We start from the raw sequence: 455,579 nt of genomic DNA on the forward strand, positions 1-455,579 counted from the left end.
ACTCGTACGGTTCGCGGCGCGGCAACCATGAAGTGATGATGCGCGGCACGTTCGCCAACATCCGCATCCGCAACCAAATCGCGCCGGGCACGGAAGGCGGCTATACGACGTACTGGCCGACCGGCGAAGTGATGTCGATGTACGATGCGTGCATGAAATACAAACAAGACGGCACTGGGCTTGTCGTCATCGCCGGCAAAGACTACGGCATGGGCAGCTCGCGCGACTGGGCGGCGAAAGGAACGTTCTTGCTCGGCATCAAAACGGTCATCGCCGAAAGCTTTGAGCGCATCCACCGCTCGAACCTCGTCTTGATGGGCGTCTTGCCGTTGCAGTTCAAAGAAGGCGAAAACGCCGAAACGCTTGGTTTGACCGGCAAAGAAGTGTTCGAAGTCCACATTGATGAAAACGTCAAACCGCGCGACCTCGTCAAAGTGACGGCGACGAACCCGGATACGGGTGAAAAGAAAGAATTTGAGGTCATCGTCCGCTTTGACAGCGAAGTCGAAATCGACTACTATCGCCACGGCGGCATTTTGCAAATGGTGTTGCGCGAAAAATTGGCGAAAGTGAAACAATAACGACAAAAAGCAGGCTCCCATATCGGGAAGCCTGCTTTTAGCTTCACTGTTTTTCACTAAGAGCAATCGTTGCGGCTACGATGGGATGTTCCGCTTTTCCCGCCACCGTCTGCCCCAGAGGCGCATGCTTGGCAGTTCGGCGAAAAGCATGCCGGCCAAAATCGCAGCGCCGCCAAGCCAGGCAGACGGCGACAGCCGCTCGCCGGCCCAGAGATAGGCAGTTAAGGCGGCAAACACCGGCTCCATGGCAAAAATGAGCGCGACGCGGGTGGGGGTTGTATATTTTTGCACCGCCGTCTGAATGAAAAAGGCGGCGGTCGTCGCCAACAGCGACGTCACGGCAAGCGCCCCCCACACTTCCGGACGGCGAAGCACGGCTATGTTCCACATGTCGGCGGCATCTTCAAACCAAACGGCAAAAAGGAAACAAAGCGCAGCAACGGTAAAAATTTGCACTGTCGTCAGCAGCACGGTCGAATAACGCGATGAATATCGGCCGGTGACAATAATGTGCATGGCAAACGAAACAGCGCAAAAAAAGACGAACAAGTCGCCGCGGTTGAATGACAACTCGGCTCCGCCCGTCAGCCAATACAAGCCAAAGGCGGCGAGCGCTGCCCCAATGGCGGCGTTGGCGGTCGGCTTTTGCTTTAAAATGAAAACGGAAAAGAGCGGCACGAGCACGACGCTCAGCCCGGTAATAAATCCAGCTTTCGACGACGTCGTGTACAACAGCCCGATCGTTTGAAACGCATAGCCGCAAAACAGCCAAAGCCCCATCCACGCCCCGGCGCCGATGACCCGCCATGAAAGGTCGGACAACAGCGAGCGGGATCGGACAACAGCCCAGGCGAGCAGCAGCAAGCCGGCTAGGCTGAAGCGCACAGCGTTAAACGACAACGGCTCCAAAAAGGAAATGGCGTTTTGGACGACGACAAACGTCGTCCCCCAGACGAACGTTACCGCCAACAAACTTAAATCAGCGACGGTTTGCTGCTTCAATTCGACTCCCCCTTGTCGGTCTTTTCCACCCGTTGATCGGCTGCTAGCCGCTAGTGTACCATAAACGCGGCGAAAAAAACATACTTTTTTGGAAAAAAGCCGAGGCTTTGGCGTCAAAATCGGTTGAAATAGAAGGCTGCCGTGCATAATAATTAAATAATGAACAAGGACGAAAATGTGATAAAATAAAAACCGGCTTTGATCATGGCGATGCGGAAGGGTGACAACGTTGGAGGTGCAAATCCACTGGACATATATCACGCCGAAAAAGCAGGAAACGTTCCTCTTGACGGATTGGATTGAAGCAAGAGAGGCGCTCATGCTGGCCGATGATTTCGAGAAAACCGGGCGGGTGAAAGCGCTTGAGTTTGTCGACCGAAACGGGGTGGCATGGTCAAAAAAAGAGCTGAAAAAGCTGCTTGAAGAGATCGCCAGCGAGCCGCATGAGGTCGTCGTCTATTTTGACGGCGGGTTTGATCATGAGACGTCCCAAGGCGGCGCAGGGGCGGTCGTGTACTATAAGCAAAACGACCACCGCTACCGGCTGCGCGCCAACCGCCGGCTCGGGGAAATCAAATCGAACAACGAAGCCGAGTATGCGGCTTTTTGGTTTGTCATGCAGCTGCTCGAAGAACTGGGCGTCCGCCATTTGCCGGTGACGTTTCGCGGCGATTCCCATGTGGTGCTGAAGCAGCTGTCGGGCGACTGGCCGTGCTTTGAAGATGATTATAACGCTTGGCTTGACCGCATCGAAGCGAAACTGCGCGAGCTCGACATTCAACCGGTATATGAACCGATTGCGCGCAAGCAGAACAAAGAGGCCGATTCGCTCGCCCGTCAGGCGTTGGACGGACAGCTGATCACGAGCCGCACGGAATTGGAAGAGAAAGGGTAAGGTTGTATGGAAAAAAAACGAAACGAACGAAAAGAAATATTGGAACAGATCGCCCGGCTGGAAGAAACGTATTGCGACGGCTGTTTTTTAAAAAGCACGTTCCGCAAAGAGTACGGCAAAACGTACGCCCAGTCGTTTTGCATCCAACAATGCACGGTCGGAGAGCAAATGCGGCGGTACGGGGAGAAGCTGCTTTCCGTCCCACCGCGGCCGCGCCAATAGCGGAGGCCTGAACGGAAGCCGGTTTGCGGGCGCGATGCCAAGCCGCATGACATGGCGCTGTCCGGGAGCGGCCGCACATCGGCTGCCGTCTATCCCCCCTCTGTGCTCGGCGCAGTGAAAAGAGCTTCGCAAGCGAAGCTCTGTCGGATGGGGTTATTGTTGCGCCTCGCGAAGCTGGTGCTCGGCGCGGGCCAATGTTTGTTCGCACTGGGTGAGAAAGTCGCTGTCGACGCCAGTCGCCTGTTGACGGGCGCGGGCGAGTTGGCGGCGGGCGTTTTCGACCGCTTCTGCAGCGTGGTTGAGCATCTCCGGATCGAGCTGCATCGTCGCTTGACCGACCATTTTTTCCGCCGTTTCGACGAACATTTCCACTTGCTTTAAGTCGTTGTATCCCGTATGTACGTCGGCATCGCGTCTGGCCATATGAACACCTCCCTTTTTTTATTGTTCGCCGCTTGGTTGAATCTATGCAAATCGCAATGAAAAAGGCACCCTGCTTAAGCAGGGTGCCTCTCGTTCCGCTCCCGTTCTCACGTCTATGTCAACGAAGTCTTATAATTTGACAACGTTCGCTGCTTGCGGTCCGCGGTTTCCTTGGACGATTTCAAACGAAACTTCTTGGCCTTCTTCTAACGTTTTGAACCCTTCACCTTGGATCGCCGTGAAGTGGACGAATACGTCGGAACCGCCTTCCACTTCGATGAAACCGTAACCTTTTTCGTTGTTAAACCATTTTACTTTACCACGTTGCATAATACTGAATTCCTCCTAATACCTTTAGCCTGTTCGGCTAACCTCAAGATTTTTATCAAATAACAAAATATACTTCACAGCCATCCAAGATGCGTCTTCATGTTGAATGCCTGAAATATATTCTGTTATGTGATGACTTTACTATACACTACCGCGGGTGGCCGCGTCAAGCAAAAGAAAGGAAATTTCCGAAAAAAATTGTTTGCCGGCCCGAAAAACAATGCGTTGAAAAGGAAAGCGGGCCGCTGGGGAGAAAAAAGTCATGAGCAGGCAACAACGGCCATACATTGGAATAGGAACGACGAAAAGGGGGAGAAGCGGATGTACCGCGGAAAAATCGCGGGAAAAGAAGTGATCGTTCGATTGGGCAACCGGGTCAGCCGCCGCTATTTCAGCGACAATAAAATTTACCACATGGTTCTTTCGTACGGAGAGTCGGCGTTTCGCAAAGGGCAGGATATGTTTTGCATCTATAATGACCGCGTCGGCTTGATTGTTGCGGAAGTCGAGCAACAGGACGTCCCGGTCATTCGGATCGATTACATTATCGAAAACGAAAATGTGTACGAATAACCAATTGACAGCGGAAGGCGAATGCGGTAATCTCGAATGTAAGCGGTAACAAAATAAGCCGCATTCGTCCCTGTTTCTCCCAGGGGGCAGACGTGCCGCGCCAGCATCGTCTGTTTATTTTTTGGCTCGCGTTGAAACAGGCGGCTTCGTTTTTTCGTATGATGATATGACAAGAGAGACAAAGAGGTGACTGCGGTGTTATTGCGCAAAATGATGTCAAGAGTCGGAGTCGGGTCGGCGCACGTCGACTTGATCTTAAATAAATCGTTATGGCGCCAGGGGGAAATGATTCAAGGGATCGTCCACATTTACGGCGGAACGGTGGAACAAATGATCGAGCGGCTTGATGTGGAGCTCGTGCAAAAAACGATCGAAAACGGCAAGGAACTGGATGACATTGTCGCCGTCATTCCGGCGGCCGGAGCGTTTTCGATCAAGCCGGGCGAGAAAAAGGAGATCCCGTTTTCCTACACGATTCCGGAAACCTTGCCGCCATCGCGCCCCGGCCGGTCGTACCGGTTCATCACCCGCCTTCATATCGAAGACGCGGTCGATACGCTCGACTTCGATTACGTGCAAATTTTGCCGAAGAAATAGGTTGACAGCGTTTTCAACAGATGATATGCTAAAAGCAAGTTAATAATGTTGTGGTGGAGAAGCGGAGACCCACACATATTCCTCGTTGCTTAGCGGGGAAGTGTGTGGGTTTTTGTTTTTCCACCCAACGGCTAACCCTCCGGAGGGGCCGCCCAAGCAGGAAATAGCAGAGGAAATCACGAATGAAAAGGGGGAAGAGAACAAATGTCGCCATTTTTAGGGGAATTCATCGGTACGGCACTGCTCATCATTTTCGGCGCTGGTGTGTGCGCCGGGGTCAATTTAAAGAAATCATATGCGGCCAATTCGGGCTGGATTGTCATTACGATGGGGTGGGGGCTGGCGGTGGCCGTGGCCGTATACGCTGTCGGCCGGTATAGTGGCGCCCATCTCAATCCAGCGCTGACAGTGGCACTGGCCATAAGCGGCGATTTTCCATGGAAAGATGTCCCTGGCTATGTGTTGGCACAAGTACTTGGCGCTATGGTTGGGGCTGCCGTCGTCTATCTCCACTATTGGCCGCATTGGAAGGAAACAGACGACCCGGGTGTCAAGCTTGGCGTGTTTGCGACGGGTCCGGCAGTGCCGAATACGGCTGCCAACTTGCTTAGCGAGATCATCGGAACGTTTGTGTTGGTTTTGGCCATCTTGGCCATTGGCGCCAACAAATTCGCTGATGGGCTCAATCCATTTATCGTTGGTTTTTTGATCGTGGCGATTGGACTGTCGCTCGGCGGTACGACGGGATACGCCATTAATCCGGCCCGAGACTTTGGACCTCGCTTAGCCCACTTTTTGTTGCCAATCCCAGGGAAAGGGTCATCGAATTGGGCGTATGCGTGGGTGCCGATCGTCGGACCGCTGCTTGGGGGTGCGTTAGGCAGTTTGGTCTATAAAGCCGTTTTCTTGGGAAAACCGACAGGCGCATTATGGGGAGTGCTGGCGGCAACCGCAGTCGTTTTGGCGGCGGCGAAGATGGCAAAAGGAAAAACAGCCAGCGCCGCAAGCCGCCGTTCTCTCTAGTTGGCGTACGGGGTTTGTAAGCAAATAAAGGAGAAGGGGGAAGAATGTCATGAATCAATACATTTTAGCCATCGACCAAGGCACAACCAGCTCGCGCGCGATTTTGTTCAATCAAAAGGGCGAAATCGTTCATATGGCGCAAAAAGAGTTTACGCAATATTTTCCGCAGCCCGGCTGGGTCGAGCACAACGCCAATGAAATTTGGGGATCGGTGCTTGCTGTCATTGCCAGCGTCTTGTCCGAGGCGCAAGTGAAGCCGGAACAAGTGGCGGCGATCGGCATTACGAACCAGCGGGAAACGACGGTTGTGTGGGAGAAAGACACCGGCAACCCGATTTACAACGCCATCGTCTGGCAGTCGCGGCAGACGGCCGGCATTTGCGATGAACTGAAAGCGAAAGGGTATGACCCGCTATTCCGCGAAAAAACCGGCTTGCTTATTGACGCCTATTTTTCCGGGACAAAAGTGAAATGGATTTTGGACCATGTCGAGGGGGCGCGCGAACGGGCGGAGCGAGGAGAGCTGCTCTTTGGCACGATTGATACGTGGCTCATTTGGAAGCTGTCCGGCGGCCGCGCCCATGTAACCGATTACTCGAACGCGTCGCGCACATTAATGTTTAACATTCATACGCTCGAGTGGGATGACGAGCTGCTTGCGATTTTAAACGTGCCAAAGGCGATGCTTCCTGAGGTGCGCCCGTCCTCGGAAGTATATGCGAAAACGGTTCCGCATCATTTCTTTGGTGTGGAGGTGCCGATCGCGGGAGCCGCGGGCGACCAGCAGGCGGCTTTGTTCGGCCAGGCGTGCTTTACGGAAGGGATGGCGAAAAATACGTACGGCACCGGCTGCTTTATGCTGATGAATACGGGGGAAAAAGCGGTGCAATCGAAACACGGGCTGCTCACAACGATCGCCTGGGGAATTGACGGCAAGGTTGAATACGCCCTTGAAGGCAGCATCTTCGTCGCCGGTTCGGCCATTCAATGGCTGCGCGACGGCTTGCGGATGATCAAAACTGCGGCGGACAGCGAAGCGTACGCCGAAAAAGTCGAGTCGACCGACGGGGTGTATGTCGTCCCAGCGTTCGTCGGCCTCGGCACCCCGTATTGGGACAGCGAAGTGCGAGGCGCGGTGTTTGGCCTCACGCGCGGCACGACGAAAGAGCATTTCATCCGGGCGACGTTGGAATCGCTCGCCTACCAGACAAAAGATGTGCTTGCCGCCATGGAAGCCGATTCCGGCATCTCGCTGACGACGCTGCGCGTTGACGGCGGGGCCGTGAAAAACAACTTCCTCATGCAGTTCCAGAGCGATTTGCTGGCCGTTCCGGTTGAACGGCCGGTCGTGAATGAAACGACGGCCTTGGGCGCGGCGTATTTGGCCGGATTGGCCGTCGGCTATTGGAACAGCCGGGATGACATCGCCGCCCAATGGCAGCTTGAGCGCCGGTTTGAGCCGAAGATGGATGATGACAAGCGAACGATGCTCTACGATGGCTGGAAAAAAGCGGTGCGGGCGGCGATGGCGTTTAAATGATGGAAAAACGCGGATGCCTTGATGACAGGCATCCGCGTTTTTACGTCCTTCGCTTGATACTGCGTGCTAGCAGGCCAGCTGCTTCATCTGCCGGCATGGGGGGCCGGAACAAGTAGCCTTGCGCCTCTTGACAGCCTTTTTCCCGTAAGTACTCGAGCTGTTCCTCGCGCTCTACTCCTTCAGCGACAACGTTCATGCCAAGATGGCGGGCGAGGGAGATGATCGTGCTTGTGATGATGCTGCCATAGTGCGAATGGGGGCAATCGGCGATGAAGGTACGGTCGATTTTCACCGTGTCAATGTCCAACTGTTTCAAATAGGCGAGTGAGGAATAGCCGGTGCCGAAATCATCGATGGACAAGCGCACCCCCATCTCTTTCAACCGGTGCAAATTGGCCAAAATAGTCGCTTCTTGATAAATAGCGATCGTTTCTGTAATTTCAAGTTCCAACCACGATGGCCTCATATTCGTCTCCGCCAAAATGGCTTCCACGCGAGCGGCGAATTGTGGGTGGTATAGCTCTTTAACGGAAACGTTGACAGCCATTCGAACCGGTATGAACCCTTGACGGCGCCAACGTTCGTGCTGCCGGCATGCTTGGCGGATCGTCCATTCGCCGATGGGAATAATGAGACCCGTTTCCTCTGCAAGTGGAATAAAATCACTTGGCGGCACGATCCCTTTGGAGGGGTGATGCCAACGAATGAGCGTTTCCATAGCGCAAACAGCTTTTGTCCGCACATCGACAATCGGCTGGTACAATAGGACGAACCGATCCATGTTTTGTTTGACTGTTTGGTGCAAATCCGCTAACAAAAATACATTGGGAAGGCGCTGATGCTGCAGCGCTTCTTCATAAAGACAATAGCTGTTTTTGCCTTTCCGTTTCGCCTCCATGGCGGCCATGTCCGCCTGGCGGATGGCTGTGTCCACATTGGCTTGCTCACCGTCAAAAAGAGCGATGCCAATGCTGGCTGTTATAAAAATGGTTTGTTCGGCCAACGAAAACGGCTGGGCGATGAGCGCCAGCAAGTCTTCCGCTATGGCTGATGCTTCTTGGTGTCCAGCGGCTGGCGCGAGCAACACGATGAATTCATCTCCGCTCATATGGGCAACGATGCCATGGGGATGGACGCGCTCACGAAGCCGGGCGGCCGTCTGTTGAAGCAACTCGTCGCCGATATGATGGCCGAACGAATCATTAACTGTAGATGAGCAAATTCACTAACATAAATTGACAACCAAACAAAAAAGGAGACATGAACCGGACTCCTTGGGTAAAATAGATGTGCACAAAACCCATTCACACAAGGAGGTTCATGTCTCATGAATAGATTAGCACATCACCAAGGAATCCACAAGTTTTTCTTCACTTTGGGGTTGACGCTGCAGCTTTCCAAACCGGTCATCAAGCATCTCATTCATATCGTCGATGCCTTGACCACCAAGGGATTCTCGGGAACATTGACCGATATTCATCACTGGAGCTTTCATCCGAATCATCGAACGACGCTCAGTCACTTTTTCACGAAAAGCCCTTGGGATGAGGAAAGGCTGCTTGGGAAGCTTCAAGAGTGGATCCTCCGCCGAATCGAGCGCCTGGTCGAGCGAAAGAATCAGCCTCTTTTTGTCTCGATTGATGATACGATTTGCCAAAAAACGAAGCCTTCGTCACGGGCAACGCACGCCATTCAAGGGTGTGGTTGGCATTTCTCTCACAAAGATCATCAATCGGTTTGGGGGCATTCGCTCGTTTGGCTGATGGTGCACACCTTGACACAAGCGTTTCCGTTTGCGTTCCGCCTGTATGACAAGAAAGCGGGAAAAAGCAAGATCGACCTGGCCATCGAGATGCTTTTCTTCGCTCAAAGTGAAGCGGGCTCAGCCGGTGTATGTGCTCATGGATTCGTGGTATCCGTCCAAAAAGCTCATTGAAGCCTGCTTGAAACAGGGATTCCATGTCATCGCCATGCTCAAGACGAACCGGATTCTCTACCCGAAAGGCATCGCCATCCAAGCCAAGCAGTTCGCCCGCTATGTCGAGTCCGAAGACACCCGCCTCGTCACGGTGGGTCAGGAGCGTTATCGCGTGTATCGCTATGAGGGGGCGATCCATGGCCTCGATGACGCGGTGGTGCTGCTGGCTTGGAAGGCGGATCAGCCGATGGCGCCGGAACATCTCCATGTCGTCTTGAGCACCGATCGGGAGCTCGGGGACGAAGACATCTTGCGTTACTATGCTCAGCGTTGGACGATCGAGTGCTTTTTCCGGCAGGCGAAAGATCAACTGAAGCTTGATGGATACCGCGTTCGCCACATTCGGGCGGTGAAACGGTATTGGGCGGTGGTGCTGCTCTCCTGCGTGTATAGCATCGCCGAATCCCGACAAAACCTCTCCGCCGGGCTGGAGCTTCTTCGGTCGCGGAAAGACCACAGCGTCGTCGAGTTCATTTATGACGCTGCGAAGCAAGATATTCCCATTGATGTGATCAAAAAACAGCTCCGTATCGCGTAAGGGGTACCCTGTTTGTCTCTCTAACCATGGAAATTATTGTAATGAAAAATGCTCATCTACAGTCATTAATATATTGAAAGCCGTCTAAATCAATATACAAAATGGCGCCGTGTTGTTTCGTTTCTTTCAGTTTCGACAGCATTGCCTTGGCAAGCTGCAAAAATCGACGCCGATTCGGCAATCCGGTGAGCTCATCATAATGGTAATGGAACAGGGAATCATACAGCCGCCTGTTTTCTTCGAGCGCTTTCCTTGTTCCCTCATGTTCCATGGCGAGGCTCGCGAGCGATGACAGCGCCGACATGATTTCCATATCTTCCGGTTCCGGTTCGCGTTCGGTCGGATAGTAAAACGCCAGCGTTCCGAGCACATGGCCGAATGATGAGAGAATGGGCATGGACCAGCAAGCTCTCAATCCGTGCGCCAACGCCAATTGCGCATAAGACGCCCAGCGGGGGTCATTTGCCACGCTGCTTGCAATCACGATCTCTTTTTGATAGGCGGCCGCGCCGCACGATCCAGATTGCGGCCCGATTTCGATTCCATTCATGGCTTCGATATAAGCGGATGGCAAGCTTGGCGCTGCTCCATGGTAAAGGCGTCGCCCGTCGTCATCGGCAACCAAAATCGAACAAACGGCTGGAGGCCGCAATGCTTCAGCCGCCTTGGCAATGGACGTGAGAATGGCATCGAGCGGCTCGTGTTTGATGATTTGCTTCAAAATGTGAGTCTGTTCAGCGAGCAGCCGCTCCGCATGTGTTTCAGCGGTCATGTCAGAGCACGAGATGAGGAGGAACGGCGTATCGTTCAATGTTTTCCAACGCATATGCACGCGAACAGCGCATAATTTGCCGGTTTTATGCACCGTTCTGGCCGTGAATGTGCGGACTGTTTCATCTGTCGGTTGAGGAAGCAAGTGAGCGAGGGACGCCCAGTCGTCAGGATGGAAAATAGTTTGAAATGGGGCGCCGATGAGTTCAATCCGATCGTAGCCCAACGATGCACCCGCATAGTCATTCATATCGGCAATGACTCCGTGTTCAGTAACCACCCATTGCACGGCAGGCATAAAAAAGTAAAGCGCCCCATAATGCGTCATGATCGACTGCTTGTCCATGCGGAAGCAATCCTCCAATCTGCAAAAAAATAGATGCACTATGTCATTTTACCATGTTTTTATCTGTTTTTGTCTAGTTTTGTCGAACGATCGCTGTATTTTTTTCACTGATCGTGCAAAAAGATCAATCCACCGCAGGGTGCTCTCTTCTGAACACTTTTCTTTAGAGGCGAGAGATTAATCAAACATATTAAAACATTGTTCTAAATAATCATCATACGCCACCAACCTCCAAGTCCTTTAAGGGTGAAGCTGGAGCGGCTGTCGCGACATCTTGGAACAGCCGGACGCAGGGCAATCAGTGAAAACCATTGCCATCCCAGCGAATGTGTGGTAGGATAGGGGAAAATAGCATACGTCTTATCAAGAGTGGGCGAGAGAACGGGCTTGATGACCCCACAGCAACCTGCCTCTGGCAAGGTGCTAACACCTGCAAAGCGGCTTCGCTTTGGATGATAAGAACGGCTCATGACCCCTTTCGCATCATTCCGAGGCGAAGGGGTTTTTTTGCGGACGGGAGGTGAGAGAAACGGTGGCGGAACCCTATTCGCTCCGTGCCTGCATGGCGGCCCATTTCTCGGTTGCGGCGTTTGCCGTTCATGTCATGCGCTGTGTGCAGGCGGAGCTCATCCGGTTTGACCCTAAGGCGGCGGTGCATGTCGACCGTGGGGAGGGCTACAGCCATTTGTATGGGAGCGCACAAGGGAGAGTGTTTTCCATCTTGTTGACGAGCGGAGAAGCGGACGAACGGAGAGCCGAAGGGCCGTACGCCCTTGACCGCTACATATGGACAGAGCTTGGGAAAAAAGGGATTTTCCCGATGCAGATGACGCCGTATTTACAAGCAGTATGGTTAACTGAGTCATAGAAAGGAAGAGGGACGAATGGCAGTTAAAAAATTTGAACATGTCGGCATTCAAGTGAAAGACATCGAGGCATCGAAAGAGTTTTATCAAAATGTTGTCGGCTTGGAGCTGCTCGACGAAATGATTCATACGAACGGCACGATGAAATTGGCGTTTTTAGGGATTGGCGGCTCGATCATTGTCGAGCTGATCGAAGGATACAACCCGGATTTGCCGACGGAAGGAAAAGTGCACCATGTGGCGTTTACGGTGGAAGGCATTGAGCAGGAGAAAGAACGGCTTCAGTCGCTCGGTGTGCCGCTTGTGTGGGAAGAAATAACGACACTTCCGAACGGGGCGAAATATTTGTTTTTCCGCGGGCCCGACGGTGAATGGATCGAATTTTACGAGCCTGCTCGATAAATGGCGTCACGCTAGGCGGCCAGCTGTTTGGGCCGCCTATGAATTTGCCGTCTGGCGATTGGCGCTTCGTTCCATTTTTCTTCGTATGGCCTTGCCTGCCGCTAGACAACAACCGTCCATGTAGGAGTCGTCGTCTTCTCGATTCAATGGTATACTAGAAAAAGAGAGGGGGGAGGCTGACGTGGAAGAAATGATCGTGCACGCGATTCAAGACGACTACCCTGATGAATTCGCCTGGTGCTACGGCTGCGGGCGTCTGAATGAACAAGGCCACCATTTTCGCACCGGGTGGCGGGGCGACAAAACGGTGACGGTGTATACGCCGCGTCCGGAACATACGGCGATCCCAGGGTTTGTGTACGGCGGGCTGATCGCCTCGCTCATTGATTGCCACGGCACCGGTTCAGCGGCGCTTGCCTTGCATCGGAAAAACGGCCATGAACCAGGGAGCGGGGAAACGCCGCCGCGCTTTGTCACTGCGTCGCTTCACGTCGATTTCGTCAAGCCGACGCCGCACGGAGTGCCGCTTGTCGCCGTCGGCACTGTGACGGAGATTCATCCGAAAAAATGGAAAGTGGACACCGAAGTGTTCGCCAACGGCGAACTGTGCGCCCGCGGCCAAGTCGTGGCCGTCGTGATGCCGAAAACGTTTGTCCGTGGGTAACAAGCAACGAAAGGCGCCGGAGAAGGGCTGTTTTTGACAGCGCTTTCTCCGGCGCTTGGCAACTGGTCGAAAACGGCTGCGCCTCACCTCGTTTCGCCATTGAGGACTGATGATGTCATGAAAAAGGCAACTCGACAACGCCTCTTCTCAAGTGGGGAAACCTTGTGAAATTGGTTCTCCTTTTTCAACAAAACCACCGATTTGGCGAACATCATCGTTTTTCACCGGTTTTATCGGATTCCTCTGATCATCGCTTTCCATGCGTTCAAACCAACAACAGCAGCTGCTGTTTGGCCTCGTCGAATCCAAGGAGAACGAGCATGCGCAAAAACCCCTTTTGGAGATCCATCACCTTCACGGTTTGTCCATGATCAGCACCGACGACGTGGCGCTCGCCACTTCTTTGCCGTTTTGCCGCACGATGGCGGTTACATAGGCGACGGTTTTCCCGAACTTTTCCACCCGCGCCTCGATTTCGGCTTCTCCAGCCGCCGCTGGGCGGTGAAACGTCGTCTGCAAGTTGATGGAGGCGTGCATTTGGTCATCGCGAAGCAAGGTCGTCACCGCATACGCCATGAGAATGTCCGCCGCCGCCCCGACGAACCCGCCCATAATCACCCCGTTGCCGTTGAGCAGCGATTCGCTGATCGTCCATACGCCTTTCGCATAGCCGTCTCGGGCTTCCGTCAGGCGGACGCCGAGCGTTTCGTCGCATGGGGGCGGCGCGCTTTGACCGGCGATGACGTCATGCAAGTTGGTCATTGGCTTCATGTGGAACACCCTTTCTGTTGTCAATCATGTTTTTTATTCGCCAAACGGCGGCGATTTCCTCTTTCCGCGTGCATGGGGAGGAGAACGGCAAAGCTGTGGCGAAAGAAACAAGCAGCTGATGATGGAAAGGAGATGGTCTCATGTATCAACCGCCAGACGCCGGCCGTTGGACGGGACGGATTGACAGCGTGAGCGATGAGCAGGCGTTTCGTCTTCATCAGCGCATTCGCTTGCTCGATTTGTCCAAGCCATTGGAGACGGTGGAACGAGCGGCGGCATTCATCGGGTTTGCGTGCGACGAAGGAGTGCGCCGCAACCAAGGCCGCCAAGGGGCGAAAGAGGCGCCGGCCGCCGTCAAAGCGGCGCTGGCCCGGCTGCCTTGGCATCTTCCGGAAGGGGTCGTTGTCTATGACGCAGGCGATGTCGTTTGCGTCGATGAACGGCTCGAACAAAGCCAGACTGAACTTGGGAAGGCGGTCGCCCGCCTGCTGAAAAACGGGATGGCGTCTATCGTGATCGGCGGCGGCCATGAGACGGCGTACGGCCATTACTTGGGCGTTCGCGAAGCGCTCGGGCCCGAAGCCCGCCTTGGCATCCTCAACATTGACGCCCATTTCGACTTGCGCCCGTACGATGACGGCCCGACGTCCGGGACGATGTTTCGGCAAATATTGGATCAAGACGAACGGGTCCGTTACTTCTGCCTCGGCATTCAGCGGATCGGCAACACGGCGGCGCTGTTTGCGGCGGCCGAGACGTACGGCTGCCGGTACATGCTTGAAGACGAGCTGACCGCAGGACCGATCGAGGCCGCCTATGAACAAATCGAGGAGTTTGCCGCCGATCACGATGCCGTGATGCTCACCATTTGCATGGACGCCATCAGCGCGGCCGCTGCGCCGGGGGTGAGCGCACCGTCGCCGTTTGGGCTCGCTCCGTCGTTGGCGCGCGCTCTCATCCGCCGAATCGTTTCTCATCCGAAAACGATCAGCGTCGATCTTTGCGAAGTCAATCCACTCTGGGATGAAGGCGGAAAAACGGTGGCGTTGGCCGCCGCCTTTTGCATGGAAGCGCTCCTTCATTTTCGACGATTGCAGCCAAGGCGGTGAGAACGTGAAATTGGTCATTGCCGAACGGGACGACAAGGAACGAGAAGCGATCCGCTGGCTCGTTTCCGCGTATTCGCTGCCGATCGAGCAGGTGTACACGGCGGCCAATGTGGAGGAGATGATGGCTCTTCTTGAGCGGGAGGCGCCGGAGCTATTGTACGTCGAACTGGATATGATTCCGTATGAACGATGGTCAAAGGTGACAGCCCACGTCCGCTTGTTTTGCCAACGCGTGATTGCCGCAACGGCCGAGGCGACGTTTGCGCGGGCGAAACAAGCCATCGACTGGCAATGCGTCGATTTGCTTGTGAAGCCGCTTGAGCCCGCCAAGCTGAAACAAGCGTTGAGGACGGCGGTCTCGCTTTCCTCCAACAGCCGCTCGAGCCTGACAGCGGGTTTTGACGGCCATGACGACTACCGCGCATTATTTTACGATGACCCCGCCGCAGCTTCCACCCATGTATGGCTTGTGCAGGCGGAACAGCCTGCCTTGTCTCGGGAAGTGATCCGCTTTTTAACGAGCTATCCGTTTCGCGGACGGGCGCGCGTATTGCCGCTCACCCATATGGCGGTTTGCCTGCTTCCCGATTTGCCGGGCGACGGGAAAGAAGAGGCGTGGAAGCTGTTGCGCGATTGGGAAACGGAGCATCATGAGCCGCTCGCGGTTGTCGTGATGCCGCCTGATGGCCGGAAAACGGTGCGCGGGCAATACCAAGCGGCCCGCCGGTTGCTGGAGACGACGTTTTTCATTGGCTATCGCCAAGTGATCGCTCCCGCTTCGGAATACGAACAGTGGCGTGAGCTCGATCCGTTTTTGACGCCCGAGGAGCAGCGGCAATGGATCGAGATGCTCGAGCGGTTCGACCATGAAGGGGTGAAGCGATGGCTGCGGCGCGAATTTTCCCATTGGGGGCCGCCGTTTCCGAGCCCGGAGATGGTGCGGACGCGGCTGACGAGCATCTTGGCGCAAATCCGCCGGTTTATGAAAACATACGGCCTTGACCGCGGCGGAACCGAGCGAGAGTATATGCGCATTTTTCAAGACATTTTGTACAATCCCGTCTTGTATCGCATCGTTCAAGAATTGATTTTATTTTTATATCGGTTGTTCCATGAGGCCAAGCAGGCCGAGGAAGACGCGCGCGTCGACGCCGTGGAGCGCGGCCTCCGCTATATGGAGGCGCATTTTCGCGATCCGTCGCTCACGCTTGAGCGGGTCGCGGCCGCCGCCGGGCGCAGCCCCGCGTATTTCAGCCATTTGTTGTCGAAAAAGCGCGGCGTGACGTTTCGCCAGTGGCTGACCAACCGGCGGCTTGAGGAAGCGAAACGGCTGCTTCGGCAGACGGATTTGTCGATTAAAGAAATCGCCGAACAAACCGGGTTTCGCACTGCCCATTATTTGATGCGCGTCTTTAAAGCCGAACTGAACCAGACGCCGACCGCCTACCGCGATGAACAACGGCTGAAACCGTCATCACCGCGGTAGGCGGTTTTTTCAAAAGAAATGAACATATATCAAAAGAAATGGATAGATGAAGTGAAAAGAAAAAAGAAATTTCGAAAAAATTGGATCATCTTGAAAAGACGAGAATCTATCTCCATCCTCTTGGCTTCCTTACAATAAAAAGCAAAGAGGAAAAAGGAGAGGATGACGATGGCAGAAAAACGGACCGTACGCCCGTTTGCGGGAACAGAGCGGCGGGCGAAAGGATGGATTCAAGAAGCGGCGTTGCGCATGTTAAACAACAATTTGCATCCCGATGTCGCCGAGCGGCCGGATGAGTTGATCGTCTACGGCGGCATCGGCAAGGCGGCGCGCAACTGGGAATGTTACGAGGCGATTGTGGACACCCTTCTTCGTTTAGAAAACGATGAAACGTTGCTCATTCAATCTGGCAAGCCGGTGGCGGTGTTTCGCACGCATCCGGACGCCCCTCGCGTGCTGATCGCCAACTCCAACCTCGTGCCCGCATGGGCGACGTGGGACCATTTTCACGAACTTGACAAAAAAGGGTTGATCATGTACGGACAAATGACGGCCGGGAGCTGGATTTACATCGGCAGCCAAGGAATCGTCCAAGGGACATATGAAACGTTTGCCGAAGTGGCGCGCCAGCACTTTGGCGGCACGCTGGCCGGGACGATCACGCTAACCGCCGGCCTTGGCGGCATGGGCGGGGCGCAGCCGCTCGCCGTGACGATGAACGGCGGCGTCTGCCTCGCCATCGAAGTCGATCCGGCCCGCATCCAGCGCCGCATTGACACGAATTACTTGGATACGATGACCGACAGCCTAGACGCGGCGCTCGAGATGGCGAAACAAGCGAAGGAAGAGAAAAAAGCGCTGTCGATCGGCCTTGTCGGCAATGCGGCTGAAGTGTTGCCGCGTCTCGTCGAAACGGGCTTTGTTCCGGATGTCTTGACCGATCAAACGTCCGCCCACGATCCGTTAAACGGCTACATCCCGGCTGGCCTTACGCTTGATGAGGCCGCCGAACTCAGGGCGCGCGATCCGAAGCAGTACATCGCCCGTGCGAAACAGTCGATCGCCGCGCATGTTCGAGCGATGCTGGCGATGCAAAAGCAAGGGGCGGTGACGTTTGATTACGGCAACAACATCCGCCAAGTGGCAAAAGACGAAGGGGTGGACGACGCCTTTTCCTTCCCAGGTTTTGTGCCGGCCTACATCCGTCCGCTCTTTTGCGAAGGAAAAGGGCCGTTCCGCTGGGTGGCATTATCCGGCGACCCGGAAGACATTTATAAAACCGATGAAGTCATTTTGCGTGAATTCAGCGACAATGAGCGTCTTTGCCATTGGATTCGCATGGCGCAAAAACGCATTAAGTTCCAAGGGCTGCCGGCGCGCATTTGTTGGCTCGGCTACGGCGAGCGGGCGAAATTTGGCAAAATCATCAACGACATGGTGGCCAAAGGCGAGCTGAAAGCGCCGATCGTCATCGGCCGCGATCATTTGGATTCGGGCTCCGTCGCTTCGCCGAACCGGGAGACGGAAGGAATGAAAGACGGAAGCGACGCCATCGCCGACTGGCCGATTTTAAACGCGCTGTTGAATGCGGTTGGGGGCGCGAGCTGGGTGTCGGTTCACCACGGTGGCGGCGTCGGCATGGGCTACTCGATTCACGCCGGCATGGTCATTGTCGCCGACGGCACGAAAGAGGCGGAAAAACGGTTGGAACGGGTGTTGACGACCGACCCGGGGCTTGGTGTGGTCCGCCACGCCGATGCCGGTTATGAGCTCGCCATCCGGACGGCGAAAGAAAAAGGCATTGATATGCCGATGCTCAAGTAGAAAGGGGGATCCATATGCGCCCGCTTTTTGTCCGCCGCGCCCGCCAGCTCGTCACGCTGGCGGGAAGCTCCGTGGCTCCGCTCGTCAAGGAGAAGATGAGCGATCTTCACATCATCGAAAACGGCAGCGTCTGGATCGAAAACGGCACGATCGTGGCGGTTGGGGGGGATGATGAACTAGCCCGCCAATTTGCCGATCGGCTCGCCGAAGCCGAAGTCATTGACGCCAAGGACAAAACGGTGACGCCTGGGCTTGTCGATCCTCATACTCATCTCGTTTACGCCGGCAGCCGCGAACACGAATGGACGATGCGGCTCGGCGGGGCGACGTACATGGAAATCATGAACGCCGGCGGCGGCATTCATGCCACGACAAAAGCGACGCGCGAGGCGTCGGAAGAGATGTTGTATGAAGAAAGCAAGCGGCGGCTCGATCAGTTTTTGCTTCATGGGGTCACGACCGTCGAAGCAAAAAGCGGCTATGGTTTAAGCCTTGAGCACGAAATCAAGCAGCTTGAAGTCGCCAAGTCCCTCGATGACACCCACCCGGTCGATATCGTCTCCACGTTTCTTGGCGCTCATGCCGTTCCGCCGGAGTGGAAGCACGATCCGGATGAATACGTCCGCCTTGTCATCGACGAGATGATTCCCGAAGTGAGCCGGCGGGGGCTCGCCGAGTTCAATGACGTCTTTTGCGAGCGCGGCGTCTTTACCCCCGACCAGGCGCGCCGCATGTTGGAAGCTGGAAAAGCGTACGGCTTGACGCCGAAAATCCACGCCGATGAAATCGAGCCGTACGGCGGGGCGGAACTGGCAGCCGAAGTCGGCGCGATATCCGCGGACCACCTGCTTCGCGCGTCAGACGAAGGAATCCGCCGCATGGCCGATCGCGGCGTCATCGGCGTCCTCTTGCCAGGCACCGCCTTTTTCTTAATGACAAAAGCCGCCGATGCCCGCCGTTTGATCGACGCCGGCGTTCCCGTCGCTTTGGCGACTGACTGCAACCCCGGTTCGTCGCCGACCGTCTCGCTGCCGCTTGTCATGAGCCTAGCCTGCCTGCATATGGGCATGACTCCCGCTGAAGCGATGGCCGCCGCCACGATCAATGCCGCCCACGCCATCGGCCGCGCGCATCTTGTCGGCAGCCTCGAGCCGGGGAAGAAGGCGGATTTGGTCATTTTCAATGTCCCAAATTATGTGCGGGTGATGTACTATTACGGAGTGAATCAGGTCGAGACGGTGATCAAAGGCGGGGAGGTGGTGGTGAAAGAGGGGAAGGTGTGCATCTAAAAGGGAAACGTTCTTCCGTCGAGGCGTTTGGCGACCGGGAGCGGTTATGCTTCCGGCCGCGCTTCTTCAGCTTGTAGAAAAACAATGGGGGTGGAGGAAAATGAAAACGGATACAAATATGGCGCCATCCGTGCCGACGCCAACGCCGGCAAGCGGGGCATGGAAGTTTTTCGTCTTTAGCGCCATCGGCATTTTCGTATTTTTCGTCCCGGTGTCCATCGGCGGCACATCATCGATTTTGCTCGATCATATTGTGACATGGATTCGCGCGCATTTTCCAGGACTCGTTCCGTATTATGCACTTATGGTTATTGCCCTTGGAGCGGTTTATCCATTCTATAATAAGACGTGGAACAAAGACATTGTCACCGCTGTTTTTTCCATTCTCAAAGTACTTGGATTGATCGTGGCGGTCATGTTGGTGTTTCACATCGGTCCGTCGTGGCTGTTTCAACCGAATATGGGGCCGTTTTTGTACGACAAGCTCGTCATTTCCGTCGGCCTCCTTGTGCCGATTGGCTCCGTCTTTCTCGCCATGCTAGTTGGTTACGGGCTGCTCGAATTTGTCGGCGTTTGGATGCAGCCCGTCATGCGGCCGATTTGGAAAACGCCGGGCCGCTCGGCGATTGACGCCGTCGCCTCCTTTGTCGGCAGCTACTCCATTGGATTATTGATCACCAACAAAGTGTTCAAAGAAGGCAAATACACCGTGAAAGAAGCGGCGATCATCGCTACCGGCTTTTCCACTGTATCCGTGACATTTATGGTCGTTGTGGCGAAAACATTGGGGCTCATGCCAATCTGGAACACGTATTTTTGGGTGACATTTCTCGTGACATTTGCCGTCACAGCGCTTACCGCCCGGCTTTGGCCGCTGAGCCGCATGAGCGACGAGTATTACGATGGCAAAGGAGATCCTGAACAAAAAGTGACGGACAGCTATATGAAACAAGCTTGGACCGAAGCAATGAAAGCGGTTGAGCAGTCAAAAGGAATCGGGACGAACATATGGGAAAATTTGCGCGATGGCTTCATCATGACGATGGGCATTTTGCCGTCCATTATGTCAGTCGGACTGATCGGGCTGTTGCTCGCTGAATATACGCCATTGTTTGACTGGTTGGGCTACCTGTTCTATCCATTCACCCTTCTGTTGCAAATCCCTGAACCGCTGTTGGCCGCGAAAGCTTCGGCCATCGAAATCGCAGAAATGTTTTTGCCCGCTTTGCTTGTCACGGAAGCTCCGCTTGTCACGAAATTCATCATTGCGGTCGTATCTGTATCGGCGATCCTATTCTTTTCTGCTGTCATTCCATGCATTTTGTCTACGGAAATCCCGCTCAGCTTGCCGCGGCTTCTTGTCATTTGGTTCGAGCGGACCGTATTAACGCTCATCCTCACCGCGCCGCTTGCATATTGGCTGCTTTGACGGGAGTGCGGCGCTTCGATGAAAATGGACATCGATGGGGTGGCCGCGATTTTCAGGTTCGCCGCCATTCCATCAACCCGACTGAGAAGTTTCAGCGCCATGAAAGCCTGTCCATCTTCCAGACAGGCTTTCACGTCGTTTCCCGCTACTGTTTTAACAAATCGCGAATCTCTGTGAGCAGCTCCTCTTCTTTCGTCAGCGTCGGCGCCGTTTCTTTGACGTCTTCCTGTTTTTTCATCCGCTCGTACAGTTTGTTGAGCAGTTTGACAAACAGGAAAATCGAAAACGCGATGATCAAAAAATCGACGACTGTTTGGATAAACGCCCCATATTTCACTTCCGCTTTGCCGACTTTCCACGACAGGCCGCTGAAATTGATGCCTCCTAAAAGCAAGCCGACGAGCGGCATGATGATGTCATTGACGAGCGAAGAAACGATTTTGCCAAACGCCCCGCCGATAATGACCCCGACGGCCAAATCGATGACATTGCCGCGAAGGGCGAATTTTTTAAACTCGTTCCACATGCCAATCTCCTTCCTAAGAAAGTGCTCGTCTGCATTATACCCGATCAGCCGCTGAGGTGAAACATTTGTAGTTTAAATCATAGAAAATCAATAAGTTTTATAGTATTATAAAGGTGAACAAAATGGAAAAGAGGGATTATGCATCATGGAGTTGACCGCACAACAACGAGACGTTCGCGCGAAACAAGCAGCGAACGCCCCGAAACATCTGACTGCGTGGATTATTGCTGTTTCCTGCCTCATATTGATCGGTGGAACGTTGTTCTTATATAGCCTCGTTTCTTGGCAACAGGCGCTTTTGTACGTGCTGGGGGCGTTTGGTGGATTTGTATTGTACCAGGCGCATTTTGGCTTTACATCCGCATGGCGAAAGTTTATTCTATACCGCCAAGGGGAAGGCATTCGGGCACAGATGATCATGATGGCTGTGGCCAGCGCGTTGTTTTTGCCGTTGCTCGTGAAAGGTTCGGCGCTCGGGCACCCGGTGTCAGGGTATGTATTTGGCGTGGGGGTATCAGTCATCGTCGGCGCCTTCCTGTTTGGCATCGGCATGCAGCTTGGCGACGGCTGCGCGTCCGGGACGTTGTACCATATCGGCGGAGGCGATGCGAACGGCATCGTGACGCTCATCGGGTTCATCGCTGGCTCAGTCATTGCGACGACCCACTTTGACGTGTGGGCGAAGATGCCGCAATTGAAGCCGTTCTCGTTCATTGGCGAGTTCGGCGCCTTGGGAGGGTTTTTGCTTCAGTTGGTTTTGTTGGCAGCGGTCTACTATGTGGTGACCGTGGCGGAAAAACGGCGCTATGGCCAACTCGTTGCTACATCGCTTGAGAACCGTCATGGCTGGAAAGCGATTTACAAAGGGCCATGGTCGCTTCTGGTCGGGGCGTTGCTCTTGGCTGTAACGAACGCGCTTGTGCTGATGATTAGCGGTAAGCCGTGGGGCATTACGTCCGCCTTCGCCCTTTGGGGGGCGAAGTTCGTGCAGCTGTTTGGCGTCGATCCGACCGCTTGGGCGTACTGGCAAGATGAAGCGAAACGGCAGGCGCTCGCGAATCCACTCTACTACGATACAACGACCGTGATGGACATCAGCTTGATGGTCGGCGCCTTATTGGCAGCAGCGCTTGCGGGCCGCTATGCAAAACTGATTCAGTGGAAGCGTCCGACGCGCATGACGATCGGTGCGCTGATCGGCGGCCTGATGATGGGATACGGCGCCCGGCTGGCGTTCGGCTGCAATATCGGCGCGTATTTTGGCGGCATTGCGTCATTCAGCGCCCACGGCTGGGCGTGGTTTGTCTTTGCTTTCCTCGGCAGCCTGATCGGCGTCAAACTGCGTCCGTATTGCGCGTACAAAAACTAAACGTTCGAACTTCGGCATCCCGTCGTTTTGGCGGGGTGCTTTCTTTATGCAGGACGGCATATGGTACAATGGGCAGTGAGGCTTCGACAAGAGCAGCTGCCTGCTTGTTTGAAATCGTTTTCCTTGTTTTGGGAGAGCGGAAGGAGGACAGCGGTGTTCATTGGGAGAGGAGGGAAAAGGCATGCGGCAAGCGGCCTCGATCGTCTGCATTGGCGGGGCGAACGTCGACCGAAAGGCGCGGTTGCTCACTCCGTTTCGGCTCGGCACGTCCCATCCCGTCACCACGACGCAAACCGCGGGCGGGGTGGCGAGAAACATTGCCGAAAACTTAGGACGGCTTGCTCAACCTGTTTCGCTCGTCAGCACCGTTGGCGATGATCGCGATGGACAGTGGCTCGTTGACGTGACGAGCCGATATGTCAATACGAGCTTCATCGTGCGAACGCCAAAAGCGAACACCGGGACGTATACAGCGGTGCTCGATGAACGCGGCGAGATGGTTCTCGCCTTGGCGGATATGGCCATTTATGATACAGTGGGGGAAGAATGGCTAAAGCAGCAATGGACTCGGCTCGGTCCGATTTCTGCGGTCGTGCTTGACACGAATTTCCCGAAGGCTGTCATTCGTTCGGTGATTGCACAATGTCGCCAAGAGGACATCCCGCTTTGTGTTGTGACGGTGTCGGTTCCAAAAGTGAAGCGATTGCCCAGCGATTTGTCTGGTGTGACGTGGTTTGTCACGAATGAAGCGGAGGCTAAGGAATTTGTGGGACGCGACGGACATACGGACGACATAATGAAACCGATCCTTCAAGCCGGCGCCCAGAACGTTGTCGTCACGCGCGGCGCAAACGGCGTCGCGTACGCCACCAAGCAAGGGGAAACAGAAGCGATTGCGGCGCCGAAGGTTGAGGTCACCGACGCCACCGGAGCGGGCGACGCCTTTGCGGCTGGATTTTTGTACGGCGTCTTAGGCGGACATACGGTGGAAGACGCCTGCCGCTTTGGGATGAGCAGCGCGGCGCTTACGCTGCAAACGGCCGAAACGGTGCATCCCGCTTTGAATGAACACCTGTTGCAAGCCGCCTATGCGCGGTATTTTCGCGAAGGGGGAACGAAGTGATGAATGATTTTCTCGTCTTTTCCGAAGAAGTCGCTCAAGCGAAGGCCGAAAAAAAGCCGATTGTCGCCTTAGAATCAACGATCATCTCGCATGGCATGCCGTATCCGGAAAACGTGCAAACGGCGAAAGCGGTTGAACAGATCATCCGCGACCGCGGCGCCGTGCCGGCGACGATCGCCATTTTAAACGGAAAAATCAAAATCGGGTTGACCGAAGACGAACTTGAACAGCTCGGGACAAGCCGCGATGTAGAAAAAGTGAGCCGCCGCGACTTGCCGTATGTCGTCGCCATGAAGAAACACGGGGCGACGACCGTGGCGGGGACGATGATTTGCGCTGAGATGGCGGGCATCCGCGTATTTGCGACCGGCGGCATCGGCGGCGTGCACCGCGGCGCCGAACAGACGATGGACATCTCGGCTGACTTGCAGGAACTGGCGCGCACAAATGTCGCGGTCGTCTGCGCCGGGGCGAAATCGATTTTGGATTTAGGCTTGACGCTTGAATACCTCGAGACGCACGGCGTTCCGGTCATCGGCTATCAGACGGACGTCCTGCCGGCGTTCTATTCGCGGACGAGCCCGTTTCGCGTCGACTATCGCCTCGACAGCGTGGAAGAGATCGCCCAGTTCCTCGAAACGAAATGGAAGCTTGGGTTAAACGGCGGTGTTGTGATCGCCAATCCTGTCCCAAAAGAAGATGAGCTTGAGGAGTCGTATATCACCGTCATCATCGAACAAGCGCTCAAGGAAGCAGAAAAGCAGCACATCACCGGAAAATCGGTCACCCCGTTTTTGCTTGACCGTGTGAAAACGTTAACCGGAGGCAAAAGCTTGCAAGCAAACATCGCCTTAGTGAAAAACAACGCCGCCTTGGCGGCCGACCTTGCCCGAGAGCTTTCTTGATGCGAACGCCCCCGCCTTGATGGAAGGGCGGGGGCATGATGGCGGTGGAGGATTTATCGAGCGTGAAGCAAATGGCGGATTTTTCGATCATGCTGGGCGATTTTGACGGAGTGGAAGTCGACCGTTTCTTGTGTTTCAACTAGTTCGACGCGGATGTGGCCGAGTTTCGCTTCGAGCCGTTCGAACCGTTCGTTCACGGTGCGCTCCAACTGGGCGATCTGCCGCTCAAACCGTCCGTCCATCTCCTCGATGCGCTTGTCCATTTCATCCGTTTTTTCATTCAATGCTTGGACTTGGCGTTGAAGCGAGTCGAATTTTTCATGTAGCGCTTCGAACTGCTTGCGCATATCCGCCGCGTACAAATCAAGCACTTGCAAAATTTGCGCCAATATCGTTTTTTCTTCCATCACCTTCACCTCCTTCCACTCTAGTATATCAGACAAGCAAGTTCACGAGAAGAAAAAACGGTTTCAAATCAAGCGGATTTTGTCTATGATGATAGAGGAGGAGATGCTGTGATGTTTGAAATGACCAAGAGCTCCATTGGCTGCCCATTTCCATCGCATCGGCCGCTGCTTGTGTTCCATGTATGAAGGAAGAACCCGCAAACCCGTCGCAAGGAGGTTGAATGTCGATATTCTGTCAGCGACGGGGTGAAATTTCAGAAAAAAAGAAGGTGTGATCATGTCCTTTATTCAAACAATCGAGCCGCATTTGTTTAGCGACCATCCTGTCCTCCGCCAGTTTGCGTTTGACGCAATCGAAGAGTATCCGGATATTCCAGCCGCGCTTGTGGAGCGTTTGGTGGATGAGGCTGTAACGGCGGACAACGAAGAAACACGGAGGATGATTTTGCACGGCATCTCCAAACAGCCGTTGACCGACCGAGCGCTTGAGCAGTTGTTGACCATTAAAGACGCAACGAAGTACATCCGTTGGTTTTTCCCGTTTCCAGCCGCCCAGCTCGAAAAATACGGAGAACAGCTGCTCCCTCACTTCCCGCGGTCTTGGCAGCGAGCCGTCCGCCTTGCTTTAGAAGGAACGGAAGATGACGTATGGGAACACTATTTTTCAGTGCTTTCGCATTTGCACGAGGAAGAGTTTCACAATCACGATTGGTTTTTAGTAGCCAAACAAGCCGTGCGCATTCTCGTTGAACGCGGATGGATGACGAAGGAAGATATCGGTCTGACATGGATGAAAAACGAGCAACAGCCTTGGTTTTCGTATGACGGCATTTTGGCGGTGTATGCGATCTCGCTCATCGGCGCCGCTGAATATATTCCCCGCCTCGCCCGACTGTTGGAACAACAAGACGGTGATGTGCTTGTTGATCAAGCCGTTTCCACCTTATCGATGTTCCAACGTGAAGAAACGATCGAAGCGGTGCGCCCATATGCGTTTCAGGAAGACACGGCGCTGTCCGCTATTCATGTGCTCGCCAACATCAAATCTAAACAGGCCGTGCGTGTATTGCGAGAAGTCTTTTCCAAGCAGCGCGATAATGACCTCCAAGCATTTTGCTTTGAGGCGCTTTGCCATCAGCTGGATAAAGAGGCGTTCCCAGAAGTAGAGCAGTATGTAAAAAGAGCGGAAAAACGAGGGCGTTCTTGGATGATTGATGTCGAACAGAACGCGTACGCCTATTATACGATTCTAGAGATCGATCACCCGAAGTTGGAAACGTGGAAAGCCATTGCCGAGCAGCGGTATCGCCATTTTCAAGCCGTGCTGCAAACACCTCCGCGGCCGACCAACATCCCATACCGCCGAAAAGAGCGAAAAATCGGCCGCAACGACCCATGTCCGTGCGGCAGCGGGAAAAAGTATAAAAAGTGCTGCGGGAAGTAAGCGCACGTACTTTAGTTTAAAAAACAGCCTGCCTCCGCGCATGGAAGCGAAGGGCAGGCTTGTTGCTTAACAAAGATCCGCCGATAAGGTTAAGCTTATCTATATACATGCAACATGAAGAGTTAACCTCTCTGTTATCCTGCACACCCTAAGCGCTGCATCATTTCCTCCAAAGATCCTGTAGGCTCAACCTGCAAGCTGAGCCATGGGGGAGGAAGCTCGTTGCAGGAGAAGCCAAATGTTAATTTTTCAATGAGTATGTATATAAAAACGTTTACAAATGGTGTACAATGCTTATTCCCAAAATGGTGAAGTTGATTGATGCCAACCCGATATGATATGTTAAAAGAAAGGTTAATAAAAATTAACGTTAATATCGAATTATGGATCTATTTTGGTTAAGAATAATTAACATAAAGGGGGTGCGATGATGGAGATTAAACAAACGATCGCGAAAAATCTAAATCGGGTCAAAAACGAGTTGGGGTTGAAGAATCAAGATTTAGCCGAAGTGATGGGCGTGACGAGACAAACGATTGCCAAATATTTAAAAGGGGAACAAATTCCTGACAGTGCAAAATTATTTCTTCTGTCGCGACGCTTGAATATCCCGATGAAGGATTTGATCGTTTCTTCAGACGATCAGCGTGAACCAATGTCTTCTTTCATGTTTCGCGCGGATAACCCTAAAGAAAACTTCCGTCTGATTGATCAAAATCAAGTGAATCGGATCATGGATGATTATTATGAGCTGCTTGCCTCTTTTGGAGAGGCTAGTGTCGCTTATTTGCCCCCGACGTATAAATTAAAGCTTGTTGATCATGAGTTAACGGAGGAACATAAGACCATTATTCGACAAGCAGCGGAACAAACGAGGAAAATGTTTGGCCTTGATCATGTGATCCCAAGTGATATTTATGCGGTTTTAGAGCACCATGGTATACATGTCATCGCGTTGAAAACGATTGATAAAAAAATTGATGGTTTATCGGCTTACTCCGAGGAAAAAGGAGCTTTTATTTTCCTTAATGATCACGACGAAATACCTGAGGAACGAAAACGGTTCAGCGTCATTCACGAACTTGGCCATCTTATTTTCCATCGCGAGGAGTACCGAAGTGATCTTAGCTCTCTTACTTACAGCAGCGCAAGAAGGGAAATCAATGAAAAAGTCGCCACGTTGTTTGCAAGCTACTTTCTTATTCCTCGCGAACAGTTGCGGGAATATGCCTATTATTTTAAAAGATATGTTACCATTGAAACGATTATGGAGCTTAAACGCCAATTTTTTGTCAGCGCTGAAGCCTTCATGAGGGCTTTATTGGATGAACAATACATTTCCGGAAGGACGTACGGCTTTTTGCGAAAAACGTTGCGGGAGCAAGGGTATAAAGAGCAAGAACCTGCTCCAATCGATTATATCCCCAAAAACCGCAAATTGACCTATTTTGTGAAACAGGCGTATTTCGAGGGGAGCATTACGATTAACAAAGTATGCGAAATCCTTGGATGCGATTTGCGGACCGCTAGAGAAATGATCAAGGGATGGTATAAGGAGCATGGATGTTCGGAAAATACGGGGGCTTTATAAAAAGAGAGCGGTGGTGGACAACAATGTGTTAAACGATTTTTATGAGTTGGGCAGGATGGATTTACTGACGAGAGTGTTTGGCCGAGTGTGTGTTCCCGAGAGTATTTTGCTGAATGAGACTCCTGGCGATATCCAGAAGGCTTTGCGACAAATCGATTACGAAACGGTCTCTTTGCATACGGAAGAGGGATACGGGCTCATGTATCAGCTGTTGACAGAATGGACAGGATTGAGCGAATATGATGCAGAACTGATTGCCATTGCCGGTCAAGATATGATTTTATGCTCATCGAATGAAAAAAGGATCATGAATGCGTGTGAAAGTTACGGCATCGAGTATACGGGGACTTTAGGGATTTTATGTTGCGCGTATGAGCATCAGTTGATCGGACGGGAAGAATTCAAGGGATTGATTGACCGGTTGTTTTCCGATGAGTGCAGCTGCCACTTGCATCCGAGGTTGAAGAACCAAATTGACAAACAGTATCATTTGCAAGATGTATAGCCGTGTTGAACAAGACTAGCGTCTTTTGCATCGAAACAGAGAACGGGTTCTGTCTGAACTCTATTTAAGGATGGCTTTTCTTTGAGAACATCTCACGTCTTCCGACAAAAACTGGCCGCAACGACCTATGTCCGTGCGGCAGCGGGAAAAGTAGAAAAGTGCTGCGGGCAGTAACAACGCTGTTTTCGATCAAAGAAACAGCCCGCCCCCATGCGTTGAAACGGGGAGCGGGTTTTCCTTTTAAAATGTCACAGCCATGAGGCTTAAGCTTCCATACTGATATTCTCGGAACAACACGCGCGGCGCTTGGTCGTGATCGCCTGCGCCGTAAGCGATCCAATACGGCGCGAGGTGCTCGGGTGTGGGCACGGCTTGCTTGGCGTAGGGCGCTTTGTTCTCATAATCGAACACCTCTTCACTGTGGGCGGCTGATCGGCTGAGGAGCCAATCATCAAACGCCATGGCCCACGCGTCCGCTTCAGCGTGACCTTCCCAACGGAGCGCCATCAAATTGTGCACCGTCCCGCCGCTGCCGATGACCATCAACCCTTCGTCACGCAATGGACATAGAGCCTCACCAAGCTGGAACAATTGCATCGGCGTCCACCACGGCAAGACCGACGCTTGCACGACTGGGATGTCAGCGTTGGGAAATAGACGGTGCAACAACACCCAAGAACCGTGATCCAGCCCGCGCGTGGAATCAACGGCCACTTCCGCCACACCAGCGAGACGCTCGCGCACGCGCTCCGCCCACTCGACCGACCCGCGCGCCGGATAAACCACTTCATACAGCTCGCGCGGAAAGCCGGAAAAATCATAAATCATGTCATACGTCCCCTCAACCGCCGAAACCGTCGGTTGGCGCGTCATCCAATGCGCTGTAAAGATGACGACCGCCTGCGGGCGAATTCCTTCCCCAAGTTTGCCCAAAAACGCCGTGTACGCATTGTCTTCGATCGCCAACATCGGCGAACCGTGAGCGAGAAACAGGGCGGGGAGTCTCATCGTTCCATTCCTCCCTTGATAGTCATATTGACAGATCAACACTTTGCGGCCCGATGCCGCCTCTAGAAAGCTGGTGAAAAATTTGTTTTTTGCTTGAACCGGTGGCAGTTAATCAGAAAGGGGGACAGATCTGACAAGGCTTCCCTAATTGAAAAAAATAATGGGGATGAGCCGCCTTTTTCATTCCTCGTCGGCCTTTCTAGACGATTCGACGCAAAACAGTGTATGGGCCGCTTCCCTTGCCAATCCCCTTACCCTTAGTGTAGCATAAGCATCCTTTGCCATTCTATGCACTTGAAAAACTTTGCCTTGTTCATTTAACCTTTTAAAACAGCAAAAAATCAGTTATAATATATCCGTCCGACACGCCATAAACGGTATGCATCAACAAACATGACTATATAGATGCAATTTGAAGCTTTAACATTTGTAGCTTTTACCGAGCATTTGATCGACTGTCGGGCGACCGAACAACGCCGCTTTCAGACCCATGTATGGGTCTGTGAAGCGGGTGGTTGTTCGGTCTTCCGTCACGCCTTGGCGTGACGGAGGCAAGCCTGTGGCTTGCCTTCGACAGTCGAAAAATGGACAAGCGACTTTTCCATCAAGGATATGTTAAACTTTTTCGTTGCATCTATATAGAGCCTGCCCCCGGTTCACTGGCAACCAAACAATGAACATATTCTCAAACTGACCGCGCGTTTGATCGGTTGCACAGCGCCAAAGGCAAGGAGCGGTCTCGTTTTGATGTTTTTCCTCAAAAAAAACCGGGAACGGATCAAACAAGCGGAATTCTCGACGTCTCGAAGGGATGGAGTCTCTCCCTTAGCCATCCCAGCGCTTAGGTGTACATTCTTATCATGGCCCCGTAGCTCAGTGGATAGAGCGTCGGTTTCCTAAACCGTGCGTCGGAGGTTCGAATCCTCTCGGGGCCGCTAGTGAAAACCCTTGCGATGCCGGGGTTTTTTCTTTATCTCCCGCCATATCCGCCACAGCTCAACCCGATCGAGCGTTTGTGGAAATGGCGGAAAGATCCTGTCATGGTGAATGTGTTTCATAAAGAACGAAATGATATCATGCAAGGCTTTGATTGATTTACAGCTTATATCCATGAACATCCGGAGAAGGTGCTGCAGCGCTTGGGGTATGGGGCGTGATGAGAAGTCCACTCTTCATGTTGCATGTATATACATAAAGAACGCCTGCTCGTGACGAAAAAAGCGGCTCTCTCACTAGTTGAGAGAGCCGCTTTTTTAGTAGAATAGAAGAAAAATAGAAACGAAGAATAACATTTCTATACGAAGGAGCTATTCCCATGTCATTGCACGATCTTTTCCGCCAAGTGATGGCCATTTACGAACAAGAAAAAAGCGAAAAACTGTCAAAAGAGCGACGGTCGTTTCAGCTGGTGACACGAGCGATTCCAGAGGCGTTGAAAACATTGCCTTTCTTACCGCCTGACCGGTATGTGGTGAAAGGTTCTGTCGGTCAAGGGGTGTGGACCGACGTGCCGTGGGTGGCGGTGATGGATCAAGAGGTGACGGATTCGACGCAGCGAGGGTATTATATCGTCTACTTATTCAGTGAAGATATGCGCCGGCTCTATTTGACGCTCGCCCAAGGGGTGACGGAGACGCCGAGAGACGAAATGGAGCGGGTGAAGCGGGACATCCGCCAACTCATTCCCGCCGGAGAACGCGTGCGGACGAATGATGACATCCGTCTTGGCGAAAGCAAACGGGCGAAAGATTACGAACGGTCGGTGGCGGCGTATATCGCCTATTCGTTTGACGATCTGCCATCCGATGAACAACTTGCGCGCGACCTCGAAACGATGATCGGTTATTACCGACAGTATGTGGAGCGAACAGAACCGATGGCACCGCCCGAGCAGGCCCTTTCCTATCGGGAGGCGGTTGAGCATATTCATTCATACATATCCGCCAAAGGGTTTTACTATACGAAAGAGGAAGTGACCAACCTCTTTCTATCGTTAAAAACAAAACCGTTTGTCATCCTGTCCGGCATTTCCGGAACGGGGAAAACGAAAATTGTTCAATGGCTCGCCGAGAGCGTCGGCGCGACGGAAGACAACGGCCGCTTCACCTTCATTCCCGTCCGCCCGGATTGGCACGACGGTTCGGATTTGCTTGGCTATGTCGACATTAAAGGCGATTTCAAGCCCGGGCCGCTCACCAACGTCATCATCGAAGCGGGGAAGCATCCGGACAAGCCGTATTTCGTCGTGTTGGACGAGATGAACCTCGCCCGCGTTGAGCATTATTTCAGCGATGTCTTAAGCGTCATGGAAAGCCGCCGCTGGGAAGACGGGCGCATCACCTCGTCACGGTTGCTGCCGAGAGAAACAGCAGGGTGCGATCTCGTTCTCCCGCCGAACGTCTACATCATCGGCACGGTCAACATGGACGAGACGACCCACCCCTTCAGCAAAAAAGTGCTCGACCGGGCGAACACGATTGAATTCAACCGCGTCCAGCTCGACCATCTCGATTTTTTGCGCGACTTGCCGACCGTCGCGCCCCTGTCAGTCGGACAGGAGCTGTTCGCGGCGCGGTATTTGCATTTGAAAGATGTGTACGCACGCTGCCCAGAGCTTGTTGAAACGGTGACGAAACAGCTCGTGGAGATCAACCGCATCCTCGCGCCGCTTGGCGCGCATATCGGTTACCGCGTCCGCGATGAAATTTGTTTCTACCTTGCGTATAACGAAGAAGGAAAGCTGATGGAATTTGACAAGGCGTTCGACTATTGCCTGATGCAAAAAATTTTGCCGCGCCTTTCGGGAAGCGACATGCGGCTCGAAACAGCGCTCAAGCAGCTGTTTGTCCTGTGCGCCGGCTTTGAACCGGACGGTGAATACGGCGGCGTGCTTGATGTTTCGTATGCCCGTTATCCAAAAAGTGCGGAGAAAATTTGGCAGATGCTGCGGAGGTTAGAGGACGATGGCTTCACTTCGTTCTGGCTCGGGGCGTGACGACTATGAGCTCGTCCATATCGAAACGAAACAGCTCACGCTCGTGATCAAAGGAAAGCCGTACCACGAACAATACGAAAGTCTCCAGCAGTACCGCCGCCTCGATTTCCACGAGACGATGGAGTTTTTCGCGAGCGGCGAAGAGGTGCGAAGCGTCAAACTGTTCGACGTTGACGCGGGCGAGCTTGTCGACTGGTCGGGCGGCCACCGCCCGATTTTCTTTGAAAACGGCGTCTATCAGCTGCTTGTCGTTCCGAAAACCGACCGGGTTCTCTCGTTTTACCACGAATCACCGGCGCTGAGAAACGCCATCAGCCTTGTGGACATCGGCGGCCAAGCGGTGTTGATGGGCAATCTCCATTTCCCAAATGAAGTCGGGCTGTCGACATTCGAAATCCGCGACGGCAGCCGTTCCATTTTGGACGTGACGATCGAAGTATTTCCGACGAAGCTGACATATAAACAAGACTACCAAATCCTTCTTGACGAAGTAAGCGAAGAAATCTACAACTTGGCGTTTCACTTCATCAAGCGCACGTACCAGCGGGCGAGGGCGAAGCGGGACGGCGCTCCGTCAAGAAGTGAATTTTTCCGGCTCATGGAAGCACATATCGGCGACTTTTTGCATGCCATTCGGCATATTGAGCGGCAGCCGCACCATCAACTGTCGACCGTCCATGTGAGGGTGCGCGGCGACCAGCTCGGCCGTTTGGATGCGGCAGGAAGAAACGATTTGCGCAAGCGGCCTCAAGTGTTCCGTGACGTCAAGCGCGGCATCGACATCGGAAGTCGAACCGTCATGCCGCGATCGGGGCTCAAAGCGAAAAAAGAACTGACGTACGACACGCTCGAAAACCGGTTCGTCAAATGGATGATGACGCGCCTTGTCGAGAAGCTGCTCGATTTGTTCGAACACGTGCAAGGGAAACAAAAACGGTACGAAACAGAACCGGATCCGGATTTGCTGGAGCGCATCCAATCGATGATCCGCGCGCTCGAAAACCGGCTTCGTCACTCCTTTTGGCGGCCGATCGGGCGGCTTGACCGCTCCGTCATGAGCCTCGTCCTGCAAATGGCGCCCGGGTACCGCGACGCCTATCAGCTGTTTCTCATCATCACCCGCGGCCTCGCCTTGCAAGGGAAGCTGTACCGAATGTCCGTAAAAGACGTCGCCACGTTGTACGAGTATTGGACGTTTTTGAAGCTCGGGCAGCTCCTCGGGAAAAAATACAAACTCATCAGCCAAAATGTCATCCAAGTGAACCGCTTAGGGCTGTTCGTCAATCTCGAAAAAAACCGCTCCGCTAAGCGGGTGTACGAACACCCATACACCGGAGAGCGAATCACGCTGACCTATCAGCCGTACGAAGGAAGGCTGCCGACCGTCCCCCAAATGCCTGACACGGTTCTGGCGATTGAAAAGAAGGGAAAAGACTATACATTCAACTACATTTTCGACGCCAAATACCGTCTGGACTTCGCCGTTTCGGGCAGCTCATACGAAAAACGGTACGGAATGCCGGGTCCGATGGAAGACGACATCAACACGATGCACCGCTACCGCGATTCACTTGTCGCCCGCCGCGGCGGCCCATACGAGCGCACCGCCTTTGGCGCCTACGTGCTGTTCCCGTGGCATGACGAGGACAGCTACCAAGAGCACCCGCTGTACAAAAGCATCAACGACGTCAACATCGGCGGCCTGCCGTTTCTGCCGAACGCCACTCGCCTCGTCGAGCAGTTCATCGAGCGGCTGATTGAAAAGAATCCCGAAGAACTGCAACACGAAGGCATTTTGCCGCAAGGGATCATCGAAGAATGGCGGTCGGCGTTCGATGAGCATGTGCTTGTCGGCATGGTGCCAAGCGCGCGGCATTACGAAGTCTACCGAAAACACCGCTTCTACCATATCCCGGTGAAGCAGCTGAAAAAAGGCTGGCAAGACGCGCGCTACATCGCCCTTTACCCGAAGCGGGGAGCCGCCCCGCAAAACGGGGTCACGTGCTTCGGCAAAATCGCCGACGTGAACATCGTCAAACGCTCGGCCATCGCCGAGCTGCCAAAACGAAGCGATGAGGAATACGTTCGCTTCGAAGTCGAACACTGGCAGCCTCTGAAAAACGTCATCCGCCCGGTCGGCTACGGCATCGCCGTCTATGCGATGACGACGCTCAACATGCTCAAACAGGCGAAAGAACTGCCCGAACTGTTCATGAAATCGAAGGACGAAATCGCCCTTTGGCGCTTGCTGCGGCGGCTGTCCGACCGCATCCGCTTCGACCTTGACGCCCGCTACTTGGATCAGGCGTCCAAGATCACCGCGTACCGCGTCAAAAACTTGTTCATCCGCCTCGAAGACGATCGGCTCATGATCACGAACGGCACGAAGCACAAAACGATCCCCGCCGAACTGCTCCGCAAGCAGCCATCGGCCGTGTTTCGCGAAGTGGTGGGGATGATGGGGGAGTGAATGATGGATGACCATGCAGGTATGACCGAAAAACAAGGTCGCACCTCCATGAACAAGTCATGTGCATGATGATCCATGTCTGTTTCAATAAATTTTGACATAGTTTTCCGGAATGTTTTAGCAACTGTAGATGAGCAAATTCACCAACATACAATGACAACCAAACAAAAAGGAGACATGAACCAGACCAGGATGCCGCATTGAGCGGGTCGAATACCGAGAGGAGTAACCAAACAAAAAGGAGACATGAACCAGACTCCTTGGGTAAAATAGATGTGCTCGAAACCCATTCACATAAGGGGGTTCATGTCTCATGAATCGTTGAGCACATCACCTAGGAATTGACAAGGTTTCTTCACGTTGGGGTTGCCGCCGCCGCTTTCCAAACCGGTCATCAAGCACCTCGTTCATATCGTCGATGTCTTGACCGGCGAAAGACCAGCTGAAGATGGATACCGCGTTCGCCACATTCGGGCGGTGAAACGGTATTGGGTCGTGGTGCTCTTGGCCTGCGTGTACGGCATCGCCGAATCCCGACAAAACCTCTCCGCCGGGCTGGAGCTTCTTCGGTCGCGGAAAGACCACAGCGTCGTCGAGTTCATTGATGACGCCAAGACATTCCCATTGGTGTGATTAAAAAAACAGCTCCGTATCGCATAAGAGGTGTCCTGTTTGTCTTTCTAACAATAAGAAATTACTGTAACGAAAAAGGCTCATCTACAGTTATAAATGATTGCATGTAAGTAGCATAAATGCTATCATTGTGTATAATAATAATTTGGTAAAGGGTAGAGAATATTGTTTGAGGTAATATACACAGGGAATGTAAAGGAATTTGAAGATCATCTATTGAGTAAAGCCGAGCAAGAACTTAGACAAAAAGGTCGTCCGGGTATATGGTGTCATGTTGCTGATGTATATGCAAGGCAACTTATGATTATTCAACATAATCCATATCCTTCTGATCCGGAGGACAACAGCTTTCCGGATGATATAACCCCTCCGTCATTGAAACATCTTAGCATGAATACTCGTTATGATCATTTTTACAGATGGGGTATAAGAGGTGGAAGAACTGGAAATCACAGAATTATATTTGCGATTCACAATTTTTCAAAAGTCATATTACTTCATTATTTTGACAAGCAGTATAACGGAGCGATAAGACGAGAGGATATTGTGCCGGCTGAATCAGCATATGAAAGTTATTGCGCTTTCGACCCTTGCCTTTATTAATGGACTGGGAGGGAAAAACAATGAGTGATTTTTTTAAGAAATATGCAGCAATTCGAGGTGAGCAGCATGTTCAAAAAATTCAATTGGAAGGAACTATAGCTGCACAGATCAAAACAAGACGGAAGCAGCTGAATATGTCTCAACAGGAACTTGCAGACCGTATTGGAGTTCCAAAATCCACGATTGGGAGAATTGAAGCGGGACTTACAAGTCCTAGGGTAGAGACGCTTTTTAAAATTTCGCAGGCATTGAATACTCCTTTCATCATTGATGGTACAAGTAGACAGGATCATAACCTAAATGTTCAAGTTTAGCGCATAATAGGTAAATCGATGAGTTCTTTGATAAACTGAGAGTACATGCGAATTTTCCTCCGATGATTTGGTTCCGTCTCCTTTACCATACGGGAAAATTCGCATTTTTTGTACCCTCTATTTTCCCTATGCACACCTATCTTACCTTAAATGATCAAGTACAACTTGTGGTGAAGAGCCGGAAAAGCTTAACCATTCGTTTTTTGCACCCTCCCGACCAAAATCGGGAGGATTTTTTTGCGCCCATCGTCGATGGAGAATGCTGGATCTCTTGCGCCTTGACGTCGAATTCGATCAACTCGTTCCTAGATCGAAACAGAGCCCTTGTTCTGAAGAAGTGTCTATGATAATCAATCTATAGTTTCGACAAATTTCAACAACATCCCACAAGTTGTTTTAGTAAAATAAAACCATAAAGAAAAGGGACAAGGAGCCATTGGTGCATGAAGACAAAAGGGATGATTGACAACAGACAAAACGGCCTAGTCGGCGATGCGTTGAAAGCGCATATCACAAAAGGCAGCAAACTATCGATTGCAGCGGCCCATTTTACGTTATATGCGTTTGCAGAGTTGAAAAAAGAACTGGCGCAAATCGATGAATTTCGCTTTATTTTCACAGAGCCTGCCTTTGTGCGCGGTGATCGTTCATTCAATGAATGGATGAAGAAAAACGAAGCGACGCTGTATGGAGTAGAAGAAGAACGAAAATACAAAATCGAACTTAACCAAGCATACATAGCAAGGGAACTGGCGAAATGGCTGAAACAGAAAGCAAGGGTGAAATCGGTCGTCAATCAGCGCATTCAAGGCAGCATATATCATGTGCGAAATGAGGATGGGTCACAAATCGGCTTGATCGGCGGGGCGCCGTTTTCCAGTCCGGGGCTCGGCTACAGCAGCTCCCCCCATTTTTATTTTGCTCATATAATGGATGATCGAGATTCCAGCGCCCAGCTGCTTCGCCAGTTTGAGGCGATTTGGCAAGATGAACAGGCGCTGCAAGATGTGAAAGATGAAATTTTGCGGCGCTTGGAAGTCATGTATCAAGAACATCCGCCAGAGTTTATTTACTTTGTCACACTTTATTACTTATTCAAAGATTTTTTAAAAGAAGCGACAAACTACGAAACGTTGCAGACGAGAACTGGTTTCCAAAATACGGTGATTTGGAACAAACTTTATGACTTTCAGCGCGATGGGGTCCTTGGGGCTATCAATAAAATTGAAACGTACGGGGGCTGCATCATCGCCGACAGTGTCGGGCTTGGAAAAACGTTCGAAGCGTTGGCGGTGATCAAATATTACGAATTGCGCAACCATCGCGTTCTCGTATTGGCGCCGAAAAAATTGCGGGAAAACTGGGCCATCTACCGTTTAAATGATAAGCGAAACATTTTAGCCGCAGACCGCTTTTCGTATGACTTGCTCAACCATACCGACTTATCGCGTGAGCGCGGCTACAGCGGCGATATTAATTTGGAACATGTGAATTGGGGAAATTATGATTTAGTTGTTATCGACGAGTCGCACAACTTTCGCAACAACGATCCGCGCAATGACCGGGTGACGAGATATTCCCGCTTGATGAACGATATTATGAAAGCGGGGGTGAAAACGAAGGTATTGATGCTTTCCGCCACCCCCGTCAACAACAAGCTGGATGACTTGAAAAATCAAATTGCCTTTATTACAGAAGGAAATGACAAGGCATTGGCGGAAACGGCAAACATCAAAAGCATCAGCCAGACGATTCGCCGCGCCCAGTCGCAGTTTAACAAATGGAGCCAGCTTCCCGAAGAAGAGCGGACGACCGAGCGGTTGTTGGATATGCTCGATTGGGATTATTTTGCTTTGCTTGATTCGCTGACAATCGCCCGTTCGCGCCGCCATATCGAAAAATATTACAATGTGGATGCCATCGGGCCGTTTCCCACGCGTCTAAAGCCGATCAATCTGAAAGAAAAAATCGACAGCAAAGATGAGTTTCCGCCGCTTGAGAAAATCAATAACGACATCTTGCGGCTTCGGATGGCGGTCTATTCGCCGATGCAATACATTTTGCCGAACAAAAAAGCGGACTATAGCGAAAAATACGACACAAAGGTCGCAAACGGCAGAGTGTTTAAGCAAACCGACCGCGAGCACAACCTTGTTTACTTAATGAAGTCGAATTTGCTGAAGCGGTTGGAAAGCAGCGTTCATTCGTTTTCTTTGACATTGCAAAACATTATCCAGCAAATCGACGAACATGTTGAGAAAATCAACCGTTGCGATGGAAGTTCCGGGACAATTGGAGAGATGGACGGGATCGACGCGGAAGATCCGGAATTGGAAGAGGCGTTGATCGGATCGAAAGTCAAAATCTTTTTGAAAGACATGGATTTGATCCGTTGGAAACAAGATTTGTTATACGACCGGGAGATTTTGCTGAGGCTGCTTCACCAGGCGCGGAACGTAACGCCGGATCGCGATCAGAAGCTGTTGGCGTTGAAACGATTGATCGAACATAAAATCAAGCACCCGATTAACGATCAGAACAAAAAACTGCTCATTTTCACCGCTTTTGCCGATACGGCGAAATACTTATACGAGAATTTGCATCAATGGGTGCAAAACCAATTTGGCTTGCACTGCGCGGTCGTGACGGGCGCTGATCGGCCGAAAACAACATTGAAGATGAAGAAAGTCGATTTCAATCATGTGTTGATGAACTTTTCGCCCGTCTCGAAAGAGCGGGGTAAAGTGATGCCGGAAATGAAAGACGAAATCGACATCCTCATCGCCACGGACTGTATTTCCGAAGGACAGAACTTGCAAGACTGCGATTATCTTGTCAACTATGACATCCATTGGAACCCGGTCCGCATCATCCAGCGGTTCGGCCGCATCGACCGGATCGGCAGCAAAAACAAACAGATCCAGCTCGTAAACTTCTGGCCATCAATCGAGCTTGACGAATACATTCAGCTCGTCAATCGGGTCAAAGGCCGAATGACGATCCTGGATATTTCATCGACCGGGGAAGAAAACGTCATTGCCGACAACAGCAACGAAATGAATGACTTGGAATACCGCCGCAAACAGCTGGAAAAATTGCAAAATGAAGTCATCGACTTAGAGGACATTTCCGGAAATATCTCGCTGACGGATTTTACACTCGACGACTTCCGAATGGACTTGTTGAATTTCATGAAGGAACATAAGGAAGAGCTCGAGCGGGCCCCGCTCGGACTGTTCAGCATTGTCGCGAATCAAAATGAAAAACTGAAAGACGAAATTCAGCCGGGCGTCATTTTCTGCCTGAAACAAACGGCGCCGATGGCATCGGCGCATGAACAAAACGCGCTTTATCCGTATTACTTAGTGTACGTGCGGGAAGACGGCACGGTGTTGTATAACCATGTCCACGTAAAGAAAGTGTTGGATTTATACCGGTCGCTTTGCAACGGCAAAAAAGACGTTGAATGGGGCTTGTACAAGGCGTTTTATCAAGAGACGAAAAACGGAAAAGACATGGGGCAATACAAGGCGCTGCTGGAAAAAGCGGTGGAAGAGATCGTCGGCAAGATGGACCAGCAATTGATGCTCAACATCTTCAGCCTTGGGAACTTGGACGCCTTCGTGACGAACGCCAACACGAGTTTGCAAGATTTTGAGATCGTTTCGTATTTGATCATTAAAGGGTGAGGATCATGGCCGCATCCGCGTTTTATGCTACAATAGGGCTGGACGAACGCGTCCGCCCGTTGCATAAAAAGCTCGATAAAAAAATGTTTTACGATTATGCGGATTTGACGAAAAAAGAAAAGGACTATATGACGAAAGACATCGAGCGGATCGAACTGACGTACTTGTTGACCTCAGGGATCATCAATATTCAGCCGTTCGTCAACGACGACTACCATTACGAAGGGGTTATGTTTATCACCGTTCGGCTGCGCCCGGAATCGAAGGATGCGCACGTTTCCGTGATCGGGGAGATCATCCAAAAAACAGTGCCCAACCCAACCGTTATCGTGTTTGAAAAAGAAGGAAACGTTCGAATTGGAACATGCCGCAAGCGACTGAACAAAAACGACCGGACTAAAGTCGTAGCGGAAGAATGGGCGTATACCCCGTGGTTTTCACTCGATCATGCTGACGAGACGGTCAAGCAGTTTCTTCGCGCCGTCCATATGACGAAGCTGTCGTTCGCCAACTTTTTTCGGTTTTATCAAGACATCCATCTGGCGGTGCAGGCGTTCCAGCACGCCAAAGCGATCGGCGCCTTTTACATCGCCGCTGATGAACAATCCAAACAGCTCGTCGCGCAAATCGAACAGGCGGAAGTCGAGATCGCAAAATGGAAAAACGAAATCAAAAAAGAAACGCAGTTTAATCGAAAAGTCGAATACCATCTAAAAATTCAGCAGCTGACCAAACAAATCGAACAATGGAAGCAACAATTGCGCGGAAAGGAGCAGCACGATGGAGAAACTGGATGGAAAATCGCTCGACCTTGTCAAAACAAACATTGAAGCGTTAAAGCAACTATTCCCAGAAGTTGTCACGGAGGGGAAAATCGATTTTGACAAATTGAAGCTTGTTCTCGGCGAAGAGATCGAAACGCGCAACGAAAAGTACGAATTCACCTGGCACGGCAAAACACAAGCGATGAAACTCGCCCAAACGCCGTCCACTGGCACCTTGCGGCCGGACAAAGCATCAAGCAAAAACTGGGAGACAACGGAGAACTTGTACATTGAAGGCGACAACTTGGAAGTGCTGAAGCTGTTGCAAAAATCGTATTTCGGCAAAATCAAAATGATTTACATCGACCCGCCGTACAATACGGGGAAGGATTTTGTGTATAAAGATGATTTTCACGATAACATTAAAAATTATAAAGAAATAACTCAACAAATGGCAAAGGCTAATACGGAGACGAATGGTAGATTCCATACAGATTGGTTGAATATGATGTATCCGAGATTGAAATTAGCAAGGAATTTATTAAGAGAGGATGGCGTTATTTTAGTATCCATTGATGATGTTGAATATGCAAATTTAAAAAAGATTTTGGACGAAGTATTTGGACAAGAAAATTTTGTAGGTAGTTTTATTTGGAGTGCAGGAAGAAAAAACGATTCTAAATATATATCAATCTCACATGAATATATTCTTTGTTACTTTAAAAATATGGAATTTGTAAGAGAACGTGAAATTGTATGGCGAGAGAAAAAAGAAGGGCTGAAAGAAATATATGATACTGCTCAAAAGCTACTAAAGGAATGTAATGAAGATTATAAATTAGCTTCTAGGTTATTAAAGGAATGGTATAATTCACTGCCAGATAATCATCCTTCCAAACAACATAAACATTATAATTGTGTTGATGAGAGAGGTGTGTATTTTCCTTCAGACTTGTCTAAACCAGAAGCAAATGGTGCAAGATATGAAATTTTGCATCCTGTTACTAATAAACCTGTTAAACAGCCAGCAGGTGGCTGGAGATATATGAATAAAGAAAAAATGTTAGAGTTAATAAATAACAACCGTATTCATTTTGGAGAGGATGAAACCACTATACCATGTTACAAACGTTACTTATTTGAAAGTGAGTACCAAGTCCCATACAGTGTTTTTTATCAGGATAATAGAAGCGCTTCAAAGAGATTGAAAGATTTATTTGGAAAAAAAGTATTCGATTTCCCTAAAGATGAAAATATAATAAAAAAATTAATTAGTATTGCTTCATATGCCCAAGAAGGTGCAAATAGTTCGACTAATGATATCATTTTAGATTTCTTCTCCGGCTCCGCCACAACTGCCCATGCGGTGATGCAGTTGAACGCCGAAGACGGCGGCAATCGCAAGTTTATTATGGTCCAGCTGCCGGAAAAAACGGATGAAACGTCTGATGCGTACAAAGCGGGCTATAAAAACATTTGCGAAATCGGGAAAGAACGCATCCGCCGTGCAGGGGAGAAGATCGTTCAAGAAACCGGAAAGACCGATTTGGATATCGGTTTTAAAGTGTTTAAGCTCGATTCTTCCAATATCAAAGAATGGGATCCGGACTTTGACAACCTCGAACAAACGCTTTTCGATTTGCAGAACAACATTAAGGAAGATCGGACGAAAGAAGACTTGTTGTATGAGATTTTGTTGAAAATCGGGTTGCCGTTGACGGTGCCGATTGAGGAAATCGACTGCCGCGGCAAAACGATTTACAACGTCGCCTACGGTTCTGTGTTGGTCTGCCTAGAAGATGAGATTGACCTTGACCTTGTTCAGGAGATGTTGAACTACCGGTCCGAGCATTTGCCGCCAAAAGTCATTTTTAAAGAATCCGGCTTTATGAGCGACGCGGTGAAAACGAATGCCTTGCAAACGTTGAAAAAGCACGGCATCACGGATGTTAGGAGTGTCTAACCGATGAAGCTGAAGTTTAACGCGGATTTGGACTACCAACGGCGCGCGGTGGAGTCGGTGGTGCATATTTTCAAAGGACAGGAACTGAGCCAGTCGAACTTCACCGTTTCGTACGGCCCTGATGCGGGAATGCTTCAAACGGACTTGGGCGTCGGGAATCGGCTTGACCTGACGCCTGAGGAAATTTTAAAAAACGTCCAAGACATCCAGGTGAGAAACGGCCTGCCACGCAGCGAGCGGCTCGATGGCATGCATTTTACGATTGAAATGGAAACAGGGACGGGGAAGACGTACGTATATTTGCGGACGATTTATGAGCTCCATAAGCATTACGGGTTTACGAAATTTGTCATCGTCGTCCCGTCGGTTGCGATTCGCGAAGGGGTGTACAAGTCGCTGCAAATCACCCGCGACCATTTCGATGAACTGTACGACCGCACTCCGGCGGAATATTTTATTTACGATTCGCAAAAGCTTGACCAAGTGCGCAATTTTGCGACGGCGACAACGATTCAAATTATGATCATCAATATCGATGCGTTTCGCAAAAGCTTCGAAGATCCGGAAAAGGAGGATAAGGCGAACGTCATTCATCGGCCAAACGATCGTTTAAATGGGTACCGCCCGATTGAGTTTATCCGACAGACGAATCCGATTGTCATCATCGATGAACCGCAAAGCGTCGATACGACGCCGAAGTCGAAGGAGGCGATCGCGTCGCTGAACCCGCTTTGCACGCTGCGCTACTCGGCGACGCATGTGGACAAGTATCATATGGTGTACCGCCTTGATGCGGTTGACGCCTATAATCAAAAGCTGGTGAAAAAAATCGAAGTCATGTCCGTCCGCTCTGAACCGTCGTTCAATGTGCCGTACATCAAACTCGTTGAGGTGAAAGAGCGGAAAGCGAAACTTGAGCTCGATGTCGAGTCGCGCGGGAAGATCAAACGGACGACGAAAACGGTCAAATACGGCGATGACTTGTATGACGTTTCGGGGGAGCGCGAACTGTACCGCGGCTATATCGTCGAGCAAATCGATTGGACGGAAGGAAATGAAGCGGTTGAAATCAACGGCTATCGACTCAGGGTGGGCGACGCGATTGGAGATGTCGATGACGATGCCATCAAGCGGTATCAAATCCGCAAAACGATTGAAGAACATTTAAATAAGGAATTGTGGCTCCGCCCGCGCGGGATTAAAGTATTAAGTCTGTTCTTCATCGACAAAGTCGCTCATTACCGTGATTATGATCAAAACGGCAATCCAATCAAAGGAAAATATGCGTCGATGTTTGAGGAAGAGTATCGGAACTTAATGCAAAAGCCGAAATACCGTCCGCTCTGGGACGACCCGGGCATTGACCAAGATATCGAGAAGGTGCATAATGGCTATTTTGCTCAAGATAAAAAAGGACGGTTGAAAGATACGAAAGGGAATACAGAGGCGGATACGGATGTATACAATCTCATTATGAGGGACAAAGAACGGCTGCTCAGCCTCGATGAGCCGCTCCGCTTCATTTTCTCCCATTCTGCGCTCCGTGAAGGATGGGACAACCCGAACGTCTTCCAAATTTGCACGTTGAAAGACTCGTCCGGCACGTATGTATCCAGACGCCAAGAAATCGGGCGCGGATTGCGGCTGGCCGTCGATCAAAACGGAGAGCGGGTGCATGACGATCATATCAACATATTGACGGTTATGGCGAATGAGTCATATGAAGAATTCGTCGCTACGTTGCAAAAAGAGATTGAAGAGGATACGGGCATCCAGTTCGGCAAAATCGAAAAACATGTATTTGCCAAACTCGTTTATGTGGATGAGGCGACGGACGAGCCGGTGCAAATGGGTTATGATTTATCATTGAAGCTGTATGAGGAATTAAAACAAAACGGCTATATTGACAAACAGGGCAAAGCAACGGAAAAACTCAAACGAGCCATTGAAAACTATGATCTCCATCTGAGCGATGAATTCCAGCCCTGGCGATCGTCCATCGTGAAAGAGATCAAACGCCATTTGCAAGCATTGCCGATCAAAGATGGGACGAAAAAGAAAAAAGTCCATGTCAATATGGCAGTCCTTAATCAAGAGGAGTTCAGGCGGCTGTGGGATAAAATCAAATACAAAACCGTCTATTCCGTTGATTTTGACAGCGAACAGCTCATTGACCTGTGCATTGCCGCCATTCAGGAAATGAGGCCGATTGAGAAAATCCGCATTGTCAGCCGAAAAGGACGGGTGGAAATCGACCATGTGACAGGCGTGCAGGCGCAAACGATCAGCGAAAAAGTGGAAGATTACGTGAGCTTGCACCATACGCTCCCGGATGTTGTCACCGAGCTGCAAAACCGGACGAATTTAACGCGGAAGACGATCGTGCGCATTTTGACCGGCTGCAAGCGGCTCGATGATTTCAAAAACAATCCGCAAAAGTTTATTGAAGAAGTGGCGAACATCATCCAGCGCCAAATGAGGCTGTTGCTGAAAGATGGCGTGAAATATTACAAAATTGGTGATGATGCGTATTACGCGGTCGAACTGTTCCAAAACGAAGAGCTGCTCGCCTATTTGAACGACAACGCCATCCCGAGCGAAAAATCGCCGTTTGACCATATCCTTTACGATTCCGATGTGGAAGAGCGGTTCGCCAAACGTTTTGAACACGATGAGAACGTAAAAGTGTACGTCAAACTGCCGAGTTGGTTTAAAATTGACACACCGATCGGCTCCTACAATCCCGACTGGGCGCTTGTCATCGAAAAGGATGGAGAGGAAAAACTGTACTTCGTCCTCGAGACGAAAGGACAGGAATGGGAGGACGAACTGCGTCCCGGTGAAGCAGCGAAAATTGCCTTCGCCCGCAAACACTTTCAAGCCCTTGGAACGGACGTGGAATTCATCGGACCAGAGAATGATGTCGAGCGGTTTATGCTGCGAGCCTTAAGCCGTTGAAGGTGGGGACAAAACAGAAGCCGAGCGGGCTTCTGCTTTGTCTTAGCATCACATTATGAATCGACCCGGTTGAATGCAAAATCTTTGAGACATCCAAGAGCATATTCCCGAGCAGCAACAGGGCGCTAGTGTATTGCACACTTAGAGAAATAGGAGTTGATAAAAAATGAGCTTCAAAGCGGAAGTGTTACGTGTTTTCATCGCTTCGCCATCGGTATAGAAAAGGGAGCGGCACCGCACCGCTCTTTTTGTATTTTTGATCGGTCGACAAAGTTCGACGGCAACGTTTTACAAAAGTTGATACAATCAAATCAACTGAATCTTTTTATCTATGACAAAGGGAGGGGTCACGGGATGGCAACGATTCGTAAAGCGGATTATTACTATGGAGCACTTCTTTCCGCGCTGGTCAACGGCGGGTTGGCGCCGGCGCTGTTTGAAAAGGAAAATGACAACCGACAAATTTATGAAGTCACGACGAATAAAGCGAGCTATATTATGTACACGAAATACAACACGAATCCATCCGGCTCCAAAGATTTCACTTGGTCGTTTGTATTCAGCGATCATGAGATTGCAGAAATTAACAAGATTTATCTCGAACACAGCAAGGAAAAAGAAATCATGTTTGCATTTGTCTGCGCACAGAAACAGCCGAGTGACTCCAATCAAGTGATTACCATCGTCCGTTGGAATGAGTTTCTCGAGTGTGTCGACCTGCAAAGACAACAAGTTCGGGGAACTCCGCGGCTTTCCATAAAAGCGGTGAAAGGCTCTCCCAAGCTTCGCCTCTACGGCAGCAAGCGCGCAGATGTATTGGATGGGAAAGATCATACGATCAAAATTGAACGAAATCGATTAAACAGTTTGTAATTAGGTGAAGAACACCGATGGATGGGCTTATGTTATACGGTTTGTTCGTTTTGGCACATCTTAAATGTAGTGCCTATAGCGGTGAGCTATAGGCTCATTGTTTCGGCTCCTGTTTTTAGAAGAATGGTTGCTTCACAGGCGGAGCGATTTCTTTTTGCAAAAAGGAGCATTCCCGTTAGGAGCTTTTCCGGGGACTTGATCAAAAAAAGCCCTCTTGGTATGATGCAGGGGTGTCAAACACATCACTCACCATACCAAGGAGGACTTCAGATGAATTGTACACAAAACTATAAAATTGATCAAGTCACCGAACAAACGCTTGTCGTGGGCATCGATATCGCGAAACGAACCCACTACGCCTGCTTCGTGGATGACCGGGGGCGTGTGCTTCGCAAATCGTTCCCGATCTTCCAGTCGAAAGAGGGCTTTCGCCAGCTGTATGAAGCGATTCAGGAGGCGATGCAAGCGTTCGGAAAGCCGCAGGTGATCGTCGCGGTGGAGCCGACCGGGCACTACTGGTTGAACCTGGCCTACTTCCTCGAGGAGCACGGGATCCCGTTGGTCATGGTCAACCCGGCGCATGTGTGCCGGTCGAAAGAACTCGATGACAACCTGCCGACGAAACATGACGCCAAAGACGCCCTAGTCATCGCCAGACTGGCGAAAGACGGACGATTCCTCGTCCCCCGGCTGCTGCACGAGATCGAAGCCGATTTGCGCGTCGGGAGCACGCTCAAAGAGAAGCTCCGCAAGGAACAGACGGCGGTGAAAAACGCGATCGTCCGCTGGACCGACCGATATTTTCCAGAGTTTTGGACGGTGTTTCGCGACCTGGGGAAAACGGCGCTTTCGGTGCTGGAGTGGACGCCGCTTCCGGCCGATATGGCCAGCCGATCCGCCGAGGAGCTCATCGAGGTGTACCGGCAAAGCGAAGGGCTGAAATGCCCGCAGAAGGCCAAAATTCAGGCGTTGATCGACGCCGCGAAGGACTCGATTGGGGTGACGGAAGGGACGACGATGGCCCGGTTTGAAATCGCCGCGCTCGTCCGCCGATACCGCCAATTGGAGGCTGAGATCGCCGCGTTGGACGCCGAGTTGAAGGCGTTGGTTCAAACGACGATGGAGTATCAATGGCTGAAAACGGTCGACGGGTTGGGAGACGCCACGATCATCGATCTGCTGGCGGAGATCGGCAGCTTCGCCCACTATCGGGACCCGCGTCAATTGGTGAAGTTGGCGGGCCTGACGCTCAAAGAGAACTCCTCCGGCCAGCGCAAAGGGCAAAAGCACATCTCCAAACGGGGACGGAAACGGCTGCGATCGGTGCTGTTTCGGGCGATGATTCCGCTGATCCGGCACAACGAGGCGTTTCGCGAGCTGCATGACTATTACACGACCCGCCCCGTCAATCCGCTGACCGGAAAGCAGTCCATCGTCGCATTATGCCGGAAGCTGTTGAATGTGCTGTTTGCGATTTGTACGAAGAAACAAGCCTTTGACGCGGAGCGAATGAAACAGGACGTCTTGTCCCAGGTGCAACGGGCGGCCTAAGGCCTCCCCCTGCGAACGGAAGAATCGTTGGACAACAGGATGACACCGGAGAAGCTGGCGTGATTTTATCCATTCGACCTTGAGTCCCCAAAGGAGCTTGGCCGGCCTCCGCCTGATGACGAGACCGAACGAGGGAATGTTGGCGCGAAGACGCCCGGAGACATGGGAGGGTTCGTCCTCATCAGCGACGCGGAGATCCAAAGGGTGCATCGAATACGCTTCTCCCCACGGAAGGAAAATATCCCCAGCCGTGGCCGCGAAGCGCACCCTAGGTCTGTAAGATATCCACAAAACTGAAAAAGGATGTAAGGGATTTTGTCGAAAAATATTTTTTGGACACCCCTGAGGGGCCGAAAAGCCTTGATAAATCAACATTTCTAGAGGGAGGAACCCGAATGTCAAAATGGTGGATGATCCGCGCGGGCGACCGCAATGAACTGATTCCGCTTTGGCTGGAAAAGGGCATCGCATCGATCGGCTGGGCAAGATTGGGCGACCCGAAGAACTTTCAGTCGAAGGAACAGTTGCAGCGAAAGGCTGATGAAGTGTTCGCCGAGTCAAAACCAAAATCGAGAACGAGCTGGGTGAATCAAGTATGGCGTTTTGCCCATGAAATCAAAAAAGGCGATCGTGTGATCACATATTCGAAAGAGAAAAGGGAGTACATTGTTGGAACCGTGACAGAAGAGCATCGTTACGATCCTGCCATCGGGCATCCCTATTATCCGAACATCATCCGTGTAAAATGGGAAAATGCCACAGTTCCAAGGGATTCGTTGTCAGACGGAGCGAAGAACAGTTTAGGTTCGACGCTGACGGTTTTTCGAGTGGACGAATGGGGCGATGAAATCGAGCAGCGTTTAAACAGCCAATCATTCCCAAAACCTCGGGATGAATCTGAAGAGGGGGAAACGGAAGAAATCGTCGAAGACCTTGTTGGAAAAGCGTTGATGATGATCCAGGACAAAGTGGACAAGCTTGATCCGTGGCAAATGCAAGATTTAGTGGCAGGCTTGCTTCAAGCGATGGGGTACAACGTGCAAGTGAGCCCGAAAGGCCCTGACGGTGGGGTGGATGTGTTGGCTTATAAGGACGCGTTTGGCTTTGAAAAACCCATAATTAAGGTGCAAGTGAAGCATCGCAAAAGCGCCGCTTCGGCTCCTGAAATCCAGCAGCTTCTCGGGGCCAACCCGATTGATGCCAATTGCCTGTTCGTCTCAACAGGCGGTTTTACTTCCCATGCAGAGGCAGTCGCCAAACATAATTCCGTGAAACTGATTGATTTAGAAGAACTGGTCAACTTGATTGTCCATTGGTATGAGAACATGCCCAGCGATGCAAGGGCGTTGCTTCCGCTGCAGAAAATGTATGTGCCCGAATCTTGACAAACATACGGCTTCATCCCCGCTTGGCAAGTGCGAGAGGATGAAGCCTTTGGTGATGATCGATGTGTGTTTACTCCAAAACGCTGCGATATTGATCGTACACTAGCGAGGTCAAACTAATCTTGTCTAAATAACGAATGGGGCACAAGAAGGTCACGGTGATGACCCCAGGATGTCGGCCAATTTCGATGGCGCCGGTAATCGTGGCACGGTTCATCACCTCAGGGACAGAGATGCCTAACGTTTTCGCTGCCCGTTGCAACCCGTTTTCTGTTGCCTCATTTAGGTTGGCGCCTGTCCCGACAAAGGAAATCGGCAACGATTCTTCCAATTTGTCTACTCCCCATGATTGTGCCAAATCGAGGGCGATCTCTTTTTCTTTTTTTGTCAATGGCTTTGCCAAGTAAGGAAGGTCCTCAGCAACAGGAAGAAGAATCGGTCCGTCAATGGTCAACCCTTTGATCACTTTCACTTGAAGGGTGACGATGCCAGATACGTCGGTCGTATGCCCAGCAATTTCCCCGTCGCCCTGCATGGCATGCATATCACCGAGATAAACACCTCCGCCCCGCACTTTCACAGGGCAGATCAACACGGCGCCTTCGCGTACACGGTTAATGTCCATATGTCCGTCCGTGCGATCTTCCAGCTGTTCTTTCGTAATCCCGTATTCATGTGGGGCGTTGATCAGAAATTGGCCAAAGTCGCCAGCATTATGTGAATCCGGCAGCGGACGCGCCGGGGTGGTGCCGAGCTGTCCGAGGAACGGGCGGAGTCTGGCCACCGTTCCGACTAAGTCATGGGGCGCAAACGTGACGATCGGGTTTTGGACGGAGTTGTCGGGTGTCGCCATGTAGTACCGTCCTTGTCGAGCGATGTGTTCTGCCGCTTCTTTATGCACGGTCACGCCGATTTGTCGGTTTGGATCAAACGTCATCGTATAGCCGTTCGTAAATACAAATGGAGTCACGTCCGCGCCACAATTGGCGCACCGAATGGCTTCCGGGCCGATCCCCTCGATTTTCGTTTCCGGGTACATCGTTCCGCACTGTGGGCATTTGACAGCAACGAACGGATCGCCGACAAACCGACCTTCCATTGGCTTATCATTTCCTGAGGATGTGGCGATAGAGGTGACGCGAATCGATTTGATCTTAATCGCAATGGCGTCTCCTACTTCAGCGCCTTCGACAAAAACGGGCTTTGTCACTTCATGGCCACCGCGGATGCAAGGAGTGATCATCGGTCCCCAGCAGCCAGGAGTAGTATTGGCGACAATGTATCCCCCATCCTGCACGGGGCCAAGCATGTTTCCATGAGGGTCTAAGATGCCGTTAGTGAACTCATTGACAAACACAGTTTGTTTCGCTTCCATGGCGTTCCCCTCTTTACTTTTAGATTTTAGGATTGGTTACATAGGAACCTTGGATCGCTGACAACGAACCTTCGACAGGTGATGTCTAACTACATTTTAGGAAATTCAGTAGAGTATTGTCAAAATAATCGGGTGTATATTTATTATATTTTGTTAATTCAAAATATTTTGGTATTTAATTCTTGTAATGTATAATAATTTTAGAAGGGAGGCAACGAAATGAACAGTAGCATAGAAAAGAAATTAAGAGAAAAAGGGATTAAGTGTTCAGAACAGGAATTGATGATGCTTGAGCATCAGTGGAAAGCCATTCAGCAACTAAAACAGGGAGTCGAAAAACTCGGTTTGAATGAGGAAGATATTGGAGTCGTCCACCAACCGGGAGGTGTGTATCGTGGAAAAACGGCTAAATACGAAAACAATCTCTGAACTTTCCCCTCTTCTAAAAAACAAAGAAGTTTCACCTGTTGAACTCGTTGACGACGTACTCGAACAAATCGAAACATTAAACGATAAGCTGAATGCCTATATAGAGGTGACAGCAGAGAAAGCACGCAAGCAGGCTGAGGCGGCGGAATCAGAAATTTTATCTGGAAATTACCGCGGTCCGTTGCATGGCATTCCCATAGCAATCAAAGATATTCTTTACGTAGCTAATGAAACAACAACGATGGGGTCAAAAATTCACCGAGACTTCCGTCCAACTTACAGTGCGACAGTAATCGAGAAGTTGACGGAAGCGGGAGCAGTGTTTCCTGGAAAAACAAACTTGCATGAGTATGCTTGGGGAGCAACGAACAATAATCCTCATTTCGGACCTGCCCGAAATCCTTGGGATCCTGAACGCATTCCCGGAGGCTCAAGCGGAGGATCGGGGGTCGCAACGGCGGCGCATATGACGATTGCTTCCCTAGGAACAGATACCGGTGGTTCGATTCGAATCCCTTCTTCGTTTTGCGGCATTGTCGGTTTAAAGCCCACCTATGGACTAGTAAGCAAATATGGTTGTTTCCCGCTTGCATGGTCGTTGGACCATATCGGTCCGATGGCAAAAACGGCGAGGGATGCTGCCTATATTTTAGAAGCTGTGGCAGGGTATGACCCAAAAGATCCTACTTCCACCGATGCCCCTGCAACGAGTTATTCCACACAATTCATGGAGTCTGTTAAAGGTGTAAAAATTGGCATAGAACCGTACTTCTTTGATCATGTGGATAAAGGAGTCGAAAGAGTAGTTAAACAGGCAATTGCTTCTTTGGAACGCGAAGGTGCTGTTGTAGAAACCGTGCGAATTCCAACATTGCAATATGCGCAGTATGCGGAAATGATCACGATTCTTTCAGAAGCCAGCGCTATTCATCACAATCATTTAATAGAAAGAGAAGAAGATTTTGGCGATGATGTCCGTTTCCTTTTAAAGCTTGGAGAACTCCCTTCCGCTGTAGACTACTTGGAAGCGCAACAAATTCGTTTGAAATTGGATCGTGAGTTCATGGAAGTATTCAATAAGGTGGATGTTTTGATTACTCCAACCATTCCGTTTCTCCCTCCCAAAATCGGGCAGGATACGGTATGGATCAATGGAGAGGAAGTAAACTTTCTTGACCATATCATCCGTTTTACAGGACCGTTTAACTTGACGGGCTTGCCTGTTGTAACGGTGCCATGTGGTTTTGTTCAAGGACTTCCTGTAGGGATGCAAATCATCGGCCCAGCCTTTGGAGAAGGAACGATATTAAATGTTGCTGATGTGTTTGAAACGTTGCATCCTGAGCTGAAATACCCGCCGGCCGTTCTAAGAAAGTAAAAGCAAACGCTGGTCGTGGCGATGTACTTACTGAAGGGCGGTCTCAAAAGGTGATGATGACATAACTTTTTGAAGTAGCCTTTTTCAACTGAGTGTTTTTCACTCGCGTTCGCTGCTGTTTGTATGACGGGGAGCAAGCACAAAACGGAGAGCTTTTTCCTAGCTCTCCATTTTTTATGTCTTCCATGCAGGATTTTCGCCTCGTGCTCACGAATGATAGTTGGTGAACATCTTCATCGTGAGGTGATCGGATGGCCATTGACCATGACCAATTGTTCAAAGAGCTGATCCAGACGTTCTTCGAAGAGTTTCTCTTCCTCTTTTTCCCCGACATGCACGAGCATATCGATTTCCGCCATTTGTCCTTTTTGTCCGAAGAACTGTTCACCGATGTGACCGCAGGAGAAAAATACCGCGTTGATCTGTTGGTCGAGACGAAGCTGAAAGGGGAAGATGGACTGATCATCGTTCATGTGGAGAATCAAAGCAGCGTGCAGTCGTCCTTTCCGGAGCGCATGTTTGTCTATTTCAGCCGTTTGTTTGAAAAATACCGCATCCGCATTGTTCCCATTGCCGTCTTCAGCCATGATGCCCTCCGTGATGAACCGTCCGTGTTTTCGATTGAGTTTCCCTTTGGCGAGGTGCTGCAGTTCCGCTTTTTCCCGGTGGAGCTGCGCAAGAAACATTGGCGGGATTCTATTCGGCATGACAATCCGATTGCGGCTGCGCTGCTTGGTAAAATGGGGTATACTGAAAGTGAGAAAGTCGAGTTGAAAAAAGAGTTTTTGCGCATGTTGGTGCGATTGGAGCTGGATGAAGCGAGGCAGCGGCTGCTCTTGGGCTTTTTTGAAACGTATGTGAAGTTGTCGGAGGAGGAAGAGCAACAACTGCAAAGAGAAGTGAAGGCGATGGAAACGAAAGAAAAAGAGAACGTGTTGGAGCTGATCATTTCCTATGAGCAAAAGGGAAGGAAGGAGGGGTTAGAAGAAGGGATCGAACGTGGAATTCAACAAGGAATGAAACAGCTGATTCGTAACATGGAGCGCAAAGGAATGACGGTGGAAGACATTGCTCGGTTGGTGGATCTTCCAGAGGAAGATGTTCGGGGATTGCTTGAAGAGTAGGGAAATAAAAAACAAGGGGAGGCCATGGGGAATAAGAAGGTTGGTGACGACAAGCGGCCAATTGATCGTCGTATGGACGGCATGGCCTAAGGATGCCGAAGGGCCGCCGCGTTTGTGAAGACCGTGACCGCGGAAGCGCCTTGCTTGATTACGAAATTTGGCCGCCTTTCATCCTACGGTTTCCATTGCGGGATGAAAGACGGTGTTGTTTCGCATCTTCTTGTGAGGGAGGAAGAGAAAAATTGGATTTCCGTGATATCCCGCAACTCATTGCCCGAATGCTCATGGAAGTGATTCAAACGCATATACCGCACCAATGGATATACACCGCTGAACCATTCATCAACCCATACAACGGCAAGATCAGCTATGACTATTCCGGTGAAGTGAGGAAAATGAAGAAGGAAGAGTTTGCCGAGCTTGTCCGATCGCTGGGGAGAAGTAAGGGCTCGCGATTTTATTGTTCTCCGTTAGATGAGTTGTTAAACAACGTTTACATTGATCAATGGGTGCCGACGTATATGTCTAACTATGGAAAGCGTTGGGTGACATACTGTGACTTGCTTAGGGAAACATTTGATCAATGGAAGTACAGCCACTTTGAGATTTATGACGAGGACGGGAATGAGGTCAATGAAGATCTCAACTTGCAACTTGATGAAATATTCGAAGATTTTTTAGAGAATACTTCGCACGAGCCATTTGTTAGAGAAATTGAAAAAACGATTGCCTAATACGATGGATGTCACCTTGGAATGTTTCGGGTGTAGATGGCTTATATGACGCTTTGGCGGCATGGAGCCGTCTTTTTTGCTGCTATGAAATGATTTCGTTTGTTTTTCATCAGTCTTCTTGAAAAATCTCTGCGTTTTTTCTCGAGATGGTGGCGAAATATTCAACGATTTTGTAAAATTATTGTGAAGGGCGATTGCGGATGGTCGTGTTGATGTCATGAATATGCAACGGTGCATTGAATTATATTAATATATTTTTGTTAAAATCGATAATAGTGACATACTATTAATCAATTGTGTTATAATAAATTTTGTAATCGCCCTCAAAAACAAAAGGGGTATCGGTGGAATCATTTCGAGCGATCGCTCGATGCTCTTTTACAACTATTCATGGATAGGGATGGTAAACATGGGCAACAAACAAGGAAAAACGGATGTCATTTTAATCGGCGCTGGCATTATGAGCGCGACGTTGGGGACGCTCTTGAAGGAATTGGCGCCCGAGTGGGACATTGTCGTCTTTGAAAGACTGGAAGAGGCAGGAGCGGAAAGCTCCAACGAGTGGAACAACGCCGGGACGGGGCATGCGGCGCTTTGCGAGCTGAACTATACCGTTGAGAAGTCCGATGGGTCGATCGACATCAGCAAAGCGATCAAAATCAATGAACAATTTTACGTCTCCTTGCAGTTTTGGGCTCATTTAGTGAACAGCGGAGTGCTCGCGAATCCAAAAGAGTTCATCCGCCCGCTGCCGCATATGAGCTTCGTGCAAGGGGAAGACAATGTGGCGTTTTTGAAAAAGCGGCATGAAACGATGGCGGCCAATCCGCTGTTTAAAGGGATGGAATTTTCCGATGAACCGAAAAAGTTGGCCGAATGGGTGCCGCTCATGATGGAAGATCGGGTTGTGACCGAACCGATTGCGGCGACGCGGATCGAATCGGGAACGGACGTGAACTTCGGGGCGTTGACGCGTCAACTGTTTGAACATTTGAAACGGAAAAATGTCAACATTCACTACCGCCATCATGTCGAGGATATCCAACGGACAAGCGATGGCTTATGGGAGTTGAAGGTGCGGAATTTGGACACGGGCGCCGTTGAGCGCCATGCGGCCAAATTCGTCTTCATCGGCGCCGGGGGAGGCAGCCTCCATTTGTTGCAAAAATCCGGCATTCCCGAAGGAAAGGGGATTGGCGGCTTCCCGGTGAGCGGGTTGTTTATGGTGTGCAACAATCCGGAGGTTGTGGAAAAGCACCACGCGAAAGTGTACGGCAAAGCGAAAGTCGGCGCGCCGCCAATGTCGGTGCCGCACTTGGACACGCGGTTCATCGACAATCAAAAAATGTTGCTGTTTGGGCCGTTTGCGGGTTTTTCGCCGAAGTTTTTGAAAAACGGATCGATGCTCGACCTGTTCACTTCAATCAAGCCGCATAACGTATTGACGATCTTGGCGGCGGGCGTGAAAAATATGGCCTTGACCAACTATTTGATCCAGCAAGTGCTGTTGTCCAAAGAACAGCGCATGCAAGAGCTGCGTGAATTCGTCCCGACGGCGAAAAGCGACGAATGGGACATCGTCGTCGCTGGTCAGCGCGTGCAAGTGATCAAAGACACGGAATCTGGCGGCAAAGGAACATTGCAATTCGGCACGGAGGTCGTTCATGCGGCCGATGGCTCGATCGCGGCGTTGCTCGGCGCTTCGCCAGGCGCATCGACGGCGGTTCATGTGATGTTGGAAGTCATCGAGAAATGTTTCCCAGAGCAGATGAAAGAATGGCGACCGAAAGTGAAAGAAATGATTCCGTCCTACGGTGAATCATTGATGAAAAACGAATCGCTTTTGCGGCAAGTGCAAGCATCCACAGCCGAAGCGCTCGGGTTAAATGGCCACTTTGCGCTGCAGCTTGCGTAGGCCCATGCCAATTGCGGCCTGCTGGGGATAGCTTGGCCGTCTGTGAGAAACAGCTGCCTGAAGACGAAGGGCAGCTGTTTTTATTTGCTGTCTTGTGTCTCCAAGTTTATATCCACAGACGAAATGATCTTCACTGTAAATTTCCTCTTGAAAAATTTAGGAAACGTTAATGACTCAATTGCTTTTTTATGAGCGGTTATCATACAATTGTCTCATACACTTTTGAGTTGGATAGGCAAAAGGAGTTAATTCCATGATAGCAACTTTGTTTTCTACGTTCTGATCTGAGGGGTTGTAAGGCTTGGATTCATGATATTTCCAAAAAGATTATCATTTTAGGATGGGGGTGTTCATGTGAATACCAATTTGTCTTTCAATCAGTCTTCTCCTGAAATAAAACCAAGGACCAAAGCCTATATACCCGTTAAATACAAATTTATAATAGGCCATATCGTTGCATTTTTGTGGCTGTGCTTTAGCGTTTATGTCTCCATACCATGGATTTTTGATTTGGCTCATTTGGTAAGTTTTCCGCTCTCTGTAGTGATTATAGCAGGTTTAGCCTATATCCCCGGATATTTGACCGCTTTTTTGGTTGTTAGTTTATTGCTTGATCGCCAGCCTCCGTTGAAAACTGAATATCCAGACAAAGCGGTAACGATATTGATCGCAGCCAGAAATGAAGCTGATAAAATTGAAAACACATTAAAGTATATTGCTAAGCAAGATTACAATGGGGAAATACGTGTGTTATTGGTTGATAATGGCTCAACAGATCAAACAGTAGAGAAAGCGCGCCGTGCGGCAATGAGATTGGGACTGGATGTTACCATTTTGAAAGAGGAGAAACCGGGAAAATTCCACGCGTTAAATAAAGGCCTCCAGCATGTTAGTACCGATTTGATGATAACGTTAGATGCCGATACATTGCTTCATCGATCAGCAGTAAGATATTTGATTGCTAGGATAGAGTCGGCTCCAGTGAATGTTTGTGCTGTAGCTGGTGCTGTTTTAGTGAGAAACAGTCGGGAGAACCTTCTTGCTAGAATTCAAGAATGGGATTATTTTCTTGGTATTGCTTCGATTAAGCGAATGCAAGGATTATACCAAGGAACTTTGGTGGCCCAAGGGGCATATAGCTTATATAAGACGGAGGCAATTAGAGAAGTTGGCGGTTGGCCTGATGCCATTGGAGAGGATATTGTCCTTTCTTGGCGTTTGCTAGAAAAAGGATGGAGAATTTACTTTGAACCTCATGCGGTGGCGTTTACGGATGTTCCGGTTTCTTGGGTACATTTTTGCAGACAACGATCTCGGTGGGCAAGGGGAATGATCGAGGCGTTGAAGGTTGTAAAACCGTGGCAGCAACCACAATTGTTTGTGAAATACCTCACGATGGTGAATTTGTTACTCCCTTATTTAGACACCATCTATACTTTATGTTGGTTACCGGGATTAATTTTGGCCTTCTTCGGTTATTATTACATTGTTGGCCCGATGACGTTGTTGGTTGTACCGCTGACGTTGATCGCGTATTGGGTTCTATACCGATATCAAAGATCGGTGTTCCGAAAATTGGATCTCAAGATCAGAAGAAATAGAATTGGTTTTGTCGTCTTTGTCTTGTTTTACCAAATGATCATGTCTCCAGTGTCATTTTGGGGATATATACAAGAGTTAGCTCGGTTAAGGAGAGTTTGGAAATAGGGAGGAGGGGACAGTGCGATGAGGTGGGTGTCAGCCTTAGAAAAACGCAATTTTTTAACATCGTTTTTGCACAATCATCGCTTAAAGCATCCGGATGCACGGTTTGTGCTTAAGTATTTGCTTCAGCACCCCCATTTGCTTGAGAACGTCCAGTTTACGGAAACCGAGCAAAAGCAAGGGCGGTGGCTCATCATCTCAACCGCGATGGCGGAAGAAGAGGGGCTTGTGTTTTATCGACGCGGTCAAAAAAGTACGAGTTTGGCCGCCATTATGGGCGATTTGGCGCTGCATCCAAATGAACCGCTCTATTTGACGCTTCATTTTCCAGGAAAGGCAAGGAATTTTTCGTACCTTCGGCTCATTGATCACCAAGCGTTTGAAAACGTCCGGCGGCATGAGCGCCATGAGAAAATGGCGAAAGCGGCCGAGCAAGTGCTCGATGAAGCGTTGAAACGCCATGAAGTGTCGATTTTGAAGATGCAAATCGATCAAGCGCTTGACCGCAAAGATATGGAATGGTTTCAAATGCTGACGGAGCAGTTGAAAAAATATGAAGGACAAAGCTGACAAAACACGGTCAGCTTTGCCCTGACGGTGAGAAAGGGATATCAGTCGCTGCGTTGGCTGTTGTCTATATCGTGGAAGATCCGTTGTTGCTTTTTCTGATCCCCTCATTGAACGATCGGTGCGACGGCGCTTGCTGCGTCATAATCGCTTGGGTCGAGTTCCGTCGGCAGGCCGATGACGAGTTTCGCCAACTCCTTTCCTAAATACGGGCCGACGGTGAGACCTGAGGAGCCGAGCCCATTGGCGATATACACCCCAGAAAAGCCCGGAAGCGGTCCGAAGATCGGGAGAAACCCAGGCGTGCGCGGGCGGAATCCGACTCGCGTCTCGATATATGTCCAGGTGGAGAGCCCCGGCGCAACGGCAAGCGCTTTGTCCAACAATTCGTGCATTCCCCCGGCGGTGGGGCGAATGTCCATGCCCGCTTCATCTTCGTGTGTGGTTCCGATCACAATTCTGCTTCCCGGGAAGGCGAGCATATACTGATTGTTCGGCGGCATGACGACTGGCCAATGGGATGTGTCGCATTCCGGATGCTCCAAGTGAATGAGCTGCCCTTTTTGTGGGGTGACGAGCAGTTTGATCCCGAGCGGCTCCAGCAACTCGCCGGCCCAGGCGCCGGCCGTGACGATGACCGCTTCGGCAGCGTATTTCGTTCCGTCGGCTTCCACGCCGATGATGCGGGAGCCTTCAAACAGGAGTCGGGCGTTTCCGCGGATGTAGGCGGCGCCGCGCTTTTGGGAAGCGTTCATGAGGGCGTCTCGCACCGCCCGACCGTTCACTCGGGCGGCGCCGCTCACATAAAGGGCATGATGCTCGCCGACAAGCGGCGGAAACAGCTCCTTCGCCTCTTGGGGATGAAGCCGCACGATCTCTCCCATTTCCGGCGCGTCTTCGCGCCGTTTGAGAGCGCGCTCCTCCATTTGTTCCAGTTTCTGTTCATCTGTGTGCAGCCATAGAGCCCCGACGCGTGCGTAACCGGTCTCCGTTTCCCCGTATGATTCCAGCTCTTCAATGAGGGAAGGATAAAATTTCGCCCCGCCTTTCGCTAACCGATACCATTTTTGGTTGCGGCGCTGTGACAGCCAAGGGCACACGATCCCCGCCGCCGCATCGGTCGCTTGGCCTTTGTCGCCGCGGTCGATGATCATCACGCTTGCCCCTTCTTTAGCCAAATGATAGGCGGTAGAGGCCCCTAAAATGCCAGCTCCAATGACGATGTATGACTTCATTCCCTGACACCTTTTCTGCGTTTTTCTCTATTAGCATAACATACGCAGCGTCAATGGGGAACAGCAGACGCCTGCCTGAACGGCCAATGGGCCGTCCAGCACCAAAAAGGTGTAACTGTCCATGGCAAGGGAAAAGTGTGAAATGGAAGACAACGAGAGTTGGGGGAGACGGCGGCAGAAAAGAAAGCAGCGGCGGGCGTAAAAAGGCTGCCCCACGACGCAATCATGGCCATCTCGGGCAGCCCCGCCTCAGCCCGCTTGTTTCGTCTCATATTCCTGAATGACCGACCGGATGATATGGAGCGAGTCCCATTCTCCACCCGAGAAAAAGACGATCGGGTATTTTTTCGGAAACAAAAGGGCCTGGATTTGTTTGGGCGGTGTTCCTTTTTCGTATAAATCGATGATCGTCCCTTGCAGTTCAAGCAAATAGTCAAGCTTCCGCTGCAAGGCTTCGCGCCCGTTCGGGAGATAGCCCGCATGGGCGCAGAAGACGTCGCCGAAATCGTACGTCAACACGTGTTGCAAGGAAGTGATGATCGCCGGGATGTTTTCTTCGCGCAAGATGACTTTCGTTTTCTCTTGGCAGTACAAGTCGCCGCTGAACAGCTGGCCGGTTTCGCGGTTCAAAAACGCCACATGGTCGATTGAATGGCCTGGCGTCGGGATGACGTCCCACGTTGCGCTTCGCGAGGAAAACGTCGCGCCGATGGGCTTGGCGGTGAATGGATCGCGCTTGCCCCAAAACACTTTTCGATAGAGCGGATAGTCCGCCTTTTGCTGGCAATAATGGATCATCAGTTCGTTCATATAGATGGGCAGGCCCATCTTTCGCTGCAAAAACGCTGCGCAGCCGGTATGGTCTTCGTGAAAATGAGTGATGACGACTTGGTCGATGTCTTGTTGTTGGAAAAACGAAGTAAATTCGTTTTCCATCGATTTTGCGCCGGTGTCAATCAGCACCCCATCGATGACAAAGCAGCGGACGGTAAGACGGACGCCTTGAAACATCGCCGTTCCTTTGGCGATGAGTACGTTTTGCGCCGTCTCGGTTTCAAACCGCTTTTTGATCACTTTATCGAGCCACATAGGGGAACCTCCTTGCCGCAAAAGTGGTTGTGTTCATTATACCATAGAGAATGAGTATTCATTCATTTTTGTTCAATCACCAATCGTTGTGTATCCCTTCTTTTACGGGGAATGAGCGCTCTATCAACATTTCCGGTTCGTTAGAATGACGGGGAAGGCGTTAATAGTAAAATGGTAGAAAACGATTCATTGGGTCATTTTGATGGAGAAGGTTCCCCCATTTCCACCTTAGGGAAACACATAGAGTTGCAATGGGGCACTCGGGAAGCCTTCTGGCAACGGCGTTGTTCGCTCGCCCGACAGTCGATCCAATCGCTCTGTAAAAACTACAAATGTTAAAGATTCAAATTGCATCTATATATTTATAAAAATAGGAATATATGATAAATTACAGTTATAATTCATAATATTCCATTGGGGATTTTTAACTTTCATAATTAGTCAAGGGGGAGCCACATGACATTATCGCAGCTCAGAAGGCAAGCGAGGCAGGCGTTAAAAGGGCAATGGGGAATGGCAGTTCTTATCATGCTCGTGTATTTTGTGTTGAATACGGTCATCCCAACAGTGTTGGAAATGGTGCTCAGCGGTGGATGGAGCGCTTGGATGGCGCAAGAGGATCCGCCTTTTGCGGCCCAGCTGGTCAGTTTGTTGTATACGGCGGCGCTGCTTCCGCTCGGTATCGCGGTCTATTGGGTGTTTTTGGATGCCTATCGAGGGCAGCCGCTTTCGGTGGCGCCGCTCTTCACCGTGTATCGGCAAGGAAAGCTGCCGCTTAAGTTGATCGGCGCATCGATTTTGTACGGCATTTTTGTTTTCCTATGGACTCTTTTGCTCATCATCCCGGGGATTATCAAATCATTGGCTTACTCGCAGACGTTCTTTTTGTTAAAAGACCATCCGGAGTATGGGGCGCTTCAAGCGATTCGTGAAAGCAACAAGCGGATGAAAGGGTATAAATGGAAGCTTTTTTTGCTTTATTTGAGTTTTCTCGGCTGGGGGATTTTATCCCTTCTGACGCTCGGCATCGGGTTGTTATGGCTGATTCCTTATGTGTACACGTCGCTGGCGGCTTTTTATGATGAGTTTATTCGTGTGCAGGAATAGAAAAGAAAGCCTCCTAGCATGAACCGTTCACTGGTCGTCCTGTGCGTGTCGCTGGGCTGATTTTGGAAGCGAATTAGGAAGGCCGTCATCGTTTCGATCATTGCGCATATGGATGCTGTTTTGCCCATACACTGAAAGAAGAGGGGAAACAGGGAGGGAAGAGCGTGCAATTTTACTACGGCCCACACATGCCGCTGCGCGTTTTGGATGAGATTGAATTCTGGAAGCACCAAGAGGAAGAACATACGGTCGTCATTCGCGAGCTTGCGTCTGGATTGGAAGCGCCATATGTAGAAGCGTTGAAAAAATGGGAGGAGGCGCTTTCGGCTACGCATCAGCACGCGGTCCGTTATATCGAATCGGTGGTTCGGGCCGGCCATTATGTTCCTGAACAACTGCATCAACAAGTGCTCCATTTTGTGTCGTACTGCCTAGAGCAGAGCCTTCAGTTCATCGAATTATGCCAGCAAATCAAAACACGCAGCAAAGCCGTCAGCCAAAACCCGACCGCCAAGGTGGTGCTCGATCACATCATTCGCGAATCGGAGTATTTTGTCGGCATCTCGCAGTTGTTGTTGTACGGTACTCATTCGGCATTGGCTGCACTGCGGACCAATTCATCGGCGACGTCATAGATGCAATGTAGTATAATGGAATTGGATGCTTCCACCTATTATGATGAGCCACGAGGGGGACATAGCTGTGATTGTCACGACCACCAATACCATTGAGGGAAAAGAAATTGAAGAGTATTTGGGCATCGTAGCGGGAGAGGTCATTTTGGGCGCCAATGTCGTCCGTGATTTTCTCGCCAGCATCACCGACATCATCGGCGGGCGGAGCGGAACGTATGAAAGCAAGCTGGCCGAAGGGCGGGAGATGGCGATCAAGGAGATGGTCAATAAGGCGAGAAGCCTTGGCGCCAACGCCGTCATCGGGGTGGATCTCGATTTTGAAACGCTGCGCGACGGCATGATGATGTGCATTGCGACTGGGACGGCGGTGCGGCTGAAATCGTAATGGGAAAGCAGCGGGTCTATCGGCCCCTGCTTTTTTTTTTTTGCTTTGCTGGCTGCCGTTGTGGAGGTGTCAGTGCATCGGCTGTTGATGCTGATGGGGTTTTGTAGCTTGAAATAGGATTGACAGAAGAAAAAAAGCGGTTTATGATTCACATATATGAACAAATGCTCATATATTAAAATGTGAGGGAACAGCCATGAACGCAGAGGATCATTCGTTTTTAGATGAAGGTGTGATTGAGGAAGTGTCACGGATCTTTAAAGCCCTAGCGGATCCGACTCGGATGAAGATGTTGTATTTGTTGTCGCAGGAAGAATGCCATGTAGGCCATATTGCGGAAGTGCTCGGCATGTCGCAATCAGCGGTTTCCCATCAGTTGGCGCTGCTTCGGACGTTGCGGCTTGTGAAATATCGCCGTGAGGGGAAGATGTTGGTTTACTCATGTGATGACGAACATGTCATTTCGTTGCTAAAGCAGGCGATTGATCACGCACAACACCAATAAGTAAGGAGAGAAGATGGATGCATCATCACGCGCACGGCCATTGTGATCACCATCACGGGCATCATCACGGCAGAGAAGGAAATCAAAAAGGGCTGGCGATCGCCCTCGGTGTAACGATCGGGATCATGGTGCTCGAGTTTGTCGGCGGGCTTGTGACGAACAGCCTTGCTCTTCTTTCGGATTCAGGGCATATGCTGAGTGATGCCATTTCGCTTCTGTTAAGCCTGGCGGCGGTTTGGCTGGCGGCGAAGCCCGCGTCGCCGAAGAGAACGTATGGATTTTACCGGTTCGAGATTTTAGCGGCGCTCGTAAACGGGGTCACGTTGGTGGTGATTGCCGCTTGGATTATTTGGGAAGCGGTCGGGAGGTTTGTGAATCCACCTGTTGTCGCGAGCGGGCCGATGATGGCGGTGGCCGCCGTTGGGTTGTTGGCAAATCTCGTGAGCGCTTGGGTGTTAATGCGCAAAGGGGATGTCAAAGAGAACGTCAATGTCCGCAGTGCGTATTTGCACGTGCTCGGCGATGCGTTAGGCTCGGTCGGGGCGATGGCGGCAGGGCTTGTCATCTGGCTGTTCGATTGGTACGCGGCCGATCCGCTCATTTCCATCGCGGTGGCGGTTTTGATTCTAAAAGGAGCATTTGCCGTAGTCAAGCAGACAGTGCATATTTTAATGGAAGGAACGCCGGCGGCGATTGACCATGCGGAAGTGAAGGCGGCGCTCTCGGGCATTGATGGGGTGATCGATGTCCACGATTTGCATATTTGGACGATCACCTCGGGGCTTGATTCGTTAAGCTGCCATTTGCTCATTGAGGAAGGATGCGATGGACAGGCGGTTTTGCAGCGGGCGATTGATTTGGTCGAAACGCGCTTTCACATTCGCCATGCGACGATTCAAATCGAAATGCCGCACATCCGCCATGGGGAGATGGAAGTGTAGGGGAGCCGAGCTAGGCAGCCTAGTGGGCCGGGTCCATGTTTATCATTTCAAACGCAGAAGACCTCCACTTCCACGTGTGAGCGTAGGTGGGAGAGTGTTCAATTGTGGGCGCCGGCCCATTTGTTTTGCAATGTTTCCAGAAAAATGCGCACGTTTTGCTTGTTTTCCATAATCGGTGTGTAAATATAGGAAAGCATCCGGTAAAACGGCGGATGGTTCAGGCGAACAATGGACAGGTGGCCGTGCTCGATGTCGCGGGCGACGACGCTGCGTGACAGCAAGGACAGGGCGTTGCCGTTGATCAACGTTTCTTTAATGCCTTGGTTGCTGCTGATGATCATGAGCGATTTGACTTTCAGCCCGTTCGAGCGGATGAAATGGTTGAAATATTCCCTTGTTCCCGACCCGACTTCGCGCGCCACCCATGCTTCGTTTTGCAGCTCGGCGATCGTGACCTCCTCTTTTTGCGCCAGTTCGTGGCGGTTGGAGGCGACGATGACAAGCTCGTCTTGCATGAACGGATGAACGGACAGTTCTTTTTCGTTCGTTTGCCCTTCGATCAAGCCGATGTCGACTTGATATGATTTGACGAGTTCGACAATTTCTTTCGTGTTGCCGATCATCACCTCAAGCTCCAATTCTGGATAGCGCTTTTGGAAATCGGGCAAAAGCGGGGGCAAAATATACTCTCCAATGGTAAAGCTGGCGCCGATGGTCAATTTGCCTTTCACTGAGTGATGGTGCTCCAAAATGTCTTGCTTCGTTTGTTCATAGAGCACCATCATTTGTTTGGCGCGATCGTACAAAAGTTCACCTGTCGGCGTCATGCGCAGCCGCTTCGGGGAGCGGATGAACAGTTTCGTCTGGAACTCCTTCTCTAAATTTTTAATGTGCAAGCTGACACTTGGCTGGGATAAATGGAGAATTTCCGCCGTCTTTGTGAAATTTTTCACTTCTGCTAACGTAATGAACGTCTTCAACTCATCGTAATACATTGGCCAACCCCTCGCATGCAGCCTGACTGTTTTGTTGCGGATCATTATTAGTGATGTTAATAGTTTTAATAATTTATATTTATTTTACTAATGTTTTGTTTTGCGGTAAAGTGTAAATATGATATTTTGGATAAAGTATACTTTGTTTATAGGGATTAATGGAATTTGGCGTCCGCCCATGATGGCGGGTTAAGCAACGCCAATCGATTCCATCTTATTTTTATATTGTGAGGTGGACACCGTTGCAGCTGCAAGTAACCAACAGTCCGTTTAGCCAGGAGCAGATTGAGCTCTTGAACCGTTTGTTGCCGACGTTGACGCCAGCGCAAAAATTTTGGCTGAGCGGGTATTTGGCCGCCGCCGAGTCGGCCGCTGCTGTGCTTGACGCCGAAGCGCCCGCACTGCTTGTCGGGGGCGGGAAACCGGTTTCGAAAGAAGTGACCGTTCTGTACGGTTCGCAGACCGGCAATGCGCAAAAACTGGCCGAAAAAGCAGGCAAGGCGCTTAAGGAGCGCGGATTCGAGGCGAAAGTGTCGTCCATGCTTGACTTTAAGCCGAATGAATTGAAGAAAGTCGAGACGCTGCTCATCGTCGTGAGCACGCATGGGGAAGGCGATCCGCCAGACAACGCGGTGTCGTTTTACGAGTTTCTCCACAGCAAACGGGCGCCGAAGCTGAATCATTTACGCTTTTCCGTCTTGGCGCTTGGCGATACGTCGTATGAACATTTTTGCCAGACGGGGAAAGATTTTGACAAGCGGCTCGAGGAGCTCGGGGGAGAGCGGTTTTATCCGCGCGTCGACTGTGACGTCGACTACGAGGAAGCGGCGGCGAAATGGCTTGACGGCGTGCTTGCCGAGCTGAGCAAGGGGATCAATGCCGAGGCCGCGCCAGTGTTGTCGGCCGCTGCGGCCGTGCCGAAAGCCGAACCGGCGGTCGTCTATTCGCGGAAAAATCCGTTCCCGGCTGAGGTGCTGGAAAACATCAACTTAAACGGCCGCGGATCGAACAAAGAAACGCGCCATCTCGAATTGTCTCTTGAAGGATCGGGGTTGAAGTATGAGCCGGGCGATGCGCTTGGCATCTTCCCGAAAAACGATCCGGAGCTTGTCGATCTCATCATTCAAGAAATGAAATGGAACCCGGAAGAAACGGTGACGATCGACAAAGACGGGGAAGTGCGGTCGCTCAAAGAAGCGCTCACGTCCCATTTTGAAATCACTGTGTTGACCAAAGCGCTGTTGCAAAAGCTTGCGCCGCTGTCGAAAAACAGCGAGCTTCAAGCGCTCGTTGCCCCAGGCAATGAGGCGAAGCTGAAAGAATACGCCAAAGGCCGCGACTTATTGGATGCGTTCCGCGACTTCGGCCCATGGGATGCGGCGCCGCAACAAGTCATCTCGATTTTGCGCAAAATGCCGCCGCGCCTGTACTCGATCGCGAGCAGCTTAGCGGCCTATCCAGATGAAGTGCACTTGACGATCGGTGCGGTCCGTTATGAGTCGCACGGCCGCCTGCGCAAAGGGGTGTGCTCGACGTTCTGCGCCGAACGCGTCCAAATCGGCGATACGTTGCCGGTCTTTGTGCAGCCGAACCCGAACTTTAAGTTGCCGAAGGATCCCGACACGCCGATCATTATGATCGGTCCAGGCACCGGAGTGGCGCCGTTCCGCGCCTTTATGCAAGAGCGAGAGGCCATCGGGGCGAAAGGAAAATCGTGGCTCTTTTTCGGGGACCAACACTTTATGACCGACTTCCTGTATCAAACCGAATGGCTCGCATGGTTGAAAAGCGGTGTGCTGACTAAAATGGACGTCGCCTTCTCGCGCGATACGGAGCGAAAAATATACGTTCAACACCGGATGCTCGAGCGAAGCAAAGAGCTGTTCGGCTGGCTCGAGGATGGCGCCGTCGTCTACGTATGCGGCGACAAACAACACATGGCGCGCGACGTCCATCAGACGTTGATCGAGATTATCGAAAAAGAAGGCGGAATGAGCCGTGAACAGGCGGAAGCGTATGTCACGGAGATGCAAAAGCAAAAACGATACCAACGCGACGTCTATTAATCTCAAAGAAGGAGTGGAATCGGAAATGGCGAAAGTCGAGTTAAAAGCGCCAGACGGACCGCCAAGCGATGTGGAGCGCATCAAGCAGGAAAGCCGTTACTTGCGCGGCACGCTCGCGGAAACGATGGAAGACCCGCTCAGCGCAGGAATTCCAGAGGATGACAACCGGTTGATGAAATTCCACGGCAGCTATTTGCAAGACGACCGCGACGTGCGCACCGAGCGGCAAAAACAAAAACTGGAGCCTGCATACCAGTTCATGGTTCGCGTCCGCACACCGGGCGGGGTGGCGACGCCCGAACAGTGGCTTGTCATGGATGAACTCGCCCGCAAATACGCCAACGGCACGTTGAAACTGACGACGCGCCAGGCGTTCCAACTGCACGGCGTCTTGAAATGGAACGTGAAAAAAACGATGCAAGCCATCAATGGCGCCTTGATGACGACACTCGCCGCCTGTGGCGACGTCAACCGAAACGTCATGTGCAACCCGAATCCGTACCAGTCGGAAGTGCATGCGGAAGTGTATGAATGGGCGAAGCTGATCAGCGACCATTTGCTGCCGCGGACGAGGGCGTATTATGAAATTTGGTTGGATGACGAAAAAGTGGCGGGCACGCCGCCGGTCGACGGTGAAGAAGAACCGATTTACGGTCCGACGTATTTGCCGCGGAAGTTTAAAATCGGCATCGCCGTTCCGCCGTCCAACGACGTGGATGTGTTCTCGCAAGACATTGGGTTCATCGCCATTGTCGAGGACGGCAAGCTCGCCGGGTTTAATGTCGCCATCGGCGGCGGCATGGGGATGACCCATGGGGACAAAACGACGTATCCGCAACTGGCGAAAGTGATCGGCTTCTGCAAGCCGGATCAAGTCGTGGAAGTGGCGGAGAAAATTATGACCGTTCAGCGCGACTACGGCAACCGCTCATCGCGCAAACACGCCCGCTTCAAATACACGATCGATCGGCTTGGGCTGGAAGCGGTGAAAGAAGAAATTGAGCGCCGCCTCGGCTGGAAGCTCGGCGAAGCGCGCCCGTACCATTTCGAGCATAGCGGCGACCGCTACGGCTGGGTCGAAGGCGTCAATGGGACGTGGCATTTCACGCTCTTTGTCGAAGGCGGCCGCGTCAAAGACTACGACGATTACAAGCTGATGACCGGCCTGCGCGAAATCGCGAAAGTCCATACCGGCGATTTCCGGTTGACGCCAAACCAAAACTTGATCATCGCCAATGTCACGAGCGAGAAAAAGCCGGAAATCGAGGCGCTCATCGCCGAATACGGCTTGACCGACGGCCGCCGGTACACCGCCTTGCGCCGCAACGCGCTCGCCTGTGTCGCCTTGCCGACGTGCGGCTTGGCGATGGCGGAAGCGGAGCGGTACTTGCCGAAACTGCTCGATAAAATCGAGGAAATTATCGATGAAAACGGTTTGCGCGACGAAGAAATCACGATCCGCATGACGGGCTGTCCGAACGGCTGCGCCCGCCACGTGCTCGCGGAAATCGCCTTCGTCGGCAAAGCGGTCGGAAAATACAACATGTACCTTGGCGCCGCGTTCAACGGCACGCGCTTAGGCAAACTGTACCGCGAAAACATCGGCGAGGAGGAAATTTTGCGCGAACTGCGCGTGCTCTTATCCCGCTATGCGAAAGAGCGGCTTGACGGTGAACACTTCGGCGACTTCGTCATCCGCGCCGGCATCGTCAAAGAAGTGACGGATGGGACGAATTTTCATGATTAAGGTGGTCAGGGTGAAATGGAAACCAGCCTCTCCTTGTTTAGGGGAGGTTGTTTTTTTGTTATTTCGCAATGGCTTTGGTCTTTTTCTCATCACAGAAGCATATAAGAGCAGGGGTGAATCGCAAGCGCCGTTTGGCGGAATGAAGCTGTCAAGCTCCCGGGAACAAGGGCGGGCGGCTATGGAATTTTTCACAGCGATAAGAGGGTGTTGGTCAAAGGACGACAAAGAGTGTGAAAAAGCGTTCCGCCATGGGGGGGAGCGCTTTTTCATTGATGTAGTTTATTCAGTCGGGCGATAAAACTTCTTAAAACCCCCCCACATCAAACGAATGTCGTACGATATACTGCCGAACCAGTAGCCCCAAAACGTTTCATGATTTTCCGCTAGGGACAATACTCCTTGCGAAGCTTATATAGCTCTCAATGAAACACTCTGTTCTTTGCTCCTTTTGCTGACATCGTCATTCTCCTTCTATGTCCTCATAAACCCACCTTCAGAATGGATGATTTGTCCGGTAATCCATTCGGCTTCATCGCTTGCTAAAAAGCGGATCAGTCGCGCCGCATCGTATGGTGTGGCGATCCGTCCAAACGGGAATTTTGGGAGAAGATACTTTTTGAGTTCCTCATCCATCCAACCGGAATCGGTTGGACCGGGATTGACTGCGTTCACCGTAATGCCTTTTTCGGCCGCTTCGACTGCGAACGTTTTGACAAAAGCATCGATCGCTCCTTTTGTGGCGGCATAAGCGGTTTGCCACGGCATCGGACCAAGAGACTGGCCTGATGTCATGGTAATAATCCGTCCGCCCCGCCCCTTTTGAAATTGTTTGGTGAATTCGATGCTCAGCATGATAGGCGCTCTTACATTCAAAAAATAGTGGCGGTCGAGCAATTCGCTTGTCAGCGCCGAATAATGGAGCGTTTCCGAATAGCAAGCGTTGTTGACTAAAATGTCAGGCTCTCCCAATGCCTCGCGTGCCGAAGCTAATAATGTGTGCGGCCCCTCTTCTTTCGACAAATCCAATTCAAGACAATGGCACGAGACACCAAACGTTTCTATGTTTCTTTGAATCCGAAACGGTTCGTCTTGTTCGATTCCCCAAGGCATCGAGCGGTCATACGCGCTCCAATACGTGAAAAAGATGTCGGCGCCCGCCTCGGCCAGCGCTTCGCAAATCGCCGCCCCGATTCCTCTCACCCTGCTTACGCCTGTCACAATCGCCCGTTTTCCTTGTAGTGATGCATGTACCAATCTCCTCACCTCTTTTGTTTATTTCAATAAAAGGGCTCTTCACCGCAACATGTACTTGACAAGCAATGCGGTTTCCTGCACAAGGATATGCAAAAATCACTGATTTACTGGTTTTCCCTCACAAGCGTAAATAGGGTATGTTCAGAAAAAATCAAGTACAACTTTTGGTGAAGAGCCAATAAAAGTTTGCCATCTCCACAGGGGGATATTTTGGGATTTCACTTCATACTTTTCCCCGCGACTTAATGGATTGGATTGTTGCTTTTGGTACGCAACAATCGAACAGAAAAGAGCAGGATCCACAAGTTACCGATCAGCATGGAAATTCTTTCGAACAAACCGCTAGGTGCTCCGGGCCACGTCTGGGCGAAGTCCATGGATACGAGTACACTGCAGATAGAAAACGCGATGAACACTCCTAGACCTGAAAGCAGGGAATACGCATGCCAACCTTTCCATTCCCGCTCTCCTCTGAATCTGCCTGCTAAGACGAAACAAACGGCTGTCAACGCCCCGAAGACTAATGCACCCGCAATGTCATGCATCAAGCCCGATGTGCTGCGGACAGCCGGTGCCCCAGGGGGCCAACCTAGACTCGGATCGATGGGAAATAAGGCGGCCAGTAGCAGTCCGATTCCGTATGCTCCGATTAAAATAGGCCCCCATTTTGACCCCTTTCCTGAACAAAGTGCCCATTTGAGCCCGACGGTGTAAGCGCAAAAGAGCACCCCCGAGAGCAGAAGATTGCATGTCCCGAGCCAGCCCCGTTCACCGAGGCTCTGGTGGCTGATCCAATGGCGAATGATGCTGAACTCTGGTCTAGTTAATGCATCGATGGTGGCCACCCCGTTCAGCAGTAACGGGGCGGCAATTCCCAGTTTTAGCAAATTGCGCTTCTGCTTATTAAACATTTGCCCTTTCCTCCTTGTTTTTCAATGTTCATGACAGCATGGAACAGGATATGCTATAATCCTACTGTGCACACCCTATTATCTTATTTTATTAAGATAAGATAAATATAAATGGAGTTGTTACACATGTCAAGTGAATTTTCCAACCTTACACCGACGCAACGGAAACTGCTGGTTGCTCTGCGCGAAAACAGCACAAACACTGTGCTGTTCCATGCTTCGATTGCCAAGCAATGTGGATTGAACGAGACCGACCACAAATGTTTGGATTATATCATTCGCAACGGTCCCGTCACTGCGGGTCAAATCATGGCGTATACGGGATTGACCTCCGGTGCGGTTACCGGGATTATCAACCGATTAGAGGAAAAAGGATACGTGCGCAGGAGTAAAGATGCCGAGGATAAACGAAAAGTCCTAGTCGAGGCCATTCCGGAAAGCATGGCGCGTATCGACGCCCTGTTCGAGCCGGTGATGGAAGACACCATTCGCTTGTTACGATGTTATTCGGAAGAGGAATTGGCTGTTATTTTGGATTTTGTGAGTCGTTGCAACAGGATGATACAGACTCATATGGCAACTGAATGAGTTGTCATGTAAGATGTGTCGTTTACATGGCTGAGAAAAGCCCGGATTATTTGTTTGTGATTGACCGCAACGCTGTTGTTTAAACAAATCGAACAAGGGCTTGAATAATAAACAGGCGGGCTTAGGCGGCCCGCCTGCTTTATCGTCATAAAATGACATTCTTAATTTTGTAGATTTCCCGTTCGTGTTCGATGACTTTGTTCGAGAGGAAGGTGATGTCAAGCTTGATGTTGTTCAACTGTTCGGTGAATGATTGGGCATGGGAATCGACTTTTTTCTCTAAGGCGTCGAGTCTTTGGTGGATGGAAGAGACTTCGCCGTGAAGTTTGTGCACGTCCATCGCGAGGGCGTCGAGTGCAGCGTCGGTTTCATCCTGGCGGTGAAGAAGAGCAGACATCAGATCATACAGCTCTTTTTGGCCAGCTTTGATATGGGCTTGTTCTTCTTCTAACCGCTTTTGGCCTTCAAGGAGAGTTTGCTGGATCCGCCGGAATTCTTCCTGTTCTTTGCGCATTTCTTGCTGTTCTCTTCGGATCTCCTGTTGCTCTTTCCGCATTTCTTGTTGTTCTCTTCGGATCTCCTGCTGTTCTTTCCGCATTTCTTGCTGTTCTCTTCGGATTTCCTGCTGCTCTTTCCGTATTTCTTGCTGTTCTCTTCGGATTTCCTGCTGCTCTTTCCGTATTTCTTGCTGTTCTCTTCGGATTTCCTGCTGCTCTTTTCGCATTTCTTGTTGTTCCGCTTCCAGCCGTTTGTGGCTTTCGACGAGGAGATGCAACGTGTTTTCGATGTGACCGAGCCGGTCGAACAGTTGCAAGAGGATCTCTTCGCTCATGTTGGCCCCTCTTTCATCTTAATTTTCTTCATTATAGCACATATGTTCTTGTTAGACAAGCAGGAATGGTGTATATAGGAAAGTGTACAAACATATGATACAATGGATAAACAAACTGACAAATCTCAGTGCGGGCATCGGCCAGTACGTTTTAGAAAGGGATCGATGTATGCTTTACGTTTCTCCTGCCAAGATCGCAAGCTATTTTTATCATGAGTGCGAGCGGAATTTTTATTTTCAGTCGTTGGCGAAAGAACGACGCGGCGAGATCGATGTGCCGGAAGAGCTGTTTGAGCAGCCTGCGGTTCATGAGAGCGTGCTGCGCCGGGGAGCGAAGTGGGAAGAGGAAGTGGTCACGACGCATTTGGCCGGCCAGGTGAAGATGGGAGAGCGGAGGCTTGGTGCGCCGCTTTCTCATTGTTATTTGGATGGGGAAGAGACGATCGAAGAACTTAAAAGGCCGAGCAAGCGATATTTGTATCAGCCGACATTGATCGCGCCGCCGCGCTTTTACAAACAGTACGGGTTGGATCCAGAGGCGATCCGATTTGCGGCGTGCCGTCCGGATTTGATTGAGTGCATTCCGGGACAAAACGGCTTTGTGTTCCGCATCATCGACATCAAATCATCAGATGTGTTGAAGCTTTCCCACCGCGTGCAAACGGCGTTGTATGCTTTGATTTTATCCTCGGTTTTAGAGGAGCACGGCGTTAAAGGCAGCGTTGATTTGCGCGAAGCGGGGATATGGACGTACAAAACCGAGCAGCCGCAAGCAGCCGATATCAGTCAGTTGCTTCCGTTTCTTGAACCGTTTTTGACCGACGAACTGCCGGCGCTGGCCGAAAAGCAACTTGATGAGCTGTTTTGGCACTTGGATTACCGTTGCGAATGGTGCCCGTTTTACGATTATTGTTTAGACAAAGCGCGGAAACAGTCGCATATTTCCCTCGTTCCGTACTTATCGAGCCATGCGTCCCGCTTTATTCGCGAGCGGCAGCTGCCTGAGACGATCGACGAGTTTCGCCAACTTCTTGGGCGTAAAGAAACGAGACACGTCCTGAAGCAAAACGCTGGATTGGCGCGCCAACTTCGGCGGCTTGAAGCGCAGCTTGAGGCGATTGCGGAGGAAAAAGTCGTTCCGTATGACCGTGCGGTGACGCATATGCCGATATGGGAAGACATCCGTCTGATTCTCACCGCGCAACGCGATCCGTTGACGGGCAAGATCGCGGCGGCATCGTTGTACCGTGTTGGTGGAACAGATGTGTTTGGAACAGGGTCGGAAATGCATCATGTTATCGCCGGTTCGTTTGAGGAATGCGACGCGGTCGGCCGAAAGTTTGCCGATGCGCTGGACCGCCTGCTTCAGACGGTGCACGATTACAACCGAGCGCGAGAGTGGCGGGCGCAAAAGTCCGTGCAGGCGTATGTCGCCGACAACTATGAATGGGACAATGTGCAGCAGCTGCTTCAAGAGCTTTTGTTGGATCCAGAATATAACGAAAAAGCCGTTCGGCTGCTGTCGTATTTTCATAGCAGCGTGCTATCAAGCGCCAGCGATCATCCAGATGAAATCGTTCCGCTTCCTGTCGTTGTTCTGACAACGGCCGTGAGCCAGCTGTTCGCCTTGCCGACGCATGTTGCGTACCGTCTTGAAGACTTGTCGCGGTATATTGCGGCCTACCATGATTCGCCGTTTCTGTACTCGGCGAGCGAGCGCTTTTCGTTCCGCTTGACAAACGCCATGAAACTGGATGTGCTGCATGATGCCTGGCAAACAGGGGACATGGAAAAACGACAAGCGGTCGAGAAGGAGCTGAGCCGCCGCCTTTGGGCCGCTCACAGCATCATTCAAGGCATCCGTGCGTGGGCCGAGAGCGTCCATCCTTCACCGCTTATGATCTGGCCGGAAAAATTTGCTTTTCCTAATTCGGCTGATTACCGTGATCCGCTTGTGTCCAAGTTGGCGTTTATGGCGCGCTACGAGGCGCTATTAAACTACTTGGATATTCGCCAAAGCCGCCTGCTCCCGCTTTCGGAGCGGCTTGAGAACGGAGTGACGCTTCATGTCACGTACCTTGGCGGCGATCGGTTCCGATTGAACAACCGCCAGGCGCTTGAAGCGATCGATCAAAAGGCGAGCTGGCTGCTCACCGAGTGCAATGAGGAAGGGGAAAAGGCGCAACAGACTTTTCCTGATCACAAGTACGCCAGTGAATGGAAGCCACCCCAATGGGCCAATGTCTATTTTGTCCGCATTCGCGCCATCGAAGATGATGGCAAGACAGCCGAACTCGAGCTCGAGTTGCCCAAATGGCTCGACCGGTTCCCGCTTGTGGAAGGAGAGGAGTATTGGCTGTCGATCCGGCATGCCGATTTTACCACCCAGCGCGTCTTGCAGGCGTTGCAACAGTTGGACGAGGACAATCATCGCATCTTGGACTTGATTCGCGATCCGATTCGCTATCGGAAAACGTTTCGTCCCAACTGGGATGTAGAGGAGGTGAAGGCGCTCCTCCGCCAAAGCGGGTTGACGAAAAGTCAGCGCCAAGCGTTTCTTCAGTTTCTTCGTCATACGTTGACGCTTGTTTGGGGGCCGCCTGGCACTGGAAAAACACACTTTATCGCCGCCGCTCTTCAGTTGCTGATGGAAATTTACGAAAAACGGGGGCGGAGGCTTGCCATTCTTGTTTCGGGCTTCACCCATGCGGCGATCGAAAACTGCCTGCGCAAAATTCAGGAGCTTGCGCCGCGGCGCAGCGTCCATATCGCGAAACTCGGCGAGATTCAGACGGAAAACGCCAAAGGAATCGCCAAGGTGGCGGACCGTGACCTTCTCGGATGGTTTGGCAACGGTGGCCATCGGGTGCTTGGCGCCACGCTGTACGGCATTCAAAGGGCATACGAAAAAGGCTATATAGAAGGGTTTGACGTCGTCGTCCTTGATGAGGCGTCGCAAATCCGCGTGGCCGATTCACTGTTGGCGTTACGCCATGTCAAAAAAGCAGGCAGGCTGCTCATTGTCGGCGACCATTTCCAGCTGCCGCCGATCATTCAAGGGACGTATGCGGTCGGCGAAGGGGAGCCGCACTTGTTCGACTCGATTTTCCGCCTGTTGTTTGACGCCGATGTCGAGAAGCGGTATACCCGCCAACTGACGGACAATTTCCGCATGAATGAGGCGCTTTGCCGCTACCCGGCCGAGCAGATTTACGGACCCAGCTATACGGCGTTCACCCGCCAAATTGCCGAGCAAACATTGGCGCTCGCCGCCGCGCCGCCTGCCGATGAATGGGTGGAAGCGGCGATCGACCCTGACTATCCGCTTGTCGTCTGCACGTATGACGGTGTGTACGGTGCGCAAGAAAACGAGGCGGAAGCGCGCTGGGTGGCCAACATTACGAAGGTGTTGCGGGCACGGCTTCTTGACAGCGAGGGAAAACGGTACGATGACTCATCAGAAGGCGACCAAGCGTTTTGGCGCCGCGGGCTGTTTATCATCGCGCCGCATCGGGCGCAAATCCGCGCCATTCGCCGTGAGCTTGAATGCCAAGGATTGCGCCCGCCGTTTTTCGTCGACACGGTTGATAAAATGCAAGGGCAAGAAGCGGATGCGGCGATCATCAGCTACGGCGTCGCCGACCCGGAACTGGCTGTGATGGAAGGGGAGTTCATCTACAGTTTGAACCGTCTCAACGTTTCGCTCACACGGGCGCGGAAAAAGGCGATCCTTTTCCTCTCGCGCCAACTCATGTCGCCGCCGCTTCAGGTGATCGGCGACGAGGAATACCGTGAAGGGGTGAATTTTATGCTCGGGCTCGAGCACTACGCTTCACGGCATGGGGAAGCCCGGGCATTCATGATCGACAGCGTCAAACTGTATATGTATCGGGTCGGCTGTCCTAAGTCTGAAAACGCGGATTATTTCTCTCGTTGAAAACCGCATAAGCAGTCGCCATCCGCCATGCCGCCTTCTCCATTTGTTGGCTCGTTTTGTTTCCATGCTGAGCGCAGCCGCGCACGGTTCGGAAGAGGGGGCATGGCGATTTTTTTGGGGACGGAATGGGGATTGATGTACGAACGGTGAATAGTTGATAAGAAAATTAAGGGAGGAAACCGCCGAGCCATGGAGAAATAATGGAAATAAGATTTGTCGATAAGAAGCACTGTGCTAGGAATACGCGACAAGAGAGGGGGCGTGCCATGGCAAACGTCGGCGGGAGAAGGAAACCGGCAGCGGATGCAAGGCTTGAGGTGATCCAAAAGCTCTTTCCGGAAGCGGTTGTGGATGGAGGCATCGATTGGGAGTTGCTGAAGAGAGTGTTTGGCGGTCACGAACGGCAAGAAGCATATGAGTTCACGTGGCCGGGGAAGGCGGAGGCGAGGCGGCTCGCTGAGCTGCCTGCGTCCGGAGTATTGCGGCCGGATCAGGCAGCGAGCAAACAGTGGGAGACGACGAACAATTGGTATATTGAAGGAGACAATTTAGAGGCGTTAAAGCTGCTGAGAACGTCGCATGCGGGAACCATTCAAATGATTTACATCGATCCGCCGTACAATACCGGAAAAGTGCTCACGTACAAAGACAATTGGCGCAAGGGGAAAGCCGTTGTTCCTAGCGGAATCCAGGAAGAAGCGCGCGGCCATGTCGGCTGGCTCAACATGATGTACCCGCGCCTTTGGGTGGCGAGGGAGCTGTTGGCCGAGACGGGGGCTATCTTTATCTCCATTGATGATACGGAGCAGGCGAATTTGAGAAAAATGTGCGATGAAATTTTTGGCGAGCGGAATTTTGTCGCCACGTTCATTTGGCAGCGGGCGTTTTCGCCCGTGAATATGAACAAGTTCGCCTCGCGCAACCATGATTTCATTTTATGTTATGCGAAAAACATCGATCGCCTGGCTTGGTACGGCTTGCCGCGCCATCCGGAAGCGGATGTGCGGTATGCCAACCCAGACAATGACCCGCGCGGTCCATGGATGTCAGGCGATTTGTCGGTCGGTCCGCCGATTCCCGAAAAGATTTATAAGATTGTGACGCCAAGCGGTCGGGTCGTTTCTCCGCCGAACGGGTATTGCTGGCGGGTGACGAAGGAGCGCTTCGCCGAGCTGGCGGCGGATAACCGCATTTGGTTTGGCAAAGACGGAAACGGGGTGCCGCGCCTGAAGCGGTTTTTAAGCGAAGTGAAGTCGACGGTGACGCCGCTTACGATTTGGACGCATGACGAGGTGTCCCATTCGCAGGAGGCGAAAAAGGAGCTGAAGGAGCTGTTCGATGGGCTTGCGGTGATGGATTACCCGAAGCCGGTGAAGCTTATTCAGCGCATGGTGGCGCTGACAACGAGGGATGATGATCTCATCCTCGACTTTTTTTCCGGCTCGGCGACAACGGCCCATGCCGTCATGCAGCAAAACGCCGAAGACGGGGGGCGGCGGTCGTTTATGATGGTGCAGCTTCCCGAACGGCTTGCGGAAACGTCCGAGGCGTATCGGGTGGGGTTTCGGACGATTTGCGACATTGGCCGCGAGCGCATCCGCCGCGCGGGGGAGAAAATCGTTTATGAAACGGGGAAGACGGAGCTTGATATCGGCTTTAAAGTGTTTCGGATTGAGAGAACAAACCAGCCCGCTCGCTAGGCGAACGGGCTGTTCCTTGACTAGGTTGATGAAAGGCGCTTTGGTTGAGGTGATACCCGTGTTTTCCGAGTCTCTGATGTCGAACGTTTCGGGCGTTTTTTACAATGACGGCGCGGCCCAGCGGTCGTTGACAAAGACGTCGTACTCCGCGGCAATCGTTTCTTTGAGCTCCACTAAAGACGGGATGCCGTCGGCGAAAGTGTAGGTGTCAAGGCAAATGAGGGAGTATTCGTCGCCGGGATCAAATACGATGGTGACGACTTCTTCCGTTCCGGCGTCCACTTGCCGGACGGTGTCGCCGTCTTCCGGCTCAACGAGTACGTTTTGGTATGTTTCACGAATCACGTAGTAGCCTTCCTGCAATTGTTCAGTGAATAGATGTTCGATGTCTGTCAGTTCGTGGACAATCATTATTTAAGTCCTCCTAACTTGTGAAATCATTCTCAATGTCAGTATATAACGTAGTCGCTGTCGATATAATAGATGCCGTGGAAAGTTCGAAAAGTTGTCATGTTTGCATGCCAAGCGTAGATAAGGTTGGGTGCAGGATTGATAAGGGAAAATAGCAGCTTCCTGCAAAAAGAAAGCGCCCTCGTGGGAGGGCGATGTCAACGTTTAACCAGTGACACTGCTTGCCTTCTGTCATCGATAGGCTGTTTAGGTGTAAATGATTCATTATTTTGCGATTTCTGTCGGACTGTTATGTTTTGAATCGAAAAGGGTGATTTGTTCATACTCGCCTTCCTTTAATACGCTTTGGTCGTTTTTCATTAAGTAGGTGTAGACACCAATTGCAATGAACAATCCAAATGTCCACGCGTTGTCCCAAAGAAAACGAAGTGGTGGTATGAATAAACCAAGTACAGGAATAACGACTCCCACAATCAGTGCGTACACTCCGTTTTTGTTAAACCCATTTGCATAATTGTAACGGCCATTCGGTTTGTACAGTTCTTTTAAGTGCAACTGTCTTCGGCGAACGAGCCAATAGTCCGCAATAGCAATGCCGTCAATGGGTCCAAGCAAAGCGGCGTATGTGCCAAGCCAGCCGAATATATAATTTCCAAAGTTGGACATAATATACCATGGCTGCAATAAAATAGCGAATAGTCCTGTGATAATCGCGCCAATTCCAAATGTAATTCGCTTCGGATATAAATTTTCGATCGCTCGGGCAGGGGCAACCACGTTGGCACCCACATTAATAGTTACAGAAGAGATGACAATAATAATAGTCCCTAATAGAATGACAAATGGGGGAAATTTAGCTAACAGTTGCACGGGATCCCAAATGGCTTGACCAAAAATCACAATGGTTGCTGAGGTTACGGCAATTCCGATAAATGAAAAAACAGTCATTGTAATAGGCAAGGATAAACTTTGGGCGACCATTTGTGATTTCTGACTCTGTGCGTATCGGCAAAAATCAGGGATGTTTAATGCCAATGTGGCCCAAAAGCCGATGACGCCAGTTAAAGAAGGGAAAAAGACTTTCAAAAATTCACCGGTTGTTTCGAACTTAGAAGGAGTCTCTAAAATCGGTCCCCATCCTCCGGCGTTCGTAAATGCCCAAATGAGCAAAATGATGGAAGAAATCCCGACAACAGGTGCAGCCACTGCGCTTAGCTTTTTGATGCCTTCTGGGCCTCTATAAGCAACGCTGATATTTAAGATCCAAAATAATGCAAATACAATGGCTGTATGTCCCGGTAAATTCCCCCACGAAGAGAATGATGCCATGAGTAATGTGTCAATGGCTTCTGTTCCGATCCACGTATTGATTCCAAACCATCCGGCTGCTACAAGGGCCCGGGCTAAAGTGGGGATATGGGCGCCTTTATCTCCAAACCAAAGCCGGGCAAACACAGGATAAGGAATCCCGAATTTTGTTCCTGCATGAGAGTTTAATAAAATCGGAATAAGGACGATCACGTTCCCCAGAAAAATGGTACCAACAGCTTGCCACCAGTTCATTCCTAAAGCAATCATGCCGCTGGCCATGGTGTATGAAGGAATGCATAAACACATTCCAATCCACAATGTAGCAAAATTGATTCCTTTCCATGAATGTTCTTGCCTTGTTGTCGGACGCAAGTCATCATTCCATAAAGGACTTCCACTGACTTCTTGTGCGGCTTCCTCCGTCAAGACCACAATCCCATTGTGTTCAATTTGTGTTTTCATTCATATCCCCCTTTTTTTAAAAATCCAGTGTATAAAAGAGAAATTTAAGAAAATTCTATCTATACTATGTAAATTTTTCATTATACGATTTGTCAAATAAGAAAAAGAGAAATCTATTCATTATGTAAAATGTGTAACTATTCCTCACATTTTGATGTTCTCAATCCTAGGGAGCAACTTCGTCTAGCTGTATATTTATTTCGCTGAAATTTACATAGTGAACAATCAATGTTTTCTATTATTTAACAAAGTGTATAATGAAAAGCTGGTGATTTACTATGTAGAATATTCTTAAAGTTCAGCCTAATTGTGAAACCAGATAAAATGAAGAAGGAGTGATTGGAGCATGGCTGATCAAGTGACCATTGGTTTGATCCAAGCTTCTCATAATGTGCATGGGGACGAGCCGGTCGAGGTTCATAAGGAAAAGGCGATTGAAAAGCACGTCAAGCTTGTCAAGGAGGCAAAAGATCGGGGAGCACAAATCATCTGTTTGCAAGAGATTTTCTATGGCCCGTATTTCTGCGCCGAGCAAAATACAAAATGGTATGAGGCGGCGGAAGAAATTCCAAATGGTCCGACGACCAAAATGTTTCAGGAAATAGCAAAACAGCTGGGGGTAGTGATCGTTCTACCGATTTATGAAAGGGAAGGAATTGCTACTTACTATAATACGGCAGCTGTCATTGATGCCGATGGAACCTACTTAGGAAAGTATCGCAAACAGCATATTCCGCATGTCGGGGTAGGAAACGAGGGCTGTGGATTTTGGGAAAAATTTTATTTTAAGCCTGGAAATTTAGGCTATCCGGTATTTGATACCGCATTTGCCAAGATCGGCGTTTATATTTGTTATGACCGTCATTTCCCAGAGGGAGCGCGAATTTTAGGACTAAAAGGCGCTGAAATTGTGTTCAATCCATCCGCTACGGTAGCAGGTCTCTCCGAATATTTATGGAAACTGGAACAACCGGCTCATGCCGTTGCCAATGGCTATTACGTGGCTGCCATCAATCGGGTTGGATATGAAGCACCGTGGAACATGGGAGAGTTTTACGGGCAGTCTTACTTGGTTGATCCTAGAGGGAACTTTGTGGCCATGGGCAGCCGTGATCAAGATGAAGTGGTGATTGGCGTCATGAATAAGAAGATGATTCGGGAAGTGCGCGATATTTGGCAATTTTACCGTGATCGTCGTCCGGAAACCTATAGTGAAATGACGGCTTTACTTCCATAGAAAGCAACGAGAAAGGGGAGGAGGGAATGACTCTATTCCCTTTCTTTAAAAATGACGCGTGGAGGGGGATGGAGATGGAGCAATCACGTTTGGAAAAGAACTTTGAAGAAGTAGAGCCTGGCTTGACAGATCGAGAAGCAATGGAAGAAGCGAATCGATGTTTGTACTGTTATGACGCTCCTTGTATTCGAGCTTGTCCGACAGGGATTGATATCCCCGCTTTTATCAAAAAAATTGCTTCTGGGAATGTAAAAGGGTCAGCGAAAACCATTATGTTGTCAAACCCGGTTGGCGCCAGTTGTGCAAGAGTGTGTCCGACAGAGGAATTATGTGAAGGGGCTTGTGTTTTAAATCATTCTACAAAACCCATTATGATTGGAAAATTGCAGCGATATGCGACCGATTGGGCGATCCGAAATAAAGAAGTGTTATTCCAAGCGGGACGAAAAAATGGAAAAACAGTGGCGGTTGTCGGCGGCGGCCCTGCTGGATTATCATCGGCCAGAGAACTAGCTCGTCTTGGGTATGAAGTGACCATTTTTGAAGCGGAGAACCAAGCAGGCGGGCTAAACACGTATGGCATTGTTTCTTTCCGCCTCCCTCAAAATATCTCGTTGTGGGAAGTCAATCAAATCAAAAGCTTAGGCGTGCAAATCCGCACGAATACAAGGGTTGGTAAGGATATTGAAGTAAACGAGCTTCTAGAAAATTATGATGCTGTTGTTTTAGCTGTTGGCATGGGGAAAGTGCCAAAGTTAGGAATCCCGGGAGAAGATTTGGACGGAGTATATGATGCCATTGAGTTGATTAAAGAGACGAAAACAAAACCGTTGACTGATCGGCTGGTGGGGAAAAGGGTAGTTGTGATAGGTGCGGGAAATACCGCGATTGATGCAGCTACCTGTTCGGTGCGTCTAGGAGCGGAAAATGTAAAAATTTTATATCGCCGGACGAAAGAAGAAATGACAGCTTATGAATTTGAGTATGAGTTTGCCAAACAGGATGGTGTCGAATTTCGCTGGCTAACAGCACCCAAAAGGATTATTGGCGACAGTAAGGGCAAGGTTACTCATGTTGAATGCGTTCGGATGGAATTGGGAGAACCAGACGCTGATGGCCGCCGCCGCCCTCTTCCGGTTGAGGGATCGGAATTTATTATGCCGGTTGATGTTGTCATTAAAGCCATTGGGCAAGAGCGCCATATCGAATTGATTGAAGCTTTTGGATTAGAGCATGATCATGGCGTAGTCAAGGTGAATCCTGAAACTTATCAAACGTCGAATCCGAAGGTGTTTGCTTGTGGGGATGTGATTTTTGAAAGAGGAAAAGGCGAAGCGATGGTGGTGGTGGCAGCGCAGCAAGGGAAGGAAGCAGCTTACGGGATTCATCGATATTTGACAAAGGCAGTAAGCGAAACGGCCTAAATGAGAGGAGGGAACGGCAATGGCTGATTTAAGCATTAACTTAGCGGGAATCAAGTCCCCCAATCCATTTTGGCTCGCTTCCGCCCCTCCCACCAATTCGGGGTATCAAGTGCAAAGGGCATTTGAGGCGGGTTGGGGAGGAGCGGTATGGAAAACATTAGGGGAACCTATTTTGAATGTATCGTCCCGATTTGCGGCAATCAGTTTTAACGGACAGCGAGTCATGGGCTTTAACAATATTGAATTAATCACGGATCGTCCTCTTGAGGAAAATTTAAAGGAAATTTATGAGACGAAAAAACGTTTTCCTGACCGGGCTGTCGTTGCTTCTTTGATGGTCGAGCCTAAGCGCGAAAAATGGCATGAGATTGTGAAGCGAGTAGAAGATGTGGGCGTGGATGGGTTGGAACTCAATTTTGGCTGTCCGCATGGAATGGCGGAACGGGGGATGGGATCGGCATCAGGTCAAGTGCCAGAATTGGTCGAACGACAAACATATTGGGTCAAAGAGGTGGCACGCACCCCTGTCATTGTCAAATTAACTCCTAATATTACCGATATTACGGCGACCGCTGAAGCGGCTGCCCAAGGCGGGGCAGATGCCATCAGTTTGATCAACACAATCAATAGTCTCATGGGGGTGGACTTAGATACGTGGAATACGATTCCACATGTAGCAGGAAAGGGGGCGCACGGGGGATACTGCGGTCCAGCAGTAAAACCCATTGCTTTAAATATGGTGGCCGAATGCGCGCGACACCCGCGTATCCGCATTCCGATTTCGGGAATTGGCGGGATCTCCAATTGGAGAGATGCCGTTGAGTTTATGTTAATGGGAGCGACAGGAGTTCAAGTGTGCACGGCGGTTATGCACCATGGGTTTCGGATTATCGAGGATATGATTGAAGGGTTGAATCACTATCTTGATGAAAAAGGAATTGCTTCCGTAATGGATATTGTAGGGAAATCAGTGTCAAAGTATTCTGATTGGGGAGATTTGGACCTCAATTATAAGGTTGTGGCGCGAATTCATCGTGAGCGCTGTATTCAGTGCAATAAGTGCTACATTTCTTGTGAAGATGCTTCCCATCAATGCATTGAGCGTCTCGTAGACGAAAACGGAAAAGAATATTTAAAAGTGCGCGAAGAAGATTGTGTAGGATGCAATTTATGTTCCATCGTCTGTCCGGTTGACGGAGCGATTGAGATGGTCGAAGTGCCAAGCGAACATCCCCCGATGACATGGAATGAACGGCAAGCGGCCCTTGGCCGGCTAAGCGGTTGCAGTGTGGATATCAAATCATTATAAATGAAGGAGGGTATCATGATGACAAAATTGATAAAAAATGGAACAATTGTCACCGCTACAGATATATATGAAGCCGATCTCCTCATTCAAGGTGGGAAAATTGCAGTAATCGGGAGAAATTTAGATGAGAGCGGAGCGGAAGTGATTGATGCCACAGGTTGTTATGTGTTTCCAGGAGGCATTGATCCGCACACCCATTTAGATATGCCGTTTGGCGGCACTGTGACAAAAGACGACTTTGAGTCGGGGACGATTGCCGCCGCATTTGGCGGGACGACGACCATTATTGATTTTTGCTTAACGAATAAAGGTGAGCCCCTGAAAAAAGCGATTGAAACTTGGCATAACAAAGCGACGGGGAAAGCGGTGATCGATTACGGGTTCCATTTGATGATCAGTGAAATAACGGACGATGTGCTTGAAGAGCTTCCAAAAGTGATCGAAGAAGAAGGAATTACCTCCTTTAAAGTATTTATGGCGTATAAAAATGTGTTTCAAGCTGATGATGGAACCTTGTATCGGACGCTAGTCGCGGCAAAAGAACTCGGAGCGCTTGTCATGGTGCATGCCGAGAATGGAGACGTGATTGACTATTTAACGAAAAAAGCCTTGGAGGACGGGCATACTGATCCGATTTATCATGCATTAACGAGACCTCCAGAGCTAGAAGGAGAAGCGACGGGGCGCGCCTGTCAATTGACAGAACTCGCTGGTTCGCAATTGTACGTCGTTCATGTATCGTGTGCTCAAGCGGTAGAGAAAATTGCTGAAGCGCGCAATAAGGGGTTGAATGTATGGGGCGAAACTTGTCCCCAGTATCTGGTGCTCGATCAGTCCTATTTAGAAAAGCCGAATTTTGAAGGTGCTAAATATGTATGGTCACCGCCGCTTCGTGAGAAATGGCATCAAGAAGTGCTATGGAATGCCTTGAAAAACGGCCAGCTGCAAACGCTCGGATCTGACCAATGCTCATTTGATTTTAAAGGCCAAAAAGAATTAGGAAGGGGAGATTTTACCAAAATCCCAAATGGTGGTCCTATTATTGAGGATCGGGTGAGTATTCTTTTCAGTGAAGGAGTGAAAAAAGGGAGAATTACCCTCAACCAGTTTGTTGATATTGTATCAACAAGAATCGCCAAATTGTTTGGTCTATTCCCGAAGAAAGGAACCATTGCCGTCGGTGCGGATGCGGATTTAGTCATTTTTGATCCAACGGTTGAACGGGTGATTTCAGCCGAAACACACCATATGGCTGTGGATTATAATCCGTTTGAAGGAATGAAAGTAACAGGGGAACCTGTGTCGGTTTTATGTAGAGGAGAATTTGTGGTACGTGATAAACAATTTGTCGGGAAACCGGGGTACGGCCAATATGTTAAACGCGCGAAATATGGGGCGCTAATGGCCGACCAAGATGTGGTGAAAATGTCCTAACGTAAATAAATCATTGAACACCAACAAGCTGTGCCTGGCGGTAAGGATGCGGGTCACGACGAGAAGCGGGGGGTGTGTGATGACTTACCATCAGTTTCTACGTGAGCGAGAAAAGATCGATTACTTAATTGAACAAGGATACTATATGAAAAGCGTAAAAGAAAATTTAAGCGGATCGTTTGTTGAATTTGAGAAAGAAGACTCTTTGTCAGAAACAAGAGATATCCAAACACTGCATATTACAAACGCTGATGCACGCAAATATTTTTCGTCATTATTAATCCGCCAGCTCAGAAAACACCACGAATAGAGAGAAGAGCGATGCACATCGCGATAAGCGCCGGAACGAGTTCCTCTATATATCCTCCATCATTATAGAGGCAGGGCCGGCGCTTTGATTTTCATGAAACAGAGCGCGAATCGCCTAAATGAATGTCACATCTCATAACATAAAACGAGATCGATGATGTTGCTTTCTGTATAATGAAACGTAGAAGGCCATATATAGCCAAGCCGTTACATAAAAATTTGTGATAGAAGCAGGAGCGACCGTTTACGCTGCCTAATATTAAAATGGCATTGCCATGATTGGTGTAAGGGGAGTGAAACAAAGTGTATGAAGACTCCTACATTAACGGTTTCTGATATTCTAAAGCGGAAACATTTTGAACATGTTGAAGTGGTTGCAGGGCATAATGGGCTCAACCGCACTGTAAAATGGGTTCATGTTGTCGAGGTTGCGAAAATCCATCATCTGTTAAACGGAAAAGAGCTGATTTTATCTACTGGGGTAGGATGGAAGGAAAATAAGGAACTGTTTCGATCGTTTGTAGAACAGCTTATCAACTGTGACGCTTCGGGATTATGTATTGAAATCGGTATGCATACTCCTTCTGTTCCGCAAGAAGTAATCGATTTAGCGAATGCGCATCACTTTCCGATCATTCTCTTTCTCAAAGAAGTGCCTTTCGTTGAGATCACCCAAGACATCCACACTTATTTAATTAACCAACACTATGAAATCATCTCCGGACTAGAATCATATTCACAGCAATTAAACAAAAAATTACTTTCAATGGACCATTATAGTGAAATTTTAAAACTATTGCACCACTATTCGGGACATCAAGTGGTTTTTAAAATAAACGGCAGAGAGGTGGAGATATTTCCTAAATACAGCAAAACATTTAAGGAAGAACAGTTGATAGTTGACGACAACGCAGCTTCCAAGAAAAGAGTGGCCACCCAACCGATCCAATTTCTCGGGAATGAATATGCCGAGCTATCCATTGTGTCAACCGGAAAGGAAATCAGCGAATTTGATCTGCTGATTTTGGATCGTACGGCAACTGCGCTGGCACAGCATCTGCTTCGTGATTTGTATGTCGATGAAAAAAAGAGAGTAGAAGAAAATGAGTGGTTGAAAAGCTGGCTAGAGGGAGAGCATCCCATTGAAAATGTGTTTAGTTATTTGGCTGAGTATGGGGCAGAGCCAAATCCAAAAGGAGGGACAGTGCTTGTTGTCCGTTTTAAATCTTCAATGAAGCAATGCTCGAATTTAGACATGATTTATTTTAAAATGCTATGCCGGACGATTTTTGAACAACAAGGTTTTTCGACATTTCCTGTCGATTTTCACAGCAGCATCGTATTTATTATGATCAATAACAGGGAAATGAAAACATGGAAAAGTCGAATGAAAATAGGACTGAATTCTTTGCTTGAATCGGATTATATTCAAAAGAAGAAATTACCTCAATTTGTTGTCGGGGTCGGAAAATTTATCGAAAATGTTTCTCATATGGACAAAAGTTATCGGACGGCTTTAGAGACGATCAAAATTCAACATCATCTTGGCGGCAGAGCCAATAGCTGTTTTTATGAGGATTTGCATATCTATCGAATTATTTCCCTTATTCATAAATACAATGATTTGTATGAAGTTGTCATGGAATACTTAGAGCCTGTTCTTCAATACGATGAAAAATATAATGGAAACTTGTTGGAAACGTTAAAGGTATATTTGGCGTGTAACGGTTCAAAAAAAGAAACCGCACAAAGACTATTTGTCGTTAGGCAAACGCTGTATCATCGAATCCAAAAACTAGAGTCGCTTTTAGGAGAGGATTTTATGAATCCGGAAAAACGGCTCGCTATTGAGTTTATGATCAAGGCATATGAATATTTACAATCGCAAAGTATGGAAAACAAATATGTGCAGCATGATCGGTTGCGAAGATTGTAAGTAAGAAGTCTCCCCCCTGAGAAGCGAAAAGCAGAAGATGCCGTAGGCTTCTAGGGGGATTTCTTTCGTAAAAACATCCATGAGCAATTTTTTGCTCTCCACCGATATGAAAATCTCAGTCCAAGGCGCGCACATTTTCAAAATTTGGTCACATTGTGGAATAAATAGGCTAATCGCTTTTACGCTTTGTCTAGTGAAGGCAATCAAAAACTGGAGGATAATTTTGTGTAACAATACAAAATATTTAGATCATGAACAAAGATAGGAATAAGGAGGAGAATCTGATGTCCATCACCAAACCGGAAACAACGGTTCTCAAAAACTATATCGGCGGACAGTGGGTGGCATCGAGTGGCACAGAAACGCTAGAAGTCCCGAACCCGGCGACTGGGGAAGTGTTGGCGCGTGTTCCGATCTCAACCAAAGAGGATGTCGATCAAGCGGTGCAAGCAGCCAAGAAAGCGTTTGCGACGTGGAAAGATGTCCCTGTTCCCAAACGAGCGCGGATTATGTTTTCATTTCACCATTTGTTAAACCAGCATCATGAGGAATTAGCGGAGCTTGTCGTACAGGAAAATGGCAAAGCGTATAAAGAAGCGTACGGAGAAATTCAACGGGGGATTGAATGCGTGGAGTTTGCGGCCGGCGCTCCGACTTTGCTGATGGGGGAATCGCTGTCGAATATTGCGGAAGAGATTGACTCGGAAATGTTTCGTTATCCGTTGGGAGTTGTGGCAGGGATCACTCCGTTCAACTTCCCCATGATGGTGCCGCTTTGGATGTTCCCGTTGGCGATTGTGTGCGGCAATACGTTTGTATTGAAGCCATCGGAACGGACGCCCATTTTGGCCAATAAGTTAGCAGAACTGTTTACGGAGGCAGGTGCCCCTCCTGGGGTGCTCAATGTCGTTCATGGAGCGCATGAGGTGGTCAACGCCTTGATTGATCATGAGGATATTCGTGCGATTTCATTTGTCGGTTCACAGCCAGTGGCCAAGTATGTGTATGAACGGACAGCAGCGCAAGGCAAACGAGTGCAGGCGTTGTCGGGGGCGAAAAATCATCATATTGTCATGCCAGATGCGGATGTAGAGACGGCCGTACAACATGTGATCAGCTCAGCGTTTGGCAGCGCGGGCCAGCGTTGCATGGCTTGCAGTGCAGTCGTGATTGTCGGGGAAAATGAAACGTTCGTCCGTCGGTTGAAACAAAAAGCGGATGAGTTGATTATTGGGAATGGCATGGATCCGGAAGTGTTATTAACCCCGGTCATTCGGCAGTCTCACCGTGAAAAGGTGCTAGGCTACATTCAGAAGGGGATTGAAGAGGGCGCGGTATTGCTGCGCGATGGGCGAAAGGAAATGGATGATAGACCCGAAGGCAATTTTTTAGGTCCCACGATTTTTGATTATGTCACCCCGGATATGACGATCGCGAAAGAAGAGATCTTCGCACCTGTATTAAGTTTGCTGAGGGCCAATGATTTAGATGAAGCGCTCAGCTATATTCGGAAGTCTCGATATGGGAACGGGGCGACGATTTATACAAAGGATGCGAAGGCCGTCCGGAAATTCCGTGAAGAGGCCGATGCGGGGATGTTGGGCATTAACGTCGGCGTGCCGGCGACGATGGCGTTTTTCCCGTTCTCTGGCTGGAAAGATTCGTTTTACGGCGATCTTCATGTGAATGGAAAAGATGGCGTGAATTTTTACACGCGCAAAAAGATGATTACTTCCCGGTTTGATTTTTAACCTGTGTTGGGTGAAAGGGGCAGAGAATCATGCAAACTGAACAAACCCACCAACTGTGGCTCGACAAAGATGACCGATATATCTGGCATTCGATGAAGCCATATAACCCACAAGCAACGCTGATTGCCGCCGAAGCGAAAGGCTGCTGGGTGACGGATGCAGCTGGCCATCAGTATTTGGATGCGATGGCCGGGCTCTGGTGCGTCAACGTCGGCTACGGGCGCGAGGAACTTGCCGAAGCGGCGTATGAGCAGCTGAAGACGCTGGCGTATTTCCCGTTGACGCAAAGCCACTTGTCGGCGATTCAGCTCGGGGAAAAGCTCAACGAACTGTTAGGCGATGAGTATGTGATTTTCTTTTCCAACAGCGGGTCGGAAGCGAACGAAACGGCGTTTAAAATCGCCCGCCAATACCATCAGCAGCGTGGGGAGCATCATCGGTACAAAATCATTTCTCGCTACCGGGCGTACCATGGGAATTCCATGGGGGCGCTCTCAGCCACCGGACAGGCGCAGCGGAAATACAAATACGAACCGCTCGCCCCAGGTTTCATCCACGTGCCGCCGCCGGATGTGTACCGAGACCCGGATGCGGCGGACGATCCGCGCCGACTGCGGGCGGTAAAGGCCATTGATGATGTCATGACGTGGGAGTTGAGCGAAACGATTGCGGCCGTCATTATGGAGCCGATCATCACCGGGGGCGGTGTGCTCATTCCTCCGGACGGGTATATGAAAGCGGTCAAAGAAGTGTGTGAAAAACACGGGGCTTTGCTTATTGTCGATGAAGTCATCTGCGGCTTCGGCCGGACGGGAAAAGCGTTTGGATTTCAACACTACGGCGTCAAGCCGGACATCATCACAATGGCGAAAGGCATTACGAGCGCGTATTTGCCGTTGGCGGCCACCGCTGTTCGCAAGGATATTTATGACGCGTTCAAAGGAACAGGCGAATACGACTATTTCCGCCATGTCAATACATTTGGCGGCCACCCGGCTGCTTGTGCGGTGGCGCTGAAAAACATCGAGATTATGGAGGAAGAGCGGCTGTTTGACCGCTCGCGCGAGGCAGGGGAATGGCTGCTTGATGAGCTAAAAACGAACTTGGCCGACCACCCGTATGTCGGCGATGTGCGCGGCAAAGGGCTGCTTGTGGGCATTGAGCTTGTTGCTGACAAGGCGACGAAAGAGCCTCTTGATGTGTCGCTTGTCAATCAAGTGATCCATCGATGCAAAGAAAACGGCCTCATCATTGGCAAAAACGGAACGACAGTCGCCGGATACAACAACGTACTCACGCTGTCGCCGCCGCTTTGCATCACGGATGATGAACTTTCGTTTGTGGTGCGTGTCTTAACCGGGGCGCTAGCGGCCGTTCAATAAAACGAAAAACGTCAGCTGGATCAACGGCTGACGTTTTGTTTGCTTTCGGAAAAACATAGAAGCAGGCGGCTGCCGCTAGGGCGGAATGTTCTCCCCCCTATGCGCTTGTACATCGAGATTGGAGATTCTTAGGAGCGCCTCCCCGATCATCAATTTCTGTGTGTTTGACGAAAGAGGATGAGGTACGGCGAACGAGAGCTATTTTACAGACCCGCGAGCGAGAAAGGGGGGTGTCCCAAAAGGATCGGGACACCCTCTTTCGTCTCTATATATACGCACTGACTGCTTTTTTCGCACTATATTTTGTGTCTATCCTGAAGGCAGACAGCCTTTTGGGTCAGCCCCATGAAAGCGAGCCGTTTTCTTATATGGAATGATTATGAAAAAACGGTATCAAGTAATCGTCGCAAGGAGGTGAATCCATGCCGACGATCACACTAAGGCTGGAACTGCACAAACCAACGAAAGTCAAACAAGACATGTACGAACGGATGACAGAAGTGAATACCGCCTTTGCGAATTGGCTGTTGAATCATCCAGAACTGAATCAAGCGACGAGCAAACGATTTAAAGAGTTTTCGTCGCAGCGGTTTCCTTCCGCTGTCGTCAATCAGACGATTCGAGAAGTGAAGTCTCAAAGGAAACATCAGAAGGCAAAAAGGTTTAAAACATTATGGTGTTGCTTCAACAATCAAAATTGGAACGTCGAGCGAAAGGGAGAGTTCTATACGGTTTCATTCCCAACATTAGAGAAGCGAGTCGGCGTGCCGGTGGTCACGCGTTCCTATCAAGAAGCGTGGCTGAATCGGCTGATCAATGGAACCGCCAAACAAGGGGCGGCCAAGCTCTACAAAAAGAGAAAGAAATGGTACTTGGCGATCACCATCACCTTTGAAGTGGAGCCGCGACACGAAACAAAGGTGATGGGGGTTGACCTTGGGCTTCGCTATATCGCTGTTGCCAGCGTAGGAACGAAATCGTTGTTTTTCAAAGGGAGCCAATGCGCCTTCATTCGCCGACGATATGCGGCTTTGCGGCGAACGTTGGGCAAAGCCAAGAAGCTCCATATGATTCGTAAAATCGGCCGTAAAGAGTCCCGCTGGATGAAGGATCGAAACCATAAAATCAGCCATCAAAAGGAATCCGGCGTTTGTTTGTCGAATGACATGAGGGAAGAATGCATGGAGAAAGGGAGAGGAATGATGTCCGCATTTCAAGCGTTTGTTGTCAACAAAACCGAAACAGAATTTACCGCCGGTGTGCAGACGATGTCCATGGATGATTTGCCGGAAGGCGACGTTCTTGTCCGCGTCCATTATTCGAGCGTCAACTACAAAGACGGATTGGCGTCCATTCCGGACGGCAAAATTGTGAAAACGTATCCGTTCGTGCCCGGGATTGATTTGGCTGGGGTCGTTGTCTCCTCAAACGATGCGCGGTTTCGCGAAGGGGATGAGGTGATTGCGACCGGCTATGAAATTGGCGTCACCCATTTTGGCGGCTACAGCGAGTACGCCCGGCTGCATGGCGATTGGCTCGTGCCGCTGCCGAAAGGGTTGACGTTGAAAGAAGCGATGGCGATCGGGACGGCTGGGTTCACGGCGGCGTTGTCCATCCACCGGCTTGAGGAGCACGGGCTGACCCCGGAGCACGGGCCGGTGCTCGTCACGGGGGCGACGGGCGGCGTCGGGAGTCTGGCCGTGTCGATGCTCGCGAAGCGCGGCTACACGGTGGAAGCGAGCACAGGCAAAGCGGCGGAGCACGATTATTTGCGCGTTTTAGGGGCGAAAGAAGTGTTGACGCGAGAGGACGTCACGGCTGAGCGCATTCGTCCGCTTGATAAGCAGCGCTGGGCAGCGGCAGTCGATCCGGTCGGCGGCCGGACGCTGGCCACGGTGTTAAGCCGCATCCGCTACGGCGGAGCCGTGGCGGTGAGCGGACTGACCGGAGGGGCGGAAGTGCCGACGACGGTCCATCCGTTTATTTTGCGCGGCGTCAGTTTGCTTGGCATTGATTCCGTCTATTGTCCAATGGATTTGCGTTTGCGCATTTGGGAACGGCTCGCTGGCGACTTAAAACCGGATTTGGAGCGGATTGCTCAAGAGATTTCGCTCGCTGAATTGCCGCAAGCGCTTAAGCGCATTTTGCGCGGCGAACTGCGCGGCCGGACGGTTGTACGGCTGGCCTGATCGGGAGAAATCGCGATTTTTTCTGCCAAATATTAGGCTGGAATTCCTTTTTATGATTCTTGATCAAAGGGGAGAGGAATCTTGAAAAAATTGATCAATGATCCGCAGCGCGTAGTGGATGATATGTTGGAAGGATTTGTGGCCGCCCATTCTCGGCGAGTGAGACGAATTCCGGGGACGAATGTGATTGTCCGGAAGGATGCCCCGGTGAAAGGGAAAGTTGGGATTGTGAGTGGCGGCGGAAGCGGCCATGAGCCGGCACACGCTGGGTATGTCGGAAAGGGAATGCTGGATGCAGCTGTTTGCGGAGAAGTGTTTACGTCGCCGACGCCAGACCAAATTTTGGCCGCTATTCAAGCCGTAGATAGTGGGAATGGGGTATTGCTAATCATCAAAAATTATACCGGTGATGTGATGAATTTTGAAATGGCAGCCGAATTGGCTGAGGCCGAGGGAATCCGGGTCGCCAAAGTGATTGTGAATGACGACGTGGCGGTCGAAGACAGCACGTTTACGACAGGACGTCGTGGGATAGCGGGAACGGTGTTTGTCCATAAAATTGCTGGAGCATTGGCAGAACGCGGAGCTTCGCTCGAAGAAGTGGAAGCAGCAGCGAAAAAAGCCATTCAAGGCGTCCGTTCCATGGGGGTGGCGCTCAACCCTTGCATTGTGCCGGCTGCCGGAACGCCAGGGTTTGCGTTGGGTGAGAATGAGATGGAAGTCGGAATCGGCATTCATGGGGAGCCGGGAATTGAGAAAGTCACTGTTCAGCCAGCAGAGAACATTGCAGACGGATTGCTTGTCCGCATTGTTGAAGATATGAAACTCAATCAAGGAGATCAAGTGGCGGTCATGATCAATGGACTCGGAGCTACGCCATTGATGGAGCTGTATATTGTTCATAAACGTGTTGCTGAGTGGCTAGCAGAAAAGCAGATTCACATTCATGAGACGTTTGTCGGGGAGTATATGACATCATTGGAGATGGCGGGGTGCTCCATATCGCTGTTGAAGCTCGATGACGAGATGATCGACTTGCTTCGTTCGCCGGCTGACGCAGCAGCCTTTAAAACATGCTGAGCGGAAGGAGAGCAGAAGATGAAATTAGGCATTGAGCAAGCGAAAGCATGGATTGATCGAACGAATGAACTTTTTCAGCAACAGAAACAGTATTTAACTGAGTTGGATCAAGCCATCGGCGACGGCGACCACGGATTGAATATGGCACGTGGGTTTCAAGAAGCGGTGGATAAGATTTCTTCCAATCGCTATGAAGATGTCGGAACATTGTTGAAAGATGTGGCAATGACTTTGATTGCCAAAGTGGGGGGAGCTTCAGGGCCGTTATATGGGACGGCTTTTTTAAAAATGTCGCAAGCTCTTGCTGGTAGACAAGAAGTGAATGATCAAGAATGGATTGCAGCATTAGGAGAAGCATTGGCTGGACTGAAAGCGCGCGGAAAGGCGCAGGTCGGTGAAAAGACAATGATTGATGTGTGGGAGCCAGTCGTGATGTTTTTGCAAGAAAAAGGACGGTTGATTGCTGGAGAGGCAGCACAATTGGCAAAACAAAAAATGGAAGAAACGAAAACATTGGAAGCGAAAAAGGGGCGTGCCGCCTATTTAGGGAAACGTTCGATCGGCCATATTGATCCTGGTTCAGCGTCTAGCTACTTATTGTTTGTTGCCTTAGCAAAGGTTGTTGAGCCATAAGGAGGGCTTATGGATGAACTATGTCAGTCTTGTTTTAGTTTCCCATAGTGAAGAAATCGCCAAAGGATTAAAGAAGCTGCTTAAGCAAATAGCTCCAGACGTGCGCATTGCTGCAGCGGGAGGCAGCGATGGCGAAATCGGAACGAATGCCCTTCATATACAGGAGGCGATCGAATCAGTTTATTCCGAAAAAGGGACCGTTGTTTTGTTCGACCTTGGAAGCGCTCTGCTAAACGCCGAATTGGCTCTTGAGATGGCAGACAGAAAAGAGCGGGTCCGAATCGCCGATGCTCCCTTGGTGGAAGGGGCGTATATCGCCGCTGTTGAGGCGGGGCTAGGAAAACCATTGGAAGAGGTCGTACAGGCTTGCGAAGCGGCGAAAGAAATGGTCAAAATTGCAAAATAAAGAACGCTCTCATCTTGTTTAGAGGGAAGGGGGAAGAGATGTCTCCCCTTCTTTTTTCTTTGGTGCTTCTTACCTGAGCTGATACCGCTCCAGCTCGGAGAAAAAGTCTTTCACAAACCGGTAAAACACTTTCACCGACGGGGCGAGCTCGTGATGGTCGGAGACGATGATGCCGACATTTCGCTTCACTTGCGGCATTTCAATCGGCACTTTGGCGGCGTAGCGAAGCAAGCTTTCCGACAGGGCGCTCTCCGGCAAGAGGGTCACGCCGATGCCGGCGGAGACAAGCCCTTTAATGGCATCGAGATCTTCGCCTTCCGATGAAATGTTGGGCGAAAATCCGGCTTGGTGGCAAGCATCAATGACGATTTGATGCAAAATGTATCCCTTTGGAAACGTAACAAACGGGTCGTGGCGCAGTTCGTTTAACACGATCCGGTCGCGGCGAGCGAGCGGATGGCTGTTCGGCAGGAGGGCCGCAAACGGTTCAGAAAATAAAATTTCTCCTTTGATGCCGATTTCGCGTGCGGGAATCGGTCCAAGAAAGGCCAAGTCAATTTCCCGTTTTTTCACCGCTTCGATTAAATAATAGTACGACCCTTGGCGGAGATGGAACGAGACGTTTGGGTGTTCCGCTTTAAAGGCGGAGATGACCATGGGCATCATGTGGCTTGCCAGGCTTGTCGGAAACCCGATTTTAATCGTCCCGCGCTCCGGGTCTAAATATTCTTCGATTTGTTGCTTTGCATCATCGACCGCCTTCAACACCGCTTCGGCGTGCGGCAAAAAATGGCGGCCGATGGGGGTGAGCTTCACGTTCCGCCCTTCCCGTTCAAAAAGCTGCACGCCAAGCTCCGCTTCTAAGTTTGCGATTTGCCGGCTGATCGCCGACTGCGCGACATGGAGGGCATCGGCGGCTTCGGAGACGTGTTCGCGCCGGGCGACTTCCACGAAATATTGCAGTTGCCGCAGCTCCATTTTTCTCCCTCCTTTTGATTGATCGCAAAATGAGATGGATTTTATCTAAATTATATATTGTTTATATTAATTTTGAAAACTACAATGAATATTACAGACAATTCGGAACGGGAGGGGAAGGCAGCATGAAACACTACGGATTACCGGAAGCGCAAGGGTTATATCGCCCGGAATTTGAACATGATGCATGCGGGATCGGGTTTTATGCGCATTTGAAAGGAAAGCCGTCGCACGACATTATCAAAAAGGCACTTCATATGCTTCGCCAGCTTGAACACCGCGGCGGACAAGGGAGCGATCCGGAAACGGGCGATGGCGCGGGCATTATGACGCAAATTCCGCATGAGTATTTTCAAGCGGTGTGCGGCGGGATGAACTTGCCGGAAAAAGGGCGCTACGGGGTCGGGATGTTCTTTTTGCCGGAAGAGGAAGCGAAACGGGCGTACTATGAATCGATGTTCAATGAGATCGTCGCTCAAGAAGGGCAACGGCTGCTCGGATGGCGGACAGTTCCGGTCGATCGTGAAAAGCTTGGCAAACTGGCGCGGCAAAGCCAGCCGTTCATCCGCCAAGTGTTTGTCGCGGCAAGTGATGACGTGGCTGATGAGTTGGCGTTTGAACGGAAGCTGTATGTGATCCGCAAACAATTCGAAAAATGTGTGGAAAACAACGAGTGCTATGTAGCGAGCTTCTCGAGCCGGACGATCGTTTATAAAGGGCTGCTCACGCCGGAACAAATCGATGCGTTTTATTTGGATTTGCAAGATGAACGGTTCCGTTCGGCGTTTGCCCTCGTGCACTCGCGCTTCAGCACGAACACGTTCCCGAGCTGGGAGCGGGCCCATCCGAACCGCTATTTGATCCATAACGGCGAGATCAACACGCTGCGCGGCAATGTCAACTGGATGACGGCGCGCGAGAAGCAATTTGTGTCGGAAGCGTTCGGCGCGGATTTGGAAAAAGTCGTGCCGATTTTGGATACGAACGGCAGCGACTCGTCGATTTTGGACAATGCGTTCGAATTTTTCGTTCTTGCTGGCCGGAAGCCGGCCCATGTCGCGATGATGCTCATTCCGGAACCGTGGTTTTGGGATGAGCAGATGGACGGGGCGAAAAAGGCGTTTTACGAGTACCATAGCTGTCTCATGGAGCCGTGGGATGGACCGACGGCGATTTCGTTCACCGACGGCAAGCAAATCGGCGCCATTTTGGACCGGAACGGCTTGCGTCCGGCCCGCTATTACGTCACCAAAGACGACTACATTATTTTCTCATCCGAAGTCGGCGTCATTGATGTCGACCCGAACAACATTTTATATAAGGAACGGCTGAGCCCGGGGAAAATGCTTTTGGTTGACCTCGAGCAAGGGCGCATCATCTCCGACCAGGAAATCAAGGAAGAAATGGCTCATGAAAAGCCATATCGCCAATGGATCAACGAGCAAATGATCACGCTTGGCGATCTGGAAATTCCGGAGGACGTCGAAGCGCCAAAGCAGCTTGTCAAGCTGCAAAAAGCGTTCGGCTACACGTTTGAAGATGTGGAAAAAACGATTTTGCCGATGGCGGCGGAAGGAAAAGATCCGACCGGCGCCATGGGCATGGACGCGCCGCTTGCCGTGCTGTCGGAGCGGCCGCAAAGTTTGTTCAACTACTTCAAGCAGCTGTTCGCCCAAGTGACAAATCCGCCGATTGATGCGATCCGCGAATATGTCGTCACCTCGACGATGACGTTGCTTGGCAAAGAAGGGAACATTTTGCATCCGGACGCCAAAGCGGCGCGGCGCATCCGCTTGGAAACTCCGCTATTGACGAACGAAGAGCTCGCAGCGTTAAAAGCCAATCCGTACCCGGAATTTGCGTGCGCGGTGCTGCCGACGCTGTTTACTGATGATTTGAAACAGGCGCTTGATGAGCTGTTTGCCAAAGCGGATGAAGCGATCGAAAACGGGGCGGCGCTTCTTGTGCTGTCCGACCGCGGCGTTGATGAAACACATGTCGCCATTCCGGTTTTGTTGGCGACAAGCGGGCTTCACCAGCATCTTGTCCGCAAAGGGACGCGCACGAACGTCAGCCTGCTTGTAGAAAGCGGTGAAGCGCGTGAAGTGCATCATTTTGCGGCGCTCATCGGCTACGGGGCGGACGCCATCAACCCGTACTTGGCGCTGGAGACGATCCGCCAAGCGTCAGAAAACGGCACGATCGCCTTGTCTTACCGTGAAGCGGTGAAAACATATATCAAGGCGGCTGTTGACGGTGTCGTCAAAGTGATGTCGAAAATGGGCATTTCGACGGTGCAAAGCTACCGCGGCGCACAAATTTTTGAGGCCGTCGGCATCGGCAACGATGTCATTGATGAATACTTTACCGGCACGGCATCGCAAATTGGCGGCATCGGGCTTGCGGAAATCGCCAAAGAAGCGAAAATGCGCCATGAGTCCGCATTTGACGCACGGTACGAAGACGATGTGCTGGATACGGGCAGCGAGCTGCAATGGCGCCGCAACGGCGAACATCACGCGTTCAACCCGAAGACGATCCATTTGTTGCAGTGGGCGTGCCGGAAAAACGATTACAACCTCTATAAACAATATTCGAAACTGGCCAATGAAGAGCAGTTGACGTTCTTGCGCAATTTGTTCGATTTCGATTCGAGCCGGCAGCCGGTGCCGATTGAGGAAGTCGAACCGGTCGAGTCGATCGTCCGCCGCTTTAAAACAGGGGCCATGTCGTTCGGTTCGATCAGCCAGGAAGCCCATGAGGCGCTGGCGATCGCTATGAACCGGATCGGCGGAAAAAGCAACAGCGGCGAGGGCGGCGAAGACCCGGCCCGCTATGTGAAAGATGAAAACGGCGACTGGCGCCGCAGCGCGATCAAACAAGTGGCATCCGGACGTTTTGGCGTAAAAAGCCATTATTTGGTCAATGCCGATGAATTGCAAATCAAAATGGCCCAAGGAGCAAAACCGGGTGAAGGCGGCCAGCTTCCGGCCAACAAAGTGTATCCGTGGGTCGGCAAAGTGCGCGGCTCAACGCCAGGGGTGGAGCTCATCTCTCCGCCGCCGCACCATGACATTTACTCGATTGAAGATTTGGCCCAACTCATTTATGATTTGAAAAACGCCAACAAAGATGCGCGCATCAGCGTGAAGCTCGTCGCCAAAGCCGGCGTTGGCACGATCGCCGCTGGCGTGGCGAAAGGGAACGCCGATGTCATTGTCATCAGCGGCTATGACGGCGGCACGGGCGCTTCGCCGAAAACGAGCATTAAGCACGCCGGCCTGCCGTGGGAGCTTGGATTGGCGGAAACGCACCAGACGCTCATGCTCAATGGGTTGCGCGACCGCGTCGTTCTAGAAACCGACGGCAAACTGATGACCGGCCGTGATGTCGTGATGGCGGCGCTGTTTGGCGCCGAAGAGTTCGGGTTTGCGACCGCCCCGCTCGTTGTTTTAGGCTGTGTCATGATGCGCGTCTGCCATTTGGATACATGCCCGGTCGGCGTGGCGACGCAAAATCCGGAACTGCGCAAAAAATTCACCGGGAAGCCAGAACATGTCGTCAACTTTATGTACTTTGTCGCTCAAGAAGTGCGGGAAATTATGGCGGAGCTCGGCTTCCGCACGATCGACGAAATGGTCGGCCGCGTCGATGTCTTGAAGGTAAGCGAGCGGGCGAAAGCGCATTGGAAAGCGAAACATCTCGATCTGTCGCGTCTTCTGTATCAAGTCGATGGACCGCGCACTTGCATCAAAGGGCAAAACCATCGAATGGAAGAGACGCTTGATCATACAGAAATTTTGCCGGCGGTGCAGCCAGCGCTTGAGCGGCAGGAGCCGGTCGAACTTCACCTCGCCATCCGCAACGTCCACCGCACGGTCGGGGCGATGACGGGAAGCGAAATCTCGAAGCGCTACGGCGAGGAAGGACTGCCGGACGACACGATCCGCCTCCACTTCACGGGATCGGCCGGGCAAAGTTTTGCGGCGTTTGTGCCGAAAGGGATGACGCTCGAGCTCGTCGGCGACGCGAACGACTACGTCGGCAAAGGGCTTTCCGGCGGCAAAGTGATCGTCCGTCCGCCGCATGAGGCGCCGTTTGCCGCAGCGGACAATGTCATTATCGGCAACGTCGCTTTCTACGGGGCGACGAGCGGCGAGGCGTACATTCGCGGCCGCGCCGGGGAGCGGTTCTGTGTGCGCAACAGCGGCGTTCATGCCGTTGTTGAGGGAGTCGGCGATCACGGGTGTGAATATATGACCGGCGGCCGCGTCGTCATCCTCGGTTCGGTTGGCAAAAACTTCGCCGCTGGCATGTCCGGGGGCATCGCTTACGTTCTCGCTGACGAAGACAGCTGGCAGCAAACCGCCAACCTTGAGCTCGTCTCGTTTGAGCGGCTCGAAGACGAGGAAGAAATTCGCGACGTGCGTCGGATGATCGAAAACCATTACCGCTATACGGGAAGCCCGCGGGCGGCGTTAGTGCTCGAAGAGTGGGATGCGTATGTCCGCCGGTTTGTCAAAGTCATTCCGCGCAACTATAAACTGATGATGGAAACGATTCAAACGCTCGAGCAATCTGGGTTTTCACATGAAGAAGCCGTCATGGCGGCGTTTGAAACGGTGGCGAAACGGAAAAAAGCGGCTGCCGTCGGTGTCCATGTGTTGCAAGCGGCCGCGAAATAAGGTCTTCCTTTCGGGCGGCTGTGGCATGGCGGCGCCGCTTTGGCCCCGCGGCCGCGCGGGGCTCGCTTTTTAACTGGCCTAACAGGCGGGAAGGCCGCATCGGGGAGAAGAGAGGACGTGTACGGAAAGAAGGAGGGGAACCATCGTGGGAAAAGCAACAGGGTTTATGGAATATGCACGCGAGGAAGAAAAAAAGCGCGACCCGCTTTCCCGTCTTGATGATTGGAAAGAATATACACAGCCGTTTTCGGAAGAGGTGCTGGCCCGCCAAGGCGCCCGCTGTATGGACTGTGGCACGCCGTTTTGTCATATGGGATTGGAGCTAAACGGCCTTACCTCGGGGTGTCCGGTGCACAACTTGATCCCAGAATGGAACGATTTGGTGTACCGAGGCCGTTGGAAAGAAGCGCTTGACCGACTTTTAAAGACCAACAACTTCCCAGAATTTACCGGCCGCGTCTGTCCGGCGCCGTGCGAAGGATCGTGCACGGTGGCCATTTCCGACCCAGCGGTTGCGATTAAAGGAATCGAACGGGCCATTATTGATAAAGGGTTTGCCGAGGGATGGGTGAAACCGCGCATCCCGAAGACGCGCACGGGGAAAAAGGTGGCCATCGTCGGCTCCGGCCCGGCCGGGTTGGCCTGCGCTGACCAACTCAACCAAGCCGGCCATTCGGTGACGGTGTATGAGCGGGCTGACCGCATCGGCGGCTTATTGATGTACGGCATTCCGAATATGAAGTTGGAAAAAGAAGTGGTCGAGCGGCGGGTGCGTCTGCTCGAAGAGGAAGGCATCACGTTTATTACGAACACCGAAGTCGGCAAAGATATTATGGCTGACGAACTGCGTGCTCAGTACGACGCCGTCGTCTTGTGCATCGGTGCGCAAAAGCAGCGCGATTTGGCCATTGAAGGCCGGGAGCTTGAGGGTGTCCATTTTGCGATGGATTATTTGACCGGCGTGACGAAAAGTTTATTGGATTCGAATTTTGCCGACGGCCAGTTTATCGATGCCAAGGGAAAACGTGTCATTGTGATCGGCGGCGGCGACACGGGGGCCGACTGCGTGGCGACCGCGCTGCGCCAAGGCTGCAAAAGCGTCGTCCAGTTCGGCAAACACCCTGCCTTGCCGGACAAGCGCCCGGACGATAATCCGTGGCCGCAATATCCGCTCGTCTTTACGCTTGACTACGCGTATGAAGAAGCAAAAGCGAAATTCGGCGCCGACCCGCGTCAATATTGCATTCAAACAAAGAAAATCGTTGGCGACGAGCACGGCCGCGTGAAAGAACTGCATACGATTCAAATGGAAAAAATCATCGATGAAAACGGCAAAGCGATCTTTAAAGAAATTCCGGGGACGGAACAAGTATGGCCGTGCGATTTGGTGTTTATCGCCATCGGGTTTGAAGGGCCAGAGCAGCCGTTGTTGAAGCAGTTTGGCGTTGAAACGGCCAACAACAAAGTGAAAGCCCCATACGGCAAATATACAACAAACATCGAGGGCGTGTTTGCCGCCGGCGACGCCCGCCGCGGCCAAAGCTTGATCGTCTGGGCCATCCATGAAGGCCGAGGGGCGGCTCGTGAAGTCGATCGGTTCCTGATGGGAGAGACGAAGTTGCCGTGGTGATGGATCCCTCCTTAAAAAGCACCGCTTTTTAAGGAGGATTTTTTGTTTTTCTGGAAAAGAAGATATAAGGGAGGAGAGTGATGCTCAGCATGAATCGACGATTATGGATCACCGCGGCTATGAGTCTTGGCCTTTTTTTGCTTGTTTGGACAGGCGTGGCCGCTGGATGGACGGAGGGAATTGATGAAGAGGGGCTGCGTCTGTTTGATTATTGGAATTGGCTTGACCCGTTTACGTTTCTTGGCAATGGAAAGACGATTGGCACCATCAGCATTATGCTTGTCATTGGTTTATGGTTTTTTCGCCGCGACGTCTACGGAATGGTGTTGGTTGTGGCCGCTGTTGGCGGGGGATATGGCATCAATGAGTGGCTAAAACATATCATTGGACGGCCTCGACCGCCTCATGCTGAAATCGGTGGATTTAGTTTTCCAAGCGGCCATGCGATGATCGGGACGATTTACTTGTTGATTTTGGCGTGCTTTTTGGCGCAAACGCGCACGAAGCGAGGCGAGCGGGCTGCGATTTACGGCGTTTTTGGAGCGCTTGCCCTATTGACTGGCTTAAGCAGGTTAAGTCTGCAAGTGCATTATCCATCTGATGTGCTTGGTGGGTTTTTGCTCGGGGTTGCCTATGTATCAGCCTGCCTGGCTCTTTACCGTAGGTTCACTCGCTGAAGCGGATTTTAGAACATGGACAAAAAACGATTTTTGTTTTGATTTCGCGCGGTGAAAAGCAAATTTTGCGGCTTTGTGTTGAGCTTTGCCGTTGTCGAAATTAGGGAGAAAATCTCTTTTTCTATACTATCGCGTTGACCGAGACAATGATACAATGGGGAAAAGGAGGTGAAACGATGGGGCAAGCCGAACTCGTGCAAATGATGGCCGAACTGCTTGACCAAAAGCTCAATCCCATCCACGTGCGGCTCGATCGGATCGAAGGAAATGTCCGAGCGCTTCAAGAAGGGCAGGCGCGCTTGGAAGGCGAGGTGCAAGCGCTCAAGGAAGGGCAAGCGCGGCTGGAAGGAGAAGTGCAAGCGCTCAAGGAAGGGCAGATGCGCCTTGAAGGCGAGGTGCAGGCGCTCAAAGAAGGGCAAGCACGCCTCGAAGGAGAAGTGCAGGTGCTCAAGGAAGGGCAGGCGCGCCTGGAAGATGAAGTGCAGTTGTTACAGAAGGGACAAGCCCGCTTGGACCAACGGCTTCACCGGGTTGAGGAGGATGTGCGCACATTAAAAGTGGATATGAACGCGGTCAAAGGCGACGTCCAAACATTGAAAGCCGACATGAACGCGGTCAAAGGCGACGTTCAAACACTGAAAGCCGACATGGACGCGGTCAAGGACGATGTTCAAACATTGAAAGAAGGACAGCAACGGCTCGAAGAAAAAGTTGACTACCTTGCTACGGAAATGCGGAGCCACTTTCGCCACATTGAAAATATGCTCCATAAGCATCAGGCCGCTCTTGATATGGCTTCGCGCGAGTTCTCTTCTAAACAGGTATCCATCGATTATTTGATGAAAAAAGTCGCAGAGCATGATATGGAAATTTTCCACTTAAAAAATTATCTCCAACCATAATGTTCTTCACCGCAACAAAGAAAAAAGTCTAAAAGGCCGGTGGCAACTAGGAAAATGGGATGGAATAAGGCGTGTTTTCACTGGTCTTCTAGACAGCTTTTTCAGCATATGTTATAGAAAAGATCAAGTCACAAGGGGGAAGCGATATGGCGGTCCGTATCGTGAAAACGGGGTATGCGTTGGCGTTTTTGTGCATCATTGCCGGCATTGTGTATTTTTTTGCCGCCAACTGGCCTGAGATGGGGCGAGAGGTGAAAGTCGGGATCAGCATCGGCATGATGGCGGCATTTTACATCGCAAGCGCGGCGCTTTGGGGCCGCCATCGTTTCTTAGGGCGCTGGATGCTGATCGGTGGGGTGTTGTCATTTGGAGTGGCGCTCGCCTTGCTTGGACAAATTTACAATTCGCATGCTGACAGTTATTGGCTGTTTCTTGCCTGGCTTGCGCCGACCGCTTTGTTGGCGCTGCTGACAAAAGAACGGGTGCTGTCCGTGATCGCGATTGGGTTGCTGCAGCTTGCGTGCTGGTTTTATTATTTTCCGTCCGCTTATCGGATTGAGTGGACGGAATGGTCGTCGTTTGGTTTGCTCTTATTGTTTGCAGCGATCAACGGCGTGCTGGTTGGTGTCAGCCGTACGCCGTTAGTCGCCCATCTCGCTTATATTGCCATGCATGGCTGGCTGCTTGCTGTTGGGGTGACCGGCTTTTCATATGGGCGCGACGCATGGTGGCCATACGTTTATGCGGCGTTGCTTGCTGGGCTTCTTTATTATTTTCTTGTCATCGCCAAGCAGCGGCCGTATGTGTTGTTGACGAGTTTGTTTGCTGGACTGTTTTTGTTCATTCAATACATTCGCTTGCTCGCAGATCATTTTGAAACGTGGCTGCTTCTCATTGGGCTTATGGCGGCCGTTGCTGTGCTGTGCGGCGGCGTTGTGCTATTGCGGCGGGCTGGGCTGTTTTCAGCGGAGACGAAAGCTGGAAGGCGGTTTTTGGCGGCGTTTCAAGCGATTGTCACGCTCGCGGCTTCGGCGTTGGCCATACAAAGCCTGCTTGGCTTGTATTTCCTTTGGACAGAGTCATGGTCTCCTTACGTGCTCTTTTTCATTTCCATCTTTGGGTTTGTCGTTCCTGCCTCATTTGGTCGGCGTTGGAATCCTGTCGTTCGTTATACACTGCTGGCTGTTGGCTATGGGCTCGGGGTGGCGATGGCGTGGGAGGTCTCGCGGTCGACTCTGTTCCTCTATGCCATTGGGCTTGCGATTGGCGTCATCCGATCATCAGACAGCGGAGTGCGCCGGTTGACGACGGCGGCGCTGACGGTCTATTTAGGGATCGCCTTAAGTTCGGTGATGGATGACGGCCGGACGGTGTTGCTCACCTTGGCTTTGGTCAACGGCGGGTTGTATGCGTATGGCCGCTTTCGCGGAACGCCGTTTCTCACTCCGCTTGTCTTGGCGTTCGGCGCGCTTGGGATTGCGACAAGCGTTGATGTGTTTGCGGCTGATGGACTGTACGTGACGTTGAATATCGCCATGATTTTGGCGCTTGCCTTCTTTCTTTTCCGCGGTCGGCAACTGGAGCGGAAGACCGCTTGGGTGTACACAGCGCTTTATCTCGTGCTGAAATATTATGAACTCGCATGGAATTTGCTTCATAAATCAGTCAGTTTGCTGGCGGCGGGAGCGGTGTTGCTCGCATGGGCGGTATGGCTTGAGAAACGAAATGGCTTCACATGGGGGCGGGGCGTGCGCTGGGGGCGGCGCGTTTCGTTGTTGACGCTCATAATCGTGATCGCTCAATTTTCATTTTTAGGTTATACCGTGTGGCAAAAAGAACGATTGTTGCGATATGGTGATGTAGTAAAGTTGGAACTTGAACCATTGGATCCACGTTCCATGCTGCAAGGGGATTATATTCAGCTTCGGTACGATATTTCCACCATTCCGTCGCTTGACGGAAGCGGACGGGTGCAGGTCGGGCTGCGAAAAGGAGAGGACGGGGTGCACCGTTTGGCTGGCGTATATATGGTCAATGGGGAAAAAAGGCCGGGATACACGCCGCAACCGGGGGACGTGATCATCACCGGTACGTTTCACGGCCCGCAAGTCGTGTATGGCATTGAATCGTATTTCATTCCGGAAAAAACGGGGATGAAACGGCAAGAGAATGTTCGGTTTGCCTATGTGCGCGTGAGCGAAAACGGTGATGCGCTGCTCGAAGCGATCCGTGCTGAATAAGGATGGCGGGGGAAGCAGGAAAAACTACTCCCCCGCGTAACGATCCAGCACGCGGTCAACAGCGCTGCCGTATGTTTCGCCAAATAAATTTAGATGAACGAGCAAGTAAAACAGCTGGTAGAGTGGTTTTCGGTCATGATAATCAGCCGAGAGCGGCATAAGCTCGCGATAGCTGTCGTAAAATCGGGATGGGAAGCCGCCAAACAGCTCGGTAAACGCGATCTCAAACTCATGATGGCCATATAAAACAGACGGATCGATCAAATACGGCACTCCGTCTGGCCCTGGAATCCAGTTGCCGCTCCATAAATCGCCATGCAAAAGCGACGGAAAACCGTCATCTGGGAGCCATTGGTCAAGCCGCTCGAGCAGCCATTCGAGACGTTTGCGCCGCTTGGCGGGCAGGAGGCCTCTCTCCGCCGCTCGCGTCATTTGTGGTCTAAGGCGGGCGTCGCGGTAATAGTCGGGCCAGCGGCCGTACCAGCCGTTGCGCTGCGGCAGCGTCCCGATATAGGTATCGCGGTCAAGGCCAAACGCCGGTCCGCGGCATTGATGGAGGCGGGCAAGGCCGTGTCCGAGCTGTTCGGCCGTCTGTTCCGTTTCTGCTCCTTCGATCCACTCCAAGACGAGCCAGCCCCAACCGTCCGCTTCCCCGAAGCCGAAGGTATGCGGAACGTTGATGGCGCGTGCTTGCCTGATCAGCTCGAGGTCCATCTGTTCGGCAGCGAAAAATCCACTCGGCGGGAAACGTTGCATTTTGATAAAGTACGTTTGCTTGCCGCTTTGGACGCGATAGGCGTCATTGATGTCCCCGCCTGAGACGCGGCGCCAATGGCGGATGCGGGAGTGGTCGCCGATCGATTCGAGCGCCATTTGCAACATCGTTTCTTTGGTCATGGATCCACCTCCGCCAACTGCTCATTGAGCTCGTTCAGCACTTCACCAATTTTTCGCTGATGGATGACAGCGTCGGCGAGATCGTCCAGTTCAGTCGGTTCCCAATTGATAATCACAAGTCTTGCCCCGCTCCGCTTGGCAACAAGCGGCAGCTGGTTGGCTGGGGATACCTGCAGAGAGGAGCCGAGCACAACGAACAAGTCCGCTTGGCGAGCTGCCTCCCATGCTTCCGCGATGGCTTGTTCCGGCAGCGGCTCGCCAAACAGCACGACCGACGGGCGCAACATTCCGCCGCATTCGCACGTCAACACACCGTGCAAATAGACAAAGCTGGGCTTTGATTGCCCGCACCGCTGACAATGGACGGTGCGCAATGAGCCGTGGAGTTCAATGACGCGTCGGCTTCCCGCTTCTTGATGAAAGCCATCGACATTTTGCGTCACAATGGTCTGCACGATTCCGCGCCGCTCCCAATCGGCCAACAAGCGGTGTCCGTCATGCGGTTGGCACTGTTGCAATGTGCGAATGCGATATTGGTAAAACTCGACGAACGATTCACGGCGATGGTACAGCGCATCGATGGTAGCGAGTTCGCTCGGGTTAAAACGCGCCCACAGCCCGGTGCGCGGCGAGCGGAAATCGGGCAGCCCGCTTTCGGTTGACATGCCGGCGCCGGTCAGCACAACGGTGCGGCGCGAGGCGGCCAGCCATGAGGTGATGGTCATTCTGTTTTCCTCCTTACTGTCGCAACCATAGCGACTCTCGTTTCTTCTGCTTCATACCTTTCCACCAATCATTTTACTTTTCCTTTTCACTCGTTTCCAGTATGATAGAAATGAAAGAAAAAAATGGACAAGGAGGCGGGAATCCATGAGCAAAAAAGTGCTGATCATCACGGGTGATGCTGTTGAGGCGCTTGAAGTATACTATCCGTATTACCGCTTGCTTGAAGAAGGTTATGAAGCTACGATTGCCGCGCCGAAGAAAAAGAAACTGCACACGGTCGTTCATGATTTTGCCGATTGGGATACGTATGTAGAAAAACAAGGCTATTTGATCGACGCTCATGCGTCGTTCGCCGAGGTTGACCCGGCGCAATACGACGGATTGGTCATCCCGGGCGGGCGCGCTCCGGAATACATTCGCCTTGATGAGAACGTGCAACGCATCGTTCGCCATTTCTTTGAGGCGAATAAGCCGATTGCCGCAATTTGCCACGCCTCGCTCATTTTTGAAACGATGCCGGATTTGTTGAAAGGACGGAGCTTGACAGCGTATATTGCCTGCAAACCCGGTGTCGAAGCGCTCGGAGCAACGTATGTGTCTGACAATACGGTCCATGTTGACGGCAACCTTGTCTCCGCTCATGCGTGGCCGGATTTGCCGGCGTTTATGCGTGAATTTCTCCGCTTGCTTCAATAATGGAAGAGAATGGCCTCCCTTTGGGCTAAAGGAAGGGAGGCTGTTGTTTTGTTGTGTTGCCGACCGTTTGCCGTTCGGACCAACCGTGTGGGGCGGCAGGACAGATGGTTGCTTGGCGACCTCCGTTTTGTTCCGTGCTTTGATTGCCCAATAGATGCCGAATGGGACGGCCGCGCCGGTGGCGAATTCGAAAATGGACCGCATAGCCCCAAGCCTAAACGCAATGCGGCGGTAAGCAAGAAGCGGCCGCGGAAAAGAGGTTGATGGAGGATAAGGGTTGTCTTTTTCCCATTCATGAGATAACATTTGTACCATAGAGTGTCTTACCATGAAATAGAGAAAAGGAAGGCGGTTATCTATGGCATTACCAGGCGGGGCAGCGATGAACATTACGATTCGTCTCCAGTTCGAAAAAGATATCGTCTCATTCGGCGATATCGCCGCCGCGATTGGCAAAGCGGGCGGGGACATTGTCGGGATTGACGTCATTTCATCAAGCAAAGTCCATACGGTGCGCGACATCACCGTCAGCGCGCTCGACACGAAGCAGTGCGATTTGATCATTGAGGCGCTGAAAAAAATTCAAGGCGTCAAAATCATCAACGTTTCCGACCGCACGTTTTTGATGCACATCGGGGGGAAAATTGAAACAAATTCAAAAATCCCAGTGAAAACGCGTGATGACTTGTCGCGGGTGTACACGCCGGGCGTGGCGCGCGTCTGCACGGCCATCGCTGAGGATCCGCGCAAGGCGTATTCGCTGACGATTAAACGGAATACGGTAGCCGTCGTCTCGGATGGCACGGCGGTGCTCGGGCTTGGCGACATCGGCCCGTATGCGGCGATGCCGGTCATGGAAGGGAAAGCGATGCTGTTTAAGGAGTTTGCCGGAGTGGACGCGTTTCCGATTTGCTTGAACACGAAAGATACGGAAGAGATCATCCAAATTGTGAAAGCGATCGCTCCGGCGTTTGGCGGCATCAACCTCGAAGACATTTCCGCTCCGCGCTGCTTTGAGATTGAAAAGCGGTTGAAGGAAGAGCTTGACATACCGGTATTTCATGATGACCAACACGGTACGGCGGTCGTGCTCTTGGCCGGGTTGCTTAATGCGTTGAAAATCGTCGACAAAAAGCTCGAGGACATTAAAGTGGTTCTCACCGGCATTGGCGCCGCTGGCATCGCCTGCACGAAAATTTTGCTTGCGGCCGGCGTACGCAACATTATCGGGGTCGACCGTCATGGCGCCATCCATCGCGATGAAACGTATGAAAATCCGTATTGGCAAGAATATGCGCAAATCACGAACCCGGATAATCTGAAAGGAAGCTTGTCCGATGTCATCGCCGGCGCAGATGTGTTTATTGGCGTCTCAGCTCCCGGCATTTTAAAAGTGGAAGATGTGAAAAAAATGGCGCGCGACCCGATCGTGTTTGCGATGGCCAACCCGATTCCGGAAATTGATCCGGAGCTGGCCGAACCGTACGTGCGCGTTATGGCGACCGGACGTTCTGATTATCCGAACCAAATTAACAACGTCCTTTGCTTCCCGGGCATTTTCCGCGGGGCGCTCGACTGCCGGGCGAGAGAAATTAACGAGGAAATGAAGCTCGCTGCCGCGAAGGCGATTGCCTCTGTCGTGACGGAGGATGAATTGAACGAAACATACATCATCCCGAGCGTCTTCAACAGCAAAGTCGTTGAACGCGTCAGACAAGCGGTCATCGAAGCCGCTTACCGCACTGGGGTGGCGCGGAAGGACAATATCCCGGTTGGCGGATATACAGGGCAGTAAAGCAAGGAATGCGATGGAACCGACGGACGGCTTCCTTATATAGGGGAAGCCGTTTTTTTGGCTGCAGGAGCGGGTCTAACCGTGGCTGAGGCGGGCTAAATCTAGTTTAGGGATAGGAAATCAAGCGCTTAAGGGGCGAATGGCCGATGATCGATCAATATTTCCAAAAAATCAATGAACGTCTGGAACTCGTTTTAAGCCATGAAAAGGACAATCTAAAAAAGGCCGCCCATATGGTAAGCGAAGCGATTCAAAACGGCGGAATCGTTCAGTTATTCGGATGCGGCCATTCCCATATTTTGACGGAGGAAGTGTTTTACCGGGCGGGAGGGCTTGTTCCGGTGAAACCGATCTTTGTCGAGCCGCTGATGCTTCACGAAGGGGCGGTGCGGTCGTCAATGTTGGAGAGAATGAATGATTTGGCACAAAATTTTATCAATCATGAGGATATACGTCCTGAAGATGTGTTTTTTGTTTTGTCCACATCGGGGCGCAATCCTGTTCCGATTGATGTGGCGTTGGCAGCAAAGGAGAAAGGGGCGTACACGATCGCGATTACATCTTTGGAATATTCGAAGAGTCAACCGTCGAGACATAAGAGCGGTCGGTTATTGTATGAAGTGGTGGACTTGGTGATTGACAATCATTGTGTGAGAGGAGACGCGATTTTAGCTCATCCGAATGTTTCCGTTCCATTTGCCCCTACTTCGACCGTGATCGGCAGCGCGATTTTAAACGCCGTTTTCGCCGAGGCGATTGTCCTCATGGCGGAAAATGGAATAGAACCGCCGATCTTTTTAAGCGGCAACATTGAGGGGGCGGATGAACATAACCGCCGATGGGTGGAGAAGTATAAAGCGCGCATTCCGGTGTTGGTTGAGGGGCATCTACTATCGCAATAGAAGAGGCGCTCTATAGCCAACCGCCATCCGTTCTTGCTAAAATAGTAGCAAACGATGAGACGGTGGGGGATGGAGATCGATGCGCTTTGACGAACGGGTGCGGCTGTATGCCGATAGGCTGAACGACACGGATGACCAAATTGTTGACTATATTATGGAGCACCGCGAGGAGATCGCCGATATCCCGATTCAAAAAATGGCAGAAGCGCTTTATACGGTGCCGAATACGATCGTCCGGTTCGCCAAAAAACTCGGATATAAAGGATTTGCTGAGCTGAAGGCGGCGCTGGCGCTCGAACAGCGGGCCGAGGCGGCTGCACTGGCCGGCGGCACGGTCATTGAAAAAACGAAGGAGCTGCTTGATGAGCGGCTCATTGAGGAAGCGGTAGGCAAGCTGCATGAGGCAAAACACGTTTTTTTCTACGGCGTTGGCGATTCCGCTTACTTTTGTGAGATGATGGCCAAACATCTGCGCTGCGTCGGCAAACGGGCTGATTTTTTTGTACAGCGCCACGATATGTTGTATAACGCCGACCGTTGCGGGGAAAAAGACGTCGTTTTTGTTATCAGCGCATCTGGAGAGACAAAGCAAGTGCTTGAGGCGGTGGCGGCCGCGAAGCAAAATGGGGCGTTTGTCATCAGTTTGACGCATTTTTGTCCAAATTCGCTTGCCGATTTGGCTGACTTCCGTCTGTATTGCTGGGCGCCGAAGCAGTTTTTAAACAAGTACGACGTCACCGACCGAACGTCTCTTTATCTCGTACTGCGGGCGTTGAGCGAACGGTATTGGAAAACGTACGGCAAGTGTGTATAAATACACAATTGAAACGAATAACGGCGTGAGAAAGGTGAAAAAGTAAGAAGATCCCGATCTTCTTGCTTTTTTTCTTTTATAATTAGGATCGACAAACGGCAGGAAAAGAGGGGATGGGAAAAATGGAACTGAAACAGTTGACGAGCGTTCGGCTGATCGATGTAGGATTGTCGTTGTCCACTAAGGAAGAAGTCATTCGCCATCTTGTCGACAAGTTGGACAGAGAAGGCAAACTGTATTCGGCCGATTCGTTTTATCAAGCGGTCATGGAGCGGGAAGCGCTCTCTCCGACGGGGCTTGAAGCGGGATTAGCGATTCCGCACGGCAAGTCAAAATCGGTCAAGGAAGCCGCCTTCGCGGTGGCGAAGCTCGCCCGGCCGATTCGCGACTGGGAGAGCATCAATCCGGCGAATCAAGTGGAACTCGTCTTTTTGTTAGCGATTCCGGAGGAAGAAGCGGGATCGACGCATTTGGATTTGTTGGCGGAACTCGCCAAACGGCTGTCGCGCGCTGAATATCGTAAGCGGTTGCAGCAATGTCAAACGGCAGAAGAGCTGTATCGTGCTCTTGATGAGGAAACGGTGGGATCCGCTGCCCAAACGGCGCCGGCAGGGAAAACGATCGTCGCTGTGACGGCCTGCCCGGCCGGCATCGCCCATACGTATATGGCGGCGGAAGCTTTAGAGCAAGCCGGTCGGGAAATTGGGGTTACGGTGTATGTCGAAAAGCAAGGAGCAAACGGCATTGAAGACCGACATACGGAAGAGCGGCTGCGAAAAGCGGAAGCGGCGATTTTTGCCGCCGATGTGGCGGTGAAAAACGAAGAGCGGTTTGCTCATTTGCCGGTGTACCGAACGACAGTTGCGGCGCCGTTGAAAGACGCAAAAGGCGTTCTTTTGAAAGCTCTTGAGAAGGCCAAAAAGGAAGGAAAACGGGAATATGAGCCGGCGAAGGCAGCGCCGGCGCCGGAGCGAGTTTCATGGAAGACGGAAGTGAAAAACGCCATTTTGACTGGCATTTCCCATATTATTCCGATTATCGTCGCCGGCGGAATGATTTTGGCGTGCGCCGTACTCATCGCTCAGGCGTTCGGCCTCCAACAAGTGTATGATACGGAAAATTCGTGGTTGTGGATGCTGCGCAAACTAGGCGGCAATATGCTTGGCACGCTCATGATTCCGGTGCTGTCCGCTTACATGGCGTATGCGATCGCCGACAAGCCGGCGCTCGGTCCGGGATTTGCCGCCGGGATTGCTGCGACGATGATTAACGGCGGTTTTTTAGGCGGCATGCTTGGCGGCTTTTTGGCCGGCTACTTTATGAAGTGGTTGAAAAGGCAACTTCCGCCAAAAAGGGCGTTCTCGGGATTTATCAGCTTTTGGCTGTATCCGGTCATCGGTTCGCTCGTTGTCGGAGCGCTCATGCTGTTTGTGTTCGGCAAGCCGGTCGCGGGGCTCAATAATGCGTTGCTGGCTTGGCTTGACAACTTATCCGGACGCAGTGCCATTTTGCTTGGCGCGATTTTAGGCATTATGGTGTCGTTCGATTTAGGCGGGCCGGTCAATAAGGCGGCGTATACGTTCTGCATCGGAGCGATGGCGAGCGGCAACTTCATTCCGTACGCGGCGTTTGCCTCAGTGAAAATGGTGTCGGCGTTTTCCGTTACGGCGGCGACGCTTTTGTTCAAACGGTATTTTGAAGAATATGAGCGCGAAGTCGGCAAATCGACATGGATTCTTGGGCTTGCTGGCATTACCGAAGGAGCCATTCCGTTTATGATCAACGATCCACTGCGCGTCACCCCGTCGCTTTGCATCGGGTCGGCAGTGACCGGGGCGATCGTCACGGCATCGCAAATCGGCCTTAACGTTCCAGGAGCTGGCATTTTCTCGCTCTTTGTTTTGCAAGGGGCGCCGTTATGGAAAGCGGGAGCCATTTGGCTTGGCGCCGCGCTCATCGGAGCGTTCATTTCGATGGTGCTGCTTGTCGCCACGCGCATCCAAAAGATAAAAGCGCAGCAACGATAAGACAAACGAGGTGGAAACATTGAAGCGATACGTTCACATCGTCCCTCATGTGCATTGGGACCGCGAATGGTATTTTTCCGCAGAAGAATCGCGCATTTTGTTAGTAAACGATATGGAAGAAATCTTGGAAATGTTGGAGACGAATCCTGATTACCCGCACTTTGTTCTTGACGGACAGACGGTCGTATTGGAAGACTATTTAGCTGTCAAACCGGAACAAAAAGAGCGCATCCGCCGCCTTGTTCAAGGAGGAAAGCTCATCATCGGCCCGTGGTACACCCAAACGGATGAAATGATCGTCGGCGGGGAGTCGATCGTCCGCAACTTGCTCTACGGGCTGAAAGACTCCCGGGAGTTCGGGGAGCCGATGCAAATCGGCTATCTCCCCGATTCGTTCGGGCAATCGGCGCAGCTGCCGCAAATTTTAAACGGCTTTGGCATCAAGCGGGCCATTTTTTGGCGCGGCGTGTCGGAACGGCATGGCACAGACAAGACGGAATTTTATTGGGCGAGCGATGACGGTTCGAAAGTGCTCGTCCAACTGTTTCCGCTCGGCTATGCGATCGGCAAATATCTTCCGACTGATGAAGCAAAACTCAAGGAGCGGATGGACAAATACTTTTCCGTTTTGGACCGTGGGGCGACGACCGATCATATTCTCATTCCAAACGGCCATGACCAAATGCCGATTCAAAAAAATATTTTTGAAGTGATGGATCAATTGAAAACATTGTATCCGGAGCGCTCTTTTTTCCTAAGCCGCTATGAGCATGTATTTGAAGAGTTGGAAAAGGCGGAAAACCTGCCTGTTCTTCGCGGCGAGTTTTTGGACGGCAAATATATGCGCGTCCACCGCAGTATTTACTCGACGCGCATGGACATTAAAGCGGCGAACGCCCGCATTGAAAACAAAGTGACGAACGTGCTTGAGCCGCTCGCCGCGATGGCGTCAACGCTTGGGTTTCCGTACGAGCATCGGCTGATGGAGCTTATTTGGAGAGAAATGCTGAAAAATCACGCCCATGACAGCATCGGCTGTTGCTGCTCCGACACCGTCCACCGCGACATTTTGGGGCGCTTTGCGCTCGCTGAGGAGCGAACCGACCGCCTTATTTCCTTTTATATGCGCAAAATCGCCGATGCGATGCCGTCGGATCGGTCGGTCGACAAGCTGGTCGTGTACAATACGCTTCCATATGAGCGCAATGAGCCGATCGAAGCGGAAATCACGACGAAATGGAAAGCGTTCCGTCTCGTCGATGAGCGCGGGGAACCGGTAGAGTTTGAAGTGGTGGATGAAACGACTGTAGACCCAGGCTTGATCGACCGGCAAATCGTCCATTACGGCAACTACGATCCGTTTATCCGCTGTACGATCCATTTCCGCGACCGCATTCCAGCGATGGGGTATAAGGCGTATTTGGTGCAAGAGGCGGAACAGATGAACAAACAGGCGCCAACGCCTGTTGATCAAATAGATACGCCGTTTTATACCATCACCGTCAATGAGAATGGGACGATCAATGTATATGACAAACAGCTGAAGCGGACATTCCAAGAGGTGCTTTTACTTGAGGACGTGGGTGATGACGGTGATGAATATGACTTTTCCCCGCTGCCGGGCGATGAACCGATTTTTAATAAGGAAGTAAAGGCGACGTATTCCTTGCGGCAAAATGACTATTTTGCTTATGCTGATATCGCCTACCGGTTGCCGTTGCCGGCGGATCTTGACAGCCGGAAAGCGAAGCGGCGCGACAGCTTTATGGATGTTTCCATTCATCTCACCGTGCCGATGACCGAGCCGAGGATTGATGTTCGGGTGCGCATCAACAACGCAGCGAAAGATCACCGCGTCCGCATGCACGTGCCGACTGGCATTGCTTCTTCCCATTCGGTCGCGGACAACCAGTTTGGCGTCATCCGGCGGCCGGTCGTCGACCCGGCGATCGACGTGTGGGAGCAGGAAGGATGGGATGAGCGGCCGGATGCGATTTACCCGATGCTTACGTATGTGGGGTTGTCGAATGAAACGGGCGGCGTGGCGGTCTTAACGAACAGCACGAGAGAATACGAGATTGTCGGGGAACAGCGCGATACGATCGCGGTGACGCTGTTGCGCAGCGTCGGCTATCTCGGCAAAGAGGAGCTTGTGCGCCGGCCCGGGCGGCCGTCCGGCATTAAAATAGCGACGCCGGATTCGCAAATGCTTGGTACGAGCGAGTTGCACTTCGCGTTGACGACGCATCGCGGAACGACGGAAGAAGCAAATGTCGCCAAACGGGCGAAACAGTTTTTGACGCCGTTGTATACGTACAACAAACTGCCGTACGATGCGATGAAAATGAACCCAGTTTCGTTCTCCGTGCCGTATGAATACAGCTTGTTTTCGCAGCTTGGCGGCGAAGCGGTATTGAGCACGGTGAAGCAAAGCGAAGATGGCCGCGGCATCATCCTCCGCTTTTACAATCCGATGCCAACGACGACGACGGCGGCGTTCCAATGGAACAAGCCGTTCTCGGGCGTTTTTCGCGCGAATCTCAACGAGGAGCCGCTTGACTCGCTCGCGGCGGACGAATGCGGAACGTTTGCCGTCGAGGTGAAGCCGAATGAAGTGCAAACGGTGCTCGTTGTCGACTAGGAACGAAAAAGATCATGACAGAAGCTGGGGCTGATCGCCACCAGCTTCTTTTTTAAAACAAGAATGTGAATATCTCCCCTGTCTTGTAACACAGCTGTAACAATTGTTAAACGAAATGGTCCAAAAAAGAGGCTGTCAACTCCCTTTTTCCTAGAAAAATGTGGGTGGCTAGAATAATAGAGGGGAAAAAGGAAGGACAGTTAATGAAAAGATGCCGCTTCCAATCGTTGCAGCTGACGTGATGGGCAGCCAACTGGCAATGAAAACAAGCGCTTGTTTTTCCGGGTGTTGCCAATCTGCGTTTTTTCCATTTTAGCCCAAAAATATTACAAAAAACTCGTGTTATAATGAGGGCGAAGGCAAGGGAACAACGAAACCGTTCCTCTTCGAATCTCATCGTGTAGCATGACTGACGGACGCAATATCTCTGAAACTTTCAAATAGAGGATGCAAGGAGGAATTCCGATGAAGAAAAAAACGTTAGCAACCATCGCAGCTTCGGTCGCACTCGCCGGCGCTTCGTTCGCGGCAACGAAAACGGAAGCAGCTGGGACGACGTGTCCGACAGCGAATGCGTATCAAGTAAAATATGTCAGCACAAACGTTCAAGATTTTGAGAAATGGCTGCAACAATACTTCCCGTTCGTGTCGTTCCAACCGGTAAAACCGGCAACACAACAACCGGCGGCAAAACAGCCAACGACAAAACCGCAGGCGCCGGCAACGGTCAAACAGCCAGCGACGAAACCGGCTGCGAATACGCAAGCACCGGCAAAAACGCCAGCGACGGCCCCAACAGCAGCGCCGCAAAAAGCAACTGGCTTAAACGCCTATGAGCAACAAGTCGTTGAACTGACGAATAAAGAGCGGGCAAAATACGGCTTGCCGCCGCTTCAAGTTGACTTGGCCCTCAGCAAAGTCGCCCGCGAAAAATCGCGCGATATGGCGGTGAACCACTACTTCTCGCACAACAGCCCGACGTACGGTTCTCCATTTGAGATGATGAAAAAATTCGGCATCTCGTACACGGCTGCCGGGGAAAACATTGCCAAAGGCCAACGCACCCCGCAAGAAGTGGTCAATGCGTGGATGAACAGTGAAGGCCATCGGGCAAACATTTTGAACAAAAACTTTACGCATATCGGCGTTGGTTTTGAAGAAAATGGATATATTTGGACGCAGCAATTCATCCGCAAGTAAGAGACAAAAGAAATGCAAGTCGAGGGTGTCCCAAAAGGATCGGGACACCTTTTTTTATTATGTATATAGGCATGAAACAATATGTTGTGTTTGGTTTAAGGAAAAACACCCTTTTGGGTCAGCCCTTTTTTATTTGAAAAATATTTCTCCGATCCCCTATAAAAATATGATATAATTTCCAAAGAAATTCGAAAGACGAAAGATTAGGGGGACAGCGGATGCGAATACGCGATTGGGACCGCAACCTAAAAGTGCGCCTGTTTGGCGAGGCGCTCATGAATACGACCTTTTGGATGTTTTTTCCGTTTATATCGATTTATTTTGCCGATGCCTTTGGCAAAGAGACAGCGGGGTTGTTGTTGATTGTTTCGCAGTTGTTCTCGGTCATCACCAATTTAATGGGCGGCTATTGTGCTGATGTATTCGGACGCAAGCGGATGATGGTGTTATCCGCCTACGGACAGGGGGCGGCGTTTTTCGTTTTCGCCTTGGCCAGCTCCCCGTGGTGGTCGTCGCCGTTTGTTGGATTTCTTAGTTTTACGCTGGCTGGCATTTGCGGGTCATTTTATTGGCCGGCGAGCCAGGCGATGGTGTCCGATGTGGTTCCGGAGAAAGACCGGAGCGATGTGTTTGCTGTGTTTTACACATCCATCAATATTTCTGTTGTCATCGGCCCGACAATTGGCGGTCTTTTTTATGCTGAGCATCGGTTTGCCTTATTGCTTTTGGCGGCATGTTCATGTTTTGCGATGGCAACACTGCTCTCCAAAACGTTGCGTGAGACGGCGCCTCTAGCCGCAGCCGGCCAACAAAGGAGAGGGACATGGCAGTCTTTTTTGCGCACGCAGTTCAAGCAGTATGCCATCATTGTCCGCGACCGTGTCTTTTTCCTGTTTATCGTTGCTGGAGTGTTGGTGGCACAAACGTTTACACAGCTTGACTTGCTGATCCCGGTATATACAAAAGAAACGGTCGAAGCCGAAACATTGGCAGGATGGACGATTGACGGCGCGAGCGCCTTTAGTTGGCTCATTGCCGAAAACGGTCTGTTGGTCGCACTATGCACGGTGGCTGTGACGCGTTGGATGTCTCGCTACTCGGAGCGGCAGGCGTTTGTGGGTTCATCCGTCTTATACGGCATCTCGATGTGGCTGTTTAGTCAAACGTCTTCGCTGCTCGGATTGATCGCGGTCATGGCGCTGTTTACGCTGGCTGAGCTGATGACAGCTGGCTTGCAGCAGTCGTTCATTTCCCGCTTGGCTCCGGAGGCGATGCGCGGCCAATATTTTGCCGCCGCCAGTCTCCGTTTTACGATCGGGCGGATGTTGGCGCCGCTGTCGCTCGCCGCGGCGGAATGGATCGGCTATGCATGGACGTTCGTTGTCCTTGGGATGCTGGCGCTAGGAAGCGCGGCCTTATACGCCTGGATGTTTCAACAAGTCGGGCGGCGAATGGAGCGACCGAACGCTTCGTTTTTGCGATAATGGGCGGTGCAAACGGCTATCCGTTTTTCGCTCAGGCGGGTATAATAAAAAGCGCACCGTTGTTCGTGTAACATATATTCCCTGTCTCTGACATAAAGTGGAACTAGACAGCGAGAAGGAGAGGGGAAGCGCTCATGAAACCGCGCGTGTTCGAACCGGATGCCATTGAGGGGGAAACGGGAAGCCGCGGCGGTCAGAACGGCGCCGCGGCGTTGGCGCGCAGCGAAAAGAGGCAGCAAGCGCGCGTTTTGTCTCGGGAAAAGAGGAGAAAAAAGCAATACCGTCTCATCGGCTGGCTGCTTGTCGCCATCGTCGTTCTGTGGGGGGCGAGCACGCTTCTTTGGAGCGGGTATGGGGCGTTGAAGACGGCCGCGAGCCGAGAAATGGCGATTATGCGCTTAAAAGATGCGATCGAAGACCGCGATGTGGCCGCTTTGCAGGCGATGCTGCGGGTGACGGAGGAAAGCGTGCCGATCAACGAGAAAACGTTGGCGCCGTTGTTCGCGTATGTGGAACGGCACCCAGAAGCGTATGAACAGCTAGATCGGGAGTTTGCCCGCCAGCGCAAGAGCGGCCACGTGTATATTAAAGGATTGACATCTCACCCGCCGGTGTTTACGATTCACGTGTTTGAGGACCGGTATGTGTTTGAGCCAGCCCTCTATTTTCTCCATGTGCGCGTCGATGATCCGGAGGCGTTGCTTGTCGTCAATGGGGTGAAAACGGAAGAGGAGGCGACGAAAGACCCATTTGTCAAAAAAATCGGCCCGTATTTGCCGGGCGCGTACGCTGTAACCGTCGTCCATTCGAATGGAAAAAAGAAAACCGTCCGCGTCGAGCTGTTTGGCGGCGCCCGCGTCCATGAAGTCGATATCACGCAATGAACGAATAAGCAAATACCGCTTCCACGACGGCGGTAATGACAACATCTTGTGTCTGCACAGGCGGCGCTGATGAGGAAACGCTGAGAACAGCCGGACCGTATGGCGTCGGCCGGATCGATGACTGTTCTTTCAGTTCAATCGGCGTGTCATAAAGAGGCAAGCTGAGAGCGCGGGCGATGGCCAGCGCTTTTTCTTTGGCGTTTTTTACGGCCAACGCCAATGCCTGCTGGTAATGGGCTTGTTCGTTTGCTAGACGGAATTCCAAGCCGCGGGCGAGGTTTGCTCCATGGGCAACGGCCGCCTCGTAAATGGCGCCGGCTTTTTTAGGGTCGCGGACGGTGATTTCAAGCCAATGTTCGACTCCATAGCTGGATAATACGTCGGCTCCATTGTGATGTTCGTATTGGGGATAGATGGAAAACGCCGTCGTCTCCAAATCTTCTGTTTGCACGCCAAGCGCCTTGAGTGCTCCAATGACTGCGTCGGTGCGTTTCGCGTTGTCAGCAAGCGCTTCTTGAATATGGACGTGTTCGGTGCGCACCCCGAGCGCAATGAGGACGGTGTCTGGCTTGGCGCTGACTGTCCCTTGGCCGGTGACGGTCAGTGCGGCGCGGGAGGCGGTTGGCGGTGTGGGGCGGTGCCAAGGCTGCATCGTGTTCCCTCCTTCTGCTGTTAGGCAGTTTTTTTGTCATCATCCGCCGCCTGCCAATAGTAGACGCGCGGCAGTCCGGCATAGCACCAATATTCTTTCAACAGCGAGATCGCGACAAAGGAGACAAGCTGCCAATTGATCGCTTTCATCCCGATTCCCCTTTCGATGGCCCTGTTACTATAGCCTATTCGAAACGGCCATTGTCCTATGCGCGCCGTCCAGTTGGCGATGAAACTTCTTTGGGCGCTTGTACGTATCATGGAATGGACATGCTATAATGAAAGAAAAGATTAAAGAAGGAGAGGGACAATGAAGCAGCTGCTTCGTACGATATGGCGTTGGTTTGTCTCATGGAACGCAGGGGTCATCGTCGCGGTGATCGTATTCATCGCTGCTGATTTTCGCTTTTGGCCTTCGATTTTATCCGGAATGGGGGCGATGTGGGGGGTGTCCGCCATCATGAAAAGGCGGCATCATCGCCTGCCGGCTGATGTGTCCGCTGAGGAGCTTGTCTACGTTCGCAGCCAGCTTGGCGAAGCGCGCGCGTTATGGAAGCGGCTGCGTCGCGCTCGCTATCGGCTTCGTTCTGTGGTGATGTGGCAAACGGTTTCCCGGTTGAGTGCCATCGTCGATCGAATCATTCGCGCCATCGAGCAACAACCACATCAACTGCGCCTCGCCCAGCCATTTTTCTTAAACGAATGGCCGACGGCGGTGGAGATGGTGGAGAAATACGTTTATTTGGCGCAGCAGCCGGTGCAAAGCGCCGATATGGCAAAAGCGTTGCAGGAGACGGAAAGAGTGCTTGACGAGCTGACTTCAGCGGCTGAACGGCAGTTGCTTGAGGTGTTATCGAACGACATCTGGTCGCTGCAAACGGAAGTGAAATGGCTCGAGCGATCGCTCCGACAATCGGATGGGCTTCGTCTGCCGCTGTCAAAGAAAGGAGAATGACGATGGACGAACGGAATCACGGGATGGAATCGACGGATTGGCTGCAAGGGCTGGAACGGACAAGTTCCCTTGATGAGCTGCTTGCAAAGCCGTTTTCTTCGCCGGCCGAACCGCGGCTCAAGGAGGAAGAAAAGCCGGCGCGCGCGCTTGATGCGTTGAAGCCTGAGCATCGGGAAAAAGCGCTTGCGCTCGCCAAACAAATCGACCCGGCCAACCATCAGGCCGTCTTGCAATACGGTGTGGCGGCGCAAGCCGAGCTGTCGAAGTTTTCTCATGCGATTTTGCATCATGTGCAAACGAAAGACGCTGGGCCGGTCGGCGAAGTGATCAGCGAACTGATGGCCAAAATTAAGGAGGTCAACCCCGATGACCTAATGCCGGCGAAAAAAGGGTGGCTGTCCCGCTTGTTCGGCGCAGTGGCCAAGCCGCTGCAAGAGATGGTGGCGAAATACCAAAAAATCGGCGTTGAAATTGACAAAATCGCTGATCGGCTTGAGAAGCACCGGCATTTGTTGCTTCGCGACATCATGATGCTTGAGACGCTCTATGAAAAAAACAAAGACTATTTTGAAGCGCTCAATATTTATATTGCGGCAGCGGAATACAAACTCGAAGAGCTGCGGACGAAGACGATTCCAGAAAAGCAAGCGGAAGCGGAGCGCTCCGGCGACCAAATGGCATGGCAGGATGTACAGGATTTGCGGCAGTTTGCCGAGCGGCTTGAGAAGCGGGTGCATGACCTAAAGCTCAGCCGGCAAGTGACGATTCAAACGGCACCGCAAATCCGCATGATTCAGCATATGAACGAAACGCTTGTCGAGCGGATTCAATCGTCGATTTTGCATGCCATCCCCCTTTGGAAAAATCAAGTCGTGATTGCCTTGACGCTGTTTCGGCAGCAAAGGGCGGCTGCGGCGCAAAAGCAGGTCGCCGAAACGACGAATGAGCTGTTATTGCGCAATTCGGAGATGTTAAAAACAAACAGCATTGAAATCGCCAAGGAAAACGAGCGTGGCTTGGTTGATATCGAAACGTTGAAGCGAACACAAGAAAATTTGATCGCTACGCTCGAAGAAACGTTGAAAATCCAAGCGGAAGGCCGATTAAAACGGCAGCAGGCCGAACGCGAGCTGGCGGCGATGGAAGCGGAATTGAAACAGACGCTGCTTGCGCTGAAGCGACCGGAGCAATAAGGGCGGATAGGAGATCGTCCTGTTTCGGCTTGCGGCCAAACGTCCGATGGATCCGACCATGTCTGTAGAAGAAAGCGCCGAAAAACCAAAGATCCTCATGCGAAACGGGTGTCTAGCGAACGAGAAGACACCCGTTTTTTCGTTCGCCATCTGTTTTATGATTTCCCAATTGAAGCTCCCCCACTTCCCTTTTGTACAGGGCGCAACCCAAAACGAAGTGGAGATGCGGCCATTGAATGTTCCAAACAAAGGTGGAGTCATTCACGTTGAAGCCCTGTTTGGAAGGAAGGGGAAGAGGCTGGCGTCTCGGACTGCAGCCGCCAACATTTGTTCCTCCTTCATAGGATGGGGGGATGGGGAGGCTCTTGATGATGCTGTTCATCCTCTTGTTCCGCTCGTTCACGATCGTTGCCGTCCGGGCGGGCGGCGCGGACATCAAACTCTTCTGCCGCCTCCGTTTGCCATTGGCGGCCGATGAGCGGGGCGTCTTTTTCACCGTGCTCGACAGTGACAAATCGCAGCACATAGGCGTGAAACAGCAATTCTCCGAACGCTGTAAGCAGAGCAGAGAAAAACGCCGCGTTTAATATGGCGGCGCCGGCGATGTCATAAAACGCGCCGATGCCGATCCATACCGCCACAAACACAAGTCCAAAGTCGGCAATCGTCGCTGAGACGTTGCCAAGGCGCCGCAGAACGTACAAGTCGCCGAGCGCATAGGCGACAAGCGTCAGCCAAAGGCTAAACCATAAAATCTCTGCCGATGAAATGCGCAAAAACAGCGGTAAAATGGCAAACATCACCGTGGCGGTCAGCAAATATTTCAGCACTAACGCAAGCAAATGTCTCATTGGGATTCGCCGCCTTTATTCTGCTGGATGGTTTGGACCTTCTAGTTTTTTATCGCCGTACCCCGGCTGTTTTTCCCTGTCTTTGTCCGGTTGTTGTTTTTTTTCTTGTTGTTCAGGGCTGTTGTTTTGCTTTGGCTGTCTCATTAGCCATCATCCTCTCTTTCCATTTGTTTATCGTTAGTTTGCCGCGTTTGTCTTGATGTATACATACATGATCCATAAACTTCCTCTTTTTATTTTCCCCCCCTGTTCTACATTAATATAATGAACGGCATGAACAAGGAGGAATACAGATGGCGGAAAACAAACAATCGCTTGAGATGGCTGGACAGCAGTATGTCCCATCGAATGATGAGGCAGCTTCGTTTCTTGGTTCAGCATTGGCTGAAACACATGAACAAGTGAGCGATATGTACGCGGAGGGAACCATCGAGGCCGCGGTCGAACACAAAAATGGCTCAGACTCCCCCCTTTCTCCGCGGGAGTAAGAAACGTCAAGGAGCTGTTCCTTGGCGTTTTGGTTTATGTTTGTGAAACGGGAGGGGAAAAAGGAAAGAAAAACAGTTCGTACTTTCCCCCATCGTCGCCTATACTAGTAGTGCGCACGGCGATTCACCGATATAAGGGGGATGATCATCGTGAGATGGCAGCGGGCTTTATTGGCGTTGCTCAAAGAGCGGAAAGACCATTCCATCGCGCTGGCGATCGACACATCAAACCGTCCGGAGCGGCCAATGCTCATTCAAAACATTGTGAAGCTGTTTGAAAAGCTGCGCCCGGACACGCTGCTCGTCCAAGCGGATTTTAAAATTCGCGATGTATCTCCGGTTGGCGTGGCGACGATTAAATATTTCAAGCACGGGAAATCGTCGTACACCGAAGTGCTGGAATGGGCCGCTGCGCAAAAAATCGATACGTTGTTTTACATCACCGATGTAACCGGCTATTTTTATGAAGAACTGCAAGTCGACTATGAAGTGTTTTGGCTTGTGCCGGACGATTATATGCCGCGCGTGCCGTTTGGCAAGCCGATTCGCGTGGCGTAACACTGTGAGGAATGCCCTTCGTGATGAGGGGCATTCTCTTTTTGTTAGAAAACTTAACAAATTTTTTGCGCATGAAACCGATTACAACCAAAAACAGACATTGCTTTTGGTGTATTTGTGTTATATATTATGACATATAAAAGGAATGATAAATAACAAAAAGGGGGATGCGTAAATGGATGAAAAAACGTTGACGCTTGGGCTGGATGCCCTCTGGGTCATGCTTTCGTCGGTGCTCGTCATCGGCATGCAGGCAGGGTTTGCTTTGCTTGAGGCTGGATCAACGCGCATGAAAAACTCCGGGCATGTGGCTGGCAAACAAATTTTAAGCTTTGCCATCGCCTCATTGGCGTTTTGGGCGTTCGGCTTTGCTATTACGTTTGGGGCTGGGAATAGCTTCATCGGGACGGAAGGATGGTTTTTAAAAGAAGGAAAAGAAACGTTTGACTCGTTGTCGTGGGCGAATGTGCCGCTCGAGCTCAAATTTTTATTCCAGCTCGGCTTTGCCGGCGTGTCGCTGGCCATCGCTTGGGGCGGCTTCGCTGAGCGGGCGAAACTGTCTATTTATTTTCTTTTCGGCACGATTTTTACGATCGCCATTTACCCGGTGATCGGCCATTGGGTGTGGGGCGGCGGCTGGCTTGGAAAAATGGGAATGCAAGATTTCGCCGGTTCGACCGTTGTTCACTTGCAAGGAGCGATTGCGGCGCTCGTGGCTACCATTTTGCTTGGGCCGCGCATCGGCAAGTTCAATAAAGACAAGACTCCGAACGTCATTCCTGGGCATAACCAAGTATATACGGTCATTGGCGGATTGATTTTATGGATCGGCTGGTTCGGCTTTAACGCTGGCAGCACGATGGCGGTTGGCGACGGATTTTTCGGCTATGTCGCGCTGACGACGAATTTGGCCGCCGCGGCGGGAGCGATCGCCGCGATTGTGACGGCGAAAATTTTGGTCGGCAAAGCGGACATTCCAGCGATGGTCAACGGCGTGCTCGCGGCTTTGGTTGCCATTACCGCCGCGTGCGCGTTCGTCGAACCGTGGGCGGCGGTTGTGATCGGTGCAGTGGCGGGGTCGTTTACGTTCTGGACATCCACCTACTTTGAACGCAAAGGGATTGACGATCCGATTTATGCTTTTTCCGTCCATGGTGTCGCTGGCATTATTGGCACGATTTCAACCGGGTTTTTTGCCTCGCCGCGTTTAGTCGAGATCACGGGCATCGGGAAGGCTGGACTGTTTTACGGCGGCGGATTTGATCAGCTGATTGTGCAAACGGTCGGGGTGCTCGGCGCTGCGGTGTATGTCGCTGCTGTTTCGTTTGTCATCTTATATGCCATGAAGAAAACGATCGGGCTGCGTGTCACGGCGGAACAAGAAATTTCAGGTCTTGATATTAGCGAGCACGGTTCTTATGGCTATCCGGAACAGCTCGATCCGGCGTATCAGCCCAAGACCCTCGCCCAGCAGTAGCCAGGAGGGGAAAGGTGATGGAATCGTTGGCGGCAAAGGTGGTCGAGCGGCTAAACCGAGCTGAGTCGGCCGCCGAACTTCGTTTTTGTCATGATGAACTGGCGCGCGAACTGCGGCGCTGTCTGGCACCTGAACAAATGAAGCAGCTTGCAGGCGACGTCGTTTGCGTGCATGAAGCCATCCTTCGCCGCGCGTTTTTCCTTGCGGAGCGGGAGACGATGAAACGGTCGGTCGGCATTCGTCCCCCGGCGTGGTGCTGGTATGTGATGGGAAGCATCGGCCGACGTGAGCCGACGATTTGGACGGACCAGGACCACGGCATTTTATTCGACTGTCCTGAGGAAGAGGAGGCGGCTTGTTATGAATTCATCCGCCATATGGCGGCGGTTGGGGTGGACATGTTGCATGAGGCCGGCTATCCGTACTGCTCCGGTTACGTGATGGCGACGAACAAGCGGTGGGCGCAGTCGGTCCGCGGTTGGGAGCAACAACTTTCTTCCTATTTAGACAGCGGGTGGCCGAACGACATTCGCTTTTTGTTGATCGCGATGGATATGCGTCCGCTTTATGGCGAGACGGAATTGGCTGAGGAGGGCAGGAGGATGCTGTTTTCGGCGGTGGCCAAACGGCCGCCGCTGTTGGCGCGCATGGGGGAGCACGTTCAATTTCCTCCGGTTCCGCTCGGTTGGCTGGGCAACGTGCAAACGGAGCGATGGGGGCCGCACAGCGGGGCCGTTCATATGAAACAAAGCGGCTACGTGCAGCTCACCAATGCCTTAAAATGGTTGGCCTGTTTTGCGCGCGTCCCGGCGGCGGACACGGCTGAGCGGCGGCGGGCGCTTGAGGCGGCTGGCGTATTGACGGCGCCGCTTTCCGCCGCCGTTTGCGAGGCGCTGTCTGTTTACTATTCGATTCGTCTTAAGTACAGCACCGAGGCGGGGGACGGGCGTGAATATGTGTTATGGCGGACGCTTGAGCGGACAGAGCAAAAGCAGCTGAAGCAAGCGATGCGCACCGCAAAACGGTTGCAGCGCTTTGTCGCCCGGCGGGTGGCTAACATTCATGCATGAGCGGCACCGTTTTTGGCAGCGGGCGCTCCGCTTGTTGTCGCTCGGCGTTCCGCGCGAGGCATCATCCGCCTTATTTGGGCATGACCATTCGCTGCAACAGGAAACATGGCTTCGCTCGCTGCAAAAGGAAAAACAGCACATCATCGATTGGCATGACCGTTTGACTGACATCCCGTTTGTCATCATCGATATGGAAACGACCGGCTTTTCCCCGGAGCAAGGCGATGAAATTTTGGCCATGGCGGCAGCGAAAACGGTTGGAGGAGTCGTGACCGATGCGTACATGACGCTCGTCAAGCCGGAAAAGCCGATTCCGGAACATATTTCCGCCTTGACCGGGATTGAGGCGAAGGATGTGGTGTTCGCTCCGCCGCTTGCCGAGGCGCTGCGCACGTTTGTGCCGTTTATTGCCGCCGGCGTCTTAATTGGCTATCATATCGGTCATGATTTGGCGTTTTTGCGCCATGCCCTTTGGCGTCATTATCGGCAAAAATGGAGCGGACGTTTTGTCGACTTGCAGCCGATGATGACGCTGATCGGCCATTCGTGCCCGACGTTTGACGATGCGTTAGCTTGTTATGGCATCCGTTGCCCGCGCCGCCATACGGCGGATGGCGACGTCGAAGCGATGGCGAAGCTATGGGCGATCTTGCTCGATGAATTCCGCCAGCGCGGCATCGACACGCTGCATGATCTGTACGCCGCGCTCAGCCGGTGTTGATGTTGCCTGTGCGAAGCCTTTGTGAACTCTCCTTGAGAAGAGCGAAATCCAGTTTAAGCAGCCTGTTTCTGTTGATCGAAAAGCAATGGGCGCTCGGCGGGGCAAAAAGGGGTTTGCAGGCAAAGGGGGCTGGTTGCAGTGAAAAAAGCGCCGGATTTGGCGCTTTTTTTCGTTCGTATTAGAGCGGCTTTGTCGGCGTCGGTTCGGCGTAGCCTTCTTTATATTTTTCATCGATCATATGCCGAATGTCTTTGATCGATTTCCCTTGATCGTAAGCGGCGATCGATTCAGCGGCGATGTCGAGGCAGACGCCGCATTTGGTCGCATGATCATCCCAGACGACCGAGCCGTCTTTTTTATTTTCATACACAAAGCAGTCATAATTGTTCTTATGGCCAGCCGATTGCCCGCAGCCGCAATAGCAAGGGATATTCTCAAGCAGCTCGCGGTGTTCAGCAGCCTGTTGGTACAAGACAGCCATCTCTTCTTCAAACGCGCTCAAAAAGCTTGGCAAATGCTCGATCGATTTTGTCGTTTCACGAATATCGCCGGTGGCGGTTTTCGTCATCTGTGAGCGGCTTTGTTCCTGAACGCCGTCATCGGTGCAGCTTGAGAGCAGAACGCTGAGCGACAACATGCATGTGGCGATCCATGTCAGTTGTTTCATCCTCTTCTTCCTTTCCGTACAGTCTGCATTTTGAATGTACCATACTTCGCGGCAGGCGGCAACCGTCGTATGGTCAGGCGCGTTGCTGTTGTTGGGCGTGGCGGTGTTTGTGTTTTCGTCGTTTTTCGATCATGGCGAAATAAAGGGCAAAAACAGCGAGCAGAAACAATGCATCTCCGGCGTAAAGCGGTCGGAATCCGATTGAGGCCATCAGCACGCCGGTGAGAAAAGAGCCGGCGCTGATGCCAACGTCAAAAAACGATAAAAACGTGCCGAGGGAAGAAGAACTGCGCGACAAAGAGCCTGATTGAATCGCCATCGTCTGCAAAACCGGAAACAAATTGCCCCAGCCCATTCCGATCAAAGCTGCACTTAATAAAAAGATTCCTGTCGTTTTCGCTATGCTTAACAAAAACAGCCCGACGGCAAATGAAGATGTGCAAAATACAATAAGCGCCTTCGGTCCGTGTGCGTCAAACCATCTCCCGGTAAACGGACGGGAAACAAGCAGCACCGCAGCATAAATCACGAAAAAGAGATTGCTGCTTTCCCCAAGATGAAGCGATTTGGCGTAGACCGACACAAACGACAGCACGGGCGCGTACGTCAAAGCGAACAATGCACCGATGAACGCCAGCGGTAGCACGGAAGGCTCGATCATCTGCTTCAGCGACAGCTGGATTCGCAGTTTCGAAGATGACTGCTTCGCCTGCGGCGTTGCCGAACGGATAGACAGCGCAGAAAGGAAAGAAGCGACGGTGCATACAAGCGCAATGATCAGCATCCAAAACGCCCCAAGGCGTTCAAGAGAAAAGAGGCCGAAAAACGGCCCAGCCACCATAGCGAGATTGGAGGACAAAACAAAATAGCCCATTCCTTCCCCTTGCCGTGTCGATGGAACGATATCAGCGACGAGCGCTCCGCCTACCATCGTGGCAATGCCGAACCCTAAGCCGTGCAAAAAGCGGATGGCAAGCAAACTGAGCAGGCTGTGGGAAAATAGGTACAATACGGAAGATGTAATGAAAAGAAGAAGAGACCATCTCAGCATCAATCGCTTCCCGTAGCGTTCGACAAACTGGTTGGCGGCAAAACGGACGATAATGGCCGCCGCCAAAAAAACAGCCGACACAAGCCCTGACAGAGATTCCTCGACGTGCAAGTCATGAATGGCGTAAATCGGCATGGTGACCAAAAGAAAATAATAGTTGGCAAACAAGAAAAAATTGCAAATAAAAAGGCTGGCAAAGTGTTTTGTCCACAATGCTTCTTGGCCCATGAATCACGCTCCTTCCCCCATAAAAGGAAAAATGGCAGGGGGAGCGGCGATGTGACGCCTCCGCCTGCGTTGGATAAGAGTTGTGTAAAAATTATGATAATACTTCTGATTTGATTTTTCTAGTTGTATGCTCATAGTTGTATAAAAAGTCAGCCGCCTCGTAATTTTGCGGGGTGCGCTGTTTAAAAATCGTGTTGCGCAATAAAATCGTGATCGGATCGGCCGCATGGAGAATCTCTCCCCATGTCCGGGCGCTCCGTTGCACTCTGGCGGTGCGTGGAATCCGTTCTTTTTGATACGCTAAAAACGCTTTTTCATAGTCATTTGGATATTGTTTCAACATATCCGCCAAATATGAAGCATCTTCAAGCGCTTGGCAGCCGCCTTGGGCCAAATATTGAAGCATCGCATGAGCCGCGTCGCCAAGCAAGGTGACGTTTCTGTTCGTCCAGTTGTCGATCGGAACACGATCGTACATCGGCCAGCGGAACTGGCGGTTGATAAACGACAGCGCATGCCACACTTTTGGATGGCTGCCTTTGAAGCGCCGCTCCATTTCATCCGGCGTGCCCCAATCATCGCTGTTTTCTTTGTAACGGTACGATTTAAACACGACGACTTGGTTGTACAGCTGTTTGCTTCTGACCGGATATTGGACAAGATGCAAATATGGTCCGATCCACATAATGACATCATCTAACTCATGAGGCTCAGCTTGAATTTCTTCGATCGGAATTGTGCCGCGATAGGCGACATATTCTGAACAGATGGGTTCATCATCCGAGAAATATTTGCGGATGTTTGAGTGAATGCCGTCTGCGCCGATGGCAGCGTCAGCAGTGAACGTATCGCCGCTTTCGCTCGTTACCGTAACACCGTTGCTATTGGGATTGAAGGAGACGATCGTTTGGTTATTGACAAACGTCACTTTGCCCGTGCGGACGCACGCTTCAAACAAAATGCGATGCAAGTCAGCGCGGTGGAGGACGATGTACGGATGCCCGTAGCGCTCAAGAAACGCTTGGCCAAGATCCATCGCGCTCAGCTCTTCACCGGTGTAAACGTCTTTTAACACGAGCCGTTTCGGAAAGACAGCCACTTTTTCGATTTCGTCCATCACGCCAAAGCGTTTCAATACTGACGTAGCGTTTGGCGCTAATTGGATGCCGGCGCCGACTTCGCCGAATTCCGGCGCCCGTTCCAATACCATCGACGTTTTTCCGTTTTCGGCGGCGGCTAAAGCGGCAGCCAAGCCGCCAATTCCGCCACCGACAATGATCAAATCTGTTTTGGTCATGATGAAAACCCCCTATATTAGCATTTGAAATGATCGAACATGAATTATCCAAGAACGGGTTTAAATTCCCCAATCACCGTTTGATAGCCATTGTTGTCCTCCAATGCCTCTTCGCGTTCTAAGCCGAATTTCTCGAGAATCGGCAAGTCGTTTGTCGAGAACAAATAGCTGTCTTCTTCAGCGACATGTTCATGCCACGCCCAGTTTGGCACAACGAAGAAGTCGCCTTTTTCCCAGTCGAAGCGGATGCCGTTGATAATCGTATACCCCGATCCCTCAAAAACGTGATAGATGGACGCATGTGTATGGCGATGGGCTTTCGTATGGAAGCCTTTGGGCAGTTTTTGCATCCAAGAAGCGATCGTCGGGCACGCCGTTTCGCCGTTGGACGGATTGATATACTCGACTGCGTAACCGTCGTACGGATCGGGCTCAAAGCGGCTGAGTCCCTCGAGCGCTTCGTGTGTGCGCTTCCATTTATATGCGGCCAGCGGCGCTTTTTTCGGATAACGGTCAGAAATCGGGCGCACCATTCCGCCTTCATAGCGCTGCGCTGAATAGTTGTCTGGCACTTCTGGATTTTGAAGCTTCTCTGGATATGGCTCAAAAAACGTACCTCCCAAGAAATAGATTGTCGGAATATCCAAGCAGTTCATCCAAATCATCGGTTGTGAGCCCGGATGGCCATGGCCGTGCCAAAGTCCGTTTGGTGTCGTCAAAAAGTCGCCGCGCTCCATGAAGATGCGTTCTCCTTGTACAATCGTGTAAGCGCCTTCGCCTTCCATCACAAAACGGAGAGCGTTTTGTACGTGACGGTGGGAAGGAGCCGTTTCGCCCGGCAAAATGAGCTGGACAGCCGCATATAACGTTTGGGTCGTTGATGCCCAGCCCCATGGCTTTCGGTAGTTCAGTCCTGGATTTTGCAAGTAGATGGCGCGCCGTTCACCACCGCGATCTGGGGTGAAAATTTGCGTCGCTTCCATCAACTTTTTCTTCAGGAGGCTGTATTTCCATAAGTACGCTTTGGCGTGCGGTTCTGGCTGATGCTTCATCAAATCGGGAATCGCGTTCCAAAGCGGCCCCAAATGGTATTGCTCAATATCGCGATTGAAATCAAGGACATCTTGGTCTTGCAGAAAGTTCCCTTTTTCCGCCATACGGATCACTCCTTTTCATTCCATTTTTTGATGTTGCGCTTGATTTGGTTGAGGTGTTTTTGCACATGCTCGACAATCAAATGGTCGATGATAAAGCGCAACGGCTGGCCGTTAAACTTCGGGTTGCGGCTTGGCGCGACGATGGCTAAATCGCGTTCATCCAGCCTGCGGAACGCTGTTTCTACAGTTTCCGGGACCGTTTTTAGCTACGTCAATAGTTCCGCTATAGAGAAGCGATTGACATGCGCTTCGTCGACAGCAGCCAGCCGAGCTTCATCCGCAAGCCCGCGGCCCCATGTGGTCGAGGTGTCTTGTTTGATTCGTTTGATTTCTTCCACCCAATACGGAATCGCTTCGTTTAAGTGGGAGAGGATTTGTGCGATCGACCATTCGTCTTCCGACGGCTTCCAGCGGATCAGTTCTTCGGAAAGCGATTGTACGAGTTCGACCATGTTGTCAACGGTTTCTTTGACTGTTGCGGACGAAGATTGCAAGAATGATTTCGTCATGACGGCACCTCCACCTTTTTCACCCGATTTTCGAGTACGCCGATTTTGTCCACCTCGATGCGGACGACATCCCCGTCTTTCAAGAACACTTGCGGGTTGCGGGCCACACCGACGTCGCCTGGAGTGCCGGTGAGGATGACATCGCCCGGTTCGAGTGTCATTAAACCGGATAAAAATTCAACGAGATACGGAACGGTAAACACTAAATTGGCGGTGTTGGAATGTTGCCGTTCTTCTCCGTTGACGAAAAGGGCGATGTCAAGCCCTGACGGATCAGCCAACTCATCGGATGTAACAAGCCATGGCCCCATCGGCGCGCTGCCGTCGACCGTTTTTCCTTGCAGCCATTGCAGCGTGCGGCGCTGTAAGTCGCGGTACGTCACATCGTTGACAATGGTGTAGCCGGCGACATAATCAAGCGCTTCGGCTTGTGAAACGTTGCGAGCCCGCTTGCCGATCACAAACGCGAACTCTGCTTCATAGTCGAGCTGCTCGGAAATCGGATAGAACGGAATATCGTCTTCCGGACCGATGATTGTATTGGCAAACTTCGCAAACACGACAGGATAAGGGGGGATTTCCCGGCCCATTTCCAAAATATGCTCTCGATAGTTATGACCGACGCAGATCATTTTTCCCGGATTCGGAACCGGTGCATTGAGCTTCACTTCCTCTCGTTTGAACACAAGCGGGACGTCGCTGTCATGGGAAAGGGCGAATTCCACCGCTTGTTTCGCATAGTTCATGCTTTCTTCGCCGCCCTGCAAAAAGCCGACCATATCGCTTGGAACGTAGGCCTCGGCGATTTGCCGGGCGCGCAATTTCCCTTCCGCACGCAATTTTTCATAGAACGCGCGGTGAAGGTCAATGATGGAACCGTTTTCTATGGCTCCGATGCGGGAGACTCCATCTTTTGTGAACGTGACCAGTTTCATCTTTCAACTTCCTTTCGCTTATAATCTAGCTGGCGTTCCATTCTTTTAATTCATAGATTGCTTCGTTTGGGTCGTTCATCGGGTCGCGGCGTATGATCGCTTCCGCTTCGCTGTACGAAGAACATTGCAAAATATAGGCGCCGCCCGTTTGGTCAGTGAACGCTCCAGCAGAAACAAGTGCGCCGAATTCCCGCAAACTCGCCAGAAAATCGCGGTGGGCGGGAAGAGTGCGTCCAGTGAAGTGTTCCGTCCTGCGAATAAAGACAAGATATTTGTTCAAGCCACGGCCTCCTTTCTTGTTTGTTCACTATTAGATAACTATGTTATATATTCATATAATATTAAAATGTTTGGATTATTGTCAATATTTATTTTTGAAAAAAGAAACATTGATTTTTTTGGCCTCTGCTGTTACATTCGTAATGATAAAGAGAGAAAACAGAAGGGGAACGAAGCATGGAGAAAAGTGAAAAAAATGCGAATGTTATTCAGTCGCTCCAAGTGGGCATGAGCATTATCGATGTTGTTGCCGCGCAAAACCGGCCGTTGAAATTCACAGAGATTCAGGAGCTGTCCGGGATCACCAAAAGCAATTTATATAAATATTTAAATACGTTGACAATGCTCGGGTTATTATATCGCAATCGAAAAGACGGCACGTATTCGCTGGGCGGGAAGCTGATGAAGTATGGAACGGCCGCATTGGGAGACCGAAATGTGATCGGCAAAATTACGCCGTATTTGCGGGAGATCAGCGCCCATACATCCCAAACCGCCTTGCTGGCGCTTTGGACGCATGATGGCCCGGTAATTGTTGATATATGCAGCGCCAACTATGGGTTGAACATTGGAGCACAAGTGGGGACGAGGCTTCCGTTATTGTCGGCGACAGGGAAAGTGTTTGCGGCATTTAAGGACGAAAGCGATCCGCAAGTGAGGGAATGGAAGCGAAAGGAGCTTGGCAAACTGTCAGATGAGCGCCGCAAGCAGCTCGAGGAGGAGATTGAACAAATAAAAGAACGTTTTTTCTCATATGCGTTAGAGCCGTTGGTGAAGCACGTCTCGTCGTTCAGCGTCCCCGTGTTCGATTTTCAACGCGATCTCGTCGGCGCGGTGACGGTTGTCGGGTTTACGGAACAAATCCCGCAGACGGCGGAAGAGGAGATGGGCAAATATATTGTGGAGGCTGTACTCGAGATTTCCAAGTCGTTCGGTTTTGTTGCCGGCTAGCCGTGGAAGGTTGGCCGGTTTTTGTTTATACTCAATATAACCATATTAAAAATAACCCGTGGTGCTAGTTGAGCGTCAGCGCTCAACCAGTCCTAGTGTGACCAGGGAATACGCCAACAAGATGCCATCGAGTGCCACTTCAAACCCGGCAATGGAATTCGCCCGAATGTCGGTGATCCGGTATGGGTCCACGAGAATCGAAAACACCGTCTCGATGACTTTGCGTTTTTTTCTGATCCATTCTTCCCATGCCTTGGATGAGACGTGCTTTTGATTGTTTCGAGACGGTGTCCACAACGCGGCTTGGTGTTCTTCGTACAGCTTTTCTCGAAGAGCGCGGCTGATGCATCCTTTGTCCCCAAAGTTGTCAGGATGAGGGATTTGAGTCATCACCGTTTCAGCGGCTTTGACGTCGTGGCAGGACGCTTCCGTCACGACATCGGCCATCCCTTGATTGGTCACTTGAAGATGCTGCTTGAAACCGTAGTACCATTGCTTTTTGGAAGCACAATACCCCATATCCGCGATCCCTCGAAACCGCTTGACGCGCTGCATTCTCGCGGGATGGCACAACGGAAGAGGCAGACTGTCGACAATGTCTAGCATGATGTTGACCACGTTTCGCCAGTTCATGACGAATCCATTTGACCGCGAAGCCAAGCGCTCGGCAGCGGCGGTTGTATCGGGAGCGTTCAAGAAACGAGCCGTTTGTGAACAAATTTCCCGTGACAAAGCGATGCCAGGCTCGTTCGGAAGAAAAGCCCAGCAGCTTCCCCAAAAGGTGAACCGCCATGACCACTTCGTCTTCTTGCTTGACCAAGTGACGGTTGCGGCGATGAAGATGCATTTGAATCAACGGCAGTTGGGCAGAAACAAAACAGAAAATGGCGGAATATTGCTTTTGCAGTTTGGCTTGATCTGTAGTAAAATGAAAGTGCCCTTGCATGGGGGATCTCTCCTTTCGAATGATGGGTCGCACTTTCATTCTACAGGAGATCCGCCAGCAAGGGCTATTTTTATGCTTGTCTGAGTTTTATCTAGCACCACGGGTTAAATATGTCGGGTATTCAATCAGGAAGAATTCAGACAGTTATGGGACAAAATCAAATATAAAACGGTCTATTCCGTCGATTTTGATAGCGAACAATTGATTCAAAAGTGCGTCGAAAGCATTCAAACGATGCCGCGCATTGAGAAAATTCGCATTTTAAGCCGCAAGGGAAAAGTGGAAATTGACCGCGTGACAGGGGTGCAGGCGCAACGGTAAGCGAAAGTGTCGAAGATTACGTCAGCTTGCACCATACACTTCCAGACGTCATTACCGAACTGCAAAACCGCACGAATTTAACGCGGAAGACGATTGTCCGCATCTTAACCCGCTGCAAGCGGCTTGAGGATTTCAAAAACAATCCGCAAAAATTTATCGAAGAAGTGACAAAGATCATCCAGCGTGAAATGAAGCAGCTGTTAAAAGACGGGGTGAAATATTATAAAATCGGCAACGATGCGTATTATGCCGTCGAATTGTTCCAAAACGAGGAATTGCTTGCCTATTTAAACGACAATGCGATTCCGAGCGAAAAATCGCCGTTTGACCATGTCGTCTATGATTCGGATGTGGAAGAGCGTTTTGTCAAACGCTTTGAAAACGATGAAAAATAAAAGTATATGTGAAGATGCCAAGCTGGTTTAAAATTGACACGCCAATTGGCTCCTACAACCCTGACTGGGCACTTGTCATTGAGAAAGACGGAGAAGAAAAGCTGTACTTCGTCCTAGAAACGAAAGGACAGGAATGGGAAGGAGATTTGCGTCCGGGCGAATCGGCAAAAATCGAGTTTGCCCGCAAGCACTTTGAAGCAATCGGCACGGATATTGAATTTGTCGGTCCGGAGAATGATGTGGAGGCGTTTATGCTGCGGGCGGTTAGCCGTTAGTGATACATTTACAGGAGGCTGTCCCAAAAGGTGGTACAATGACCTTTTGAGGCCAGCTTTTTTTATTGAATGCTCTCTCCTCTCTTTTTTCTTTCCAGCATTTGTGGCATACTATAGTCAAAGAGGAGGGGCAATACAATGGTTAAGGTTGAGGTTAAACCCAATGTCCTACAATGGGTGATCAAACGCATGGATAATTTTGATCGGCTGAAGGATCAGTTTCCTAATATTGATAAATGGATCAATCAAGAGAGCCAGCCGACGCTTAAGCAGTTAGAAAAGCTTGCAAAAATGACAGCTGTACCTCTTGGTTATTTTTTTCTCCCTAATCCACCAGAGGAGAAGTTGAGAATTCCTCATTATCGCACGGTGAGAGATGAAGGAGCTGTTCGCCCGAGTCCAAATCTTTTGGAAACGGTTCAAACGATGGAAAGACGGCAACAGTGGATGCGAGATTATTTAATTCAGCTAGGCAATCCGCCTTTAAATTATGTGGGGCGTGCGAACTTGTTAATGGATCCAAAACTCGTTGCACAAGATATGCGAAGGACGTTAAATTTGGAAGATGGATGGGCATCAAAACAATCAACTTGGCAGGAAGCTTTACGCAATCTTATTAGAAAAACTGAAGATATCGGCATTATTGTAGTCATTAATGGAGTAGTTGGCAATAATACACATCGAAAACTGGATGTTGCGGAATTTCGTGGTTTTGTCCTTATTGATGACTATGCCCCTTTAATATTCATAAATGGAAGAGACGGAAAAGCCGCGCAAATGTTTACATTGGCCCACGAACTTGCTCATATTTGGTACGGGGAGAGTGCCGCATTCGATTTGAAAAATCTTCAGCCTGCTGATGCTGAAATTGAAAACGCATGCAACAAAGCAGCCGCTGAGTTTCTTGTTCCTGAAGATGAGTTAATTATTATATGGAAACAGGTTGGTCAATCGGAAGATCGTTTTGAACAGGCGGCTCGCTATTTTAAGGTTAGTGAAATTGTGGCGGCACGTAGAGCTCTAGACTTAAACCTTGTGACAAAAGAGGAGTTTTTTTTATTTTATGAAGATTATATGAAACGGCTTCGACAACAAACGGAACAAACGAAAACAAGCGGAGGCAATTTTTACGCAACTCAAACGATGCGTATCGGCCGTCATTTTGCGGAAGCAGTCATAAGCGCGGCAAAGGAAGGAACGATCCTTTATCGTGAAGCCTATCAATTGACGGGGCTTTCTGGTGACACTTTTGCTAAGTTTGCCGAATATGTCGATACGGGGAGATATATATGAGTTCTAGCCATAAATTTGTAATGGATACGAGCATTTTTATTGAAGCCTATAAAAGGTATTATTCTTTTGATATCGCTCCTTCCTTTTGGGATGCCCTGCTTCAACATGCCGAAAACGGCAACATCATAAGCATTGACCGTGTTAAACAGGAAATTAATAGCTTTCATAAAAATGATGAATTAAGTGAGTGGGCCAACCATTATTTTGCCCGATGGTTCGAGTCAACCGATAAAATTGAAGTTCTTAGAACATATCAGGAAATTATTACTTGGGCTGTTCAGCAGGGGCAATATTTTGAGGCGGCAAAAAGAGAGTTTGCTAGTGCAGCAGATAGTTGGTTAATAGCGTTTGCAAAGACATACAATTTTATTGTAGTAACACATGAACAATTTCATCCTAATTCTAAAAGCAGAATTTTTATTCCTAATGTTTGCCATGCATTCAATGTGCCCTATGTCGATACATTTGACATGTTGCGCCGGTTAAGTATAAAGTTTTGAGCCTATGTCTGTCATTCTCTGGAGTACTAGTCTTTTAACATTTGCGGTGAACGGCCTATTGAATTGAAAGAAGAATTGGGTAAAAGAATATGAGTGATTGGTGTAAATTAGCACATTATTTTAGAATCCTTTTTCAAATTACAAAATAAACACACCTTGGCGACATAGATGGAGCATGGCAGCGACGTCTTTTCCAAGATATCCTTCCATGACCAAGCGAACAGCCATGACGCGTTGGCGCAGGGCAACATTTTGTCGTGCGCGTGCTCTTTCGCTTTCCGGCGCTTTCATGGTTGCCGGGGGACAATCCGGTCCATGAGGCCGCCCGTTCCGGCGTTTCAAAGACGCTCATGTCGGTTCCCATCTCGGCTATGATGACGGCGGCGGTTTGTTTTTTCACTCCGGGCATGGTCATCAGCAATTCGACTTCCTCGCGATACGGCTCGAGCAGGCGGTCGATGTGCTGGTCGACTTCTTCGATGAACTGCTCCAATTCCTCAACGTGTTTCCACAAGAGGCGAAGGAGACGGAGCTCGTGTTCGGTCAAGGTGCCGAGCAGCGAATCGTACACCGCTTGCTTTTTCTTTTTGAGCCTTCCGCGCAGGCATTGATCCAACTCGTCCTTGTCCACGTATCCCTTCTCAAGCAGCCGGGCAAGGATGTCTTTTCCAGAAACGCCGAAGAGATCGGAGAGGACCGAGCCGATTTTGACATTGGAAGACTCGAGCACTTTTTGAATCCGGTTTTTCTCCGAAGTCAGCTGTCCGACCCACTTTTTGCGGAGGCGGGTAAAATCCCGCAATTCGCGAATATCCGCTGGGGGGGACGAAACTTTTTTCAACGAGTTCATGGCGGAGCAGCTTAGCGATCCACTCGGCGTCAGAGACATCGATTTTTCTTCCCGGGACATTTTTGATCCGTTGCGGATTGGCCAGTGTCAAGTCGACATAGCCCTCGAGGAAGGCGAAGACCGGTTTCCAATACACGCCGGTGGATTCCATGGCGACACGGGTGACGCCATGTTCTTCGAGCCACTCCAGCAGGTCGCCAAGTCCCTTCGAGAACGTGGAGAAGGTTTGAATGTCCTTTTGAATGTGTCCATCTTCTTCCCATAGTGCGCAGGCGACGATGGTTTCGGCATGAACATCCAATCCTGCGCAGCGAGGATAGATGACATCCATGATGAAAATCCTCCTTTTCGATGATCGAGTGCGCAAACAGCGAATCCACGGGAGACATGCGGCAGTTTTCCGTTCGTCGTTACCTTTCCTCCGCATCGGGAAAGGGCGGACAATGGGTGGTGCACCCAGTGGATTCGAACGCTTTTCTGTACAGGGTCCAAGCCACCATTAAGTATAACGTCCTATTGAGCTGTTTGCGCCTACTCTTCATTATGGGAAGAAAAAGGGGATTTTCATGCCCGGGTGGAGGGCAAAACGTTGCCCATGGATCTTTTCCGTCTTAAGGCAAATTGTGATCATTCCGTCATAGTAAACTCCCAACTTTATGTCTTTGCCGGGCAGAGGAGTAATGAGTGCATGGCACATGGAAAAAGAGGGCTGTGCGGAAGGCGGATACGCACCCCTCCATACAGCCCTTGCTGAAAGCTTCACTGTTTTTGCAAGAAATATTTCTCAATATCATCCAACATCAAATGAGCCGCGAGCACACCGCCAGCCGTGTTCCAAATCGTGTCGCTCACTTTGTACACCTTGCCTTGTTTCGCGACGTTTAAGTTTTGAAAGAGCGGGTCGTTGATCCATTCTTTTTCAAGTTCGCTCGCTTTGCCGTCCCCCGTCTCATATGTAAAGTAGAACAGGATGTCGCCATCCATTGCTGGAATGCGTTCTTTCGTCACGCCGGTTTCCGCAAAGTCGTTTACGTTTTGCGATTCCGGGCGGGCGAAGCCAAGTTGATCCAAAATGACGCCGGAGAACGAGTCTTTATGGTAAATGCGCACGTCGCCGGCCATAAAGCGGACGATCGATACTTTCATCTTCAGCTTGTCGCCGAGTTTTGCTTTTAAGTCTTCAATGCGTTTGTCATATTCAGCAATGATTTGTTTCCCTTTTTCCTCTTGGTTCACAGCTTTCGCATACAGCATAAAGTTGTCTTTCCAGTTGCCGCGCAGCGTTTCTGAGAACACGGTCGGGGCGATTTGGTTCAACTGTTCATAAATTTTTTCATGGCGCAGTTTGTTGCCGATAATCAAATCTGGTTTCAAGGCGGCGATCGCTTCCACGTTCGGCTCTGACTCCAAACCGAGCTCTTTGACGCCTTCCATTTTATCTTTAATATGGTCGTACCACGGATCGCCCGTCCACGATTTGACGGCGCCGACTGGTTTCACGCCTAACGCGAGGAGCGCCTCGGTTCCTTCGTTCGTCAAAATGACGACTCGTTTTGGCGTTCCTTTGATTTCGGCCGTGCCCATGGCGTGTTCGACCGTGTAGCTCACTTCCGCTTTCGCCCCATTGTTTTCCGCTGGTTTGGCTGTTTTTTCTTCCTGCTTTCCGCCGCAGCCGGCAAGAAGCAGGAGGGAAAGGATGAAGGCGGAAAGAAGGGTGAGATGCCTTGATTTCATTAGCTAATCCCCCTTTGAATTTGATAATGAATTTCATTTACGTTGATATAATAAATAAAATTGAGAATCATTGTCAACTATAAATGAAAAAATGATAAAAAAATCATAAGAAAATGCGAAAAAACATTGACAATGAGAGTCATTATCAAATAGACTTGACGATAGAGATATAGAGAATGAAGCAAGGGAGATCTCAGAGATGCTGGCGACAAACCGTCAAAAAATGATTGGCCTTATCGGTTTGCTGATTGTGCTGCTTGCCGCCATGTGGATGAGCATCGTTTGTGGATATACCGACACGAGTTGGCGGCAGGCGGTGGCGGCTCTTATCGACAATAATGGATCGAACACCCATTTAGTCGTGGCGACGGTTCGGCTGCCGCGAGCGTTGATTGCGGCTGCCGTTGGCGCCAGCTTGGCGATGGCTGGGGCGCTCATGCAAGCGCTGACGCGAAACCCGCTCGCTTCGCCAGGCATTTTCGGCATTAACGCCGGGGCCGGTTTTTTGATTGTTGTGATGGTCACCTTTTTTTCCATTTCTTCATTGCAAATGTTGTCTTGGGTCGCATTTATGGGGGCGGCTGCCGCGGCGGCGATCGTGTTTGTGATCAGCGCCGCGGGGAAAGACGGACTGACGCCGCTCAAAATGACGCTTGCCGGCACGGCGGTCGCGGCTTTATTTGCCTCGCTGACGCAAGGAATGCTGGCGATGAATGAAAAAGCGCTTGAAGAAGTGCTCTTTTGGCTGGCCGGGTCGGTCGCTGGCCGGAAGCTCGAGTTGTTGACGGCCGTTTTTCCGTATTTGGCGGCCGCCTGGGCTGGGGCCATGCTGCTGGCGCGCCATGTCAACATCTTAATGATGGGAGACGATGTAGCGAAAGGACTCGGACAGCGAACGAATTTGATCAAGGCTGCCGCCGCTCTGTTAGTCGTGCTGCTGGCTGGCGGATCGGTCGCCGTCGCCGGTCCGATCGGCTTTATCGGCATGATGGTGCCGCATATGGCGCGGGCGCTTGCCGGCGTCGACCACCGCTGGCTGCTCCCGTATTGCGCCTTGCTCGGCGGGATTTTGCTTCTTATGGCCGATATTGGGGCGCGCTACGTTCTGATGCCGCGCGAAGTGCCGGTCGGCATCGTCACCGCCTTGCTCGGCGTTCCATTTTTCATCTACATTGCCCGCAGGGGGATCGCCGCAAAATGAAAAAATACATCACGGTCCGAATGGGAAAACACATCTCGTTTTTCTATGACAAAAAAGCTGTTGCGGTGCTCGCCGCGCTCATAGCAGCGGCCGTCTTCCTTTTCGTTATCAGCATTGGCAGCGGCGAAATGCGCATGTCCCCGCTTGAGGCCGCTGCCGCGCTGTTCGGATACGGAGAGGAAATTCATCAGACGGTGATTGTGACGTTCCGCCTGCCGCGCGTATTGGTTGCCTGGATGGCGGGGATGGCGCTGGCTGTCGCCGGCGCGGTTTTGCAAGGAATGGTGCGCAATCCGCTCGCTTCGCCGGATGTGCTCGGCATCACCGGCGGAGCGGCGGCCGCGGTCGTTGGCTTTTTGGCGCTGTTTAGCGATGAAAACAACTCTTTGACCGTCAGCATCCACTGGCTGCCGCTTGCCGCCTTTCTCGGCGCTACGGCCGCTACTTGGCTCGTATATATGCTGGCGTGGAAAAACGGCCTCGCCCCGCTTCGGCTCGTGCTTGTCGGCATCGGCGTTTCTGCGCTCATGCAGGCGTTGACGACACTGTTGATGATCACAGGACCCATCTATCGGGCGAGCCAGGCAAACGTGTGGATTACGGGCAGTGTGTATGGTGCTTCTTGGCAGCACGTTTCGCTCATGGCGCCATGGGTCATCGGACTGCTCCTTGTGGCGATGTTGGCCGCGCGGCATGTCAATGTGCAGGAGCTGGGCGATGAGCTGGCGATTGGGCTTGGCGGCGCGGTCGAACGGCAACGGCTGGGACTTGTTTTGCTTAGCACCGCGCTCACCGGCGGCGCGGTCGCTTTCGCCGGCGGCATCGGCTTTGTCGGGCTGATGGCGCCGCATATGGCGCGCCGCCTTGTCGGTTCGGCGTTTGGCGCTCTTCTTCCGACCGCTGCGCTGTTAGGCGGTGTGTTCGTCATGGGGGCGGATTTGGCTGGGCGGCTGCTTTTGGCGCCGACGGAAATTCCGGCCGGAGTGTTTACCGCGGCGATTGGAGCACCGTATTTCATTTATTTATTGTACCGAAGTCGGAAATTATAAGGAGGGATGCGCATGCATGGGTTGCAGGCGAAAGAGTTGACGCTATCCTATGGCGAGGCGATCGTTATTGACCGGTTGCATTTGACGATTCCGAAAGGAAAAATCACGGTGTTCATCGGCGCGAACGGCTGCGGCAAGTCGACGTTGCTGCGCGCCTTGGCCCGGCTGCTAAAACCAACAAGCGGCGCTGTGCTGCTGGATGGAAAAGAAATCGCCAAACAGCCGACAAAAGAAATCGCCCGCCGGCTCGCCATTTTGCCGCAGTCGCCTATGGCTCCGGAAGGACTGACCGTTTTGCAACTTGTGAAGCAAGGGCGCTACCCGTATCAAACGTGGTTCAAGCAATGGAGTGACGAAGATGAGCGGGCGGTTGTGCGGGCCCTAGAGGCAACTGGACTCGCCGAATTCGCCGAGCGGCCGGTCGATTCGCTTTCCGGCGGACAGCGCCAACGCGCATGGATCGCCATGACATTAGCGCAAGAAACAGACATCATTTTGCTTGACGAGCCGACGACGTATTTGGATCTCGCGCATCAAATTGACATTTTAGATTTATTGTTTGAGCTGAATGAAAAAGAACGGCGGACGATCGTCATGGTGCTTCACGATTTGAATTTAGCGTGCCGTTACGCCAATCATCTCGTCGCCATTCGCGATAAAACGGTGTATGCCGAAGGAAAGCCGGAAGACGTCATTTCCCGCCAGCTCGTGAAAGATGTGTTCCAAATGGATTGCCAAATCACGTACGATCCGATCTTTGGCACCCCGCTTTGCATTCCGTATGGGAAAGGACGGCGAATTTTACAGAAAGAAGGCGTATCGTGATGAGACTGCGTGAAGACGAAATGAAAACGTTGGAAACGTACCGTTTTTCAAGCGGGGCGGCTGATGTCTCGTCGTCGATGTTGTTTGCTTGGCTGCTTCATGACGACGGGCAGCTCGCGAAGTATGTCGCGCACGTCCGCACCGAGATGGGAGCGGCAAATGACGCCGTTGCGGCGTCGATGCTTGTCAAGCGCTTAAGCTTTTTGGCGCCGATGACGCTATACGCCATGTCGGTATGGAACAAGCGGCTTGTGCTCGATCCTGGGCGAATTTGGCTTGACACGGACGGCGAAGGGGAGATGTGGATGCCGCGGTTTCGCTTTGAGCCGCCGGAAGCGGAGGCGTGCGGCATTGAGCGCAGCCGCTGGCGCGAGCAAGTCGTTCGCGACGTGTTCGCCGGCTTGTTCGCTCCGCTCATCGCTCGGTTGCGGCGTCTGACGCGCATATCGCCGCTCGTCTTATGGGAAAATGTCGCGATTTACGTGTATTGGGTATATGAACGTTGGCTCGAGGATGAGTCGCTTGCCCCGGTCGCCGACCGGCTGCGCGATGATTTCCGCTTCCTTATTCATGAAGCAGACGGCCGGTTGTTTGGACAAAAAGACAACCCACTTCGCCGCTTTTTTAAAGGAGCAAGCGGCATGCAGCGGACGACGTGCTGCCTGTACGTGAAAACAAATGGGGGAACGTGCTGTCAAACGTGTCCCATTCGCGCCCGCCAACGGCAAACCGGGTGACCGGAAGGCCGCCGGTGGGCAGTTCCATATTTTTGACAAAATGTTTGCGAAATTTGTTGATTTTTGCCGTGATTTTCGTGAAAATGGAAGTGTGGACATCGCTTATTTTGGTGAAACGGCGAGGTAGCAATTGCATGGACAAATATACGGCCTTTTTCCATCACTTCACAGAAGCAGTGGTCATCTTGAATTTGCAAGGCGTGATCATTTACAACAATCCGGCTTTTGCCGGCTTGGCGCTGAGTGAAGAAGAACAGAGGACGCTGTCCGTCGAAGGACGGGCGTTGGTTGAACGGGTGAAACAGCGCCCGGCCGCCTTTCGCTGGGAGTTGCTTGACGGCTTATTGGTTGCGGGCGTGTCGCCGATCATCGGTGAAAACGGACAGACGGCCGCCGTCCTATGCGTTCTTCGCCGCCAAGCGGAGGAGAGCGGCCTGCAAGCGCGGCTTGCCGAAGCGGAACGGCGTCTGCAGCTGATTGTTGAGCATTCGAACGATTACGTGTTGATTTTTTCTCCTAATCGTGAATTGTCATACATTCCGCCGTCATGGAAGCGAAAAACAAACAAGCGTCTTCCAGTGTCATACGAAGAGGTGCTGACGTTTGTCCACCCTGATGACGCCCCGGTCGTGGCACAAAAATTGGCTGAGCTGTACGATACATACGAGACGCAATCCGCCGAATTTCGCAAGCAAGGCGAGAAAGGCGAATGGGTTTGGATGGAGGCGCAAGGGAAGGCGATCATCGATGAAGCGGGGACGCTCGATTGCGTCATTGTGACCGTGAAAAACATCAGCGAGCGGAAACGGTACGAAGAAAAGCTCCGTCAGCTTGCCTACTTCGATTCGCTTACGGGCATCGCCAACCGCAGCTATTTCGAGCGGCATATTCATGAGCTGATCGCGAGTCAGACGCCGTTTGCTCTTTGTTATTTGGATTTTGACAAATTCAAATGGATCAACGATCATTTTTCCCATCAAGCCGGCGATTATTTTTTGCGCGAGGCGGTCAAGCGCGTCGAGCGGGCGTTGCGTCCCGGCGACTTTTTTGCCCGCATCGGCGGTGATGAGTTTGTTCTCTTGCTGCCGAACATAACGAAAACAGAGATGACCGCCTTGGCGGAGCGGCTTGTCAGTTCGTTTCACGAGCCGTTTTATTACGAAAAACAGCTCATCCAATCGACCTTATCGATCGGCATCGCTTTTTTCCCGAAAGACAGCGATCGGATCGAGCAAGTGATGAAATACGCTGATCAAGCGTTGTACGAAGTGAAAGAGCGGGGGCGGAACGGCTATGCCTTTTACCGCCCGACCGAGCATCGGCAGGCGGTGATCGAGCAAGATTTGCCGTTTGCCATTATGCGCGGGCAGTTGTATTTATGCTATCAGCCGAAAGTGCAGCTCGCGAAAGGAAAGGCGATGGGGGTTGAGGCTCTGTTGCGCTGGCGTCATCCGTCGCTTGGCGACATTCCGCCGCTCGATTTCATTCCGTTGGCGGAGGAAAGCGGGTTTATTTTTGAAATTACATTATGGGTGTTGGAACAGGCGTGCCGCCAAGTGAAAGAGTGGGAAAAAAAATTTCCGGGCCTCAAGCTTGCCGTCAATTTGTCGCCGTTTTTGCTCAATCGTCCGGAGCTCATCGAGCATGTGAAGCGCATTTTGCGCGAGACGGGGCTTGCGCCTAACCGGCTCATTTTGGAAGTGACGGAGAGCGGATTGATGGAAAACATTGAGACCGGCAGGCACATTTTAACCGAACTGCAGCGACTTGGCGTACAGGCGGCGATCGATGACTTTGGAACCGGTTTTTCATCATTGGCTTACATCCGCAATTTGCCGGTGTCGCTGTTGAAAATCGACCGCAGTTTTATTCAAGGCATTGCGGAAAACTCGAAAGATGCCACGATTGTCGATACGATCATTCATTTAGCAAAAAGCCTGGATATTGAAGTGTTGGCTGAAGGGGTCGAGACCGAGTCGCAAGTTATGCTTCTTTCGCAAATGCATTGCGACTATGCGCAAGGGTTTTACTTCAGCCGCTCGCTCGAAGCGAAAAAGTTGCAGCAATGGCTTGAGGAGTACAACCGCACGGCTTGCAATGGGCCTTCGTCATAAGTCGGTCATTTCCACTCATGAGTTTCCTCGGCTTGCCGCAAACTACACTTGATGACTAGGCAAGAGGAGGAAAAACCATGGAATTTGCGCCAAGAAGCGTTGTGATCGAGGAGTTCATCGACACGCTCGAGCCGATGATGGAAGCCTATGGACTCGACCAAGTCGGCATTTTTGAAGAGCATGGTGAAGGCAATCGCTATTATGTCGGCTATACGATCAACAAAGACGATGAGATGATCACCATTCACATGCCGTTTGTAAAAAACGAACGCGGTGAACTGGCGCTTGAGAAGCAGGAATGGACCGTTCGAAAAGACGGTCGGGAGAAAAAAGGCTTTCATTCGCTGCAAGAGGCGATGGAGGAAGTGATTCATTCATGATAAGCGGCCGGGCTCGGCCGCTTTTTCGCCATCGAAAGGGAGAGGAGCATGATTGCGGAACTTCACATAGCAGACGACGAAACGGCCGTTAAGGTGCTGCACCTACAGCGGCGCGCGTATACGATCGAGGCGCAGATCATCGGCAGCAAGGCGCTCCCGCCGCTTCACGATACGATCGCTTCTCTGCAACGATGCGGCGAGCGCTTTTTCGGCTATTTTCAAGGGGAACGACTCGTTGGGGCGATCGCTTGCAAGCGGAATGGGAAGACGCTTCGCCTTTGCCGGCTGATGGTCGATCCGGATTGTTTCCGCCAAGGGATCGCCAGCGCGTTGCTCGACTTTGTCATCAAGCAAGAACCGTCGATAAGCGAGATCGTCGTGACGACCGGAAGCGGCAACGCGCCGGCCATTCGCTTTTACGAACGCCATGGGTTTCGTGCCATCGAGCGCATCGAAACGCCGGAAAGAATCGAGTTAACGAAACTCGTGAAACGAAGCGGATGACACGCGGGTACGAGTTTCCGGTTGTGTATGATGCCGATTTTGGCCATACAGATCCAATGGCAGTGTTGCCAAAAGGCATTCAAGCAGAGATGAAAACGGACAAAAGCGGATCTGTTGCGTTTCGCTTGCCTGAGCGGGCGGTTGAATGAGAGGTAGATTAATAGAGAGGAGACATGAGGGAAGACATGGCGACAACCTTGTATTTGACCAGACATGGGGAAACGAAGTGGAACGTCGAAAGGCGGATGCAAGGCTGGCAAGACTCGCCGCTCACGGAAAAAGGGCGGCAAGACGCCATGCGGCTTGGAAAGCGGCTTGAAGCGGTGGAATTGGCCGCGATTTACACAAGCACAAGCGGCCGGGCGCTTGAGACGGCGGAGATTGTCCGCGGCGGGCGGCTCATTCCGATCTATCAAGACGAGCGGCTGCGCGAGATTTATCTTGGCGATTGGGAAGGAAAGACGCATGACGAGATTCGGCAAATGGATCCGATCGCGTTCGACCATTTTTGGAACGCGCCCCATCTGTACGCTCCAAAGCGTGGCGAGCGGTTTTGTGACGTGCAGCAGCGGGCGCTTGAAGCGGTGCAGCGCATCGTTGAGCGGCACGAGGGAGAAACGGTGTTAATCGTCACTCACGGCGTCGTGCTGAAAACGCTTGTGGCGGCGTTCAAAGACACGCCGCTTGACCACCTGTGGTCGCCGCCGTATATGTACGGCACGAGTGTGACGATCGTGGAGGCAGATGGGGATGGTTTTCGCGTTGTCGTCGAAGGGGACGCATCCCATGTGGAGGAAGTAAAAGAAGTATAGATGGCGGCTTCATTTAGACAAAAAACAGCCCCGTTTCCCTTGATCGGGAAGCGGTGCTGCGCCGTTTATACGAGCCCGAGCCATCTCGCCAGCTGTGCGGTCGTAAAGGTGACCGCAATGGCAATCGCTGTCGGCAAGGCAAAGGCGACGAACGTCCATTTCGCGCTTTTCGTTTCTTTGTAAATGTTGACGAGTGTCGTGCCGCATGGGTAGTGAAGCAGGGAAAACAGCATCATATTGAGGGCGGTGAGCCACGTCCAGCCGTGGTCAAGCAAAATTTGTTTTAGAGAATGCAGGCCATCGACTTCAGTGAGCGCCCCCGCGGATAAATAGCCCATCAGCAAAATCGGCACGACAATTTCATTGGCTGGCAAGCCTAAAATGAACGCCATCAAAATGTAGCCATCCAATCCCAATGCTTTGGCAAATGGGTCAAGCCAGTCGGCTAAATACGCCAGCACGGTCGTATCTCCCACGTGAACGTTGCCGAGCACCCATGTCAGAATGCCGGCCGGCGCCGCAACCGTTACCGCCCGTTTCAGCACATAGAGTGATTTGTCGAGGGTGGCCCGGATGATCGTCTCCATGATTTTCGGGCGTCGGTACGGCGGCAGCTCCAGAGTGTAATGGGTCGGAATGCCGCGCAAGGCCGTCTTGGATAAGACCCATGAAACGGTCAACGTGACGACGATGCCAAACAACACCATGGCGACGACCACACCCGCTGTCACGAACGTTTTCCATCCGCCTGTATAGCCGGCTGCCATAAATAAGGAGGAAAGCAGGATCAGCGTTGGCCAACGTCCATTGCAGGGGACGAAGTTGTTGGTCAAAATGGCCAGCATTCGTTCGCGCGGTGATTCGATAATGCGCGTCGACATGATGGCCGCCGCGTTGCAGCCGAAGCCCATGGCCATCGTCAGTGATTGTTTGCCATGCGCCCCCGCTTTTTTAAACAAGCGATCCATGTTAAAGGCGACACGCGGCAAGTAGCCATAATTTTCGAGCAAAGCGAATACGGGAAAGAAAATCGCCATCGGCGGCAGCATCACGCTGACGACCCAAGCCGTGCCGCGGTATAGGCCAAGTACAATGAGGCCGTGCAACCAGTCGGGGGCGTGAATCGCTTGAAAGGCCATGGTGAGATACGTTTCGATCGTTCCGAACAAGCGGGCGAGCGAATCGGAAAATACGTTGGCGCCGGCGATCGTCATGTAAAGGACAGCGGCGAGAAGCGCCAGCATAATGGGAAATCCCCACCGCTTCGACGTGACGATCCGGTCAATTTGTTCCGTTCGATCACGTTTTGCGACCGCTGTATGCGTGACACATTCTTGAGAAAGCGCAGCTGACGTTTGGAAAATGGCAGAAACGATCTGTTCACGCGTGTCAGCCGGTGCTAATGACTTGGCTTCTTTCATTAGCTGGTCAAACTGATTTGACAGATCCGCAGCAGGCATACGCGTTCCCCTCCTTGATCAATGGTTGCGGCGGTTGTTTCAGCGCTTGAAGCAGCGATGTATCGCCGTCAAGGAGACGAAGAGCGATCCAGCGAGCAGGATACGTGTCTCCCATCACGTCTTTCACGAGTGGAAGAAGTTTGGCAATGCCTCGTTCGATTTCCGGGCTGTACCGGATGGAAAGCGGGTTGGTGTTGATGCGGCCATGCGCCATGGCATCCACTGTATCAAGCAGTGCATCGATTCCTTCCCGGTTGCGGGCCGAGATCGGCACGACCGGCACGCCGAGTTTGGCGGCTAATTTTTTTGTATTGATATGAATGCCTTTCTTTTTCGCTTCATCCATCAAATTGATAGCGATAATGACGCGGTCGGTCATTTCCAATACTTGAAGCGCTAGATTCAAGTTGCGTTCTAATGCCGTAGCGTCGACCACAACGATCGTAACGTCAGGACGTTGAAACAGGAGAAAATCCCGCGCCACCTCTTCATCGGCTGAATTGGAATAGAGCGAATACGTTCCCGGCAAGTCGACGATCCGGTACAATGTGCCGCGGTGGCGGCATTCTCCTTCGGCATGAGTGACCGTTTTCCCGGGCCAGTTGCCGGTATGTTGGCGCAGGCCCGTTAAGACGTTGAACAACGTGCTTTTGCCGGTGTTCGGATTTCCCATTAAGGCAATCGTATACGTCATATCAGTCATGGTGGATCTTCTCCCCGTAAATATAGTCACTTTCTTCTTTCCTTAATGCGATCGTCGTTCCACAAACGCGATAGGCGGTCGGGTCGCCAAGCGGGCTTCTTTGTCCAACCTTCACTTCCCCGCCGGGTACAAATCCCAAATCAAGCAACCGTCTTTTTAACATAGGATCAGGAACATTAACCTTTTCGATGCGAAATCGATCGCCCGGTTTCATATCGGAGAGGCGGCAACGTTTTCCTTGTGCCATAAAAGTTTCCCTCCGGTTAATATTTTTTACTAAAGACATTTTTTTTGCTTAGACCAATTTTTGAATTTATCATATTCCAGTTGCCTCGCTGTTGTCAACAAATTTGTTTCATCTTTTTCTGACAGAGTTGTCGAACCAACAACTATTCAAAACAGTAGGAAATCATGTTATCATATGAATAGTCTGAACAAATTATCGGCAGAAAGGCGGTGACGGCGTCCATTGACGCACGACGAAATGAAAGCGATTACGGAAGGGACGATTCTTTGGCAGCCGACGGAGGAACAAATCAAGAGCTCCAACCTTCATCGATATATGGATTGGTTGAGAGAACATAAAGGGCTCTCCTTCTCTTCATACCGCGAGCTGTGGACATGGTCGGTCGACGAGCTTGAGTCATTTTGGGAAACGGTTTGGGAATATTGTGGTGTTCAGGCGGCAACGCCGTATGAGTGTGTGCTGCGGGAGCGGAAGATGCCAGGGGCGGAGTGGTTTCCAGGCGCTGCGCTCAACTATGCGAAACATATTTTCCGGCATGCGCGCGCCGACCGCCCGGCCATCATTTTCCGCTCGGAACGCGTGCCGTACCGGGAAGTGTCATGGCAGGAGCTCGGCGAAAAAACGGCGGCGATCGCCAAAGCATTGCGAGCGATGGGAGTGAAGCGCGGCGACCGCGTCGTCGCTTATATGCCGAATATCCCCGAGACGGTGATGGCGTTTTTGGCGTGCGCCTCGATCGGCGCCATTTGGTCAAGTTGCTCGCCGGATTTTGGCGCTGGCAGCGTCATTGACCGGTTCGCGCAAATCGAGCCGACTGTCTTGTTTGCCGTCGACGGCTGCCAATACAACGGCAAAGAATTTGACAAAATGCCGGTCGTATCCGAATTGCGCGCCAAATTGCCGTCATTGAAAAAGACGGTGCTGCTTCCGTATTGGCGCGGGCAGATGGAAGCACCGGATGAGGGCGTCGTGCTGTGGGATGATGTCGTGGCGGACAAGGCGGAGCTCGTCTATGAAGACGTTCCGTTTGACCATCCGCTTTGGATTTTGTATTCTTCGGGAACGACCGGTTTGCCGAAGCCGATCGTCCAGGGGCATGGCGGCATTTTGCTTGAACATTTGAAAGCATTGACGATTTCAGAAAACTTGACGAAAGACAGCACGTTTTTCTGGTTTACGACGACTGGATGGATGATGTGGAACTTTTTGATCGGCGGACTGCTGGCCGGGTCGACCATCGTGCTCTATGACGGCAGCCCGACGTATCCAGATGGCAACGTCTTATGGGATTTGGCCGAAAAGGCGGGCATCACCCATTTTGGCACAAGCGCGGCGTTTATCAACATCTGCATGAAGCTCGGCCTGAAGCCAAAAGAGCAATATGACTTGTCAAAGCTCGAGGCCGTGCTCTCGACCGGTTCGCCGCTGACGGTCGAAGGGTTCGCATGGGTGTATGAAAACGTCAAGGACGATATTTGTCTAGCGTCATGCAGCGGGGGAACGGATGTGTGCACCGCGTTTGTCGTCGGCTCCCCCATTTTGCCGGTGCGCGCCGGCGTCCTCTCGTGCCGCGCGTTGGGCGCGGATGTGCAGGCATTTGACGAAAACGGTCGGCCGCTTGTCAATGAAGTCGGCGAACTTGTCATCACAAAACCAATGCCGTCGATGCCGCTCTTTTTCTGGAACGATCCAGACGGCGAACGGTATCGGAACAGCTATTTTGACACGTACCCGGGCGTCTGGAAGCACGGCGACTGGATTAAAATTGACGAACAAGGGGGATGCGTCATTTACGGACGCTCCGACTCGACGATCAACCGCGCCGGCGTCCGCATGGGCACGAGCGAAATTTACCGTGCGGTCGAAGCGGTCGACGGGGTGTTCGAAAGCCTCATTGTCGATTTGGAAATGATGGGCAAGCAATCGTTTATGCCGCTGTTTGTCGTCCTCAAGCCGGGCGCAGTGCTCGATGACGAGCTGAAAGAACGCATCCGCCAATCGATTCGGCAACACGTCTCGCCGCGCTTTGTTCCAGATGAAATTTACGAGGTGAAGCAAATTCCGAAAACGCTAAACGGAAAGAAAATGGAGATTCCGATCCGGAAACTGCTCTTAGGCTTCCCGCTCGAAAAGGCAGTCAACCCGGGCTCAATGGCCAATCCAGAGGCGCTCGACTTTTTCCTCGAGCTGGCGAAGACGCTGGCGGCGAAGACGCAGATAAGCTGAAGTCCTTTTCTTGAAACGTGCGAAAGGTTGTTATTAAGTGACGACGCTTAATAACAACCTTTCTATGTCTAAGACACTCCTTGGCTCATAAGAGAAGCCATTGATGTTGCCGGAAGACTTTCTTGAGAGGACGCAAAAATGTAATGCATCAATATTTCTAGGAGGAGGCAAGCACCATGGACGAAAACAAGCGGCAAAAACTGATGAAAAAAATTGAAAATCATTTGCGGACAACAGCGCGGAAACTGGTGAAGTTTAATACGGAAGGGGAAGCGCTGCAATACTTGGTGAACTCATTTCGTGAGGAACTAGAGTGCGACTTGATTGCGATTGTGCTAAAGGAAGGAGACCATGTTGTTCCGACGTTATATCAAGGAGATTTTCAGCGCGGAATCCCCCATCCCCCGATCGCAATGGCCAATTGTTTGCCGCGGCTGTTTGAAGGAAGCACAACATTTCAAGAGGTGGAAGAGGACAGCCCGTGTTTGCTGATCGAATTGTTGAGGAAAAACGGTATTAAAACGTGGTTCAGCGTTCCCATTAAGGATCAAGAAAGCGAATATGGCATTTGCATGATCGGATTTCGCCGTTATGTTTCTTTGCTGGCTGAGGCGAGGCAGTTGTTTGACGATTTTGGAGAAGATGTTGCCCTTGCTGTTACAGTCGCCAGGCAAAAAGAAACCCAACGGCGAAAAATGGTCGGCCTTCAGTGGCTGGCGCAGCATGTTTCATTGGATACGCCGCTTGAGCAGTTTGTCGAAAAAATCGTTGAACGGGCGGGCAAGGGGACGAATGCGGGCGGCGCCTGTATGTATTTATACAGAGAAGAGGACAACAGCTTCGTTGTTCATCCCCCTTTATACGGCAAAGTAGCGAGTCCGAAACAAGTGATGATGAAAAATAACTATCGGGTCAGCGATTATTTCCCCTTCTTGGAGAGACCAGGCGGAGACGAGTTAACGGTGCCGCTGGTCGTCAACTTCAAAACGATCGGCGTCTTGCACGTCGAACGGAAAAACGAAGGGACATTTACAAAAGAAGATGTCGAGATCTTGGACATGCTGGCGAACTACGTGGCCGTGATGCTGGAAAATGTCCGGCTGTACCAACAGGAGCGGGATCATACCAACCGCTTGCGTTTCCTGCTTCAATACCAACAAAAATTGATGAAAGAAACGATTCGACATGAAGATTTTCACGGTATTACAAAAACAGTAAGCCACATGTTTGATAAAGCGGTCATCGTGTTTGACCGTTTTATGAGGCCAATTGCACATGAACGAAGTGGGCTGAGCGGGCAACAGCTACAGCAAATTGCGAAGCAGGTATTCAATCAAGTGCTAGGGAAAAGCCGTATGGGCGGACATATTCAGCTCGAAGGATTATCAGATTTGTCGATTGTGGTTTGGCCGATTCATAATGGTGGAGATGCGGTTGGCTATTTAGCCATTGAGACATCGCCAAACGAAATGGACGATTTTTTTCTTCTTGGTGTTGAGTTGGCCCGCAATATTTTTTCGATTCAATTTATGAAACAAAAACTCGTGTTTGAGACAAAAGAACAGCTGAAAGACAGTTTTTTGCATAAGTTGCTGGCCGCAGAAATCGAAGATGAAGAGAGCATCATTCAGTACGCCAATGTATTTCAATGGAACATTTTCGAAGAGCATCGGCTTGCTGTGTTGCACTTGCAGATGGATGAATCGAACGGGACGGTTGATTTAGTCAAACAAAATGCGGAGAAGACGGTGCTCTGGAACCGGCTAAAAGTGCGAATTGCCGCCGAGGACTCCAGCTTGTTGTACGGAGCTGTTGAAGACCAATATATTTTGATCGCCCCAGCGGCAAGAGAAAGAAAGAAGCCGGAGAAATATTGGAGCGAATGGCATCAGCGGATAAGCCGATGGATCAACGAAGAGAAGACGTCGTACCGTGTCTTTTTAGGGATCGGTGGAAAGGCCTCGTCGATTGGAGATTATTATGTTTCCTACCGGCAGGCGATGCAGGCGATGCAAGTGATGATCCGCAATTTTCCCGGAAAAAGCGTGGCGTTTTTTGATGAACTCGGGGCGTATACGGTATTGCACCATTTAAAAGAATTAGAGGCCGCGAAACTTTTTGTCGACAAATACCTTGGTCCGTTGCTCCGGCATTCCGTGGGGCGGAATGCCGACTGGCTGCAAACAGTTCGCGTTTTCCTTGATTGCAACGGCCATTTAACGGAAACTGCTGAAAGGCTGTACATTCACCGCAGCACCCTTCAATATCGTTTGGAAAAGATTGAAGAAATGCTCGGTTTTTCTTTGCAGGGTGCAGAGCAACGGTTCAACTTGATGATGGCGTTGAAATTATACGACTTATACGGTCTGCCTTCCGCCAAAATGTCGAAAAGATAAGCGTGTTTTCCTGCATCATGCAGGTATTTTTTTATTTTCACCTTTTTTATAATCAATAGCAAAGATAATATAGAAAATTCTAAAAAAACAGAGGAGGACTTGACAAATGACATCAACGATCGGAGTCGTAGGAGCAGGCACGATGGGAAGCGGCATTGCCAACTTGGCCGCTTTATCGGGATTTGATGTCATATTAGTAGACATCGACGAACGCATGCTACAAAAAGCACGTTCGCGGATGGAAGCATTTATGGATAAAAGCGTGGCGAAAGGGAAATTAACCGCCGAGCAAAAACATGAGGTGCTAGAACGGGTGAAAGGATCGACAAGCTTACAGGAAATGAGGCAGGCGGATGTCATTATTGAGGCTGTCATCGAAAACATGGAGGTGAAAAAAGAAGTTTTTTCTCAATTGGACAACATTGCACCAGAATACGCCATCCTAGCGACGAACACGTCATCAATGTCCATCACAGAAATCGCTTCTGCCACCAACCGTCCAAGCCAAGTTGTCGGCATGCATTTCTTCAATCCCCCGCAGCTGATGAAACTCGTCGAAGTCGTACGCGGATACAAAACGAGCGATGAAACGGTCGAACAGGCGAAAGAGCTTGCCCGAAAGCTGAACAAAGAACCGGTTGAGGTGAAGAAAGATTCCCCAGGATTCATCGTCAACCGCATTATGATTCCGCAGTTCATCGAAGCGATTCGCCTCGTCGAGGAGGGAGTGGCTTCGATGGAAGACATTGATAAAGCGGTGACGCTCGGCTTGAACTACCCGATGGGGCCGTTTACGCTGCAAGATTTTGCCGGGGTCGATATCGGCCTTCATGTCATGGATTATTTTTATCAAGAGTTTAAGGATGACCGATTTGCAGCGCCTTTATTGCTGAGACAGCTTGTCCGGGCAGGAAGGCTCGGCCGAAAAACGGGAGCCGGGTTTTACGATTACGATGATGTCCGATAAGGGTGGAGCGGCGATGCTCGCCATACGTCACCCTAGGCTGCCAAAAATTCTAGGAGGAGGAATGAACCGTGAACTATGAATTTTTGCAATGTGAAATCGAAAACCGAGTGGCGGTTGTATCCATTCACCGCCCTCCGCTCAATCCGTTGAATACAAAAGTATTTCAAGAGCTATCTGCTTTGATTGATGAGCTCGAAGCCCACCAACAAGTAGGGGCCGTGGTCATCACCGGAGCGGGGGAAAAAGCGTTTGTAGCCGGGGCCGATATTCGTGAAATGATGGACTTGGATTTGGCCGGCATGATGGAAATGAACAAAATTTCACGAATCGCGTTTTTAAAAATTGAAAACGCCTCCAAACCGGTAATCGCGGCGGTGAACGGACTGGCGCTTGGCGGGGGCTGCGAGTTGGCGCTCGCATGCGATTTGCGCATTTGCTCAGAGAACGCCAAGTTTGCCTTCCCAGAGGTCAACCTCGGCATCATCCCGGGTGGCGGCGGGACGCAGCGGCTGCCGCGCATCGTCGGTCAAGGAGTGGCGAAAGAATTGCTTTATTTCGGCGAAATGATCGATGCCAAGCGGGCGCTTGCCATCCATTTAGTGAACAAAGTCGTTCCGGCCGATCAATTGTTGCCAACCGCAAAAGAATGGGCCGAAAAATTGGCGCAAAAACCGACCATGGCCCTGCGCATGTTGAAAGAAGCGGTCAACACAGGAGCCAATGTGGATTTGCAGTCAGGGTTGATGGTGGAAACCGCTTGCTTTGGAAACGCCTTTGCGACCGAAGATCGAAAAGAAGGCATGCGGGCGTTTGCTGAAAAACGGAAGCCGGTGTTTAGTGGAAAATAGATATGGTCAGTAACGGAGAACAGGGTTATTAAGCAAGTTCTGACCCGGATAGATGTTTACTGCCTTTGGGGAACGAATCGGTCTTGACTAGCATCCCAAAGCGGTGGATGACAACAGCAAAAACGTAAATATATTAGGGAGGGAACCCATGTGAAACAAATTCATCCGGCTGATGTGATTGACAATAGCCCAGTCCGTTCATTCCATATTTGGCTTATGATTTGGCTGTTTCTAGTGATTACGCTTGATGGGTATGATGTTGTCATTTATGGCGCTTCGGTTCCTTTATTGATTCAAGAGTGGGGGATTTCAGATGTCACAGCTGGTGCCATCGGTAGCTATACAGTCATTGGAACAGCTATTGGAGCGGTATTGTTTGGCATGCTGGCCGATCGAATGGGACGCAAAAAAATTATCTTGTTGACTACATTTTTATTTGGCTTTTTTACCTTCCTTGCCGGTTTCGCTCCAAATCCAATTTTATTTACCATCTCTCGGGTCATTGCTGGGATTGGTCTTGGCGGCGTTATGCCTAATGTCATCGCACTAGCGACAGAAATGTTTCCCAAACGAGTTCGTACAGCCATTGTTGCTTCGATTTTTTGTGGTTATTCAGTTGGGGCTATTGCCGCTGCATTGACGAGCCGGGCGCTTTTGCCGACGGTTGGGTGGGAGTCCATCTATTGGATCGGAGGTGTTCCGGTATTATTCCTTCCATTTTTAATGAAAGGTGTTCCCGAGTCGGTTGGTTTTCTTCTAGAAAAGGGAAGGGAAGAGGAAGCACAAAAAGTTCTTGCTTTGATTGATCCTCATATTAGTCATGATGATGTGGTTGAACTAGTCAAGCCTGAAAGAAAGACTCAAGTTTCTTTACCTATCGTGAAATTATTCACAGAGAATCGGGCGTTTAGCACCGTGATGTTTTGGCTATCTTGCTTCAGTGCGTTTGTTCTTATTTACTCAATGAACACATGGCTTCCCCGACTGATGATGAAAGCAGGCTATGATTTGAGCTCCAGCCTTGCATTTACCGCCGTGATGCAAATTGGGGCGATCATTGGTACTGTAGTCTTCGGTCCGTTAGTGAATAAATGGGGATTTAAGAGGGTGCTTGTCCCTTTGTTCTTCTGTGGAGCGGTCGCTTTATCGCTGATTGGTTTTATGAGCAGTACAATCGTTGCTTTTGCACTGATTGCCATTATTGGAGCCGCCTCAGTAGGTGTCCAAAACATTGCCAATGCATTTGTTTCACAATACTATCCGGAAGTGATGCGGTCCACTGCTTTAGGGAGCACGATGGCGTTCGGCAGAATCGGTGGCATTGTTGCACCGACGTTTGTTGGGGTTTTGCTGTCCTTTAACTTGCCGCCTCAATATAATTTTGCTGCTATTGCAAGCGCTGCGGTATTAGGGGGCCTTGCCGTGTTGCTCGTGCAAGAAAAGTATGCAATCTATCGCAACGAGCAAGCGAAGACAGGGAATGGGCAAGTGACTGTTTCATGAACAGAATTGCTTTGTAGAGACGGAGAAGGTCAATTTCATAGAAAGAAGGGAACAACCATCCGACTTGAACATATATTTACTGTTTACATTGAGGTTGGAAAACCGATTGAAATAGGAGATGTCGGATATGGACACCGAAGAGTGATCCCAATTCTCGGTGGAAGTTTTGAGGGACCTTTGATGCGGGGAAAGGTGTCGCCTGGAGGGGCGGACTATCAATTGATTCGGAGAGATGGGGTAGCAGAGCTGCTCGCCCATTATGTGATCGAGACGGATGACGGGGTGCCTATTTATGTTGTCAATAAAGGATACCGACATGGGCCGAAAGAAATCATCGATAAAATATTCCGCGGCGAAGATGTGCCGCGGGACTCTTATTATTTTAAAACGACCCCTATTTTTGAAGTGCAAAGCGGACGATATGATTTTTTGAATAAAATGGTGTTTGTTGGGGAAGGAATTCGAAAGCCAACGGAAGTGGAAATCACGTTTTATCAAGCCGGTTAACTTTGGGGAAACGGAGGGAGGGGGAGAGATGGAAACCGTTCGTGTTTTGTCTGTTCCTCAACTATTGGAACGAGCGGCGGTGGAAAATCCATCCAAAGAGGCCATCTATGACCTGCGGCGTCGAATCACCTATGGTGATTTGCACAAGGAAGTCCGCCAGTTGGCATCAGCTCTAGTCTCGCTCGGCATCAAGCAAGGGGATCGTGTGGGCGTTTGTTTGCCGAACTGGCTTGAGACAGTCCAACTATTTTTTGCTATCTCCCAAATTGGAGCGATCGTCGTTCCTTTTAATCCGAAATATCGACGGCACGAAGTTGAACATATTATAAAAAATTCTGGAATGAGAGCTATTTTTGTATGTGAGGAAATCGAAAAGCATATCGGATTGAGTTTCATTCGAACCAGTGTTGATCAAATTATTACGGTTCGGTTTGTCAAATCAGGCTTCTTTTCTTTGGAGCAGCTTATGGCCTATGCAACTGATCAATCGTTGCCCATGGTGACGATTGATCCGCAACATGACCTGTTTTGTCTTTTATACACGTCTGGTACGACCGGAGCGCCAAAAGGAGTGATGATTACTCATTGCGGCATCGTCCAATCAGGCGTGGCGATTGCCGACAGCTTGAGGTGCAATCAAGATGATGTGTTTCTTATTTGTACGCCGATTTTCCATGTGTTCGGCATGGCGTGCAACTTGATGTCCGCTGTATACAGCCAGGCAAAAATGGTGCTGCAGGAAAGGTACAGCCCAAGAGAGGCGCTGCGGCTTATCGAAAAAGAAAAAGTAACCATTCATCATGCTGTGCCGGCAATGCTTCATATGGAGTTAAACGTATTGAATAGTGAGTCATTCGATTTGTCGTCATTGCGCGCAGGAATGACGGGAGCGGATGTTTGTCCGTTGGAGACGGTAAAAGCGATACGTGAGAAAATGGGGATGACGTTATGCATATCGTTCGGGACAACGGAGACTGGCTCTGTTACGATCACTCCGTTTGAGGCAGAAGAAGATCGAATATTTGAAACGGTCGGCAAAGCGCTGGAAGGAAATGAAGTGAAGATTGTCAATGAACGGAGAGAGACGCTTCCACCAGGGGAAATTGGGGAAATTGCCTGCCGAGGGTTTGGTGTCATGAAAGGATACTACAACATGCCGGAACAGACCGCCGAGGTGCTTGATGAGGACGGCTGGTATTATACCGGCGACCTTGGGATGATGGATGAATACGGATATATTCGATTTATCGGACGGAAAAAGGAGCTTATCATCCGTGGTGGATACAACATTTATCCGAAAGAGATCGAAACGATTTTGCAGCAGCACCCAGTCGTTTTCGCCTCGGCAGTAGTCGGCTTGCCTGACCCAGTATTAGGCGAATCAGTTTGCGCTGTTATTCAACCCAAGGAAGGCGTTCATATAACCGAGGCAGACATCATCGAGTTTTTACGTCCATTGGTTGCGGACTATAAACTTCCAAACAAAGTTGTTTTTGTTGATCAATTCCCGACGACGGCGAGCGGAAAAATTCAGAAGGGGAAATTAAAAGAAATGTTAAAAGAATATTGAATATTTGGGAGGGAGAATATGTCGACGGATATTGTGTTGATTGAAGGAGCACGAACGCCATTTGCTAAATTTTGCGGTTCGTTTCGTGAAATCTCCGCGACCGATTTAGGAGCTATTGCGGCGCGGGAAGCGATGAAAAAAGCAGGAATCGAGCCAGAAGAAATCGACCATGTTGTATTTGGCAATGTCCAGCAGTCAAGCCGGGATGCTCACTTGCTTGCTCGCCACGTCGGCTTGAAGGCCGGGGTGCCCATCGACGTGCCGGCTGTGACGGTGAACCGGTTGTGCGGAACGGGACTCGAGACGATTATCATGGCCGCGCGCCTCATTTTAACCGGGGAAGCGGAAGTGGTGCTGGCAGGAGGCACCGAAAACATGAGCCAAGTGCCGCACGTCATTCGAGGAATGCGCTGGGGAACGCCATTAGGCAGCCCGACGGTGGAAGATTGGGTTTGGGATGGGCTGTATGACACAGTTGGTGGCTGCAGCATGGCCATGACAGCGGAAAATTTAGCGAAAAAGTATCACGTTACGCGCGAGGAGGCCGACCGACACGCCCTCCGCAGCCATGAGCGGGCTCTTGCGGCGATGGCCAATGGGTATTTCCGTCAAGAAATTGTCCCCGTCACCGTGCAAGGAAAAAAAGGAGAAACGATCGTTGACACCGATGAGCATCCGCGGAAGACCAGTTTGGAGCAGTTAAGGGCGCTTCAACCGCGCTTTCTCGAAAACGGAGTCGTGACACCAGGCAATGCCAGCGGGATGAACGACGGTGCGGCCGCGGTTGTTGTCGCCTCGGGGGACTACGCCGCCAAGCGCGGATTGAAACCGCTCGCCCGTCTCGTTTCGTGGGGCATCGTCGGCGTTGAACCGCAGTATATGGGAATCGGTCCGGTTCCAGCGATTCGCCAGGCGCTCGACAAAGCGAATTTATCAATTGATGACCTCGACTTGATTGAAATCAACGAAGCATTTTCAGCCCAATATTTGGCTTGCCAGAAGGAACTGGGATTTGATGATGACAAAGGCAACGTCAACGGTGGGGCGGTCGCGCTTGGCCATCCATTGGCAGCTTCAGGAACGCGCATCACGTTGACACTCGTTTATGAGTTGAAAAGAAGAGGAAAGAAATACGGTGTTTCTTCACTATGCATCGGCGGCGGCCAAGGCATTGCGGCGATCTGGGAAAGACTATAATGGGTTAAGAGATAAACACAAAAAGAACAGGACAGTGCTTTTACAACGGTAGTCGAGTAGCAAATGGTCGCAACGGCGGTTTTTCCGTATACAACAGGAAAAACCGCCGTATTTTATTGTTGCATTAATTTCGGGGACGAGAAGCAGCTTCCTAATCTAGGAAGGGAAATAGGAAAGATGCCCAAGCCGTTTCGATATATGTTGGGCTGTGCTTACCGTTTGGCGGATCAGCTCGGGCAGTGTTTCCACCATTTTAAATGTGGCGCCGGCCAGACCGATGGCGCCGATGATGCCAGTTCGGTCAAAAACAGGCGCGGCGACCGCTGTAAAACCGATAAATGTTTCGTCTTTATCGACAAAAAATCCGTCTTTGCGAATGAGATGTAAACGCTCAAGAAATTGATGCTTGTCCACGATCGTGTTCGGCGTATGGGCCTCCAATGGATATTTTTCGAGAATCGCCTTTGCCTCTTCATCGGGCAAGTATGCCATGATAGTTGTTCCAAGCGCCCCGTAATGCAGGACGCGCCGGCGCCCGATATATGAGCGTGGCTGAAAGCCTTCGTCGCTGTCAAGGCGGATGACGTATTGCAAGCTGTCTTGTTGGCGCACAGCAAATAGGACTGTATAGCCTGTTTGGGACTGCAAGTCATGCAAAAACGGTTCCGCCTCGCGTCGCATGTCCAGGTTTTCGAGAACGATTCCACCGTATTCGAGCATTTTATAACCGAGGCGGTATACGTTTTCCTTTTGATCGTAATGGATCAGTCCTTGCGTTTCGAGCGTCCATAACAGGCGGTAAACAGTGGCTTTCGCTAGCTTTGTTTTTGCAACGATCTCTTCAATAGAGAGGTCAGGACGTTCAAAACTAAAACAGTTCAAGATTTGAACCGCCCGTTCCAATGAACGAATCGTCTCCACATTTACCTTTCTCATGATTGTGCTCCTCTGTAGCGATTTCATTTTCAACATTCATTGTAACATAAAGCGATAGCCGATGCCCAGGCTAGAGAGAAGATGAAGTATTATTTATTTTTATATTTTAAATAGTTTGACAAATATCCGAGTTTGTTGTATCATTCGAAGTGTAAAAAAATGAATTATAAATTCACTATACGAATTGAAAGGAGAGGGAATAATGGAGGACCCAAAAATGAAAGCGCTTGACCGTCTTAATGAAGAATTGGAGAAAGTGTATTTAGGTCCGTTGTGGGAGAAGCTTGGAAAAATGGTGACGCCCGAGCCCGATCATGAAGTTGTTCCATATTTGTGGAAATGGGAGACGATCCGCAAGTATTTGCTGGAGGCTGGAGAGTTGCTTCGCTTAGGGAGAGAGAGCGAGCGCCGAGTCGTTTATTTGCAAAACCCATCGCTATTGAAACGAGGTCTAATCGGCTATTCGACCAACACACTGTACGTTGGAGTGCAGCTGTTGTTGCCAGGCGAAGTGGCGCCCGCACATCGCCATAGCCAATCGGCGATCCGATTTATTATTGAAGGCGAAGGGGCCTATACGGCCGTCGATGGAGAACGAACATATATGGAGCGCGGAGATTTGGTTTTGACACCGGCATGGACGTGGCACGATCACGGTCATGAAGGAACGGAACCGGTTATTTGGATGGACGGCCTCGATGTTGGGTTGGTAAGAAACTTTGCCGGTTCGTTCTTTGAGCCGTATTCTGAGGATGTATTTCCTGTTTCTGGTCCTCACAACGGTTCAACGTTCAAATATGCAACGGGGGCGTTGCGTCCGGTTTCCGACCGGAAGCGAAAAGGCTATCCTTCTCCGTTGATCGCCTATAAGTGGAAAACAACGAAACAAGTGCTTGAGAACTTGTCCAAGCTTGATCCTGATCCGTATGACGGCTATGCGGTTGATTACATCAACCCGTTGACCGGTGGATCAGCGGACTTGCGCATTGGAACGATGATGCAAAAATTAACCCCTGGCATGCACACAAAGGCGCACCGCCATGTTCATAGCGCCGTGTATCATATTCTTGACGGTGAAGGATACACGATAATCGATGGGGTCAAATTTGAATGGGAGAAAGGTGACTTCTTCATTTTGCCGCCTTGGAGTTGGCATGAGCATGTCAATACAGGAGAGGGAGACGCCTATTTATTCTCGATTAATGATTTGCCGATCATGGAGCGGCTTGATTTGGAGAGAGAAGAAGTGTATGACAAAAACGGCGGCTATCAATCCATCACTGATGTATTCGAGCCACTCTCCCAACTCTAACATATACACTGTTTTCTCAAGGTGCGCCTAACGATTTTAAACGGTCAACATGATTTTCGTCTGCATACGCCAATCAAAAAGAGGGGGTTGTACGGTTGAGGGTCCAAATGCCGAATATGGTGCAGGACATTGTTGAGCATGCGGTGGCTCATTATGGGGAGAAGACCGCCATGATCGATGAGGAGCATGCACTGTCTTTTGCGGAAGTGAACGAACGGTCTTTGCGGCTGGCGGAGCGGTTGAGAGGTTTAGGCGTGCAAAAAGGTGACGCCGTGGCAGTGCAGTTGCCGAACAGCTGGGAGTTTGCGGTGGCCCATTTAGCCTTGGCGCACCTTGGAGCCATCATGGTGCCTGTGAACTTAGTGTATCGACAAAAAGAGCTGTCGTTTATGTTTTCGTTTGCCCATGTAAAAGCGGTCATTGCCATTGACAAATGGAAAGGATTCGACCATGCGGAAATGATGGAATCGCTCCGGCAGACGATTCCGACGTTGCAACACGTCATCATCGTTGGGGGAAGAAAGCAGCCCGATCACTATAGTTTCGAGGCGATGTTGACAGGCAACGGACTTTCGGCGGATCGCGGCGAGGTTTCCCCGGACGATCCAATGATGATGATGTTTACATCAGGAACGGAGTCCGATCCAAAAGCAGTCATCCATACGTATGAGACGTTTATTCCTGCCCATTTGCACAATGGGCGGGAATACGGACTGACGGCCGATGACGTCATGCTTTGTTTGACGCCAATGAGCCATATGTTTTCCTTACCAATGATTTTAATGGGCCTTTATAGCGGTGCTACTCAAGTGATGTTATCGCAATTTTCGGTTGAGCGTGTTTTAGATGCTTTCAGCCAGCATGGAGTCACCTTTTGTGTAGCTGCACCTGCCCATTTGATTGATATATTAAAAGGAACGGATGAAACAAAAGAATATCCATCAACACTGCGTCTTGTCTTAACCGGGGGAACAAAAATTCCGGCTTGGATGGTCGAATCGTTCCGTCAGCGTTTCCGTTGTAGCGTCGCTGCTCAGTGGGGGATGACGGAAATTGGAGCGGGATCATTTACGCGGCCGAATGATGCGCCACATCTCGCTTCTGATACGGTCGGTCGGCCGTGCCCAACAGGGGAAATCGGTATTTTTGATGAGAATCAGCAACCGTTGCCGAACGGGCAAGTAGGGGAGATCGGTTTTCGAGGTCGTTCGCTGTTCAAAGGATATTATAAAAATGAAGCTGCGACTCAGCAATTCATGACCAAAGACGGTTTTTTTCTCACTGGAGATTTAGGGTGGAAAGATGAGAAAGGCTATCTTCACTATGTCAGCCGAAAAAAAGACATTATCAATCGCGGTGGGCTGAAAGTGCATGCCGCGGAAATTGAGGAAGTGTTGCTCTCGCATCCGCATATTCGGCAAGCGGCGGTGATCGCCGTTCCCGACGAACGGCTTGGAGAGCGCGGCTGTGCGATTGTGTCCTTGAAAGAAGGAACGACGTTTTCACTCGAAGACATGCAGCAATATTTGCTTAAGGCGGGAATGGCAAAATATAAACTGCCTGAATATTTGAAAATCGTGGATGAGCTGCCGACGACAGCATCAGGAAAGGTGAGCAAAGGAATGTTGCGCAAGCAATACGCGCAGATCGAAGTCAAGTAAGGGAAAAGGAGTGAACGAGTCATATGAAACTGGCGCTGTTTAACGACTTTCAGCTCGGAGTTATTGTCGATAATACCATTTATGAGGTGGGGAGTCGATTGTTTGGCCGTCTTCACCAAGGTGTCGGTTTCTGTCCGATGACGCAGTTAATCGCCGAGTTTGACACCTATCGTTCAGAAATTGAAAACTATTTGTACGAATGTCCGGCTTATGCGCTAGCAGATGTTCGGCTGCGCCAACCGTTGAAAAAACCGGGGAAAATCGTTGCGGCTCCCGTCAACTATGTGTCCCACCAAAAGGAAATGAAAGTGGAGCATACGGCAAAGGGGCTCGGCTTTTTTTTGAAAGCTCCTTCTTCCATCATCGGACCTGGTGACACGATTGTTTTGCCTGATCCGAACCGCCGTTTCGACCATGAGCTGGAATTCGCATTTGTTATCGGAAAGACGGCGAAAAACGTCAAAGCGGAAAACGCTTACGACTATATATTTGGCTACACCGGGTTGATTGATGTCACGTTGCGTCCGGATGAAACGCACCACGAGGAACGGTGTTTGCGCAAGTCATTTGATACGTTCACACCGATGGGACCGTGGATCGTGACGAAAGAGGAAATTGCCGACCCCAACAATGTCAATATGGTGCTGACAGTCAATGGAGAAGTTCGGCAACAAGCCAATACAAAAGAAATGATTTGTTCTGTTGCCGAGCTTATAGAAATTTATTCGCACATTATGACGCTTGAGCCGGGCGATGTCATTACGACAGGGACGCCGGATGGCGTCGGACCGATTCGCGATGGGGACGTCATCCGCATGGAGATTGAGGGGATCGGGGGCTATTCTGTCCACGTTGCCTTGGCTTCCCGCACGGCTGCATTGCGATAAAGGTAAGGGGGGATTGTTCATGGAAAGAGGATGGAAGCAGTACCATACTGTATGGTTAATGCTCTTTTTAGGATGGGTTGTCTCCTATATTGATCGAACATTGACAGGGCCTGTCGTTACATGGATGATTGAAAATAAAGTCGAGTTTTTGGCAGAATCGTCCAATCCTCATGCGCTCGGGGGGTTGCTGGGCAGCTTGTTTTTCGCTGGGTATATGCTTACGCAATTCCCTGGTGGATATTTCGGCGACAAATTTGGCTATCGTGTCATCGTCGTCATCAGCATTGTATGGGCCGGTGTGACGACGCTGTTGACCGGGTTGGTCGGCGGCTTGGCAGCGTTTATCGCCCTACGTGTGCTTACTGGACTTGGGGAGGGCGTCTTTTATTCGAACGACCGCTCCTTGATCACCCAAGTGACGCCGCCGGAAAAAGTCGGACTCGGGATGGGCGTCGTATTGACCGGTCTGACGATCGGATTAACGATCGCAACAATTGCCACCCCATACGTCGTTCAGCTGTTTCAGCCGCTGATGGGGACGCATGCATGGAAAGCGCCGTTTTTGCTTATGGGAGCAATTACGCTTGTCGTTGGCGCTATGATGTACAAATGGATGAGGCCGGCTGGTTTTGCAGTGCAATCGGAGTCATACGGTCCACCAGTGGGGAGATTGTTGCAAACCTCTCTCTTATTCTTGATCATCATTATGACTTTATATTATGCCACGAATGCTATGCAATTATCGCCAGCGACGATCGGCCTCGTTTTGACAGCGCTGGCGGTGCTGTATATTGCGTATATTTATAAAACAAAGAGTGAAGAAGTCGGACCGATCCTAAAAAGCCGCAACCTGCTGTTTTTATATCTTTCGTTCATTCCAGTATTATGGCATCTATGGTTTTACGGCTTTTGGTCAGTGGCGATTGTGCAAGATTTCGGAGGGGGCACGCTCGTTTCAGCGGCGCTGATTGCTTCATTTAACGCTATTGCAGGTCTGATCGGCTTTCCGCTTGGGGGAAGATTAGCTGACCGATTTGCTGACGCGGTCAACGGAAAACGTAATGTATTGGCAGTATTGACGGGGCTGCTGACCGTCTTCATTTTCATCTTTGCCTTTTATGTCATGTCAGGGAGCAGCAATCCAGCAATTATGTCTCTTATTCTATTTACTTCCGGGGTGTTCTTTTTCGCGCTTCAACCGGTCAACCATGCCCTTACAGCCGATTTTGCCCCGCCAAAACATAAAGGTGCGGCGTTTGGGATGCTGAATTTGTTCTCCGAAATAGGAGCGTTATTAGCGCCGGTGATTTCGGGGGCCATGCGCGATCATTCAGGAAGTTGGGGAAGTGCATTGTTGCTTGATGGTATTTTAATGGCAGCGAGTTTACTGCTTGTCATCGCTGTAAAGCCTAGTTTAGAAAGTAGACTAACTACTGCAATAAACGCTAAAGAAACAGATGTAAACCATTAAAGCTGTTGAAAGGAGATATTTACATGAAAGAAAAAACGAATCGACGATCCGTTCTCATAATCGGGGCAGGACCGATCGGATTAACTGCCGCCTTGGCATTGCGTCATTTCGGACTGCCGGCGACGGTGATCGAGGCGGAGCCAAAAGACCGCCTTCGGCCGGGGAGCCGGGCGATCTACTTCCATAAGGCGACGTTGCAGCATTTAGAGGATATTTTCCCTGGGTTGGGCAGGACCTTTGCCAAACACGGCGTCGTATGGCCGATCAAGCGCACCTTGTTCCGCGGCAAGGAGGTGTATATGAAGCGGTATCCGGCTCCTGATCCGAATGCGCTTCCACCGTTTACAAGCTTGCCGCAAGTCGAGGCGGAGAAGTTTTTGTATCAAGCCTGCCTGAAGGCAGGGGTCGAATTCGTCTGGGAGACGCCGGTTGCCGATGTCAAAACCGATGAGGAAGGAGCCACTGTCATCACGGCATCTGGCGAACAATGGTCGTGCGATTATCTCATTGCGGCTGACGGGGCTCGTTCGACTGTCCGCCAGTCGGTCGGCATCGAAATGGAAGGGCCGCGGACGAAAGACTACTTTGTCGTCGTGGATGTGAAAGAAGATGAAGCCGATCCGCTGCCGCTTGAGCGGGTGTTTCATTATCAGCATCCGGCTGTGGACGGACGCAACGTTCTCTTTGTGCCGTTTGCCGGCGGGTGGCGCATTGATTTGCAATTGCTTGACGGCGATGATCCGGAGCAGTTCGGCAGTGTGGAAGGCGTGAAGCAATGGCTGCCGAAAGTGATGCCGGAAAAATACGCGGACCGTATTACGTGGGTGTCGACGTACCGCTTTTTCCAGGTGGTTGCGAAGTCGCTCACTGACCGCCATCACCGTGTGCTGTTGGCTGGCGAAGCGGCCCACCTGTTCGCTCCGTTCGGGGCCCGCGGCATGAACTCCGGCGTGCCGGATGCGATTATGGCGGCCAAGGCGATTCAGACGGCGCTTCAGGCCGACACGCGTGAAGAAGCAAAAGCAGCCATTGCGGCCGCTGCGAATGAGCGCCTGATCGCGGCGCGATACAACCGCGATTGTGCGGGGATGGCGTTAGAGCACATTCAAGGAACGGATCCAGCGATCAATATGAAGCGGGAAGTAGCGGCTTCATTGGCGCCGATTTTGCCGCGTCTTGGCAAATGGCTTGATGAAGGGCCGTACGGGCCGAAATCGGGGCCGCCGCAGCTGTCAACGAAATATTGACGAGGAGGAATTGCGATGGAGTATTCTTTCCGAGTCCATTGGGGAGATACGGATGCGGCTGGCATTGTTTTTTACCCGAATTTTTATAAATGGATGGACGAAGCGACGCATCATTTTTTTGCTGAACTTGGCTATCCAACAACAATAACTATTTGAACAGAAGATAGGATTGCCGATTTTGGAGGCCAAATGCCAGTTTCGCTTCCCGTTAGTGTTTGGTGAAGAAGTCCGTATTGGTTCATCGATTACGGAAGTGCGGGAGAAGGTATTTCAAATTGTCCACGAGTTTTATGAACATGAAACAGTGGTTGCTGTTGGGTATGAGATGAGAGCATAGGCATCATTTGCTGATGGGAGGCCAAAAGCTGTTCCGATTCCTACTAATGTGAAACAAGTGTTGGTTGAACAGTTGTCTTCTCGTTCAGTAGAGTCTCAGACATAGTTCTAAAACAACTAGGAGGAGAATCATGACTACGTTGTGGCAGATGGAAAAAGAGAAATATGGCCCGCGGACTGAGCAAGTGATTTCTGTCCTTTCTGGACTGTTAAACATAGATTGGTTTGTTAATGCAGGCACTCCACATTATCGGAAAGAGGCAGAAGAAGCGATTCGTGAATGGATGGCTAGTTTTGATTTGAAGCAGTATCATTATCATATCCATTGGCTAGAAGAAGGAACGATTGTCCCTTCTTTAGCAAAGATGAACTTGGCGAAAAGCCCGTTATGGCGCTCTTTGTTTCCCATCCCGGAGCACATGAAGCAAGCGACGGCTGTTGCAGGGAGAGAAGGATGTTTGACTAGGCTGGTCGACGAAGTTCCAGCCCGTTTATTTCATCATTGTTTTGATGCGGCGTATCGTGCTTTCCATCAATACGGCTCATCAGTGGTAAAGACGGCTGTCTGCTCGGTCATGTATATCGGTGGAATGGCTTGCGCCTGGGAATCTGTTGCCGACCTTGACGGATGGGGATCAAATCCGTTTCGGGCGCTTCTGCGCGTATTTGAATATGGGCATTGCCCGTTAGGCATGGGTGATGAACAATTATATCTATTTTAGGCTTTAGGCGACGCATAGCCGCAGCACAAAAGGGGGCGAGACGAACATCTGCCCCCTTTTGTTTTTTTACTATGACAAGCTTAAGAAAGCTTGGATGGATTCAAGGCTTGGCTGTACAGGCGGCCATTGTGATAAGTCGAACGGAAAATCCGAGCCTGGAAGCACCCGATCTTGGCCGACGAGGTCAATCAATAGTTGCAGCACGCGATAATCCCAAACAACGGTGTCAAACCAAAAGCGGCGCAAATAGTCGGTTGGTGGGGCTTGCAGTAAAGAAGCCACCGGTTGCCATACGTCATACCCTTTTTGTAACCGTCCAATTTGATAAGGAAGAAAGCCGCCGCCATGGGCCAATAAAATGCGGACGTGCGGGTAGCGATCGAGCCAGCCGCCAAGCAGCAAGTCAGTAGCGCAAATGGTCGTTTCCCAAGGGACGCCAATCAAATTTGCCATTCGCCGTCTTTTTAGGCGTGGGTCGTCGCAAAGAAGCGGATGAATGAACAGAATAGCGCCTAGTGCATTGGCTTCTTCCCAAAATGGAATAAACGAATCATCGGTGAGAAGCTTCTGTTCGACAGATGGTCCGATGATCGCCCCTTTTAACCTGTTTTTCATCGCTCGCCGTAATTCTAAAGCTGCCTGTTCTGGGTCATTGAGCGGCACGGTCGCCAAGGCCGATAAGCGATCAGAATGGGTTGCGGCCAATCGGCATAGCGCATCGTTGTAAAGGCGCGCCAGTTCGTTGGTGACGGCGGCTTCCGCGTCATATAAAAACAGCTGCGGAATGGGAGAGAGGAGCGAATGGGAAACGCCCGCCCGCCGCTGCGCCTCGAGATAAGCATGAAGATCGATGAATTCCTCCTTTAGGCGAAACCCCCACTGACGGTTGATGGTCAACATCTTTTCCTTGTCATCCCAATGAACAGAGATATGGGTTTGTTCCTCTTTCAGCCACCGCATCACTTCGGGGGGAATGAAATGCGTATGGATATCAAAACATTTTCCCATAGCTTTTTCTCCTTTCTATATAAGTTGCAATAAAGATTTTCCGATTGTTCGATTCTGTTTTCCTTCATAACAAGTCATTTTGATAGAATGCAGCGGGCGCTCTACTGGATGTAAAACAAAGTTTCAACTTATATAGAAAAAGGCTGGTGAAAAACAATAATTTCTTGAAAATCATCGGTTCATGATTACAAACCAAAGACTTTTTCTGCACTGTTTTTCAGTTATTAGAGAAATAGAGAAAGTATTTGATGGTTCTCTGTTAAATCACCGGTTCTCTAGAACCATTATATCGACTGTCTTGTTGATGAGGACGACGGCCAGTAGCCGATTTTTTCTGAAATCTCACTTGCTGCGCGTTTTACTTTGGCGATGACTGTAGGATCGTATGGATGAAAACGGTGAACTGGCCCGATCACGCTGAGCGCGTAGGCGACTTTTCCAGTGTAGTCGCGGATCGGCGCTGCGATGGAAGCGACCCCTTCGCGGAGTTCCTCGATGCTGATGGCATAGCCTTGCCGGCGAATGGCATGCAATGCCTCGCGCAATATGCGGGGATCCGTCATCGTGTTCAACGTGAATTGGGTCAATCCATGCTGGATGTAGGCCTCAATGTCCTCCTCTTTTTGGTGGGCGAGCAGCACTTTTCCTGAGCTTGTGCAATGAAGCGGATTTCGTCGGCCGACGTGTGAAAGAGCTTGGACAGGCTGACGGCTTTCGACCCGGTGGATGTAGATCACGCTCTGGTCGTCAAGCATGGCAAGGTGCGCCGTTTCCTGCAAGTCGTCAACCAACTGTTCCAGTATCGGTTGCGCTTCCCGGTTGATTTCTAAATGAGATGTCAACACCGTGTTCAATTGCAAAATAGTCAAGCCCAGCCGATATTTTTGCGTTTCCGGATCTTTTGTCACGAACCCTTCGCTGGCCAATGTGTGAAGAAGACGGCTGACCGTGCTTTTTGACAATCCAAGGGAAGAGGCTAATTCCGTCACTTTTTTTTCCGGTTCATCCAGTGAGAAGCTGCGCAAAATGCGAAGAGCATTTTTGACGGATGAAAGCAAATAGTCTTCGGCAGTGTGCTTCATTGAGTCTATCCCCTTTTTGATAGTTTCATATAAAAGAACAATATTTCTTATATCATAACATATTAAGAAGGGATTTTCAGATATTTACGAAGAAAAAATAAAAAATTTTTTGATAGTTTCATATATAAGAACATCAATGTTGTATACGGGACAACAGATCGTTATGATGAGGATAAAAGATTTCTAATTTTTTGGTTTATTCAGACTTGATGGAGGAGGAAACGATGAATGAAAGCAAAAGTGACAGCCAGCGAGAAAGTAAAGGCATTTGACTGCCAACATTTCATCAACGGGCGGTTTTTGCCTTCGCAAAGCGGCAAGATGTTTCAAAACATTAATCCTGCTACGGGGGAAGTGATCGGCACCGTCTGTGAAGGGGGGAAAGAAGAGATTGACTTGGCGGTGGCCGCCGCAAAAAGGGCGCTTAGTGGACCATGGAAACGGATGACGACTGGGGAGCGGATCGCGGTTTTGCGCCGTATCGGCGATCTCATTTTAGAGCGCAAAGAGGAACTGGCTCGCCTCGAGTCGCTCGATACGGGGAAGCCATACTCTCTCTCCCTCACGTTGGATATTCCGCGAGCAGCGTATAATTTCCACTTTTTCGCCGACTATTTGCGATCGGTCGGCACGGAAGCGTATCAGACTGATGAGGTGGCCATCAACTATTCGATCCGCCGACCGGTGGGGGTCGTTGGGCTGATCAATCCGTGGAATTTGCCGTTGCTATTGTTGACGTGGAAGCTCGCCCCGTGTTTGGCAGCCGGGAACACGGCCGTCATCAAGCCGGCGGAATGGACGCCGCTCACCGCAACTGTATTGGCCGAAATTTGCAAAGAAGCCGGGGTGCCGGATGGCGTTGTGAATGTTGTCCACGGATTCGGTCCGGATTCGGCAGGGGCGGCGTTGACTGAGCATCCGGATGTTGATGCCATTACGTTCACTGGAGAGACAACAACGGGAAAAGTCATTATGGCGGCGGCGGCGAAATCCTTGAAAAAGCTGTCTTATGAGTTGGGAGGGAAAAATCCGAACATCATTTTCGCTGATGCGGATTTGGACGAAGCGATCGAGACGACGTTGAAATCGAGTTTTATGAACCAAGGGGAAGTGTGTCTGTGCGGATCAAGAATTTATGTAGAGAGGCCGGTTTATGAACAATTTTTGCAAAAGTTTGTGGCCAAAACGAAAGAACTCGTTGTCGGCGATCCGTTCGATCCGAAAACAAATGTCGGCGCGCTCATCAGCGAAGAGCATTACGAACGGGTGATGAGCTACATCGAGCTGGCGAAGGAGGAAGGCGGTCGTATTTTAACCGGTGGAAAGCGGCCGGATGGTTTGGATCGAGGATATTATCTTGAACCGACGATTATTGTCGGTGTCAACCGAAATTGCCGCATCGTCCGCGAAGAAGTGTTCGGACCGGTGGTGACAGTCATGCCGTTTGACGAAGAAGAGGAAGTGATCGCCCAAGCGAACGACACCCACTACGGATTGAGCGCGACGATTTGGACGAACGATTTGCGTCGGGCGCACCGGGTGGCGGCGCGCATTGAAGCCGGAATCGTTTGGGTCAATACGTGGTTTTTGCGGGATTTGCGCACACCGTTTGGCGGCATGAAACAAAGCGGCATCGGGCGCGAAGGCGGCATGCATAGCTTTGAGTTTTATACAGAGTTGACGAACATTTGCATTAAGCTTTAGCCGCGATGGACGAAAGAGGTGATGACGGTGAAGAAGTGGGACGATTGCGCCGAGTTGTTGCTGGCTGCTGAGAGGGAGAGACGTCCTCTCTCTCCTTTGACGACACTCGATTCGGCGCTGACCGTGTATGACGCCTATCAAATTCAATTGCGGACGATCAAACAAAAAGTAAAGGAAGGGCGCCGGATTGTCGGCAAGAAAATCGGATTGACCTCTAAGGCGATGCAGCAGCTGCTTGGGGTTGACCAACCGGATTACGGCCATTTGCTTGATGATATGGCGGTGGAAAACGGCGGGGTTGTTTCGTGGGAGCGGGTGCTGCAGCCAAAGGTGGAAGCAGAAATTGCGTTTGTCTTAAAACGTGACTTAGTTGGCCCGCGCGTGACTGTCATTGACGTGCTGCTGGCGACGGATTATATCGTTCCGGCGCTGGAGATCGTTGACAGCCGCATTGCCGATTGGAACATCCGTCTTGAAGATACAATCGCCGATAACGCTTCATCGGGACTTTACGTTTTGGGGGAAAAACGGTTGTCTGTCCATGCTGTTGATATTGCGCAAATCGGCATGGCGCTCTACCGAAACGGTAAGCTGGCCAACACCGGTGTTGGGGCCACAGCGCTCGGGCATCCTGCGTTTTGCGTCGCTTGGCTGGCAAATAAGCTCTATGAATATGGAAAAGAGTTGAAGGCGGGAGAAGTGATCTTATCCGGAGCTTTGTCGGCAGCGGTGAGCGCCGAGCCCGGCGACGTGTTTTTCGCTCGCTTTGCCCATTTGGGGGAAGTACGGGTCGAGTTTGCGCCATAAACAAGGGAGGAAAAACCGTGGAGAAGATCAATGTAGCAATTCTTGGTTCTGGGAACATCGGGACTGACTTGATGTTGAAGCTTGAACGTTCGGATGTGTTGCAGTTGACAACAGTAATTGGGATCGATCCTCAATCGGAAGGGCTGCGTCTAGCAAAAGAGAAAGGGTATCACGTCATTGACAGCGGCATCCAAGCGTTTTTGGAGCATCCCGAATGGGCTGATTTCGTCTTCGACGCGACGTCGGCGAAAGCGCACATCCGTCATGCCAAACTGTTGAAGCAGGCTGGGAAGGTCGTCTTTGATTTGACTCCGGCGGCCGTTGGACCGTTTGTTGTGCCGCCTGTCAATATAACGGAACATTTGGAAGAGACCAACATTAACTTCATCACATGCGGTGGACAGGCGACGATTCCGATCGTTCATGCCATTGGGCGCGTGCAGCCGGTCGCTTACGCTGAAATTGTTGCGACGATTTCAAGCAAAAGTGCAGGGCCGGGAACAAGAGCGAACATTGATGAATTTACAGAAACGACTGCTCGAGGGCTCGAAAAAATCGGTGGGGCGAAGCGCGGAAAAGCCATCATTATTCTCAACCCGGCTGAACCGCCCATTTTGATGAGAAACACAATATACGCACTTGTCGAAGGGAAGAAAGCAGCGGCGCGGGAAATTTGCGACTCGATCGAGGAAATGGTAGAAACGATCCGCTCGTACGTTCCCGGCTATCGGCTGCGCACGAGTCCGATCATTGAAGGAAATAAGGTGACGGTCATGGTTGAAGTGGAAGGAGCGGGTGATTATTTGCCGAAGTACGCTGGAAACTTGGATATTATGACCGCCGCTGCGGTGAAAGTGGCGGAGGAAGTGGCGAAGCATCGATTATCGAAGTTGTTGGCTGAGGAGGGGAAACGATGAAGCGAGCCATTACCATTACAGAAGTGGCATTGCGCGACGGCAGCCATGCCATCGCCCACCAATATACAACAAAACAAGTGGCCACGATCGCCAAAGCGCTCGATGAAGCGAACGTTCCGTATATTGAAGTGTCACATGGAGACGGTTTGGGGGGATCTTCGCTGCAGTATGGCTTGTCGCGGACCGATGAATTTGAGCTGATTGAAACAGCTGTGGCGGTTTGCCGGCAGGCCAAAATTGCGGTGCTCCTTCTTCCAGGCATCGGGACGGTCAAGGAATTGAAGCAGGCCGCCCGCCTAGGAGCGAAAATGGCGCGCATCGCGACCCATGTGACGGAGGCGGATATTTCGGCCCAGCATATTGCCGCGGCAAAAGAGCTTGGTATGGAAACAGTCGGGTTTTTAATGATGGCGCATATGGCGCCTATCGAGGTGCTTGTTCATCAAGCGCGGCTTATGGAAAGCTACGGGGCGGACGTGGTCTATGTCGTCGATTCAGCCGGTGCTCTCTTGCCGCATGAAGTGAAAGAGCGCGTTCGAGCATTAAGGGAAAGCCTTGAAATTGAAGTCGGTTTTCACGCTCATAACAATTTATCATTGGCGATGGCCAATACATTGGCCGCGATTGAGGAAGGAGCGACGCGCGTTGACGGCAGTGTCCGCTGCCTGGGGGCCGGTGCCGGCAACACACAGACGGAAGTGCTGGTCGCGGTGTTGGATCGGATGGGCATTCCGACCGGCATTGATTTGTATAAAATGATGGATTTAGCTGAGCAGCTTGTGGCGCCGATCTTGCCAAAAGCTCAGGAGATTACGCGTGACAGTTTGACGCTCGGATATGCTGGCGTCTATTCAAGCTTCCTTCTTCACGCGCAGCGCGCCGCCCGAATGTTTGGCCTCGATGCTCGCGATATTTTAATTGAACTCGGCCGGCGGAAGGTTGTCGGCGGGCAGGAAGATATGATCGTCGACGTCGCTGCGGAAATGGCGCGTCCAAAAGCGGCTGTAGGAGAGGGGGAGTAAAGTGACTTCTCTTGACTACGAAAAACTCGCTATGGAGCTTTTGAACGCTGAGCATGAGAAGAGAGAAATGGTTCGTCTCACAGTCCAATATCCAAATATGACGGTCGAAGAAGCGTACGCTATACAAGAACAACTCGTGGCGATGAAACAGAAAGACGGCTATCGGATCATCGGCCCGAAAATGGGATTGACGAGCGCTGCGAAAATGGCGCAAATGGGGGTGAACGAGCCGATCTACGGGTATGTGTTTGATTATATGGTCGTCCCTAACGGAGGGACGGTGGCCATGAACGAACTGATCCATCCGAAGGTGGAAGCGGAAATCGCCTTCATTTTAAAAGAGGATGTCCGAGGGCCGAATATTGACGCGACGGACATTTTAGCGGCAACGGAGTATATCATCCCAGCGCTGGAAATTATCGATAGCCGCTATGCTAACTTCGAGTTTGCCTTGCCGGATGTGATTGCCGACAACGCTTCCTCATCTAGGGTCGTATTCGGAAGCCGCCTCGTTCCTCCCGTCTCCCTTGAACTCGACTTGCTGGGAGTGAGTTTATCCATCAACGGTGAAGGGAAGGCGTTCGGCGCTGGCGCGGCGGTGTTGGGGCATCCGGCCAACGCGATTGCCATGCTGGCCAACATGTTGTCCAGAAAAGGAAAAGGATTGAAAGCGGGGGAAATCATTTTAGCCGGAGCGATGACGGAAGCTGTCCGTTTTGTGGCAGGGGATGTTGTGTTTGCCCAGTTTGACCAATTAGGAACGGTTTCGTTCCGATCGACAGATTGATGAAAGGATGAGCCGCATGCCGATTGTTCATATTCATCTGCTCGAAGGAAGGCCGGAAGAAAAGATTAAAGAAGTGATTCGCGAAGTAACCGGTACAATCAGCGCTGTTTTAGGTTCGCCCAAGGAAAACGTGCGGGTGATCGTATCAGAAGTGCCGAAATCTCATTGGGGTGTCGCCGGCATCCCAATGTCAGATAAACAACGAAAATGAAGAGGGGGACAAATCACGATGAGTTTGGAATTAGCCATGCTTGTGCCGCATACGCCGAGAATGTGTTTTGAGGATCGAACTCCTGAGTTTCAACATGAACTCGTCAAAGGGATGCACGAAGTGGCGAAAATCATCGAGCAAGTCAAACCGGATACTCTTGTTTTGATTTCTTGCCATTGGATGTCAAGCTTCGACCATTTTGTCGATGCTACACCAAGACATAAGGGGGTATTGACCGCCGTAGAATGTCCTGATTTGATTGCCGATGTCCCTTATGATTATCCAGGGGATGAAGAGCTTGGCAAACAACTTGTAAAGGCGGGGAAAGAAGCCGGGCTGCGGGTCGTTGAAGTCAATGACCCGACCTACATTTGGGATTACGGGACGGTTGTTCCGCTCCGCTATTTAGCGCCGAATGAGGACATCGCCGTCATCAGCCTATCAGTGACGTGGGCGGCGAACTTGGAAGAAACGTACACATGGGGGCAAGTAATCGGCAAAGTGTTGCGCGAAAGCAAGAAAAAGACGGTGTTTGTATGTAGTGGTGCACTGGCGCATAATCTCGTCCGTCGGCCCGAGGCGCTGCCGACATTGGCCGAGCAGGCATTGGATCGGCAATTTTTGCAATACTTACAAAGCAATAATGTGCAAGCCGCCTGGAACATGCTTCCACAGTACGCGCGTGCAGCGGGTGTTGAATCCGGAGGGCGCCACCTGGCCGCCTTGCTCGGTGTCATTCAAGAAAACTATCAAAGCCGTTATTATGGGTATGGTCAATCATCTGGCAGCGGGAATGTCGTGATGACGTTTGAGCCTGATCCTGTCCAATACAAGACGTTGTACGTCCCGCAACAGACTGCACAGCACTCGTGAAAGTTGCTTCATTGGTTTTCCACTGAAAAAACAGACTCGGTAAAAAATATTGCTTTTGATTTTGTTTCATATAGAGGAGTACAGCCCTTTCATATGCAACAACTTTTGCATTAATATAATAGTTGTAATCTTTCAAATATTTATAATATATTTCGTGGCATGCACTGGGGAGGGATTTCAATTTTCTTGATTGGCGGATCTATTCATTCTACAAAAAATGAAAACGCTTTAATAATAAAGGGGGCGAGAAGAATGAGGAAAACAAAAGGGATTTGGAAACGAGCAGCGGGGATGATGGCGCTGGCCGCCCTGCTCATGACAGCGGGATGCACGCAAAGCAGCACATCGAGCGGATCCGGTTCGGATAAGGGCAAAGGAGGAGGTTCAGGGGGATCGGTCAAAATCGGTTTTATTCTTTCCCAAACCGGTACGTTTGCACCTCTGTCCGAAGGGATCGTCAACGGCTTCCAATTGTATTTGGAACAGCATAACGGGATGCTCGGCGGGAAGAAGGTTGAAATGAAGGTAGAAGATGATGAAGCGAACCCACAGGTGGCTTTGCGCAAATATCGGCAATTAGTTCATGGGGAAAAAGTTGACATTCTTGTAGGGCCGATTTCTTCAGCGGTTGCGTATGCATTGCGTGATGAAGTCGAAAAGGATAAAAAAGTGCTAATTGATGCCAACGCTGCTGGCGATGACCTCTCGTGGAGCAAAAAGAGCGATTACGTCTATCGTGTCTCGTTCTCGAACTGGCAAAACGGCAGCAGCACCGCGAAATATTTAGCAGAACAAGTCGGCAAAAAAGCCGTTATCCTTGCTCCGGACTATCCAGCCGGAAAGGAAGTGCTCCGGGCGTTCAAGGCTGCTTTTGAAGCGGCGGGCGGAAAAGTCTTGAAAGAAATTTATCCGAAACTGAACACGAACGATTTTGCTCCGTACCTTCAGGAGGCATCAGCGGAAAAGCCGGATTTCATTTACGCGTTCTTTACTGGAAGCGACGGTATTCGGTTTATTACCCAGTATAAAGAATTTGGTTTAAAAGGGAAGATTCCGTTGACAGGCCCCCTGGAGTTTGGGGATGAGCTTTTGACTCAGCCGACTGGTGAAGCGGCTGAAGGAATCATTGCCGGCATCAACTATTCACCGTATTTGGATAATGAACAAAACAAACAATTTGTTGAAGCTTATAAAGAGAAATATGGGAAATTGCCAAATATTTTTGCCGTCGAAGGATATGACTCAGCGGCAGCGATTGATCAGGCAATAAATAAAGCTGGGAGTTTAAACTCTCAGGATTTGATTAAAATCTTGAAAGGCATTTCTCTCGATAGTCCGCGTGGCAAAATTACGATCGATCCGGCAACACATAACCCGATTCAAAATTTCTATATTTCAAAAAATGTTTTAAAAGACGGTGCAATTGTTCCTCAAATACTTGAGACGGTAGAGAATGTAAAGATGCCTGAAGCCTCGCCGTTTTAATTCATCAACAAGGAGGAGATGATCGTCTCCTCCTTTCTAAAAAATTAGTGATGGAACTTAATTTTTTCTGAACAAAGTATGACATATTTTGAAACAGTCAAGTACAACTTCTGAATGAAGATGCTAAAAATTTAGAGAAAAAGGTGGGATCAGGGGTGTCCGCCATTTCAGCACAGTTGTTGACAGGAGTGGCCTATGGGATGCTCTATTTCATGATTGCTGCTGGTTTGACGATTATCCTTGGGGTCATGAATGTCGTAAATCTTGCCCATGGAACGTTGTTTATGCTTGGCGCTTATATTGCGTTTACTTTTATCAATGAAGAACTAAATTTTTGGATTGCCTTATTTCTAGCTGTCTTTCTGACAGCTATATTCGGATTATTCCTGGAAAAATGGCTGATTAAGCATGTATATGGCAAAGAGCTTGAACAAGTGTTGCTGACCTTTGGGTTAAGTTTCATCATTGCCGATGCTGTTGAATGGATATGGGGAACGGAGATGCACACGCTTCCTGTACCAGATTTGTTGAGCGGATCATTATCCATTGGAGACACGGCGTTTCCGGTTTATCGGCTATTTGTTGTCTTTATTGGCTGCCTATTGGCTTTGTTGCTATGGTACTTGGAAACGAAAACGCGTATTGGGGCGATCATTCGTGCAGGTGTGGACGACCGTGCCATGGTTAGCGCCCTTGGCATCAATGTTGGGCTCGTCTTTACCGGGGTATTTGCGTTTGGGGCGGCGCTGGCAGGATTGAGCGGCGTATTGGGCGGGCCGTTGATCGGCATGTATACGGGAATGGACAGTGAGATTCTCGTCACGTCTCTCATTGTCGTCGTTATCGGCGGTTTAGGCTCATGGAAGGGCTCGTTTATTGGAGCGATTGCCATCGGAGTGATTGAAACGCTCGGAAAGGTATGGTTCCCGTCTTTATCGATGTTGACGGTGTTTCTCATCATGATGATTGTCCTCATCATCCGTCCGCAAGGATTGTTCGGAAGAGAGGTGGCATAGAGTGAAAAAGCTGTTGCTTGGCGTTGTGTTGCTGATTGCTCTTGTTTTCGCTATGCCGCTTGTTCTGTCCGATTTCGGGATCAATTTGGCGACGGAGATTTATATCATGGCGATTTTTGCAATGAGCCTCGGGTTGATCATGGGCTATGGGGGAATGGTGTCGCTTGGGCATGCCGGCTTTTTTGGCATCGGCGCTTATACGGTTGCGGTCATTGGTCAGCATGTAGCGAACACATACTTGCTGCTTCTGTTGTCCGTTGTCATTTCCGGGCTGATTGCCTTGGTCACCGGAGCTGTGTTTATCCGTACGTCCAAATTTTACTTTTTGATGATTACCCTCGCATTTGGACAATTGCTGTATGTTTTGTTTTGGCAATTAAAGCCTTGGACAGGCGGAGCAGATGGAATGTCCGTTTCCGCTGTCATGAATTTTGGTTTTGGAGAAATTGTGTCTCCAAATGCTCTCTATTATGTGATGGGGATCGCTTTTGTCATGTCTTACTTTCTTTTGTATCTGTTTGTGGGATCACCGGCCGGAAAGATTACGAGAGGTGTAATGGAAAATGAGGCACGGATGAGCGCTCTCGGTTATAACGTTCGAGTCTACAAACTTCTCGTTTATACATTGTCGGGATCATTGGCGGGACTGGCTGGTGCGCTTTATGCCTATTTTAACGTCTTTGTTTCACCGGATTTATCCAGTTGGATGTTTTCTGGGCAAGTGATGGTGATGGTGATTATCGGTGGAGTCGGCACGCTGCTTGGACCGGCGCTTGGGGCCAGCGTCTTTGTTTACTTGCAAAATTTTATGAGCACGTATACCGAACGATGGCCGATGATCATGGGGGGACTGCTTGTCGCTCTTGTTCTTGCTGGAAAAGGAGGACTTATTCATTGGCTGCAACACGGAAGGCGTTTTTTGGTTTTCCGCAAACAGACAGGTAAAGCGGTTTCGCAACAACCGGTAAAGAAGGGGGAGGCAGTCCATTGAGTCTGCTTAAAGTAGAAAACATTAGCAAATCGTTCAAAACGTTGCAAGTGTTGCGCAACGTTTCTTTGGAGGTGGGCCCTGGAGAGCGCCATGTCATCATCGGTCCAAATGGTGCAGGGAAAACGACTCTTTTCCATTGCATAACGAACATTCTGCCTATTGATGCCGGTGCTGTGTATTTGGACGGAAAAGAGATCAGCAAACTTCCTGCCCACCGCCTTGTCCATTTAGGGATATCGCGGACGTTTCAAAAAAACAACCTATTTGGCGACTTGACGGTGGAAGAAAATATTCATTTGGCGCTCGCAGCGAAAAAACCGTATCGGTACGATATTTTTTCGCCCCTGACCGTCCGGTCCGATATACGCAAGGAAACAAACGATATTTTGGAGCAATGGGAAATTGCCGATCGCCGTCATGTAAAGGTGAAACATCTTTCCTATGGGGAGCAGCGATTGCTTGAAGTGTTGTTGGCCATGGCCAGCAACCCGAAAGTTCTTTTGCTTGACGAACCGACATCCGGAATGTCGCCAGCGGAAACGGCGCAGACAGCGGCAATGATTCAAAAATTGCCCCGTTCTATAGCGCTAGTGGTGGTGGAACATGATATGGATGTCGTCTTTTCCATTGCGGACCGCATCACGGTTCTGCATCATGGGGAAGTTATCTTAAGCGGATCGCCAGACGAGATTAGAAACAATGAGATGGTTAAGAAAATTTACTTCGGGGGAGGAGCGAAACAACATGCTTGAGCTTCAAGATGTTCATTCTTATTACGGAACAAGCTACATTCTTCAAGGAGTGAGTTTTTCTGTTCCACAGGGAAAATGCGTCGCCCTGCTCGGGCGAAACGGAGCAGGGAAAACGACCACCATCCATACAATTGTCGGGTTGCATAAAGCAAAACAAGGAAGCATCCGGTTTAAAGATCAACCGATTGAATCGCTTCCTCCCCATCAAATTTCCCGCCTTGGCATTGGCTTCGTGCCGCAGGGGAGAAGAATTTTTCCGTCGCTGACGGTAAAAGAAAACTTGACGATGCCGGCACGGAAACGAAAGCAGGAAGGCCGCGGCCATTGGGGGCTGGAGAGAATTTATGAATTGTTCCCTGTCTTAAAGGAACGGGAAAACAACTTCGGCACGCAGTTATCAGGCGGCCAGCAGCAAATGCTGGCCATCGGGCGGGCGCTGATGACCAATCCAGAGTTTTTATTAATGGATGAACCATCTGAAGGATTGGCTCCGGTCATCATTGACCAAGTTGGGGAGATTATCGTTCAGTTGAAAGAGGCGGGGTTGTCGATTTTAATTGTGGAGCAAAACATCTCCCTAGCCTGCAAGGCAGCAGATGTAATCTTAATTATGAATAAAGGAAAAATCGTATGGAGCGGTTCGCCGGATGAATTGATGGTCAATGAAGATGTCCAGCATAAGTATTTGGGGGTTTCGGCTTGAGATAATTTGCTAAGGAGTGAAAGAAAAATGGAACGTTACGAACAATGGAACAAAAGCTTTATTAATGGAGAATGGGTAGAAGGAGAAAGCGGCCGCACCTATGATATTTTGAATCCGTATGATCGGTCGGTTGTTGCCTCTGTCCCGTTAGCGACAGTTGAACAGCTTCACCGTGCGTTTGAAGCGGCAGGTGAAGCGCAAAAGGAGTGGGGGCGCTCCTCAGCTGCTCAGCGAAAAGAAGTATTGCACAAAGCGATGGAATATTTACAAGCAAATCGTGAGGAGATCGTCGATTTGATTGTTCGCGAAACAGGGGGCACTTTATTGAAGGCGAATGTCGAGTTTCATTTGGCTCTCGAGCTCTTCGAAGAGGCGTTGCATTATGTCGATGAAGTGCGGACTGTGAGAGAGGTGCCTTCGAATATAGAGGGGAAAGTCAACTACATCTACCGATTGCCATTGGGTGTGATTGCTTCCATTTCTCCTTTCAACTTTCCATTAAACTTATCGCTGCGAACGATTGTGCCGGCGATCGCTCTGGGCAACACTGTTGTGCATAAACCTGATATTCAAGTCGGGCTTGTCGGGGGAGTGGTGATCGCCCGAGCGTTTGAGTATGCCGGGCTGCCGAAAGGGGTATTGAACGTTTTGTTAACCGACATTGATGAGATTGGTGATGAGATGTTGACCAACCCACACCCACGCCTCATCAGCTTCACGGGGTCGACGGCGGTAGGCAGACGAATTGGGGAGATCGCCGGCAGACAGTTAAAACGAGTGGCGTTGGAATTAGGAGGAAACAGCCCATTTGTCGTTTTATCTGACGCCGACGTAGATCAAGCGGTTAATGCAGCTATTTTCGGAAAATTCATTCACCAAGGACAAATTTGCATGATCATCAATCGCATCATCGTCCACGAGAGCAAGTATGACGAATTTGTTGAGAAGTTCGTGCAAAGAGCGGCTGCGCTCCCGTGCGGCGATCCGCGCGATCCGAGCACTGTGATCGGACCGATCATCAACGAAAAGCAAATGCAAAAGGCGTTGCAAATGATCGAAGAAGCAAAACGAGAAGGTATTCGAATGGCTTTGGAAGGAAAGCGAATCGGTAATGTGCTGACCCCGTATGTATTTGTGGATGTCGATCCAGCGAGCAAGCTCGCCCAAACAGAGTTGTTTGCCCCCATTGCTGTGGTGATTAAGGCGAGAACAGACGAAGAGGCGATCGCTATCGCCAACCAAACGGAATATGGGCTCAGTTCCGCCATTTTTACAAGTGATGTTGAAAAAGGAAAAGAATGGGCGCTGCAAATTGACAGCGGTATGACACATATTAACGATCAAACGGTCAATGACGCTCCGAACATTCCGTTTGGCGGCAATAAAGCAAGCGGCCTAGGCCGTTTTGGAAACCCATGGGTGGTCGATGAATTTACGACGGTGAAATGGGTGTCCGTGCAGACGAAGGCAAGAACGTATCCGTTTTAATAGAGAAAAGCCTGGGAGATCGGGTTTAGTCGGATCTTCCAGGCTTTTTGTGATGATACGGCAGCTGTTCATCTTTTGGTCATTGGTTGCACTTATTTAGCAGAGAGGGAGAGAACCCTTTAGTCATAATATCCGAGCAGCAATGAAATGTCTCGGGCGGCTTGGCAGGCGAGCTCAACCAGCCGGAGAATGTTTGTTTGAGTGATCCGCTGATTCGGCCCGACGATGCTGACGGCGGCGACAACATCACCGGAATAGTCACGGATCGGAGCGGCGATGCTTGTCGCTCCTTCATGCAGTTCGTCGATGCAGACGGCGTACCCTTGCTGGCGGATGGTGGCTAACTGGCGGATGAACTCGTTACGGTCAGTCACCGAGTTCGGTCCGTATTTTGGCAGCCCGCGGCGGAGAATGCTTTCTACTATCGATTTCGGACCGAACGCTAGAATGACTTTTCCTGAGCTTGTGCACGTGCACGGGTTGCTTCGGCCGATATGAGAGAGCAGGCGCACTGGGTGTGGACATTCGATTTTGTATAAGTAAACGATTCGGTCGTCTTCCAACACAGATAAATGAACAGCTTCATTAGCTTTCTTCATCAATGATTCCAGGATCGGAACAGCGTCCTTAAATATTTCAGTATGCAGATCAATCACTCCACTTAAATGCAAAATAGAAAGGCCAAGGCGGTATTTGCGTGTTTTTTTGTTTTGCTCGAGAAATCCTTCCTTTTCTAATAGGGTGACTAGTCGGTGAACGGTCGTCTTGTGCAGCCCGAGTCGTTGCGCCATCTCTGTAACGCCCAGCTCCGGTGTTTCAACAGAAAATAAGCGCAAAATGCGCATCCCGTTTTTAACAGAGGAAAGAGTATCCGCCGCTTTTTCCAAGTAAGACACCTCCTTTTGGTTTTCATGCCATCTGTGCTTGCTCTATAAATTTGGCGGACAGCTTTACAGTTTGGCAGAAATCGCATGGGCTGTTTGCATGACAAGCTGTACGAGATGAGGGATGGAACGGTCGTTGATGCGTTGGATCGGTCCAGCGATCGAAACAGAATAGCGCACCTCCCCATTGCGGTGGGGGATTGGGGCGCTGATTGACGTCACCCCTTCATGAAGTTCTTCTCGGCTGATGGCATAGCCTTGTTGTTTGACTTGTGCGAGTTTTTCTAGAAGTGCAGACGGTGAGGTGATCGTTCTTGGTGTAAACGCTGGGAGTCCACGGGCGATGATGCGGTCGATTGTCTCTCTTGGTTGATAAGCGAGAATGGCTTGACCGGTGCTCGTGCAAAACGCCGGGTTTTTTTTGCCGACGTAAGAAAGAAGACGAATCGGGTGATCGCACTCTACTTTGTGCAAATAAATGACATCAGCGCCGTGCAGGGTGGCGATATGTGCGCTTTCTCCTGATAGCGAAACAAGTTCTTGCAAGAAAGGGAGAGCGATCTGGCAAATCGGAAATCGGGAATGAATGATTTTTCTCATTGCCAATAAAGAAGCACCGAGGGAGTATAGGTTGGTTTTCGCGTCTTTTTTGACAAATCCCTCGCTTTTTAACGTTTGCAGCAACCGATGGGCGGCGCTTTTGCTGATATTCAGCCTTTCGGAAATATCGGTGATGCTAAGTTCTGTTTCATCCATCGAAAATAGTTGCAGCAGTCTTAAGGCATTTTCTAATGACGAAAAAGACGTTCGAGTTTTGCGAACTTCCACGAGTTGCTCTGCCTCCTTCGTTTAATAAGAAATCGTTTTCAAAAAATCTTACCATGTTTCGTATAGAGGAATATAAAACTTTTATACGGGACAATAATAGTATAACATAACTTTCAGAACGTTTTAAATATTGTAAATGTGATTAAAGAAAATAGAAAGAGGGGATCGAAAAGCGCATGGAGTTGTCGGTTCGAGAGATGGAGCTGAGCTTGAAACAGTATCAGCTTCATAAAATCAATGAATTGCTTGTTTTTGTCACTCAGTTTAATGAGTTTTACAAGGAGAAGTTTCGCGATATTTGCTTGCCAATCCAAACCATGGATGATTTTCGGAAGTTGCCTTTTACAACGAAAGAAGAGCTTGTGCAAGACCAACAGCTCTACCCGCCGTTTGGCCGGAACCACTGTTACCCGGAAACGAGCTATGTCCGCTATCATCAAACATCCGGCACGTCCGGCAAGCCGCTGAAAATTTTGGATACAGAAGAAAGCTGGAACTGGTGGCGGGATTGTTGGGTGGAAGTATTGAAATCAAGTGGAGTGACGAACCGCGACCGCCTGTTTTTGGCGTTTTCGTTCGGACCGTTTATCGGTTTTTGGTCTGCCTATGAGGCGGCGAAAAAAATGGGAACGCTTGTCATCCCCGGAGGCGGCCAGTCGTCGAAGGAGCGGTTGTCCAGCATGATTGAAAACCGGGCGACCGTATTGCTTTGCACGCCGAGCTATGCCCTTCATTTAGCCGAGGTGGCTGAGGAAATGGGCATCGATTTACCATCGACGCCGATCAGAGCCATCATCACCGCAGGAGAGCCGGGCGGGTCGGTGCCGTCAACGCGGGAGCAAATTGAAACGCGATGGGGAGCGGCCGTGTACGATCATGCCGGGATGACGGAAATGGGAGCGTACGGCTACTCATGTTCGGCTCGCAACGGGCTTCATATTAACGAAGCACAATTTTTGGCGGAAATCATCGATCCGGAAACATTGCAGCCGGTGAAGGAAGGGGAGCGCGGAGAGCTTGTGCTTACCAACTTCAGCCGTTACGGTTACCCACTTATTCGTTACCGGACGAGAGATATCGTGCTTTGTTCGTCAGCGCCATGTTCTTGTGGCAATTCGTATCGCTTTTTACCTGGTGGGATTATTGGACGGGCTGACGACATGGTTGTTGTTCGTGGCGTTAACATTTTTCCATCGTCGATTGAAACGATTGTTAGGGAATTTATGGAGATTAAAGAATTTCGCATTGTCTATTACACAGAGCACGAAATGAATCAAGTAAAAGTGCAAATCGAGTCGGAAGAGGATGTCGGACGGCGTTTAGCCGACCGTCTCAGAGAACGGATTGGCATTCGAATTGATGTCGAACGGGTCCCGTCGGGATCATTGCCGCGTTTCTCCATGAAAGCGAAACGGGTCATTGACGAGCGCAACCGTCCGCAACAAGTGAGCTGACCATGATAGGGAAATGGAAAGGAGAAGAGACGATGAACCAACCAAACGTTCAACGGCGCCCTGTTCTCGTTGTCGGGGCAGGACCGATCGGATTAACTGCCGCCTTGGCATTGCGTCATTTCGGACTGCCGGCGACGGTGATCGAGGCGGAGCCAAAAGACCGCCTTCGGCCGGGGAGCCGGGCGATCTACTTCCATAAGGCGACGTTGCAGCATTTAGAGGATATTTTCCCTGGGTTGGGCAGGACCTTTGCCAAACACGGCGTCGTATGGCCGATCAAGCGCACCTTGTTCCGCGGCAAGGAGGTGTATATGAAGCGGTATCCGGCTCCTGATCCGAATGCGCTTCCACCGTTTACAAGCTTGCCGCAAGTCGAGGCGGAGAAGTTTTTGTATCAAGCCTGCCTGAAGGCAGGGGTCGAATTCGTCTGGGAGACGCCGGTTGCCGATGTCAAAACCGATGAGGAAGGAGCCACTGTCATCACGGCATCTGGCGAACAATGGTCGTGCGATTATCTCATTGCGGCTGACGGGGCTCGTTCGACTGTCCGCCAGTCGGTCGGCATCGAAATGGAAGGGCCGCGGACGAAAGACTACTTTGTCGTCGTGGATGTGAAAGAAGATGAAGCCGATCCGCTGCCGCTTGAGCGGGTGTTTCATTATCAGCATCCGGCTGTGGACGGACGCAACGTTCTCTTTGTGCCGTTTGCCGGCGGGTGGCGCATTGATTTGCAATTGCTTGACGGCGATGATCCGGAGCAGTTCGGCAGTGTGGAAGGCGTGAAGCAATGGCTGCCGAAAGTGATGCCGGAAAAATACGCGGACCGTATTACGTGGGTGTCGACGTACCGCTTTTTCCAGGTGGTTGCGAAGTCGCTCACTGACCGCCATCACCGTGTGCTGTTGGCTGGCGAAGCGGCCCACCTGTTCGCTCCGTTCGGGGCCCGCGGCATGAACTCCGGCGTGCCGGATGCGATTATGGCGGCCAAGGCGATTCAGACGGCGCTTCAGGCCGACACGCGTGAAGAAGCAAAAGCAGCCATTGCGGCCGCTGCGAATGAGCGCCTGATCGCGGCGCGATACAACCGCGATTGTGCGGGGATGGCGTTAGAGCACATTCAAGGAACGGATCCAGCGATCAATATGAAGCGGGAAGTAGCGGCTTCATTGGCGCCGATTTTGCCGCGTCTTGGCAAATGGCTTGATGAAGGGCCGTACGGGCCGAAATCGGGGCCGCCGCAGCTGTCAACGAAATATTGACGAGGAGGAATTGCGATGGAGTATTCTTTCCGAGTCCATTGGGGAGATACGGATGCGGCTGGCATTGTTTTTTACCCGAATTTTTATAAATGGATGGACGAAGCGACGCACCACTTTTTCGCCAGCCTTGGGCGTTCGACGTGGAAGTTGTTTCAAGAAGAGCGAATCGGCATGCCGATTGTCGAAGCAAAATGCGTATTTCATGCCCCGCTCTTTTTCGAGGATCAAGTTTGTGTCAAATCGGCAGTCGCTGAGCTGCGGGAGAAATCGTTTCGCATCCACCATCAGTTTTTTCGAGGAGGCCAGCTTGTGGCTGAAGGATATGAAGTGCGCGTGTGGACGACGTTTGCCGGAGACAGACCGAAAGCGGCTCCCCTTCCAGCCGAGCTTCGTGAAAAGATGAAAAGAGAAGGGGCAATGATCAGATACAAGGAGGGATCATGATGAAAATGATCAACTACCGATTAGGTGATGTGGTGCGTGCTGGATGCATTGTGGATAATCAAGTCATCGACCTTCATCAAGCATATGTAGCGCGGCTTCGAGCCAAGGGATGCCCGCGTGCCGAACAGCTCGCCGCGGCGCTTGTTCCACCCAATACGATCGAGCTGCTCGAAGGTGGGGAAAAAAGTCTAGAAGAGGCGCAAAAGGCGGTGGAATTTGCTTTGGAAAACGGGCTGGTGATCGACCGGGCCAACGTCAAAATCGAAGCGCCGATATTAAAACCAAACAAAATTGTTTGCGTCGGTCACAATTACCGTGAACACATTTTGGAAATGAAACGGGAACTGCCGGAATACCCCGTCATCTTTGCCAAATTTAGCAACACGATCATCGGTCCGGAAGATAACATTCCATTGCCACCGATCACGAGTCAGCTCGATTACGAAGCGGAATTTGCCTTCGTCATCGGCAAGCGGGCGCGGAATGTCAAGCAGGCGGAGGCGCTTGAGTATGTCGCCGGGTACACGATTGTCAATGATGTGACAGCAAGAGATTTGCAGCGGCGGACGATCCAATGGCTGCAAGGAAAAACGCTTGATGGGAGTGCGCCGATGGGACCGTGGCTTGTCACGAAGGACGAAATTCCGGATCCGCATTCGCTCGAAATTTCATTGAGCGTTAACGGGGAAGAGCGGCAACGGTCGAATACGAAAAACTTGGTGTTTAATGTTCATTATCTGGTAGAGTTTTTGTCGCATATCATGACGCTTGAACCAGGAGATGTCATTTGCACAGGAACGCCGGGCGGTGTCGGGGTCGCCCGCAATCCGCAAGTCTTTTTGCAGCACGGCGATGTCGTGCGCATTGAGGTAGAGCGCATTGGCGTGCTCGAAAATCGCGTTGCCGCCGTGCCAAGTCAGGTGGAGGTGGAGTCGTCATGCCGTTGATTGAGCAATATCGGCAAGAAATCAAAGAAACCGTGGAGAGGATCATTCAAAAAGTCAGCTCATTGACGGAGGAGGTGATCCGCTGGAAGCCGTCTGCTGATGAATGGTCGATCATGGAAATTCTTTGCCACGTCGAAGAAGTGATCGGCTATTGGACAAGGGAGCTTGTACGCGTCATTCAAGCCGGCGGCGGGGAGTGGGGCCGGGGGCTCAATGATGAAGCGAGGCTGGTGGCGGTTCGTCAAGCAGACTCTCGCACTGTCAGCGACGTCATCCATGGGATTAAGAAAGCAGCGAAATTTGCGGATGAACAGCTGGAACGGTTGAGAGATGATCAGTTGGCTCTTGAAGCCCCACATCGCAACCCGAAATTTGGCGTCAAGCCGATGACGTTTTTAGTCGAGCATTTTTTGACCGAGCATTTGGCCGGCCATTTGCGGCAAATTGAACGAAATTTAGGCAAACATAAGGCCGCTCAATCAAAACAATGAGAAAGGGGAAATTCATGTGGCGGAAAAAAATCCTTTTTTCCAAAGCAAAGAAGTGAAAGAGTTTACGAAAAAAATTGAACAATACCATTTAGGTCCGCTTTGGGAAGCGATTCCGGACTTGATGCATAAAGAGCCGAGACCGGAAGCAGTGCCGTATTTATGGAAAGGAGAGACGATCCGCAAGCTGCTTTTGGAGGCGACGCAAATTTTCACGCCGGAACGTGGCGGCGAGCGCCGGGCAATTTACTTGCAAAACCCAGGGCTTAAACAGCGCCAGCCGTGGGGATGGGCGTCAACGACTAACACACTATATGCGGCTGTCCAGCTTATTTTGCCAGGTGAAACGGCGCCGTCTCACCGTCATACGCAAAATGCGATGCGGTTTATCACAGACGGAAAAGGGGCGTATTCGATCGTCCAAGGAGAGCGGTTGTTCATGGAGGAAGGCGACTTTCTTATCACTCCGGGCGGATTATGGCACGGCCACAGTCATCCAGGAGAAGGACCGATGTTTTGGATGGATTGCTTGGATATTCCGTTTATTTACGCCACAGGTGGAACGTTTTTTGAACCTTATCCGGATGGCATTGAGCCGCCGTCGCTTCCAGATGACTACTCGGCGCGCAAGTATCGCGGCGGCATGGTTCGGCCGATCGGCGACCGAAAGCCGCAAGTCGCACCGCTTGGATTGTACAAGTGGAAACAGACCGAAGCGGCGTTGGAAGGGTTAAGCGATTTTGAACCGGATCCGTATGATGGCATTGCGGTCGAGTACATCAATCCGTCCAATGGTCAGACAGCCAATCCGAACATCGGTGCATGGATGCAAAAACTGCCGGTTGGCTACCATTCAAAGGCGCACCGCCACACGTATTCGGCGATTTACCACGTGTTCAAAGGCGAAGGATATACAGTCATCAACGGTATTCGGTTCAACTGGACAAAAGGCGATTATTTTGTCATCCCGAACTGGGCTTGGCACGAACATGTGAACACATCCAAAGAGGATGCGCTTCTCTTCTGCGCCAACGATTTGCCGATCATGGAAAAGCTCAGATTGCAGCGTGAAGAAGCGTACCCGAATAACAACGGATATCAATCGGTCGTCGGGGAGTTTGAGGCGGAGGTAGTGCGTAGCTAGATCATTGTTCCCCTGTGGTTGTGAATTGCTACAGGGGATTTCCCTTAATTTGTTTTGAAAGAAGGAATGGAAAGATGGCAAGGGAAATTCACATTAATCACTGGATTGATGAGCAACCGTTAAATCGGTTTCACATAAGTTTATTGTTTATGTGTATGTTGATTATCATTGCTGATGGTTATGATATGTTTATGTTTGGTGCCATCGTCCCGTCTCTCATGAAGGAGTGGGGGATAGGACCAGTTGAAGCGGGGGCGTTGAACAGCTATGCGTTGATCGGCATGATGATTGGGGCGATGATTTTTGGACCGTCAGCAGACAGATTTGGACGTAAAAATGTGATCCTTCTATGTTTTTGCCTCTTTAGCTTATTTACGTTTACGTCCGGATTTTCCCAAAGCAGCACATCATTTGGAGTTCAGCGTTTTTTTGCTGGGCTGGGATTAGGCGGGGTAATGCCTAATCTTATTGCACTAATGACAGAGTATACTCCAAGCAAATGGAAAAGTACACTAGTATCCATTATGTTTAGCGGCCATGCGTTTGGTGGCATTATTGCCTCTGCGGGAGCTATTTATTTAATTCCTCATCTTGGGTGGAGGGCAGTCGTCTGGTTAGGATTGATTCCTCTAGTTTTTCTTCCATTTTTCTATCGGAAGATGCCAGAATCTGTTTATTTTTATCTTCGCCATCACCAAACCGATCGGTTGCTCTCGGTATTTCGTCGCCTCACTCAACAAATGATATCGGATGATGAACAAATTCAATGGGTGGAGAATGGCGAGCAGAAAACAAGTTTTCCAGTGACTTGCTTGTTTCGCGAACATCGAGGATGGAGCACCGCGATGTTTTGGGTCTCGTTTTTTATGTGTTTGCTTGTCATGTATGGATTAAGCACATGGTTGCCTAAAATCATGCAAGAGGCTGGATATCCGCTTGGATCCAGTTTAACATTTTTAGTTACCTTGAATAGTGGTGCTGTAATAGGTGCTATTATTGGTGGAAGATTAGCTGATCTTTTCGGTGCACGCAAAATCTTAATTCTCTTTTTTGTTATCGCCTTTTTGACATTAATGTCATTAAGTCTAAAACCAAATGTGATCCTTCTTTATATACTTATTGGCATTGCTGGAGGAACAACAACAGGTACACAAATTGTGGCTAATTCTTATGTTTCTCAATACTATCCAACAGAGATGCGTTCGACAGGAATCGGTTGGGCGCTTGGTGTGGGCAGAATTGGTGGGATTGCAGGACCTGTGATGGGCGGTATTCTATTAAACCACCATCTTTCCTTATATGGAAACTTTTTGGCTTTTGCACTCCCTTGTCTTGTATCCGCTGTTGCAATTTGGCTCGTTCAAGAGAAGTATAGTCAGCGTTGGCTTGAACAGTCAAGTAATTATTTAGCGTAATGATGAGGTGTGGAGGAGGGAAATGGATGAGTTCCATTGCTGCAAACAATATAAATGTAATCCGTGAGGAGAATATGTCGCTCTGTTATTTACTTGACCGTCTTGAAGCAGTCAATTGGTTATCTTCTTTTGGTGGGCAAGGAGATGATCAAGTGGAGCAGGCGCTTCACAAGTTTGTTCATTTTTTCGGCCTTGATGGTATAGGAATCAGATGGTTGCAGAAAAACGAACTGGTTTCTTTCATTGAGGAGATCCGCCTTGAAAACGATGATAGTTGGAGAGTGTTAAGACACATTCCCGAACAATTGAGACAGCAAACTGAGCAAACAGGGAGGTCGAGATTGCTTTCGGCGATTGCTGATGAAGTTCCAGCTGTTATTTTCCAACATAGTTTTGATGCGATCTTCGAGGTATTAAGACCGTATGGCAACAAGGTTGTGACCACTGCGGTTGGGTATATGATGTACATCGGTGGAATGGCTTGTGCATGGGAGGTATTATCTGATCTAGAAGGATGGAAGGAAAACCCATTTCTTTATCTTGTTTCTGTGTTGGAGAGCGGCCATTGGCCATTAGGGATAGTTAATCGAAAATTTGTCGTTATTTAGGTGGTTGTCGAACATGTTTGTGTACCCTTGCTACGGTGCAGTAGAGAGTAAACGCTGATATAGAACAACTAAAAACAGTTTTGACTTTTAACATTTTTCCAAAAGAAGTGTCCCACTTCGAAACGAAGTGAAAGCGGGAGATGAATGCCGGTTGGCTTTAGGCAACCCATACGATCGAATATGGTTCAAACGGACAACTTCGGAACGAAGGGAAGCATAGAGGGTTCTTGTGTGTGGCTTGCCATTGGGCGAACACGCACAAGTCGCTTGAAGCCCCCACCTCTAAGCGAAGCGTAGGTGGTGGGTAGTTCACGTAGAAAAGCCCTGGCTATTGTTTGGTAAGGCTGCCAGGGCTCTTTGCATGCCGAGTGTGGAGTTGCGCGTAGTAGTGAAAGTTTTGAGTAGGGGGAAGGCAAGCTGATGGATCGTCGGGTAACGAAAAAGAAAATTCGACAAGACACGGGGGTTTTAATACATATTCAATGCCGTTTTGCCCCGCTTGATCTCCTTTTTGTTTTCAAACAGCTCTTCGACCAAAATGTTTTGGCCGTTGGCGACATCGGTGAGCCGTTTGTCCATGTCGGCCACTTGCTGGCTTAATTGGCTGAGTTGTTCATTCGTTTGCTGCACTTGTTTGGCGAGCTGGTCGACTTGCTCATGAGTTTGCTGTACTTGGTGGTTCAGCTGCTGCACTTGGCTGTTAAGGTGTTGGACTTGTTGGCCCAGTTGCTGCACTTGCTCGTTTGTTTGTTGCACCTGTTGACCGAGCTGCTGCACTTGCTCGTTTGTTTGTTGCACCTGTTGGCCCAGTTGCTGCACTTGTCCGTTCGTTTGTTGCAGCTGCTCGGCAAGTTCTTTAATGGCTTGCCAAATCATTTCATTTGTAATATCCCCCATTCGACAATCTCCTTTCTCGTTCGATTCTCTCTCTATTATACATGACGAAAGATGGGAACGATAGAGAAAAGATGGCGAAATGTTTTTCTTTGCGGCGCGCCCCCTCGATGTGATATAACAAAAGAATGTCAACAGTACACTATTGGAGGATGGGCACTGTGATCCGTGTCAGCCATTTGCATAAATCGTTCCGCGTCCATCGCCGCGATGCGGGATGGCTTGAGGCGGTGCGTCATTTATGGCGGCGCGACTATCGCGTCATTGAGGCGGTGAAGGACGTTTCGTTTACGATTGAGAAAGGGGAAATCGTCGGCTTTTTAGGGCCAAACGGGGCGGGGAAAACGACGACGATGAAAATGTTGGCCGGCCTCTTGCATCCGACGTCAGGGGAGATCACGGTCGGCGGGTTTGTGCCGTTTGAGCAAAAGCCGGAGTTTAAAAAAATGATGAGCTTGGTGATGGGGCAAAAAAGCCAGCTCATTTGGGACATCCCGCCGATGGAGACGTTTTTGGTCAATAAAGCGATTTATGACATCGACGATCGGTCGTTCCGCCAGACGCTCGAGGAATTGACGGAACTGCTCGACTTGGCGCCGCTGTTGGACAAGCCGACGCGCAGTCTGTCGCTCGGGCAGCGGATGCGCTGCGAGCTGGCGGCGGCGCTTTTGCATCGGCCGCAAGTGTTGTTTTTGGATGAGCCGACGATCGGGCTTGACGTTCATACGCAAGAAAACGTGCGTCGCTTTATCGTTGACTACAATCGGGAGCACGAGACGACGATTTTGTTGACATCGCATTACATGGGTGATGTTGCAGCGCTTTGCGACCGGGTGATGATCATCAACTACGGACGATTGATTTACGACGGGGAACTGTCAGTGCTGACGGAGAAGCTGGCGCCGTACAAGCGGTTGGAAGTCCGGTTTTCACGGGTTCCGGACATGGATTGGGGAGAGTATGGCGAAGTGGCGGAAATCGAAGAAGGAACAGTCGTATTGCGGGTGGCGCGCGAGAAGGCGGCGGGGACAGCAGCGCGGTTATTAGAGCGGTTTGATGTCCGCGACATCAATATTGAAGACCCGCCGCTTGAGGAAGTGATTACGCGCGCGTTTTGGGAGGAGCACGTATGATTCGCAAATATATCGCTTTGTTGCGGATGAAATACATCGAAATGCTCGCGTATCGTTTGGCGACGTTCGTCTGGATGACGGGTGCGATCACGCAGCCGCTGATCACGATGTTTGTCTGGATGAACATTCATCCGGAAGAGAGCGATTCGTTCGTCTTTTATTTTATGGCCGTCATTTTTGTCGAACGAATGACGAGCGCGTGGGATGTATGGGAGCTGGACCGTGAAATCCGCGAAGGGACGTTTTCGAATTTGCTGCTTAGGCCGCTTCATCCGATCCATTGGGCGATCGCGGAAAATATCGTTTACAAATGGCTGTTTGCCTTCATTTTAGTGCCTGTCTGGGTGGCGGCAGCGACATTTTGGCCGGCGCTTCGCCCGCATATGACGGCAGGTCAAGCAGTGCTGTTTTTGGCGGCGGTCGTGTTGGGTGCGGCGCTTCGCTTTTTGCTTAGCTATTCGTGCGGGTTGCTTGCGTTTTGGGTGACGAAGGTGGCGGCGGTGTACGGGGTGATCGATGTCATTTCGTTGTTTTTGTCAGGACGGATCGCGCCGCTGGAAATGCTTCCGCCGGCGCTTCGCGAATGGAGCGAGTGGCTGCCGTTTCGCTATATGATCAGTTTTCCGATCGAAATCGCCACCGGGGCGGCGGATGGAGGAGAGTTGGCGCGCGGCTTTGCGATCGCCGCCGGGTGGATGATTGCGCTGATTGGTGCTTTGCAATGGCTGTGGAAAGCGGGGATGAGAAAAAATCAGGCGGTAGGTGGGTGAATATGCGACGGTATGGACGAGTGTTCCGCGAGTTTTTCCGCGCTTGTTTGGTCGAGGAAATGGAATACCGGAGCGAATTTTTCGGCAATTTTATCGCCAGCTTTTTTGGCGTCGGCATCGCCCTGCTCACCGTCCATATCTTTTTTTACCAGACGGACCGCTTGGGCGGCTGGACGTATGGGGAAGTGCTTGTGCTGCTCGGCGTTTTTAATACGCTGCGCGGATTCATTGACTTTGCGCTCCGCCCGAACATGCCGCGGCTGCTTGAGCATGTCAGACGCGGCACGCTCGATTATATTTTGACGAAGCCGGTCGACAGCATGTTTTACGTCAGCTTCCGCCATCTTGTCTTTTGGCGGCTGATCGATGTGGCGCTTGGCATCGGCGTCATCGGCTTCGGCTTGTATGTCGAACGCTACGTGCCATCGGCGGCCGACGTATGCATGTTTCTGATCGTGATGGCCGCTTCTCTTTTGCTCATTTATTCGCTATGGATGATGTTGATGACGACCTCGTTTTGGGTCGTGCGCATCGACGATTTGTCGTTTATTTTTGATTCGTTTTTTGACACGGCCCGCTTTCCCGGCAGCATGTACCGCGGCGCGGTGCGGTTGGTGATTACCTACATCCTGCCGGCTGTGTTGATCACCAATACGCCGGCTTTGGCGCTGCTTGGAAAATGGCGCATCCCGACAGCGCTGGCGGCTTTGGCTGCGGCCATTCTCTTTTTATGGCTGGCCCGTCGCTTTTGGCGGTTTGCCTTGCGCTTTTACACCGGGGCGGGCGGGTGAGGAAACGGCTCCCTAGACGGGGGCTTTTTTTTCTTTAGTCATGGCTATTTGGCCAAGATATCGACGGTGATCGGCAGTATATCGACGAGCATCATGCCGCTCGATTCGCTTCTGGCCGCCGTGAATGATGGGGAAGCGTTCCAGTGTTTATGACTCGAGCGTTCGGTTGACTGTTTCTTTCCTTGCATTGGCTCAGGATGCTCTCCTTTCGCCGGCGACTCCCAGATCCATTTTTTCCATATTGATGGTTGGATGGCGGAGAGAATGGACACGGAGAAGGGGGAGGATGACTGTTTCTTTGCTTTCATATTCGTTAACTTTTACGTAAACGTCAATTAAAATAAAATTCAGAATATTGATTCTAGAAAAGGGATGGCCATGCACTATTTCACCATTTCCGATTTGGCGCAAGAGTTTGATGTGAGCACACGGACGATCCGCTATTATGAAGAACGTGGATTGCTCTCCCCAATCCGGACCGAGTCAGGGCAGCGGCTGTATACGAAAAAGGAGCGGGCGAAACTCAAGCTCATTTTGCGCGGCAAACGGTTCGGCTTTTCGCTCGACGAAATTCATGAGATGATTGCGCTGTTTGATGAGGATCGCACGGGGAAGAAACAGCTTGAAAAAACGGTCGAATACGGGCGGCGGAAATTGAAGGAGGTGAGCGAGCGGATTGAGGATTTGCTTCAGCTGAAGGCGGAGATGGAAGCGCTGCTTTCCGATTTTGAACAGCGATTGCGACAATGGGAGGGATCGGATGGATGAACATTTCAGAGCTGCTTGCCCGGAATGCGAGGAAATTTCCAGAGAAAACGGCGGTCATCGAAGGAGAATCAGCGCTGTCGTATGCCGAGGTCAACCGCATGGTCAATCGCTTGGCCTCATCATTGGCTCGGCTTGGTGTTGGACGCGGCGATAAAGTCGCGCTGTATATGCCCAATACCAAAGAGTTTGCCGTTTCGTACTTTGCCGTTTTGCGCCTTGGCGCGGTTGTTGTGCCGATTAACGCGCGCTTGACGGCGGCTGAGGTGCAGTATATTCTCGGCCATAGCGAGGCAAAGGCGCTCATCGCCCACGATTTGGTGCATCAAGTGCTCGCCCCGCTTGTCGGTGGAAGCGATGGAATCTGGGTGAAGACCGGGAAGGCGGAAGGCGGTTGGCTGTCGCTCGAGGAGTTGATCGATTCGGGTGATCCAGAAGAGATCGTCTGCCCAGCCAAAGAGGATGATGAGGCGACGATTTTGTATACATCGGGGACAACGGGGCGGCCAAAAGGGGTGTTGTTCACGCATCGCAATGTGATCACGGTTGCGGACATGATCGTGATCGAAACGAAAATCGACCGTCAAAGCCGCCTGCTGCATCTCATGCCGCTCAGCCACTCAGCGCCGCTTCATTTGTTTTTCATAGGCGGCACGTACGTCGGTGCGACCCATGTCCTAGCGCCTGTGTTTTCCCCGGATGCGTTGCTTGAATTGGTCGAACGTCATCAGATCACCCACTTTTTCGGCGCGCCAGTGGCGTATTTGTTGACGGCGAAGCATCCGCGGTTTGACAAATACGACCTTTCTTCGGTCCGTTGCTGGATGTACGGCGGGGCTCCGCTGTCGCGCGAGGAAGTGAAGTTTGTCGCCAGCCGCTTTGGCGCCGGGCGGATGATGTGTTTATACGGTTTGACCGAAGCCGGCCCGAACGGGACGTACTTGTCTCCTGAGGAGCATGGCGAAAAAGCGGGGAGCGTCGGCCGAGATGCCGCTCTTCATTGCGAGGTGGCCATCGTCGATGAGAACGGACAGGAAGTTGCGCCCGGCGAGGTCGGGGAGATCGTGCTGCGCGGGGAGAGCATCATGAAAGGATACTACAAGGACGAAGAAAAAACGAATGAAGCGATCAAAGGCGGCTGGCTGTACACCGGCGATTTGGCGCGCCGCGATGAAGACGGCTACATTTGGATCGTCGACCGGAAAAAAGATGTCATCATTTCCGGCGGTGTCAACATTTATCCAAAGGAAGTCGAAGATGTGCTGCGAACGCATCCGGCGATCGCCGATGTTGCCGTGATCGGCGTGCCGCATCCGGAGTGGGGCGAAACGGCAAAAGCGTTTGTTGTATTGAGCCAACCGCTCGAACCGCTTGCGGAAGAGTGCAAGCGCTTCCTATCTGACAAGCTGGCTGACTATAAAATTCCGCGTCTGTATGAGGCGATCGCTGAACTGCCGCGCAATGCGACGGGAAAAGTGTTGAAACAAGTGCTGCGGACGCGGGAGACGACGGCGCAGGGAGCACAGGGACGATAAGAAGAGGGGAAAGGGGAGAGACGATGAAACCGCTTTATGAAGTCGATCCGAATTTGTTGGCGAATTTGAAACGGCATTTGGATGACGAATTGTATCGGTATGCGGAAGAAAAGCTCGCGTCGTTTTACGAATTTTGCTTGACGGACGTTGACCGCCGCGCCGTGCACACCGACCGCGAAGGGCAGCCGCGCCTCATTAAGTACGACCGGTTTGGAAACGACATTTCTGAAGTGTGGGTGAACGAAGGATACGAGCAGACGGCAAAACAGACGTACGAAACGGGGATTGTCGGCTATGTGCACAAGCCAATTCCCGAGCTTGGGAGAAAAGGGAACTACGTTTACTCGTACGCCCAAGGATACATTTTGTCCCAAGCCGAGCCGGGGTTTTACTGTCCCGTGACGCTGACGATGGCGACCGCCTATGTGCTCGAGCATTTTGCCGATGAAAAGCTGAAGGCGACGTATTTGCCCCATGTCATCTCCACCGGGGAAGTCGAGTTGTACGAAGGGGCGACGTTTTTAACCGAGCGCCAAGGAGGGTCGGACGTTGGCGCCAATGCGGTGCGCGCCGTGCCGTGCGGCGATCATTATAAGTTATACGGGGAAAAATATTTTGCCAGCAATGCCGGCCGCTGCGGCGTGGCGCTCGTATTGGCGCGCATCGACGGGAGCGGGCCGGGGACGAAAGGGCTGAGCTTGTTCCTTGTCCCGTGGCGCAAAGAAGATGGGACGTTAAACGGCATCTCGATTCGCCGCCTGAAAGACAAGTTAGGCGTGCGCGCCGTGCCGTCCGCCGAAGTCGTGTTTGACGGCGCCAAGGCTTATGTCGTCGGCGATCCGGCGAAAGGCTTCTATTATATGATGGAAGCGCTCAATTTGTCGCGCGTCTGCAATGCGGTTGCTTCCGTCGGCATCATGAAGCGGGCGCTTGAAGAGGCGAAACAATACGCTGAGCGACGCACTGCCTTTGGACATGTCTTGACGGATTACCCGATGGTGCGCGAGCCGCTTGCCAATTTGACGGCGAGACAGGAAGTGGAAACGAGCGCCTGCTTTGACATGATCGCCTTGTTTGACCGCGTCATGGCCGCGCCGCATGAAGCGAGCGAGGCGGAGAAAGCATGGCTCAGGCTGCTGATTGCACTCCTTAAGATGCGCACCGCCGAAGAGGCGATCGCGTTCAGCCATGAGGCGATTGAACTGCACGGCGGCAACGGGTATATCGAAGATTTTGTCACCCCGCGCCTGCTTCGTGACGCCCAAGTGCTGACGGTTTGGGAGGGGACGGCGAACATTTTGGCGCTCGAGGTGCTGCGTTTGATGCGCAAATATCGCATTCACGAGCGGTTCATCACGGAGATGAAGGGGCGTCTTGAGCGGTTGACGGCCGAGGTCAAGCCGCTTGCCCGCCCGGTCGAAGAAGGGTTGAAGGAATTGGTGTCAGCGCTCGCCCATCTTGGCGGCCAAGCGGATGAGGTGCAGACGTTCCACGCAAAAGCGATCGCCAATCGGATGTGCGATCTGTATTTGAGCATCATCGCCCTTGAACGCGGACAGGAAAACGAAAGGAATAAGTGGATCGCCGAGCTGTTTGTGCGCCATGTATGGGAGCGCGGGCTTATCGATGAACGGATGGTGCCGGTGCGTGAGTTTGACTTGATCGTCAGATGTAAAGGAGCGTCTGCCCCGCTTGCCCATTCGTAAGTTGGCGGCATGAAGCGGGCCGTGGGTGAAAGGGATGTTCGTTTTGGGCGGACATCTCTTTTTTGATTGCCAAATGAGCAATTGAACAAGTAGGATGAAAGAAAGGGAAAAACAAGAAGGGGGAAATGCGCATGGAATTGGTGAGCACGCCTCGCCGGACGAAACGGCGCGTTTGGGTTTCGGCGGCCATTGGCGTTGTCATTTTGGGGTTGCTCGCCTGCGTCGGTTTGTCCGTTTATGTCGGCTGGCAGCTGACGCATAAGCCGCGCGCGCCGATTGTCGTCACGCCGAAAGACTACGGCATGGCGTATGAAAGGGCGACATTTGCAAGCAAAGATAGAAAAACGGCGCTCAAAGGCTGGATCATTCCGCCAAAAGGAACGGCGAAAATGACGGTCATTTTTGCCCATGGATACGGCAACAACCGCGTCCAAGAAAATGTGCCGTTTTTGCCGCTCGCCAAGCGGCTTGTTGACAAAGGGTATCGAATCATCTTGTTTGACTTTCGCGCGAGCGGCGAGTCGGAAGGCGATATGATTACGATCGGCGTCAAAGAGAAAGACGATCTGCTTGGCGTCATCGATTACGCGAAGCGGCACTATCGCGAGCCAGTCGCCTTATACGGCGTTTCGATGGGAGCGGCGACATCGATCTTGGCGGCGGCAGAAGACAATGACGTGCGCGGGGTGATTGCGGACAGCCCGTTCAGCGACCTCGAATCGTATTTGCGAGCCAATATGCCGGTATGGACGCATTTGCCGAACGTGCCGTTTACGTATTTGATTTTGGCGATCGTTCCGGCGCTGGCCGATTTGGATCTAGGCGTGTCTTCGCCCATCCATGCCGTCGATCGTGTCGCGCCGAGGCCGATTTTGTTCATTCACAGCAAAGACGACCGTTCGATTCCGTATGAAGAAAGCGTAAAACTGTACAAAACCCATCCGGATGCGTTTCAGCTATGGCTGACGGACAAAGCGGATCATGTCAAAAGTTTCTCGTTGTACGGCGACCAATACGTGAGCCGCATGCTTTCTTTTTTACAGTCGCTTGAATGACAGAGGCTAGAAAAATAGTGGTTTGGTTGTGTACAGCACAAGAAAAGCCATATAATGAAAACGGGTGGAACAGCTTCGGCGGTTCCTTCTTTTTTGCGCTGTGAAGGGGATGCGATGAAAATAGGAGGGGGCAGCGTCCGACATGGACAAATATAAAGAGCATTTTTGGCGCAATATTCGCGCCAAATTGGAACAATGGGAGCGGGCGGAAACAATTACGTATGAAGATGTGTATCGGTTCTTCCATAACATCGCAGGGACGGCAGCGGTTATCGGCATGGAAGAGCTGGGGGAAAAAGCGCGTCGCCTCATGAAGCGGCTTGAAGAGGAAAGCAGAAACGTATTATGGACGCCCGAGGCATTGAAGGAGCATGTTTATGAACTGATGCATTGGTATTACGATGAGACGTATCGTGACATTCCACCTCATTTTTCGCTTTCGAAAGCGGCGGTCGAGGAAGCGCCATTGGTCTTGATGATTGATGACGACCCGCTCTTTCTTATGTTTATGAAAGAGTATATGGAAAAAACAGGTTGGCATATTGTCACTGTCGCCCAACCGGAAAAGGCGGTCGCGCAATTTTATGAGGTGAAGCCCGACTGTATTGTCATCGATGTCCATATGAACGGAACGGACGGGTTGATTGTCCTTAAAGAATTGAAAGCGGCGCTTGGCCCACAATTTGTTCCAACCGTCATCATCAGCGCCGATGATCGTGAAGAGGTGCGCCTGCAAAGTTATGCATTGGGCGCTGACGATTTTATAGTCAAACCGTTTTCGTTATCCGAATTTCTGATTCGCGTGAATCGGCTGGTTGAGCGGAAAAGGCAGTTGGAAGCTCTTTTGCTTGTCGACGAATTGACCCGATTATACAACCGCAAATATTTGCCTGAGGCCTACCGCCAGTTCGAAAGCGAGCGGGAGCGACATGGGGATCCGTATTGCATTGCATTGCTTGATCTTGATCATTTTAAAAAGATTAACGATCAGTACGGCCATCTAGTCGGAGATGAAGTGTTGCGTGAATTTGCGGCGCTTCTTCGGAACGGAACACGGCCCAATGACTTGGCGTTTCGCTTCGGCGGTGAGGAATTTCTTCTCTTTTTGCCGAAAACACCGCAACAAGACGCGATCGAAGTCATTGAGCGGCTTCGCGACCAATTTCGCTCCCGCTCTTTTTCTGGGGGGAACAAAGTGTTTCATTGCACCTTTTCTTGTGGAATCGTGGAAGTAAACGCAGGGGGAGCGGTGCTTGATGATTGGCTTGAGCAGGCGGACGCGGCGCTGTATGCGGCCAAAAACGGCGGGCGTGATCGGACGGTGGTTGCCGAAAAGCTCGACGGCAGACAGCAACGAAAAACCGTGAAAATGGCGATTGTTGACGATGATGTGATTGTTCGCACGATTGTGGCAGATCTTCTTGATCACATTGCCCGGGATCGGAAAGAGCAGTGTGAAGTGCGGGCGTTTGCGGATGGGTTGTCGTTTGTCGAATCATCGTGGCACGAGGACCGTTCGCCATGCCTTGTCATTTTGGATGGAGTGATGCCCAAAATGGACGGGCTTGAGGTATTGCGCCGTCTTCGCAGCCGACGCGATGCCTCACGGTATAGAGTCATTATGTTGACCATGCGGCAAAGTGAAGAAGATATCGCGCGAGCGCTTCAGTTGGGAGCGGACGATTATATAACGAAGCCGTTTAAACGGCTTGAGCTCGAGGCGCGGGTCAGCCGATTGCTGAAACGGATGTAGAGTTGTGTCGACCGTTCTATGCCCTTGTGGGATAACCCCCGTTGGGCATCGGGGAGAGTGGAGAAGGATTTGCCTTTGGCCGGCAAGGGGAGAAGCAGGGGGGAGGAAGAACGATTGAAACGGATTTTGCTTGTTGAGGATGAAGATGTGTTGCGCATGTTGGCAGTCGATTTGTTGACCGATGAAGGGCATCAAGTGGACGAAGCGGTGGACGGAGCAGAGGCGCTCGTTCGGCTGCGCGAACGCGATTATGATTTGGTGGTGCTGGATTATATGCTGCCGTTTTATAGCGGTGTTGAGGTGCTCGAACATGTTCGTCGTGACTGTCCCGGGAAACAGCCCAGCAAGTTGAGCTGGAGCAAGCACTGGCGATGGCTGAGCGCCGCGAACAGGAGCTGAAGCGACGCAACGCTCTCATTAAAGGCATAGCGCAATCTCTTGATAAGAAGGAAGTATTAAACAGCATCATCGATCATTTGTGCGCCATCATGAAGGCGGAACGGGGGCATTATCGTCGCGATGGATGATGAGCGGACGCATGCTTCGTTCGGTTTATCAGCGATGAGTGTTCAGCGGTTTTTGCACCAGCTGTACAACGGCCTTGAACACCGTCTGCTCGAGACGAAGCGTGCATTTGCGGTGCGCTGCGAGCTGCCGATGTTTGAACGCGGTTACCATGATGGGCCGCTGTATTCGCACGATTTGTTTGTCCCCGTGTTATCGCCAAGCGATGACATAGAGGCCATCATCGTCTTAAGTCGGTTGGGGGCGGCCTTTACGGATGAGGAAGCGGCCGAGGCAGAGCAGCTTGGCAGGCATATTTCGATTTCTTTGCAAAAACTAGCTTTGTATGAAGAAGCAGAAAAAGACCGCCGTCTGGCAGAAGAGATTTTCAATCATTTGCATGAAGGCATTCAGCTTGTCGACCTTCAAGGAACGAACAAGCTCATGAACGGGCGGATGAAAGAATGGTTCGGCGCCGCGGCCAACGGATGGCACGAGATGCCGTACGCCGAATGGAAGCAGCAGCTTTGCGCGTTGGTCGTCGATGGGCGACCGCTTGGCGCTTTTCTTGATCAAGCCGTGTTTGGACCAGCGGATGAGTTATCGGTCATGACGTATGAGCTGAAAGAAAAGCGGGCGGTGATGGAAGTGTATGCTGCGCCGCTTTATCGCGGGGGAGCGAAATTTGGCACGATTTTTGTCCATCGCGATATCACCAAGCAGGCGGAAGTGGATCGGATGAAGTCTGAGCTGGTCAGCACGGTCAGCCATGAATTGCGGACGCCGCTTGCGGGCATTCTCGGTTTGGCGGAGTTGTTGCTGAACAAACCGCTTGCGCCGGAACGGCAGCGAAAATATTTGACCGCCATTGGCCAAGAAGCGGAGCGGCTGATGGCTTTGATCAATGATTTTCTCGATGTGCAGCGCATGGAAGCCGGTCGGCAAACGTATCGTTGGGAGCCGGTTGATCTTGTTCCGATCATGGAAAAAATCATCGACGCCGAAAAAATGGGTACGGATATTCATACGTTTTCCGTCTCGGTCGAGACAAAGCGGACGATGATCCGCGGCGACAGAGAGCGTTTGCGGCAGCTGTTTACGAACTTAGTTCATAATGCGGTGAAATATTCTCCAAACGGTGGAGCCGTTGTGATCCGGTTGTATGAACATAGCGGCTGCCTGTGCGTCGATGTGCAAGATGAAGGGCTTGGCATCCCGGCGGAAGCGTTGCCGCATATTTTTGAGAAGTTTTTCCGCGTTGATAACTCCGATCGCCGCCGCATCGGCGGAACAGGGCTCGGCTTGACGATCGTCAAAGAAATTGCGAAAGCGCACGGCGGTGAGGTAACCGTCGTTTCGGAAGAGAAAAAAGGAAGCACGTTTACGGTTCGGTTTCCTCTGGCGCCGTTGCCGCAAGAGGTGAACTGATGCTCTTTTTCATTAGGTGGCCGGATTTCCCTCTCGGCCGCTTTTTTTGTAAACTGATAAGGAAAGGAATGGGATCATCTAGAAGGCTGGTGAAAAATTAGTTTTTTGCTCAAACCGTCGTTATTTGATCAAAAAGGAGAACAGACTAGGAACACTTACCCTTTCAGCACATGAGTGTACATGGGAAGAGCGTTGTTGACAGTTTGATGGTAGAAGATGGTTTATTTCCATCGAGCTAATGAGAAGAAGGGGGAAAAGGCATGTGCGGGCGGTTTACCTTAACTGTTGATTTGTTGGCGTTGCAGGATCGGTTTCACTTCCGTTATCAAGGTTCGCTTACGCCCCGGTTCAACATCGCCCCGGGTCAAGATGTGTTGACCATCGTCGCGGAAGGGGGAGAAAGAGTCGGGAAAATGATGCGCTGGGGGCTTGTGCCGTTTTGGGCGAAAGATGCCCGCATCGGCGCCAAGATGATCAACGCCCGGGCGGAAACAGTCGATGAGAAGGCGAGTTTCCGCCATGCGTTCAAGCGGCGGCGCTGTTTGATTTTAGCCGATGGATTTTTCGAATGGAAAAAGGAAGGAACGAAAAAAGTGCCGTACCGGTTCACCCTCAAAACGGGCGAGCCGTTTGCGTTCGCTGGATTGTGGGAGCGCTGGGAGGGAGCGAGCGATCCGATTGAGACGTGCGCGATCATCACGACAAAGGCGAACGAGCTCATCGCCCCCATTCACGATCGGATGCCGGTCATGTTGCCTTACGAGCGGCATGACGACTGGCTTGATCCCCGCTTGGATGACAGCGAGTATTTGAAATCGTTGTTGTCGCCGTATCCGAGCGGCGAGATGCGCATGTACGAAGTGGCGCCGCTGGTCAACTCGCCGAAAAACGACGTGATCGCCTGCATCGAGCCGGTCGACAGCCGGTCAATGGAGGGAACGTGATGCATCCTGTCATCTTATTTGATGGCGATTGCCTGTTTTGCCATGCGAGCGCGCACTGGATCGCCGCCCGCGACCGCCAGGCGGTGTTCCGCTTTGCGGCGCAACAGAGCATCGTTGGCCAAGTGTTGCTGGCAAAGCAGGAGATGTCAGCAGAAGACAGCGTCGTCCTCATCGAGAACGGGTGCTGTTATGTAAAATCCGAGGCTGTCCTGCGCATCGGCCGGCGTCTAGCTTGGCCATGGAATTGGATGGCAGCGGCTGGGTTTCTCATCCCTCGGCTGTTGCGCGATCATATGTATGACGCGATTGCCAATCGTCGGCATCGTCTCGTTCCAAAGCGTGATCATTGCCAGCTGCCGCCTCCTGAACTGCGGGCTCGTTTTCTTGATGAATTACCGCAGTGAAGAAGGAAAATACGCCCGTTTGTCGTATTGAAAAGGGAAAGAAACGAGGGAGGGGAAATGGGCATGACAAGCGGAACAACACGATGGCTTGAGGATTGCACGCCTCGGGCGCTTGAGCGTTTTGCCGATGAATTGATCGCTATGGCCGAGCAAAGGGAGGACGAGGCCCGGCGCCGGTTTTACGAAGGGATGGCGGTGGCGGCGAAACTCATCGCGCTCCGTTGGGAAGGAAAATGTGCCTATATTGATGATCATTTGCTTGATAATGTATACGAGGCGTTGGCTGTCTTCTCATTGGAAAAGCTTGAGAAAACGCTGGCCATGGAGGCGGAAGAGGCGCATGGCGGCGGCCGCTGCTCGTTTTGTCTCAAAGAAAAACCAAGGCTGGCCAAAGGTCCGCTGGCGGCGATTTGCGACGATTGCCTGCAGTTTGGGCTGCAAGTGATCGCCAAGCAGCCGTAATCGAGGCGGCGGTCATCGTGAAGGCGATGGCCGTCGTTTTTCGGCAAAATTGATAAGCGAATATGACAAGGCGCAAGACGGCGTTGATCTTCTCCCCCTTACTTGCCTACGGTGGAAACGAGGTTTTTCGTGGTGAAGATATGATAGAAGATACGAGGATGGTGTGGCAGTGGCGCGTCCCCGCTGTGGGTGTTGCTTCAATCTCCATTTCGGTTTTCCTCCTTAATTGTTTACTTGTTGGCTTTGGCGGTTGCCTTCTGCAGCTCAAGGAAAACGTTTCGGCACGTCTTTCCTTATGAAAACATTGTACATCAAACATAGCAGTGGAAATCGAAAGGGGAAAAGAACATGATTCCGATCGTAACATCTGATGAAATGTACGCCATCGACCGAGAAGTGACGGAGCGGATCGGCATCAGCGCTGATTCATTGATGGAAAACGCCGGGCAGGCGCTGTTTTCAGCGCTGAAAGAACGAATTCCACGCACCGCTGACGTGGCGGTGCTTGCCGGGGCAGGCAACAACGGCGGGGATGGGTTTGTCGTTGCCCGCATGTTGAAAAGCTACGGCTACGAAACCGATGTATGGCTCGTTCCACCAAAGGAAAAGGTGAAAGGAGCGGCGCGCACCGCACTTGAGGTGTACGAGCGGTCCGGGTATTCGTGGATTCCGTATGAAGGGAATGAACGAGAGTTTGCGATGCGTGCGCCGCACTACGACGTGATCATTGATGCGCTCCTTGGCATCGGCGTGAAAGGTGAGGTTCGTTCTCCGTATCAAGAAATCATTGAACAAGTGAACCGCTCGCGGGCTGTTGTGTACGCAATCGATGTTCCAAGCGGGGTGCCGGCTGATGGCGGTGATGTCGCCGTAGCCGTTCGAGCGGATGTGACATTCACCATTCAATGCCCAAAGCTTGGGGCGTACACATTCCCAGCGGCCGATTATTACGGGGAGCTTGCTGTTGTGGATATCGGCATTCCGCCGCTCGTGGTCAAAACGAATGCAGCCTGTCGGTTCGTGTGGGAGCGAAGCGATGTCATGGGGACGATGCCAAAGCGGAAGCGGTTCTCTCATAAAGGAACGTACGGCAAACTGCTTGTTGTCGGCGGGTCACAGGCGATGGCCGGAGCGGTGACGCTCGCCGCCAAAGCGGCGCTGCGAAGTGGGGCCGGACTTGTGACTATGGCTGTTCCGGAAACGGTGTACGAAGCGGTTGCCAATCGGGTGCCCGAGGCGATGTGTAGACCGTGGCCGGCCGAGGGGGGAGCGTTTGCCGGAGCGGCCGATTGGGACGGGCTGGATGTCGATGCGCTCGCCGTTGGACCAGGAATGGGGCGAACGGAAGGGGTGCGCCGTCTTGTTGGGGAGTTGGTGCAAAAGCCGATGCCCCTTATCCTCGATGCCGATGCCCTATTTTTCTGGGATGATTACGCCGAACAGGTGCGCCGCCGAAGCGCGCCGACGGTCATCACTCCGCATCCGGGGGAAATGGCGCGCATCGTCCATCGCTCCATTCGCGAGGTGGAGCACGACCGCTTTGGGGTATCCAAGCGGTTGGCGATGGAATATGGCGTATATGTCGTGTTGAAAGGGCCGTATACGATTGTTACGGCACCGGATGGATCGCAATATGTCAACACGACCGGCAACCCGGCTTTGGCGAAAGGCGGCAGCGGTGACGTGTTAACGGGCATCGTGGCGGCGTTTTTGTTGCAGCACGAGGCGGTGCAGCCGGCGGTGAGCAATGCTGTTTTCGTGCATGGAAAGGCTGCTGATTGGCTTGTTCAACACGGTCATTCGCCCTGGGATGTATTGGCGTCGGACGTTGTGGATGCCTTGCCGGCTGGGCTCGCTTCGCTGACGTGATCAACCGGCCCATTGAAAGGAACAATGGGGGATGAACACGATTCCAGCCGGTTTGCGATGACCGGCTGGCGTTGTCTTTTTCCTGCGCATAAGGCATGCGGTTTGGGGCGCAAACCGCTGAAGCCGTATTTGCGGCTGCAGCTGTAATCGTTGGTTTATCAGTCGACAATCTTCCACTGATCGCTGGGCTGCACCCTTCACGCGCTTGAAGCGGGAGTCTTCTTTCGAAACGATGATAAACGTTGCGGAAAGGCGGCAGTTCCATTTTTGGACAAACATGGCTATCATGAATGTAGAAATAGAAGAAGGGAGATGGGAATCGTGCCGCAATTCGTTTGGCTTGAAACGGAGGAAGAAGTGAGAAGCGCCTTTCCGGTCATGCGCGAGCTGCGCACTCATTTGGATGAAGAAACGTATGTCGCGCTTGTGCGTGAAGCGCAAGAAAAAGAAGGGTATAAGCTTGCGGCGTTATATGATCAGGACAAAATGGTTGCCGTTGTCGGATTTATGCCGATGATCACGCTCTATAACGGCCGCTTTATTTGGGTGTGCGATTTGGTGACCGCTTCGAGCGAACGTTCGAAAGGATATGGAAAGGCGTTGCTGTCCTATGTACACGAGTGGGCGAAGGAGCACGGCTACGGGATTGTCTCGCTCTCCTCCGGCTTGCAGCGGATTGACGCCCATCGCTTCTATGAGGAAAAAATGGAATATGAAAAAGTCAGTTATGTGTTTTTGAAACGCTTATCGATTTGAATCCAACGGCGTCTGTTCAGCAGATCAGCAGGCGCTTTTCATTTTTGGAGTAGAAAGTTGTCCCACTTTTCATTATAATACGAAATATATAGGTCGTATTCTGGAATTGATATTCTGATATTCGGAACAGAGGGGCGACGATGAACAAAACGGTGTTAAAAACAAAAGAACTGCTTGATTTGTTTCTCGATTGCGAACGGTTGACATTGCCGGAGATGGTCGAACGGCTTCGGATGCCGAAAACGTCGGTGTATCGAATGGCCCAGTCGCTTGTTGTCCTCGGTTTTTTGCAAAAACGAGGCGATCACTATGAGTTGGGGCTATCCTTCTTGACGTTTGGCGCACTCGTCGCCGAGCGGCTTGATATTCGCCGGGCGGCGCTGCCCGTGATGAAGCGGCTGAAAGAGGAGACGAACGAAGCGGTGAATCTTGTCATTCGCGACGGTGATGAGGCGCTGTATATTGAAAAAGTCGACACGTCCGAGCCGGTGCGCGTCTATACGAAAGTCGGGCGGCGCGCCCCTCTGTATGCCGGGGCGTGCCCTCGTGTCTTGCTCGCGTTTATGGACAAGGCGGATCGGGAACGTTATTTAGAACAAGTCGAGCTTGTCAAAATCGCCAAACATACGGTGACCGACAAAGAAGCGCTGCGCCGGTTGTTGGAAGAAGACCGGTGCCGCGGCTATACGGTCAGCTATTCTGAGCTGGAAAACTATTCGGCCGCCGTTGCCGTGCCGATTTTCAACCATGAAGGGGCGGCGGTCGCCGGGCTGAGCGTCGCCGGGCCGGAACAGCGCTTTTCGCCAGATGATGTGGCGCGCATCGTTCCGCGATTGAAGCAGGCGGCGATGGACATTTCGCGCGAACTCGGCTTTCGGGGGAAGGGATGACGGTGGAGTATACGTTGTTTCCATTATGCGAATATGCGGTGACGGTTCGGTTTTCAGACCGCATTGACGAGGACGTGAATGATATCGTCCACCAAACGGCCGCCCGGCTTCAGGCCGAGCGAAAAGAAGGCATCGAGGAGATCGTGCCGGCGTTTTCGTCGCTCACCATCTACTATGATCCATTGATGATCGATTACATCGGCATAGGCGCATGGCTAAGGAAAAACATCAGGCGGTCTGAACAAGCGGTGCGGCGTTCGGCGCGGACGGTCGTCATTCCCGTCTGTTACGGCGGCGAATTCGGTCCGGATTTGCCGGATGTCGCTCATTTCCATGGGATGACAGAAGACGAAGTGGTAGCGCTCCATTCGGCCGGACGCTACCGAGTTTATATGATCGGCTTTTCTCCTGGATTTGCCTATTTAGGAGGGTTGTCGCCGCGCTTGGCGACGCCAAGGCGGTCGGTGCCGCGCACAAAAGTGCCTGCCGGTTCGGTCGGCATCGCCGGCGGACAGACGGGCGTCTACCCGCTTGCGACGCCGGGCGGCTGGCAACTGATCGGTCGAACGCCGCTGAAGCTGTTTGACCCGCACCGAGAGAAGCCAAGTTTGCTTGCGGCTGGTGATATCGTCGCGTTTCAGCCGATTGGGGCTGATGAATTTGCACGTTGGAGCGAGGAACATGATTGACGTCATCGAGGCTGGGTTGTTTACAACCGTGCAAGATGGCGGGCGTTTTGGCTACCGGCATGCCGGCGTGCCGGCGGGCGGGGCGATGGATGCGTGGGCGTATCGCCTGGCTAATGCGCTTGTCGGCAACAACGGTGATGAGGCGGTGCTTGAGGCGACGATGGCCGGACCGACGCTTCGGTTTCGCGTCGAGGCCGTCGTTGCGGTATGCGGCGGCGATTTCCCGTGTACGCTCAATGGGCGGACGTTTGCACTTTGGAAGCCGATGGCTGTTGAGCCGGGCGATGTGCTCGAAGTAGGGGTGTGTCGGACGGGGTTTCGAGCGTATATCGCTGTATCAGGCGGCATCGACGTCCTGCCCGTGATGGGCAGCCGTTCCACGTACGTTCCAGCCCAGCTTGGCGGGCTTTCAGGCCGCCCGTTGCAGCGGGGCGATGCACTGCCGGTCGGCGTTACTCATGGGCGTCGTGTTATCGGCCGGATGCGTTGGGGTCTTGCTTCGGCCGCCCGCCGCTATATCGGTGGGAAAACGAAAACGGTGCGCGCGGTTCCCGGTCCGGAGTATGACGAATTTACGCCGGCGAGCCGCCGCCAGTTTTTCGCCGCCCGCTATGAGGTGACGACGCAGTCCGATCGGATCGGCTATCGGCTTTCCGGTCCAACGTTGGCGCTTGTGCGCGAGCGGGAGATGGTCTCGGAAGCGGTCGTTTTCGGCACGGTGCAAGTCCCAGCATCCGGCCAGCCGATCGTATTGATGGCGGACAGCCAGACGACCGGCGGCTACCCGCGCATCGCCCAAGTCGCGGCTGTGGATTTGCCGATTCTCGCGCAGGCTCGCCCGGGTGACTTTATCCAATTTCAGCCGATCGGGCCGGAAGAAGCGATGTGGCTTTATAAGGAACAACAGCAACGGCTGGCTCGATGGATTACGGCCATTCGTCGTCAATGGGAGGGAGAACGGTGAGGACGATTGATTTGAATTGCGATTTCGGCGAAAGCTTTGGGGTGTATAGGCTTGGGCAGGAAGAAATCTTATCGTACGTGACCTCTGTCAACATCGCCTGTGGGTTTCACGCCGGCGACCCGCTCGTCATGCGGCGGACGGTGCAACTCGCCATCCAGCATGGCGTTGCCATCGGCGCCCACCCGGGGGTTCCGGATTTGCTTGGCTTCGGACGGCGGGCGATGGCCGTTTCGCCGGAAGAAGTGTATGCGTACGTCGTCTACCAAATCGGTGCGCTGGCTGCGTTTGTGAAGGCGGAAGGCGGCGTGATGACGCATGTGAAGCCGCACGGCGCCTTGTACAATATGGCGTCGAAAGACGCGGCGTTGGCCGAAGCGATTGCCAAAGCGGTGCATGATGTCGATCCGATGCTTGTCTTATACGGCTTGTCGGGAAGTGAGCTGATCCGAGCGGGTCGCGCCTACGGCTTGTGTACGGCGAGCGAAGTGTTCGCCGACCGGACGTATCAGGCGGACGGTTCGCTCACCCCAAGAAGCGATCCGCGCGCCATCATCGCGGATGAAGACGAAGCGGTCACGCAAGTGCTTATGATGATCCGCGACCGGCGCGTTCGCTCGGTGCAAGGGACGGACGTGGCGATTGAAGCCGACACCGTCTGTCTCCATGGCGACAATGAACAGGCGGTGCGATTTGCCAAGCGGCTCTATCAAGCCTTGCAAAACGAAGGCATCGCCATTCAGGCGGTGCAACAACGGAATAATGGGTGATCGAGAACGACTCATTTCCCACGTACAGCTTTTTTGGTCGGACGGCGTTGTTTCAGTCGCCCCCTCCTACACAGCTTTTCGTTTTTTGTGCTCTTTTTTGCTAACCGCCACATGAAATCAGCATTCATGACAGTCACCTGTTCGATTGGTTACAATAAAAAGTAAGACGATGGAAGGAGAAAGGGGAATAGAGATGTATTATGCCATTCCAACAGTGGTTGTCAGCGAATGCCTCGGCTTTTCTGCCTGCCGGTATAACGGCGATATCATTCGCAATTCGTTTGTCTCTCGTTTAGGGGAGTTTGCTCGGCTTGTGCCTGTATGCCCAGAAGTGGCCATTGGGCTTGGGGTTCCGCGGGAGACGGTCCGACTTGTGAAACGAGGCGAGGAAAGGCGGCTTGTGCAGTCGTCGACGAACCGAGATTGGACGAGGGAAATGAATGAATTTGCCACCTCCTTTGTTTTTGACAGAGGCGGAGCGGGCCGCGCCCCCTGGATACTCTTTGTTCAGCGCGGTGCAGTTTGGATACGTTTTGATTTTGGCTGCCGCTTCGGCCGAACGGAACGAGTCGAAGAAAAAGCTGGCTGCGAGCGCAAAGGAAAGGACAAGCGAGATCACGAATCTCATCATGTGTTCCTCCTCTTTGCAACGTAAGCTTTTCTAGAATCATATTTTGCCATATTTGCTTTCGTCTATCAACCAAAAACGAACAAGCAAATGATGACGGGCCAAGAAAGGGGAAACGGTATGCACGGAGCAGACATCAAAGCGATCGTCTTTGATTTGGACGGAACATTATACGAGGAAACGGAGCATTTTGACTATTATGCCGAGCAGGTGGCGAAACGTCTTCGTGAAGCAGATCGGCGGCGGTTTTGGGACGATTACCGCGCGGTGCTCGCCGATTGTCATCCGCTTCGCATCGGGAGCATGTACGATGCGAAAGAAGATTTGATTGTATGGCTCGAAGAAGGCGAGGTTCGTGAGGTGTTCCGCTGGAGCGGCGAGCCGTTGACGAAGCGGGAAATCGAAACGGTTTACACGAAGCCGGTGGCGGTCGACTTGGACCGCTTTTTCAGCATCGGCGACCTTTGGTGGGTGCCAAGCTCGATCGGCCGCCATTACGGATTGACGAACGAAGACACCTACGCGGCGTTTTTGGAGACGCGCGAATGGATGATGGGGCCGGAATTCAAAATGAACGGGGCGCCGAGGTTGGCGGAGACGCTCGCCGAGTTGCGCGAAAAAGCGGTGCTTGTGTTGATGACGAACAGCCCGGAGTCGGACAGCGAAGCCATTTTGCGGAAGCTGGGGTTGGCAGATGCATTTGACCATAAAATTTTCCGAGCTGCCAAACCGATGAAAACGGCCGCCCACTTGGAAGCAATCCGGGCGCGTTTTGGCGTCGACTATCGGCAAATGCTTTGCGTCGGCGACAACATCGGCAATGACATCGCGCCGGCCCGCCGGCTCGGCTGCCGGACGATGTTGATCGACACCTATGGCTTGGCGAAACAAGGGGATGCAGATTTCATCGTCGCTTCGACGTCGGCGTGTGTGCCGGTGCTGCGCCGCCTGTTGTAGGCGGTGTATTTTTGTTTTGTATATTCGGAAAATTATTGAAAATATTCATGAAAGCGTGTACAATAAAAAACAACCGGCTATATACCAACCGGTCAGTAAAAAAACTATCCAATGCTGCTTGCGCGGCGGTTGCCGCAGTGAACGATCGCGTGAAAAGGAGGAGGGGAACGGAATGAATACGAGACATTACCCGTATTGGCCGAAACGGCTCTCAAAAACGCTGGCTGTGCCGGAGACGACGCTGGTCGACCATTTGGAAACAACGGCGAAGCGCTATCCGAACAAAACGGCGATTTACTATTACGGAGCGGCTTATTCGTACAAACAGCTGCTCGATGAAGTGAACGCGTTGGCCGGCTATTTGCAACAAAAGCTGTCCGTCAAACCGGGCGACCGCGTTCTATTGTACATGCAAAATTCTCCGCAGTTTGTCATCTCCTACTATGCCATTTTGCGCGCTGAAGCGATCGTCGTGCCGATCAATCCGATGAACACCTCAGAGGAGCTTTCCTTTTACGTCAATGATTGCGAAACGAGAGCCGCCATCGTTGGGCAGGAGCTGCTTGACAAAGCGGCCCCGCTCCTTGGACGAACGGCGTTGGAACAAATCATCGTCGCCGCTTATTCTGATTATGCTTCCGATGAATCGCCGGTTTCGCTTCCGGCTGAAGTGGCGGCGCCGCGGCGGGCCATTGGGGATGAGCGCATTCTTTTATGGGCGGACTGCCTCGGCGCCCAATTGCCGCCGCTTCCATACAACGGCCATGTTGATGACATCGCCGTCTTGCCATACACATCCGGGACGACCGGGGTGCCAAAAGGCTGCATCCACCCGCACCGGACGGTGAACGCCAACATCGTCGGCGCCTACCACTGGGGCGATGTGACGAGCGATTCGGTCGCGTTGGCGACGCTGCCGTTTTTCCATGTCACGGGGATGGTCCATAGCATGCATACGCCGATTTTCGCCGGCGCCGCCATGGTGTTGATGACGCGCTGGGATCGGGACGCGGCCGCCCGGCTGATTGAATTGCACCGCTGCACGCATTGGGTGAACATCAGCACGATGCTGATCGACTTTTTGGCCAACCCGGCGCTTGGCCGGTATGACATTTCCTCGCTTTCGAGCATTTCCGGCGGCGGAGCGGCGCTTCCGGAAGCGGTCGGGGAAAAATTGTTCCAGCTCACCGGCGTCCGTTATTTTGAAGGCTACGGGCTGACGGAGACGATTTCGCAGACGCATTTCAATCCGCCGGACCGGCCGAAATTGCAATGTCTCGGCGTTCCGTCGTTTGACGTCGACGCGCGCATCATCGACCCGGCGACGGGGCGGGAGCTTGGCGTCGGCGAAGTCGGGGAGATCGTCGTTTGTGGTCCGCAAGTGTTCCGCGGCTATTACCGGCGTGAAAAAGAAACGGAAGAAGCGTTCATCGAGCTCGACGGCAAGCGGTTTTTCCGCACCGGCGACATCGGGCGGATGGATGAGGAAGGCTACTTTTTCATCGTCGACCGCGTCAAACGGATGATCAACGCTTCTGGATACAAAGTGTGGCCGACCGAAGTCGAGTCGCTTTTGTACAAACATCCGGCTGTTCAGCAGGCGTGCGTCGTCGGCGTGCCGGATCCGCGCCGCGGCGAAACGGTGAAGGCGTTTATCGTCCTTCATGACGAGTATGTCGGCAAAGTAACGGAAGAAGAGATCATTGAATGGTCCAAGACGCAAATGGCGGCGTACAAATATCCGCGCCTCGTCGAATTCCGCTCGTCGCTGCCGATGACGTCAAGCGGCAAGTTGCTTTGGCGAAAATTGCAGGAAGAGGAATATGAAAAAGCGGGGAAAGGGGTGAACGCCTGATGGCGAAGACGGTCGAAACCGTCCTTGGCCCAGTGCCGGTGGAACAGCTTGGCAAAACGCTCATCCACGAGCATTTCCTCTTCGGCTATCCAGGGTTTCAAGGCGATGTGACGCGCGGCACGTTCCGCGAAGACGAGGCGCTTCGCGTCGCAGTCGAGGCGGCGGAAAAGATGAAGCGGCACGGCATTCAAACGGTTGTCGATCCGACGCCGAACGACTGCGGGCGCAACCCGGCATTTTTGCGGCGCGTTGCTGAAGAGACGGGACTGAACATTATTTGCGCCACCGGCTATTATTATGAAGGGGAAGGGGCGCCGCCGTACTTCCAATTCCGCCGGCTTCTCGGAACAGCGGAAGATGATATTTACGACATGTTTATGGCCGAGCTGACCGAGGACATTGCCGATACCGGAATCAAGGCGGGTGTCATCAAGCTCGCCTCGAGCAAAGGGCGCATCACCGAGTACGAAAAGATGTTCTTCCGCGCTGCCGCCCGCGCGCAAAAAGAGACGGGTGCGGTCATCATCACCCATACGCAAGAAGGAACGATGGGGCCGGAACAAGCCGCCTATTTGCTTGAGCACGGCGCCGATCCGAAAAAAATTGTCATCGGCCATATGTGCGGCAACACGGACCCGGACTATCATCGAAAGACGCTTGCTTACGGCGTTTACATCGCGTTTGACCGCTTCGGCATCCAAGGGATGGTCGGCGCGCCGACTGATGAGGAGCGGGTGCGGACGCTCCTTGCTCTGCTCCGCGATGGGTACGAGAAACAAATTATGCTGTCGCATGACACTGTCAACGTTTGGCTCGGTCGTCCGTTTACGCTGCCGGAACCGTTTGCGGAAATGATGAAAAATTGGCATGTCGAGCATTTGTTTGTGAACATCATCCCCGCGCTGAAAAATGAAGGAATCCGCGACGAAGTGCTTGAGCAAATGTTCATCGGCAATCCGGCGGCGCTGTTCTCGGCTTGACGCCGTTTGCAAGGTCGATAAAAACCGCGTTTTCTTCAAAATCGTTGTTGCGAACGCGCGGAAAAGCGGTTGTTTATCATCCTGAACCGAGAAGACCCCACACTTCCACGCGTGAGCGTAGGTGGAGAGCGTTCAAGAGCGAAATCTCCATGGTCCGAGCGTTTTTTTCGTTCCATCACCAGCTTTTTTGGGCAACGTTGTGTTGCCTGCAAAAGGCTGTTCAAAAGGTGAATAGAAAACCGCCGTCATCAGGCTTCAATTGGCCGACGGCGGTTTTTTTGTTTGGACGGGAGTCCGTTTTTTTCCATTCCCATGAATAATTTTCCTGTTGGGTTGAACAATAAGGAAAGACATGAGTAAAAGCGAAAGGGGGAGAAAAGGTGCCGTCCATCGAAAAGAGACTCCTGCTCTTCTCTTTCGTTGCCATCGCCTTGTACGTGTCGCCGTACTTTGTGCTCGGTGAAGATGCGCATATGCGCGTTCATGACAATTTGGATTCCAACATCGCTTGGTATAAGGTGCTCACTCGAAGCGGTGAGCTGTTCGGACCGGTCGATGGGGTCATTCCGCAAATCATCAACGGCCTGCCGCGCAACGCGTTCGGCACAGAATTCAGCGGCATCGTTTGGCTTCACGCCCTGTTTCCATCCATTTACGCCTATGGGCTCAGTCAAGCCGCAACCCGCGTATTGGCGTTCATCGGCATGTATTTGCTGCTGCGAAAACATGTGCTGCCGGGCGAGCGCTGGGGATGGATTCGCATCGGCTCTTCGTTGACGTTTGCCTTGACGCCGTTTTGGCCATCGGGAATGTTAAGTACGCTCGGGATGCCGCTTGCGCTTTGGGCGTTTTTAAACATTCGGGGCGGCGAGCGTTCATGGGTGAACTGGGCGGTGTTGACGCTTTTGCCGCTCTATTCGAGCTTCGTGCTTGGATTTTTCTTTTTCTTGAGCGCGCTTGGGATTTGGTGGCTCATTGATGTCATCCGCGGCAAGGGTTGGAATTGGCGGTTTTTGGCGGCCATCGTCTATATGACGATGCTCTATTTGGCGGTCGATTACCGGCTTGTCCATTCGCTCTTGTTTTCCAATGAGCCGACAAGCCGCGACGAATATTTCCACGCCCGTCTGCCGCTTTGGCGCGTCATCCGGCTGACGTTCAAAAACTATGTGCTCGGCCACACCCACGTCATGACCGTGCATGGGCTCGTCATTTTACCGGTGACGCTCGTTGCCTTGTACATTGTATGGAAGCGGAAAAGCTGGCGGCGGGAGAAACTGTTTTTGATTTTGCACGGGTTGAACTTCGCGCTGTCGACATGGTATGCGTTTTGGTTTTACAAAGGATGGCTGCCGCTCACCGAACGGTTTGATTTGCTCGATAAGTTCAATTTCGCCCGCTACCATTTTTTGCGGCCAATGGTGATTTACGTCTTGTTTGCACTGGCGCTGAAAATTTTTTGGCAGGAAGGCCGAAGGTGGCGGGCGGTCGGTGCGGCGGCCATTGTCTTGCAGCTTGTCGTGCTTGCTTTATGCAATGAGGAAATCGTCTACCGCGACAAGCCGTCGTTTCGCGAGTTTTACGCGGAAAAGCAATTTGCCGCCATTCGCCGCTATATCGGCCGCCCGGTGCATACATACCGTGTCGCCAGCATCGGCATCCACCCGGCGATCGCTCAATACAACGGCTTTTACACACTCGATACGTACAACAACTTTTATCCGCTCGAATACAAGCATCGGTTTCGCCGCATCATCGCCAAGGAGCTCGCGAAAAACAAAAAACTGCGCCAGTATTTCGATGAATGGGGCGGGCGCTGCTATTTGTTCGTCGATGAGCTGGGCAAGCGGTATATGTTTCAGAAAAACTCGAAGCGGACGATTCGCAACTTGGAATTGAACACAAACGTGTTTTATGACATGGGCGGACGCTACATTTTTTCAGCGCTGCCGATTGAAAATGCCAGCAAAAACGCCTTGAGCCTTGAGCGGGTGTTCCGTTCCAAAGAGTCCGCGTGGACCATCTATTTATACAAAGTCGTGCCGGAGGGAGGAAGGTGACATGTTCGAACCGACGTTGGCTATTGTTGTGCCGTGTTACAACGAAGAAGAGGTGCTGCCGGAGACGATCCGCCGCTTACGGGAGTTGCGCGAACAATTGATTGAAGAGCAGCTCATTTCATCCAACAGCGCGCTTTTGTTCGTCGATGACGGCAGCTGTGATGACACATGGAAGATCATATACAAAGCGAGTTTGCGCCACCCGGAAGTGAAAGGGCTGAAACTGGCGCATAACGCCGGGCATCAAAACGCGCTGCTTGCTGGGCTGTTCGCCGCGAAAAGGCATGCCGATTGCCTCATTTCGATCGACGCCGATTTGCAAGATGATGTAGCGGCGATTCGGGAATTTGTGCAAAAGTTTCGCGAAGGCTATGACATCGTCTACGGCGTGCGCCGGCGGCGCGATGCCGATACATGGTTCAAGCGCCATACGGCGCAAGGGTTTTATCGGTTGATGAAGGCGTTTGGCGTCGATCTCGTTTACAATCACGCCGACTATCGCCTTATGAGCCGGCGCGCTGTGGACGCGCTTGAACAGTTCGGGGAAGTGAACTTGTTTTTGCGCGGCATCGTTCCACTTTTGGGCTTTCGGTCGGCGACGGTTTATTATGACCGAAAAGAGCGGCTGGCCGGGAAAACGAAATATCCGCTGAAAAAAATGATCGCCTTTGCGCTTGACGGCGTGACGTCGTTCAGCGTCACCCCGATCCGTTTCATTTCGCTCGTTGGGTTTCTCTCGTTTGTCGTCAGCTTGATGTTTGGCGCCTATTTTCTTTTTCTCAAATGGGTCGGGCATACGGAAACGGGTTGGACGTCGCTCATTACGTCCATCTGGCTGTTAGGGGGCTTGCAGCTGATGGCGCTCGGGCTGATTGGTGAATATATTGGAAAAATTTACAAAGAAACGAAACGGCGGCCGCGCTATATCATCGATTTGGATTTGTGGAATTGGCCGCTGCCGCAGCGGCTGTCGCCGGCGGCGCCGCCCGAAGAGGGAGGGGCGGCCGAATGGCCGCGTTCGTAATGGAACAAAAAGGGAGGTGCGCTTTGGCGGCCGCCTTTTTTCTTTGTCTTGCAATTCAAAAAAAGAAAGAGTAGACTGATGGATGGGGAGAATGGATCATTCCATTGGCCGAAAATACGGCGAAAGTCAGTGTATGGCCGGCGAAAAGGCTTGGAAAGGGGAGAAACCGGAAATGGCCAATTGGCATGAATGGGCGGAACTGCTCGAGCGGGTAAGAGAGGAGAATCCGCTCGTCCATAATATCACGAATGTCGTTGTGACGAATTTTACGGCAAATGGGCTGCTTGCGCTTGGCGCTTCGCCGGTGATGGCGTATGCGAAAGAGGAAGTGGGCGAGATGGCGAAGCTCGCTGGAGCGCTTGTCCTCAATATTGGGACGTTGAATGACCAAGAGGTGGAAGCGATGCTTGTCGCCGGCCAGGCGGCCAATGAAGCCGGCGTGCCGGTCATTTTCGACCCGGTCGGGGCCGGGGCCACGCGCTACCGGACGGAGACGGCGCGCCGCATCGCGGAACAAGTCAAGCTCGCCGTGATCCGTGGCAATGCGGCGGAGATCGCCAATATGATCGGTGAGGCGTGGGCGATTAAAGGAGTCGACGCCGGCGGAGGAAGCGGCGATCGAGTGGCGTTGGCCAAACGGGCGGCGGAGCAGCTCGGCGCCGTTGTCGCGATTACTGGAGAAGAGGACGTCGTTGCGGACGGACAGACGACGTATCTTATTCAGAACGGCCATCCGTTGTTGACAAAAGTGACCGGAGCGGGCTGCTTGCTGACATCGGTTGTCGGAGCGTTTGCGGCCGTTGAGCGCGATGCGGCGGCAGCGGCGGTGGCCGCGCTTGTGTATTACGGCGTCGCAGCGGAGCAGGCGGCGGCCAAAGCCGGGGAGCGCGGACCGGGCAGCTTCCAGACGGCGTTTTTGGACGCGTTGGCGTATACAAGCGTCGATGATGTCAAACGGCATGGCCGGGTGGAACAACGGTAAAAGGGGAGGAGAAACACGATGGTGTACAAAGCGTTGACGATTGCCGGGTCGGACAGCGGCGGCGGCGCCGGCATCCAAGCCGATCTCAAAACGTTCCAGGAGCTCGGCGTCTTTGGCATGTCAGCGATCACGGCGGTGACGGCGCAAAACACACTTGGCGTGCAAGGCGTCTTTCCGCTGTCGGCGGAAGCAGTCGCCGCCCAGATCGAATCGGTGGCCGCCGATTTAGGCGCGGATGCGGTGAAAACCGGCATGCTCTTTAGTGCCGAGATCATTCGTACGGTTGCTGAACAAGTGAAAAAACATAAATGGGAGCGGCTGGTCGTCGACCCGGTGATGATCGCCAAAGGCGGCGCTCCGCTGTTGCAAGAGGAAGCGGTGGCCGCGCTGAAAGAAGAGCTGCTGCCGATGGCGCTTGTCATTACACCGAACATTCCAGAAGCGGAAGCGTTGACGGGCGTTGTCATCCGCACGATGGATGACCGCCGTGAAGCCGCGCGCCTCCTCCACCGGATGGGCGCCCGCTATGTCGTCGTGAAAGGCGGCCATGACGATGATGGCGAAGAAACCGTCGACTTGCTGTATAACGGCAGCGAATTTTCCTATTTTAAAAGCAAGCGAATTGACACGCGCCATACGCACGGAACGGGGTGTACATTTGCCGCGGCGATCGCCGCTGAGCTGGCGAAAGGGCGGCATCCTGTCGACGCTGTCGCGACGGCGAAGGCGTTTGTGCAATCGGCGATTGCCCATCCGCTCGGCATCGGCCAAGGCCATGGGCCGACGAACCATTGGGCGTACCGCCAATACGGAGAGTGAGAACGATGGCGCGCATCGCGAGCGGTGAAATGAAGGAGCGGCTGGCTGTTTACTTCATTATGGGAAGCCAAAACAGCGAACGTCCGGCCGCCGATGTGCTGAAAGAAGCGCTTGACGGCGGTGTGACGTTGTTTCAATTCCGTGAAAAAGGGCCGGGCGCTTTAAAAGGGGCGGACAAAGAGGAGCTCGCCCGGCAGCTGCAGCACCTTTGCCGCGCTTATGGGGTGCCGTTTATCGTCAACGATGACGTCGAGCTGGCTCTCGCCATTGATGCCGACGGCGTCCACGTCGGTCAAGACGATGAGGACGCGCGGCGCGTGCGGGAAAAAATCGGCGATAAAATTTTGGGCGTCTCAGCGCACAACGTCGAAGAAGCGATGGCGGCCGTTGAGGCGGGCGCCGATTACCTCGGCGTCGGCCCGATTTACCCGACCAGTTCGAAAGAGGATGCAAAGGAAGCGCAAGGACCGGATGTTCTCCGCCGCTTGCGCGAAGCCGGCATCACCATTCCAATCGTCGCCATTGGCGGCATTACGGCTGCGAACGCCAAAACCGTTGTGGAAGCCGGGGCGGATGGGGTATCCGTCATCAGCGCCATCGCTTCGGCTCCGTCGCCAAAGGCGGCGGCCGCCGCCTTAGCGGAAGCGGTGCGGGCAGCCCGCACGCGCTGAATGAAAAAGTCGGTTTCCACTTGTAGGAAAAGCGCCATAAATGGAAAAAGGTGTCCCGTTGATATTTCGGGACACCTTCTTTTTTGACGGCTAGGTCGTTGTCTGCCGCCAGTTCGGCCATCGCCATTCCAACAGCGGCCGCACGAGCCGGACGACCGGCTTGCTTCCAAGGATGAGCATCATGGCAACCGACAGTGCAAGCAGAAGCGGATAGCCGTGCACATCCATAATAAAGTCTGGGAATGGCGTCTCGTGCAAATATTTTAAAATAAACCCGTGCAAGATATAGATGTAAAACGTGCGCGCCCCTAGCACGGAAAAGGAGAAGCGACGGCTCGGGATGAGCGACAGAAAGCCAAACATCATGAGCAGGCTCGCCCCATAAATGGCGAGGCGGCTCGCAATGCCGGCTGGTTCCGAGACGCCGAGCGTATCGTACGATTTCGAGCCGTACAGCCAATCTTGCGGCAAATCCGGAAACCCGAAATGGATGACGAAAAACATGCTAACAAGCACAAATAGCGAAACGAGGCGCACTGGGGCGGCAAACAAGCGCTCGATCGCCGACTTTTGAAAGAAAAATCCAAGCAAAAAGAACGGGAAAAACGTGAGCGTCCGCGACAAGCTCAGCCATTTTTCCGCTTCCATCATGCCGCCGGTCAAGCCGAGAAGAAGCGCCATCGGCAATGCGATCCGCTTTGGCAGCCGGCCGAACCATAACAGCAGCACGTTCCAGCTAAACAGGCTGAGCAAAAACCATAAACTCCAATGCGGGGTCAATAAGTCAAGTTCCAGCGACTGTTTGTCATACAGGAAGAAATAGTAGATCGAATACAGCAGCTGGAACAGAACGTACGGGATGAGCAATTTTTTCGTGATTTTTTGCAAGTAGCCGTGCTCATGGAATTTTTTGGCGAAATAGCCGGAAATGAAAATGAACGCTGGCATGTGGAAAAAGAAAATCCACGTATACAAGCTGTGCACCCATAAGACGCCGTCAATGTACGGGCGTAGAAAGTGGCCAAACACGACGAGGAGCATGAGCGCGCATTTCGCGTTGTCAAAATAATAGTCCCGCTCCTTCATAGTGTTTCCTCCCTCTAGAAATGTTGATTTATCAAGGCTTTTCGGCCCCTCAGGGGTGTCCAAAAAATATTTTTCGACAAAATCCCTTACATCCTTTTTCAGTTTTGTGGATATCTTACAGACCTAGGGTGCGCTTCGCGGCCACGGCTGGGGATATTTTCCTTCCGTGGGGAGAAGCGTATTCGATGCACCCTTTGGATCTCCGCGTCGCTGATGAGGACGAACCCTCCCATGTCTCCGGGCGTCTTCGCGCCAACATTCCCTCGTTCGGTCTCGTCATCAGGCGGAGGCCGGCCAAGCTCCTTTGGGGACTCAAGGTCGAATGGATAAAATCACGCCAGCTTCTCCGGTGTCATCCTGTTGTCCAACGATTCTTCCGTTCGCAGGGGGAGGCCTTAGGCCGCCCGTTGCACCTGGGACAAGACGTCCTGTTTCATTCGCTCCGCGTCAAAGGCTTGTTTCTTCGTACAAATCGCAAACAGCACATTCAACAGCTTCCGGCATAATGCGACGATGGACTGCTTTCCGGTCAGCGGATTGACGGGGCGGGTCGTGTAATAGTCATGCAGCTCGCGAAACGCCTCGTTGTGCCGGATCAGCGGAATCATCGCCCGAAACAGCACCGATCGCAGCCGTTTCCGTCCCCGTTTGGAGATGTGCTTTTGCCCTTTGCGCTGGCCGGAGGAGTTCTCTTTGAGCGTCAGGCCCGCCAACTTCACCAATTGACGCGGGTCCCGATAGTGGGCGAAGCTGCCGATCTCCGCCAGCAGATCGATGATCGTGGCGTCTCCCAACCCGTCGACCGTTTTCAGCCATTGATACTCCATCGTCGTTTGAACCAACGCCTTCAACTCGGCGTCCAACGCGGCGATCTCAGCCTCCAATTGGCGGTATCGGCGGACGAGCGCGGCGATTTCAAACCGGGCCATCGTCGTCCCTTCCGTCACCCCAATCGAGTCCTTCGCGGCGTCGATCAACGCCTGAATTTTGGCCTTCTGCGGGCATTTCAGCCCTTCGCTTTGCCGGTACACTTCGATGAGCTCCTCGGCGGATCGGCCCGCCATATCAGCCGGAAGCGGCGTCCACTCCAGCACCGAAAGCGCCGTTTTCCCCAGGTCGCGAAACACCGTCCAAAACTCTGGAAAATATCGGTCGGTCCAGCGGACGATCGCGTTTTTCACCGCCGTCTGTTCCTTGCGGAGCTTCTCTTTGAGCGTGCTCCCGACGCGCAAATCGGCTTCGATCTCGTGCAGCAGCCGGGGGACGAGGAATCGTCCGTCTTTCGCCAGTCTGGCGATGACTAGGGCGTCTTTGGCGTCATGTTTCGTCGGCAGGTTGTCATCGAGTTCTTTCGACCGGCACACATGCGCCGGGTTGACCATGACCAACGGGATCCCGTGCTCCTCGAGGAAGTAGGCCAGGTTCAACCAGTAGTGCCCGGTCGGCTCCACCGCGACGATCACCTGCGGCTTTCCGAACGCTTGCATCGCCTCCTGAATCGCTTCATACAGCTGGCGAAAGCCCTCTTTCGACTGGAAGATCGGGAACGATTTGCGAAGCACACGCCCCCGGTCATCCACGAAGCAGGCGTAGTGGGTTCGTTTCGCGATATCGATGCCCACGACAAGCGTTTGTTCGGTGACTTGATTGATTTTCTGATTTTGTGTACAATTCATTTGAAGTCCTCCTTGGTATGGTGAGTGATGTGTTTGACACCCCTGCATCATACCAAGAGGGCTTTTTTTGATCAAGTCCCCGGAAAAGCTCCTAACGGGAATGCTCCTTTCTATACACACCAATTCGAATCATACTCCTTCTTTTTGAGGGAGTCAACGCAGGAAACGAAGCGATGGGATGTCCGCTGTCATCAGTTTGCCAAAGAAAGGGGATGATTCGGTGAAAAACGATCGGCGCGAAATGGGCGATATGACGCAGTTGCTTGAAATCATCAACGCCAAAGGAGACGAAGGCGAGCTTCATGAGATCGTCTGCAGCGACGAGTTGTTTTGGAAAAGCTTGCGGGCGCAGGCGGAGGACAGTGCGAAAGGAGGGGAGTAGATGGAACTGTTGCGGGCGAAGCGAATGGCTGAAGCTGGGGAGATCGTTCCGGTGATGTATAAAGGGAAACAAGTGGTGATTCAGCACGTCGATGATGAGCGCGAAATGGCTCGCGTTTATTTCACCGATGAGCCGGAACACGAACAAGACGTACCGGTGCGACTGCTTGAGGAACAATGAGAGATGTGCAAATTGTCGCCGTTTTGTCAAGGGAAAGACGATGACACCGTCCGTTCTTCTATGGTATAATGATTCAAGAAACGACGCTTGAACATTGGAGTGACAAACATGAACATCGGCTTTGGAGAAATTGCGCTCATCGTCTTTTTCGCTTTGCTCATTTTCGGACCGAAAAAGCTGCCGGAGTTAGGACAAGCGGCCGGGAAAACGCTGCGCGAATTTAAGAATGCGACAAAAGGCATCATCGACGATGACGAGACGACAAAAGCGCAAAAATAAGAGGTTGGGCATAGAGGCCTGGCCTCTTATTTTTGTATTTCGTCCGTGACTAGCCATTTCCTCCGCGATGCGGCAAAAAAGAGACAAGCTCTGTCAAGGGGCGCCATATACATATATATGGAGGCATGTTGGCTCGTTGGGATAAGCCGTGGCGGAGGGGTTTCGCGATGATCAAAAAAATGGCGGCGGTGATTGTCGGCAGTCTGCTTCTTGGCGTTGGCATCAACGTCTTTTTAGTCCCTCACCATTTGCTTGATGGGGGGATGATCGGGCTCGGGCTGATCGCCAAATACGTGTGGCACGTTCAGGCTGGGTTGACGATGATCGTCTTAAGCGTTCCGCTTTATGCAGCCGCATGGTTTTACTACCGCCCGTTTTTTTACAACAGCTTGCACGGACTTTTATTTTCCTCATGGATGATTGACGTATTGTCCGTTTTGCGCGGCGTGGTGGTGTTGGATCCGCTTTTGAGCGCGGTCATCGGCGGGGTGCTGGTCGGCGCGGGCATCGGCTTGATGCTGCGCGAGGAGACGAGCACGGGCGGGACCGACCTGCTCGCCCAGTTTATCGCTAGATGGACGAACTGGAACGTCGGGATCATCATTTTTGTCATTGACGCCTGCATTATTTCAGCTGGGAGCATGATCATCGACTCAGTGCCGTTTGTCCACTCGCTTGTCGTTGTCACGGTCGTCGGGGCGGTGACGACGATGTTGACGCGCGAAAAAACGATGGGGGTATAGCCCGAATCCCCATCGTTTTTCGTTTCAGCAGATAGGCGCTCCTCTATGGGAATGCGGCACCGAAGGCGCCGTTTCCGGCTGTTTGCTGATTTATGCTGTGGGGGAGTTTTAACATCGTTCGCACAGGAGATGAGAATTTTGTCCGTTTGACCTTTCCCAGCGACGAGTTCCCCAATCATTGGCGGAAGGAGCATCGGTTATCGCTTAGCCAGCTCGAGCGCGCGGTAGACGTTAATCAGCCCATAGCCGTAATACGGATCTTTTCCTCTCTCTCCCAAATCGTCAGCGCTTTCGAGAATAATGTCGCGCACTTCATCGTTCGAAAGCCGCGGGTTGACGGAGCGGATCAAAGCGGCGAGCGCGGTGACGTGCGGCGCGGCCATCGACGTGCCGGAAAGGGCGGCGTACCGGTGGCCGGCAAACGTGCTGGCAATGTTCGTTCCAGGCGCGACGACATCCACATAGTCGCCGTAGTTGGAATAAAGCGCATAGGAAAGATCCGGGTTGACAGCGCCAACACTGATCACTTCTGGATAAGCGGCTGGGAAGCTCGCCTGCGACGTGCTGTCGTTGCCGGAAGCGGCGACAAGCACGACATCATGGGCGTCGGCGTAGCGGATCGCTTCCTCAAGCACCGAGGACGGTTGGTAGTTGCCAAGGCTTAAATTGATGACCTTTGCCCCGTGGTCGACCGCCCAGCGGATTCCTTTCGCTACATCAATGCTCGTTCCATAGCCGTCCGCATTTAATGCTTTGACGGCCATGATCGGGTTGAACCATGTTATGCCGGCGACTCCTTCGCCGTTGTTCGGCTGTGAGGCGATAATGCCAGCGACATGGGTGCCATGGCCATTTTCGTCATTCGGAGAGCGGTCGTCGGCCAATACGTTGTATCCGGGACCAAGGCGGCGGATTAAATCGGGATGGGTCAAATCGACCCCGCTGTCAATGATGGCGACAGGCACATTCCGCTTGCCGCGCGACAGCGTCCAGCCGTCTTCGGTATGAATGGCGGGCAAGTTCCACTGGTAGCGGGCGTAAAACGAATCGTTCGGGATCGGCGCCGGCTTGTTCCACTCATTTTGCATGTAAATGTAGTGCGGTTCGCAATAATCAACCATCGGAAGGGATCGGAAATAGCGGCGCATCTCTTCGTACGTTTGCCCGCGCGAACGGAATACAAACACGTGGTCGACCTGCTTGATGAGCTGGCCGGCGATGGCTGCCTCCATTTGTTGAAGACGGCTTTCCGATGGCAATGCCCGAAAGCGGACGACGATCTCATTGGCGAAATAATGGCTTCGGTCACCGCGGCGATTATGGAGGATTTCCCGAATGCGCGGGTGCTTGTTCAACTGCTGTTTCAGCTGCTCGCCTGCGCTTAAGCTGTCTAAGGCGACAACGGTTGGATGGGTGGGTGCGACCCCGGCGTCAAACGGCTTCAGCCGCGGTGGAGCCGGGGCGTTTTCTTCTAGAGCCGGTCGCCCCAAGGCGGCTGCGGCAACGAGTAGAGCAACAACCGCGCTGGCCGCGGCCCATATTCGGTATCGGCGTTTCACGCTGTTCACCTCCTTTGTTGTTAGGATGGGCGATTGACGGACAAATCATGAAAAATGGGATTCACCTTTTGCCATGGCGAATCCCATTTTCTTCTTCAGCGGCCGACCGATTGCATACAGATGCAATTTGAAGTTTTCACATTTGCGGCTTTTACCGAGCATTTGATCGACTGTCGGGAGACCGAACAACGCCGCTTTCAGCCCCATGTATGGGTCTAGGAAGCGGGTGGTTGTTTGGTCTTCCGCCACGCCAAGGCGTGACGGGGGCAAGCCTGTGGCTTGCCCTCGACAGTCGAAAAATAGATAAGCGGCTTTTCTGTCCAAGATATGTTAAACGTTTTGATTGCATCTAGACAGCACTTGCTGCGCTGCTTGCAAATCGAGGCGCAGCTGCTCTTGAACGTTGGTCGGATGGTAGTATCCTTTGTTGATCATATATTGACTGATCTGTTCATGGAATGTGATCGCGTCATTCAAATGTTGCTTTAACGTGTTGCGCACTTCCGGGGTGAAAGCTTCGGCGATGGCCATTGCGCATCCTTTAATGGCGTTTTTCGCACTGATCAGGCAATCAGCGGCGATCATTTGATCGTTCAATACGCCGGTCGGTGTCATCGTTGCCTGCATCGTTGTCCCTCCTTTTTTCCTTATGACAGCAAGTTTTGCAAGTCGCGGATGTGCTGCTGTGTCTTTTGCATGTCTTGTTGAATGAGCGATTTCAATTGTGGATCGCTTGCCATTTGCTGCATGGCGGCACTTTTGGCAAGACAGGTGCTTTTAAACATAAGCAGTTCGTGCAGCTCAAGCGTTTCGTGTGTTCCTGCCGCGTTCATTCTTCTCACCACCTTCCGTGACATAGTATGTGTCCGGCTGTTTGCAGTATGGGTGGGGAATGATGGGAAAAGCGGGTCGTGGCGCTTTGAACGATCGCGACAATGGGGAAAAGAAGGAGTCCGCGCGCTCAAGTTTTGTCTAGAGCGGGGTATACTATGGGCGCAATCCGCTTATGAAGGAGGTAGGGAAACGGGTGAGAAAAACATTCATTGTGCTAAGCGTTGCTGTTCTCCTTCTCTTAGCCGCCGGCGCCGTTCTTCTTTTGCGCCGGGGCGAGTATGCGTTTGTGCCGGATGGGAGCGATATTGCGCCGTATGAAGCGAGCAAACAGACTGGAATCGATGTGTGGGGGCGATGGATCGCAGCGGATGACAGCCGCATCCAAGCGTTGTCGGCTAGAAACGGGCATTTGCAAAAAGAGGAAGGGGCGGTTGTCGTCGATGACCGGTTGCTTCGTCTCGGCAAGGAGGTGTTTTATAAAGAAACGTTCGGCAATGAAGTGTTTTTGACCGACATTATGGGTATTGTCGACGGGCCGCTGACGCTTGCCAATATGGCCAAAGCCATTGTCGCATTAAAAGGAGAAGGGACGACGAATTTGCGCGTGCCGCTTGCCGAAGATGTGACGATCGGCGGCCGCACATATAAAAAAGGCGAGTTGATCGACACGGGCATCGACGTGCCCAAAGGGTCATACTTGCCGCTCGGGATGCCGATCGTCACCGACGGCGGCCGCGTGCGCGTCGGCATCAGCTGCGCCGCCTGCCATGCGACCGTCGATCCAGTGACGAAAAAAGTGGTGGAAGGGGCGCCGAACAACGATTTGAATGCCGGAATGCTCATTGCGTTGGCGACGAATTCGAGCGCTTATTTTACTCATGCCAATATCCGCTCGCTGAAAAAATATATCCGCTCGTTCGATCGGACGATCATCGATTCGAACGGGCGCAAAGCGGCGCTGCCGGATCCGGAGCTGCTTGAGCGGGACGTGGACCGCATTTTTGCCAGCTGGCCGTGCGGCAATTTTGATTCGACGATCGATATGAAAGCGAATCCGGCGCAAATTCCGGATTCGTTTACGCGCGGCGACCATCCGTACGGGTGGAGCGGCTTTGCCGCCGCCGGCTCATTCCATGGCTTGGCCGCTTTCAGCAACAACGTGCACGCGCAAAATGCCGATTCGCTCGCGCAGGCGGAAATTAGCGAAGCGCTGTTTGGCATTGATAAAGAAGTGTATATTGGCACGATTTTGCAAAACGCCGCCCATCCGCGGTTTCGCTATCAGCCGACGACAAAGGAGAAACCGTCCGCCTTTTTCGCGAAAGTCGACCCGACGCCGAAAACGGCCGGCGTTAATCAGTTTGTCGCGCCGCCGCAGTTTCCGAAAGTATCGCTCGTCGCTCCAGATGGGTTGATCGTCAGCGAGCCGGGTTATCGGTTCAATGAGCAAAACAATGCCGTGGCCGCTTGGCAAAATACGCTCAATCCTCCGCCGCCAAATGAACGGATCAGCGAGGAGCGGGCGGCGAGAGGAAGAGAGGTGTTTGTCCGCGCCGGCTGCATCCGCTGCCATGCCGGGGCGTATTTGACGAACAACCGCGTCGTGGCGGCGAATGTCATCGGCACGGAACCGTCACGGGCGAAAGCACTGAAAAAGACAGAAAAAGTGTTCGGAGAGGCCGTGTTGTACGCTCCGGATACGCCGGTCCCGATCCCAAAGGGGGCGAAAGTATTGAACGTGTCGACGAACCATTTAGATCCAAAACAAATCAGGCTTGCCTTCGCCCACGGTGATTCGCCGGGCGGGTATAAAGTGCCGAGCCTCATCGGCCTGGCGTGGAGCGCTCCGTATTTGCACGACGGCGGCGTGGCGGTTGGGCCGAACGGTGAGCTCGGGCTTTCGGGCACCGTTCAAAAAGGCATCGCCCCTGATGCGCGCAACAGCCTGCGGGCGCTGATCGACCGGACATGGCGCGAGCGCGTCATCGCCGCCAACGCCAAGGACTCCGACTTGCGGACGGTGCATGTGACCGGCGCCGGGCACCGGTATTGGATCGACCGTCAAGCCGGGTTTACGAAGGAAGAGCAAGAGGCGGTATTGGACTATTTGTTGTCGCTCACCTCGCGCTGACCGCATCGAGCGTCGTTTATTCTGCGCTCATGCCGCTGGGAATAGTTCCCTTGCAACGCTGTTATAAGACGGCTCACACTAATAGGCAAGGGAGGGAAAGCGATGAGCGAAACATGTTTTTACTGTCAGTGCGAGTGCGATGACAAGGTGCATTACGTATCGTTCCATACGAATGGCGAAGAACGCGAAGAAACGCTTTGTCCGGAATGTTACCAAGAATGGCTGCAGGGCATGAAAGGTTGACCTTTCTTCCTGCTTTCATTTCGCTCGGAAGCGGGGCTTTTTCGCGAAATGATGATGAAAAAACCGCACCGTGGTCAAACTGGTGCGGTTTTTTGGGACAGCGGCGGAGTGGCGATGATGTCCGCCAAATCGCCGTCTTCGTCATAGGCGCGGTAGACAGCGGCTTTCGTACGCGGAGCATGGACCGATAAAAAGAGAATGCGCTCCTTGCCTTCATGGGCGACTTTCGTTTCCATTTTCAATGACACTCCGTTTATCGTGAGCGAGTAGAACCGGTACGTCAAGCCAAGCCATGTGCGTTCTTGTCGAACGGTATCCGGATGATGGCGGATGAACGCAGCGAGCTCGGCGAACGAATGCATCTCCCGCTCGAGCCATTCGCGGATGGCACTTGCCACCTGCTCCAACCAGCCTTTCCAAAACGTTTTCATTTTCATCGGCATCACCTTTTTTCATCCATCATGCCCATTTCCGCTGTTCATTATGCAGGGAGGCGGATGGAAAACGTCGTCATGTCTTCATCGGATAAACAGCGGATATCTCCGCCATGGTCTTCAATCACTTTTTTGCAAATGTACAGGCCGATGCCGGTTCCGAGTTTTTTTGTCGTAAAAAACGGCTCGAAAATCGTTTCCACAATGTCGGCCGGAATTGACGGACCGTTGTTGGCGATTTCGATGATGATGCTTCCGTCTTGGCAACGGGCGGCGATGTTGATCCGCCGCGGTTTTTCCCTCTCTTTCACCGCTTCGATCGAGTTGAGCAAAATGTTTACCAGCACCTGGCGCAGCTGATCTTTATAGGCAAATATATGTATGGATTCATCGATCGCCACCGAAAGGTCGACATCGCTGTCGACGATCGTGGCGTATAAAAACTCGATAATTTCCTCCAACAGCTGGCGCAGCGAAAACGTTTCTTTTTCGCTTTCAACAATTTCTTTGCGTGAGGCATGCAAAAATTGCGAAATGCGAAATTTCAGCTGCTGCAACTCATGGTCGATAATGTCTAAATAAGGAAGATGCGGATGCTCAAACTTCAATAATTGAATAAAACCAATAATAGCCGTAAGCGGATTGCGAAACTCATGGACAAAACTCGATGACATTTGTCCGAGCAGCGTCAGCCGGTCTTGATGCGATCTGGCAATGAGCGCGTTTTTTTCATGCAGCTCTTTTTCCTTTAACTCATTATATTTTGTGACAGCATGAAACAAAAATTGGTCAAACAGCTCGTTCAAATGGTCGATGAGCGGGGACAGTTCGTCGACCGACAGCGGCGCGGCGAGCGCGTGGTTGATGACAAGCCGCCTCCCAAGGTTGACGTTGTAGACGAGAGCTCCGATGCCGACATTCATTTCCGCACGTTCTTTCGCGATTTTGTTGGCTAACCGTTCGACCGTCTCGCTAGATAGCGACCGCAACAGCGCTTCTTTGACCAGCTCAAACACTGCTAAGCCGTTTTGTTCGACATGATGGATGTATTTGTCATCGTCGGCAATTTTCATATGTTGCCGCCAATAGGCGAGAAAGTTCGGCAAATGGGCTTCTAAATGGGTGACGAGCTGCTGTGCCGCAGATGCCAAAAAAGCCACCTCGCTTTCCATCGTTTATTTTTTAATTATAAGGGGGAATATCGGACTAGAACAGAGGAAAAATCGCAATCGATCCGGCTAAATGAACGTCCTTTTGCGAAAAGCGATCCAAAAACGCCTGGTGCTGCGGACCGGACAGACTGTTTGAATGAAAAAGGAAAAATCATTTATAATGAATGGGACGAACAAATATTTTGCAAAAGGTTGGGGACGATCGTGAAATTGTATGACTCGATTTTAGATTTGATCGGCGGCACGCCGATTGTCAAGTTGCGCCGCCTTCCTGATCCAAACGGGGCAGAGGTATACATAAAGCTCGAATCGTTCAACCCAGGCGGAAGCGTCAAAGATCGGCCCGCTTGGGAAATGATCCGACGCGCGGAGGCGGAAGGGAAAATTACACCCGGAAAAAGCACGATCATCGAACCGACATCTGGCAACACCGGCATCGGCCTGGCCATGGTGTGCGCCGCCAGGGGGTATCGCTGCATCATTACGATGCCCGACAATGCGACGGTCGAACGGGTGAAAATTTTAAAGGCGTACGGAGCCGAAGTCTATTTGACGCCGGCGGAGAAGCGGATGCAAGGGGCGATCGATGAGGCCAACCGGCTTGCTAGCGAAATCCCTGACAGCTTTATTCCGATGCAGTTTGAAAATCCGGCCAATCCGGATGCACACCGGCATACAACAGCGGTGGAAATTTATGAAGCATTTGATGGACGGCTCGATGCGTTCGTGTTAACCGCCGGCACCGGCGGGACGGTGACCGGAACAGGGGAGGAGCTGAAAAAACGCATCCCGAATTTGCGCATTTACGTCGTTGAACCGTACGGTTCGCCTGTGTTGTCGGGCGGCAAGCCGGGGCCGCACAAAATTCCCGGCACGGGTCCGGGGTTTATCCCGAAAATTTTAAATCGCTCGATTTATGATGACATTTTTTTGATCAAAGATGAGGATGCCCAACAGATGGCGCGCGAACTGGCGGCGAAGGAAGGCATTTTGGTCGGCGCTTCGGCCGCTGCCAGTGCCTATTACGCCATCAAAGTGGCGAAACAGCTCCCCAAAGGCGCCCGCGTCCTTTGCATGGCGCCCGATTCCGGCGAGCGGTATTTGTCATCCGATTTATTTGCTGATTAAGCGGACGTCGATCGACGAAAAAAGCGAGGATTTCTTGCCTTTCATGGGAAGGGAAGCATTCCTCTCTGCAAAACAAAGAGGAATGCTTTTGTTTGATAGTTCCTAGGAATCTGTCCGATGGATTGAAGTCAGCGAATATTTATGCAAAATCTTCCGTTTTATACGATTTGAACATTTGTTTATTTCACTGTTTTGGAATCCGCCAAAATGGTTTCGTCGGGCAGACTTCTAGGAGACTGGTGAAAAACAACGGATTCGCTTGGTTTTTGAGAAATCAAAAGAAATGAAGTTGCGGTGTTGCAAGGTTTCTCAATTTGAGAAATACTGTTGGAGAGCAACACTTCCTTTTAAATCACCAGTCTTCTAGGTTGCAGAAAGAGGATAATAGAGCAACAGTTGTCGCCCCTTTTTTCCTTCGCGCCGCCGTCCGCTGTCGATAAAACCGGCAGTCAAGTACAATCGCTGCGCTGCAAAGTTTCGTTCATTGACAGCAAGCACAATTTCGTTAATATCGGAAAAATGGGTGTTGACGAAGGCTGGCAGCAAAGCGAGCGCCTGCTTGGCGAACCCTTTCCCTTGTTCTGGATAATTGATGGAAAAGGACCGGAGCAGCACGGCCCGCGGATTGTCGGTAAACGGTCGGATCTGTTTGCCGGTGTGGAGAACAAAAAAACCGACCGGTCGTTCTTGATGAAGGATGACAATCGGCTTTCTTTCTTTTTCCTCGGAGCATGCTTTGAGCGCCTCAGCGGGGAGTGCGGTGAATCGTTGCTGTTCTTTTGGTAGATAGAACGAGCGCAGCGTTGCGTCATGGTCGGAATGATAAAAACAGAGACGGATTTCATGAACCATTTCGAATTCCTCCATTTTTGATGAATCAGACAATATTATACCAATGATCCTTTTTGTTTTTCCATCTTTTTCTTCTTGTTTGCACGGTCTCATCGCTGTGTGTATTGACTATGTATTGACTATGGACGGCTGAAGGCTTTCGCTATGTGCATGAGGGAGAGAAAACAGAGAATGGTTTATTCGCTGAAAGTCGTTGCGAAAGGAAGAGAGAAGGTGTTCGCTTGGCCTCGAAAAGACAAGAGAAGTGGAGCAACATGGCGCGCATCGCGTTGACGCTGGTGATCGCGGCGCTCGGCGGCTTCATTTTCGCCTTGTTTGGCGTTCCGCTCCATTGGATGCTCGGTCCAGCAGCTGCGTTGCTTTTGGTTGGTCGTTTTTGGAAGGGAAAGTTGTATTGGCCGGTCGGCATTCGCAACGCTGCGCTCATTCCGATCGGCTATACGCTAGGGACATCGATGACGGCAGGAACGCTTGTGGAGATGGGCCGGCAATTGCCGGTAATGTTGCTGGCGACGGTGTTGATTTTGTTGTTCAGCTTCCTTGTTTCTTGCCTTGTCGCGAGATGGACAAGGATTCCGCTCCGTTCGGTCGTCACCGGCAGCATCCCCGGCGGATTGTCGCAAATGCTTGTGTTGGGCGAAGAGCTCGACGGTGTCGATGCAACGATTGTCACGTTTTTTCAAGTGATGCGCCTGATGGGCGTTGTATTTCTCGTCCCGCTTATCGTCTTAAGCCCGTTCTTTTCCGGCGGCGCTGAGGCGGGGACGGGCGCAGAAAGCGGACAAGAGGCGCATTGGAGCGTCGGTCTTGTTTGGCTGTATGTGATCGTCACGGTTGCCAGCGCGATCATCGGAAGGCGCATCAAACTGCCGACTGCCTATTTGCTTGGCCCGATCATCGGAACATCGGCTTTGGTCATGGCCGGGACGCCGGCGCCCCATTTGCCAGCGCCTTTGTTGGATATCGCGCAAATCGCGATGGGGGCTTATCTAGGCTTAATGCTGAAACCGGCTCGCATCGCGGAAAAGGGAAGAGCTGTGCTGGCCGCTGTGGCTACCGGCCTTGCGCTCATTTTGTTTTCCATGGCTTCGGCATTTGTCTTAACGGTTTTGCATGGCGTGCCGTATTTGACAGCGTTCATCGCTTTGGCGCCGGGGGGCATGGATCAAATGGGAATTTTGGCGCGGGAGGCGCATGCCGACCTTGCCGTTGTGACAAGTTATCAAATGTTCCGCATTTTTTTCATTTTGCTTGTCGTTCCACCGGTGCTGAAAAAATGGTTTGCCGCCCGCTGGTTTCGATGGATCGAACGATGGACCATACATCATGGTGGACGGTCCATGCAGTCTGCGTCAATCCAAAAGAAAGGGCTGTGACAAGAAACAAATATATGCTAAACTAGAAAGAAAAAGGAGGGGGTTGCCATGAACCATTCGACCGTTTATCGTCCGCATAGCCCAGTGGCGAAGTTGGCGGTTTCCTTTTTAGCGGCGCTGGCCGTTGCGACGGCGGGGCTGTATGCCGGGCAATGGGTGCCGGCTGGCCTGTATTTGCCCCTTTACGCGCTTGAGCTTGTGCTGCTGTTGGTCATGATGTTCGCCCGCGTGAAAAAAGCTGTCGGCTATCCGCTTATGTTTGCGTTTATGTTTGTCTCGGGGGCGACGCTCTATCCGCTCATCGGCTATTACATTTCCATCATTGGCGCGGCTGCGGTGTTCAAAGCGTTTGCGCTGGCCGTTGTATCGTTTTCCGGCGTTGCCATTTACGCGGCGAGAACGAAAGAAGATTTTTCGTTCCTCGGCGGGTTTTTGATGCTTGGCGCGTTTGCGCTCCTTGGCTTGTTGATCATCCAATGGTTCATCCCATTCTCAAGCGTCGGGCAAATGGGCATCGCCGCTTTGGGGATTTTGATTTTCCTTGGCTTTACGATTTACGACATCAACCGTTTGGCCCGCTATGGCTTTACGGAAGCGGATATCCCGATGATTGTCGTCAATATTTACCTTGATTTCATCAATTTGTTTGTCTACATTTTGCGTTTTTTCGCCAGCGATGAGGATTGAGCGCCAAAAAGGGGCTGACCCAAAAGGCCGTCTGTCTTTAAGATAGGCACAACATATAGTGTTAAAGAAGCGGTCAGCACGCATATATGGAGACGGAAGAGGGCGTCCCCATCCTTTTGGGACACCCTCTTTTTCCATGACGGTGGCATTGATCAAAGCGGCAAGTCGAAATGGTGCGGCTGTTTTTTTACGGCATTAAAGGTGAAACGCGGTGAGGCAGGAATCGGCAAAGGGTGGGGCGAATAAGAGAAAGAAATGGAGAAGAAAGGGGCCTCATGATGAAGTTTGCCGTCAATGTATCGACGATTTTCACGGAAGCGCCGTTTCTCGCCCGGTTTGCCAAGGCGAAGCAGCACGGGTTTTCGCACGTTGAATGCCAGTTTCCGTACTCAGTGGCTCCTGAGGCGATTGCTGATGAACTCGAGCAGCTTGAGCTGTCGCTTGTTTTGCTGAATTTGCCCGCTGGCGATTGGGAAAAGGGGGAGCGCGGGCTCGCCATTTTTTCTGACCGTCATGATGAATTCCGGTGTGCACTGGAGGAAGGAGTGCGTTATGCGCTCGCGCTCGGTGTGCCGAATCTTCATTGCATGGCCGGAGTGGTGCCGGCCGATTTGCCGCGAGAACGGGCGAAAGAAATATACATGCGCCGCTTGGATGAGGCGGCCGCTGCGCTCGGCGTCCACGGTTTGACGCTGACGATTGAACCGATCAATCCGTTCGATATGCCCGGCTACTTTTTAACCGATATTGAGGAAGCGGCGGCGATCATCCGCGATCTCGGCCGGACGAATGTGAAATTGCAATATGACGTCTATCATATGGCTCGGCTCGGACGCAATGTGACAGCGACGTTTGCCGACTACGCACCGCTCATCGCGCATGTGCAATTCGCTGATGCCCCCGGGCGGCATGAGCCGGGGACGGGAGAGCTTCCGTATCGCGAGATTTTCGCATTTTTGCAAGAGCACGGCTACAATGGAGCGATTGGACTTGAGTACATTCCATCAGGGAAAAGCAGCGAAAGTTTTGTCTGGTATGATGAATACCGCGGAATGAAAGGGGGAGGCGGACGATGACACGCGTCGGCTTTATCGGATTGGGCGTGATGGGCTCGCGCATGGCTAGACGGCTGCTTGAAGCGGGATTCAATGTTACGGTGTACAACCGTACGACAGAAAAGGCGGTTCCGCTTGTCAACCTTGGCGCCCGACAGGCGGCGACAGTGGCAGAGCTGGCTGGTGAGGCGGATATCATTTGCACGTGCTTATCGATGCCGGATGATGTCATCGAGGTGTATACAGGTGAAGGCGGCGTCCTTAGCGCGGCCCATCCGGGGACGATTTGCCTTGATTTTACAACCGTCGGTCCGAAAACAAGCCGGTTTGTCGCTCGGCGCGCCGACGAGCACGGCGTCGCCTATTTGGACGCACCGGTAAGCGGCGGTCCGGAAGGGGCGGAGCAAGGGGCGCTGACAATCATGGTCGGCGGGGCGAAAGAAGCATGGGAGCAGGTGCGCCCGCTGCTTCGGGTGTTAGGAAAAACGGTTGAATATTTAGGAGAAAGCGGCGCCGGCAGCGCGGCAAAAGTGATCAACCAGTACTTAGTCGCTGTCCATTCTGTCGCCGCGGCGGAAGCGATGGTCGCTGGCGTCGCTTATGGGCTTCATGCCGGGAAGCTGTATCGGCTGTTAAAAGAAAGCTACGGAGACAGCCGGATGCTGCGCCGCCATATGGAGCAGTTCGTGTTGCCGCGTCGATTCACTCCTGGCGGGGCGGTGAAGTATGTGCATAAGGACGTGCGCCTGGCGAACGAGTTGATGGATGAAATCGGCCTTGGCCACCGTCTTGGCGTTCAGGCGGAAAAAGCGTTTGCCGCAGCGATCGCCGCAGGCCTTGCCGACTTGGATATGGCCGCGGTCATTCAGCCGCTCGAGCAGCGGGTCGGGGTGGTGGTAAAAGAGACAGAATGGACAAAATGATCGTCAAATTCAAAAAATTCGTTGAAAAAATGGAGGAGCGATGGTTTAATAGAAGTAGCAGGGAGGGTTGGCTCCAAAGGTTGTTTTGGGCTAAATCACTTGTATATATGACGGTGATCAGAAAAGGTGTCCCGATTCTTTTGGGACACCCTCCGCCTGATAAAGAAAACGGTTCGAGCGGTTCGCTTTTTTTTACAGATAAAAAGAAACGATGTTTCTTATTACGAAACGAAGGAGGGCGCTCATGCTTTCATTGACATGGATTGAGGAGCTGCAGGCGTTTTTGCATCCAGAACAGATCAAACGGAATGAATCGTTCCACCCCCTCGGCAATGATGGGGCGGTGGCCGTCTATCCGCGAACAGAGGAAGAAATCGCTGCGGTACTCCGCTATGCCGACCGCCATGGCAAAAAAGTCGTCATCGCTGGACGCGGCACAAAACGGGGGTTTGGCGGGCAACGGGAACAGGCGGACATCTTGCTGTCGTTGGAACACTACGCCGGCATTGTCGAACATGCGGCCGCCGATATGACGGTCACTGTCAAAGCCGGAACGGTGTTTGGTGATTTGCAGCGCGCGCTCGCTCCGTATCGGCAAAAGGTCGCCTTGGACCCGTTTTGGCCGGAGGAAGCGACGATCGGAGGGGTGATTGCGGCGAATGACAGCGGCCCGAAGCGGCTCGGCTATGGGGCAGCGCGCGATTCGGTCATCGGGCTGCGCGTCGTCTATCCGAACGGGACCGTCATTCGTTCCGGAGGCAAAGTGGTAAAAAATGTCGCCGGCTACGATATGAATAAGTTGTTCATTGGGGCGATGGGGACGCTCGGGGTGCTGAGCGAGATTACGCTCAAGCTTCGACCGCTCGCGAAATATGAAAGCGTTGTGTTGCTGTCGTTCCCAAGCGGCGATCTTCATGACATTCGCTCGTTTGCCGTTTCGTTCCTTGATACAATGATGGAGCCGATTTGTTTTGAACTGCTCAATCCGGCGCTTTCCGAGCGGCTGACGGGACGGCCGGTTTATACGCTTGTGATCGGGTTTGAAGATGTGGAAAACGCCGTCCATTACCAAGAGCATTGGGTTGAACGACTGCGGCCGAAAGCGGTGGAAATGTCCATTTTAGCCGGCGAAGAGACAGCGGCGTTTTGGCGGACGTTTTACACGATTGCACCGAACGGGCGTCTGGAGCAGGCGGAAAACGGTGTTGAAGCGGCAGTGAAAATCGGGGTTGTCAACTTGGATGTACTCTCCATCTTGCGTGAAAGCGTTTTAATCGCTGACCGTTGCCATGTCCGCATCGAGGCGCACGGCGGATTGGGCCACGGGCTTTGTCAGGCGTATATGCACGGCGGCGAAGAGGGAGTGTTGACCGCGATCGAGGAGCTGCGCCAAACGGCGGTTCGCCTTGGCGGCTACGCGATTGTGAAACATTTGCCGCTTTCGCTGCGCCAGCGCGTCGACGTCTGGGGCGGAAAGCCGTCGTACTTTTTCTTGCTCGAAGGCATTAAGCGAAAAATCGATCCGAACAAAACGGTCAACGATCAACGCTTTATTGGGGGGATTTAATGATGAGCACGATGACCAATGAGCGGGCGGACAGCCCGGCGTGTGCGACCGCGAGTCTTGGAAACTATCGTTTTCACGATTTGCCGGACCCGAGCAAGTGGGCTGATTGCGTTCATTGCGGCATGTGTTTAGAATCATGCCCGACGTACGAACAGACGGGTGAAGAACAGCACTCTCCGCGCGGCCGCGTTCATTTGATGAAGTCGGTCGGCGAAGGGAAGCTTGAGTTGACGCCTGATTTGCTCGATCCGATTTTTACGTGCTTGGATTGCCGTGCATGCACGACGGCTTGCCCGGCCGATGTCGATGTCGGTGGACTTATTGAACAAGTGCGCGGCCAGCTCCGCCAAGCGGTTCCGCTCACCGGTTGGAAGGCGCTTGTCAGCGACGTTTTCTTAAAAGGCATTTTTCCGCATCCGTCGCGCCTCGATTGGCTCGGCCGCCTGCTGAAATGGTACCAAAAAAGCGGCTTGCAGACGGTGGCGCGCAAAATCGGACTGCTGCGTGTCATGCCCGATCACTTGGCTGAGATGGAGGCGATTTTGCCAGCGGTCGGTACGCCGGTTCGGAGAAAGTATAAACATCAGCCGCTCATTAAGGCGAAGGGGGAAACAAAGCGGACCGTCGCGATTTTGACCGGATGCGTCATGGATGTTATGTTTAGTGATATTAACGAAGCGACGATCCGTGTGTTGACCCATAACGGCAACGATGTCGTCATCGTCCCGAACCAGACGTGCTGCGGGGCGCTTCACGTTCACGCCGGCGACCGCGAAACCGGCCGGAAGCTCGCCAAGCAAAATATTGAGGCGTTTCAAGATGTCGACCATGTCATCGTTAACGCCGCCGGCTGCGGCTGCATGTTGAAAGAGTATCCGGAACTGTTCCGCCATGATCCGGAATGGCATGAAAAGGCGGAGCAATTTGCCGCCAAAGTTGAGGACGTGTCCAAATTTTTGCATGACACGGGCTTCAAACCGCCGAAAGCGGAATTGAACGTGCGCCTCACCTACCATGATGCGTGCCATTTGGCCCATGGCCAGGGCATCCGCCAAGAGCCGCGCGCTTTGATTGAAAGCATTCCGGGGGTGGAAATGGTCGCCATGCCAAACGCCGATCGCTGCTGCGGCAGCGCCGGCATTTACAACCTCACCCATCCGGACATGGCACAAGCGGTGCTTGAGAGCAAAATGCAACACGTGCCGCAAGAGGTGGAGCTTATCTCGATGGGCAATCCAGGCTGCATGCTGCAAATGGCGCTTGGCGTCATGAAACATGGACGAAACCAAAAAATCGTCCATACGGTGCATCTGCTCGATTGGGCGTACCAAAAAGAAGAAGGGAAGGACGTGCGCATATGAGAAAACGGCCGATTGCAACGAACGACCCGCACATCCAAGCGCTCGCCCGCATCGTTGGGGAACAGGCGATTTTATACCGGAAAGAAGATTTAATGGCGTATGACTGCGACGGCTTCACCGTCCACCGCCATTTGCCAAGGGCGGTTGTATTTCCAAACAGCACGGAGCAAGTGGCGGCGGTCGTCAAATACTGCCATGAGCATGATCTTCCGTTTCTCGCCCGCGGCGCCGGCACGGGGTTAAGCGGCGGGGCGATTCCGCTAAACGGCGAAGTCGTCATCAGCCTAACGCGGATGAAGCGGCTGTTGCACGTCGATCTCGAAAACCGGCGCGCCGTCGTCGAGCCGGGGTTTGTCAACTTGAAGTTGACGAACTCGGTCGCCCACCGCGGCTATTACTATGCGCCCGACCCGTCAAGCCAATATTGCTGCACGATCGGCGGCAACGTCGCTGAAAACGCTGGCGGCGCCCACTGCTTAAAATACGGAGTGACGACGAACCATATTTTAGGGCTTGAAGTCGTCTTGCCGAACGGCGAAGTGATTGAAATCGGCGGAAACGGCGTTCCCGATCCGCCCGGCTGCGATTTGCTCGGGCTGCTGACCGGGTCGGAAGGGACGCTTGGCATCGTGACAAAAATCACCGTCCGTTTGTTGAAAAATCCCGAGGCCAAACAGACGGTGCTCGCCTATTTTGACGAAGTGGAAGATGCGAGCCAGACCGTTTCCGACATCATTTCCGCTGGAATCGTGCCGGCGGCGCTCGAGATGATGGATCAAACGGCCATCGAGGCGGTCGAAGCGGCCGCGTTTCCGGTCGGGCATCCGAAAGACATCGCCGCGCTGTTGCTCATTGAAGTGGATGGCATTTCCGCCGGGATCGACGAACAAATCAACGATATTTTAACGATTTGCCGCCGCCATCATGTGCGCGAAGTGAAAGTCGCCCAGTCAGAGGAAGAACGGGCCCGCTGGTGGGCGAACCGGAAAACCGGCTTTGGCGCCATGGGGGCGATTTCGCCTGACTATTTAGTGCAAGATGGCGTCATTCCACGCAGCCGTCTGCCGGAAGTGCTGCGGGAAATCGCCGATATCAGCCGCAAGTATGGACTGAGAATCGCAAACATTTTCCACGCCGGCGACGGCAATTTGCACCCGCTTGTGCTGTTTGATGCGAGCAAGCCTGGGGAGACGGAGCGGGCGCTTGCCGCCGGAAGCGAATGCCTCAAGGCGTGCGCGGCGGTCGGCGGATCAATTACAGGGGAACATGGCGTCGGCATTGAGAAAAAAGAAGAGATGCGCTTCATTTTCACTGACGAGGAAATTTTGGCGCAAACGGCAATCCGCGACGTGTTTAACCCGAAAAACTTGCTCAACGCCGGCAAGCTGTTCCCGACGCCGGGGCGTTGTGTAGAGACAAAGACGCCGTCGACAGTGAAATGAAAATTTTTTGAAAACGATTGCCAGTCATTTCGTTTCATGGTATCATCTTTTTAGAGAAATTGAGAAACAATGTTTCGTAATAAGAAACAAGAGAGGGGAAGAGAATAATGGGCGAATACGTACAAAAAGGGAACATCCAAGTCGCCAAAGTGTTGTACGACTTTGTCAACGAGGAGCTTCTGCCGAACAGCGGGTTGGATCAAGACAAGTTTTGGAGCGATTTCGGCGCGCTCATTTCCGACTTGACGCCGCGCAACAAAGAATTGCTCGCCCGCCGCGACGAAATTCAAGAAAAATTGAATGAGTGGCATAAAGCGCATCGCGGCCGCTTTGATTTTAACGAATATAAAGCATTTTTGACAGACATCGGCTATTTGGAGCCGGAAGTCGAGGACTTTGCGATTACGACCGACAATGTCGACGATGAAATTGCCGTGCAAGCCGGGCCGCAGCTCGTCGTGCCGCTCACGAACGCCCGCTATGCATTAAACGCTGCCAACGCCCGTTGGGGCAGCCTGTACGACGCGCTGTACGGCACCGATGCCATCAGCGAGGAAGACGGCGCCGAGCGCGGTTCGTCGTACAACCCGGTGCGCGGGGCGAAAGTCATCGTCTACGGGCGGCAGTTTTTGGATGAAGCAGTGCCGCTTGCCGAACATTCCCATCAAGACGTAGTCCAATACGCGGTCGTTGACGGGCGGCTCGTCGTGACGACAGAAGGCGGGGCGACGACGGGGCTGAAAGAGCCAGAAAAATTTGTCGGTTTCCAAGGCGACCCGCAACATCCGACAGCGGTGTTGCTGAAGAACAATGGCCTTCACATTGAAATTCAAATCGACCGCGAGCATGCGGTCGGAAAAACGGATAAAGCCGGCATCAAAGACATCGTGTTGGAGGCGGCGGTCACGACGATCATGGACGGCGAAGATTCGGTGGCGGCCGTTGACGCCGAAGACAAAGTGCTCGTTTACCGCAACTTGTTTGGTCTCGTTAAAGGCGATTTGACAGCGACATTTGAGAAAAACGGCAAAATCATGACGCGCTCCCTGAACCCGGATCGCGTATACAAAACGCCGGATGGCGGGGAGCTCGTGCTGCCGGGCCGTTCGCTCATGTTCGTGCGCAACGTCGGGCACTTAATGACGAACAACGCGATCTTGCATGCGAATGGCGAGGAAGTGCATGAAGGGATCATGGACGCCGTCATTACAAGCTTGATTATGAAACATTCGCTCATCGGCAATACACGCTACTTGAATTCGCGCAAAGGTTCCATCTACATCGTCAAGCCGAAAATGCACGGATCGGCGGAAGTGGCGTTTGCCAACGAGCTGTTTGACCGCGTCGAAGACATGCTCGGCCTTGAGCGGAATACGATTAAAATCGGCGTGATGGACGAGGAGCGCCGCACGTCGCTCAACTTGAAAAACTGCATCTACCAAGTGCGCGACCGCATCATTTTTATCAACACCGGCTTCCTCGACCGGACCGGAGACGAAATTCATACGTCGATGGAAGCGGGGCCGATGCTGCGCAAAAACGAGATGAAATCATCGACTTGGCTGCAGGCGTATGAAAAATCGAACGTCGCCGTTGGGCTTGCCGCCGGCTTCCGCGGCCGGGCGCAAATCGGCAAAGGAATGTGGGCGATGCCGGATTTGATGGCAGAAATGCTGAAGCAAAAAGGAGCGCAGCTCAAAGCAGGCGCCAATACGGCATGGGTGCCGTCGCCGACAGCGGCCACGCTCCATGCGCTTCATTACCATCAAGTGAACGTCTCCGCTGTGCAAAGCGAACTGGCGAACGATCGGAACGATTATCGCGACGACATGTTGCAAATCCCGGTCGTTGACCACCCGCAATGGACAGCGGAAGAGATTCAAGAAGAGCTCGACAACAACTGCCAAAGCATTTTAGGCTATGTCGTCCGCTGGATCGACCAAGGGATCGGCTGCTCGAAAGTGCCGGACATTCACAACGTCGGACTGATGGAAGACCGGGCGACGCTTCGCATCTCGAGCCAAATTCTCGCCAACTGGCTCCATCATGGCATTTGCACGAAAGAGCAAGTGCTTGAGACGCTCAAGCGGATGGCAAAAGTCGTCGACGAACAAAACGCCGGCGATCCGAACTATCGTCCGATGGCGCCGAATTACGATGATTCGGTGGCGTTCCAAGCGGCATGCGATCTCATTTTCCGCGGCTATGAACAGCCAAACGGCTATACCGAGCCGATTTTGCACCGCCGCCGTCAAGAAGCAAAAGCGAAATTTGCCGCCATTCAGCAATAAACGCCAAAAGCTGTATAAGGAACAAGGGATGGACGACCTTGTTCCTTCCTATCTATTTTGATCAGAAAATTAAGAAAATAAATAGAGAAAGGAGGCAGCTCCTAGTTACTACTGGCCGGTTGTCAAACGCAAAGCAGCACAAAAGGCGGTACAAGGGGATAGGGGAAGCTAGTAGCTAGGGATCAGTGATGGAACATTTGCGAGAACGAGCGTTGCTTGTCCATCGGCAGGCAAGAGGAAAGCTGTCAGTTGAAGTGAAAGTGCCGGTCGTGAATGCCAATGATTTAAGTCTCATTTATTCGCCGGGAGTGGCTGAACCGTGCAAAGAAATTTACGTCAACCAAGACGAAATGTACAACTATACAGTGAAGGGCAATTTTGTCGCCGTCGTCTCGAATGGCACGGCGGTGCTTGGGCTTGGCAACATTGGCGCGCGGGCGGCGCTTCCGGTCATGGAAGGGAAAGCCGCCTTGTTCAAAGCGTTCGCCGGGATCGATGCCGTGCCGCTTTGCCTCGATACTGAAGATCCGGAACAAATCATTCAAACGGTCAAGTTGCTGGAACCGGCGTTTGGGGGCATCAATTTGGAAGATATCGCCGCCCCCGCCTGCTTTGTCATTGAAGAGCGTCTTCGCCAAGAGATGGCGATCCCGGTGTTTCATGATGATCAGCATGGCACGGCGATTGTCGTGGCCGCTGGGCTGACGAACGCCTTGAAAGTGGTTGGCAAACAGCTCGCCGATTGCCGGGTTGTCATCAATGGCGCCGGCGCTGCCGGGGTGGCGATCGCCAAATTGCTGCTGTCGATCGGAGTCGGCGAACTGATCGTTTGCGACACAAAAGGAGCGATTTATGAAGGGCGCTCGCATGGGATGAACGCCATCAAGGAAGAAATCGCCCGGCAAACGAATCACCGCCGTATCTCCGGGACGCTTGCGGACGTCATTCAAGGCGCGGATGTGTTTATCGGTGTCTCGGTTGCTGGGGCGTTGACGCCGGCGATGGTTCGGAAGATGAACCGCGGGGCGGTCGTATTCGCCTTGGCCAATCCGGTGCCTGAGATCATGCCGGATGAGGCAAAAGCCGCCGGAGCCGCCGTGGTCGCGACCGGCCGGTCGGATTTGCCGAACCAAGTGAACAACGTGTTGGCGTTCCCTGGCATTTTCCGCGGCGCGCTCGATGTGCGGGCGACGCAAATTAATGAGGCGATGAAAATTGCCGCTGCCGAAGCCATCGCCGGGCTCATCCAGCCGGAAGAGCTGACGGAAGAGTATGTCATCCCGAACCCGTTTGACCGTCGCGTCGTTGAGGCCGTCGCTTCCGCCGTCGCCCGCGCCGCCATGGAGACCGGGGTGGCTCGAGTCAAGGAAAAAGTTGAGGAACAAAATCGTGTCAGAGAGGGGTAGCCATCGATGAAGAATCCGAGCTGGCGGTTTTGATCAGCAAAGAGGAAAAGCAGGTGAGCGAAGAAGACGTGTGGTCGTATATTTTCGGCTATACAGTCGCCAACGATGTCACCGCGCCGCAGTTTTTCCACCCGGATGGCCATTGGACGATCGGCAAATCGTTCGATACGTTCACTCCGCTCGGCCCAGTTATTGAAACGGAGCTTGACCCTCGAACGGTATCGGTGAAAGCGCGGGTGAACGGCGAGGAAAAACAAAACAGCCCGACCGAGCTGATGATCATTTCCATCAGCAAAATGATTTCGTATTTGTCTCATGTCATGACGCTGCAACCGGGCGACGTCATTTTGACGGGAAGCCCGGTCGGCGCCGAGCTTGTCGGCCCGGGGACGGTCATTGAATGCGATGTGGACGGCATCGGCACGCCCCGCAATACGTTCGTCGCCGCCAAAGCGCCAGCCGTTTCCATCCGACGTTCATAACGAACGTGCGGCATCTCTGGGCCAAACAAGGCATCAGGCGCGTCCTGACGGTGAATACGTTCCGTCCGTTAAGGCGGCGCTCGCTGCCACGCGCGCCTGCGCTGCTCTCCCGCCTGCAAAAGCCCGGCTGTTCGTGTATAATGGCGAGCGGAGAGAACAAATCGAGGTGAATGCGATGGAACGAGAAAACATGGTCAAATCTGTCCGCCGGGCGCTGCAAATTATCGAAATCGTCAGCACGAAAAAGGACGGGCTGGGCGTGACGGAAATCGCGAAACAAATGGACATCAACAAAAGTTCGGTGTACCGCATTTTAACGACGCTTGCCCAATACGGCTATATCGAACAACATCCGGAAACGGAGCGGTATAAGCTCGGCTACAAGTTTTTAGAGCTCAGCTCAAAGCTGCTTGATTCGATCGATTTGCGCCAAGAGGCGAAGCCATATTTGCGCGTGCTCGAAAAAGAAACGAACGAGGTCATCCACCTCGTCGTCTATGATCAAGGGGAAGTCATTTATATTGAAAAATTGGAAGGAACAGAGACGCTGCGCATGCACTCCAAAGTCGGCAAGCGGGCTCCGATGCATTGCACGGCGGTCGGCAAGGCCATTTTAGCCCATTTGCCGCCCGCGGTGGCTGCAGAGATCATCGATCGGAAAGGACTGCCGAAGCATACCGATTGGACGATCACCGACCGAGAGGCATTTTTCCGCGAACTTGAGACCGTCCGGCAAAACGGGTATGCGCTTGACTTGGAAGAAAACGAGTACGGTATCCGATGTGTTGCCGTTCCGATTTTTGACTATACCGGCGGCGTCGTCGCGGCGATCAGCGTTTCCGGCCCGACGATCCGCATGACGGACGACCGCATCACATCGCTCACTGTGCGCATGCGGCAGATCGGCAAAGAACTGTCGGCAAGGCTCGGCTATCGTGGAGCCCATTCCGTCCAGCTGTAGCGGCTGGACGTTTTTTTGTGCCAAGAAGAATGACCCATGTGGATGCCGCCTTGGCGGGGAAGATGAGAGGAAGGCATCCTTTTTCCAAAACCGTTCAGATACAATCGAACGTTCTGTCGTTCGGCCGGCTCCGATATATCGGTTGTCTGCCAGTTTGAAACGAGAGAGGACTGCCTCTGGGTGGGCGTTTTTTGTAGTGCAAACAAACGGAATGCATTTGACACTCCACACGCCTAAAGGGCGTGGGATTCTTGGGTCGTTCGCGTCCTCATCCATTTCTGGTTCGGACCACGCCCAAGTTCAGGGGTGTGTCATCACCCCGTCCCATCGGGTTACGATGTACCCCAATGGGCGGCGCACCTGTGACCAGTGCGCTAGGTTAGGCGACAAAGCCCGAAATCGCTTTGGCGATGTTGATCGCGCCATTCAAGTCGGCGTGGAGGGTATATCCGCATTGTTTACACTGAAAGTGGATGCCATTACGATTTCCCTTTTCCCGATGTCCGCATTTACACGTTTGGCTCGTGTAGGTCGGATTCACCCACTCGACCCGAATGCCCGCCATTTCCGCTTTATAGGCGATCATCGTTTGCAATTGATGAAACGCCCATGAATGAAGGCTTCGCCCCGCTTCTTTGGCCGATTTTGCCCGCTTGCGAATCCCTGTCAATGCTTCCATCCGAATCACGCCAACACCGTTGGCGAGCGCAACATTCACGATTTGACGGCTGATTTTGTGATTTTGGTCCTTCATCCAGCGGGATTCTTTACGGCCGATTTTGCGAATCATCTGGAGCTTCTTCGCTTGGCCCAACGTTCGCCGCAAAGCCGCATATCGTCGACGAATGAAGGCGCATTGGTTCCCTTTGAAAAACAACGATTTCGTTCCCACGCTGGCCACGGCGATATAGCGAAGCCCAAGGTCAACCCCCATCACCTTTGTTTCGTGCCGCGGCTTGACTTCAAAGGTGATCGCGATCGCCAAGTACCATTTCGTTTGCTTTTTGTAGAGCTTGGCCGCCCCTTGTTTGGCTGTTCCGTCCAGCAGCCGATTCAGCCATGCTTCTTGATAGGGGTGCGTGACGACCGGCACGCCGATTCGCTTCTCCAGTGTGGGGAAGGAAACCGTGTAGAACGCCCCTTTCTTTTCCACCTTCACGTTTTGATTGTTAAAGCAGCACCAGAATGTTCGAAACTTCTTTGTTTTCTGGTTTTTCTTTTGGGACTTCACTTCTCGAATCGTCTGATTCACGACGGCGGAAGGAAACCGCTGCGGCGAAAACTCCTTAAAAATTTTGCTCGTTGCTTGATTCAGTTCGGGATGATTCAACAGCCAATTGGCAAACGCGGTATTCACTTCTGTCATCCGTTCGTACATGTCTTGTTTGACTTTTGTTGGGTTGTGCAGCTCCAGCCTTAGTGTGATGGTCGGCATGGATTCACCTCCTTGTGGCGATTTCAGGATACCATTTTTTTCAGAATCATTCAATATTCAGAAAACGGCTCGCTTTCATCCCACCCCTCAAGGAGTGGACTTTCTCGCTCGCGGGTCTGTAAAATAGAAACGAGGTGATATGCGACGTGAAAAAACAGACGCTTTCGGAATGGATCGAACAGCTTCGCCAAGATCCGAATGTCGTGTATTGGCATGAAATCGAACCGAAAGAAGCGAATTTCGTTCCGTTTCCAGACGAACTCGATCCGCGGCTTGGCGCGGCGCTCAAAGCGCGCGGCATCGCTTCGTTGTATACGCACCAGGCGGCCGCTTATGACGCGGTCCAAAGCGGGCGGAACATTGTCGCCGTGACGCCGACCGCTTCAGGGAAAACGCTTTGCTACAATTTGCCGGTGCTCGATGCCATTGCCAAAGAGCCATCGAGCCGCGCCCTGTATATCTTTCCAACGAAGGCGCTCGCTCAAGATCAAAAAAATGAACTAAACGAGATCATCGCCGAGATGGGGGTGTCGATTTACAGCCATACATACGACGGCGATACGGCGCCGGCGCTGCGGCAAAAAATTCGTCAAGCGGGCCATATTGTCATCACCAACCCAGATATGCTCCATACGGCCATTTTGCCGCACCATACGAAATGGATTTCTCTTTTTGAACAGCTGCGCTACGTCGTCATCGATGAACTGCATACATACCGCGGCGTATTCGGCAGCCATGTGGCGAACGTCATCCGCCGCTTAAAGCGCATTTGCGCCTTTTACGGGAGTCGACCAACGTTTATTTGCACGTCGGCGACGATCGCCAATCCGAAAGAGTTGGCGGAGCGGCTGATCGGCGAACCGGTGACGCTTATTGACAACAATGGGGCGCCGCGCGGGCGGAAATATTTTGTGTTTTACAATCCGCCGGTTGTCGAGCGGACGATGAACATCCGCCAAAGCGCGACAAAAACGGCCGTTGAGCTCGCAAGACAGCTGCTTGTCAACCGCATTCCGACGATCGTTTTCGCCCGCAGCCGCGTCCGTGTCGAGTTGATTTTAAGCCATTTGCAGGCGGTGGTGAACGAACGAATCGGCGATACGACGATCCGCGGCTACCGCGGCGGCTACTTGCCGAACGAGCGGCGCGCCATTGAAAAAGGGTTGCGCAGCGGGGAGATTATCGGTGTGGTGAGCACGAATGCGCTCGAGCTCGGTGTTGATATCGGCCAATTGCAAGCGTGCATCTTAACAGGGTATCCGGGAACGATCGCCAGCACGTGGCAGCAAGCCGGGCGCGCCGGCCGGCGCCAGGGCGATTCGCTCGTTGTGATGATCGCAAGCGCAAGCCCCCTCGATCAGTACATCATCTCCCATCCAGAATACTTTTTCGCCCGCTCGCCGGAGGCGGCGCGCATCAACCCGGACAATCTGCTCATTTTGGTCGATCATATCAAATGCGCCGCCTATGAGCTTCCGTTCCGGCGCGGCGAGACGTTCGGCGGCGTCGAGGTCGAAGAGGTGCTCGACTTTTTGGCCGAGCAAGGGGTGCTAAACGAACGCGCTGGGCGCTGGCACTGGATGAGCGACGCGTTTCCCGCGCATGATATCAGTTTGCGCTCCGCAGCTCAGGAAAACGTCGTCATCATCGATATTTCCGACACCGCCCGCCATCGCGTCATTGGCGAAATGGACCGCTTCAGCGCAATGACGCTGCTTCATGATGAAGCGATTTATTTGCACGAAGGAGCACAATACCAAGTCGAAAAGCTCGACTGGGAGGAGAAAAAGGCGTACGTCCGCCAAGTGGATGTTGAATATTTTACGGACGCCAATTTGGCTGTCCGGCTTGATGTGCTGTCGGAAGACCGGAGCGAAACGCGCGGACAAATGGCGGTGCGTTACGGTGATGTATCGGTCCGAGCGATGGCGACGATTTTTAAAAAGCTGAAGCTGTCGACGTTTGAAAACATCGGATCAGGGCCGATCCGCCTTCCGGAGGAAACGCTTCATACGTCGGCGGCGTGGATCGAGTGGGAGGCGGTGCCGTCACGGTTTTCCCCGGCGCTGTTTGAACAACTCCTTGTCGGCATCGCCAATGTGCTTGGTCATCTCGTGCCGGTGTTTGTCATGTGCGACCGGTCCGATCTTCACGTCGTGCCGCAGCTTAAGGCGCCGCATTCCGGACGGCCGACGATTTTCCTTTATGATCGCTATCCAGGCGGAGTCGGCCTGTCGGAGGCGGTGTTTGAACGGTATGAAGAGATCATGAAACATGTGAAAGAATGGGTCGAACGCTGCCCGTGTGCGGACGGCTGCCCATCGTGCATCGGCATTTCAAGCGCTGACGGACCGTCGTTGAAGCGCGAACTTGTCCAGTTTTTGGACGAACAACTTGCCGTTTGGGCCGGTCCGTCCGTTTAAGCGTCGTCATGCGTGTTTTTGCCGAGTGTGGGAGAATCAACTACTTATAGAAGCAAGCCGACGTCAAGCAAGGAGGGGGTGAACGGATGAAGCCGAAGTTGGCGCAATGGAAAGAATTGCTTGCCGCCCGGCATAAAAAGGAGAACGATGAAGAAAAAGAAGAAGAGAAACCGGACGGACGACCTGTGACGGACGTGCCGTATGCCGACGTTTGGCGGGAGTACGGCGCCAAGCCGTATTGGTTTGCCGGCGATTACTGCCTCATTCGGGAAACGGTGTATCCGCTTGACTATCAGCACGGCCGCTATCGGCTCGGAGGGCTGTATGAAGTGCACGAAAGATGGCAGGAAGCGCCGTTTTCCCATCCGCTCTCCTGCCGCGGCTTTGCCGTTCGCGACTTATTCTTTTTTGACACGGAGACGATGGGACTTTCAAGCGGGGCGGGAAACATCATGTTCTTGCTTGGCCACGCCCGCATTCTTGGCGATTTCGTCACCATCCGCCAGCATCTTCTGCCATACCCAGGGGCGGAAGTGGCGCTCTATCAAAGTTTTTTGTCTGACGTCGATTATACGACGCTTGTTACCTATAATGGAAAAGCGTTCGACTGGCCGCGCCTGAAAACGCGCCATGCGCTTGTCCGCAACATGGTGCCAAAATTGCCAGCGTTCGGTCATTTTGATTTGTATCACGCCGCCCGCCGCTTATGGAAAGACAAATTGGATTCGCTGCGCCTTTCGGAAGTGGAGCGGCACATTCTCCATGTCGAGCGGGGCGATGATGTGCCGGGCTTTTTGGCGCCGATGATGTACAAAGAGTTTTTGCAAACGCCCCATCCAGACCGGCTCATGCCAGTATTGCGCCATAACGAGCGCGACGTGTTGTCGCTCATTGCTCTCTACATTCACCTATCCGTTCAGCTGCTTGAAGCGGACCGGCTCGCTGACCCCAAGGAGCAGTTGGCCGCCGCCCGTTGGTTCGAAGCGGTCGGGGAAACAGCGGCTGCAAGGGGGGTGTACGAGGAGGCGAGCGGCAAAGGGGCGAAGGAAGCGCAGGCGGCGAAATGGCAGCTTTCGCTTTTATACCGAAAAGAAAAACGATATGAAGAGGCTGCTCTCCTTTGGCGCGACTTGTTGATCCACGGAAATGGCTATTGGAAGGCGAAGGCCGGGCTTGAACTGGCGAAGGTGTATGAACATTATTTCCGGGATGCGGCCGAAGCGCACCGTTATGCCGTTATGGCATATGAAGCGTGGCGGTCGCTCGCTAGGATGAGCCGACAACATAGCGAGAAAGAAGAAGCGGAATGGCGCAGGCGGCTCGCGCGGCTTGAACGCAAGAAAAACGGGTGAGAACTCGTCCATTTCCCTGGCAAGCGCAAAATATGACAGAAAACGAAAATGTTTCGTCTTTTTGTTGTGAATCTTGTAGAAAAAAGAAAAAACGTGTACAATGGCATCGGAATGAACGAAAACGATGGCAGGGAGAAGAAGACGATGCGGAGCATGTACAAAAAAATTTTGTATCTCTTTTTTATTGTCGTCGGTTTGACGTTTGTCGTGTTCAATTATATCTATTAACTGTAGATGAGCAAATTCACTAACATAAATTGACAACCAAACAAAAAAGGAGACATGAACCGGACTCCTTGGGTAAAATAGATGTGCTCAAAACCCATTCACACAAGGAGGTTCATGTCTCATGAATAGATTAGCACATCACCAAGGAATCCACAAGTTTTTCTTCACTTTGGGGTTGACGCTGCAGCTTTCCAAACCGGTCATCAAGCATCTCATTCATATCGTCGATGCCTTGACCACCAAGGGATTCTCGGGAACATTGACCGATATTCATCACTGGAGCTTTCATCCGAATCATCGAACGACGCTCAGTCACTTTTTCACGAAAAGCCCTTGGGATGAGGAAAGGCTGCTTGGGAAGCTTCAAGAGTGGATCCTCCGCCGAATCGAGCGCCTGGTCGAGCGAAAGAATCAGCCTCTTTTTGTCTCGATTGATGATACGATTTGCCAAAAAACGAAGCCTTCGTCACGGGCAACGCACGCCATTCAAGGGTGCGACTGGCACTACTCGCATAAAGATCATCAATCGGTTTGGGGGCATTCGCTCGTTTGGCTGATGGTGCACACCTTGACACAAGCGTTTCCGTTTGCGTTCCGCCTGTATGACAAGAAAGCGGGAAAAAGCAAGATCGACCTGGCCATCGAGATGCTTTCTTCGCTCAAAGTGAAGCGGGCTCAGCCGGTGTATGTGCTCATGGATTCGTGGTATCCGTCCAAAAAGCTCATTGAAGCCTGCTTGAAACAGGGATTCCATGTCATCGCCATGCTCAAGACGAACCGGATTCTCTACCCGAAAGGCATCGCCATCCAAGCCAAGCAGTTCGCCCGCTATGTCGAGTCCGAAGACACCCGCCTCGTCACGGTGGGGAAGGAGCGTTACCGCGTGTATCGCTATGAGGGGGCGATCCATGGCCTCGATGACGCGGTGGTGCTGCTGGCTTGGAAGGCGGATCAGCCGATGGCGCCGGAACATCTCCATGTCGTCTTGAGCACCGATCGGGAGCTGAGCGACGAAGACATCTTGCGTTACTATGCTCAGCGTTGGACGATCGAGTGCTTTTTCCGGCAGGCGAAAGATCAACTGAAGCTTGATGGATACCGCGTTCGCCACATTCGGGCGGTGAAACGGTATTGGGCGGTGGTGCTGTTGGCCTGCGTGTATAGCATCGCCGAATCCCGACAAAACCTCTCCGCCGGGCTGGAGCTTCTTCGGTCGCGGAAAGACCACAGCGTCGTCGAGTTCATTTATGACGCTGCGAAGCAAGATATTCCCATTGATGTGATCAAAAAACAGCTCCGTATCGCGTAAGGGGTACCCTGTTTGTCTCTCTAATCATGGAAATTATTGTAATGAAAAATGCTCATCTACAGTCTATTAATGAACGTCAGAGAGGCCGGCGCCGCATAACGGATTCAAAAAGACGAATGACGATGCCAAAACGTCCGAAGCACCGGGGGCGAGAGAGCCGGTAGATTGTTGGCGCGAATGGCTCTTCAAAATGGGTGTTTATACTAGTACGAGTCCACTCCGTTCATCATAGGCTAGTATTGTCAAGCAACAGCCTAAATTGATGAAAGGAGAGGAATATGATGCATTGCCTGCCGAATGTAACGGCGCCGATCGTTCATCCGCCTCGTTGCAACGTTTTGCATCATTTCGAAGCAACGATTGTGCCGCATATCCATCCATCGCATACGACGCATGTTTATCATCACCTGTATGAACATCAACATTATTTCCCGCATACGGAATCGGCGGTGGCTCAGGCTGCCAATCGCCATCTGTACTGCCCGGGTCCGGGACCGATGCCATTTCCGCCGTTTCCGCTTCGATAGTAAGGGCCAAAAACAGAAGCCGCTTTGTCGGCTTCTGTTTTTTTACGGATGGAAAACGCCGGCAGCCGGCGGCGTTTGGGCGGGAGGACGGCGTTTCGGCGCCGCCGAGAAGTCTGCGTGGGCGCCATGCGGCTTCCCGATCGATGCGGCAAGCCATCCGTCAATTGACAACCGGCTGAATTTCTGAAAAAATAAAGAGAAGATGATCGTTGAATGCGGATTGAGGTGAAAAGCCATGTCAGCCCATCAAGTGAAACTGACGCCGAAAGACATTTTAGAAAAGGAATTTAAGGTAAGCATACGGGGGTACAACCAAGACGAAGTGGATCAATTTTTGGATCTCATTATTAAAGATTATGAAGCATTTCAGCAAGAAATTGACGAGCTGCGCCAGGAAAACGCCCGGCTGAAGCGGCAAGTCGAGGAGCTTCAAAAACGGCCGGCGATGTCAGCGGGAACGACGAACTACGACATTTTGCAGCGCCTTTCCAACTTAGAAAAGCATGTGTTTGGCCGGAAACTGTATGAATAACCAGCCGGCAGGGCGAAGTTGATGCAGAGATTTCTAATTTTTTCTTCTTGATTCTCACACCAAGATCAGCTATACTGTAAGATGCTCGCAGCGTTAATCATGTTCGGGTAATCGCTGCGGCCGGTTTCGGCCGTAGAGGAAAGTCCATGCTCGCACGGTGCTGAGATGCCCGTAGTGTTCGTGCCTAGCGAATCCATAAGCTAGGGCAGTCTGGCTTCGGCTGGGCTGACGGCGGGGAAAGAACCTACGTCCGCATGCGGATATGGTTCGATTACCCTGAAAGTGCCACAGTGACGCAGCTCTAAGGGAAACCTTAGAGGTGGAACGCGGTAAACCCCACGAGCGAGAAACCCAAATGATGGTAGGGGCACCTTCCCGAAGGAAATGAACGGAGGGAAGGACAGGCGGCGTACGCTGCCTGTAGATAGATGATTACCGCCGGAGTACGAGGCGAAAGCCGCTTGCAGTACGAAGGTACAGAACATGGCTTACAGAACATGATTAACGCGGTGATTGGAATCGTGGGAAAGCCCTCCTGCAGGAAGGAGGGCTTTCTCTTTTGTGTGTTTTCCTTCCATATGACTATAATGGAAGTATAGGCCATGAATGAGGATACATACATCTATCAGATAGGGGGAACAAGATGACTTCGTTTTCGCTGATTGCCACGGCCGCGATGGGGCTCGAATCAGTCGTCGCGGAAGAAGTGCGCCGGCTTGGCTATGAGTGCCAAGTGGAGAACGGCAAAGTGACGTTTGAAGGCGATGCGCTCGCCATTTGCCGGGCCAACCTTTGGCTGCGCACCGCTGACCGCGTGAAGCTGAAAGTCGGTGAGTTTCGAGCGACGACGTTTGAGGAGTTGTTTGAACAAACGAAGGCGTTGCCATGGGCCGATTACTTGCCGAAAGATGCCGAGTTTCCGGTGATCGGGAAGTCGGTCAAATCAACGCTGTTCAGCGTTTCCGACTGCCAAGCCATTGTGAAAAAGGCAGTCGTCGAAAGCTTAAAAGCGCGCTATCATTTGTCGTGGTTCCCGGAAACCGGGCCGTTGTATCGGATCGAGGTGGCGCTTCACAAAGATATCGCTACGTTGACGATCGATACAAGCGGCGCTGGGCTGCATAAACGCGGCTACCGTGCTCGCCAAGGGGAGGCGCCGCTAAGAGAGACGCTCGCGGCCGCCTTAGTGTTGCTCACCAATTGGACGCCCGATCACCCGTTCGTCGATCCGTTTTGCGGGTCGGGCACGATTGCCATTGAGGCGGCGCTGATCGGCCAAAACATCGCCCCAGGGTTTAACCGGGATTTCGTCTCGGAGCAATGGCCGTGGATCGGGGAATCGGTATGGGAAGAGGCGCGCCAAGAGGCGGAACAGATGGCGCGTTACGACCAACCGCTTGATATTTGCGGGATTGACCTTGACCCCCACATGGTCGAGATCGCCAAGATGAATGCAGCCGAAGCGGGGCTTTCCGATCTCATTTCTTTTCGGGAGGGCCGCGCCGAGCAGTTTCGGACCGATGCACAATACGGGGTGATCGTCGGCAACCCGCCATACGGCGAACGGCTTGGCGAACAACGGGAGGTCGAAGCGCTCTATCGCGCCATCGGCCGCGCCTTCGCCGCCTTGGATACGTGGTCGGTGTACATTTTAACCGCCCACCGCGGTTTTGAAACGCATTACGGCCGCCCGGCGACGAAGCGGCGCAAACTGTTTAACGGCTTTATTGAAACGCATTACTACCAGTACTGGGGGCCGCGGCCGCCGCGCGAAGCTCGAAGTTGACTTCTCGGCGGCCATCGATCATAATATTGTTTTGTTACTAGGGATCGGGCGCGCAACAAACTTGTTGCGCGCTTATGCATGATATGCCGGGGGAGTTTATGCCAATTGAAGGGGTGGCGACGATGGGCCATGAGCGTTATCCGTTTGTTGTAGAAAAAAATGAAAACTTTTTTGATAAGTTGAGCCAGTGGATCGGCGATGTTTTTTATGACATTTTGCCGGAAGCCGGCTTTGAGCTGCGCGACGAGCAAATTTATATGGCGTTTCAGCTCGAGCGGGCGTTTCGAGAAAAAAAGGTGATCTTCGCCGAAGCGGGAGTTGGCACAGGGAAAACGATCGTGTATTTGCTGTATGCAGTCTGCTACGCCCGCTATACCGGCAAGCCGGCCATTATCGCCTGCGCCGATGAGACGCTCATTGAGCAGCTCGTCAAAAAGGAAGGCGATATTTCGAAGCTATCCAACGTGCTCGGGCTGGAAATCGACGTCCGGCTGGCGAAATCGCCGGATCAATATTTATGTTTGAACAAACTGGAAGAAGTGACGACGTATGACGATGACGACATCGAGCTGTATGAGCAAATTTACGATGAACTTCCGGCCTTCGTCCATGACAACAAACCGCTGCAGTCGTTCTACCGCTACGGCGACCGAAAAGAATACGCCCACCTGACTGATGAACAGTGGAAAAAAATCGCCTGGGATCCGTTTCAAGACTGTTTCACGTGCGAAAAGCGGCATCGCTGCGGACAGACGCTTTGGCGCGACTATTACCGGAAGGCGGCGGATTTGATCGTCTGCTCGCACGATTTTTATATGGAACATGTTTGGACGTATGAAGCGCGCAAGCGGGAAGGACAGCTGCCGCTGTTGCCGGAAGCGAGCTGTGTCGTGTTTGACGAAGGGCATTTATTGGAGTTCGCTGCGCAAAAGGCGTTGACATATCGAATGAAAGAGACGACGCTTGAGACGTTGCTGACACGTCTTCTTGAAAACGACATCCGTGAAGAGCTCGCCTATTTAATTGAGGAGACGCTGGAGACGAGCACGCGCTTTTTTGATGAGCTGAAAGCGTGCGCGAAAGACGTTCCGGGTTCGAACCGGAAAGAAATTTTGCCGTCGCCGCGTCTTGAACAATGGGCGAAGCGGCTCCGCGGCCAAATGGTCGAAATCGGCAACGAGCTTGTGTTTGAAAGCGAGACGTATACGATCGATCATTACCAGCTGAACATTGTGGATGAATATTTGGATCAAATCCAGTATTCACTCGATTTGTTTTTGACGAACGCCGACGCCATTACGTGGCTTGAGTCGTCGCGTCAAGAGGCGACGTTTGTCGTCATGCCGCGCACCGTTCAGGAAGTGTTGCGCGAAAAAGTGTTCGCGAAACGCATGCCGTTTGTCTTTTCATCGGCAACACTATCAAACGGAAAATCATTCCAATATATAGCGCAAAGCTTAGGCATTGATGACTATTTATCGTTCAGCGTGCCGTCGCCGTTTGATTACGACGAACAGATGACGATTTTTATGCCGACGTTCCGCGCGGATGAGACGCTGTTTGCCAAAAAATACGCATATGCGCTTGAAAAATTGCGCGAAACCGGAGGCCGGGCGCTCATCTTGTTCCCGACGCGCGAGGAGCTTCTTCAGTTTAAAGAGGCGGCAGCCGGCGAACCATTTTCGTTTTTGTTTGAAGGCGACCGCGAAATCAGCGATTTGGTCGCTGAATTTCAGCGCGAGGAAGAGACGGTGCTTTGTTCCGAACATTTATGGGAAGGACTTGACATCCCGGGGCCGTCGCTGTCGAACGTCATTATTTGGTCGCTGCCGTATCCGCCGAATGATCCGGTGTTTCAGGCGAAGCGAAAAGCGTATAGCAACCCGTTTTGGGACGTCGATGTGCCGTATATGCTTCTTCGCCTTCGCCAAGGAGTCGGACGGCTCATCCGCACGCGCGATGACCGCGGCATTGTTTCCATTTTCGTCACCGACAGGGAAGATGAACGGGTCATTGCGGCGATCAAAGACGTGTTGCCGACAGCGGTGAGGGAAGAATGATATTCTTCCCTTTTTCATTTTCCACAAAAATAGCATTTTCTCGCTGGCAAGCAGGAAAATGGCACCTTGTTATGGAAATGATGATACGGCCATGAAATACATAGGGGGACTGAGTATAGTGAAACCAATCGAAGCGCAGTTTTTGCAATACGTGAAAAAAATGACGGGCTACCGCGAAGCGATTGGCCTCATGTATTGGGATTTGCGGACTGGCGCCCCGAAAAAAGGGGTCGAGCAGCGATCAGAAGTGATCGGCATGCTGTCAGAAGAAGTGTTTCGCATGTCGACATCCGAGGAGATGGCAGCCTTTATCGCCAAGCTGTCGCCCAAAGCCGTCTACGAGCAGCTGAATGACGTGACAAAGAAAACGCTTGATGAATGCAAAAAAGAATACGAGCGCAATAAAAAAATTCCAGCGGATGAATACAAAGAGTTTGTCGTGCTTTGTTCCAAAGCGGAAAGCGTTTGGGAAGAAGCGAAAGCGGCTGCTGATTTCGCCCGGTTTCGCCCGTATTTGGAGCAAATCATCGAGTTTCAGCGCCGCTTTATCCGTTATTGGGGGTATGAAGGACACCCGTACAATACGCTGCTCGATCAATACGAGCCGGGCATGACCGTCGATTTGCTTGACGAACTGTTCAGCCGCCTGCGCGAACGCATCGTCCCGCTTGTGCACGCCATTTCCGCCGCGTCCGACAAGCCGGACACGTCCTTTTTGTTCGCGCCGTTTCCAAAAGAAAAGCAGCGCGCTTTTCTGCTTGAGTTGCTTAAAGAGCTCGGCTATGATTTTGGCAAGGGGAGACTTGATGAGACGGTCCATCCATTTGCGATCGGGCTCAACCCGAACGATGTGCGCATTACGACGCGCTACGACGAGCGCGACTTCCGCACCGCGGTGTTTGGCACGATCCATGAATGCGGCCATGCGCTGTATGAACAACACATTTCCGAGTCGCTTGTCGGCACTCCGCTTGCAAGCGGGGCGTCGATGGGCATTCATGAATCGCAGTCGCTCTTTTTTGAAAATATGATCGGACGCCACTATGGGTTTTGGAAGCGGCATTACCCGCGCCTGCAGCAATACGCGCCCACGCAGTTCGCCGACGTTTCGCTTGATGCGTTTTACCGGGCGATCAATGAAGCGAAGCCGTCGCTCATTCGTATTGAAGCGGACGAACTGACGTATCCGCTCCATATTATCATCCGCTATGAAATCGAAAAGCAGCTGTTTGCTGGGGAGCTGGAAGCGATCGACTTGCCGGATGTATGGAATGAGAAATATGAACAATACCTTGGCATCCGCCCGCACAACGATGCGGTCGGCGTGTTGCAGGACGTCCATTGGTCGGGCGGCAGCTTCGGCTATTTCCCATCGTATGCGCTTGGCTATATGTATGCGGCGCAATTCAAGCAAGCGATGGAAAAAGAGTTGGATGTAGCTGGGCTGCTTGAAGAGGGGAACATCGCACCGATCCGTGAATGGCTGACCGTTCATATCCACCAGTTTGGAAAAATGAAAAAGCCGCTCGAACTTGTGCGCGATGCTACGGGCGAAACGCTGAAAGCCGATTATCTTATTCAATATTTAGAAGAAAAATATAAGGCGCTTTATCGATTATAGAACAGGCGCGTCAGTGCAAACATCGTTCTTACGCTGTTCGTTTAGTTTTTCTGTCGACAAAGTCCTATTGTGTCTCGGTTTTATGCACATAAAGAGGAAGGTGTCCCGATCGCTTGGGGACACCTTCTTGTTTCACCATAATTTGTATCCTTTCGACCCCGGCGGAGCGTTTTGAATGATGTCGATGATCGGCACCGTATAGGCGATCAAAATGAGCGCAACGACGAGGCCGATCCAAAGCTTCCAGTTTTCAAGCGCCAGTGCAGCCCGTTCATACGGAGCAGCTGCCTCGGCGACCGGAAACTCCGTTTCGCCTTTCGGGGCGAAAAAGGCCAAGTTGATCACGATGACGAGAATCAAAATAATGCCGATGAACAAGATGGTGCCGCCGACCGCTTGCGCGATTTGGTACGGAATCCATTCAAGCGCTTGCGGCGAATTGCCGTACGTTGAGAACGCCGAGCGTCGCGGTGCGCCGAGCAGACCGGCAAAATGCATCGAGCCGGACATGAACGTCATCCCAACCGCCCAAACGATCGTTTGAATGATGGCGAGCCGGTTCATCGCTTTCGTCATCACCCGGCCGGTCAAATGCGGAATGAGCCAGTATGACGCACCAAAAAATGTGAGGACGACAGTCGTTGCCACCGTTAAATGGAAGTGGCCGGTCACCCAAATCGTATTATGGACGACTTGGTTGAGTTGGTGCGAGGCGTTAATAATCCCGCCGGTGCCGGCCGGAATGAAAAACAGCATTCCGACAAACGGAGCGAAAAAGCGGGCGTCGCTCCACGGGAGTTTCCGCAGCCAGCCGAACAAGCCGGTCGCTCCCTGCGAGCGGCCGTACGATTCAAACGTCGCAAACATGGCGAACGCGGTCATGAGCGACGGAATGATGACCATGAACGTCAAGACGACTTGCACGTATTTCCAAAACGGCGAAATCCCCGGCTCAAGCAATTGGTGATGGAAGCCGACCGGAATCGAAAACAGCAAAAACAAGATAAACGCCAGCCGCGCGAGTGAATCGGAGAACATTTTGCCGCCGATCACTTTCGGAATGACGGCGTACCAAACCATATACGCCGGCAATAGCCAGAAGTAGACGAGCGGATGCCCGAAATACCAAAACAGCGTCCGGCTCAAGAGCACGTTCACCCGATCCGTGAGCCCAAGCGACCACGGAATGAGCTGGAAGACGACGGTGGCGGCGACGCCAAGCGAACAGACGAGCCATAGCACCATATTCGTCACTGACATGAACGCCAGCAGCGGGCTCACTTGACCGCGGTGCGTTTTCCGCCAGCGGGCATAATGAGCGAACATCGCAAAGCCGCTCACCCAGCTGCCGACGACGACAAGCGCCAAGCCGATGTAAAAGCCGGCGTGCGCTTGCAGCGGCGCGTAAAACGTATATAAGACAGACGCCTTACCGGTTAAGATGAAAAACGCACTCATGGCTGTTCCGATTGTCATCAGCCAAAAACCGATCCAACCGGTCCGGCGCGAACCGTCTGAGAGCGCCCCGGTTGTACGGCTGACCGCGGCGAACTGAAAGCCGATAATGAAAAACGTCGTCAGCACGAGTCCAAGCAAGACGCCGTGCGTCGTCAAAATCGTGTAATAGCTGATCCCAGCCGGGAGCTCAAACTTGCCGGAACGGACTAATGTTTGCAATAGGCCGGCGAACCCCCCGAGCGCGAGGGCGGTAAAGGCGACGAACAAATGGGCAAGCGCCAGTTTCGCATCGCGGCGATCGACTTTTTCCAACGGTTGTGCCATGTTACTCCACCACCTTTATGCGCGCCGTCATCATATGGTGGCCGGCGCCGCAATATTCGTTGCAAAGAATCGTATATTCGCCCGGTTTGTCAAACGTGGTTGTTAAGCTGTTCACATAACCGGGTTCGACCATCATGTTCACGTTCGTTCCCGGGATTTCAAATCCGTGGATGACGTCTTTCGAAGTGACGTTGATCGTCACTTTCGCTCCTTTTGGAATTTCGATCGCATTCGGTGTAAAAGAAAACGCGGCGACGACGATGTTCAACTCGTATTCCTTGTCTCCTTTTTTGACGAGCCCCGGATGATCAAACGGCGGGGTCGAATCGACTTTTTCTGGATCGATCGTTGTCAGGCAGCTCGGCGGCTGCTGTCCGGCGGCGAATGCACTTACGCCGACGACCGTCAAAAAAACGATCAAACAGCCGATGCCAAACGCAAGCCAAATTTTTTCATACTTATGGATGTGCATACCGATTCCCTCCTTTGCCGCTTACAGGCGGTGCAAAAATAAAAAGTAGACGCTGACCCAAGAAAAAATGATGAAAAAGCCGAGCAGAAACACAGAGGCCAGCGTGCCTTTGAGCGCCGGCTCTTTTTCCTTTTTCGTTTGCCGGGCCGCTGTGATCAGTTTTGCCATGCCGTATCCCTCCTCTTTGTTGGATTCATCCCCCATAACAGCAATTCGGCAGGCGCGCCAAACGGCCAATTTCCCTGCTTTGACACTATCATAACTGTACAAAACTGGGGCAACAGTGACTTTTCTCACAAAAACGATGCTGGAAGTGTGAACAAATGGTGACGTTTGTGAAAAAATGATGAAGACGTCATTTTCTCTCGCGGCAGCAGAGCCCGCCAATGTTCTTTTTGCTGGCATGTAAAGCGCCGGCGATTGAACAGGCAATGCGATGCAGCAAAGAGATTAAGCCTATCATAAAGACGCTGTTTGCCACCCGTTAAAGCAACGGCTTCTGTCAAGGCGAATATCGAAATAAACGAATGATTGAAAGTTTTTTTTGTTTAATGTTCGTGTTTTTTTTGAAAACCCGCTTTTCAAACACGCCCCCTCATGGTATACTGCTAATAACTGAATCACGCTGACTCACTCATATAATCGCAAGAATATGGCTTGCGAGTCTCTACCAGCCGACCGTAAATCGGCTGACTATGAGTGGCAATGTCAAGGGAAGGCGGCAATGGATGTTTTGCGCCTTTCTTTTGCCTTGGCTTAAAAGACATTGCCTGACTCATGGAATGAGTGAGGCCGGTGTTTTTTAAGCTTTTTTTATTGGGGGGAACCAAATATGCGTGAGTTGCTTGAGAAAATCGCCGCTGAAGGGGAGGTCGCGGCGGACGGGGTGCTGAAAGTCGACCGGTTTTTAAACCATCAAGTGGATCCTCAGCTGATGAAGCGGATTGGCGAGGCGTTTGCTGTCCGGTTTCGTGACGAGCGGCCGACGAAAGTGTTGACGCTCGAGTCGTCCGGCATCAGCCCGGCGCTTATGGCCGCCTATGAACTCGGCATCCCGCTTGTCGTTGCCCGCAAGCGGCGGCCGTTGACGATGACCGGCGACGTGTACCGCACGGAAGTATACTCCTTTACAAAGCAAGAGGCGAATGAAATCATCGTTTCTCGCTCGCTGCTTGGCCGCGGCGACCGGGTGCTGATCATTGATGATTTTTTAGCCAACGGCCAAGCGGCGCTCGGAATGGTGGAGATCATCGAGCAAGCGGGGGCTGATATGGTCGGCATCGGCATTGTCATTGAAAAAGCGTTTCAAGACGGCGGCCGGCTGCTTCGTTCGCGCGGCTTCCGCGTTGTGTCGCTCGCCCGCATCGCATCGCTTGATGGTGGCGCCATTCAATTTGCTGACGAGGTGATGAGTCGATGAAGATGAAATGGTGGCAAGTCGGATCGCTCGGCATCCAACATGTATTGGCCATGTACGCCGGGGCGATCGTCGTTCCGCTCATCGTCGGCGGGGCGCTGCATTTAACGAGCGAGCAGCTGACGTATTTAGTGGCCATTGACTTATTGACGTGCGGCATTGCGACGTTTTTGCAAGCGTGGAAAAACAAGTGGTTTGGCATCGGCTTGCCGGTTATGCTTGGCTGCACATTTACGGCGGTCGGGCCGATGATCGCTATTGGCGGACAGTACGGGATGCCGGCGGTGTATGGGGCGATCCTCTGCGCCGGAGCGGTTGTGGTGCTCATCAGTCCGTATTTCGGCAAGTTGCGGGCGTTGTTTCCGCCAGTTGTCACCGGTTCGGTTGTGACCGTCATTGGCTTGACGCTCATCCCGGCAGCGGTGAACAATATGGCCGGCGGACAAGGGGCGAAGGACTTTGGTGATCCGGCTAACTTGGCGCTGTCGTTTGGCGTGCTTGCGCTCATTATCGTGTTGTACCGCTGCTTCAAAGGGTTCATTCGCTCCATTGCCATTTTGCTCGGCATGGCAGCTGGCACGGCGGCAGCGGCCACGATGGGGAAAGTGGACTGGACAGCGGTCGCTGAGGCATCGTGGGTTCATTGGCCGCAGCCGTTTTACTTCGGCGCTCCGTCGTTTCATGGACCCGCTGTTTTAACAATGGTGCTCGTCGCGATCGTCAGCCTTGTTGAATCGACCGGAGTCTACTTCGCTTTATCCGACATTTGCCGTCGGCGGCTGACGGATGATGATTTGGCGGGCGGCTACCGCGCCGAGGGATTGGCCATCATCATTGGCGGACTGCTGAATGCGTTTCCGTACACGACGTACTCGCAGAACGTCGGCCTTGTCCAATTATCGGGCGTGAAAACGCGCAGCGTCATTTACGCTGCTGCTGCGTTTCTTGTCTTGCTTGGGTTCGTGCCGAAAATCGCCGCGGTGGCGACGATCATACCAGCTCCAGTTTTAGGCGGGGCGATGCTCGCGATGTTCGGCATGGTCATTGCCTACGGTGTGAAAATGTTAGGCCAAGTCGACCTAACTGTGCAAGAGAACTTGCTGATCATCGCCTGTTCGGTCGGCGTGGGGCTTGGGGTGACGGCGGTGCCGAACTTGTTTGCCGAGCTGCCGACCGGCTTGCGCATTTTAACCGACAGCGGCATCGTCGCCGGCAGCATGACCGCCATCATCTTAAACGCCGTCTTCCATCTAGGCAAAGCGAGAAAATCAGTTGCCCTGCCGCTGCAGGAACAAAAAATTTCATAATGGTGTTGATCGCTTTTATAGCCATCTTCGTTTTCCGGCCACTGCTCGGGAAATGGGGGTGGCTTTTTTATTGGCGTGTCGATTGACAGAGAAAATGATAGAAACTGGTGGAAGGATGATGGTATAATGGAAAGCGAATAGGAAAGGGGGTGAAACAATGGATGAATGGGTGGAGCGCCTTTTCGATGAGCTGCGGCAAATACGGAATCAGATGGCGACCAAACAGGATGTTGTACGGGTGAATGATCGCATCGATCGGCTTGAACAAACGGTGAGCGCGACGAAAGAGGATGTTGCGCGGTTAAACGGACGCGTCGGGCAACTCGAAGAGACCGTGGCAGCGACGAGAGAAGACGTTGTCCGGATGAATGATCGCATCGGGCGGCTTGAGCAGACCGTGGCAGCGACGAGAGAAGACGTCGCAGCGCTGGATGGGCGCATCGGGACCATCGAGCGGACAATGGCAACGAAAGAGGATGTCGCAGTGCTGGATGAGCGCATCGGGACCATCGAGCGGACGATGGCAACGAAAGAGGATGTCGCAGTGCTGGATGAGCGCATCGGGACCATCGAGCGGACGATGGCAACGAAAGAGGATGTCGCAGTGCTGGATGAGCGCATCGGGACCATCGAGCGGACGATGGCAACGAAAGAGGATGTCGCAGTGCTGGATGAGCGCATCGGGACCATCGAGCGGACGATGGCAACGAAAGAGGATGTCGCAGTGCTGGATGAGCGCATCGGGACCATCGAGCGGACGATGGCAACGAAAGAGGATGTCGCAGCGCTGGATGAGCGCATCGGGACCATCGAGCGGACGATGGCAACGAAAGAGGATGTCGCAGCGCTGGATGAGCGCATCGGGACCATCGAGCGGACGATGGCGACGAAAGAGGATGTTGCAGCGCTGGATGGGCGCATCGGGCAGCTTGAAGAGACCGTGGCGGCCAACAGAGACGACATTGCGGCGCTCGACAGCCGGATTGGGCGCATGGAACAAACGATGGTGACGAAAGAGGACGTTGCCGAATTGCCGTTTATTCGGCAAGCTGTCGTGGAAACGTTAGAAACGCTCCATGAAATTTCGGCGATGAAACAAACCCTCACAGAAATGCAACAAAAAGTCAATGAAGTCATTGCCGGACAAGCGCGGCAAGAGCTCGTACTTCAATCCCTCGCTTTGCACTTGCTCGAGCATGAAAGTGAAATCCGCGCGCTAAAAGCGAGATAAATAACGAACCTCTCCTATTGTACATCCTCGCTGATGATCATGTTCCTTCCAAAACAGGCCGGTTTTGTCCGCGCCTGTTTTTTGATTGCAGCAACTTTTCATAACTTTTTTTGGCTGCGAAAACTAGAAATCCATCCGCTGTTCCTGAAAAAACGGGTGTACAAACATATTTTCCATTGCATATAGTTTGGCTTGTTGCGCATCCTAATAGAATAAAGAGGAACAGACCGAGGTGTTTGTATGCCGGTTCTTTTATCCGTCGGCACAGCAAGGATGCCGTATACAGCCTCCCAAAACGAGGTGAAGCAGCATGTCGCCGGGCTGTTCGCCGGTCGAATGGCGCGTGCGGAGCGGCTGCTGCAGGCGTTTGACAACAGCGGCATTCATACGCGCACGTTTGTCCAACCGCTTGCCTGGTACAGCGCGCCGCGCGGTTTCGGTGAAAAAAATGGGGTGTACATCGACCGTGCCGTCCGCTACAGCGCAGAGGCGGTCAATGACTGTTTGCGCAAGGCTTCGTCCGTCCCTGTTTTGCATGAGGAGATCGATGCGCTGTTTTACATCTCAACGACAGGGCTGTCGACGCCGAGCATCGAGGCGCGGCTGATGAACGTATTGCCGTTCTCCCCTCATGCCGTAAGAGTGCCGATTTGGGGGCTCGGTTGTGCGGGAGGGGCGGCTGGGCTCGCCCGGGCAGCCGACTATTGCCGGGCGTTTCCGAATGCCAAGGCGCTTGTGATCGCCGTTGAGTTTTGCAGTTTGACGTTTCAACTCAATGATTGGTCCAAAAGCAATGTGATCGGTACGTCGCTTTTTTCCGACGGCGTGGCGTGCTTGCTTGTGGCCGGCGACGGAGCGGCGCCGACAGCTGGCGCGCCGCGTGTCATCGCCGCCCGCTCGGTGCTCATGCCCGGCTCGGAAGACGTGATGGGCTGGGATGTTCGTGACGAAGGTTTGTTTGTCATCTTTTCAAAAGACATTCCGGCGATCGTTCGCTCTTGGCTGCGCCCGCAAGTCGAGTCGTTTTTGCAGGAACATGGGTTAGGGCTTGGGGATCTTCATTATTTCATCGCCCACCCGGGCGGGAGGAAAGTCATTGAAGCGTACGAGGAGGCGTTCGGATTCGGTCCGGAACAGACAAAAGCCGCTAGAGACGTGCTCGCCCGCTACGGCAACATGTCGTCGGCCACCGTGTATTTTGTGCTCGAACAGATGATGCGGCAGCCGCTTTCGTCCGGGAACGGCCTGCTTATCGCTCTCGGCCCGGGCTTTAGTGCGGAAATGGTGCTGCTTCAATGGGGGGGATGATCGTGCGGTTTTGGTTCGTGTTTTTGGCGGTTGCCGGCATGCGCGTCATTGAGCTTCGGCTTGCAAAACGGAACGAACAGTATGTGAAAGCGCTCGGGGCGCGGGAGTTCGGCGCTCGCCATTACCCGTTGATCGTATTGATGCATGTCGGTTTCTTTTTGTCGTTGGCTGTTGAGGCGCTTCGAAAAGGCGCGCGCCCGTCGCGCCGCTGGCCGCTTTTGTTTCTGCTTTTTCTTGTCGTGCAAGGGCTGCGCGTATGGACAATTGGGTCGCTCGGCCGTTTTTGGAATACGAAAATTTTGATCGTGCCAAACGGCCAAGTAGTGAAAAAAGGGCCGTACCGATGGCTTCGCCACCCGAACTATGTGGTTGTCGCCTTAGAGATCGCGCTGTTGCCGCTTTTGTTTCAAGCACCGATCACCGCGCTTGTCTTTTCACTTTTGAACGCATTTTTGCTGTCGATTCGCATCGCGGTTGAGGAAAGAGCGCTGGCGGCGCTCACCGACTACCGGGAGGCGTTTCGGGAGCGGCCGCGTTTTTTGCCCCGGTTAAGGGGGGAGGCTGCCATCCGCAAGATGCGGCAAGCTGAAAGCAGCGGACAAATGAAAAACAGCCCTTGAGCCGTCTATGATGGCATCTGTTCGCCGTTCGCCTGCGGGCGGCGGCAGGGCGTTGCCTCTTTCTCTATGTCATCCTGTCGGGTTACGGCGGGATTTTTCTTTTTTTCTATTGGGAAACGGGGCGAAATGCAGTAAAATGAATGTAAATGACATTGACGGAAACAAAGGGGTTTTGGTCATGGGGCATATTGCGATTGAGCGGCCGTCATTGCGGCTGTGGCTTTCGAAAATGATCGACATGCACGATCAGCTTCAGTCCGCGGATGACCAGGAGCATGCGGACAAAGTGAAGCAGCTCATCGAAAAAGCGGCATCCGGTGAGCTCATTGTCGCATTTTGCGGCCATTTTTCCGCCGGCAAATCGAGTTTGATCAACGCGTTGCTCGGCGAGCCGATGCTGCCGTCCAGCCCGATTCCGACGAGCGCCAATCTCGTCAAGGTGAAAGCCGGTCCGGACTATGTGCGCGTCTTTTTCCACCGCGATGAGCCGGTCGAGTATGAACCGCCGTACGACCCGGACTTGATTCGCGCCCAATGCCGGGACGGGGAGACGATCGAATGGATTGAAATCAGCCGAACGACGGACGCCATCCCGCCGGGGGTTGCGATCCTCGATACGCCGGGCATCGATTCGACCGATGACGCCCACCGGCTGGCGACGGAGTCAGCGCTTCATTTGGCGGATGTCGTCTTTTACGTCATGGATTATAACCATGTGCAGGCGGAATTAAACTTCCAATTTACAAAACAATTAACAGATGAAGGAAAGACCGTTTATTTGATCATCAACCAAATCGATAAACATCGCGACGACGAGCTGCCGTTCGCTGAATTTCGCGCCTCGGCCGCCGAGGCGTTCCGGCGTTGGGGGGTTGAGGCGGCCCGTTTGTTTTTCTTGTCGCTGAAAGACCCGTCACATCCGCACAACGAATGGCATGAGCTTGTCGCTTGTTTGCGCCGGTTGTTTGCCGACAAGGAGGAATGGCTCGTCCGCGGCGCCGAGTCGGCGTTAAAACGGATCGCCGACTGCCATCTTGAGCATCTCCGCGCGCGGCACGAGCCGCTTGAGCAAAAGATTGAGGCGCGCCTCGAGGTGCTTGGCGGCGCCGATGACGAAGCGGCGGCCATCGCGGAGCTCGATCGCCTTGAGGCGGAGCTTGCCGATTGGCAAACAGCGCCGTCGCGGGCGGAGGAGGCGTTCCGTTCGGAGCTTGAGCGCGTGCTGCAAAACGCGTACGTGATGCCGTTTGAGACGAGGGAGCGGGCTGAGGCGTACTTGCAGGCGATGCAGCCGAATTTCAAAGTGGGCTTGTTGTTCGCGAAGACAAAAACGGAGCAAGAGCGCAAGCGGCGGCTTGAGGCGTTTTATGAAAGCGTCAAAGCGCAAGCGGCGGCGCAGATCGAATGGCACGTCCGCCAGCTCCTTGTTCAGTTTGGGAAAGAATGGCATGCTGATGACGCTTGGCTCAGCGAGTGCCAGCAATGGACGGCGGAGTGGGATGAGACGATGCTTGCCGGCCTCGTCAAACAAGGGGCGGAATCAAGCGGCGCCGCGCTATTAAATTATACGGATGAGGTGGCGGCGGCGCTGAAAAAACGCTACCGTGACTCGGCGCTCGCCTTGTTTGCCGAACTGAAGGAACAAATCGCCAAACGGGCGGCCGCCCAAACAGAAACATTGAACGGACAGTTTTCGGCGGCGCGCGAAAAAGTGGAGCTCGCCGCCCGCCTCGCCCGCCTCAGAGCCGAGCGGGACGAGCGCCGGCGTGCGTTCGAGCAGCTGATCGCTGCTCCATGCGAGTCTGCATCGCTTGATGAAAACCGTCTCGCCGCGTTGACGGCGCCGCCGGTCTTCCGGAAAGCGCGTCATGCCGAGGCGGCAAAACCGCAAGCAGCATCCAAGCCAGCGGAAACAAGCCGTCTTTCCGTCAAAGAGCAAGCGCTCGGTCAGGAAGCGGCCGGCCTCGGAGTGAGCGAAAGAGCGGACGAAGCTCGGACGCTTTCAAGCGGCGGAAAACAGCGGAGCGAAGAGGCGGCCGATCGGCTTGAGGCGGCGGCGGCTTGGCTTGAACGGTCCGAAATGCTTGGCCGCTTCGCTGGAACGTTGCGCGACAAGGCGCGTCGGCTTCGCGAGCGATCGTTTACCGTCGCCTTGTTTGGCGCCTTCAGCGCCGGCAAATCGTCGCTGGCGAACGCCTTGCTCGGCGCCCCGCTTCTGCCATCGTCGCCCAACCCGACAACCGCCGCCATCAGCAAAATCGCCCCGCCTGATCACAAGCATCCGCACGGCACGGCGGTGGTCAAGGTGAAAAGCGAACCGAAAATTTGGACGGATGTGCAATCGTCGCTTCGGCAGTGCGGCCATGAGGCGGATACATGGGATGAAGCGCTCCGTCTTTGCGCCCGCCTGGCCGAATCGGGAGCCGAACATCCGGCGCAAAAGCCGCATGTGGCTTTTTTGGCAGCTGCCGCGGCCGGCTATGAGCGGATGAACGGTCGATTCGGGGAGATCGTCTCCATCGGTTGGGAAGAACTCGAGACGTATGTTGCTGACGAAGCGGTGTCATGTTTCTTAGATGAGGTCGTGTTGTACGCCGACTGTCCGCTCACCCGCCAAGGGGTGACGCTTGTGGATACCCCGGGGGTGGATTCACTTAACGCCCGCCATACGGGAGTGGCGTTTCATTACATGAAGCATGCTGATGCGTTGTTGTTTGTGACGTATTATAACCATGCGTTCTCGAAAGCAGACCGCGAGTTTTTGCTTCAGCTTGGGCGCGTGAAAGACACGTTTGCGCTTGATAAAATGTTTTTCGTCATCAATGCGGCTGATTTGGCCCAGTCGAAAGAGGAGCTTGAGGCCGTCATTTCCTATATGAACGGAGAGCTCGCCCGCTTCGGCATCCGCTTCCCGCGCCTTTATGCGCTCTCAAGCCGCTTGGCGCTGGCGGAAAAAACGGGGGCCGAGCCCGGTCCGCGCGGCGTCTTGGCGGACTCCGGCTTGTCTGCCTTTGAAACCGACTTCTTCCGCTTCTTAACGGAAGAACTGGCGGAAGTCGCCGTCGAGAGCGCATATGCCGAGCTTGAGCGGGCGCGGCGGACGGCAGAGGAATTCGCGCGCGCCGCCGGGCAAAGCGAAGCGGAAAAAGCGGAGAAACGGCAGGCGCTTGAGGCGGTGAAAACGAAGATGCACGCCGTGCTTGCTGGCATTGATGATGCCTACGGCCGGCAGGCGCTTCGCCAGGAAGTCGACGAATTGCTCTATTACGTCAAGCAGCGCGTCTTTTTCCGCCTCAACGATGTGTTTAAGGAGGCGTTCAACCCGGCGGTGCTCTGCGACGACCAAGGCCCGGCGCATCGGGCGCTTGAGCGTTGCCTCGACGAGTTGCTCGCATCGGTTGGCTTTGATTTGGCCCAAGAGTTGCGGGCGACGAGCTTGCGTGTTGAGTCGTTTTTGCACAAGCAGCTGGCCGAGCAGTTCTCGCGCCTATTCCATGAGCTTCGTCGTTTCGATGATGCGCTCGCGCTCACGCCGCCTGAGCCGTTTGCCTTTTCGGCGCCGGAGTTTGCCAACGCCCTTGGGGATGTAGACCGGGTGCGGTTTACCAAGGCGCTTTCGCTGTATAAAAACGCCAAATCATTTTTTGAGCGCGACGAAAAGCGGCGGATGAAAGAGGAAATTGAGGCGGCGCTTGTCGAGCCGATCGACGCCTATTTGGCTGAGCAAAAAGAGCGGCTTGTGGCGACGTACGCAGAACAATACAAGGCTGCCGTCGCCGCACTTTCGGCCGCTCTCGCGGAACAAGTCGACAGCTATATGGAGGGCTTGCTTGCCGTGCTCTCCGCAACGGCGGATCATGAGGCGCTCGCCCGCATCGAAGCGGCGCTTCGCGGCCTTCTTTCGGGCCGCGGCGGGGAGGCGCGTTGATGAACCGGTTTCACGCTTGCGCTACATGCATCCACTACCGTATAGAAAAGCGAGCCGACGGGCTGTACACGTATTGCCACCGGCTCGGCTATGCGACGAAACCGAACTATCGGTTCAACTGTTGGACGCCGAAACCGAACGTCCGGCGTTTGATGGAAAAAGAAGCAGGAAAGGACGAGGACCATTGAGCGAAGTGCATCACGCGATCACTGCCCATGTGCAAAAACAGCATACCATCTTGAAGCAATTTGCTATGCTCGACGCCGAGCGCGAGCGGCTCATCGACGAAGCGGTCGAGCGGTGCCGCCGCGGCGAGCCGTTTACGGTTGATGGGATCAATGAAGTGACGAAGCGGATGAACGAACTGGCCAAAAGCGGCCTCGTGCAGGCGCGCCGGTGCGTGACGCCGGAGATGGTGCGCGAGTACGTGAACCGGCTTGAAGGGAAAGAGCGATCGTGACGATGGCGAGCGCTGGCTGAGCGTGTCGGCGCCGCCGGCGTCCTGTTGATGATTGGCTGCTTTCCGTTCCGATCAAGAAACAACGTTTGGCGTCAGCAAAAACAAAAAGGGGGAGGACATATGGCGTCGCTTGTTTCCCATGAATGGCTCCTTCGCCATTTGCACGACGAAAACACGCGCATTCTTGATTGTCGGTTTTGGCTTGGCGATCCTGCGAAAGGAGCGGCCGTTTACCAGGAAGATCATATTCCCGGTGCCGTGTATATGGACTTGGAACGCGACTTGTCGGGCCCAGTCGGAGAGCACGGCGGCCGCCACCCGCTTCCGTCGGCCGAGCAAGCGGCGGACGTGTTTGGCCGGGTCGGCATCGATGAAACGGTGACCGTTGTCGCTTACGACGACCAAGACGGGGCGATGGCGGCGCGTTGCTGGTGGCTGCTTCGCTATTTCGGCCATGCCCACGCATACGTATTGGACGGCAATTATCGTGAATGGAAGAAGAAAGGGCATCCGGTGACGAACGTCGTCCCTGCTGTGGCGTCCCGCCCGTTTCGGCCGCGTCCGGATCGGTCATGGCTGGCGACGGTTGAGGATGTGCGCGCCGCCGTCCGCGATCGCTCGGCTGTGCTCATTGATTCGCGTGAATGGAAGCGATATGCCGGCCTGGAAGAACCGATCGACCGTCGAGCCGGCCGCATCCCAGGAGCGGTGCACCGGTTTTGGAAAGACGGAATGACGGAAGGCGGCTACTGGAAAAGCGCTGTCGAGCAGGCGGCTCGGTTTGCCGATTTTGACCGTGGGCAGCCGTTGATCGTTTACTGTGGTTCCGGCGTCACCGCCTGCCCGAACGTGTTGGCGCTCCACGAAGCTGGTTATCACAACGTTCGGCTGTACGTCGGCAGTTTCAGCGACTGGATTTCCTATCTGGACCACCCGATTGAAACGGGTGACCCGTCATCCGATGCTTAGTTTTCTCCGATTCGGGCTGAAACATCATTCGACGCCTCGGTGTTGTCGGATGGAACCGTTGTTTCCTTTTCGTTTTCTTTTTTCGGTCCGCATGAGGTCGAAGCGTTGTTGATTTTCAACGATTTTCACCTAGTGTTTGTTTCGCTTTTCTTCCATTGTTTCGGCCGCCGGTTGAAGCCGCTGTATGCATAGTTTTTTGGCCGCCGGCGGATACTATAGGTGAACCGACGGAAGCAGAGGAGGAGACGCATGGGACGGACAAAGCTTGGCAATGCCAATGCCCAACGAAACAACAACGCGAAGAAGAAAAACGGCTTTAACGAATGGAGGAGCGAATTCGCTTCGTACGCAGAAGTCGAAGCGGAGAAAATGAAAAACGATCATAAAAACATCCGATCATGATGAGGGCGCGCCCCTCGTTTTTTCGTTTTAAGCACGATGGTTGGCAAATGTCAAACGTATGTGCTATAATCGTGGACAGAGCGGCGGGAGGCTCCGGTAGGGAGGGGACAACGTGCGGAAATGGCTAGTCGTTCTTTTGTTCTTGGCTGTCGCCGGCTATGGCCTTTGGAATGTGATGGCAGCTGACAAACCGAATGAAGCAAACGGAGCCGGTCCGGAAGTGGGTCAGACGGCTCCCGACTTGACCTTGCCGGCGCTTGGGGGCCAGTCGGTTAAGTTGTCGGCGCTGCGCGGCAAAGCGGTCGTCCTCAACTTTTGGACGTCGTGGTGCCCGCCGTGCAAAAAGGAAATGCCGGAGCTTGCCAAGTTTTACGAGCGGCATGGCCGCGAAGTTGCGCTCCTTGCCGTTCATTTGACGACGCAAGATACGTTGGACAACGCTGAGCGGTTTGCGAAAGCGAACAGGCTCATGTTTCCAGTCGGCCTCGATGTGCGCGGCGAAGCGCTTCGTCAATATCGAATCCAAACGATTCCAACGACGTATATTATCGATCCAAACGGCGTCATTCGGCGAAAAATTGTCGGCCCGGTGACGGCGAAGCGGCTCGAGCAGGAAACAGCGCTTTTTCGTTGAGCAGATGGCTGCAGCGAAAGGCGCTTTCTTCGTGGTTCGTTATTTTTCAAAAAGTTGTCATAATTTTTATCTTTTTTGGGCATGAATAAGATTACAATAAAAGTGAGGGGAGGTTGAAGCGATGAGACGATCCCGCAAAATGACTCTCCAAGAACTGATCAGCGAGAACAAACGGCAATTGTTGAACGATCGGGAAGCGCTCGAAAAAATCGAGAAAAAGCTGGAAGAGCGGATGCTCAAAAAAGCAGAATGACCCATGCATAGCGGTTCTCCGGGCGGACAGACTAGATGGCGAGGAGGCGAAGACAATGAGCAATCCGAAAGGAAGCCGCAAACATTTCGTGCCGAACCATATCGGCACACAGCCTCGCGCCGCAGGAGGAAACAAGGGCAAACAAATGCAAGACCAGTCCGGCCAGCACGCCCAAGTCATCCAAACGAAGGGCGAATAGCCGGAAACTCGCGCAAAGGAGGAAGCATTCATGCCGCGTCCGAAACCGGATGACCGCAGCGACAATGTGGAAAAGCTGCAAGAAATGGTGCAAAACACCATTGAGAACATAGAAAAAGCCGAAGAAACGATGCAGTTTGCGTCGCCGGAGGAGCAGGAGAAGATCCGTGCGAAAAACCGCCGCCGCGAAGAAGCGATCGCTGCGATGCGCGCGGAAATCCGAGACGAAGCAGCTGCACGGGAACACGGCTACCAGTAAACGAAGCAGCCCTCATGCGGGGGCGGCTTCGTTTTTTTGTCTACCGCTTGAGCGAGCCGACGGGCGAATGGTAACATAGAAGAGGGGGCTCGGTAAAAAATGGAGGGAGAACGAACGTGAAAGTGGCAGAAAAACAAATTGAAGTGCGTTATGCGGAAACAGACCAAATGGGCGTCGTCTACCACGCGAACTATTTAGTTTGGATGGAAGTCGGGCGCACGGAATTGATCAAACAGCTTGGCTTTCATTATGCTGACATGGAGAAAGAAGGCATCATTTCGCCTGTTGTCGATTTGCAAGTGTCGTACAAAAAGCCGCTTCGTTATGGGGAAACCGCGACTGTCCGCACATGGATTGACGCCTATGACGGCATCCGCGTGACATACGGCTACGAGATTCTCGCCCCGGACGGCGAGGTGGCGGTGACCGGAAAGTCGCAGCACGTTTGCGTCAAGCGCGATACGTTTCGGCCGATCGTGATCCGCAAATATTTTCCTGACTGGCATGAAGCATATGAGCGGGCGAAGCGGTAAAGGGGAGCGGTGCGATGGCGTTTGGCATCCGCCGACATGAGCTCGCGGCATGGAAAGAGAAAGTGAAGCGCGGTGAAATCGCCTTTTTGACCCACTATTGGTACGACGAACGGTTTCCGCATTGCACGACAGTGACGAAAGTCGGCTGCGCCGATGTCGAAAAACTCGCCGCTTGGGGGCGGCAGTACGGGCTGAAGGAAGAGTGGATCGACCGGCGCGGTGAGTTTCCGCATTTCGATTTGCTCGGTGAGACGCAAACGCGCATTTTGCAGCAGGAAGGACGGCTGTTTGAACTGGAACGATTCACGAAACGGGGGAAGAAGGAATGATGATCGATTTGGCCGTTGTGAAGGAAATGTCGAAACATACGTTGATCGATACGCTCGGCATCGAAATTGTTGAGATTGGCGAAGGCCGCGTCGTCGCGACGATGCCGGTCGACTGGCGCACGCACCAGCCGGCTGGGCTGCTGCATGGCGGCGCCTCAGTCGCCTTAGCGGAGACGGTCGCCAGCATCGGCGCGTACGCGCTTGTGGACCCCAACACGGAAAACGTCGTTGGATTGGAAATCAACGCCAATCACGTCCGCGCCGTTCGCCGCGGGACGGTGACGGCGACAGGGACGGTGTTGCACCGCGGCCGGACGACGATGGTGTGGGATGTGCGCATTACGGACGAACAAGGGAAGCTCGTCTGCATCTCCCGCTGCACGATCGCCATTATTCGAAAAAGCGAGCGCCAAGGCTAGCTTTTTCAATCGCCGCGGGACATTCAATGGACGAGAAAAACCGGCTCATCGCTTTTTTCGTCCAAATCCACAGTCAAATCACGTCCATCGAAATACCATTGGTCGCTCTCTTCAATAAAAAAGGTGATGCCATCAACCGTCGTCTGCGCCGCCGGCTTGTCGACCAGTTCGTCTTTGGCCATGCCAAGCGAAAACCCTTTTTGCACGGTGCTGCACCCGCCGTAGCGGGCAAAAAAGCGGATCGCATCGCCCGGCTTCAGCCCGAGCTCCCGCTTGTACCAATCAAACGCTTTTTTTGTAATCATGATGTTCATGGCTTCCCCTCCTCACTTGTTTATTATAAGTGAATGGACGGCGCCGGTAAAACGATTGTGTGAACATTAGCTGACAATTTTAGGATAAAGCGCTTTCCATAAAGTGGCGGTGTCCTTGTTTTCATCGGTTGGAGTAAAACGCTGGCTGGCGGCAAACAGTAAAAGCGAAGGGGGTGAGGGCGGTGGGCAAAAAGCGGACGTTTCCGCTCAGCTACGAATCCGACGGACTGATGGGGAAAAGCAATGAAAAGCATCCGCGCCGCTCGGACAGCCGGCAAACGGGCAAACAAGCGCCTGATTTTTTCAACACGACGCCATCGAGCGAATAAAAAAGCCGAATCGAGCGGGCGATGGTTGAACATCGCGCTGTTTTGTGAATAAAGTAGCCAGTAGGCTGCTTTTTTTTATGGCACCTACTATACAAACGGGCCGGTCCGCGCTATCATTACTTGAGGGACATCTTTTTCGAAAGGAGTGGCGTTTTCGTATATGAGTAGTTCAAGCCCGAACGAACCGGAACCGGAATATAGCGGGGAACGCGGCCTGTTCCTTTTCTTGCCGGCTGCTCATCATACGAAAACGGGCTCCGGACGGAAAGGAAGAGGCGCCGCCTTCCTCGCGTGAAAAGGAGGAAGGATGCCAGATGATGAAAATGTATTTGTCCGATGCCAGCGGCAAAATGCGCGAAATCGATCATATTGAAAATGGCTGCTGGATCAATCTCGTTGCCCCGACGGAAGACGAAATTCGCTACATCGCCCACCATTTGGACATTCCGATCGATTCGATCAAAGACGCGTTGGATGACGAGGAGCGGTCGCGCGTCGAAAAGGAAGACAACCATGTGCTCATTATCGTCGACATTCCGATTGTCGCCCATGATGAAGTGGACGGCCCGATTTACGAGACGATTCCGATCGGCATGATCATTACGAACACGTGTTTTATTACGGTTTGCTTGCAGGAGAATCCGATTTTCGAAGAATTCTCCAAAAACAAAATCAAAAACTTTTACACGTTTATGAAGACGCGGTTTGCGTTGCAAATGCTGTACATGATTTCAACGTATTATTTGCGCTACTTGAAGCAAATCAATCGGCGGACGAGCGAAATCGAAAAAGAATTGCACCAATCGATGAAAAACAAGGAGCTGTTTTCGCTTCTCAGCATGGAAAAAAGCTTAGTGTATTTCATGACGTCGCTGAAGGCGAACAACATCGTCATGGAGCGGCTCATGCGCCTCAATTATTTGCGCATGTACGAAGATGACCAGGATTTGCTGCAGGACGTCATTATTGAAAACAAGCAGGCGATTGAAATGGCCGAAGTATACAGCAGCATTTTAAGCGGCATGATGGACGCGTTCGCTTCGGTCATCTCAAACAACTTAAACATTGTGATGAAGTTTTTGACGGCCATTACGATCGTCATTTCGCTGCCGACGATGGTGGCGAGTTTCTACGGCATGAACGTACCGATTCCGTACCAACACTCTCCGTACGCCTTTTTGATCGCGATGGCGCTCGCCGGTTCACTGTCAGCGGCGACGGCGTACATCTTTTGGAAAAAGCGATACTTTTGACGGCCAGGCGCGTTTTGGATGGCCATGCGAACGGCTGCCCTGTCATTGGGGCAGCCGCTTTTGCTTTCGGACGGCCACACCGCCGGAGAGGATGAATTTCATCGCCTCTTCCGGCGAGATGTCGACGACTTCCACTTGCTCTTTCGGGACGAGCAGGGTGAGACCGGCGACTTGAAACGCCTGCGGGATATAGACGGCGACGTAGTCGGCGAGAGGATCGTGCCAAGCGCCGACATCCTCCATCGTCATGAAGCCGAGGCATTTCCAGCCGCTTTCTGGCATTGTAACGAGCACAACTTGCGAAAACGATCGTTTTTCCCCGACGAAGGAAGCGATTGTATCTTTGGCGACGGAATAAACCGTTTTCATCAAGGGAATGCTTTCAAGCAACCGGTCGATCAGTCGAATGAGGCGGCCGCTTACGTATTGCGTCGACAGCCAACCGCAGACGGTAATCAGCGCGACAGTCGCCAATAGGCCTAGGCCGGGAATGTAGCGGCCATCCAAATACGGACGGACGTATTGGCCAAGCAGCCCATCCAAAACGGTGAACACTTTGTAGCACACATAGACGGCGAGTAAAATTGGCACGATCGTCAGCATGCCGTTTAGAAAATGTTTCACGAAAAAACGCATCCCTTTCCCTCCCCGCTATTCATTCTCTACCACCATACCAATTTTTTTGGCTTTATACAACTCTCTATTATATCGAACGTTTTTCGTTATATTCGGTAAGAAAGTTCGTGTTTTTCCTTGACGAACTGCCAAATGTTCCGTATACTTTCGAATGGAACATGGGAAATGGGGGATGGATCATGAACAATCATTACGATGTGATCGTGGTCGGCGCCGGGCCGGCCGGCATTTTCACTTGCTACGAACTGACGCTCAAACTCCCTGGAGCGAACGTGCTCTTAATCGATAAAGGGCACGATATCTATAAACGCAATTGTCCGATTTTGCAAAAAAAAATTGAAAAGTGTCCGCCGCCGGCCGGCAAAAAAGACTATGCCGGCTGCGTGCCGGCCTGTTCGATCACGAATGGATTCGGCGGAGCGGGGGCGTATTCGGACGGCAAATTCAATATCACGAGCGAATTCGGCGGCTGGATGACCGACTATTTGCCGGCTTCGACCGTACTTGAGCTCATCCGCTATGTCGATGAGATCAACTTGAAGCACGGAGCGACGACATCGATCACCGACCCGATGACGGATAAAGTGAAAGAGATCGAGCGGCGCGCCTATGCGGCCGGGCTGAAGCTATTGCGCGCGTACGTCCGCCATTTGGGTACAGAGCAAAATTTGGAAATTTTGAAAAGCATTTTTGAATATTTGCGCGAGCGGATTGCGATGCGCTTTACAACGGAAGTGGATGATATCGTGACCGAGCGGACGGAGAGCGGCCATCGAGTGAAAGGCGTTGTGCTGAAAAACGGCGAAACGTTGACAGCGGAAAAAGTCGTCATCGCTCCGGGGCGCGATGGCTCGGTTTGGCTGAGCAAAATCTTGCGCAAGCGCCGTTTGCGGATGATCAACAATCAGGTTGACATCGGAGTGCGCGTGGAAACATCGAACATCGTCATGCAAGAAATTAACGAACATCTGTATGAAGGGAAATTCATTTTCAACACGTCGGTTGGGACGCAAGTGCGCACGTTTTGCAGCAACCCGTCCGGACATGTCGTCGTCGAAAACCATTCCGGCATCATGCTCGCCAACGGCCATGCGTACAAAGATCCAAAGCTCGGCAGCAACAACACGAACTTCGCCCTTCTTGTTTCACATAAGTTTTCCGATCCGTTTGACAAGCCGAACGAATACGCCCATGAAATTTCCCGGCTGGCGAACGCCTTGTCGAACGGCGGCATCATCGTGCAAAAATACGGCGACATTTTAAAAGGGCGGCGATCGACGGAAAAGCGAATCAAAGAAGGGTTCATCGAACCGACGCTAAAAGAAGCGGTGCCGGGCGATTTAGGCCTCGTTTTGCCGTACAACACGATGAAAAGCTTGATCGAAATGACGGAAGCGCTCAACCATGTTACTCCGGGGCTTGCCTCTGAGCATACGCTCTTTTATGGGGTGGAAGCGAAGTTTTATTCGGCGCGTCCGAAACTGAACGACCGCTTTGAAACCGAAATCGCCGGGTTGTATGTCGGCGGCGACGGCGCCGGCATTACGCGCGGCCTTGCGCAGGCGAGCGCCTGCGGCGTCTGGATCGCCCGCGATATCGTCGAGAAATTGACGCATTAGGTGAGGAACCGAGGGCAGGCCCCTTCAAACGGGGGCCTGTTTTTTTGCTGTCTGCCTGGGGACGGATTAAAAAGTAAACTGAAATGAAAATATAGTTGACAAATATGCGGCTGGTCCGTTACGATAAATGTAATGATATGGAAAGGGGAGAGGAGAGATGGCAAACTGGCTGGTGTTGGCCGAGCAAGTGTTGGGAGGCCACGAGCTGACCGATGAGGAAGCATTGGCGATATTGGATTGTCCGGACGAGGAGTTGCTCCTTTTGCTGCAAGGGGCGTACCGGATTCGCTCCGCCTATTATGGAAACAAAGTGAAGCTGAACATGATCATCAACGCCAAATCCGGCCTCTGTCCGGAAAACTGTGGCTACTGTTCGCAGTCCGCCGTATCCACGGCGCCGGTGAAAACGTATAAAATGGTCGACAAAGAGACGTTGTTGCGCGGCGCGGAAGAAGCACACCGTTTGCGCATTGGGACGTACTGCATCGTCGCCAGCGGCCGCGGGCCGAGCGATAAAGAGATCGACACCGTTGTGTCCGCGGTCAAGGAAATTAAAGAGCGGTTCGGGCTGAAAGTGTGCGCCTGCCTTGGGATCTTAAAGCCGGAGCAGGCGGCGCGGCTGAAAGAGGCGGGAGTCGATCGCTACAATCATAACATTAACACGTCAAAACAGCACCATCCGAACATTACGACGTCCCATACATACGACGACCGGGTGCGGACGGTGGAAACGGTGAAAGAAGCTGGTCTTTCGCCTTGTTCCGGCGTCATCATCGGCATGAAAGAAACGAAGCGGGATGTCGTCGATATGGCGCGCAGTTTGCGGGCGCTTGACGCCGATTCCATTCCAGTCAACTTTTTGCATGCGATCGACGGCACGCCGCTGGCTGGCACGAACGAATTAAACCCGCGTTACTGTTTGAAGGTGCTGGCCCTTTTTCGCTATATGAATCCAACCAAAGAAATCCGCATCGCCGGCGGGCGAGAAGTGAATTTGCGCTCACTTCAGCCGCTTGGCCTGTATGCCGCCAACTCGATTTTTGTCGGCGACTATTTGACGACCGCCGGGCAAGAAAAGTCAGCCGATTATCAAATGCTTGAGGATCTTGGGTTTGAAATCGAATTTGCCCCGGCTCCGCAAGCCGGAGTCGTATCATGAACGATGCCGCCGGAAGATGGCGGCTTTTTGTATGTGCGCTCACCGAGGACAAGACCTAGCGAAGCGGGAGGCATGGGAGGCGCCATGCGGTTTCAGATGGGACGCCACGATGGCGCATCGCAAGCCTTGGCGAGAAGCGGAGCGCATGATAAGACGGTGGACTTGGCCTGCCTATGCTCTGACGAGAAAAGCGGATTGAACCCCTATTGCGCCGTTTGACGCGCTTTTTTGGCATGAAAAGCCAACCCAACGCGTACGATGGGAATACAAGCTGCGAAAAAAGGCTTCACAAACAGCCAAAAGCTCATTATAATAGCAACAAAAGGAAAGGAAGAGGATGGGGGACATGGCAAAGTCATTCTACCGTTACTTGCTGCGCTTCCGCCATGGACACCAGGAAGATCCGGTCGTCCGGTTTGCGAACGGAGCGTATGAAGACCACAGCTTTCCAAAAGGGTCGACGGACTATGAAGAACTGAGCGGCTATTTGGAGCTTAACGGTGACTATTTGGAAAGTATGGTTGTGTTTGATGAGCTATGGGAGCAATTTTTGCATGAAGCGTAACTAAGGGAGCGTTCCCATTTCATAAATTGGGAGCGCTTTCAAATAGCTTTTTTCCGCGCGGTTGCAGGTGTCCACCCTTCTTGGCATGCATATACTATACTAACCATTTGTTCCAAAGGGTGGAGATGCCAATGAGCGCGCCGAAACGCCCGAAATTTTCCGTCGGCGACATCGTCGTCAATACATTGTACGGAACGGTCGGAACGATCACCGATATTCAGCAGATTGACGGTACGTTTTTATACGAAATCAACCATGGCCATAGCTTGTTTGCCGAGCAAGCGCTCATTTTATTGTCTGAGTTTGCGGGTGATTTATGGATCGCGGAAGAGATTGAAATTGAGTTGCCGTTTTTTCTTGGCGAAATTGTCCGCGTCCGCGATTATGGCGGCCATTTGTTCAAAATTGTCGGGGTGCGGACAGAAATTTACCGCTACTACGGGGAAGGATGGGAAGAGACGATTTACGAATTGAAACGGCTGACGGATGGTTGGGAGATTGAAGTCCATCTGGAAGACATCATTCCGCTTGCCGACGGAGAGGAGACGTCCGTCACGCTCGTGCAAGATATTGTCATCGCCGCGCCGGTGAAAGCGTCGCTTCTATTGCCGCCGGCCGACAGCGGAGAGAAAGGGCCGTCGGTCGACGAGCTCCTTGACATGTACAACGATTATAAAGCGTTATATGAATGGTTCGGCGATGAACAGTACCAACGGATGATGGAAACAGTTGTAAAACGTTTGCGGACAATCTCCGATCACCAGGATAGAAATTGATAAAGAATAAAAAGAAAATAAGGAATGCCGGCGAAAATGACGATCGCGCCCAATCCATTGACAACTGTTTCCATCATTTTATCGATCGCAGTGAATTTGTCCATTTTGTCCGCCTCCGTGTTTTTTGTTTTGTTGGTACATATGTATGGGGGAGACTGAAAAAATAGTACAACATGATTTTTGACATAAAACGGAAGGCGGCGACATACAACATTACAAAGGGGGCGAGATGCGGTGAAGGAAATTGAAGTGATTATCGATACGGAAGAAATCGCTGAGTTTTTTTACCAAGAACTCATCCGCCGCGGCTTTGTGCCAACGCAAGAGGAGCTTGAGGAGCTCGCGGATATTACGTTTGACTATTTGCTTGAAAAATGCATCATTGATGAAGAGATTGACATCGATGGGGAGTAGTCCTCGTCGTTTTATGATGAAGTTGATTTGGCCGCCGCGATGGCGGCTGTTTTCATCATGGCCAAATGCCGCTCGTAGCGGCTGGTCATGTCGCCCGAGGCCGGAAGCGGGAGCGTTTCAAGCGCCTGCATGATCGCCTCATCGGTGAACCAATCGCGATGATCGTGGAACGGGTGCGCAAGATCCGGCCAAGCTTCCTCAAGGCGGGGGCTGTAAAAGCGGCGCCCATCAGGCGTTTCAGCGAACGATTGCGGCCAGAAGTCGGCGCGTGAGCCGCTGTGGGGGACGCAGTGGGCAAAGCGGCAGGCGCCGCGAAACAGCCGGGCGTCAAACAGCAGCAGACTGTACAGCGTTTTGCCTATATGGATGCGGTGGTGGACGTCGGCGAAATCGCGCACGGTCGTTCCGGCAAGCGCTACGCGGCGGCCTTTGGCATATGGGATGAGCACATCGTTGAACCCGAGCCATTGCTCGACAATAAACGGCCAGCTTGACAGCACGCGGGTGCGGAAAAACGGATGTTCGATGACGCGAAGCTGGATGTACTGCTGCTCGTTGATGATCAGAGCAACCGTAAGAAGCGCGGCATTCCCCGTTTCCCAAAAATGTTCCCACATCGGCTTCATAAACGAAGACACCGCTAGCGCCGGCAACAAATGAAACAGCGGCGTCTCCCTCCGTTTGCTTTCTTCGTACAGCAGAAGCTGCGGATAGGCATCATGAAAAATGAGGGCATTGGCGCGCTCCAAAAACAAAAAAAGGGGTGCAATGATTTGTTCCGGCAGCAAAAACGGAAGAAGGCCGCCGCGCAAATCAGTCATGTTCCAACCGCCGTTGCGCGAGACGAGATGGGCTAAAAACGCCCAATGAATTTCCCAATGGCGCTCAAAAAACGCTAAGTAGGCGGCGGTGCGCGTCACGTTGTTGCGGTTATGTTCCGCCGTTTTCCGGCGAATGGCGGCAACAATGCCCTTTTCTTCCGCGCTGAGCGGTCCGTCAGTCGGGACAGTTGTGCGGGCGGCCATCCGGCGAAGCAGGCCGTCATCGGCGAGGCGGACCGGATGGCGGTACAAAAAGGAGCGGTAGGCATACTGAAGCGGATGGCGCAGCCAAGCGAACGGGCGAGTCGGCATCAGGCTGTCTCTCCTTTGCATCATTTGTGGACTTTTGCCAGAAGACCGCGATCGTTTCGACAAAAGGAGTGCTCGTTTGCTGAAGGAATCGACACGCCAAATCACCAAATAAGTACAATACACGTTTTTCTCGGCTCCGAAGACGATTCGCGATCGAATTCGACATCAACCATAGTATGGGACGCGGAGGGCCGATTTATTGGGAGAAGGGAGAGGAAAACAATGGTTCGTTTATGGGGGAAACGGATGTGGATGACAAAACGTGCATATGAGGCGGTCGTTTTTCAAACACCGCGCTTTGGGGAAACGAAAGGCTACCGGCAAGTGTGCCGCATGACGGTGACGGCGGCCGGACATGATGAAGTGCTGGCGGTGTTGTATCGGATGTTTAATGTCGCCGATCTGATGCCGAAAAACTGTCAAGCTCGATTTATGCGGACTGGGGACGTTGTGCTGATCGATGAAGGGCGGAAAGGACAGACGTACTATCGCCTTTGTCCAGACGGATGGAAACAAGTGGAACGTCAGCTCATCTGTTGACGGAATATTCAAAAATATAGTCGCCAGCAAGAGCTAGAGATGATATAATATGAATAAAGCCCCCTTGTTTCGGGAACGGATAAGAAAGGAAAGGGGGCGGACTTGATGGAACATGACGAACGGCGGCGCGACATGCCGACGGTGGCCCCGGGCATCGACGACGATGAGGAGCTGAATGAAAGAGCGACAAAAGAGGAAATTGAAGGCGGGGAATATACAAAAGTCGTCACGCTTGCTTGGGACGAATCCGAGCCGTCGGAACCGCGATAGAAACCCTTGTATCGCACAAGGGTTTCTGCGGTTTGTCACGATTCTGGATTGTCGTGATGGCCCGGACCGTTTTTCCGGCCGCCGGAGGCGGAATATTCTTTGGCATGCGCCTCATCTTCAGCAATCAATGCTTCTTTTGGAATATGGTTGTTCTTTTTCTGCCCGTTAATGCGGTTGCGGTGTTTTTTGCCCATCGTTTTCCCTCCTTGAACCGTCGTCGTCGTTAGTGTATGCGGTCTGGCGGCGGTTCATCGACGGAAAATGTTTGCAGGCGGCATCATGCGGCGGGCGCAGGAGAAAAGAGGGAAGGGGGCGAAACGATGGCCGCACTGGCGCTGTCGCTGCTCTTGTGCGTCGTCTCGATTGCGGCATTGCTTTGGGTCAAAGGGCAAGTTGAGCGACTCTTGTTCCGCTGGAGAAGCGTGCCCCTTCTCCATGCGGTCAACGTCGTCATCATCGCTGCCATCGTTGCTGACATGTACTATCGGCTCAGCGGCATCGACGTGTACTTGCGCGATTTGGCCGATATCAACGGTTTTTGGTATGTCTTTGCCGGCGCGATGCAGCTCGTCTTTCCACTGTATTTGTTTTCCTGTTGGCTTGTCGCCAGGCGGCGCGAGCGCGAGAAAAAATATACGCGCAGCAAAGACAAAAAGGTGCTGTATATCAACGAGCGGTATTTGGCGCGCCGCCATCGGGGCGATTATCGCCGATCCAAAACATCGTAAGAGAGCGGCTCCCCCGCAAATGTCTCACCCACCTCCGCGAGTGCACAGGGGGAGCTTTCAGCGATTTGCATATGTGCCAAACGACAAGCCGCACAAGGACCCTTTCCGCTTCCCTTCGTTTCGAAGGTGCCCGTTTGAACAACATGTGATTCGATCCGACGGCGATTGCCGGCCAACATTCATCTCCCACATGGACGGGTGCTCGTGCACCTTCACGTTTCGAAGTGGGAGACTTCTTTCGGAATGATGTTAGAATTTGGTCTTTTCCTTTTTCGATGTGGACGGCTGATTGTTTGATTTGGACGATGGATTGGTTTTGTTGGCGTATTCCACCGCTTGTTCGAGTTTCTTTTTCATCGGTCTTTTCCTCCTTTCTCCTCGGGCAGGCACACATAGTATGCCCGTTCGCCGCCTCGGCTACTCGAAGGAAGACTGCCATTTTCCGCAAACATATGATATGATAGACGAGGGCATGGCCCGACAACGATCGTTCAAACCAAAGGAGGAATTCCATTGAGCGTACATATCGGAGCGAAGGCAGGGGAGATCGCGGAGCGCATTTTGCTGCCGGGTGATCCGCTGCGCGCCAAATACATTGCCGAAACGTTTCTGGAAGGAGCGGTATGCTACAACGAAGTGCGCGGCATGCTCGGATTTACCGGGACGTATAAAGGGGAGCGCATTTCCGTGCAAGGGACCGGCATGGGCGTGCCGTCCATTTCGATTTATGTGAACGAACTGATCCAAAGCTACGGCGTAAAGACGCTCATCCGCGTCGGAACGTGCGGAGCGATTCAGCCGGATGTGCGCGTCCGCGACGTCATTTTGGCGATGAGCGCGTCGACCGATTCCAACATGAACCGGCTCATTTTCCGCGGCCGCGATTATGCGCCAACCGCCGATTTCCATCTGCTGCGGACGGCGTATGAAGTAGGTGTGGAAAAAGGGCTGGCGCTAAAAGTCGGCAATGTGTTCACCGCCGACATGTTTTACAATGATGAACCGAATTGGGAAACGTGGGCGCGCTACGGTGTATTGGCTGTCGAGATGGAAACGGCGGCGCTCTATACGCTGGCGGCGAAATTCGGCTGCCGGGCGCTGTCGGTGCTGACGGTCAGCGACCATATTCTCACCGGAGAAGAAACGACGGCTGAGGAGCGGCAAATGACGTTTAACGAGATGATTGAAGTGGCGCTTGAAGCGGCGATCCGCAATGGCGCGTGATTGGGATGCCGGGCGCTTGGGCCTGGGAAAACAGAAAAGGAGAAGGAACATGAACCAGCGATGGCAAGCGGCGATGTTGGTGTGCCTGCTGCTCGCCGGCTGCCAAACAGGGGAGAGCGGCAGCAACGGTGCGGCCGGCCCGTCCGGCCAGCCGCCGGAAAGCGCGGTGCACCCAAGCGATCATCAACAACAGGGGAAAACGAGCGAGAGCCCCGTCGATCCCGATTTGCAGCTTGAGGCGAAATATTGGAACATCGTCAAGGTGCAAAACGGACAAAAAGTGATTCAAAACCCTGACAACATTTTGGTGCTCGTCAATAAAGAACAGTCGCTCCCGCCTGGCTATAAGCCGGCGGACTTGGTCGTGCCGCGCGTGCCGTTTTTGTGTGCTGACCCGAACGCGGAAAAGCGGCATATGCGGGCCGAAGCGGCCGCGGCGCTTGAGGAGATGTTTGCCGCCGCACGCCGCGATGGCATTGAGCTGGTGGCCGTGTCCGCTTATCGTTCATACGAGCGGCAGCAGGTGATTTTTGCTGAAGAAGTGCGGCAAAAAGGGAAGGAAAAAGCGGTTCAAGCGGTCGCTCATCCAGGTCAGAGCGAGCATCAGACAGGGCTGGCGGTCGATATCAGCAGCCGCTCGGCCGGCTGTCAGCTGACCGAATCGTTCGGGGCGACAAAAGAAGGGCAATGGGTAGCCGCTCATGCGCACGAGTACGGATTCATCATCCGCTACCCGAAAGGAAAGGAAGCGGTGACCGGCTACAAGTATGAGCCGTGGCATCTCCGCTATGTCGGGCGGAAGGCGGCCGCGGTGATCAAAAAGCGCGGCTTGACGCTTGAAGAATATTTCAAAGTAGTGAAAAAAGTGTGAAAACGGCGTCTCGTCGAGGACGCCGTTTTTCTTGCCAGCTATGGTTCGCAGCAAAAGACGCAATAGCCAAGACGGTCGCCGAATTGAGCTGTCAACTGTTGGTGCATCTGCCACATGCTCGCCATCTCCGGTGTCGGCGGAAGGGCGATGACGATGGGTGCCCCAAGGCTTGGCGCTTCGGCTGCAGCCGCGTAGGAAAACTGGCGGCAGCCAAAGCCGCTTTGTTCGAGCACTTCTTTCCACTCCGCTGATGTCATTAGCTGACGGAAGCCGTAAAAGGCGGCGATTTGCTTTTGCTCGGCGGCGGTCAGCCGCTCATGACACGCTTCAATGCCGACGAATAGGCCATCGTTTTTGAGCACGCGGCGGATTTCGGCGAGCGCGTTTGGCAATGAAACGAAAGCAAGCACCGATTCAGAAAGCGCGAGGTCAAACGTCCCGGCGGGAAACGGGAGCGCTTCGACCGAGGCGCGATGCAAACGGACCGAGACCGCCTTGGCGGCAAAACGCTGTTTCGCCTTGGCGATCATCGTCGGGTGGATGTCGATGGCGGTGACGTTGGCCCCGTACTGTTCGGCGATATAAGCCGCCGTCTGTCCGGTGCCGCAGCCGACGTCAAGCACGGATGTCGAACGGTCGATCTTAAGTTTACGTAAGATTTGTTTTGTTAACTCAAAACCGCCTGGGTGAGCGCCATCGATCCCCATGTCCGCCAACCAGTCTAAATATGCAGACATCTGTTCCTCTCCTTTTTTTGTTTCGACTTGGTTTATCATACGCAAATGCGCTCGATTTTGCCTTTAGACAAAAAAATTTGCTTGTCCCTATTCTTATGAAAAAAGGAAATTTTCTTGCTGTAGACCCAACCGGCTTCAAGCTGGTACACTGATACGTGCAAGAATGAGATGGCTAGGTTGGTGAAGAAAGTGGATCGAAAACAAGGAGCCGAGGCGGGCGCACTGCTGAGCATTTTCGTCTATCTTCTCCTTTCGACCGGCAAGCTGTTGGCTGGGGCGGTGTTCGGCTCGGATGCGGTGGAAGCGGACGGTTGGAATAATTTGAGTGATATTATCGCTTCCTCGGCAGTCTATATCGGCATGAAAATCGCTAAAAAACCGCGTGATTGCAACCACCCGTACGGACATTCGCGGGCGGAGAACATCTCCTCGCTGTTGGCCGCTTTTTTGATGATGTCCATTGGCATTGACGTGATCACAAGCGGCGTCCGCTCGCTGTTCGGCAAGGAAAAGGCAGCGGCTCCTGACGTTTTAGCGGCTGTGGTTGCGCTCGCCTCGGCGGCCGTTATGATTGGCGTTTATGCAATCAATCGCCGGCTGGCGCGGCGGACGAACAGCATGGCGCTGGCGGCCGTGGCGAAAGACAATTTATCGGATGCGCTGGTGAGCATTGGCGCCGCCATTGGCATCGCCGGCGCGCGGCTTGGGTGGCCATGGCTTGATCCGCTGGCGGCGCTTGTGATCGGGGCGATGATTTGCAAGACGGCGTGGGAGGTGTTTATGGAGACGGCGCATACGCTCACCGACGGTTTTGATGAACAGCAGCTCGCCGTTTATAAAGACGAAATCGCGGCGGTGAGCGGCGTGCGCGATGTCGCTGACATTAAAGCGCGCATGTTAGGCAACGACATTGTGCTGGAAGTGACGATCCGCGTTGACTCGCATTTGACGGTGGCAAAAAGCCATGAAATCGCTGATGAAGTCGAGCGTTTGATGCGAAACCGGCATAACATTCGGGCGACGCACGTCCATGTGGAACCGGAAGCGGTGCGCTGACTGGCTTCGGGCGCATTGGCGGGCGGACGCGGCGAGGCGCCTAGACAGCGAATGACTTGTCGGGATGTGACGCTTTGCAGGCGGGATGCAGCCGGGAGAAGTTGCTTATCGCCAACAGCGAGCGGATGCGGCCAAACCGTTGCCGCTGACTTGTTTTTGGCGGCGGGAGGGGAGTAGTTTTGCGTCAAACAGCAAACAATACAATTAAAATCGTTTGCATGGAAAGGACGTCAGTCTATGGCGATCGAGCATAACTTTCGTTTGACGGTTGACGGAACGTACAAACGCCATGCGCCCGCGGGCAGCCAGTCGTGTTGGCTTCATTTCACCGCCGCCGCCAAGCCGGATTTGGAGCAGCTTCTTTCTTCGCTGTCCATTCACCCTCTCGCCCAACAGCGGCTGATGAACGGGACAGATATTCCCACGTTTGACGAATACGAAGGATGTTTCTTCTTATCGCTGTTTATCGTTCGTCCGTCCGGCCGGACAGTGAACGTTCGTTTGCTGGCCGGCAGCCAATATATGATCAGCTATATGGATGAAAACGATCCGCTTGTTGATCACGTGAAAGAACGTTTGTTGAACCATCGCGGTCAGGCGCTGTATCCTGGGTACGTGCTGTATCATTTTTTAGACTTGGCCGCCATCCGTTTTTTGCAAGTCATCGATCAGATCGCTGACCGCATTCAGACGCTTGAACGGCAAGTGTTTGCGACCCCGTTTGCCAACGAAATCGGGCGCGAGATTTATCGGATGAAAACACATCTTCATGAGCTGCGCCAAATCGCCGAGGCGCAGGAAGAAGCGATCAAAATGATCCGCCACGCTGATTTGCCGTATATCAACCAAGAGACGAATCCGTATATCGAGGAAGTGGCGTCGCGATTCTCGCGCGTGCCCGCCGCGCTCGACGCGTTTAAGGAATCATTGTCCGCCATTTTCGATTTGCAACTGTCGCTCAAATCAGATCATATGAACGTCATTATGAAGACATTGACATTGGTGAGCGTCATATTTTTGCCGATGACGTTTATCGCCGGTGTATACGGCATGAATTTTGCGTTTATGCCAGAGCTGAAATGGAGATACGGCTACCCGTTTGCCTTGTTGCTCATGGCAACCGTTGCTATGCTCATCGCCCTCTATTTTAAGCGAAAAGGTTGGTGGGGAGAGACGGGGACGAAAGAAAAATAGGCGTTTTTCTAGAAGGTCGGTGATTTAACGGAGAAAACGCTCCAGCAAGGAGCTTTCGCCAATGGATCAACGGCTCTTCCGTGCGTTCGTGGACCAATCTTTTTGAAGAAAACGCGGTTTTTCACCAATCTTCTAGAAATTTGGGCATTCGCCCGGCCGTTTGGGCGGGCGGGCGCATATGATGGCCCTGTGAACCGATGAAGGAGGTGCCCGCCGTGAGCGGTTTTGTCAACAGCGGTTATACGGTCGTCATCGTCCTGTTCATTTTACTGATTATTGTTGGCTGTGCCTGTGTCGCTTGATGAGCGAAAAAATAAGAAAGGGAGGCGGTCAAACGGGCCGCGAAGGGGGGCGGGTGCTCATATTCAGCTGCGCCCCTTCTCCATTGGGCAACCGCGTCGAGCGATGCGGGTGAGTGTTTTGATGGATAAAGTGAAGCGGCGGCGGTATAATGGAACAGAAATGATCATGGAAAAGGAGAAGACGACGTGGGGCATTGGAGCGAAGAAAAGCAAGGCATCTTGTATACTGCTGCTTCGTACTTGCTGTGGGGAGCATTGCCGCTTTACTGGAAGCTGCTAGAGGCGCGCCCGGCGCTTGAGATTTTGGCGCACCGCATCGTTTGGTCGTTCGTGTTTATGGCCATCCTTTTGGCAGCGACTGGGCAGCTTGGCGCCTTCCGCCGGGAGCTTCGGGCGATGCGCCGTCGGCCGGCTAAGGCAAGGGGGATCGCCGCTGCTGCTGCGCTCATCAGCGCCAACTGGTTTGTCTACATATGGGCGGTGAATCATCATCATGTCGTTGAAACGAGCCTCGGCTATTATATCAACCCGCTTGTCAGCGTGGCGCTTGGGACGATCGTATTGCGCGAGCGGTTGAGCGTTGGGCAGTGGGCCGCTGTTTTTCTTGCCGCCGCCGGCGTGGCGGCGATGACGGCGGAATATGGCGCGTTTCCGTGGGTCGCCATATCGCTCGCGTTGACGTTCGGGTTTTACGGCTTAGTGAAAAAACTGGCCAGCGTTGACTCGTCCATTGGCTTGACGCTTGAAACAATGGCCGTCATGCCGCTTTCAGCCGTTTACTTATTATGGGTGTACAACGAAACGCCAGCCCTCGTCAAGACGGCCGAATGGTGGCAATGGGCGCTGTTGGCTGGAGCCGGGCCAGCGACGGCCGTGCCGCTTTTGTATTTCGCCAAAGGGGCGAAGCGTGTGTCGATGACAACACTTGGTTTTTTGCAATACATTTCGCCGACGATCAGCCTTCTCCTTGGCGTCTTTTTGTTCGGCGAGCCGTTTACGAAAGCGCATTTTTATGCGTTTAGCTGCATCTGGGCGGCGCTTATTTTGTTTTCCGCTGTTCAAATCAAGCAAGCGCCAGGGCGGAAAAAATGGAAGCGAAGCTCGCTCGAGGCGTAGCAGCGGTCCGAGGACGGGCCGCTTTTTTTCCATTTTTGCGGCAAATACCCATTTTTGCTGAAACATCTAACCATTTCCTCGGCTTCTGAATAGTCTACTAGTACAAAAACGAAGGAGGTGCTGGCAAATGGGTGCAGCTTACGGCGGCGGATTCGCGTTGATCGTCGTTCTGTTCATCTTGTTGATTATTGTCGGATGTGCATGTGTCGGTGGTTGGGTGTACTGATGCCTCTTACTTGCTAGCAAGGAGGTGACGAATATGCCATATGGCTTGTATGGCTGGGGTGGCTATGGCTTCGGTTATCCGGGCTGGGGCGGCTACGGCTTCGTGCTGATCGTCGTTTTGTTTATTTTGCTCATTATCGTCGGGGCAACATGGTGCTAGGCGGATGATGGGCATGCGGGGGGGAGACGGCCGGGCAACGGCCGTTTCCCCGCTTTTTTTGTGAACAGGCAGGAACAACGAAAGGAAGTGGAGAAATCATAAACGATGAGAAAATGGAAAGCATATGGAGGACGGGGAAATGACACATATTGCAAAAGACATCGTCGCGACGTTTTCGATCGTCGCGTTCGATCCGGCGACCGGGGAGCTTGGCATCGCTGTTCAATCGAAATTTTTAGGCGTTGGTGCGGTTGTTCCGTGGGCGAAAGCGGGCGTCGGAGCGGTGGCGACGCAATCGTACGCCAACACGTCGTACGGACCGCGCGGCCTCGAATGGATGGCAAAAGGGAAATCGGCGCAAGAAACGCTTGAGTTGCTCGTTGCCGATGACAGTGAGCGCGATTTGCGCCAAGTCGGCATCGTGGATGCGAAAGGACGGGCGGCGACGTTCACCGGGAAAAAATGTTACCCGTGGGCCGGGGGCATCACCGGGCCGAACTATGCGGCTCAAGGCAATATTTTAGCCGGCGAGGAAACGGTGCTGGCAATGGGAAGGGCGTTTGAGCAGACAAAAGGTCCGCTCGCCGAGCGATTGCTAAAGGCGCTTCAAGCTGGTCAGGCAGCGGGGGGCGACCGCCGCGGGCAACAGTCGGCCGCCTTGCTTGTCGTGAAAGAAGGAGGGGGATATGGCGGCTACAATGACCGTTATATCGACTTGCGCGTCGATGATCACCCGCGGCCGATCGAGGAGCTTATTCGCTTGTATCAGTTGCGCCAGCTTTACTTTGAGAAATCGCGTCCCGAAAAAGTGGCAGCGATTGAAGGAACGGTAAAGGAAGAGGTGGCCGCCCACTTGGTCCGTCTCGGTTATTTGTCGAAAGAGCGCTCGGCGGATCGCGAGGCGCTTTATGAGGCGCTGACTGTGTATATACATACAGAAAATTTTGAGGAGCGCCAAGTGGAGAAAGGAAAAATCGACCTCGATGTATTACAGTATATGAAGCAGCAGCCGTCGCCTAACGAGGTCGGCTAAGGGAAACCGGCCTTGTCGACTGCATGATCCATCATGCTGCAACAAAAAGGATGTCCCTAGAACTAGGCGGGACATCCTTGTTTATCGACCGCTCCCTCTTAAAAGGCGCATGGCGCACGCCCGCTGTCATGTCTGCGCCAAACGGCCCGCAGGCGAAAGCTGAGAAACAGCGCGCCCGTTGCCAATCCGGCGATCAGGCCGATCCAATAGCCGAACGCTCCGGCGGCAGTCAATAGAGCGAGCGCGCAGCCAAGCGGAAGCCCAACGCCCCAATAGGCGAGAAGAGCGGACCAAAAAACGGCGTTAACCTCTTTATAGCCCCGCAGCGCTCCTTGGATGGGAGCGGCGATGGCATCGGAAACTTGAAAGAAGATCGCATAGAGCAAAAACTTCTCTGTCAACGCCGCCACTGTCGGATCGTTTGTATACAGCCGGGCGACATGGCTGTGGAAGGCGAAAAGGAACAGCGCTGCTGCGGCAGCGACGGACAAGGCGAGGGTGATGCCGATCAAGCAATATTGTTTGGCGGCTTCATAACGGTTGGCCCCGGCTTCAACGCCCACGGCGATCGTCAGCGCCATCGATAAGCTGAGCGGGATCATATACAACAGTGAAGCGAAGTTGAGGGCGCTTTGATGCGCGGCGACCGTTTCCGCGCCAAACCGGCCGACAAGCAGCGTCACAGCAGCGAAAATGCTCGTTTCAAAAAAGATGGCCGACCCGATCGGCACCCCGGTTTTCAGCAACTCTTTCCATGCGGCCCATGACGGACGGTAGAAACGGACGAGTACACGATAGGGAGCCAAGCGGCGAAATTTCAAAGCGGCAAAGGCAGCGGCCGCGAAGCAGTACGCATACGTGATCGCCGTCGCGTAACCAGTGCCGATGCCGCCAAGGCGCGGAAATCCGCCATGCCCGTAAATCAACAACCAGTTGAACAGCATATTGACCGGCAAGGCGGTGAGCGTAATCCACATCGTCACTTTCGTTTGCCCAAGCGCATCGATGAAATAGCGGAGCACAGAATAAAGAAACAGAGGGATGATCCCAAACGACAAGGCGCGCAAATAATGAAAGGCGATATGCCGAACGTTTTCATCCAAAGACATCTGTTTCAAGATAAACGGCACGGCAGCGGCGCCGATCAGGACAATGGCGACAGCAAGCGCGACAGCCAAGTAGAGCGCCTGGGCGACGGCGCGAGTGATCGAGTCATGCCGTCCGGCGCCGAAATGGTGTGAGACGATCGGGGACAGGGCGAGCAAAATGCCGCCGGCGCCGGTAAACACCGGCACCCATAGGCTTGAGCCGATCGCGACGCCGGCAAGATCTTCGGCGCTCGCATGACCGGACATGGCGACATCGACAAAGTTCATGGCATATTGACCGGTTTGCGAAACAAAAATGGGAAGAAACAAGGCGAACAGGCGCCGCCATTTGCCGTTGGGCGGAGCGGTCGTTGCCATAATGGCTCCTCCTTTTCTTTGATAAAGTGACACATTGTTCTAAATCATCAATCTCTCCACTTCCGAAGCTGGGATGACCCCCCTCTTCGGAAGCGATTTATGACGAAAGAAACGGCGGTTGGCTGCAAAGCGGGAATTCGATCAAAAAACATGTGCCGTGCGCGTCGCTTTGCACTTTCATCGTCCCGCGATGCAGTTCGACGATTTTTTTCGATAATGACAGGCCGAGCCCAGTTCCCGTTTCCTTCGTTGAAAAAAACGGATCGAAAACATGGTCGATGACCGACGGCGGAATGCCGGGCCCATCGTCGCAGAAGCGAAGCTGAACGAGATGGTTGATTTTTCGGCTGCAGATCGACACCCTCATCGTTTTCGCCACTTTTGCTTCCACGGCGTTGCGAAATAAGTTTAAAAACACTTGCAAAAGCTGGCTGCGGTCGCCGTTCATTTCGTAGTCGTCAAGCTGGTCATCAAGGTCAAAATGGACGTCGACGTTATGCAATAGCGCTTCGCTTTGCAATAGGACGCCGACATCGTCGCGCAAAAAGCGGTGCAAGTTGAACGTCTCCATTTTGACGTCCGCCGGCTTGGCGATATTCAAAAAATCCGTGATAATGTCGTTCGCCCGGTCGAGCTCAGGAATTAAAAGCCGCTCAACGAGCGAGGCGATGCGATCCGGCAAGTCGCTTTTCAATAGTTGCAAATATCCGCGCACTGTCGTCAGCGGATTGCGGATTTCATGGGCGATGCCGGCGGCGATGCGGCCAGCGACCGCCAGCTTTTCTGTTTCTTTCATCATATTGAGCGACTGAAACATACTGATGACTCGTTTGATCGATCCGTCATCGTTGTAAATAAAACGGGTGTTGACGATGCCGTAAAATCGGTCGAGCACTTCGTAATTGTAAAGCGGCTCGCCTTTTTCAAGCGATTCGAGCGTCGCGATCAGCTCATCAGGGAGCTTCAGCAGCTCGCGAATATGTTTGCCGATGATGGCGTCGCGGTCCACGCCGGTGTCAACAGCCGCCTGCAAATTGCAAAGCGTGATGATCCCTTGAGCGTCGACAAAGACGATATGGTGTGGAACAAGATCGAGCAACGGCGTCAAAAAGGCTTCCACTTTTTCGAACGGCACATCGTGACATAAATCGATATCCCATTGCCATTCCGCCTCCCGTTCCGGGGCGGACGGGATGAAGCGAAGGCGCGGTGAGGCTTCGCTGCGCTTTTTTTCAATGGAAATTCCCGCTTCGTAATCGGCGAAGACGAATGGAAACGGAAGTTTTTCAACCAACCGCTCGTAGGCGCGCAGCTTCCGTTCGAGCTCTTTGATTTGCGGTTGTGCCAGTCGATCGTTCATCTTTCCAAACTCCTTAGCTGCACATTTCGTTTTTTATTGTACAAAAACCGCCCTCCGTTGGCTATGGGGGACATCGTATCGATCCGACGGGGGACGGAACTGATCGAAGCAACCGGGCGGTGCGGGCAGGCGCCGTCAATCGATGCCTGCCGCTTCCACGCGGGAAAGGAACTGGCTAAGCGCCTCAAGGGACGGAAAAGCAGCTTGCCCCTGCCGCTCGTTGCCGCCCCCTTTGCCGCCAAACAGGGCGGCTTGTTCTTTCAGCCAGTTCCCTGCATGGAGCAAGGAAGACGGTGCTTTGGCGATAACGGCGCGCCAATCGGGTGTGGAGGCGAGCAGCGCGGTTTTGCCATAACGGTTGGCGATCAGACGGGCGATTATTTGCAGCTCTTTCGCCCCGTACTGGTCGTAACGGCCAATCACTGCACGCCCTGATTCGGCGGCGGCCCGTTTGGCTTCGACGGCAAAGACGATTTCCTCGTATTGGCGCAGCCGTTTTTCTAATTCTTTTTTCTCTTGTTCCCATTTCACGATCACTTCAAGCAGCTGATCGCGGCTTGTCCCGAACCGTCCTGCTGCCGCCTGCACGATGTGGTGAGTTTGCTGGTAGTCGGCGAGCGCTCGGCCGCCGCAAAGAAAGGAAAGGCGCGTCATGCCGCGATGGCGCTCTGCTTTCAGCAATTTGATCACGCCGATTTCGCCCGTGCGTTTCACATGGGTGCCGCAGCACGCCGACAAGTCGACCCCTTTCATCTCGACAACACGGACATTGCCTTGAACATCGGGCCGCTTGCGAAATGGCATCCGTTCTGCCTCTTCCGGTGTCACCCAATACGTATCGACCGGGAGATTAGCGTAAATGAGCTCGTTGGCCCGGTTTTCCACTGCCAGCATTTCCGACTCCGTCAGCGCATCCACCGTTATGTCGATCGTCACGACATCGCGCCCAAGATGAAAACCGACTGTTTCTGCGCCGAGCTGTTCGATGAATACAGCAGATAATAAATGTTGGCCGCTATGCTGCTGTGTATGATCGCGGCGCCGCTTCATATCAAGGACGCATGAAACGACGCCCATTCCCGGGTGGGCAGGGAGGCGGTGATACACTTCCCCGTTTTCGTCAAACACATCGAGCACCGGCAAGCCGGCGATCGTGCCGGCGTCAGACGGCTGACCGCCGCCTTCCGGGTAAAACGCCGTTTCAGCCAATGTGACGACGTATGTCTCGCCGTCTTGGCGGACGCTTGTCACCGCCGTTGTCCACGCGGCAACGTCCGGCGCCGTATAGTACAACTTTTCAGTCACAATCGCTTCATCCTTTTGTATTCCGAATACTTTTCTTTCATATTAGCAAATTCGCTCGCATTTGCCTATCGTGGATCTTCCCAACCGCTTTCTCCCATCAAACGGGCGAAGGATTCCATTGGCGCTATTAGGTTTTGATGGATCACAGCCAAATGAAGACAAATTCCCTAATTGATAAAACAATGTGCTAAATCATCAATGGAATTAACAAAAATTGTTTTTGCATACCATGCCAAAGTTCGTCAAAAAAGAGAAGACGATTGTACACAGCTTCTCAACTGGAAAAGAATCGGTTTTGCGATGGTTTTTGTCAAATCCCCTATCTTCAAGCAGCTGACAAAATGCAACGGATCGCAGTGATGGTTCGTTAAACAATATAATAATAAAAAAACTATGTGCTAAATAATCAATAAAAAAAGAGTGACCATCCAAAAGAAAAGCAACATTTGTCGGCGGCGAAACGTTTTGTATATAATAAAACGGAGCGAAAACGAACCGATCGCCGATCAGAAAGGGTGGTTTGATGATGTTGACGTTAACAGACATTGAACAAGCGCGAGCGAAAATGAAAGGCATCGTCCATCAAACGCCGCTTGAGCATTCGCAAACGTTCAGCCGGCTGTCTGGCAATGATGTATATATGAAACTCGAAAATTTGCAAAAAACGGGCTCGTTTAAAGTAAGAGGCTCATTCAATAAAATTATGTCGCTCACGGAAGAAGAGAGGGCACGCGGCGTCATCGCCGCTTCGGCCGGCAACCACGCCCAAGGGGTCGCCTATGCGAGCGGCATGCTTCATATTCCGTGCACGATCGTCATGCCGAAAGGGGCGCCGCTCAGCAAAATTGAAGCGACGAAAAGCTACGGGGCGGAAGTCGTGCTGTACGGCGATGTGTTTGACGAATCTTTGGAATATGCGTTAGAGTTGCAGCGCGAGCGGGGAATGACGTTTGTACACCCGTTTGACGACTTGGCGGTGATGGCTGGCCAAGGGACGATCGGCTTAGAGCTGATCGAACAGCTTCCCGACGTCGATGTCGTTCTTTGTCCGGTCGGCGGCGGCGGGTTGCTTGCTGGGGTGGCGTTTACGTTAAAACAGCTGAAGCCATCGGTTGAAGTGTACGGCGTTGAGTCATCGGCTTGCCCAGGCATGACGGCGGCCATACGCCATAAACAGCCCGTCTCCATTGCCGCATCGAATACGATCGCCGATGGGATTGCCGTGAAAAAGCCGGGCAATATTACGTACCAATACATTGAGCAATACGTCGATGGCGTTGTGTGCGTGGAAGAGGCGGAAATTTCACGGACGATGCTGTATGTGCTCGAGCGGAACAAGCTGTTAATCGAAGGGGCGGCAGCTTGTCCGTTGGCGGCATTGTTGTATCAAAAGCTGCCGTTTCGCGGCAAAAAAGTCGCCGCTGTGCTAAGCGGCGGCAACGTCGATGTGACGCTCATTTCCCGCATTATTGAGCGGGGGCTTGTCGAAGCCGGGCGATTCGTTACGTTTACAACGGTCATCTCCGACAAGCCGGGCCAGTTGAACAAACTGCTTCGCATTATCGCCGAGCTCGAGGCGAATGTCATGTCGATTCATCATCAGCGCATCGGCGCCAAAGTGTTGCCGGGCCAGGCGGAAATTCACTTTTCGCTCGAGACAAAAAACGAAGACCATATTCAGCAAATCTACCAAGTGTTGTTGAAAGAAGGCTATGATGTACAGTTTTACCGATGAGCGCGCGATGGGAAAACGGTTTGTGTTTCGCCACTGTCTGTTAAGCAAGCAATGGAAAAGCCGTCTTCGAAATCATGTTCACAGGGCTGCCAAATGAATACGAAACCATCATTTGCCCAACATAGCGGCTGTTCCTTATGACATGGGGGACAGCCGTTTTGTTTTGTCAATGCACGCGCGGCGCATCTTGCGGCCGCGTTGCGCCGAGGCCTTCGCGGGCCATTTTCGCTTTCAAGCTTTCCAGGACATACAAACCGAACATGCCGAGCAGCTCTTCATCGGTCATCTCGTTGATCAGCTTGAGCACATCGCGGCGGCTAAGTTCATCTAAAATCGACATCGCCACCGCTTCGGCGTCTTCTTCATCTCCGGTCAGTCGATCTTTATAGTATTCGTACAGATCGTCAATAAACTTCATCGGCATCGTCGCCTCGCTTTTTTGAGAGCGGGCTTCCTCCTTTCTTTGCAGTTGGCCGATGCGGACTTAGGGGCATCGGCAATCCTCTCGCTTTGACGCCACAAATGCCATTGGCAGCAGGGATGATTCATAGTATAATGGAAAAAATATCATTCGAAAAGCGGGGGAATTCTATGATTCGCCGGTTAACGGCCGAAGACCATCAACAAGTATTTTCGTTTTTGCGGCAAGATCCGTCGTTCAATTTATTTATCATCGGCGATATTGAGTCGTTTGGCTATGACGCCGATTTCCAAGACGTTTGGGGGCAGTTTGACGATGCCGGCTCGCTGAAGGCGGTGCTGCTCCGTTATTACGATTCCTACATTCCGTACGCGCCTGGCGATTTTGATGCCGATGGCTTTGCTCGTCTCATCCGCGAGACAGCCCAATCATCGTCCATCCAGCTGTCTGGCAAGGCGGACATTGCCAGGCAGTTCGAAGAGCGGCTGCCGCTTGGGACGAAGCGAACGCTTTACTTTTGCGAGTGTCGGACGGATGAATACGCCCGCCAAGAAATGGGGGCGTTCGCCGTCAAAAAAGCCGAATTGGCCGATGTCGACCGGATTCTCGACTTGCGGCGCCGCATTGCCGAATTTGAGACGAGGCCGTCGTCCCGCGATATGCTGGTGAAAGGGATGGAAACCAATTCAGCTAGAACGTACTACATTGAACAAGACGGCCGAATGGTGGCCGCGGCATCGACATCAGCGGAAAACTCATTGTCGGCGATGATCGTCGGCGTCTGCACGGATCAGGAGCATCGAGGGAAAGGGTATGCCAGCACCATCGTGGCGAAGCTCGTTTGCGATTTGCTCGCTGAAGGGAAGATGCCGTGCTTGTTTTACGACAACCCGGCCGCTGGCCGCATCTACCGCCGCCTTGGTTTTCGCGATATTGGGCTGTGGGCGATGTACCGCTAGCAACGAAAAGCGGAAGCTCCGCCGGCTTGCTTCTGCGCAGAAGCAAGCCGGCGTTTATTGCCCGTCCGCCCCGTTTGGCGTGACGCGGCGAATGTGCTCGCCGCCGTGCTCCCGCATCGCTTTTGCCTTGTCGTTGACGAGCTGTTTTTGGTCAACGATGGAAGAAGGTGTTTGTTTTTTGTTCGCCATATGGAATCACCTCAATGGAGACGATTTCGCGCGCTGAATGAACATGTCCGCATCTTCGATCAGCCCGCAGACGCCGCATTGGACGCGGTAGCTCGGGCCGCGGTATGGGAGATGGAACGGTTCGAGCGCTTCGTTTGTGTATTCGTGCTCAATGTCGCCGGTGTGCGGATCGAGCTTGACCGCACGCGGGTGCTGCTCAATGAGATGAAACCGCGTCCGGTTCGTTTTGCAGTTTGGGCATAGCATCGGTTCCAATCGAAGCCACCTCCATCTTTATCATTTGAAAACATGGCGGCCATTATGTATCGGCAGGCCCTGTACGACCGTGTTGGGCATGAGAAGCAATGGTTGACAATCATGGTGCAGTTCGGGTATGGTAAAGGCAAAACAAAAAAATATTTCACTTTTTCAGAAAATAGTGTAATATAAATGGCAAAGGGGATTTTCTATGGCTGACAAACCGCTCAGAGACCGCATTATCGATACGGCGCTTCATTTATTTGAGAAATACGGCTACCACGGCGTGACGGTCGACCGCATCGTTGCCGAAAGCGACACATCCAAAGGCGGTTTTTACCATAATTTTAAATCAAAAGACGAGCTCTTGTACCATATCCATGATGTCTTTATCACGTATGCGCTGACAAAAGCGCAGGAGGCGTATGAGGGCTTTCCTACGCCGACCGAGCGCTTGTACGCCATCGTTCAGTCGTTTGTCAAAGTGTTTCATTTGTATAAACCACACATCACCGTGTTTTACCAGGAAAGCACGTACTTAAAACCGGAATACGCTGAACCGATCAATGAAAAGCGCGAAGAGTTCAAGCAAATCATTTTTCGAGTCATTCGCGAGGGGATTGAAGCCGGGGAATTTCGTCCGGAGCTGTCGGTGGAGATTACTGGCATGTCCATTATCGGCATGGTCAACTGGACATACAAATGGTACAATCCGGATGGTCCGCTGTCAATTGAGGAGATCGCGGCGTATTTTGCCGATTTCATTTTGCATGCGGTGCTCCGCACACCAGAAAACCCAGCGGCGGCGCGGTTTTTGTTGCGGCCGGCCGCCGAATAAGTTGTTGATCGTATACAGACCAACTAGTCGGTTTTTTGAAAACGCTTCAAAAATCAAAACGATCTGCATTCGTTTCCTTCGTTTAAACCGACTAGTCGGTTTAAATAATAGAACATTTTCTATGGGGGAGAGGGACAGGATGGATTTTTCATTAACAAAAGAGCAACAAATGATTAAAGAAATGGTTCGCGACTTTGCTGAGAAGGAAATTGCCCCATACGCGGCGAAATGGGATGAAGAGGCGCATTTTCCGCTGGATGTCTTCCGCAAAATGGGCGAGTTGGGGCTATTGGGTTTGCCGTTTCCGGAAGAATACGGCGGCGCTGGAGGCGATACGATTTCGTATGCCATCGCCGTTGAGGAAATCGGCCGCGCCTGCGGCGGCACCGGGCTAAGCTATGCGGCCGCCGTGTCACTTGGGGCGAGTCCCATTTATTACTTTGGAACAGAGGAGCAGAAACAAAAATGGCTCGTGCCGATGGCCAAAGGAGAGACGCTTGGCGCTTTTGGGCTCACGGAGCCGAACGCCGGGTCCGATGCTGGGGGCACGCGCACAACAGCGGTGCTCGATGGCGATGAATATGTCATCAACGGCGAAAAATGCTGGATCACGAACGCCCAATACGCGCGGCAAGTCATTGTCACCGCCGTGACAGGCAAAGATGCGCGCGGCAAAAACATCATCACCGCTCTCATCGTGCCAACTGACTCCCCAGGATTTACGATCCGTTCGAATTACGACAAGATGGGCGTGCGCGCGTCCAATACGTGCGAGCTTGTTTTCGAGAACGTCCGCGTGCCGAAAGAAAACGTCTTGGGCGACCCGCAAAAAGGGTTTAAACAGTTTTTGTACACGCTTGATGGCGGCCGCATTTCCATCGCTGCTTTAGCCGTCGGCATCGCGCAAGCGGCGTTTGAGAAAGCGCTTCAATACGCGAAAGAACGCGTCCAGTTTGGCCAGCCGATTTCCAAGTTTCAAGCGATCCAGTTTAAGCTCGCTGACATGGCGATGGAAATTGAGCTTGCCCGCAATATGGTGTACAAGGCGGCTTGGTTGAAAGACAAAGGGAAACCGTTTACAAAAGAAGCATCGTTCGCCAAGCTGTTTGCGTCGGAAATGGGGTTCCGCGTCTGCAACCAAGCGATTCAAATTCACGGCGGATACGGCTATATGAAAGAGTACGGCGTTGAGCGCCATTTGCGGGATATCAAGCTCATGGAAATCGGCGAAGGCACATCAGAAATCCAACGGCTCGTCATCGCCCGCCAACTGGGATGCTAAAAGCGGAAATGCCTGCATATCGATAACAATGAATTCGGACAAAGGGGAGGAAACGGCCGATGTTGACGGTGACTGTGGGGAAATTGTTGGAAGAGCGAGCCAGGCAATATGCGGATCGCGAGGCGGTCGTGTATGCCGACCGCGGCTTGCGTCTGACGTATCGGCAGTTTAACGACTATTGCCGCCTCGTTGCGCGCGGGTTGATGCGGCTTGGCATCGAAAAAGGGGAGCATGTCGCCATTTGGGCGACGAACGTCCCGGAATGGATCGCCTGCCAGTTTGCGACCGGCAAAATGGGAGCCGTCCTCGTGACGGTCAATACGAACTACCGCGCGGCGGAGCTTGAGTATTTGCTTCGGCAGTCCGACTCGACGACGCTCTTTTTGATTGAGCAATATCGCGACTCGTCGTATATCGATATTTTATATGAAATCGTTCCCGAGCTGCGCACATCGGCGCCCGGACAGCTGCAATCGAAACGGCTGCCGAAGTTGAAAAACGTGATCTTTCTTGGCGACAAACGGCACCCGGGCATGTTTACATGGAACGACATCTTGGCGATGGCGCACGACGTATCGGAAGAAGAACTCGATGAACGGATGGAGAGCCTCGACCCGCACGATGTGATCAACATGCAATACACGTCCGGGACGACTGGATTCCCGAAAGGGGTGATGTTGACGCATTACAACATCGTCAACAACGCCCACCAAGTGGCGCAATGCATGGGACTTGGCGAAGGCGATCGATTGTGCATTCCGGTGCCGTTTTTCCATTGCTTCGGCTGTGTCATGAGCACGCTTGCATGCGTGACGGTCGGGGCGACGATGGTGCCGGTTGTGGAGTTCCATCCGAAGCGGGTTCTCGAGACGGTGGAAGCGGAGCGGTGCACGGCGCTTCACGGCGTGCCGACGATGTTCATCGCCGAGCTCAACGACCCGGATTTTGCCAAATACGATTTGTCGTCGCTGCGCACGGGCATTATGGCCGGTTCTCCTTGCCCGGTCGAAGTGATGAAGGCGGTCATCGAGAAAATGGGGATGAAAGACATTACGATCGCCTACGGGCAGACGGAAGCGTCCCCAGTCATCACGCAAACGCGCACCGACGATCCGCTTGAGCTGCGTGTCGAAACGGTTGGCCGCGCCTTGCCGGGCGTGGAAGTGAAAATCGTCGAGCCGGGCACGAACAAGGAAGTGCCGCGGGGTGTGCAAGGGGAACTGTGCACGCGCGGCTATCATGTCATGAAAGGGTATTACAACAACCCGGAAGCGACAAATGAAGCGATCGATGCAGACGGCTGGCTGCATACCGGCGATTTGGCGACGATGGATGAAAACGGTTACTGCCGCATCACCGGCCGGCTGAAAGATATGATCATCCGCGGCGGGGAGAACATTTATCCGCGCGAAATCGAAGAGTTTTTGTACAAACATCCGAAAATTTTGGACGTTCAAGTCGTCGGCGTGCCGGATGAGGTATATGGTGAAGAAGTGATGGCGTGGATCATCTTAAAAGACGGCGAAACGGCGACCGCTGAGGAGATTCGCGAGTTTTGCCGCGGCAACATTTCCCGGCATAAAATCCCGCGTTATATCGAATTTACCGACTCGTACCCGATGACGGCATCTGGGAAAATTCAGAAATTCAAATTGCGGGAAATGGCGAAACAGCGCCTCGGCTTAACAACCTAAGCCTAAACCGCCGCGCCGGGCGGACGAACCGTCCGGCGCCGGCACCTGTACTTTTAAGAAAGGGTGAGACGATGTTTTCGAAAGTGTTGATTGCCAACCGCGGCGAAATCGCCGTCCGTGTCATCCGCACGTGCCGACGTCTCGGCATTCAAACGGTTGCCATTTATTCCGAAGCAGACGCCGATTCGCTTCATGTCTCGCTCGCGGATGAAGCGTATTTGATCGGCAAGCCGCGCGTCGCGGAAAGCTATTTAAATATCGAAAAAATCATTGAGGTTGCCAAAACGGCGAAAGCGGAGGCGATCCATCCAGGCTACGGGCTGTTGTCGGAAAATCCAGCGTTTGCCCGCCGTTGCGAGGAAGAAGGAATCGTCTTCATCGGTCCGAAGGCGGACGTCATTGCGGCGATGGGCAGCAAAATCGAAGCGCGGCGGACGATGGAAAAAGCCGGCGTGCCGATCGTCCCGGGCGTCTCCTTTGCGCTTGATGGCGCCGATGAGGCGGCCAAAGCGGCGGCTTCGATTGGGTATCCAGTCATGCTGAAGGCGTCAGCCGGCGGCGGCGGCATCGGCATGCATATCGCTCGCGATGAAGCTGAGCTGCGCCAAGCGTTTGAAGGGAGCCAAAAACGGGCCGCTTCGTTTTTCGGCGACGGGACGATGTACATTGAAAAATATATTGAACGCCCGCGCCATATTGAAATTCAGCTTCTTGCCGACCAAAATGGCAACTGTGTTTACTTATGGGAGCGTGAATGTTCGATCCAACGCCGCCACCAAAAAGTGGTCGAAGAGGCGCCGTCGCCGTTTTTGGATGAAGAGACGCGGCGGAAGATGGGGGAGGCGGCGGTGCGGGCTGCGCGTTACATCGGTTATGCAAATGCCGGTACCATTGAATTTCTCGTCGATGAACAGAAAAATTTTTATTTTCTTGAGATGAACACTCGGCTGCAAGTCGAGCACCCGGTGACAGAAGAAATCACCGGCATCGACATCGTCGAAGAGCAGCTGCGCATCGCCGCGGGCGAGCCGCTCCGCTATAAACAAGAAGAGATTCGCCGCGACGGTCACGCCATTGAAGTGCGCATTTATGCCGAAGATCCGAACACGTTTTACCCGTCGCCCGGCCGCATTGCGGTGTTTTCCGCCCCACAAGGCGAATGGATTCGTCATGAAACGGCGGTTCAAAGCGGCATCACGGTCACGCCGTTTTATGATCCGATGATCGCGAAGTTGATTGCAAAAGGGCCGGATCGGCAAACGGCGATTGAACGCTTGCTCGAAGCGCTTCGAGACTATCGCGTTGAAGGGATTAAAACGAACATTCCGCTGCTTGAGGCCGTGTTGTCCCATCCGGCGTTTCAAGCGGGGGATACGACGACCGATTTCCTTTCGAAACATTGGAAACCAATAAAAACGAAATGAAGCAGAAATGAATGGGGGAAGAAACGATGAATCAAATAACCGCAACGATGGCAGGAAGTGTATGGAAAATTGTCGTCGCCGTCGGTGACCGTGTGGAAGAAGGGCAAGATGTCGTCATTTTGGAATCGATGAAAATGGAGATTCCGATTGCCGCGGAAACGTCTGGCGTCGTGAAGCACATCCACGTGCAGGAAGGAGATTTCGTGAACGAAGGCGACGTGCTTGTCGAGATTGAGTAAAAAGGGGGAGCAGAGCATGAGCCGATGGCCGGCGAAGGTGACGATCAAAGAAGTCGGCCCGCGCGACGGCCTGCAAAACGAAGCAACGCCGATCGCGACCGCCGATAAAATCGCTTGGATCAACCTATTGTCAGAAACGGGACTGTCGTACATTGAGGTGACTTCCTTCGTCCATCCGAAATGGATTCCGCAGCTTGCGGACGCCGTTGAAGTGGCAGCGGGCATTCGCCGAAAAGCCGGCGTCACGTATGCGGCGCTCGTCCCCAACGAAAAGGGGCTTGAGCGGGCGCTTGGCGCCGGGGTCGATGAAGTGGGCGTCTTCATGTCAGCGAGCGAAACGCACAACCAAAAAAATATTAACAAAACCATCGCCGCCACATTTCCGGTGCTGGAAGCGGTCGTGAAAACGGCAAAACAAGCAGGAAAAACGGTGCGCGGCTACGTTTCCACCGTCTTTGGCTGCCCGTATGAAGGGCCTGTCGCCGTCGATCAAGTGCTGATGGTGGCGGACCGGTTGTTGGCGATGGGGGTTGACGAACTGTCGCTTGGCGATACGATTGGCGTCGCGACGCCCAAGCAAGTCGAAGAGGTGCTCGCAATCGTGCTCCGCCGTTTTCCGGCTGATCGGATCGCGATGCATTTCCATGACACGAGAGGGACGGCGCTGGCCAATATTTTAGTGTCAATGGAAATGGGGATTACGACGTTTGACAGCTCGCTCGGCGGCCTCGGCGGCTGTCCGTACGCTCCCGGAGCGTCGGGAAACGTCGCCACCGATGATTTAGTATATATGCTTCACGGCATGGGGATTGAAACCGGCATCGATGTCGAGCAGCTGACGAAAGCGGCTTTGTTTATCCGCGATAAAATCGGCCGCCCGCTTCCGAGCCGCTATTTGCAAACGGTTTGATCATAAGGGGGGAGAAAACGTGAGCACACTTGTATCGTTTGAAACACAAGAAAACGGCATCGCCATTGTGACATTAAACCGTCCAGAAGCGGCCAATGCGCTTTCAAGAGCGCTTCTTTTCGAGCTTGGAGCGCTCTTTCAGGAGATCAAATTTCGGAAAGACGTGCGCGTTGTCATGTTGACCGGGGCAGGAGACAAGGTGTTTTGCGCCGGCGCTGATTTGAAAGAGCGGGCGGGGATGAATGAAACGGAAGTGCGGCAGGCCGTCGCCTTAATCAGCAAAACGATCAACGAGGTCGAGAAAGTGCCGCAGCCGGTCATCGCCGTTTTAAACGGCTCGGCGTTTGGCGGTGGGTTGGAGCTTGCCTTGGCTTGCGACATCCGGTTTGCTGCCGACGATATCCAGCTTGGGTTGACGGAAACGTCGCTTGGCATCATTCCGGGAGCGGGGGGGACGCAGCGGCTGCCGCGCCTTGTCGGCATCGGAAAAGCGAAAGAATTGATCTTTGCCGCAAAGCGCATCACCGCCAAAGAGGCCGAGCGAATCGGCCTTGTCGAATACGCCGTACCGCGCGCCGAGCTCATGGATCGGGCGCTTGAATTGGCGCGGCAAATCGCCGACAATGCCCCGATTGCCGTCCGCCAGGCGAAACGGGCGATCCAAAGCGTATTCAACGTTGATTTGGAGACGGGCCTTGCGATCGAGCAGCTCGCTTATGAGGCGACGATCCCAACGAAAGACCGGTTGGAAGGCTTGCAGGCGTTTAAAGAAAAGCGGAAGCCGGTGTACAAAGGCGAGTAAGCCCGCGCTTGGGCAGGATGGGGCTGTTTGGATAAGGAGAAAGCCGCAACGGAGCGCTTGCGCCGCATCGGCCTTTTCACAGCGATCAAACACGGCATCCAACCTTGCTCCGGCCGAACAAGCGGGATTGAACAGCAAGATCCATCAAAACAAGGAGGGGAAACAAAGAGATGAAGGAAACAGCCAATCAACAAGACACGCTCGCAGCGGAGCTGGAGAAAAGAGCGGCGGAAATCAAGAAAGGCGGGGCGCCAAAATATCATGAAAAAAATGCGGCCCAAGGGAAATTGTTTGTCCGCGAGCGGCTGAATTTGCTGCTTGATAACGGTTTGGAAGTGGAAGACGGGCTGTTTGCCAACTGTTTGGCGGATGGCCTGCCGGCTGACGGAGTCGTGACCGGCATCGGCAAAATCCATGGCCGCACCGTCTGCGTGATGGCGAACGATTCGACCGTCAAAGCCGGCTCGTGGGGAGCGCGCACCGTCGAAAAAATCATCCGCATTCAAGAGACGGCGGAAAAACTGCGCTGCCCGATCATTTATTTGGTGGACTCAGCCGGCGCCCGCATTACGGACCAAATCGAAATGTTTCCCGGCCGGCGCGGGGCAGGGCGCATTTTTTACAATGAGGTGAAGCTGTCCGGCAAAGTGCCGCAAGTGTGCCTGTTGTTCGGTCCATCAGCAGCCGGCGGCGCTTATATTCCGGCGTTTTGCGATATCGTCATCATGGTCGAAGGCAATGCCTCGATGTACTTAGGCTCGCCGCGCATGGCGGAAATGGTGATTGGGGAAAAAGTGACGCTCGAAGAGATGGGCGGCGCCCGCATGCATTGCACCGTCTCCGGCTGCGGCGACGTGCTCGTGAAAACCGAAGAAGAAGCGATTGCCTATGCACGCCGTTATTTGTCGTATTTTCCGTCTAATTACAGCGAAAAGCCGCCGGTGGTCGAGGCGAAGCCGCCGAAATCGTTTGACAAAACGATCGAGGACATTTTGCCAGAAAACCAAAATGCGCCGTTCAACATGTATGATTTGATTGAGCGGATCATTGACGAAGGATCGTTTTGTGAAATCAAAAAACTGTTTGCGCCAGAAATCATTACCGGACTGGCGCATCTTAACGGCCAGCCGATCGGCATCATCGCCAACCAGCCGCGCGTCAAAGGCGGCGTATTGTTCCACGATTCGGCTGATAAAGCGGCGAAATTCATCACGCTTTGCGACGCGTTCCATATCCCGCTTTTGTTTTTGGCCGACGTCCCTGGCTTTATGATCGGCACGAAAGTCGAGCGGGTCGGCATCATCCGCCATGGGGCGAAAATGATCGCGGCCATGTCGGAAGCCACCGTACCGAAGATCTCGGTCATCGTTCGCAAAGCGTACGGCGCCGGATTGTACGCGATGGCCGGGCCGGCGTTTGAACCGGATTGCTGCTTGGCGCTTCCGAACGCGCAAATCGCCGTCATGGGGCCGGAAGCGGCCGTCAACGCCGTCTACGCCAACAAAATTGCCGAGTTGCCGCCAGAAGAGCGTGCGGCATTTGTCGAACAAAAACGCGAGGAATACCGGCGCGACATCGATATTTATCGGCTCGCTTCCGAATTGGTCGTTGACGGAATCGTCGCGCCGAACGATTTGCGCAACGAGCTCATCCGCCGATTTGAGGCCTATATGTCCAAGTATATCGTCTTTTCTGAGCGGAAGCATGGGGTGTATCCAGTTTGAAAAAATGGATGGCTGTCCCTCTTGCCAAGGGACGGCCGATCATGTATCATAATAATCACCAATCCGTTGCTGCGTTGTGCGTTGTAGAATGAAGTTTCAACCGATGGCAATCAAAAGGGAGTTCTACATTGAAGCGGGAATGTCATGCCTCAATATTCGTGATGGAGGACGGCAGGAACGCTTCTGCGAACACCCACCTGGTGGAGCGTGGTTGAGAAACTGCATTCAGCCGACGGCAACAGCGGCGCGGATTCACGAATGAGGAGTTGGCAAAAGAGTCCAACTGGATGCAAAACATCCGGTTGGACTCTTTTTCGTTGCGTATGTTTTCTCAAAAAGACATGAAACAATATAGTTGATTTTCCCTGTTTTCATGTTATAATCATATTTCGTGCAGGAATAATTCGTATTGAAACTATTCCAACAAGAAAGATGAAGCAAGGAGGGGGATGAATGGAAGGGATCAGCCGGGACATCATGTACGCTGTCTTCCGGACGCAAAAGGCGCTTTATCGCCTCATCCGCGAGGACGCCGCCCGCGTCGGGGTGACAGAGGTGCAGCTGATCGTCTTATATACGCTGCTGAAAAAAGAGCATATTCGCCTGAATGACTTGGCGGAAAAATTAAACTTAAGCAACAGCAATGTCAGCGGCACGGTTGACCGGCTCGTCGGCGCCGGCCTTGTTGTCCGTGAGCCGTCGAAGCAAGATCGGCGCGCGGTCATTTTGAGTTTGACGGAAAAAGGAAAAGAGACGGTGTCGGAAGCGTTTGGCGAGCAGTCGGTGCTGCGCCGGCGGCTTGGCCGCATTCAAGAACTCGTCTCTCCAGAGGAGATTGAACAGTTTTTGCATCTTCATGAAAAAATTAAAGCGATTTTACTCGGGGAGGAATAGACGGTGAACGTGAAACGACTGGTTGCGTTGAACATCATTGTGCTCATTTTGCTTGTCGGTGGAGGCTTTGCCGCTTACTACTATGTGAATGAAGCAACGAACTACATTAAAACGGACAACGCCCGCATCGACGGCCAGGTCATCTCGGTTGCGGCGCCGCTGTCCGGAAAACTGACATCCTGGCGGGGCGACACGGGAAAAACCTTCTCAGCGGGGGAAGAAATCGGTGAGGTGTTTGACGGCAAAACAACGATTCCGGTGACAGTGCCTCATCGGATGACAATCGTGCAGCAAAACGCAGTCAAAGACTCGTTTGTCGCCGCGGGGATGCCACTTGCCCGCGGGTTTGATTTGAACGATTTGTGGGTGACGGCGAATATTGAAGAAACGGATATTGAAGACGTGAAAGTCGGGCAAGACGTCGATATTTATGTCGATGCGTATCCGGACCGCAAATTCAGCGGCAAAGTCGAAAAGATTGGCAATGCGACAGCGAATACGTTCAGCCTGTTGCCAAGTTCCAATGCGACCGGCAACTACACGAAAGTGACCCAAGTGATTCCCGTTACGATTTCCATTGACAATTACAGCGGAGCCGGACTTGTGCCGGGCATGAACGTCACCGTCCGCATCCATAAGTAGGTGATGGAAGATGACAGCATTTGTCATTGGTTATATTGTGTTTGCCGTTTTGGTCTTGGCGGCGGTCAACATCGCGCTGCGCCGCCGCAAGCCGGCTTCAGCCGCAGGGAAGGCGGCGGATGAAGCGGCGGAAGCCAACGCTCAACCGTTAGCGGAAACGAAAGCAGAGCCGTCGACAGAAACGGATGGGCGTCCGGCCGCTCCAGCCGGGCAAGGCGGCCTCGGGGATATCGGCAGCCGCGGCAAGGTTGTGGCGACGGTCATGCTGGGCGCGTTTGTCGCCATTTTGAATCAAACGTTGATCAACGTCGCCTTGCCGCATATGATGCAAGATTTCAACGTGGAAACGTCGACGATCCAATGGCTCGTGACAGGATATATGCTCGTCAACGGGGTGCTCATCCCGATCAGCCCGTTTTTAATCGCGAAGTTTCCAGCGAAACGGCTGTTTTTATCCGGCATGTCATTTTTCGCCATCGGCGCGTTTGTCTGCTCGATCGCTCCATCGTTTGCCGTCATGCTCGCAGGGCGGTTGACACAAGCGGTCGGGGCCGGCATTATTATGCAGCTGATGATGGTCATTATGTTGTCGATTTTCCCGCCGGAACGCCGCGGAGTGGCCATGGGGACGGTCGGAATCGCCATGATGTTTGCGCCGGCGGTCGGGCCGACGCTGTCTGGCTGGATCGTTGAACATTATACATGGCGGCTGTTGTTTTACGTCGTTTTGCCGATCGCGATTTTAGACATTGTGCTTGCCTCCGTCTGGCTGAAACATACGCCGCGCAAAGGCAATCCAGTGCTGGACGTGCAAGGGGCGGTCTACTCCACGATCGGGTTTGGCGGCGTTCTGTATGGCTTCAGCGAGGCCGGAAGCAAAGGATGGGGCGAGACGGAAGTCGTTGTGTCGCTTGTCATCGGCGTCTTGTTCCTGATCATGTTCACATGGCGTTCGCTCCGCTCGGAGCATCCGGTGCTCAATTTCCGTGTGTTCCGCTACCCAGTGTTTACGTTGGCGACCGTCATCGGTTCGGTCATTAACATGGCGATGTTTGCCGCCATGGTCTTGCTTCCGGTGTATTTGCAAAACTTGCGCGGCTTTACGCCGCTCGATGCCGGTTTGCTGTTGCTGCCGGGAGCGATTGTGATGGCGATCATGTCGCCGATTTCCGGCTGGGTGTTTGACCGCATCGGCGCGCGGATGCTCGCTATTGTTGGCTTGATCATCACCGCTGTGACGACGTGGGAGTTCAGCAAGCTCACGATGGATACGCCATACAGCCAGTTGATTTGGCTTTACATTTTCCGCATGTTCGGCATGTCGATGCTCGGAATGCCGATTATGACGGAAGGGTTGAACGCCTTGCCGCGCCATTTGTACAGCCACGGCACGGCGATGTCGAATACGATCCGTCAAGTGGCGGCTTCGCTCGGGACGGCGTTTTTGGTGACGATCATGTCCAACCGGGCCAAATTCCATGTCGAAATGTACCGCAATGAAATGACGGAAAACAATCCGTTGTTCATGAGCCTTGTCGGCCAATTGAAACAGGCGATCCCAAGCGATGAGGCAATCGCCCAGCTGTTGTATGGACTGGTGCAGCAACAGTCAACGGTCCAGGGGATCAACGACGCCTTTTTCGTTGCCACCGGTTTGACGGTGTTGGCGTTAATGATGGCGTTTTTCTTAAAGGGAAAAAAGCATAAATCGCCATCGGCGTAAACAAAGGAATGGATGCGCTGCGCCGGTTCGGCTTGCCCTTGGAAAAAGGCGACCGCCAGCTTGGCATTGCTCTTGGCGGCATGTCCCGCGGCGTTTCGCCGCTCGAGATGGCCGAAGCGTACGCTGTATTTGCCAACGATGGCGTCCGCCCGGCCATGAAAAAGCCAAAAACAAAAAAGAGAAAAAGCATGGCAAAGGATATGGCGGCAAACGTGATTAGCGAGATGTTCTTCCTCCCTTTTTGCGCGCATATACATCATAAAGACAAGTGGATGAAAAAAAGGGGGGAGCGCCCATGGCGCATTTCGGCTCGAAAGGATGGCTTGTTGCCGAGTTGAAAAAGGCAGGCATCGCCCGCCATCCGATCGGACGGAAAAAAATTGAGATATACAAAGCAGCCGAGCTGTACGGGTTGTACCGAAAATATGTGCAGAAAACGCGCTGAGCCGGATGAAAAATCCGGCTTCTTTTTTGGGCAACCTAAAGGGGAAAGGAGGGAGGCGCGCCTAATGGTTGACAAGAGTGGGGACGCGCCGGAAGCGATGAAGAAAAAACGGTTTACGGTAGCGGAAGGGGAAACGATCGCCGCCTGTTTAGCGCGAATGAAACAGGAAGGCTACCGTCCTGTCCGCCGCATCGAGCAGCCGATTTTCCGCGAAGTGGAAACGAACGGCGAAACGATGGTTGAGCCGTGCGGGCGCATCATCGAATTTGAGGGTGTGCGCGATGAGCCATAACGGGCGGTTGTTGGCTCCACCTTAGGCTGAAGGCGCGGCCGCAGATTCGACGGGCTCTGGTTGTAGGGGCAAGAGAATTCATCAAAAAATTGCGAAGGAAGTTCTTTTCCCAACGGTCGCCGCCTATACAAAGCGGGATATTGGCCAGTCAAAAAATCGGAAAGGGAGCTCCTTCCCGGTCTAGCTGTGCGGCCATTCGCGCGTTTTTTTCGCCTCCCGATGGCCGCCGGTCGGGTTGCCGCTTGATGCTTCGTAGCCGACTTGGTACACATAGTGCTTCGGGGCGTGTATGACGTTGTCCATTCGGTATTGGTCCAGATCGTCTTGAAATTGCCGTTTGCTTTCTTGCTCATCCATCGTTGGTACCCCCTTGTGGATATGGACTGCTGCGTTTATAGGGTGCGTCATCAAGGCGTGTTTTACTCAAAAGCCGTGGATCGTCATGCCGCCATCGACGAATAGCGTTTGACCGGTGATATAGCTTGACGCATCGGAGGCGAGGAACACAGCCGGGCCGACGAGCTCAGGCAGCTCGCCAATCCGCTTGAGCGGCGTGACGGCCAAAATGTCGTTCACATACGCTTCGTCCTCAAGCAGCGTTTTGGTGAGCGGAGTCCGGAAATACCATGGGCCGATCGCGTTGACGCGTATACCGTAGCGCCCCCACTCAAACGCCAGCACTTTCGTCATTTGGATGAGCGCCGCTTTTGTCGCCGCATACACAACCCCGGTGCGCAAGGCGACATGGCCGGCGACGGAAGCGATGTTGATGATGTTTCCGCCTTGCTTTTGTTCTTTCATGACGCGACCGGTTTCTTGTGAGACGAGAAACGCCGACTTTAAGTTGGTGTTCATAATCGTTTCCCACTCATGATCCGTCACATCCAAAGCCGGCGTGCGGATGTTCATGCCAGCGTTGTTGACAACGATATCAAGTGATCCGGCTTATTGTTTGACATCGGCGACGGCGTCATGCACGGCTTTCCGGTCGATGACATCAAGCGGATATATGTACGCTTTCCGGCCGAACTGTTCGATATGGCTTGCTGTTTCTTGCAAATCAGCTTCCGTGCGGGCGATGAGCGCCACATCGGCCCCGGCTTCAGCGAACCCGATCGCGATCGCCCGGCCGATGCCGCGTCCGGCTCCCGTCACTAACGCCGTTTTTCCGTCCAAGCGAAACGAAGGCAAAAACATCGAAATCTCCCCTTTCAGAATCGTCGGTACATCCTCATGATAGCATGATCCCCTGTTGCAGCCAATCATTGGCATCGCTGTTTGGCAGGGAGCGGGAATTCCAAGTTGCAGCCGGCGCGCCGTCCCGCTACAATAAAAAAGAGAACACCATCTAGATAAGGGGATGACGCCATGATTCATCACACATGGGCGACCCGGCCGACGATCAAAAAAGTAAAGTGCGTTCACACGAACGCGGAAAAGTACATGGTCAGCAATGTGTTGACGCCGGGCAAAGTATATGAAGTGAAAAGCGAAACGGACGAGTTTTATTTTGTCATCGACAACAGCGGAAAAGTCGGCGGGTTTTACAAAGATTATTTTGAGGAAGTCAAGTGATCGCCCAAGCGGCGACAAAAACGGATGCCTGGCGAGGCATCCGTTTTTTCTCAGCCGGCGGCGCTCTGTTCCGGAGCCGGCGGCTGCGCCTGGTTCTCAGGCAACGTAACGGTCAGCGTTGTTCCTTTTTGAACGGCGCTTTCGATCGCCCATGTGCCGCCCATTTGCTCAATAATTTTGACGGCGACCATCGCACCAAGCCCAGTGCCTTTTTCTTTTGTGCTGAAGTATGGCTCGCCGAAGCGGCGCACTTGTTCTTTCGTCATGCCAACGCCGTTGTCGGAAATGGTGATGACGACTGATGCCCCCCGGTTCTCGGCCGCAACATGGAGCGTGCCGCCGTTCGGCATCGCCTCAATGCTGTTTTTCAACAAGTTGAGAAAACACTGTTGGAAATATTGTACGTTTCCGATGACGACACCATGTTCGAGGGAAGAGGATACATGGATCGAATGCATATGCGCCATTGGCGTAATCATTTGCAGCACTTTTTGAAGCTCGACGGCGACATCAATCGGCTCGGTCTCTTTTGGCGCCGGTTTGGCAAACGTCAAATAGTCGCGGATGATGGCTTCCGCCCGCTCGAGTTCCTCTAAGGCGATGCGAATGTACCGCTCTTCGGTTTCGCGCGGCAGCCGACCAGTTTGCAGCAGCTGGATGAACCCTTTGACGACGGTGAGCGGGTTGCGGATTTCATGGGAAATGCTGGCTGCCATTTGGCTGACGATCTGCATTTTTTCCATCTTCATCAGCTCTGCCCGAGCGAGCTGCGCCTCATGAAGCGTCTCCATCAAATAGACAGCGAACATCATGACGAATGGCGGCATTATAATGAAATACGCGATATACGGCCTCGTTACCGGAAAATCAGCAATCATCACGGCGACAAATGTCGTCAGCACCGCGAGCAAAAACGTCAGCCAAAGCGACATAACGAGCTTGCTCGGCCGCGGCAGCTTGCGAAACAGCGGCGAGGCGGCCGCCGCTATGGCAAACATGATGGCGTAAACGATCAAGGTGAGCGGTTGAAATCCGTACAAAACGGCGCGCGCCAGCATCAAGACAACAAACAGCGCCGCCCCTAAGCCTCCTCCGCCATACAGCGTTCCAAGCAAAAACGGAATTTGCCGGAAATCATGGACGCACAGCGGATCCATGTAAATCGGAAATTTCATGCACAAAACGGCCGCCAACGCCAAACAAATCCCAAGCAACGCCCGGCTATAGAGCGGGCGCTGCCGGATCGCTCGACTATGGTCATAAATAAACGAAAAGGCAAAGATCGTGACTAAAATATAAAATAAGTTGTTCAGGACGTGCTGGTTAATGTATAAACCCGCCATACGAAAAATCTCCTAACTGAATGGACCTTATCACCTTCCATTATAGCGAAAAGAGATTGAAAGAAAAATATGCATTGGCTATGTCCGATCTTTCGGCAGCCAAACCGCCAAGGCGCCAAAGAGCGGCAGCACGCTGCAAAGCCCCATTAATGTGCCGAGCGACGACAAGTCGGCGATTTTGCCGAGCACGACCGCGCCGAGCGCCCCCATGCCAAACGCCAGACCGACGATGAGTTCGGACGCCATGCCGACATGGTTCGGAAGCAGCCGGCTGCATGACAGATGATGTCATGTTCAAGGCAAAGGCGACCCAGCCGATTTGCGCATACGACAGCTCCATTGTCGAGCGCAAAATCGGAAAGAGCGCCGGGATGACCGCCTGCATCGCGTCGTTCAAAAAGTGGCCGAGGCTGATGGCGAACAAAATCGGGTAGACGGTCATCTTGCGGCGCTCGTTTGCTCTGTATGGGTGTTCATCGTTCTCCCTCGTTCAAAATATATCTTAATATTCTTGATTATACTTGATCTCATTATATTTTCAATCACCGGCCCGGTAATTCAACTTTTCTTTTCCAGATGCCCCGATCGCAAGCTTGACGCTCACGGACAGCGTGTTGTTGCCGAGCGGGATGAGGCCATTGGACTGATGTTGTTTCCAAATATCCGGGCGCTGGCGATACAGCTGCTCCGACAGATTCAATATATCGATCTGCTGCTCTTTGCCAAGTTCATACAGGCGGCGGATCTCTTGCTTCACCGTTTGTTCCGCCAGTTTGGTCAGTTGTTTTCGCGAGAGCGGTTTGCGCAGTTCGATGATGGCGCCTTGCGCCTGCACTTGGACATCAAAAGCGGGCTCTCCATCCTTCACTTTGACCGACCATTTCGTTTTCGGTTCGCGGACGACAAGCGAGGCGACCGTTTTCCCTTTTTGTTTGACATAAATCGGTGTGCGGCGAATGTCGTATTCGAGCCAGCGCAGCCCCTCTAGGTCGGAGCGGCGGACACATTGCTGCAGGCTGTAATGGTGGACAAAACACACGCCGGAAACAGCAAGCATCGACTTCGGCTTTTTATTTTCGATCCAGCGCCGTCTGTCGATCGTTAAATAAGGAAGCCTTGCCGTAGAGGCTTTTTCATCTGTATCGGCAATCAGCCGGTTGAGCCGGATGGGGCGGATAAACGAACTTTGTTGAAAGATTTCTTCCGGGTTGGACAACAGCGAATAATAGGAGGAAGCGTTTAACAGCGGCGTCGCTTCAAACAGCTCGGAAAGCGGCTCATCGGTGGCGTACACCCATGCTGTATGGCGAATTTCGTTGTAACGGTTCAGCACGTCGATCACATCGGCCACGATGCCTTTTTGCAAGGCCCGTTTGGTAAAGACAATGCTTTTTACATGGCCCCATGACACCCTTTGTTGAATGGAAGGGTAGATTTTGTCGGTCGCGATATTAAACGTTTCGCCAGCGGCTTTGCCGATGGAAACGGCCGCTTTCTCTTTGCCGCCTCCGGCCTCGACTTTGGCGAGGGCGGTGAAACCAACCAGCTGGACGTAGGCGATCACTTGGCCATCTTTATAATCCACCCCAATGGCATGAATATACACAATATGATCAATGTTGCGCGTATCCCAACAGCCGCTGAGCAATATGACGGAAGCGATGATGGGAAAGAGCCGCTTCCTCATTTTTGTTCCCTCTCTTTCGCAATGAGATCGTTGGGACGCACAATGCGGTCGCGCGTGCGGAACTGTTTCCATGTGCTCGGGATAAATACTTTCCCGATATCTTTTGAGGGCGGCGCCAGCGGCGTGAGATACGGAACGCCGCAGGTGCGCAAGTTGACCGCATAAGTCAAGATGAAAAACAGCGACAGAATGAAGCCAAACAGGCCAAGAACGGTGGAGGCCGTCAGGACAATAAAGCGCAGCAAGGTGACACTGCCGGCCATGTTTTGATTGACGAGCGTGAATGTCGAGATGACGGAAATGGCGGCAATGACGAGTGTGGCCGGGGCGGCGAGCCCGGCGTTGATCGCCGCCTGGCCGATGATTAAGCCGCCGACGACGGACAGCGTCTGCCCGATGGCGATTGGCAGCCGCATCCCGGCTTCCTTAAACACCTCAAACAAAATCATCATCACAAACATCTCCAGCGGCACCGGAAGCGGCACTCCTTGGCGCGACAAAATGAGCGTCGCCAGCAAGGTGAACGGAAGCTGGTCCGGATGGAACGAAGTCAAGGCGACCCAGGCGCCCGGCAAATAAATGGCGACCGAAGTGCCGACAAGCCGGAGCAGGCGTTGAAATACGACAAACAAGAAAAACGTGTTGTCGTCTTCCGACGTGTTCAGCAAAAAGGTTAAATTGCCCGGGCCGATCAAGGCGGTCGGCGCCCCGTCGACCAAGATGATAAAACGGCCGTTGAGGAGCGAATTGACGGCGAAATCGGGCCGCCCGGTATAACCGAACATCGGGAACAAAGAAAACCGGGTGTCGGACAACCACTCTTCAATTTGGTTGGTGCTTGTCACCGAGTCGATGTACAAACTGAGCAGACGGCTTCTCACCTCATCGATGATGGCCGTGTTGGCAATATCATCGACATAGAGGAGCCCCACTTTTGTTTGACTGCGCGTGCCGATGACAAACGGTTCATAGACGAGCCGGTGCGAGCGCAGCCGCTTGCGGATGAGCGCCACGTTTTTGCTGATTTCTTCGATAAATCCATCTTTGGGTCCGCGGATCGATACTTCCGTGTTCGGCTCTTCTGGATCGCGGTTTGGCGGGCTGGCGAGCGGCATCGTGTACAAGACATCGGCTTCGTGAAAATAAATGAGCAAATCACCGCTAAACAACCTGAAGTTGAGATCATCGATCCGCACTTCTTTCCCCATATACTCAAGCGCCGCTGGTCTGCGAGCCTCGATGTCGGCGGCTGAAAAGCATGGATGGTGTTCGCACAGCTCGCGGAACATCGGATAGATGGCTTTTTGCAGCATTTGCGTATCGCACAGTTCCTCGCAATAAATAAACAGCAAATGCACCACAGCGGCCGAGCCGTCAGGCAAAGAGGATGGAATCGCTGTTTCCGTCATGATGACGTCAGGGCATTTGGCGTACATCGTGCGCAATGCCTCTTCAGAGATGATGACGGTCTCGAGCCCTGTGTAATCGTCTTTCAGCCGCTTGCCTTCGGCGGCGCGCATCGGTCGTTTCATCATGTCATCCCTCTTTTCTTTTTTCGGTATGCCAACAAAGCGAAACCACTTAACACAACGGACAGCGCAAGACTAAACAGCAGCGATGCCGGCAGCACCCCATGTTTGACAACATGCAAAAACTGTTCATCGCTGACCGGCGCCAGCGCCGCCAATGTGATCGCCAAGTAAAGGACAATGAGCACCCAACGGCGGGTTTGCGGATGGCGGATCGGAAACAATTCCACAATCAGCGCTGTCGATAAGGAGATGCGGATGAAAGCGCCGGACAGCCATTGATAGACCGACATAAAATCGACATGCTCAATGTACGTCCCTAAACTGACCATCCGCCATTGCTCAAACGCCGGATAGCGAAGGCGCGTCGCCTGCTCGGGGCCAAATTCGGTGATGGCGCCAATCGTCGGCCCGATGCTCAGCCCGGCTGTGAAAACAGCGATGGCGGCGAGCGTTTTCCATGAAAATGGGCGGGGCAGGCGATGGGAGAGAAACAAAAGAACGATCACCTCCGCATATCCCGCTCCGGCGTACATCATGCCGTTGAGCACAGGTCCAACACCATGTTCAAGCGCTGGTCTGAGCAGTGAATAATCTTTATGAGGCGTGGTCGAGAGCATAACGAAAAAACCAAACACGATGACGAACGGGCAAATGATCATGGAAGTGTTGGCAATCGAGTCGATGCCTTGGTACGAGTTATAAAAACAAACGGCCACGATGACAAGAATCAGCGCCCATCTCGGCGTCGCCGTCAAATAAGAGGTGGTGGTGAACGTGACCGTATCGTTTAACGTGACAAAACTATGAAGAAGCAAAAAAGCGCTGCTGACACCGGCCACCGCATAAGCAGCCGCGCTCGAAAACCGGCTTTTCAGCCAGTCAAACAGCCGCTCCCCGTTCAGCTGCTTGGCGATGAAATAAAGAAGCGGCAGCCAAACGAGCAAACCTGCCAACGCTCCCAAGGCGGCGATCCACGCATCGCGGTGGGCGGCCTCAAGCATAAAGGGGATGATGATGACATGATTCATCAGCCCGACCGACAGCATGACCATAAATAACAGTTGCAGAGCGCTAAGCGGCTGTCCGTTCATCATGAATCCCTTTCTTTCCATGCAATCTCTAGAACGATAGTGTTTCCAGTCTAGGGGAATTTATCCGCGCAAACGGCAACCCAACAGCGAAACTTCTCAGGCGGCAGGGGGCACAATACAGGGAAGAAAGGGCGAACATCAACGGCATGCAAGGGGGGAGCAGCATGAAATGGCTTCATTTGACGATCGAATTGGTTACCGGCTTTATTCTGTTGTTCGCTGTCGTGAAAATCGCCGGCAAAAAGCTCATCAGCCAACTAAGCCCGTTTACGTTTATCTCGGCCATTGTCCTTGGCGAGCTGCTCGGCAATGCCCTGTATGACGACCATATCCATCTTTGGTATATCATCTACTCCATCACCCTTTGGGGAGCGATGCTGATGACGGTGGAATATGCGAGCCAAAAATGGCTTTCCTTCCGTTTATGGAGCGAGGGGAAGCCGACGGCTCTCATTCGGAACGGGGTCATTGATTACGAGGCCTTGAAAAAAAGCCGCTTGACGCTCAATCAGCTGCAAAGCTTGCTCCGCAAACATGAAACCTTTTCGATCCGCGAAGTGGCGTTTTGTTTTTTGGAGGCGGACGGGGAAATCAGCGTCCTCAAAAAAGCCCATTATCAAAAAACGACGCGTGAAGATTTCCAGCTGCCGCCCCACCCGGTGTATGTCCCGGTGACGCTGATCCGCGATGGCCAGCTGTTGGCAGACGAATTAGCGGAGCTTGGGAAAACGGAGCAATGGCTGGCCGCCAAACTGCAAAAACAAGGAATTGCCTCGCCAAAAGACGTGTTGATCGCCGAATGGCTCGAAGGAGATGGCTGTTTGTTCAGACATATCAGCCCGCCGAGCGGCAACGGCCAACGCGGCGGCAAACGGCGCCGGAATGAGATGCAGAAAGAATCCGGGAATGGATTCTTTCTTTATTTTGGAAAAAACTCTTGCCTTTCTTCTGTTTTATGTGTACTATTGGTTATAGTACGGTTGTGACAATGAGAGGAGGAGGGGAGATGTTTGAGCTCGATTTGCGAAGCCGCCAGCCGATTTACGAGCAGCTGATTGACAAAATGAAAGAAATGATCGTTCGCGAACTATGGCAGCCGCACGATCAGCTGCCATCGGTCAGGACGATGGCGAAACAGCTGATGATCAACCCAAATACGATTCAAAAAGCGTACCGCGAACTGGAGCGCGACGGCTGGATTTATTCGATTCCAGGGAAAGGCAGTTTCGTCGCCCCGCGTTCAAAAGAACCAAACATCGAGGCGATCGCCGCGGTCCGTGAGCAGTTTGTCCGCCTTGTCAAGGAAGCGCGGTTTTTAGGGGTGACAAATGAGCAGTTATGGCAATGGATTCGAGAAGGGGAAGAAAGAGGGGGAGAATCGTGATTCAACTTGTGGACGTGACGAAAACGTTTGATCGGTTTGCCGCCGTCAAGGGCGCGAACATGATGGTGCCAAAAGGAGCGATTTACGGGCTGCTCGGCCCGAACGGCGCCGGAAAAACGACGCTGCTAAAGATGATGGCCGGCATTCTCCGCCAAGATCGCGGAACGATTGCAGTGGACGGGGAGGATGTGTGGGAAAATGTCCGCATCAAGCAACGCCTTTTGTTTTTGCCGGACTTTGTCTACTTTTTTCCGCACGCGACGATTCGGCAAATGGCGGATTTTTACGAGCAACTGTACCCGTCGTTCAGCCGCGGGCGGTTTATGGAATTGCAGTCCGTCTTTGCGCTTGATCCGAACAAAAAGATTCAGCAGTTTTCCAAAGGCATGCAGCGCCAAGCGGCGTTTTGGCTCGCCTTTTCCGTCCAGCCGGATGTGCTCATTATGGATGAGCCGCTTGATGGGCTCGATGCATTCGTCCGCCGTCATGTGAAGCAGCTGCTCATAGAAGAAGTGGCCGAACGGGAGATGACGGTCGTCATTTCGTCGCACAATTTGCGCGAGCTCGAAGATTTATGCGACATCGTCGGATTGATGGCGCAAGGGACCGTACGGATGGAGCGTGATTTAAACGAGCTGCGCGCCGGGATGCATAAAATTCAAGTCGCGTTTCGCGGCAGATTTCCGAGCGAGTTGGCCGAACGCCTTGACATCGTGCATCGCGAGGAGCGCGGCAGCATCGTTCTTCTTGTCGTCCGCGGCGAGAAACGATCCATCGAAGAGACGGTGAGTTCGTTTGCTCCGCTCATTCTCGACATCTTGCCGCTGTCGTTGGAAGAAATTTTTATGTACGAAATGGGGGATGTTGTCGATGTCCGCGAAACAGTTGTCGGCTAACCGCGCCATGTGGACGCAAAATGTTCGCCAAATCGGCTGGATTGCCATCATTCATCTGTTGTTATGGCTGGCGGCGATCGTATTGCCGATTGGGCTTTCGTACTCGCAATATGATCCAAAAGTCGGAAATGTGCCGCAATGGAAGAACGTGTACTATATATCCAACGGGTTCGAGACGCTGATTGCTTGGCTTGTCCCGATCTTGGCGGCGGCCGGTGTGCTTCGCTACATGCACGAGAAACGGTCGGCTGATTTCATCCATAGCTTGCCCATTCGCCGCACCGAACTGCTTGTCGGGCAAGTGCTATTTGGCTGGATGCTTTTGATTGTGCCGCTTGCCGTGACCGCGTTGGCCGCCATTGGATGCCTGTATGGGCTCGATCTTCGGTGGCCGATTGGGGCGGCGGATGTAGGGCGCTGGTTCGGTGAGACGATTGTAGTGGAGACGGTTATTTTTGCCCTCGGCATTATGGTAGGGGTGCTCGTCGGCCAATCGGTCATTCATGTCGTCTTGACCAACATTGCCCTCTTTTTTCCAACAGGCATCATGGTGTTGCTGTTTAGCAACTTGCCGTTATGGTTGTACGGATTTCCCGATGGGTACTATTTATCGGAAAAGCTGATGAATTGGGCGTTGCCGATTCGTTATGCGATGCTGACGGATCAAGCGATGAGTGCGGGAGAAATCGGGATGTTGTTGCTGTTGTCGCTTCTATTTTTCAGTTTGTCCATCTGGCTGTACGAGCGGCGGCCGACGGAAGCGGCCGGGCAGGCGCTCGCTTTTTCAGTGCTTCGCCCGCTGTTTGTGTATGGAGTGGCGTTTTGCATGTGCTTGACCGGGGGGTTCTACTTTGGACAAGTCCAACGGCAGTGGGGATGGATCATCTTTGGGTATGTTGCGTTTTCGCTCATCGGGTATGCCGTTGCGCAAATGGTCGTGATGAAAACATGGCGCGTCTTTCATAAGTGGAAAGGGTATGCCGCCTTTGCCGTTGCGATGTCGGTTTTATTTTTGGCCGTGCGCCTTGACCCAATCGGATATGTAAGCCGTGTTCCTGAGCTTGCCGACATTGAGAAAGTGTATTTCGGCCAGTCGGTGATGAACTGGCAATATCCTGACAGGGTGGGGAGCGAGTTTGAAGCATTCGATCAGTTTTTGCGCACGAAGGACAACATCAAGGCTGTAAGGGCGTTTCACGAGCAGATCGTGCGCGATCAGCCGCTGCCGTCTCGTTTTGCCAACGTCCAGCCGGTTGTGATCGGCTATGTGCTCAAAGACGGCACGCGCCTCCTCCGCCGCTACGTAGTGCCGATTGAACCGTACATGCCGTATTTTCAGCGCATCATGGGCTCAAAAGAATATAAGCAGCAATATTATTTGTTGCTTCGCCCGAGCTATTCTCCGATCCGCCAAGTGACGATCCGAAATGTCGAAACTGGGCGTCCGGTGGTCGTGCTGGCCGATCCGAAGGAGATCGACTCGTTTCTTAAGGGGTTGAAACAAGACTTATGGCAGAAGCCGGTTGAAAGTTTGTTGGGAGGACGAGTATGGAACGGGGAAATCGAGTTTTTGCAAAGCGACGGGGATCAATTCAGTCTTCCGATTGACCAATACAGCTCCTATGTACGGAAATGGTTGGAAGATCGTCATTTATGGGAGAAAATCCAAAAATAACGAACACAACGGGCAGACGGTGAGCTGCCCGTTTTCGTTTAAGAGGACATCTTTTTCCGCCGCCAAAGCCATGCGGCGAGCAGATCGAGCATCCACAAAAGAAGGAACAGAAATAAGATGAACAGCTCAGGCGTCTCCATGACGCGGAACGGATTGAGGATGTTATGAAGCGATTGGGGCAGCGCCAGTCCCATCAACAGATCCATTCCGACGGCGGTTGTGACCAGAAGCAAGAGAAAGGTGAAAGAGGCAAAAATAATTTTCAACGTAAGACACCTGCCGCTTTTTGAGGTTAGTGTTTGCCAATAAGAAGGAAACGATACGCTGTCGTATACACTTTTGGCCGCTTGTCTATAATGGATGATGGAATGATGTGGAGTGAGGAGGAGAGGGGCATGCTGTTTCAATGGGGGATGCGCCGGCAGCAAGGACGGATGGACGACAGCGTGCAGCAGGAAGGGCCGGACCATAGCGGCGAGGCGTCGGATGTCCCGCAAGAGCCGCTTTCTGCTGAACTGGCCGTCAATATTGACATCATTCGCCAAAAGACTGGAGAGAGCAACGATATCGTCATCCGCCGTTTTGCGTTGGGTCAGGAATGGCAAATAAAGGCAGCTATCATTTTTGTCGACGGACTTGTTGATGAGAAAAACGTGTACGAGTTTGTGCTGACGCCGCTGCTTCAAGCGTCGTTTCCGCTGGCGCTTGAGGAAAAAGAGCGGTTTCAATGGATCGAGAAAAAGCTCGCCGCGGTCGGCGGTGTGAAACATATTTCTGACTGGGGGAAGCTCTTTTTTGAGCTGTTTTCTGGAGCAACGGTCATACTCATCGACGGGGTGTCGTTTGCCGTAAGTGCAAGCACCAAAGGCGGCCAATATCGTGCAGTAGAGGAGCCGCAGACGCAAATCGCCGTCCGCGGTCCGCGCGAGGGATTTACAGAGTCGTTGCGCACGAACACAGCGATGATCCGCCGTCGCATTAGAAATCCCAATCTTTGGCTCGAGACGATGCAAATCGGAACGGTGACGCAGACGGACGTTGCGATCATGTACATTAAGGGAATTGTCAATGACGGAATTGTGAAGGAAGTTAGGGAGCGCCTGCGCCGCATTGACATTGATGGTGTGCTTGAGTCTGGTTATATCGAGCAGTTGATCGAAGACCAGACGTTCACGACTTTCCCGACAACTTATCATACAGAACGGCCGGATATTGTCGCCGCCAATTTGCTTGAGGGGCGGGTGGCTGTGTTCGTCGAAGGGACGCCGTTTGTTTTATTGGCGCCAGCGGTGTTCATTCAATTTTTTCAAGCGGTGGAAGATTATTATGCTCGCTTTGACATCGCCACCGCTCTTCGCTTTTTGCGCGTGTTGATTTTCTTTATTTCTCTTGTCGCTCCAGCCATTTATATTGCGTCGACGACGTTTCATCAAGAAATGATCCCGACCCAGCTCGTCATTGCCATCGCCGCCCAGCGCGAGGCGGTGCCGTTTCCGGGATTCGTCGAAGCGCTCGTCATGGAAGTGACGTTTGAAATTTTGCGCGAAGCCGGCGTCCGCCTGCCGCGCGCCGTCGGTCAAGCCGTGTCGATCGTCGGTGCTTTGGTCATCGGCCAGGCGGCGGTGGAGGCAGGATTTGTGTCGTCGGCAATGGTCATTGTCGTGTCGATTACTGCCATCGCGAGCTTTGCGACGCCGTCGTTTGCCATTGCCATCTCCGCGCGGCTCATCCGCTTTGGGTTGATGTTTTTGGCCGCCATGTTCGGTTTTTATGGCATTATGATGGGGATTTTGGTGATGATGATTCATTTGTGCAGCTTGCGTTCGTTCGGCGTGCCGTACATGTCGCCGCTTGCCCCGTTCATTCCGACTAACATGGGCGATACGCTGTTTCGTCTGCCTACATGGATGTTCCGTGAGCGGCCTCGTCTCATCAATCAGAAAAACATCGTCCGCCAGTCGGGCGATCAAAAACCGGAACCGCCGGCGCCGTCGCGCCAAGAGAAAGGGGATGGATCATGAAGCGGGGGATCGCCATCTTTGTTCTTCTTGTCGTCTGCACCGGGATGCTGGCTGGGTGTTGGAGCAAAAAAGAATTGACCGATTTAGCGTTTATTATTGCCGTCGGTCTGGATAAAACGAAAGACGGCAAGTATTTGGCTTCGTTTCAAGTCGTCAACCCCGGCAACGTCGCCGGCGCGACGCAGCGTGGAGGTGGAGCGGCCGGTGTACCAGTGTCGATTTACACATCGACAGGAGACACGTTGGTTGAGGCGAGTCGAAAAGCGTCGGAAAAGATGTCACGCCTTCTCTATTACGCGCATACAAACTTGATGGTGATCGGCGAAGAAGTGGCGCGAGAAGGGCTTGACGGAGTATTTGATGCTCTGGAACGCAACAGCCAATTTCGGACGACAGCTCACCTTGTTATCGCCCATGGTCATTCGGCTAAAGAGATATTAACGGTGTTGACGCCAGTCGATAAAATTTCCGCCAATCAAATTATCAAAACGCTCGAGTTTTCGGAAATGGCGTGGGGCCAGACGATGAATGTCGACGTTTGGCAAGTGATCCGCGATCTCGCTTCTCCCGGACGCAATCCGGTCATCACCGGTGTAAGGATTGAAGGAAATCCGGCGCGCGGCAAACGGCAAACAAACGTTCAATCGTCTGTTCCGGACGCCCGCGTCAGTTTGGACGGCTTGGCGCTGTTTAAAAACGGACGCCTCGTCAAGTGGGTGAACGGACCAACGGCGCGCGGCGTCGTCTGGGTGCTCGATCGCATCAAGCAAACAAATGTGACGATTCCTTGGAATGAAAAACAAGAAGCGATCGGCTACCGAACGGTGCGAGCGAAAACGGACGTTGAAGCGACGGTCAAACGCGGCCGACCAACCGTTTCCGTTCACATCAAGGCGGAAGGGGACATAAGCGAGGCGCTCGTGCCGATTCATTTGGATGATGCCAATGTGTTGTTTCAATTGGAAAAAGAAATTGAACGTGACATAAAAAAAGAAGTGAAACAGGCGATTGAAACAGCCCAGCGCGCGCGGACCGATGTTTTTGGATTCGGCGACGCCGTTCACCGCGCCGCCCCGCGTTTGTGGAAGAAAATCCAAAACGAGTGGCATGACCGGTACTTTCCGGAGCTTGACGTCACGGTGACCGCGGACATTTATATCCGCCGCATCGGCTTGCGGAACAAACCGTACATGGAGAAATAGTGAGTTGGACATGAACGAAGTGGAAGGAAGCAAAGGCGGTGAGGTTTGGTTGGAACCGATCAAAATCAATGCACGCCAGCTGTTCGTTTTAATTGTCCTGTTCGAACATGGCAGCGCCATCGTCATTCCGCTCGGCGTGAGCGCCAAACAGGACGTGTGGATCGCCATTTTGCTTGGACTGGCGCTCGGGCTGCTTGTATTCTCTGTTTATGGGCGTTTGTTTCGCTATTATCCTGATCAGCCATTGATCGTCTATATGCAGCGCATTGTTGGGGCGCCTCTTGGCAAATTGTTAGGAATCGTATATGTGACGTATTTTCTTTACATTGACGCTCGCGTGTTGCGCGACTTCGGCGAGTTGTTGTTGACGTTTGCCTACCCGGAAACGCCGTTGTTTGTGTTAAACGCCATTATGGCGTTGGTTGTCATGTACGGCGCCTATAAAGGATTGGAAGTGTTGGCGCGCACCGGCGAGCTGTTTTTGACAGTGCTGTATGTGATGGCGTTGGCTGGATTTGTGCTTGTGTTCGTTTCTGGGGTGATGGATCTTTCTCAGTTGGAGCCTGTTTTGGAAGAAGGATGGGGGCGGGTGTGGAAAACCGTGTTTACGGAAACGTTGTACGTTCCGTTTGGTGAGATGATTGTGTTTACGATGTTGTTTCCGTATACGAACAACCCCGCGAAAGTGAACCGGGCCGCCATCGCTGGCATGGTGTTGACCGGGTTGAACTTGGCGGTCATTGCCGCGATCAATATGGCTGTTCTCGGCCCGGATGTTGCGTCTCGCTCGTCGTTTCCGCTGCTTGATACGATCCGCCGCATTCAAGTCGCCCATTTTTTCGAGCGGCTTGATGTTTTTTTTATGATCGCGCTCATTATCGGCGGGTTTTTTAAAATCTCGATCTTTTTTTATGCCGGAGTCGTCGGGGCAGCTCATTTATTCGGCATTTCAAGACATCAACGAATCGTTTATCCGCTTGGGATGCTTGTGTTGCTTTCGTCCGTCGCGATTGCCAGCAACTACGCAGAGCACATTTACGAGGGGTTGAAGATCGTCACCTTTTACTTGCACATCCCGCTGCAAATCATCATTCCGGTGCTCTTGCTTGTGATTGCGGCGATTCGCCGGCGGTTTGGATCATCGGCAAAATAAGAAAAACGGACTAGAAGATTTATGCGGCAGCAAGCAGGAAAAACCGCAAAAAAACACGAATACAACAATAACCTGTTCCTGTGAGGAACAATGGGGCGAAAAGTGGTGCTGAACATGCAACCCGAAGGCGGGGTGGAAACAACCCGGCGCCGACGTGCGTTTTTGTTTCGGGAAGCCGGTGTCAGCTGAAAGCGATTGATTTTGATTATAACGAAAAAGGGTTGAACGATGGTGAAGGCGAATGTACAGGCGATCGATCAGCTAGATGCGGAACAGTTGGGCAGCGGCATGGTGATTACCGACCGTCAACTTTCGATTGTTGCGGTCAGCGAGCCGACGCCAAGATGGCTCGGATTTGCCAAAAACGAATTAGTCGGGCGGCCGGTCGGCGTTCTGTTTTCAGCCGAATGGTCGGCCGCGTTGTTGGACAGCATCGCCGAGGCGGTAAAAAAGGACGGATGTTGGCAAGGAGAAGCGCGCCATGTGGCGAAAAGCGGGAAAGCATATACGAGCTGGATGAACGTCTATCGGTTGTCAGGCAGCGAGGGAGAATGGCTCGTTTGGCATTTTGTTGAACAAACCGCTATGCCTCCAGCTGATCGACCAACGACGTCTGAGTTGCTCGGGGTCATTTACGATTCCGCCCCGTTTGCGGTTGTTCCAGTGGCGGCGGACGGAACCGTGCAAGATTGGGGGCTTAGTGCCGAGCGGCTGTTTGGGCGCCGAAAAGAAGAGGCGATCGGCCGCCCGATATGGTCGCTCTTTCGTTGCGGCAGCCAAACATGGCTTCCGTTTCCTCCCAAAGAGCAGCGATGCGGCGAAGGGATGGTGCAGCGCCGGGACGGCACGTCCGCCAATGTCTCCTATACGGTCATTCCCATGCTTCAGGCGGACGGATATATCGTCCTTGTCGAAGACGAGACGAAGCAAAAGCAAAAAGAGGCTGAGCGGCGGCGCCAAGTCGAGCTGGCCAAAAAAATTCAGCAAAATTTGCTGACGCCGCTCATTCAAAACGAGGCGGTGACGATGGATGCCGTCTATATTCCATCCGATGATTTGTCAGGCGATATTTACGCTTGCTATCAAATCGACCTGTACCGCTACGGGGTGATCGTCATCGACGTGATGGGCCACGGCATTTCGTCGGCCTTGGTGAGCATGTTGCTCCGCTCGCTTTTGCGCGGGTTGATCGTGCGCGTCATCGACCCGGTCTCGGTGGCGAGCGAGCTGGAAAAGCATGTGCAAACGTTGTTTCCGGATGAGGCCAACGACATCCGCCACCTGTTTTCCATGATTTATTTAGTGATTGACACGAAAGAGCGAAAAATTGAATATACCAACGCCGGCCATCCGGCTGGGCTGCTCGTGTTTGACGATGGAAGCGTCCATGAGTTGGACAAAGGCGGTTTGGCGATCGGCAGCCCGTTTTCCTTGCCGTTTGAAAAAGGGGTGATTCATTACGACAAGCGGGCCCGTCTCCTTTTGTATACAGACGGCATTTTAGAGGAGATCGATCCGTCGATTTTGCAAAGCATTGAAAAAATTCGCTCGTGCACGCAAATGTGCCGCCATTTGCCGGATAAACGCTTCCTTGAACGTTTAATCAGCCAAGGTCCGCCGCTCGTCAGCCCTTCCGACGACATTTGCTTATTGTCCATCACGGTTCATGGATAGGCGGGACGCTTTGTGGTGTGTGAATGGATCGTGCGCTGCCGGGCGGACGAGGAAGCGGTTTTGGTTTGCCATCTCCTTGCGGAACAGGCTGCTTCGTTGTTTGCTGTCCGTGATGCGGAATTGTTTGTGTTGGCGGTGCATGAAGCGGTCGTCAATGCCGTTAAAGCTGTTCAACGGGCGGGGATGGAGGCGGGGACGATTTCGCTCTCCTTTTTTGTCACAAGCGCTGACGTGGCCGTGGCGGTTGAGGATGAGGGCGGCGGCGTTCCGGCGGACGTGATCGAGCAGCTTGATCAAATGACGCTCTCTGATGTATTGCTCGCCGAATCAGGACGGGGGCTCTTGCTCATCCGAGAAATTATGGATGACGTTATGTGGGTTGAGCAAAAGGGCGGCCGTCGGATGCTTGTCATGAAAATGAGTCGGAATGCAACATAACTGGCTTTGGTGCAAGGACGCATCCATCCATGTGATCGGAACGAATGCGGGTGGTGGCCGAGGGCAGGGCATGGCTGGTCAACGATAGGGGGATACCATGAAACAGCAACGTTTGTCGTTTGAATTGGAAATGGTTGTAGAACGCGCATACGAATGCATCAAGCTAACCGGACGGCTTGCCTATGATACGCAGCTCGCGGCGGAACAAAAGCTGGCGACGGCGGTGGCTGCTGTCAAGCGCCGCCTTGTCGTTGTCGACGTGAGCGGCCTTCGATTTTTGGACAGTACTGGATTGGCGCTCCTTGTCCGCTTTTTTAAGCAAATCGTCAGCGAAAGCCGCGCCATGGCCATCGTCGTCCGGGATAACGCCGCTATAGAAAAGATTTTGCTGATGGCCAAGCTCGACCGGCTGTTGCCGATCGTTGGAGATGAACAACAGCTGTTGTCCCTTGCACCGCCAAGCTCTTTCGACCATATTAGCCAGGAGGCGCTTTATTCGGCATGGCGTCAGCGTTCGTCATAGACATGGCTCTCATGCCGAATCAACTGGAAGATTTCACATTTCGCTGGCCCAAAAGCGTGTCGTCTATTTTTCCGACTGCTGAAGGCAAGCCACAGGCTTGCCTTCGTCGCGCCAAGGTGTGACGGAAGACGGAATAACCCCCTGCTTCCCAGACCCATGCATGGGTCTGGAAGCGGTGTTGTTCAGTCACCCGCCAGTCGGGCATCTCGATCGAAACGACTGAACAGACCCGTTGTTCCCCTATTGCCGCCGATGGCCCCCGAGCGATGACACATTCGTTCGGGGGTTTTGTTCCTCTTGGCCGGGAGCATCTCCGCTTCTGCAAATGCATTCTCATTGTCAAATAAATATTTCGGGTTTAGAATAAAATTATACACAACGATGAACGGCGGCTGGGCCCCGCGATCGGAATGGAGAGGAGAGTGGCGCAGACATGGGGCGGGTGCTTATCTATTTGCGGCCATATGGGAAGTGGATGGCGTTAGCTTGGTTGTTTATGTTGACCGAGCTCATCATCGAGCTTTGGCAGCCGCTGTTGATGGGGAAAATCATCGACGATGGTGTCATGAAACAGGATGTTGCGGCCATTTTCACGTGGGGAGCAGTGATGCTCGGGGCGTCGCTGTTGGCGTTTGCTTCAGGCATCGCCAACTCATTTGCCGCTGCCTACGTCGGTCAGGAGTACGGATTTGCGCTGCGGACGGCGCTGTTTGCCAAAATCCAATCGTTTTCGCTTGCGCGCATCGAGCAGTTGTCGCCGGCCTCGCTCATCACCCGGATGACGAACGACGTGACCCAAGTGCAAAACATGTTGTTTATGAGTTTGCGCATCGCCTTGCGCGCGCCGCTTCTCGTCGTCTTCGGCGTCGTGATGGCGTTTGTCGTCCATGCTCGTCTGGCGTTGGTTTTAGCGGTCGCGGTTCCGCTTTCCGCCGCCTTTTTATTATGGGTGGTGCAAAAGGCCGCCGCCTCGTTTTCCGCCGTCCAGCGGGCGCTCGATCGAGTGAATGGCGTGATGCGTGAAAACTTGGCCGGCATGCGCCTCATTAAAGCGTGGATGAGAAAAGAATATGAAGAGGAGCGGTTTGCCGAGGCGAATGATGCGCTCATGGATCGGACGATGAGCGTGCTGCGCCTCATCGAGACGATCACCCCGGCGTTGTTGGTTTTGATGAACACGGCCATTCTCGCTCTGCTGTTTTTCGGCCGGCTTCATGTCGAGGCGGGAACGGCGAGCGCCGGGCAGGTCGTGGCGGTCATCAATTACGCCACGCGGGCGACGGCGGCGCTGTCGATGTTTACGTTTATTACGATGGCGTTCTCGCGGGCGCGCGCCTCGGCCGCCCGCCTCGCTGAACTGCTTGAGGTGCCGGAAGAGCGAAGCGGGGAGCACAGAGCCGATGGACCGATCGTCCGGCACGGGGAAATTCGCTTTGAGCATGTTTCATTCCGCTATCCGGACAGCAGGCACGATGCGCTCTCTGACATTTCGTTTGTCATCCGTCCGCAAGAAACGGTGGCGATTTTAGGAGCGACCGGCTCGGGTAAATCGACGCTTCTTCAGCTCATCCCGGGATTGTATGAGCCAAGCGCCGGGCGGGTGTTGATCGATGGCATCGATGTGCGCGAGTTTTCCGCGGAGCAGTTGCGCGCCTATGTTCGTTTTGTTCCGCAGGAAGTGCTGTTATTTTCCGGCACGGTCGCCGACAACCTCCGCTTCGGCAAGATGACCGCGACGATGGAAGAGATTGTGCAGGCGGCTCGTGATGCGCAAATTCATGAAACAATCACTCGGTTTCCGGATGGATACGACGCACTGATCGGTCAAAAGGGCGTCAATTTATCAGGCGGGCAAAAGCAGCGGCTGTCGATCGCCCGCGCCTTGGTTGGGCAACCGCGCATTTTGCTTTTGGATGACAGCACAAGCGCGCTCGATGCAGAGACGGAAGCAAAGCTGCTCGCAGCGTTGCGGCGGTATGCGTGCACGACGGTGATAGTGACGCAAAAGGTGAGCGCGGCGATGGCGGCCGACACGATTTTCCTTTTGGAAGACGGCCGCCTGATCGCGCAAGGAAGCCATGAACAACTGCTGGCGGCAAGCGAACTGTATCGACGCATCGTCGCGACGCAGGAAGGAAAGAAGGGATCCATCGATGTCACTACGGCATAGTCCTCACGGAGCGCGTTTGGGAGCAAGTCCGCAACGGGCAAAAAACAGCGTCGGCACTTTGCGGCGGCTTTGGGTGTTCATCGTTCCGCAAAAGCGAAAGCTGTTTGCGGCCATGGCCATGGTGATGGCCAGCTCGGCGCTGGCGCTCGCCGGCCCGTACGTCATCGGCCGGACGGTCGATGGGTACATTGTGGAGCAGAAGACGGATGGGTTTATGGCGACGCTCGTTTTGCTTTTTATTATTTATATCGCCCTTGGCGCGGCAACGTTTTTGCAAAACTATTGGATGATCGATGTCGGCCAGCGGACGGTGTGCGGGATTCGCGAGCGGCTGTTTCGCCATTTTCATGAGCTGCCGATTTCGTTTTTTGACCGCCGCCAACAAGGGGAGCTGATGAGCCGGATTACCAATGACATCGACAACATGAGCCAGACATTTAACAGTACTGTTGTCCAGGTCGTCTCGAGCACGTTGACTTTGATGGGCGCTATCGTGGTCATGCTTTCACAGAGCGTTGTGTTGACGATCGTAACGCTTGTTGTCGTGCCGCTGATGTATGTGGGCATGCGCTGGATCACAAACCGGACGCGGGTGCGTTTCCGTGAGCAGCAACGGGCGCTCGGTGAGATGAACGGCTTTATCGAAGAGGTCATTTCCGGACAGAAAGTCGTGAAGCTGTTTTCCCAAGAAGAGCGGATGGAGTCTGAATTGGCGCGCAAAAACGCCGAGCTGAAACAAGCCGGGTTTTGGGCGCAGACGTATTCCGGCTTTATTCCGAAGCTGATGAACTTTTTAAACAACGTAAGCTTCGCCCTCATCGCCGGCGTCGGCGGATGGCTGGCGGCCAAAGGAGCGATTTCGGTCGGCACGATCGTCGTATTTGTGGAGTATGCTCGCCAGTTTACCCGCCCGCTCAACGATTTGGCCAACCAATGGAACACGTTGCTGTCGGCGTTGGCTGGCGCTGAACGGGTGTTGGAAATTTTGGATTTGCCGAAAGAAGAGGAAGACGAGCGGGAAGCGGTGGCCTTGGACCGGCTTGATGGACGCATTGAGTTTCGTCAAGTCGTCTTTTCTTACGACAAACAGCGCCCGGCGCTCGACGGCGTCACCTTTTCCATCGCCCCAGGGGAGACGGTCGCGCTTGTCGGCCCGACTGGAGCCGGCAAAACGACCGTATTGCAGCTGTTGACCCGCTTTTACGATCCAGATCGAGGAGTGATTTTGATCGACGGGCGCGACAGCCGGACGATCAAGCGGGCGAGTTTGCGCCGGCATATGGCGTTTGTGCTTCAAGATCCGTTTTTGTTCGCCGGAACGATCCGCGACAACATTCGTTACGGCCGGCTTGAGGCGACCGATGAAGAAGTCGAGGAAGCGGCGCGCCAGGCGAACGCCCACTCCTTTATTATGAAGCTGCCGGACGGCTATGACACCGTTTTGGCCCCAGGAGGCGGCGGAATCAGCCAAGGGCAGCGGCAGCTGTTGGCCATCGCTCGGGCGATGATCGCCGACCCGGCCATTTTGATTTTGGACGAAGCGACGAGCAACATCGATACGGTGACCGAAGTGCGCATTCAAGAAGCGCTCGCGCGGCTCATGAACGGCCGGACGTGCTTGGTCATCGCCCATCGGTTGAACACGATTCAACATGCCGACCGCATCCTTGTGCTCAACGAAGGCAAAGTGATCGAGCAAGGGACGCATGAAGAGCTGTTGGCCGTAAAAGGATTTTATTTCCAATTGTATCAACGCTATTGGTTGTGCGGTGTGCAACAGGCATAACTGTATGGAGTCAGTCAAGACTTTGTGGAGAACATTTTTTCGGTTCACTACGGGTTTGGTTTCTGCCCAACTTTCATCGATTCAGATGTGCCTGCAACGCCGCAACCGCCGCCGTGGTCATCGCGATTCATCTTTTAGGAAAGTGGATCGGTTTTCCATCCGAACGGACATGGCATTGTTTTGTCACGGGAAATTTGTTCACAAACGGCTCGTTTCTCGAACGTTCCTAGTACAACCGCCGTTGCCGGGTGCTTGACTTCGCCATCAAATGGATCCGCTGTCGTGAGCCAAATGCGGCCAACATCATGCCTATGCCAAAGAAGAGGCTGGATTCAAAAGGTTGGTTAGCGACCTTTTGAGACAGCCTCTTTTTCAGTGAACTATTCAGTGCAAGCAGAAACAATGGAAGCAATTCCAAAGAAACTCAATAAAGCATCTTTTAAATCTGGAGCAACATTAGAAGCGGCGGCATTCACTGCACGTTCCCAAGCAACAGTCCGAGAATATTTTAGTTTTCTGTAATTTTGATAGTAATTGATAGCGGTAGAGACAAATTTTGCTGTTCCTCCAAGAGCTTTTAATGCTGACTTAACTTTTAGAATTTTGGATGGTGCCCAAGCTAACGAGACAAGCGCAACTCCTACAGCAGAAATACATCCAATGACGCCCTGTATACGGAATTCTCCTTGGTTTGTTTGGTTGTATTGATATTCTATTGCTGACAAGACAGCGGGGTCATCAATATTTCCTTTATACCAGTTAATAATGGCATCCGTTCCTTCTAAAACAACTGATTCAGGAATTTGTTCAATGATGGATAGTGTTTGTTGGTAATCATCTAATCCAGGCAATTCTTCTTCAATCCAATCTCCTACATAATTTTCTTCTGCTTGCGCTTGAGCAATTCCTGCACCACCCAAAGTGGATAAAACTAATACAAAGGATAAGAGGAACGATAAATAACTTTTTGTTTTGCTCATTGGAACTCCCCTTCTTGATTCGGTTAGAAAGTTATTATATACATGAAATATCATAATTTGTATATTTTTTCAATATTTTTAGTTAATACCTTCAAAAATTTTGCTAAATTGATATAATAATTGTGGTAATAACTTAATAGGTTCATCACCACAACATGTACTTGACAAACAAGGGATTTTCTTGAGACGCCGTGTATGAAAAAAATGATTTACTGATTTTTCCTTATGAGATTTGATCAAAAAAGCCCTCTTGGTATGATGCAGGGGTGTACATCATCAATCACCATAACCAAGGAGGACTTCAAATGAATTGTACACAAAATCAGAAAATCAATCTCAGAAAATCAATCAAGTCACGGAACACATGTTGGTCGTGGTCATCGATATCGCCAAACGAACCCACTACGCCTGCTTCGTGGATGATCGGGGCGCGTGCTTCGCAAGTCGTTCCCGACCTTCCAGTCGAAAGAGGGCTTTCGCCAGCTGTATGAAGCGATTCAGGAGGCGATGCAAGCGTTCGGGAAGCCGCAGGTGATCGTCGCGGTGGAACCGACCGGGCGCGACTGGTTGAACCTCACATTTCGCACCCTGAATAAAAATTCGAAATAAGCCAAGTTTGACCGAATAAAAATTAATTATTTTACAATTTTTTGTATAAAAAATTATTTTTATGCGCATATCCGGGTTGTTTTTTGTATATTATGCAAAGGTTGCGAAATATGAGTTGAACCTAGCCGGCTTCCTCGAGGAGCACGAGATCCCGTTGGTGATGGTCAACCCGGCGCATGTGTGCCGGTCGAAAGAACTCGATGACAACCCGCCCACGAAACATGACGCCAAAGACGCCCTGGTCATCGCCAGACTGGCGAAAGACGGACGATTCCTCGTCCCCCGGCTGCTGCACGAGATCGAAGCCGATTTGCGCGTCGGGAGCACGCTCAAAGAGAAGCTCCGCAAGGAACAGACGGCGGTGAAAAACGCGATCGTCCGCTGGACCGACCGGTATTTTCCGGAGTTTTGGACGGTGTTTCGCAACTTGGGAAAAATGGCGCTTTCAGTGCTGGAGTGGACGCCGCTTCCGGCCGATATGGCAGGCCGATCCGCCGAGGAGCTCATCGAGGTGCACCGGCAAAGCGAAGGGTTGAAAAGCCCGCAGAAAGCCAAGATTCAGGCGTTGATCGACGCCGCAAAGGACTCCATTGGGGGTGACGGAAGGGGCGACGATGGCCCGATTTGAGATCGCCGCGCTCGTCCGCCGATACCGCCAATTGGAGGCCGAAATAGGGTCGCTGGATGCGGAGTTGAACCGGAGAAGCTGGCGTGATCTCCTTCATGCGAACTCGAGTGCTCAGGAAAGGAAGAGTGCGATGAAAAAAACAATTAAACAAAAATATAAAGATATTTTGTTAGTCATTTTCTTTCTTGTTTGGTTGTTTAACGTGTTTGTTGAGAAGGAACAGATTACTGTTACGGCTAATATCATTGCAATAGTTTTGATTTCATTAGTAAGTTTTATAAAGTATTACACTAAAGAAAATTAAGAAGGTTATTGATGTTTTCCTGAATAAGAACATTTTACTATAAGGCTATGGAATAGGATGTTCCAAGATACGTGGCGCCATTTCGCTCGGCCAAGGTAAAGGGGGCGCTCCACGGGATGTGAGGCGAATCGGCCTCCGCGAGCGCCTGTTTTACGATGCGGAACGACGTCCAAGCAAAAGGGCGCCTTTTTGATGGTTGCTTTCGGCGCCAAAGCCTTGCCCGTTCGTCCATCGGCCACTCCAAACAGACGGGACCGTCGCTTTGTGCTTTACGGTCGGGGCCGAGCGGTGAGGCGCTTTTGGAACGCTTCGCGCCAGCTTGCGGATAAGGCCGGATGGCTGGCGATTTGCTTTATAGCGGCGGCATTGTCCCGCTCATGATAGTAAATGTGATTGATATACGCGATGGATAGAGCCCCCGCGCCCCGCTCGACGAGAACGAGCGGGGCGCCTGGAGCGACGACGCCCTCTTTGAGAACGCGAAAGTAAAACCCGCTTTTTCCTGTCTGGCAGACGGCTTTCGGCAAATCGGGCAGCTGATGTTTGAACGCCAATTTGGAGCATGGCTGGCGCGGCTGTGACACTTGTACGAGCGCCGTGCCGGCGGCATAAATGTCGCCAAGACACACATCGTCTTCCGTCAAACCGAGAAGCGTCCAGTTTTCTCCAAACGCCCCCGCCGTAAATGGGCGGCCGTATCGCTCTTCCCAATAGACGAAATGCTCGGACGGATAGGCGCAAATCGCTTTATCTTCTCCTCCGTGATGGACGAGGTCGGCTTGTCCATCTCCAGCCAAGTTTTGTTTGCCGACCGCAACGGGATGAGCGACCGGCGTTTTGTCAATGCCGGTTGTGATCCGCTGGCCGCCGATGTGGAGCGTTTTCGGCTTCCCGACATTAATGGAGAGAATCTGCATCGCGTTCACCCCCATACAGCGTCGGCGATGAGCCGGAAACTCGCGAGTTTATCCTCGAAGTCGTATGTAATCGTCACGAGCATGATTTCCTCTGTTTCATACTTTTCGCTCAGCCGATACAGCTCGTCTTTGACGCGCGCCGGACTGCCGACGATCATCCGCTTCCGATTGTCCGCGATCCGTTTGCGTTCATACGGGCTGTATGGGTATGCGGCTGCTTTTTCCGGACTCGGCGTGCCGTTGACGGCCATCCCTTGTTCGATCATGAGGAGCGTCAAGTCAAGGCTTCCCGCGATCCATTCCGCTTTTTCATCCGTTTCGGCGCAAATCGCAAATACAGCCACGAGTGTACGCGGCTCGTCCAAATGCGGCGATGGGGTAAACCGGTCGCGATACAGTTGCATGTACTCTTGGCCGCCTTCGCCGTTAATAAATTGCGCGAAGGCGTACGGCAATCCTTTTTCCGCCGCCAGCTTCGCTGTTTCCGAACTGGATCCGAGCAGCCAAACGTCCGGAGGCGATTGCACAATCGGAGTCGCCTTGACGCCATAAAGCGGGTGGACGGGCGGAAGCGCATCGTGCAAATACCCAAGCAAGTCATCGATTTGCTCCCGATAGCGGTCCGCTGAACGCGGCCGGCCGTCTTGGAGCGCCATCGTCGCCCGCGGCATGCCGCCAGGCGCGCGGCCGATGCCGAGATCGACGCGGCCGGGGGCTAGACCCGCCAACACGCGGAAATTTTCTGCCACTTTATAGGCGCTGTAGTGCGGCAGCATCACTCCGCCTGAGCCGATGCGAATGCGCGACGTTTTCGCCCCGATGTGTCCAAGCAGCACTTCTGGAGACGAGCCGGCGAGGCTGTTCGCATCGTGATGTTCGGACACCCAAAAACGCTTGTAGCCGAGCTCTTCGACAAACTGGGCGAGCCGGACCGTGTTTTCAAGCGCTTCTTCCGCGGTCATGCCTTCGGCGATGGGCGATTGATCAAGAACGCTGAGCTTTAGCGGCATGATCATTTCTCCTCCCTCTCGAAATGTTGATGTATCAAGGCTTTCTTTTCCTTGCGGTTGAACGCTCTCCCACCTACGCTAACGCGTAGAAGTGGGGGTCTTCTCGGCGCGAGATGATAAAAATGGTTAGTTCTTATTATGGGATGTTTCGTTTCTTGTTGTCCATTGATTTGCTTTTGCCATCCGACGGCAGCCAGCCAAAAAAAACAGTCCGCCGTTTCAGCCGGCGGATGGCGGCAGACGCCGAAAGAGGATGACATTCTACAAGCGGATCGGGTTTTTTGGTTCAGCGGCTTGGCGGTCGATTTTTTGGCTGCGCCCCCGCCCGGAAAAGAACGAGGAAAACAGTTGTTTGACGCTGTCAACGATAAAGGAGCATCGTTCATACAGCGCTTCTTTTAAGCTATCGAGCTGGCGGGTCACTTTGTATTGCGCCGCCTCTTGCGCTTCAAGACGCTCGATGACCGTCTGATGGAAGATATGTTGCAGTTCCAATTGTTCCAAAACTTTTTGATGCAGCTTTTCTTGCCCTTCGAGGCGGACGGACATTCCTTCCACTCGTTGTTCGCGTTCGGCTGCTTGCCGCTCAAGCCGGTGCATCGCTTCACTTTGCACCATCAACGCTTCGATGACCGCTTGGCGCGCTGTTTCTTCTTTTGTAAACTGCTCCTCCCATGCGCGCCGCTGTTCGTGCTCCATCTGCTCGTGAGCGTTGATCGATCGTTCAAGGCGGGCCAGCGTTTCGGCGAGCTCCGCTTGTTCTCGTTGTCCGGCAGCGAGCCATTGCTCGAGCCGGTCGAACGCTGCCGCCCATTGCTTGCTTTGCTCCGCCTGCAGGTTTTGCCCGGCATTCGAGGCATCCATGAAGCGCGAAACGGTTTCAGTTAGTTCGCGATACCGTTCCGTTTGCTCGGTTTGGCTTGCCGCCACCATCCCCTTGAGGCCGTCCAGCGCCTTGACGAGACGCCCGCTATGCTCGGCTTGTTCCGTTTGCCCGGCGGCAAGCGAACGCTCAAGCCGAGTCAAGGCATCGGCGATTTTCTCACGATCATCGGCTTGCTGCTTTCGTCCTTCCTCCACCGCCAGCTTGAGGCGAAGGAACGCCTCGGTCAATTGTTCAAGCAGCTGGGTTTGCTCTTCAATCATTTGTTCCGTTTTTGCGCGTCGGTAATAAAACACCGAATGCGAGGAGGGAGGCGGAGTTGCACCGTACACGCGCGGGGTCATCTGTTTGTTCATGTAAATCAATGGGAAAAGCCTCCTTTCCGTTCGTCTATGTGGCATCATATGCCGCTGCCGCTCGGTCGGTTTGGGCGGTTTATTTGTGGCGTTCCGCTCTCTTTTGGTATAATAGAAAGAGAAAAAATGGAAGAAAGGGTGTTAGGTATGCCAGCTGTCGAATCGAATATGTTTCCGCTTGGCAAACAAGCGCCCCCGTTTGCCCTCACGAATGTCATCGATGGCAACGTCGTTCGTCTTGAGGATGTGAAATCGGACGTAGCGACTGTCATTATGTTCATTTGCAATCATTGCCCGTTTGTCAAGCATGTACAGCACGAGCTTGTTCGCCTAGCAAACGATTATATGCCCAAAGGGGTGTCGTTTGTCGCCATCAACTCCAACGATGCTGAACAATATCCGGAAGATTCGCCCGAAAACATGAAAAAAGTGGCTAAAGAGCTTGGCTACCCGTTCCCATACTTGTATGACGAAACGCAAGAAGTGGCGAAGGCGTACGACGCCGCCTGCACCCCGGATTTTTATATTTTCGACCGTGAGCTGAAATGCGTTTACCGCGGCCAGCTTGATGATTCGCGGCCGAACAACGGCATTCCGGTGACCGGGGAATCGATCCGCGCTGCGCTGGATGCTTTGTTGGAGGGCCGTCCGGTGCCGGAAAAGCAAAAGCCGAGCATCGGCTGCAGCATTAAATGGAAGCCATCCGCGTAAACTGTTGCTTGACTTCTCGTTGTCGAACGGATATGATGAAGAAAGCGTCATTCGTTTGCTGCGGGATCATCGCAAGCCGTGCCGTTGCCGCTCATGGAGCTGGCGCGGCTTTTTCGTTGTCCGCTGTCCGCTTGACAAATTCACACTGGCGCCGCCACGGAGCGGCAAGGATGGATGAGAGGCAGGGCTTCCATTGTTTTTGTTTTCTTCTTCAAGTTTTCATAATATATGTTATGTAAACAAAAGGAGAAAAGTGAGATGGCAAAAAGACGATATCGAGTGTTTGTGTATGGAACGTTGCTGACCGGCGAGGACAACCATTGTGTTGCAGCTCCTTATGTTCGCGCCGTATGCCCAGGGAAGGTGAACGGCCGTTTGTACAGCGTCGGCCCGTACCCTGCGCTTGTGCTCGGAGAAGAAGGGGAAGTGGAAGGGGAATGGTTGACGGTGACGGAGGAAGGGCTCAAAGCGATGGATGAGCTTGAAGACTACGCCGAAGGACGGGACGATAACGAATATGAGCGGATATGGGTCCGCGACGCCCACCAGCCGATCGAAGGGTACGTCTACGTTTACTTGCCGGAAAAAGCCGCCGGCCTGCCGATCATTTCGTCCGGCTCGTGGCGTCGGCGTGAGGAGAAAACGTAACATCAATAGCGGATAGAAAAAGTCGGCCGAGGAGACGATTGTCTCCTCGGCTGGCTTTTTTTGTATAAATATTCGTCTCATTTGAAACCGTTTGCAAAAAAAATTCATTATAAAAATACAGAAAAATTGATAAAAAAGTGTTGCCAAACGGCTTCTCTTTTTCTATAATAAAAGCATGTTAGAAAAATAAACGCACGAATGTGAGGTAATGTAACATGTCAAAACCGTTCGTTTCCTCTACACAAACGGAGTTGTTGGAACAAATCAAAGAGAAGATCAAAGAAAAAAACGTTGAGCTTCTTCATTTGCAGTTTGTCGACATTGAAGGGATCTTAAAGCACGTGACCGTGACGGCTGAACAGCTTGATGATGTTGTCGAAGGGAAAATCATGTTTGATGGTTCGTCGATCAAAGGCTTCTCGCCGATCAACCGTTCCGACTTGTATCTTCTTCCGGATTTGAATACGTTTGCTGTTTTGCCGTGGACGGTCGAGGAAGGCTATGCGGAAGCGCGCTTTCTCTGCTCGGTGACCAATCCGGACGGCACGCTGTTTGAAGGCGACCCGCGCAACGTGCTGAAAAAAACGATCGAGCGGGCGGCGGAAAAAGGATATACGATCTCGGTCGGTCCGGAGCTGGAGTTTTTCCTGTTCAAAGCCGATGAAAACGGCAATCCGACGCTCGAGCTCCATGATGGCGGCGGTTATTTCGAACCGTCTCCGAAAGACTTGGGCGAACGCGTTCGCCTTGAAATTTACCGCGCCTTAAAAGCGATGGGCTTTACGATTGAAGCATCGCACCATGAAGTGGCGGAAGGCCAGCATGAGATCAACTTCAAATATGCCGATGCGCTCGGTGCCGCTGACAATGCGACGACGTACAAATGGGTTGTCAAAACGATTGCCAGCAAGTTCGGTCTCCATGCGACGTTTATGCCAAAACCGGTGTTTGGCATCAACGGTTCAGGTATGCATGTCAACATTTCCCTCTTCAAAGATGGGGAAAATGCGTTCTTTGATCCGAACGATGCGAATCAGTTGTCAGAAACAGCGTACCAATTCATCGCGGGCTTGCTGAAAAACGTAAAACACTTCGCGGCGGTTACGAACCCGCTTGTCAACTCGTACAAACGGCTTGTGCCAGGGTATGAAGCGCCTTGCTACATCGCTTGGTCCGCTTCCAACCGTTCGGCGCTCATCCGCATTCCGGCCAAACGCGGTGTTGCGACGCGCGTTGAGCTCCGTTGCCCGGATCCGTCGGCCAATCCGTATTTGGCGTATGCCATCATCGCTGCCGCTGGCCTTGACGGTGTCGAAAAAGGTTTAACCGCTCCGGCGCCGATTGATGAAGACATCTTCCATATGTCGGAAGAACGACGTGCGGAGCTTGGCATTGACAACTTGCCGGAAAACTTGGGCGAGGCCATCGCTGCGTTCGAAAGCGGAGAAATCGGCCGCGCGACGCTTGGCGAGCACGTATTCAACGAATACGTCGCGATGAAAAAAGACGAATGGAACAGCTACCGCACGGCGGTCCACGCTTGGGAAGTCGAGCGGTATCAAGGGAAGTTCTGATCGAAAGCCAGCATCCAAAAGGTGTCCCGTCGCCATATTCGGGGCGCCTTTTTTCTGCAGGCGGCTGTTTGTCTTTATCGACGGCCGCGCGGCGCCTTCCGTCCGTCGGCCGCCAAGCCGTCGGTGTTCGCAACGTCATCTTGCGAGCGGGGACTAAAATAAATGATAGCATTTTTTATTTTTTTAAAATTCATAGTTGACATCTATGAATAATGAGATTTAAATTATAAGTAACGCGTTCAACCATTGCAAACGGAGGGAAACCAATGAAAAAACTGATCGTTTTTGTGTTTGTAGGATTTATCGCCCAGCTGATTGACGGCTCGCTTGGGATGGCGTATGGCGTCACGTCGTCGACGTTGTTATTGACGTTCGGCATTGCTCCGGCCGTCGCCTCAGCGTCCGTTCATTTGGCGGAAGTGGTGACGACGGCGGCATCTGGCGCTTCCCATTGGAAGTTCGGCAACGTCGACCGCCGCATGGCCTTTAGGCTCATCATTCCCGGGTCGGTCGGCGCGTTTGTCGGAGCATGCTTTTTAAGCAACTTGCCGGGAGATTTGATTAAACCATATGTATCCTTGTTTTTGTTGGCGCTTGGCTTTTACATTATTTATCGATTTTTAGTGTTGAACGGCCGCGCGCCGTCGACGCCCGGAAAACAGTGGTCCAATAAGCAGCTCGTCCCTCTCGGATTGGTGGCTGGCTTCCTTGATGCGACCGGCGGTGGGGGATGGGGGCCGATTGCGACGCCGGTGTTGTTGGCCAATAAAAGCATGGAAGCGCGCAAGGTGGTCGGCACCGTCGATACATCCGAATTTGCCGTCGCGCTGTCGGCGACGCTAGGATTCGTCATTTCGCTTGGTTGGGAGCAAGTGAACTGGTACTGGGTGCTGACGCTCATGGCTGGCGGGATCGTCGCTGCGCCGATCGCCGCTTGGCTTGTGCGCAAACTGCCGTCCCATTTGCTTGGAGTGTTGGTCGGCGGGTTGATTATTTTGACGAACGTCCGCACGCTCCTGCACGCTTGGGAGGCGCCTGCGCCGGTGTATCCGACCGTTTATGGCCTCATCGTCATCGGCTGGGCCGCGGCGGTATGGCTTTCGATCCGAAACGGACGGAAAGGAAAGGCGACTAGCAGGGAGTTGGCGTCGTAAGCATTGGGCGCGCTTGGCAAACGGCGGTGTCTTTCTGTTGGCGGCAGCGTTGGATGCGATCGGGTTGAGCATCAGGGAGCTTGTTCGTGCTGCGGAGGGCAACGGTCGACAGCGCCTGCCCTCAAAAATAGCGCGCGGAGCAGTTGTTGCCCCGTTGACGACAGTTGAAACGAGAAGGCGGCTCTTGCCCTCTGGGCAGGGGCTGCTTTTTTATCAGCCCCTGTAGCGGGAAGCCGGTTTCTATGTTAAAATATTCTGCATCATCAACCAAAGGGGGAGAGGGAACATGGCACAGCCGCTTGATCTCGGCCGCCGCATTTCACTCATCGATTTGTATGATTTGCGCATGCCGCAGCGCACCGGTACATACGTGCTTCACGAAGAGAACTTGGCGATCGTGGAAACAGGGCCAAGCCCGTCGGTGCCGCATTTGCTTGCTGGGTTGAAAGCGCTTCATATTGACCCGGGCGAGATCCGCTATATTATCGTTACCCATATTCATTTGGATCATGCGGGCGGCGCGGGGCTGCTTCTTCAGCATTGCCCGAATGCGATGGTTGTCGTCCATCCGAAAGGGAAGCGGCATTTGGCTGATCCATCGCGCCTCATCGCTGGAGCGAAGGCGGTGTACGGCGCGCAGTTTGAGTCGCTCTTTGATCCGATTCTTCCGGTGCCAGAAGAGCGATTGATCGTGAAAGAGGACGGGGAAACGTTGGAGTTGAGTGCGGAGCGGACGCTTGTGTTTTATGATACGCCGGGGCATGCGAACCATCACGTTTCGATTTATGATTCGTACAGCCGCGGCGTGTTCACCGGCGATACGATCGGCGTTTTTTATCCGCAGCTGCAAGAAGCGGGGCTTACGTTTTGCCTGCCTTCAACATCTCCGAACCAATTTGATCCCGAGGCCATGAAGCAGTCGGCGGCAAGACTTGAGGAGCTGAGACCGGAACGCATTTATTTTGGCCATTTTGGCATGCTGGATGACCCGCAGGAGGCGTTCCGCCAGCTTCGCGTTTGGCTGCCGAAGTTCGTGGCGGCGGGAAAAGAAGCGGTCGACCGTCATCCGGAAGCGCCGGCTGCCGAGCAGGCGAAAATGGCAGCGCACCGGTTGCGCGGCGAAGTGATGGCGTTTCTTGATGATCATGGCGCTCCATCTTCGTCGTCGGCGCATGCGGCGATCGAGCTTGATTTGCAAGTGTGCGCGATGGGGTTGATCGATTATTGGCAGAAACAACAGTGATCATTCGATTGGCCTGGCCGATTCGGCTGGGTTTCTTTTTTTGACGGGAAAGCGAAAATTGGAAAAACGGGAAAAACTGTTTTTGTGTGTGTTCGGTTTTTAGGCGGATCATTTCGTGAAATCGCGGTGTATATGTTAGAGTGGAAATAAGCGATCCTGATTCCTGTTGGAAAGAGCGTCCATGAGCAAGGGGGAACGGAAGAGTGAAACAGAGGCGGTCCGTCATGCATCACATTGGCGTCGGGCTCATCATCGCATCGTTCGTCGTTTGGGTCATTCCGCCCATCGCGCCATTTTTGCCGTTTTCGACTGCGGCCAAAGCGTCGATCGTTGCGGTTGCCATTGTGGCGGCGGAAATCATGTTTTGGCTCGGGGCGCTGTTGGTCGGAAAGGAAGCGGCGGCGAAGCTGAAGAAGTATTGGAATCCGAAACATTGGCGAATAAAACGGCGGTTGTCGGATCAAACCAATGATGGCGAACAATGCCAAGACGGATCACGAGAGATGACAACGATGAAGAAATGAGGTGGTTGCATGCGACGGAGCACAGTTGCGCTTCTCATAGCCGTTGCCGCCCTGTCCGGAGTGCTTTGGCTTGGCGGCCTGGCATTGGCGGTGCAAGACCAGTTTTTTTCGGCCGCCAAGCCGCCGACGAAAGAACAACGGCCGCCGACGGCTGAAACAAGGCAACATGACGAGAAAATGGATATTGTTGCTCTTGGCGATTCGTTGACGAGAGGAACGGGCGATGAAAGCGGAAAAGGGTATGTCGGCTATATGGTCGATGAGCTTCGCCGGCAAACGGACAAACCGATCCGTGTGACGAACTTGGCCATCCGCGGCCTTCGCTCTGACGGACTGCTTCGCCAGCTTGGCCAGCCTGAGATTCAGCGGCAAGTCGCCATGGCGGATCTTATTGTGATGACCATCGGCGGCAACGACTTGTTTCAAGGCGGGGAAGCGTTGAAACTGGATCGAAAGCAGCTGAATGAGGCGAAACGGCGATATGTAGCCAACCTAGACCGCATTTTCGCCGCGCTGCGACGCTTCAACAGCGAAGCGGTCATTTTTGCGATCGGTTTGTACAACCCGTTTGGCGATTTAGACGATGCCAAACGGACGTCGGCCGTTGTGCGCGATTGGAATTTTGCATCAGCGGAAGTGGCGGCCCGCTATCCGAACATCGTCGCGGTGCCGACGTTTGATTTGTTTGCCCTCCATGTCAACGACTATTTGTACAGCGACCATTTTCATCCAAACGCGGCAGGCTACAAGCGGATTGGAGAGCGCGTCGCCTCGCTCATCACGTTGACGAAGGAGGGCGAGCAATGACCAAACAGGTGACGTTAGCGGTCAAAGAGCTGCGGAAAACGATTCGCGGCAAGGAAATTATTAAAGGCATTTCGTTTGAGTTGCATGAGGGGGAAGTATTCGGTTTTTTAGGGCCGAACGGCGCGGGAAAAACAACGACGATCCGCATGCTCGTCGGGCTCATTCGGCCGACGTCGGGGACGGTGGCGATTTGCGGGTATGATCTTCACCGCCAGTTTACCGACGCGATCCGCCAGATCGGCTGCATCGTCGAAAACCCAGAAATGTATCCGTATTTAACAGGCTGGGAAAACCTTGAACATTTCGCCCGCATGATGCCGGGAATTAGTACAGATCGGATCATGGAAGTGGCGAAGCTCGTCGACCTTGAACAGCGCATCCATGACCGAGTGGGCACGTATTCGCTCGGCATGCGGCAGCGGCTCGGCATCGCTCAGGCGCTGCTTGGAAAGCCGAAGGTGCTCATTTTGGACGAGCCGACCAACGGCCTTGACCCGGCCGGCATTCGCGAAATGCGCGCCTTCATCCGCTTTTTGGCGGAAACGGAAGGGTTGAGCGTCCTTGTTTCATCGCATTTGTTAAGTGAAATTCAATTAATGTGCGACCGCGTCGCCATTATGGCGAAAGGGCGGCTCTTGGCCGTGGACACGGTTGAGCGGCTGTTAAACCAACAGGCGCGCGTCGTCTGGAAAGCCGCTCCAACGGATCGGGCGCGGGCGCTGTTAGCGGCGGAAACCGAGGTGCTGCGCGCCGATGAAGAGACGATCGTCACGCCATATGAGCCGTCGAGACTAGCCGCTTGGAACGCCAAGCTTGTCCAAGCCGGCGTCTCGGTTTCGGAAATTGAACCGCGGCTGCCGACGCTCGAGGATTTGTTTATCGAGCTGACAGGGGGCGAAACGATTGAGTAAGCTCGTGTATAATGAAATGTTGAAAATCGTCCGCAAAAAGCGGCTATGGGTGATCGCCGCCATCATTGCGGTGCTCGTCGCCTTGTTTACATACGCCCAATACCGCGAGACGGAAGAGCTGAGAAAACGGCTTGGCACGACCGACTGGCGGACGCAGCTGCAGCAGCAAATCGTCGATTTGCAAAACCGCTTGCAGTCGCCGAGCATGTCTGAGGAATGGCGGAAATACTTGCAAATCCGCCTCAAGCAGCAGCAGTACTACTTAGAGCACAACATTAATCCGTCCGCCCCTGGAGCGCCGACGTTTATGCGGACGTTTATCGAAAACGCCATCGACTTGTTTTTGCCGCTTTTAGTGATGGTGGTTGCGGCCGATTTAGTGTCATCCGAGGCAAGCGCTGGAACGATCAAGCTGCTTCTCGTTCGGCCGGTGAAGAGGTGGAAAATTTTGCTAGGAAAATATATCGCGTTGCTCCTGTCGGTGTCGCTCATTATGCTGATGGCGGCGGTGCTGTCGTATGCCATCTCCGGACTCGTGTTTGGATATGGCGGCTTCCGTCTGCCGCTATTGACCGGATTTGTCCAGCAAGGAGAGGATCTCAATACAGCGAATGTCCACATGATTCCGCAATGGAAATACATTTTGATCGAGCTCGGGCTGGCAGCGTTTGTGAGCGTTGTCGTCGGCACACTGACGTTTATGTTTTCCGTGCTGCTTAGGAGCACGGCGGCGGTGATGGGCATCATGCTGGCAGCATTGATTTCTGGCGCGATTTTGTCGAACATGGTGTCGTCGTGGCATTCGGCAAAATATTTGTTTATGGTCAATTTGCGGCTGACGGATTACATAAAAGGAGCGGCTCCGCCGATTGAGGGGATGACGCTTGGCTTTTCGATGGCCGTGCTGGCTGTCTGGGGGCTTGCAGGGCTTCTTGTCGCTTTTTTTGTCTTTATGCGGCGAGATGTCTATTGAAAACGGCAGAGCGGCGAAAACCCGAGGGGGTGTTCCCTCGGGTTTTTCAGTGAAAGGGGATGAAATGCCTATCTATTCGGCTGCTTGTCGTGAACGCCGGCGAGTCCAAGCGCGTGATGGCCCCGCAGCAACTGCTCCACGGCCGGCCATTGCTGTTCATCGCAACGGATGAGAAGCACGATATCAGCGCCTGTGCGGCTTTGACGGTGCGTGGATTTTCGGTTTACCCACCATTTGAGCAAAATGCCGATTCCGATGCCTGAAACCGCCCCGATAATCCCCCAAATGATCGGACCCCATGCCAACACATAGCCGTAAATCGCCCCTAGCAGCATCAAGCACGTTCCTAAAATCGCCGCCAAGTCAAGGAAGCTGAACCCGTTGGCGTGATGGAGCGTATCAAGCAGGCGCGGCGGTTCGGCAGAGCGGTTGAGCGGGACTGCAAAAATCTGATGTTCAGCAATCCCTTTTTCTTGAAGCGCTGAAATCGCCAGTTCAACGAATAGGTGGCTCTCGAAAGTGGCAATGACAATCATGAAACGCCTCCCATCAAATCGGCCATGCGAACCGTTTCGGCTGAAAGCGGCGCCGCAAATAGTGGGCTAGTTCTTTTTCAAACAACTTGTTGTATTCGACCGCTGATACGTAAGCATCGTAAAAGATGAACGAATAAATCGATGGCAGATAAAGCGCCCACTGCATATCGATGATCTTCGTTGCACAATCGAATCGGCCCGTCAGCGTGTACGTAATCGCTTCGGGCAAGTGGGCGAAATACGATACCAAAATGGTAAAGGTGAAGATAAACAGGCCGGTGATCACTTTATGGACATACAAATGGCCAAGGCCCGGGGCGAGCACCGACCAGACCAGCGCCAGCCAAGGCTCGCGCTTGTCCAAATAATTAATATCCCATATTCCCATTCGTATGGAAGAGATCGGCGCATCTTCGCGGTCGGCGAGCAAATACAGCTTGTTCATGTCGACGGAGCCGCGGTAGCTGTCCCAAATGCTGTACATGTAGATGGCCACATAAAACATGAGCCATCGTTCGTCAAGAACGGCTTTTGCCTTTTCAAAATCGCCAAGCAGCGAGTATAATATACCTGTATTGATATGGGCTTTTGTGTTGATAAACAGCTCCCAGAGGATTAACATAAAGGCCGTGGCGTAGCGTTGCTGCATCAAATTGCCGAAACCAGGAAACGAAAAGGAAAAAAAGGCGACGACAAGCGGATGACGCAAATGGAAATGGGTGGTTGTCAATTGCGACAAATGCGCCCGTTTGCGCCGCGCCGGCGGAATGAGTTTCACAAAGCGCCCCCTTTCCTTTACGCGGTTGCTGTGTTTTTAGTATAGGAAAAAAGGAGCGGCAGCTATGCAGGTCGTTTCAGAAAAAAGATAAATTTTCATCCGTTATGGCGAAAAAAGATAAAAAAACTATTGACTTTCCTTTGAGGTTCATATAGAATATAAATTGTCGCAAGGTAAACCAGCTTATGTCGGGAAGTAGCTCAGCTTGGTAGAGCACACGGTTCGGGTCCGTGAGGTCGCAGGTTCAAATCCTGTCTTCCCGATCATTAATTTGGGGCCTTAGCTCAGCTGGGAGAGCGCCTGCCCCGCACGCAGGAGGTCATCGGTTCGAATCCGATAGGCTCCATTTTCATACGGAGGAATACCCAAGTCTGGCTGAAGGGGGCGGTTTCGAAAACCGCTAGGGGTGTCACAGCCCGCGGGGGTTCGAATCCCTCTTCCTCCATTTCTAATATCCGATCCTGTCAAATTGTAAATCATGAAACCCTTGATACGACTGCGTTGGCAGTCGTTTTTCATTTTTTGGGAATCCTTTTGACTTTTCTTCAAATCCTTTAACATGTTCAGCGTCTTATCATCAATTGTAATCGTTCGTTTCGAATCGAAAACACCGTCTCGATGGCATCTTTTTTTGAATTTATGTATATACTATGTATATACGAAATGAAAGGAGAGAGGTATAATGGAATTAAACAAACAGAAAGGAGTGTCAATCATGACAATAACAGTTCAAAAATGGGGAAACAGCCTTGCGGTTCGTATCCCAAGCGTGATTGCTGAACGTTTAGCGCTTCATCAAGGATCAGAAGTGGAGATGATCGTTGAGAACCAAGCGATCAAGTTGATCCCGAAAAAGAAAAAGCCGACATTGGAGGAACTTTTGGCTAAAATCACGCCGGAAAATCGCCATGCTGAAATTGATTTTGGAACAGAAGGGAATGAATTGTTCTGATGCAAGCGCCGGATCGTGGGGATCTTGTTTACGTCAATTTCAATCCACAAGCAGGGCATGAGCAGGCAGGAAAAAGGCCCGGCATCGTTCTATCACCAAAGCGGTTCAATCAATTGACAGGGTTTGCGGTGCTTTGCCCGATCACCCGGCAACAAAAAGGATATCCATTTGAAGTGGAATTGCCATCAGGCTTGGCTGTTGAAGGCGTGATTTTAACCGATCAGGTCAAAAGTTTAGATTGGCGCGCCCGACAGCTTCAAATAGTAGGACGGGCGCCCAATGAAGTTGTTTCGGATTGCTTGGATCTGATTCATGCTTTTCTTTCGTGAAAGGCCATTTATATTGGCCTTTTGTTCACTTTTAGCATACTTTTTGCGTACATTTTTGCCCTTCACGCTCCTTGAGGCGGGAGACTTCCTTCGGATATTTTGTTAAAAAGGCAGAATTGAGCAACGAAAAGAAGGCGGATCGTCCCGCCTTTTTGCATGGATTGACACACTGGAGATTATTTTGCACAAATTTTGCACGTGATGAACGAACATGTCCATTCATCCTTGTATCAATAGTTTTATGGGTTCATCACCAAAAGATGTACTTGACTTTTAAAGACAAACATGATAGCAATGTTGTTCAAAGAGATGTGTGGTATAAAAAGGAAAAAATGCTGTTTTGGTTTTTCTTTATCATGATCGTCTTTCTTTTTCAAGTACACTTTGTGGTGAAGAGCCGTTTTATGGTGGGATTGGAATACCTCTTCCAACGTCCACCTGCCGAGTGCCGGCAGGTTTTTTGTTTTTTGCGAGCGGTATGGCCGCCATTTTTCAGGCGGATGACTTGCCTGTTTTTCGTTGAATCCGGTACGATGAAGGGGGGAAGCGGTTTGCCGATTGAGCTGCACTCCTTCCGGCAACGGCCGGGATTGCGCAACATAAGGGAGGAGAGGTTATGGCGATTCAACGCCGCATTCGTCGCGTGAAAACCGTGCAAATGACCACCAACAGTCCGATTCATCGCAGCGGTTCGGTGCTTGAGCCCGGGAACTGGCAAGAGTATGATCCATTTTTGCTGCTGATGGAAGACATTTTTGAGCGAGGAACGTTTGACGTCCATCCGCACCGCGGCATTGAGACGGTCACGTATGTGATCAGCGGCGAGCTTGAACATTTCGACAGCAAAGCCGGCCACAGCACGCTCGGCCCCGGGGATGTGCAATGGATGACGGCCGGCCGCGGCGTCGTCCATAAGGAAGATCCGGCGCCCGGTTCGACGGTGCACAGCTTGCAACTTTGGGTCAACTTGCCGAGCACGCATAAAATGACCGAGCCGCGCTACCAAAACTTGCGCGCCGAAGAGATGCCGGTGCGAAAAGAGGAAGGAGCGGTGATCCGCGTCTTTTCCGGGTCATCCAAAGGGGTACAAGCCCCGACGAAGAACATCGTTCCTGTCACGATGGTGGAAATGATTGTCGAACCGGGAACAACGGTCGTGCAAGATTTGCCGGGGCATTACAATGGGTTTTTGTACATTCTTGAGGGGAGTGGCGTGTTCGGTGCCGACAACATCGAAGGAAAAGCCGGGCAAGCGCTGTTTTTCAGCCGCCACAACCGCGGCGAGGAAACGGAGCTAAACGTGACCGCCCGCGAAAAACTCCGCCTTCTTCTTTACGCCGGTGAGCCGGTGAACGAACCGGTCGTCGCCTACGGGCCGTTCGTCATGAACACGCCGGAACAAATCCGCGAAGCGATTCGCGATTACCAGGAAGGGCGGTTTGGGCGATAATGGAAGGGAAAGAGCCGATTCGTTGTATGGCTCTTTCTTTTTTGTTATCATGTTCACAAAAAGAAGCCGTTGGGCTGTTCAAGGAGGACATAGTCATGAACCAAGTCATCGAAACGATTCTCCAGCACCGTTCGATCCGCCGTTTTGAAGACAGGCCGTTGACGGACGAACAAATCCGCACGATCGTTGAATGCGCCCAAGCGGCGTCGACATCAAGCTACGTTCAAGCGTACTCCATCATCGGCGTGAAAGATCCGGAGAAAAAACGGAAGCTCGCCGAGCTGGCGGGAAATCAATCCTATGTCGAGCATAACGGCCATTTCTTTGTCTTTTGCGCTGATTTTCACCGCCATGAGCTCATCGGTGAAATTGAGGGAAAAGACGTGATTCCGTCGCTTGAGAGCACGGAAAAGTTTATGGTTGCGCTCATTGACACGGCGCTTGCGGCGCAAAACGCCGCCATTGCCGCGGAGTCGATGGGGCTTGGCATTTGCTATATCGGCGGGCTGCGCAACAACTTGCCGGAAGTATGTGCGCTGCTAAATGTGCCGAAGCGGGTCATTCCGCTGTTTGGGCTTGCCGTCGGCTATCCTGCGCAAACGCCGGATCAAAAGCCGCGGTTGCCGTTTGAACACGTTTATCACGAGGACGAATACGACCAAGACCGCGCGCGATTCATCGCGCAGCTGCAACGCTACAACGAAACCGTGTCTACCTATTATGAGCAGCGGACGAACGGCCGCCGCCGCGACACATGGACCGGGCAGATGGCCGATATGCTCAGCCGCCAAGTCCGGATGTACATGAAGGAGTTTGTGGAAGGGAAAGGGTTCAATTTACGGTAGCCTCTCTTCGTTCGGAAGAGGGGTTTTTCTTGCAGGTGATTCCATTTGTAGGAAAATTATGACAGCCCATTGGACATTAGTTTTGGTGATTGATTTTGTCTGGAGTTTCAGCTATACGTTATGGCCTCGAAAAGAACCGAAGGTGAGACTGGCAAAACCAAGAGGTTCGTAGGAAAGGAGAGAACGAGAATGGACCAAATCCGGCAACTGGCGCAATGGATCAAAGAGGCGAATACAATCGCCGTCCTGACCGGGGCGGGGATGAGCACGGAGTCCGGCATTCCTGATTTTCGCAGCGAAAACGGCCTTTACGCCCAAGAGGACAATGTCGAATATTATTTGTCAGAGCATTATTACAAAAAAGATCCGGTTGATTTTTGGCGTCGATTCAAGCGGATGTTTTCATTAAAAATGATGGGGGGCTTTGCCCCGAATGACGGGCATCGGTTTCTCCGTTGGCTTGAGGAGATGGGCAAGACGGTGACGATTTTGACGCAAAATATTGACGGGCTGCATACAAAAGCAGGGAGCACGAATGTCATTGAGCTGCACGGCACGCTGCAGACGGCGACATGCCCGTCATGCGGCAACAAGTATGATCTGTCGTTTATCAACCGCCACGAGGTGCCGCGCTGCGAAAAGTGCCAGACGATTGTCAAACCGGATGTCGTCTTGTTTGGCGGGCTCGTGCCGCGCATGGAAGAAGCGTTTGCCAAAGCGGCGGAAAGCGACTTACTTCTGGCGATGGGAACAAGTTTGGAAGTGGCGCCCGTGAATCAAATCCCGTTTTATGTTGCCGCCGAATCGCCGGCAACGCGGAAAGTGTTGATCAACAAAACGGCGACGAGGATGGACGGAATATTTGACCTTGTCATTTATGGCGGAATCGGGGAAACGGTCGCTAGGGTGCGCAAGCAAATACAGGCGGAATGATCGATAGATTCCATGCCAACGGGAGAACGCATATGGCGTTTTCCCGTTGGACAAAAATCAAAAAAGGTATTGTACTTTTCAGAACATTCGAATATAATAAAGATAACATACCAACCGGTTGGTATTTTGATGAGTGGAGCCGAGCATAAAGGCGTAATGGAAAACGGAGGGGACCATCATGTATTTGCGCTTAACGGACGAGCAGCGCATGGTGCAAAAAGCGATCCGCAAGTTTGTCGAAAAAGAATTGATGCCGCTCGAGAATGAAGTATTGCGCAATGAGCGCGAAGGGAAGCCTGGGCTCCCGCCCGAAAAATTAAAAGAGCTGCAGCTCAAAGCGAAAGAAGCGGGGTTTTGGGGGATCAACACGCCGGAGGAATACGGCGGCGCGAATTTGGGCCATGTCATGCAGGCGATTGTGTTGATGGAAGTGTCGAAAACGCTTGTTCCGTTCCAGTTTGGCGGATCGGCGGACAACATTTTGTATTACGCGAATGAAGAGCAAAAGAAAAAATATTTGATCCCGACGATCAACGGCGAGAAAAAATCGTGCTTTGCCATGACCGAGCCGGGAGCAGGATCAGATACGCGCAACATTAAAATGACGGCGGTGAAAGACGGCGACGAGTGGGTGTTAAACGGGGAGAAGACATTCATTACCGGCGGCAACGACGCCGATTTTGTCATGGTGATCGCCATCACCGACAAAGAGCGTCACCAAGCTTCGAACGGGCGTGAAGGGGTGACGTGTTTTATCGTCGACCGCGAGATGGGCTGGCGTTCGGAACCGATACATACGATGGGACCTTCCACTCCAGCCAGCTTAATTTTCGAAAACGTGCGCGTGCCGGAAGAAAACATTTTAGGCGAGCTGCATCACGGCTATAAGCTTGGGCTTGAGTGGATCGGCTACGCCCGCTGGGTCGTCGGCGCCCGTGCGGTCGGAGCGGCCGAGCGGCTTTTGCAAATGGCCATTGACTATGCGAAGGAGCGCGTCACATTCGGCAAACCGATCGCCGAGCGGCAGGCGATCCAATGGATGATTGCCGATTCGGCGGTAGAAATCGAAGCGGCGAAATGGCTTGTGTTAAACGCGGCCTTTACGCTTGACCAAGGGGAGGACAACCGCCATTTAGCCTCGATGGCGAAGCTGTTTGGCGCGAACATGGGCAACCGCGTCGTCGACCGCGTCATGCAAATCCACGGCGGCATGGGCTACACGAAAGAAATGCCGATCGAGCGCTGGTATCGTGAAGCGAGATTGTGGCGCATTTACGACGGCACGGATGAAATTCAGCGCCTCATTATCGCCCGCAATTTGATCAAAGGGCACGTCAAGCTTGGACAGTTCATCTAAAAAAATGAAAGCGTTATCGAAAGGGAGGAGAACACGATGAGCCAACGGTTTGCAGGAAGAGTGGCGTTTGTGACCGGAGGAAGCCGCGGCATTGGCAAGGCGATTGTCACCCGCTTCGCGGAAGAAGGAGCGAAAGTGGCGTTCATTGATTTAAACGCAGAAGCCCTTGAAGCGACGGCTGCGGAGCTGCGGGAAAAAGGGTATGACGTTTACGCCAAGGTGGCGAGCGTCACCGACCGCGAACAAGTAGAAGCGACGATCCAAGAAGTGGTCGATCGGTTCGGTTCGCTCGATATTCTCGTCAACAACGCCGGCGTCATCCGCGACAATTTGCTGTTTAAAATGACCGATGACGACTGGCAAACGGTAATGGACGTCCATTTAAAAGGCGCATTTTACTGCGCCCGCGCCGCGCAAAAATATATGGTCGAAAAAGGGTACGGGCGCATCATCAACATTTCGTCGACATCCGCGCTCGGCAACCGCGGCCAGGCGAACTATTCGGCGGCGAAAGCCGGCATCCAAGGATTTACGAAAACGCTGGCGATTGAGCTTGGCAAATTCGGCATCACGACGAATGCCGTCGCCCCTGGGTTTATTGAAACCGATATGACGAAAGCAACGGCCGAGCGGCTTGGCATTTCGTTTGAGCAGCTCATCCAAGCGAGCGTCGCCAACATCCCGGTCGGGCGCAGCGGCCGTCCGGAAGACATCGCTCATGCGGTCGCCTTTTTCGCCGATGAGCGGTCGTCGTTTGTCAACGGCCAAGTGCTGTATGTCGCCGGCGGTCCGAAATGCTGAAAACGAGGAGGACGGGGCATGTACCAACATGACATCGGGAAACGGTCAGCGAAAGTGAAAAATGTCGTTGAGCGCGGAGCGGTGAAAAAGTTTGCGGAGGCGATCGGCGATCCAAACCCGATTTATTGGGACGAAGAGACAGGGAAACGGTCGCGCTACGGGCGCAACATTGCGCCGCCGACGTTTCCGCGTGTGTTTGACTACGGCGTCATTGAAGGGCTGAAGCTGCCGGCCAAAGGGCTCATCCATGGCGAACAGCACTTCCATTATGAGCGCCCGCTGTTTGTCGGCGAAGAGCTGTACTGCTATGCGGAAGTGAAAGATTACTTCGAAAAGCAAAGCAGCATGGGCCTGCTCGGTTTTTTAGTAATCGCCAACAACGGCGAGGACGCTGACGGAAATCTCATTTTCACTTCCACCTCGACGATCATGATCAACGAGGCGGTTAGAAAGGCGATGAGCGTATGACGAGCATCCGCAAATGGCAAGTCGGAGAGTCGCTTCCTGAAGTAACGCTCGCACCGGTGTCCCGGCTCGATTTAATCAAATACGCCGGCGCATCAGGCGACTACAACCCGATTCATACGATCGATGAAGAGGCGAAAAAAGCCGGCCTGCCGGGCATTATCGCCCACGGCATGTGGACGATGGGCAACCTCGCGAAGCTGTTTACGCCGTACTACGAAGAAGGGTTTGTCCAAGACTATTTCGTCCGCTTCCAGTCGATGGTGTTTTTGAACGATGTCATCACCTTAAAAGCAACGGTGAAGGAAAAAGACAAGAAAGCGATCCGCTTTGCCGTCGCCGCCGTCAACCAGCATGGAAAAGAAGTCATTAAGGGCGAAGCCGTGTTTTCTCTGTATGAATGAAGCAAGGCAGCGAGCCCGGCAACATCGAGAACGCCCAGTTGCCGGGTTTCGTACTACAAAGGGGATGAGGAGGAGTCAGGATGAGACGAGATGCCGTCATTGTGTCGGCCGTACGAACGGCCATCGCCCGCCAAGGTGGCGCTTTGGCGACGATGCCGGCGCATATTTACGGCGCGGAAGTGATCAAAGAAGCGATGCGGCGGGCGAATATTGGTCCGGAGCATGTCGATGATGTCATTATGGGCAACGTCCTAAGCGGCGGCGGCAATATCGCCCGACTGACCGCGCTGCAAACCGGACTGTCGCTTGAGCTGACGGGAGTGACGGTCGACCGGCAGTGCGGTTCGGGCATTAACGCCGTCAATTTAGCGGCGCAAGCCATTTGGGCCGGCGACGGAGATGTGTATATTGCCGGCGGCGTGGAAAGCATGAGCCGCGCGCCGTATTTGATGGACCGCCCGGAAAAACCGTACAGCTCGACGCCGCCAAGCTTCCGCAAATCGCAGCTATCGCCGAAAGAAATCGGCGATCCGCCGATGGGGATTACGGCGGAAAACTTAGCGAAAAAATACGGCATCAGCCGTGAAGAACAAGACGCATTCGCCTTGCGCAGCCAGCAGCGCATGGCGCGCGCCATGCAGGAAGGGCGATTTGACGAGCAAATTGTGCCCATTGCCGTGCCGGTGAAAAAAGGGGAGCCGTTCATCTTCGATACGGACGAACATCCGCGGCCAAACACAACCATGGAAGCGCTCGCAAAACTGCCGCCGGCGTTTTTGGAAGGCGGAACGGTGACGGCCGGGAACAGTTCCGGATTGAACGACGGGGCGTCGGCGCTCGTCATCATGTCGCGGGAAAAAGCAGAGGAGCTTGGCTTAAAGCCGCTTGCCGTCATCCGCGCCCATGCGGTCGCCGGAGTTGATCCGAACATCATGGGCATTGGCCCGGTGCCGGCGACAAGAAAAGTGCTTGAAAAGGCGGGGCTGACGCTTGATGAGATGGACATCATTGAAATCAATGAAGCGTTTGCCGCGCAAGTGATCGCCTGCGACCGTGAGCTTGAGATGGATCCCGAAAAAGTGAACATAAACGGCGGCGCCATCGCCCATGGCCATCCGCTCGGCGCGACGGGGGCGATTTTGATCACAAAAGCGGTGTATGAACTGAAGCGCCGCGGAGGGAAATACGCGCTCATTACCGCGTGCATCGGCGGCGGTCAAGGCATTGCGACCATCATTGAGAGAGAATGACGCATTGGAGACCGTGGAGGATGAAAGAAAAATTAAGGGAAGTTGCCATAGAGTTGTTCGAACGCAAAGGATTCAAAGAAACGTCGGTGCAGGAAATCGTCGAAGCGATCGGGGCAACGAAGGGGGCCTTTTACTACTATTACAAAAGCAAAGAGGAGTTGCTATGTGATATTTGTGTTTCCTATCTGGACGATTTGCTTCGGCAGCAAGCCTGCATTGTCCAAGATCCCGAGAAAAGCTGCACGGAGAAATTGCGGGCCATCGTCCATATGGTCATCTGCAATATCCGCACACGGAAGAAAAGCGCCCGCATTTTCTTCCGCGAAATGCGGCATTTGGCTGATGACCATTTGGCGGAAATCCGCGCCAAGCGGCGGTTGTTTCGCAAGCGGTATGAACAGCTGGTTCGAGAAGGGATCGCCCGCGGGGAATTCAAGCCATCGCTTCATGCAGAAATGATTACGTTTGGCCTGCTTGGCATCACCAACTGGAGCTATTATTGGTTCCGGCCTGACGGAGGCATCTCTGAAGAAGAACTGACGGACATTTTCGTTGATTTCATTTTGCACGGCATAAAGGCGCCAAGAGCTGGAGAAAGCGGTCGAAATGAGGCGGAGCCAGGCAATTCGGGCGGCCAGACCGAATGAAAGATCGGCCGCGCCGCTTTGATGGTCTGGCCAAACGGCAAACAAAAAGGGGGATCGGGATGGAGCTATTCATCCAGCAGCTGTTAAACGGGCTGACAGTTGGAAGCGTTTACAGCCTTGTCGCGTTAGGTTTGACGCTTGTTTATGGCATTTTGCACATTCCAAACTTTGCCCACGGCGCGTTATATATGATGGGTGGTTATGTCACGCTCACTGCGATGACGAAAGCCGGGCTGCCGTACGGGTTGGCCGTTGTCGTGTCGATGGCCGCGGTCGGGATGCTCGGTGTATTGATGGAACGGCTTGTGTTTTATCCGCTTCGCGACGCACCGCCGCTCCATGACAAAATTGCGGCGATTGGCATTTTGTTGTTTTTGGAGGCATTCGCCCAGTTCGTCTGGGGGGCGGACTACCAGACGATGCCAACCCCATACGGCGACGTTGTCAGCATTTTCGGCTTGACCTTGACGGTTCAACGCATCCTCATCATCGCATCCGCTGTCATCATCATGATCTTGCTTTACCTCTTCTTGAAAAAGACGTTCATCGGGTCTTCCATCATCGCGATGGCGCAAAACCGCGAAGGGGCGAATTTGGTCGGCATTAACACGAATAAAGTCGCCATGCTGACGTTTTTCCTTTCCGGCAGTTTGGCCGCGCTCGCCGCGTCGCTCGCTTCGCCGATCAACCTCGTGTTTCCCGGCATGGGCCATCTTGTCATCTTGAAAGCGTTTGTCATCATCATTCTCGGCGGTATGGGAAGCATTCCAGGCGCCATTGTCGGCGGCTATATTTTGGGATTCAGCGAAAGCTTGGGAGCGACGTATGTGTCGAACGACTACAAAGACATTATCGCTTTTGCCATCCTCGTCATCATTTTAACGGTCAAACCGAACGGACTGTTTGCCAAGGAGGGACATTGATGGCTGTATTCGCCAACCGGCGCTTATGGATCGCCGTTCTTGCGGCGCTGGCGCTTGCCTTTCCGTTGCTTGTCACCAACAGCTATTACTTGCACATGATGACGATCTCCTTCATTTGGATGATCGCTGTTTACGGGCTGAATTTATTTGCTGGCTATACTGGTTATTTGTCGCTTGCCCACGCCGGGTTTTTTGCGATTGGCGCGTATGCGCTTGGCATTTTGACGGTGAAAGCCGGCGTGCCGTTTTGGTTGGCTTTCGTGCTTGCTTGTTTGTTCACCACGTTGCTTGGGGCCGTCATCGGGCTTGTTGCGCTGCGGACGAAAGAGCACTTTTTCGCCATTTATACGCTTTGTGTGGGCTATATTATCTATTTGATCATTGACAAATGGGACAGTTTAACCGGCGGAGTGCGCGGGTTTATCGGCATCCCGGCGCCGGCTGACATCGGTCCGCTCTCGTTTCAAACGCCCGTCGCCCAATATTATTTGGTGTTATGCTTCTTGGTTGCGGTCATCTTCACCATGTACCGCCTTGTCTATTCGTTGACCGGACGGACGTACATCGCCATTCGCAACAGTGAGGAGCTCGCGTTGACGCTTGGCATCTCGACGATGAAAAACAAACTCGCCTCGTTTGTTCTCTCGGTCTTTTTTACATCGCTTGCCGGAGCGCTGTACGCATCGTTCATCCGCTTTCTTGGCCCGGACATTGCGTACGTCAGCGTCATGTTCGACTTTTTAACGTATTTGCTTGTCGGTGGGATTGGCACGCTCGCCGGTCCGGTCGTCGGGACGTTGCTGATTACGTTTCTGTCCCAACAATTGCAGTTTTTGCAAGATTACCGGATGTTGATTTTCGGTCCGGTGCTGACGTTGCTCATCATCTTTTACCCACACGGCATTGCCGGGGGGGTCATCCGTTTGAAAGCAAAGCGTGAAGAAGCGCGCCGTCTCGATCCAGAAGCGAACCGAGTTGCTGCGGAACTGGCCGTCTCGAGCCAAGGACGAGGCGAGCGGCACGCAGAGGAGGGATAACGATGCTTTTGCACGTTGAACGGTTGACGAAGCGGTTTGGCGGGCTTCTGGCGGTCAACGATGTCACCTTTTCCGTCGAGCAAGGGAAGATCAACGCCATCATCGGCCCAAACGGAGCCGGCAAATCGACGTTTTTCAATTTAATCAGCGGCTTGTACCGGCCGACGTCAGGGACGATTACGTTCAAAGGGCGCGATATTACCCGCCTGCCGGCAAACGAACGGGCGAAGCTCGGCATCGCCCGCACGTTTCAAACGACTCACTTGTTTGAACAGGCGACGGTGATCGACAACGTCATCATCGGCCATCGTCTCCGCACGTCATCCAACTTATTTGATGCCATTTTGCGCACGAAACGGCACCGCCGCGAGGAACAGGCATGCAAAGAAAAAGCGATGGAAGTGCTCGACTTTGTCGGTCTAACCCATGTGGCGGATCGGATGGTGGCCAACTTGTCGCAGGAGCAGAAAAAGCGGGTGGCGTTCGCGCTTGCCTTGGCGACCGATCCGGAGCTCGTGCTGCTTGATGAACCGGCAGCCGGCATCAACCCGGATGAAACGGAAGGGCTTGAGGAGTTGATCGTCAAAATGGTAGAAGGCGGCCTGACCGTTTGCCTGATTGAGCACAAAATGTCGATGATCATGAAAATTGCCGACCGCATTATGGTGTTAAACTACGGAGAAAAAATCACTGAAGGAACGCCCGAGGAAGTGCGAAACAACGAGGCGGTCATTCAAGCGTATTTAGGAGGGAGCGCCATTGCTTGAAGTTGCGAACGTATCCGTCCGCTACGGGAGTTTTACGGCCATTCGCGATGTGACGTTTTCCGTCAAGCGAGGGGAGATCGCCGTTTTGCTTGGCGCCAACGGGGCCGGGAAAAGCACATTGTTTCGCACGATCAGCGGGCTGCACAAACCAGTGCGGGGGGAAATCCGCCTCGATGGCGAGCGCATTGATTCGCTGCCTCCTGACCGCATCGTCGGGCGCGGCGTCGTGCAATGCGCGGAAGGGCGCAAACTGTTTCCGCGCATGAGTGTATACGAAAACTTGCTGATGGGCGCTTACGTCCATCGGAAGGACAAAGAAGGCATCCGCCGCTCGATTGAACATGTATACGAACTGTTTCCGATTTTGCGCGACAAGCAAAACGCGCCAGCCGGGTCGTTAAGCGGCGGCCAGCAGCAAATGCTCGCCATCGGACGCGCCTTAATGTCACGTCCTGCGGTGCTCTTGCTTGATGAGCCGTCAATCGGACTCGCCCCGTTGATTGTCGAGCAGATGTTTGCGACGATTAAGCAAATCAATGAGGGAGGAACAACGATTTTGTTGGCGGAACAAAACGCTCATGCGGCGCTGTCGATCGCCCATCGAGGCTATGTGTTTGAAAATGGAACGATCGTTGCCTCAGGGACGGCGGACGAGCTGCTCGCCAACGACGATGTCCGCAAGGCGTACATTGGTTCATGATAGGCCTCATCCTTGTCCATCAGCGAAAGCAAGGAGAGGAGATGGCACTGAAAGGGGGTGAATAACGGGTGTGTCAAATATTATCTAAATATTCACAATAATAAATCATCAATAGGGGGGAGTAGAATGAAAAAAAGAAAATGGTCCATCGCCGCTATGATCGCGGCCATCATGATGCTTATGCTTGCGGCGTGCAACAATTCGCCAAGCAGCAATAACGCCAACGGCGGAAACAATAGCGGAGGAGGCAGCGGTGAAACGGGCACGGTCAACATCGGCTACAGCGGCCCGCTGAGCGGCCCGGCCGCCTATTATGGCCAACGGACGTTAAACGGCTTGAAAATGGCGGCCGAGGAAATCAACAACAGCGGCGGCTTTGAGGTGAAAGGAAAGAAATACAAAATTAACCTCGTCCCATTAGATGACAAATATTTGCCAAACGAAACGGCAGCGAACGCCAAACGCCTTGTGCAAGAGCATCATACGCCGATCATTTTCACGCCGCACAGCGGTGGCGTCATGGCGCTGCAAGTGTTCAACCAAACGGACAATTTCATCATCGCGGCGTATACGAGTGAGCCGAAAATTACACAAACGGGCAATAAGCTGACCGTGCGCATTCCGCCGCGCTATGACGGCTACATCCCGACTTTTACCGATTATGCCATGAAGCATTTCGGCAAGAAACTGGCCGCCTTGCCGACGGCGACGCAATACGGGAAAGACTGGACAGAAAAACTGTTGCCGTATTGGGAAAAACAAGGCGGAAAAGTTGTCTACAAATCATCGATTGATTTTACGAAAGACACCGACTTCTTTACGATCGTGACGAATGCATTGAAAGAAAAGCCGGATGTCTTGTTTATCGGTGGACCGTCGGAACCGACGGCAAAAGTGGCGAAACAAGCGCGTGAACTTGGCTTTAAAGGCGGCTTTATCATTATGGATCAGGCGAAACTCGATGAGATGAAACGGGTGACGGGCTCTTATGACATGCTTGAAGGTTCGATCGGCGTCATGCCGCTTGTCGAGTCGGATCAACCCGCGGTTCCAGAGTTTGTGAAAAACTATCGGGCAAAGTTCAATGAAGATCCGGGATCGGAAGCCGCTTACAACTATTTGGCGCTTTACGCTTTCGTCGAGGCGATGAAAGCCGCAGGCACCGTCGATGACCCACAAGCCATCCGCGAACATATGAATGACGGCTTGAAAAACATTCCGGCAGAAAAGAAAGTGTATAACGTCCCAAGCATCGGCGACGATGGCGGATTTGAATCGGAAATCGTCGTGGCTGCGGTGGAAAATGGAAAAATTGTGCCGATTGAGTTAATAAAACAATAATACACCATGCAGACTGATAAGCAGAGGAACCTTATCATCGGGCTTTCAATGGGAATGCTCTTTGCATGAGCCCTGAAGTGTGCATCTTCTCAAGGATCCGTAGATGGAGCGGTATATGGATGGAGCAATAGAGAGGCTGTCTGAAAAGGTCATCGCACGACTTTTTCCAGACAGCCTTTTCCATTTTCGCATTATGACGTTTTTTGATTCGTTATAGACACCGTGGGTACGCCCCTTAGGGTGTCTTTTACCGGGCAGACACGTTCAACGTGTTCAATCAAAGCTTGGACGTTTTTTGGATCGGAAGGAGAGTCGATATCAATATGGTAACGAATTTCTAAGAATCCAGGCCGAACGTCCGCTTTCTCCATAAAGCCATCGGGATCTAAATCCCCTTCTACGTGTACTTGAACTCCTTTCAGTTCGACCCCGTGATGGCTGGCAAACAGAGAGACCAGTACATTGATGCAACCGCCTAGTGCAGCTAGGACCAACTCTACGGGATTCGGCCCCTGATCGGTGCCTCCCAAGGATGGGGGTTCGTCAATGATGACTTGTTTGCCGTTAATGTCAGCCACCGAGCGTACTCCTTCGCCAGACCATTTGACATCAGAGGAAAAGGTAAGCTTAGGCATGAAAAAAACCTCCTGATAAATAGGAATAATAGATAAATTAAGAATAATACATAAATCCCTATTTGATAAGTAAGAATTTAAAGAAAACGGAGGTGACGGAAAGAAGAATGGATGCGGTAATGATAGGATTGCCGCCTGGAAGCACTGTTTCGGGTTGATCAATTCTTATTGTGTACTTCTTATCATAAAAAACTATGTTCTAAATAATCAAAGAAAACAAATAGAAAAATTTTCAATAATGCGATAAAATAAAACTGCTCTGCCACATGATGAATCTAATCACAGGAGGGAAGAGACCAACCATGCAGGAAATGGCGCTCGGCCTTGCCGCCTCGTTCTTTTTTGCCGTTACGTTCATATTGAACCGGTCTATGGAGCTAGCTGGCGGAAGTTGGACGTGGAGCTCGTCACTTCGTTTTTTCTTTATGGTTCCGCTGTTAAGTGCTGTTATTATCGGCTCCATTTCCGAACGGCTTGGCGTTTGTCGGCTTAGCGGTCATTGTGGTGGGGATTTGTTGGCATAGCTTCGAGGCTGCAAAGACGGTGAAACGGTCGTCGCCCTCCGTTCCGAAAACCCGGCACTCCTATCAGGTGGGAAGAGAACCATGAGGACGATCGTGTATTTGCTTTTGGCTTGTCATGTTGTTGTCATTTGCTGCTGGATAAGCGACTGGACTGTGCTCACGACCCCAATTGGCCTCGCTGTATGGGCGGGATGGTTGCGAGCTTCATCATCCTTCGTTTTTGCCAAAACATTCACCCAAAGCTGCGGTACATGTTAAAAACGATGACAGCGACGTCGCTGCTGCTTGCCGTCTGTTCATTGATCATCGAATGGGCGGTGCGCTCGATGCCGTAGGAACACTTGGTCAGTCGTTGCGGCCGTCAGCGGCCCGGAAGGCTTCTGGAGCGATCCGGCGGCCGACGGCATACATGATCGGCGCGCCGATGGCCATGACGACCAACTCGCTGATGGCCGTCGTCAGCCATGTGAGCCAAAACGGAAAGCCGAGCGCCAGTTTCAATTCGAAGGCGATAATGGCCATAGTCACAGTAAATGACAGCGTATTGACGGTCATGCGCGCCCAAACGTTTCGGACATACCGCATAGAGACGATCGTGATGAGCAGCGCCAACACCGACTGGCCAACGCCAAATACGAGATCATACGCGGCGATCGGCGAGAAAAACCAGTTGGCGAAAAACACGCCAAGCACAATGCCGATGGCGTATGTTTTGCGGAACACGACCAAGTGATTCAATATTTCTGACACGCGAAACTGAATATTCGTAAAGCCAAACGGCTGAATGAGCGCCGTCACCGCGATATACACGGCGGCGATCAAGCCATTTGCCGCTATGATCCGAATGTTCATAACGTCCTCTCGGATCCATTCACCGCTTTTGGCGCTGTTTGACAGCTTTTACCGCGCTGGGGCGCTCGTGTTTGGCGGCGGGCATGTCGTGTTGCCGCTCTTGGAGGCGGAAGTGGTGCCGCAAGGGTGGGTGACCGCCAATCAGTTTTTAGCCGGCTACAGCGCCGCCCAAGCCGTCCCTGGGCCGCTGTTTACGTTTGCCGCGTATATTGGAATGGCGGCGTTGGGCTGGAAGGGAGCGCTAGTGGCTACCACAGCCATTTTTCTTCCATCCTTTTTGCTCGTTCTTGGCGCGTTTCCGTTTTGGCACTGGCTTCGCCGTCATCCACGCTTCCAAGCGGCGCTTGCCGGCATTAACGCCGCTGTGGTCGGGATTTTGCTTGCGGCGCTGTATGACCCGATCTGGACGAAAGCGGTGAAGGGACCGGCCGATTTGGCGTTTTCCCTTGGGGATTTTCTTCTTCTTGTTGTGTGGAAGTGGCCAGCATGGACGGTCGTCCTTGTTTCGTTCGTCGGCGGATGGCTGCGCGCTTGGCTCGGCTGATCGCCCTAAGCACCATGATGGCGGCTTTTCATTATCGTCCGAAAATGGACAACGACGTGTTTGGCTTTGCCGTTGCAATAGCCGGCAGATGCAAATAGATGCATAGATCGATCAACAGCAGCGCCAGCCAAGAGAAACGCTATGAGAAAATGGATGGTCACAATAGCAGGCGGGAGGTCAAACCAGACAACAAGGGGCCGAGTGCGATCTGCGCCGCAAGCAATCCAGCCGCCGCCGACCGTCGTGGCGAGCACGATGGCGTCGATCGTCAACCTCGTTTCCTTAATGGCCGGCGCCAGTGTATTAGTGATGAGCTTGATCAAATGGTTTTCGTTTGCATGGAAGCGATACCGAGGCGGCAGAAACAAAAGAGCGCCGGCATGGCATAGGGCTGTGCGCTGAAAGGAAAGCTCGCCGCCTGATCCGCAGGCGTATATAGGCAAAAGGAGGGGGAGTCGATGAAGTGGGTATGGATGCTGCTCGCTCTAATGGCCGGGATGGCTGTCTCCGTACAGGCAGGAGTGAACGGCGGCCTCGGCAAGCGGATTGGTGTGTTGGAAGGGGCGTTCGTGTCGTTTTTAATCGGAACGATCGTCTTATTTTTAGTGCAATTGTTTTTCGGAAAAGGAGAATTGCTGGCCATGTTTTCTGTGCCGAAATGGCAGCTGACGGGCGGCATTCTCGGCGCTTTTTATGTGTTTGTCATGGTGCTGATCGTTCCGAAAGTCGGCGTCGCCAACTCTCTGGGAGCCGTGATCGCCGGCCAGCTCGTCATGAGCTCGATCATTGATCACTTCGGGTTATTCGGGGGACAGCGCATTCCGTTTGACATGACGCGCCTCGCTGCTATAGCCTGTTTGTTTTTGGCGCTTTGGCTTTTTTTCCGCAAATGAACAACAGGACTGGCCAAGTTGGTTTAGTTTTCCGTGATCCGTTCATACTAACAACAGCATGATCGACTTGAAAGGAAGCGGATCAAAGTGAAACAGGCATGGCGCATTTATATGAGCGATTTGAAACATCTCACGACCAACTGGGCCGCATCCATATTGGCTCTCGGTCTGATCGTTCTTCCATCGCTTTACGCTTGGATCAATGTAGAGGCTTCGATTGACCCTTATGCCCATACAGAGGATTTACCGGTCGGCGTCGTGAACGAAGACCGAGGGGCGGAGTTGACCGGTCACCGGTTTCACGCCGGCGATGAGATCGTCAAGACCTTAAAAAACAACCACCAGTTGGGATGGCGATTTGTCACGCGGAAAAAAGGAATGGAAGGCGTTCGGAGGGGAGACTACTTTGCGACGATCGTCATTCCGGCTGATTTCTCGGCCAAATTAGCCACTGTAGTGCAGAAACGTCCGAAAAGGGCGGTTATTTACTATTATGAAAACGACAAACGGAACGCCATCGCTCCCAAAATCACGGAGCGCGGAGCAAGTACATTGTCAGCGCGAGTCAGCGATGAGTTTGTAAGGGTGGTCAATACCGCATTGTTTTCCTTGTTCCACCAAGCGGGAGTGACGCTCGAACAGCAGCTTCCCACCATTCGCCGCGTTGAAGCGTTCGTGTTTCGTTTGGAAAACGAATTGCCAACGATTCAACGACAATTGAAAGCCCTAGATCGCGATGTGGGAGAGGCAAGATCACTAGTTCGTACAGGCCGCGAGCTTCTGCCGGCTGCCAGAGCAACGGTGCGGCGCGGTTTAGAATGGACAGGCCGCGTTGAGAAGTTGTTCATGCAAGTCAATGCTTCATCGCACTTATGGGAAAAGCCGGTGGAAATGGCGGTTCATGCGCTCTATTCCTTTGCAGAGCAGACGCCACAGTCCCTCGATACACCGGAAAAGCAAGCGCGTTGGGCGGCTCTCATCCAACAGGCTGCAACAGACGCGAGCCCATTGGTTCAGCAATTGCGACGAACGTTGAGAACATGGGAGGGGACGATTGATTCCTCTTCTCTTCAACCTGTGCAGCGCACAGTCAGCCGTATCGAGCAGACGCTAGCGTCTATTCAAGAAACAGCGGCGCTAGTGAAACAACATCCAACAGGCGTCGAAGAGAAGATCACTCACCTGCGTGAACAAATGGCCTTATTGGACGCACAGGCGCAGCAACTTGATCAAGCATATCGCCAACGGCTGCTGCCTATGCTGCGGGCAAAATGGAATCAAACAGGGGAACAGGTGCGACAAGCGAAACAAACGCTTCTTCGCATGGATCAAGCGTTAAATGAGGCAGAGCAATGGTTGTCAAACACAGATCGTGATTTAGCGGCCGCGCAACAAGCGCTAAAGACCGCACAGGCTCAATATCCATTTCTCTCCCGCCAGGTCCGCGAGCTGGCCGCCTTCCTATCGAAAATCAAAAGAGAAACCAACATCGACGAACTGATTCGCTTGTTGAAACAAGATCCACAGGCGAAAGGCGACTTTTTGGCCCACCCGGTTGACGTCAAAACGTTCCGCCTTTTCCCGCTGCCGAACTATGGTTCGGGCATGAATCCATTTTACACGGTGCTGGCCATATGGGTAGGATGTTTGTTGCTTGTTTCCGTCTTGTCGACGGATCCTTCTTCGTTTTCGGAAGCGAATGAGCGGGAAAGATATGCCGGACGGCTGTTGACCTTTTGGACGCTGAATGCTTTGCAGGCGATGGTCGTGACAGCTGGAGCGGCTTTCATCTTGCCGAATATTTTCGTCCGTGAGCCGGGATGGTTCATGACGTTCGGCCTTTTGTGCAGCTTTGTCTTTATGGCGGTGGTTTTTTCGCTTGTTTCCTTGTTCGGCAATGTGGGAAAAGCGATGGCGATTGTGTTGCTCGTCTTGCAAATTGCCGGAGCGGGAGGCACGTATCCGATTGAGCTGATTCCTCCGTTCTTTCAGCAATTAAACCCTTGGCTGCCGTTTACCTATGCCATTGATGTAATGCGCGAGGCGGTCGGCGGGATCGTATGGGAAAATGTTGAGCATGATGTCAAGCGGCTTCTCTTGTTTGCCGTTGCCGCCCTTTTGGCCGGACTTTTGTTGAAAGGCTCATTAAACCCATGGATGCGCGTGCTGAAGGAAAAAGCTGTTCAAAGTGGTTTGTTTCATTGAAAATTGTCTGTTCTCTTTATGGAAGCATCTGTTACAATAGGGACGAGAGCGTTGCTTCATTCTCAATTGCCCCGTAGGATAGACGCCTCCCAAGCATTGTTCACTGCTGCTTTTGCGCGATGGGAGAGCGCTCGATGGCGGGGAAAAGGGGAGAGAATCATGTCGATCCGTCGACTGCTTGGTTTTGCGCTCATTTTTTTGGCGATTTCGATGTTTATCGAGCAAATGTGGTGGGTCGGGGGAATTTGTTTCTTGATTGGAATTGGAATGACGGCGAAAAGTCCAATCGATCGAAAGTGGAGGAAAAAGAAGCATATATGGTAAACATCGAGAGTGATATGAATCAAACAAGGGTCAGACAGCATGATGGGCAGTTGATGAAAAAAGCCGAACAGTTTATCATGGCAAGCTATCGGGAGCTTGGAAAAAGTGAGCAAGAAATGAGGCGGCGGTTGAACGAAATCCGTTGGGAAGTGGAACAAACCGGCACATACAGCCATACGTACGAAGAGTTAAGCTATGGGGCTAAGATGGCTTGGCGCCACAGCAACCGTTGCATCGGCCGCTTGTTTTGGCAATCGCTCTATGTCATTGATGCGAGAGAGGCGGTTACCGTAGACGAGGTTTTTTCTTATCTATTCCATCATATTGAGTTTGCGACCAATGGCGGGAAAATCCGGCCGACGATCACGATCTTCCGTCCAAATGGGGAAGTGCGCATTTGGAATCATCAACTGATTCGTTATGCCGGTTATGAAACCGAAGAAGGGATCATCGGCGACTCATCCTCCCTCACGTTCACCCGCGCCTGTGAACAGCTTGGGTGGAAGGGGGAGAAAACGCCTTTTGACGTGTTGCCCTTGGTGATCCAGGTAGGCGGCCAGAAGCCTGTTTGGACGCCGATCCCTAAAGAATTGGTGCTTGAGGTGCCAATTGAACATCCGGAGTTTCCGTGGTTTCGCGATCTGCAGTTAAAATGGTACGCGGTCCCGATTATTTCAGATATGTGTCTAGAAATTGGCGGCATTCGCTATATGGCAGCACCGTTTAACGGGTGGTACATGGGTACGGAGATTGGAGCCCGCAATTTTGCCGATGATTATCGCTACAACATGCTTCCGAAAGTGGCCTCTTGCATGGGGCTTGACACCAACTCCAACGCATCATTATGGAAAGACAAGGCGTTGGTCGAATTGAATATCGCTGTTTTGTATTCCTACAAAAAGGCGGGCGTCAGCATCGTTGATCATCATACCGCCGCGCGCCAATTTCAGTTGTTTGAACAGCAAGAGAAAGCAGCCGGCCGCCATGTCACCGGCGATTGGACATGGCTGATTCCGCCTCTTTCTCCGGCGACAACGCACATTTTTCACCGAACTTATGACAACACGACCATGTTGCCCAACTTTTTCTATCAGGACCGTCCATACGAACGACAAAGGGGAGAGGAACAATGACCGTCATCATTCGCATGCGCGATGTGTCATGGGCAAGAGGAGGGCGCATGATTTTGCGTGATATAAACTGGGAGGTGAAAGAAGGCGAGCAATGGGCGATTCTTGGCCTAAACGGCTCCGGGAAAACATCGCTTCTCAATATCGTCACCGGCTATCAGTACCCGACGCGCGGGGATGTTGAAGTATTGGGCTATCGGTTTGGACAGGCGAGCTTGTGGGAATTGCGCCGGCATATCGGGTTTGTGAGCAGCTCGCTTGATCAGTTTTATGATACCTTGCAAGCCGAAACAGTCGAAGATATTGTCATCAGCGGCAAGTTTGCAACGATTGGCCTGTACGATGCCGTCACTGAGGACGATCGGTCCGAAGCGCAATCGTTAATCGAGTCTTTCTGCCTCGAAGCTGTCCAAGAAAAGCGGTACGCAACGTTGTCGCAAGGAGAAAAGCGAAAAACATTGATCGCCCGAGCGTTGATGGCGAATCCGAAGCTGCTCATTTTGGACGAGCCGACGGTCGGCCTTGACTTATTGGCCCGCGAAGAAATTTTAGCATTGATCGGACAGATCGTCACTCAGCCGTGCCATCTCTTATACGTCACCCATTATATCGAAGAAATCGTCGACTCCATTACCCATGTCTTGCTTTTGCAAGACGGGCGCATCCTTGCGGCTGGCCAAAAAGAGGAAGTGTTAACCGACGAGCGGCTTTCAGAAGCGTTTCGCCTTCCGATCCGCGTTCATTGGGAAGACGGCCGGCCGTGGGTGTCGATTGGACGTTGAAGACGGATGGACTACCGGCTCCCTAAGGTGCGAAAACCATACCGGGAGCCCTTCCAACCGTAAAAACGCGCAAAAGCATGTAACAACCATCTAGTCGCCTGCACGATAATCCAGTTTTTCCTTGCCGGAAGAGCCGATGGAAAGATGGACGGAAATGTTTCGAATGGTTTTCTTTTTTAATGGGATTATGCCGTTTTGTTCCCATTGTCTCCATTTATGAACGTTGCTGCGGTATAATTGGTCTGATACATTCAGCACGTCAATGTTTCGATTGACTCCCCATTCATAGGCTTGTTGGATTTCCTGTTTCACCGTTTGCGCCGCCAGCTTAGCCAGCCGTTCTCTTGACAACGGCCGGCGCAGCTCGATCAGACTTCCTTGAGCTTGGATGGTCAACTGAAACGCAGGACCATCTTTGGTCGAAAGAACCGACCATTTCGGTTTCGGATGACGAACGACAAGAGAGGCAACCGTTTGCCGTCCTTCTTTCACGTAAATGGGCGTTCGGATCACATCCCGTTCTGTCCAACGAACCCCTAACAGCTTCTCACGGTCCGTGCATTGTTGTAGTTCGTAATCATGCAAAAAGCACACACCGCTAAGGGACAGCATTTTCTTTTTTTTCGTATCTTCTGTCCAACTAGCAGGGTCAAGGGTAATATACGGAATTCGAAGCGTTGCGCTGCGTTCATCGCTGATCGCAATCAGACGGTTAAACCGAAGCGGGCGAATGAAGGAGCTTTGCCTGAAAAGTTCTTCCGGATTCGTTAGCATGGACAGATACGAAGAAGCATGCAATAATGGAGTAGCTTTAAAGACATCAGTCAATGAAGCGTCAGTCGCATAAACCCAAATGGTGTGCCGGATCTCATGATACCTCGTTAATAAATCGATCACTCCTCGCACCACTTCTTTTTTCAACGCCCGTTTCGTAAACACAATACTCTTGACGTGTCCCCACGAGACCATTTGCTGGATGGACGTGTAAAGTTCATGCGCGGCGATTTCGGGTGTTTCTCCTGCCGACCGGCCAATGGCCACGGCTTCGGTCTGCCTTCCTCCGCCATACTCTGCTTTTGCCAATCCGCTGAAGTTGATGAGCTGTACGTACAAGACGAATTGACGATGATCATAGTCAATGCCGATTGAGTGAATATAGACGATTTGATCAATATTCCGGTTTCCCCAACAGCCGCTGAGCAGCAATGTCATCAGCCCCACGGCAACAAGACGGAGGTACATAGGAAATGGTCCTCCTCCCATTTTCACATTGATCCATTTTATCATTTTGAACCAAGAAGGTCCCCAACTTCCATGAATGAGCGTAAGTGGGAGAAAGATGATCGGGATGAGCCCCCGCCTAGAATATCCTGTTAGGAAAGGCTGGATTTGCTGTCTTTGAGAGTAAAACAGCCTAACCGTGGAACGCATGGGGATGGCTAGGCTGGCAAATAGTTGTGGGGCAAGTGTATCCAACAATCTCCCACCTTTACGCCTTTGTATTAGATGGGAGAGCGTTCCATTTCCTAGCGGCTCAAAATGCTCAGTTAACAGGCGGAAGATGGATGCCATCCGCCTCTTGGCGGCTGTCAGCTGGCGTCACTTCGATAACCGGCGGCCGACCGTTTTCAAAACCGCGGGCGATGTCGCGAATCGGGCTCATTTCATCGGGAACGCCGATTCCCGGGGTATAGCGCGGCAGGCTGGAAGTGGCGCCGCGTTCTTCCCAAGGCTCTCTCATGAATCAACACCTCCATGTTTTTAGTATGGCCATTGATGGAGACTTTATAAATGGAAATTACATCCTTTTCCGTCCACTCCTTCACGCACACCACTTGGTTTTCGCGGATGAGGCGGGTGGACCGTTTGTGCAGGAAATCGTTCCGGCAGTTCGTGATTTTCTCATAAAGCTTGGCCACTCATCCTCCACTTACGTTCACGCGTGGATGTGGGGGTCTTCTCGGCGAGAGATAATAAAAATGTTTAAAATATTCTAAATGTGATGTATAATAAAAGAAACAACATACTAACTGGTTGGTATATCATCTGTTGAAAACGGATTCAGAAGCCAATCGAAAGGCGGGAAGATCATGAGGCTAAAAGGAAAAGCGGCGATTGTCACCGGCGGCGCGAGCGGCATCGGCCGGGCGACGGCGATTCGCTTTGCGGAAGAAGGCGCCAAAGTGGCGGTGAGCGACATCAATGAGGAAGGAGGGGAAGAAACGGTCCGCCTGATTCGGGAAAAAGGAGGGGAGGCGATTTTTGTCCAAACGGACGTAGCCGATTCCAAGCAAGTGAGCCGCCTTGTCCAAACGGCGGTTGATGCCTTTGGCGGCCTACATATTCTCTTTAATAATGCCGGCATCGGCCATTCGGAAGTGCGGAGCACCGACTTGTCTGAAGAAGAGTGGGACCGGGTCATTAATGTCAACTTAAAGGGCGTGTTTCTTGGCATCAAATACGCGGTGCCGGCACTGAAAGCATCCGGGGGCGGGGCGATTGTCAACACGGCCAGCCTGCTCGGGCTGAAGGGAAAAAAATATCAAGCCGCCTACAACGCATCAAAAGCAGGTGTCATTTTGTTAACCCAAAATGCCGCATTGGAATACGGGAAATTTAACATTCGCGTCAACGCCATTGCGCCGGGGGTCATTGATACGAACATCATTACTCCGTGGAAACAAGATGAGCGCAAATGGCCGATCATCTCGAAGGCGAACGCCCTCGGCCGCATCGGGACGCCAGAGGAAGTGGCAAACGCGGTGTTGTTTTTGGCGTCCGATGAAGCGTCGTTTATCACCGGCGCAACATTATCGGTTGACGGTGGCGGGCTGACGTTTTAGCGGCCGAAGTTTGAAAAAAGAAGGGCACGCCCTAACCGCTAGGCTAGCAACAGAAATGAGGGGAGAGGAAAACGATGCGTTTTTTGAATACCGTGGCCGTGGTCACAGGAGGAGGCAGCGGCATCGGCAAGGCGGCGGCTCTCCGTTTGGCGAAAGAAGGAGCCGCTGTCGTGCTTGTCGGCCGTACAGCAGCGAAACTGGAGGAGGCTGCGGAAGAAATCACACGTCTCGGGACGCCGGGGGGCGTTGACCGGTTTGCGGCGGATGTCACCGACCGCGAACAAGTGCAAGCATTGGCCGAGTATGTCCGACAGCGGTACGGCGACTTGCATGTGCTTGTCAATAACGCCGGCATCTCCACTCATGCGAGATGGCTTGAGTTGACGGAACAAGAGTGGGATGACGTCCAACGCATCAACATCAAAAGCGTGTTTCTTGTGTCGCAGGCGTTCGCTTCGCTGATGATCGAAGGGGCAAAACGCGAGCGCGCCAATCGGGCGATTGTGAACGTAGCGTCATTGTCCGGCCATCAGGCCGGGGCGGAAATTCCGCACTACAGCGCGGCGAAAGCAGGGGTCATCAACTTGACCAAATCGCTCGCTTTGGAGCTGGCGCCGTATGGCATCCGCGTCAATTCCGTCTCGCCCGGTTTTGTCGAGACGCCGCTTACCGAGCGCGGACTGCAAAACGAGCGGTTTGTGAAAGCCATCGAGCGCAATACCGCCTTGGGCCGAGTCGGGACGCCGGAGGAAATTGCGAACGTCATTGCGTTTCTTGCCTCCTCGGAAGCGTCGTACATGACCGGCTCTGATGTGTTGGTCGATGGCGGATGGCTCATCAAATGAAACTGAAAAGTCCAAAATGGAAAAGGAGAGGAAAGGAATATGGAAACCTCGCATTTGCTTGTGGAACAATCCGGTTCTGTATTATGGTTGACGCTGAATCGCCCGGAGCGGCTCAATGCCTTCAGCCCGGAGATGATTGCCGGACTGACGGATGAAATCGAACGCGCCGCGGCGGATGATGCCGTCCGCGTCATCGTCTTATCCGGCGCTGGGCGGGCGTTTTGCGCCGGCGGGGATGTGAAAACGATGGGGCAGTCGAGCGCCCCGCAGGCGTATGAGCATATCGGCCGACTTAATCGGCTCATTTTGGCGATGAAATCATGCGAGAAACCGATCATGGCCGCCGTGCACGGCGTGGCGGCCGGAGCCGGGTTCAATTTGGCGCTGGCTTGCGATTTGATCCTCGCGGCCGAAGACAGTCAATTCATTTTGAGCTTTGCGAAAGTCGGCCTTGTCTCCGACGGTGGCGGGTCGTATTGGCTCCCGCGGCTTGTCGGTCCGCATTTGGCGAAACAGTTTTTCTTCACCGCCGATCCGATTCCAGCCCGTCGCCTGTATGAATTGGGCGTCCTAAGCGAGGTCGTCCCAGCTGAGAAACTGCGCGAGGCGACAGAATCGCTCGCCTCGAAGCTGGCGTGCGGGCCCACGAAAGCCATCGGAAAACAAAAACGGCTAATTGAGCACGCGCTGACCGCGACACTCGAGGAGATTCTCGAAGAAGAGCGTCTCGTTCAAGGGCTGATGGTGGAAACCGAAGACCATCGCGAAGGGGTGGCGGCGTTTAAAGAGAAACGGAGCCCGGTGTTCCAAGGAAAATAAGCGAGCGGCAGTGCCGAAAGAGCGCTGCGCCCTGTTTCTCCATCAGCGGGAGACGGGGCGTATTTTGTTTTCACTTCGCCTCAAATGAAACATGGGGCTGACCCAAAAGGGTCATTTTCCTTAACCAAACACAACATATTGTTTCTTAATGATTGTTTTATACCTATATACGGTAATAAGAAAGGGTGTCCCGATCCTTTTGGGACACCCTCTGGTTGGTCGGGGAACGGTGCGATCAAACGTCAAAGCGCCCCTGCTTGATTCCGGATGGGTTCTGCGAGCAACTGATCCACGTCGTCGATCAACTTGTCAACATGGTCATACGGCGCATCCAGCTGCAGCATTTTCCGCAAGATCCTGTGGGCGTTCGGGGATAAGTCAAGTTCTTCTTCCCAGCTTTTTTCCTCGTCACTTGTCGGTTCATAGGCAGAATACAATAAAAACAAGGTGAAGTGTCCAAGGGCATAGAAATCGCTTCGTGGATGCGGTTCGCGCCGCAGCCGCTTTTCCAGCGGGTCGTCATCGCGGAAATCCACCGGTTCGCCGATGCGGCAGGCCAAGCCGAAATCGATGATCGCCGCCGTTCCATCGCGCCAAATGATGTTCGGGATGCGCAAATCGCGGTGGACGATGCCGAAAGCATGGACGTGCCGGACGACCTCAAGCACCTCCTTTAACAATCGAAACGCCTCTTGTTCCGTGTACTTGGCTTCCAGCTTGAAAATCCGGTCTTCCACCGTTTCTCCGTCGATATACTCCATCACGAGATGCGGCTGTCCGCGCTCCACAAACCGATCATACAGCATCGGAATTTGCGGGTGGCGCAGGCGGGCGAGCACGTCAGCTTCGCGCCGAAGCAAGCCGCGGCCGTCTTCTCCTTTTGTCCGCCGCGCTTGTTTGATGACGACAAGACGTCCTGTCAGGTGATCGCGACCTTTGTAGGCGATGCCGTAGCTTCCCATCCCGAGCTCTTCGATGACTTCATAGCGGCCATGGAGTATATTTCCGTTCCGATGCGGCCGGTCAAACCAGCGGGCGATGAGCGGATGGCGTTCGAACAAACGTTTCATCAGCTGCCGAAGAAGCTCGAGAAGAAACTGCCGCTATGATGTTTCTTTTTGTAGTGATGGTGTCCGTACTGGGACGGGTGATGGTGCGAGTGATACGTCGGGTTGTAATAATGGTGGTCGCTGCTGCTGTAATGTTTATGGTAGTGCGACGGATGATGGGGATGGCCGAAAAGTGCTTTTAGCCATTTTTTCAACATCGAGATCGCTCCTTTGTGATAGATTTACCTATATATACGAGGCAATGAGAAGGAAGTTTCAGATTCAAAGATGAAAAAGAAACCGCCAGGGGCATTAGCCCCTAGCGCGGTGTGGCAACCTCATTCCTTTTTTTCGTTCAACGCCTGTTTGAGCAGCTCCCCTAAACTCGTGCCAAACGATTCGTTGGCCGGACTGTATTTTTTGAGAAGCGCCCGTTCGCTTCCTTTTGCGGCGATGCGTTTGGTCTCGTCCGCTTTTTCGACAATATTGCACGGGCGGCATTGGAAATACATTCCTGCTTTTCCTTCATGCATTTCCATGCGCCGGTGGCATTGCGGGCAACGGCGGTTCGACAGTTTCGGGTCGCGCCGGCGGCGGTAGCGGCACGCTAAGTTCGAGCAGACAAGCATCCGTCCGTCTTTCGTTTTCCGCTCTTTTAAAAGCGCACCGCATTCTGGGCATGTGAGATTCGTGAGGTTTGGCGCTTTGTATACCTGCTCGCTTTGCTTGATTTCGGCAACGAGCTGCTGCGTTTGCCGGCGGATGTTGGCCAAAAATTGTTGTGGATTTCCTTTCCCGCGGGCGATCGCCTCCAGCTCCCGCTCCCAGCGGGCGGTCAATTCCGGCGATTTCAGCTCTTCATTGACGAGCTCAATCAGCTGTTTCCCTTTTTTCGTCGGATAAAACCGTCCGTCTTTTCGCTCGACCACTTCGGTTTCAACCAGCCGTTCGATGATGTCCGCTCTTGTCGCCGGCGTGCCGAGCCCGTATTTCTCCATTTGCGCGAGCAAATCAGCTTCCGAATAACGGGCGGGCGGTTCGGTGAACGATTGTTCCCTCTCAAGCTGCACCGATGGGAGCGTCTGACCTTCTGCGAGGTGTGACAACGTCGGTTTGGCATCCGTTTCTTCTTTGCCGAGAACCGCTTTAAATCCGAAGTTCACAACCGCCGTCTCCTTGGCGACAAACATTTCGCCGCCGATGTCAAAGACAGCTGTCGTTGTTTCGGATTCATACGGCGGGAAAAACAGCGCCAAAAAGCGACGGGCGATGAGATCATACAGCTTGCGCTCATCAGTCGACAGCCTGCTAAGGTTGAGCCGCTCATCCGTTGGAACGATGGCGTGATGATCGGTCACTTTGTCATCGTTAAATACCCGCTTGGCTGCTTTGGCTTTGCCTTTGGCAAGGAGCGGAGCGATGACGTCCTCATAACCGGATTTCATCGCCAACAACCGCTCGGTCATCGTCGCTTCCATATCGCTTGGCAAATAACGCGAATCGGTGCGCGGGTACGTGACGAGTTTGTGTTGTTCATACAGCCGCTGCAACACCGAGAGCGTCTTTTTCGCCGAAAAGCCAAACCGCTTGTTCGCGTCCCGCTGCAGCTCGGTTAAATCATACGGCAGCGGGGCGGGCTCGCTTTTTCGTTTCCGCTTGACGGACACGACGCGCGCCGGCTGACCGTCAAGGCGGGCGAGCAGCTGCTTCGCTTCGTCTTGGTCAAACAGACGATGTCCTCCATGCCGCTCCCATACGGCCGTGATGGAACCGATCTTCGCCCGAATCGTCCAATATGGCACGGGAACGAACGATTGGATCTCGCGTTCGCGCTCGATGATCATCGCGAGCGTTGGCGTCTGCACGCGCCCGGCCGAAAGCGGATCGTTGTATTTTGTCGTCAAGGCGCGCGAGACGTTTAACCCGATCAGCCAGTCGGCTTCGGCGCGGCAGACGGCCGATTGATACAGCCGGTCAAATTGCGCCCCGGGCTTGAGTTGGCGGAAGCCGTCGCGGATGGCGCGGTCGGTTTGCGACGAAATCCATAGCCGCCAAATCGGCTTCGTCCAACCGATCATCTCTAAAATCCAGCGCGCCACAAGCTCCCCTTCACGGCCCGCGTCGGTCGCGATGATGACATCTTTCACATCCGGTCGTTTCGCCAACCGTTCAATGGCGCGAAACTGGTGGCTCGTTTGCCGGATGACTTTCAAGCCCATTTTCTTTGGGATGATCGGCAAGTCCTCCAGCCGCCATGTTTCATATTTCCGGTCGTAGTCTTCCGGCATCTTCAGCTCAACTAAATGGCCGAGCGCCCAGGTGACGATGTAGCGCGGCCCTTCAAAATATGGTTTATGCGTTTCTTTGCAGCCGAGCACGCGGGCGATGTCGCGAGCGACGCTCGGCTTTTCCGCTAACACGAGCGATTTCATCGATAAACCCCTTTCTGTCGTCTCCACATGAGCACAGTCTGCTTCTTAGTATAAAGGAAGAATGAAAAAGACGCATCCGCCAAGGTTTGTCTCCTTGGCGGGACAAGACGCCTTGGCGCGGCGCAAAGCCGCATCTCCACACTTTCTGCACATTTGTCAAATAAAATAGTAAAATTGAAATGACACTGGGGCTTGATGGATGAGGAGAGGAATCCGTGCGAAAACTGTCATGGAAACTCGGAATGCTGTTTTTTGCCTTTGTCTTGGCCATTGAAATGGTGCTGTTCGTTTCCCTCTATGCAACGCTTGTCCATGCGCGCATCGAGGAAGAATTCGCACAGCTGTTGGCGCGGGGAAACAGCCACCGCAACGTCTTGGAGAAAAATAACGATCGAACGACGTTGGCGCATGTCGTGATGATGGAATCAGAGGCGGAAACCGATGTCGCCATCACTGACGCCCGGCGCCGGATTGTATCGGCGTCTAGCGGCATTGTTCCGTTTGCCAAGCGCATCATTCCTTTAACGAACGGTCGCCATATTCCCCGCCGGGGAATGATGGTCGAAACTGACTGGAAGCGGGCGTCGCATATCGCTGCCGTCAGCCCGATTCAAATCAGGGGTGAAACAAGAGGATATGTGTATATGTTTCAAGACACCCGCTCGATCCGGACGATGGTGTATAAACTGAAGCATCATTTTATCGTCGTTGGCGTGCTGTCGGTGGCGATCACCGTGTTGACCATCGCCTTTTTCTCCCGCGCCATCACGATGCCGCTCCTTCGCATGAAACAGGCGACCGAGGCGCTCAGCCGGGGGGATTTTTCCGTCCGCCTCGAGATGAAAGGCAACGACGAGCTGGCGCAACTCGGGAGAGCGATTCAAACGCTGGCCAACGATTTGGCGTATTTGAAACAAGAGCGGAGCGAATTTTTAGCGAGCATCTCTCATGAATTGCGCACGCCGCTGACGTATGTGAAAGGATACGCCGACATTGCTAGGCGTCCGCATCTGTCTGAGGAGCAACGGGCGAACTATATGGCGATCATTTACGAAGAAGCGGAAAAGATCGAAAAGATGGTCAAAGATTTGTTTGAATTAGCCAAACTGGAGCAACACTCGTTCCAGATTGAAAAGCAGCCGACGAATCTTTGTTCGTTTTTGACAAAATTGTGTGAAAAACTGCGCCCCGCGTTTCAGGAAAAATCGCTGTCGCTTGTGTGCCAGTGCCCCGGTTCGGTCATGGCTGCGATCGATCGGCAGCGGTTCGAGCAAGTGATGATCAACGTGCTTGACAATGCACGAAAGTACGCGTTTTCCGGCACGACGGTGGCCGTCGCCGTTCATCTTCAAAAGCAAGGAATCGTCATTGCCGTGTCCGATGAAGGAACCGGCATTCCGCCGGAAGATGTGCCCCGGATTTTCGAGCGGTTTTACCGGGTTGACAAATCGCGGTCGCGGACAAGCGGCGGGACCGGACTCGGTTTGGCGATTGCCAAAGAAATCGTCGAGGCGCACGGGGGAACGATCGCCGCTAGAAGCGAACAAGGAAAAGGAACGACCATCCTCATTACGCTGCCGGAGGGATAACGATGTATACCTTGCTGTTGGTTGATGATGAAGAGCGGATGCTTGATTTATTGGAATTGTATTTAGCGCCGAACGGCTACCGCTGCGTGAAACGGCGTTCGGGGGCGGAAGCCATTGACTATTTGCGGCGCCATCATGCCGATTTGGTGCTGCTTGATGTCATGATGCCAGAACTCGACGGATGGGAAACGTGCCGCCGCATCCGATCGTTTTCGAATGTGCCGATCATGATGGTCACCGCTCGCGATGAGACGGCGGATATTGTCCAAGGATTGAAAATCGGAGCGGACGATTATGTGACGAAACCGTTTGACGAGGCGGAACTGCTTGCTCGCATTGAAGCGGTGCTGCGCCGTACAGCCGGCGGTCGTTCCGCCATTCGCGCGGCCAGGCTTGTATGGGACGAAGAGGAACATACGGTCCGCTACGAAGATAAGCCGATTGCGTTGACGCCGAAAGAATTTGCCATTTTGGGGCTGCTGTTAAAGCACCCGAATCAGGTGTTCAGTCGCGGGCAAATCATCGCATCGCTATGGGGCTATCTCGCTGATACGGAAGAGAGGACCGTTGACTCCCACATGAAAAACATCCGCGAAAAATTGCGTAAAGCGGGGTTCCCAGCGGACGAATATTTGCAGACGGTCTGGGGCGTCGGCTACAAATGGGAAGGGCGCAAGCCATAACCATTTTCGGAAAGAGAGGCGTTTGGGCCAAATGGAAGAACGGATGATTGAGTTCCTTCAAGCATACGGCGGAGCGGCGTACTTCTTGAGTCTAGCCTGCAATGTGGTGATCAGCGTGCTCGGGGTCGTACCAAGCGCCTTTTTGACTGCCGCCAATTTGACCGTTTTCGGATTTTGGCCCGGCTTTTGGGTGTCGTTTGCCGGAGAGGCGCTCGGAGCGGTCGTCTCGTTTGTCTTGTATCGAAAAGGACTTCGCCGATGGAGCGAGACGACATGGCTTTCCCATCCCAAGGTGAAGCCGTTGCTGCATGCAAGTGGCAAGGAGGCGTTTGGGCTCATTTTCGCGCTTCGACTGTTGCCGTTTGTGCCATCAGGGGTGGTAACGTTTGTCGCCGCCATCGGCCGCACGTCTTTCCCCGTCTTCGCGGCCGCCAGTTCGCTCGGCAAGCTCCCAGCTTTATGGATGGAAGCGTATGCCGTCGATCAGGTGATCCGCGTCACGTGGCAAGGAAAACTCATTCTTGCTGTTTTATCCGGAGCCATGTTTTTGTTTATTTGGCGGAAGATAAGGAAAAAGATGCCTGGATGAAACAGAGAAGCGGAAACAGCAGGCTCCCGCTCCCCCTTCCGTTTAAGGCGGTGGAAGAGACTTTGTATACTTAAAAGCAGGGGAAATCCATTGCGGCCATCTGCCGCCTTCCTGCGTCCAGGGCTCATCGATTCCTCTTGCACCACAGCCTGCGGCTCCGCAGACCGGCAAACCTCGCCTTTCCATCAATGTTCACATGCACGGTTGCGACTTTTTGCATGATCAAGGGCATCTCCATAAAATCTGCACAAATGACGGATATGCTAACAAGGCAAGGAGGGTGAAAACGATGAAAAACTTGAAAATGTTGTTAGGCACAACTTCGGTCATGGCAGCGCTCTTGCTATCGGCCTGCACCGGTGCAGACGACAACAAAGCGCCAAAGGAAAATACGGCTTCTCACACCGGGCATGAAGGAATGAACCACTCGGGTTCAGGAGAGGTTCCGGCTGGATTGAAGGAAGCGAAACAACCAAAGTATCCGGTTGGAAGCCAAGTCATCATCCATGCGGATCATATGCCGGGAATGGATGGAGCCAAGGCGACTGTCACCGGTGCCTTTGACACGATCGTCTATACGGTCACATACACTCCAACCACGGGCGGGAAACCAGTGAAAAACCATAAATGGGTCATCCATGAAGAAATCGAAAACGCCGGTGACAAACCGTTCCAGCCGGGCGATGAAGTCGTCTTGAATGCCGATCACATGGAAGGGATGAAAGGCGCCAAGGCGGTCATTGATTCGGCGAAACAAACGACGGTGTATATGGTCGATTTCATCGATACGGAAACCGGTAAAAAAGTGACAAACCACAAATGGGTGACCGAAGACGAGCTGTCGCCGGCCAACTAACGAATCATCATCGGTGTTTCAGCAAAACGCGCAGCCATTTCCCTTGGAGCATAGGGGAATGGCTTGTTTTTTTTCGGCTCATTTGTGAAGTTTCAGAATATAATAGTTCGGTCGTTCTGTCAACGATTTGCGAAAAACGACTTCGTCAACATGGAAAACATTTGTTATACTGGAAATGAAGTTGATCTCACCAAAAGCATTCATGAGCAAACCTTGCTCCTCGCCCTTCAAGTACAAGACTGGGCAAGGAGCGTATTTTCACAGAAAAGGAGATTGGAAGAATGTTTCATGACAGCGGAAAACCAATTTCGGCCAAAGCGATCACCGTGTGGCGCCTCACTGGGGCGCTTGGGACGTTGGCTTCTGGCGTGGCGATCGGGGGAGTCATGTGGCTGCTCTCGCAGTTCCATGCTCCTCCTTGGTTATTGATGGTGTTGGCCGGCGTTTGGGTGGTGCAAGCCATTGTATGGGTCGTCTGGCTCCCGCCGTTGCGCCAAAGACGTTGGCGCTATGACATTCGTGAAGAAGAGATTGACATTCAGCGAGGGGTCTGGTCCACGAGACGAACACTCATCCCGATGGCTCGCGTTCAGTACGTCGATGTGCGGCAAGGTCCGCTTCTCAAGCGGTACGGCTTGGCTTCCATCGCGGTGTTCACGGCGGCGGCCGCTCATGAAATTCCCGCTCTTCCGATGGAAGAAGCAGAACGGCTTTGTTGCTTGATTGCCGAGTGGGCGAAGGTGGCGGATGAAGATGACGCCTAGACGCCGCCTTCATCCCATTGCGATTCTGGCGGGAGTCGGGAAAGAGCTGAAAAATATGGTCGTTCCGCTCCTTGTGATCATGGTGGCCGGCAGCCGCAATGATTTTTCATGGCGCGATCTCATCGTGCCGCTTGTGGCTGTGGCCTATACGCTGGTCATGGGGATTCTTTCGTGGATTCGCTTTACCTATGAATGGAACGAAGACCACTTGCTCGTGGAAGAAGGAGTGTTTGTCCGCAAAAGGCGTTCGATTCCGCTGGAGCGCATTCATGGGATTTCGGTGACAGAGGGAATATGGCAGCGGATGGCGGGGGTCGTCCAAGTGCATATTGAGACGGCGGGCGATGCCCTCGGTGAAGCAGAAGTGACGCTTCGGGCCATATCAAGGGAAGAAGCCCGCCGCCTGCAACGATGCGTGGAACAGGCGAAAAACAAGGCGGAAAACGCTGCCCATCCGGAACCACTCGCGAACCGCCCACATCCTGCTCTGTTTACCTTATCGATGAAAGAAGTATGGATGGCTTCGTTGACAAGCGGTGGAGCGCTTGGCGTGGTTGCCGCTTTATGCGCGTTTTTGTCGCAATTTAGCGACTTCATTCCGTATGAGGCGCTTGTCCGTGATATTCAGTCGACATGGAACGGACATGGACGATGGTATATTGGTCTATTTATCTTGTCGATTCTCTTAGCCGCCTATGGAGTAGCCATTGTACAAAATATGATCCGGTACGCTTCGTTTGTCGTGCGGAAACAAGAAGACACGATTGTGATTGCTCGCGGATGGTTGGAACGAAAAGCGGTGTCCGTCCCTGTTGCCCGCGTCCAAGGTGTCGTCATTCATGAGAATTGGCTGCGCCGTTTTTTCGGATACGCCTCTGTGTCCATTATTCATGCCGGAGGGAGACTGGATGGCGGCGGGGCAGGGGATGTTGTTCTTTGCCCGCTTGTCGAAAAGAGGCGAGTGGCGTCGATCATTCAAGCTTGTTTGCCCGAGTACGATCTCGATGCCCATTTTCATCCATTGCCGAAACGGGCCCAACGCCGCTACATGCTTCGTCCGCTTGTTTGGCTCGTGATTCCAACCATCTTGGTGGCGTATATGGAACGCCCATGGGGCATGGCCGCTTTGTTCGTGCTGCCATTAGGGGCATGGATCGGCACCCGCCGCTTTCGCATCGCGGGTTGGGCGCTTTCATCGCGGCAGCTGGCACTTCGAAGCGGCTGGTTTCGGCAAACGACGACGTATGTATTGAAACGTCATGTTCAATCGCTCGAAGCATCGGCGACCTGGTGGCAAAGGCGAAAACGGCTGGCGACAATCTCGGCTTCCGTCATGCCGATCGGCACCCGCGCCCGCGTCGTGGATGTGGATGAAGAGGATGCGGCTTCGATCTATCGCTGGCTGCAAGGGGAAAGGAAGAAGCAAACATGATGAGAGCCTTTCTTCACGGGCTCATCCTTGCGTTTGGACTCATTTTGCCGCTGGGTGTGCAAAACGTGTTCATTTTGACCCAAGGGGCGATCCAGCGGCGTTGGCGGCGCGCCTTGCCGGCGGTGCTGACCGCGTCGTTGTGCGATACGTTGTTGATTTTACTCGCCGTTTTGGGCGAAAACAGAGAAAAGAAAGGGAAAGGGCATGTCAACAGAGCGTGAATCCCGTGGACGGATCATTTTTCACGTCGACTGCAATTCGTTTTTCGCCAGCTGCGAGATCGCCCGCCATCCGACGCTTCGGGAAAAGCCGGTGGTCGTAGCAGGGGACCCGAAAGAGCGGAGAGGGATCGTGCTGGCGGCGAACTATGTGGCAAAGCAACATTTTGGCATTTATACGACGATGCCGCTCTGGGAAGCGAAAAAACGCTGCTTGGACCTTGTCGTGCGGCCGCCGGATTTCGCCTTTTACCGCGAGATGAGCCGCCGCATGTTCCAATGGCTCGAGCGTTTCTCGCCTGTTTTGGAGCGCGCCTCGATCGATGAAGGCTATTTGGACATGACTGGCCGGACGCCAACCGTTCACCCGCTGGCCGTGGCCCATCAGATCCAGCGCGGGCTGTTGGAGCAGCTGTCCATTCCAGTGAGCATCGGCATCGCCCCGAATAAGTTTTTGGCGAAAATGGCAAGCGAGATGAAAAAGCCGCTCGGCATCACCGTGCTGCGTAAACGCGACGTGCCGGCCGTGCTATGGCCGCTTCCGGTCGAACAGATGCATGGCGTCGGCGACAAAACCGCAAAGAAGTTGCATGCGTTGGGCCTGCGCACGATCGGCGATATCGCGAACGCCGACCGGGTGCTTCTTGAGAAGACGTTTGGCGTCTATGGCCTGCGCCTTCACGAGCGGGCGAACGGCATCGACCCGCGTCCGGTTGACCCGGAAGCAACGGAGAAATGGAAATCGGTCGGGAACTCAACGACGCTGCCGCGCGATACAGACGACGAACAAGAACTGCGGGCCGTTTTGCGCAAGCTGGCCGAATCTGTCAGCGTACGGATGAAACAAAAGCGTGTCGTCTCGCGGACTGTCCAGTTGACGATCCGCTACCGCGATTTTCGCACGATCACTCGCAGCCAAACCGAGGCGGCGCCGTTGCAAACGGCGGACGACCTCTTTTTGACGGCAGCGCGGCTGTTGAAAAAGCATTGGGACGGCCGCCCGGTGCGGCTTCTTGGCGTCGCCGCGCTCCATGTGTTTGACGAACGGGAAGAAGGAAAACAGCTCGATTTGTTTCACTATGAAGAGGACGCGAAAGTGGAAGCGCTTTGGAAAACGATCGAACAGCTGCGAGCCAAATTCGGCGATCGCGCCCTTCGAACAGGCGCTGAGCTGTTGCGTGGCGTCCGTTCGGTGCCAGAAAAAAAGGGCGATGTTCTGAATCCAAAGTAGGAGGGGCTGACCCAAAAGGTTGTTTTCCCTTAAACAAAACACAACATATCGTTTCTTAATGATTGTTTTATGCCTACATAACGGTAATAAGAAAAGGTGTCCCGATCCTTTTGGGACACCCTCTTGGTTATTGAGGTATTTTCGTCTTTTTGAATAGAGACCATAATCCCCATTTGGATGGTTTTTCTTTTTCGATAAAGAGATCTTCTGTTTGAGTGATTGCGTCTTCTTCGATTGGAACCGAAACAGAAGAAGGGGTTGTTTCCATTTCATGGGCTTCAGAATCCGATTTCTGCCCATTGGCAGAAATTTCGGATGCTGTTGTTTGATCTTGCATCAGCACCTCTTGGCCATCGGGGGGAACTGGATATTCATGCTTTCCCCTGATTTTCATGTTTTGGTCTATTTCTTCAGATCGTTCATCCTGGTTTTTTAGGGGGCCCGCCGCTTTATGGATGCTTTCTAAACTCACTTCATCTGCCTGTGTAAACAGCTTTGGTTCCTTTTTCTGTTCCAGTCTTGAAGCGTCTGAGCGTTTTTCTGAATTTGATGGATCATGTTGAACGCTGATGTTCAATCGGTTGCCCTCATCCTCTGCCGGAGGGGATGGATGGCGATGATGGGAAGACGGCTGTTCCATTCTGACGCGTTTGATTGGGACCGATTTTTGCGAATATAGATGAGATGAGGGAAAGTTGAAGGCATGCGCTTCTTTGCGTTTCACAGATGAGACGACAATGGGTTGGTTCGCGTCATCCATAAGCTCCTGTAATTTCAAAAAGCTGTTGGGGGATGACAGCGCCTTTCCCGTCTGCATGCTTGTTGAAAAGGAGGTGACTGATTGGCTCGGTGATGTTGCCGGTTCTTTCGATTTCTCATCAGAAGATGCGGTGAATTGTTGCATGAGGTGGGACAGCACATCCTTCAAGTCATTTGCGTCGTAACGTGGATCATTTCGCAATTTGGTGAAATCAGCGATTTGGTTCGAGAGATGTCTGATTTCACTGGCAAAACTCGTGACCTTTTCCATCATTAACTCCAAATCCATTTGTTGAGCGAGAATATGTTTTTGCAATGTCAAGGAGTCTTTTTGTTTTTCGATATCTATTTTGGACAGTTTTTTTTGTATTTCTTGCATTTGCTTCGTGAAAACATCTATGTCTTTTTCCAGGGCTTCGATTTTGGGGATGTTGCTTAAAGCGTTTTGTAGTTTTGAAAAATCCTTTGCGATTTTCTCTATTTGTTCCTTCATCATCTTACTGTCTTTTTCCAGTCTATTTAGCCAAGATGCCCATGAATCGGTTGATTCGTTCATAAAAGAAAGGGGCACGTCCTTTCGCACTCGATTTTTTTCATTCCATTCCGTTTCCTTTTGTTGAAACGCCTTCACTCTCTCTTCCAAAGACTGTAGGTGTTTTTGATTGGATTCAGCTTGTTCTTGCCAGTAGGCGCATTTTGTTTTCCATTGCTCTATCTCCTGCCGCAACAATTCTTTTTCTTCCTCCATAGTTTTCAATGCTTCCGATAAGCGTTGGATCTCATTCGTTTGTGCGGACAGCAACTCTTCATAATGGCGGCATTGTTCGATGAGTTCATCGTGTTTCGCTTGGAGTTCATCCTTTTCCATGTGAAGACGCTCCCATTCTTCTTGAGAAGTCAATGAGGCGAGCAATGTTTTGTATTTGTCCAATTCTGATTTCAGGTGGATGATTTTCTGTTGCAATTGGGTGTTTTTTTGTTCCCAGTTCATGTCCATCACCTTTTTCCGCATGTCATGGTAGCCATTATATGCAGACATCGAAAAATAGGTACCCTGCTTGCTCATGCATGAACCATATCATTTTTGTTTTCAAAAACGAACAAAAATAGTCATTTTTACTATAACTTGTACTTATCGCAATCATACTATAGAGTAGCCTGAAAAAAACATGAAATGAAAGGAAGGATCTATTTTATGCCTATCAATTTAGAGCAATTTGCTCAGCAATTTGATCCAGAGTGCATTCAAGTGTGCAAAGTCTATGACTGGACGACACACGTTGTACAGCTGGCGCAAGACATCACGTTCACATTCCCGTCCGGTTCTTTGGATGGAGTCACGGTTTCCCAAGTCAATTGTTCGATCACATTGTTGGAGTGTGCGGAAGACGCTCCTCGCCGTGATATTGAGTGCACGGTCGGCAATCAAATTGTGACGCTGCAAGCGGTCACCTTAAGCAAAACGATTCAAGTCGTGTTAGAGGTGACGGGAACGAACGCAACGGGCGCTCAAGTTACCGTCGTCAGCAACCCCGCCTTAATCACGACCAGCGAGGAAGTGATTCTTTGTGCTCCAGAAGGCACAACGGTGTGCTGCAACGCTGTGCAAAACACCTTTAATACTTGCCGCGTCGGGGCGTTTACGCAAAGCGGAAACAGCATTACTGCGAATATTTCGATCCGCATTTGCCAAAGCATTGTCGTGACGTTTGAAGTCATTTTGGAAGTCGCTGCACGGTTCTGCCAACCCCGCCCGGAAATCATCTGCGAAGAGGAATGCCCAGTGGATGTCTTTCCGCCGCAATGCCCCGCTGTGTTTCCTGCAATGTAAAAAACACGTCTCTCGTTTATGCGGAAAAAAGAGGAGATGTTCTCCTCTTTTTTTCATACATATACATTTAAGAAATGGAAAAGTGACGTCATAAGAGGGGGAAAGATGATGGATGAGATTCTAAAGTTGGAACAGAAAATACAATCGATTGAGAAAGAACTTCGCGCTGTTAAACAAGCCGTAACGGAAATGAAACAGTTGCCGAAACAAGTCTTATCAGATGAAATTTGTGTGATTTGTTACTTCACCTATTCCTTATTGCTTCCGAAGGCAGGCGGGCAAAAAGGAATCATTGCCGGGAACTTCGTGATCCGCAATATGGGATCTTCTCCTTTGGAGAACCCCTATATTTGCCTGCGGGTTTCCCCCAAGGAGCATATGGTGTTATCCGCCAAGTTAGGGGATGACATTCAATACGATCGCCGCCTCAATCCACTAGTGATGGAACCTTGGCGATATATGAATAAGGAGGCGGAGAACATGGTGGAGGAGAAGGGGGAATTTTGGCTAAAGCCGGTTCATGTATCACGCATCGAGCCAGGACAACATCTTTCTTTTTCTAATTTCCAATTCCAATTCAGCATGAGCGAAGCTCCAACCGCTTACAAAGTGGATGGATTTTTTTTCTGCCAACAGCTGCCCAATGGAGTGCGATCGTTGAACCATATTGTTGTCCATGCTTAACAGCCTGAAGACATATGCGCCATAAGACAAAAAGCCGGCTCAGCGGGCAATCACCTTGCACTGAGCCGGCTTTGACAGGTTATACGCTGCGAACAACAAGAGCGTTCAAGGCGCGAGTTTCCGCTGTAATGCTGCTTAACAGGGTAGATAAAATGCCTCCGTTCGTTTCAATGACAATGCGATATACATGCGTGCCTACGCCCGGCGTGTCGACCCATGTCAAGTTCGGGAATAACGTCGTGTTAGCAGCAAGTCCTAATCCAGGAAGAAGTGATTCCACATCAAGCGATGCAATGGGTATAAAAGCTCCTCCATTCGTTGATCGTTCTAAGCGATAGGTGATGCCTGTCAAGGTTACGCCTGTTACGAGGACCAATACGGCCAGTTCCAACTCAACCATCGAATCAAGTTTGACACGATCGCCGCTGAGGGTCGTAATCGGCTGCAAACGAAGCACTTCCGTGACGGCAGTTCCTGTCAGAGGGATGGTAATGGGCAAATCCGTTGAAGACTGCGTAAAAAACAATTGGGGAAACAATCCACCATTGCACACACAAACCATTCGTCTATCATCCTTTCCTAGTTTAGATTTGGTACTACTGTATTAAATGATGATGTTGAACAGATTGATTCAGATGAATAACTATTTTTCGACCTATTTTTTTCGCAATTAGGAGAGTCACCTATTAGGCAAAAAAGTTTAGAGAGTTACATCATAATGATTTTGTTTTCACTGACTGCTCATGTGTCATTGTGCTGACACTTGAAAAATGTATCCCAACAGCGGCAATCGATGGATAGAACGGAGGAACATTGTCATGCTCATCGTTCGCTTGCGATGCACAAACAGCTGCTCGATGGGATGAACATTCATTCGAAACACCGTTGCGCGCTTCTCCTTTGCTCTATCGAAAGAAAATATTGACTTAGCGTTAAAGGAAAAGGAAGGAAGACATCGAATATAACATAATAGGAGAACAGGCCGCCATAATGGGATGTTGATGGAATAAAAAATGATGGGCTCGGCGTTCATATTAAAGGAAGCATAAAACGTGAGAAAAGCGATCGTGCTTGGCGCATCAGGCGGAATGGGCTATGCCCTGGTTCAGGAGCTCACATCAAGAGGAATCCCTGTCAGAGCCTTTGCCCGTTCTCAGGATAAGCTGCAACAGTGGTTTGGAACGATGAAGGATGTGGAAATCTGCCCAGGAGATGCGCTTCGGGAAGACGAACTGATCAAGGCATGCAAAAATGTCGATGTGATCTTTCATGCGGTCAACATCCCTTATCCCGAATGGCCTAAGGGTCATCCGGCGATCATGGAACATGTGCTAAAGGCGGCGGAAGGGAATGGGGCAAAGGTTGTGTTCGTCGACAACATTTATGCTTATGGACGCAGCCCAGGGAGAAAGGTAACATAGGATACGCCGAAAAACCCCCATACCAAGAAAGGAAAAATTCGCTTGCAGCTGAATAAGATGCTTACAGAAGCGCATCAGAGAGGAGTGCCGACTCTTATTTGTCATTTCCCTGATTTTTATGGACCGAATGCAGAAAATACCTTGTGCATTTCACCTTGCAAGGCATGCTCTCCGGCCGAAACGCGCAATATGTGGGCCGTATGGATTTGAAGCGGGAATTTATCTATACCCCTGATGGAGCCAAAGCAGCGGTCGAACTCTCCCTTCGTGACTCCGCATATGGAGGTCATTGGAATATTCCTGCTTGCGATGTCATTTCCGGGCATGAAATTGTCAAAATCGCAAGAAGAGCCACCGGATATTCAAAAGTTGAGACAGTGGGTAAAGGTATGATCACCTTTTTAGGGCTCTTTCATAAAGGGATGAGAGAAATGGTGGAGATGATGTATCTGAATGAAGAGCCAGTGGTGCTAAGCGGGGAAAAATACGAGCGGGAAATCGGCCCCTTGCCCAGAACCTTATATGAAGAAGGAATCGAACGAACCATTGAACAAACATATGAAGCAGAAGAAAAGGCGGGCATGAAGATCGAGAGGATATTCACGGATGGCGGTTGGAAACATTCGTGATCACAACATCAGCTGCCCGGACGTCGATGACCGAGCAGCTGATGCTTCTACATCACAATGATTTTGTTTTCGCTGGCTGCAGCATCCGAAACATCGGCAACATGACGACAATGCCGATCACAAACAAAGCAGCCGAGATTTGATAAATCGCAACGAGAGAAAGCCATTCTTTTAACACCCCGGCCAAGCTCATCGTCGTGACCATTGCCCCCATGAACAGCGGGGTCAACATGCCGTTGACTCGGCCAATAAACGCTGCTTCCGTATGGTTCATCACAATCGTGTTAATGCCAATGTGCAGCGCCGGCATGAAAAGACCGGCGATAAACTCAGCCAATAAGGTAAGCCAAAACAGCGTTGACCACCCCATGACAAAAATACCGACGGCAAGACTTCCCATTCCAAGCATCAGCAAAACGTGAGGCCCTATTCGGTGGGAAAGCGCCATCGCTATGCCGCCGCCAATCATCATCGCTGCTCCGTGTGCGGCAAACAGCCATTGCAAATAACTTTCTTCCATCCCAAGCCGCTCCGTGACAAGAAACACGGCCAATGGTTGAATCAAGCCCACTGCTAATCCCGCGGCCATAAACCCGCCGCCGAGTGTGACGAGGATTTTGCGCGACCAGACATAGCGAAAGCCTTGCTTCATTTCCTCCCATAAAGATGCCGCGCTCCCAGCGCGCTCTTCAGCCCGATCCGGCGGCAAGAGCGTTAAGATCAGAGCCGATGCCAAAAAGCAAAATCCGACTATCGCCATGGAAACGTAGATGCCGAATTGTTGAAAGACGAATGTGCCCATGATCGGGCCGATCACGACGAAAATCGCCATCATCGTCTGAAATAGCGACATGCCTCCTTGCATTTGTTCGCCTGGAACATGCAACTTAAATAGTTTCATTCCTGACGGCTGCGAAAATTGCGATAAAATTGCCGAGACAAAGGTCGCAAGAAACACCGTCTTCCATGTGCCAAACCAAAGGGCGATCAGGATTACAAAAATGGAGAGCGCGCTGAAAAGATCGCACCAAATCATGGTCCGTTTCGGGCGCCATCGGTCGGCAAGCGTTCCGCCGATAAAAGAAAAGATAAAAATGGGAGCGAACTCGGCCACTGAAATGAGCGAGACGGCCAGCGCATTACCGTTTGTTTTCTCTGTCACAAACAATAAAATCGCAAAGTTGCGAATCCAAATGCCGATTTGAATGAATAATCCGGCCGTCATAATCGTTTGAATAAAGCGGTTTCGCAAAAGCGAACCCATGGATGGACTGGTTGTTGTCATGGCAGTTATATATCCTCCTTTTCATGAAATGGTCCCGTTTCCATGCTTATTTGGCCTCAGCTCCCTTCGTTCGTTGGTCAAGCGTCAGCCGCAAACCAACAAAATCGAATATACGTTCCTATTTGTATTATTTTTGATCAGGAGAATTTTGTCAAGATTAGTAGGGGCAGTCTTGTTTCATACGATCAGAATGGTTTGTCTTGAGTGGATACGGCGGTGCAATCGAAGGTAAAAAAGATTTTATATAAAAAAATATTTTTTATCCTTTACTATCAAATATTAATTTATTATAATTTTAATGTACGAATCATTATCAATTCTAGTTGGCGGAAAAAGCAACTAGGAAGATAATGGTGACATTTGAAACGGAAAGGGGAAGAGGAAATGAAAAACCAAAGCCAACACAATGCTTCCAAATGTCCGTATCATGGCAGTGTGACAAGTCATCACTCGAACAGAACAACCAATAAAGACTGGTGGCCGAACCAGCTGAACTTAAGCATTCTCCATCAACATGACCGAAAAACGAATCCTCATGATGAAGAGTTCAACTATGCTGAGGAGTTTCAAAAACTAGACTATTGGGCGCTCAAAGAAGATTTGCGCAAACTGATGACAGAAAGCCAAGACTGGTGGCCGGCCGATTATGGCCATTACGGGCCGTTGTTTATCCGCATGGCCTGGCATTCAGCTGGCACGTACCGCATTGGCGACGGCCGCGGCGGCGCTTCGACCGGCACGCAGCGCTTTGCGCCGTTAAACAGCTGGCCGGATAACGCCAACTTGGATAAAGCGCGGCGGTTATTGTGGCCAATCAAAAAGAAATATGGCAACAAGATTTCTTGGGCGGACTTGTTCATCTTGGCAGGCAATGTCGCCATCGAATCCATGGGAGGAAAAACGATCGGATTCGGCGGCGGCCGAGAAGACGTATGGCACCCGGAAGAAGACGTTTATTGGGGATCGGAAAAAGAATGGCTCGCTTCTGAACGCTACAGCGGGGATCGCGAACTCGAGAATCCGCTTGCGGCTGTTCAGATGGGGCTGATCTATGTCAACCCAGAAGGGCCTGATGGCAAGCCGGATCCGAAAGCAGCGGCGCGCGATATCCGCGAAACGTTCCGCCGCATGGGAATGAACGATGAAGAAACCGTCGCCTTGATCGCAGGCGGCCATACGTTCGGAAAAGCGCACGGCGCTGGCCCGGCCACGCATGTTGGCCCCGAGCCGGAAGCCGCCCCGATTGAAGCACAAGGGCTGGGCTGGATCAGCTCGTATGGAAAAGGAAAAGGACGCGACACGATCACAAGCGGCATTGAAGGCGCGTGGACGCCGACGCCAACCAAATGGGATACATCGTATTTCGACATGCTGTTTGGCTATGACTGGTGGCTGACGAAAAGCCCAGCCGGAGCATGGCAATGGATGGCGGTCGATCCGAATGAAAAAGATCTTGCACCGGATGCCGAGGATCCGTCGAAAAAAGTTCCGACGATGATGATGACGACGGACTTGGCGCTTCGATTTGATTCAGAGTATGAAAAAATCGCCCGCCGATTCCATCAAAATCCAGAAGAATTTGCCGATGCATTTGCCCGGGCGTGGTTTAAGCTGACTCACAGAGATATGGGGCCGAAAACGAGATATCTCGGTCCGGAAGTTCCGAAAGAAGATTTTATCTGGCAAGACCCGATTCCGAAAGTCGATTATGAACTGACCGATGCCGAAATCGAAGAAATCAAAGCGAAAATTTTGAACTCGGGCCTGACCGTCAGCGAACTTGTGAAAACAGCGTGGGCCTCAGCCAGCACGTTCCGCAACTCGGATAAGCGCGGCGGAGCCAACGGCGCCCGCATCCGCCTTGCGCCGCAAAAAGATTGGGAAGTGAATGAACCAGAGCGGCTCGCCAAAGTGCTTTCGGTGTATGAAGACATTCAAAGCGAGCTGCCGAAGAAAGTCAGCATCGCCGATCTCATCGTTCTTGGCGGCAGCGCCGCGGTCGAAAAGGCGGCCCGCGACGCCGGCTTTGATGTCACAGTGCCGTTCATTCCAGGACGGGGCGATGCGACACAAGAGCAAACCGATGTCGAAAGCTTTGCCGTGTTGGAACCGTTCGCAGATGGCTTCCGCAACTATCAAAAGCAAGAGTACAGCGTTCCGCCGGAAGAACTGCTCGTCGACAAAGCCCAGCTGCTCGGGTTGACCGCACCCGAGATGACCGTGCTCATCGGCGGCTTGCGGGTGTTGGGCGCGAACTACCGTGATCTGCCTCACGGCGTCTTCACTGATCGCATCGGGGTGCTGACGAACGACTTCTTTGTCAACTTGTTGGATATGAACTATGAATGGGTGCCGACCGAAGGAGGCATTTATGAAATCCGCGACCGGCAGACGGGCGAAGTGCGGTGGACGGCCACCCGGGTCGACTTGATTTTCGGAGCCAACTCGATCCTTCGTTCGTACGCGGAATTTTACGCCCAAGACGACAACCGAGAAAAATTCGTCCGCGACTTTATCAACGCTTGGGTCAAAGTGATGAACGCCGACCGCTTTGATATTCATTTGAAACAAGCTAAAGAGTCGGTCACGGTTTGATCGGCGAAGCGAAAAGAAGCAGCTTGCCGCTGAATTGGCAAGCTGCTTTTGTATGTCTAGAAATCTCTTTCTGTGGCGGAAGGGCGGCTGAAGGCAGACGGAACACTCAATCACTCGATTATTTAATTGAGGGTGATGAAGGAAACAAGGTCATGTCGATCGTTTCGCTGGTGATTTCAATGCCTGTTTATTTGATTGTGAGAGGAATAGTTGGGAATAGTATGTATTTTATTGACAAATTATGTAGTTTTCAGTATTATTGCGGCAGGACCAAATAACATAGAATAGAGGAGAAGGAAAACACAACCGCTCATGTCAAAAATATAATAAAGATAGCTCAGCCCTGCCAAACGGTAGCGGGGAAAAGCTATCTTACCGTACGTTGAGATGTTATCAGCCCTGCCAAACGGTAGCGGGGAAAATAACATCTTGCTATTCTAACTATAAGACATAAGGGTGTTTTAGTCAACAAAAAATGAAATTATGTATCGGAAAATAGGGGAGTCTGCTCATTTATGCACTACTTAATCTATTTTGATGAAAGTAATAAGCTTGATCAGTTTAACGCTGACTATTCTTACTATGGGGCCTATGGGGGGACCGATGCCTCGATGGCGAAGGTAGTTAAGCAAGTTCGAAATATCTTCAAACAGTGTAATTCTTTTAGTGAACTTCATTTTCGAGAGTATACGAAAGACAACCTTGTCAAGAAATATTTCCAAACCCTTCATACGGTTATTAATGAGAATGTACAAATTAATATTCTAACCGTTAATAATAAGGACGCTTTATATGCGGCACAAAGAATTGGATTAACGACGACTGAGCTAAGAAACTTATTCTATATTAAAATACCGGAAAGGTTATTTTATGGAATGACTCGGGATTTATCAAGTCAAGAATCTGGAATGGTTAGGGTGAAGATTAAGGTAGACCAGAATGATGAGTATGATAAGCTTTTTCTTGAAACGAAAATCATTGAACAGATGAATGCACATTCGGCTTATCGCAATAAAAATTATCGCGTTGTTAATGTCCTTTCCCAAAACTCTGTCAAATCAATACCTTTGCAAATAGTGGATACATTTATGGGGATTGTTATATTTTTGCTGGAACAAAATTATCTCGAATCATCCAATACTGCTAAGATAAAAAGTGATTTAATATACCGATTTCTCATTGAAGGGAATAACTTAATTAACTTTCAACGGCAAATCAAACTATACAAATGGACGGGACACGAAGAACTCACCTCTATTAACATCAGCGACTATGTATCGCCCTTTATGGCTTATAAGGCAGCATACGATTCACAAGAAATAATACGAATTCAAAAGATCATGGTTGAGAATCCCGTGATGCCTCTAAAAGAGCTTAGACTCAAGGTGGGTTATCCGAATACCATGAAGAATACACTTATCGGATATAAGGATCAGATTGAAGGGCGGGGAAGAAATTATTCTATTTTATGATTCTCGTATTTTTCATCAGCAAACCAAGGTTCTTTTATTAGCCGGGAAATTTATTATCACATCACGATCCAATCCGATACGGTGTTGTCTATAGAACATATGACAAAGAACGAAAAAGACACACTGAAAGGACTCAAATGGTGGAGCAAACACGAATTGCAAAAAATCAACGACTTTGCGCCGCGTGAAATATTGAACTACATATAGTTTTCCGCTTTTCACTGCGCTGCAGTTGCAGCGAGTCGTAGGGGGAGTAGAGGGAATCGTGACGTTCCTTTCTCTCTTTTTCCCATCTTAAGTTAACATAATATAAATTATAAGAAGTTATGAAAGAGTCTGTTTCGATAACAAGTAATCTCATAATAGTGAGACAAAACAAAAAAAAACGCCCATCGACACGCCTACCTAAAATAAAAACGCGCAGCCTCTTGATTCTCATTCAAGAAGCTGCACGTTACCCACTGCGCGTCGGCAGCTGCAGGGACCGCATGATCTCATCCTTTCTCCTTTCGTTTAGGCAATATCCGTTTGACGATAGCGGACGCCTTTATACCGAACGCGAACTGACACGCCTTTTTCTTGCTTATGCTTCACCAGAAGCCGTTGGGCTTTTGAAAAGGCTTCCATCATCCCAGATGCCGGAATGGCCTCTTCCCACACAATCGTTTTCCCTTGGACTGTGTAGAAGGAAAAGACATACTGTTTCACCGTCTTCACCTCCCTATTATTATTATAATCAAAGACTGTTTTTCCTAAACACAAAAACTGTTACAATTATGTTAACATTTTCTCTTCGGCGTTTCCGTAACAAATAAAGGTGTCCCAATCCTTCCTAAAAGAGATCGGAACACCTTTTTCTTTTTGCGCATATGTGGCTGTTGAACCTTGTGGGTTGTGATGATCTTGCCGGTTAGTGCCGCAATCCGTTTTGTTCCCAATATTTTAGGTATGGATACGGATTGATCGCATTCCAGTTCGCATCATACAGGCCAACGTGCAAGTGCGGGGCGAATTTTCCAGTCGTGCCGACCGGACCGTAGCCAGAGTCGCCGACAAAGCCGACGAGCTGTCCTTTCACGACAGCTTGTCCTTCCGACAGATTCGCCGCATATCCTTGCAAGTGGGCATAATAGAGAAACAGCCCGGCCTTTGTCCGAATGGTCAGCCGCCAGCCACCGAGTTCACTCCACCCATACCGAACGACCGTGCCGTCCACAGCGGCGGCATCATGATTCAATGCCGGTTTGTTGCTTGTATTGTTTGACGGCCGCTTTATAGTCGGCTTGAATGGCATCTTTGTCTCGTCCGAGCCGAACGCTTAAAAAGTCGAGCACGGCTGCATCATGGGCAAGGCCAGCGGCAAACTGCCGCTTCAGCCAGCGTTCGCCGGCGATTTCCTCTGGGAACGTATGGGTCTCTCCCCCATCGGCATACACGCTCCAACCTTGAGCGGTTTTACGACTCAGCCACCATTGGCCATGGTGATTTGTCCAAAACACTCCTTCGGCCTCGTCTTTTTTGTTCAATTGGTTTTGTTCCGCATCACCGTATACCGGCAGAAGCGGGAACGTCTCGACGACAAACAGCGGAAATGTTGTATCATCGATCAAACAGCCGGACGCCTTGGGATGGCCGCCGCCACCGAATTGCTGGGCAAACTCAGCGACGTTGACGTCATCATGAATGGTGCGAAAGCCAATATGTTTCGTCCCCATGTTGACTAAAGCGATCAAGTCAAGATGAGGATAACGCTTGGATAACGCATTGCCCAATTCCGACAAATGGCGCTCGGCAAAGACGACGCCGATGCAATAGTCACCAAGCCAGCGCTGAACAAGCTGTTTTTGCTTTTGCCGAATGTAACGCTGAATTTTCTTCTCTTCCATATCGAGAAGCAGCTCTTCCGTCTCGGTCAAGGAGAACGGTTCTCTGGAGGCGAGCCGCTCGCTCATCGTCTCCCAAAAGCCGTCAAGCCCGAAAATCGTCAACAAATCATTCAGCCGCTTCGCTTGCAAATTCCCATTCTCTTCCCATTCCCACGTGTCGTATTGGCGGACGAGCTCGACGAACCCATCTAGCGTTTCATTAGGTGCGAGTTTTCCCTCGCGGACGAGATAGTCGTAAAAGAGCGAGGTGGCGCACGTCTTTTTGCCATCATCCCTCACCGGCACCACCTGTCCCCACGGGTAGTCATTGAAATGAAGCGCCGTCACGTGGTGGTCGATCACTTGCACATGGCCGCCGCGCGCCGCCCGTTCAGCGAGTTGCTGTTCCACTTCCTTGCCGACGGCCAAGTCGGTGATAAACAACATGGCGCCGTTGGCCTCGTCGCTTTGCAAGAATTGGACGACCCGTTCATCCAAATTGCGATAGGAACAAAACGAAATGTTCACCTCGGCAAACGCCAGCTTCGCGAGCAATCCGCAGCCGATGCCGTCTAGATCGCTGTCAGTGAATAATTTGATCATGGGGTCCCACCTTTTTGTCACAAACTTTTTTGCAACCACGTTTTCAAGAGCGGCAACAGCCGATCCGGCAACTCGCTCACATGCGGAACAAAGACGCGGAAGCGACCATAGATGTTTTCAATCGTCCGCCGCGTTGACTCATCGTCGGCCCCGTGGCCTAAAAAGAGATTGACGACCTCAATGCCGCGGCGGCGCGCTTCGGCGACTGCTTCGTGCGTATCGATGATGCCGTTTTGTTCATATCCGTACGCGGCGGGTTCGCCGTCAGAGAAGACGAGCAGCACTTTTTGTGCTTCCGGGCGCTTGAGGAGCTGTTCGGTCATCCAGCGAATCGCCAATCCATCGCGATTATCTTCATGCGGCTCGAGCTGCAGGATCGCCGGGCCGCTCGACGGCTCAAGCGAGCGATGGAATGAGACCGCCATCTGCAAATAGTTCGGCTGACGCGAAGCGGTTGCTTCGTTCGCATCTTCCCAAAATCCGACAATTTGGTGCGGCACGCGCAACGTTTTCAGCACCTCATGGCAAAGAACGAGCCCGGTTTTCGTCTCTTCCATTTTGTCATGCATCGAAGCCGAGCAATCGACAAGCAGGCCGAAGACCGCATCAAACCGCCGCGTCGGCTCGCCTTTTTTGCAAAACAAGCGCGGCCGCTCATCAATGAAAAACGACACCAATTGTTTGCGCAGCCGACCGACGGGCAAGTTCGTGCGCCAAGCGGAGCGCTTGTGTTCAAGCCATTGTTCCATGATGCGCACAAGCCGTTTTCGGTACGGCGCCACCGCCGCCTGTTTGGCGCGGTATTGCTCAAGATGCGCGAGGTTTGGCGACGAAGGAAGAAGCACAAGATCGGCTTGGCGGTTGGCCTCGCCATACGGCGCACTGTTTCCAGCCGGCGGCTGTTCGCTGAAGGATGCTTGCGCTTCCAGGCCATACTCGTTTCGCGCCGTCGGCCGAGACGTTCCTTTCACGACGGCCAGAGCCTGATCGCCGTCTTCACCCGGCCTCGCCTCATCGCTGATGATCTCGGTGCGGCTGCCTCGTTCGAGCTCAAAGCGGAGAAAGCTTCCACCCGCCCGGCTCGTTTCCCGATGCCATGTTGGCAGCACTTGCCGCTTGGCCTCTCCATCCGCCTCTTGAAGGGCATCGCGGTTTTCCAATGGGTTGGTCCGTTTGAGATCTTGAAGCGTCATCGTTTTCTCGTCCGCACCATCCTCAACGATTGGCAGCGATGTATAGGCATTGACCATATCATGAGGCAGCACGTCCTCCATCAGTTCCACAACGGCGAACGCCCAGTCCGCCACCTCGGCTGTCGAGGAAGCATCAAAAAATTGCGGCCATAACGTTTCGAGGCGCGCCTGCACCGCTTCATCCGCCATCGGAGCCAGCGGCGCATCATCAAGCGGCGAATCGGCCGTGAGCCGCAAATACATCCCCGCCAAAAACTGATCAGCCCAAGCGCCGCGCGTCCTGTTTGCTTGCCATTGCTGAGTGAAGTAGCGGCGGTACATGCGGCGGCGCGTGCGGAACCATCGCTTCATCCCGGGACGTTCCCGCTCGCAGACGGCTTCCAAGCGAAGATCTTCAGCGAATGTAAACAGCTGTTTGGAAAGCTTGGAGAGCGGTCGGGATTCCACCGCATGTCGGAAGGCGCGAACCGCCAATCGGTCGGTGTGCCGATACGTGCCGATGATGCGCAAGCCGACGTCGCTTTTCATTGCCGTTTCCCGCTCCAATGGTGGATACCCTTCCCAAAAATGGCTGACGTAAACGACCGGCTTGACACAATGCACGCCGGAATGGGCGGCGAACTGGATGGCAACGTCGCGGCGGCGCATGAGCGTTTGGGCGAGGTCAGAAAGCTGCATGACCAAACTCGAGTCGACCGTTCGGTCATTGAACATCATAAACCGCTCCATGCCGAGCCTCCTATTCGTCAAACCACGTTTCGGCGATGTTGCGCACCGCCGCCCGTTCCCGTTCATCGTCAAGCTTATCGACGATGCTTCGCTCAATGGCCCGCAATGGCGGCATGTATGCCGCCAAATCGCACGCATCCAACAAAGCGCGCACCGAAGCCGCTTCCTCGGCGATTTGTCCGTTTCGCACCTGCGCAAGCAGATCCGCCGACAGGGCGACGAAACGATCGATCAACGTTTCATCCGTTAATGTAGTTTGCGCCAACAATACCGATTTTAATGTTTCTCCTTGCACATACGGGACATTGATGACGACAAACCGGTTTTTGAGCGCCTCATTGAGCGGTACGGTGCCAATATAGCCTTCATTGATCGCGGCGATGACGCCAAATGTCTGTTTCGCCTGTACGATATCGCCAGTCAGCGGATTGGTGAGCCGCCGCCGGTAGTCAAGGACGCTGTTTAAAATCGGCAGCGTTTCCGGTTTTGCCATATTAATTTCGTCAATGTATAGCAAATGCCCTTTTGTCATCGCCTGGATGACTGGTCCGGGCACGTACTCGATCACCGCCTGGCTGTTTTTGTGCACGATCGTCTTAAAACCGAGCAATGCTTCGGCGTCTAAGTCCACGGAACAGTTGATGCTGTGCATCGGTTGACCAAACAAAGCGGACAACGTTTCAGCAAGCCGCGTTTTTCCCGATCCGGTCGGGCCTTTTAAGAGCACGTTTTTCCCAAGCGCGAGCGCAATGGCGGCATCGTGCACAATCGCCTCATCTGCCGCCTTGTACCCGCCCGCTCCAATCAACGCGCGATTCGGATCGCGGCGGAACAGTTCTTTTCGATTTTCCATTTCTTTCGTGACCGTCAACGGCCATGTTCCCATCTTCTGACTTCCTCTCTGTGGCGATCTTCCCCTCTCATTCTACTAGATCGCCCGGCGGGACGCAAAACAAAAGAACTAGACCATAAATATATTATGTAAATATAACAAAGAAAAAACGAGGCGCTCTCAACCGAAGTTGTCCTCAATCGCCTTGCGAATGAGCGCCGCGCACCGATCAAGCTCCGCCTTGAGCTGGCGTTTGTACAGCTTCGCCTTTTCCTGTCCGCCCTCGGCGAACCGATAGTAGACGACTTCTTGGTACTTCATTCCCTCTTTTTTCTGTTTCACTTGTTTTAAAATGCCGTCTTCGATCAAATCGTGCAGCGCCTTATACACTTCGGAGTGGTTCGGCCGGTAGCCGAACGGCTTGAACTCTTGGCGCAATACATCAAGCAGCTTCAGCCCGTAGAGCCGCTCCTGTTCGGTGAGCGTAATCAAATACAATTTTAAAAACGCACGTTGTTTTAACAGAAAACCGCTGGGCGTCCGTTTTTCTCCCATAGGCTTTTTCCCTCCTTCCCTACGGATGAAATTTCGCTCTTTGGGCGGCGAAATCCTGCTTGTCTTCATTATACCATGGGGGAAAGGAAAAATCCTCTCCCGCTTGGTTTCAATAAAACACGATCGTTTTGTTTCCGTGGATGATGACCCGGTCTTCCAAATGCCACCGAAGCGCCCGGGCGAGCACCGTTTTTTCAATCAGTCGGCCGATCCGCTTTAAGTCGTCCGGATGGTGGCGGTGATCCACGCGGGCGACGTCCTGCTCAATGATCGGCCCTTCATCCAAATCGTCGGTGACGTAGTGCGATGTGGCGCCGATCAATTTGACGCCGCGCTCATACGCCCGCTCATACGGACGCGCGCCGATAAAGGCGGGCAAAAATGAGTGGTGGATGTTGATGATCCGTCCCGGGAATTCAGCGACAAACGCCGGCGACAAAATTTGCATGTAGCGGGCAAGCACGATGGTGTCGATCTGATAGTCACGAAGCAGACGGATTTGTTCGGCTTCGGCGTCCGCTTTCGTTTCTTTCGTCACCGGAATATGCACATACGGGATGCCAAACGACTCGACCGTCTCGCGCAAGTCGGGGTGGTTGCTGATGACAAGGGCGATGTCGGCGATCAGCTCTCCCGCCTGCCATTGCCAAAGAAGTTCAAGCAGACAATGCTCGGCTTTGGAGACAAAAATCGCGATTCGCCGAATATCGTTGTGCAGCCGAAGCTGCCAACGCATCTGAAATTCAGCAGCGATCGGGGCGAACGCCGCTTCGATCTCTTCTTTTCGCTCGGCGATGTTCGGACAGTCGAACTCCAAGCGGAGAAAAAACGTCCCTCCCTCAGGGTCAGTCGAGTATTGGCTCGATTCAACGATATTCGCCCCTTGTTCGTACAGAAACGACGTCACCGCCGCGACGATGCCCGGGCGATCTGGGCAGGAAATAAGGATTCGAGCGCGTTGCTCGTAACCTTGCAAAAATGATTGCCAGCGATGTTGGCGAAATGTCGTCATGCGTTGTCTCTCCCTTTTCTTGCTTTTCCTTGCCATTCATCATACAAAAAATTCATGAACTTGCCAACAGGGAAGATAACAAAAGAGGGTGTCCCAAAAGGATCGGGACACCCTTTCTTATTACCGTATATAGGTATAAAACAATCATTAAGAAACAATATGTTGTGTTTTGTTAAGGAAAATGACCCTTTTGGGTCAGCCCCCTGGCAAGCGAAAAACCTCTCTCAGTCTTTCGTCAAATCGCCGGCCGGGCCGAAAAATTCGTAATGGATGTGCTCCTCTGGCACACCCCATTGTTTTAGAGCGCGATAGACGGTTTTCATAAACAGCACCGGGCCGCAGAAATAAAAGTCTGCGTCTTTCGTCGGGATCACGGATTGCATCCATGCAAGGTCAATCCGCCCTTCTTTGCCAAAATGTGGATGGCGGCGGTCCTCGTCGGATGGCGACTCATAACAAATATGATAAGAAAATGACGGGCGTTCCGCCAACATCCGAAGCTCCTTATCAAACGCGTGCACGCGGCCATTCAAAGCAGCATGCAAAAACGCCGCTGGGCGGGTCGGTTGGCGGATGGCCAACGTATGCGCCATGCTCAAAAGCGGAGTGATGCCGACGCCGCCGCTGATGAACACAACCGGCGTCGTTTTGGACAAATCAAGCGTAAAATCGCCAGCTGGAGCGCTAAGCTCGAGCACGTCGCCCTCTTGGACATGATCATGCAAATAGTTGGAAACAATGCCGGCCGGCTTGTCCGCTGTAGCTGCTTCCCGTTTGACGCTGATGCGGTAATACCCTTTTCCAGGTGCATCCGATAAGCTGTATTGGCGAATATGCGTATACGTCTCGCCCGGAATCGACAGTTTGACGCTCACGTATTGACCCGGCAAATAATCACTGATGGCCTTGCCGTCTTCCGGCTCCAAATAAAACGAAGTAATGACGCCGCTTTCTTTCACCTTTTTCACGACGACAAATCGGCGAAAGTCACGCCAGCCTCCGTGTTTGGCCGCTGCCTCATCGTAGAGCTCTTTTTCCACTTGAATGAAAACGGATGCAATGGCTTCATATGCTTCCGCCCAAGCCGTGATCACTTCGTCGGTGGCGGCGTCGCCGAGCACGTCTTTGATCGCCAGCAACAAATGCTTTCCGACGATCGGGTATTGTTCTGGTTTGATTCCTAAGCTGCGGTGTTTATGGCCGATTTGCCGCACAACCGGCAAAATAGCATCAAGCTGGTCGATATAGCGCGCTGCCGCATACACGGCTGCGGCCAAGGCGCGTTGCTGCCGCCCTTGCTTTTGGTTGGCGTGGTTGAAAATATTGAGCAGTTCCGGATGATTGGAAAACATGAGTTCATAAAACCGCTTCGTAATTTGTTCACCATGTGTTTCCAAGACAGGCACCGTTGATTTCACAATTTCAATCGTTTTTGGATGCAATTTCGTTGTCGTTGTCATGATTTCATCCCCTTGTAAAACATGTATTTTTAATACATCTTTTATTCAACCATGAGCACTGCGAAAAAGCAATATTTCAAATACATCTTTAATAAATTGTTCACAATTCTTCGTTCGAATCAGGTGTGGTACAATGGGATCAAGAATGTCGCTTAAAGGTTGTGAATCACGATGCAGTTGACGAACTATACGGAATACGCCTTGCGCGTCCTCTTGTTTTTAGGCGCGCTTGATGAAGAAGAAAAAACAAACATCAAAGACATTGCCGCTGCCTTTTCCATTTCAGAGCATCATTTAAGCAAAATCGTCTATGAACTTGGCAAACTCGGCTACATTGAAACGATCCGTGGGCGCAACGGTGGAATCCGCCTTGCGAAACGCCCCGCGGAGATTGTCATCGGCGCGGTTGTTCGCGAAACGGAGGAAAACTTGTCGCTTGTCGAGTGTTTTGCCGCCCACGGCAATGAGTGCGTCTTAACGCCGGTATGTCGGCTTCGCTTCGCACTTCACGAGGCGTTAGAGGCGTTTTTGCGTGTGCTGGATGCGTATACGCTCGCCGACTTGCTTGAAGACCGAGCGTCGCTTCGTTCTTTATTGAAAGAGCGGCGCGGTTGAGAAAAAACTCTCTGGCTATAAGCTGGATGGCGTTTGGCAGGCACACGATCACTAAGCATCGCTCTACGGAAGGAAGACGCGGGATGATGCGAAACCGATGGCGGCCTTTGCGGCGATTGGCCTTTGCGCGGGATGTGGCGGCAAGAACGATCATCAGTTAGAAAAACGAAACCAGTCGTCAAACATGGGCGGCGGGATGAATACGTCCGGCACCGGCCGATCACATCCCCTTTGTTTGCCACAAGACGAAGAATATATTAAGATTAGAAAGGTGTGAAAACATCTGCATGACTAAAGGAGGTCACAATGAAACACGAGGGAAACGCTTTGCCACCTTACTTGCATATGGACAATGGAGAGCTCTGGCTCACCGAAGATGACCGGGACAACTTAAAAATCAGCTACCGTATCAAAGAGGTGATTTTTGCCGAGCCGTCTGAATACCAGCATGTGATGATTTTGGATTCGTACGATTTCGGCCGCATGCTCGTACTCGATGGCGTCGTGCAAACGACCTCAATTGATGGCCATATTTATAACGAAATGATTTCGCACGTGCCGCTGCAGTTTCATCCGCAGGCGAAACGGGTGCTCATCATCGGCGGCGGCGACTGCGGCGCAGCCCGTGAGACGGCGAAATATGCTCATCTTGAAGCCATCGACATGGTGGAAATTGACGAAAAAGTTGTCCGGGCGTGCAAAGAGCATTTGCCAGCCGTCTCCGGCAACTTATCGGATCCGCGCGTGCGGTTTATTTATGATGATGGCGTCAAGTTTGTGCAAGGGAAGGAAAGCGTCTACGACGTCATTATGATCGACTCGTCCGACCCAGTCGGCCCGGCGGAAGCCTTGTTTTCACCGGAGTTTTACGCCAACGTCCATCGCGCGTTGAAAGAGGATGGGCTGATGGTCTGCCAAAGCCAGTCGCCAATTTTCCATCTGGATATTTTGAAGCGGACGTACCGCAATATTCGCGAACTGTTCCCGCATGTGCTTGTGTACACCGCCGTGGTGCCGACGTATCCAGGAGGGTTGTGGAGCTTTACGATCGGCTCGAAACGGCCGCTCGATTTTCCGGCGCAGACTACCATTCCAAATGACACGAAATATGTGAACGATGGGATCTTTCGCCAATGTTTCGCGTTGCCGGCATTTTTGCGTTCGGCGCTTGAGGTGGAATAACCGCTTGGCATCAAAAAAGCTGTCCCCCACAAAGCAGGGACAGCTTTTTCGTGTTGCTTGAGTCCATTCTGTTTTATGGAGCAGGTGGGTTGTGAGACAATGCCCGCTTGGCAAGCCATTGAAGCGTCAAGTCATCCGCCGGCGGGTTGTAGAGCCCAGCGCGGACGTCACGGTAATACCGCTGAAGCGGATTGTCAGCAAACAAGCTTTGTCCGCCGACAATGCGCATCGCCCAATCGACGACTTCAAGCGCGGTATTGGTGGCGACCAATTTGGCTGTTGCCAACTCCTCTTTCATTTCCATCCGTTTTTCCGGATAGCGATCCCATAAATCGGCGACCGCGTACAGGAAATGGCGCGCATGGGTGAGGCGCCATTCCATTTCAGCGATTTTCCGCTGTACTTCTGGCGTCGAGGCGATTGGGTGAGGCAGGGTATTAGGCTGGTACGTCTTGGCAAAGCGAAGCGCCTCATTGCGCGCCGCAATGGCGATGCCTAAGTAACAAGCCGGCACGTGCAACAGCCATCCTTGCGCCGGAGCGGCTTCGTTCGCTTCTCCAAGCGTCTCTACGAGCGCCTTTTGGTCGACTTCGACTTCTTCAAGAACAAGATCATCGCTGCGCGTCGCCCGCATGCCAAGCGTGTTCCACGTCGGCTCGATGCGGATGCCTGAAGCAGACATCGGCACCAGAAACTCACCGACCCGACCATCTTCCATTGTGGCGGAAATTAAGACGTAATCGAGCGCAGGGGCTAACGATGCAAATGTCTTTCGCCCTCGAAGCACCCAGCGGCCATGGCGAAAGACGGCCGTCGTTTCCGGTTTACCGCCGCGCGCCGGGCTGCCAGTTGTCCGTTCAGAGTGGGCGCTGTTGATGAGCGCGTGGCGGCAAACGACTTCATTCGCCAAACGGGCGAGAACGGGCTCCGGCCAGCGGCGAAGCAAAAACAGCCGCATGAGAATGCTGGCGTGCCAACCAAACGACAATGCCGTTGCCCCAGAACCTTGGGCGATCGTCTCTTGCACGAGCACGAGCTCATAAAGCGACGCCCCTTGGCCGCCGTATTCAGTCGGGACGGTCAAGGAAAGGAATCCAGCCTCTTTTAAATCGGCAAAATCGGCAAATGGAAACGTTGCCTGTTCGTCATCATGCGCCGCCCTTTTCGCAAACCGTTCCGCAAGGCGACGCGCTTGGTTGTACAATTGTTGCTCCCGATCGGTTCGCACAAGCAAATGGTACAATTCGTTCATCGGTTCTCCCCTTCTTTTGGTCAAGATGCCTTTATTGTACCGAGTTCTGGCTAGGACTGAAAACAAAAACGCACGGGAAAATGACCGTCCTTGCTCTCGGAAGCTTAAAAGAGAAAGAAATGCCGAATGTACCGATCATCGTCACGGTGGACGAACTCATTTTTCCCAGCATCGTACTCGTATTCCTCCTGCCAGCGGCGGCCATAGCGGGCGATTTGACGGACGGCGCGGATGATCGCATACACTTCTTCGTTCGTCATCGTAGGATGGAGCGACAGACGCACCCATCCTGGTTTGGCGAGAGGATTGCCGTTTTTGACTTCTTGAAGCAACGCAGCGGATTGTTCCTTGTCGATGCCAAGCAAATAGTGGCCGTATGGTCCGGCGCAGGAACAGCCGCCGCGCGCTTGAATGCCGAAGCGATCATTCAGCAGTTTGACAACAAGGTTGTAATGCAATCCATCTATGACAAATGAGATGATGCCAAGACGGTCGTCCCGATGTCCTTCAAGCACGCGGACGCCGGGAGTGCTTTTTAGCGCCGGCAAAAGAAGGGAAACAAGTTCCTTTTCGCGGGCGCGCATCTGTTTTACGTTCATTTGCTCTTTCAGCTGGATGGCCAACGCTGCCTTGATGGTTTGCCAAAACGGCGGTGTTCCGCCATCTTCGCGTTCCTCAATGGCTTGGATGTATTCATAGTTCCCCCACGGGTCAGTCCAGTACACCGTCCCGCCGCCGGGGTGATCCGGAGCGTGCTGATGATAAAGCCGGCTGTCAAAGATGAGCACGCCGGCGCTTCCCGGCCCCCCGAGAAACTTATGGGGGGAGAAATAAATGGCATCAAGCTGCTCCATTGGGTCGTCCGGATGCATATCGATGCGGACGTACGGAGCGGAAGCAGCAAAATCAACAAAGCAAAGGCCGCCATGCTCGTGCATGATTTTCGCCAGCTTATGATATGGGGTTTCCAACCCCGTGACGTTCGAGCAAGCAGTAAAGGCACCGATTTTTTGCGGCCGATCTCGGTAGCGCTCCAGCAGCTCGCGCAAATGGTCAAGATCGACATCCCCGTTCTCTGTCGGACGGACCGCCACGACTTCCGCGATGGTTTCCACCCATGGCAATAAATTTGAATGGTGCTCCATATGGGTGACAAAAACGACTGGCCGCTCCTCATCATGAAGGGACAAGCGGTGCTTCCACCGTTCCGGTACGCGCAAGCCAAGCAGACGCTGCAGCTTGTTGACGGCGCTTGTGGTCCCGGCGCCTTGCATGATCAAGACATCGTTTTTCCCGGCATGAACGTGCTGTTTAATAATTTCTTTTGCATAGCGATAGGCAAGCGTCGTTTTCGTTCCGGTCACATTCGATTCCGTATGCGTGTTGCCGACAAATGGACCGAGCTCATGCGTCAGCTTCTCTTCAATCGGCCGGTACAGCCGCCCGCTTGCTGTCCAGTCGGCGTAAATAAGCCGCTGTTTGCCAAACGGCGTAGAAAACGGATGAAAGCGGCCGATCGTTCCATCGCGAAACGGCTGAAAATACGTCTCAAGCTCCCCGCGGCATGTATACACCGCATTTCCGATCACAGCGTGAATGGCCATGTTTATTCCCCCTTTCCGCCATTTCGTCTATTTACAAAGTATGTCGCCTTCGGTGATTCGGTCCAAAAAACGTGGGAAAGTTGAAAATGAAAAATCCGCCGTACAGGCGGATGATATTCCACTCCCTTTTTTACAGACCCGCGAGCGAGAAAGCCCACTCCTTGAGGGGTGGGATGAAAGCGAGCCGTTTTCCGAATATTGAATGATTGTGAAAAAAATGGTATCCTGAAACCGCCACAAGGAGGTGAATCCATGCCGACGATCACACTAAGGCTGGAGCTGCACAACCCAACGAAAGTCAAACAAGACATGTACGAACGGATGACAGAAGTGAATACCGCGTTTACGAATTGGCTGTTGAATCATCCCAAGCTGAATCAAGCAACGAGCAAAATTTTTAAGGAGTTTTCGCCGCAGCGGTTTCCTTCCGCTGTCGTGAATCAAACGATTCGAGAAGTGAAGTCCCAAAAGAAAAACCAGAAAACAAAGAAGTTTCAAACATTATGGTGCTGCTTTAACAATCAAAACGTGAAGGTGGAAAAGAAAGGATCGTTCTACACGGTTTCCTTCCCCACACTGGAGAAGAGAATTGGCGTGCCGGTCGTCACGCGCCCCTATCAAGAAGCGTGGCTGAATCGGCTGCTCGATGGAACCGCTAAACAAGGGGCCGCCAAGCTCTACAAAAAGAGAAAGAAATGGTACTTGGCGATCGCGATCACCTTTGACGTGAAGCCGCGGCACGAAACAAAGGTGATGGGCGTTGACGTTGGGCTTCGCTATATCGCTGTGGCCAGCGTGGGAACGAAATCGTTGTTTTTCAAAGGGAGCCAATGCGCCTTCATTCGCCGACGATATGCGGCTTTGCGGCGAACGTTGGGCAAAGCGAAGAAGCTCCAGATGATTCGCAAAATCGGCCGCAAAGAGTCCCGCTGGATGAAGGACCAAAATCACAAAATCAGCCGTCAAATCGTGAATGTTGCGCTCGCCAACGGTGTTGGCGTGATTCGGATGGAAGCGTTGACGGGGATTCGCAAGCGGGCAAAATCGGCCAAAGAAGCGGGGCGAAGCCTTCATGCTTGGGCGTTCCACCAACTGCAAACGATGATTGCCTATAAAGCGGAAATGGCAGGCATTCGGGTGGAGTGGGTGGATCCAACCTACACGAGCCAAACGTGTAAATGTGGTCATCGAGAGAAAGCGAACCGAAACGGCATCCGCTTCCGATGCCAAAGGTGTGGATACACTCTCCACGCCGACTTGAATGGCGCCATCAACATCGCCAAAGCGATTTCGGGCTTCGCCGCTGAACCTAGCGCACTGGTCACAGGTGCGCCGCCCATTGGGGTACATCGTAACCCGATGGGACGGGGTGATGACACACCCCTGAAGCTTTTGCGTTGTCCGAACCAGAAATGGATGAGGACGCAAACGACCCAAGAATCCCACGCCCTTTAGGCGTGTGGAGTGTCAATCCCTTTTTTTGCACGATAACGGCGAAATCGTTTCCCCCACGGACGGCACAAGGTATTCGGCAAGCATGGTCCGCAAGTCATCAGGCAACGGTTCGCTCGTTTGGGTTTGGAAATTGAAATGGACGACCGCTGCCTCTCCGATGGCGATCAGTCTTCCTGTTTCCTCTTCCATGATGCGATGAATGCATTGAAAGCTTTTATTGCCGATCCGGGAGACATTGGTTTCCACGCGCAATCGTCGTCCGAAGAATCCTTGGTTGATAAAATCGCACTTGGTGGAAGCTAAAATAAAATGCCAGTCCTCCGTTCGCCCGCCGTAACGCAATTCATCAAACAGGCGGGTGCGCGCTTCTTCTAAATAAATAAAATAGCTAATGTTGCTTAAATGTCCGAGCGCATCAGTTTCACAAAAGCGTGGGTTGACGGTAATGATGTGCGTCTTCATTTCTCCCTCTTCCTTTCTTGCCTTTTTTTGCCCCTTTCGCCCACAATATTCGTTTGGGTGAGCATGGGGCGTGACCGAGTTGGATTTGTAGCTACCAACTAGTCAGTATGTTGTTTTTATCATACTCCGGTTGATTTGGATATGCAATTGTTTTGTTTTGGATTATTGATTATTTAGAACATTGTTTGCGATATAAAATGTTGTGACGAATTTGGAACCTATATAATTTTGACATTTTCAGGGTAGATAAAAAAGCCCGGCGAGGGCAGACGGGACGTCTGCGGTCAACCGGCCCAAAGCGGCAAAAGAACGTATCCAACGAGCGACACGCCGGCGCAAAGGAGAGAGATGCGCAGTTTATATTTCGCATAGCTCATCAAGTCCATATCCATAATGGCTGCGGTTGTAATCGTCGTATCGCCAAGCGGCGAAGCAAAGGCGCCAAACGTCCCGCTCGCAAACACGGCGCCGACTGTCACCTCGAGCGGCGCCCCGGTCGCATGGGAAAGCGTGACGCCAAGCGGCATCAAAATGCCCCACGTTCCCCATGAAGAACCGATAAAGTATGATAAAAACGATCCGACCAAAAACACGGCCGCTGGCACGAATGCCCCCGGCAGCCATGTGCCGAACGTCGACGACACGTACTCCGCAAATCCGAGTTCCCCCGCCACCGCCGAGACCGCCCATACGAGAACGAGCATGCCGATCGGCGCCATCATTTCGTTACCCCCAGCAAAAAAATGGTACGTCAGCTCTGAAAGCGATTGTCGGCGCCATAAATAAAACGCCATCGACAAAAGGATGGTCACAAACAACGCCAACAGCATCGCCCATGTCGCATCGGCCGCGGAAAACGCCTCCCACCAATTCTCTGCCCCGCGTTTCCTCCCGTCGTACACGAAAAAGGCAAACGTCAGCGCGATTAACAGCGCCAGCGGGACAAACAAGTGCAACGGCTCCCCGTTGATCAGCGCCAGCTCCTTGCGCAATCCGAGCCCGTGCAGTGTATTCGTTTCCCCTTCTCCTTTTTTCGCCCGCGGTTTGCCGATCCGGATGTTCAACATCGTCGTCAACACCCCGACGGCCAGAGCGACAATCGCAAACAAGTTGTACGGCAGGCTGCGCAAAAACACGTCATACGGCGATTCGTGAATGTCGTTTTGCTCAAGCGCCGCGGCGACAACAGAAGTCATAAAGCCGACGAACGCTGTCGCCGCTGGCAAAAGCACGATGATCGGCTCGGTCGAGACATCGATCATGTACGCCATGCGGCGGCGGTCGATGCGAAACTGGCGAAGGACCGCTTTCATCACTGGTCCAAGGAGCATAATGCGAAACATCGGCATAAAAAACGTCACCGGCACCGTCAGCCAAACGAACAACAAAATCCCCCGCTTCGAGCGGATGCGGCCGGAAAGTCTCTCGACAAACCCTTTGATCCCGCCGGTAATTTGCATCATGCCGACAAGCGAACCGAACAAATACAAAAACGCGGCCACCTTCATATGCTCCGGATCGGTCAGGGCGTGAAGAACAGCGGAAACAGCGCGCTCAATCGCGCCGACAGCCGACCACTCAAGGCAAAACGCTCCGACGAGCAATCCGGCCACGAGGCCGGGCAAAATTTCTTTCAGCCATACCGCCAACGGAATGATGAGCAGAAAAGGCAACAGCGACCACCATGTTCCTTCCACGTCGGCGCCTCCTTTGCGATGATGTTGTTACCAAGAAGGATAGCCATGATGTAGTTTTTTTATGATTTCCATTGATTATTTAGAACATAGTTTTACTTATAAAATTTATGTTGCCCGCGCAAACAAAAAAAGCCGCGCTGCAGTTTGCAGCGTGGCCCACACTTTCATCCGCCCCGGGCTGGCTCCCAAACAACCTGGGGCACAGAAGGCGTTGTCATTTCCGGCGCGCAAAATCGACAAATCGGAACTTGTCGAGCCGGTGACGCGATTCCGTGTATTGAAACAATGCAGCATCGCTTAAATACACGTAGTTTTTGACGACAACGACGCGGTCATCGCCATGCAAATCCAAATAGCGCCGGTCTTCGTCCGTCGCTTCGTCGACCGATATTTCTTTTTTTGCAAAGCTGATCGGCAAATGCAGCTTCGTTTCCAAGTATTCATAGATCGAGTCTTCGCAAATCTCTTTGGTCAATAGCGGCACATGCTTTTTCAGAAAAAAGTCTTTATCCAAAATAATCCGCTCTCCGCCGATTTCACGGACGCGCACGACTTTCCACACTTCGTCTTTGCTTGAGGCGCGCAGATGCTGCCTGAGCTCGCGATCCGGCTTGATGATCGCCAGTTCATGCACGATCGTCCGCACCGGCTGCTTCATCGTCTGCGCCAGTTCTTTAAAGCTGACCAATCCGGATACGGGAAAGTCATATTTGCCGACGTCAAGGACGATAGATCCTTTCCCTTTCATTTTTTGGATATAGCCGTGCTCGGACAACAAATGGAGCGCTTTGCGAATCGTCTCGCGCGATGTCTCATATCGGGCGGCCAGCTCGTGTTCCGATGGCAGCTTGTCGTACGCCTTCCATTCTCCGCGGCGGATGCGGGAAATGAGGTCATGGTAAATGGTTAAATATTTGTTTTCATGCATAAGAATCACCGCTTGTATTGTATCACGGCCGGCGCAAAAGATAAACAACCGATTCGTATGGGCGCAGTTGCATGCGGCGAAAATCGGCCGGCGCGTCCGAATAATTGGCAAGCAGCAGTTCTCCCGTATAGCCATCGGCTCCCGCTTCTTTCGGCAGCGTGAACATCGTTTCGACTGGATAAAAATTGTTGACAACAAGCAGCTTTTCTCCATCGCCATGACGCATATAGGCGAAAATATGCGGATCGTCCGCAAGCAACAGCTCATAGCGCCCGGTCGTAATGAGATCATACTGTTTGCGCAGCTCAATCAGCCGCTTATAATGGTAGAAAATCGAGTCGCGGTCGGCGAGCGCCTGTTTCACGTTAATGCGCCGGTAGTTGTCGGCGACGCGAATCCACGGCGTCCCAGACGTGAAACCGGCATGCGGGCTGTCGTCCCATTGCATCGGCGTGCGGGAATTGTCGCGCGATTTTCGCCGCAAAATTTCCATCACTTCTTGCTCGCTTTTGCCTTGTTCTCGCAAAATCCGGTACATGTTGAGCGACTCAACGTCGCGGTAGTCGCGAATATCGGTGAATTTCGGGTCGGTCATGCCGATTTCTTCGCCTTGGTAAATGTATGGCGTCCCTTGCATTAAATGGATCGTCGTCGCCAACATTTTGGCTGATTCTTTCCAATACGTCCCGTCATCGCCATAGCGCGACACGATGCGCGGCTGATCGTGGTTGCACCAAAAGAGCGCATTCCAGCCCCCGCCTTCATACATCCGGACTTGCCATTCGGACAAAATGCGTTTTAAAGCTAGAAAGTCAAACGGGGAGACCGCCCATTTTTCCCCATTCGGGTAATCGACCTTCAAGTGATGGAAGTTAAACGTCATATTGAGCTCGTGGTTTTCCGGGTTCGTATACCGGATGCAATGATCGATCGTCGTCGACGACATTTCCCCCACTGTCATGATGTCGTATTTTGAAAACACCTCTCGATTCATTTCCTGCAAAAACTCATGAATGCGCGGTCCGTCCGTATAAAAGCGGCGCCCGTCCCCCGGCGGCACCGAACCGTCGTCATCCGGGAAGCGCTGATCTTTTGACAACAAGTTGATGACGTCAAGCCGAAAGCCGTCCACTCCTTTTTGGAGCCAAAAATGCATCATGTCATAAATGCGGCGGCGCAGCTCTTCGTTTTCCCAGTCCAAGTCCGCTTGTGTCACATCGAACAAATGCAAGTAATATTGGCCGGTTTGTTCGTCGTATTCCCACGCCGAGCCGCCGAATTTCGATTGCCAGTTGTTCGGCGCTCCGCCGTCCGGCTTCGGGTCGCGCCAAATGTAAAACGAGCGGTATGGGTTCGTTTTCGAGGAGCGCGCCTGCTTAAACCATTCATGGTCGGTTGAGGTATGGTTGACGACCATGTCCATCACCAGCTTCATGCCGCGCGCATGCACTTCGTGAAGCAGACGGTCAAAATCGCCCATCGTTCCGTATTCGTGATGGATGCGGAAATAATCGCTGATGTCATAACCGTTGTCGCGCTGCGGCGACGCGTAGATCGGCGTCAGCCAAATGACATCGACGCCCAGTTCTTGTAGATAATCGAGCTTCTCGATCACGCCCGGCAAATCGCCGATGCCGTCTCCATTCGTGTCGTAGAAGCTTTTCGGATAAATTTGATAAACGACCGCTTTTTTCCACCAAGGGGTTGTTGACATCTCTCTTCACCTCGTTCGTCAGGATAAAAACATACCATTGGCATCAGCGGCCAATGGTATGGTGGTAAATGGATGATTTCGCACATCGTTCTCTTGCTTCCACACACGGCAATCATGAGCGGGCGGCTTTACGCACTTTCCCAAAGACAAACGTCAGCGCAAACGGCACCACAATCGCGATCGCCATGCCGATAAAGAACGGCGTCCACTTTTGCGGTACGATCGACAAGAAACCCGGCAGGCCGCCGACACCGATCGACGGAGCGATGACTTTATTGAGCGTAATAAACATGCCGGCGATCGCCGCTCCGGTCATCGCTGCGATAAACGGGAAGCGAAAGCGCAAGTTGACTCCGAACATCGCCGGTTCCGTGATGCCTAAATACGCGGAAACAGCCGACGTAAACGACAAACCGCGCAGCTTTTCCTCCTTCGCGACAAACATCATCGCCAACGCTGCCGAACCTTGGGCGATGTTTGACATGACCAAAATCGGCCATAAGAATGTGCCGCCGGTATTGGCAATCAGCTGCAAGTCAACCGGCAAGAACGTATGGTGCATCCCGGTGACGACAAGCGGCGCATACAGCGCTCCATACAACAATCCTCCAAGAGCCGGAACCGTGTCAAAAATCGTGACAAACAAGTGGGTAATGGCATTGCCGATCGCAAATGTGACCGGCCCAATAGCGATGAACGCCAAAAAGCCCGTAATGAGCAACGCAAGCGGCGCGACAAGCAACAGCTGAAACGCATCCGGAATGCGCTTGCGCAAAAACAGCTCAAGCTTCGCCAGCACGTAGGAAGCCACCAACACCGGCAGCACTTGCCCTTGGTAGCCGACTTTTTGCACTTCAAAGCCGAACAAGTTCCAAACCGGAATCTCTCCTTTTTCTTTCGCCGCTCCCCAGCCCCAAGCGTTGAGCAAATCTGGGTGGACGAGCATCAAACCAAGGACAATCCCTAAGAGCGGGCTGCCGCCGAATTTCGTCACCGCTGACCAGCCGATCAAACCGGGCAGGAAGACGAACGCTGTATTGGCGATCAAGTTGATCATGTTCGCCAAATCGGCCCATTCTTTGTGCACCTCGACAAACGATTTCCCTTCGTAAAAAATGCCTGGGCCTGTCAAGACGTTGTTAATACCCATTAACAAACCGGCCGTCACGATCGCCGGCAAGATGGGAATGAAAATATCAGCCAGCGTCTTAATCGCGCGTTGCAGCGGATTGAGCTTCGCTTCCGCAGCGTCTTTAATCTCCTGCTTTGTCGCCCGGCCGATGCCCGTCAGCTCGATGAGGTCGTCATACACTTTATCGACAAGCCCTTGGCCGATGACGACTTGAAACTGGCCGTTTGCGGAAAACGACCCTTTGACGACATCGATGCGCTCAAGCGCTTCCTTATTGACTTTTCCTTCCTCTTTGAGCGCAAACCGAAGCCGGGTCACACAATGCGTGGCGGCGACGATGTTTTCTTTGCCGCCGATGGCTTCAACGATTTGCGCGGCTGCTTGTTGGTATGCCCCCATGATGAACGCCTCCCTTTTCTTTCCTTAACGACCGCTATAGCGTTAAATCGCTTTCAGCAACCGGTTGCAAACAAACTTGTATATACAACCTGAATTCATTTTATCTTGTATATACAAGTTTGTCAACATCTTTCGATGACCGCCTTCATTTTTCGACAATAGTTGTTGTTTTTTTGCTAACTTCCACTTCTTTTGTTATGTTTTGTCAAGCGGCAGGAAAATCAACGACCGAGTAGGAAAATAAAACATAACGCAAATCAATGCCAAAAGACGAGAAAGGATGAGGGAATGCGATGAAAACCTATACACTCCGCGAAGCAGCGAAAAAAATCGGGGTCACCGCCCGCGATTTGAAACAATGGGAAAAGCAGTTCGCCGGATCGATTGCCGTCCCACGCACAACCGAGGGGGCACGCATGTACACCGACGAGCTGATCGACCGGTTTCGCCATATCCGCACTTGGCTTGAGGACGGCCGCCATCCGCGCGAAGTGGCTGAAATGATCAGGCAAATGGACGGACAACCGGCAGAGCGAGCCAACGAGACAGCCGCTCAAGTGGAAACAACCGTCATGGAAGGGGAAATCATCGATGTGCCCCGCCTGCTGCATCAAGGGATGCCATACATAGCCGAGCAGTTGGCGGCCCGCTTAAAAGACGATATCGTCGACGCCTTGAAACAGGAAACGACAGCCACGGTCCGGCAAGCGATGGATGAGGTGAAAGGCCGCCTTGACTACATCGAGGAGCAAACGACGGCAGCTGCCGAAACGGTGCGCCGTTCACTCCGCGATTACGAGGACGCATGGCAGCAAAAAACGGAACAGCTGCATGAACATTTGGAAACGGTCGTCGCGTTCTGTCAAGAGGAAAAAGTAAGACAGGAAGAGGAGCGAAAACAGCTCGAACTGCGCATTTTAGAACGGGAAAAAGCGTTTCGCGAGCTCGTGTTGTCGTTTCGGCAAACCGCTGCCAGCACCAGCGCTGCTCGAACACGGGCAAATAAATGGTGGAAGTTTTGGTGAAGACGATTTTGGCATCAATGTGACAAGGGCACCCGTTTTGGATGCGCCATACCTCCGTCAAAAATCAAAAAAGGGCCCCGCCAAAACTCGGGCCCCTTTTTGCGTCATATTCGGCGGCTCTCGGCCGCATGTCGTTTGATGGCTTCGATCAAGTGCGCTTCTTCTTGTTTGGTGACATGGAGGCGGACGCCATAATAGTAGGCGTGGACAAACGGTCTTTCCCAGACAAGCTGCCCCCGCAGCGTAAAGGGGGCAGCGTTTAGCCAAAACGAGATGTCAACCAGCGTTCCCCCTGTTGAAAAGGGAAGGCGGCCTTCCGTTTCGATTTTCATCCCGTGCGGACTTAGATCGTGAATGTAGACGCTGCGCTCGCCATCGGCTGTGCGCAGTTCAGCCGGGAGCGGCCGGCCAAACTGATACCGGAACGGTTCTTGACGCTTAAACCTCATCCTTCCTCCCCTTTTCCAAGCAGCTTCGTCGGTTCTTTCCAGACATCCACCACCATCCCGGCTTCGTCAGTGTCAACAACAAACGAACCCGTGCTGTAGCGGTCGGAGAGACGAAGGGAAGCGGCTTCGATCGTCTCGACCACCCCTTTTTCCGTCCGCAATCCGACCATTTCCTCATCGCTGCTGACAAAGACGGCGCCGACAACTCGGTGCGGGTTGGATTTCACTTCACGTACGATCACAACGCCGCGCTTCGCTCGTGAGGACGGCTCAAACTCGCTCATCGCCACTTTTTTCACTGCCCCGCGCTGCGTCACGACGACGAAGGAGCCCCCCTCTTCTAGGCGAACGGGGCACGCAGCGGCGACAAAGTCCCCTTCCTTCAATTGAATCCCTTTCACCCCAGCCGCGCGCACGCCAACAAGGCTGATCTCCTCCTCGGCAAACAAGAGCGCATGTCCATCATGCGTCGCAAGCCAAAGATGGCCGCATCCATCCGTCGCGTAGACGGCGATGACGTCATCATCCTCTTTCACATTAACGGCCACAAGCGGGCGGGTGTAGCGCTGCACTTGGTATTGAGCGAGCTCCGTTCGCTTTACGAGCCCTTGTTTCGTCACAAAGATGAGCTGCTCCCCGGTGTTAAAGGAAGAGACTGGAACAGCGGCGACGAGTTCATCGTCGCGTTCAAGCGGAATGAGATGGGAAATGTGCTGGCCGACCTCTTTCCAACGGATATCAGGGAGCGTATGCACCGGGCAGTATAAATAATAACCGCGGCGGGTGAAAAGCAAGAGCACATCGGTCGTATTCATCTCGAGCTGGGCGAGCAGCCGATCCGTTTCCTTCATGCCCATGTCTTGACCGTTTGAGGCGCTGTATGAACGATAGCTCGTCCGCTTCACATATCCTTCTTTTGTCACGGTGACGATCACGTCTTCCGCCGGAATGAGCGCCTCCACCTTCACTTTCAGCTCTTCAATCTCCTCTTCAATCACCGTCCGCCGCTCATCGGCATATTGCTTTTTCATCGTCTTCAGCTCTTTTTTGATGACGCCAAGCAGCTTCTTTTCATCTGCGAGAATCCCCGTAAGTTCCGCAATCGCTTGATCCAGTTCTTCCGCTTCTTGACGCAGCGCCGTGATGTCGGTGTTCGTCAACCGATACAGCTGGAGCGTCACGATCGCCTCGGCCTGCGCTTCGGTGAATCCGTAATGAGCCATCAGCCGTTCTTTGGCGTCGCGCTTGTCGCTTGAAGCACGAATCGTCGCAATCACCTCATCCAAAATGGAAAGAGCCCGAATCAAGCCGTCGACGATGTGCTTCCGCTCATTCGCTTTTTTCAGCTCAAAATGCGAGCGGTTGGTGACGACCTCTTTCCGGTGGGCGATGTAGGCATCCAACAGCTCCGGCAAACTCATCAGCTTCGGCCGGCGCTCATGGATCGCCACCATGTTGAAGCTGTACGGCACTTGCAAATCCGTATTTTTGTACAAGTAGTTGAGAATCGCTTCCGCATCGGCGTCTTTTTTCAATTCGATGACGATCGACAGCCCGTTCCGGTCCGTTTCATCGCGCACATCGGCGATGCCGTCGAGCTTTTTGTCGAGGCGAAGCTCGTCAATTTTTTTCACTAAATTCGCTTTGTTCACTTCATACGGCAGTTCCGTGATGACAATGTGCTTTTTCCCGCCTTTTCCCTGCTCGATGGCGGCTTTGGCGCGGATGATGATTTTCCCGCGGCCGGTCTCATACGCCTTGCGGATGCCGTCTTTCCCTTGGATGATGCCGCCGGTCGGAAAATCGGGGCCAGGAAGAACCGTCATCAGCTCGTCAACAGTGCAATCCGGCCGGTCGATCCGCATCAAGACGGCGTCGATCACCTCGCCAAGCGCATGCGGCGGAATATCGGTCGCATAGCCGGCCGAAATCCCGGTCGAGCCGTTCACCAACAAATTCGGAAACATCGCCGGCAGGACGGTCGGCTCATCGGTCGTATCGTCAAAGTTCGGCACAAACGGAACCGTTTCTTTGTCAATATCGCGAAGCAACTCGGCGGCAATCGCCGACAGGCGCGCTTCCGTGTAGCGCATCGCCGCCGGCGGGTCGCCGTCGATGCTGCCGTTGTTGCCGTGCATCTCCACAAGCACGTTGCGCAGCTTCCACTCTTGGCTCATCCGCACCATCGCTTCATACACCGATGAATCGCCGTGCGGATGAAAGTTGCCGATCACGTTTCCAACCGTTTTCGCCGCCTTGCGAAACGGTTTATCAGCCGTGTTGCCATCCATGTACATCGCATACAAAATGCGGCGCTGCACGGGCTTCAGCCCGTCGCGCGCATCCGGGAGCGCCCGGTCTTGGATAATGTATTTGCTGTAGCGGCCAAAGCGGTCGCCAAGCACGTCCTCTAACGGCATTTCCAGCAATCGTTCTGCCATCGTCATTCTCCTTTCCTAACACATCAGCACCAAAAAGGCGGCGCCTTTTCACGCCGCCATCAGCCGATCCATTCCGGTTCCTCTTCGAGCCCGAAGGCGACGTGCGTTTCGATCCATTTGCGGCGCGGCTCGACTTTGTCGCCCATGAGCGTCGTCACCCGCCGTTCGGCGCGGGCCGCATCTTCAATGCGCACGCGGATGAGCGTACGCGTCTGTGGGTTCATGGTCGTTTCCCATAATTGATCGGCGTTCATTTCGCCGAGTCCTTTATAGCGCTGAATCGTATAGCCGCGGCCCATTTTTTTCATAATTTCTTTCAGCTGCTCGTCCGTCCATGCGTATTCAACGATTTCGTTTTTGCCGCTTTTTTTGCTGATTTTGTAAAGCGGCGGCAAGGCGATGTACACTTTTCCCGCTTCAATCAGCGGACGCATGTAGCGGTAAAAAAACGTCAAAAGCAGCACTTGAATATGGGCGCCGTCCGTGTCGGCATCGGTCATAATGATCACTTTGTCGTAGTTGACATCATCGAGCGAAAAATCAGCCCCGACGCCGCCGCCGATGGCGTGGATGATCGTATTGATTTCCTCGTTTTTCAAAATATCGCCAAGTTTCGCCTTTTCCGTGTTGATGACTTTTCCGCGCAGCGGAAGCACCGCCTGGAATCGACGGTCGCGCCCTTGTTTCGCCGAACCGCCCGCCGAATCGCCTTCAACGAGATAGAGCTCATTTTTTTGCGGATTGCGCCCTTGCGCCGGCGTCAGCTTGCCGCTTAAGAGCGCCTCTTTCCCTTTCCGCTTTTTGCCGCTTCTCGCCTCTTCGCGCGCTTTGCGGGCCGCTTCACGCGCCTGATAGGCCCGGATCGCTTTCTTAATGAGCATCGCGCTTACGTCCGGGTTTTCTTGCAGAAAGTACATGAGCTGCTCGGACACCACCGCATCGACGGCCGAACGCGCTTCGCTCGTTCCGAGCTTTCCTTTCGTCTGTCCTTCAAACTGCAGCAAGTGCTCTGGGATGCGCACCGAAACGACCGCGGACAACCCTTCGCGAATATCGGACCCTTCGAGGTTTTTGTCCTTTTCCTTCAGCAGACCAACGCGGCGGGCGTATTCGTTAAAAACGCGCGTCATCGCCGTTTTCGCACCCGCCTCATGCGTGCCGCCGTCTTTTGTGCGCACGTTGTTGACAAACGACAGCACGTTTTCCGAATAACCGTCGTGAAACTGGAACGCAAACTCGACTTCAATGCCGTTTTGCTCGCCAGCAAAATACACAACCGGGTGGAGCACATCTTTCTCCTCATTCAAATAGGCGACAAACGCTTCAATTCCGTTTTCGTAGTGGAACACCTCGCGCATGCCGGTCCGTTCGTCAACGAGTTCGATTTTCAGCCCTTTTAACAAAAACGCCGATTCGCGCAGCCGTTCACTCAATGTTTCATAATCGAAGACCGTCGTGCTGAAAATCGTTGGGTCCGGCTTAAATTGAATGATGGTTCCGGTTTTGTTCGTTGTGCCGATTTTCTCTAGCGTCGTCACCGGTTTGCCTCCATGCTCAAACCGCTGCCGGTAAATAAAGCCGTCGCGATGAATCGTGACGACCAGCCATTCTGATAAGGCGTTGACAACCGACGCCCCGACTCCGTGCAGGCCGCCGCTCGTTTTATAGCCGCCTTGGCCGAATTTGCCGCCGGCATGAAGCACGGTCAAAATGACTTCCGGCGTCGGCTTGCCAAGCTTATGCATCCCGACCGGCATGCCGCGCCCCTCATCCAAAACCGTGATGCTGTTGTCTTTATGTATTTGCACCAAAATGTAGTTTCCGTATCCGGCCAACGCTTCATCGACCGAATTGTCAACAATTTCATAGACAAGATGATGCAAGCCGCGGCTGTCGGTGCTGCCAATGTACATCCCCGGCCGCTTCCTGACTGCCTCGAGCCCTTCCAACACTTGAATGGCATCTTCGTTATATTCGTATGTCGCTCGCTTTGCCACAAGGCCACCCCTTCCTACAAAAACAAGAACATCTGTTTCTATTGTACCACAAACTTCTCGACTGTCCATTGCCTTTTGACATCCCCCGACAAATTCGGACAAGTGCGACAAAAAAACGAAAGGACCATCTCGAACAAGATGGCCGTTTCATGGATTAAGCACGCTTGGTGAGCGCATGTTCCACTTTAATGCAGCGGTCCATAATGACCGTGTAGCCTTTTTCTTTCAAAAAGCGATACGCCTCCTCATTGACGACGCCAAGCTGCGCCCAAAACACGTCGGCATCGATTTGCACAAACTCGCGGGCCAGCTCGGGCAAATGCTCAGAGCGGCGGAACACATCGACAATGTCGACATGGCCTTCGATATCGGTTAGTTGATCAACCGCCGGAATGCCTTCCCACTCATCGATCATCGGATTGACCGGAATGATTTCGTATCCAGCGTCTTTCATCGCTTTCGCCACCATATACGACTCGCGCTCCGGATTGTTGGACAACCCAACGACGGCAATCCGTTTCGCCTTGCGCAAAATTTCACCGATTTCTTCCCGGCTTGGGTTGACAATGGACATCGAGGTCTCTCCTTCCTTTATTCTCCTTTTTGCTGTACTAGTTTCGCTCCAGCCAGATCAAAATCCTGCCCAGCCAATAGAAAAAGAAAAAAATCATCGATCTTTTTTGCACAGCGCCCACACATCCTAGGCCGGCCACAACAGACGCAAACTTGAACATCATATTCATCGCCTACGCATCGATCCGCTTTCTCGTCCGCATCCAGACATTCTGTTTGCTGGCTGTCCGAACATGGATGACCTGCTGCCAGTTATTTTATGTTCCACCCGGCGTACACTCCAGCTAAAAAAACGGTCGTCATGGCAATCGCATGGACGATCATCCATCCCCACCGGCCGTAGCGGAAAGAGGAAGCCGCAAGCGGGGAGCGCGCTTTTTGGGGGACGATTTTTCCTCCCACCCACTCAAAGAAAAGCAAATACAGCCACCAGGCGGTGTATGAATCCCACACATCCCACTGTTCCTTATAATCAATCAGAGGGAGCGGCGATACAAGAGCAACCAACTCGAACAACATAATCAACTGCACCATCGCAAAGTAAAACGGCAACTTCCATGCCCAGCTTTCCGGACTGTACTTGACTCCAAACAAAACGAAAAACGGAATGACGGTTGCCATTTCAACGAGCGGAATCGGTGTATAAGGAACGAGCTTAACAGGGAAGGAGTAAAAGCCTGCATAGACAAACGCAAGGCAAAGAACGATGCCTGTCACCGCACTGAATGCATACAAAACCGCATATCTCCGTATATGCCGTTTGGCGATCCAAAAACTTCCCGCTATACTCAACATGACCGCTGCCAGTTCCACCGTCCAAACAACAGGAAGAGAAAACGTCATCATCGATCCTCCCTAACCCATTTCCCACTCCCTAAACGCTGTCTCAGACAGCACTGTTAGTATAATCCAAAGTGTGGAATTTATTCCGGCGCCCTCACCGGCTTTCCACTCCATCAGGCTGCCTAGCATGGCTTAACAAACGTGCTTCGTGCAAATTTAATTATTGATGAAGAAAAGGTGTCCCGCTGTGTTTTTGGGACACCCTCGATGGATCGGACTGTATCAAACTTTCAAGAATTTCCAAACAAAGAAATCATTGTGCAACAAACGCTAAAATTTTCCTGAACGAAAAATCGAGTAAAGCAGCCAACCGAATAGAAAAGCGGACGCACCCAATCCGATTTCAACAGCAGGAATCTTCCACAGCAGCGTCGACGGCCGACCGAGCGATGAAGCGATCATCAGGCCGACGAGGACGATGCTCAGCGAAAGAAGAACGATGCTAAACGACAGCCGGTTCGCAATCTGGTCGAGCTTCTTTAGCAGCGCTTCCAAATCAGGAGCCGTGATTTCCAATCGAAGCTTGCCATGCCGCATCATTTTCGTCCATTCCTTTACGCTCTCCGGCAGTCGGAGCAGCCATTCACCATAATCAAAAATCCGCTTCCACGCTGTTTCTGCCACGCGATCAGGCCGAAGACGCTCTTTCATCAGCTTTCTCCCAAACGGTTCGGCAACGTCCATGATGCGAAACTGCGGGTCAAGCGTCTCCACGACCCCTTCGACCGTCAACAGCGCTTTCCCTAACAGCGTCAAATCGCTTGGGATGCGAATGCCATGGCGAAATGCCACCGAAAGCAAATCCTCGACGGCTTCCCCAAGACTGATCTCACCGAGCGGGACGCGGTAGTATTTCTCCCGCAACTCGTCAATATCATCGTGCAATTTTCCTTCATCGACTCCGTCAGGAACAATCCCTAAGCCGTAAATCGCACCCAACACCCCATCCGTGTTTTGCCGCATTAAGGCGATGATGAGTGAAGAAAGATGATGTTTGACATGAGGTCGAAGGCGGCCCATCAAGCCAAAGTCAATGAAGGAAAGCGTTCCATCGTGGAGAACAAATACATTGCCAGGATGAGGGTCGCCATGAAAAAATCCATGCTCAAACATTTGTTTAAAGGTTGCTTCAGCCAAACGCTCGGCGATCGTTTTTAAGGAGTGGCCGTTCGCTTTCAGCCGCTCGAGCTCCCCAAGTTTCATTCCTTCGACATATTCCATCGTGAGCACTGTTTTCGTCGTATAATCCCAAAACACCTTTGGGACATACACCGACGAATCGTCGGCAAACTGCTGTGCAAACCGTTCCGCATGGCGCGCCTCGACGGTATAATCCAGCTCCTGCCGTAATGAACGCGCCAGTTCATCGACAATTTCAGACAATTGGTAGGTTGCCGCCCAATCGAGACGACGTTCCGCCAGCACGGCCAAATCTTGCAAAATTTCCAGATCCGTCTCCACCCGCGCAGCGATGTGCGGACGCTGCACTTTCACCGCCACGGCTTGTTCGGAAGGAAGAACCGCCCGGTGCACTTGTCCGAGCGAAGCGGCAGCGAGCGGCATTTCGTCAAATGAACGAAACAAGGTTTCAAGCGAACCCCCAAGTTCTGTTTCCACCCTCCGGCGAACGTCGGCAAACGGAAACGGCGGAACTTGGTCTTGCAGTTTTTCGAGCTCGCTGATGATCGGAGCGGGAATCAAATCCGGCCGTGTGCTAGCAATTTGCCCGAGCTTCACGAACGTCGGGCCGAGCTCCTCGAGCACAAGGCGGAGCCGCTCCCCAACCGTTTTTCCTTCCTTTTTCCCTTGCTCCGCTCTCCATCGCGGCGGCAAAGAAAGAAAAGACGAAAAGCCGAGCTCATCGACGATCATCCCGAATCCGTGCCGAAGCAAGGAGACGGCGATTTCGTGATACCTTCCGATATGGCGCATCCGTTTTCCGATCATCGGGACATCTCTCCTAAGGCGGCAAAAAGCGAGCGGACAGGCCGCATCGGTTTACTGCCCGCTTTGTTCCTTTTCTTCAAGACGGCGGATTCGCTCCTCGAGTTGCCGCACGTCTTCTTTCGTCGCCAAGTCAAGTTTATCGATCACCTGCTTGATTTGCTCGCGTACAAGCCGCTGCACTTCCGTTTTCCGCGCTTCGGTCTGCTGCTTCCATTGATCGATCACTTCCTTCGATTCGTCAAGCGACAATTCCCCTTTTTTGACAAGCTCGTCAATGATCTTTTCCACTTGTTCTTTGCTTGCAATCGCCAATCCCAGCCCGAACGCCAATCCTTTTTTCAAAATGCTCATTCGTTTGCAGCCTCCTTGTGCCATTCTGTTTTCCTTATTGTACCATTCTTTGGCGATCCATGTCGAGCCAGACGGCAACTCTTTTGTATAGGAGACAGGCCGATGCGGCATGCTATCATTGGACAACGATTCAAAGGAGGGGTTTGATGGTCGACGAACCATTGCATTACGGAGAAGACTATCATTTTATTCCCGCAACATCGGCGGCAAGCGGCGTCGGGGTCAGCGTGCGGCCGGATTTGTATTGCCATACGATTCAGATCGTGAACATTTGCCTCGTTGGCCATCCTGACGACCGCGCGTTTGTATTGGTGGATGCTGGCATGCCGGGATCAGCCGATGATATTGTTTCGGTCGTGGAAGACCGCTTTGGCAGCGGCAGCCGCCCGCAAGCCATTATTTTAACCCACGGCCACTTTGACCACGTTGGGGCGTTAATCGAGCTTATCCGCGAATGGAATGTGCCGGTGTACGCCCACAAAGACGAACTGCCGTATTTGACCGGCAAAGCGCGCTATCCCGAACCGGACGCGTCCGTTGAAGGCGGACTTCTCGCCAAAATCTCGCCGTTTTTCCCAAACGAACCGATCCAGCTCGGCACTCACATTCAGTCTCTCCCTGCGGACGGCACCGTCCCGCATTTGCCGGAGTTCCACTGGCTGCACACCCCCGGGCACACACCGGGTCACATCTCCTTATTCCGTCCGCGCGATGCGGCTTTAATCGCTGGCGATGCATTTGTCACGGTCCGCCAAGACTCACTGTACAAAGTATTGACCCAGCAAACCGAAATTACCGGCCCGCCGCGCTACTATACCACCGACTGGACGGCCGCCCGCGAATCGGTGCGCAAATTGGCCGCACTCTTCCCATCGGTCGCTGTCACGGGACACGGCGCCCCAGTAGCAGGAGAGGAATTGCGTGATGGGCTGACGAAGCTCGCTCGTGATTTTGACCGCATCGCTGTCCCAGATTATGGAAAGTACGTCCATTAACGGAACGATTCCACCTACACTTACGATTTGGAAACGAAAGGCTTCCCGGTTTGAAATGATCAGCGGCAGGCCGTTGCTAAGAAAAAGGGTGTCCCAATTGGACACCCTTACACTGTCAGACAGCAGCCGCCCAAGGCGTTTTTCTACTGAAAGCGGAAGCCGTGCTGCTGCAACGTCAAGACGATGCATTCCTCCGAAATCTTTTTTTCATCAAATTGAATCTTCACTTCTCCATCTTCCGTGTCGACGAGCGAGCGCTCCACGCCGTCGAGCCCGCTGAGAAGGCGTTCAATGCGCGCAATGGGTTGCGGTGACGTCGCCCCATCGATATAAAAGGTGGCTTCAGCCATCCTCTTCCCTCCTTCCGCAAAAACATGCCATTCCCCGCCGCTTATTTTGCCCGATTCCCGCCCGCATAAACGGGCCCATCGCTCCGTTAGCAATGGCATAAAAAAAGATGGCAAGAATTGCTCTTGCCATCTGTCATAAAAAATGGGCCTAAGTGGACTTGAACCACCGACCTCACGCTTATCAGGCGTGCGCTCTGACCAGCTGAGCTATAGGCCCGCTCATAAAGTGGAGGGGGACGGATTCGAACCGCCGAACCCAAAGGGAGCGGATTTACAGTCCGCCGCGTTTAGCCACTTCGCTACCCCTCCATAATAAAAATAAAAAATGCCGACTGCAGGACTCGAACCCGCAACCTACTGATTACGATTCAGTTGCTCTACCAATTGAGCTAAGTCGGCATAAAATAAATGCAAGAAGGTGGCTCATTGTTGTGCTCTGTGCCTCTTCCTCTACAAGCTGTTTCGAGGAAGCAGGATGCGTCGAGGCAACTCGAAGCCGATTCGATGAAGCGGATGCTCGTCTCTACCAATTGAGCTAAGTCGGCATAATTATGATATAAATCGTGGCTCATTGTTCATTTGTTGTGTCCCTTCCTCTCCCAGCGGATTCGAGGAAGCGGGATGCGTCGGGACAACTCGCAGTAGATTCGACGATGCAGATGCTCGTCTCTACCAATTGAGCTAAGTCGGCGTAAGTAGGAATAGAACGTGACTCGTTGTTTTTCCACTGTGCCTCTTCCTCTGCCAGCACATTCGAAGATGCTGGATGCGTCGAGGCAACTCGAAGCCGACTCGACGAAGCGAATGCTCGTCTCTACCAATTGAGCTAAATCAATATTTATGGCGGAGGAGGAGGGATTCGAACCCCCGCGGGCTGTGACACCCCTATCGGTTTTCGAAACCGACCCCTTCAGCCAGACTTGGGTACTCCTCCATAGCTGTTTGGAGCGATGCGGTCGAGAGGACTTGAACCTCCACGGGGTTGCCCCCACTAGGCCCTCAACCTAGCGCGTCTGCCATTCCGCCACGACCGCATACAATGGAGCGTAGGGGATTTGAACCCCTGACCTCTTCGCTGCCAGCGAAGCGTTCTCCCCCTGAACTAACGCCCCATGATGGTGGAGTATACTGGGATCGAACCAGTGACCCCCACGCTGTCAACGTGGTGCTCTCCCGCTGAGCTAATACTCCACGTTGTTTGCCTAGCAGCGACCTACTCTTGCAGGGGCGCTGGCCCCAACTACCATCGGCGCTGGAGGGCTTAACTTCCGTGTTCGGGATGGGAACGGGTGTTTCCCCTCCGCTATCACCACTAGGCAATGGCGACGATTTTTATTATAAAGCAATCCAAAAGTTTGTCAAGTTTTTTTGTATCTTTATATTTCAGTTCTTTCAGAATCGGAACGACAATGTAAAATTTACTATAAAAAAATGAAAGAGTCAACCCTCTTTTTCATTTTTTTCGATCTTCACTGTCCCTTTCTCTAAAGTTCTTGTCATCCCCTTCTTTATACGCGTATAATAAAGGAAGAAGGAACGTATAATAAAGCAGGGCATTGGCGGCCACCAATGCCCTGTCCATACACAGCCGCTGCAAGAAGTGCAGTGGCCCAAGCCTCGGGCATCGTAACCTACCCTCGCCTCGGCCTAGCAGGGTGGGTTACTTTTTGTCTTTGGATACGGCGATCACCGCGACGATGAGTGACGCAAACGCAATCATGAGCGTCAGCGCGTCGGCAATCGACATCATCAGCACCACCCCCTTTCGTTCAGGGAGTGGCCACTGCCCACCCTGCATATGGCTGTGCATGTTTCATTATACCATCAAATCAAACAAATGCGAATATACATTCGCATCCTCGTTGAAAATTAGGAATGTTTCCCTACCCGAGGGGGACAAACGCCACTTTTCCTGTTGCTTCGTACCGCCGCTTCCACAGTCCTTCTTCCCTGCTTCCTATAACCGCTGAAACTCCGGCGTTTTCATCAAGCGCTCGAAAAAAATGATTTGTATAAAATCAGCGTTTTTCCGAATAATGACCATAGACGAATCTCGCTGTTCCAAGGAGGAAAAAAGGTGGAACAAGCAAGGCAAACCCGCATTCATGGGCTGTTGTTGCTGATCGTCGCTGCTGTGTTCGTTTGGTCGGCCATTCGTCCAACCAGCTATGCGGTGTGGGCGCTTGAGGTCGCCCCAACGCTTGTGGGGCTTGTGATCGTGGTGGCCCTGTATCAACGCTTCCGGCTGACAACGATGTCGTATGTCATCATCGCCATGCTGGCGGTCCTCATGTTGATCGGCGGCCATTATATTTACTCCAAAGTTCCTTTTTTTAACTGGATCAAAGATGCGTTCCATTTCGAACGCAACCATTATGACCGGTTTGGCCATTTCCTCAAAGGGACGTTCGCCCTCGTCCTAAGGGAGATTGCGCTGCGGAAAACGCCGCTGTCGCGCGGCCCTTGGCTTTTCACGATCGTCACAAGCATGTCGCTCGCCATCGCCGCCCTGTATGAAATCATCGAATGGCTCGTCTCCATCATCTCCAAAGGAGGAAAGGCATCGAAAGATTTTTTGGGCACGCAAGGCGATATTTGGGACACCCAATGGGATATGGTATGCACATTGATTGGGACACTGATTGCCCTATGGCTGCTCTCAAGGTGGCACGACCGGCAACTTGCGCGGTTGGATCAGCCCCGCAGCTAGGCTCGTAAAACAGCGGCTTCCCTTTTCAAGAGAAGCCGCTGTTTTCAATTCACCTTATACAAATAAATCGTCCACGCCGACTCATCGGACGTGAATACACGGTCCAACACGAGTCCATTTTCCGCCGCATTGTCAATCGGAACCGCCGAGAAAATATAGCGGCCGCCCATTTTTTTCAACTGTTCTGTATTCAGCTGCAAGTTCTTCAGCCGCTTTTTCGAGTGTTTCGTGAACATGTACCGTTTTCCAAGTTCCGCTGTAAAAATATAGCAGCGCCCGCCCCATTCGTCAAAATATGTGCGGATCGTTTTGCTTTTTTCCAGTTCACGTTCAATGATTTTGCGGAACTCGTATTTGTATGACAGCGGATAAAAGTTGTTGTACGTATCGAGCGTGTAAAACCCGTTGTATTGGGCGATGGCGGGGTGAATGCCGATGCTGACGACGCGGTAGTCGGACACCGGGAGCCCGATGTATTGCTTGATTTCTTGGAACTGTTTTTCCGCGTAAAATTGTTTTACCGTCGGCTCGTAGCGGAAGACGATTTCTTCGTTAATCAAAAACACCAAGATCACTTGGGCCGCTAGCAGCCGCTTCGCCCACTTTTCTCCTTTTTTGCTGTATTGCCATACGATTTTCAGCGCTAGCGCAAACTGCACATAAATGACAAGCGGGCGCAAAAAATGAAAGCGGGCAAAGTTAAACGTGTCCAAAAAATGAAACCGCTCGGTAAGCGGCAGCCACCCTTTATAAAACCAAAATGCATACCACGCCGACAGGGCGAAATTCAGTCCGAATAGGAAAAGAAATAACCGTTCTTGCTTCCATCGTTTTTTCATGAAAACGAGATACAAGGCCATCAACCAGGCCGGCAAAATAAAAAATGTATGCTCGGTCATGACGTGATGGTGGCCGAGGAGAAAGTTTTTCCACGTCAAGCGGACGCAATGCCAAAACGACAAACGGGCATGGAAGTACTCATCCCGGCTTGTCGGCTCGTCTTCCCATAAAAACGAGTACACAAGCCGGTACTCGACAAGCAAATACAACAGCGTCATGTAAGCGATGGAAGTCAAAAAGCGGATGTTCCACCCCTTCCCGCGCAACACATCAACAAGCCAGAGGGCACCTATGGCGGCAAGAAAGAAAAAGAACCCGAGCACAAAGCTGGAATAAAACGGGAGAAGCGTGAGCGCGACGTAATGTTTCCACTCCCCCTCGCCTTTCCGGATGCTCAAAAACGCCCAGAGCGCAAGCGGCATGCCCAGCGTGCTTAACATCCCCGACGGCCAAAACAGCGTCAGCGCAAATGCGAGCGCCACGCCGATGCGAACAGCCATCCAACGCGGCTCGGGCAGGAAATGTGTTTTTAACAACCAATACATACCGACAAATGCCACCACCCTTGTGATCGTTTGGCTGAGCGCATAAGCAGTCATCGTGGGAAATAACGCGTGCAGCCAGACGATGCCGGTCAACTCCGAACCGAGGGCGTTTCTTGACAACTTGCCGTTGGCGATTTGCGGAATCTTCGCGTCAAGCGGCCCGGTGATTTTTCCGCTTTCGGAGAGCACCTTATACCAAGCGATATTGGAATCCAAATTATCGTGGACGCGAATATGGGCGTTCTCGCCAAGGAGAAAGAACGGGGACACGTAAAGGGCGATGAGGCCAAGCGCCAAAAGGAAAAACCATCGTTCTCTTTGTTCGGCCATCGGCATCACGCTCCCGTTTCCAAGTTTCTATTGGATACGGTGTGCAATGAGAAGAAAATTATTCCTAAGGACGGTCGAAGAGGGTGGTGATTTATGAAAAGGGGGGCTGCGCGTTCTTCTCAGTCTCCTCTTCATTCGCATTTTTTGCCCCTTCTATTTTCTCTATGCACACCTATCTTAAAATATTAAGGACAACTTATGGTAGATAGCTTCCCCACTACAATACACAATAGAAAACAGCGGCCTCTCTCTTACAAAACCGCTGTTTACACCTGCTTCTACACCCTTGACTTTTCCTTTAATCCTATCAGATGGTCCTTCTCTTCCCTCCGGCTGAAAATCGCCGCGAGGATCGCTTCGGATATATATATTGTTGTGCCACACGCTGAAAATCGCACTTGGAACAGCCGCCAAGGGTGAAAAATTCGCTGTGGCAATTGCCACGCTCAATCCGGAGTTTTGCATTCCTACCTCCATGGCGACCGCTTTTTGTTTAGCCAAATCCATGCCGAGCAGAAGGGGCAGGCTGAAGTCAAAGGCAACTGGACGAATCCCCCTTAACAAATTTGCCCGCCAACCGCTTGGATATCTTCTTCACGTTCGACCGTCACGTCAATGGCAATCCGCAGTCCTTTCACAATCGTTTCTAACGCCATGCTGGGCTGTCCTGGATGCCGGGCTGCTTGTTCCGGCAGATACGGAATATGGATAAATCCGGCCCGAATGGGCATCTTCACTTGGGCAATATAATGCATCAATCCGTAAAACACATGGTTGCAGACAAACGTTCCCGCTGTATAAGAGACAGAGGCTGGTATGCCGTGACGCCTCAACTCATGGACAATCGCTTTGACCGGCAAAGTTGACCAATAGCCAACAGGCCCGCCTGGAACAACGGGTTCGTCAATCGGCTGATGACCTTCGTTGTCGGGAATGCGGGCATCATTGATGTTCACCGCTATCCTTTCAACGGAAATATCGGCTCTCCCTCCCGCCTGTCCGACGCAAATCACAATATCGGGATCCACTTGCTTCATTGCATCATGCAAGATTTCTAATGATTGGCCAAATACGGTTGGAATCTCCCGAACTTCAACGATATACCGATCGTTTTTCCATCCGGCTGCTTGCTTGGCCGCCTCCAGCGATGGATTCACCGTTTCTCCTCCAAACGGATCAAATCCGGTCACGAGCACTTTTTTCATCGTATTTTCAGTCCTTTCCCGTTATCGGATTATAAATCCATGAGAGTGACCACATACATTGCAGCGATGTTGAACGCCAACAGAATCAACGCTGTCGGCACTTGCACACGAATGACATGATTTTTATCCTTCAAGTCAAGCAGAGCAGCAGGAACAATGTTGAAATTCGCCGCCATCGGTGTCATCAAGGTGCCGCAGTAGCCGGAAAACATCCCGAGGGCGGCCACATGATTCGCATCGACGCCAAATTGTTTAATCAGCAGTGGAACAGCGATCCCCGCTGTCATGACCGGAAACGCGGCAAAAGCATTGCCCATGATCATCGTAAACAAAGCCATGCCAATACAATAGGCCACCACAATCCAAAACAACGAATGAGTCGGAATGATGTTTCCTACCAAATTGGAAACAGCGGCGCCTACCCCAGCAGTCGTAAAAATCGTCCCTAGCGTTGCCAGCATCTGCGGCAAGAGGGCGGCCCAGCCGATTGATTCAAGCAGCCTGCGCGATTCTTTGACCGCCATAACAGGGGTAGACCGAGTGATCCACAGACTGACAAGCAAAGCAACGAACGTCGCTAGACCAAGAGACACAAGGGTCACGTTTTTCGGATCTAAAATGAAGGCGTTCCCAACCTTGACATTTTTCAGCCATGTCACGCCGATGACAGTCAAAACCGGAATCAACAAGGCCGGAATGAACAGGCGATGTTTCAATCGATCGCGATGTTGTCTTCTCTCTTCCGGCGTCGCCTCTTGGTAGCTTCCGAGCTTCAATCCCCCGGTTCCGACAATGGCCACCATGATAAGCACAAGCACTCCGGTGTAAAACGGGGGAATGATGCTGCCGAACAGCAACGCCACGCCATAAAACAAATAAAACAGCCCTGATGTGAAACGCTTCGGGTTTTGACGATCGGCAAAGGTCCACAAGCTTCCCAACACAACCACAATGCCTAAAAATATGTACACCGCTTCAATGGACAGCCACATTCACTCTCTCCCCTTTCCATTCTCCCGATGAAGGAGCTTGTGAAGCGAGCGGTCCAGCCGATGCAGGCGGATGCTGTGAACGATCAACGCGGCCACGGCCGTTGGGATCGCCCATAACGCCATATGCAGCGGATCAGAAGGAATGCCGTTTTGATCAAAAAATCCTTTCATCAACAAAATCGCTCCGATGGCGATGAACACATCCTCGCCAAAAAACAACCCGATATTGTCCACCGCTGCGGAATGAGCGCGAATGTCATCCCGGACATGATCCGGCAGTTTTCCGTATTTCGCTTCCGCCGCTCCTTCTGCCATAGGAGCGACGAGCGGGCGAACCATTTGTGCATGGCCGCCAATGGAAGTAAGCCCAGCCGCAGCAGCCGCTTCCCGGATGATCAAATAAGCGGTCAAGATTCGTCCTGTTGTCGCGGCTTTGATTTTCGCCACGACACTCTCTGCCTGTTCACGCAATCCAAAACGTTCCAAAATGCCGATGACGGGCAATGTGGCGATGAACACCGCCATATACCGGTTGGTCGTAAACGCTGTTCCAAATTGTTCAATAATGTCATACAGCGATTGATGGGCGAGCAATCCTGTCGCCAATCCAGCCGCTGTCACGACAAGAAGTGGATTAATGCGAACAATGAAGCCGATGATGACGATCAACACTCCAATGAGCACCATGTTTCTCTTCTCCTCTCCAGCACATTTTACGGCAAATGTTAATACAAATCGTTACGTCGTTCACCCCACTCTATTTCTTAGTCGGCATCCCCCTCCCCTCCATCTGTCGTTCCACATTTCGGAACAATAGTTTCAAATTTGTTATTATCATTATATAATTGAGAAAAATGAAAAATCAATAAATACTTACCGAAAATTTACTTTACAAAATAAAACATCAACTTGACCGAACCCGTCATGATACATCAAGCCCCCTCTTCGTTGCATCCCTTGCCCCTATTTTGTATCATGAATAATTAAGAGAAATTTAGCAGAAAAAGGAGGTGCCGACCATGACCAAACAACTCCCTCCCGGCCAATTCGAAACCGAAAAATGGCCGATTTTGCATGAGGGCGATGTGTACCAATTCGATGAAGCGACGTGGAATTTCCGATTGTTCGGCGATGTGAAAGAGGAAGTGTCGCTTTCGTATCAAGAAGTGATGCAGCTGCCTAAGACGGTTTCAACCATCGATATGCATTGTGTCACAACATGGTCAAAATTCGACACGACGTTTGAAGGCATCGCCTTCCGCGAGTTTTTGCGCTTTGTCGAGCTAGATCCTGATGTGAAATACGTGAAAATTTACGGATATTTAAACGGCGACCGGTTCGGCTATTCGGCGAACTTGCCGCTTGAAGCGCTGATGGGCGATGATGCCTTGTTTGTCTATCGATGGAAAGACAAGCATCACGACTGGCAGGACATCTCGCCGAAGCACGGCTATCCGCTCCGTTTCATTCCGCCGGCGACGTTTTACTTATGGAAAGGGGCGAAATGGGCGTCCGGCATCCGCTTTATGAAGGAAGATGAGCCGGGCTATTGGGAAGAGCGCGGCTATTCGATGACCGCCAACCCGTTTAAAGAGGAGCGGTTTGCCGAGTGGGTGCCGCGGATTCGCTTTTGACAAAGCAAAAAAGCGAGGGGTCGGAAATCCCTCGCTTTTTGATCATCAAGCGGCTTGGCGGGATGCCGCTTGTTTCTCAAGCCAAGCACGAAGACGCCAAAAGAGAAGCTGAAATACGATGGCCGCCATCGCTCCTTTGACGGCGTTAAACGGCAAAATCGCCGATACCACCAACGCCTTCGCTTCCGGCGCGCTCATCTGCGGAGCGCCAAGGAAAAGCGTGTACGCCGGCATAAAGACGCAGTAGTTGAGCACGCTCATGACGAGCGCCATTGTCACTGTTCCCGCCGCCAACCCCAGCAGCAAGCCTTTTTTCGATGCGGCTTTCCCATAAATATAGGAAACCGGCAAAATAAACGCCGCCCCAGCGGTAAAGTTGGCGATTTGGCCGATCGGAACGCCGGTCGCACTGCCGACAAAAACATAGTTCAACACGTTTTTCAAGAGTTCGACCGCCACGCCGGCGAGCGGGCCGTACAACAGCGCGGCGACAAGCGCCGGGATGTCGCTGAAGTCGACAAGCAAAAAGTTCGGAAACGGCGGCAACGGAAAGTTGAGCATCATGAGCACATGCGCCATGGCTCCCAACACTCCGATGCCGACAAAGGTGTGGATGGAAATGCGTTTCATGCTTGTTCTCCTCCCCTTCTCGTGATTCATCCTCACAAGAAGAAGGCTGCCGCCGCGAGCGCCAACAAAAACTCCCTTAAACCGAACGAGGCTTAAGGGAGAAAAAGGGTGTGCGCAACTAGACGTTCGCATGCGCCAAAACGAACGCCGGCAAACCTTCATCTTCTCCCATCCAGACTATACTGTCGGCTCCGGACTCGCACCGGATCCTGCCTTGCGGCTCGCGGGCTGAGAGGCCAAGCGCCTCATCACCGCCGGTCGGGAATTTCACCCTGCCCCGAAGATGAATCGCTTATACATTTTTATTATTCCGATTAATTTAGTATACAATACCTCTTTTCGTTTGTCTATCATTTTTTCCCATATGTTTTATGTTTGGCGCCTACTCCGCCAACTTGTCAATTCTCCTTTGGAAGCATATCCCCCGGCTCGAGCACCGGCGGATGGACGTCCACCGTATCGGCGTATTTCAGCCCGGTTCCGGTATTTAATACGACGACCGTCTCCCCATCACGAATCCAACCGCTCTCGCGCAACGTTCGTGCCGCCGCAAACGCCGCCGCTCCTTCCGGGCAAATGAACGCCCCTTCGAGTTCGGCTGCCGTCCGCTGTTCAGCCAAAATCGCTTCATCGTTGACGGCAATAGCGCAACCGTCCGTCTCATACACCGCCTCAAGAACAAGAAAGTCGCCAAGCGCTTTCGGCACATTGATGCCAAACGCCACTGTATGGGCGTTCGGCCAAAACTTCGATTCACGTTTTTTCTCCTTCCACGCCTTGACGATCGGCGCGCAATGCTCGGCCTGCACAGCGACAAGCCGCGGCATGCGGCCGTCCACCCAGCCGAGCGCCTGCAATTCTTTGATCGCCTTGTAAATGCCGATCAACCCGACGCCGCCGCCGGTCGGATACAAAATGACATCCGGGAGCTGCCACGAGAATTGTTCGGCGATCTCCAGTCCCATCGTTTTCTTCCCTTCAATCCGGTACGGTTCTTTCAACGTCGACGCATCGTACCAGCCGTATTCGCGGATCGCTTTGGCGACGATTTGCCCGGCATCGCTAATGAGGCCGTTGACTAAATACAGTTCCGCCCCAGCGATGGCGCATTCCTTTCGCGTCAGTTCCGGTGCATCAACCGGCATGACGACTGTCGCCTGAATGCCCGCCCGCGCCGCGTAGAGCGACCATGCCGCGCCGGCGTTGCCGTTTGTCGGCATCGCAAGCTGCTTGACGCCCAGTTCCTTGGCTTTGGAAACCCCGACCGCCGCCCCGCGGGCTTTGAACGTTCCTGTTGGAATGACCCCTTCGTCTTTCATGTAGAGCGCTTCAATGCCGATCTTTCTGCCAAGCCGCATCATCGGCACAAGCGGCGTCATCCCTTCGCCGAGCGACACGATATGTTCAGGATGCTTTACCGGCAGCAACTCATGATAACGCCATAAATTCGCTTCACGTTCCCTCAGCACATCCCTCTTGACTTTTTGGCGCATCGACTCCAAGTCGTAAGCGACAAGAAGCGGCGAACCGCATTCGCAAAGTTGATGGATTTGGTCGACATCGTATGTACGTTCACACTTCGGACAATACAGATGAGACACGTAGCTGAATGACATGGTTTGGCTTCTCCTTTCCATTTGTTTCATCCGCACGAGGCAGGAAGCACCTACTTTCGCGTTTCTGACGAGGCACTGGCCTTTTCATTATACCATAACCGTCCTCTGCCACCGGCGCCTGTAATGGCAGTGTCCGTACGCCAACTTTGGGGCATCATAGCGCCAAGTAGGAAATGGTCCCCCTCTTTTTTACCGTTTGAAGCCGCATATGGTAAAATAAAACGGAAACCGCCTCTTTTTTCTCACTGCATCGGCGGAATGATTCGCTGATCCAGAAAAACTTATACATAAGGAGATGAACCAATGAAACAGGAACTCATCGAACGCTTCATCCGCTACGCGAAAGTCAACACTCAATCCGACCCAAACAGCCATACGTGCCCATCGACTTCGGGACAGTGGGAGCTGGCGAGAATGCTCGTCGAAGAGCTGAAGTCGATCGGCATGGAAGATGTGACGATCGATGACAACGGCTACGTGATGGCGACGTTGCCGGCCAATACGGACAAAAACGTGCCAGTGATTGGCTTTTTGGCTCATATGGACACCGCTCCGGAGTTTACGGGAGCCAACGTCAACCCGCAAATCATCGAACAGTACGACGGCGGGGACATCGTGTTAAACAAAGAACAAGGCATCATCTTGTCGCCAAACGATTTCCCGGAGCTCGCTCACTACCAAGGGCATACGCTCATCACGACCGATGGGACGACGCTGCTTGGTGCTGACGATAAAGCCGGAATCGCCGAAATTATGACCGCGATGAACTATCTCATTCAACACCCGGAAATCAAGCACGGCAAAGTGCGCGTCGCCTTTACGCCGGATGAGGAAATTGGCCGCGGGCCGCATAAATTTGACGTTGCCAAATTCGGCGCCCAATTTGCCTACACGGTCGACGGCGGGCCGCTTGGCGAATTGGAGTATGAAAGCTTTAACGCTGCCGAAGCGAAAATCACGATCAAAGGAAAAAACGTCCATCCGGGCACAGCGAAAGGAAAAATGATCAACTCGATCAAAATCGCCATGGAGTTCGAGCAGCAGTTGCCAGCCCATGAGGCGCCTGAGCATACGGAAGGATATGAAGGGTTTTACCATTTGCTTTCGTTCCAAGGCAGTGTAGAGGAAACGAAGCTTCACTACATCATCCGTGACTTTGACCGCGAACAGTTCGAGGCTCGCAAAGCGAAAATGAAAGAGATCGCGGCTTCGCTTGCGCAAAAATATGGAAACGACCGAATCACGCTCGAAATCAACGACCAATATTACAACATGCGCGAAAAAATCGAGCCGGTGCGCCACATTGTTGACATCGCCCACGAAGCGATGACGAACTTGGGCATTGAACCAAAGGTGAAACCGATCCGCGGCGGTACAGACGGGTCGCAGCTCTCCTACATGGGGCTGCCGACGCCGAACCTTTTCGCCGGCGGCGAAAACTTCCACGGCCGCTACGAATACATTTCCGCCGACAATATGGTGAAAGCGGCCGAAGTGATCGTGGAGATCATCAAGCTGTTCGAGCAAAAAACTTCCTAAAGCCAAAAGGGAGCCGATGGTTTTCGGCATCCCTTTTTCGCTTCTAAAAACATCATAATTGTTCCGCCTATTGCAGTTTTGTGATCCGCCCTTCGATTTGTACCGAAAACGGCTGTGACAACTGGCGGATGTAAGTGACAAGTGCATCCAAATCGACCGGACCGACCTCGCGGTGTTGCCCTTGCGTCAGCACAGTGAACCCATCGCCACCATCAGCGAGAAAGCTGTTGACCGTTACCGTATATTCAGCGTCTGGATGAAGCGGGGTGCCATCTGGCAGCTGAATATCGACGACTCTGTCCCCTGCTGGTCTGCTGGCGCTCCATGTATAGCGGAGGCCGGAGATTTGCAGCATGCGCGTTTGGGTTGGCTGCCATTGTTGATTCAAAAGCTGGCGGATTTGCGCGCCGGTGAGCGTCATTTTCACGAGCTGGTTGTTGAACGGCTGAACGTTGTACAATTCGCCCCACGTCACTTCGCCTTGTTCAATATCGGCGCGAATGCCGCCCGGGTTCATAAAGGCAAAATCGGTTTTCATCGCCGCCCGCTGGGCATCGGCGATCAAATTGCCCAAGGCGGACTCGCCGCTTTCGTTTTGTTCATCGGTGATCGTTTCGGCTGCTGTGCCGACGACTTGATTGACAAGCGGCGCCACTTTCGCTTCATATTTTTCGACGAGGGCACGGATTTCCGGGTCCGGAGTGATGCCGTCATGATATGTCGTCACGATCTCCGCTTTTTTGGCGACGACGTCTTTCGTACGCGGGTCGATTTTCAAATCGACATCAGAACGCCGTGCCGTACGAATACGACTGAACGAGCAGCTTGCCGTCCACAACCGCATTTAAATAGGCATGGTTATGACCGGCGAAAATCACATCGACTTCATCATCGACATTTTTGGCGATATCGACAATTTCCCCGCTTGCGTTTGTCCCATCCGGATTGGATACGCCTGGGTTATGGGCGAGAACGACGATCGTTTGCACCCCTTTTTTCTTCAGTTCCCGGACCGCTTTGTTAATCGCTGTTGCTTCATCGATGAACTTGACTCCCGCGACGCCGCTTGGCGTCACAATCATTGGTGTTTCCGTGAGCGTGACGCCGATCAATCCGATCGGCATGCCGTTGACCCGCTTAATCACATATGGCGGGAGAATCGGCTTTCCCGTTTGCGCATCAACGACATTGGCGCTCACGTACGGAAAATCTGCTCCGGCGAAATCGCCGGTCGCCGGGTGATATCCGCCATGGATCAAGCGGAGCATTTCCGCTACTCCTTCATCAAACTCATGGTTGCCAAGGGTGCCGACGTCAAAGCCGAGCTTATTGAGCACTTCGATCGTCGGCTCGTCCTGCAGCAACGCCGATACCGGCGGGCTGGCGCCAACCGCATCGCCGGCATGGATGAGCAGCGTATTTTTGTTTTCCGCCTCCCGCTGTTTCAAATAAGCGGCCAAATAATCAGCCCGTCCGACTTCCCGCCCGCCGACTTTTCTCGTCACATTCAACTGACCGTGGAAGTCGTTAATGCCTAACAGCTGCACCTCAATATAACGGTGCGAGGAAGCAGGCGGCTTCCCCTTGCTTTTCCCGTTCCCTGCCGCCCCAACTGGAGCCGCGGCCAGCACCGCTGCAGCAGCCAATGCGGATAGCACCCGTCTTCCCCATCGTTTGGAATTCTTCATTCCCGGTTCCCCTTTCTCTCGCCTTCTCGTTCACTCCCATTATATCCTTGCGAGTCAATACAATGATAGAGCAGAAAGGATGATTTTTCGTAAATATTTTGTAAATTCACAACTGACTGTTGAGAACAACAGAAACAAAAAAAGACCGCCCGATAGAGTCTGTTGATCGGACAGTCTTTCCCTTTTAGCTCGGTGGACAGCCAGCCGTGGGGCGGGTGTTCCCAAGAATCTCCCACCTCGAAGCACAAGCATAGGTGGAAGAGCGTTCAACCGACCGCGTTTTTCTTGTTTAACGGAGCAACGCGAATGCCGGTCGTCTCCTCAAAATCGTACAACCCGCCCGGGAGATCGGCAAACCGCTCGAGTTCATTGTAAGCCGGAATGCCGTGGTACGCCATATCGAGACCTTCTTCTTCCTCACGCTCTGTCGCTCGGAGCCCGACCGTGCTGTCGCACACATTCGCGATGAGCGCACCGCTGACGAAGCCCCAAACGATGACCGTCAACGCGCCAAGCAGTTGGGTGGTGAACAACCATGCATGACCGGTCGTCAACAATCCTTGCGTCGAGTCGAACAAGCCGACGGCGAGCGTGCCAAACACCCCATTAAACCCATGAACCGCCACCGCACCGACCGGGTCGTCAATTTTCAACGCATCGACCAACAGCGTCGCATAGACGACGATGACGCCGCTCACAAGACCGATCAGCACCGCGCTCCATTGCGAAACGAAGGCGCAACCGGCCGTAATGGCCACCAGACCGGACAATACACCGTTCATAACCATGCTTGGATCGGCTTTTCCGTACTTTTTCATCGTCACGAAGAGCGCCGACGCGCCCCCGGCCGCCCCTGACAGCATCGTGTTGAGGGCGATCGATGCCAATGCTTTATTGGATGCGTCGAGCGTACTGCCCGCATTAAACGCAAACCAGCCAAACCATAAAATGAACGCCCCAGCCGAAGCAAGGGGAATATTGCTCGGCGCAAATACGTTCACACTACCGTCCGAGTTGAACCGCCCTTTTCGCGGCCCAAGCCGCTTGGCGATCGCCAGTGCCGCAAAGCCGCCGAGCGCATGAATCGCTGCTGACCCTGCGAAATCTTTCATCCCAAGTTTCGCCAACCAGCCGTCGCTATGCCAAATCCAATGGCCCGACAATGGGTAAACGGCAGCGCAAACGAGAAGAACCGTCACAATGTATGCCTTAAAATTCATCCGCTCGGCAACCGCGCCGGAAATAATCGACACACACGCCACCGCAAACCCGATTTGAAACAAAACGAACGCCGCGCTAGGCAACGGAACAGACAACGAAATACGTTCCGGCGTCCCAAACAATGTCGTGCCGACCCATCCAAACGCGTCATCGCCAAACATCAACCCAAAGCCAATGAACCAAAAGGCGAGCGCTCCAACGGTCAAATCAACGAAAATTTTCATTGTCACATTGACGGCGTTTTTCGTCCGCACCAGCCCTGCTTCCAGCAAGCTGAATCCGCCTTCCATAAACAGCACCATCGCTGCAGCGATGACGATCCACACAGCATTGACTTGTTCGATCATGACCTTCCCCCCTGTTTCTCTGCCAACTCATCAATGTCAAAATCCAACGTGCCCGTGCGAATATTGTACGCCTCAAGCACCGGGTAGACGAAAATTTTCCCATCTCCGTCTTCCCCGGTTTGCGCAGCGGCGACAATGGTTTGAATCGTCCGCTCGACCATATAATCGGAAAGAACAATTTCCAGCTTCACTTTCGGGTGAAGCGTCACTTTGTAGTTTTTTCCTCGGTAAACGCCTTGCGTGTCCTTCTGTTTTCCCCGCCCAACGACTTGCGAAACGGTAAACCCGGTGATGCCGATCTGTTTCAGCCCTTTAATCGTATCGGTCAATTTTTCCGGCCGGATGATCGCTTCAATTTTTTTCATGTTTCCCGCCGCCCCCCTCAACCGTTTCTTGTGTAATAAAATATAACGTATTTATGTTAAAAATTATAACAATTAAAAAAGCTGTGTCAAGTATGAGGACAAAGTTTTTTTGCGCGCCGCCTATCGGGCATAACTCGAAGGAAAGCGGATCAGCAGGGTGTCCATCCAAACGACTGATCGCCGTTATCCGTTCTAACACAAAAAAGGTGTTCCGCAAACGATCGGAACACCTTTTTCATCGTATTGTCATTCGGCGCTATGCCACGCGAAACGGCCATGAACGTCAAGCCCTTCTCCTTGTTAGATCGTCTCCTTCCCGCGCACGCCGTTGATCGAATAGCTCGCTGTAATGGCGGCATTTAACGAATGGGAAACGGAACAATATTTTTCTTTTGACAACCGAATGGCGCGGACGACCTTGTCTTCCGGCAAATCGCCTTCGAGCGCGTAATGAATATGAATCTCTGTAAACCGCTTTGGGTGGTCATCGGCGCGCGTTCCTTCGACTTCCATCGAAAACGCGCGGACATCAAGCCGCATTTTCCGCAAGATCAAAACGATGTCAATGCCGGTGCAGCCGGCTAAGGCGTGAAGCAAAAGCTCCATCGGCCGAGCGCCTGAATCGTTGCCGCCGACGTCTTTCGAGGCGTCGATCGGAATCACCACACCGGAAGCGCTTTGGCCGCTGAATGACATGTTTCCGTTCCATACAACCGTCGTTTTCATCATGGTCGCTCCTTTCTCATCTGTCCGGGGTCGGACGGACTTTCCGACAGCCCGTTTCTTCTTTTCAGTTTAGCGGCTATGTCCTTGAAATGCAAAATTCCTGTCTACCGTTTTCGCTCATGCATGTTAAAATAGAAACATGCACAAACTTGTTGAGTAAAGGGTGTTTGATTCGATGACCGCACTCATTTTGCTTCTTGCTTATCTTCTCGGCTCGATTCCGTTTGGCCTTCTTGTCGGGAAAATCGGCTACGGGATCGACATCCGCGAACATGGAAGCGGCAATCTTGGGGGAACAAACACGTTCCGCGTGCTTGGGGCGAAAGCGGGAACGATCGTCATTGTCGGCGATATGCTAAAAGGGACGCTGGCGGCGAGCTTGCCGATGCTTTTTTCCGTCCCCGTGCATCCGCTTTTGGCCGGGGCGATCGCCGTGGTCGGCCATATGTATCCGGTGTTCGCCAAGTTCCGCGGCGGCAAGGCGGTGGCGACATCGGGCGGGGTGATGCTGTTTTATTCGCCGTTGTTCTTTTTGTCGCTCATCGCCGTGTTTCTTGT

Annotated in this window: 433 protein-coding genes, 11 tRNA genes, 1 rRNA gene, 2 other RNA genes, 19 pseudogenes and 3 riboswitches (2 of these 469 cut by a window edge); of the genes and pseudogenes, 326 read left to right on the plus strand and 140 right to left on the minus strand. The window is 52.2% G+C overall.

The features are described from left to right. On the plus strand, nt 1–581 hold the 3' portion of the coding sequence (gene acnA / locus GYMC52_RS06520) for an aconitate hydratase AcnA (RefSeq protein ID WP_013523465.1). It extends 2,140 nt beyond the left edge of the window; 581 of the gene's 2,721 nt are visible here — the last part of the coding sequence; its start codon lies beyond the left edge, outside the window; its stop codon occupies nt 579–581. A gap of 75 nt (nt 582–656) precedes the next feature. Here the strand turns inward: acnA and GYMC52_RS06525 are convergent, their stop codons facing one another. Next, nucleotides 657–1,583, minus strand: coding sequence for a DMT family transporter (locus GYMC52_RS06525; protein WP_013523466.1), 927 nt, complete (start codon nt 1,581–1,583; stop codon nt 657–659). Nucleotides 1,584–1,812: 229 nt separating this feature from the next. Here GYMC52_RS06525 and GYMC52_RS06530 point away from each other — a divergent pair, with 229 nt between their 5' ends. Continuing rightward, nucleotides 1,813–2,478: a ribonuclease H family protein gene (locus GYMC52_RS06530; protein ID WP_013523467.1), complete on the plus strand. Its 666-nt coding sequence runs from the start codon at nt 1,813–1,815 to the stop codon at nt 2,476–2,478. A gap of 6 nt (nt 2,479–2,484) precedes the next feature. Then, nucleotides 2,485–2,700 carry a zinc-finger domain-containing protein gene (locus GYMC52_RS06535; protein ID WP_013523468.1) on the plus strand — a complete coding sequence of 72 codons (216 nt, stop codon included), beginning with the start codon at nt 2,485–2,487 and terminating at the stop codon, nt 2,698–2,700. A gap of 153 nt (nt 2,701–2,853) precedes the next feature. Here GYMC52_RS06535 and GYMC52_RS06540 read toward each other — a convergent pair whose 3' ends face one another. Both GYMC52_RS06540 and cspD read right to left on the minus strand, forming a co-directional pair. Continuing rightward, nucleotides 2,854–3,123, minus strand: coding sequence for a DUF2564 family protein (locus tag GYMC52_RS06540; protein WP_013523469.1), 270 nt, complete (start codon nt 3,121–3,123; stop codon nt 2,854–2,856). 129 nt (nt 3,124–3,252) lie between these two features. Then, nucleotides 3,253–3,453, minus strand: coding sequence for a cold-shock protein CspD (gene cspD / locus GYMC52_RS06545; protein ID WP_003251474.1), 201 nt, complete (start codon nt 3,451–3,453; stop codon nt 3,253–3,255). A gap of 321 nt (nt 3,454–3,774) precedes the next feature. On the opposite strand from cspD, the gene GYMC52_RS06550 reads away from it, so the two are divergent. The 4 genes from GYMC52_RS06550 (at nt 3,775) to glpK (ending at nt 7,186) form a co-directional block, all read left to right on the plus strand. Continuing rightward, nucleotides 3,775–4,026, plus strand: coding sequence for a hypothetical protein (locus GYMC52_RS06550; protein WP_013145664.1), 252 nt, complete (start codon nt 3,775–3,777; stop codon nt 4,024–4,026). A 195-nt stretch (nt 4,027–4,221) separates the two neighbouring features. Next, nucleotides 4,222–4,623, plus strand: a complete 402-nt coding sequence (locus GYMC52_RS06555; protein ID WP_013145663.1) for a sporulation protein — start codon at nt 4,222–4,224, stop codon at nt 4,621–4,623. A gap of 204 nt (nt 4,624–4,827) precedes the next feature. After that, nucleotides 4,828–5,646 carry an MIP/aquaporin family protein gene (locus GYMC52_RS06560; RefSeq protein ID WP_013523470.1) on the plus strand — a complete coding sequence of 273 codons (819 nt, stop codon included), beginning with the start codon at nt 4,828–4,830 and terminating at the stop codon, nt 5,644–5,646. A 49-nt stretch (nt 5,647–5,695) separates the two neighbouring features. Continuing rightward, on the plus strand, nt 5,696–7,186 hold the full coding sequence (gene glpK / locus GYMC52_RS06565) for a glycerol kinase GlpK (protein ID WP_013523471.1): 1,491 nt from the start codon (nt 5,696–5,698) through the stop codon (nt 7,184–7,186). Nucleotides 7,187–7,226: 40 nt separating this feature from the next. On the opposite strand, the gene GYMC52_RS06570 is transcribed toward glpK, so the two are convergent. Continuing rightward, nucleotides 7,227–8,408, minus strand: a complete 1,182-nt coding sequence (locus GYMC52_RS06570) for a putative bifunctional diguanylate cyclase/phosphodiesterase (protein WP_255347950.1) — start codon at nt 8,406–8,408, stop codon at nt 7,227–7,229. Between the two features lie 105 nt (nt 8,409–8,513). Here GYMC52_RS06570 and GYMC52_RS06575 point away from each other — a divergent pair. Then, a pseudogene (locus tag GYMC52_RS06575) lies at nt 8,514–9,702 on the plus strand (IS701 family transposase). Nucleotides 9,703–9,754: 52 nt separating this feature from the next. On the opposite strand, the gene GYMC52_RS18130 reads toward GYMC52_RS06575, so the two are convergent. Continuing rightward, nucleotides 9,755–10,819 (minus strand): sensor domain-containing diguanylate cyclase, encoded by a 1,065-nt coding sequence (locus GYMC52_RS18130; protein WP_013523472.1) that lies wholly within the window; start codon nt 10,817–10,819, stop codon nt 9,755–9,757. Nucleotides 10,820–11,176: 357 nt separating this feature from the next. Next, nucleotides 11,177–11,281: riboswitch (SAM riboswitch) on the plus strand. Nucleotides 11,282–11,351: 70 nt separating this feature from the next. Here GYMC52_RS18130 and GYMC52_RS06585 point away from each other — a divergent pair. From GYMC52_RS06585 to GYMC52_RS06595, 3 genes are all read left to right on the plus strand, one after another. Beyond that, a complete protein-coding gene (locus GYMC52_RS06585; RefSeq protein ID WP_013523473.1) occupies nt 11,352–11,687 on the plus strand; it encodes a hypothetical protein in 336 nt (111 codons plus the stop codon). Between the two features lie 16 nt (nt 11,688–11,703). Next, nucleotides 11,704–12,087 carry a VOC family protein gene (locus GYMC52_RS06590; RefSeq protein ID WP_013145654.1) on the plus strand — a complete coding sequence of 128 codons (384 nt, stop codon included), beginning with the start codon at nt 11,704–11,706 and terminating at the stop codon, nt 12,085–12,087. A gap of 181 nt (nt 12,088–12,268) precedes the next feature. Further along, nucleotides 12,269–12,751: a PaaI family thioesterase gene (locus GYMC52_RS06595; protein WP_013523474.1), complete on the plus strand. Its 483-nt coding sequence runs from the start codon at nt 12,269–12,271 to the stop codon at nt 12,749–12,751. A 354-nt stretch (nt 12,752–13,105) separates the two neighbouring features. Here GYMC52_RS06595 and GYMC52_RS06600 read toward each other — a convergent pair whose 3' ends face one another. Next, nucleotides 13,106–13,522, minus strand: coding sequence for a PaaI family thioesterase (locus GYMC52_RS06600; protein WP_013523475.1), 417 nt, complete (start codon nt 13,520–13,522; stop codon nt 13,106–13,108). A 140-nt stretch (nt 13,523–13,662) separates the two neighbouring features. Here GYMC52_RS06600 and hutG point away from each other — a divergent pair, with 140 nt between their 5' ends. The 5 genes from hutG (at nt 13,663) to GYMC52_RS06625 (ending at nt 20,659) form a co-directional block, all read left to right on the plus strand. After that, complete coding sequence (gene hutG, locus GYMC52_RS06605; protein WP_013523476.1) at nt 13,663–14,631, plus strand: formimidoylglutamase; 969 nt, start codon at nt 13,663–13,665, stop codon at nt 14,629–14,631. Nucleotides 14,632–14,635: 4 nt separating this feature from the next. Next, on the plus strand, nt 14,636–16,117 hold the full coding sequence (locus tag GYMC52_RS06610; RefSeq protein WP_013523477.1) for a helix-turn-helix domain-containing protein: 1,482 nt from the start codon (nt 14,636–14,638) through the stop codon (nt 16,115–16,117). A gap of 168 nt (nt 16,118–16,285) precedes the next feature. Then, nucleotides 16,286–17,941, plus strand: a complete 1,656-nt coding sequence (gene hutU, locus GYMC52_RS06615) for a urocanate hydratase (RefSeq protein WP_013145649.1) — start codon at nt 16,286–16,288, stop codon at nt 17,939–17,941. Nucleotides 17,942–17,955: 14 nt separating this feature from the next. After that, nucleotides 17,956–19,230: an imidazolonepropionase gene (hutI, locus tag GYMC52_RS06620; protein ID WP_013523478.1), complete on the plus strand. Its 1,275-nt coding sequence runs from the start codon at nt 17,956–17,958 to the stop codon at nt 19,228–19,230. 100 nt (nt 19,231–19,330) lie between these two features. Next, entirely contained in the window at nt 19,331–20,659 is a 1,329-nt protein-coding gene (locus GYMC52_RS06625; RefSeq protein WP_041469576.1) for a YjiH family protein, read from the plus strand. Nucleotides 20,660–20,804: 145 nt separating this feature from the next. Here GYMC52_RS06625 and mscL read toward each other — a convergent pair whose 3' ends face one another. Continuing rightward, nucleotides 20,805–21,185 (minus strand): large conductance mechanosensitive channel protein MscL, encoded by a 381-nt coding sequence (gene mscL / locus GYMC52_RS06630; protein WP_013523480.1) that lies wholly within the window; start codon nt 21,183–21,185, stop codon nt 20,805–20,807. A gap of 145 nt (nt 21,186–21,330) precedes the next feature. Between mscL and GYMC52_RS06635 the strand changes: the two genes are divergently transcribed. From GYMC52_RS06635 to GYMC52_RS06645, 3 genes are all read left to right on the plus strand, one after another. After that, the gene (locus tag GYMC52_RS06635) at nt 21,331–22,554 is read left to right on the plus strand and encodes a YeeE/YedE family protein (protein WP_013523481.1); all 1,224 of its coding nucleotides are present in this window, start codon (nt 21,331–21,333) and stop codon (nt 22,552–22,554) included. 181 nt (nt 22,555–22,735) lie between these two features. Beyond that, on the plus strand, nt 22,736–23,677 hold the full coding sequence (locus GYMC52_RS06640) for a carbohydrate kinase family protein (protein WP_013523482.1): 942 nt from the start codon (nt 22,736–22,738) through the stop codon (nt 23,675–23,677). Beyond that, nucleotides 23,677–24,582 (plus strand): pseudouridine-5'-phosphate glycosidase, encoded by a 906-nt coding sequence (locus tag GYMC52_RS06645; RefSeq protein WP_013145643.1) that lies wholly within the window; start codon nt 23,677–23,679, stop codon nt 24,580–24,582. The genes GYMC52_RS06640 and GYMC52_RS06645 overlap by 1 nt, the downstream gene beginning before the upstream one ends. A gap of 53 nt (nt 24,583–24,635) precedes the next feature. Here the strand turns inward: GYMC52_RS06645 and GYMC52_RS06650 are convergent, their stop codons facing one another. Continuing rightward, nucleotides 24,636–24,989 carry a hypothetical protein gene (locus GYMC52_RS06650; protein ID WP_011230871.1) on the minus strand — a complete coding sequence of 118 codons (354 nt, stop codon included), beginning with the start codon at nt 24,987–24,989 and terminating at the stop codon, nt 24,636–24,638. Nucleotides 24,990–25,266: 277 nt separating this feature from the next. Between GYMC52_RS06650 and GYMC52_RS06655 the strand changes: the two genes are divergently transcribed. The 4 genes from GYMC52_RS06655 to GYMC52_RS20330 all read left to right on the plus strand — a co-directional run bounded on the left by GYMC52_RS06655 (nt 25,267) and on the right by GYMC52_RS20330 (nt 28,789). Further along, complete coding sequence (locus GYMC52_RS06655; RefSeq protein WP_015731688.1) at nt 25,267–26,433, plus strand: HEAT repeat domain-containing protein; 1,167 nt, start codon at nt 25,267–25,269, stop codon at nt 26,431–26,433. Nucleotides 26,434–26,863: 430 nt separating this feature from the next. Next, on the plus strand, nt 26,864–28,024 hold the full coding sequence (locus tag GYMC52_RS06660; protein WP_013145641.1) for a helix-turn-helix domain-containing protein: 1,161 nt from the start codon (nt 26,864–26,866) through the stop codon (nt 28,022–28,024). A 13-nt stretch (nt 28,025–28,037) separates the two neighbouring features. Next, the gene (locus GYMC52_RS06665) at nt 28,038–28,529 is read left to right on the plus strand and encodes a hypothetical protein (RefSeq protein WP_230982746.1); all 492 of its coding nucleotides are present in this window, start codon (nt 28,038–28,040) and stop codon (nt 28,527–28,529) included. Between the two features lie 89 nt (nt 28,530–28,618). Next, nucleotides 28,619–28,789 carry an SEC-C metal-binding domain-containing protein gene (locus GYMC52_RS20330; protein WP_080997845.1) on the plus strand — a complete coding sequence of 57 codons (171 nt, stop codon included), beginning with the start codon at nt 28,619–28,621 and terminating at the stop codon, nt 28,787–28,789. Here GYMC52_RS20330 and GYMC52_RS06670 read toward each other — a convergent pair. Next, entirely contained in the window at nt 28,770–29,537 is a 768-nt protein-coding gene (locus GYMC52_RS06670) for a DODA-type extradiol aromatic ring-opening family dioxygenase (protein ID WP_013523485.1), read from the minus strand. The two genes, GYMC52_RS20330 and GYMC52_RS06670, sit on opposite strands and share 20 nt — an antisense overlap. Nucleotides 29,538–30,399: 862 nt before the next feature. Here GYMC52_RS06670 and GYMC52_RS06675 point away from each other — a divergent pair. The 13 genes and pseudogenes from GYMC52_RS06675 (at nt 30,400) to GYMC52_RS06735 (ending at nt 49,735) form a co-directional block, all read left to right on the plus strand. Continuing rightward, nucleotides 30,400–30,472 (plus strand) — tRNA-Arg (locus GYMC52_RS06675). Between the two features lie 18 nt (nt 30,473–30,490). Beyond that, nucleotides 30,491–30,631, plus strand: a complete 141-nt coding sequence (locus GYMC52_RS20260; RefSeq protein ID WP_343203260.1) for a transposase — start codon at nt 30,491–30,493, stop codon at nt 30,629–30,631. Between the two features lie 221 nt (nt 30,632–30,852). Then, nucleotides 30,853–32,532 (plus strand): MrcB family domain-containing protein, encoded by a 1,680-nt coding sequence (locus GYMC52_RS06685; protein ID WP_013523486.1) that lies wholly within the window; start codon nt 30,853–30,855, stop codon nt 32,530–32,532. Next, nucleotides 32,501–35,002: a restriction endonuclease-like protein gene (locus GYMC52_RS06690; RefSeq protein ID WP_013523487.1), complete on the plus strand. Its 2,502-nt coding sequence runs from the start codon at nt 32,501–32,503 to the stop codon at nt 35,000–35,002. The genes GYMC52_RS06685 and GYMC52_RS06690 overlap by 32 nt, the downstream gene beginning before the upstream one ends. Before the next feature lie 447 nt (nt 35,003–35,449). Next, nucleotides 35,450–35,635 (plus strand): annotated as a pseudogene (locus tag GYMC52_RS06695) (IS701 family transposase); the annotation flags it as partial. Nucleotides 35,636–36,258: 623 nt separating this feature from the next. Further along, nucleotides 36,259–36,552, plus strand: a complete 294-nt coding sequence (locus GYMC52_RS06700; RefSeq protein WP_013145635.1) for a helix-turn-helix domain-containing protein — start codon at nt 36,259–36,261, stop codon at nt 36,550–36,552. A gap of 443 nt (nt 36,553–36,995) precedes the next feature. Next, nucleotides 36,996–40,241 carry a helicase-related protein gene (locus GYMC52_RS06705; protein WP_013523489.1) on the plus strand — a complete coding sequence of 1,082 codons (3,246 nt, stop codon included), beginning with the start codon at nt 36,996–36,998 and terminating at the stop codon, nt 40,239–40,241. A 5-nt stretch (nt 40,242–40,246) separates the two neighbouring features. Continuing rightward, nucleotides 40,247–41,071, plus strand: coding sequence for a DUF4391 domain-containing protein (locus tag GYMC52_RS06710; protein WP_013523490.1), 825 nt, complete (start codon nt 40,247–40,249; stop codon nt 41,069–41,071). Continuing rightward, nucleotides 41,022–42,968, plus strand: coding sequence for a site-specific DNA-methyltransferase (locus GYMC52_RS06715; protein WP_013523491.1), 1,947 nt, complete (start codon nt 41,022–41,024; stop codon nt 42,966–42,968). Before GYMC52_RS06710 ends, GYMC52_RS06715 begins: the two co-directional genes overlap by 50 nt. A 3-nt stretch (nt 42,969–42,971) precedes the next feature. Continuing rightward, nucleotides 42,972–45,926: a type III restriction-modification system endonuclease gene (locus GYMC52_RS06720; RefSeq protein WP_013523492.1), complete on the plus strand. Its 2,955-nt coding sequence runs from the start codon at nt 42,972–42,974 to the stop codon at nt 45,924–45,926. Between the two features lie 354 nt (nt 45,927–46,280). Next, nucleotides 46,281–46,799 carry a hypothetical protein gene (locus GYMC52_RS06725; RefSeq protein WP_013523493.1) on the plus strand — a complete coding sequence of 173 codons (519 nt, stop codon included), beginning with the start codon at nt 46,281–46,283 and terminating at the stop codon, nt 46,797–46,799. 270 nt (nt 46,800–47,069) lie between these two features. Then, the gene (locus GYMC52_RS06730; protein ID WP_012820563.1) at nt 47,070–48,350 is read left to right on the plus strand and encodes an IS110 family transposase; all 1,281 of its coding nucleotides are present in this window, start codon (nt 47,070–47,072) and stop codon (nt 48,348–48,350) included. A 395-nt stretch (nt 48,351–48,745) separates the two neighbouring features. Continuing rightward, nucleotides 48,746–49,735, plus strand: a complete 990-nt coding sequence (locus GYMC52_RS06735) for a restriction endonuclease (RefSeq protein ID WP_013523494.1) — start codon at nt 48,746–48,748, stop codon at nt 49,733–49,735. A 70-nt stretch (nt 49,736–49,805) separates the two neighbouring features. Here GYMC52_RS06735 and GYMC52_RS06740 read toward each other — a convergent pair whose 3' ends face one another. Further along, entirely contained in the window at nt 49,806–51,110 is a 1,305-nt protein-coding gene (locus GYMC52_RS06740; RefSeq protein WP_013523495.1) for an acetamidase/formamidase family protein, read from the minus strand. A gap of 219 nt (nt 51,111–51,329) precedes the next feature. Between GYMC52_RS06740 and GYMC52_RS06745 the strand changes: the two genes are divergently transcribed. From GYMC52_RS06745 to GYMC52_RS06775, 7 genes are all read left to right on the plus strand, one after another. Next, nucleotides 51,330–51,539 (plus strand): hypothetical protein, encoded by a 210-nt coding sequence (locus tag GYMC52_RS06745; RefSeq protein ID WP_013523496.1) that lies wholly within the window; start codon nt 51,330–51,332, stop codon nt 51,537–51,539. Further along, on the plus strand, nt 51,505–52,917 hold the full coding sequence (locus tag GYMC52_RS06750; protein ID WP_013523497.1) for an amidase: 1,413 nt from the start codon (nt 51,505–51,507) through the stop codon (nt 52,915–52,917). The genes GYMC52_RS06745 and GYMC52_RS06750 overlap by 35 nt, the downstream gene beginning before the upstream one ends. A gap of 251 nt (nt 52,918–53,168) precedes the next feature. Then, nucleotides 53,169–54,041, plus strand: coding sequence for an Rpn family recombination-promoting nuclease/putative transposase (locus GYMC52_RS06755; RefSeq protein ID WP_013523498.1), 873 nt, complete (start codon nt 53,169–53,171; stop codon nt 54,039–54,041). Nucleotides 54,042–54,283: 242 nt separating this feature from the next. After that, nucleotides 54,284–54,775, plus strand: a complete 492-nt coding sequence (locus tag GYMC52_RS06760) for a hypothetical protein (RefSeq protein WP_011230891.1) — start codon at nt 54,284–54,286, stop codon at nt 54,773–54,775. A gap of 409 nt (nt 54,776–55,184) precedes the next feature. Continuing rightward, a complete protein-coding gene (locus GYMC52_RS06765; RefSeq protein WP_013523499.1) occupies nt 55,185–56,690 on the plus strand; it encodes a malate:quinone oxidoreductase in 1,506 nt (501 codons plus the stop codon). A 354-nt stretch (nt 56,691–57,044) separates the two neighbouring features. Next, nucleotides 57,045–58,397 carry a glycosyltransferase family 2 protein gene (locus GYMC52_RS06770; protein ID WP_013523500.1) on the plus strand — a complete coding sequence of 451 codons (1,353 nt, stop codon included), beginning with the start codon at nt 57,045–57,047 and terminating at the stop codon, nt 58,395–58,397. Between the two features lie 18 nt (nt 58,398–58,415). After that, the gene (locus GYMC52_RS06775) at nt 58,416–58,964 is read left to right on the plus strand and encodes a YpiB family protein (protein ID WP_013523501.1); all 549 of its coding nucleotides are present in this window, start codon (nt 58,416–58,418) and stop codon (nt 58,962–58,964) included. Nucleotides 58,965–59,068: 104 nt separating this feature from the next. On the opposite strand, the gene GYMC52_RS06780 is transcribed toward GYMC52_RS06775, so the two are convergent. Together GYMC52_RS06780 and GYMC52_RS06785 are read right to left on the minus strand one after the other, a co-directional pair. Further along, nucleotides 59,069–60,196 (minus strand): NAD(P)/FAD-dependent oxidoreductase, encoded by a 1,128-nt coding sequence (locus GYMC52_RS06780; RefSeq protein ID WP_013523502.1) that lies wholly within the window; start codon nt 60,194–60,196, stop codon nt 59,069–59,071. 249 nt (nt 60,197–60,445) lie between these two features. Next, nucleotides 60,446–61,285, minus strand: a complete 840-nt coding sequence (locus GYMC52_RS06785) for an MBL fold metallo-hydrolase (RefSeq protein ID WP_013523503.1) — start codon at nt 61,283–61,285, stop codon at nt 60,446–60,448. 456 nt (nt 61,286–61,741) lie between these two features. Between GYMC52_RS06785 and GYMC52_RS06790 the strand changes: the two genes are divergently transcribed. The 5 genes from GYMC52_RS06790 (at nt 61,742) to GYMC52_RS06810 (ending at nt 64,858) form a co-directional block, all read left to right on the plus strand. Further along, complete coding sequence (locus GYMC52_RS06790) at nt 61,742–62,392, plus strand: DUF975 family protein (protein ID WP_013523504.1); 651 nt, start codon at nt 61,742–61,744, stop codon at nt 62,390–62,392. A gap of 164 nt (nt 62,393–62,556) precedes the next feature. Then, nucleotides 62,557–63,027: a DUF2935 domain-containing protein gene (locus GYMC52_RS06795; protein WP_013523505.1), complete on the plus strand. Its 471-nt coding sequence runs from the start codon at nt 62,557–62,559 to the stop codon at nt 63,025–63,027. A gap of 67 nt (nt 63,028–63,094) precedes the next feature. Further along, nucleotides 63,095–63,412 carry a YbjQ family protein gene (locus tag GYMC52_RS06800; protein WP_011230901.1) on the plus strand — a complete coding sequence of 106 codons (318 nt, stop codon included), beginning with the start codon at nt 63,095–63,097 and terminating at the stop codon, nt 63,410–63,412. Nucleotides 63,413–63,608: 196 nt separating this feature from the next. After that, entirely contained in the window at nt 63,609–63,917 is a 309-nt protein-coding gene (locus tag GYMC52_RS06805; RefSeq protein ID WP_013523506.1) for an ArsR/SmtB family transcription factor, read from the plus strand. A gap of 17 nt (nt 63,918–63,934) precedes the next feature. Further along, nucleotides 63,935–64,858: a cation diffusion facilitator family transporter gene (locus GYMC52_RS06810; protein ID WP_013523507.1), complete on the plus strand. Its 924-nt coding sequence runs from the start codon at nt 63,935–63,937 to the stop codon at nt 64,856–64,858. A 98-nt stretch (nt 64,859–64,956) separates the two neighbouring features. On the opposite strand, the gene GYMC52_RS06815 is transcribed toward GYMC52_RS06810, so the two are convergent. Next, nucleotides 64,957–65,853 carry a LysR family transcriptional regulator gene (locus GYMC52_RS06815; RefSeq protein WP_013523508.1) on the minus strand — a complete coding sequence of 299 codons (897 nt, stop codon included), beginning with the start codon at nt 65,851–65,853 and terminating at the stop codon, nt 64,957–64,959. Nucleotides 65,854–66,095: 242 nt separating this feature from the next. On the opposite strand from GYMC52_RS06815, the gene GYMC52_RS06820 reads away from it, so the two are divergent. Genes GYMC52_RS06820 through GYMC52_RS06830 form a run of 3 tightly spaced genes read left to right on the plus strand, consistent with a single transcriptional unit; the run spans nt 66,096 to nt 69,964 of the window. Beyond that, nucleotides 66,096–67,919 (plus strand): assimilatory sulfite reductase (NADPH) flavoprotein subunit, encoded by a 1,824-nt coding sequence (locus GYMC52_RS06820; RefSeq protein WP_013523509.1) that lies wholly within the window; start codon nt 66,096–66,098, stop codon nt 67,917–67,919. A 25-nt stretch (nt 67,920–67,944) separates the two neighbouring features. Further along, nucleotides 67,945–69,666 carry an assimilatory sulfite reductase (NADPH) hemoprotein subunit gene (cysI, locus tag GYMC52_RS06825; RefSeq protein ID WP_013523510.1) on the plus strand — a complete coding sequence of 574 codons (1,722 nt, stop codon included), beginning with the start codon at nt 67,945–67,947 and terminating at the stop codon, nt 69,664–69,666. Continuing rightward, a complete protein-coding gene (locus GYMC52_RS06830; protein WP_041469427.1) occupies nt 69,659–69,964 on the plus strand; it encodes a hypothetical protein in 306 nt (101 codons plus the stop codon). Before cysI ends, GYMC52_RS06830 begins: the two co-directional genes overlap by 8 nt. A gap of 173 nt (nt 69,965–70,137) precedes the next feature. On the opposite strand, the gene GYMC52_RS06835 is transcribed toward GYMC52_RS06830, so the two are convergent. Together GYMC52_RS06835 and GYMC52_RS06840 are read right to left on the minus strand one after the other, a co-directional pair. Then, the gene (locus tag GYMC52_RS06835) at nt 70,138–70,920 is read right to left on the minus strand and encodes an SDR family oxidoreductase (RefSeq protein ID WP_013523511.1); all 783 of its coding nucleotides are present in this window, start codon (nt 70,918–70,920) and stop codon (nt 70,138–70,140) included. A 242-nt stretch (nt 70,921–71,162) separates the two neighbouring features. After that, complete coding sequence (locus GYMC52_RS06840; RefSeq protein ID WP_013523512.1) at nt 71,163–71,831, minus strand: DUF998 domain-containing protein; 669 nt, start codon at nt 71,829–71,831, stop codon at nt 71,163–71,165. 126 nt (nt 71,832–71,957) lie between these two features. On the opposite strand from GYMC52_RS06840, the gene GYMC52_RS06845 reads away from it, so the two are divergent. Next, on the plus strand, nt 71,958–72,419 hold the full coding sequence (locus tag GYMC52_RS06845; protein WP_013523513.1) for a MarR family winged helix-turn-helix transcriptional regulator: 462 nt from the start codon (nt 71,958–71,960) through the stop codon (nt 72,417–72,419). A 145-nt stretch (nt 72,420–72,564) separates the two neighbouring features. Here the strand turns inward: GYMC52_RS06845 and GYMC52_RS06850 are convergent, their stop codons facing one another. After that, nucleotides 72,565–73,251 carry a hypothetical protein gene (locus tag GYMC52_RS06850; RefSeq protein WP_013523514.1) on the minus strand — a complete coding sequence of 229 codons (687 nt, stop codon included), beginning with the start codon at nt 73,249–73,251 and terminating at the stop codon, nt 72,565–72,567. 169 nt (nt 73,252–73,420) lie between these two features. Here GYMC52_RS06850 and GYMC52_RS06855 point away from each other — a divergent pair, with 169 nt between their 5' ends. Then, on the plus strand, nt 73,421–77,188 hold the full coding sequence (locus GYMC52_RS06855) for a bifunctional RecB family nuclease/DEAD/DEAH box helicase (RefSeq protein WP_015731691.1): 3,768 nt from the start codon (nt 73,421–73,423) through the stop codon (nt 77,186–77,188). 266 nt (nt 77,189–77,454) lie between these two features. Continuing rightward, complete coding sequence (locus tag GYMC52_RS06860; RefSeq protein WP_013523516.1) at nt 77,455–78,888, plus strand: site-specific DNA-methyltransferase; 1,434 nt, start codon at nt 77,455–77,457, stop codon at nt 78,886–78,888. A gap of 99 nt (nt 78,889–78,987) precedes the next feature. Here GYMC52_RS06860 and GYMC52_RS06865 read toward each other — a convergent pair whose 3' ends face one another. Next, nucleotides 78,988–79,299 (minus strand): hypothetical protein, encoded by a 312-nt coding sequence (locus GYMC52_RS06865; RefSeq protein ID WP_013523517.1) that lies wholly within the window; start codon nt 79,297–79,299, stop codon nt 78,988–78,990. A 264-nt stretch (nt 79,300–79,563) separates the two neighbouring features. After that, nucleotides 79,564–81,072 carry an NCS1 family nucleobase:cation symporter-1 gene (locus GYMC52_RS06870; RefSeq protein ID WP_013523518.1) on the minus strand — a complete coding sequence of 503 codons (1,509 nt, stop codon included), beginning with the start codon at nt 81,070–81,072 and terminating at the stop codon, nt 79,564–79,566. A 346-nt stretch (nt 81,073–81,418) separates the two neighbouring features. Here GYMC52_RS06870 and GYMC52_RS06875 point away from each other — a divergent pair, with 346 nt between their 5' ends. The 13 genes and pseudogenes from GYMC52_RS06875 to dhaM all read left to right on the plus strand — a co-directional run bounded on the left by GYMC52_RS06875 (nt 81,419) and on the right by dhaM (nt 96,162). Continuing rightward, nucleotides 81,419–82,309, plus strand: coding sequence for a nitrilase-related carbon-nitrogen hydrolase (locus tag GYMC52_RS06875; RefSeq protein WP_013523519.1), 891 nt, complete (start codon nt 81,419–81,421; stop codon nt 82,307–82,309). A gap of 74 nt (nt 82,310–82,383) precedes the next feature. Beyond that, nucleotides 82,384–83,733 carry an NAD(P)-dependent oxidoreductase gene (locus GYMC52_RS06880; protein ID WP_011230917.1) on the plus strand — a complete coding sequence of 450 codons (1,350 nt, stop codon included), beginning with the start codon at nt 82,384–82,386 and terminating at the stop codon, nt 83,731–83,733. A gap of 19 nt (nt 83,734–83,752) precedes the next feature. Continuing rightward, nucleotides 83,753–85,042, plus strand: coding sequence for an NAD-dependent dihydropyrimidine dehydrogenase subunit PreA (gene preA / locus GYMC52_RS06885; protein ID WP_013523521.1), 1,290 nt, complete (start codon nt 83,753–83,755; stop codon nt 85,040–85,042). Between the two features lie 18 nt (nt 85,043–85,060). Next, nucleotides 85,061–86,476, plus strand: coding sequence for a dihydropyrimidinase (gene hydA / locus GYMC52_RS06890; protein WP_041469429.1), 1,416 nt, complete (start codon nt 85,061–85,063; stop codon nt 86,474–86,476). A gap of 79 nt (nt 86,477–86,555) precedes the next feature. Beyond that, entirely contained in the window at nt 86,556–86,786 is a 231-nt protein-coding gene (locus GYMC52_RS06895; protein WP_011230920.1) for a hypothetical protein, read from the plus strand. A gap of 306 nt (nt 86,787–87,092) precedes the next feature. After that, entirely contained in the window at nt 87,093–88,721 is a 1,629-nt protein-coding gene (locus GYMC52_RS06900) for a PucR family transcriptional regulator (RefSeq protein WP_013523524.1), read from the plus strand. 284 nt (nt 88,722–89,005) lie between these two features. Further along, nucleotides 89,006–90,472, plus strand: coding sequence for a CoA-acylating methylmalonate-semialdehyde dehydrogenase (locus tag GYMC52_RS06905; protein ID WP_011230922.1), 1,467 nt, complete (start codon nt 89,006–89,008; stop codon nt 90,470–90,472). 29 nt (nt 90,473–90,501) lie between these two features. After that, nucleotides 90,502–91,854 carry an aspartate aminotransferase family protein gene (locus GYMC52_RS06910; RefSeq protein WP_013523525.1) on the plus strand — a complete coding sequence of 451 codons (1,353 nt, stop codon included), beginning with the start codon at nt 90,502–90,504 and terminating at the stop codon, nt 91,852–91,854. Nucleotides 91,855–92,276: 422 nt separating this feature from the next. Beyond that, a pseudogene (locus tag GYMC52_RS18540) lies at nt 92,277–92,990 on the plus strand (YhdH/YhfP family quinone oxidoreductase); the annotation flags it as partial. A 66-nt stretch (nt 92,991–93,056) separates the two neighbouring features. Beyond that, nucleotides 93,057–94,043, plus strand: a complete 987-nt coding sequence (locus tag GYMC52_RS06920; RefSeq protein ID WP_041469580.1) for an NADPH:quinone oxidoreductase family protein — start codon at nt 93,057–93,059, stop codon at nt 94,041–94,043. Between the two features lie 81 nt (nt 94,044–94,124). Beyond that, nucleotides 94,125–95,123 carry a dihydroxyacetone kinase subunit DhaK gene (dhaK, locus tag GYMC52_RS06925; protein WP_013523527.1) on the plus strand — a complete coding sequence of 333 codons (999 nt, stop codon included), beginning with the start codon at nt 94,125–94,127 and terminating at the stop codon, nt 95,121–95,123. An 18-nt stretch (nt 95,124–95,141) separates the two neighbouring features. Next, the gene (dhaL, locus tag GYMC52_RS06930) at nt 95,142–95,756 is read left to right on the plus strand and encodes a dihydroxyacetone kinase subunit DhaL (protein ID WP_013523528.1); all 615 of its coding nucleotides are present in this window, start codon (nt 95,142–95,144) and stop codon (nt 95,754–95,756) included. A gap of 13 nt (nt 95,757–95,769) precedes the next feature. After that, nucleotides 95,770–96,162, plus strand: coding sequence for a dihydroxyacetone kinase phosphoryl donor subunit DhaM (gene dhaM, locus GYMC52_RS06935; RefSeq protein ID WP_013523529.1), 393 nt, complete (start codon nt 95,770–95,772; stop codon nt 96,160–96,162). A 69-nt stretch (nt 96,163–96,231) separates the two neighbouring features. On the opposite strand, the gene GYMC52_RS06940 is transcribed toward dhaM, so the two are convergent. Beyond that, a complete protein-coding gene (locus tag GYMC52_RS06940) occupies nt 96,232–97,140 on the minus strand; it encodes a LysR family transcriptional regulator (protein ID WP_013523530.1) in 909 nt (302 codons plus the stop codon). Between the two features lie 125 nt (nt 97,141–97,265). Between GYMC52_RS06940 and gltB the strand changes: the two genes are divergently transcribed. The 5 genes from gltB (at nt 97,266) to GYMC52_RS06965 (ending at nt 107,274) form a co-directional block, all read left to right on the plus strand. Further along, nucleotides 97,266–101,825, plus strand: coding sequence for a glutamate synthase large subunit (gene gltB, locus GYMC52_RS06945; RefSeq protein WP_013523531.1), 4,560 nt, complete (start codon nt 97,266–97,268; stop codon nt 101,823–101,825). Between the two features lie 145 nt (nt 101,826–101,970). Further along, nucleotides 101,971–103,455: a glutamate synthase subunit beta gene (locus GYMC52_RS06950; RefSeq protein WP_013145600.1), complete on the plus strand. Its 1,485-nt coding sequence runs from the start codon at nt 101,971–101,973 to the stop codon at nt 103,453–103,455. Nucleotides 103,456–103,535: 80 nt separating this feature from the next. After that, nucleotides 103,536–104,132 (plus strand): phosphatase PAP2 family protein, encoded by a 597-nt coding sequence (locus tag GYMC52_RS06955; RefSeq protein WP_013523532.1) that lies wholly within the window; start codon nt 103,536–103,538, stop codon nt 104,130–104,132. A gap of 176 nt (nt 104,133–104,308) precedes the next feature. Next, a complete protein-coding gene (locus GYMC52_RS06960) occupies nt 104,309–105,034 on the plus strand; it encodes a hypothetical protein (RefSeq protein ID WP_013523533.1) in 726 nt (241 codons plus the stop codon). A gap of 146 nt (nt 105,035–105,180) precedes the next feature. Further along, complete coding sequence (locus GYMC52_RS06965) at nt 105,181–107,274, plus strand: GDYXXLXY domain-containing protein (protein WP_013523534.1); 2,094 nt, start codon at nt 105,181–105,183, stop codon at nt 107,272–107,274. Between the two features lie 24 nt (nt 107,275–107,298). Here the strand turns inward: GYMC52_RS06965 and GYMC52_RS06970 are convergent, their stop codons facing one another. Further along, a complete protein-coding gene (locus tag GYMC52_RS06970; RefSeq protein WP_013523535.1) occupies nt 107,299–108,171 on the minus strand; it encodes a fructosamine kinase family protein in 873 nt (290 codons plus the stop codon). Continuing rightward, nucleotides 108,168–108,896, minus strand: a complete 729-nt coding sequence (locus GYMC52_RS06975; RefSeq protein ID WP_013523536.1) for an NAD-dependent deacylase — start codon at nt 108,894–108,896, stop codon at nt 108,168–108,170. Before GYMC52_RS06975 ends, GYMC52_RS06970 begins: the two co-directional genes overlap by 4 nt. A gap of 145 nt (nt 108,897–109,041) precedes the next feature. On the opposite strand from GYMC52_RS06975, the gene GYMC52_RS06980 reads away from it, so the two are divergent. The 9 genes from GYMC52_RS06980 (at nt 109,042) to GYMC52_RS07020 (ending at nt 121,340) form a co-directional block, all read left to right on the plus strand. Continuing rightward, on the plus strand, nt 109,042–109,593 hold the full coding sequence (locus GYMC52_RS06980) for a DJ-1/PfpI family protein (RefSeq protein WP_013523537.1): 552 nt from the start codon (nt 109,042–109,044) through the stop codon (nt 109,591–109,593). Nucleotides 109,594–109,951: 358 nt separating this feature from the next. Continuing rightward, nucleotides 109,952–111,388: an NAD-dependent malic enzyme gene (locus GYMC52_RS06985; RefSeq protein WP_013523538.1), complete on the plus strand. Its 1,437-nt coding sequence runs from the start codon at nt 109,952–109,954 to the stop codon at nt 111,386–111,388. A gap of 146 nt (nt 111,389–111,534) precedes the next feature. Next, nucleotides 111,535–112,290: an SIS domain-containing protein gene (locus GYMC52_RS06990; protein ID WP_013523539.1), complete on the plus strand. Its 756-nt coding sequence runs from the start codon at nt 111,535–111,537 to the stop codon at nt 112,288–112,290. A gap of 79 nt (nt 112,291–112,369) precedes the next feature. Further along, nucleotides 112,370–113,104, plus strand: a complete 735-nt coding sequence (locus GYMC52_RS06995) for a MurR/RpiR family transcriptional regulator (RefSeq protein WP_013523540.1) — start codon at nt 112,370–112,372, stop codon at nt 113,102–113,104. A 122-nt stretch (nt 113,105–113,226) separates the two neighbouring features. Next, nucleotides 113,227–115,131, plus strand: coding sequence for a PTS 2-O-a-mannosyl-D-glycerate transporter subunit IIABC (mngA, locus tag GYMC52_RS07000; RefSeq protein ID WP_041469432.1), 1,905 nt, complete (start codon nt 113,227–113,229; stop codon nt 115,129–115,131). Nucleotides 115,132–115,141: 10 nt separating this feature from the next. Next, the gene (gene mngB / locus GYMC52_RS07005) at nt 115,142–117,772 is read left to right on the plus strand and encodes a mannosylglycerate hydrolase (RefSeq protein WP_230982747.1); all 2,631 of its coding nucleotides are present in this window, start codon (nt 115,142–115,144) and stop codon (nt 117,770–117,772) included. A 465-nt stretch (nt 117,773–118,237) separates the two neighbouring features. Next, nucleotides 118,238–118,972: a CAP domain-containing protein gene (locus GYMC52_RS07010; protein ID WP_013145590.1), complete on the plus strand. Its 735-nt coding sequence runs from the start codon at nt 118,238–118,240 to the stop codon at nt 118,970–118,972. A gap of 218 nt (nt 118,973–119,190) precedes the next feature. Next, the gene (locus GYMC52_RS07015) at nt 119,191–120,456 is read left to right on the plus strand and encodes an MDR family MFS transporter (protein WP_013145589.1); all 1,266 of its coding nucleotides are present in this window, start codon (nt 119,191–119,193) and stop codon (nt 120,454–120,456) included. 134 nt (nt 120,457–120,590) lie between these two features. Beyond that, nucleotides 120,591–121,340 carry a hypothetical protein gene (locus GYMC52_RS07020; RefSeq protein ID WP_013523543.1) on the plus strand — a complete coding sequence of 250 codons (750 nt, stop codon included), beginning with the start codon at nt 120,591–120,593 and terminating at the stop codon, nt 121,338–121,340. Here the strand turns inward: GYMC52_RS07020 and GYMC52_RS07025 are convergent. Together GYMC52_RS07025 and GYMC52_RS20160 are read right to left on the minus strand one after the other, a co-directional pair. Then, entirely contained in the window at nt 121,330–121,992 is a 663-nt protein-coding gene (locus GYMC52_RS07025) for an SIMPL domain-containing protein (protein WP_013523544.1), read from the minus strand. The two genes, GYMC52_RS07020 and GYMC52_RS07025, sit on opposite strands and share 11 nt — an antisense overlap. Before the next feature lie 20 nt (nt 121,993–122,012). After that, complete coding sequence (locus GYMC52_RS20160) at nt 122,013–122,141, minus strand: hypothetical protein (protein WP_013145587.1); 129 nt, start codon at nt 122,139–122,141, stop codon at nt 122,013–122,015. Between the two features lie 160 nt (nt 122,142–122,301). Here GYMC52_RS20160 and GYMC52_RS07030 point away from each other — a divergent pair, with 160 nt between their 5' ends. After that, on the plus strand, nt 122,302–122,946 hold the full coding sequence (locus GYMC52_RS07030) for a 5-bromo-4-chloroindolyl phosphate hydrolysis family protein (RefSeq protein ID WP_013523545.1): 645 nt from the start codon (nt 122,302–122,304) through the stop codon (nt 122,944–122,946). A 2-nt stretch (nt 122,947–122,948) separates the two neighbouring features. Continuing rightward, nucleotides 122,949–124,139, plus strand: coding sequence for a toxic anion resistance protein (locus GYMC52_RS07035; RefSeq protein WP_013145585.1), 1,191 nt, complete (start codon nt 122,949–122,951; stop codon nt 124,137–124,139). 338 nt (nt 124,140–124,477) lie between these two features. Here the strand turns inward: GYMC52_RS07035 and GYMC52_RS07040 are convergent, their stop codons facing one another. Beyond that, entirely contained in the window at nt 124,478–124,990 is a 513-nt protein-coding gene (locus tag GYMC52_RS07040) for a YndM family protein (RefSeq protein WP_013145584.1), read from the minus strand. Nucleotides 124,991–125,005: 15 nt separating this feature from the next. Next, entirely contained in the window at nt 125,006–125,134 is a 129-nt protein-coding gene (locus tag GYMC52_RS20165) for a hypothetical protein (protein ID WP_013145583.1), read from the minus strand. A gap of 149 nt (nt 125,135–125,283) precedes the next feature. Here GYMC52_RS20165 and GYMC52_RS07045 point away from each other — a divergent pair, with 149 nt between their 5' ends. The 5 genes from GYMC52_RS07045 (at nt 125,284) to GYMC52_RS07065 (ending at nt 129,304) form a co-directional block, all read left to right on the plus strand. Beyond that, nucleotides 125,284–125,478, plus strand: coding sequence for a YozQ family protein (locus GYMC52_RS07045; protein WP_013523546.1), 195 nt, complete (start codon nt 125,284–125,286; stop codon nt 125,476–125,478). 150 nt (nt 125,479–125,628) lie between these two features. Beyond that, nucleotides 125,629–126,036: a VWA-like domain-containing protein gene (locus tag GYMC52_RS07050; RefSeq protein WP_013523547.1), complete on the plus strand. Its 408-nt coding sequence runs from the start codon at nt 125,629–125,631 to the stop codon at nt 126,034–126,036. Nucleotides 126,037–126,211: 175 nt separating this feature from the next. Next, nucleotides 126,212–127,513, plus strand: a complete 1,302-nt coding sequence (locus GYMC52_RS07055; protein WP_013523548.1) for an ammonium transporter — start codon at nt 126,212–126,214, stop codon at nt 127,511–127,513. A 17-nt stretch (nt 127,514–127,530) separates the two neighbouring features. Then, nucleotides 127,531–128,583 carry a DUF294 nucleotidyltransferase-like domain-containing protein gene (locus GYMC52_RS07060; RefSeq protein WP_013523549.1) on the plus strand — a complete coding sequence of 351 codons (1,053 nt, stop codon included), beginning with the start codon at nt 127,531–127,533 and terminating at the stop codon, nt 128,581–128,583. Further along, nucleotides 128,576–129,304 carry a 3'-5' exonuclease gene (locus GYMC52_RS07065; RefSeq protein ID WP_013523550.1) on the plus strand — a complete coding sequence of 243 codons (729 nt, stop codon included), beginning with the start codon at nt 128,576–128,578 and terminating at the stop codon, nt 129,302–129,304. Before GYMC52_RS07060 ends, GYMC52_RS07065 begins: the two co-directional genes overlap by 8 nt. Before the next feature lie 178 nt (nt 129,305–129,482). Here GYMC52_RS07065 and GYMC52_RS07070 read toward each other — a convergent pair whose 3' ends face one another. From GYMC52_RS07070 to GYMC52_RS07100, 7 genes are all read right to left on the minus strand, one after another. Continuing rightward, nucleotides 129,483–129,971, minus strand: a complete 489-nt coding sequence (locus tag GYMC52_RS07070; RefSeq protein WP_013523551.1) for a PCYCGC motif-containing (lipo)protein — start codon at nt 129,969–129,971, stop codon at nt 129,483–129,485. Between the two features lie 73 nt (nt 129,972–130,044). Further along, nucleotides 130,045–131,250: an MFS transporter gene (locus tag GYMC52_RS07075; RefSeq protein WP_013523552.1), complete on the minus strand. Its 1,206-nt coding sequence runs from the start codon at nt 131,248–131,250 to the stop codon at nt 130,045–130,047. Nucleotides 131,251–131,341: 91 nt separating this feature from the next. Further along, entirely contained in the window at nt 131,342–132,547 is a 1,206-nt protein-coding gene (locus GYMC52_RS07080) for an FAD-dependent monooxygenase (RefSeq protein WP_013523553.1), read from the minus strand. Between the two features lie 44 nt (nt 132,548–132,591). Next, complete coding sequence (locus GYMC52_RS07085) at nt 132,592–133,704, minus strand: cupin domain-containing protein (protein ID WP_013523554.1); 1,113 nt, start codon at nt 133,702–133,704, stop codon at nt 132,592–132,594. 206 nt (nt 133,705–133,910) lie between these two features. Next, nucleotides 133,911–134,213, minus strand: coding sequence for a DinB family protein (locus GYMC52_RS19950; RefSeq protein ID WP_230982748.1), 303 nt, complete (start codon nt 134,211–134,213; stop codon nt 133,911–133,913). After that, nucleotides 134,210–135,148, minus strand: coding sequence for a fumarylacetoacetate hydrolase family protein (locus GYMC52_RS07095; protein ID WP_013523555.1), 939 nt, complete (start codon nt 135,146–135,148; stop codon nt 134,210–134,212). Before GYMC52_RS07095 ends, GYMC52_RS19950 begins: the two co-directional genes overlap by 4 nt. Before the next feature lie 25 nt (nt 135,149–135,173). Then, nucleotides 135,174–135,428: a YciI family protein gene (locus tag GYMC52_RS07100; RefSeq protein ID WP_013523556.1), complete on the minus strand. Its 255-nt coding sequence runs from the start codon at nt 135,426–135,428 to the stop codon at nt 135,174–135,176. 176 nt (nt 135,429–135,604) lie between these two features. Here GYMC52_RS07100 and GYMC52_RS07105 point away from each other — a divergent pair, with 176 nt between their 5' ends. Further along, on the plus strand, nt 135,605–136,378 hold the full coding sequence (locus GYMC52_RS07105) for an IclR family transcriptional regulator (protein WP_013523557.1): 774 nt from the start codon (nt 135,605–135,607) through the stop codon (nt 136,376–136,378). A gap of 75 nt (nt 136,379–136,453) precedes the next feature. On the opposite strand, the pseudogene GYMC52_RS07110 reads toward GYMC52_RS07105, so the two are convergent. Further along, nucleotides 136,454–137,324, minus strand: a pseudogene (locus GYMC52_RS07110) (IS982 family transposase). Between the two features lie 117 nt (nt 137,325–137,441). Between GYMC52_RS07110 and GYMC52_RS20265 the strand changes: the two are divergent. The 3 genes and pseudogenes from GYMC52_RS20265 to GYMC52_RS07130 form a co-directional block, all read left to right on the plus strand. Next, a pseudogene (locus tag GYMC52_RS20265) lies at nt 137,442–138,315 on the plus strand (type III restriction endonuclease subunit R); the annotation flags it as partial. 138 nt (nt 138,316–138,453) lie between these two features. Continuing rightward, nucleotides 138,454–139,608 carry an ImmA/IrrE family metallo-endopeptidase gene (locus GYMC52_RS07125; protein WP_013523558.1) on the plus strand — a complete coding sequence of 385 codons (1,155 nt, stop codon included), beginning with the start codon at nt 138,454–138,456 and terminating at the stop codon, nt 139,606–139,608. Next, entirely contained in the window at nt 139,605–140,108 is a 504-nt protein-coding gene (locus tag GYMC52_RS07130) for a DUF4411 family protein (protein ID WP_013523559.1), read from the plus strand. Before GYMC52_RS07125 ends, GYMC52_RS07130 begins: the two co-directional genes overlap by 4 nt. A 241-nt stretch (nt 140,109–140,349) precedes the next feature. Here GYMC52_RS07130 and GYMC52_RS07135 read toward each other — a convergent pair. Then, nucleotides 140,350–141,289, minus strand: a pseudogene (locus GYMC52_RS07135) (IS110 family transposase); the annotation flags it as partial. A 428-nt stretch (nt 141,290–141,717) separates the two neighbouring features. Beyond that, nucleotides 141,718–142,692: an ABC transporter substrate-binding protein gene (locus tag GYMC52_RS07140; protein ID WP_013523560.1), complete on the minus strand. Its 975-nt coding sequence runs from the start codon at nt 142,690–142,692 to the stop codon at nt 141,718–141,720. 199 nt (nt 142,693–142,891) lie between these two features. On the opposite strand from GYMC52_RS07140, the gene GYMC52_RS07145 reads away from it, so the two are divergent. The 9 genes from GYMC52_RS07145 to GYMC52_RS07185 all read left to right on the plus strand — a co-directional run bounded on the left by GYMC52_RS07145 (nt 142,892) and on the right by GYMC52_RS07185 (nt 150,314). Beyond that, a complete protein-coding gene (locus GYMC52_RS07145; protein ID WP_013523561.1) occupies nt 142,892–143,893 on the plus strand; it encodes a FecCD family ABC transporter permease in 1,002 nt (333 codons plus the stop codon). Beyond that, nucleotides 143,890–144,942, plus strand: coding sequence for a FecCD family ABC transporter permease (locus GYMC52_RS07150; protein WP_013523562.1), 1,053 nt, complete (start codon nt 143,890–143,892; stop codon nt 144,940–144,942). The genes GYMC52_RS07145 and GYMC52_RS07150 overlap by 4 nt, the downstream gene beginning before the upstream one ends. A 12-nt stretch (nt 144,943–144,954) precedes the next feature. Beyond that, nucleotides 144,955–145,767 carry an ABC transporter ATP-binding protein gene (locus GYMC52_RS07155; protein ID WP_013523563.1) on the plus strand — a complete coding sequence of 271 codons (813 nt, stop codon included), beginning with the start codon at nt 144,955–144,957 and terminating at the stop codon, nt 145,765–145,767. Beyond that, nucleotides 145,767–146,504 (plus strand): IucA/IucC family C-terminal-domain containing protein, encoded by a 738-nt coding sequence (locus GYMC52_RS07160; RefSeq protein WP_013145571.1) that lies wholly within the window; start codon nt 145,767–145,769, stop codon nt 146,502–146,504. The genes GYMC52_RS07155 and GYMC52_RS07160 overlap by 1 nt, the downstream gene beginning before the upstream one ends. Nucleotides 146,505–146,638: 134 nt before the next feature. Then, nucleotides 146,639–148,618 (plus strand): putative bifunctional diguanylate cyclase/phosphodiesterase, encoded by a 1,980-nt coding sequence (locus GYMC52_RS07165; RefSeq protein ID WP_013523564.1) that lies wholly within the window; start codon nt 146,639–146,641, stop codon nt 148,616–148,618. Between the two features lie 77 nt (nt 148,619–148,695). Beyond that, nucleotides 148,696–148,998: a DUF5634 family protein gene (locus tag GYMC52_RS07170; protein ID WP_013145569.1), complete on the plus strand. Its 303-nt coding sequence runs from the start codon at nt 148,696–148,698 to the stop codon at nt 148,996–148,998. 48 nt (nt 148,999–149,046) lie between these two features. After that, nucleotides 149,047–149,502 carry a GNAT family N-acetyltransferase gene (locus GYMC52_RS07175; RefSeq protein WP_013145568.1) on the plus strand — a complete coding sequence of 152 codons (456 nt, stop codon included), beginning with the start codon at nt 149,047–149,049 and terminating at the stop codon, nt 149,500–149,502. After that, nucleotides 149,499–149,651, plus strand: a complete 153-nt coding sequence (locus tag GYMC52_RS07180; RefSeq protein ID WP_013145567.1) for a peptidase U61 — start codon at nt 149,499–149,501, stop codon at nt 149,649–149,651. The genes GYMC52_RS07175 and GYMC52_RS07180 overlap by 4 nt, the downstream gene beginning before the upstream one ends. A 36-nt stretch (nt 149,652–149,687) precedes the next feature. Then, nucleotides 149,688–150,314, plus strand: a complete 627-nt coding sequence (locus GYMC52_RS07185; RefSeq protein ID WP_013523565.1) for a histidine phosphatase family protein — start codon at nt 149,688–149,690, stop codon at nt 150,312–150,314. A gap of 65 nt (nt 150,315–150,379) precedes the next feature. On the opposite strand, the gene GYMC52_RS07190 is transcribed toward GYMC52_RS07185, so the two are convergent. Genes GYMC52_RS07190 through GYMC52_RS07200 form a run of 3 tightly spaced genes read right to left on the minus strand, consistent with a single transcriptional unit; the run spans nt 150,380 to nt 152,724 of the window. Then, a complete protein-coding gene (locus tag GYMC52_RS07190; RefSeq protein ID WP_013523566.1) occupies nt 150,380–151,774 on the minus strand; it encodes a nucleoside recognition domain-containing protein in 1,395 nt (464 codons plus the stop codon). Continuing rightward, entirely contained in the window at nt 151,743–152,477 is a 735-nt protein-coding gene (locus tag GYMC52_RS07195; RefSeq protein ID WP_013523567.1) for a FeoB small GTPase domain-containing protein, read from the minus strand. The genes GYMC52_RS07190 and GYMC52_RS07195 overlap by 32 nt, the downstream gene beginning before the upstream one ends. After that, complete coding sequence (locus tag GYMC52_RS07200; RefSeq protein ID WP_013523568.1) at nt 152,470–152,724, minus strand: FeoA family protein; 255 nt, start codon at nt 152,722–152,724, stop codon at nt 152,470–152,472. The genes GYMC52_RS07195 and GYMC52_RS07200 overlap by 8 nt, the downstream gene beginning before the upstream one ends. A gap of 237 nt (nt 152,725–152,961) precedes the next feature. Here GYMC52_RS07200 and GYMC52_RS07205 point away from each other — a divergent pair, with 237 nt between their 5' ends. The 8 genes from GYMC52_RS07205 (at nt 152,962) to GYMC52_RS07240 (ending at nt 163,938) form a co-directional block, all read left to right on the plus strand. Further along, a complete protein-coding gene (locus tag GYMC52_RS07205; RefSeq protein WP_041469583.1) occupies nt 152,962–154,950 on the plus strand; it encodes an acetoacetate--CoA ligase in 1,989 nt (662 codons plus the stop codon). Between the two features lie 176 nt (nt 154,951–155,126). Then, nucleotides 155,127–157,346 carry a helix-turn-helix domain-containing protein gene (locus GYMC52_RS07210; protein ID WP_013523570.1) on the plus strand — a complete coding sequence of 740 codons (2,220 nt, stop codon included), beginning with the start codon at nt 155,127–155,129 and terminating at the stop codon, nt 157,344–157,346. A gap of 106 nt (nt 157,347–157,452) precedes the next feature. After that, the gene (locus tag GYMC52_RS07215; RefSeq protein WP_013145560.1) at nt 157,453–158,313 is read left to right on the plus strand and encodes a 3-hydroxyacyl-CoA dehydrogenase family protein; all 861 of its coding nucleotides are present in this window, start codon (nt 157,453–157,455) and stop codon (nt 158,311–158,313) included. Between the two features lie 68 nt (nt 158,314–158,381). Next, nucleotides 158,382–159,161 carry an enoyl-CoA hydratase/isomerase family protein gene (locus GYMC52_RS07220; protein WP_013523571.1) on the plus strand — a complete coding sequence of 260 codons (780 nt, stop codon included), beginning with the start codon at nt 158,382–158,384 and terminating at the stop codon, nt 159,159–159,161. Nucleotides 159,162–159,311: 150 nt separating this feature from the next. Continuing rightward, complete coding sequence (locus tag GYMC52_RS07225; protein ID WP_013523572.1) at nt 159,312–160,664, plus strand: MFS transporter; 1,353 nt, start codon at nt 159,312–159,314, stop codon at nt 160,662–160,664. Nucleotides 160,665–160,670: 6 nt separating this feature from the next. After that, nucleotides 160,671–161,171, plus strand: coding sequence for a DUF3237 domain-containing protein (locus GYMC52_RS07230; protein ID WP_013523573.1), 501 nt, complete (start codon nt 160,671–160,673; stop codon nt 161,169–161,171). A gap of 28 nt (nt 161,172–161,199) precedes the next feature. Then, nucleotides 161,200–162,741, plus strand: a complete 1,542-nt coding sequence (locus tag GYMC52_RS07235; RefSeq protein ID WP_013523574.1) for a class I adenylate-forming enzyme family protein — start codon at nt 161,200–161,202, stop codon at nt 162,739–162,741. An 18-nt stretch (nt 162,742–162,759) separates the two neighbouring features. After that, complete coding sequence (locus GYMC52_RS07240) at nt 162,760–163,938, plus strand: acetyl-CoA C-acetyltransferase (RefSeq protein ID WP_013523575.1); 1,179 nt, start codon at nt 162,760–162,762, stop codon at nt 163,936–163,938. Between the two features lie 156 nt (nt 163,939–164,094). On the opposite strand, the gene GYMC52_RS07245 is transcribed toward GYMC52_RS07240, so the two are convergent. Next, nucleotides 164,095–164,874: an IclR family transcriptional regulator gene (locus GYMC52_RS07245; protein WP_013523576.1), complete on the minus strand. Its 780-nt coding sequence runs from the start codon at nt 164,872–164,874 to the stop codon at nt 164,095–164,097. 217 nt (nt 164,875–165,091) lie between these two features. On the opposite strand from GYMC52_RS07245, the gene GYMC52_RS07250 reads away from it, so the two are divergent. The 7 genes and pseudogenes from GYMC52_RS07250 (at nt 165,092) to GYMC52_RS07280 (ending at nt 172,510) form a co-directional block, all read left to right on the plus strand. Then, complete coding sequence (locus GYMC52_RS07250; protein WP_013523577.1) at nt 165,092–166,186, plus strand: cupin domain-containing protein; 1,095 nt, start codon at nt 165,092–165,094, stop codon at nt 166,184–166,186. A 107-nt stretch (nt 166,187–166,293) separates the two neighbouring features. Next, on the plus strand, nt 166,294–167,847 hold the full coding sequence (locus GYMC52_RS07255) for a class I adenylate-forming enzyme family protein (RefSeq protein WP_013523578.1): 1,554 nt from the start codon (nt 166,294–166,296) through the stop codon (nt 167,845–167,847). Nucleotides 167,848–167,870: 23 nt separating this feature from the next. After that, the gene (locus GYMC52_RS07260) at nt 167,871–168,734 is read left to right on the plus strand and encodes a fumarylacetoacetate hydrolase family protein (protein ID WP_013523579.1); all 864 of its coding nucleotides are present in this window, start codon (nt 167,871–167,873) and stop codon (nt 168,732–168,734) included. A 19-nt stretch (nt 168,735–168,753) separates the two neighbouring features. Continuing rightward, entirely contained in the window at nt 168,754–170,205 is a 1,452-nt protein-coding gene (locus GYMC52_RS07265) for an MFS transporter (protein WP_013523580.1), read from the plus strand. Between the two features lie 23 nt (nt 170,206–170,228). After that, entirely contained in the window at nt 170,229–171,452 is a 1,224-nt protein-coding gene (locus tag GYMC52_RS07270; RefSeq protein WP_013523581.1) for an FAD-dependent oxidoreductase, read from the plus strand. A 15-nt stretch (nt 171,453–171,467) separates the two neighbouring features. Continuing rightward, nucleotides 171,468–171,894: pseudogene (locus tag GYMC52_RS07275) on the plus strand (acyl-CoA thioesterase). Nucleotides 171,895–171,919: 25 nt separating this feature from the next. Continuing rightward, the gene (locus GYMC52_RS07280; RefSeq protein ID WP_013523582.1) at nt 171,920–172,510 is read left to right on the plus strand and encodes a hypothetical protein; all 591 of its coding nucleotides are present in this window, start codon (nt 171,920–171,922) and stop codon (nt 172,508–172,510) included. A 69-nt stretch (nt 172,511–172,579) separates the two neighbouring features. Here the strand turns inward: GYMC52_RS07280 and GYMC52_RS07285 are convergent, their stop codons facing one another. Next, nucleotides 172,580–173,518, minus strand: a complete 939-nt coding sequence (locus tag GYMC52_RS07285; RefSeq protein ID WP_013523583.1) for an amidohydrolase family protein — start codon at nt 173,516–173,518, stop codon at nt 172,580–172,582. A gap of 284 nt (nt 173,519–173,802) precedes the next feature. Further along, complete coding sequence (locus GYMC52_RS07290; protein WP_013523584.1) at nt 173,803–174,600, minus strand: IclR family transcriptional regulator; 798 nt, start codon at nt 174,598–174,600, stop codon at nt 173,803–173,805. Between the two features lie 228 nt (nt 174,601–174,828). Between GYMC52_RS07290 and GYMC52_RS07295 the strand changes: the two genes are divergently transcribed. The 13 genes from GYMC52_RS07295 (at nt 174,829) to GYMC52_RS07355 (ending at nt 187,356) form a co-directional block, all read left to right on the plus strand. Then, nucleotides 174,829–176,304 (plus strand): 2-hydroxymuconic semialdehyde dehydrogenase, encoded by a 1,476-nt coding sequence (locus tag GYMC52_RS07295; RefSeq protein ID WP_013523585.1) that lies wholly within the window; start codon nt 174,829–174,831, stop codon nt 176,302–176,304. Between the two features lie 21 nt (nt 176,305–176,325). Then, a complete protein-coding gene (locus tag GYMC52_RS07300; RefSeq protein ID WP_033004686.1) occupies nt 176,326–177,111 on the plus strand; it encodes a 2-keto-4-pentenoate hydratase in 786 nt (261 codons plus the stop codon). Between the two features lie 17 nt (nt 177,112–177,128). Continuing rightward, the gene (locus GYMC52_RS07305) at nt 177,129–178,028 is read left to right on the plus strand and encodes an acetaldehyde dehydrogenase (acetylating) (protein ID WP_013523587.1); all 900 of its coding nucleotides are present in this window, start codon (nt 177,129–177,131) and stop codon (nt 178,026–178,028) included. After that, the gene (gene dmpG / locus GYMC52_RS07310; protein ID WP_013523588.1) at nt 178,025–179,050 is read left to right on the plus strand and encodes a 4-hydroxy-2-oxovalerate aldolase; all 1,026 of its coding nucleotides are present in this window, start codon (nt 178,025–178,027) and stop codon (nt 179,048–179,050) included. Before GYMC52_RS07305 ends, dmpG begins: the two co-directional genes overlap by 4 nt. Before the next feature lies 1 nt (nt 179,051). After that, the gene (locus GYMC52_RS07315; protein WP_013523589.1) at nt 179,052–179,837 is read left to right on the plus strand and encodes a 2-keto-4-pentenoate hydratase; all 786 of its coding nucleotides are present in this window, start codon (nt 179,052–179,054) and stop codon (nt 179,835–179,837) included. A 7-nt stretch (nt 179,838–179,844) separates the two neighbouring features. Then, on the plus strand, nt 179,845–180,048 hold the full coding sequence (locus GYMC52_RS07320) for a 4-oxalocrotonate tautomerase (protein WP_227456641.1): 204 nt from the start codon (nt 179,845–179,847) through the stop codon (nt 180,046–180,048). A gap of 18 nt (nt 180,049–180,066) precedes the next feature. Then, nucleotides 180,067–180,921 carry an extradiol ring-cleavage dioxygenase gene (locus GYMC52_RS07325; RefSeq protein WP_013523590.1) on the plus strand — a complete coding sequence of 285 codons (855 nt, stop codon included), beginning with the start codon at nt 180,067–180,069 and terminating at the stop codon, nt 180,919–180,921. Between the two features lie 252 nt (nt 180,922–181,173). Continuing rightward, on the plus strand, nt 181,174–182,406 hold the full coding sequence (locus tag GYMC52_RS07330; RefSeq protein ID WP_013523591.1) for an ABC transporter substrate-binding protein: 1,233 nt from the start codon (nt 181,174–181,176) through the stop codon (nt 182,404–182,406). Nucleotides 182,407–182,561: 155 nt separating this feature from the next. Next, entirely contained in the window at nt 182,562–183,422 is an 861-nt protein-coding gene (locus GYMC52_RS07335; RefSeq protein WP_013523592.1) for a branched-chain amino acid ABC transporter permease, read from the plus strand. Between the two features lies 1 nt (nt 183,423). Then, nucleotides 183,424–184,413, plus strand: a complete 990-nt coding sequence (locus GYMC52_RS07340; protein WP_013523593.1) for a branched-chain amino acid ABC transporter permease — start codon at nt 183,424–183,426, stop codon at nt 184,411–184,413. Further along, nucleotides 184,410–185,165 carry an ABC transporter ATP-binding protein gene (locus GYMC52_RS07345; protein WP_013523594.1) on the plus strand — a complete coding sequence of 252 codons (756 nt, stop codon included), beginning with the start codon at nt 184,410–184,412 and terminating at the stop codon, nt 185,163–185,165. Before GYMC52_RS07340 ends, GYMC52_RS07345 begins: the two co-directional genes overlap by 4 nt. Next, the gene (locus tag GYMC52_RS07350; protein WP_013523595.1) at nt 185,158–185,868 is read left to right on the plus strand and encodes an ABC transporter ATP-binding protein; all 711 of its coding nucleotides are present in this window, start codon (nt 185,158–185,160) and stop codon (nt 185,866–185,868) included. The genes GYMC52_RS07345 and GYMC52_RS07350 overlap by 8 nt, the downstream gene beginning before the upstream one ends. A gap of 27 nt (nt 185,869–185,895) precedes the next feature. Next, a complete protein-coding gene (locus tag GYMC52_RS07355) occupies nt 185,896–187,356 on the plus strand; it encodes an aldehyde dehydrogenase family protein (RefSeq protein WP_013523596.1) in 1,461 nt (486 codons plus the stop codon). 119 nt (nt 187,357–187,475) lie between these two features. On the opposite strand, the gene GYMC52_RS07360 is transcribed toward GYMC52_RS07355, so the two are convergent. Then, nucleotides 187,476–188,243 (minus strand): IclR family transcriptional regulator, encoded by a 768-nt coding sequence (locus GYMC52_RS07360; protein ID WP_013523597.1) that lies wholly within the window; start codon nt 188,241–188,243, stop codon nt 187,476–187,478. Between the two features lie 63 nt (nt 188,244–188,306). Beyond that, nucleotides 188,307–189,068 (minus strand): IclR family transcriptional regulator, encoded by a 762-nt coding sequence (locus GYMC52_RS07365; protein ID WP_013523598.1) that lies wholly within the window; start codon nt 189,066–189,068, stop codon nt 188,307–188,309. A gap of 176 nt (nt 189,069–189,244) precedes the next feature. Between GYMC52_RS07365 and GYMC52_RS07370 the strand changes: the two genes are divergently transcribed. The 8 genes from GYMC52_RS07370 to GYMC52_RS07405 all read left to right on the plus strand — a co-directional run bounded on the left by GYMC52_RS07370 (nt 189,245) and on the right by GYMC52_RS07405 (nt 196,827). Then, nucleotides 189,245–190,522, plus strand: a complete 1,278-nt coding sequence (locus GYMC52_RS07370; protein ID WP_013523599.1) for a phenylacetate--CoA ligase family protein — start codon at nt 189,245–189,247, stop codon at nt 190,520–190,522. Between the two features lie 32 nt (nt 190,523–190,554). Then, complete coding sequence (locus GYMC52_RS07375; protein ID WP_013523600.1) at nt 190,555–191,781, plus strand: FAD-dependent oxidoreductase; 1,227 nt, start codon at nt 190,555–190,557, stop codon at nt 191,779–191,781. Nucleotides 191,782–191,796: 15 nt separating this feature from the next. Next, the gene (locus tag GYMC52_RS07380; protein WP_013523601.1) at nt 191,797–192,225 is read left to right on the plus strand and encodes an acyl-CoA thioesterase; all 429 of its coding nucleotides are present in this window, start codon (nt 191,797–191,799) and stop codon (nt 192,223–192,225) included. Beyond that, a complete protein-coding gene (locus GYMC52_RS07385) occupies nt 192,225–193,172 on the plus strand; it encodes a fumarylacetoacetate hydrolase family protein (RefSeq protein WP_013523602.1) in 948 nt (315 codons plus the stop codon). The genes GYMC52_RS07380 and GYMC52_RS07385 overlap by 1 nt, the downstream gene beginning before the upstream one ends. After that, a complete protein-coding gene (locus GYMC52_RS07390; RefSeq protein ID WP_013523603.1) occupies nt 193,163–193,663 on the plus strand; it encodes a DinB family protein in 501 nt (166 codons plus the stop codon). Before GYMC52_RS07385 ends, GYMC52_RS07390 begins: the two co-directional genes overlap by 10 nt. Nucleotides 193,664–193,679: 16 nt before the next feature. Continuing rightward, a complete protein-coding gene (locus GYMC52_RS07395; protein WP_013523604.1) occupies nt 193,680–194,804 on the plus strand; it encodes a cupin domain-containing protein in 1,125 nt (374 codons plus the stop codon). A gap of 74 nt (nt 194,805–194,878) precedes the next feature. Continuing rightward, on the plus strand, nt 194,879–196,219 hold the full coding sequence (locus GYMC52_RS07400; RefSeq protein ID WP_013523605.1) for an MFS transporter: 1,341 nt from the start codon (nt 194,879–194,881) through the stop codon (nt 196,217–196,219). Nucleotides 196,220–196,245: 26 nt separating this feature from the next. After that, entirely contained in the window at nt 196,246–196,827 is a 582-nt protein-coding gene (locus GYMC52_RS07405; RefSeq protein WP_013523606.1) for a hypothetical protein, read from the plus strand. Between the two features lie 468 nt (nt 196,828–197,295). Here the strand turns inward: GYMC52_RS07405 and GYMC52_RS07410 are convergent, their stop codons facing one another. Beyond that, nucleotides 197,296–197,724, minus strand: a complete 429-nt coding sequence (locus GYMC52_RS07410; protein WP_013523607.1) for a hypothetical protein — start codon at nt 197,722–197,724, stop codon at nt 197,296–197,298. Nucleotides 197,725–197,882: 158 nt separating this feature from the next. On the opposite strand from GYMC52_RS07410, the gene GYMC52_RS07415 reads away from it, so the two are divergent. The 24 genes from GYMC52_RS07415 to GYMC52_RS07535 all read left to right on the plus strand — a co-directional run bounded on the left by GYMC52_RS07415 (nt 197,883) and on the right by GYMC52_RS07535 (nt 221,326). After that, nucleotides 197,883–198,854 carry an ABC transporter ATP-binding protein gene (locus tag GYMC52_RS07415; RefSeq protein ID WP_013523608.1) on the plus strand — a complete coding sequence of 324 codons (972 nt, stop codon included), beginning with the start codon at nt 197,883–197,885 and terminating at the stop codon, nt 198,852–198,854. After that, complete coding sequence (locus tag GYMC52_RS07420) at nt 198,851–199,624, plus strand: ABC transporter permease (RefSeq protein ID WP_013523609.1); 774 nt, start codon at nt 198,851–198,853, stop codon at nt 199,622–199,624. Before GYMC52_RS07415 ends, GYMC52_RS07420 begins: the two co-directional genes overlap by 4 nt. Before the next feature lie 2 nt (nt 199,625–199,626). Beyond that, a complete protein-coding gene (locus GYMC52_RS07425) occupies nt 199,627–200,415 on the plus strand; it encodes an ABC transporter permease (RefSeq protein WP_013523610.1) in 789 nt (262 codons plus the stop codon). Between the two features lie 378 nt (nt 200,416–200,793). Next, nucleotides 200,794–201,183, plus strand: a complete 390-nt coding sequence (locus GYMC52_RS07435) for a MerR family transcriptional regulator (RefSeq protein WP_013523611.1) — start codon at nt 200,794–200,796, stop codon at nt 201,181–201,183. Then, nucleotides 201,180–202,715, plus strand: coding sequence for a class I adenylate-forming enzyme family protein (locus GYMC52_RS07440; RefSeq protein ID WP_013523612.1), 1,536 nt, complete (start codon nt 201,180–201,182; stop codon nt 202,713–202,715). The genes GYMC52_RS07435 and GYMC52_RS07440 overlap by 4 nt, the downstream gene beginning before the upstream one ends. A 23-nt stretch (nt 202,716–202,738) precedes the next feature. Beyond that, nucleotides 202,739–204,421, plus strand: a complete 1,683-nt coding sequence (locus tag GYMC52_RS07445; protein WP_013523613.1) for an acyl-CoA dehydrogenase family protein — start codon at nt 202,739–202,741, stop codon at nt 204,419–204,421. A gap of 125 nt (nt 204,422–204,546) precedes the next feature. Continuing rightward, the gene (locus GYMC52_RS07450; protein ID WP_013523614.1) at nt 204,547–205,476 is read left to right on the plus strand and encodes an alpha/beta hydrolase; all 930 of its coding nucleotides are present in this window, start codon (nt 204,547–204,549) and stop codon (nt 205,474–205,476) included. 142 nt (nt 205,477–205,618) lie between these two features. Next, complete coding sequence (locus tag GYMC52_RS07455) at nt 205,619–207,229, plus strand: diguanylate cyclase (RefSeq protein ID WP_013523615.1); 1,611 nt, start codon at nt 205,619–205,621, stop codon at nt 207,227–207,229. A 114-nt stretch (nt 207,230–207,343) separates the two neighbouring features. Continuing rightward, the gene (locus tag GYMC52_RS07460; RefSeq protein WP_015731693.1) at nt 207,344–207,628 is read left to right on the plus strand and encodes a response regulator; all 285 of its coding nucleotides are present in this window, start codon (nt 207,344–207,346) and stop codon (nt 207,626–207,628) included. Continuing rightward, nucleotides 207,601–207,756 carry a hypothetical protein gene (locus GYMC52_RS19585; protein ID WP_156779980.1) on the plus strand — a complete coding sequence of 52 codons (156 nt, stop codon included), beginning with the start codon at nt 207,601–207,603 and terminating at the stop codon, nt 207,754–207,756. Before GYMC52_RS07460 ends, GYMC52_RS19585 begins: the two co-directional genes overlap by 28 nt. Beyond that, entirely contained in the window at nt 207,749–209,161 is a 1,413-nt protein-coding gene (locus GYMC52_RS07465) for a sensor histidine kinase (protein WP_015731694.1), read from the plus strand. Before GYMC52_RS19585 ends, GYMC52_RS07465 begins: the two co-directional genes overlap by 8 nt. 260 nt (nt 209,162–209,421) lie before the next feature. Further along, nucleotides 209,422–210,105 carry an SOS response-associated peptidase gene (locus tag GYMC52_RS07470; protein WP_013523616.1) on the plus strand — a complete coding sequence of 228 codons (684 nt, stop codon included), beginning with the start codon at nt 209,422–209,424 and terminating at the stop codon, nt 210,103–210,105. Next, nucleotides 210,105–210,509: a thiol-disulfide oxidoreductase DCC family protein gene (locus GYMC52_RS07475; protein ID WP_013523617.1), complete on the plus strand. Its 405-nt coding sequence runs from the start codon at nt 210,105–210,107 to the stop codon at nt 210,507–210,509. Before GYMC52_RS07470 ends, GYMC52_RS07475 begins: the two co-directional genes overlap by 1 nt. A 63-nt stretch (nt 210,510–210,572) precedes the next feature. After that, nucleotides 210,573–210,971, plus strand: a complete 399-nt coding sequence (locus GYMC52_RS07480; RefSeq protein WP_013523618.1) for a hypothetical protein — start codon at nt 210,573–210,575, stop codon at nt 210,969–210,971. A 348-nt stretch (nt 210,972–211,319) separates the two neighbouring features. Further along, nucleotides 211,320–212,840 (plus strand): bifunctional ADP-dependent NAD(P)H-hydrate dehydratase/NAD(P)H-hydrate epimerase, encoded by a 1,521-nt coding sequence (locus GYMC52_RS07490; RefSeq protein WP_013523619.1) that lies wholly within the window; start codon nt 211,320–211,322, stop codon nt 212,838–212,840. Between the two features lie 312 nt (nt 212,841–213,152). Beyond that, nucleotides 213,153–213,596 (plus strand): GNAT family N-acetyltransferase, encoded by a 444-nt coding sequence (locus tag GYMC52_RS07495; RefSeq protein WP_041469438.1) that lies wholly within the window; start codon nt 213,153–213,155, stop codon nt 213,594–213,596. A gap of 140 nt (nt 213,597–213,736) precedes the next feature. After that, on the plus strand, nt 213,737–214,486 hold the full coding sequence (locus tag GYMC52_RS07500) for an IclR family transcriptional regulator (protein ID WP_013523621.1): 750 nt from the start codon (nt 213,737–213,739) through the stop codon (nt 214,484–214,486). Continuing rightward, nucleotides 214,483–215,175 carry a 5-oxoprolinase subunit PxpB gene (pxpB, locus tag GYMC52_RS07505; protein WP_013523622.1) on the plus strand — a complete coding sequence of 231 codons (693 nt, stop codon included), beginning with the start codon at nt 214,483–214,485 and terminating at the stop codon, nt 215,173–215,175. The genes GYMC52_RS07500 and pxpB overlap by 4 nt, the downstream gene beginning before the upstream one ends. Beyond that, nucleotides 215,168–216,139 (plus strand): biotin-dependent carboxyltransferase family protein, encoded by a 972-nt coding sequence (locus GYMC52_RS07510; protein ID WP_013523623.1) that lies wholly within the window; start codon nt 215,168–215,170, stop codon nt 216,137–216,139. The genes pxpB and GYMC52_RS07510 overlap by 8 nt, the downstream gene beginning before the upstream one ends. Beyond that, nucleotides 216,136–216,906: a 5-oxoprolinase subunit PxpA gene (locus GYMC52_RS07515; protein ID WP_013523624.1), complete on the plus strand. Its 771-nt coding sequence runs from the start codon at nt 216,136–216,138 to the stop codon at nt 216,904–216,906. The genes GYMC52_RS07510 and GYMC52_RS07515 overlap by 4 nt, the downstream gene beginning before the upstream one ends. A 193-nt stretch (nt 216,907–217,099) precedes the next feature. Continuing rightward, nucleotides 217,100–217,561, plus strand: coding sequence for a DUF523 domain-containing protein (locus GYMC52_RS07520; protein WP_230982751.1), 462 nt, complete (start codon nt 217,100–217,102; stop codon nt 217,559–217,561). A 93-nt stretch (nt 217,562–217,654) separates the two neighbouring features. After that, a complete protein-coding gene (locus GYMC52_RS07525) occupies nt 217,655–218,491 on the plus strand; it encodes an HAD family hydrolase (RefSeq protein ID WP_013523625.1) in 837 nt (278 codons plus the stop codon). Between the two features lie 172 nt (nt 218,492–218,663). Next, a complete protein-coding gene (locus GYMC52_RS07530; RefSeq protein WP_013523626.1) occupies nt 218,664–220,346 on the plus strand; it encodes a long-chain fatty acid--CoA ligase in 1,683 nt (560 codons plus the stop codon). Beyond that, nucleotides 220,346–221,326 (plus strand): phosphotriesterase family protein, encoded by a 981-nt coding sequence (locus tag GYMC52_RS07535; protein WP_013523627.1) that lies wholly within the window; start codon nt 220,346–220,348, stop codon nt 221,324–221,326. The genes GYMC52_RS07530 and GYMC52_RS07535 overlap by 1 nt, the downstream gene beginning before the upstream one ends. A 220-nt stretch (nt 221,327–221,546) precedes the next feature. On the opposite strand, the gene GYMC52_RS19590 is transcribed toward GYMC52_RS07535, so the two are convergent. Next, the gene (locus tag GYMC52_RS19590) at nt 221,547–221,717 is read right to left on the minus strand and encodes a hypothetical protein (protein WP_155467694.1); all 171 of its coding nucleotides are present in this window, start codon (nt 221,715–221,717) and stop codon (nt 221,547–221,549) included. Between GYMC52_RS19590 and GYMC52_RS07540 the strand changes: the two genes are divergently transcribed. From GYMC52_RS07540 to thiE, 5 genes are all read left to right on the plus strand, one after another. Continuing rightward, nucleotides 221,707–223,386 carry a DUF6044 family protein gene (locus tag GYMC52_RS07540; protein ID WP_013523628.1) on the plus strand — a complete coding sequence of 560 codons (1,680 nt, stop codon included), beginning with the start codon at nt 221,707–221,709 and terminating at the stop codon, nt 223,384–223,386. The genes GYMC52_RS19590 and GYMC52_RS07540 overlap by 11 nt on opposite strands. A gap of 1 nt (nt 223,387) precedes the next feature. Beyond that, nucleotides 223,388–224,410, plus strand: coding sequence for a glycosyltransferase family 2 protein (locus tag GYMC52_RS07545; protein ID WP_013523629.1), 1,023 nt, complete (start codon nt 223,388–223,390; stop codon nt 224,408–224,410). 172 nt (nt 224,411–224,582) lie between these two features. Beyond that, nucleotides 224,583–225,392, plus strand: coding sequence for a hydroxyethylthiazole kinase (gene thiM, locus GYMC52_RS07550; protein ID WP_013523630.1), 810 nt, complete (start codon nt 224,583–224,585; stop codon nt 225,390–225,392). 18 nt (nt 225,393–225,410) lie between these two features. After that, on the plus strand, nt 225,411–226,211 hold the full coding sequence (thiD, locus tag GYMC52_RS07555; protein ID WP_013145494.1) for a bifunctional hydroxymethylpyrimidine kinase/phosphomethylpyrimidine kinase: 801 nt from the start codon (nt 225,411–225,413) through the stop codon (nt 226,209–226,211). A 5-nt stretch (nt 226,212–226,216) separates the two neighbouring features. Next, nucleotides 226,217–226,882, plus strand: a complete 666-nt coding sequence (gene thiE / locus GYMC52_RS07560; RefSeq protein WP_013145493.1) for a thiamine phosphate synthase — start codon at nt 226,217–226,219, stop codon at nt 226,880–226,882. Between the two features lie 90 nt (nt 226,883–226,972). On the opposite strand, the gene GYMC52_RS07565 is transcribed toward thiE, so the two are convergent. Both GYMC52_RS07565 and GYMC52_RS07570 read right to left on the minus strand, forming a co-directional pair. Continuing rightward, entirely contained in the window at nt 226,973–227,968 is a 996-nt protein-coding gene (locus GYMC52_RS07565) for an acyltransferase family protein (RefSeq protein ID WP_013523631.1), read from the minus strand. 395 nt (nt 227,969–228,363) lie between these two features. Next, on the minus strand, nt 228,364–229,644 hold the full coding sequence (locus tag GYMC52_RS07570) for an IS110 family transposase (RefSeq protein ID WP_013523632.1): 1,281 nt from the start codon (nt 229,642–229,644) through the stop codon (nt 228,364–228,366). 220 nt (nt 229,645–229,864) lie between these two features. Here GYMC52_RS07570 and GYMC52_RS07575 point away from each other — a divergent pair, with 220 nt between their 5' ends. The 4 genes from GYMC52_RS07575 (at nt 229,865) to GYMC52_RS07590 (ending at nt 231,228) form a co-directional block, all read left to right on the plus strand. Further along, nucleotides 229,865–230,026, plus strand: coding sequence for a hypothetical protein (locus tag GYMC52_RS07575; protein ID WP_230982752.1), 162 nt, complete (start codon nt 229,865–229,867; stop codon nt 230,024–230,026). After that, entirely contained in the window at nt 230,027–230,206 is a 180-nt protein-coding gene (locus tag GYMC52_RS07580) for an H-type small acid-soluble spore protein (protein WP_011231010.1), read from the plus strand. A gap of 108 nt (nt 230,207–230,314) precedes the next feature. After that, on the plus strand, nt 230,315–230,485 hold the full coding sequence (locus tag GYMC52_RS07585) for a twin-arginine translocase TatA/TatE family subunit (protein ID WP_011231011.1): 171 nt from the start codon (nt 230,315–230,317) through the stop codon (nt 230,483–230,485). A 167-nt stretch (nt 230,486–230,652) separates the two neighbouring features. Continuing rightward, entirely contained in the window at nt 230,653–231,228 is a 576-nt protein-coding gene (locus GYMC52_RS07590) for a YitT family protein (protein WP_013145490.1), read from the plus strand. A 197-nt stretch (nt 231,229–231,425) separates the two neighbouring features. On the opposite strand, the gene GYMC52_RS07595 is transcribed toward GYMC52_RS07590, so the two are convergent. The 4 genes from GYMC52_RS07595 to GYMC52_RS07605 are packed head-to-tail and all read right to left on the minus strand — an operon-like array spanning nt 231,426 to nt 233,620. Beyond that, nucleotides 231,426–232,787, minus strand: a complete 1,362-nt coding sequence (locus tag GYMC52_RS07595) for a S8 family peptidase (protein WP_013523634.1) — start codon at nt 232,785–232,787, stop codon at nt 231,426–231,428. 45 nt (nt 232,788–232,832) lie between these two features. Next, nucleotides 232,833–233,111, minus strand: a complete 279-nt coding sequence (locus GYMC52_RS19250; protein WP_144319734.1) for a hypothetical protein — start codon at nt 233,109–233,111, stop codon at nt 232,833–232,835. Between the two features lie 6 nt (nt 233,112–233,117). Next, nucleotides 233,118–233,414 carry a spore coat protein gene (locus GYMC52_RS07600; protein WP_013523635.1) on the minus strand — a complete coding sequence of 99 codons (297 nt, stop codon included), beginning with the start codon at nt 233,412–233,414 and terminating at the stop codon, nt 233,118–233,120. A 20-nt stretch (nt 233,415–233,434) separates the two neighbouring features. Continuing rightward, nucleotides 233,435–233,620 (minus strand): DUF892 family protein, encoded by a 186-nt coding sequence (locus GYMC52_RS07605; RefSeq protein WP_011231015.1) that lies wholly within the window; start codon nt 233,618–233,620, stop codon nt 233,435–233,437. A gap of 194 nt (nt 233,621–233,814) precedes the next feature. On the opposite strand from GYMC52_RS07605, the gene GYMC52_RS07610 reads away from it, so the two are divergent. After that, a complete protein-coding gene (locus tag GYMC52_RS07610; RefSeq protein WP_013523636.1) occupies nt 233,815–235,752 on the plus strand; it encodes a hypothetical protein in 1,938 nt (645 codons plus the stop codon). Nucleotides 235,753–235,854: 102 nt separating this feature from the next. Then, nucleotides 235,855–235,995: a hypothetical protein gene (locus tag GYMC52_RS19725; RefSeq protein WP_013145486.1), complete on the plus strand. Its 141-nt coding sequence runs from the start codon at nt 235,855–235,857 to the stop codon at nt 235,993–235,995. A gap of 74 nt (nt 235,996–236,069) precedes the next feature. On the opposite strand, the gene GYMC52_RS07615 is transcribed toward GYMC52_RS19725, so the two are convergent. Next, nucleotides 236,070–236,432, minus strand: a complete 363-nt coding sequence (locus tag GYMC52_RS07615; RefSeq protein ID WP_013523637.1) for a hypothetical protein — start codon at nt 236,430–236,432, stop codon at nt 236,070–236,072. Nucleotides 236,433–236,476: 44 nt separating this feature from the next. After that, nucleotides 236,477–237,580, minus strand: a complete 1,104-nt coding sequence (locus tag GYMC52_RS07620) for a sensor histidine kinase (protein ID WP_013523638.1) — start codon at nt 237,578–237,580, stop codon at nt 236,477–236,479. A 225-nt stretch (nt 237,581–237,805) separates the two neighbouring features. Between GYMC52_RS07620 and cysK the strand changes: the two genes are divergently transcribed. Then, nucleotides 237,806–238,729, plus strand: a complete 924-nt coding sequence (gene cysK / locus GYMC52_RS07625; protein ID WP_013145483.1) for a cysteine synthase A — start codon at nt 237,806–237,808, stop codon at nt 238,727–238,729. A gap of 363 nt (nt 238,730–239,092) precedes the next feature. Here the strand turns inward: cysK and GYMC52_RS07630 are convergent, their stop codons facing one another. Then, nucleotides 239,093–239,581, minus strand: a complete 489-nt coding sequence (locus tag GYMC52_RS07630; protein WP_013523639.1) for a GNAT family N-acetyltransferase — start codon at nt 239,579–239,581, stop codon at nt 239,093–239,095. Between the two features lie 221 nt (nt 239,582–239,802). On the opposite strand from GYMC52_RS07630, the gene GYMC52_RS07635 reads away from it, so the two are divergent. The 11 genes and pseudogenes from GYMC52_RS07635 (at nt 239,803) to GYMC52_RS07690 (ending at nt 253,132) form a co-directional block, all read left to right on the plus strand. Next, nucleotides 239,803–240,957 carry an AbrB family transcriptional regulator gene (locus tag GYMC52_RS07635; protein ID WP_013523640.1) on the plus strand — a complete coding sequence of 385 codons (1,155 nt, stop codon included), beginning with the start codon at nt 239,803–239,805 and terminating at the stop codon, nt 240,955–240,957. 48 nt (nt 240,958–241,005) lie between these two features. Further along, complete coding sequence (locus GYMC52_RS07640) at nt 241,006–241,644, plus strand: Bax inhibitor-1/YccA family protein (RefSeq protein ID WP_013523641.1); 639 nt, start codon at nt 241,006–241,008, stop codon at nt 241,642–241,644. A 278-nt stretch (nt 241,645–241,922) separates the two neighbouring features. After that, nucleotides 241,923–242,720 (plus strand): hydroxypyruvate isomerase, encoded by a 798-nt coding sequence (gene hyi / locus GYMC52_RS07645; protein WP_013523642.1) that lies wholly within the window; start codon nt 241,923–241,925, stop codon nt 242,718–242,720. After that, entirely contained in the window at nt 242,717–243,622 is a 906-nt protein-coding gene (locus GYMC52_RS07650; protein ID WP_013523643.1) for an NAD(P)-dependent oxidoreductase, read from the plus strand. Before hyi ends, GYMC52_RS07650 begins: the two co-directional genes overlap by 4 nt. 244 nt (nt 243,623–243,866) lie before the next feature. Then, entirely contained in the window at nt 243,867–245,189 is a 1,323-nt protein-coding gene (locus GYMC52_RS07660; RefSeq protein WP_013523644.1) for an FAD-binding oxidoreductase, read from the plus strand. Then, nucleotides 245,189–246,550 carry a (Fe-S)-binding protein gene (locus GYMC52_RS07665; protein ID WP_013523645.1) on the plus strand — a complete coding sequence of 454 codons (1,362 nt, stop codon included), beginning with the start codon at nt 245,189–245,191 and terminating at the stop codon, nt 246,548–246,550. Before GYMC52_RS07660 ends, GYMC52_RS07665 begins: the two co-directional genes overlap by 1 nt. Next, nucleotides 246,547–247,992, plus strand: coding sequence for an FAD-linked oxidase C-terminal domain-containing protein (locus GYMC52_RS07670; RefSeq protein WP_013523646.1), 1,446 nt, complete (start codon nt 246,547–246,549; stop codon nt 247,990–247,992). The genes GYMC52_RS07665 and GYMC52_RS07670 overlap by 4 nt, the downstream gene beginning before the upstream one ends. Nucleotides 247,993–248,099: 107 nt before the next feature. Beyond that, nucleotides 248,100–250,283 (plus strand): malate synthase G, encoded by a 2,184-nt coding sequence (locus GYMC52_RS07675; protein WP_013523647.1) that lies wholly within the window; start codon nt 248,100–248,102, stop codon nt 250,281–250,283. A gap of 188 nt (nt 250,284–250,471) precedes the next feature. After that, nucleotides 250,472–251,689 (plus strand): NAD(P)-dependent malic enzyme, encoded by a 1,218-nt coding sequence (locus GYMC52_RS07680; RefSeq protein ID WP_013523648.1) that lies wholly within the window; start codon nt 250,472–250,474, stop codon nt 251,687–251,689. Nucleotides 251,690–251,700: 11 nt separating this feature from the next. Further along, nucleotides 251,701–252,171 (plus strand): annotated as a pseudogene (locus GYMC52_RS07685) (fumarylacetoacetate hydrolase family protein); the annotation flags it as partial. 175 nt (nt 252,172–252,346) lie between these two features. After that, complete coding sequence (locus tag GYMC52_RS07690; protein ID WP_013523649.1) at nt 252,347–253,132, plus strand: IclR family transcriptional regulator; 786 nt, start codon at nt 252,347–252,349, stop codon at nt 253,130–253,132. Nucleotides 253,133–253,511: 379 nt separating this feature from the next. On the opposite strand, the gene GYMC52_RS07695 is transcribed toward GYMC52_RS07690, so the two are convergent. Further along, nucleotides 253,512–254,567 carry an RNA-guided endonuclease TnpB family protein gene (locus tag GYMC52_RS07695; RefSeq protein WP_013523650.1) on the minus strand — a complete coding sequence of 352 codons (1,056 nt, stop codon included), beginning with the start codon at nt 254,565–254,567 and terminating at the stop codon, nt 253,512–253,514. A 146-nt stretch (nt 254,568–254,713) separates the two neighbouring features. Here GYMC52_RS07695 and GYMC52_RS07700 point away from each other — a divergent pair, with 146 nt between their 5' ends. The 4 genes from GYMC52_RS07700 (at nt 254,714) to GYMC52_RS07720 (ending at nt 260,406) form a co-directional block, all read left to right on the plus strand. Continuing rightward, a complete protein-coding gene (locus GYMC52_RS07700) occupies nt 254,714–256,990 on the plus strand; it encodes a DEAD/DEAH box helicase (RefSeq protein WP_013523651.1) in 2,277 nt (758 codons plus the stop codon). A gap of 86 nt (nt 256,991–257,076) precedes the next feature. Then, nucleotides 257,077–258,342, plus strand: coding sequence for a ribonuclease H-like domain-containing protein (locus GYMC52_RS07705; protein ID WP_013523652.1), 1,266 nt, complete (start codon nt 257,077–257,079; stop codon nt 258,340–258,342). Nucleotides 258,343–258,691: 349 nt separating this feature from the next. Then, nucleotides 258,692–259,879, plus strand: coding sequence for an IS701 family transposase (locus tag GYMC52_RS07715; protein ID WP_012820547.1), 1,188 nt, complete (start codon nt 258,692–258,694; stop codon nt 259,877–259,879). 281 nt (nt 259,880–260,160) lie between these two features. Beyond that, a complete protein-coding gene (locus GYMC52_RS07720; protein ID WP_025950050.1) occupies nt 260,161–260,406 on the plus strand; it encodes a CotD family spore coat protein in 246 nt (81 codons plus the stop codon). A 42-nt stretch (nt 260,407–260,448) separates the two neighbouring features. Here GYMC52_RS07720 and GYMC52_RS07725 read toward each other — a convergent pair whose 3' ends face one another. Further along, the gene (locus GYMC52_RS07725) at nt 260,449–260,643 is read right to left on the minus strand and encodes a hypothetical protein (protein ID WP_041469444.1); all 195 of its coding nucleotides are present in this window, start codon (nt 260,641–260,643) and stop codon (nt 260,449–260,451) included. On the opposite strand from GYMC52_RS07725, the gene gpsB reads away from it, so the two are divergent. From gpsB to GYMC52_RS07745, 5 genes are all read left to right on the plus strand, one after another. Continuing rightward, a complete protein-coding gene (gene gpsB, locus GYMC52_RS07730) occupies nt 260,642–260,938 on the plus strand; it encodes a cell division regulator GpsB (protein WP_011231037.1) in 297 nt (98 codons plus the stop codon). The genes GYMC52_RS07725 and gpsB overlap by 2 nt on opposite strands. Nucleotides 260,939–261,037: 99 nt before the next feature. Next, nucleotides 261,038–261,434: RNase P RNA component class B (gene rnpB, locus GYMC52_RS18170), an RNA gene on the plus strand. Between the two features lie 147 nt (nt 261,435–261,581). Continuing rightward, complete coding sequence (locus tag GYMC52_RS07735; RefSeq protein WP_013523653.1) at nt 261,582–262,724, plus strand: THUMP domain-containing class I SAM-dependent RNA methyltransferase; 1,143 nt, start codon at nt 261,582–261,584, stop codon at nt 262,722–262,724. Nucleotides 262,725–262,846: 122 nt separating this feature from the next. Continuing rightward, nucleotides 262,847–264,784 carry an ATP-dependent DNA helicase gene (locus GYMC52_RS07740; protein ID WP_041469446.1) on the plus strand — a complete coding sequence of 646 codons (1,938 nt, stop codon included), beginning with the start codon at nt 262,847–262,849 and terminating at the stop codon, nt 264,782–264,784. A gap of 118 nt (nt 264,785–264,902) precedes the next feature. Then, nucleotides 264,903–266,405 carry a carboxypeptidase M32 gene (locus GYMC52_RS07745; protein WP_013523655.1) on the plus strand — a complete coding sequence of 501 codons (1,503 nt, stop codon included), beginning with the start codon at nt 264,903–264,905 and terminating at the stop codon, nt 266,403–266,405. 132 nt (nt 266,406–266,537) lie between these two features. Here the strand turns inward: GYMC52_RS07745 and GYMC52_RS07750 are convergent, their stop codons facing one another. Genes GYMC52_RS07750 through GYMC52_RS07760 form a run of 3 tightly spaced genes read right to left on the minus strand, consistent with a single transcriptional unit; the run spans nt 266,538 to nt 268,827 of the window. Continuing rightward, nucleotides 266,538–268,187 carry a b(o/a)3-type cytochrome-c oxidase subunit 1 gene (locus GYMC52_RS07750; protein WP_013145461.1) on the minus strand — a complete coding sequence of 550 codons (1,650 nt, stop codon included), beginning with the start codon at nt 268,185–268,187 and terminating at the stop codon, nt 266,538–266,540. A gap of 1 nt (nt 268,188) precedes the next feature. After that, on the minus strand, nt 268,189–268,659 hold the full coding sequence (locus tag GYMC52_RS07755) for a cytochrome c oxidase subunit II (RefSeq protein ID WP_011231043.1): 471 nt from the start codon (nt 268,657–268,659) through the stop codon (nt 268,189–268,191). A 21-nt stretch (nt 268,660–268,680) separates the two neighbouring features. Next, nucleotides 268,681–268,827, minus strand: coding sequence for a cytochrome c oxidase subunit 2A (locus GYMC52_RS07760; RefSeq protein WP_011231044.1), 147 nt, complete (start codon nt 268,825–268,827; stop codon nt 268,681–268,683). 446 nt (nt 268,828–269,273) lie between these two features. After that, nucleotides 269,274–269,375: riboswitch (purine riboswitch) on the plus strand. 116 nt (nt 269,376–269,491) lie between these two features. On the opposite strand from GYMC52_RS07760, the gene GYMC52_RS07765 reads away from it, so the two are divergent. From GYMC52_RS07765 to GYMC52_RS07835, 17 genes are all read left to right on the plus strand, one after another. After that, nucleotides 269,492–270,079 carry a xanthine phosphoribosyltransferase gene (locus GYMC52_RS07765; protein ID WP_013145459.1) on the plus strand — a complete coding sequence of 196 codons (588 nt, stop codon included), beginning with the start codon at nt 269,492–269,494 and terminating at the stop codon, nt 270,077–270,079. Then, nucleotides 270,076–271,383: a nucleobase:cation symporter-2 family protein gene (locus tag GYMC52_RS07770; protein ID WP_013523656.1), complete on the plus strand. Its 1,308-nt coding sequence runs from the start codon at nt 270,076–270,078 to the stop codon at nt 271,381–271,383. The genes GYMC52_RS07765 and GYMC52_RS07770 overlap by 4 nt, the downstream gene beginning before the upstream one ends. Nucleotides 271,384–271,540: 157 nt before the next feature. After that, nucleotides 271,541–272,614, plus strand: coding sequence for a hypothetical protein (locus tag GYMC52_RS07775; protein WP_013523657.1), 1,074 nt, complete (start codon nt 271,541–271,543; stop codon nt 272,612–272,614). Nucleotides 272,615–272,854: 240 nt separating this feature from the next. Continuing rightward, nucleotides 272,855–273,922, plus strand: a complete 1,068-nt coding sequence (locus GYMC52_RS07780) for a type III polyketide synthase (RefSeq protein ID WP_013523658.1) — start codon at nt 272,855–272,857, stop codon at nt 273,920–273,922. Further along, nucleotides 273,919–274,542, plus strand: coding sequence for an isoprenylcysteine carboxyl methyltransferase family protein (locus GYMC52_RS07785; protein WP_013523659.1), 624 nt, complete (start codon nt 273,919–273,921; stop codon nt 274,540–274,542). The genes GYMC52_RS07780 and GYMC52_RS07785 overlap by 4 nt, the downstream gene beginning before the upstream one ends. A gap of 178 nt (nt 274,543–274,720) precedes the next feature. Continuing rightward, complete coding sequence (locus GYMC52_RS07790) at nt 274,721–278,470, plus strand: dynamin family protein (RefSeq protein ID WP_015731697.1); 3,750 nt, start codon at nt 274,721–274,723, stop codon at nt 278,468–278,470. Continuing rightward, complete coding sequence (locus GYMC52_RS07795) at nt 278,470–278,658, plus strand: hypothetical protein (protein WP_013523661.1); 189 nt, start codon at nt 278,470–278,472, stop codon at nt 278,656–278,658. Before GYMC52_RS07790 ends, GYMC52_RS07795 begins: the two co-directional genes overlap by 1 nt. Then, a complete protein-coding gene (locus tag GYMC52_RS07800) occupies nt 278,655–278,930 on the plus strand; it encodes a YpbS family protein (RefSeq protein ID WP_015731698.1) in 276 nt (91 codons plus the stop codon). The genes GYMC52_RS07795 and GYMC52_RS07800 overlap by 4 nt, the downstream gene beginning before the upstream one ends. A gap of 120 nt (nt 278,931–279,050) precedes the next feature. Beyond that, on the plus strand, nt 279,051–279,899 hold the full coding sequence (locus tag GYMC52_RS07805; protein WP_013523663.1) for a sulfurtransferase: 849 nt from the start codon (nt 279,051–279,053) through the stop codon (nt 279,897–279,899). A 249-nt stretch (nt 279,900–280,148) separates the two neighbouring features. Beyond that, nucleotides 280,149–280,301 carry a hypothetical protein gene (locus GYMC52_RS19730; RefSeq protein ID WP_011231053.1) on the plus strand — a complete coding sequence of 51 codons (153 nt, stop codon included), beginning with the start codon at nt 280,149–280,151 and terminating at the stop codon, nt 280,299–280,301. Nucleotides 280,302–280,413: 112 nt separating this feature from the next. Continuing rightward, a complete protein-coding gene (locus tag GYMC52_RS07810) occupies nt 280,414–280,935 on the plus strand; it encodes a TlpA family protein disulfide reductase (protein WP_013523664.1) in 522 nt (173 codons plus the stop codon). Between the two features lie 121 nt (nt 280,936–281,056). Then, a complete protein-coding gene (locus tag GYMC52_RS18560) occupies nt 281,057–281,188 on the plus strand; it encodes an FbpB family small basic protein (RefSeq protein ID WP_011231055.1) in 132 nt (43 codons plus the stop codon). 55 nt (nt 281,189–281,243) lie between these two features. Beyond that, nucleotides 281,244–281,387, plus strand: coding sequence for an acid-soluble spore protein N (locus GYMC52_RS07815; protein WP_011231056.1), 144 nt, complete (start codon nt 281,244–281,246; stop codon nt 281,385–281,387). Nucleotides 281,388–281,417: 30 nt separating this feature from the next. Next, nucleotides 281,418–281,645, plus strand: coding sequence for a small acid-soluble spore protein Tlp (gene tlp / locus GYMC52_RS07820; RefSeq protein WP_013523665.1), 228 nt, complete (start codon nt 281,418–281,420; stop codon nt 281,643–281,645). A gap of 116 nt (nt 281,646–281,761) precedes the next feature. Continuing rightward, on the plus strand, nt 281,762–282,178 hold the full coding sequence (locus GYMC52_RS07825) for an acyl-CoA thioesterase (protein WP_013145448.1): 417 nt from the start codon (nt 281,762–281,764) through the stop codon (nt 282,176–282,178). A gap of 14 nt (nt 282,179–282,192) precedes the next feature. After that, nucleotides 282,193–282,507 carry a hypothetical protein gene (locus GYMC52_RS07830; RefSeq protein WP_011231059.1) on the plus strand — a complete coding sequence of 105 codons (315 nt, stop codon included), beginning with the start codon at nt 282,193–282,195 and terminating at the stop codon, nt 282,505–282,507. After that, the gene (locus GYMC52_RS07835; RefSeq protein ID WP_013523666.1) at nt 282,507–282,926 is read left to right on the plus strand and encodes a PaaI family thioesterase; all 420 of its coding nucleotides are present in this window, start codon (nt 282,507–282,509) and stop codon (nt 282,924–282,926) included. The genes GYMC52_RS07830 and GYMC52_RS07835 overlap by 1 nt, the downstream gene beginning before the upstream one ends. A 23-nt stretch (nt 282,927–282,949) precedes the next feature. On the opposite strand, the gene GYMC52_RS07840 is transcribed toward GYMC52_RS07835, so the two are convergent. Next, nucleotides 282,950–283,240, minus strand: a complete 291-nt coding sequence (locus tag GYMC52_RS07840) for a HesB/YadR/YfhF family protein (RefSeq protein ID WP_013523667.1) — start codon at nt 283,238–283,240, stop codon at nt 282,950–282,952. A 182-nt stretch (nt 283,241–283,422) separates the two neighbouring features. Here GYMC52_RS07840 and GYMC52_RS19735 point away from each other — a divergent pair, with 182 nt between their 5' ends. Continuing rightward, nucleotides 283,423–283,569, plus strand: coding sequence for a hypothetical protein (locus GYMC52_RS19735; RefSeq protein WP_013145445.1), 147 nt, complete (start codon nt 283,423–283,425; stop codon nt 283,567–283,569). 314 nt (nt 283,570–283,883) lie between these two features. Further along, the gene (locus GYMC52_RS07845; protein ID WP_013145444.1) at nt 283,884–284,822 is read left to right on the plus strand and encodes a magnesium transporter CorA family protein; all 939 of its coding nucleotides are present in this window, start codon (nt 283,884–283,886) and stop codon (nt 284,820–284,822) included. 42 nt (nt 284,823–284,864) lie between these two features. Here GYMC52_RS07845 and GYMC52_RS07850 read toward each other — a convergent pair whose 3' ends face one another. After that, on the minus strand, nt 284,865–285,458 hold the full coding sequence (locus GYMC52_RS07850) for a DUF502 domain-containing protein (protein ID WP_013523668.1): 594 nt from the start codon (nt 285,456–285,458) through the stop codon (nt 284,865–284,867). 179 nt (nt 285,459–285,637) lie between these two features. Here GYMC52_RS07850 and GYMC52_RS07855 point away from each other — a divergent pair, with 179 nt between their 5' ends. The 4 genes from GYMC52_RS07855 to GYMC52_RS07870 all read left to right on the plus strand — a co-directional run bounded on the left by GYMC52_RS07855 (nt 285,638) and on the right by GYMC52_RS07870 (nt 289,577). Next, nucleotides 285,638–287,077 carry an NAD(P)/FAD-dependent oxidoreductase gene (locus GYMC52_RS07855; protein ID WP_013523669.1) on the plus strand — a complete coding sequence of 480 codons (1,440 nt, stop codon included), beginning with the start codon at nt 285,638–285,640 and terminating at the stop codon, nt 287,075–287,077. 157 nt (nt 287,078–287,234) lie between these two features. Continuing rightward, on the plus strand, nt 287,235–288,236 hold the full coding sequence (gene bioB / locus GYMC52_RS07860; protein WP_011231066.1) for a biotin synthase BioB: 1,002 nt from the start codon (nt 287,235–287,237) through the stop codon (nt 288,234–288,236). Between the two features lie 346 nt (nt 288,237–288,582). Next, nucleotides 288,583–288,801: a YozE family protein gene (locus GYMC52_RS07865; RefSeq protein WP_011231067.1), complete on the plus strand. Its 219-nt coding sequence runs from the start codon at nt 288,583–288,585 to the stop codon at nt 288,799–288,801. 131 nt (nt 288,802–288,932) lie between these two features. Beyond that, the gene (locus GYMC52_RS07870; protein ID WP_013523670.1) at nt 288,933–289,577 is read left to right on the plus strand and encodes a hypothetical protein; all 645 of its coding nucleotides are present in this window, start codon (nt 288,933–288,935) and stop codon (nt 289,575–289,577) included. On the opposite strand, the gene GYMC52_RS20170 is transcribed toward GYMC52_RS07870, so the two are convergent. After that, nucleotides 289,559–289,681, minus strand: a complete 123-nt coding sequence (locus tag GYMC52_RS20170) for a hypothetical protein (RefSeq protein ID WP_013145441.1) — start codon at nt 289,679–289,681, stop codon at nt 289,559–289,561. The two genes, GYMC52_RS07870 and GYMC52_RS20170, sit on opposite strands and share 19 nt — an antisense overlap. A gap of 130 nt (nt 289,682–289,811) precedes the next feature. Between GYMC52_RS20170 and GYMC52_RS07875 the strand changes: the two genes are divergently transcribed. Then, a complete protein-coding gene (locus GYMC52_RS07875; RefSeq protein WP_011231069.1) occupies nt 289,812–289,991 on the plus strand; it encodes a YozD family protein in 180 nt (59 codons plus the stop codon). An 11-nt stretch (nt 289,992–290,002) separates the two neighbouring features. Here GYMC52_RS07875 and GYMC52_RS07880 read toward each other — a convergent pair whose 3' ends face one another. Then, a complete protein-coding gene (locus GYMC52_RS07880; protein ID WP_013523671.1) occupies nt 290,003–291,124 on the minus strand; it encodes a DUF2515 domain-containing protein in 1,122 nt (373 codons plus the stop codon). Between the two features lie 222 nt (nt 291,125–291,346). Here GYMC52_RS07880 and GYMC52_RS07885 point away from each other — a divergent pair, with 222 nt between their 5' ends. Beyond that, nucleotides 291,347–291,664 (plus strand): hypothetical protein, encoded by a 318-nt coding sequence (locus tag GYMC52_RS07885; RefSeq protein WP_013145439.1) that lies wholly within the window; start codon nt 291,347–291,349, stop codon nt 291,662–291,664. A gap of 105 nt (nt 291,665–291,769) precedes the next feature. After that, a complete protein-coding gene (locus tag GYMC52_RS19740; protein ID WP_013523672.1) occupies nt 291,770–291,934 on the plus strand; it encodes a hypothetical protein in 165 nt (54 codons plus the stop codon). A gap of 35 nt (nt 291,935–291,969) precedes the next feature. On the opposite strand, the gene GYMC52_RS19745 is transcribed toward GYMC52_RS19740, so the two are convergent. Further along, entirely contained in the window at nt 291,970–292,128 is a 159-nt protein-coding gene (locus GYMC52_RS19745) for a hypothetical protein (RefSeq protein WP_013523673.1), read from the minus strand. Nucleotides 292,129–292,254: 126 nt separating this feature from the next. Between GYMC52_RS19745 and GYMC52_RS07890 the strand changes: the two genes are divergently transcribed. The 3 genes from GYMC52_RS07890 to GYMC52_RS07900 all read left to right on the plus strand — a co-directional run bounded on the left by GYMC52_RS07890 (nt 292,255) and on the right by GYMC52_RS07900 (nt 294,757). Continuing rightward, nucleotides 292,255–292,662 (plus strand): hypothetical protein, encoded by a 408-nt coding sequence (locus tag GYMC52_RS07890; protein ID WP_013523674.1) that lies wholly within the window; start codon nt 292,255–292,257, stop codon nt 292,660–292,662. Between the two features lie 513 nt (nt 292,663–293,175). Continuing rightward, on the plus strand, nt 293,176–293,886 hold the full coding sequence (gene deoD / locus GYMC52_RS07895) for a purine-nucleoside phosphorylase (RefSeq protein WP_013145436.1): 711 nt from the start codon (nt 293,176–293,178) through the stop codon (nt 293,884–293,886). Between the two features lie 49 nt (nt 293,887–293,935). Continuing rightward, nucleotides 293,936–294,757 (plus strand): M15 family metallopeptidase, encoded by an 822-nt coding sequence (locus tag GYMC52_RS07900; protein WP_013145435.1) that lies wholly within the window; start codon nt 293,936–293,938, stop codon nt 294,755–294,757. Between the two features lie 38 nt (nt 294,758–294,795). Here the strand turns inward: GYMC52_RS07900 and GYMC52_RS07905 are convergent, their stop codons facing one another. Continuing rightward, entirely contained in the window at nt 294,796–295,494 is a 699-nt protein-coding gene (locus tag GYMC52_RS07905; protein ID WP_013145434.1) for a class I SAM-dependent methyltransferase, read from the minus strand. 168 nt (nt 295,495–295,662) lie between these two features. On the opposite strand from GYMC52_RS07905, the gene GYMC52_RS07910 reads away from it, so the two are divergent. The 7 genes from GYMC52_RS07910 to GYMC52_RS07925 all read left to right on the plus strand — a co-directional run bounded on the left by GYMC52_RS07910 (nt 295,663) and on the right by GYMC52_RS07925 (nt 300,580). Continuing rightward, complete coding sequence (locus tag GYMC52_RS07910) at nt 295,663–296,550, plus strand: cation diffusion facilitator family transporter (RefSeq protein WP_049775744.1); 888 nt, start codon at nt 295,663–295,665, stop codon at nt 296,548–296,550. 237 nt (nt 296,551–296,787) lie between these two features. Then, on the plus strand, nt 296,788–297,744 hold the full coding sequence (gene corA / locus GYMC52_RS07915) for a magnesium/cobalt transporter CorA (protein WP_013523676.1): 957 nt from the start codon (nt 296,788–296,790) through the stop codon (nt 297,742–297,744). A gap of 197 nt (nt 297,745–297,941) precedes the next feature. Further along, on the plus strand, nt 297,942–298,046 hold the full coding sequence (locus tag GYMC52_RS18565; protein WP_013145431.1) for a YjcZ family sporulation protein: 105 nt from the start codon (nt 297,942–297,944) through the stop codon (nt 298,044–298,046). A gap of 186 nt (nt 298,047–298,232) precedes the next feature. Further along, nucleotides 298,233–299,162, plus strand: coding sequence for an EamA family transporter RarD (gene rarD, locus GYMC52_RS07920; protein ID WP_013523677.1), 930 nt, complete (start codon nt 298,233–298,235; stop codon nt 299,160–299,162). 127 nt (nt 299,163–299,289) lie between these two features. Further along, on the plus strand, nt 299,290–299,388 hold the full coding sequence (locus tag GYMC52_RS18570) for a YjcZ family sporulation protein (RefSeq protein WP_013145429.1): 99 nt from the start codon (nt 299,290–299,292) through the stop codon (nt 299,386–299,388). A gap of 33 nt (nt 299,389–299,421) precedes the next feature. Continuing rightward, a complete protein-coding gene (locus GYMC52_RS18575) occupies nt 299,422–299,547 on the plus strand; it encodes a YjcZ family sporulation protein (protein ID WP_013523678.1) in 126 nt (41 codons plus the stop codon). A 139-nt stretch (nt 299,548–299,686) separates the two neighbouring features. Continuing rightward, nucleotides 299,687–300,580 carry a DUF1028 domain-containing protein gene (locus tag GYMC52_RS07925; protein ID WP_013523679.1) on the plus strand — a complete coding sequence of 298 codons (894 nt, stop codon included), beginning with the start codon at nt 299,687–299,689 and terminating at the stop codon, nt 300,578–300,580. Nucleotides 300,581–300,678: 98 nt separating this feature from the next. On the opposite strand, the gene GYMC52_RS07930 is transcribed toward GYMC52_RS07925, so the two are convergent. The 3 genes from GYMC52_RS07930 to GYMC52_RS07940 all read right to left on the minus strand — a co-directional run bounded on the left by GYMC52_RS07930 (nt 300,679) and on the right by GYMC52_RS07940 (nt 304,711). After that, entirely contained in the window at nt 300,679–302,046 is a 1,368-nt protein-coding gene (locus GYMC52_RS07930) for an MATE family efflux transporter (protein WP_013523680.1), read from the minus strand. Between the two features lie 97 nt (nt 302,047–302,143). Next, entirely contained in the window at nt 302,144–303,406 is a 1,263-nt protein-coding gene (locus tag GYMC52_RS07935) for a two-component system sensor histidine kinase NtrB (protein ID WP_013523681.1), read from the minus strand. 135 nt (nt 303,407–303,541) lie between these two features. Further along, the gene (locus GYMC52_RS07940; protein WP_013523682.1) at nt 303,542–304,711 is read right to left on the minus strand and encodes an alanyl-tRNA editing protein; all 1,170 of its coding nucleotides are present in this window, start codon (nt 304,709–304,711) and stop codon (nt 303,542–303,544) included. A gap of 526 nt (nt 304,712–305,237) precedes the next feature. Between GYMC52_RS07940 and ilvA the strand changes: the two genes are divergently transcribed. After that, nucleotides 305,238–306,446, plus strand: coding sequence for a threonine ammonia-lyase (gene ilvA, locus GYMC52_RS07945; protein WP_013523683.1), 1,209 nt, complete (start codon nt 305,238–305,240; stop codon nt 306,444–306,446). 166 nt (nt 306,447–306,612) lie between these two features. On the opposite strand, the gene GYMC52_RS07950 is transcribed toward ilvA, so the two are convergent. Beyond that, nucleotides 306,613–306,870, minus strand: a complete 258-nt coding sequence (locus tag GYMC52_RS07950; protein WP_013523684.1) for a DUF6154 family protein — start codon at nt 306,868–306,870, stop codon at nt 306,613–306,615. 167 nt (nt 306,871–307,037) lie between these two features. Between GYMC52_RS07950 and GYMC52_RS07955 the strand changes: the two genes are divergently transcribed. Beyond that, on the plus strand, nt 307,038–307,826 hold the full coding sequence (locus GYMC52_RS07955) for a GNAT family N-acetyltransferase (protein WP_013523685.1): 789 nt from the start codon (nt 307,038–307,040) through the stop codon (nt 307,824–307,826). Between the two features lie 54 nt (nt 307,827–307,880). On the opposite strand, the gene GYMC52_RS20175 is transcribed toward GYMC52_RS07955, so the two are convergent. Together GYMC52_RS20175 and GYMC52_RS07960 are read right to left on the minus strand one after the other, a co-directional pair. Then, nucleotides 307,881–308,015: a hypothetical protein gene (locus GYMC52_RS20175; RefSeq protein WP_013523686.1), complete on the minus strand. Its 135-nt coding sequence runs from the start codon at nt 308,013–308,015 to the stop codon at nt 307,881–307,883. 6 nt (nt 308,016–308,021) lie between these two features. Next, nucleotides 308,022–308,270 carry a hypothetical protein gene (locus tag GYMC52_RS07960; RefSeq protein ID WP_013145420.1) on the minus strand — a complete coding sequence of 83 codons (249 nt, stop codon included), beginning with the start codon at nt 308,268–308,270 and terminating at the stop codon, nt 308,022–308,024. 193 nt (nt 308,271–308,463) lie between these two features. Here GYMC52_RS07960 and GYMC52_RS07965 point away from each other — a divergent pair, with 193 nt between their 5' ends. From GYMC52_RS07965 to GYMC52_RS08025, 15 genes are all read left to right on the plus strand, one after another. Next, entirely contained in the window at nt 308,464–309,090 is a 627-nt protein-coding gene (locus tag GYMC52_RS07965) for a TetR/AcrR family transcriptional regulator (protein ID WP_013145419.1), read from the plus strand. 139 nt (nt 309,091–309,229) lie between these two features. Beyond that, complete coding sequence (locus GYMC52_RS07970) at nt 309,230–310,372, plus strand: acyl-CoA dehydrogenase (RefSeq protein WP_013145418.1); 1,143 nt, start codon at nt 309,230–309,232, stop codon at nt 310,370–310,372. Nucleotides 310,373–310,431: 59 nt separating this feature from the next. Further along, nucleotides 310,432–312,066 (plus strand): AMP-binding protein, encoded by a 1,635-nt coding sequence (locus GYMC52_RS07975; RefSeq protein ID WP_013145417.1) that lies wholly within the window; start codon nt 310,432–310,434, stop codon nt 312,064–312,066. A gap of 71 nt (nt 312,067–312,137) precedes the next feature. After that, a complete protein-coding gene (gene accC / locus GYMC52_RS07980) occupies nt 312,138–313,490 on the plus strand; it encodes an acetyl-CoA carboxylase biotin carboxylase subunit (protein ID WP_013523687.1) in 1,353 nt (450 codons plus the stop codon). Nucleotides 313,491–313,516: 26 nt separating this feature from the next. Then, nucleotides 313,517–313,729: an acetyl-CoA carboxylase biotin carboxyl carrier protein subunit gene (locus tag GYMC52_RS07985; protein WP_011231095.1), complete on the plus strand. Its 213-nt coding sequence runs from the start codon at nt 313,517–313,519 to the stop codon at nt 313,727–313,729. A 16-nt stretch (nt 313,730–313,745) separates the two neighbouring features. Further along, complete coding sequence (locus GYMC52_RS07990) at nt 313,746–314,639, plus strand: hydroxymethylglutaryl-CoA lyase (RefSeq protein ID WP_013145415.1); 894 nt, start codon at nt 313,746–313,748, stop codon at nt 314,637–314,639. 19 nt (nt 314,640–314,658) lie between these two features. Further along, nucleotides 314,659–315,441, plus strand: coding sequence for an enoyl-CoA hydratase (locus GYMC52_RS07995; RefSeq protein WP_013523688.1), 783 nt, complete (start codon nt 314,659–314,661; stop codon nt 315,439–315,441). A gap of 27 nt (nt 315,442–315,468) precedes the next feature. Further along, nucleotides 315,469–315,615 carry a hypothetical protein gene (locus GYMC52_RS19595; RefSeq protein WP_156779981.1) on the plus strand — a complete coding sequence of 49 codons (147 nt, stop codon included), beginning with the start codon at nt 315,469–315,471 and terminating at the stop codon, nt 315,613–315,615. Continuing rightward, nucleotides 315,612–317,165: an acyl-CoA carboxylase subunit beta gene (locus GYMC52_RS08000; RefSeq protein WP_013523689.1), complete on the plus strand. Its 1,554-nt coding sequence runs from the start codon at nt 315,612–315,614 to the stop codon at nt 317,163–317,165. The genes GYMC52_RS19595 and GYMC52_RS08000 overlap by 4 nt, the downstream gene beginning before the upstream one ends. A 63-nt stretch (nt 317,166–317,228) precedes the next feature. After that, nucleotides 317,229–317,417: non-coding RNA, 6S RNA (gene ssrS, locus GYMC52_RS18175), on the plus strand. A 201-nt stretch (nt 317,418–317,618) separates the two neighbouring features. After that, nucleotides 317,619–318,059: a MarR family winged helix-turn-helix transcriptional regulator gene (locus GYMC52_RS08005; protein ID WP_011231100.1), complete on the plus strand. Its 441-nt coding sequence runs from the start codon at nt 317,619–317,621 to the stop codon at nt 318,057–318,059. A gap of 3 nt (nt 318,060–318,062) precedes the next feature. Then, a complete protein-coding gene (locus GYMC52_RS08010; RefSeq protein WP_013523690.1) occupies nt 318,063–318,701 on the plus strand; it encodes an HlyD family secretion protein in 639 nt (212 codons plus the stop codon). Nucleotides 318,702–318,711: 10 nt separating this feature from the next. Further along, entirely contained in the window at nt 318,712–320,424 is a 1,713-nt protein-coding gene (locus GYMC52_RS08015) for a DHA2 family efflux MFS transporter permease subunit (protein WP_013523691.1), read from the plus strand. Between the two features lie 295 nt (nt 320,425–320,719). Further along, complete coding sequence (locus tag GYMC52_RS18580) at nt 320,720–320,869, plus strand: DUF2639 domain-containing protein (protein ID WP_013523692.1); 150 nt, start codon at nt 320,720–320,722, stop codon at nt 320,867–320,869. A gap of 64 nt (nt 320,870–320,933) precedes the next feature. Then, nucleotides 320,934–321,161, plus strand: coding sequence for an NETI motif-containing protein (locus GYMC52_RS08025; protein ID WP_013523693.1), 228 nt, complete (start codon nt 320,934–320,936; stop codon nt 321,159–321,161). Nucleotides 321,162–321,341: 180 nt separating this feature from the next. Here the strand turns inward: GYMC52_RS08025 and GYMC52_RS19750 are convergent, their stop codons facing one another. Both GYMC52_RS19750 and GYMC52_RS08030 read right to left on the minus strand, forming a co-directional pair. Further along, complete coding sequence (locus GYMC52_RS19750) at nt 321,342–321,518, minus strand: hypothetical protein (RefSeq protein WP_013523694.1); 177 nt, start codon at nt 321,516–321,518, stop codon at nt 321,342–321,344. 66 nt (nt 321,519–321,584) lie between these two features. Next, nucleotides 321,585–322,358, minus strand: a pseudogene (locus GYMC52_RS08030) (SDR family NAD(P)-dependent oxidoreductase). Nucleotides 322,359–322,529: 171 nt separating this feature from the next. On the opposite strand from GYMC52_RS08030, the gene GYMC52_RS08035 reads away from it, so the two are divergent. Beyond that, nucleotides 322,530–322,736, plus strand: coding sequence for a DUF6501 family protein (locus GYMC52_RS08035; protein WP_011231108.1), 207 nt, complete (start codon nt 322,530–322,532; stop codon nt 322,734–322,736). A gap of 50 nt (nt 322,737–322,786) precedes the next feature. Here the strand turns inward: GYMC52_RS08035 and GYMC52_RS08040 are convergent, their stop codons facing one another. The 6 genes and pseudogenes from GYMC52_RS08040 to GYMC52_RS08055 all read right to left on the minus strand — a co-directional run bounded on the left by GYMC52_RS08040 (nt 322,787) and on the right by GYMC52_RS08055 (nt 328,389). Further along, a complete protein-coding gene (locus GYMC52_RS08040; protein ID WP_013523695.1) occupies nt 322,787–324,079 on the minus strand; it encodes a sensor histidine kinase in 1,293 nt (430 codons plus the stop codon). A 78-nt stretch (nt 324,080–324,157) separates the two neighbouring features. Further along, nucleotides 324,158–324,325, minus strand: a complete 168-nt coding sequence (locus tag GYMC52_RS20340) for a fosmidomycin resistance protein (protein ID WP_083777783.1) — start codon at nt 324,323–324,325, stop codon at nt 324,158–324,160. 22 nt (nt 324,326–324,347) lie between these two features. Then, nucleotides 324,348–324,556, minus strand: a pseudogene (locus tag GYMC52_RS20345) (hypothetical protein); the annotation flags it as partial. 61 nt (nt 324,557–324,617) lie between these two features. After that, entirely contained in the window at nt 324,618–325,766 is a 1,149-nt protein-coding gene (locus GYMC52_RS08045; protein ID WP_013523697.1) for a Ger(x)C family spore germination protein, read from the minus strand. Continuing rightward, complete coding sequence (locus tag GYMC52_RS08050; protein WP_013523698.1) at nt 325,763–327,298, minus strand: spore germination protein; 1,536 nt, start codon at nt 327,296–327,298, stop codon at nt 325,763–325,765. Before GYMC52_RS08050 ends, GYMC52_RS08045 begins: the two co-directional genes overlap by 4 nt. After that, entirely contained in the window at nt 327,298–328,389 is a 1,092-nt protein-coding gene (locus GYMC52_RS08055; protein WP_013523699.1) for a GerAB/ArcD/ProY family transporter, read from the minus strand. The genes GYMC52_RS08050 and GYMC52_RS08055 overlap by 1 nt, the downstream gene beginning before the upstream one ends. A gap of 164 nt (nt 328,390–328,553) precedes the next feature. Between GYMC52_RS08055 and GYMC52_RS08060 the strand changes: the two are divergent. The 4 genes and pseudogenes from GYMC52_RS08060 to GYMC52_RS08075 all read left to right on the plus strand — a co-directional run bounded on the left by GYMC52_RS08060 (nt 328,554) and on the right by GYMC52_RS08075 (nt 332,344). After that, nucleotides 328,554–329,275, plus strand: a pseudogene (locus tag GYMC52_RS08060) (DUF421 domain-containing protein). Between the two features lie 120 nt (nt 329,276–329,395). Next, nucleotides 329,396–329,773 carry a GntR family transcriptional regulator gene (locus GYMC52_RS08065; RefSeq protein ID WP_013523701.1) on the plus strand — a complete coding sequence of 126 codons (378 nt, stop codon included), beginning with the start codon at nt 329,396–329,398 and terminating at the stop codon, nt 329,771–329,773. Beyond that, complete coding sequence (locus GYMC52_RS08070; RefSeq protein ID WP_013523702.1) at nt 329,770–330,669, plus strand: ABC transporter ATP-binding protein; 900 nt, start codon at nt 329,770–329,772, stop codon at nt 330,667–330,669. Before GYMC52_RS08065 ends, GYMC52_RS08070 begins: the two co-directional genes overlap by 4 nt. Further along, nucleotides 330,644–332,344: an ABC transporter permease gene (locus GYMC52_RS08075; RefSeq protein ID WP_013523703.1), complete on the plus strand. Its 1,701-nt coding sequence runs from the start codon at nt 330,644–330,646 to the stop codon at nt 332,342–332,344. The genes GYMC52_RS08070 and GYMC52_RS08075 overlap by 26 nt, the downstream gene beginning before the upstream one ends. 38 nt (nt 332,345–332,382) lie before the next feature. Here the strand turns inward: GYMC52_RS08075 and GYMC52_RS19600 are convergent, their stop codons facing one another. Continuing rightward, nucleotides 332,383–332,610 carry a hypothetical protein gene (locus GYMC52_RS19600; RefSeq protein WP_041469450.1) on the minus strand — a complete coding sequence of 76 codons (228 nt, stop codon included), beginning with the start codon at nt 332,608–332,610 and terminating at the stop codon, nt 332,383–332,385. Nucleotides 332,611–332,739: 129 nt separating this feature from the next. On the opposite strand from GYMC52_RS19600, the gene GYMC52_RS08085 reads away from it, so the two are divergent. The 9 genes and pseudogenes from GYMC52_RS08085 to GYMC52_RS19270 all read left to right on the plus strand — a co-directional run. Beyond that, complete coding sequence (locus tag GYMC52_RS08085) at nt 332,740–334,365, plus strand: spore germination protein (RefSeq protein WP_013523704.1); 1,626 nt, start codon at nt 332,740–332,742, stop codon at nt 334,363–334,365. Continuing rightward, nucleotides 334,362–335,567 (plus strand): Ger(x)C family spore germination protein, encoded by a 1,206-nt coding sequence (locus tag GYMC52_RS08090; protein ID WP_013523705.1) that lies wholly within the window; start codon nt 334,362–334,364, stop codon nt 335,565–335,567. The genes GYMC52_RS08085 and GYMC52_RS08090 overlap by 4 nt, the downstream gene beginning before the upstream one ends. 49 nt (nt 335,568–335,616) lie before the next feature. After that, nucleotides 335,617–336,720, plus strand: coding sequence for a GerAB/ArcD/ProY family transporter (locus GYMC52_RS08095; protein WP_015731702.1), 1,104 nt, complete (start codon nt 335,617–335,619; stop codon nt 336,718–336,720). A 228-nt stretch (nt 336,721–336,948) separates the two neighbouring features. Then, a complete protein-coding gene (locus GYMC52_RS08100) occupies nt 336,949–338,394 on the plus strand; it encodes a SpoIIE family protein phosphatase (RefSeq protein WP_013523707.1) in 1,446 nt (481 codons plus the stop codon). A 12-nt stretch (nt 338,395–338,406) separates the two neighbouring features. After that, nucleotides 338,407–338,832, plus strand: a complete 426-nt coding sequence (locus GYMC52_RS08105; protein WP_013523708.1) for an ATP-binding protein — start codon at nt 338,407–338,409, stop codon at nt 338,830–338,832. A gap of 97 nt (nt 338,833–338,929) precedes the next feature. Next, nucleotides 338,930–339,355, plus strand: a complete 426-nt coding sequence (locus GYMC52_RS08110; protein WP_013523709.1) for an STAS domain-containing protein — start codon at nt 338,930–338,932, stop codon at nt 339,353–339,355. A gap of 433 nt (nt 339,356–339,788) precedes the next feature. Next, complete coding sequence (locus GYMC52_RS08115) at nt 339,789–341,525, plus strand: ABC transporter ATP-binding protein (RefSeq protein ID WP_013523710.1); 1,737 nt, start codon at nt 339,789–339,791, stop codon at nt 341,523–341,525. Beyond that, entirely contained in the window at nt 341,509–343,311 is a 1,803-nt protein-coding gene (locus GYMC52_RS08120) for an ABC transporter ATP-binding protein (RefSeq protein ID WP_013523711.1), read from the plus strand. The genes GYMC52_RS08115 and GYMC52_RS08120 overlap by 17 nt, the downstream gene beginning before the upstream one ends. A 4-nt stretch (nt 343,312–343,315) precedes the next feature. Next, a pseudogene (locus GYMC52_RS19270) lies at nt 343,316–343,627 on the plus strand (IS982 family transposase); the annotation flags it as partial. A gap of 64 nt (nt 343,628–343,691) precedes the next feature. Here the strand turns inward: GYMC52_RS19270 and GYMC52_RS08125 are convergent. Next, the gene (locus tag GYMC52_RS08125; RefSeq protein ID WP_013523712.1) at nt 343,692–344,291 is read right to left on the minus strand and encodes a hypothetical protein; all 600 of its coding nucleotides are present in this window, start codon (nt 344,289–344,291) and stop codon (nt 343,692–343,694) included. A gap of 364 nt (nt 344,292–344,655) precedes the next feature. On the opposite strand from GYMC52_RS08125, the pseudogene GYMC52_RS20410 reads away from it, so the two are divergent. Both GYMC52_RS20410 and GYMC52_RS08130 read left to right on the plus strand, forming a co-directional pair. After that, a pseudogene (locus tag GYMC52_RS20410) lies at nt 344,656–344,849 on the plus strand (IS110 family transposase); the annotation flags it as partial. Nucleotides 344,850–345,009: 160 nt separating this feature from the next. Further along, nucleotides 345,010–345,595 (plus strand): annotated as a pseudogene (locus GYMC52_RS08130) (IS110 family transposase); the annotation flags it as partial. A 506-nt stretch (nt 345,596–346,101) separates the two neighbouring features. On the opposite strand, the gene GYMC52_RS08135 reads toward GYMC52_RS08130, so the two are convergent. The 3 genes from GYMC52_RS08135 to GYMC52_RS08145 form a co-directional block, all read right to left on the minus strand. After that, nucleotides 346,102–346,749, minus strand: a complete 648-nt coding sequence (locus GYMC52_RS08135) for an MOSC domain-containing protein (protein WP_013523713.1) — start codon at nt 346,747–346,749, stop codon at nt 346,102–346,104. A gap of 5 nt (nt 346,750–346,754) precedes the next feature. Continuing rightward, nucleotides 346,755–347,759: an LLM class flavin-dependent oxidoreductase gene (locus GYMC52_RS08140; RefSeq protein WP_013523714.1), complete on the minus strand. Its 1,005-nt coding sequence runs from the start codon at nt 347,757–347,759 to the stop codon at nt 346,755–346,757. A gap of 261 nt (nt 347,760–348,020) precedes the next feature. Further along, complete coding sequence (locus tag GYMC52_RS08145; RefSeq protein WP_013523715.1) at nt 348,021–349,007, minus strand: hypothetical protein; 987 nt, start codon at nt 349,005–349,007, stop codon at nt 348,021–348,023. 138 nt (nt 349,008–349,145) lie between these two features. On the opposite strand from GYMC52_RS08145, the gene GYMC52_RS08150 reads away from it, so the two are divergent. The 9 genes from GYMC52_RS08150 to GYMC52_RS08190 all read left to right on the plus strand — a co-directional run bounded on the left by GYMC52_RS08150 (nt 349,146) and on the right by GYMC52_RS08190 (nt 357,543). Continuing rightward, nucleotides 349,146–349,709 (plus strand): thioredoxin family protein, encoded by a 564-nt coding sequence (locus GYMC52_RS08150; RefSeq protein ID WP_013145386.1) that lies wholly within the window; start codon nt 349,146–349,148, stop codon nt 349,707–349,709. 258 nt (nt 349,710–349,967) lie between these two features. Beyond that, nucleotides 349,968–350,357: a gamma-glutamylcyclotransferase family protein gene (locus tag GYMC52_RS08155; protein WP_013145385.1), complete on the plus strand. Its 390-nt coding sequence runs from the start codon at nt 349,968–349,970 to the stop codon at nt 350,355–350,357. Between the two features lie 215 nt (nt 350,358–350,572). Continuing rightward, nucleotides 350,573–351,931, plus strand: a complete 1,359-nt coding sequence (gene glnA, locus GYMC52_RS08160; RefSeq protein ID WP_013523716.1) for a type I glutamate--ammonia ligase — start codon at nt 350,573–350,575, stop codon at nt 351,929–351,931. Between the two features lie 266 nt (nt 351,932–352,197). Beyond that, entirely contained in the window at nt 352,198–353,085 is an 888-nt protein-coding gene (locus tag GYMC52_RS08165) for a sulfite exporter TauE/SafE family protein (RefSeq protein ID WP_013145383.1), read from the plus strand. Nucleotides 353,086–353,371: 286 nt separating this feature from the next. Then, the gene (locus GYMC52_RS08170) at nt 353,372–354,328 is read left to right on the plus strand and encodes an MBL fold metallo-hydrolase (RefSeq protein WP_013523717.1); all 957 of its coding nucleotides are present in this window, start codon (nt 353,372–353,374) and stop codon (nt 354,326–354,328) included. Nucleotides 354,329–354,552: 224 nt separating this feature from the next. After that, the gene (locus GYMC52_RS08175; protein ID WP_013523718.1) at nt 354,553–354,852 is read left to right on the plus strand and encodes a transporter suffix domain-containing protein; all 300 of its coding nucleotides are present in this window, start codon (nt 354,553–354,555) and stop codon (nt 354,850–354,852) included. A 9-nt stretch (nt 354,853–354,861) separates the two neighbouring features. Then, on the plus strand, nt 354,862–355,659 hold the full coding sequence (locus GYMC52_RS08180; RefSeq protein ID WP_013523719.1) for an SGNH/GDSL hydrolase family protein: 798 nt from the start codon (nt 354,862–354,864) through the stop codon (nt 355,657–355,659). Beyond that, nucleotides 355,656–356,570 (plus strand): ABC transporter ATP-binding protein, encoded by a 915-nt coding sequence (locus GYMC52_RS08185; protein WP_013523720.1) that lies wholly within the window; start codon nt 355,656–355,658, stop codon nt 356,568–356,570. Before GYMC52_RS08180 ends, GYMC52_RS08185 begins: the two co-directional genes overlap by 4 nt. Then, complete coding sequence (locus GYMC52_RS08190; protein WP_013145379.1) at nt 356,563–357,543, plus strand: ABC transporter permease; 981 nt, start codon at nt 356,563–356,565, stop codon at nt 357,541–357,543. The genes GYMC52_RS08185 and GYMC52_RS08190 overlap by 8 nt, the downstream gene beginning before the upstream one ends. A gap of 68 nt (nt 357,544–357,611) precedes the next feature. Here GYMC52_RS08190 and GYMC52_RS08195 read toward each other — a convergent pair whose 3' ends face one another. Continuing rightward, on the minus strand, nt 357,612–358,079 hold the full coding sequence (locus GYMC52_RS08195) for a hypothetical protein (protein WP_021321939.1): 468 nt from the start codon (nt 358,077–358,079) through the stop codon (nt 357,612–357,614). Between the two features lie 13 nt (nt 358,080–358,092). Further along, the gene (locus GYMC52_RS08200) at nt 358,093–358,857 is read right to left on the minus strand and encodes a hypothetical protein (protein WP_011231140.1); all 765 of its coding nucleotides are present in this window, start codon (nt 358,855–358,857) and stop codon (nt 358,093–358,095) included. Between the two features lie 189 nt (nt 358,858–359,046). On the opposite strand from GYMC52_RS08200, the gene GYMC52_RS08205 reads away from it, so the two are divergent. From GYMC52_RS08205 to GYMC52_RS08300, 20 genes are all read left to right on the plus strand, one after another. Next, nucleotides 359,047–359,120: transfer RNA gene (locus GYMC52_RS08205), tRNA-Pro, on the plus strand. A 10-nt stretch (nt 359,121–359,130) separates the two neighbouring features. Continuing rightward, a tRNA-Ala gene (locus GYMC52_RS08210) sits at nt 359,131–359,203 on the plus strand. Nucleotides 359,204–359,212: 9 nt separating this feature from the next. After that, nucleotides 359,213–359,302 (plus strand) — tRNA-Ser (locus GYMC52_RS08215). Nucleotides 359,303–359,539: 237 nt separating this feature from the next. After that, nucleotides 359,540–359,809: an AbrB/MazE/SpoVT family DNA-binding domain-containing protein gene (locus GYMC52_RS08220; protein ID WP_011231142.1), complete on the plus strand. Its 270-nt coding sequence runs from the start codon at nt 359,540–359,542 to the stop codon at nt 359,807–359,809. After that, a complete protein-coding gene (locus GYMC52_RS08225; protein WP_013523721.1) occupies nt 359,809–360,138 on the plus strand; it encodes a type II toxin-antitoxin system PemK/MazF family toxin in 330 nt (109 codons plus the stop codon). The genes GYMC52_RS08220 and GYMC52_RS08225 overlap by 1 nt, the downstream gene beginning before the upstream one ends. A 260-nt stretch (nt 360,139–360,398) precedes the next feature. Beyond that, nucleotides 360,399–360,785 (plus strand): hypothetical protein, encoded by a 387-nt coding sequence (locus tag GYMC52_RS08230; protein WP_041469452.1) that lies wholly within the window; start codon nt 360,399–360,401, stop codon nt 360,783–360,785. Further along, a complete protein-coding gene (locus tag GYMC52_RS08235; RefSeq protein ID WP_013523722.1) occupies nt 360,755–361,588 on the plus strand; it encodes a pirin family protein in 834 nt (277 codons plus the stop codon). Before GYMC52_RS08230 ends, GYMC52_RS08235 begins: the two co-directional genes overlap by 31 nt. 95 nt (nt 361,589–361,683) lie before the next feature. After that, nucleotides 361,684–362,433 (plus strand): oxygen-insensitive NADPH nitroreductase, encoded by a 750-nt coding sequence (nfsA, locus tag GYMC52_RS08240; RefSeq protein WP_013523723.1) that lies wholly within the window; start codon nt 361,684–361,686, stop codon nt 362,431–362,433. A gap of 189 nt (nt 362,434–362,622) precedes the next feature. Further along, complete coding sequence (locus tag GYMC52_RS08245; RefSeq protein ID WP_013523724.1) at nt 362,623–363,366, plus strand: NAD-dependent protein deacylase; 744 nt, start codon at nt 362,623–362,625, stop codon at nt 363,364–363,366. A 178-nt stretch (nt 363,367–363,544) separates the two neighbouring features. Beyond that, nucleotides 363,545–364,723 carry an acyl-CoA dehydrogenase family protein gene (locus GYMC52_RS08250; protein WP_013523725.1) on the plus strand — a complete coding sequence of 393 codons (1,179 nt, stop codon included), beginning with the start codon at nt 363,545–363,547 and terminating at the stop codon, nt 364,721–364,723. Between the two features lie 36 nt (nt 364,724–364,759). Continuing rightward, complete coding sequence (locus tag GYMC52_RS08255; RefSeq protein ID WP_013523726.1) at nt 364,760–365,524, plus strand: beta-ketoacyl-ACP reductase; 765 nt, start codon at nt 364,760–364,762, stop codon at nt 365,522–365,524. A gap of 18 nt (nt 365,525–365,542) precedes the next feature. Then, a complete protein-coding gene (locus GYMC52_RS08260) occupies nt 365,543–365,992 on the plus strand; it encodes a MaoC family dehydratase N-terminal domain-containing protein (protein ID WP_013523727.1) in 450 nt (149 codons plus the stop codon). After that, complete coding sequence (locus GYMC52_RS08265) at nt 365,989–366,393, plus strand: MaoC family dehydratase (protein WP_013145371.1); 405 nt, start codon at nt 365,989–365,991, stop codon at nt 366,391–366,393. The genes GYMC52_RS08260 and GYMC52_RS08265 overlap by 4 nt, the downstream gene beginning before the upstream one ends. A gap of 80 nt (nt 366,394–366,473) precedes the next feature. Then, a complete protein-coding gene (locus tag GYMC52_RS08270) occupies nt 366,474–367,643 on the plus strand; it encodes a thiolase family protein (protein ID WP_013523728.1) in 1,170 nt (389 codons plus the stop codon). A 20-nt stretch (nt 367,644–367,663) separates the two neighbouring features. Then, a complete protein-coding gene (locus GYMC52_RS08275) occupies nt 367,664–368,290 on the plus strand; it encodes a TetR/AcrR family transcriptional regulator (RefSeq protein WP_011231154.1) in 627 nt (208 codons plus the stop codon). A gap of 59 nt (nt 368,291–368,349) precedes the next feature. Then, nucleotides 368,350–369,213 carry a branched-chain amino acid ABC transporter permease gene (locus GYMC52_RS08280; protein ID WP_011231155.1) on the plus strand — a complete coding sequence of 288 codons (864 nt, stop codon included), beginning with the start codon at nt 368,350–368,352 and terminating at the stop codon, nt 369,211–369,213. Next, the gene (locus GYMC52_RS08285; RefSeq protein ID WP_011231156.1) at nt 369,213–370,250 is read left to right on the plus strand and encodes a branched-chain amino acid ABC transporter permease; all 1,038 of its coding nucleotides are present in this window, start codon (nt 369,213–369,215) and stop codon (nt 370,248–370,250) included. The genes GYMC52_RS08280 and GYMC52_RS08285 overlap by 1 nt, the downstream gene beginning before the upstream one ends. Nucleotides 370,251–370,252: 2 nt before the next feature. Beyond that, nucleotides 370,253–371,017: an ABC transporter ATP-binding protein gene (locus tag GYMC52_RS08290; protein WP_013523729.1), complete on the plus strand. Its 765-nt coding sequence runs from the start codon at nt 370,253–370,255 to the stop codon at nt 371,015–371,017. Next, entirely contained in the window at nt 371,010–371,717 is a 708-nt protein-coding gene (locus tag GYMC52_RS08295) for an ABC transporter ATP-binding protein (RefSeq protein WP_013523730.1), read from the plus strand. Before GYMC52_RS08290 ends, GYMC52_RS08295 begins: the two co-directional genes overlap by 8 nt. Nucleotides 371,718–371,843: 126 nt before the next feature. Next, nucleotides 371,844–373,058, plus strand: coding sequence for an ABC transporter substrate-binding protein (locus tag GYMC52_RS08300; protein WP_013523731.1), 1,215 nt, complete (start codon nt 371,844–371,846; stop codon nt 373,056–373,058). 191 nt (nt 373,059–373,249) lie between these two features. Here the strand turns inward: GYMC52_RS08300 and GYMC52_RS08305 are convergent, their stop codons facing one another. Then, nucleotides 373,250–373,693 carry an OsmC family protein gene (locus GYMC52_RS08305; RefSeq protein ID WP_013523732.1) on the minus strand — a complete coding sequence of 148 codons (444 nt, stop codon included), beginning with the start codon at nt 373,691–373,693 and terminating at the stop codon, nt 373,250–373,252. Nucleotides 373,694–373,995: 302 nt separating this feature from the next. Between GYMC52_RS08305 and GYMC52_RS08310 the strand changes: the two are divergent. Together GYMC52_RS08310 and GYMC52_RS19965 are read left to right on the plus strand one after the other, a co-directional pair. After that, nucleotides 373,996–374,148 (plus strand): annotated as a pseudogene (locus GYMC52_RS08310) (multidrug resistance efflux transporter family protein); the annotation flags it as partial. Nucleotides 374,149–374,408: 260 nt separating this feature from the next. After that, the gene (locus GYMC52_RS19965) at nt 374,409–374,552 is read left to right on the plus strand and encodes a hypothetical protein (protein WP_230982753.1); all 144 of its coding nucleotides are present in this window, start codon (nt 374,409–374,411) and stop codon (nt 374,550–374,552) included. A 10-nt stretch (nt 374,553–374,562) separates the two neighbouring features. Here the strand turns inward: GYMC52_RS19965 and GYMC52_RS08320 are convergent, their stop codons facing one another. Further along, complete coding sequence (locus tag GYMC52_RS08320) at nt 374,563–375,069, minus strand: QueT transporter family protein (RefSeq protein ID WP_013523733.1); 507 nt, start codon at nt 375,067–375,069, stop codon at nt 374,563–374,565. A 16-nt stretch (nt 375,070–375,085) separates the two neighbouring features. On the opposite strand from GYMC52_RS08320, the pseudogene GYMC52_RS08325 reads away from it, so the two are divergent. The 7 genes and pseudogenes from GYMC52_RS08325 to GYMC52_RS08350 form a co-directional block, all read left to right on the plus strand. Further along, nucleotides 375,086–375,613, plus strand: a pseudogene (locus GYMC52_RS08325) (chromate transporter); the annotation flags it as partial. Between the two features lie 98 nt (nt 375,614–375,711). Beyond that, nucleotides 375,712–376,002: a hypothetical protein gene (locus tag GYMC52_RS19755; RefSeq protein ID WP_173346436.1), complete on the plus strand. Its 291-nt coding sequence runs from the start codon at nt 375,712–375,714 to the stop codon at nt 376,000–376,002. A 69-nt stretch (nt 376,003–376,071) separates the two neighbouring features. Then, on the plus strand, nt 376,072–376,506 hold the full coding sequence (locus tag GYMC52_RS08335) for a DMT family transporter (protein WP_013523734.1): 435 nt from the start codon (nt 376,072–376,074) through the stop codon (nt 376,504–376,506). An 87-nt stretch (nt 376,507–376,593) separates the two neighbouring features. Continuing rightward, nucleotides 376,594–378,711 (plus strand): YhgE/Pip domain-containing protein, encoded by a 2,118-nt coding sequence (locus GYMC52_RS08340; protein ID WP_013523735.1) that lies wholly within the window; start codon nt 376,594–376,596, stop codon nt 378,709–378,711. 159 nt (nt 378,712–378,870) lie between these two features. Next, nucleotides 378,871–379,035 carry a hypothetical protein gene (locus GYMC52_RS19870; protein WP_021321380.1) on the plus strand — a complete coding sequence of 55 codons (165 nt, stop codon included), beginning with the start codon at nt 378,871–378,873 and terminating at the stop codon, nt 379,033–379,035. A 53-nt stretch (nt 379,036–379,088) separates the two neighbouring features. Next, nucleotides 379,089–380,168: a nitric oxide synthase oxygenase gene (locus GYMC52_RS08345; protein ID WP_216700527.1), complete on the plus strand. Its 1,080-nt coding sequence runs from the start codon at nt 379,089–379,091 to the stop codon at nt 380,166–380,168. Further along, complete coding sequence (locus GYMC52_RS08350; RefSeq protein WP_013523737.1) at nt 380,165–380,947, plus strand: ABC transporter ATP-binding protein; 783 nt, start codon at nt 380,165–380,167, stop codon at nt 380,945–380,947. The genes GYMC52_RS08345 and GYMC52_RS08350 overlap by 4 nt, the downstream gene beginning before the upstream one ends. A 90-nt stretch (nt 380,948–381,037) precedes the next feature. Here the strand turns inward: GYMC52_RS08350 and GYMC52_RS08355 are convergent, their stop codons facing one another. Continuing rightward, complete coding sequence (locus tag GYMC52_RS08355) at nt 381,038–382,189, minus strand: Ger(x)C family spore germination protein (RefSeq protein ID WP_013523738.1); 1,152 nt, start codon at nt 382,187–382,189, stop codon at nt 381,038–381,040. A gap of 301 nt (nt 382,190–382,490) precedes the next feature. After that, on the minus strand, nt 382,491–382,688 hold the full coding sequence (locus GYMC52_RS08360; protein ID WP_013523739.1) for a hypothetical protein: 198 nt from the start codon (nt 382,686–382,688) through the stop codon (nt 382,491–382,493). 349 nt (nt 382,689–383,037) lie between these two features. On the opposite strand from GYMC52_RS08360, the gene GYMC52_RS08370 reads away from it, so the two are divergent. The 3 genes from GYMC52_RS08370 to GYMC52_RS08380 all read left to right on the plus strand — a co-directional run bounded on the left by GYMC52_RS08370 (nt 383,038) and on the right by GYMC52_RS08380 (nt 385,454). Beyond that, nucleotides 383,038–383,790 carry an SDR family NAD(P)-dependent oxidoreductase gene (locus GYMC52_RS08370; protein WP_013523740.1) on the plus strand — a complete coding sequence of 251 codons (753 nt, stop codon included), beginning with the start codon at nt 383,038–383,040 and terminating at the stop codon, nt 383,788–383,790. 74 nt (nt 383,791–383,864) lie between these two features. Continuing rightward, complete coding sequence (locus GYMC52_RS08375; protein ID WP_013523741.1) at nt 383,865–384,635, plus strand: SDR family NAD(P)-dependent oxidoreductase; 771 nt, start codon at nt 383,865–383,867, stop codon at nt 384,633–384,635. Between the two features lie 39 nt (nt 384,636–384,674). Beyond that, on the plus strand, nt 384,675–385,454 hold the full coding sequence (locus tag GYMC52_RS08380) for an enoyl-CoA hydratase/isomerase family protein (protein ID WP_013523742.1): 780 nt from the start codon (nt 384,675–384,677) through the stop codon (nt 385,452–385,454). Between the two features lie 242 nt (nt 385,455–385,696). Here the strand turns inward: GYMC52_RS08380 and GYMC52_RS08385 are convergent, their stop codons facing one another. From GYMC52_RS08385 to GYMC52_RS08395, 3 genes are all read right to left on the minus strand, one after another. Next, entirely contained in the window at nt 385,697–386,524 is an 828-nt protein-coding gene (locus tag GYMC52_RS08385) for a serine/threonine protein kinase (protein ID WP_013523743.1), read from the minus strand. After that, nucleotides 386,524–386,721 (minus strand): hypothetical protein, encoded by a 198-nt coding sequence (locus GYMC52_RS08390; RefSeq protein WP_013523744.1) that lies wholly within the window; start codon nt 386,719–386,721, stop codon nt 386,524–386,526. The genes GYMC52_RS08385 and GYMC52_RS08390 overlap by 1 nt, the downstream gene beginning before the upstream one ends. 120 nt (nt 386,722–386,841) lie before the next feature. Then, the gene (locus GYMC52_RS08395; RefSeq protein ID WP_013523745.1) at nt 386,842–388,935 is read right to left on the minus strand and encodes a DNA topoisomerase III; all 2,094 of its coding nucleotides are present in this window, start codon (nt 388,933–388,935) and stop codon (nt 386,842–386,844) included. Nucleotides 388,936–389,150: 215 nt separating this feature from the next. On the opposite strand from GYMC52_RS08395, the gene GYMC52_RS08400 reads away from it, so the two are divergent. The 8 genes from GYMC52_RS08400 to GYMC52_RS08435 all read left to right on the plus strand — a co-directional run bounded on the left by GYMC52_RS08400 (nt 389,151) and on the right by GYMC52_RS08435 (nt 396,297). Continuing rightward, entirely contained in the window at nt 389,151–390,524 is a 1,374-nt protein-coding gene (locus GYMC52_RS08400; protein ID WP_013523746.1) for a sensor histidine kinase, read from the plus strand. Between the two features lie 2 nt (nt 390,525–390,526). Continuing rightward, the gene (locus tag GYMC52_RS08405; RefSeq protein ID WP_013523747.1) at nt 390,527–391,207 is read left to right on the plus strand and encodes a response regulator transcription factor; all 681 of its coding nucleotides are present in this window, start codon (nt 390,527–390,529) and stop codon (nt 391,205–391,207) included. Nucleotides 391,208–391,238: 31 nt separating this feature from the next. After that, nucleotides 391,239–391,796 carry a TVP38/TMEM64 family protein gene (locus GYMC52_RS08410; RefSeq protein WP_013523748.1) on the plus strand — a complete coding sequence of 186 codons (558 nt, stop codon included), beginning with the start codon at nt 391,239–391,241 and terminating at the stop codon, nt 391,794–391,796. A 289-nt stretch (nt 391,797–392,085) separates the two neighbouring features. Then, complete coding sequence (locus GYMC52_RS08415; RefSeq protein WP_013523749.1) at nt 392,086–392,652, plus strand: YdhK family protein; 567 nt, start codon at nt 392,086–392,088, stop codon at nt 392,650–392,652. 281 nt (nt 392,653–392,933) lie between these two features. Next, the gene (locus GYMC52_RS08420; RefSeq protein ID WP_013523750.1) at nt 392,934–393,416 is read left to right on the plus strand and encodes a PH domain-containing protein; all 483 of its coding nucleotides are present in this window, start codon (nt 392,934–392,936) and stop codon (nt 393,414–393,416) included. After that, nucleotides 393,406–394,848 carry a PH domain-containing protein gene (locus GYMC52_RS08425; protein ID WP_013523751.1) on the plus strand — a complete coding sequence of 481 codons (1,443 nt, stop codon included), beginning with the start codon at nt 393,406–393,408 and terminating at the stop codon, nt 394,846–394,848. The genes GYMC52_RS08420 and GYMC52_RS08425 overlap by 11 nt, the downstream gene beginning before the upstream one ends. Continuing rightward, nucleotides 394,845–395,069 carry a lysine transporter gene (locus GYMC52_RS08430; RefSeq protein WP_013523752.1) on the plus strand — a complete coding sequence of 75 codons (225 nt, stop codon included), beginning with the start codon at nt 394,845–394,847 and terminating at the stop codon, nt 395,067–395,069. The genes GYMC52_RS08425 and GYMC52_RS08430 overlap by 4 nt, the downstream gene beginning before the upstream one ends. Further along, nucleotides 395,053–396,297 carry a DNA polymerase IV gene (locus tag GYMC52_RS08435; protein WP_013523753.1) on the plus strand — a complete coding sequence of 415 codons (1,245 nt, stop codon included), beginning with the start codon at nt 395,053–395,055 and terminating at the stop codon, nt 396,295–396,297. Before GYMC52_RS08430 ends, GYMC52_RS08435 begins: the two co-directional genes overlap by 17 nt. Before the next feature lie 127 nt (nt 396,298–396,424). Here the strand turns inward: GYMC52_RS08435 and GYMC52_RS08440 are convergent, their stop codons facing one another. Next, nucleotides 396,425–398,047: a hypothetical protein gene (locus GYMC52_RS08440; protein WP_013145342.1), complete on the minus strand. Its 1,623-nt coding sequence runs from the start codon at nt 398,045–398,047 to the stop codon at nt 396,425–396,427. 204 nt (nt 398,048–398,251) lie between these two features. On the opposite strand from GYMC52_RS08440, the gene GYMC52_RS08445 reads away from it, so the two are divergent. Further along, the gene (locus GYMC52_RS08445) at nt 398,252–398,887 is read left to right on the plus strand and encodes a hypothetical protein (RefSeq protein ID WP_013523754.1); all 636 of its coding nucleotides are present in this window, start codon (nt 398,252–398,254) and stop codon (nt 398,885–398,887) included. A gap of 108 nt (nt 398,888–398,995) precedes the next feature. Further along, nucleotides 398,996–399,571, plus strand: coding sequence for a hypothetical protein (locus tag GYMC52_RS08450; protein ID WP_013523755.1), 576 nt, complete (start codon nt 398,996–398,998; stop codon nt 399,569–399,571). Between the two features lie 79 nt (nt 399,572–399,650). On the opposite strand, the gene GYMC52_RS08455 is transcribed toward GYMC52_RS08450, so the two are convergent. Next, the gene (locus GYMC52_RS08455) at nt 399,651–400,133 is read right to left on the minus strand and encodes a hypothetical protein (protein WP_013523756.1); all 483 of its coding nucleotides are present in this window, start codon (nt 400,131–400,133) and stop codon (nt 399,651–399,653) included. 186 nt (nt 400,134–400,319) lie between these two features. Further along, on the minus strand, nt 400,320–400,454 hold the full coding sequence (locus GYMC52_RS20180; RefSeq protein WP_255347948.1) for a hypothetical protein: 135 nt from the start codon (nt 400,452–400,454) through the stop codon (nt 400,320–400,322). 169 nt (nt 400,455–400,623) lie between these two features. On the opposite strand from GYMC52_RS20180, the pseudogene GYMC52_RS18610 reads away from it, so the two are divergent. Next, a pseudogene (locus GYMC52_RS18610) lies at nt 400,624–401,621 on the plus strand (SDR family NAD(P)-dependent oxidoreductase). 52 nt (nt 401,622–401,673) lie between these two features. Here the strand turns inward: GYMC52_RS18610 and GYMC52_RS08465 are convergent. After that, nucleotides 401,674–402,906, minus strand: a complete 1,233-nt coding sequence (locus tag GYMC52_RS08465) for an MFS transporter (protein ID WP_013523757.1) — start codon at nt 402,904–402,906, stop codon at nt 401,674–401,676. Nucleotides 402,907–403,290: 384 nt separating this feature from the next. Here GYMC52_RS08465 and katG point away from each other — a divergent pair, with 384 nt between their 5' ends. The 3 genes from katG (at nt 403,291) to GYMC52_RS08480 (ending at nt 406,973) form a co-directional block, all read left to right on the plus strand. Continuing rightward, nucleotides 403,291–405,501 (plus strand): catalase/peroxidase HPI, encoded by a 2,211-nt coding sequence (katG, locus tag GYMC52_RS08470; RefSeq protein WP_013523758.1) that lies wholly within the window; start codon nt 403,291–403,293, stop codon nt 405,499–405,501. Then, nucleotides 405,498–405,779 (plus strand): hypothetical protein, encoded by a 282-nt coding sequence (locus GYMC52_RS08475; RefSeq protein ID WP_041469458.1) that lies wholly within the window; start codon nt 405,498–405,500, stop codon nt 405,777–405,779. The genes katG and GYMC52_RS08475 overlap by 4 nt, the downstream gene beginning before the upstream one ends. Before the next feature lie 237 nt (nt 405,780–406,016). After that, complete coding sequence (locus tag GYMC52_RS08480; protein ID WP_013523759.1) at nt 406,017–406,973, plus strand: DUF3800 domain-containing protein; 957 nt, start codon at nt 406,017–406,019, stop codon at nt 406,971–406,973. A gap of 513 nt (nt 406,974–407,486) precedes the next feature. Here the strand turns inward: GYMC52_RS08480 and GYMC52_RS08485 are convergent. The 8 genes from GYMC52_RS08485 to hmpA form a co-directional block, all read right to left on the minus strand. After that, nucleotides 407,487–407,681: a hypothetical protein gene (locus GYMC52_RS08485; RefSeq protein WP_013523760.1), complete on the minus strand. Its 195-nt coding sequence runs from the start codon at nt 407,679–407,681 to the stop codon at nt 407,487–407,489. A gap of 202 nt (nt 407,682–407,883) precedes the next feature. Next, nucleotides 407,884–408,210, minus strand: coding sequence for a M23 family metallopeptidase (locus GYMC52_RS08490; RefSeq protein WP_049777093.1), 327 nt, complete (start codon nt 408,208–408,210; stop codon nt 407,884–407,886). Further along, nucleotides 408,200–409,441 (minus strand): DHH family phosphoesterase, encoded by a 1,242-nt coding sequence (locus tag GYMC52_RS08495; RefSeq protein ID WP_013523761.1) that lies wholly within the window; start codon nt 409,439–409,441, stop codon nt 408,200–408,202. The genes GYMC52_RS08490 and GYMC52_RS08495 overlap by 11 nt, the downstream gene beginning before the upstream one ends. Nucleotides 409,442–409,458: 17 nt before the next feature. Beyond that, nucleotides 409,459–411,363 (minus strand): nitric oxide reductase activation protein NorD, encoded by a 1,905-nt coding sequence (locus GYMC52_RS08500; protein WP_013523762.1) that lies wholly within the window; start codon nt 411,361–411,363, stop codon nt 409,459–409,461. Between the two features lie 10 nt (nt 411,364–411,373). Then, entirely contained in the window at nt 411,374–412,249 is an 876-nt protein-coding gene (locus tag GYMC52_RS08505) for an ATP-binding protein (protein ID WP_013523763.1), read from the minus strand. Nucleotides 412,250–412,375: 126 nt separating this feature from the next. Further along, the gene (locus tag GYMC52_RS08510; protein WP_011231227.1) at nt 412,376–412,750 is read right to left on the minus strand and encodes a helix-turn-helix transcriptional regulator; all 375 of its coding nucleotides are present in this window, start codon (nt 412,748–412,750) and stop codon (nt 412,376–412,378) included. Between the two features lie 109 nt (nt 412,751–412,859). Next, nucleotides 412,860–413,762 (minus strand): formyltetrahydrofolate deformylase, encoded by a 903-nt coding sequence (purU, locus tag GYMC52_RS08515; protein WP_013523764.1) that lies wholly within the window; start codon nt 413,760–413,762, stop codon nt 412,860–412,862. A gap of 224 nt (nt 413,763–413,986) precedes the next feature. After that, nucleotides 413,987–415,222 (minus strand): NO-inducible flavohemoprotein, encoded by a 1,236-nt coding sequence (hmpA, locus tag GYMC52_RS08520; RefSeq protein ID WP_013523765.1) that lies wholly within the window; start codon nt 415,220–415,222, stop codon nt 413,987–413,989. Nucleotides 415,223–415,393: 171 nt separating this feature from the next. Here hmpA and nsrR point away from each other — a divergent pair, with 171 nt between their 5' ends. Both nsrR and speE read left to right on the plus strand, forming a co-directional pair. Further along, nucleotides 415,394–415,837 (plus strand): nitric oxide-sensing transcriptional repressor NsrR, encoded by a 444-nt coding sequence (nsrR, locus tag GYMC52_RS08525; protein ID WP_011231230.1) that lies wholly within the window; start codon nt 415,394–415,396, stop codon nt 415,835–415,837. 306 nt (nt 415,838–416,143) lie between these two features. Then, nucleotides 416,144–417,019 (plus strand): polyamine aminopropyltransferase, encoded by an 876-nt coding sequence (gene speE / locus GYMC52_RS08530; protein WP_013523766.1) that lies wholly within the window; start codon nt 416,144–416,146, stop codon nt 417,017–417,019. A gap of 73 nt (nt 417,020–417,092) precedes the next feature. Here speE and GYMC52_RS08535 read toward each other — a convergent pair whose 3' ends face one another. Beyond that, nucleotides 417,093–418,271: an acyl-CoA dehydrogenase family protein gene (locus tag GYMC52_RS08535; RefSeq protein ID WP_013523767.1), complete on the minus strand. Its 1,179-nt coding sequence runs from the start codon at nt 418,269–418,271 to the stop codon at nt 417,093–417,095. 104 nt (nt 418,272–418,375) lie between these two features. Beyond that, the gene (locus GYMC52_RS08540) at nt 418,376–419,875 is read right to left on the minus strand and encodes an aminotransferase class V-fold PLP-dependent enzyme (RefSeq protein ID WP_013145326.1); all 1,500 of its coding nucleotides are present in this window, start codon (nt 419,873–419,875) and stop codon (nt 418,376–418,378) included. A gap of 252 nt (nt 419,876–420,127) precedes the next feature. Here GYMC52_RS08540 and GYMC52_RS08545 point away from each other — a divergent pair, with 252 nt between their 5' ends. Next, complete coding sequence (locus GYMC52_RS08545) at nt 420,128–421,330, plus strand: RNA-guided endonuclease TnpB family protein (RefSeq protein ID WP_013523768.1); 1,203 nt, start codon at nt 420,128–420,130, stop codon at nt 421,328–421,330. Nucleotides 421,331–421,342: 12 nt separating this feature from the next. On the opposite strand, the gene GYMC52_RS08550 is transcribed toward GYMC52_RS08545, so the two are convergent. The 5 genes from GYMC52_RS08550 to treP all read right to left on the minus strand — a co-directional run bounded on the left by GYMC52_RS08550 (nt 421,343) and on the right by treP (nt 427,662). Next, nucleotides 421,343–421,792: an acyl-CoA thioesterase gene (locus GYMC52_RS08550; protein ID WP_013523769.1), complete on the minus strand. Its 450-nt coding sequence runs from the start codon at nt 421,790–421,792 to the stop codon at nt 421,343–421,345. Between the two features lie 284 nt (nt 421,793–422,076). Beyond that, nucleotides 422,077–423,489, minus strand: coding sequence for a Na+/H+ antiporter NhaC family protein (locus GYMC52_RS08555; protein ID WP_013523770.1), 1,413 nt, complete (start codon nt 423,487–423,489; stop codon nt 422,077–422,079). 214 nt (nt 423,490–423,703) lie between these two features. Next, nucleotides 423,704–424,417 (minus strand): trehalose operon repressor, encoded by a 714-nt coding sequence (gene treR, locus GYMC52_RS08560; protein WP_013523771.1) that lies wholly within the window; start codon nt 424,415–424,417, stop codon nt 423,704–423,706. 22 nt (nt 424,418–424,439) lie between these two features. After that, nucleotides 424,440–426,131 (minus strand): alpha,alpha-phosphotrehalase, encoded by a 1,692-nt coding sequence (gene treC, locus GYMC52_RS08565; RefSeq protein WP_013523772.1) that lies wholly within the window; start codon nt 426,129–426,131, stop codon nt 424,440–424,442. Nucleotides 426,132–426,243: 112 nt separating this feature from the next. Beyond that, nucleotides 426,244–427,662: a PTS system trehalose-specific EIIBC component gene (treP, locus tag GYMC52_RS08570; protein ID WP_013145321.1), complete on the minus strand. Its 1,419-nt coding sequence runs from the start codon at nt 427,660–427,662 to the stop codon at nt 426,244–426,246. 293 nt (nt 427,663–427,955) lie between these two features. Between treP and GYMC52_RS08575 the strand changes: the two genes are divergently transcribed. Next, entirely contained in the window at nt 427,956–428,687 is a 732-nt protein-coding gene (locus GYMC52_RS08575; protein WP_013523773.1) for a MerR family transcriptional regulator, read from the plus strand. Between the two features lie 104 nt (nt 428,688–428,791). Here the strand turns inward: GYMC52_RS08575 and GYMC52_RS08580 are convergent, their stop codons facing one another. The 7 genes from GYMC52_RS08580 to GYMC52_RS08610 all read right to left on the minus strand — a co-directional run bounded on the left by GYMC52_RS08580 (nt 428,792) and on the right by GYMC52_RS08610 (nt 437,288). Beyond that, nucleotides 428,792–429,136 (minus strand): PilZ domain-containing protein, encoded by a 345-nt coding sequence (locus GYMC52_RS08580; RefSeq protein ID WP_013145319.1) that lies wholly within the window; start codon nt 429,134–429,136, stop codon nt 428,792–428,794. Then, the gene (parC, locus tag GYMC52_RS08585; RefSeq protein ID WP_013145318.1) at nt 429,133–431,577 is read right to left on the minus strand and encodes a DNA topoisomerase IV subunit A; all 2,445 of its coding nucleotides are present in this window, start codon (nt 431,575–431,577) and stop codon (nt 429,133–429,135) included. Before parC ends, GYMC52_RS08580 begins: the two co-directional genes overlap by 4 nt. A gap of 59 nt (nt 431,578–431,636) precedes the next feature. After that, a complete protein-coding gene (parE, locus tag GYMC52_RS08590) occupies nt 431,637–433,574 on the minus strand; it encodes a DNA topoisomerase IV subunit B (protein WP_013523774.1) in 1,938 nt (645 codons plus the stop codon). Between the two features lie 154 nt (nt 433,575–433,728). Continuing rightward, nucleotides 433,729–434,148, minus strand: a complete 420-nt coding sequence (locus GYMC52_RS08595) for a CoA-binding protein (protein WP_011231244.1) — start codon at nt 434,146–434,148, stop codon at nt 433,729–433,731. Between the two features lie 251 nt (nt 434,149–434,399). Next, nucleotides 434,400–434,990, minus strand: coding sequence for a CBO0543 family protein (locus GYMC52_RS08600; RefSeq protein ID WP_013523775.1), 591 nt, complete (start codon nt 434,988–434,990; stop codon nt 434,400–434,402). Between the two features lie 270 nt (nt 434,991–435,260). Then, nucleotides 435,261–436,937, minus strand: a complete 1,677-nt coding sequence (locus GYMC52_RS08605) for an ABC1 kinase family protein (RefSeq protein ID WP_013523776.1) — start codon at nt 436,935–436,937, stop codon at nt 435,261–435,263. A 51-nt stretch (nt 436,938–436,988) separates the two neighbouring features. Further along, a complete protein-coding gene (locus GYMC52_RS08610; RefSeq protein WP_011231247.1) occupies nt 436,989–437,288 on the minus strand; it encodes a phasin family protein in 300 nt (99 codons plus the stop codon). Between the two features lie 146 nt (nt 437,289–437,434). Here GYMC52_RS08610 and GYMC52_RS08615 point away from each other — a divergent pair, with 146 nt between their 5' ends. Further along, on the plus strand, nt 437,435–438,283 hold the full coding sequence (locus tag GYMC52_RS08615; RefSeq protein WP_013523777.1) for an MBL fold metallo-hydrolase: 849 nt from the start codon (nt 437,435–437,437) through the stop codon (nt 438,281–438,283). Nucleotides 438,284–438,426: 143 nt separating this feature from the next. Here the strand turns inward: GYMC52_RS08615 and GYMC52_RS08620 are convergent, their stop codons facing one another. The 10 genes from GYMC52_RS08620 to GYMC52_RS19970 form a co-directional block, all read right to left on the minus strand. Continuing rightward, a complete protein-coding gene (locus GYMC52_RS08620) occupies nt 438,427–438,633 on the minus strand; it encodes a heavy-metal-associated domain-containing protein (protein ID WP_013523778.1) in 207 nt (68 codons plus the stop codon). Nucleotides 438,634–438,776: 143 nt separating this feature from the next. Continuing rightward, a tRNA-Ile gene (locus tag GYMC52_RS08625) sits at nt 438,777–438,850 on the minus strand. A gap of 10 nt (nt 438,851–438,860) precedes the next feature. Beyond that, nucleotides 438,861–438,942: transfer RNA gene (locus GYMC52_RS08630), tRNA-Tyr, on the minus strand. A 17-nt stretch (nt 438,943–438,959) separates the two neighbouring features. Then, a tRNA-Thr gene (locus GYMC52_RS08635) sits at nt 438,960–439,032 on the minus strand. Between the two features lie 442 nt (nt 439,033–439,474). Then, a tRNA-Ser gene (locus GYMC52_RS08640) sits at nt 439,475–439,567 on the minus strand. A 17-nt stretch (nt 439,568–439,584) separates the two neighbouring features. Next, nucleotides 439,585–439,667: transfer RNA gene (locus GYMC52_RS08645), tRNA-Leu, on the minus strand. A 6-nt stretch (nt 439,668–439,673) separates the two neighbouring features. Continuing rightward, nucleotides 439,674–439,745, minus strand: a tRNA-Ala gene (locus tag GYMC52_RS08650). Between the two features lie 4 nt (nt 439,746–439,749). After that, nucleotides 439,750–439,824: transfer RNA gene (locus tag GYMC52_RS08655), tRNA-Val, on the minus strand. A gap of 9 nt (nt 439,825–439,833) precedes the next feature. Then, a 5S ribosomal RNA gene (gene rrf / locus GYMC52_RS08660) occupies nt 439,834–439,950 on the minus strand. Between the two features lie 343 nt (nt 439,951–440,293). Then, nucleotides 440,294–440,383: a putative holin-like toxin gene (locus tag GYMC52_RS19970; RefSeq protein WP_021322622.1), complete on the minus strand. Its 90-nt coding sequence runs from the start codon at nt 440,381–440,383 to the stop codon at nt 440,294–440,296. Between the two features lie 327 nt (nt 440,384–440,710). Here GYMC52_RS19970 and GYMC52_RS08665 point away from each other — a divergent pair, with 327 nt between their 5' ends. Beyond that, nucleotides 440,711–441,343, plus strand: a complete 633-nt coding sequence (locus tag GYMC52_RS08665) for a DUF2238 domain-containing protein (protein WP_013523779.1) — start codon at nt 440,711–440,713, stop codon at nt 441,341–441,343. Nucleotides 441,344–441,387: 44 nt separating this feature from the next. Here the strand turns inward: GYMC52_RS08665 and GYMC52_RS08670 are convergent, their stop codons facing one another. The 5 genes and pseudogenes from GYMC52_RS08670 to GYMC52_RS08690 all read right to left on the minus strand — a co-directional run bounded on the left by GYMC52_RS08670 (nt 441,388) and on the right by GYMC52_RS08690 (nt 445,942). Next, nucleotides 441,388–443,058 carry a DUF6044 family protein gene (locus GYMC52_RS08670; protein ID WP_013523780.1) on the minus strand — a complete coding sequence of 557 codons (1,671 nt, stop codon included), beginning with the start codon at nt 443,056–443,058 and terminating at the stop codon, nt 441,388–441,390. Between the two features lie 278 nt (nt 443,059–443,336). Then, nucleotides 443,337–443,574, minus strand: a pseudogene (locus tag GYMC52_RS20250) (transporter, sodium/bile acid symporter family protein); the annotation flags it as partial. Nucleotides 443,575–443,615: 41 nt separating this feature from the next. Continuing rightward, nucleotides 443,616–444,263: a pyroglutamyl-peptidase I gene (pcp, locus tag GYMC52_RS08680; RefSeq protein ID WP_013523781.1), complete on the minus strand. Its 648-nt coding sequence runs from the start codon at nt 444,261–444,263 to the stop codon at nt 443,616–443,618. A gap of 29 nt (nt 444,264–444,292) precedes the next feature. Next, nucleotides 444,293–445,255 carry a DUF979 domain-containing protein gene (locus tag GYMC52_RS08685; RefSeq protein ID WP_013523782.1) on the minus strand — a complete coding sequence of 321 codons (963 nt, stop codon included), beginning with the start codon at nt 445,253–445,255 and terminating at the stop codon, nt 444,293–444,295. Continuing rightward, nucleotides 445,256–445,942, minus strand: a complete 687-nt coding sequence (locus tag GYMC52_RS08690) for a DUF969 domain-containing protein (protein ID WP_013523783.1) — start codon at nt 445,940–445,942, stop codon at nt 445,256–445,258. A 332-nt stretch (nt 445,943–446,274) separates the two neighbouring features. Here GYMC52_RS08690 and GYMC52_RS08695 point away from each other — a divergent pair, with 332 nt between their 5' ends. Continuing rightward, the gene (locus GYMC52_RS08695; protein WP_013523784.1) at nt 446,275–446,889 is read left to right on the plus strand and encodes a sulfite oxidase-like oxidoreductase; all 615 of its coding nucleotides are present in this window, start codon (nt 446,275–446,277) and stop codon (nt 446,887–446,889) included. A gap of 45 nt (nt 446,890–446,934) precedes the next feature. On the opposite strand, the gene GYMC52_RS08700 is transcribed toward GYMC52_RS08695, so the two are convergent. Both GYMC52_RS08700 and GYMC52_RS08705 read right to left on the minus strand, forming a co-directional pair. Next, entirely contained in the window at nt 446,935–447,549 is a 615-nt protein-coding gene (locus GYMC52_RS08700; protein ID WP_083777785.1) for an ECF transporter S component, read from the minus strand. Nucleotides 447,550–447,675: 126 nt separating this feature from the next. Then, nucleotides 447,676–447,808, minus strand: a riboswitch (FMN riboswitch). Between the two features lie 109 nt (nt 447,809–447,917). After that, nucleotides 447,918–449,135 carry a threonine synthase gene (locus GYMC52_RS08705; protein WP_013523786.1) on the minus strand — a complete coding sequence of 406 codons (1,218 nt, stop codon included), beginning with the start codon at nt 449,133–449,135 and terminating at the stop codon, nt 447,918–447,920. A 303-nt stretch (nt 449,136–449,438) separates the two neighbouring features. Here GYMC52_RS08705 and pepT point away from each other — a divergent pair, with 303 nt between their 5' ends. Beyond that, on the plus strand, nt 449,439–450,674 hold the full coding sequence (pepT, locus tag GYMC52_RS08710) for a peptidase T (protein WP_013145307.1): 1,236 nt from the start codon (nt 449,439–449,441) through the stop codon (nt 450,672–450,674). Between the two features lie 67 nt (nt 450,675–450,741). Here pepT and GYMC52_RS08715 read toward each other — a convergent pair. The 4 genes and pseudogenes from GYMC52_RS08715 to GYMC52_RS08735 form a co-directional block, all read right to left on the minus strand. After that, a pseudogene (locus tag GYMC52_RS08715) lies at nt 450,742–452,362 on the minus strand (bifunctional metallophosphatase/5'-nucleotidase). A 266-nt stretch (nt 452,363–452,628) separates the two neighbouring features. Continuing rightward, nucleotides 452,629–453,930, minus strand: coding sequence for an ammonium transporter (locus tag GYMC52_RS08720; protein WP_013523787.1), 1,302 nt, complete (start codon nt 453,928–453,930; stop codon nt 452,629–452,631). Continuing rightward, nucleotides 453,927–454,295, minus strand: coding sequence for a P-II family nitrogen regulator (locus tag GYMC52_RS08725; RefSeq protein WP_013523788.1), 369 nt, complete (start codon nt 454,293–454,295; stop codon nt 453,927–453,929). Before GYMC52_RS08725 ends, GYMC52_RS08720 begins: the two co-directional genes overlap by 4 nt. A gap of 300 nt (nt 454,296–454,595) precedes the next feature. Continuing rightward, the gene (locus tag GYMC52_RS08735) at nt 454,596–455,021 is read right to left on the minus strand and encodes an OsmC family protein (protein ID WP_013523789.1); all 426 of its coding nucleotides are present in this window, start codon (nt 455,019–455,021) and stop codon (nt 454,596–454,598) included. 175 nt (nt 455,022–455,196) lie between these two features. Here GYMC52_RS08735 and plsY point away from each other — a divergent pair, with 175 nt between their 5' ends. After that, nucleotides 455,197–455,579: the 5' portion of a glycerol-3-phosphate 1-O-acyltransferase PlsY gene (gene plsY, locus GYMC52_RS08740; protein WP_011231258.1), read on the plus strand. Its footprint extends 211 nt past the window's final position; 383 of the gene's 594 nt are visible here — the first part of the coding sequence; it begins with the start codon at nt 455,197–455,199; the stop codon falls past the right edge of the window.

The organism is Geobacillus sp. Y412MC52 (assembly GCF_000174795.2).
In the GTDB taxonomy this organism is placed as follows: Bacteria; Bacillota; Bacilli; order Bacillales; family Anoxybacillaceae; genus Geobacillus; species Geobacillus thermoleovorans.

Excerpts from the sequence above, each read along its gene's own strand:
- GYMC52_RS19725 (WP_013145486.1), top strand. The coding sequence starts at position 235,855 with ATGAGCGAAACATGTTTTTACTGTCAGTGCGAGTGCGATGACAAGGTG.
- GYMC52_RS07285 (WP_013523583.1), bottom strand. The coding sequence starts at position 173,518 with ATGGGAAAATGTTTTGATATCCATACGCATTTCATTCCCCCCGAAGTG.
- cspD (WP_003251474.1), bottom strand. The coding sequence starts at position 3,453 with ATGCAACGTGGTAAAGTAAAATGGTTTAACAACGAAAAAGGTTACGGT.
- GYMC52_RS08015 (WP_013523691.1), top strand. The coding sequence starts at position 318,712 with ATGACAGCATTTGTCATTGGTTATATTGTGTTTGCCGTTTTGGTCTTG.
- GYMC52_RS06660 (WP_013145641.1), top strand. The coding sequence starts at position 26,864 with ATGGAGATTAAACAAACGATCGCGAAAAATCTAAATCGGGTCAAAAAC.
- dmpG (WP_013523588.1), top strand. The coding sequence starts at position 178,025 with ATGAAGCGAGCCATTACCATTACAGAAGTGGCATTGCGCGACGGCAGC.
- GYMC52_RS07990 (WP_013145415.1), top strand. The coding sequence starts at position 313,746 with ATGAGCCGATGGCCGGCGAAGGTGACGATCAAAGAAGTCGGCCCGCGC.
- GYMC52_RS08380 (WP_013523742.1), top strand. The coding sequence starts at position 384,675 with ATGGAAACCTCGCATTTGCTTGTGGAACAATCCGGTTCTGTATTATGG.
- GYMC52_RS07180 (WP_013145567.1), top strand. The coding sequence starts at position 149,499 with ATGACACGCGGGTACGAGTTTCCGGTTGTGTATGATGCCGATTTTGGC.
- GYMC52_RS08670 (WP_013523780.1), bottom strand. The coding sequence starts at position 443,058 with ATGGCCGAACAAAGAGAACGATGGTTTTTCCTTTTGGCGCTTGGCCTC.
- GYMC52_RS08420 (WP_013523750.1), top strand. The coding sequence starts at position 392,934 with ATGTTTCATGACAGCGGAAAACCAATTTCGGCCAAAGCGATCACCGTG.
- GYMC52_RS07035 (WP_013145585.1), top strand. The coding sequence starts at position 122,949 with ATGGACGAACGGAATCACGGGATGGAATCGACGGATTGGCTGCAAGGG.
- GYMC52_RS06560 (WP_013523470.1), top strand. The coding sequence starts at position 4,828 with ATGTCGCCATTTTTAGGGGAATTCATCGGTACGGCACTGCTCATCATT.
- GYMC52_RS07735 (WP_013523653.1), top strand. The coding sequence starts at position 261,582 with ATGACTTCGTTTTCGCTGATTGCCACGGCCGCGATGGGGCTCGAATCA.
- ilvA (WP_013523683.1), top strand. The coding sequence starts at position 305,238 with ATGTTGACGTTAACAGACATTGAACAAGCGCGAGCGAAAATGAAAGGC.
- GYMC52_RS07780 (WP_013523658.1), top strand. The coding sequence starts at position 272,855 with ATGCCGGTTCTTTTATCCGTCGGCACAGCAAGGATGCCGTATACAGCC.
- GYMC52_RS07805 (WP_013523663.1), top strand. The coding sequence starts at position 279,051 with ATGGCGTCGCTTGTTTCCCATGAATGGCTCCTTCGCCATTTGCACGAC.
- GYMC52_RS06970 (WP_013523535.1), bottom strand. The coding sequence starts at position 108,171 with ATGACCAAAGAAACGATGTTGCAAATGGCGCTCGAATCGATCGGCGAC.
- GYMC52_RS08685 (WP_013523782.1), bottom strand. The coding sequence starts at position 445,255 with ATGTGGCTGTCCATTGAAGCGGTGTACATATTTTTAGGCATTGTGGTT.
- GYMC52_RS07845 (WP_013145444.1), top strand. The coding sequence starts at position 283,884 with ATGATGAAAATGTATTTGTCCGATGCCAGCGGCAAAATGCGCGAAATC.
- GYMC52_RS07235 (WP_013523574.1), top strand. The coding sequence starts at position 161,200 with ATGGAAACCGTTCGTGTTTTGTCTGTTCCTCAACTATTGGAACGAGCG.
- GYMC52_RS08445 (WP_013523754.1), top strand. The coding sequence starts at position 398,252 with ATGCCTATCAATTTAGAGCAATTTGCTCAGCAATTTGATCCAGAGTGC.
- GYMC52_RS08535 (WP_013523767.1), bottom strand. The coding sequence starts at position 418,271 with ATGAACGAATTGTACCATTTGCTTGTGCGAACCGATCGGGAGCAACAA.
- GYMC52_RS06715 (WP_013523491.1), top strand. The coding sequence starts at position 41,022 with ATGGAGAAACTGGATGGAAAATCGCTCGACCTTGTCAAAACAAACATT.
- GYMC52_RS08440 (WP_013145342.1), bottom strand. The coding sequence starts at position 398,047 with ATGAACTGGGAACAAAAAAACACCCAATTGCAACAGAAAATCATCCAC.
- GYMC52_RS07140 (WP_013523560.1), bottom strand. The coding sequence starts at position 142,692 with ATGAAATCAAGGCATCTCACCCTTCTTTCCGCCTTCATCCTTTCCCTC.
- GYMC52_RS07965 (WP_013145419.1), top strand. The coding sequence starts at position 308,464 with ATGGCTGACAAACCGCTCAGAGACCGCATTATCGATACGGCGCTTCAT.
- GYMC52_RS07145 (WP_013523561.1), top strand. The coding sequence starts at position 142,892 with ATGCTGGCGACAAACCGTCAAAAAATGATTGGCCTTATCGGTTTGCTG.
- GYMC52_RS06540 (WP_013523469.1), bottom strand. The coding sequence starts at position 3,123 with ATGGCCAGACGCGATGCCGACGTACATACGGGATACAACGACTTAAAG.
- GYMC52_RS08435 (WP_013523753.1), top strand. The coding sequence starts at position 395,053 with ATGTCAACAGAGCGTGAATCCCGTGGACGGATCATTTTTCACGTCGAC.
- GYMC52_RS06850 (WP_013523514.1), bottom strand. The coding sequence starts at position 73,251 with ATGAGCGAAGAGATCCTCTTGCAACTGTTCGACCGGCTCGGTCACATC.
- GYMC52_RS08430 (WP_013523752.1), top strand. The coding sequence starts at position 394,845 with ATGATGAGAGCCTTTCTTCACGGGCTCATCCTTGCGTTTGGACTCATT.
- GYMC52_RS08455 (WP_013523756.1), bottom strand. The coding sequence starts at position 400,133 with ATGGTTTGTGTGTGCAATGGTGGATTGTTTCCCCAATTGTTTTTTACG.
- GYMC52_RS08100 (WP_013523707.1), top strand. The coding sequence starts at position 336,949 with ATGGTGAAGGCGAATGTACAGGCGATCGATCAGCTAGATGCGGAACAG.
- hutG (WP_013523476.1), top strand. The coding sequence starts at position 13,663 with ATGTATCAACCGCCAGACGCCGGCCGTTGGACGGGACGGATTGACAGC.
- GYMC52_RS07715 (WP_012820547.1), top strand. The coding sequence starts at position 258,692 with ATGAATAGATTAGCACATCACCAAGGAATCCACAAGTTTTTCTTCACT.
- GYMC52_RS06860 (WP_013523516.1), top strand. The coding sequence starts at position 77,455 with ATGGCAAACGTCGGCGGGAGAAGGAAACCGGCAGCGGATGCAAGGCTT.
- GYMC52_RS20165 (WP_013145583.1), bottom strand. The coding sequence starts at position 125,134 with ATGAGACAGCCAAAGCAAAACAACAGCCCTGAACAACAAGAAAAAAAA.
- GYMC52_RS08180 (WP_013523719.1), top strand. The coding sequence starts at position 354,862 with ATGCGACGGAGCACAGTTGCGCTTCTCATAGCCGTTGCCGCCCTGTCC.
- GYMC52_RS06780 (WP_013523502.1), bottom strand. The coding sequence starts at position 60,196 with ATGAAGTCATACATCGTCATTGGAGCTGGCATTTTAGGGGCCTCTACC.
- GYMC52_RS07545 (WP_013523629.1), top strand. The coding sequence starts at position 223,388 with ATGTTCGAACCGACGTTGGCTATTGTTGTGCCGTGTTACAACGAAGAA.
- GYMC52_RS07870 (WP_013523670.1), top strand. The coding sequence starts at position 288,933 with ATGAGCGCGCCGAAACGCCCGAAATTTTCCGTCGGCGACATCGTCGTC.
- GYMC52_RS07570 (WP_013523632.1), bottom strand. The coding sequence starts at position 229,644 with ATGAATTGTACACAAAATCAGAAAATCAATCAAGTCACCGAACAAACG.
- GYMC52_RS07030 (WP_013523545.1), top strand. The coding sequence starts at position 122,302 with ATGAAGCAGCTGCTTCGTACGATATGGCGTTGGTTTGTCTCATGGAAC.
- GYMC52_RS07925 (WP_013523679.1), top strand. The coding sequence starts at position 299,687 with ATGACACATATTGCAAAAGACATCGTCGCGACGTTTTCGATCGTCGCG.
- GYMC52_RS07075 (WP_013523552.1), bottom strand. The coding sequence starts at position 131,250 with ATGGGCCAAGAAGCATTGTGGACAAAACACTTTGCCAGCCTTTTTATT.
- GYMC52_RS06625 (WP_041469576.1), top strand. The coding sequence starts at position 19,331 with ATGAAAACGGATACAAATATGGCGCCATCCGTGCCGACGCCAACGCCG.
- GYMC52_RS07465 (WP_015731694.1), top strand. The coding sequence starts at position 207,749 with ATGGATGATGAGCGGACGCATGCTTCGTTCGGTTTATCAGCGATGAGT.
- purU (WP_013523764.1), bottom strand. The coding sequence starts at position 413,762 with ATGACGACATTTCGCCAACATCGCTGGCAATCATTTTTGCAAGGTTAC.
- GYMC52_RS08045 (WP_013523697.1), bottom strand. The coding sequence starts at position 325,766 with ATGAGGAAGCGGCTCTTTCCCATCATCGCTTCCGTCATATTGCTCAGC.
- GYMC52_RS07185 (WP_013523565.1), top strand. The coding sequence starts at position 149,688 with ATGGCGACAACCTTGTATTTGACCAGACATGGGGAAACGAAGTGGAAC.
- GYMC52_RS07445 (WP_013523613.1), top strand. The coding sequence starts at position 202,739 with ATGAAACCGCTTTATGAAGTCGATCCGAATTTGTTGGCGAATTTGAAA.
- GYMC52_RS08255 (WP_013523726.1), top strand. The coding sequence starts at position 364,760 with ATGAGCCAACGGTTTGCAGGAAGAGTGGCGTTTGTGACCGGAGGAAGC.
- GYMC52_RS07970 (WP_013145418.1), top strand. The coding sequence starts at position 309,230 with ATGGATTTTTCATTAACAAAAGAGCAACAAATGATTAAAGAAATGGTT.
- GYMC52_RS06830 (WP_041469427.1), top strand. The coding sequence starts at position 69,659 with ATGATTAAGGTGGTCAGGGTGAAATGGAAACCAGCCTCTCCTTGTTTA.
- GYMC52_RS07815 (WP_011231056.1), top strand. The coding sequence starts at position 281,244 with ATGAGCAATCCGAAAGGAAGCCGCAAACATTTCGTGCCGAACCATATC.
- GYMC52_RS08620 (WP_013523778.1), bottom strand. The coding sequence starts at position 438,633 with ATGGCTGAAGCCACCTTTTATATCGATGGGGCGACGTCACCGCAACCC.
- GYMC52_RS07640 (WP_013523641.1), top strand. The coding sequence starts at position 241,006 with ATGAACCATTCGACCGTTTATCGTCCGCATAGCCCAGTGGCGAAGTTG.
- GYMC52_RS08405 (WP_013523747.1), top strand. The coding sequence starts at position 390,527 with ATGTATACCTTGCTGTTGGTTGATGATGAAGAGCGGATGCTTGATTTA.
- pxpB (WP_013523622.1), top strand. The coding sequence starts at position 214,483 with ATGACGGTGGAGTATACGTTGTTTCCATTATGCGAATATGCGGTGACG.
- GYMC52_RS19590 (WP_155467694.1), bottom strand. The coding sequence starts at position 221,717 with ATGGACGGCACCTTTTCTCCCCCTTTCGCTTTTACTCATGTCTTTCCT.
- GYMC52_RS07020 (WP_013523543.1), top strand. The coding sequence starts at position 120,591 with ATGAAACCGCGCGTGTTCGAACCGGATGCCATTGAGGGGGAAACGGGA.
- GYMC52_RS07585 (WP_011231011.1), top strand. The coding sequence starts at position 230,315 with ATGAACATCGGCTTTGGAGAAATTGCGCTCATCGTCTTTTTCGCTTTG.
- GYMC52_RS07265 (WP_013523580.1), top strand. The coding sequence starts at position 168,754 with ATGGAAAGAGGATGGAAGCAGTACCATACTGTATGGTTAATGCTCTTT.
- GYMC52_RS07280 (WP_013523582.1), top strand. The coding sequence starts at position 171,920 with ATGACTACGTTGTGGCAGATGGAAAAAGAGAAATATGGCCCGCGGACT.
- GYMC52_RS07590 (WP_013145490.1), top strand. The coding sequence starts at position 230,653 with ATGATCAAAAAAATGGCGGCGGTGATTGTCGGCAGTCTGCTTCTTGGC.
- pcp (WP_013523781.1), bottom strand. The coding sequence starts at position 444,263 with ATGAAAAAAGTGCTCGTGACCGGATTTGATCCGTTTGGAGGAGAAACG.
- GYMC52_RS07725 (WP_041469444.1), bottom strand. The coding sequence starts at position 260,643 with ATGGCTTTTCACCTCAATCCGCATTCAACGATCATCTTCTCTTTATTT.
- GYMC52_RS07900 (WP_013145435.1), top strand. The coding sequence starts at position 293,936 with ATGAACCAGCGATGGCAAGCGGCGATGTTGGTGTGCCTGCTGCTCGCC.
- GYMC52_RS07795 (WP_013523661.1), top strand. The coding sequence starts at position 278,470 with ATGAACCGGTTTCACGCTTGCGCTACATGCATCCACTACCGTATAGAA.
- GYMC52_RS07840 (WP_013523667.1), bottom strand. The coding sequence starts at position 283,240 with ATGAACATCATGATTACAAAAAAAGCGTTTGATTGGTACAAGCGGGAG.
- GYMC52_RS19585 (WP_156779980.1), top strand. The coding sequence starts at position 207,601 with ATGGCTGAGCGCCGCGAACAGGAGCTGAAGCGACGCAACGCTCTCATT.
- GYMC52_RS08705 (WP_013523786.1), bottom strand. The coding sequence starts at position 449,135 with ATGTCATTCAGCTACGTGTCTCATCTGTATTGTCCGAAGTGTGAACGT.
- GYMC52_RS07630 (WP_013523639.1), bottom strand. The coding sequence starts at position 239,581 with ATGGTTCATGAAATCCGTCTCTGTTTTTATCATTCCGACCATGACGCA.
- GYMC52_RS06875 (WP_013523519.1), top strand. The coding sequence starts at position 81,419 with ATGGCTGATCAAGTGACCATTGGTTTGATCCAAGCTTCTCATAATGTG.
- GYMC52_RS08050 (WP_013523698.1), bottom strand. The coding sequence starts at position 327,298 with ATGAAACGACCGATGCGCGCCGCCGAAGGCAAGCGGCTGAAAGACGAT.
- GYMC52_RS07210 (WP_013523570.1), top strand. The coding sequence starts at position 155,127 with ATGGACGAAAACAAGCGGCAAAAACTGATGAAAAAAATTGAAAATCAT.
- GYMC52_RS07025 (WP_013523544.1), bottom strand. The coding sequence starts at position 121,992 with ATGCAGCCTTGGCACCGCCCCACACCGCCAACCGCCTCCCGCGCCGCA.
- GYMC52_RS07400 (WP_013523605.1), top strand. The coding sequence starts at position 194,879 with ATGGCAAGGGAAATTCACATTAATCACTGGATTGATGAGCAACCGTTA.
- GYMC52_RS06740 (WP_013523495.1), bottom strand. The coding sequence starts at position 51,110 with ATGGAAGCGAAACAAACTGTGTTTGTCAATGAGTTCACTAACGGCATC.
- GYMC52_RS08410 (WP_013523748.1), top strand. The coding sequence starts at position 391,239 with ATGGAAGAACGGATGATTGAGTTCCTTCAAGCATACGGCGGAGCGGCG.
- GYMC52_RS08480 (WP_013523759.1), top strand. The coding sequence starts at position 406,017 with ATGCACTACTTAATCTATTTTGATGAAAGTAATAAGCTTGATCAGTTT.
- GYMC52_RS06985 (WP_013523538.1), top strand. The coding sequence starts at position 109,952 with ATGGCATTACCAGGCGGGGCAGCGATGAACATTACGATTCGTCTCCAG.
- GYMC52_RS07935 (WP_013523681.1), bottom strand. The coding sequence starts at position 303,406 with ATGAACGATCGACTGGCACAACCGCAAATCAAAGAGCTCGAACGGAAG.
- GYMC52_RS07880 (WP_013523671.1), bottom strand. The coding sequence starts at position 291,124 with ATGCCGACTCGCCCGTTCGCTTGGCTGCGCCATCCGCTTCAGTATGCC.
- GYMC52_RS07760 (WP_011231044.1), bottom strand. The coding sequence starts at position 268,827 with ATGGCAAAACTGATCACAGCGGCCCGGCAAACGAAAAAGGAAAAAGAG.
- GYMC52_RS06730 (WP_012820563.1), top strand. The coding sequence starts at position 47,070 with ATGAATTGTACACAAAACTATAAAATTGATCAAGTCACCGAACAAACG.
- GYMC52_RS20260 (WP_343203260.1), top strand. The coding sequence starts at position 30,491 with ATGCCGGGGTTTTTTCTTTATCTCCCGCCATATCCGCCACAGCTCAAC.
- GYMC52_RS08465 (WP_013523757.1), bottom strand. The coding sequence starts at position 402,906 with ATGACAACAACCAGTCCATCCATGGGTTCGCTTTTGCGAAACCGCTTT.
- GYMC52_RS07695 (WP_013523650.1), bottom strand. The coding sequence starts at position 254,567 with ATGCCGACCATCACACTAAGGCTGGAGCTGCACAACCCAACAAAAGTC.
- GYMC52_RS20170 (WP_013145441.1), bottom strand. The coding sequence starts at position 289,681 with ATGGACAAATTCACTGCGATCGATAAAATGATGGAAACAGTTGTCAAT.
- GYMC52_RS19740 (WP_013523672.1), top strand. The coding sequence starts at position 291,770 with ATGGAACATGACGAACGGCGGCGCGACATGCCGACGGTGGCCCCGGGC.
- hutI (WP_013523478.1), top strand. The coding sequence starts at position 17,956 with ATGCGCCCGCTTTTTGTCCGCCGCGCCCGCCAGCTCGTCACGCTGGCG.
- GYMC52_RS07605 (WP_011231015.1), bottom strand. The coding sequence starts at position 233,620 with ATGAACGCGGCAGGAACACACGAAACGCTTGAGCTGCACGAACTGCTT.
- GYMC52_RS08725 (WP_013523788.1), bottom strand. The coding sequence starts at position 454,295 with ATGAAAAAAATTGAAGCGATCATCCGGCCGGAAAAATTGACCGATACG.
- GYMC52_RS08735 (WP_013523789.1), bottom strand. The coding sequence starts at position 455,021 with ATGAAAACGACGGTTGTATGGAACGGAAACATGTCATTCAGCGGCCAA.
- GYMC52_RS18560 (WP_011231055.1), top strand. The coding sequence starts at position 281,057 with ATGAGACGATCCCGCAAAATGACTCTCCAAGAACTGATCAGCGAGAAC.
- hyi (WP_013523642.1), top strand. The coding sequence starts at position 241,923 with ATGAAGTTTGCCGTCAATGTATCGACGATTTTCACGGAAGCGCCGTTT.
- GYMC52_RS07055 (WP_013523548.1), top strand. The coding sequence starts at position 126,212 with ATGGATGAAAAAACGTTGACGCTTGGGCTGGATGCCCTCTGGGTCATG.
- GYMC52_RS06785 (WP_013523503.1), bottom strand. The coding sequence starts at position 61,285 with ATGTGGCTCGATAAAGTGATCAAAAAGCGGTTTGAAACCGAGACGGCG.
- GYMC52_RS07385 (WP_013523602.1), top strand. The coding sequence starts at position 192,225 with ATGAAAATGATCAACTACCGATTAGGTGATGTGGTGCGTGCTGGATGC.
- GYMC52_RS06755 (WP_013523498.1), top strand. The coding sequence starts at position 53,169 with ATGGCCATTGACCATGACCAATTGTTCAAAGAGCTGATCCAGACGTTC.
- GYMC52_RS08270 (WP_013523728.1), top strand. The coding sequence starts at position 366,474 with ATGAGACGAGATGCCGTCATTGTGTCGGCCGTACGAACGGCCATCGCC.
- GYMC52_RS07405 (WP_013523606.1), top strand. The coding sequence starts at position 196,246 with ATGAGTTCCATTGCTGCAAACAATATAAATGTAATCCGTGAGGAGAAT.
- GYMC52_RS06855 (WP_015731691.1), top strand. The coding sequence starts at position 73,421 with ATGCTTTACGTTTCTCCTGCCAAGATCGCAAGCTATTTTTATCATGAG.
- GYMC52_RS07950 (WP_013523684.1), bottom strand. The coding sequence starts at position 306,870 with ATGCCGATGAAGTTTATTGACGATCTGTACGAATACTATAAAGATCGA.
- GYMC52_RS07450 (WP_013523614.1), top strand. The coding sequence starts at position 204,547 with ATGCGCATGGAATTGGTGAGCACGCCTCGCCGGACGAAACGGCGCGTT.
- GYMC52_RS07775 (WP_013523657.1), top strand. The coding sequence starts at position 271,541 with ATGGATGAATGGGTGGAGCGCCTTTTCGATGAGCTGCGGCAAATACGG.
- GYMC52_RS06765 (WP_013523499.1), top strand. The coding sequence starts at position 55,185 with ATGGGCAACAAACAAGGAAAAACGGATGTCATTTTAATCGGCGCTGGC.
- GYMC52_RS07535 (WP_013523627.1), top strand. The coding sequence starts at position 220,346 with ATGGCGAAGACGGTCGAAACCGTCCTTGGCCCAGTGCCGGTGGAACAG.
- GYMC52_RS08225 (WP_013523721.1), top strand. The coding sequence starts at position 359,809 with ATGCAAGCGCCGGATCGTGGGGATCTTGTTTACGTCAATTTCAATCCA.
- GYMC52_RS18575 (WP_013523678.1), top strand. The coding sequence starts at position 299,422 with ATGCCATATGGCTTGTATGGCTGGGGTGGCTATGGCTTCGGTTATCCG.
- GYMC52_RS06710 (WP_013523490.1), top strand. The coding sequence starts at position 40,247 with ATGGCCGCATCCGCGTTTTATGCTACAATAGGGCTGGACGAACGCGTC.
- GYMC52_RS07665 (WP_013523645.1), top strand. The coding sequence starts at position 245,189 with ATGATGAGCACGATGACCAATGAGCGGGCGGACAGCCCGGCGTGTGCG.
- GYMC52_RS07095 (WP_013523555.1), bottom strand. The coding sequence starts at position 135,148 with ATGAAACTGGTCACGTTCACAAAAGATGGAGTCTCCCGCATCGGAGCC.
- GYMC52_RS06960 (WP_013523533.1), top strand. The coding sequence starts at position 104,309 with ATGGGGCAAGCCGAACTCGTGCAAATGATGGCCGAACTGCTTGACCAA.
- GYMC52_RS07855 (WP_013523669.1), top strand. The coding sequence starts at position 285,638 with ATGAACAATCATTACGATGTGATCGTGGTCGGCGCCGGGCCGGCCGGC.
- parC (WP_013145318.1), bottom strand. The coding sequence starts at position 431,577 with ATGGCAGAACGATTGCTGGAAATGCCGTTAGAGGACGTGCTTGGCGAC.
- GYMC52_RS07190 (WP_013523566.1), bottom strand. The coding sequence starts at position 151,774 with ATGCCTGCTGCGGATCTGTCAAATCAGTTTGACCAGCTAATGAAAGAA.
- GYMC52_RS08195 (WP_021321939.1), bottom strand. The coding sequence starts at position 358,079 with ATGATTGTCATTGCCACTTTCGAGAGCCACCTATTCGTTGAACTGGCG.
- GYMC52_RS07720 (WP_025950050.1), top strand. The coding sequence starts at position 260,161 with ATGCATTGCCTGCCGAATGTAACGGCGCCGATCGTTCATCCGCCTCGT.
- GYMC52_RS08390 (WP_013523744.1), bottom strand. The coding sequence starts at position 386,721 with ATGTTGAAAAAATGGCTAAAAGCACTTTTCGGCCATCCCCATCATCCG.
- GYMC52_RS07675 (WP_013523647.1), top strand. The coding sequence starts at position 248,100 with ATGGGCGAATACGTACAAAAAGGGAACATCCAAGTCGCCAAAGTGTTG.
- GYMC52_RS07520 (WP_230982751.1), top strand. The coding sequence starts at position 217,100 with ATGTATTATGCCATTCCAACAGTGGTTGTCAGCGAATGCCTCGGCTTT.
- GYMC52_RS06845 (WP_013523513.1), top strand. The coding sequence starts at position 71,958 with ATGTCAAGTGAATTTTCCAACCTTACACCGACGCAACGGAAACTGCTG.
- GYMC52_RS07785 (WP_013523659.1), top strand. The coding sequence starts at position 273,919 with ATGATCGTGCGGTTTTGGTTCGTGTTTTTGGCGGTTGCCGGCATGCGC.
- GYMC52_RS07440 (WP_013523612.1), top strand. The coding sequence starts at position 201,180 with ATGAACATTTCAGAGCTGCTTGCCCGGAATGCGAGGAAATTTCCAGAG.
- GYMC52_RS06940 (WP_013523530.1), bottom strand. The coding sequence starts at position 97,140 with ATGGAGCTGCGGCAACTGCAATATTTCGTGGAAGTCGCCCGGCGCGAA.
- GYMC52_RS07770 (WP_013523656.1), top strand. The coding sequence starts at position 270,076 with ATGAAGATGAAATGGTGGCAAGTCGGATCGCTCGGCATCCAACATGTA.
- GYMC52_RS06650 (WP_011230871.1), bottom strand. The coding sequence starts at position 24,989 with ATGGAAGAAAAAACGATATTGGCGCAAATTTTGCAAGTGCTTGATTTG.
- GYMC52_RS07105 (WP_013523557.1), top strand. The coding sequence starts at position 135,605 with ATGGAGAAAAGTGAAAAAAATGCGAATGTTATTCAGTCGCTCCAAGTG.
- GYMC52_RS08425 (WP_013523751.1), top strand. The coding sequence starts at position 393,406 with ATGACGCCTAGACGCCGCCTTCATCCCATTGCGATTCTGGCGGGAGTC.
- GYMC52_RS07205 (WP_041469583.1), top strand. The coding sequence starts at position 152,962 with ATGAAAGCGATTACGGAAGGGACGATTCTTTGGCAGCCGACGGAGGAA.
- GYMC52_RS19870 (WP_021321380.1), top strand. The coding sequence starts at position 378,871 with ATGTCGATCCGTCGACTGCTTGGTTTTGCGCTCATTTTTTTGGCGATT.
- GYMC52_RS06815 (WP_013523508.1), bottom strand. The coding sequence starts at position 65,853 with ATGTATTACGATGAGTTGAAGACGTTCATTACGTTAGCAGAAGTGAAA.
- GYMC52_RS08005 (WP_011231100.1), top strand. The coding sequence starts at position 317,619 with ATGGAAGGGATCAGCCGGGACATCATGTACGCTGTCTTCCGGACGCAA.
- GYMC52_RS07240 (WP_013523575.1), top strand. The coding sequence starts at position 162,760 with ATGTCGACGGATATTGTGTTGATTGAAGGAGCACGAACGCCATTTGCT.
- GYMC52_RS08540 (WP_013145326.1), bottom strand. The coding sequence starts at position 419,875 with ATGGCCATTCACGCTGTGATCGGAAATGCGGTGTATACATGCCGCGGG.
- GYMC52_RS06980 (WP_013523537.1), top strand. The coding sequence starts at position 109,042 with ATGAGCAAAAAAGTGCTGATCATCACGGGTGATGCTGTTGAGGCGCTT.
- dhaM (WP_013523529.1), top strand. The coding sequence starts at position 95,770 with ATGAACTATGTCAGTCTTGTTTTAGTTTCCCATAGTGAAGAAATCGCC.
- GYMC52_RS07255 (WP_013523578.1), top strand. The coding sequence starts at position 166,294 with ATGCCGAATATGGTGCAGGACATTGTTGAGCATGCGGTGGCTCATTAT.
- GYMC52_RS07495 (WP_041469438.1), top strand. The coding sequence starts at position 213,153 with ATGGGAATCGTGCCGCAATTCGTTTGGCTTGAAACGGAGGAAGAAGTG.
- GYMC52_RS07765 (WP_013145459.1), top strand. The coding sequence starts at position 269,492 with ATGCGTGAGTTGCTTGAGAAAATCGCCGCTGAAGGGGAGGTCGCGGCG.
- GYMC52_RS06880 (WP_011230917.1), top strand. The coding sequence starts at position 82,384 with ATGGAGCAATCACGTTTGGAAAAGAACTTTGAAGAAGTAGAGCCTGGC.
- GYMC52_RS06700 (WP_013145635.1), top strand. The coding sequence starts at position 36,259 with ATGAGTGATTTTTTTAAGAAATATGCAGCAATTCGAGGTGAGCAGCAT.
- GYMC52_RS06535 (WP_013523468.1), top strand. The coding sequence starts at position 2,485 with ATGGAAAAAAAACGAAACGAACGAAAAGAAATATTGGAACAGATCGCC.
- treC (WP_013523772.1), bottom strand. The coding sequence starts at position 426,131 with ATGTCAACAACCCCTTGGTGGAAAAAAGCGGTCGTTTATCAAATTTAT.
- GYMC52_RS07130 (WP_013523559.1), top strand. The coding sequence starts at position 139,605 with ATGAGTTCTAGCCATAAATTTGTAATGGATACGAGCATTTTTATTGAA.
- GYMC52_RS07835 (WP_013523666.1), top strand. The coding sequence starts at position 282,507 with ATGATCGATTTGGCCGTTGTGAAGGAAATGTCGAAACATACGTTGATC.
- GYMC52_RS06900 (WP_013523524.1), top strand. The coding sequence starts at position 87,093 with ATGAAGACTCCTACATTAACGGTTTCTGATATTCTAAAGCGGAAACAT.
- GYMC52_RS08320 (WP_013523733.1), bottom strand. The coding sequence starts at position 375,069 with ATGAACATTCGGATCATAGCGGCAAATGGCTTGATCGCCGCCGTGTAT.
- GYMC52_RS08505 (WP_013523763.1), bottom strand. The coding sequence starts at position 412,249 with ATGGGAACATGGCCGTTGACGGTCACGAAAGAAATGGAAAATCGAAAA.
- GYMC52_RS07690 (WP_013523649.1), top strand. The coding sequence starts at position 252,347 with ATGGAACGAGAAAACATGGTCAAATCTGTCCGCCGGGCGCTGCAAATT.
- GYMC52_RS08250 (WP_013523725.1), top strand. The coding sequence starts at position 363,545 with ATGTATTTGCGCTTAACGGACGAGCAGCGCATGGTGCAAAAAGCGATC.
- GYMC52_RS08220 (WP_011231142.1), top strand. The coding sequence starts at position 359,540 with ATGGAATTAAACAAACAGAAAGGAGTGTCAATCATGACAATAACAGTT.
- GYMC52_RS08395 (WP_013523745.1), bottom strand. The coding sequence starts at position 388,935 with ATGAAATCGCTCGTGTTAGCGGAAAAGCCGAGCGTCGCTCGCGACATC.
- GYMC52_RS08375 (WP_013523741.1), top strand. The coding sequence starts at position 383,865 with ATGCGTTTTTTGAATACCGTGGCCGTGGTCACAGGAGGAGGCAGCGGC.
- GYMC52_RS07150 (WP_013523562.1), top strand. The coding sequence starts at position 143,890 with ATGAAAAAATACATCACGGTCCGAATGGGAAAACACATCTCGTTTTTC.
- GYMC52_RS06655 (WP_015731688.1), top strand. The coding sequence starts at position 25,267 with ATGTCCTTTATTCAAACAATCGAGCCGCATTTGTTTAGCGACCATCCT.
- GYMC52_RS07755 (WP_011231043.1), bottom strand. The coding sequence starts at position 268,659 with ATGCACATCCATAAGTATGAAAAAATTTGGCTTGCGTTTGGCATCGGC.
- GYMC52_RS06865 (WP_013523517.1), bottom strand. The coding sequence starts at position 79,299 with ATGATTGTCCACGAACTGACAGACATCGAACATCTATTCACTGAACAA.
- GYMC52_RS08305 (WP_013523732.1), bottom strand. The coding sequence starts at position 373,693 with ATGCCTAAGCTTACCTTTTCCTCTGATGTCAAATGGTCTGGCGAAGGA.
- GYMC52_RS08175 (WP_013523718.1), top strand. The coding sequence starts at position 354,553 with ATGCATCACATTGGCGTCGGGCTCATCATCGCATCGTTCGTCGTTTGG.
- GYMC52_RS08695 (WP_013523784.1), top strand. The coding sequence starts at position 446,275 with ATGACCAAACAACTCCCTCCCGGCCAATTCGAAACCGAAAAATGGCCG.
- GYMC52_RS07750 (WP_013145461.1), bottom strand. The coding sequence starts at position 268,187 with ATGGCACAACCGTTGGAAAAAGTCGATCGCCGCGATGCGAAACTGGCG.
- GYMC52_RS08280 (WP_011231155.1), top strand. The coding sequence starts at position 368,350 with ATGGAGCTATTCATCCAGCAGCTGTTAAACGGGCTGACAGTTGGAAGC.
- GYMC52_RS06910 (WP_013523525.1), top strand. The coding sequence starts at position 90,502 with ATGCAAACTGAACAAACCCACCAACTGTGGCTCGACAAAGATGACCGA.
- GYMC52_RS07260 (WP_013523579.1), top strand. The coding sequence starts at position 167,871 with ATGAAACTGGCGCTGTTTAACGACTTTCAGCTCGGAGTTATTGTCGAT.
- GYMC52_RS06995 (WP_013523540.1), top strand. The coding sequence starts at position 112,370 with ATGCGCTTTGACGAACGGGTGCGGCTGTATGCCGATAGGCTGAACGAC.
- GYMC52_RS07930 (WP_013523680.1), bottom strand. The coding sequence starts at position 302,046 with ATGGCAACGACCGCTCCGCCCAACGGCAAATGGCGGCGCCTGTTCGCC.
- GYMC52_RS07200 (WP_013523568.1), bottom strand. The coding sequence starts at position 152,724 with ATGGCACAAGGAAAACGTTGCCGCCTCTCCGATATGAAACCGGGCGAT.
- GYMC52_RS07650 (WP_013523643.1), top strand. The coding sequence starts at position 242,717 with ATGACACGCGTCGGCTTTATCGGATTGGGCGTGATGGGCTCGCGCATG.
- cysI (WP_013523510.1), top strand. The coding sequence starts at position 67,945 with ATGGCGAAAGTCGAGTTAAAAGCGCCAGACGGACCGCCAAGCGATGTG.
- GYMC52_RS08245 (WP_013523724.1), top strand. The coding sequence starts at position 362,623 with ATGGACCAAATCCGGCAACTGGCGCAATGGATCAAAGAGGCGAATACA.
- GYMC52_RS07865 (WP_011231067.1), top strand. The coding sequence starts at position 288,583 with ATGGCAAAGTCATTCTACCGTTACTTGCTGCGCTTCCGCCATGGACAC.
- GYMC52_RS06840 (WP_013523512.1), bottom strand. The coding sequence starts at position 71,831 with ATGTTTAATAAGCAGAAGCGCAATTTGCTAAAACTGGGAATTGCCGCC.
- GYMC52_RS07375 (WP_013523600.1), top strand. The coding sequence starts at position 190,555 with ATGAACCAACCAAACGTTCAACGGCGCCCTGTTCTCGTTGTCGGGGCA.
- GYMC52_RS08550 (WP_013523769.1), bottom strand. The coding sequence starts at position 421,792 with ATGAAGACGCACATCATTACCGTCAACCCACGCTTTTGTGAAACTGAT.
- GYMC52_RS07125 (WP_013523558.1), top strand. The coding sequence starts at position 138,454 with ATGGTTAAGGTTGAGGTTAAACCCAATGTCCTACAATGGGTGATCAAA.
- glpK (WP_013523471.1), top strand. The coding sequence starts at position 5,696 with ATGAATCAATACATTTTAGCCATCGACCAAGGCACAACCAGCTCGCGC.
- GYMC52_RS07905 (WP_013145434.1), bottom strand. The coding sequence starts at position 295,494 with ATGTCTGCATATTTAGACTGGTTGGCGGACATGGGGATCGATGGCGCT.
- GYMC52_RS06550 (WP_013145664.1), top strand. The coding sequence starts at position 3,775 with ATGTACCGCGGAAAAATCGCGGGAAAAGAAGTGATCGTTCGATTGGGC.
- bioB (WP_011231066.1), top strand. The coding sequence starts at position 287,235 with ATGGCAAACTGGCTGGTGTTGGCCGAGCAAGTGTTGGGAGGCCACGAG.
- GYMC52_RS08000 (WP_013523689.1), top strand. The coding sequence starts at position 315,612 with ATGAAGGAAACAGCCAATCAACAAGACACGCTCGCAGCGGAGCTGGAG.
- glnA (WP_013523716.1), top strand. The coding sequence starts at position 350,573 with ATGTCAAAACCGTTCGTTTCCTCTACACAAACGGAGTTGTTGGAACAA.
- GYMC52_RS07490 (WP_013523619.1), top strand. The coding sequence starts at position 211,320 with ATGATTCCGATCGTAACATCTGATGAAATGTACGCCATCGACCGAGAA.
- GYMC52_RS07215 (WP_013145560.1), top strand. The coding sequence starts at position 157,453 with ATGACATCAACGATCGGAGTCGTAGGAGCAGGCACGATGGGAAGCGGC.
- GYMC52_RS08025 (WP_013523693.1), top strand. The coding sequence starts at position 320,934 with ATGGTTGACAAGAGTGGGGACGCGCCGGAAGCGATGAAGAAAAAACGG.
- GYMC52_RS08335 (WP_013523734.1), top strand. The coding sequence starts at position 376,072 with ATGAAGTGGGTATGGATGCTGCTCGCTCTAATGGCCGGGATGGCTGTC.
- GYMC52_RS08185 (WP_013523720.1), top strand. The coding sequence starts at position 355,656 with ATGACCAAACAGGTGACGTTAGCGGTCAAAGAGCTGCGGAAAACGATT.
- GYMC52_RS07480 (WP_013523618.1), top strand. The coding sequence starts at position 210,573 with ATGACAAGCGGAACAACACGATGGCTTGAGGATTGCACGCCTCGGGCG.
- GYMC52_RS08700 (WP_083777785.1), bottom strand. The coding sequence starts at position 447,549 with ATGAATCACGAGAAGGGGAGGAGAACAAGCATGAAACGCATTTCCATC.
- GYMC52_RS06810 (WP_013523507.1), top strand. The coding sequence starts at position 63,935 with ATGCATCATCACGCGCACGGCCATTGTGATCACCATCACGGGCATCAT.
- GYMC52_RS06870 (WP_013523518.1), bottom strand. The coding sequence starts at position 81,072 with ATGAAAACACAAATTGAACACAATGGGATTGTGGTCTTGACGGAGGAA.
- GYMC52_RS06690 (WP_013523487.1), top strand. The coding sequence starts at position 32,501 with ATGGCTTCACTTCGTTCTGGCTCGGGGCGTGACGACTATGAGCTCGTC.
- GYMC52_RS08610 (WP_011231247.1), bottom strand. The coding sequence starts at position 437,288 with ATGAGCATTTTGAAAAAAGGATTGGCGTTCGGGCTGGGATTGGCGATT.
- GYMC52_RS08360 (WP_013523739.1), bottom strand. The coding sequence starts at position 382,688 with ATGAGAGAGCCTTGGGAAGAACGCGGCGCCACTTCCAGCCTGCCGCGC.
- GYMC52_RS08090 (WP_013523705.1), top strand. The coding sequence starts at position 334,362 with ATGAAGCGGGGGATCGCCATCTTTGTTCTTCTTGTCGTCTGCACCGGG.
- GYMC52_RS07790 (WP_015731697.1), top strand. The coding sequence starts at position 274,721 with ATGGGGCATATTGCGATTGAGCGGCCGTCATTGCGGCTGTGGCTTTCG.
- GYMC52_RS08500 (WP_013523762.1), bottom strand. The coding sequence starts at position 411,363 with ATGGAGCGGTTTATGATGTTCAATGACCGAACGGTCGACTCGAGTTTG.
- GYMC52_RS07410 (WP_013523607.1), bottom strand. The coding sequence starts at position 197,724 with ATGGGGGATATTACAAATGAAATGATTTGGCAAGCCATTAAAGAACTT.
- GYMC52_RS08115 (WP_013523710.1), top strand. The coding sequence starts at position 339,789 with ATGGGGCGGGTGCTTATCTATTTGCGGCCATATGGGAAGTGGATGGCG.
- GYMC52_RS20340 (WP_083777783.1), bottom strand. The coding sequence starts at position 324,325 with ATGGCGTCCGAACTCATCGTCGGTCTGGCGTTTGGCATGGGGGCGCTC.
- GYMC52_RS06735 (WP_013523494.1), top strand. The coding sequence starts at position 48,746 with ATGTCAAAATGGTGGATGATCCGCGCGGGCGACCGCAATGAACTGATT.
- GYMC52_RS06645 (WP_013145643.1), top strand. The coding sequence starts at position 23,677 with ATGAATGATTTTCTCGTCTTTTCCGAAGAAGTCGCTCAAGCGAAGGCC.
- thiD (WP_013145494.1), top strand. The coding sequence starts at position 225,411 with ATGGTGTACAAAGCGTTGACGATTGCCGGGTCGGACAGCGGCGGCGGC.
- GYMC52_RS06720 (WP_013523492.1), top strand. The coding sequence starts at position 42,972 with ATGAAGCTGAAGTTTAACGCGGATTTGGACTACCAACGGCGCGCGGTG.
- GYMC52_RS06895 (WP_011230920.1), top strand. The coding sequence starts at position 86,556 with ATGACTTACCATCAGTTTCTACGTGAGCGAGAAAAGATCGATTACTTA.
- GYMC52_RS08085 (WP_013523704.1), top strand. The coding sequence starts at position 332,740 with ATGCTGTTTCAATGGGGGATGCGCCGGCAGCAAGGACGGATGGACGAC.
- GYMC52_RS07170 (WP_013145569.1), top strand. The coding sequence starts at position 148,696 with ATGGAATTTGCGCCAAGAAGCGTTGTGATCGAGGAGTTCATCGACACG.
- GYMC52_RS07040 (WP_013145584.1), bottom strand. The coding sequence starts at position 124,990 with ATGAGACATTTGCTTGCGTTAGTGCTGAAATATTTGCTGACCGCCACG.
- GYMC52_RS20160 (WP_013145587.1), bottom strand. The coding sequence starts at position 122,141 with ATGAAAGCGATCAATTGGCAGCTTGTCTCCTTTGTCGCGATCTCGCTG.
- GYMC52_RS07010 (WP_013145590.1), top strand. The coding sequence starts at position 118,238 with ATGAAGAAAAAAACGTTAGCAACCATCGCAGCTTCGGTCGCACTCGCC.
- GYMC52_RS08170 (WP_013523717.1), top strand. The coding sequence starts at position 353,372 with ATGGCACAGCCGCTTGATCTCGGCCGCCGCATTTCACTCATCGATTTG.
- GYMC52_RS08055 (WP_013523699.1), bottom strand. The coding sequence starts at position 328,389 with ATGAACGGACAGCCGCTTAGCGCTCTGCAACTGTTATTTATGGTCATG.
- GYMC52_RS07350 (WP_013523595.1), top strand. The coding sequence starts at position 185,158 with ATGCTTGAGCTTCAAGATGTTCATTCTTATTACGGAACAAGCTACATT.
- mscL (WP_013523480.1), bottom strand. The coding sequence starts at position 21,185 with ATGTGGAACGAGTTTAAAAAATTCGCCCTTCGCGGCAATGTCATCGAT.
- GYMC52_RS08575 (WP_013523773.1), top strand. The coding sequence starts at position 427,956 with ATGAAAACCTATACACTCCGCGAAGCAGCGAAAAAAATCGGGGTCACC.
- GYMC52_RS06975 (WP_013523536.1), bottom strand. The coding sequence starts at position 108,896 with ATGACCATCACCTCATGGCTGGCCGCCTCGCGCCGCACCGTTGTGCTG.
- GYMC52_RS08135 (WP_013523713.1), bottom strand. The coding sequence starts at position 346,749 with ATGCAGATTCTCTCCATTAATGTCGGGAAGCCGAAAACGCTCCACATC.
- GYMC52_RS07850 (WP_013523668.1), bottom strand. The coding sequence starts at position 285,458 with ATGCGTTTTTTCGTGAAACATTTTCTAAACGGCATGCTGACGATCGTG.
- GYMC52_RS06685 (WP_013523486.1), top strand. The coding sequence starts at position 30,853 with ATGTCATTGCACGATCTTTTCCGCCAAGTGATGGCCATTTACGAACAA.
- GYMC52_RS07165 (WP_013523564.1), top strand. The coding sequence starts at position 146,639 with ATGGACAAATATACGGCCTTTTTCCATCACTTCACAGAAGCAGTGGTC.
- GYMC52_RS08600 (WP_013523775.1), bottom strand. The coding sequence starts at position 434,990 with ATGACGTTTTCTCTTCCTGTTGTTTGGACGGTGGAACTGGCAGCGGTC.
- pepT (WP_013145307.1), top strand. The coding sequence starts at position 449,439 with ATGAAACAGGAACTCATCGAACGCTTCATCCGCTACGCGAAAGTCAAC.
- GYMC52_RS08235 (WP_013523722.1), top strand. The coding sequence starts at position 360,755 with ATGGCGATTCAACGCCGCATTCGTCGCGTGAAAACCGTGCAAATGACC.
- GYMC52_RS08615 (WP_013523777.1), top strand. The coding sequence starts at position 437,435 with ATGGTCGACGAACCATTGCATTACGGAGAAGACTATCATTTTATTCCC.
- GYMC52_RS08495 (WP_013523761.1), bottom strand. The coding sequence starts at position 409,441 with ATGATCAAATTATTCACTGACAGCGATCTAGACGGCATCGGCTGCGGA.
- GYMC52_RS19965 (WP_230982753.1), top strand. The coding sequence starts at position 374,409 with ATGGTTGCGAGCTTCATCATCCTTCGTTTTTGCCAAAACATTCACCCA.
- GYMC52_RS08035 (WP_011231108.1), top strand. The coding sequence starts at position 322,530 with ATGATTCATCACACATGGGCGACCCGGCCGACGATCAAAAAAGTAAAG.
- GYMC52_RS08605 (WP_013523776.1), bottom strand. The coding sequence starts at position 436,937 with ATGATCGGAAAACGGATGCGCCATATCGGAAGGTATCACGAAATCGCC.
- GYMC52_RS19750 (WP_013523694.1), bottom strand. The coding sequence starts at position 321,518 with ATGGATGAGCAAGAAAGCAAACGGCAATTTCAAGACGATCTGGACCAA.
- GYMC52_RS07245 (WP_013523576.1), bottom strand. The coding sequence starts at position 164,874 with ATGAGAAAGGTAAATGTGGAGACGATTCGTTCATTGGAACGGGCGGTT.
- hmpA (WP_013523765.1), bottom strand. The coding sequence starts at position 415,222 with ATGACAACGACAACGAAATTGCATCCAAAAACGATTGAAATTGTGAAA.
- GYMC52_RS07250 (WP_013523577.1), top strand. The coding sequence starts at position 165,092 with ATGAAAGCGCTTGACCGTCTTAATGAAGAATTGGAGAAAGTGTATTTA.
- GYMC52_RS07420 (WP_013523609.1), top strand. The coding sequence starts at position 198,851 with ATGATTCGCAAATATATCGCTTTGTTGCGGATGAAATACATCGAAATG.
- corA (WP_013523676.1), top strand. The coding sequence starts at position 296,788 with ATGGCGATCGAGCATAACTTTCGTTTGACGGTTGACGGAACGTACAAA.
- GYMC52_RS08385 (WP_013523743.1), bottom strand. The coding sequence starts at position 386,524 with ATGAAACGTTTGTTCGAACGCCATCCGCTCATCGCCCGCTGGTTTGAC.
- GYMC52_RS08065 (WP_013523701.1), top strand. The coding sequence starts at position 329,396 with ATGTTTGAGCTCGATTTGCGAAGCCGCCAGCCGATTTACGAGCAGCTG.
- GYMC52_RS07060 (WP_013523549.1), top strand. The coding sequence starts at position 127,531 with ATGGAATCGTTGGCGGCAAAGGTGGTCGAGCGGCTAAACCGAGCTGAG.
- gltB (WP_013523531.1), top strand. The coding sequence starts at position 97,266 with ATGAAACACTACGGATTACCGGAAGCGCAAGGGTTATATCGCCCGGAA.
- GYMC52_RS07065 (WP_013523550.1), top strand. The coding sequence starts at position 128,576 with ATGCATGAGCGGCACCGTTTTTGGCAGCGGGCGCTCCGCTTGTTGTCG.
- GYMC52_RS08370 (WP_013523740.1), top strand. The coding sequence starts at position 383,038 with ATGAGGCTAAAAGGAAAAGCGGCGATTGTCACCGGCGGCGCGAGCGGC.
- GYMC52_RS07910 (WP_049775744.1), top strand. The coding sequence starts at position 295,663 with ATGGCTAGGTTGGTGAAGAAAGTGGATCGAAAACAAGGAGCCGAGGCG.
- speE (WP_013523766.1), top strand. The coding sequence starts at position 416,144 with ATGAAACACGAGGGAAACGCTTTGCCACCTTACTTGCATATGGACAAT.
- GYMC52_RS07530 (WP_013523626.1), top strand. The coding sequence starts at position 218,664 with ATGAATACGAGACATTACCCGTATTGGCCGAAACGGCTCTCAAAAACG.
- GYMC52_RS06705 (WP_013523489.1), top strand. The coding sequence starts at position 36,996 with ATGAAGACAAAAGGGATGATTGACAACAGACAAAACGGCCTAGTCGGC.
- GYMC52_RS06905 (WP_011230922.1), top strand. The coding sequence starts at position 89,006 with ATGTCCATCACCAAACCGGAAACAACGGTTCTCAAAAACTATATCGGC.
- nsrR (WP_011231230.1), top strand. The coding sequence starts at position 415,394 with ATGCAGTTGACGAACTATACGGAATACGCCTTGCGCGTCCTCTTGTTT.
- GYMC52_RS08300 (WP_013523731.1), top strand. The coding sequence starts at position 371,844 with ATGAAAAAAAGAAAATGGTCCATCGCCGCTATGATCGCGGCCATCATG.
- GYMC52_RS08150 (WP_013145386.1), top strand. The coding sequence starts at position 349,146 with ATGCCAGCTGTCGAATCGAATATGTTTCCGCTTGGCAAACAAGCGCCC.
- GYMC52_RS07295 (WP_013523585.1), top strand. The coding sequence starts at position 174,829 with ATGAAAGCAAAAGTGACAGCCAGCGAGAAAGTAAAGGCATTTGACTGC.
- GYMC52_RS08285 (WP_011231156.1), top strand. The coding sequence starts at position 369,213 with ATGGCTGTATTCGCCAACCGGCGCTTATGGATCGCCGTTCTTGCGGCG.
- GYMC52_RS07705 (WP_013523652.1), top strand. The coding sequence starts at position 257,077 with ATGAAGCCGAAGTTGGCGCAATGGAAAGAATTGCTTGCCGCCCGGCAT.
- GYMC52_RS08155 (WP_013145385.1), top strand. The coding sequence starts at position 349,968 with ATGGCAAAAAGACGATATCGAGTGTTTGTGTATGGAACGTTGCTGACC.
- GYMC52_RS08415 (WP_013523749.1), top strand. The coding sequence starts at position 392,086 with ATGAAAAACTTGAAAATGTTGTTAGGCACAACTTCGGTCATGGCAGCG.
- GYMC52_RS07435 (WP_013523611.1), top strand. The coding sequence starts at position 200,794 with ATGCACTATTTCACCATTTCCGATTTGGCGCAAGAGTTTGATGTGAGC.
- GYMC52_RS07885 (WP_013145439.1), top strand. The coding sequence starts at position 291,347 with ATGGTTCGTTTATGGGGGAAACGGATGTGGATGACAAAACGTGCATAT.
- GYMC52_RS06955 (WP_013523532.1), top strand. The coding sequence starts at position 103,536 with ATGCTCAGCATGAATCGACGATTATGGATCACCGCGGCTATGAGTCTT.
- GYMC52_RS06725 (WP_013523493.1), top strand. The coding sequence starts at position 46,281 with ATGGCAACGATTCGTAAAGCGGATTATTACTATGGAGCACTTCTTTCC.
- GYMC52_RS08510 (WP_011231227.1), bottom strand. The coding sequence starts at position 412,750 with ATGGGAGAAAAACGGACGCCCAGCGGTTTTCTGTTAAAACAACGTGCG.
- GYMC52_RS07320 (WP_227456641.1), top strand. The coding sequence starts at position 179,845 with ATGAGCCGCATGCCGATTGTTCATATTCATCTGCTCGAAGGAAGGCCG.
- hutU (WP_013145649.1), top strand. The coding sequence starts at position 16,286 with ATGGCAGAAAAACGGACCGTACGCCCGTTTGCGGGAACAGAGCGGCGG.
- GYMC52_RS08110 (WP_013523709.1), top strand. The coding sequence starts at position 338,930 with ATGAAACAGCAACGTTTGTCGTTTGAATTGGAAATGGTTGTAGAACGC.
- nfsA (WP_013523723.1), top strand. The coding sequence starts at position 361,684 with ATGAACCAAGTCATCGAAACGATTCTCCAGCACCGTTCGATCCGCCGT.
- GYMC52_RS19970 (WP_021322622.1), bottom strand. The coding sequence starts at position 440,383 with ATGATGTCGATTGCCGACGCGCTGACGCTCATGATTGCGTTTGCGTCA.
- GYMC52_RS06790 (WP_013523504.1), top strand. The coding sequence starts at position 61,742 with ATGACATTATCGCAGCTCAGAAGGCAAGCGAGGCAGGCGTTAAAAGGG.
- GYMC52_RS07270 (WP_013523581.1), top strand. The coding sequence starts at position 170,229 with ATGAAAGAAAAAACGAATCGACGATCCGTTCTCATAATCGGGGCAGGA.
- GYMC52_RS07985 (WP_011231095.1), top strand. The coding sequence starts at position 313,517 with ATGAATCAAATAACCGCAACGATGGCAGGAAGTGTATGGAAAATTGTC.
- GYMC52_RS07660 (WP_013523644.1), top strand. The coding sequence starts at position 243,867 with ATGCTTTCATTGACATGGATTGAGGAGCTGCAGGCGTTTTTGCATCCA.
- GYMC52_RS08290 (WP_013523729.1), top strand. The coding sequence starts at position 370,253 with ATGCTTTTGCACGTTGAACGGTTGACGAAGCGGTTTGGCGGGCTTCTG.
- GYMC52_RS06805 (WP_013523506.1), top strand. The coding sequence starts at position 63,609 with ATGAACGCAGAGGATCATTCGTTTTTAGATGAAGGTGTGATTGAGGAA.
- GYMC52_RS06775 (WP_013523501.1), top strand. The coding sequence starts at position 58,416 with ATGAGGTGGGTGTCAGCCTTAGAAAAACGCAATTTTTTAACATCGTTT.
- GYMC52_RS08720 (WP_013523787.1), bottom strand. The coding sequence starts at position 453,930 with ATGATCGAACAAGTCAATGCTGTGTGGATCGTCATCGCTGCAGCGATG.
- mngA (WP_041469432.1), top strand. The coding sequence starts at position 113,227 with ATGGAACTGAAACAGTTGACGAGCGTTCGGCTGATCGATGTAGGATTG.
- GYMC52_RS06590 (WP_013145654.1), top strand. The coding sequence starts at position 11,704 with ATGGCAGTTAAAAAATTTGAACATGTCGGCATTCAAGTGAAAGACATC.
- treR (WP_013523771.1), bottom strand. The coding sequence starts at position 424,417 with ATGCATGAAAACAAATATTTAACCATTTACCATGACCTCATTTCCCGC.
- GYMC52_RS08120 (WP_013523711.1), top strand. The coding sequence starts at position 341,509 with ATGTCACTACGGCATAGTCCTCACGGAGCGCGTTTGGGAGCAAGTCCG.
- GYMC52_RS07070 (WP_013523551.1), bottom strand. The coding sequence starts at position 129,971 with ATGAAACAACTGACATGGATCGCCACATGCATGTTGTCGCTCAGCGTT.
- GYMC52_RS07475 (WP_013523617.1), top strand. The coding sequence starts at position 210,105 with ATGCATCCTGTCATCTTATTTGATGGCGATTGCCTGTTTTGCCATGCG.
- hydA (WP_041469429.1), top strand. The coding sequence starts at position 85,061 with ATGACAAAATTGATAAAAAATGGAACAATTGTCACCGCTACAGATATA.
- GYMC52_RS07175 (WP_013145568.1), top strand. The coding sequence starts at position 149,047 with ATGATTGCGGAACTTCACATAGCAGACGACGAAACGGCCGTTAAGGTG.
- GYMC52_RS07390 (WP_013523603.1), top strand. The coding sequence starts at position 193,163 with ATGCCGTTGATTGAGCAATATCGGCAAGAAATCAAAGAAACCGTGGAG.
- katG (WP_013523758.1), top strand. The coding sequence starts at position 403,291 with ATGAAAAACCAAAGCCAACACAATGCTTCCAAATGTCCGTATCATGGC.
- tlp (WP_013523665.1), top strand. The coding sequence starts at position 281,418 with ATGCCGCGTCCGAAACCGGATGACCGCAGCGACAATGTGGAAAAGCTG.
- GYMC52_RS06965 (WP_013523534.1), top strand. The coding sequence starts at position 105,181 with ATGGCGGTCCGTATCGTGAAAACGGGGTATGCGTTGGCGTTTTTGTGC.
- GYMC52_RS07455 (WP_013523615.1), top strand. The coding sequence starts at position 205,619 with ATGGACAAATATAAAGAGCATTTTTGGCGCAATATTCGCGCCAAATTG.
- GYMC52_RS07155 (WP_013523563.1), top strand. The coding sequence starts at position 144,955 with ATGCATGGGTTGCAGGCGAAAGAGTTGACGCTATCCTATGGCGAGGCG.
- GYMC52_RS07355 (WP_013523596.1), top strand. The coding sequence starts at position 185,896 with ATGGAACGTTACGAACAATGGAACAAAAGCTTTATTAATGGAGAATGG.
- GYMC52_RS18580 (WP_013523692.1), top strand. The coding sequence starts at position 320,720 with ATGGCGCATTTCGGCTCGAAAGGATGGCTTGTTGCCGAGTTGAAAAAG.
- GYMC52_RS08230 (WP_041469452.1), top strand. The coding sequence starts at position 360,399 with ATGTACTTGACTTTTAAAGACAAACATGATAGCAATGTTGTTCAAAGA.
- GYMC52_RS07470 (WP_013523616.1), top strand. The coding sequence starts at position 209,422 with ATGTGCGGGCGGTTTACCTTAACTGTTGATTTGTTGGCGTTGCAGGAT.
- GYMC52_RS07195 (WP_013523567.1), bottom strand. The coding sequence starts at position 152,477 with ATGACTGATATGACGTATACGATTGCCTTAATGGGAAATCCGAACACC.
- GYMC52_RS08595 (WP_011231244.1), bottom strand. The coding sequence starts at position 434,148 with ATGTCCATTGTCAACCCAAGCCGGGAAGAAATCGGTGAAATTTTGCGC.
- GYMC52_RS19755 (WP_173346436.1), top strand. The coding sequence starts at position 375,712 with ATGCATAGATCGATCAACAGCAGCGCCAGCCAAGAGAAACGCTATGAG.
- GYMC52_RS07500 (WP_013523621.1), top strand. The coding sequence starts at position 213,737 with ATGAACAAAACGGTGTTAAAAACAAAAGAACTGCTTGATTTGTTTCTC.
- GYMC52_RS07955 (WP_013523685.1), top strand. The coding sequence starts at position 307,038 with ATGATTCGCCGGTTAACGGCCGAAGACCATCAACAAGTATTTTCGTTT.
- GYMC52_RS08350 (WP_013523737.1), top strand. The coding sequence starts at position 380,165 with ATGACCGTCATCATTCGCATGCGCGATGTGTCATGGGCAAGAGGAGGG.
- GYMC52_RS07615 (WP_013523637.1), bottom strand. The coding sequence starts at position 236,432 with ATGAAAATGAAAACGTTTTGGAAAGGCTGGTTGGAGCAGGTGGCAAGT.
- GYMC52_RS08275 (WP_011231154.1), top strand. The coding sequence starts at position 367,664 with ATGAAAGAAAAATTAAGGGAAGTTGCCATAGAGTTGTTCGAACGCAAA.
- GYMC52_RS18570 (WP_013145429.1), top strand. The coding sequence starts at position 299,290 with ATGGGTGCAGCTTACGGCGGCGGATTCGCGTTGATCGTCGTTCTGTTC.
- GYMC52_RS07975 (WP_013145417.1), top strand. The coding sequence starts at position 310,432 with ATGTTGACGGTGACTGTGGGGAAATTGTTGGAAGAGCGAGCCAGGCAA.
- GYMC52_RS07670 (WP_013523646.1), top strand. The coding sequence starts at position 246,547 with ATGAGAAAACGGCCGATTGCAACGAACGACCCGCACATCCAAGCGCTC.
- GYMC52_RS19950 (WP_230982748.1), bottom strand. The coding sequence starts at position 134,213 with ATGACGAAATCATTCTTGCAATCTTCGTCCGCAACAGTCAAAGAAACC.
- GYMC52_RS07300 (WP_033004686.1), top strand. The coding sequence starts at position 176,326 with ATGACGGTGAAGAAGTGGGACGATTGCGCCGAGTTGTTGCTGGCTGCT.
- GYMC52_RS06745 (WP_013523496.1), top strand. The coding sequence starts at position 51,330 with ATGAACAGTAGCATAGAAAAGAAATTAAGAGAAAAAGGGATTAAGTGT.
- GYMC52_RS06920 (WP_041469580.1), top strand. The coding sequence starts at position 93,057 with ATGTCCGCATTTCAAGCGTTTGTTGTCAACAAAACCGAAACAGAATTT.
- GYMC52_RS07045 (WP_013523546.1), top strand. The coding sequence starts at position 125,284 with ATGGCGGAAAACAAACAATCGCTTGAGATGGCTGGACAGCAGTATGTC.
- GYMC52_RS19745 (WP_013523673.1), bottom strand. The coding sequence starts at position 292,128 with ATGGGCAAAAAACACCGCAACCGCATTAACGGGCAGAAAAAGAACAAC.
- GYMC52_RS06640 (WP_013523482.1), top strand. The coding sequence starts at position 22,736 with ATGCGGCAAGCGGCCTCGATCGTCTGCATTGGCGGGGCGAACGTCGAC.
- gpsB (WP_011231037.1), top strand. The coding sequence starts at position 260,642 with ATGTCAGCCCATCAAGTGAAACTGACGCCGAAAGACATTTTAGAAAAG.
- accC (WP_013523687.1), top strand. The coding sequence starts at position 312,138 with ATGTTTTCGAAAGTGTTGATTGCCAACCGCGGCGAAATCGCCGTCCGT.
- GYMC52_RS07830 (WP_011231059.1), top strand. The coding sequence starts at position 282,193 with ATGGCGTTTGGCATCCGCCGACATGAGCTCGCGGCATGGAAAGAGAAA.
- GYMC52_RS08545 (WP_013523768.1), top strand. The coding sequence starts at position 420,128 with ATGCCGACGATCACACTAAGGCTGGAGCTGCACAACCCAACGAAAGTC.
- GYMC52_RS19730 (WP_011231053.1), top strand. The coding sequence starts at position 280,149 with ATGGGACGGACAAAGCTTGGCAATGCCAATGCCCAACGAAACAACAAC.
- treP (WP_013145321.1), bottom strand. The coding sequence starts at position 427,662 with ATGGGGGCATACCAACAAGCAGCCGCGCAAATCGTTGAAGCCATCGGC.
- GYMC52_RS07510 (WP_013523623.1), top strand. The coding sequence starts at position 215,168 with ATGATTGACGTCATCGAGGCTGGGTTGTTTACAACCGTGCAAGATGGC.
- GYMC52_RS08140 (WP_013523714.1), bottom strand. The coding sequence starts at position 347,759 with ATGCCGCTAAAGCTCAGCGTTCTTGATCAATCGCCCATCGCCGAAGGC.
- GYMC52_RS07290 (WP_013523584.1), bottom strand. The coding sequence starts at position 174,600 with ATGAAGCACACTGCCGAAGACTATTTGCTTTCATCCGTCAAAAATGCT.
- GYMC52_RS08265 (WP_013145371.1), top strand. The coding sequence starts at position 365,989 with ATGACGAGCATCCGCAAATGGCAAGTCGGAGAGTCGCTTCCTGAAGTA.
- GYMC52_RS08355 (WP_013523738.1), bottom strand. The coding sequence starts at position 382,189 with ATGTACCTCCGTCTTGTTGCCGTGGGGCTGATGACATTGCTGCTCAGC.
- thiM (WP_013523630.1), top strand. The coding sequence starts at position 224,583 with ATGGCCAATTGGCATGAATGGGCGGAACTGCTCGAGCGGGTAAGAGAG.
- GYMC52_RS07325 (WP_013523590.1), top strand. The coding sequence starts at position 180,067 with ATGAGTTTGGAATTAGCCATGCTTGTGCCGCATACGCCGAGAATGTGT.
- GYMC52_RS06990 (WP_013523539.1), top strand. The coding sequence starts at position 111,535 with ATGATCGATCAATATTTCCAAAAAATCAATGAACGTCTGGAACTCGTT.
- GYMC52_RS07680 (WP_013523648.1), top strand. The coding sequence starts at position 250,472 with ATGGAACATTTGCGAGAACGAGCGTTGCTTGTCCATCGGCAGGCAAGA.
- GYMC52_RS08580 (WP_013145319.1), bottom strand. The coding sequence starts at position 429,136 with ATGAGGTTTAAGCGTCAAGAACCGTTCCGGTATCAGTTTGGCCGGCCG.
- GYMC52_RS07600 (WP_013523635.1), bottom strand. The coding sequence starts at position 233,414 with ATGCAGGCAACGATGACACCGACCGGCGTATTGAACGATCAAATGATC.
- GYMC52_RS08040 (WP_013523695.1), bottom strand. The coding sequence starts at position 324,079 with ATGGCGGGTTTATACATTAACCAGCACGTCCTGAACAACTTATTTTAT.
- GYMC52_RS07890 (WP_013523674.1), top strand. The coding sequence starts at position 292,255 with ATGGCCGCACTGGCGCTGTCGCTGCTCTTGTGCGTCGTCTCGATTGCG.
- GYMC52_RS08690 (WP_013523783.1), bottom strand. The coding sequence starts at position 445,942 with ATGGTGCTCATTGGAGTGTTGATCGTCATCATCGGCTTCATTGTTCGC.
- GYMC52_RS07525 (WP_013523625.1), top strand. The coding sequence starts at position 217,655 with ATGCACGGAGCAGACATCAAAGCGATCGTCTTTGATTTGGACGGAACA.
- thiE (WP_013145493.1), top strand. The coding sequence starts at position 226,217 with ATGGCGCGCATCGCGAGCGGTGAAATGAAGGAGCGGCTGGCTGTTTAC.
- GYMC52_RS08125 (WP_013523712.1), bottom strand. The coding sequence starts at position 344,291 with ATGAGCAAAACAAAAAGTTATTTATCGTTCCTCTTATCCTTTGTATTA.
- GYMC52_RS07380 (WP_013523601.1), top strand. The coding sequence starts at position 191,797 with ATGGAGTATTCTTTCCGAGTCCATTGGGGAGATACGGATGCGGCTGGC.
- GYMC52_RS07425 (WP_013523610.1), top strand. The coding sequence starts at position 199,627 with ATGCGACGGTATGGACGAGTGTTCCGCGAGTTTTTCCGCGCTTGTTTG.
- GYMC52_RS08450 (WP_013523755.1), top strand. The coding sequence starts at position 398,996 with ATGGATGAGATTCTAAAGTTGGAACAGAAAATACAATCGATTGAGAAA.
- GYMC52_RS06600 (WP_013523475.1), bottom strand. The coding sequence starts at position 13,522 with ATGAAGCCAATGACCAACTTGCATGACGTCATCGCCGGTCAAAGCGCG.
- GYMC52_RS20175 (WP_013523686.1), bottom strand. The coding sequence starts at position 308,015 with ATGGCGAACAAAAAACAAACACCTTCTTCCATCGTTGACCAAAAACAG.
- GYMC52_RS08345 (WP_216700527.1), top strand. The coding sequence starts at position 379,089 with ATGAAAAAAGCCGAACAGTTTATCATGGCAAGCTATCGGGAGCTTGGA.
- GYMC52_RS07015 (WP_013145589.1), top strand. The coding sequence starts at position 119,191 with ATGCGAATACGCGATTGGGACCGCAACCTAAAAGTGCGCCTGTTTGGC.
- GYMC52_RS07080 (WP_013523553.1), bottom strand. The coding sequence starts at position 132,547 with ATGACCAAAACAGATTTGATCATTGTCGGTGGCGGAATTGGCGGCTTG.
- GYMC52_RS18130 (WP_013523472.1), bottom strand. The coding sequence starts at position 10,819 with ATGGACAAGCAGTCGATCATGACGCATTATGGGGCGCTTTACTTTTTT.
- GYMC52_RS07565 (WP_013523631.1), bottom strand. The coding sequence starts at position 227,968 with ATGAAGGAGCGGGACTATTATTTTGACAACGCGAAATGCGCGCTCATG.
- dhaL (WP_013523528.1), top strand. The coding sequence starts at position 95,142 with ATGAAATTAGGCATTGAGCAAGCGAAAGCATGGATTGATCGAACGAAT.
- GYMC52_RS07740 (WP_041469446.1), top strand. The coding sequence starts at position 262,847 with ATGGGCCATGAGCGTTATCCGTTTGTTGTAGAAAAAAATGAAAACTTT.
- GYMC52_RS07085 (WP_013523554.1), bottom strand. The coding sequence starts at position 133,704 with ATGGCGGAAAAAGGGAACTTTCTGCAAGACCAAGATGTCCTTGATTTC.
- GYMC52_RS07160 (WP_013145571.1), top strand. The coding sequence starts at position 145,767 with ATGAGACTGCGTGAAGACGAAATGAAAACGTTGGAAACGTACCGTTTT.
- GYMC52_RS08165 (WP_013145383.1), top strand. The coding sequence starts at position 352,198 with ATGAAAAAACTGATCGTTTTTGTGTTTGTAGGATTTATCGCCCAGCTG.
- GYMC52_RS06635 (WP_013523481.1), top strand. The coding sequence starts at position 21,331 with ATGGAGTTGACCGCACAACAACGAGACGTTCGCGCGAAACAAGCAGCG.
- GYMC52_RS08075 (WP_013523703.1), top strand. The coding sequence starts at position 330,644 with ATGTCCGCGAAACAGTTGTCGGCTAACCGCGCCATGTGGACGCAAAAT.
- preA (WP_013523521.1), top strand. The coding sequence starts at position 83,753 with ATGGCTGATTTAAGCATTAACTTAGCGGGAATCAAGTCCCCCAATCCA.
- GYMC52_RS06670 (WP_013523485.1), bottom strand. The coding sequence starts at position 29,537 with ATGAGACTCCCCGCCCTGTTTCTCGCTCACGGTTCGCCGATGTTGGCG.
- GYMC52_RS07330 (WP_013523591.1), top strand. The coding sequence starts at position 181,174 with ATGAGGAAAACAAAAGGGATTTGGAAACGAGCAGCGGGGATGATGGCG.
- GYMC52_RS07580 (WP_011231010.1), top strand. The coding sequence starts at position 230,027 with ATGGAACTGTTGCGGGCGAAGCGAATGGCTGAAGCTGGGGAGATCGTT.
- GYMC52_RS07370 (WP_013523599.1), top strand. The coding sequence starts at position 189,245 with ATGGAGTTGTCGGTTCGAGAGATGGAGCTGAGCTTGAAACAGTATCAG.
- GYMC52_RS18565 (WP_013145431.1), top strand. The coding sequence starts at position 297,942 with ATGAAGGAGGTGCCCGCCGTGAGCGGTTTTGTCAACAGCGGTTATACG.
- GYMC52_RS08260 (WP_013523727.1), top strand. The coding sequence starts at position 365,543 with ATGTACCAACATGACATCGGGAAACGGTCAGCGAAAGTGAAAAATGTC.